We start from the raw sequence: 454,050 nt of genomic DNA on the forward strand, positions 1-454,050 counted from the left end.
ATCGACGCCTCCACCAGCGCGACCTTCGAAGCGACCATGCGCCGTAGCGCGGTCTCCGGTGTCCTCTCCTCCTGCGGCGAGGAACCGAAGGAGGGCGCTGTGTGGGGCGTCGATAAGCTCGAGCGAACTAGCGGCGCATGACCTTCTTGGACAGCCAGTTGCCCAGGAACTGGGCGAGCTGGACCATGACCACGATGACGATCACAGCCGCGAAGGTCACGGCGGGCTCGAACTGGCGGTAGCCGTACACGATGGCGAAGTCGCCCAGCCCGCCGCCGCCGATGTAGCCGGCCATGGCGGACATGTCGATCACGGCGATGAAGATGAAGGTGTAGCCGAGGATCAGCGGGCCGAGCGCCTCCGGCAGGATCACCGTCCGAATGATGCGCCACGGGCCGGCGCCCATTGAGCGCGCTGCCTCGATCATCCCGGGGTCGATGGAGACCAGGTTCTGCTCCACGATGCGGGCGACGGTGAAGGTTGCCGCCACGCACATGACGAAGGTCGCCGCGCCGCGCCCGATTGTCGTTCCCACCACCTGCAACGTGATGGGGTAGAGCATCGCGATCATGATGATGAAGGGAATCGGCCGGAAGAAGTTCACCAACACGTTGATGAGCCAGTAAACGGGCCTATTCTGCAGGATCGCGCCGGGGCGGGTGGTGTAGAGGAATACACCGAGGACGAGGCCGAAGAAGCCGCCCACGACCATGGTGATGGCGACCATGTACAGGGTGTCGCCGATGGCCTCGACAAACGTTGGGCCGAGGCGCTCCCAGTTGGGCTGGGCGAGGATTAGCTGGTTGCTCATCGGACGATCTCCTCAATGTCGGTGGTGCGCTTAAGCGTGGCCAGGAACTGGCTGATCGCGGCGTCGTCACCCGTCAAGCGCACGGTCATCTTGCCGAAGGAGTGGCTTTGCAGGGTGGTCACGCCGCCGTGCACCGGCTGCACATTCACCCCGGCCGCGCGGGCGGATTCCACGGCGCCGAAGAATTCTGAGTTCTCGCTGAGGTCCACGGTAAACAGACGTCCCGGCTGTGCGAGCAGGTCGCGGGCCTCGACCTCGTCGGGCGTGTTGCGCAGCGAAGTGGACACGAAGCGCTGCGCGACCTGCGTGCGCGGGTTGGAGAACACCTCGTAGACCGAGCCGTACTCGACAACCTTCCCGCCCTCCATCACGGCGACCTTGTCGGCGATGGAGCGGACGACCTCCATCTCGTGGGTGATCACCACGATGGTGATGCCCAGCTCCTCGTTGACGCGGCGCAGTACAGCGAGGACCTCGCGGGTGGTTTCCGGGTCGAGGGCGGAGGTGGCTTCGTCGGCAAGCAGGAGAGAGGGGTTGGTGGCCAGCGCGCGGGCGATGCCGACGCGCTGCTTCTGGCCGCCCGAGAGCTGCTCTGGGTAGTTCGAACCGCGATCGGACAGGCCGACGAATTCGAGCAGCTCAGCCACGCGGCGCTTGCGCTCGGCGGCCGGCATCCCGGCCAAAGTGAGCGGGTATTCGATGTTGCCCGCAGCGGTGCGCGAGTTGAACAGGTTGAACTGCTGGAAGATCATGCCGACGTTGCGGCGGATACCGCGCAGCTCGCGCTCTTTCATGCCGACGACGTTGGTGCCGTCGAGAAGCAGCTCACCACCGGTTGCGGTGTCGAGGCCGTTGATCAGGCGCACAAGCGTCGACTTGCCGGCACCCGAGTACCCGATGACGCCGAGGATCTCACCGGGCTGCACGGTCAGGGTGACGCCGTCGACGGCGGTCACTGCCCGCTTACCCGTGGTGAACACTTTGGACACGTCCCGGAACTCAACCCGGGTGCCGGTGGAAGACACTACTTGTACTCCTCCACCAGACCGTCGAGGATCTCGTTGAGCTCCTCCTTGTCACGCTTGACCTGGACGGCGGTTCCGCCGGAATCCTGGTTCAGGGCCTCGGTGACTTCGTCGGAGTGCCAGACCTCGACGAGCTTGGCGTAGGTCTCGTTGTCCAGCTGGTCGCCCTTGACCGTGAACACGTTGATGTAAGGCTCAGCCAGCTCGGAATTCGGGTCGTCGGCGGCGACGGAGGACGCCGGGTCGATGCCCGCGCGGGACAACCAGTTGTTGTTGATCACCGCGGGTCGGCCCTCGTTGTAGGCGGACGGGGTCTGCGCGGCGTCGACCGCGACGACGGAGACCTTTGAGGCGGACTCGTCGATGTCAGCCGGGGTCGGGGTGAGCTTCGGCGCACCCTCCTTGAGGGTGACCAGCCCGGCCTGGACGAGCACGTTGATGGCGCGGCCCTGGTTGGACGGGTCGTTCGGCACCGCGACTTCCTCTCCCTCAATGCCGTCGAGGGAGTCGTGGTCCTTCCAGTAGAGGCCGAGGATGTTGATCTCACCGGAGCCGATGATGCGCAGGTCCTTGCCGGCGGAGGCGTTGTACTGCGCCTGGTAGTTGATGGTCTGGAACTTGGAGATCTCGATTTGGTCCTCGTCGAGGGCCGGGTTGACCGGCGGATACTCGGTGAAGCGGACGATGTCGAGGTCGATACCCTCCTCCTCGGCCTTCTTCTCGAAGGCGGTCCAGGCCTGCTGGTCCGCGTCGGTGGTTCCGATCTTCACGGTGACCTTGCCGTCGCCTGATGCGTTGCTGGAGTTGGTCTCGCTACCGCAGGCCACCAGGCTGGTGGCGGCGATGGCGGTGGCGGCGATGGCGGCCGCGAAACGCTTGAGCTGCATGGTGTGTCCTTATGTTTCGGGTGCTACTTGGACTCGAGGTTGTCCAGAATCTCGTTGAGCTCCGCTTTATCGCGCTTGACCGGAACGGAGGTGCCCTTCGAGTCCTGGGCGACGGCCTCGGTGACCTTCGGGTCGTGCCAGATCTCGACGAGCTTGTTCAGCGTCTCGTTGTCGATGTCACCCTCGCGCGCGGCGAAGACGTTGATGTAGGGCTCGGCCTCTTCGGAGTTCGGGTCGTCCTGGAAGACGGCCAGGCTCGGCTCGATCCCGGCGCGGTCGAGCCAGGTGTTGTTGATGATGGCCGGCCGGCCCTCGTTGTAGGCGGACGGCGTCTGCGCGGCGTCGACAGGAACGACGGTGACCTTGGAGGCTGCCTTGTCAATGTCGGCCGGGGTGGGGGCCAGCGAGTCCTCCACGCCGTCCTTCAGCGTGACCAGGCCCGCCTGGACGAGCACGTTGATGGCGCGGCCCTGGTTCGACGGGTCGTTGGGGACAGCCACCTCTTCGCCCTCGATGCCGTTGAGGGAGTCGTGGTCCTTCCAGAACAGAGCCAGCGGCACAATCTCGGTTGAACCGACGATGCGCAGGTCGTTGCCGGAGTTCTTGTTGTACTCGGCGAGGTACTTGATGTGCTGGAATTTGTTCACGTCCAGCTCACCCTGGGCGAGAGCCTCGTTGACGGGCGCGTAGTCGGAGAACTGCACGATGTCTAGGGTGATGCCCTGCTCGGCGGCGAGGTCGCCGAAGACGGACCACGCCTGCTGGTCTGCGTCGGTCGTGCCGATCTTGATGACGGTTTCACCGTTTTCTCCCGTGGTGCCCGGGGCGGCGGTGTCGGCGGAATCGTTGCCGCAGGCAACCAGGCTGGTGGCAGCGATGCCGGCGGCGGCGATGGTGGCGAGCACGCGGTTGAGGCGCATGAGGTCTCCTTGTGCGTTGAGGGAATGTATGTCGAGGGTTGAATCTATCACCCGCCATACCGCTTAGTCTATTTTTTGGTGCAGGAGCTTACTGAGCGGTCTGTTTTCGGGCCCGTCGCGTCATTGCCTCCGAAGTTCTATACTGGCCTCCATTCGAAGCTCTCCTTTCCTCCACATGGAGACCACATGAAAATAGCGCTTTTCGCCACATGCATCGTGGATGCGATGTTTCCCCGCGTGGCCATCGCAACCACCAAAATTCTCGAACGCCTCGGCCACGAGGTCGTTTTCCCCCAAAACCAGGTGTGCTGCGGGCAGATGCACATCAACAGCGGTTACTTGGCCGACGCCCTCCCCGTGGTGCGCAACCATGTCACTGCGTTCGAGGGTTCCGACTACATCGTCGCACCCTCCGGCTCGTGTGTCGCTTCGGTAAAGCACCAGCAGCCACTCGTCGCCCGCAAGGGCGGCGACAGCGGTTTGGAGGAGGCAGCCAACCACGTGGGGGACCGTACCTACGAGCTGTCGCAGTTCTTGGTTGACGTCCTCGGCGTCAGCGACGCCGCCGAGCTCGGTTCCTACTTCCCCCACCGCGTCACATACCATCCCTCCTGCCACGGAAAACGCATGCTCCGCCTGGGGGAGCGCCCCATCAACCTGGTCCGCACCGTCGAAGGCATCGACTTGCGCAAGCTTCCCGACGCCGACGAGTGCTGCGGTTTCGGGGGGACGTTCTCCTTCAAGAATCCCGCTGTTTCAGGGGCCATGGCGGCCGCGAAAATCGAGAACATTGAAGAATCCGGAGCCGATATCTGCACCGCCGGGGACGCCTCCTGCCTGCTGCATATTGACGGAGCGATGATGAAGCGGGGCGTCGATAAGCGCACCTTGCATTTTGCCGAGATTCTCGCATCAACGAAGGAGCAGCCATGGTCAATCTAGGGATCCCCTCCTACGGCGAGGGAAACATCAACCTGGAACAGCCGTTTCCGCTCTCAGCGAGAGAACAGATGCGCAACACCCAGATGCGCGAGAATATCGGGCGCGCGACGCGCTCGATTCGCCGCAAGCGTGCGAACGTCGTTGAGGAGCTGCCGGACTGGGAGGAGCTGCGCTCAACGGGCTCCGCGGTGAAAGAGCGTGTCATGGCGCACCTGCCGGAGCTGCTGGAGCAGTTCGAGCGGGAGTTCACCAAGCGCGGGGGTGTCGTGCACTGGGCGCGCGATGCCGCCGAAGCCAACTCGATCGTCGAAGGCCTGGTCCGGGGAACAGGCGAGTCAGAAGTGCTCAAGGTCAAGTCAATGGCCACCCAGGAGATCGGGCTCAACGAGCACCTGGAGTCGGTGGGCATCAGCGCGATCGAGACCGACTTGGCGGAGCTGATTGTGCAGCTCGGCAACGACAAGCCCTCACACATTCTCGTCCCCGCAATCCACCGCAACCGCAGGGAGGTGCGGGACATCTTCGCGGGCCACATGCCGGGCCCGCTCACGGATGAGCCGAATGTTCTTGCAAACGCCGCGCGCGACTACCTGCGCGAGAAGTTCCTCTCCGCGAAGGTCGCGATTTCGGGGGCCAACTTCGGCGTGGCGGAGACCGGCACGCTCGCGGTGGTCGAGTCCGAGGGCAATGGCCGGATGTGTCTGACCATGCCGGAGACGCTGATCACTGTGATGGGGATTGAGAAGCTTGTACCCTCCTTCGACGACCTCGAGGCCTTCTTCCAGCTGCTCCCGCGTTCGTCTACCGGCGAGCGAATGAACCCGTACACATCCCTGTGGTCTGGCGTACACGAGGGAGACGGCCCGCAGAACGTGCACCTCGTGCTGCTGGACAATGGCCGCTCGGCGGTTCTGTCGGACCCGGAGGGCCGCTCCGCGCTGCACTGCATCCGTTGCTCGGCGTGTTTGAACGTCTGCCCGGTGTTCGAGCACACCGGTGGCCACGCCTACGGTTCCGTCTACCCGGGGCCGATCGGTGCTATCCTGTCGCCGCAGCTCACGGGCATTGAATCCGAGGCGAACTCCACCCTGCCCTTCGCCTCTACGCTGTGCGGCGCGTGCTACGACGTGTGCCCCGTCAAGATCAACATCCCCGAGATCCTCGTGCACCTGCGTGCGGAGTCCGTCGAAAAGGTGGAGAAACCGGGCCAGATGTCGGTGGCAATGGACGCGACGTCGCGGATTATGCGCTCCGGACGGGTGATGGCGCTGCTGGAGCGGGCCCTGCCCCTTGCGCGCTTCCGCATTAAGTGGCTCCCGGGTTTGTTCGGCGGATGGACGCAGGAGCGCATCATCCCCGCCCCGCCGAAGCAGTCGTTCCGCCACTGGTTTAAGGAGAACCGATGAGTGCCAAGTCCGACATCCTCGCCCGCCTGCGCGCTTCGCTGGCGGATGCGCCAGCGGCCCCCGAGGCCCCGCGTGAGTACCGCCGCGAGTCCACCCTCAACGCCGACCAGACCCGCGAGATGCTTGTCGACCGCCTCGAGGATTACAAGGCATCAGTGCATTCCGCCGCGGTCCCCGACGATCTTCCTGCCGTGCTCGGGGAGCTGATTTCCGGCGCCGTCGTTCTGCCGGATGGGTTTGAGCGCGCGTGGTTGCCCGCCATTGATGAGGTGGAGGACCCGCTGGAGGCGGCGTGTGTGATCACATCGTCCACGGTGTCTTGCGCGGAGACCGGCACCATCATCCTGACGGGCCGCCCCGAGGAGGGTCACCGCAAACTCTCGCTGATTCCGGACCACCACATCTGCATCGTGCTGGCGGACACGATTGTGGAGCTTTTCCCCGAATCGTGGGGCCGAGTGCACGACACCGGGCTCGAAGGGCCGATCACGATGATCTCCGGCCCCTCGGCCACCTCCGACATTGAGCTGGAGCGCGTCGAGGGCGTTCACGGGCCGAGGCGTCTCGACGTTGTGATCCTGGGGTAGCTCGCCACCGCGTGAAACAAGTAGCACACGTTTTCGAACTGTGCTACATTCCCACCCATGAGGTTCCATGGTGGCAAGGCCCTGTCGTGGTCGCGGCTGGAGCGCATCCTCTCCGGCCGCCCCGGGCCTGTCCCCGTGCCCGTCAACCACACCCGCCCGCTTGTCGACGCCCCTTCGAACCGCTCCGCTGAGAACCAGCATGCCCCCTTCGCCGAGCTACACGCGGTGTCCTCCTACAGTTTCCTCGGCGGGGCGAGCGAGCCGGAGGAGATGGTGCGCCGCGCTAAGGATCTCGGCATCACCGCGCTCGCCCTGCTGGACAGGGATGGTTTCTACGGCGCGGTGAAGTTCGCGGAGGCTGCGGCGGAGGCGGGGATCGACACCGTCTTCGGTGCCGAGCTGACCCTCGGCGACCGGGTCCTGCCCGTGCTCGCGCGCGGGCCCGAAGGCTACCGCCGCCTGTCCCACCTGATCGCGGCGGCGCACATGATCACACGGGAGAAGGACGCGGTGTCGTACCCGCCGCTGGAGCTCATCGCCCACGAGCTGGGCGGCACATGCATCGTGCTGGCGGGCTCGGCTTGGGCGGCAGAGATCGATCACCTGGTCGAATTGTTTGGCACTGACGGTGTGGTGCGCGAGTACGAGGTGTCGATGACGCCCGAGGACGCCGACCGCCACCGGGCCCTGGATACATTTCCCCACGTGCCCGCGATCGTCACCGCCGCCCCGGCCGCGGCGACGCGCGATGGGGCGCGGCTGGCGGCGGCGAAGCGGGCGTTGGCCCGACGCGATGCCCTGAGCAGTGCGCATGCGCACCTGCACCCCATGGGGGCGAACTGGCTGCGCTCGGCAGAACAGATCACGCAGATGCTCCCGGGCGCGGGGGACAAGATTGACGTGGGGCTGGGCGTCGCTAAGCAATGCGCGTTCACCCTCAACCACGTCGCCCCCGAGCTGCCGCGCTACCCCACGCCTGACGGCCACGACGAGATGAGCTGGCTGCGCGAGATCACGCTGGCGGGGGCGCAGATGCGCTACGCCACCCGGCCAGAGGACATCCGGGGAAAAGCGATGGCGCAGATCGACTACGAGCTGGCCGTCATCGCGGAGCTGAACTTCCCCGGGTACTTCCTCATCGTCCACGACCTGGTGGATTTCGCCCGCCGCTCGAACATCCTGTGCCAGGGCAGGGGGTCGGCGGCGAACTCGGCGGTATGCTTCGCGCTCGGCATTACCAACGCGGAGCCGATTTCCGCCGGCCTGCTCTTCGAGCGCTTCCTCTCACCGGACCGCGACGGCCCGCCCGACATCGACATCGACATCGAGTCAGGGCGGCGCGAGGAGGTGATCCAGTACGCCTACGAGCGCTACGGGCGCGACAACGCCGCGCAGGTGGCCAACGTGATCACCTACCGCACGAAGGGCGCGATCCGTGACGCCGCGCGCGCCCTCGGGTACGCCCAGGGTGCCGCGGACTCGTGGTCGAAGGGGATCGCGGATCCACCGGAGGGTGTGGAGACGCTCGCCGCGCAGCTCAAGGGCCAGCCGCGCCACCTGGGCATCCACTCCGGTGGCATGGTGATCTGCGACCGGCCGATCGCGGACGTCGTGCCGGTGGAGTGGGCGCGGATGGAGAACCGTTCGGTGGTGCAGTGGGACAAGGACGATTGCGCCTCGGCAGGCCTGGTCAAGTTCGACCTGCTGGGCCTCGGCATGCTCGAGGCGCTGCACCACATGACGGACCTGGTGCGCGACACCACGGGCCGCGAGGTGAACCTGTGGGAGCTGGACCTGGCGGACGGGGAGGTCTACGACATGCTGTGCCGCGCGGATGCCGTCGGCGTGTTCCAGGTGGAGTCGCGCGCGCAGCTGTCCACCCTGCCGCGGCTCAAACCGCGGTGCTTCTTCGATTTGGTCGTCGAGGTCGCGCTGATCCGCCCGGGGCCGATCCAGGGCGGCTCCGTGCACCCCTACCTGCGCCGCCGCGACGGCAAGGAGGCGGTGGTGTATGACCACCCGGTACTGGAAAAGTCGCTGGGCAAGACGCTGGGCGTACCGCTGTTCCAGGAGCAGCTCATGCAGGTTGCCGTCGACGCCGCGGGGTTTTCCGGCCGGGAGGCGGACGCGCTGCGTCGCGCGATGGGATCGAAGCGCTCGCCGGAGAAGATGGCTGCGCTGAAAACACGCTTCTTCAGCGGCTGCTGGGAGACGAACCGCATCGACGCCGCCACGGCGGAGAAACTGTGGTCCAAGATTGTCGCGTTTGCGGCCTACGGCTTTCCGGAGTCGCACTCGCAGTCCTTCGCCTCCCTGGTGTTCTTCTCCGCGTGGTTCAAGCGCTACTACCCGGCGCAGTTTTGCGTCGGTCTGCTGCGCGCCCAGCCGATGGGCTTCTACTCGCCGCAGTCGCTGATTCAGGACGCGCGCCGCCACGGCATTGCGATCGAACCGGTCAGCGTGAACATGTCGGGGCGTGAAGCGATCTGCGTGGACAACTCCACAATCCGCGTGGGCTTGAACCTGATCAAAGGCTTAGGGGCGGACGCGGCGGACCGGATCGAGGCGGCACAGCCGTTTAGCGGCATCCCAGATTTGGCGCGGCGGGCAGACCTGACTGTGGAGCACGTCGAAGCCCTTGCCCGGGCGGGCGCGCTGGATTGCTTCGGCGTGGACCGCAGGCAGGCGCTGTGGCAGGCGGGTATCGCCGCCACGGAGCGCGAGGGCATGCTGCCGGGGTTGTCGGCGATTACGGCGCCGACGCTGCCCGGCATGAACGCGTTCGAGCTCATGGCCGCCGACATCGGCTCCACCGGGGTCACACATGACAAGCAGCCGATGGAGCTGCTCAGGCACGGCCTGCTTAGCGACGGCGTCGTCAGCGCCGCCGATCTCCGCCACGTCGCCGACGGCACACGGGTGCGCGTGGCGGGCGTGGTCACGCACCGGCAGCGGCCGCAGACTGCCTCGGGCGTGACGTTTTTCGGCATGGAGGACGAGACGGGGCTGATCAACGTCGTCGTCTCGCCGGGGTTGTGGAAGCGCCAGCTCGTCCTGGCGCGCACGGCGAAGTCGCTCATCGTGCGCGGCATCGTGCAAAACGCCACCGGGGCCGTGAACGTAGTGGCGGACCGGTTCGAGCCCCTCGAGCTCGGCGAGTACCTGACCCGCGGGTCGCGGGACTTCCACTAGTTAGGATGGCGGTTATGGAGTCGGGCATGGAAGACGGGTTGAACAGGGTATCGATGAAGCTGATTATCCCCAACTACGTCTCCACGCTCCTCTGGGCGGCCGTCCTGATTGGCGCACAGTACTGGGCGTATGTGAGTTGGGGCACGTGGTGGCTTATCCCGCTCGGCATCACCGCCGCGTTCTATCTATGGCAGCTCGTCCTCATCCCGCTGCGGGTGAGCGCGCTGGGCTGGAAGGAAACGGACGACGAGCTGGTGTTGGCCAAGGGCAGGATGTGGCGCACCGTCACCGTCATTCCGTACGGGCGCATCCAGTTCGTCGACGTCACCTCGGGGCCGATCGGGCGGGCCCTGGGGTTGAAGAACCTGGCGGTGAATACGGCGTCGACAAGCTCGATGTCCAAGCTGCCCGGAATCGAGGCCGCCGAGGCGGACGCGTTGCGCGACCGGTTGGCGGAAAAGGCCCGCGAGCGCATGAGCGGGTTGTGACGGAGCTGTGACGGGAAGAAAGGTTCACCGGCTCACGCCGATCCTGCGCGTGTGGGCGACGCTTCTGGCGCTCGCGACGATCGCGCTGTTCAACTTCGCCGCGCCCCTTTACACATGGGCGCGCGAGGGCGGTTTCGGCACGGACAACCTGGCGTGGATCGCCGGCGGGATTATCGCCGCGCTCGCGACGGTAGTCGGAATCTCCCAGTTCTGGTGGTCAAGGATGGGTTTCACGCTCGGACCGGAGGAGATCGGCCTGCACCGCGGGGTGGTGACCACCCAGGTGCGTACCGCGCGCTACGACCGCATCCAGGCCGTCGACGTCGTCGAGCCGCTCGCCGCGCGCCTGTTCGGGCTCGCGTCAGTGCGCGTTGAGGCGGCCGGGGGAGCGAACTCCGCCATCGAGATCGGTTACCTCTCGCGCGCCGAAGCTGAGCAGGTGCGCGCCGAGATCCTGCGCGCGGTGGGCTCGTTAGCCGACCCGGAAGTGGAAGATTACCTCGTCGCGCCCATCCCGATCCGCCGGTCGTTGATGGGGGCCGCCCTCCGCTTGACGACGGTCGGTGCCGCCGCGTGGACCGCCATCCCCCTCGTCACCGACTTGACCCTGGCGGCGGCGGTGCCCGTGCTCGTTGGAGTGCTGCCGTCGATATGGCGGATGATCGACCAGTCGTGGCGTTTCAACTCCACGCTCGGTGACGGCGTCGTCCACCTCACCTACGGCCTGGCCAACCGGCGCCGGCAGGCGGTACCGCTCGACCGTATCCACGCTGTGCAGTTGTCGCAGCCCATGCTGTGGCGCCCCCGGGGGTGGTGGGAAGTCAAGGTCACCGTGGCGGGGTATGCCACCACCGGCAACGGCGCCGGCACCCTGCGGTTGCTGCCCGTGGGGTCGCTGGACCAGGCGCTCGACGTCGTCGCGGAACTGTGCCCCGCTGTGCCTGTTTCGATGGGGAACATCCGCTCGCCACGCCGGGCGCGCTGGGTCTCACCAGTGGACTGGAAGCGCCAGTCGGCGGCGCTCGTTGACGGGATTGCGGTGGTTACTTCCGGCGCGGTGTCGCGGCGGTACACGTTCGTCGAGGTGCCGCACATCCAGGAGGTCACCTACACACAAGGCCCGTTGCAGCGCCGCCTCGGTCTAGCGCACGTGCGGCTCGACCTCGTGCCGGGGCCGGTCAGGGCTACGGTGCGCGATTTGGACGAGCAGCAAGCCAGGGGGCTCGTCGATACGCTTCGTGCCCGGGATTTACCGCCGCTGCCGGCGGGTGACCGCCTGGGGGAACGCGACCCCGAAAACCTTTCACCGTGACATCTCACCTCACACGCCCCCGGTAAACCCCAGCTGCCGCCACGCCTCGTAGCACGCCACGGCCGCAGAATTGGACAAGTTCATTGAACGCCGCCCCGGCAGCATCGGGATGCGCACCCGTTCGGTCACCAGCGGGTGGAACGCGTGCGCCTCGGGCAGCCCAGTCGGCTCGGTACCGAACAGCAGCGCGTCTCCGGGCTGGTAGGACACCTCGTGAAAGTGCGCGGTGGCCTGCGTGGTGAAGGCGAAGGTGCGCGTGATTCCGGGCGTCGACAAGCATGCGTCCAGGTCGGGGTGGATGTGCACGTCTGCCAGGTCGTGGTAGTCCAGGCCCGCGCGGCGCAGGTGCTTCTCGTCGAGGGTAAAACCGAGCGGCTCGACCAGGTGCAGCGTCGCACCCGTGCCCGCGCACATGCGGATCGCGTTGCCCGTATTCGGCGGGATGACCGGGTTATCGAAGATGACATGCAAGTGCGACACGATGCAGAAGTCTAGGATAGGGGCCGTGACTGCGATCAAATTGGACGGAAAGCTCTACCGCGACGAGATCTTCGCGGACCTGGAAAAGCGCGTCGCGGCGCTGAAGGAGAAGGGGATCACCCCGGGCCTGGCGACGGTGCTGGTGGGCGAGGACCCCGCGAGCCAGAACTACGTGCGCATGAAGCACAAGGACTGCGAGCAGCTGGGCATCGCCTCCATCATGAAGGAGCTGCCGGGTAATGCAACGCAGGAAGAGCTGGACGCGCTTATCGACGACCTGAACAACGACCCGGCCGTCACCGGCTACATCGTCCAGCTCCCGCTGCCGAAGCACCTCGATGAGAACCGGGTGCTCGAACTGATCGACCCGGACAAGGACGCCGACGGCCTGCACCCCGTCAACCTGGGTAAACTTGTTCTGGGCGAGCCCGCGCCGCTGCCGTGCACCCCGAACGGCTCCATCAAGCTCCTTGAGCGCTTCGGTGTGGACTTGAACGGCGCCATCGTCTGCGTCATCGGCCGCGGCGTGACGGTGGGCCGCCCGATCTCGTTGATGCTGACCACCAAGGCCGCCAACGCCACCACCGTGCTGTGCCACACCGGCACCAAGGACCTGGCCGCAGAGACGCGCCGGGCAGACGTCATCATCGCCGCCGCCGGCAAACCGCACATGATCACCGCAGACATGGTCAAGGAGGGTGCGGCAGTGCTCGACGTCGGCGTCTCGCGCGTCGACGGCAAGACGGTCGGCGATGTCCACCCCGACGTATGGGAGAAGGCCGGCTGGGTCTCCCCGAACCCGGGCGGTGTGGGCCCGATGACGCGCACCTTCCTGGTGCGCAACATTGTGGAGCGTGCCGAGAAGCTTGCTGGATAACCCCCACGACCTCGGCAACGCCCCGTCGAAGCTGCCCCTGCGCGTGCAGCAGGCGATGGCGGCGCTGTTCGTCGTAGGCTTCGTCGCCTCCGGGCTGTGTGCGGCCACGGAGCACTGGCGCCGCGCCACCTTCACGCTCGGCGCGGGCATGCTCTGGCTCGCTCTCATGCGCCTGACCTGCGACTCGCAGGTGATCGGGCTCGTCGCCGTGCGCTCAAAGCGTTTCGACGCCGCATTCACCACCGCCCTGGGCGCCGCTATGATGTGGCTGGCCTGGTCGGTGGATGCGCTGGGGAGCTAGGGCTTAGATGTCGTACGCGCCGCTGCGCGAGGCGAAGTCGTGCGGCGAGGGCGTCTGCTCCGTCAGAGCGATGAACTTGCGCAGGATAATGTCCATCTGACGTGCCTCCACCAGGAAGGCGTCGTGGCCGACGGGGCTGGAAAGCTTGGACATGGCGAGCAGGTTGCCCAGGTTACGGCTCAGATGCTCCTGCTGGTGGTAGGGGTAGAGGATATCGGTGTCCACGCCCACGATCATGGTGGGCACCTTGGAGCTGGCCAGCGCCTTGTTCAGGCCGCCACGGCCCCGGCCGACGTCGTGGCGGTTAAGGGTTTCGGTGAGCGTGACGTAGCACCCGGCGTCGAAACGCTCCACGAGCTTAACCCCCTGGTGGTCGAGGTAGCTCTGCACGGCGAAGCGCTGGTCGTCGTCGCGGTAGGCGCCGAGCGGGTTCTCACCGGCTTGCGACGACGTGCCGAAGCGCTCGTCGATTTCCAGCTCGCCGCGGTAGGTCAGGTGCGCGAGGCGCCGCGCGGCGGCCAAACCCGCGTCGGGGCCGGACGGCTTGTCGTAGTAGTCGCCGCCGTGCCAGTTGGGATCGCGCGTAATCGCCGAGAGCTGGGCGGTCTGGATCCCGATCTGCCACGCGCTGGCGCGCGCGGACACGGCGAGCACGCAGGCGTAGTCCACCATTTCGGGGTACATGAGCGTCCACTCCAGGGTGCGCGCGCCGCCCATGGACCCGCCGAGCACCGCGCGGACGCGGCCGAGACCGAGCGCAGCGAGGAGTTGCTTTTCCGCGGTGACCTGGTCGCGGATGGAGATCGCGGGGAAACGCGAACCCCAGCGGCCTCCATCGGGGTGCTCGCTCGCCGGACCAGTGGAGCCGTAGCAGCTGCCGAGCGCATTGGTACAAATCACGCACCAGGTGTCGGTGTCCAGCGCCTTGCCCGGACCGATCACCTCGCACCACCACTCGGCGGCGTTGGAGTCACCGGTCAGGGCGTGCTCGACAAGCAGCACGTTGTTTGCGCCGAACGGGTCGCCGCGGAACTCGCCCCAGCGCTGGAAGGCGATGGTGGGGTCGGGGATCGCGGCGCCGGCCTCCGTCGTCACGCTTCCCACTCCAACTCGTTGCAGCTCGCCCTCGGGCGGCAAGGTGAAGCTCACTGCGCGGCCCCTAGACGGCGGCGAAGCCGCGCTCGAGGTCGGCGATGATGTCGTCGATGTTCTCGATACCCACGCTGAGGCGCACGGTGGACTGAGTGATCCCGGCCCGGGTCAGGCCGGCCTCGTTCGACTGCGAGTGGGTGGTGGATGCCGGGTGCACGACCAGCGAGCGGACGTCTCCGATGTTTGCCAGGTTGGAGTGCAGGCGTAGCGCGTTGATGAAGTTCCACGCCGCGGTGCGGTCGCCTGCGTCGCCCGCGAGGTCGAAGGAGAGCACGGAGCCGGTGTACTTCAGGCCCAGTTTTTCCTTAGTGGCGTAGTACGGGCTGGATTCCAGGCCGGCGAAGTTGACCTTGGCCACCTTGTCGTTGCCGGCCAGGAACTCCGCGACCTTGAGGGCGTTCTCGTTGTGGCGTTCCACGCGCAGACCCAGAGTGTCCAGGCCCTGGAGGGCGATCCAAGCGTTGAAGGGGGAGATCGCCGCGCCGGTGTCGCGCAGGATGCCCGCGCGCGCCTTGATGGCGAAGGCGGGTGCACCCAGGTCGGCGTACTTCAGGCCGTGGTAGGCGGCGTCCGGGGTGACAAAGTACGGGAAGACCGGCTCGCCGTCGCGCTCGACGGTCCAGTCGAACCGGCCGGCGTCGATAAGCGCGCCGCCGATGGCCGCACCGTTGCCGGTGTAGAACTTCGTTGTGGAGACGACGACGATGTCGGCGCCGAGCTCGAGCGGGCGCACGAGCGCCGCCGTGGCCATCGTGTTGTCCACGATCAGCGGGACCTGGTTGCTGTGCGCTACCTCGGCCACCGCGGGGATGTCGAGCACGTCAGCGATCGGGTTGCCGAAGGTCTCACCGTAAAACGCCTTGGTGTTCGGCCTGACCGCCGCCTGCCAGGATGCGGGGTCGTCAGGGTTGTCCACGAAGGTAAACTCAATGCCGAGGCGCGGCAGGGTGACCTCGAAGAGGGTCTCGGTGCCCCCGTAGAGGCGCGGGGAGGTGACGATGTGGTCGCCGGCGGAGGCGAGGTTGGTGATCGCGGCTGTCTCCGCGGCCATGCCCGAGGCGAAGGCGACTGCGGCGACGCCGCCCTCGAGGCTGGCGAGGCGGTCTTCGAGCGCCTGCTGCGTCGGGTTAGTGATGCGGGTGTAAATCGGGCCCGCATCGGAGAGGTTGAAGCGATTTTCCGCGTGCTGCGCGTCGTCGAACACGTAGGAGGTGGTCATGTAAATCGGCTGGTTGCGGGCGCCGTAGTCAGTGTCCACCTGCTGGCCCGCGTGGATGGCGCGGGTGTCGAAGGACCATTCGTTCGCGTTCGTGTTGTCGTATTGAGCCATGCGGTCAACCCTAACCGCCCGGGCGCGGTCTGTGTACCAAGCTGTCTATTAGGCCGTGTGAGCTGTGTGTTTGTGTGAATAAAAAGCGGAATGGAACGGTGGGTTATTCGAACTGGTCTAATCATGTATGGGAGTTGATCGCGAGGATCCGTTCGTTGAGGCGCAGCGCGCACATTTTCGCGCCAGCCTCCAGCGCGACACCGTTAATCTGCGTACCTCCGCTGGGTTGGCAGCCGTCGCGAGTGCGAGGATGATTTCACTCGGTGACCAGCTCGCATACCCGCGCGCGAAGTGGGAAAAGCTCGCGCATCACAAGCAGCAGCTACTGAAAGTGATGGCAGCCGGATGGTCGTGTCGAGGAGGAATCCTCACCGGGCGCTCGGCTGCACGGGTGTGTGGCATGTGGGTCGTCGCCCTTCCGGAGGAAAAACTCGAGGTCAGCCTACCGTCGCGAGCCAGCTCACCCAGCCGTGTCGCGACGAGGGACTACCAATTTCGCTATTCGCGCATCCCGGCGCAGCATATCTCGCTTGTCGACGGAATCCTCGTCACCGTCCTCGTTCGAACCTTCGCCGATATCGCTCGCTTCCACGGATTTCTTGAAGGTTTGATAGCCGTCGACTGGCTCCGCTTCCGGGGGATCGACCTTGAGGTGATCCGGGACGGTGTCTGCATGATGGGCCGGTCTAAGGGTATCGCGACGGTACGCGGTTGCATCGAGCACAGCGTTGGTAGCTCGGACTCTCCGTTTGAATCACTCGCGCGCGGCATGCTGATCGAGGGAGGCGTTACCGGGGTGAAAGCACAGGTCAGCATCGGCAACTACCTGGTTGATCTGCTTGTGGAGGGCTGGCTGATTATCGAAATAGATGGTGCGGTGAAGTACAACGGGCCGGATGCCGAGAGGGCGCGGCAGCGTGAGTTCACCCGGCAAAAAGCCATCGCCAACCGCGGCTATGTGTTCCTCCGTTACACTCCCGGTGATCTCCTGCGCGACCCGGAAGGGTTCGTCTCGGAAGTCAGATGGACCCTCGCGCATCGACGTCCGACGGTGCCGCCGAGGCCCGGTCCTCGGCACACCTAGTCGCAACGCCACTGCTCATGCTCCATTGGCGACTCCACTCGAGGCTCGCCCGGGCCCCACGCCTGATCCCATACCCAAATGCAAACTAGTACGTGCGTGTTAGTCGAGTGGGGGGATGTGGATCTCTCTGTGTTACTCGACTAACACGCACGTACTAGTTTGCATTTGCGGAAAGTGCAAGGGGGAGATGGCATGCGAAAGCCCCCGCGCACCGGCATTGGTGCAGCGGGGGCCCGGCGGTAACTCAGGGGCGCGGCCACAAGCGGCGGACGCGCCCGAGCCACCTACATCGCGTCAGTGATCGAGTTCAGCGTGGCGGACGGACGCATCACGGCCGACGCCTTGGCATCGTCCGGGAGGTAGTAACCGCCGAGGTCGCCGGGCTGACCCTGGACCGAGAGCAACTCCGCGGCAATGGTCTCCTCATTCTCCCGCAGCTGCTTGGCCACTGGAGTGAAGTACTCGGCAATCGCAGCATCGTCCGTCTGCTTCGCCAGCTCCTCGGCCCAGTTGAGTGCGAGATAGAAGTGGGAGCCGCGGTTGTCGATCTCACCGCCCTTGCGGGAAGGGGAGTGGCCCTCAATCAGAACGGTCTCGGTGGCCTTGTCCAGGGCGTCCGCCAACACGTCGGCCTTGGGGTTGCCCTGGTCGGCTGCCAGACGCAGGGACTCGGCGAGCGCCAGGAATTCCCCGAGGGAGTCCCAGCGCAGGTGGTTCTCAGACTGGACCTGCTGCACGTGCTTCGGGGCCGAGCCACCTGCACCGGTCTCGAACAGGCCGCCTCCCGCCATGAGCGGGACGATGGAGAGCATCTTCGCGGAGGTGCCCAGCTCGAGGATGGGGAAGAGGTCGGTGTTGTAGTCGCGCAGGACGTTGCCGGTCACGGAGATGGTGTCCTCGCCGCGGCGCAGACGCTCGACGGTGATCTTCGTGGCCTCGACCGGGGAAGCGACCGAGATGTCCAAGCCCTCGGTGTCATGGTCGGCGAGGTACGTGCGCACCAGCTCGATGAGGTTGCGGTCGTGGGCGCGGGACTCGTCGAGCCAGAAGATCGTCTTCATGCCGGACTTGCGGGCGCGGCTGACAGCCAGCTTGACCCAGTCGCGGATCGGGGCGTCCTTGGTCTGGCAGGCGCGCCAGATGTCGCCAGCCTCCACGACGTGCTCCAAGATGGCCTCACCCGCGGAGTTGACCACGCGCACGGTGCCGTCGGCGGAGATCTTGAAGGTCTTGTCGTGGGAGCCGTACTCCTCGGCCTTCTGGGCCATGAGACCGACGTTGGGGACAGTGCCCATCGTGGTCGGGTCGAAGGCGCCGTTGGCGCGGCAATCGTCGATGACGACCTGGTAGATGCCAGCGTAGGAGGAGTCCGGGATCGTGGCCAGGGTGTCCTGCTCCTGGTCCTCGGCGTTCCACATGTGGCCGGAGGTGCGGATCATGGCCGGCATGGAGGCGTCCACGATCACGTCGGACGGCACATGGAGGTTGGTGATGCCCTTGGTGGAGTTGACCATGGCGAGGTCGGGGCCGTCAGCAAGCGCCTTGTCAATGGCGGCGCGGATCTCCTCGCCGTTTTCAAGGGAGGACAGGCCGTCGAGAATCGCGCCGAGGCCGTTCTCACCGTCGAGGCCCGCGGCGAGAAGCTCCTCACCGTGGGCTTCGAAAACGTCCTTGAAGTAGGCGCGTACTACATGACCGAAAATGATGGGGTCGGAGACCTTCATCATGGTGGCCTTCAGGTGGGCGGAAAACAGGATGCCTTCGGCCTTGGCGCGCTCGATCGCCTCGAGGAGGAACGCGTCGAGGGCCTTGGCGGACATGTAGGTGGCGTCGATCACTTCGCCCTGGAGAACTTTGAGCTCCTCCTTGAGCACGTCGGTGGCGCCGTCGTTACGCGAAAGCTCGATGCGCAGGGTGTCATCGGACGGCATGATGACGGACTTCTCGTTGGCGCGGAAGTCCCCGGTTTCCATAGTGGTGACATTGGTCTTGGAGTCGGCCGACCACTCGCCCATGGAGTGCGGGTGCTTGCGGGTGTAGTTCTTCACCGCTTCCGGCGCGCGACGGTCCGAGTTGCCCTGGCGCAGCACCGGGTTGACGGCGGAGCCCTTCACCGAGTCGTAGCGGGCGCGGATTTCGCGCTCCTCGTCGGTGGACGGGTTGTCCGGGAAGTTGGGGATGTCGAAACCCTTGGCCTGCAGCTCCGCGATGGCCTTCTTCAGCTGAACCTGCGAGGCGGAGATGTTGGGAAGCTTGATGATGTTCGCCTCCGGGTTCTCCGCCAGCTCGCCGAGCTCGGCGAGGGCGTCGTGGGTGTACTTCTCATCAGTGACGCGCTCCGGGAACAGCGCCAGGATGCGGCCGGCGACGGAGATGTCGCGCGTTTCTACCTTCACGCCGGCGTTGGACGCGAACGCGTTGACAATAGGCAGCAGCGAGTAGGTCGCGAGCAGCGGTGCTTCGTCGGTGCGGGTCCAGATGATGGTTGCCACTATTTTGCTCCTCTAAGTACTTACAATTAATCCAGTCATTCAGGATACCAATTTTTGTCCGAAACGCTGTATGAGTAGGCCGGGAGGCGGCGTTGTAGGGTAGCGGGCATGAGTCTCACCATCGCGTCAGTAAATGTCAACGGGATCCGCGCGGCCACGAAGGTTCGCAACGACTCCAACCCGGGCATGCTCGGCTGGCTCGAGGAGACGAACGCGGATATCGTCCTCATGCAGGAGGTTCGCGCCGAAGTGGACCAAGCCCGCGCCGCGCTTGCCCCCGCGCTCGAGGCCGGTTGGCACCTCGCCGTCGCCCCCGCAGAGGCCCCTGGCGCGAAGGGTCGGGCCGGGGTCGGCATATTGAGTCGCTCACAGCTCGAGGACGTGGAGATAGGTATCACATCTTTCGAGGATTCGGGCCGTTTCATTGCGGGCACGCTTGACGACGTCCGCGTGGCGTCACTGTATCTTCCCTCCGGGTCGGCCGGCACAGCGAAACAGGACGAGAAGTACCGCTTCCTCGACGAATTTGAGCCTCTGCTCGAACAGTGGGCGGGCGAGCACCCGAACATGGTCATCGGCGGCGACTGGAACATCTGCCACCGCCGCGAGGACCTGAAGAACCACAAGACCAACCACAAGAAGTCCGGGTTCCTGCCGCACGAGCGCGCCTTCATGGACGCCGTGTTCGGGTGCTTCCCGGATGAGGAGGCGCAGGACCTCAACTCGAAGTCACTGCAATCCTGGGCGGGAGCTGTCGAGTACGCGTCGGAGGGGCGTCGAGAAGCGAACTGCGAGCCGAGGTGGTTCGACGTCGCGCGCAGGCTCCACCCCGAGGACGCGCCGTACACCTGGTGGACCTTCCGCGGACAGGCCTTCAACAACGACGCGGGCTGGCGTATCGACGTCCAGGCCGCGACCGCCCCCATGCTCGATCGCGCCACGCGTACCTGGGTGGAGAAGGCGCCGACGGTGGAGCAGCGCTGGTCCGACCACTCGCCACTGATGGTGGAGTACCGCTAGCGCCGTGGAGTCCTTGACGATGCTCGGTGTGAGCATGCCCGAGCTGCTGACGACTCTGTTCGTGGTCGGAATCATCGCGGAATCGATGACCGCGGCAGTCGCCGCGGGCCGCGTGCGCATGGACCTGTTCGGCGTCATCGCCCTCGGTGCGCTCACCGCTCTCGGCGGCGGAACGGTGCGCGACATCATCCTGGGCAATTACCCGCTGACATGGGTGGAGGAGCCGAGGTTCCTACTGGTGACCGTCATCGCGTCCGTCATCACTGTGCGGATCGACTGGTTGATGTACCAGCTGCGCAGATTCTTCCTTGTCGCCGACGCCGTGGGGCTTGCGGCGTTCGTGGTATTGGGCATCCAGATTGCCCTCACTCTCGGGCACGGGTTCATTATCACCGCCGTCGCGGCCGTGACTACCGGCGTCTCGGGCGGTGTCATGCGCGACATTTTGTCGGACCGGGTGCCGCTGGTGTTCCGCGAGGAGCTCTACGCCTCCATTGCGGTGATGGGCACGGTGGTGTACATGGCGCTTCGGGCTATGCATATGCAGGAGTGGATAGTCACGCTCGTGACCGTGGTGTTCGTTTTTGCTACCCGGCTTCTCTCGCTGCGGTTCAAGTGGTCGCTGCCCATCTTCGAGTACGACGATGAGAAAGCCGCCGCTATCGACCCGAAGTACGAACTCTCGTACTTTCTGCACTCCCGCGGCCGCAAGATTCCGGGCGCGCGGCGAGTGTACCGCAGGGTGAAGATGGTTGCCGAGCAAGCACCCGTTCGCCACAGGCGCAAGCGCAAGTAGACTTCTCAACCATGAGCGTCACGCAGCGAGTTCTTTCCGGTATCCAGCCGACGGCCGATTCCTACCACCTGGGCAACTACCTCGGGGCGCTGAAGCAGTGGATCGACCTGCAGGACGGCCACGATGCCTTCTACTTCATTCCGGACCTGCACGCGATCACCGTCGATCAAGACCCGGAGGAACTGCGCGAGCGCACTCTCAAGGGCTGCGCCCAGCTCATTGCGCTGGGCATTGACCCGGACAAGTCGACGCTCTTTGTCCAGTCGCACGTGCCGGCGCACGCCGAGCTGACGTGGGTGCTGCAGTGTCTCACAGGTTTCGGCGAAGCCTCCCGCATGACGCAGTTCAAGGACAAGTCCGCCAAGCAGGGCCAGGATCGCGCCACGGTGGGGCTGTTCACCTACCCGGTGCTCATGGCGGCCGACATTTTGCTCTACTCCCCGCAGCTCGTCCCGGTCGGCGAGGACCAGCGCCAGCACCTTGAGCTGACCCGCACGCTGGCGGAGCGCTTCAACTCGCGCTTCGGAAAGACTTTCGTGGTGCCAGAGGGTTTCATCCCCGAAGGCGCCGCGAAGATTTACGACCTGCAGGAGCCGACGGTGAAGATGTCGAAGTCGGGTGCCAACCCGAAGGGCCTGATCAACCTTCTCGACGACCCGAAGACGTCCGCCAAGCGCATTAAGTCGGCAGTGACGGACAACGACGGCGTGATTGCGTACGACAAGGAGAACAAGCCGGGGGTGTCCAACCTTCTGGTCATCCAATCGGCGCTCACAGCAACGCCGATCGACGACATCGTCGCCGGTTACGCAGGCCAGGGATACGGGGCGCTCAAGGGTGACACCGCCGACGCGCTCGAGGCATTCACCACCCCGCTGCGCGCGCGTTACGACGAGCTGATGGCCGATCGCGCCGAGCTCGAGGGCATCCTGGCGCGCGGCGCTGAGCGCGCCCGCGAGATTTCCGAGCCGCTGCTCCAGAGCGTCTACGACAAGGTGGGCTTCCTCGCCCCCCGGCGCTAGAGGGTGCGCTTCCTTTAAACTGTGAATTCGCACACGGATAATCGATGAGAAAGGACGGCTGATGGCTACCTCCACCGCGCCCCGCAAGGCGTACACGGACGAGCAGGGGATCGAGCGCGCCAGCAAGCGCCAGGACAAGGGCGCGGCGGACAAGGTGGCCAAAAAGTCGCCCGTCGCCGCCCACCTTCTGAGGATGAATGAGCGCTTTGCGAAGGAAGGTGGCAACCAGCTCTCCGCTGGCATCACCTACTTCTCGGTGCTCGCGCTGTTCCCGCTCGCGATGCTCTTCTTCGCCGGGCTGGGTTTTTTCCTGGCGGCGCGCCCCGACTTGATCGCCGACATTCAGGGTCAGATTGAGAACTCCCTCGGCGGCGAGGTTGGAGGCGCGGTCTCTCAGTTGATCGACTCGGCCATCGAACAGCGCGGCGCGGTTGCGGGCATCGGTTTGCTCACAACGCTGTGGTCCGGGCTCGGCTGGATGAACAACCTTCGCGTCGGCATCTCCGCGATGTGGAAGCTCGACGCCAACGAGGGCGGCAACTTCGTCGTCAAGAAGCTGTGGGACCTGCTCGGCCTCATCGGCCTCATCCTTCTGTTCATCCTCGCCTTCGGCGTGACAGCGATCGGCACCTCCGATCTCACGACGAGCCTCATGGATCGGTTCGGCCTCGGCAACTTCCCGGGCGCGCGGTTTGTTGTCTGGCTCGTCGGCCTGGCCGCTGGCATCCTCGCCAATTTCCTCGTGATGGCGTGGCTAGTCATTTTTATGCCGCGCACCAAGGTTCCTGTGCGCTCGGGCCTTAAGGGAGCGTTGCTCGGTGCGTTGGTATTCGAGCTCATCAAGCAGTTCGCCACCGTCATCATCAGTTCCGCGACCAACAACCCGGCAGGCGCCATCTTCGGCCCGATCATCGCGCTCATGGTTGTTTTGTACCTGATCTGGCGCGTCGTGCTCTACGTCTCCGCGTGGACCGCCACCACCGAAGAGTCCCTGGCCGCTCAGAAGACCGAGGTGCCGGAGCCCGCGGTGATCAATGTCCGCGGGGCCGCCGCCACCCAGGCGAAGCCCCGGAAGTCGACCGCCCTCGGCGTAGGCGCGGCCGTAGGCGCTATCGGCGTTGGTTTGCTTTCCCTGCTGTCGCGCGACTAGCCCACGCGGCGGCGCCCGCCAGAGCCAGCACAGCGGCGACCACGCCGACAGATGGCCAGGGGAACGTCTCTGCGTCAGAGTCCGCGGCGATAACCGCGGGCTCTTTTGCGTCCGGGGCTAGGGTGACCGGAGTCGTAGTTTCGTTGGCGGATGCCGCCTCGAGTGTCGCGACTGAGTCGTCCGGGAAGTTGTAGGCCTCGTGCAGCAGCTGCTGGGCTTGCTCCCACGCCCGCCCGCGCTCCACAGTCGTGTCGAGGATGACAGCTACAAGGCGTCGGCCCCCGTGGTTCACTGCGCCAACGAAAGTGTGGTTGGCGTCGTCCGTGAACCCGGTTTTTCCTCCAATCCCGTCAGGGTCGTTGAGGTAGAGGTTGTTGTCATTCCACAGCTCGAACCCGGGGAGGTCGTCGAACCCGGGGAACGGGTAGGACTGCGTGTCCACGATTCTGGCAAACGTCTCGTTCTCAAACGCAGCGCGGTAGGCCAGCCCCATATCCCACGCGGAGGTGGACATACCGGGCCCGTCGAGGCCGGAGTAGGTGACAACCCGCGTGTCGTGCATACCGAGTGTTTGAGCGAGAGCGTTGACTTTGCGCAGCGCCGCGGCGTCCCCGCCGAGCTCCTGGGCTAAGGCGTGGGCGGTGTCGTTGCCTGATGCCATGAGCATGCCGTGCAACAGGTCGTTGACCGTGTATTCGCCGCCGGCGCCGATTCCGGCGGATGAGCCCTCCATGTTGGCGGATTCCGCGCTGACTACGACCCTTCTGTCGAGGGGGAGCTCGTCGATAGCCACGAGTGCGAGCAGCACCTTGATAACCGACGCTGGGCGGTACCGGCCGTGCGGGTCTTTCATCGCGACGACTTCGCCCGAGTCGACGTCGGCCACAAGCCACGCGGAAGCGAGAATCTTGTCGCCCACGGTGAACCCGTCGGGAGCGGAGATGCCGCAGGGGCCGTCGTAAACCACGCGCAGCGGGGTGAGCGTGGAGCCCGCAACCGATGCCTCCGAAGTGGACACCGGCTCAGGGGGCCACGTCGCCCGAGGACAGGACTCCGTATCTGGCATGGACTCCCGGGACGAATGGGAGGGGGTCGGCTCTTGGGCGTGCGCGAGCGGGACCGCGACGGACAGGAACGCGCACGCTGTTGCGGCGGCGACGCGTAGCGCGGTGGATCGTGAGGTGTGCATCGCAATGGAGCGTACACACGCCATCGAGGGGTAACCGGGTCTGACGTGCTGAGACGCACAATGAAGTTAGGATTGACTCGCCAAATAGTGCTTTCACCTGCATGAACTAAGCCTTACCTCGCTTGCGGGCGAGTTTGCGCAGGCGCATGATGTTGTCCATGACAGCGACACAGAACACCGAGAACCTGGTGCCGGCCACGGGCCTGAACGAACGGCTCAACAAGCTGCGCGCCGCAGTCCTCGGCGCCAACGACGGCATCGTCTCCACCGCGGCAGTCGTCGTCGGAGTAGCGGGTGCGACGTCTGACATCCACCCAATCGCCACCGCAGGCATCGCTGCCGTGATCGGTGGAGCCGTGTCGATGGCTTTAGGGGAGTACGTCTCGGTGTCGTCGCAACGCGACACGGAGAAGGCTTACATCGCCAAGGAAACGGCGCTGCACGACGTCGATCCAGTCAGCGAGTTTGAGCACCTAGTCGCCGCGTACGAGGCGACCGGCTTAAGCCCCGCCACGGCGCTGCAGGTGGCGAAGGAGCGCACGGCGGCCGACCCGCTGAAGGCGCACCTGGAGGTGCACTACGGAATCGACGAGGAAGACCTGGTCAATCCGTGGTCAGCCGCCATCGCCTCTTTCGTCGCGTTCTCCCTCGGCGCCCTGCTGCCGCTGGCGGCCGTGCTGCTCCCACCGGGCGCGTGGAGGGTGCCGGTTACCTTCGTGGTCACCCTCGTAGCGCTGGCTGTTACGGGTGCCATCTCGGCGCGGATCGGCGGCGCGGATGCGAAACGCGCGGTCGCCCGCCTCGTGATCGGCGGCGCGCTCGGACTAGCGGTCACTTTCGGGGTCGGCTGGGCGTTCGGTACGGCGGCGCTCTAAACCCGCCCTCCGCTCGGTCCGCGGTGTCGACTGACTCGCGTTACGATCTTCCAATTTGTCCACCAGCAGGTCGGTCAACGTGTCATCGGAGAGGATCTGGTCCAGCATGGTCTTGTAATCTTCACCCGATTTTTCTGCGTAAGAGTCCCCGCGCCAGTCGAACCCGATGTTATCTAGGGCGGTTTCGCTGCCGGGGCCGCTGGGCTCTAGCTCGGTGCCAATGTCTTCGAGGATGTCGTTCGCTTTGTCGTGCGCGACTTCGTTGTGGGCGTCCGGAGATCCAGCAAGGCGTCGCTCAACGGAGCGCCTGATTTGAGCGAGGCGCCATGCGTTGACGGACCGGTGGCCCCGCTCGGCGCGGGAAGGAGACTTCGCTCCCGCAGCCTTGGCAAGCCGAGTGACAAACGCTGCAGTATCGTTAACCAGGGCTTTCTCGTTCGGAGTCGGAACCTTCCAGCCCTTGTGATAAGCGACGAGAAAGATCGTGAAGCTGGTCACCGGGCCAAGGATCGCGCCGAGGGCGAGATTGCCAGTTTGGGCACCAATGAGTGTTACAGTCGCTCCCGCAATCGCTGGTACCACCGTCGGTTGGTTGCCGCCGAACACGCTCGGTTCGTTGCCCATCAGCACGTCGCGGATCATTCCGCCACCGGTTGCTGTGAGCACGCCCATCAAAATCGTTGGCAAAACGGGCAAGCCGTAGGTAATCGCCTTAAATGCACCGACCGACGCCCACAGAGCGGCAATAAGAGCGTCGCCGTGGCTGCGCACTACCTCCCAGATGTCACCCTTGAAGTACACGAAGCGAGCGACAAGTGCTCCCGAGAACGCGAGGATTAGGTAGGCGGGCGTATCCATGGCCGCCACGGTGCCCTCATTGATCAAGACATCCCGAACCATCCCGCCACCGAGTGCCGAGACCATCGCGATAAACAGGAAGCCGACGATATCGTAGCCCTTTTGGCGCGCGATTGTACCGCCGATGACACCCATAATCAACACACCGGTGAGATCGAACCAGTGGTAGAAAGATTCGATTACGGGTTCACCTTGTTCGGGGCTCACGTCGCGCTATCTTAGAACGATCACGCTCCGCTGGCACCCGTAACCTGCACCTAGAACTTGGAGAAGCGCTTGATGAGCTGGTTTTCCATTTCCGTCCACGTCTCCGCCTTGTCCGTGAATGGCGCGGTGGGGACGTAGCCGCCGGCCTCGGTGGAGCCGAGCATGTACGCGAGGTAATCCTGCATACGCGGGTTGGCTAGGAGCAGCGAGTTGAGCGAGTCATCTTTGGCCCAGTCGGCGGCGTCTGCGAGCAGCTCGTAGGCCTTGCCCAGCTGCGCCGTATCCACGGCGTCGGTGCCTTTCTCAATGTCGGCGGAGAGACCGTTGAAAGAGTAAGCGTTGTCAGGGTGGACGGTGACCTCGAGCTCTCCCGCGTTAGCGGAGGTCATCAGATCCTCCCACGTAGAGACCCCAGCGAGCTCGTGATCGTCGTTCTCCAGGATCCACCGCCCGAGGTGCTTGGCGGACGGGAAAGTGAAGATTTCTCCGTACTTGCCCAGGAACACCGGCGCCGATCCGAGGTAGGTGCGCAACGTGTACACGGTCTTGCCCTGAACGGTGATTTTTACCGGGTCGATTCCGGCCCTGGACCACTGCGAGGCGTCGTACGGGTCCTCGGAGGCGGCGCGCTTCTCCGCGTGATCCTGGGCTTGCTCGGCAGCCTCTGCTCTGGCGGTCTGGGCGGCGGCGATGCGGTCTGCGGCGGCGTTGACCGCGGCGTCGCTTAGCGACGCTCTCTCGACGACCCGGACCGAACCGTCAAGCGAGTGCACGACATCCTCCCAGCTCGCCAGAACGGCACGGCCCACACCGGACCACTCGCTCATCCCGCTCTCACCCGCGAAGTGTTCCGAGCCCCGGGCGACGTTGCCCAGCACTGAGTGGGAGGCGAAGAAGATCTGCGCCTGTTCCGCAGCGGAGACATCCGCGAGCGAGCGGGAGATCTGGAACACCTTGGACAACTTGGCCACGTTCTCGTGGCTCGGGCGGCCCGCGAGGAACGCGGGGGCACCGACGATGTCGTAGTAGTTCTTCTCGTCGGGCACGACCCGGTCATCACCCTGCGCGGAGAACTGTGCCCACCTCGGGTGGTCCGTCAGGTCGTGCGCGGCACCTGAATCGAGGTACGCGAGGAGATCCGCCGGGGTATTGAACACCAGGACCGAGGAGTCGTCACCGAGAAACGCCTGCCACTCCGCACCGTTTTCTTGCCAGGTGGGAGCCCAAAGGGTGAAGAAATCGCCCTCGGTCAGCGACAGTTTGACAGGGAGAATCGCGCGCGTGCTCATGGTGCGCAACTCTACTAAAGAGCTAGGCTGCCGGCCGCCAGAAGCCCTTGAACGGCATGCCGATATTCTCTGTCCGCACTGGATTCATCTGCACCGGGTCACCCGCCTCGATGTACATGCCGTCCCCCGCGTACATGGCGACGTGGCCGTCCCACACCGCCAAATCCCCCGGTTGCAATTGGTCGTAGGAAACCTGGGTGCCGGTGGCCTGCTGGTGCGCCATGCGCGGCAGCTCCACCCCGGCTTGGCGGTAAGCCCACGAGGTTAAACCGGAGCAGTCGAAGCCGCCGGGCCCCGTCCCGCCCCACTTGTAGGGTGCACCGATTTGGCTCTTGGCGGCCTCCACCGCGGCGCGACCGGCGGCGCTGCCTTTGGGGGTTTCGTCGGCCGCGGGTTCCGGGGGAAGGTTTACTTCTCTGGCGTCGGACGCGGCGAGCATCCGCAGCTCATCTGTCGCGCGCTGCGCCGAGGGCGACGCCTGCAGCTTCGGTTCGGCGTCGATGGATGCCACGACATCGAGTAGACGCCGGGTGTGCGGCCGCAGATCCGCCTCGAGCTGCTCCAAACGCGCCTGGACCTGCGCGTACGTGCGGTAGGCGAGTTCGGTCAGCCTGACCGCGGCGTGCAGGGCAGTACCCGGGGCGAGCGCCAGCGGTAGGAGCGTCGCAGCTTCGGCGAGGTAGCGCTGCCCCAGCGTGGCAATGTCGGTGCCCGCCTTCGGGATGAGAACGGCGGCGGCACCGGCGGTTTGATCGATGACACCACGGTTGGCGGAGAGGGCTTCGGCGGCGGTTGTCACCCGGGACGGGTCCGCGTCCACGACCCGGGCAAGCTCCGCGACCGCCGCCAGGCTGGGCAGCGAGGGAACCGGAACCGTTTCGAGCGCGTGCGGGATCCGCGCGGCGACTGCGGCGAGGACCTCGGAGGGTGAGATCACGGCAGCGTCACCCCGAGCTCACGCGCGAGTGCGTCGTCCACGGCCCTCGCCGCGTCCACGGTGAGGTCCATGACATCGGCAATGCGCGAAGCTTCCTCGCGCAGCAACCAACCGCGCTCGTTGGCGCGCTCAATTGCATGCGCCAGCGCGGCAGCGAAGTCTGCAGTCGCGCCCGGGCCGGGAGCTGGGACGGACGGGATCTCCCCAATGCCGGCGGCGGCCTCCCTCAGGGTCGCGGTGAGGTCAGCAACTGCGGGTGCGTCAACGATGAAAGATTTCATGTCCTATTGGACTGTGAAATCCCGCACCGGGTTCCATGGGGTGCGAAACTCGTAACTAGCATGGGCCGCATGGACATCACCGTGGTTGATCATCCCCTGGCCGCCTCCCGCCTGACGATCATGCGCGACGAGCGCAGCAACAATTCCGCGTTCCGGGCGGCTCTGGCGGACCTCGGCGCCATGCTGATCTACGAGGCGTCCCGCGGCCTCGAGGTGGAGCACTTTAGTTGCAGCACGCCGGTGGGGCAGGCCGACGGAGTGCGTCTGGCGCAGCCACCGATTATCGTGCCCATCATCCGCGCGGGCCTGGGCATGATCGACCCGGCGCTCTCCATGATCCCGGATGCCCAGGTCGGTTTCATCGGCCTCGCCCGCGACGAGGAAACCCACGAGCCGGTGCCGTACCTGGAGGCTCTGCCCGAGGACCTGTCGGGCCAGCCGGTGTTCCTGGTGGACCCGATGCTCGCCACCGGCGGGTCCCTGATCCACGCCATCGACTTGCTCACGGGTCGCGGGGCGGACGACATTACGTGCATTTGTATTGTGTCGGCGCAAGCGGGCGTCGACAAGCTTGAAGCTCATTGCCCTGACGTGCGGCTTCTGACCGCGGCGATCGACCCGGGGCTCAACTCGGACGCGTATATCGTTCCGGGCTTGGGCGACGCGGGCGACCGGCTGTACGGGCCACGCAACATTCACCTGTAGCGGGCAGCTGTAGTAGGCTCGGGCCCGTCATATTGGGGGATATGCAGCGGGGGGCTGTTATGGCGGACATCATGCCGCAATCCAACTGGGCCAGTTACGGTTTCGTATTGTCGGAGCGCCTACGTGCGCTGCGGGAGATGAGGGGGTTGAGTCAGCGCAGGCTGGCGGAGTTGTCGGGGGTGTCGCGAAGTTTGATCTCCAATCTTGAGCGCAACCAGTACAACATGTCGCGCTCGGCAGACCCGACGCTGTCGACGGTCTACCGCATCGCACACGCTCTGCACGTACCTCCAGTGGCGCTGTTGCCAGCCTCGGACGCGGTGGTGGCGTCGCGCTGCGCGGAGGATGCCGCGGCTGTCACCGAGGTACGAGCCGTGTGGCCGGCCTCGCCCGAGGACACCGCGCGTTTCGACGAAACGTATCTCACAAGCGGACCCGCGTCGCACCCGCCGCGCTTCAACCGTGCATCCGGCACAGCCGTGTGATGAACCGCTTGGTCTAGTTGGTAGACTCGGCCCGAGGATAATATTCACGGGTATGAGCAGGAGGGCCAGGTGGGATCGGTGGGATCGGTGGGTTCAGTGGGACGAGCGGGCGCGGGAGCCGGCATCGCCGCCGCTGTCAACGAGTGGGTGCGCGCCAACGAAGCCACGATGACGGGCTGGCGCCGCCACATCCACGCCCACCCCGAACTCTCCCATGAGGAGGTCGAGACCACGGCGTTCATCTCCGAGGTACTCACGCAACGGGGGATGAACCCGGTCCCGTTTCCGGGCACGGGGCTCTACGTGGATCTCGGGCCCGAAGGCGGCGACCGGCTGGCGTTTCGCGCCGACATCGACGCCCTGCGCGTCGCCGAGATTTCCGGACTCGAGTTCGCCTCCGGAACCCCGGGCGTGTCCCACTCCTGCGGCCATGACGTGCACACCACGATCTGCCTGGCCTTGGCCTGCGCTTTGGCGGAGCTCCACCTCGACCACGGGATCCGCATCATCTTCCAGCCCGCCGAGGAGGTCATGGGTGGGGGAGCGGTGGATGTGATCCGCTGGGGCGGGTTGCAGAACGTGGCCGCAATTTACGCGCTGCACGTCGAGCCGTCGCTACGCGTCGGTCAGATCGGGGTGCGTACCGGCGCGATCACCTCGGCCGCGGACGTGATCAACCTCGAGATCACGGGTCCCGGCGGCCACACCTCGCGCCCGCAGAAGACCGCGGACGTGATCTACGCGTTGGGCGCGGTGGCAACCCAGTTGCCTGCGCTGCTGTCGCGCCGCATCGACCCGCGCACGGGCACAGTCGTGGTTTTTGGTGCCGTCGAGGCCGGCGGTGCGCCCAACGCGATTCCCAAGTCGGGTCGGCTCAAGGGCACGGTCCGAACCTCGGACATTGGCACATGGCGTGCGCTTGAGGGGCTGATCACCGAGCTCATCGGGCAGATCCTCGCCCCCACCGGGTGCGACTTCGACCTGCACTACAAGCGCGGCGTTCCACCTGTGCTTAACGACGACGTCGCGACCGCCCTGGCTGTCGAAGCCGGCCGCTCCGTGGACCCGCACGCCGTGGTGTCCACACCGCAGTCCTCCGGAGGGGAGGACTTCTCCTGGTACCTCGAGCACGTGCCCGGTGCAATGGTTCGCTTGGGCGCGTGGAACGGCAGGGGAGAGAAGCAGGATTTGCACCAGGGTGACCTCAACGTGGACGAAAAGGCGATCGGCGTGGGCGTGCGCCTGTTCGGCGCCGTGGTGGAGAAGTACTTCGCTGCTGTCGCCGCCGATGAAGGGTGAATGTAGACTTGCCTCCGGCAAACTGACCCGAGCTCAGCACGGAGGAATACGTAGGTGTCCAAGAAGATCGTCATCATCGGTGGTGGCCCCGCAGGCTACGAGGCCGCGCTCGCAGGCTCGAAGTACGGGGCGGACATCACCCTGATCGAGAATCGGGCCATCGGCGGTTCCGCGATCAACCTCGACGTCGTGCCCTCGAAGGGTTTCATCGCGGCGTCCAACATCAAGACCGACCTGCGCCGCGCCGACGACATGGGCCTCAACCATGGCCTGGGTGGGGCGAGTCTGCTCATCACGGCGCTGAACAACCGCGTTGTAGCGCTTGCCTCCGAGCAGGCCCGCGACATAAAGATGCAGCTCGAGCGTGCCGGGGTGAAGGTCATCCGCGGCATGGCCGCCCTGTCCTCCGAGCAGACCGGCCACACCACCCACAGCGTGAAGGTGACGTACCCGGACGGCAACTTCGAGCGTGTCGACGCTGACATGGTGCTCGTCTGTACCGGAGCGTCCCCGCGCGTGATCAAGGGTGCGGAGCCGGACGGCAAGCGCATCCTGAACTGGCGGCAGGTCTACGACCTGATCGAGCAGCCGGAGCACCTCATCGTGGTCGGCTCGGGCGTGACCGGTGCAGAGTTCGTCTCCGCTTTCGCCGAGCTCGGCGTGAAGGTCACCATGGTCTCATCCGGCAGCCGCATCCTGCCGCACGACGACGCGGACGCCGCCGACGTGCTCGAGAGCGTACTGGCGGGACGCGGTGTTGAGGTGGTCAAGGACGCTTACGCCGACAGCGTGGTGAACACCGGTGATGGCGTTGTAGTGACCACCAAGGACGGGCGCACCATCGAAGGCTCCCACTGCATCATGTCCATCGGCTCCATCCCGAACACTAAGGACCTGGGCCTCGAGGCGAACGGCGTGGCCATGACGCCGTCCGGCCACATTCACGTTGACAGGGTCTCGCGCACCAACGTCGCCGGCATTTACGCCGCGGGTGACTGTTCGGACCTCATGCCACTGGCTTCCGTCGCCGCGATGCAGGGCCGGATTGCCATGCACCACGCCCTCGGCGAGGGTGTGGAGCCGCTACGCCTGAAGACGGTGGGCAACGCCGTGTTCACCCGCCCAGAAATCGCCGCCGTCGGCGTCACCGAGCAGCAGATCACGAACGGCGAGGTCGACGCAGACGTGATCAAGCTCGAGCTGTCCACCAACCCGCGCGCCAAGATGCGTTCGCTGCAGCACGGCTTCGTCAAAATTTTCGCCCGCAAGGGCTCTGGCCAAGTGCTGGGCGGTGTCATCGTCGCGCCGACCGCCTCCGAGCTCATCCTCTCGCTGACCATCGCGGTGACCAACAACCTCAGCGTGGCGCAGCTCGCCGAGTCGATGGCGGTCTACCCGTCGCTGTCGGGCTCGATCACCGAGGCAGCCCGCCGCCTGGTGACCTCCACCGACCTGGATTAGCTACAGTTTCGGGAACGCCCTCTGCGGGCAGCTGTCGCGCGGGCACATCTCGCAACCGGGGCCGATTGGGGTGGCGGAGCCGGGGCTGAGATCCAGACCGTCGGCGTAGACGAGCTGCTCGGCGTGCGCGATGTCACAGCCGAGCGCGACCGCGTTCTCTTGGCGGGGCTCGCCGAAACCGGAGGTGGGCCCCTGCACCATGCGCGCCACCCACAGGAACCGGCCGCCGTCGGGCATGACGGAGACCTGGCGTGTCACCCGGTTCGGGGTGTCGAAGGCGCGGTGCACCACCCACAGCGGGCACGTGCCTCCGGACATCGCGAACGGGAATGACGTAGTGGACTGGCGCTTGGAAATATTGCCGGCGCGGTCGGTGCGGATGAAAAAGAAAGGTACGGCGGCCGCGCCGGGCCGCTGAAGGGTGCCCAGGCGCTGACAGGTGGACTCGAAGCTGGTGCCGAACCGCGCCGCGGTCACCTCAATGTCGTACCGGGTGCTCACAGCCGTTTCCAAAATCTCCGTGTAGGGCATGGTCACCGCGGCGGCGTAATACTGCGCCAAGCCGTGGCGGGCGATCGCCCTCGACTTCCCCACCTCCATGGTGCCGGGGCGGGCGTCCAAGTGGGCGTCGATAAGCGAGCTGTGAGTCAGGAGACCGTAGTGGTAGGCCAACTCGAAACACTGCTGGGCCTCGGTGAGCCCGGCGCGCAGGCGTAGCTCGCGCGCTGGGGCGTCGACGGCGGAGCGGGGGCCGCCGACAAGCTCGGCCGCCTGGTTGAACCGCACTGTGTAACCGAGGCGCTGGTCGAAGGCTGCCGCGAGACTGGTGAGCCGCGCCTGGCGCCCTCGCGCTCCGGAGGCCAAATCCTCCGCCGCGCGGTCGAGGTCGTCGAAGTAGTTGCGGCTGTCCTGGAAAAAATTGCGCACCGCGGTATACGGGTTCACGGCCTCGACCCCGATGGTGCGCGGGATGGCCAGGATGCTGTCGGCCACACCGGGGTAGCGGGCGATCACGTTGCGCAGCACGTCCTGGGGAACGGACGGGAGCAGGCCCGACAGTTCAGCGAGGGTGCGGCGTTCGTCGTCGCCCGAGAAGTAGGCGGGGTCGAGGCCGAAAACCCGCGTGAGCTGGACGAGGACAGAGACAGTCAATGGGCGCTGGTCATTCTCCAGCTGGTTGAGGTAGCTGGTGGAGATGCCGATCCGACGTGCCATATCCACCTGGGTCAGGTCGTGCTGGCGGCGCACCGTCCGAATCCGTCCCCCCGCGAAAAGCTTCGTCATCCCGGGCACCGTCCTTCCGCTCGCGTGAACTGGGATTTCACAAATTTTACACAAGGGTCCAGATACGCTCGCATAATTTCACATTTTCAATCATGGCGGGCGTCACATCAATGCTTCTACTATGAGGTGAACCATTGTCACCGCGATGCGAGGAGTCACGCACCCCCATGATCAACCACGAAGTACGCACCCACCTCTCCGCCGAAGAATTCCCGATCGAGGAGCACCTGGCCTACAAGGTGGCCAAGGTCGCCGCGGACGCAGTCGAGGTCCCGGAGGACACCAAGGAGATGATCATCAACCGGATCATCGACAACGCCTCCGTCGCCGTCGCCTCCTTCGCGCGCCGCCCCGTCACCTCCGCCCGCGTCATGGCGCAGGCACACCCCGTCACCGAGGGCGGAGCCCCGGTCTTCGGCGTCGACGGCAACTATTCTGCGGAGTGGGTCGCCTTCGCCAACGGCACCGCCGTGCGCGAGCTCGACTTCCACGACACCTTCCTCGCGGCCGAATACTCCCACCCGGGCGACAACATTCCGCCGATCCTCGCCGTGGCCCAGCACAAGAACCTCGACGGCAAGGCCCTGATCCGCGGCATCGCCACCGGGTACGAGATCCAGGTCAACCTGGTCAAGGGCATCTCCCTGCACGAGTTCAAGATCGACCACGTCGCGCACCTCGGCCCGTCGGTCGCGGCTGGCATCGGCACCATGCTCGGCCTCGACGTCGATACCATTTACCAGGCCGTCGGCCAGGCACTGCACACCACAACCGCCACCCGCCAGTCGCGCAAGGGCCTGATATCGTCCTGGAAGGCGTCCGCCCCGGCTTTCGCCGGCAAGATGGCAATTGAGGCCGTCGACCGGGCGATGCGCGGAGAGGGCGCGCCCGCCCCGATCTGGGAGGGTGAGGACGGCGTCATCGCGTGGCTGCTGCACTCTCCGGAGCGCACCTACGTCGTGCCGCTGCCGGCCGACGGCGAGGAGAAGCGCGCCATCCTGGACACCTACACCAAGGAGCACTCCGCGGAATACCAGGCGCAGGCCCCGATCGACCTGGCCCGCCGCATGAAGGCCACGATTGCCCAGGAGGGCAAGACCACCGCCGACATCGAGTCGGTGGTCCTGCACACCTCGCACCACACCCACTACGTCATCGGTACCGGTGCGAACGACCCCCAGAAGATGGATCCGACCGCCTCGCGTGAGACCCTCGACCACTCGATCATGTACATGTTCGCTGTGGCCCTCGAGGACGGTACCTGGCACCACGTCGACTCCTACACCCCGGAGCGCGCGGGCCGCCCGGAGACCGTCGAGCTGTGGCACAAGGTCTCCACGGTGGAGGACCCGGAGTGGACGCGCCGCTACCACTCGACCGACCCGAATGAGAAGGCCTTCGGCGCCAAGGCGTTCATCACCTTCTCCGACGGCACCGTCATCGAGGACGAGATGGCTGTCGCCGACGCCCACCCGCTCGGCGCCCGCCCCTTTGGCCGCGAGGACTACATCCGCAAGTTCCGCACCCTGGCCGAGGGCATCGTTTCCCCGGAGGAGCAGGAGCGCTTCCTCGCCGCCGCGCAGGACCTGGAGAACCTCACCGATTTGCGCGAGCTCAACGTCCGCGTCACCGACGAGGCAGCTGCGCAGGCCCCCGAGACACCGGCAGGCATCTTCTGATGTTCGCTCCAGTAAAGACGCCCCACGAGCGTCGTCAAGCGTTGCGCGACTCACTGAACTCGCCCACGATCACCAAGTTGCCGGGCGCTTTCTCCCCGCTGGTGGCGCGGTTGATCGAAGACATCGGCGGATTCGAGGGCGTGTACGTTTCCGGCGCCGTCGTGGCAAACGACCTCGGACTGCCCGACATCGGCCTGACCACCTTGACGGAGGTCGCCGCCCGTTCGCGCCAGATCGCGCGGGTAACCAACCTGCCCGTGCTTGTCGACGCCGACACCGGCTTCGGTGAACCCATGAGCTCCGCGCGCACCGTCTCCGAGTTCGAGGCCGCCGGCGTGGCCGCCCTCCACCTCGAGGACCAGGTCAACCCCAAGCGCTGCGGCCACCTCGACGGCAAGGAGGTCGTGCCCCGCGACCTCATGCTGCGCCGCATCACCGCGGCCGTGCGCGAGCGCAGCGACGATGCTTTCGTCATCTGCGCGCGCACCGACGCCGCCGGCATCGAAGGCATTGACGCCGCGATCGAGCGTGCCAAGGCCTACGCCGACGCGGGCGCGGACCTCATCTTCACTGAGGCGCTGTACTCGGAGGCCGACTTCGAGAAATTCCGCGCCGCCGTGGACATCCCGCTGCTGGCCAACATGACCGAGTTCGGCAAGACCGACCTTATCCCCGCCGGCCGCCTCGAAGAACTCGGTTACAACGCGGTGATCTGGCCGGTAACCACGTTCCGCACCGCGATGGGACAGACCGAGGCGATGCTGCGCGAGATCGCCCAGACGGGCACCCAGGAAGCGTGGCTGGACCGCATGCAGCACCGCTCCCGCCTGTACGAGCTCGTTCGCTACGACGAGTACAACCAGTTCGACCAATCCGTGTTCACCTATTCAGTGGACACCTACAGCCAGAAGTTCGAGAAGTAGAGAGGATCCACCATGACTGAGCAGGAAGTGCGCAAGGGCCTGTACGGCGTCATCGCCGACTACACGGCGATCTCCAAAGTCAACCCCGAAACTAATTCGCTGCTGTACCGCGGCTACCCGGTGCAGGAACTGGCCGACAACGTCAGCTTCGAAGAGGTGGCGCTGTTGCTGTGGAACGGCGAGCTGCCCACCGACGCGGAGCTGCAGGAATTCTACGCCAAGGCGCGCGCGCGGCGCGGGCTTGACGACGAGCTGATCGGCGTGATCGAGGCCATGCCGAAGGATTGCCACCCGATGGACGTGGTGCGCACGGCGGTGTCCTTCCTCGGTTCGCGCGACGAGCACAAGTTCACCCGGGACGCGGACCACATCCGCGATGTCGCGCTCACGCTCTTGACCAAGCTGCCGACCATCGTGGCGCTGGACATTCGCCGCCGTCGGGGCGAGGGCTACATCGAGCCGGATGCCAACCGCGGGTACGCCGAAAACTTCCTGTGGATGGTGTTCGGCGACGGCGAGGGATCGCCGGCCACCATCCCCTCCGACATTGAGGCGTTTGAGAAGTCGATGATCCTCTACGCGGAGCACTCCTTCAACGCCTCGACCTTCGCGGCCCGCGTGATCACCTCCACCAACTCCGATACCTGGTCCGCCGTCACCGGCGCGATCGGTGCGCTGAAGGGCCCGCTGCACGGCGGCGCGAACGAGTTCGTGATGCACAACCTCGTCGAGATCGGCGACCCGGCCAAGACCGAGGAGTGGACTCTGAACAAGCTCAAGAACAAGGAGCTTGTCATGGGGTTCGGCCACCGCGTGTACAAGAAGGGTGACTCGCGTGTGCCCACCATGGAGGCCTGCTTCAAGAAGCTGGCCGCCGAGCACCCGGAGAAGGACGCGGCGAAGTGGGTCGAGATGTACGACATCATGGCCAAGACCATGTACGACAACACGTCGATCCACATCATGCCTAACCTGGACTTCCCGGCCGGGCCGGCCTACTACATTCTCGGTTTCGGTATCGAATTCTTCACGCCGCTGTTCGTGATGGCCCGCATTACCGGCTGGACCGCCCACATCATCGAGCAGTACAGCAATCCGACAATCATCCGCCCGCTGGCCGCCTACAACGGGCCGGACGAGCGCCACGTGCCGGAGAAGTAGCTCAGCACGCTAAGACCCGGTCCCCGCTGTTCACGGGGACCGGGTCCTTTCTTGTGCGGCTTAGGCTTCGTCCTCGGTGCCCGCTACCTCGGCGTTGAGCTCACCCATGAGGTGGTCCACTGCCACGTGGGCGTGGAGGCGCACGCCGTATTCGAGTGCGTCGTCGTTGACGTAGAACTGCGGGCTGTGGTTAGGCACCATGCCGCGGCTTTCGTCGCCGACCTTCTCCACCTTCCCGTCCTGCGTGAACGCGATGTCCTGGCCGCCGAGGAGGGCGTAGACGCCGCCGAAACGGGCGATGAACTCGGAGACGTCGTCGTAGCCCATCGACGGCGGGATCTCGACAACCGGCTTGTCGCCAGCCACGCGCTCATAAGTTGGGAGAATAGCGTCGATCCATTCGGGCGCGTTGACCACCGGCGGGATCTCGTCCGAGAACTCAACCGAGCCCGTGCAACCGTGCGCCTCAGCGATGTTGGTGACGTAGCGCTCGATGCGGCGGTTGATGTCCTCAACGACGTCCGTCGTCAGTGAGCGCACGGTACCGTAAATCTCCACCTGCTTGCCCACAATGTTGAAGCGGCCTTGGTCGACAATGTGGCCGAGCGTGATCGAGAACCGTTCCTTCACGTCAATCTGGCGATAGATCTGCCCCATGTTGCTCAGCACGTCTCCCACAGCCGGCATCGGGTCAATTCCCTGCCATGGGGTCGAGCCGTGGACCTGTTCACCCACAATGGTGATTTTTACCGTCTCGGAGGCGGCGTTCTGAATGCCGCGTGCATACGTGATGGACCCCACCGGCGCCGGTCCGATGTGGATGCCAAACGCCATGGAGGGGGCGGGGTTGAAGAAACCCTGCTCATCCATTTCTTCGACCATCAGGTCCGCACCGCCGTCTTCGCCTGCCGGCGGACCTTCCTCGGCGGGTTGGAACACAAGCAAGATGTCACCGTTGATCTCGTCGCGCAGGCCATGAAGCACCTTGGCGGCACCGAGAAGCATCGCGACATGGGTGTCGTGGCCGCAGGCGTGCGCAATCGGGAATGGCCCACCGGGGTAATCCTGGTCCGTCTTCTCGGAAGCGAACTCTTCCCCGGAATCTTCCTTGACTGGCAAAGCGTCGGTGTCGGCCCGCAAGAGGATGGTGCGGGGGTCACCGTCGGTGTTGCCGCCCCGAATGTAGGCCACGACGCCGTGGCCGGCGATGCCGGAGACGATGTCGTCCCCGTCAATTCCGATCTCCTCGAGGCGCTCGAGGATGAACTTCTCCGTGTTTTCTTCGCGGTTCGACAGCTCGGGGTTCTGGTGAATGTGGTGGCGCCACTCGATGACATCCTGGGCCACCTCGGACGCGGCTGCGTCAATCTTTTCGTACAGGCCAGACAGATCGTTATCCGTCATGGTTCCTCCTCAGTGTGAAGTAGGGTCCGTGTGCGCGGGTCGTACGTATTCGTTTGAAAGTGCTCGATGACGTTCGACATCGAACAAAATCGAGCCTACGCCTGCTCGGGGCCGTTGGCAGGGGAGGGCAAAACCCCCGTATCCGCCTCACCACCTCCCGGGTGACCGTAGAATCGGGGGTGTTCATCCTCTCGCTTCCGGGAAAGGACCGGCCCACCGTGAATCAACCCCTTCCGCACTTCAACAAAGTTCTCGTGGCCAACCGCGGTGAGATCGCGGTCCGCGCGTTCCGCGCCGCCTTCGAGACGGGAGCGAAGACCGTCGCCGTCTATCCGCGCGAGGACCGCAACTCCTTCCACCGTCCGTTCGCCGACGAGGCCGTGCAGATTGGTGTCGAAGGCCAGCCAGTCCGCGCGTACCTCGACATCGACGAGATCATCAGTGCCGCGAAAAAGTCCGGCGCGGATGCTGTCTATCCCGGTTACGGGTTCCTCTCGGAGCGGGCGGAGCTGGCTCGTGCGTGCGCGGATAATGGCATCAGGTTCATCGGCCCCTCGCCGGAGACCCTCGACCTGACCGGTGACAAGGCGGCCGCGGTCCATGCCGCGGAGCGCGCCGGGTTGCCCACATTGAAGGATTCGGAGCCCTCGGACGACCCGGCTCAGCTTGCCGAGTACGCCAAGGACTTCGAATTCCCTGTATTCGTCAAGGCGGTCGCGGGCGGCGGCGGTCGCGGAATGAGGTTCATCGAGCGTCCGGAGGACGTCGAAAAGCTCGCTGCGGAAGCCTCGCGCGAGGCGGAGGCAGCATTCGGTGATTCCCGGGTCTACATCGAGCGCGCGGTGATTAACCCGCAGCACATCGAGGTGCAGATTCTTGCCGACGGCCAGGGCAACGTCATGCACCTCTTCGAGCGCGACTGTTCGCTCCAGCGCCGCCACCAGAAAGTCGTCGAGATCGCGCCTGCGCAGCACATCACTCAGGAGCAGCGCGAAAAGATCTGCGCCGATGCTGTGCGCTTCTGCCGGGAGATCAACTACGAGGGTGCCGGAACCGTCGAGTTCCTCGTGGATGAGCGCGGCAACCACGTCTTCATCGAGATGAACCCGCGCGTGCAGGTCGAGCACACCGTGACCGAGGAGGTCACCGGTGTCGACATCGTGCGCTCCCAGCTCTACATCGCCGCCGGCGCGACGCTTGACGACCTAGGACTGAGCCAGGACGGGGTCACCCTGACGGGCGCGGCGCTGCAGTGCCGCATCACCACCGAGGACCCGGCCAACGGTTTCCGCCCCGACTCCGGGCTGATCACCGGCTACCGCTCGCCGGGCGGCGCGGGCGTGCGTCTCGACGGCTCAGTCGGCGTCGGCACAGAGATCACCCCGAACTTCGACTCCCTGCTGGTGAAAATGACCTGCCGCGGCAAGGACTTCCAGATCGCGGTCGACCGATCCCTGCGCGCGCTCAACGAGTTCAGCGTCACCGGCGTCTCCACCAACATCGGGTTCCTGCGCCAGCTGCTCTCAGATCCGGACTTCCGCTTTGAGCGCATCAACACCAACTTCATCACCGATCATCCCTCCCTGCTCGAAGCGCCGGCGGCGGGTGACGAGGCCGGCCGCATCCTCGACTACGTGGCCTCCGTGACGGTGAACCAGCCGAACGGGCCACGCCCGACCAACATCGCGCCGTCGAAGAAACTGCCCGAGCTCAACTACGGCGATGTGCCGCGCGGCTCGCGCGACGACCTACTCGAGCTCGGCCCCGCCAAGTGGGCGGAAAAGCTGCGCGCCCAAACCGCCCTTGGCGTGACCGACACGACGTTCCGCGACGCCCACCAATCGCTGCTGGCCACCCGCATCCGCACCAACACGCTCATCGCCGCGGCGAAGCACGTCGGCCACCTCACCCCGCAGCTGACCTCGGTAGAAGCGTGGGGCGGGGCGACCTACGACGTGGCCATGCGCTTCCTCCACGAATCCCCGTGGATGCGTCTGGACGAGATGCGCGAAGCGCTGCCGAACGTCAATCTGCAGATGCTGCTGCGCGGCCGCAACACTGTCGGCTACACCCCGTACCCGGAAAGCGTGACCAAGGCATTCGTCACCGAGGCGGCACGGTCCGGCATCGACATCTTCCGCATCTTCGACGCGCTTAACGACGTCTCACAGATGCGCCCGGCCATCGATGCCGTGCTGGAGACCAACACCACCGTTGCCGAGGTGGCGATGGCGTACTCCGGTAACCTGCTCGACCCGAACGAGGACCTGTACACCCTGGATTACTACCTCAACCTGGCCGAAGAGATCGTCGGCACGGGCGCGCATGTGCTGGCCATCAAGGATATGGCCGGGTTGATGCGCCCGGCCGCGGCGACCCGCCTCGTGGGCGCGCTGCGCGAGCGCTTCGATCTGCCGATCCACGTGCACACCCACGACACCGCGGGCGGTCAGCTCGCGACCTACCTCGCCGCCGCGGCCGCCGGCGCCGATGTGGTCGACGTCGCCTCCGCACCGCTGGCGGGCACGACGTCGCAACCGTCGATGTCCGCGCTAGTAGCGGCGTTCGCCAACACCGAACGCGACACCGGCCTCTCGCTGGAAGCCGTGTCCGACATGGAACCCTACTGGGAGGCCGTGCGCCAGGTCTATGCCCCCTTCGAGTCCGGCATTCCCGGCCCGACCGGCCGCGTGTACAGGCACGAAATCCCGGGCGGCCAGCTTTCGAACCTTCGCACGCAGGCCAACGCGCTGGGCCTGGGCGACCGCTTCGAACTTATCGAAGACTACTACGCCGCGGTGAACGAGATCCTCGGGCGCCCGACGAAGGTGACGCCGTCGTCGAAGGTCGTGGGTGACCTCGCCCTGCACCTCGTGGGCGCGGGCGTGGAACCGCACGTCTTCGCCGAGAACCCCCGCAAGTTCGACATCCCCGAGTCCGTCATCGGGTTCCTCCAGGGCGAGCTGGGAACCCCTCCCGGCGGCTGGCCGCTACTGCGCGACAAGGCGCTGGAGGACCGCACCGTGGTCGACCGCACCGTCGAAGTGCCTGCCCAGGCCGCTGAGGCGTTGGCCTCCGACGAATGCAAGGTACGCCGCGCCACGCTGGACAAGCTGCTGTTCCCGAAACAGTACGAGGAGTTCGTGGAACACCGCCGCACCTACGGCATCACCGACCAGCTCTCCGACAAGACCTTCTTCTACGGCCTTGTCGAGGGCGAGGAAAACCTGATCTACTACGGGGAAGTGGACGAGGAAAAGACGCCGCTCGTGGTGCGCTTGGAGGCGATCGGCGACGCCGACGATAAGGGAATGCGTCAGGTCATCCTCACCGTCAACGGCCAGGTCCGCCCGCTGCGTGTGCGGGATGAAAGCGCGGAGTCCTCCGTCGCGGAGGTGGAAAAAGCGGATTCATCGAACCCGGGCCACGTCGCCGCGCCATTCGCCGGTGTAGTCAACGTGACAGTCGCCGCGGGCGACGAAGTGAAGGCCGGCGACCAGGTGGCCTCTATCGAGGCGATGAAGATGGAGGCGGCGATCTCCGCTCCGAAGGACGGCACCGTCGAGCGCGTGGCGCTTACCCAGGCGACGAAGGTTGAGGGGGGAGACCTCGTGGTGGTGATCAGCTAGAGATCCATCGCCATTGTCGCTGCACCCGTGCCTGTGTCTGAGAATCCGAACACTTCGTAGCGGTGCCGGGCGCGCGGGTTCTCCGGATCGACCCAGAGGGCGATGCGCTTGGCGCCTTGCGAGCGGGCGAGTTCGCAAGCAGCGTCGAGAAGCGTGGCCCCAAGCGCGTTGCCGGCGAACCGGTTCTCAACCGCAATGGCCAGTTCCGGCACATCCGGGCCGAGGTTGGCGTGGCCCTCCTCAGGGGTTTTCCAGTAGCGCAGCCACACCCCGCCGGCGGGAGTGCGGTAGGAGTCAAACGCAATGACGCCCCCGTCGCGCTGGGGGTCCCAGTCATCCACGTAACTTTCGACGCCGCGAACGGCGTCGTCGGAAAGTTCGCCGTCTTCGTCTCCAAACACGTCAGCTAGAAAGTTCAGGCGCTGGAGGTAGGTTCGATCGGATTCAGTCGCTGGGTGGAGGGTAAAAGCCATGCGCCCCACACTAGGTGCAGGGCGCGAAGGTTTAAAGGCGTCTAGCTACTTCAATTCCATGAGCACCGCTCCCTTGTTCACCTGCCCGCCTTCTTCCGCGGCGAGGCCGGTGACCGTGCCTGACTTGTGTGCCTTGACGGGGTTCTCCATCTTCATGGCCTCCAAGATGAGGACAACATCACCCTCTGCGACTTCGTCGCCTTCGGAGACGTTGACTTTGATGACGGTTCCCTGCATGGGGGCGGCAACGGCATCGCCGGAGGCAGCCACCTTGGAACCGGAGGAGCGGCGCTTCTTCGGTTTGCGGCGCGCGCCGCCGCCGAGCACGAGCGATTGGGGGAGTGCGATCTCGATGCGGCGGCCGTTGACCTCCACGGCAAATGTTCGAGTGCCTTCGGCTTCCTCACCCTCGTCGCCGCCTGACTCCGAGTAGGCGGGGATTTCGTTCACCCACTCTTCCTCAATCCAGCGCGTGTAGACGTCAAAAGAATCCCCGTTGCCGGTAAATGCCGGATCATTCAGCACGGCCTGATGGAACGGGATGACCGTGGGCAGGCCATTAACTGTGTACTCGGCCAAAGCACGCTTGGAGCGTTCGATAGCCTCCTCTCGGGTCTCACCGTGGACGATGAGCTTAGCCAGCATGGAGTCGAACTGGCCGCCGATGACGGAACCGGCACGCACGCCTGAATCCACGCGCACACCCGGGCCCGTAGGCTCGGCGTATTCTGTGACGGTTCCCGGCGCGGGCACGAAGTTCGACGCAGCATCTTCGCCGTTGATGCGGAACTCGATGGCGTGGCCGCGCGGGGCCGGATCCTCGGTGAAGCGCAGGGTCTCACCCTCGGCGATGCGGAACTGCTCACGCACGAGGTCGACACCCGCGGTGACCTCGGTAACGGGGTGCTCCACCTGCAGACGGGTGTTGACCTCGAGGAAGGAGATCAAGCCGTCGGCACCGACGAGGTACTCGACGGTGCCAGCACCGTAGTAACCGGCCTCGCGGCAGATCGCCTTGGCGGAGGAGTGGATGCGCGCACGCTGCTCGTCCGTCAGGAACGGGGCGGGGGCCTCCTCGACCAATTTCTGGAAGCGGCGTTGCAAGGAGCAGTCGCGCGTGCCCATAACGACCACGTTGCCGTGCTGGTCCGCCAGCACCTGGGCCTCCACGTGGCGGGCCTTGTCCAGGTAGCGCTCCACGAAACACTCACCGCGGCCGAAGGCGGCGACGGCCTCACGGGTCGCGGACTCGAAGAGCTCCGGGATCTCCTCGCGGGTGTAGGCGACTTTCATGCCGCGGCCGCCGCCGCCGAAAGCGGCCTTGATGGCGACGGGCAGGCCGTGCTCGTCGGCGAAGGCGATGACCTCATCCGCGTCGGCCACCGGGTCTTTGGTGCCCGGCGCCATCGGCGCGTCTGCCGCCTTTGCGATGTGTCGCGCGGTGACCTTGTCGCCTAGGGCGGCGATGGCCTCCGGCGGCGGGCCGATCCAGGTCAATCCAGCGTCGATCACGCGCCTTGCAAACTCGGCGTTCTCGGAGAGGAAGCCGTAACCGGGGTGGACCGAATCCGCGCCGGAGTCGGCGGCAGCCTTGAGGATCTTGTCCATGTTCAAGTAGGACTCGCCAGCGGTGTTACCCCCGAGCGCAAATGCTTCGTCGGCGAGCTCGACAAACGGGGCCGTGGCATCAGGTTCGGCGTAAACCGCCACGGAGGCGATGCCCGCGTCCTTTGTGGCGCGGATAACGCGAACGGCGATTTCACCGCGGTTGGCGACGAGCACCTTCTTCAACTTAGACACGACTTGAGTTCCGTCCTTACTGCGACAATTTCGGCACTATCGGTTCAGCTAGGTATAACCACATTACGCGGGGCAATGTTACAGTCGCCCCGTGCGAGGTGAAACTTAGCTTCCACAAACTTACTCCACCGTAGGTTAGTCCACAAAGCGTTCGATGGGGACACCGACCAAGTTTCCCCACTCGGCCCAGGAACCGTCATAGAGCGCCACACGCTCGAAGCCTAGTGCGTAGCGCAAGGTGTACCAGGTGTGCGCGGCCGCGCCCCCGAGGTCGCAATACGTCACTGTGGCCTCGGCGCGGTCGAACTGCGCGTACGCCGCCTCGATGTCAGCTCGAGACTTGAAGCGCGCGTTAGGGTGCACTGCGTTGCCCCACGGAACGTTCACGGCGCCGGGGATGTGGCCGTGGCGCAGGCTAATCGACGGGCCGTCAGGCGGGGTGCCGGCATACTGCTCCGGCGCGCGGGCGTCGATAAGCTGCGGCGAGGGCGAGGTACGGAAGTCGGTGACGAATTTGCGGATTGCGTCGTCATCGCGCTCCACAACGGGGTACTCCACTTCCGGGAAGGAGGGGACCGCGTACGAAGTGTCGCGCTCCTCTCCCATCCAGGCGTCGCGGCCGCCGTCGAGAAGCCTGACGTCCGGATGGCCGAACAGCTCGAATACCCATGCAGTATAGGCCGCCCACGAGTTCGCGCTGTCGCCGTAGACGACGATGGTGTCGTCGCGGGAGATGCCACGTGATCCCATGAGCTGGGCAAACGCTGCACCGTCGATGAAATCGCGTCGGACCGGGTCGTTGAGGTCACGGTGCCAGTCGATGCGCAGCGCGCCGGGGATGTGGCCGATGTCGTACAGGACCGCGTCCCCGTCCGACTCAACCACCTTCAGACCCTCGACCCCGAGGCGCGCGGAAAGCCATGCCGCCGAGACGAACTTCTCGGGGTGGGTGAACTCCTGAAACAGCGGATGCGGGTCGTGCTCGATGCCCATGAGCCACCTTTCCTCGGGCGCGTTTGATACGGGTTCCCACCTTACCTTTTTCGGGTAGGCGCATTGCCGTGGGTCAGTGGTGCGGCCCGGGGATGTGGTGCTAGTTACTGAATGCCCGCTCGCCGAGCAACGGATACGAAAGCACCATAAACTCCCTGAATAGAGGTGGTCCGCCGCCCATTCCTAAAGCTTTTCCTGCCTGACTAACTGCAGAAAGGTGCTCACATGCAAAAAGCAATCGTCGTCTTCGAGGTCGAGGGCGGTTCCGACAAGTACTTCGACGGCCACCGCAAAGACACCATGCCTATCGTCAACGCCATCAAGGAAAAAGGTTGGCACGCCGAGGTTGTCTTCTTCCGCCCCGAGTGGAGCGAGGACCTCTACACCTACGTTTCCGAGAACTTCGACGCCTACATCTCCCGCGTGAACCCGGGCAACATCCCGGGCGGGGAGAAGGGTTACTTCGAGCTTCTGTCCAAGCTCTCCGACGCCGGCCTAGTCGGCATGTCCACCCCGGAAGAGATGGTCTCCTACGGTGCCAAGGACGCGCTGGTCAAACTCAACGACACCGACCTCGTCCCGTCCGACACCGCCGCCTACTACGACGTGGAGTCGTTCCACGAGACATTCCCGGTCTCCCTGTCCTACGGCGAGCGCGTGCTGAAGCAGAACCGCGGCTCCACAGGCTCCGGCATCTGGCGCGTCCGCCTCGCCGACAAGCAATTGGCCGAGTCCGTCGAGCCGGGCACCGCCCTGCCGCTGGAGACCAAGCTCAAGTGCACCGAGGCCGTGGACAACCACACCGAGGAGCGCGAGCTGGGTGAGTTCATGGACTTCTGTGACCAGTACATCGTGGGCGACAACGGCATGCTCGTGGACATGCGGTTCATGCCGCGCATCGTCGAGGGTGAGATCCGCATCCTGCTCGTCGGCCCGCACCCCGTCTTTGTCGTGCACAAGAAGCCGGCCGAGGGCGGCGACGCGTTCTCCGCCACCCTGTTCTCGGGCGCGAAGTACACCTACAACAAGCCGGAGGAGTGGCAGGAGCTCGTCGACATGTTCGCCGACGCCCGCCCCGTGATCGCCGACAACCTCGGAGGCGACAACATCCCGCTGATTTGGACCGCGGACTTCATGCTTGCCGACGACGACGAGACCGGCAAGGACACATACGTCCTCGGCGAGATCAACTGCTCCTGCGTCGGGTTCACCTCGGAGCTGGACATGGGCATCCAGGAAATGGTGGCAGATGAGGCCATCAAGCGCGTCGAGGAGAAGCACTCGGCGTAGGCGCACGTTGTCGCTCGGCCGCGCGTATGCGCCGGGTGTACCGTACCCGTTGTGACACTTGTACTCTTCCTGATTGTGATCACGCTTCTAGTGATCGCATTCGCTGAACCCCTCGGTGAGCGCATCGGCGTAGTCGCCCCCGTGATCCTGCTGGTGGTGGGGGCGGCCGCAGCCTACCTGCCGCAGGTGCCCGAAGTGTTTGTCGAGCCGGAGATCATCCTTCAGCTCATCCTCCCTCCGCTGCTGTTTGCCACGGCAATGCGCATGCCGGACCATGATTTCCGCCGCAACTTGAGCGCGATTTTCGCGCTTGCGGTCCTCCTCGTCGGCGTGACATCCGTGTGCGTCGGCGCGGCAATTCACTTCCTCGTACCCGAGATCCCGCTCGCCTACGCGATCGCGGTCGGTGCCGTAGTCAGCCCATCCGACGCCGTTGCCGTGGGAATCGTTCGGCGCGCCGGCGTGAACCGCAGAATAGTCGCGGTGTTGGACGGAGAGGGTCTGATCAACGACGCCTCCGCCCTCGTCATTTTGGGAAGCTCGCTGCTGGCCGCCCGTTCGCACGTCACGGCCGGGGAGGTTGCCGCCAGCTTCCTCTGGGCAGTCGTCGGGGCGGTCCTAGTGGGATACTGCGTTGGCAAAGTGGCGATGCTGTTGCGTAGGTTTCTCCATCACGCCTCGTCGAACACGGTGCTTTCGCTAGCGATTCCCTTCGCCGCTTTTCTCCCGGCCGAGGAAGTGGGCGCGTCGGGCCTGGTCGCCACCGTGGTGGCTGGCCTCGTTGTCGCGGACGCCGCGGCGAGGGAACTGCACCCGGCGACCCGCATCTCCGACAACCGGACGTGGGACGCGGTGGGCCTCATCCTCGAGTCCCTCGTGTTTGTGCTGATGGGGTTGCAGATGCCTCATCTCATCAACGAGGCGACGGCTTCGGGCTTTACGTTCGCGGCGTCTTTGTGGGTGGCACTGGCGGTGTGGGTCGTCGTGCTTGTTGTCCGCTGTCTCGCGGTGGCCCCGCTGCTCGGGTTTCTGCGCCGCAGCACAGTCAGGCTCCGGAAACGTTCAGTCGAAGACGCGGCAGGTGGTACCTCGCGGAAGCGCACCGTGCGGCGCCTGGCCGACGGTGCGTACTACGCCAAAAAGCCCCTCGGGGTGCGAGCAGGGGGTGTGATCGTCTGGGCCGGCATGCGAGGCGCGGTTACGCTCGCGGCCGCGCAGACGCTGCCGCAAGACACGCCCGCCCGAGGTTTCCTGATCCTCGTGGCGTTCATCGTAGCGGCCGTTTCGCTGGTTGTGCAGGGAGGAACCCTCGGCTGGGTAGTGGCGGTGCTGAAACCCGGTGCGGATGAGCCGAGTTCGCCCGAGGAGCGCGAATGGGTGCGCAAGCAGCTGGATGAAGCCGCCGCTGGCATTGCCGTGCCGCCGTCGCTGCGACACCGCCTGGTCTCCCAAGGTGTGTCCCCCGCAAAAGTGCCCCACGCCACGCTCATCGATCTCGCTCGAGCGGGCAGGGAGCTGATGGCGGAGAGCCCGGGAGAGGCCGGCGGTGTCTGGGAATATGCCGCCGAACGCGTCTCGGTTCAACGGGAGGCATTGGTGCGAATCCGCGAAGCAGGGTTGATCGACGCGCCCGACTTCGACCGCGAGTTGCGCATTATCGACGGCGAGCAGTTGGCCGTGGAAGCTTTGGCGCGCGATGGGAGCACCGGGGCATTACGATAGGTGCAGTTCACCACCTGTCAACGAGTAAGGAACCGACGATGTCTTCTAAGTACGACTCCCAAGGCGAGAACCAGTGGGCCACCAACTACCAACCCAGCACCGACTACCCTGCTGGGGGACCTACGCCGTCCAGCTTCCCCGGCGGCGGGTACGGTGCGCCCTACGGATATTCCCCAGCGGCCACCGGTGCGCCCCATTCCCGGGATGGTTTCTTCAAGGCGCTGTTCGACTTCAGCTTCAGCCGCTACATCACGGTTGATTTCGCCAAGGTGATCTACATCATCTTCATGGCGTTTATTGTGCTAACGTGGTTTATCGGCTTGTTTGTGTCGCTCGTTTCCTTCCAGGGAGGGGTGGGCGTGGGCATTTTCGCTTTCTTCGCCTACCTCATCTTCGGAACCATCTTCACCCTTTTCCAGCTCATCGGAGCTCGCCTCTTCTTGGAGTTCTTCGTGGCCAACATCAAGACGGCGCAAAACACCTCGATCATGTCCAACGACGTCGAGGCAAAGAACGGGGTTTAGCCCAAGAGCTTGTCGACGCTCCCGGGATCCGCATCGGAGAGCATCTGGCGGCACCGGTCATACTCGTCGGTGTCGCCAATTGCTTTGGAGGTCAGGGCGAGCAAGGCAATAGCCCTGAGTACGCCCAGGTTGGGCGTGTGGCTGGCCGGCACCGGTCCCCAGCCTTTCCAGCCGTTCGCGCGCAGTCGATCCAGGGAGCGATGGTAACCGGTGCGTGCGTAGGCGTAAGCGACGAGCACGTCGCCGTCTTTCAGCTCAGCGGCGGCCCGGGCAGCCCACACCGCGGGGGACTCGGGGTTTGTAAGCGCGGTGTCGCGGTCGAGAAGGTCCATGCCTTGGGCGGGATCCTCGGGCAGGTGGACAGGGGTCGGGGCGAGCATGTCGTCGAACTTCATGCCACCTAGGCTACCCGCGCGGCCGAATGTCAGGACCAGAACTCCGAGGCATTCAACCCGAAGGAGTACAACGCCCGGCGTAGGAGCGGCATGGACAGCCCGATCACGCTGGAAGGGTCGCCGTCGATGGAGTCGATGAACCAGCTGCCGAGGGCCTCCAGTGTGAAGGCGCCGGCGCACTCGAGGGGTTCACCGGATCGGGCGTAGGCCTCGATGTCGGCGTCGGAGACGTCACCGAACCGGATGCGAGTAGTCACTGTTTCCACGACCCACTGGCCCCGGTAATGCACGGCGTGGCCGGTGAGTAGCTGCGCCACCTTTCCGCGCTGAGAGCGCCAGCGGTTGACGGTGGCGTCCACGGTGTGCGGCTTGCCTTGGAGTGTGCCGTCGAGAAGCAGCATGGAGTCGCAGCCCACCACCACGTCGTCGGGGTAGAGCGGCGCGACGGTTTCGGCTTTCGCGCGGGCGAGAGCGGCGACAGTCTCCTCGGCCGGGCCGGCGGAGGCGCGGATGAGCGATTCCTCATCGATGTTGGCCGGGTGGAGAACGGGCGAGACCCCGCCGTTTTCCAGCAGCATGCGGCGCGACGGGGACTGGGAGGCGAGAACGAGGCGCATCTAGAAGTACGTGACGTTGGAGAACGCGCCGGGGTTGAAAATCGGCGCGCTGTGGCCCGGCGCATTGGGCGTCCCCCACAAGTTGCGCTCGCCAGGGGTTCGCGTGGCGGCCGCCGCGGCCTGGAGGTCGGCCAGCACCATCGTCAGCGCGGCGATTTCGTCCTCGGTGGGGTTGCCCTTGACTACCTTGATGTCCATTGCGAATGTCTCCTTAGAGCGGGATGTTGCCGTGCTTCTTGGCGGGCGGGTAGACGACCTTGCGCTCGAGCAGGCGCAGGCCCTCGAGGATCTGGGCGCGGGTGGCGGACGGCTCGATGACCGCGTCGACGAGGCCGCGCTCGGTGGCAATGTACGGGTTGAGGTTCTCGTCCGCGTAAGCGCCGGCGTCGGTGTCGAGGGCTGCGGCGGCGGTGGGGGCGTCGGCAAGCGCGATCTGCGCGGTCGGCCACGCGAACACCAAGTCGGCGCCGAGGTCTTTGGGCCCCATCAGCGTGTAGGAGGGGCCGATGGCCTTGCGGGTGACAACGGTAATCGTGCCGACCTGGGCCTCGGCGAACGCGTATGCCAGCGCTGCTGCGCGCGTGACAACACCTGCTTTTTCCTCGTCGACGGAGGGCACGAAACCGGGGGAGTCGACCAACATCACCACGGGCAGGTTGAACGCGTCGCAGGTGCGGATGAAGCGCGCGGCCTTGATGGAGGCGGCGGTGGTCAGACAGCCCGCCAGCACGGACGGCTGGTTGGCCACGATGCCCACGGCGCGCCCGCCGATGCGCGCGAAACCCGTGACGATGTTGTCCGCGTGCGCGGCACCGAGCTCCAGAAAGTCGCCGTCGGTCACTGCCGCGATGATGTCCTGCACGTCGTACGCGGCGCTTTCATCATCGGGCATGAACGCGTTGAGGTCGGTGTCGGCCGGCTCACCGGTCTCCCCTGCGGGGGAGGCGGCGCGGTTGTTCGTCGGCAAAAAGCCGATGACGTCGCGGGCGAGCTGCACCGCGTCCTGATCGGTGGAGGCGGTCAGCTGCGCGAGCCCCGTGGTCGCCGCATGCACGGCCGCCCCGCCGATCGACTGCGCGGTCGCGTCCGAACCGGAGACCTTGCTCACCACGTCCGGGTCCGCCAGGTGCAGCGTGGCTCGATCGACCATGATCGCCAGGTCCGCGAGCGGCACGCTTAGCGACGCTAATGACGACGTCGGCCCAGCCACCACGGCGATTTGGGGGATCAGGCCCGAGGCCGTCGTAGCCGCGCGCAAGATTTTCGCCTGCATCGCGGCGGTGACGATGCCCTCCGCCACGCGCGGCCCGGCGGAGTCATAGATGCCCACCAGTGGGACGCCGGTCTTGGTGGCCAGGTCATAAATCTTGAGGATCTTCTCCGCGTGGACCTCGCCCAAGGCCCCGTCGAAGATGGTCGGATCCTGGGAGAACACGCAGACCCGGCGGCCGTCGACAAGCCCGTAGCCCGTGACCACGCCGTCGGTGGCGGGCTTGGTCTTGTCCATCTTGTATACCTCGACCCGGTGGCGAGCGAGGGCGTCGGTTTCAACGAAGCTGCCGGCGTCGAGGAGCTTCTCCACACGCTCCCGCGCGGTTGACCGCCCCGCGGCGTGGATCTCGTCGACGGCGTCGTGCCCGACCGGTGCGTGGGCCTCCTCCAAGCGGTTGCGAAGATCGTGGAGACGGCCCGCGGTCGTGGTCATATCCGGTTTCGTTGAACTCATAGCGCCCCAGTCTAACTATCTAATTCCCTGTCAGGTGAACGGCCATAGTGTGTATCGGTTTGCGGGCGAAAGTGTTTCACTCCGGGCCGGGAAGTTTCGTGTTAACTGGGTCATGTATAAGACATCGCTTACGAATTGAGGTTTCTCCCATGAAGATCGCCGTTACTGGCGCGTCCGGCAACGTCGGAACCGCCGTCCTGCGTGCCCTGCACGCGGATGACACTGTGACCGACATCGTCGGCATTTCCCGCCGCGTTCCTTCCCCCGAAGCGGAGCCCTACGCGGGCGTCGAGTGGCACAGCATCGATGTCGGGGCCGCCACCACGGCCGATGACGCAGTTCCCGCGCTGACACGCGCATTCGAGGGCGCGGACACCGTTATCCACCTCGCCTGGATCATCTTCCCCAACCACGACCGGGGCCTGTTGCGCCGGGTCAACGTCGACGGCACCCAGCACGTGCTCGACGCCTGCGCGGCCGCGGGCGTGAAACACGTCGTAGTCGCCTCCTCCATCGGCGCCTACAGTTCGGACCCTGCGCGCAAGGACGTTGACGGCCCGGAGGACACCCCGCCGTTGCGCTCCGAGGACTTCGAGGCCCGCGGCATCGAGAGCTCCCATTACAGCGAGGACAAAGGTGCCGTCGAGGAACTTCTCGACGCCTTCGAGGCCGCGCACCCGGACATCAGCGTCGCGCGTCTGCGCCCGGGTCTGATCTTCCAGGCGGACGCCGCCTCCGAGATCCAGCGCTTCTTCCTCGGCTCCGCCGTGCCGGTGGGCCTGTTGGGCAAGGGCAAGCTGCCAGTGGTGCCGCTGCCGCGCGGCCTGAGGGCTCAGGCGGTGCACTCGGACGACATCGCCCAGGCCTACCGCCTCGCGGCGATCAAGCGCGCAACCGGTGCCTTCAACATCTGCGCCGACGACGTTTTGTACCCCAAGGACTTCGCCGAGCTTCTCGGTACCGGCCGCTTCCTCGAGCTGCCGCCCGTCGCCGTGCGCGCCGCAGTCACCGCGGCGCACCGTGCGGGTTCCCTGCCGACCGACGCGGGTTGGGTGGATATGGCCCTCGGCGTGCCAATGATGGACACCACCCGGGCCAAGACCGAGTTGGGGTGGGAGCCGCGGCGCAGTGCCAAGGACTCCTTGCGCGAGCTCCTTGACGCCATGATCGAAGGCACCGGCCACAACTCGCCGAGCCTGTGGGCCGAGGATGAGACCTCCAAGGTCTTGCCGCGTCTCGATCTGACCGTAGAGGAGACGGGGCAGGTCGCGGACGAGGGGCTGCAGGTGTCGGGCGATATCGACGCTGAGCTGCTCGAGGACTACCTGGCCAACCACCTCACCGGTGCCCGCGGTGCGGTGGAGCGCCTCGACATGATGACCCTGAACTACCAGGACACCCCCGTGTTTCCGCAGATCGCCCGCGTCGCCCGCGAGATCCGCGCGGACCGCGACTTCCTGGAGTACGTGGCCCGCAGCTTCGGCTTCGATCCGAAGCCCGCGCAGGGCGCTGCCGCGTGGGTTGGCGAGCGGTTCGGCCGCCTCAAGCCCAACGGCCGGGTCGTCGAGCGCTCGCCCATGGCGCTCCTCCTCGAGTCCGAGCTGCTCCGCTCCGCCGTGGCGGGCAAGATCGGCGGCTGGGAGACGCTGCGGGACAACGCCTCCCACCTCGGCATCGCGCCTGAGGTGTTCGACGAGCTAATCGACGTCGCGCGTGGTCAACTCGCGCTGATCACCGAGATCCACGACTACGCGGCCGCCACGGCATTTCGCGAGGACCGCGACACGTTCAAAGGGGAGTAGTCGAACCCAGTTCCAATGTCAGGACACATGTGTTCGACTATTCGGGGTGGGTTGTCGGGCCCAGCTTCTACGGTGTTCCCATGACCAGCGCCACGAAGCCCACCGCCGTAATCCACTTCCTCGACCGCCATTTGGATCGCCAGCGCGATTTGATTGTCACCGCCGCCGTCGACGGTGAAGTGGTCTATTCCAACAGTCAGCCCGTGTCGTCGAGGTTTGAGGTCCTGAGCTGGCTTATCGAAGCGGTCAATGAAACGTGGAAATACCAACGTGGCGGCATGACTCTCTACATCGCCGACGCCACCATCCGCAGTTTGCTTACCAACGCCCTCCAACCGCCCCGGCCTCGACGTCCGCAGCGTCGTCACCGGTGCCGCCATGCGTGCGACGTGGGAGGCCGCCCGGGTCGCCCAAGCCCACGTGGTGCACGGCCCCGCCGAGGGTGAGGTGCCTGCTGCGAAAGTGCGCCGAGTGTACGCCACAGACGCGTCGAAGCAGAAGCGCGACAGCCTCATCGGTATTGCGGCAGTGGACTCGACCGGCAAGATTCAGATCGGACAGGTCCATGCCAAAACGGTCTTGGAGGGGGAGTTCGCGGCCATCGCGATGGTTCTGCGTCGCCTGAAGAGCAGTAAGACAGCGCGTGAGGTGGACATCCTCACCGATTCCTTAACCGCGGCGCGAGCCACGAACTCGTCGACCCCGCGACCGTTCGCAGGGGAATTCGAGAGAAGCTGCGTGGCTGAGCTTGACAAGGTTCGCGCCCGCGGCATCGACGTCCGCGTGAGTTGGGTCCGCGGACATGACGGCAACGCGCTCAACGAGCTGGCAGACCGCGCCGCCGTCACCGCCCGTCGCTGCGGTCAGTGGGGTCATTCACCCACGGCACTGGTGGCCAACATTCGCGCCGACCTCCGCGAGCTACTCGCCGCCGTCGACCCGCACGACTTCGTGCCTGCTACGCCGCTGCCGTCCCAGGCAACTGCTGCGGCGTAGCAGCTGGCGCACCGTGAAACTTAGCGGTCCCAGACGCGGTGCGAGGCGAGCAGTTCCGTGACGGGGCCGACAGCCTTGTCAGCGGAATCGACGGTGACGATACCCGGCTGGTCAACGGGGATACGAGAGCCCTCGAGCGCGACCTTGCCGTCCTTGCCGACGACGATAATTGCCTTCTTGTGGCGCTCGAACTCGCCGAGCATGGTCACGACCTCGGGGGTCATGGGCGGGCTGACCACCACAGCAGCGTCGAACTCGATGGAGCGCGCCGTGAGGTAGGTGCGCGAGACGGATACGGAAGACCCGTCCAGCGACAGGGTGCCGCCCTTGTCGGAGACGAGAAGCGGGGTGGCGCCGGCGTCGAAGAGCTCGGTCAGCAGTGCTCCCACACCGTCGAGCTTGCCGGTGGAGCTGACGAGCACGGCGACCTGGCGGCCGTCGATGGGCCAGGTCTGGCCGAGCTGGGACAGCGCCGGGGAGGGCTCCACAGAGGCGACCTCGACCTTGGCGGGGTGAGGCAGGCCGAGGTTGTCGGCGACGGTCTCGGCAAGGCCCTGGTCCACGTGCGCGAGAACGTCGAGGTAGCGCAGCTTCACGGACTCCTCGTAGCACTTGCCCAGCTCGAAGGAGAATCCGCCGGCGAGGTGCTCCTTCTCCACATCGGTCAGGGAGAGGTAGAACATGCGCGGCTGCGTGAAGTGATCCTCGAACGAGGTCGGGTTAGCGCGCGTGATGGTTCCTTCGACGGGCTGGGGGACGTCGATAAGCGCACCCTGCTCGACCGTCGCCTCGGTCGGGTTGCCCGCGTCAAGCGTGTTCGGCTTGTACGGGGCCACGCCGGTGTGCGCGCCCTGCTGGTACATGCCGTCGCGCAGCATGTCGTTGACGGGGGCGTGCGGGCGGTTGATCGGCAGCTGGGCGAAGTTCGGTCCGCCCAGGCGGCTGATCTGCGTGTCCAGGTAGGAGAACAGCCGGCCCTGGAGCAGCGGGTCGTTGGTCACGTCGATGCCCGGCACGAGATGACCCGGGTGGAAGGCGACCTGCTCGGTTTCCTCGAAGTAGTTGCCCGGGTTCTTGTTCAGGGTCAGCGTGCCGATGATCTCGACCGGGGCGAGCTCCTCGGGGACGATCTTCGTGGGGTCGAGCAGGTCGATGCCCTCGAACATCTGGTCCTTGGTGTCCGGGAAAACCTGCACACCCATGTCCCACTCGGGGAAGGCGCCGGCCTCGATGGCGTCGGCGAGGTCGCGGCGGTGGAAGTCTGGGTCGACGCCGCCGGCGATCTGGGCCTCCTCCCACACCTGGGAGTGCACGCCGAGGCGCGGCTTGAAATGGAACTTCACCAGCGTGGTTTCACCTTCATTGTTGATGAAGCGGAAGGTGTGGATTCCGAAGGCCTGCATCATGCGGTAGGAGCGCGGGATGCCGCGGTCCGACATGTTCCAGAAGGTGTGGTGGGTGGCCTCAGTGTGCTGGCCGACGAAGTCCCAGAACGTGTCGTGCGCGCTCTGCGCCTGCGGGATCTCGCGGTCCGGGTGCGGCTTGGCGGCGTGGATGACATCGGGGAACTTGATGCCGTCCTGGATGAAGAACACCGGGATGTTGTTGCCCACCAGGTCCCAGGTGCCTTCCTCGGTGTAGAACTTGATGGCGGTGCCGCGGGTGTCGCGCACCGTGTCGGCGGAGCCGCGCGAGCCCAGCACCGTCGAGATGCGCATGAACACCGGGGTCTCCTTGCCCTCCGCGAACAGGCCGGCCTTGGTGATCTTCGCGGCCTTTCCGTTGGATTTGAACACGCCGTGGGCGCCCGCACCGCGGGCGTGGACGACGCGCTCCGGGATGCGCTCGTGGTCGAAGTGGGTGATCTTCTCGCGGAAGTGGTGGTCCTGCATGAGCAGCGGGCCGCGCTCGCCCGCGCGCAGGGAGTGGCTGGTCTCGCTCAGGCGCGCGCCCTGGGCGGTGGTGAGGAACTCGCCCTGCTGTGCGCGGGGGTCAGGCTCGCCAGCACCGATGTGGAACGGGCAACCGGTGGGGGAGTAAGCGGCGGGCGGCTGCTGGTCGGCCTTGGGGGTCGGCGCGGTAGTAGGCTCCGTTGGTTCAGAACCGGTCGGGGTGTGGTTTCCCGGGGCTCCGGGAGCTACGTCATCCTGCGGGGAAGCTGCGGGCTGGTTGTTCTTCTTGTCTGCCATTAGCTCTACCTATCCACTCGGGGTTATGGGTTACTGCCTCGATGGTAGAGACGCGCCACGACAGTCACCCCCGCGCGGGGGTCACCAGCTGGGGCCGCGCCGGATCCGGATCGGACCCTTCGCTGTTTCCGCGTCCACCACATCATCGCCCTGCGTGGCAACCACGGTTCCGTCCTCGGCCAAATGGGCCGCTGCCGCGCGTACGGCCGGCATCAGCTCGCGCCAGTTCTCATCACCCAGCTCGCGGGCCACGTCGGAAGGGCAGATCGAGGTCTCGGGGGCTCGAGCGGCAAGCTTATCGACGACCCCCCGGCGCAGCTCTTCTACCGACACCATCAGGAGTGTCCCCTGTGGATACCCCACGCCGCGCGGATGAGCGGGATTTGCAGGGGGATCCTCGCCAACGATATGACCTGCAGGTACCACGGCTTACGCCGCCACAGCCACGCCATATAAATGTTCGCCGGCCACACGGCGGCGAACAGCCCGGCGGCGGCGAGACCGCCGGTGGCCTTGGTGCGCTTGCTGGCCAGCAGTGCGGCCGATGCCAACTCCGCCACGCCGGAGGCGTAGGTGTACGTCCTTGGTTCACCCGGCAGCTGTGGCGGCACGATGCTGTCGAAGGGTTCGGGTTTGACGAAGTGGAGCACACCGGCGGTAGCCAAGACCGGGACGAGGGATTTTTGGAGGCGGTTCATTGTGCCGAGCGTAGCGGGTTTGGTCACCGGGGATGCGCACAATCGTTCTATGGCGGGGTGCTGTTGCAAAGTTGGGCGGAGAGCCGAGACGACCCAGTTTCTCATTTCCTGATGGCCGCTGCGTGCCGGCGTTCTCAGGCCGTCTCGAAGACCCGGTTGACGATCACCGCGTCCGGATTGGGGTGCCCATAAGCAAACATCGTGCCCTGACCTTTCCGCAATGAGTGCATCGCTTCCATCCCTTTCAACGTCCGGTAGGCAGACGTCCGATTTTTGAACGCCCCCTTCGGTCCCAGGATTCGTTTCAACCGGCCATGATCTCCCTCGAGAACGTTGTTCAGGTATTTCACCTGCCGGTGCTCCACCGTCTGAGGGCAGATTCCCTCTGACTTCAGCTCGGATATTGCCTTGGCCAGAGCTGGTGCCTTGTCGGTGTTGATGACCCGCGGGGACCCGGCTGTCGTATTCGATCGCAGCGTCTTGGCCAGGAAACGCTTGGCCGCCGCGACATTGCGCTTCGGAGAGAGATAAAAGTCCAGGGTCTGCCCACCGGCGGTAATAGCCCGGTAGAGATAGCACCACGTGCCGCCGACCCGGATATAGGTCTCATCCACCCGCCAGGACCGAGCCTGCCAGTCGGGTACCTGCCGGTACCACCGAGTGTGCTTATCCAGCTCAGGGGCGTATTTCTGCACCCAGCGGTAGATCGTGGTGTGATCGACTGGCACACCCCGCTCGGTCATCATTTCTTCGAGATCGCGGTAGCTCACCCCGTAGCGGCAGTACCACCGCACCGCCCACAGGATGATGTCACGGGGGAAATGCCGACCGGAGAAGATGCCCATGGCTCTGATTATTTCACGCCGGTCTTTCTACTGCCCCAACTTTGCAACAGCACCGTCTACGGAGACTGCGTCGAATCCCTGGGTACCGAAGAGGGTGATGGCGCCGTTGAGGACTTCCTCCTCGTTGAACTCTCGTGGTCTTCCCATATGTTTAAGAATAAACGTTACAGAACGAAATGTCCATAACATTTTTCTCAAGGTTTGGAGGTTTTTGTCGCTTTGTGGTGTGCGCGGGCGAGACGGTGTCGCCCGCGTTCCTCAGGATACCCGGGGATGCTTCCCTAGGTAGTTGTGAGCGCTCTTCGAAATGTAGCTCACTGGCGCTCTTTGAAATGTAGCCCAGTGTGGTCGTTGTTATTGTGCCTGATGTGGGGTTGGTGAGGGGGTTGTTGGTGCGGGTATTTCGCGTCCTTTGATGCGGTGGCTTACTCCTCGGTGTTGAAAGATTTTGGCGTGGTGGACGATGCGGTCGACCATGGCGGTGGCTACTGTGATGTCGCCGAAGCATTGCGCCCATTGGGAAAACGCTAGGTTTGAGGTCACGATGATGGAGCCGTGTTCGTAGCGTTTGGAGACGAGTTGGAAAAACAGGTTCGCCGCGTCAGCTTCGACGGGAATGGAGCCGAGTTCGTCGATGATGAGCAGGTGGTAGCGGTTTAATCGTTTCAGCAGCGTTTCGAGTTTGCCGGTGTTGTGGGCTTCGGTGAGGGTGTTTATCCACCCGGCGGCGGTGTCGAAGAGGACGCGATAGCCTTGCTGCGCTGCTGTGATGCCAAGTGCGGTGGCGAGGTGGGTTTTGCCGGTTCCGGGTGGGCCGAGCAGGACGACGTTTTCAGCTGTGGCGACCCAGGCCCCGGTTTCAAGGCGTGCGATTTCAGTGCGGTCAATACTGGGTTGTGCGGTGAAGTCGAAGTTGGCGATGGTTTTCACGGCCGGAAAGCCGGCGCGTTTGACGCGTAATGATGCTCCGGATTCCGCGCGGGCGGTCGCTTCGACGGATAGCACGGCGGCGAGGTACTCCTCGAATGTCCAGGATTGGCTACGTGCTTGATTGGCGATGGTTGAGTAGACGTTGTCGATGCGTGGGGCTTTCAACTCCCGTGCGAGGTGACTAATTGCCGCCGCGGTGTCGTGGGCGCTGGTGCGGGTCATAGGAAAGAGCTCTCCTTGAAGTTTGTGGGGCGTTGAGGCCGTGTTAGGCGATGTGGTCGTAGATGGATAGGTCAGCGATGTCAACAGCGGTATCTGGCTGGAATCTCTCGCTCGCCGTAGCTAGGTCGCGGCGCATGGCGCGGGCAGTTTGGGTGTGGGCGGGGTCGGTGATGACCTTGTGCTGGCCCCAGTGGCGTGGGTGCACCGCGGCGGGTTCACCGTGTGGCCCGGTCACGGCGATTTCATCAAGCGTGCTGCGCACAGTGACTAGTCGGTCAATGAATGTCGGATCCACGCTGTACTGGTTGGTGTCAACGGTGACGTAGTAGTTACGCGGCAGGCGCACCGCGGGCCTGACACCGAACACCGGCGGATACTGAAGCGTCCTGGGTTTAGTTCCGCTTCTTTTACGGCCCTGTGTTGATGGGCTCGGTGAGATAGTACTCGGTTTCTACTTCCTGTGGGGTGGCGTAGTCCAATGCTTCGTGAAGTCGCTTAGTGTTCCACCAATGCACCCACCGCAAGGTGGCCAGTTCGACTTCTCCGACCGACGTCCACGGGCCCTGGGCATGAATCAGTTCAGCCTTGTAGAGACCGTTGACTGTTTCGGCTAGTGCATTGTCGTAAGAATCGCCGACTGTTCCCACACTCGGGCGGATTCCTGACTCAGCTAGCGCAGTGGAATACTTCAGTGACACATACTGGCTGCCCCGATCGCTGTGGTGAATTAGCTGGTTTCCATGGATTCGCCCTGCAGTCGTTAACGCATGCTCCAAAGCCTCCATCGGCAGCGCGTTGGTGCGCATTGTCGAGCGTGTAGCGACACCAACAATTTTTCGGCTGAATACATCCACGACAAACGCTGTATAAGCGAATCCTGACAGGGTGCGAACGTAGGTAATGTCGGCAACCCAAAGCCTGCCTGGTGCCTGCGCACGGAAGTTTCGGCGCACAAGGTCCGGGCGATGATCCGGTGTCTTCGGGCTGATCGTAGTTAGTGGGGTTCGCCCACGTCTGCGGCCAGAAACGCCTGCGAGTTTCATCAGACGTGCGGTCTTGTCGCGACCAATATGAACGCCTTCACGGTTCATCGCGTGCCACATTTTGCGGATGCCGTAGACCGAGAAATTCTCCGCATGCACACGCTGTATCTCTGGGATGAGCAGGCTATCGCTTAAGGCCCTTGCACTGGGAACACGAGTGGTCGCCTTGCGGTAGCCACGAGAGGTGATGAATCCACGATCTGCCTGTTTTAGAACTCTGCAGATGGCCTCGACCCCAAATTGATCTTTGTACGCGTCGATGTAGGAGATCATTTGGTCGTGGGTCGGTCGAGTTCCGCCGCGAAAAAAGCCGAAGCTGTCTTAAGAATCCCGTTTGCTCGTTTCAGTTCGCGGTTTTCACGACGCAGACGCCTGAGTTCTTCTTCCATTGTTTCGCCGCCTGAAGCGTCAGAATTATCGCGTACTGAAGCGCTGTCACGGTACCAAGCCCGCAACGTGTGGTGGGATACACCAAGCAGCTCACCGACCTCCGTGTAGGCGCGTTGCAGTGAGCAAGACTCCAGGCGGACCATTTCGATGATCTGATGGACCGCCTTCTCCTTGAACTCGACGGAATACTTTCTAGGCATAGTTCAATCCTTCCTTAGCTGAGGTAGGAACTAAACCCAGGACGCTTCATACGGTGGCAAGGGGCGCATCGCCCGCTGATCAGCTGCGAACAAGTCCGCCGGTGTGGCCTTCAACGTGGTGTGAACGCGTGCGTTGGCGATTGTGGTGAACCACTCATCAAGTTGGGCTTGCACATCCACCGGGTCGCTGAACCGGCGCCCGGGGAAGAAGGAACGCTTCATGTACCCGTTGGTGCGCTCGACGATGCCTTTAGATTCCGGGTCCCGCGGTGGGGTCTGAACGATTCTGCAGCCCAGCGCCCCGCCGAATGCGGCAACAGGCTCGCACAGCTTCGCCTTGCCAATCCCGGACTCGTGATCCCACACGAGCCGATCTGGTACCGCTTGGAAATCACGTGTTATCAACTGCCACATCCCGGCGATCAAGTCATCAGTCGTGCGCGAGGGAAGCACACACGCCGCAGCGAAACGAGAATGCGAGGCTGCCATCACCAACACCGGCAACGCGCGGTAGACCCCATCAGCATCAGGTAGTCCACCCGGTGCAAAAGTGAGATCACATTGGATCTCACGCCCCGGGGCGTGAGTAAGGGTATCGACTGGGTCGGCGGGCATATACTCAGGCCGGATCCTGGCAACGTGTTTGCGAAACCATGAATCCGAGCCTGTCCAGCCCACTCGCTGAGCCAACACCTTGGCATTAAGCTGCGGTGTTTCCGCGAGAAGTTCCCTGACCTGCGATTCAAACGGATCGAAACTCGTGCCTTTGGCATCCCGTGGCTTGTAACAAGGCGGCGAATCTGAAGCCAAAGCCTTCTCCACCGTCTTCTTCGCACAGCCCACTTCGGCCGCGATCTTCCTCAATGACAGACCCTGCCCACGCAGGTATCGGATCTGCACCCATTCCTCCAATGAAATCACCCATCCAATCTTTTCCGGGTGGGCTACTTTTCGAGGAGCGTTTTGGGCTACTTTTCAAAGAGCGCTGACAGTAGTGGACACCGGGGTGGTGGGAGTAAGGGCTGGATGCTGAGGCTAACGCCAACAAGTTAGAGTGGCTATATGTCGTTGGGTTTGACGGCTGCTGCCGATTTCCATTCGTCGAGTTCGCACGCCATACGTGAGTTTGAGGGGCAGTCGCGCCCGGGACACTATTTTGAGTCTAAGGCTGAACGCTTGCTTGATGAAGATCTACCGGCGCTTTCAGTACGCCTTCCGAACGCTTCGGAAGGCATCGCCTTTGTTCGAGAGTTTGTGGGGGGGCGCGGTGTGGCTGATGCGGTCGCCATCACCGGGTGGCATGCCACAACTCAAAATCGTGTGAAACTCGGTCTGCCGCCCCTCCTTAGCGAAACTGATTGCGCAATTGTTGCGGCGCTATCATCGAACCAGACGCGAACAATCACCACGTTGGCGCGTAAAACCGGGATAAGTGAGAACCAGCTGGTCAGGCGTATTCGGCAGCTCACGACCGGTGGTTACGTTCAAGTTTCCGGTTCGGGTTATCGACGAGTGCGAGGATTAGAGCCAATCGGCCGAGCGTACGCGCTTGAGGCCAAAGTTAGTGACTGGCGGCAGGGGGTCAGTCAAGCCTTGCGCTACTCCACGTGGTGCGATGGAGCCGCTGTCGTATTGCTAAAAGACCCGCGGAACCTAGACGAGGTAAAAAATCACTGCTCTGCATTGGGCTTGGGACTCGCTGCGAATGGACGTTGGATAAGAAGGCCACGCATTGGTCGTCCAAATCCAGGCCTTCGGCTCGCTATGTCAGAGCAGTTCGTTCGACAGGTTATGGATTCAGAATCCTTCTAAAGCTGCGTACGTTTCTAGAATCTTGTATGGATTTATCGCCCAAGCCTCTTTGTCCGACTCGCGCACAATACGTGGCAGGGCAGGGATAAGGGCATCGAAGTCCTGTGCTGCAGTCGCATACCGGTGTCGAAGTGTATCGATTCGCTCTTGGCGGGTAGCGCCTATTGGGGCCACATCCATTACTGCATGTCGGAGCTGTTGGAGGTGATGCATTCGTTCTACATTGTCGGTGGGAGGCATCGGACCTCCTCGCATTCTTTCAGCCTGGGATGTATCCCAGCGGGTAATCGCATCGGCGGTATCACGCCGTAGGACCGCGTTGAGCCCACCGTGCGTTACGTACGAAGCGGATATTCGGGGACTGTCATCGGAATTCTCCCGATAGGAAAGAGGGTCGAAGGTTCTTTGACCTCGGTCCCAGCCGCTCCCAAGGGTGTCGGCACCTGCAGCGATCGCGGGGAGACCCGCAAAGTCACTAAAGGCCAAGATTACACGTGATCGCAGGGAGAGTGAGTGAACTGTACGGCATAGGCCGGCGAACGCCGCTGTGTCCGTCAGATCAGGAACTTGCCCTGCGACGATTTCGTTTGCCACGGTAATCATCCATACTGGGGCGCGAAGGGATGAAAGGGTGCCGACGTAGGCATCCAGATGGGGGCCAGAGGACCAAAAGGCTCGTGTTCCCACCAGTGACTGCCAAGCACCCTTGTCTAGTCCTCGTGCGACGCGAGCCATGTCGAGCGCGCGGGATGAATCGGTGGAGCGGGGCGCCTGAAGCTGCAAGGTTGGGGCCAGGTGAGGGGCACCGATTTGACTCTGGTACTCGAAAACCCGCTCTATGTGTGCGACCTGAGCAGTTGTGTTATCGAGACATGTCCCGGTTGGCCCCCATAGATCCCATGCGTCATAGAATCCAGTTTTATTGGTGCCTGGTAAGAACCGTGCATGGGTCATAGGGTCGAAAATTACTTCGCCACCCGCCGCACACACGTCTTTCGAGAGCTCTGAAGCGCTTGGATGGCGCGGCACTGTAACACGAGGTGTCGCAAATGGCGACAAAATGACACCGTCTGCATATCCATTGGTAATTGCTTCTACGGCCCATTTTCGATGGCCATTGCGCCTGCCGTCATGGATTAGAACGCCGCTCATCGGTTTGACTCCATTTTTTCGATTTCCGTCAAGAGCTCTGCCCCGTCTAGAAAGCGGCGGGCAGGCTGCCGGTTAAGGCAGCGGTCGATAATTTCGCCGAGATCGGGAGAGATATCTGGGCGGATCGTCGAGATCGGAGGGGCTTGCTGCTCAATCAATGCGCGATCATAGGTTTGGGGGTCACAGGGTGGGTCAATAGGAAACTGGCCGGTTAAGGCGAAGAAAGAAAGGATGCCTAGGGAGAACACATCACTGGCAGGAACTGGATCTCCGCCAGGGACATGCTCCGGGGAACGCCACCCCGGAGTGCCCGGTTGATATGCTCCCGTGAGAGCGGTTTTCTCAAGATGTCGTGCGAGTCCAGGGTCCATTAACATGAAATGACCGTTGGACGTGCGGCGTATATTTCCCGGTGACAAGTCGCGATGGACAACCTCGAGTTCGTGACATGCGGCGAGGGCTTCTGCTACATCATGCATAAGTAGCCAAACATCGTCTTCCGCCCACTTCGACTTGAGAGACGCACTCAGATCATTGCCGTCTAGGTACTCCTCGGCCCAGCAGACAGCTTTCACTGGATCGCCAATTTCAACGGCATCGGTGAGTACCTTGACCACCCGGTTGGATTCCACTGCGGATAAGAGCTCCACTTCGCGATGGGCTCGCTGTAAAGTAATGTCTCCGTTTGCCCCTGGTTCGATAAAAACGATTTTGGCTACTGCCTTCGCACCGCCTATCATGCCCTTCAGGACGAGCTTTTGCCCACCCTGTGTGAGCGGTTCTGAGTTCTCAAAGCCGAGAGCCGCGTCGACTTCATGGATTACCTGGGATACGTCCATGCTTCCATTCCTTGGTGTGGGATCCGCTACCGCGCTCCTGTTTGATGCTCCCCGGATATCGTTTCCGCTCGACGAGTGATCATGCTTAAAGCTGTGAAGATTCAAAGATGGGTCTGATTTTACCTAGTGTACATGCTTGGAAGGGCTGAGATTGCGGATAAATCACAGGCAGGTGATTAAGGCGCATTTTATGGCGATGACACTTCCACCTCGACTACATGCAACTTTCTGCCGCGGTGTCGGAGAATCCCCCGGTTGATCCTGACTGGGCTCTCGTTGTCACCGACTCCCGGGAGTTACTCGGTGATGCTGGCGAAAAAGTGGGCGGAAGGATCCGGGAAGGACACACAACTGTTCTACGGTTCGAGCGGCGACGGCACCGCCGGTTTCATCTCCCTGGCCGCCTCACGTTGTTGGCAATCTGTGTCATCCTCATCGTCGCTATTGTCGGTAAGCGTTCGAGCCTGCAGTGCTTCTTCTCCCCGCTGCACCTGCTGGGCAAGTTGCGATCGGATGGTCGAGTTCTAGTTAGTGGTGTATCTGTCCTTTCGATCTGACGCGGTTTAGCGAAAATACAGAAACGAAGGCAAGGAATGTAAAAGCGAAGACTAGCCCTGCAAGCAGTGGATATCCGATCATGGTCACTAAGATGCCAGACAGGATAGAGCTCACGCCCGCTGCAATGTTTATGGTCAGATCCAGTCTGCCCTGGAGCGCCATTCGTTGGTTTGTGTCATCAATCTTAGAGGCAAGGGTGGAGGAAATTATCATACCTACCGACCAAAATACTCCGACTCCAAAGAGACCCACAGTAAACAGGATAAAAGAGTTATGCAGAAAAACTAAGAGGAAAATCGAGATTAGAAAGGCGGTTGCTCCCCACGTAATCGTCTTTCTGAGTCCGAACCGATTAAGGCTAGAGCTCACAAAAGGTCCGGTAGCATACATGCCGAGTAGGTGAGCTGTCATCACGATTCCAGATCTAGATGGACCAAAAACTCTATCTGTGTAAATGGGTGCCATTGTCATCAGGCTAATCATTGATGCGTGGGCAATGATTCCGGCGGCGAATATAAAAACATAAGATTGCTTCCATATGAGACGTCCTGATTCTGAAGAGGCAGTCGAGCGTGGGGTCCCCGATGTGTAGCTCTGGCGCCTTTCAAAAGATAGGACCAGTAGTCCAACCATGAAGGTTAGAGCAGACCCGACGAATGCCCACTCCATCGGTGATTCGATGTTTAGAGAGATGAGGCCATATATATTTGGTCCTATTACAGAGCCTATCGCGGAGCCGAAAAGTACTATGCCAATTGCAGATGTGGCCTGTTGATTTTGCCCGACTTTCTCAGTGGCTGTAAAGCGAGAGATAAGTGCGCTTACCGTGCCTCCCCCAAGGAGAAATAATCCAACGAAGAGAAGCCATCCGCTGGAGCCTTTAGTAGAGATGGCAAAGTGTGCAACGAGGGATCCTAGTGCAGCCACACCAATGGTGCATCGTAGTGCAAACAGCCTATCCTTGAGGATGCTGATTCTCGTTGCCGTTATGGTAATGAATGTGGCGCCCAAGATGGTGCTTGTCTGGGCTAGTCCGCCCAATGATTCCTTGCCTGTAACCTCAACGGCTGCAAGTGCGGTGATAGTAAGATTTAGTCCCACCGCGGCGGATATGCAGATTTGGGTGGCAACTATCGGCCAGATTAACCCAAGGGTGCTTTTCGTCGAACTTTTCGGAGGTTTGATCAAGGCAGTTTGATTTCTTCATAGTAGAAGGGAGCTTCATCGCCCCTTACAAACCATGCTTTATAGCGCTCTGGCTCTTGAAAAACAATAGCCTCATATTCCGTTACGATGGAGCCATCTAGACGGACGATCGCGGTGCCATGCCAGGGGGAAATCACAGTTTTGGCATCGCGCATAATGGGAGAGTATTGATCTGGCTTAGGGTGGACTGTTCCGCGGATAGCATCTGGGAATGCGGTCATCACCAGATCGAGTCTACGCATAATAGTCAGAAGCACGGTGTATTCGAACGCGGCGTGCTCTGCCCTCTTGAGAAGGGCCTTTTCTGCGCGAATGAAGAAACTATCTAGGTCAACATTCTTGTAAGACCCACTCTTGTACATCTCAATCAGAGCTACAGTTATGGGAGTGGTTTCAACCCCCTGGCGAAGGGCGGCAATTAGATCTTGCCTGGAGGGAAGATCGTGATCATTCCACTGACTCGAAACGTGCTCTCTTACTTCTGCTTCGATCGCAGCGACTTCATCCTTTCGTTCTTGGTAGATGGGCCACATATCGATAGTTCGCAGAGAATTTTCTGCTTCAAGTGCTGAAATCTGCCGGTTTAGGTTCTCCTCGTAGGGGACAGCTTCATTGTGGGCGTACCCGTAGAAAGGTCGATAAATTGTTCCGTCAAGAATGAGCGTAAACAGTAGTCCCGGTGGATACACTTCCCTCACGGTATCTGAAATATCTAAGAGATGGAGAAGAGCATACATTTCACCTAAGTCGGGAGCTACTCGCTTATGAGCTGCAGGATTATGTGGGCGACCCGCAAATGAAGGGATGACAATTTCTATGGGGACCCCATTGCTTATTGCAGTTTCGATTTTGGCACGGTTCGTTACTCCATCATGGAGAAGGTTGCCTTTCGGCCCTTTTAGAAACCTTTCGTGCTCCATGATCATAATGATGTCGTCGACAGTATTTCCTGAAAAACTGCTTCTTACATCCGAAAGGACAGCTGCCTTTCGGGAGTAGTTCTCCTTGAATTTCTCAGTGTCGAATGTTTCGAGCACGGCCGAGTCGGGTCGGGTCCATCTCTCAGTCGCTTCGATGCACTTCCAGGGGTCCGTAAGCCAATTGGTGGGGGTGAAAGAAATATGAAAAAACTCTTCAGAGAGTTTCACATTAGAGAAGTTTGACTTATCCATTCGGTAGCCTCCCACAAATGGAGTTGTGGCGTGATTTTTGCTTGGGAAAATTGGGGTCATGTGTTATTCTACGCAGTTCCGCAGTCGGTCGTCGACCTCCCCGGATCTGTGGGATTGTGCCAGTTTTCTTTGGGCTGGAGAGATTTAGTGCCAGATCCCGTTGCTCACTAGGTGAAACGAAGCTCCCAGGTTGGCAGCAAATACGCCGTCCACATTTGGGTTGTCACCTATGACTATTGTTTGTTTCCCTGCGGGTATCCCAAGAACGTCTGCGAATAAGAGACTTGGTTTTCCAATAATTTTGGCGCCTTGCAGTAGTTCTTCGTCTTGAAGCAGGGCGCCCAATCCCGGGATATATCCCGTTGAGCGACTAATTTTTTGATCCCCATTTGTTACCCACAATTCAGCGGGTGGGTTGCTTCGTAACAATTTTATAGTTTCAAGTGCGCCATCAGCGTATCCCAGGATGACAGGGATGGTATCTCGCGGATGGGTAATGGAATATCCAGCTGAGCGTATTGCATCGTGAACGGCCGGGTTGGATGTGGGGCTGGATACATGCTTTTTGTCTGTATGCATCAGGGCTAGAGCTCTTGGTATTAAATCCAAGGTCGTTGCGCATTGGCTATCTACAACCTCTAGTCCTTGATCTTTAAGATATGAAGAAATGGCGCTCCCTGAATATCGATCTGAATTTGAAACGTAGTAGCACCTAGAAGGATCGAGTGTCCGTGCGAACTGCAAGACCGTTTCGATAGGTTCAAAATCTACGTGAATAGTCCCGTCGAGATCGAAAACGAACGTTTTATATCCGCGGTCTGGTTGCATGGCCTCTCCTCTACCTTTTTGTGTTTTGGGCTTACTGAAGTAATTTAACTTTGCTCGCCTCCCTCAGCCGGAAATGTAGGTATAAGAGGTGAGATAGCTATCTTCTCGAGTCGATAACTCTTTAGAGGTCATTCCCCGTCTGGTTGGAGTATCTTTGCCGTCTAGGGGATTGCGTTTTTAGGGGTACACCCTAAGAGAACAGATCTGAATTACAAGTTTTAGCTGTTCGGTAGGGTCATATTATGGCTACCGGAACAGAACCGTCATTACATCTAGAGATTGACGAACACCAGGACGTGGTTTTGGGGCAAAAGGTTGGTTATGCCCGGGTCAGTTCCCTGGAGCAGAATCTGGATCGCCAGCTCGAGCAGCTTCAGGCGGCCGGGGCGTCGCAGATATATAAGGAGAAGATCAGCGGATCGACTCGCCACCGTCCCCAGCTTGAGGAGGTGCTGCGCTATCTGCGTAAGGGAGATCAGCTCATTGTCACGAGCATGGATCGCCTGGCCCGTTCACTTGTGGACCTGCACACGATTGTCGAGGACCTTGTGGGCCGTGGTGTCTCGGTAAGGTTTTTGCGCGAGGGGCAGACCTATTCGGCGAAGGCGGACCCAATTGCCAAGCTGATGCTGGGGCTTATGGGTAGTGTCGCCGAGTTTGAGCGCTCCATCATCAAGGAGCGCCAGGCAGAGGGCATCGCCCGGGCGAAGGCGCGCGGGGTGTACAAGGGGCGGGCGAAAGTGCTCACCGACGGCCAAGTTGCGCAGGCGCGGCAGTGGGTGGCCGATGGTGTACCCAAGGCAGAGGTGGCACGCCGACTCGGGATCGGACGGACCACCTTGTACACATATCTTCCCCGCACGTAGAGATGCCCCCTAATGATGAAGCTTTAGGGGGCTAGTCGTAGTTCGCAGACAGTGTAGGTATCAAGCAGCAGTTCGCTAGCCCTGGCGAAGGTGATCGAGAACCTGGTTGATGTAGCTTTCATCCATGATGTAGCCGTTTTCTGTCTCTGTCAGAACGCCCTCTTTAACCCGGCGATTCCACCACGTAATGATTGACCCCAATGTGTAGCCTACCCCGCCGTACTTCTGGCCAGGGACTGTGAATGAGTCGCCCATTAAATCCCCGAATGTCAGTTCCTGCCCTTCGCACCCCCAATGGCCATATGTCCTGGGATCGTGTTGCGGTTCAACGTGCTGGACGAGCCAGTACACCACGTCGTAAAAGGTGCGGCCTTCTGGCGTATCTCCGGTAATCGCTACCCCTATGGAATCTGTGATCGGCTCAGTCGCCTTGCGCAGCAACTGCTCCATATCTGGTGTTGGGGTGGCGGCCAGGGCTTGCTGGAGTGGCTGGGACAGTGCGCCGTATCGCACTCCTTTGATACCGATGCCGTCTTGGCTGACTTCTTCTGCCTCACTGATTGAGGGGTGTGGTTCAAGTTGGGCCAGGAAGTCGTCGAATGAGTCTGCGACTAGTACTTTTGCACCGTCGGGGTCGGTGTCGAGATACAGTACTGATCCTGCTGGAAACTCGGACAAGTCGTAGTTGATGACAAAGCACTGGTGCATGCCGTCTTCGCTGTCCGCGCATAGCAGGACTTCGCGGGGGATTTCCCATTCCTCCATCAAGAATGCTGCCTGCTCTAGCAAGTCGACATTCGTGTTGTTGGAGGTCGTTCCGTTGCCGTAGATGCTGTCTACGGCAACGTCGATCACGTCGCCGTCGGGAAGTTCTATTTCTGGGAGGTAGCAGGTGTTCATGCTCAGGGACCCTCCCCCTGTCTCGGAGAGAAGACGCGCGTAGGCATCTGGCAGGCGACGGCCCAGGCCGCGCTCGATTTCTCGGATGCGTTGTTCATCCGCTGGCTGTGCCGGGTATTCAAAAAGAGTGCTGTAGTCGGTCATGGTTGTCCTTTACGAATTCAGTGGCTTGCTCCATATAGCGTATCCGCCTGTGTGGCGCACAGCATTGTGGAGATCTTTCGGGATGAGCTGCAGTAAAGGGCACGTGAGACACGGAGCGCCAGGCTGAGTGGATCGCCCGAGCGAAAAGCTTGCGGGGTGTACAAAGGGGTGGGCAAAAGTACTCACCAACGCCTAGGCCGCGGAGGCCAACCAGTGGGTGGTCGATGGTGTGCCCAAAGCGGAGGCGACCCGCCGACTCGGGATCAGGCCGAGCACCCTTTACACATACCTAGTGTAGGGGGCTGAACAGGATTCGAGTTAGACCTCGGTTATTGGGTCTTCTTTGCGGAGGTTTTCGATGATGGTGTTGATGTAGTCCTCGTCGAGGATGTAGCCGGCGGGGGTCTTGGTCATGATGTTGTATTCGACTCGTATTTTCCACCACCATTCGACGGTGGGCTGGTTCCAAATGAAGCCATATTTCTGACCGTCGGCGAGGAAGGATCTACCGATCAACGTGTACATGTTAGGGGTGAGAGTGGTGGTGCTTAGTCCCATGTAGGTCAGCGGATCTGGGTGCGGTTGGACGTGTTGCGCCACCCAGTAAAGAAGGTCTTGAAATCGCCTCCCCTCGTTACTGTTATGCATCATGCTGAGACCAAATGAGTTTGCCAGGGGTGCGACTGCTTTACGCAGTAAGTATTCCATGTCGGGGGTGGGGGTTGCGGCGATGGCGCGGGTGAGGTCGTCGGAAAGCTTTCCGTGCCACACACCCTCAATACCCTTGCCTTCTTGGTCCGCGTCTGGGTTGGCGCCCTCGGCATAGCTGTCGTCGTAGGGTTCGAGCTTGGTGAGAAAGTCGGTGACGGAGTCGGCGACCTGGGTCATTTTCCCGCCGGGGTCGGTGTCGAGGTGCAGAATAACCCCTGTGGGGTAGTCGGGGAGGTCATAGTTGATGACGAAGCAGTTGTGCATGCCGTCTTCGGTGGTGGCGAACAGGAGGACTTCTGCGGGGATTTCCCATTCCTCCATGAGGTAGGTGGCGTCTGTGGCCAGATCGAGGGCGCGGCCAGTACTTGTGCTGCCGTTGCCGAAGATGTCGTCGGTTGCCAGGCCTCCGACCCCTTCGGGGAGGCCCGGCATGACGCACTTGTCGAGTTTGAGGGTGCCGCCGCCGGTTTCTTTGATCAAGGCCCGGTAGTCGTCGGGTAGTGCCCGGCCGATGGCATGCTCGATTGCCGTGAGGCGGGCATTGTCGGCTGGTTCAGCGGTTTCAGAAAAGAATTTGGAAAAGGTCATTGTTGTTTTCTCCTTACGTGCAGTTGGGCCAGTTAGGCAACGTGGGCCAGACAGCCATGCCGCCTGTGTGCCTAACTTGATCATGCAGATATGTCGGGATGAGCTGCATGCGCCCGCAGTCCTCATGATGGTGCCATGTAAGCTCGTATTTCTTGCGATATGCTTCGGTGATCCCCAATTCCTTATCCGCTGCTCTTATATCTTTCTGGCTGTCTCCGGTGGGTTTAATCTTAAGGTCTGTGTCCGTTGCTCTTCCTGTCATTACTTCCGGGTTGTAAGGGTGCCGGTACCTAGTAAATTCAGGGAATCCTCTCGGGCTGATGCGGACACCCTCCGGATACTCCTGCTGGAATTTTAGGGGAAGTTGTTTAGGGTCATTGTTCCTATAAGGTCCGCCTGCGAACTGGGCATTTATCGGGTTACGGTTGGAAAGTCCGACCTTTTGCACTGTGGATGGGATTGGGCATTGTGAAGCGGCTGTTGCGTAGAGGCTTGTGGTCCCAGCAGTAGGGCGGTAGATCGCAGGGGTGTAGGTAGGCGTTCCTGCGGTGTGGGCGATGGTTCCTCTGATGCGGCAGGCGGCGGGGATAAGCGCTTCGTTGAGCGCTTTTGTGACATGTGAATTACTGAACGCGTGTTTAATGTCGCCGGCTTTAGCGATTAGCCTGCGGATGGCGGGCATGGCTTTGGCGATTTTCGCTGCCTTGCCGAAGGGTACAACCCCGACTGCTGCCCAGATGCATCCGCTCACTTGTCCGCGGAAGCATTTAAGAACGTCATTTACCCCGATGAGGTCGAGTATAAGATCGAGGTTTTCTTTTCCGATCGCGTTGCGGATTTTCTCGAGGGAGCTTTGCGTCTCGGTGGTGATGAGTCCTTCTGCGGCTGCGGAGCGGGCTTGCTCGAGTTCGGATAGCTCGAGTTGCCATGCCGCGTTGTAGGCATCGTTGGCGGCTTGTGATGCAGCGGCGGCATCACGGCTGGCCGCGTTGGCGGATTGGCGTGCGGCTGAGGCGGAGGCTGCGGCGTTGTTCGCTGCGGTGCGGGCGGTGGCGGCATATGCGGTGGCTTGATCGGCGTTGTCGGTTGCTTGGGCTGCGTCGGCTTCGGCTGAGGCCGCAGCGTCGTGGGCTCGTTGTTGCTGTTGTTTGGCGAAGGTTAGTGCTTGTTGCGCGGAGGCGACGTGGGTTTGGGCGAGTTGTGCTGATTGTTGGGCTTGTCCTGCCCATTGCTGCGCTTGCTGTGCGTACTGGTCGGCTTGGGCTGCAGACCCCAGGGCGCGTTGGTGGGCTTCTTGTGCTTGGGCGGCTTGCTGGGAGGCGGTAAGGGCCGCGTTTTTGCCGAGTTCGAGTAGCGCGTCAATATCGGCGTTGTGGGCGTCGCGCTGGTGGTCGTACATCGCGCGGCGGTATTGCTCGATGGTGATGAATTCATTGAGACCTGCACGGTCGCCGGTTACTGCCGCTTCGGCGGCGATTGCGACTTCTTTCCCTCCGGATTGTGTCAGGGCGTAGGCTTCCTGCAGCTGGTCGGTGTAGCGGGCTTGTTCGTATCCACCGCCGTTGACAAAGGTGTTAAGGGCATCAAATGTGTTGGTGCGCAGTGCCTCGTCCGCGGCGGCTTGCGTGGCTGGTCCGGCGCTTTCACGCAGTTGCCAGGTTTGCGTAATGAGACCGGGCAGGCGCATCTGGGGAAGCTCGTCGTTGAGAAAGCGCGCGATTGTGGTGTCGTCCTCGTAGCCCATTTCGTCGGCGGCGGCGCGGATGTTTTCATCCGGGTCGTGCAGGGCGATGTAGCTGACTTCGTTGAGGTCATCAGTAGCGACCGCGTCGGGATAGGAGTAGAAGGCGAAGTCAATGAGGTCGTCGTCAGTATTGCCTTCGAGGGCTACTTTCGCCGCTCCCGCTACAGCGGGGGATCCAACTTGGGCTGCAGCAAGCGCGAGTTGACGGATATCACCGAGAGATTGATCGGTGGGGGCAAAGCTGTCCTCGCTGTCAGGAAGTGACTGGGTCAGCGCCTCCATGCGGGCTGTGAGGTCGTCACGGCGTTTGCGCTCTTCAGCCGCGGCGTTATCTTGGGCGTCTTGAACGTCGCGTGCTGCGAGGGCTTGATCTTTCAGGAATGCGCGTTCGTCTTCGAGGCGTTGGTCGGCGCTTACGTTTGCAATCTGATGCGTTTTGACCGCGAGGTCTGTGTTGCGGCGTGCTTTATCTGCTGCATCGGCTGCTGCCTGGGCATGTTGTCCAGCAAATGTGGCGGCGTAGCGTGCATTTCCCGCTTCGCGAGCGGCGGCGTCGGCGGCGTCGGCGGCTCTGCGTGCGTGGTCGGCAGCGTCGCGTGCGGCGGTTTTTGCCTCTTCGACCAGGCCCTGAATCTGGACAACAAGGGAATCTACCTGGTTGGCGGCGTTGCGGGCTCGGGCCGCGGCGTTGCGGGCACGGGCCGCGCCGGCTCGGGCTTCGGCCGCGGCGGCTTCACTGACTCCTGCCGCATTGGCGGCGTTGGTTGCTGCTGCTGCGGCGGCGTCAGCGTTTGCTGCCGCTGATCCTGCGGCGCGTCCAGCGGATTGGGCATAGCCTGCGGCTTGGGAGGCATAGTTATATGCTTCGGCGGATCGCTGCGCGGCTTGAGCAGCGTTGCGTGCCTGTTCAGCAGCGCGGCGCGCTGCCGCAGCGGAACCTGCATCGTATGCTGCGGCGTTAGCAGCTGAGGCTGCCGCCGCTGCGGCGGCTTGGGCGCGCGCGGAGGCGGAGGCAGCACGGGACAAAGCATCGGCTGTCTGCCTAAGTGCTTGGCGTGCCTCCTGGGAGGCGGCTACTGCCTGATCGGCGACGTGCGCTGACTGGGTGGCGAGGTTACCTGCCGCAATTGCAGCGTTTCCGGCCCGGTTTTGGGCGGCGTCGGCGGCGAGTGCTTCATCGCGGGATTTTTCCGTGGCAATGCGGGCCGCTTCGGCTGCGCGCGCGGCACGATCGGCTTGTGTCCACGCTTTGTTGTTTTCGTTTGTGGCGGTTTCAGCTTCTGTGATGGCCATTTCGACAAGTTGGGAAATGTCCATCTTTTCGGCATCTTGGGTTGCCGCGACGAACTGGCCGTAGCGTAAGAACCCCTCGATTGCGGTATCTGTTCCCACCTGCAGTGCTTCCGCGGCATTGGCCGCAACTGTCGGCAGTGGTGAGTTCGTCAGCTCGTAGACTTCGCGCCGGCGGTCATGCGCGCGTGCTGTTTCCTGCCCTGTGGCCGCGAACTCGGCGAGCGCGTCCGGTGTGTTGATCCGCAGTGCTTCGTCAGCGGCTGCTTTTAGAGTGGAGCCCTCGGGGGCTTCGGCGGCTTCCCATGCAGTTGCACGGTCGTCTTGTGCTTGGGCTTGTTGCCATCCTGACTCGATGAACTCACCCATCTGTTCGGTGGTGCCCGAGGTGAGAAGTTCGTTGGCGCGGTCCTGCACCGTTGGCCCGCTAACAGATGACAGTGTGGACATGATGCTGCGCAGGTCCTGCTGCTGTGCAATCTCGCGCCCTGTATCGACGTAGTTCGACCAGTTCCGCTCGGAGCCGTTCAGGGCGTCTACTGCAGCTTCGCGTGAGGCGGGAAACGCGGAATCGAGCATGCTGACAGCAAACGAACGTGCTTCAGCTGAAGCAGTGATCTCCTCGGACAGTCGCTGTGCTTCGTCCTGGGCGATGGCATCGGCCTGGGAGGTTGATGCCACGATCGCGGTGACCAGTGATCCTGTGAGAAAACGATGCGTCCACAGGCGGACTCGTCCGGTGCGCATATGGGATGGCAACATGGGATTCTACTTTCCGGGCAGTGCGAGGGCCTGGTCGCTAAACCACACAGTTTCGAGGCTGCGTGTGGTGCTGGTGGTGACTTTTCCACCGGTTGCGGCGGCAAGGAGGCGGGTTTGGTTTGAGGCGTTAGCCAGATGCACCCCGGTGGGTGTCGTTGTTGCCTCGCTGGCACACCAGGTCGCGGATTTTGGTGCGGGGTTGGTTGCTGTTTGCACCGCTCCTGTGGTGCTCATTGTCAGAAAGACTCCCGGGTAGGCGGCGGACTCTAAGGAGACGCATTGTGTGCCGTCGAGAGCAGGAACAACAGTAAAGGATGCATCCAGTCGGTCGTTGAACCCACTATTGCGATCCAGTGCGCTTAACACCACTCCTGCCCAGCTGATGCGCAGGACACGTCCGGGCGCTAGTTTTCCTGCGCTGCGCAGGGTGATGACGTTGGATTTATCGGCTGTCGGTGTCAACGTGGCGGTGGATGTGCCGGTGGAGGTTGCCACGGGGGTGACTTGCAGCTCGACGATGGTTGACCCACGGCGGTCAACATCAACGCTTTTGACCTGGCCAGGTTGGATGGTCTGTTGGAAGTAGACGGCGCCGTCGGGCAGTTTGAAGGCCACGGCAACGGGGACGGTGAGGTTGTTGACTACGCCGTAGGAGCCGGTGATGTTGACCGCGACCCACCCCGTGGGTGCTGTGAGCCCAAAGCAGGCGGACATGCCTTGCACGGATGACGAGTCGACGCGGATTTGTTGCGGTTGCGTCCCGCAGGTTTGCTGGGTTAACCCGCCGTCACCGGCGATGGTGTCGACGGTGGTTTGTGCCAGTGCAGGGGCAGTAAACGCGGCGGTGGTCATCAGGGCTGCTGCTGCGGCGACAGCAGCGTGCGCCAAGCGGGGCAGGCGAGTGTGCATGATGGCGGGTGTCTTTCGTCTCGGCGGGTAAAAGGGGTGGGCGGTCGGAACCGGAGGGGTGAGATGGTTGTGTGTGCGGGGTTAGGGGGTCAGCGGGACGTAGGTGGTGGTGGATTTATCCAGCGTGGTGCGCAGGGTGCTTGCGAACGGCCCCCAGATTTGCGTGCCGATGTGCTCGGAGCTAAACGGTCCTTGTACCTGGGTGGATGCTGTCGGTCCGGAGGATTCGACGATGAGGCGGATCCAGGTTTTGTTCGATCCGGTGTAGCGGGTTTTGATGTCGGCGGTGTCGAAGACGAGGTTTTTCTCATCCGCCGGTGGGGCGGTGACCTCGTCGAACCGGATGGTCAGCAGGCGACCAGCGCCCTCGGGGTGGTCGGCGGCTGTTTTTAGGGTGAATCCGGTATCCGAGATACGGTCAACGGTGACTTTTCCGCTGCGCCCACCGACACCGCTAAGGGTGCATACCGCGCCCTGGGTGATTTCTTTCGGACACCCCGTCAACGGGAAGTACTTGTCCATGTTCTGAATCAGTTCGCGGTGTGCGCCCGCGGCGTGCCAGCGAGGAAGGTCTTCTTTTGCGAAAAGGGGGTAGACCTGCCGGTAGCTGGAGTAGGCCTTGTTGTCGAACTTTTCCAGGGCTACCCCGGTGGGTTCGAATGCTTGGATGGAACCACCGATGAAGTTTTGTTTTATCCCGCCGCCGGCGGTGTACGGATCCGACGACGGGAATCCGAGGGGGCTTTTCTCCCAGCCGGCTTTGGCCCAGTAGTCACGAATCTTCCCGCTAACAGTGTGCACCCCGCCAGCAGGCGAGTAGTAGATCGATCCGTTCTGAAAGTGGTTGTACTTGCCTTTTCCGTCCGGGGTGGTCAACTCATCGGTAGTGGGGTAGCCCAACGGCCCGGTCTCCCATCCTTGCGCCGCCCATTTGTCGCGGATTCCGCCCCAGATCTGGTGTGCGTCGGTGTTCGGCGACCAGTAGATTGATCCGCCCTGGAAGTGGTTGAACCGGCCCACACCGTCAGGTGTTTGCAACTCATCGGTTACGGGGTAGCCCAGGGCAGCGTTTTCCCACCCGAGATCGCCCCATTTGTCACGGATGCGACCGCCCACCTGGTGGGCGGTGCCGCCATCGACGTTGGGGTGCCAGTAGATGGAGGCGTCGCGTTGGAAGACTTGGAAGCGGCCGTTCCATGCGGAGACACTTTCGGGTGTGGTGGCATCCCCGAACCTGCCCCATCCACCGAGGCGGTGGTAGGTCTCCTCAATCCTGCCGCCGATCCAGTAGCCGTGGAACACGTCTGCCGGGGCGGGGGCAACGGTCAATGTGCATGCTGTGATGGTTGCGGTGGCCGCAGCGACAAGTTTTGTACGGTGCTGTTGCAAAGTTGGGCGGAGAGCCGAGACGACCCAGTTTCTCATTTCCTGATGGCCGCTGCGTGCCGGCGTTCTCAGGCCGTCTCGAAGACCCGGTTGACGATCACCGCGTCCGGATTGGGGTGCCCATAAGCAAACATCGTGCCCTGACCTTTCCGCAATGAGTGCATCGCTTCCATCCCTTTCAACGTCCGGTAGGCAGACGTCCGATTTTTGAACGCCCCCTTCGGTCCCAGGATTCGTTTCAACCGGCCATGATCTCCCTCGAGAACGTTGTTCAGGTATTTCACCTGCCGGTGCTCCACCGTCTGAGGGCAGATTCCCTCTGACTTCAGCTCGGATATTGCCTTGGCCAGAGCTGGTGCCTTGTCGGTGTTGATGACCCGCGGGGACCCGGCTGTCGTATTCGATCGCAGCGTCTTGGCCAGGAAACGCTTGGCCGCCGCGACATTGCGCTTCGGAGAGAGATAAAAGTCCAGGGTCTGCCCACCGGCGGTAATAGCCCGGTAGAGATAGCACCACGTGCCGCCGACCCGGATATAGGTCTCATCCACCCGCCAGGACCGGGCCTGCCAGTCGGGTACCTGCCGGTACCACCGAGTGTGCTTATCCAGCTCAGGGGCGTATTTCTGCACCCAGCGGTAGATCGTGGTGTGATCGACTGGCACACCCCGCTCGGTCATCATTTCTTCGAGATCGCGGTAGCTCACCCCGTAGCGGCAGTACCACCGCACCGCCTACAGGATGATGTCACGGGGGAAATGCCGACCGGAGAAGATGCCCATGGCTCTGATTATTTCACGCCGGTCTTTCTACTGCCCCAACTTTGCAACAGCACCTGTCAGCTCCGTAGAGCGTGGGGAGCGCAACATCGCCCTGGTCAACATCGTTGCCCCCGCGGGTGCTTTGGATGTGGACGCCGGCTCGCTTGTGGGCGACCTTCGGTCCAATCCCTAAAAAGGGGACATCCCCCGCGGTAAGACCGTGGGGGATGTCTTATGGAGTCGTGTTTAGCCGCCTTGGGCGATGTGGTTGAGGGTGGCGAGGTGGTGGGTGAGGGCCTGCTCGCCGGTTTTGGTGATGGATAGCCGGGTTTGCGGGGTCTTTCCCACGAATCCCTTCTTGATGCGGATGTAACCTGCTTCTTCCAGGGCTGTGGAGTGCTTCGACACGGTGGAATCGGTGGTGTCGAGGTGGTCGCGCAGTTCTTTGAAGGTCATGTCCACGACGTTGGACAGGGAGGCGAGGAGGGAAAAGCGCAGGGGGTTGGCCAGTACGGGATCGAGTTCGTTTCGGGGATGCGCCATGGTTATTTCGTCCTCTGGTTGTGTAGGGTGATGAGCTCCCAGAGGGGGCCGGTTGCGGCGAGGGCGAGGTAGATCAGGCTTTGTGCAACGAGTTGGGTGCTGGTGGTGATGTCGGGCCCGGCGACGGAGAAGACCCATGCGGCGGACCAGAGAGCGATCATGACAGCCCACCGCGTGCCGAAACCTTTCGGGGTGGGGCGCGAAAGCATTCCGAAGCCCACCGAGAAGAGGACGCCGGCGATGAGCCAGGCGCCGATGACAGCCCAGATGACGGCCGGAGGGGTGGGCCCGGAGAGGTAGGTGGACAGGAGGTAGAGCGGTCCGATGGCGCAGAGCATGGTGTAGCCGACCCAGCTCAAGGGGAATCGGGCGGCGTTGCGTGACAGGGCATCGGCGCGGGCGATCATCTCGCGGGCTTCATCCGGTGAGGGGTTCATGGGGATCTCTTTTCTCGCGGGTGTGAAAGATCGGAATAAACTTTCTAATATGGAAAATACTTTACGTTTGGATCGATGTCAATCGCCTGCGGTCGTCCAGTTTTCGTGGGCCGTACAGACTTGCCCCAAGAAGGGCGCGGCCCCCTACGGGCTCGTGCGGGAGGGGCGGATTTCCCCGGGCCCCGTCTCAGCGGGCCGGGAAAACGTTGCCCGCTCCCCAACTGGCCGTATGGGGGCGAGGGAGAGTGTGACACGGTCAGGGGGCTAGGTGCTTTCTTGTGGGAAAGTAGTGACGTAGTGTGAGGGTTCGTCCGCGTCGTAGGGAGGGTGTCATGCAAGGCCGAAAGACCCGTTTTCGCCCCCCGGCACTTTCCGTCGGGCTCGCCCTGGTGGCGTGTGCAGTGATTTTCTTGTTGCCCGACGGTGAGCTCACCTCCTGGTGGTGGGGTGTACGGGCCTACGGCGCTCTCTTTTTGGTGGGCATGGGTGCGGCCATGATTGCCGCGCATGCCCTTGCGGTGCGAAATTAAAGTTTCGCGTCGTGTTAGATCTTCGGGGTATTGCGCCTGCTCGCGTTTACTCCTTGAATGCGTGGACTGTTGCGTGTCATCTATAGAGGTGCTGTTGCAAAGTTGGGCGGAGAGCCGCGAAGACTCAGTTTCTCATTCCCTGATGGCCGCTGCGTGTGGGCGTTCTCAGGCCGTCTCGAAGACCCGGTTGACGATCACCGCGTCCGGATTGGGGTGCCCATAAGCAAACATCGTGCCCTGACCTTTCCGCAATGAGTGCATCGCTTCCATCCCTTTCAACGTCCGGTAGGCAGACGTCCGATTTTTGAACGCCCCCTTCGGTCCCAGGATTCGTTTCAACCGGCCATGATCTCCCTCGAGAACGTTGTTCAGGTATTTCACCTGCCGGTGCTCCACCGTCTGAGGGCAGATTCCCTCTGACTTCAGCTCGGATATTGCCTTGGCCAGAGCTGGTGCCTTGTCGGTGTTGATGACCCGCGGGGACCCGGCTGTCGTATTCGATCGCAGCGTCTTGGCCAGGAAACGCTTGGCCGCCGCGACATTGCGCTTCGGAGAGAGATAAAAGTCCAGGGTCTGCCCACCGGCGGTAATAGCCCGATAGAGGTAGCACCACGTGCCGCCGACCCGGATATAGGTCTCATCCACCCGCCAGGAACTGGCCTGCCAGTCGGGTACCTGCCGGTACCACCGAGTGTGCTTATCCAGCTCAGGGGCGTATTTCTGCACCCAGCGGTAGATCGTGGTGTGATCGACCGGCACACCCCGCTCGGTCATCATTTCCTCCAGATCGCGGTAGCTCACCCCGCTCGGTCTTCATTTCCTCCAGATCGCGGTAGCTCACCCCGTAGCGGCAGTACCACCGCACCGCCCACAGAATGATGTCACGGGGGAAATGCCGACCGGAGAAGATACCCATGGCTCTGATTATTCCACGTCGCTCTTCCTACTGCCCCAACTTTGCAACAGCACCGATGACTATGGGTTTTGAGGAAATAGGCGCTATCTAGAGAGCCGAGAAGTATCGCGAGTGCGAAACTTTCAGGTGTTCTTCACTTTCGCTCGCAACTGCGACGATCTCTAAATCTGGATCGGTATTGCTCCGGTCTAACTTCAGGCGCTGCTGCGTAGCCGTGCGCAGTGATGCGTAGGACTCGACTTCGAGATGTCCCGTACGTCGCTGGTACTTAATAAGAAACGATGTCACGATCAACCCCTCCCTATTCGCCAAACTCGAGCCTGACCTCTTTGAGGTTCCCATGGATGCTTTCAAGCATGCCATAGACCTCTCCACGAAGTTTCTTGACCTCCGGATCTCTCGACACCTTTTCGGTGTCTGAAAGCTCCTCAACACGTTCAACCAGCAAAGACGCACCCTGAAGGTTGTCGACGATCGCTTCAGCACCTGGAGGCACTGACTCTCCCTCATCCAGGTACCGGATACCCCTCCCGAGAATGTCCGCAGCTTCTTCGTACAGATTCGCCCACTTGGATTGCAACGCAGTCCTTATTTGCATCTCTGCTCTCCCGGCTTCAAATCGAATATGGAGGTGAACTGCTCTGTATCCCGAGTGCGGGGAATTGCGCAGATCTTTGACTTCAACTTTTTTCGCTCCACTCATCTCAAATCCCTCGGCGAAGGCTTTAGCGACCTTCGTCTGTTCAGTGAGAGTGAGGTCGCAATCGAATCGAATTCCCGCAATGTCGTGAATGTTCGTCAGCGGTGTCTCGCTCATTCTTCTCAATTTCTGCAGCAAAGTGGCCTTAGTTTTGACGCGAGAAGTGAGGAGGTATGCGTTCGAGTCTGGTGTGACCTGCAGGCCGGTATCGTTTGAAATCGGAATAATAAAACTACCGATCGTCAAATCCGTGAGAGTCATCAGCTCCTCGATTACCCCGGCGTTGAAAGCGAGGAATTCGTCGATTACATCAACGTCGTATGGTTTGCCATCTCGCCACAGTTTGGCCTGCTTGTCCACTCGGGACTTTGAAAACGGCGGAGACTGGCCCAACAAACTAGTTTTGTCCCCCGGTGTGATCATTGATTGCCCCGCGATTGAAAGTTAGTGCGATGTTGAAAGCTCGGCTCTATCTTAGGGTTTCGGGATTGGTCTCATTTCGATTCGGCTGGCGTGTTTAGGCGGACCGCGGTGGACCATATTCGAGAACCCCAGCGGTTAAACGTCAATTTCCCCCACAAACCACACACCTCGAAAGTGTGACTGTGGCCTCCAATTCGGTGTGTTCTCGAGTTGGTGATTCGGAGACGAGAAAATCTGGCACCCCAGCAAAACCAGGCACGAGGTGTGGCCCACAAACAAAGGGCGTATTTTCCCTGCATTCGCTCTGTACTACGCAATTCTCGCACATGCGCAATAAACTAAGCGCCCATGGGAGAACCCTCGCTGAGCCGGCGCCGCATACTCGCCGCGGGGCTCGCGATGCCGCTGGCCGGCGCCGCCGGGATGCTGGCGTCCTGCGCCGTGCCCGGAAGCCGCGGCGCAGGGGTGGCGCCCCCGGCGTCCACGACGGCGTTCACGCCGAGTGCGATTGCGGCGACGTCGTGGTCCGTCTCGACCACGCTCGCCACACCCGCGCCCACGCCCACGCGAGAGGCGGTCGCCCAGCGGTACGCGAACGCCGTTCCCGACGCGTGGGGGATGGCGCTGCCGGGAATCGAGCAAACAGTTGCCTCGCCGATCAAAACGATAGCCCTCACATTCGACGCGTGCGGAGGGCCGCACGGTTCGCTCATCGATGAATCACTACTCACCACCTTGCAGCAGCACAACGTGTCGGCAACGCTGTTCTGGAACAAGCGCTGGATCGACGCAAACCCGCGCCGGGCGCAGGAAATCGCGGCCAATCCGCTGTTCCAGATAGAGAATCACGGGACCGCGCACAAGCCGCTGTCGGTGAACGGCCGCGCGGCCTACGGCATCCCTGGCACGGCCAGCGTCGCCGAGTTGATCGACGAGATCGAAGACAACCGCGAGTTCATGAAGGAATTCCTGGGAGTGGAGTCCAATTGGTTTCGCTCGGGAACCGCGCACTACGACGACACCGCGGTGCAGATTGCCCGGGACCTCGGTGTATCCATCGCCGGGTTTGCAGTCAATGGCGATGCCGGGGCGACACTATCCGCCCCTCAGGTGGCGCAGAACCTGGTGCGCAGCGCACCAGGTTCCATCGCCATCCTGCACATGAATCAGCCAGCTCACGGTACAGCCAGCGGTGTTGCTGCTGCGATCCCACAGCTACGCGCAGCGGGGTACACCTTCGTAAGACTAGGTGCCGCCCCGGCGCGGAGCCCCTAGGAGCCGAACTACGAGTAGTTTGCCAAGTACTCAATTTTGGGAGTGATCTTGACCTTTCCCTTGCCCTCCCGATCGCGCTTTACAATCAACTTCGCGGCGGCAATTTGGCCGGCAGTTGGTGGCTTGCTCGTCTTGGGAACGTAGCGGGACTGCGGGTTTTCCTCGGTCATGATTCACTCCCTTCTTTTCGCGGATCATACTCCGCGGCGCAACCCGCACGCGGCACCTAGGCCTGCGGGTACACACCGTCCTTGCCTAGGCGCGCGTCCGGGTCCAGCAGCAGCGCGATCTCACCGTCGTGTGTGTTCCCAGCGGCGAAGCGGCGGTTCTCCACCTGCTCGAACAGCGCTCGGCGGCCCACCATGCCGGCCTCGAGGTGCCCGGCACCGGCGCGCAGGCGAGCGGTGGCGCGCGAGCGCCACCGCTCCACCGACGCCCCAGTAGCGGCCAGCGCCGCCTCGAACACGCCCGGGTGCGCCAGCACGACGAGCGCGCCGACGTGGCCGAAGCCCAGCGAGGTCAGCGCCGCTGCCTTCACCCGGCCCGCGCCCAGCGACAGCGGGGCGCGCAGCCACACCAAGTTGCGGGCCTTGGGTGCGATGAGCGGATCCACGCAGTCGAGGGAGGCGTTTTGGGGCAGGTCGCCGGTCGCCAGGACGTCGATAAGCCCGCCAATTTGGAACAACGCCGCGCCCGCTTTTGAGTGGCCGGTGAGCGTCTTCTGCGAGATGACGTACATCGGCGCGCGGTCGTCGCGCCCGATGGCCGGCCACAGGATGGAGTGCAGCTCGGACTCGTTCGGGTCGTTGGCGTTGGTGGAGGTGTCGTGCTTGGACAGCACGGACACGTCGGTGGGCGACAGGCCGAGCGACGCCAGCGAGCGGGCCAGTCGCGAGGACTCCCCGCCGCGCGCCGCCGCCAGAACACCCAGGCCGGGGGCCGGGATGGAGGTGTGGGCGCCGTCGCCGAAGGAGGAGGCGTAGGCGATCACGGCGTAGACCGGCAGGCCCAGCTCAGCGGCGAGCGAGGCGCGCGCGACCAGCACGGTGCCGCCGCCCTCGGCCTCGAGGAAACCCCCGCGACGACGGTCGTTGGCTCGCGAGATAAAGCGGTCGTGGATGCCCTTGGAGCGCATGGTGGCGGTCTCGGCAGTGGCGTTCATGTCACCGAAGCCCTGCAGCGACTCGACCTGGACGTCGTCGATGCCGCCGGCGACGACGAAGTCGGCCTTGCCCACGGCGATCTTGTCCACGGCCTCCTCGACCGAGACGGCCGCGGTGGCGCACGCGCCGACCGGGTGGATCATGGAGCCGTAGCCGCCCACGAGCGACTGCATCACGTGCGCTGCCACCACGTTCGGCAGCGCCTCCTGCAGGATGTCGCTCTGGCGCTCGTGGCCGAGCAGGCGGGAGACGAACACCTTGTGCAGCGACTCCATGCCACCGATGCCGGTGCCCTGGGTCGAGGCGACGTCGGCCGGGTGGACGGCCTGCATCAGCTCGGCCGGGGTAAAGCCCGCAGAGACGAACGCGTCGACGGCGGTGACCAGGTTCCACACGGCAATGCGGTCCATGTTGTCGATCATCTGCGCCGGAATGCCCCAGTTGGCGGGGTCGAAGTCGTCCGGCATCTGGCCGGCGACGGTTCGGGTCAGCGTCGCCTTGCGCGGCAGCGCGGCCTTCGCGCCGGCGAGGCGGGTGACGGTCCACTCGCCGTCGCTGTTGCGCACTACGGTCTTCGACGGATCGGCCGCCTCGTAGTCGCGCGCCTCGGCCTCGCCGGCCACGGTGAAGGTGATGTCGCGGTCGAGGAAGACCTCGGTCAGGTCGATGGAGCCGCGGTCGGTGAGGAAGTACTTGTCTGTCAGCTCGCGCACACCGGCTCGCGCGACGACCTCGTCGCGGAAGCGCTCGTAGATGTCCTCCTCGGCGATCGCGGTGCCGTCGGCGTCGTACCAGCCCGGGTTCGGGTCCTCGGCCCAGGTGACCAGGCCCGTCATCCAGGCGAGCTCTAGCACGCCGGCGGCGGTGAGATCCGCGCCGCCGTCGCGGCGGATGCCGTACTCGGCCTCGCGGCGGGTGCGCCCCGAGCCCCAGGAGGAGACCTCGCCGACGCCGCAGATGACGATCATGTCGTCGAGGCCGCAGGTCACCTCACCCACCTCGGGGGCCGCGGGCTGCGAGGGGTTGGAAAGGTTCGGCAGGGCCTTGATCTTCTCGCTTGTCGACGCCCCCTCCTCCACGCCGTTCTTCTCCGCAGGCAGATCGGCCGTGCGGGCGAGCTCGGCGATGGACACGCCTGCGTCGGCGAGCCCGCCGGTCAGGTCCAGATCCAGCGGCGCCTCGGCGGCCTTTGCCCGCGACTCTTCTGATGCCAGGCCCATGAGCTCGACAGCGATCTCCGCGGGACTCCACACGCGGATGCCCGCGGCCTCCGCGGCCGGGACGAGCACGTCGTTGCCGCCCATCAGGTGCGTGCCTGCAACCCAGCCGATGCGGGCCTGGGCCAGGGTCACGCCCTCGGGCCAACCGGTCTCGGCGGACCACTTGTTCACCACGGCGTCGAGCGCGGCCTTGACCTCGCCGTATGCGCCGTCACCGCCGAAGGTGCCGCGGTTGGGCGAGCCCGGCAGGACGATGTGGGTGCGGCGGCCGGAGTCGGACCTCTGCGCGAGTTCGGACAACCCGGCGATGGTGCGCTCCACGGACCACAGCAGCAGACGCGCCTGGGTTTCGGCGTTGCCCCCGACCTCGGCGAGCGAACCGGAAACGCTCGGCGCGGCGAAGGGGAACGCCAGCGTCGGCACGAGCGCGGGCTTGATCACGCGCACGTCCTTGCCCACGGTCTCCTTCTGCTCCGCGCCCATCCAGGCAATCAGCGCGTCGATGTCCCGGTAGCTGGACAGGTTGGCGGGCACGAGCCAGAGCGCGGCGCCCTGGGCGGCGTGGTCGCGGTAGAGGGTGCGCGCGAACTCCTTGCGCGCCTGGCTGACGTTGGACGCCGTCATGACCACGGTCGCCCCGCCCGAGAGCAGGCGCTCGACCAGCGCGGTGGCGATCGAACCGGGCGCGGCGCCGGTAACCAGCGCGATTTCGCCGTCGTACTCGCCGCGCGTGTTGTCGAGAGCCGCGTCCTCGATCTCCGCCAGCGGCCCGGAGTAACCGTTCTCCGCGTACCACTGCGCCTGCTCGGCCACGACCGAGCCGGTGCCGCGGAAGCGTGCGGGATCGATCTCCAGCTCACCGAGGGCGACGCGCGCGAGATCCTCGCGGGCCTGCGCCCAGCGGTCGTCGAAAAGCACGGCCTTGGCGGCATCGAAACGCGGTGTGACCTGGGAGACCCAGCCGGAACCGAGCTCGGCCTCGATGGTGTCCAGGATGGTGGTGTCTGCTGCGGGGACCTCGACGTGCTCGTCCTCGACACCGAGCTTGCCCAGCAGGGTGCGCGCGGTGGCGACGAGCGTGTCGGTCACTTCGTCCCTGTAGGCGTCGAGCGCTGCGGAGTCGACGACGCTGCCGCCGGATCCGCCGCCGGACTGGGTCCGGCTCACGTTCTGGCCGTGGCGGGCGGCAACGCTGGCGATGGCGGCGTCGATAAGCGCATTCACCTCGGCCTTCGAGGAGGCGTCCGGAAGGGTGGCGAGGCTGCCGCCGCGCACCGACTCCTCACCGCGGGTGCCCAGCAGGATCTCGGCCTCGACGTGCGGGGCCCAGGTGGCGGGCAGCGCCCAGGTGCCGGTGACGTAGTCGGCCACGTGCGCGGGTTTGAGCCCGGCGCTCCCCAGGATCTGGCGCAGGCGGGCGCCAATCGCCTCGGAGAGCACGGTGCCGAAGGGGGAGTAACCGGGAGCTGCGGTGGTGACGCGCTCGCGCAGCGTGGCCACGTCGGCCTCGGCGGCGCCGTCGATGGCGGGCACGCCGAGCTCGGCGGACATGTCCATGAGCAGCTGGTTGCGTCGCGAGGACACCCCGCCCGTGAGCTCCTCGATGGTGTCCGAGTCGTTGATCTGCTCGGGGCGGATCTTGTTCTGGAAGGCGAAGAGCACACCGATGGCGTCGGCCGCGCCGAACGGCAGGTCGGTGGCGGGGGAACCACCGGCCACCGGCTGCGCTGCGGGGACCGGGGTCGCCTGTGTTTCGGCGGCGGGTTCCGGCTGGGTTACGGCGGCGGGCGCGGTCTCCACCGGTGCCTCGGGCTCAGCCTCGGCCTCCGGCTCGGGCGCGGCGACGGTGTCGGCCAACATGACCTGGTCCTGGTTCGCCTCGACGTTGAGCACCGGGACGCGGCGGCCGATGACGTCCATCTCGCGCTTGGCCAGGTTCGTCAGCGTGGGCGAGGACGCGAGGCCCACCTCGATGATCTGCTCGACCTGGTTGATGATCAGGTCCTGGGTTTCGATCCAGCGCACCGGGGAGGCGAACTGCCAGGCCAGCAACTCGATGAGCAGGGTGCGGGCGAGCTGCCCGGCGGGTGTGTTCTCGGGGGTCAGGCCCTGAAGGCGCTCCGACGGCACCTCGGCGGTGACGGCGTCGATGAAATCCTGTGTGAGTTCGAAGGGGCGCGCGACCAGGTTGGGCACGTAGCGGTGCTCGAGGGTGGCCACGTCGATCTCGGCGGGCAGGAGCTCGTCGAGCTTCTGGGCGAACGCCGGCACGCCGGAGCGCAGCACGCGGGAGTGGAAGGGCACGTCGATGCCCGGGACGGTGACGTAGGCGCGCTCGCGCACGCCGTTAGCAGCCGCCGACAGGGCGGCGAGGCCGCGCTTCGTGCCGGCGATGGAGTACTGCTGGCCGGAGATGTTGTAGTTCACAATCTCCAGGAACTCGCCGGACTCCTCGGCGATGCCGGCCACGTACGCCTCGACCTCGTCGGGGGCGATGCCGATCATGTTCGGGCGCAGCGCACCCATCCCGTAGTCGGAGTTGCCCTCGGCGTCGCGCGGCACGAGCGATCCCATGGCGGAGCCGCGGGAGTAGACGATGTCGATCACGGCCTCGAGGTCGAAGATGCCGCCGAGCGATGCCAGCGCGGTGTACTCGCCGAGCGAGTGGCCCGCGAACATCGCGCCCTGCGCCAGCGCGTTCGCGTCACGCAGGCGCTCGGTCTGGGCGTAGGCGACGACGGCGAGCGCCACCTGGGTGAACTGGGTCAGGTGCAGCACACCGTTCGGGTGCTTGAACACGGTGCCGCGCACGGTGATCTCGGTCGGGTTCTCATCCACGATGCGCTGGATGGAGAAACCCAGGTTGGCGCGGGTGTGGCCGTCGGCCCGGCGCCAGATCTCGCGCGCGGCGGGGCTGGCCTCGCGGTCGCCCGAGCCCATGCCCTCGGCCTGCACGCCCTGCCCCGGGTAGACGTAGGCGGTGCGCGGCTGGGCCAGCAGGGCCTGGCCGCGCGAGACTACCTCGCCACCGATGCGGCAGGTCACCTCCAGCGCGGGGCGGACGCCAACGCGGCCGACGCGCTCGACGGTGATCTCGATCGTGTCGTCGAGCTGCACCATGCCGTACATGTTGTAGGTCCACCCGGTGACGTCACCGTGGCGTCCTGCCACGTGCTGGGCGGTGGCGGAGAGCCACATGCCGTGCACCAGGGGGGCCTTCAACCCCACCAGGCCGGAGGCGTTGTAAGAAGTGTGGATCGGGTTGTAGTCGCCGGAGACCAGCGCGAACGGGGTCATGTCGTGCGGTGCGGTGACCTCGGCGCGGTCGATGAAGGAGCGTGGTGTCGCCTCCACGGCGTCCGCGGACTCGCCGCCGCCGAACTGCGGGGCCGGCACCGGCGGGGTGGTTGTGGTGGCGCGGCCGCGGATGGCGAAGCGGTGCATCTGCGTGGCCACCAGCTCACCGGCGGAGAAGAGCTCGAGCTCGACGGTGACGATGCGCCCGGCCGAGGATTCGTCGATCGACGTGCAGCGCGAGGTGACGTCGATCGTACGGCCGTCGGCAAGCGCCTCCAGCGGGACGCGCAGGTCGATGAGGTGGTCCAGGTGCACGGCGTTGAGCAGGCCCTCGATGACGGGGAAGCCGTCGGGCAGCATGCCGGAGCCGAGCGCGGTGTAGATCGCCGGCCAGCACGGGCCGACGAGGACGTCCGGGGTGCCCACCTTCACGTCCGCGCCGAGTGCAGCTCCGGTCACGGCGGTGTGCGCGTGAAGCAGGGAGGCGGGGAAGGTAAACGAGGCGTGGGCGCGGCCGTCGACAAGCTCGGGCATGCCCGTGATCTCGTCGCCGGTCTCGGAGGTGGAGCCCACGCCGGCCAGGCCCGCGAGCAGGGCGTACACGGACTCCGGCAGGCGCTCGTCGGACACGACGGGGGAGCCGCCGGTGGCGGTGCCCGCAGGCAGGTCGAGCGGAATGGTCACGTCGCGCACGTAGAACGGGCGCTGGTTCTCCGGCAGATCGTCCCAGTAGGAGTCGGTGACGATACGGATTGCCCAGCCGTCGGCCTCCTCGACGATCTCGTAGGCGCCCTCGTCCATCGCGTAGGCGGGGTTGTCCATCAGGTGGCCGTGCCACACGAGAGTCGGTGCCGCCTTGAGGTATTCCTCCACGCCCGCCGCGTCGGCAAGGCGGGCGAAGCGGTCGGTGACGTCGGCGCCGGCGTCGAGAAGCGAGCGCGTCGCGGCGGCCTCGAAGCGGCCCAGCAACTCGGCGACGGGCTCGTTCTTCTTCGTGATGCCCGCCACGGCCACCGGGCCCGGGATAATGCGCACCTGGTCTGCGGTGTAGCGCTCGTCTTGCGCCTGCCACAGGGTGTCCTTGCCGAACCAGACCTTCAAGTCGCCGTCAATCGCCGGCACCCACGGCATCGGCTTGGGGTACGCGTAGTGCAGCGCGAGCCACCACGCGGCGTCGCGCGGGGAGACCTTGATCTCGCGCGCGAGCGGGTACGCGGCCAGCAGCTTCTCGACGCCCTCGCGGGCGTCCACACCTTCCGCGAACAGCGACTCGATCTCACCGTGGTCGGCGGAGTTGAGGCGCGACTCGATGCGCCGCAGCACCGACAGGAAGCGCTTGTCCCAGGAGGAGTCCACGAACGGGTACGCCAGCTCAACGAATCGCTCGACCCACTGCGCGTACGTCATCGTCTCGATGTCACCGAAGAAGGGCTTAGACGTCTTGTTCAGCGCCTCGATGATCTCGTCACGGCGCTCGTCGTACTCCTCGAAGTCGAGGCTGGTGATCAGGCGCGACGCGCGGGCGAAGGAGTTGTCCAGATCGTGGATGTCCGCGAGCAGGTGGCTTTGCGACGACGCCACGCCGTTGCGCCCCGTTCCGCGCGAGACCCAGCCGCCGTTCTCGTCCGGTGTGAGCCCCTTGGTGTTGACCAGGAGGTCCTTGACCGAGTCGGTGGCCTTGGCCTCCTTGGTGGCCATGGCGACGGTGCCGATGAACACGGCGTCTACCGGCATGAGAGGCAGGTCCCAGCGCGTCGCCCAGTCGCCGGTGATGAGATCGGAGGCGCGCTCGGGGGAGTACACGCCGCCGCCGACGGTGAGGTAGGCGTTGTCGTGCTCGCGCACCTCGCCGTAGGTCTCGATGAGGATGTCGTCCAGGTCGACCCAGGAGTGGTGGCCGCCGGCGTGGCCGTCTTCGACCATGAGGATGACGGGCACGTCGGGGTTGGCCTCGGCGATCTTCAGCACCGCGCGGACCTGCGCGGTCGTGCCCGGCTTGAAGGCGATGTAGGGGAAGCCGTCGGCACGCAGCTGCGCCAGAAGCTCCGTGGCCTCCTCGACCTCCGGGATGCCGGCCGAGATGCACACGCCGTTGAACGGCGCGCCCGCCGCGCGGGCCTTGGGCACCATGCGGGTTTGGCCGAACTGCAGGTTCCACAGGAAGCGGTCGAAGAACATGGTGTTGAACTGGGCGGTGCGACCCGGTTCGAGGTGCTTGACCAGGGTGTCCTTGTGGCCGTTGAAGACCTCGTCGGAGTACATGCCGCCGCCGGCCAGCTCCGTCCAATAACCGGCGTTGGCGGCCGCGGCGACAATTTCACCGTCGGCCGAGGTCGGGGTCATGCCGCCGAGGATGATGGGCGACAAACCGGTCAGGGTGGAAAAACGCGTCTGCGTGTAGGTCTTACCGTCCGGCAAGCGCACCAGGCGCGGGGTGAAACGCGAGTAGTCGGCCGCGGCGGGGATCGTCGCGCCGGGCCGGGCGAGATTGTCTCGCGCCGCGGCGGTGTCGGCGGTGATCACGGGCACACCGGCGCCCGCGACGAGCTTGGTGGTGATCGTCGCCACCGAGGAGTCGAGCGCCAGGATGTGCGACACACCCTGGCCGAGCAGCTCGCGGACGAGCGCGGGGTAGTCGTGCTGGTCGCGCAGGATCGACTCCGCCAACGCCCGCGGGGAATGCTCACCGAGGTCAATGCCGCAGGCGTCGGCCCATTCGGCGGCGAGCTCCACGGCGCGGCCGTTGCGCTCGGAATGGAAGGGGTAGGCCACCGGCAGCGCGTCGAAGACGGGGTTCATCTCGGAGCCGCCGTACTCCGCGGCCTCGAGCTTCGCGTTATGTGCCGCGGCCGCGCGCTCAATGGCTGCGCGGGCGGCGTCGAGCTCCGCCGGCTCGCCGGAGAGGACGAAGTGGTGCGGGCCGTTGATCACGGCAGGGTGCAACCCACCGAGCGCCGCGTCAAGGTCCGCCCGGTGCAACCCGCGCACCGACAGCATGCGGGGCTCGGTGTCGCGCGCGTCCATGGCTGCCGAAGCAGCGGCGCCCATGATGAACGCGAAGGCGAGGGCGTGTTCCGGATGGGCCGCTGCGGCGACGCCGAGGCTGCCCTGGGAGTGGCCGGCCAATGTCGCTGAGTCAACGTCGAAACCGAGGCCGCGCAGCTGGTCTACCGCCGCGATCTGGGCGAGGACGATGCCCGGCACGGAGACCGCCGGGAGCCGGTCGGCCTCGCTGGGCGGTGTCGGGGCGTCGGGGTCCATGATTGCGCGCAGGCGGTCGGTGACGCCGGGGACAGCCGAGGCCAGCGGGCGCGCGACGGGTCCGGTGAGGGCGCGCGCGGCGTTGATCAGCTCGCTCAGGCGCGAGTGCGTCATGGGTGAGGCGGCGGCGTCGGCGAGGGCGAGCTGCCAATTCGTGCCCTGGCCCTGGAAGATCACGGCCGGCGCGGTCATGCCGGTGAGCGGGGTGAGGTTCATCATCTTTGGGTGTTCCTTTGAGTTTTAGAGGGGAATGTTGCCGTGCTTGCGGGCGGGCCGGGCGACGTTTTTGCCGCGCAGCAGTCGCAGGTTGGCGGCAAGCGTGGTGCGGGTCTCCGAGGGCAGGATGACGGCGTCGATAAGCCCGCGCTCCGCGGCGTTGTAGGGGTTGAGGATCGTGTCCTCGTATTCGCGCTCGAAGGAGGCCACGAGGTCGGCCAGCTCGGCCTCGCCCATCCCGCTGTCGCGGGCGGCCTTGATTTCCTTGCGGTTGATGAATCCGACCGCGCCGGCGGCACCCATCACCGCGATCTGGGCGGTGGGCCATGCCAGGTTCACGTCCGCGCCGAGGCCTTTCGAGCCCATCACGCAGTACGCGCCTCCGTAGGCCTTGCGCATGGTCACCGTGATTTTCGGCACCGTCGCCTCACCGTAGGCGTAAAGCAGCTTCGCGCCGTGGCGCAGGATGCCGTCATGCTCTTGGGCCGCACCGGGCAGGAACCCGGGGACGTCGACAAGCAGCACAAGCGGGATGTTGAAGGCGTCGCACGTGCGCACGAACCGCGCCGCCTTGGCCGAGGAATCGATGTCGAGGCAGCCCGCGTAGACCGAGGGCTGGTTGGCAACGAATCCGACTACCTCGCCGTCGATGCGGCCGTAGGCGACGACGACGTTCTCGGCGCGCTGCTCCATGATCTCCATGAACTCGCCGTCGTCGGCAATCCGCGAGATGACCTCGCGAACGTCGTAAGGCTGGGAGACGTTGTCGGGGATGATCGTGTCCAGCTCGAGGTCGGTGTCAGTGATCTCGTTGTCCGGCTCCGCGTCCTCGGCCGGCGGGCACTGGCGGCTGTTGCAGGGCAGGTAGCCGATCAGGTCCCCGACCCAGTCGAGGGCGTCCGCGTCGTTGGCAGCGACGTAGTGGCAGTTGCCGGCGCTGCCCATGTGGGTCCATGCGCCGCCGAGCTCCTCCTGCGTAATGTCCTCGCCGGTCACGGTCTTGATCACGTCCGGGCCGGTGACGAACATTTTGGAGGTCTGGTCCACCATGACCACGAAGTCCGTCAGCGCGGGGGAGTAGGCGTTGCCGCCTGCGCAGGCGCCCATGATGACGGAGATCTGCGGGACCACGCCCGAGGCCTTGACGTTCTGGTAGAACGTGGCCGCAATCCAGTCGAGCGAGACGGCACCGTCCTGGATGCGGGCGCCCGCGCCCTCGTAGAGGCCGATGAGCGGGCGGCCGGTGGTAACTGCAAGCTCCTGGACGGCGACCATCTTCTCGCCGTAGACCTCGCCGAGCGCGCCGCCGAAGACGGTGCCGTCCTGGGAAAAGACGCACACCTCGCGGCCGTCGATGGTGCCGAAGCCGGTGACGATGCCGTCGGTAAGGGGGCGCTTGTTGTGCATGCCGAAGTCATGCGTGCGGTGGCGCGCGAGCTGGCCGGTCTCGTGGAAAGAGCCCTCGTCGAGCAAGTAGTCGAGGCGCTCGCGGGCGGTCATCCGGCCGGAGGCGCGCACCTTGTCGTGGGCTCCCTCTCCCATTGGGGTGAGTGCTTCCTCGCGTCGCCGGTGCAGATCGGCGATTTTGCCTCCGGTGGTACGCGGGACGTCGGCGAGTTCGTCTATTCGTTTGTAGGGCGAAAGTGTCATGAGGGGGAGGATAATGGGCACTGATGGGTTTTCGGCGACGACTTACCGACTCGTAGGTTACGGTCAGGTAAGTTAACTGTTTGTGCTGGGCATTCGTTGATTTGTGATCTTGAACACTTTTAAATCTGCGGAAGGGGTGTGAGTCCAATGCACGTGGGTACCGATATCGTCCATATTCCGGGCTTCGCGGCTCAGTTGAACACCCCGGGTTCAACCTTCGCGCGCGTTTTCACCGACCGCGAGCTGCGCGAAAGTGCCGCGAAAGCGTCACCGGAGTCATCTCTCGCCGCGCGGTGGGCCGCGAAAGAGGCCTACATCAAGGCGTGGTCGCAGGCGCTCTACGGCTCGCCGCCCGCCGTGGAGGACGTCGACTTCCGCGACATCGAAGTGGTCTCCGACGCATTCGGTAGGGTCGCGGTCTCGTTGCGGGGTGTGCTTGCCGACGCTGCCCCGGCCGCCCAGTCGCTATCCATCTCCCATGACGGCGACTACGCCGTCGCGGTGTGCCTGGTGTGTATAGCGGGGTAGGCGGGTGAGTAGGGCGCTCCGGCGTCTACTGGAAACGTTTCCAGTAGGTACTGCGCGGCAGTAAAGTAGCAGGTCAAGCCCGTGCCTACTTGGAAGCTACTGGAAATCTACTTGAAACCGCTAGGAAACACTGGCTCCTGGGCGTGGGTGGGGCGTCGATAAGCAATATGCTCGTCACCATGACAGTCAAGGATATTCAACGCATCGCCACCGACGTCGCCGACTCCTGGGTGGACGTCAACTGGGTCGAGTCGGTCGGCTCCACCAACACAGAACTGCTGGCCACCGGTGAGCCGGGCAGCGTGCTCATCGCCGACGAGCAGACCGCGGGCAAGGGCCGGATGGGCCGCGAGTGGGTCTCGCCGAAAGGTTCGATCCTCGCGCTGAGCGTGCTTGTCAGCGCCCCCTCGTCTGAGAATTTGGGCCTCGCGTCGCTCGCAGCGGGGCTCGCGATTACCGATGTCATCCCCGAGGCCGAACTGAAGTGGCCCAATGACGCCCTGATCGGCGGCAAGAAGTTCGCCGGCATCTTGTCGGAGGCGGATCTCGCCGGGGAGAACCCGCGCGTGGTTGTCGGCATCGGCATCAACGCTGCGTGGCGCGCCGAGGACCTGCCGGTCGAGGGTGCGACCTCGCTCAACTTGGAGGGCATCGAAATCGACTGGGACGAGTTCACCGTCGATCTGCTGCGCGCGCTCGCCATCCGGCTGGACCAATGGCGCGCTGGTGACCCCGAGCTGCTGGAGAACTACCGCGCCATCTGCTCCACCATCGGCCGTAACGTGCGCCTTGTGCGCCCGGACGGTGACGTTGAAGGCACCGTCGAGGGTGTGAACGATGCTGGCGAGATCCTTATCAACGGCGCTGCGTACAGCGCAGGCGACGTGACTCACCTGCGCCCGGTCAACTAGCATCCCAGCCGTGGCAGACAATCGGGGCCTGAAGTTGGCGGACGGCGAAGTGGTCCTCGCGGACACGACGAGCTCGTTGTCATCCCTGATTTTCCCGCTGCTTGAACTGCTGGTCATTACCGGCGTGTGCTGGATGGCCGTCGGCTGGATGGACGCGAACGGCATCGACGCGATAGCAAGAAACCTGGTCGTACTCGTCTGGGCCATCACGGGCCTGACACGTTTCGTGTGGCCGCTCGCGGTGTCGCGCCGGCGCCGTTTCATTATCACCGACCGGCGCGTGCTGGCTCGCAGCCGCCGCGGGTCGGTCGACTCCATCCCCCTCGGGCAGATCCACTCGGCCCGCCGTGACCAGGGCGGGATCTCCATGGCCGTCTACGGCTTCGAGCGCCCGTTGTACTTCCCCGAGGTCGGCCGCAGCCGCAAAGTGGAGAAGATTCTGAATGCCCGGTTAGCGGACTACAGTAGGTGGGCGTGAGAGACGCTTACGGAATGCCCATCGTCGCCGTCATTGGCGACGGCCAACTTGCCCGCATGATGCACACCGAGGCCATCGAGCTCGGCCTGGCGCCCCGCGTCCTCGCGGGCGGGGAGGACGCCTCGGCCGCGCAGGTATTCGGCGACGTCCGCCTCGGCGACTACCGCGACCTCGCGGACCTCGAGGCCATCGCGCACGACGCGTCTGCGGTCACCTTCGACCACGAGCACGTGCCCAGCGAGCACCTTCAAAAGCTTATCGACGCTGGCGTGGCCGTCGAGCCACGCCCCTCCGCCCTGATCTACGCCCAGGACAAGCTCGAGCAGCGCACCCGCCTCGCGGCACTCAGTGCCCCGGTGCCGCAGTTTGCCCCGATCGCCTCGGGGGAGGACGCACGGCGTTTTTGGGAGGACGTCGAAGGTGAGGTGTGCCTCAAGGCCACGCGCGGAGGTTACGACGGCCACGGGGTGTGGTTCCCCGCCTCTCCCGACGATTTCGCCACACTGGTGGAGGACTTGGTAGCGAAGGGCGTGCCCCTCTACGCCGAGGCGAAGGTGCCGTTTATCCGCGAGTTGTCCGCAATGGTGGCGCGCAACCGCTCCGGCCAGGTCGAGGCGTGGCCGGTTGTCGAGTCGAGGCAGGCGAACGGCGTGTGCCGCGTGGCCATCTCGCCCGCGCCGGGGCTGTCCCCGGAGCTGGAGGAGTACTGCCGCAATCTGGCGGTCCGCATCGCGGAGGAGGTCGACGTCACCGGCGTGCTCGCCGTGGAGCTGTTCGAAACCGCCGACGGGGTCCAGGTCAACGAGCTGGCCATGCGCCCGCACAACACCGGCCACTGGACCCAGGACGGTTGCGTGACCTCCCAGTTCGAGCAGCACCTGCGCGCCGTGCTCGACTGGCCCCTCGGCTCTACCGCGCCCACCGCCCCGGTAACCGTCATGGTCAACACCCTCGGCGGTGACGCGGACCCGGACATGCCGATGGAGCAGCGCGTGGTTGAGGTCATGCGCAAGTACCCCGAGGCGAAGGTCCACCTCTACGGCAAGGACTACCGCCCGGGCCGCAAGATGGGCCACGTCAACGTCGCCGCGGACACCACCGAGCGGGCCCTTGAGGTCGCCGAGGACGCCGCACACTTCATCGTCAACGCAGAATGGAAGTAAGTATGCAGCCGCTTGTTGGCCTGATCATGGGTTCCGACTCTGACTGGGACACCGTCGCCCCCGCCGCCGAGATCCTCGCCGAATTCGGCATCCCCTTCGAGGTCGGTGTCGTCTCCGCGCACCGCACGCCGGAAAAGATGCTGGCCTACGCCAAGGGCGCGCGCGGCCGCGGCCTCAAGGTCATCATTGCCTGCGCCGGGGGAGCGGCGCACTTGCCCGGCATGGTCGCCGCCGCCACCCCGCTGCCGGTGATCGGTGTGCCGCGGGCGCTGAAAGACCTCGACGGCCTAGACTCGCTGCTGTCGATCGTGCAGATGCCCGGCGGCGTGCCCGTGGCTACCGTCTCCATCGGCGGCGCGAAGAACGCCGGCCTGCTCGCCGCGCGCATCATCGGCGTCTCGGACCCGGAGCTATTGCAGAAGATGGCCACCTACCAAGCCGGCATGGCCGCCGAGGTCGAGCGCAAGGACGCGGCCCTGCGCGAGCGGTTGATGGGTGACTAAGGCCCCGATCGTCGTGCTCGGTGCCCGGGTCATCGACGGGCGCCCGTCGCGAATGCTTGAGGCCCGTTTGTCCGCGGCGCTCGGTTTGTTCCATGACGATCCTGGTCGGCCCGTCGTGGTCAGCGGGTTCGGCGAGGCGGATGTGATGGCCGACTGGCTTGCTGCACATGGGGTACCCCGCGGGGCAATCACGCTCGAGCGGGCCGCGCGTTCCACAAACGAGAACCTGGAGAACTCCCGCGCCTTATTCCCCTCGGCCGCGCGGCTCATCGTGGTCACCAACGGCTTCCATGTCCTGCGCACGAAGGTTTGGGCGTGGCACCTGGGCATCCCTGTCACCGTGGTTGCCGCCGAGACTCCAGCGTCCTCGCGTGTGCGCAACTACGCCCGAGAGGTGGTGGCGCTGCCGCATTCGGTCGCGCGGGTGGCTTGGCGACGCCTGGTGCGGGGCCTCGGAGGGCGCTAGAAACGCTTCCGCCTAAACCATTGAGCCTAAACTTGGAGCAAGTTTAGGCGGAAACCCCGACAGTTTAGGCGTCAAGGTTTAGGGCGAAGGTGGGGAACCGGGTCCGGAGCGCCAGCGGAGCCACCGGCGCGTGAGCCAGAACGTCGCCAAGCACAACGCCCCGGCGAGCACGCCCGGCCAGAGCAGAGGCTCCGGCCGGAACAGGTTCAGTACCGCTTGCACAAGCGCGACGAAGGCGAAGAAGCCGACAAACCCGATGAGGGTCTGCCAGACGAGGTCGCGGCGCACTACCCCTTGACACCGCCCGCCGTCAGCCCCGAGACGATGCGGCGCTGGAACACCAGCACCATGATGATCAGCGGCACGGTCACCAGCGAGCCCGCGGCCATGATCGCGGCGTACGGGTACTCGAAGGCGCTCGGCCCGGCAAAGCGCGCGATGGCCACGGTGACCGGCTCGGTCGCGGTGGTGGAGAGCTGGCGGGCCAGCATGAACTCGTTCCATGTGGTGATGAACGCCAGGATCGCGGTGGTGAAGATCGCGGGCGCCGCCAGGGGGAGCAGGACGAGGCGGAATGCCTGGCCGCGGGAGGCGCCGTCGACACGCGCGGCCTCCTCAAGGTCCCACGGCAGCTGCTGGAAGAACGAGATCAGGGTGTAGATCGTCAGCGGCAGCGCGAACGAGATGTTCGGGATGATCATGGCCCGGTAGGTGCCAATCCAGTCGAGGTCGCCGAAGAGCTGGAACAGCGGCGTAACCAGCGCGATGCCGGGGAACATGGAGGCGGCCAGGATCACGCCGGTGACGATGCCCTTGCCGGGGAAGTCGAGGCGCGCGATGGCGTAGGCGGTGAACACGCCGACGGCCACGGCGATCAGCGTGGTCGACAGCGAGATGATCAGCGAGTTGCCGATCGCCCCGAGGAAGTCGTTGCCCTTGTCGGTGGCCAGGGCGTCGCGGAAGTTGTCCAGCGTCACGTGCGTCGGCCATGGGGTGGTGTCGAAGGTGTGCGCGCTGTCGCGCAGCGCCGTGATCAGCATCCAGTAGAAGGGCGCGAGGCCCCAGAACATGATGAAGATGACCCCGACGTAGTGCCAGATCTTTCTCATCGCGCTACCTCCTCGCCTTTCGCTTGTCGACGCCCAAACCAACGCCTCTTCTTCTCCCTCGTGCGTTCCACCTGCCCGACGTCGGTGCCGAGGAAGCGGATCATGATGAAGGCGACGGCGAAAATGAGCAGGAAGATCAGTGTTGACAGCGCGGATGCGGAGTTGAAGTTGCCCTGGCGCATGTCCTCGACCACGAGCTGGGAGATCGTGGCGGTCGGGGAGTTCGACGACCCAGAGATCATGATCACGGGCAGGTCGAACATGCGCAGCGCGTCGAGGGTGCGGAACAGCACTGCCACCATGAGCGCGGGGCGCACCAGCGGCAGGGTGATGCGGGTGAACTGCTGCCAGCGGGAGGCGCCGTCGACACGCGCGGCCTCGTAGACGTCACGGGGGATCATCTGCAGGCCGGCGAGGATGAGCAGCGCCATGAACGGCGCGGTCTTCCACACGTCCGCGATGATGACGGCCGTGCGCGCGGCCCACGGGTCCGTGGTCCACGCGATATCGGTGCCCAGCAGAGCGTTCACGATGCCGGACGGGGCGAACATGAACTGCCACAGCTTCGCCGTCACGGCCGTGGGAATGGCCCAGGGGATGAGCACGGCGGCGCGGATGAGCGCGCGGCCGCGGGACTCGGTGTTCATGATCAGGGCCATGATCATGCCCAGGATCGTTTCCAGCAGCACGGTGACCACCGTGAAAAACAGCGTGATGCGCACGGCGGGCCAGAAGTCGGTGGCCAGCACACCGGGCGGGCACGTGCCGACGACCCCGGAGGGTGACATGCACCGGTTGGTGATCCAGTACAGGTAGTTTTCAAGGCCCGCGAAGCCGCCTTCGGTGAACACGCCCGTGGCGGGGTCGAGGCGACGGTTTCCCTGGAAGGACAGGAATACTGCGCGGACGATGGGGTAGCCGATGACGACGGCCAGGACGGTCAGGGCGGGCGCGACGAGCAGCGCCGCCTTGCCTGTGTCCCGGCGCGGCCGGGCCCTTCTCTCCGCTTTCACAGCAGTGGTCATGTGCACCTTCTTCGCAAACAAACAACGGGCGAAACGCCCGCCCTGTGGATCTAGAGTCTCACAGGTGCGGGCGTTGCGCGGAGCAGGTCCCCGGTTTAGGAGGCCTGGCGGATAGCTGCGGCCATGTCGCGGGTGGCGTCGTCGACGCTCTTGCCTGCGGTCAGGGCAGCGTAGGCGTTGTCCTGGATGGCCTTGGAGATGGCCGGGTAGAACGGGGACACCGGGCGCGGCTTCGCGTTCTCCAGCGACTCCTTCAGAGCCGGGAGGTAGGGCTGCTCCTTGATCAGCTCCTCGTCGTCGTAGATGGACGCGAGAACCGGTGGGAAGGAGGCCTCGGCAAACGAGCGCTGGTTTTCCTCGTTGATGATGAACTCGATGAAGTCGCGGGCGGTCGCCTTGTTCTCGGAGTTGACGTTGATGCCGTTGTTGTAACCGCCGAGGGTGGAGGCACCGACGCCGTCCTTGCCCACCAGTGGCTGCACCTCGAACTTCAGGCCGGCCTTCGCGGCATTGGAGTACATGTACGGCCAGTTGATGGCGAAGGCGGTCTTGCCTTCGGTGAACGCGAGGTTGGTCTCCTCCTCCGTTGCGGCGGTGGAGGCGGAGGAGATGGTGCCGTCCTTGTACGCGTCGACAAGCGCCTGGAGGCCCTCCTTGGACTCGTCGGACTCGACCGTCGGCTGGCCCTGGTCGTCGAGGACTTCACCGCCCCAGCCGTTGATGAAACCGAGGGTGTTCACGGTCAGACCCTCGTACTGCTTGAGCTGCGTGGTCAGGCAGTCCGCATCCTGCACAGCTTCGCAGGCGGAGCGGATGTCGTCGAAGGTGTCCGGCGCCTCTGCGACGAGGTCCGTGTTGCGGAACAGGAGCTGGCCGTTGGTGTTCTGCGGCAGCGCGTAGAGCTTGTTGTTGTAGGTGGCGGACTCGACTGTGGCGTCGAGCAGTCCGGAGGTGTCGACGGCGTAGTCACCCTCAAGCGGCTCGAGCCACTGGTTAGCGGCGAAGTCGGCGGTCCAGACCACGTCGAGCGCCATGACGTCGTAATCGGAGTTGCCTGCCTGGAGGGACTGCACGAGGGTGTCGCGCTGGTCGTCGGCCTCGCCCGCGAGCTCCGAGAGGGTGACCTCTTCGTCCGGGTGCTCGGTGTTCCACTTCTCGATGATCGGGATGATCTTGTCGGTGTCGTTGCGGCCCATGGCGAAGGTGATGGGGCCGCGGCCCTCACCCTCGGCGGCGGCCGATTGGGATCCGGAGGCCGGCTGGGTGGCGGGCTCGGTGTTCGGCTCGGAGCTGTCCGAACCGCAGGCGACGAGGGTCGCGGAACCGAGGGCGGCAGCGCAGAGGACTGCACCGGTCTTGCGGAGAGAAGTGTTCATGGACTTGCACCTTTCTAAATAAGTGGTGCCTTAAATGTAGTTAGTTGAAGCGAAAGAACGTGAAAGTTTCGCGAATCGTCCCTATAACGGGGGTAAAGGGGGCGGGAACCGGGCATCGCGCCCCAATAGTTAATCTGCTGTTAAGAAGTGTGTAACGTTTTCGGCCTCGGCGATATCCTGCAACCGGTCCGCGGACACCAGGCCAGTCGCCACGACCACGGAGCCGTCGGCTGCCAGCGGTGCGAGGATTCGCTTCTCGACGTCCCCGGTGACGCGCCACGGGTCCACCAAGTAACGGTGCGCGCCGAGCGTCGGATCCGACCAGTTGTCCAGCGAGGGGGTGTCGCCAGAATAGATGTCGCCGTAGAAACGAACCGTCGGCCCGAAATCCACCGTCCCCGGCGGGAGCTCGCCACCGGATTCGACCACGCCGCGGCCGAACGGGTCAGGGGAGACGACAACGACGTCCGTCACGTGCGACCACCGGCTCGCGTTGCCGGTAGTGGTGAAGACAATCGCGGGGGTGGCGTCGGAGGGAGCGTCGAAAAGCGGCGTGCGCGACGAGTTGAAGGTACCGAGCGCGATCACCGCCGCCTGCCACGAGGCCGGAAGATCGATGAGTACCGCCGCGTCCGGCGCGAGCTCGAATTCCTCCTCGACCATGTTCGCGATCTTGCTGGCCCAGTTATCCAGCGTGAGCGCGGAAAATTCCATGCGTGTGCCGTCCGCCTCGTCGTACACCGTCAAGCGCGGCGACGAGGGGTTGGACGCGAGTAGCGGTGCCATGATGCTCATGGTCGCCCATACTAGGTCTAGTTCACACAACGCGGCCCGTCGCCGCCTGCGTCGATTTCCGGCGCCACCTCGGCCGCGCCGAAGTCCTCGCCCGGAGTGCCCACGGCATTCTCCGGCGAGGGGCTCGCGTCCGCCGCCTCGGAGGACGGGCCGGAGTAGTCCCCGGCCACCACCACGATGAGGCTGGTCGGCTCGAGCCCCTCGTTCGAGGTCACCGGCAGTCCGCCGAGCTTCTCCGCCAGCGCCAGCGCGGCGGGGTCCTCCGGGTCCAGAGCAACAACCTGGGAGAACGAGTAGACACCCGGAAGCGCGTTCGACACTTCCGCGATCGTCGCACCCTGTTCCTTGAGCCAGCCTGCCACACCGCCGGCCTGGCCCGATGCCTCCCCCGCGTTGAGCGCGAAGACGTTGTAACCGTCGAGCAGGGACGTTTCCGCGCCCGCGCCGGGCTGCTCGGCCGGGGCGTCCTGCTCCGGGGCGGGCGGCGCGACCACGTCCTCCATGAACTGGTGCACCTGGGATTTGTCCACGGTGATGATGGACTCGCCGTAATCGCCCACGCCGTCGACGGAGGTCACGGGGATGGTGGTGAAGGTAACGTCGCCGCCCGCCAGACCCGACATTTGCTGGGCGAATCGCGCGATGTCCCAGCCCTCGTCGAGGGTGACCGAGCGCTCCGCCGCGTTGGACAGCTCGCGCAGCTTGCCCGGGTTGGTCAGCGTGCCGGCCGACAACATCTTCTGTACCAGCGATGCCATGTAGACCTGCTGGCGCACGATCCTGTCGAGGTCGCCGCGGGGCAGGTCGTGTCGCTGCCGCACGAACGAAAGTGCCTGCGCGCCGTCGAGCGTCTGCTCACCGGCGGGGAAGTTCGCGCCGGACAGCGGCTCGTCGACGGGCTGGCTGAGGCACACGTCCACCCCGCCGACGGCGTCCGTGAGCAACGCAAAACCAAGAAGGCCCACCTGGGCGAAGTGGTCCACCTCGACACCGGTGAGGTCCGCGACCGCGCTGATGAGCCCCTCCTGGCCCGCGCGTGCAACCTGCTGCTCGAGCGAGGCGCCGCTCATTCCCGCCGCAGAGAGCTCCTCGCGCTTCTGGGCGGCGTGCGCGGCGTAGACGCCGTTGATCTTCATGTTGCCGAACTCGTCGTGGTGGATGTAGGTGTCGCGGGGGATGGACACCGCAGTAGCGCTCGAGCCGTCCTCGGGGATGCGGATCACCATGATCGTGTCGGTATTGATCTCGCCCTCGGACACGCCCGCGTTCAACCGTGCGAGCTCGTCTTCGCTCAGGGGGTTGCCCTGCGCGTCGGTGCGGGAGTCCGAACCAACCAGCAGGATGTCCACCGCACCGTCGAGAGGCGCGACGCCGTCATCGCGCTGGATTTGCAGCTCAGAGGCGCTCAGCGAGCCGCCGAGCCGCCCGACGGAAAAGTAGCCGATGCCCGACACCGCGAGGATCGCGGCGGAGCTGACGGCGAGAATTCCCTTGACAACAGGGTGGCCGGACTGCGTCAGGTCCCGCGCTTGCGAGGGGGCCGCCTGAATGTCGCGGACGCGCCTGGAGTGTTGCCTGGTGTTCCGCCGGGAGTTCTCGGTCACGAATCGGAAGTATACGACATGCCCAACTTGACCCGTGTGCCGCAACAGGGCATTTCACGTGTGCCTGACTAGGCTGTTGCCATTGTGATGAAACCTGCTCCGCCGCTGGCCGTGATAACGGTGACGTTCTCACCGGGACGCCACCTACGCGCCCTCGCCGATTCCCTTGAGACCGCTTCCGCCGGGCCTACCGTGCTAGTGTGCGCGGACAACGGATCCACCGATGGAGCCCCGGAGGCGCTCGCCGCCAAACGAGAGGGCGTCGAGGTGTTCTCGACAGGGGGCAACATTGGTTACGGTGCGGCGATTAATGCCGCGGTGAAGCGTTTGGAAGGGCGTCGAGAAGCGGGTGAAATCGACGGCGATTTCTTCCTTATCACCAATCCCGACGTCCGCTTCACCCCGGGCTCGGTCGACGCGCTAATGGCCTGCGCCCAGCGCGAGCCGAAGGTGGGCGCGGCGGGCCCGAGGATCGAGGAGGCGGACGGCTCCGCCTACCCCAGCGCGCGGGCTGTGCCGGGCCTGTTCACGGGCAGCGGGCACGCTTTGCTTTACGACGTCTGGCCGGACAACCCGTTTTCCGCCGCGTACCGCTCCAACAACGACATGGAAGTGCAGCGGACCGCCGGCTGGTTGTCCGGCGCCTGCTTGCTCGTGCGCTGGGGCGCATTCGACGATATCGGCGGATTCGACGAGCGCTACTTCATGTACCTCGAGGACGTCGACTTCGGCGACCGCCTGAACCGTGCCGGGTGGGACAACCTCTACTGCCCGTCATCGGTAATCAAGCACGATCAGGGCCACGTCGCCGGCAAGCACTCGCGTGTCACGGTGCCCGCGCACCACAAGTCGGCGTACCGTTTTCAGGCGGACAGGCACCCCGCGTGGTGGCAGGCGCCGCTGCGCTGGGCCCTCTGGTGCGGGCTGCAGATCCGTGGCATGTTCCAGCTGACGAAAGGCTCCTAAGAATGGCAGATCCAGCTCGCACCGACGCCGTCATCCTGGTTGGCGGGCGCGGCACGAGGCTGCGGCCCCTGACGGTGTCCACGCCCAAGCCCATGCTCCCGACCGCCGGCTTCCCCTTCCTCAGCCACTTGCTGGCGAGGATCCGCGCCGCTGGCATGCGGCATGTCGTCCTCGGAACCTCGTTCAAGGCGGAGGTGTTTGAGACTTACTTCGGCGACGGGTCCGAGTGGGGCCTGGAGATCGACTACGTGGTGGAGGAGGAGGCGCTGGGTACCGGCGGCGCGATCCGCAACGTCGTTGACAAGCTGCGCTACGACAACGCCATGGTGTTCAACGGCGATGTCCTCTCCGGAGCCAACCTTGCAGAGATTTTGCAGACGCACACGGCGAAGGACGCGGACGTCACCCTGCACCTCGTGCGCGTGCCCGATCCGCGGGCGTTCGGCTGCGTGCCGACGGACAGCGACGGCAACGTCCTGGAGTTTCTGGAGAAGACCCCGGACCCGCCGACCGACCAGATCAACGCCGGTTGCTACGTGTTCAAGCGCTCCGTTATCGAGCAGATTCCGGCGGGCAGGGTTGTGTCAGTCGAGCGCGAGACCTTCCCGGGCTTGCTGTCCGGAGGGGCGAAGATCGCAGGACACGTCGACACGTCGTACTGGCGTGACATGGGTAGGCCGGACGATTTTGTCGAGGGCTCCTCCGACCTCGTCCGCGGCATCGCCTACTCGCCGCTGTTGGAGGGGCGGACCGGAGAGGCATTTGTGGATGAGAGCGCCGGCATCGCCGGGGGAGTGATCCTCATGGGCGGGACAACTATCGGTCGCGGCAGCGACATCGGGGCGGGGTGCCGCGTGGACGACAGCGTTATTTTCGACGGCGTCACCATCGAGCCCGGTGCCGTGGTCCGCAGCTCTATCATCGCCGCCGGGGCGCGCATCGGCGCCAACTCGCGGGTCGTCGATTGTGTGATCGGCGAGGGCGCCCAGATTGGTGCGCGTTGCGAGCTGCAAGGCGGAATGAGGGTGTGGCCGGGGGTCGTCATCCCAGACTCGGGCGTCAGATTCTCCCCCGACGCGTAGCGACACGCCGAACGGGCGCCGTATAGTCACGTTTCCATAAACGGCCACAACATGTAGTACCCCCGCTTCGCACCCCCTTCGCACCGCAATTGTTACTAGTGTGACTCGTGTTGCGTATGACGTTGCTGACCTACGCGTGTCCGCGGCTCACCGCTGCAAAATGTTGCGGCTATTTAGGGCCACGGTGTGTAATCGGCGGTAGGAATCACAGGGATGTAAGCAACCACAACGGAGGAAGGGGACGGCGTGGACAATATGGCTGACAGCGCTATTCTCCGTGGCGCAGCTGCGGGCGGGATGACCCTCGATGAACTTTTCGGCACGGTCGAGCAGGAGTGGCAGGATCAGGCCCTCTGCGCACAGACCGACCCCGAGGCCTTCTTTCCCGAGAAGGGCGGCTCCACCCGCGAGGCGAAGCGCATCTGCCAAGCCTGCCCGGTCCGCGACGAGTGCCTCGAGTACGCCCTCGAGCACGACGAGCGCTTCGGTATCTGGGGCGGGCTATCCGACCGCGAGCGGCGCCGTTTGAAAAAGCAGATCGGCTAGACCCGACCCGGCCCCGCGATCACCAGCCGAACTCGGGGTCGAGGTCCCGCGGGTCCATGTTCAGGTGCTGCGCCACCAGGGCCGTCAGGATCCAGGTCAGTAGCTCGGAGCGCTCGGTGGCGGACTTCGCGCGTTGTTCCACCGGCATGCGGAATACAACGATGCGCGCCCTTGTGGGATTCCCGTTCCGGTCCACGCCTGCAGCGAGCACCCTCCCGAGTGGAACCGGCCCGTCGGCAACGATGTCGTCCGGCATCACCGAATCCGGCCGCAACCGCATGCGCGGAATCGTGTCAACGGCGAGATCGACCCCGGCCAGCTGCTCGAAATACGCGTTGTGCAACGGCGCGTAGGCTTCCAGCACCATCTGGTCGAACGCCATCGAGCGCGTCCGGTAGCGGGGGACCGCGACGGGAAGCAGCGGGCCGCGAGGCCCCCGCGCGCGACGGTCGCGCGCGGGGCGCAGGTGCAGCGGCTGCGGCTGCGAAGGGTTTGCCGGGCTCATAGGCCACTATGATAGGACTGGCTTGCGGCGGCCGGCGGCGGCCACGCCGCGTGTCACCCGCCGTATCTCAAGGAGAGGTTTAGACTTGGGCCCCGTGAACACTTTCCGTCGTTGCTGCCGTCCAGGCTGCGGCAGGCCCGCCGTAGCAACGCTCATCTACGCGTACGCGGACTCCACGGCGGTTGTCGGCCCCCTCGCACCCGTCGCCGAGCCCCACTCGTGGGACCTGTGCGAACGCCACTCCGCCAACATCTCCGCCCCCGTCGGGTGGGACATGGTGCGCGTCGAGCACGTTGAGATCGACGATGACGAGTTGGAGAATATGGACGAGGCGGACCTGACCGCGCTCGCCGAGGCGGTCAGAGAGGCCGGCCGCGTCACCACTGGGCTCGTCGACACAAGCCAGGACCCCATCGAATACGCGGCCAACCACGACTTCGGCGACCCGGGCACATCCAACCACCCGGTGCACCGGACGAAAAGAGTGGAGGAGCAAGTTACCGCGGCTAAGCAGGCGCGACGCTCGCACCTTCGCGTGGTGCCAGACCCGTCCCACGAGAATGTCGAGGGCGGCAACTAGGATTGCCGCCATGGCAATCGAGCACACGGCAGAGTCCCTCACGAGGGTCATCAAAGCGTACGACATCCGCGGCATCGTCGGCGAGAGCGTCGACGAGGACTTCATGTCCGCCGTCGGCTCGGCTTTTGCGCATCTCCTGCGCGACGAGGGGGAGACACGGATCGCCGTCGGCCACGACATGCGGCCGTCCTCACCCGCCCTTTCCCAAGCATTCGCCGACGGTGCCACCTCCCAGGGGCTCGACGTTGTCGCGCTGGGCCTGACGTCCACCGACGAGCTCTACTTCGCATCGGGCACGCTGGGGTGCGCCGGGGCGATGTTCACGGCCTCGCATAACCCGGCGGCCTACAACGGCATCAAGCTCTGCCGCGCCGGGGCGAGCCCGGTGAGTACCGCCACCGGGCTCGCGGACATCGCGCGGATGGTTGTCGAGGGAGTGCCGGAGTACGGGGGCGTGCGCGGGGGCGTCGACAAGCGAGATGTGTTGGATGAATATGCCGCGTTCCTCCGCGAGCTGGTGCCCGTGCCATCGCGCCGGCGCCTCGTGGTGGCCGTCGACGCCGCCAACGGCATGGCGGGGCTGACCGTCCCGGCCGTGCTCGGTGACGTGGACCTGCGCCCGCTGTACTTCGAGCTGGACGGCACGTTCCCCAACCACGAGGCGAACCCGCTCAACCCCGACAATCTCAAGGACCTGCAGAAGTTTGTGCTCGACCAGGGGGCAGACATCGGGCTCGCCTTCGACGGTGACGCCGACCGCTGTTTCGTGGTCGACGAGCGGGGGTTGCCCGTGTCGCCCTCGGCAATCTCTGCTCTGGTGGCCTCCCGCACCCTCGCCGAGCATCCGGGCGCCACCATCATCCACAACGCGATCACGTCGCGCGCGGTCCCGGAGATCATCACGGAGCGTGGCGGCACTGCCGTGCGCACCCGCGTGGGGCACTCCTACATCAAGGCGCACATGGCGGAGACCGGCGCGAAGTTCGGCGGGGAGCACTCAGCCCACTATTACTTCGCAGATTTCTTCAACGCCGACTCGGGTCTGCTCGCCGCCCTGCACGTGCTCGCCGCCCTCGATGAGCAGGACCGCCCGCTGAGCGAACTCATGGCGGAGTACGACCGCTACGCGTCTTCCGGTGAGATCAACTCTGAGGTCGCCGACCAAGAGGCGGCCACGGCGCGGGTTGTGGAGGCGTTCGCGGACCGCGCCACGTCGATCGACCACCTCGACGGCGCCACCGTCACGGTGAGCGAAAACCCCCCGGTATGGTTCAACGTCCGCGCCTCTAACACGGAGCCGTTGCTGCGGCTCAACGCGGAGGCGCCGAACCAGGCACAGGTGGATGATCTGGTGCGCGAGGTGCTGGGCATTATCCGGGCCTGAGACACCCGTAGTCTGGGCGGCATGGACGACAGACTGTACTACGAAGGCGCCGGATCCTACGACACCGAGGCGGTGCGGTTCTTCGACACCGCGCACGAGGGGGCCCAGTTGCGTGCCGTAGCTCAGGCAGTGGACAGGTTCGAGGGTCTCCGCGGCGTCCAGGCCCGCAGCGTTGTCGTCGTGGGTGTCGACAACGCCTCCCGGGCCATGGCGCGCGCGGTGGCGGACCTGCGGGCCCCGCTGCGGTTGCCCGTCGTGGTGGCCTCAGTTCTTCCCGGCTACGTTGGGCCCCTGGACGTTGTCGTCGTGGTTGGAGACGCCGCTGACAGCGAAGACGCGTCGCGCGCCCTCATTACGGCAGCTGCCCGTGGCGCCGAGACGGTTCTCGCGGGTCCAGGAACGGGCCCGCTTATCGACGACGCCCCCGACGCGACCCTTGTCATCCCCGCGCTTCCCACGGCAGTAGGGGCGTCCCCGCTGCGGGCTTTCGGGACGGTGGCAGCCGTAGTGGACGCGTTTGTGGAGCCGGGTGAGGTGATCCGGCAGCGGTTGGAGACCGTGGCCGGGGAAGTCGACCACGAACTCGAAACCCTTTCTCCGGAGCGAGACGAATCAGTGAACGCGGCACGGCAGCTGCGGGCGTTTGTCGCGGGTGCCCGCGTCATCCACACAGGGTTCGAGCGCTGTGGTTTGGCCGTGGCGCAGTCGGCGGCCCAGCTGTGGTCAGCTAAGGGCATCCCGTCCGGGTTTGTCGAGCGCGACGAGCTCACCGCCGCCACGCAGGAATCAACGGCGGCGTCGGTGTCGGATATTTTCCACGACCCCTTTATCGACGGCGGTCTGCGCCCGGAACCCATCAAAACGGTCGTGTGGAATCATGATGGGCCCGTGATGGCGAACTCGAGGGCCGAGGGATGCGAGCCTTCAGCCTCCGGAGAAGACGGGACAGTGGCTCGGCTGCTCGTGCGGGCGCTGGCGGCGACGGTAATGAACGACCCGCTTAGCTGAGCATCCCGCGGAAGCGCTCCCACCACGGGAGGGGGTCCGCAGATGAGGGGACGCCCTGCTGCACCGTTGCTGGCTGCTCCTGCGCGGGGGCGGGCGCCTGCTGTGCTGGGGCTTGCTGGGTCGGCGCAGGCTGGTCCTGCACAGGCGCCGACTGCGGCGCTGCCTCCTGTGCGTGGGTGGAAGCAGTCGCTTCCTCCGCCGGCTCCTGCGCGGCCGTCGCGGTGGCGGGTTCCGAAGTTGCTGCGCTGCTTGCGCTCGCCGTAGCGGGCTGCGTCGGCGACACGGCGGGCTGGGAGGTGGCGGCGGCCTCCGGCTCAGCGGTCTGCGCGGTCTCGCGTTCTGCGGTCGCGCCTGAACGAAGTCCGTCCTCCGAGGCCGGGGCGACTGACGTCGGGATCACGTTAGACGGCCGGTAGACCTGGGTTGGGGAGACGTCGTGCGGTGCCGCGTTGACCACCGCGTTCGGCGGCAAAAGCGGGTCGTCCGCGTGGTTGCGCGCGCCTTCGGCGGCGGTGCGGGGTGCCAGCAACTGCGTGTCGCCAGCGGACGCCTGCGTAGTGGAAACGGATTCTGGCGCTGTGCGAGGCGGCGTTGAGCTCCGTGCAGTGTCGCTCACAGTCGCCTCGACCGCATCCGCCTGGTAAGAGGTGTCCGCGGATGTCGAGGGCGCGGACATCTTCCACACCAACAATCCCACGCAGATAGCGAGAACAAGACCTACCGCCATGAACACGGTGACAAGGCGCCTCGATTCGCTCATGTCTTGCCCCCTCCAGGTTTTGTCACAGCTTGGTAACAGTTTTATTCCGTCTGTGCTTTTATAGCACGTCAGTGATGATTTGGGAAGCGGGCGGGAGGTCGGAGGTGGAACGCGGCAGTCAGATGGCGTACTAAGGGGATAGCACTACGGTTAACCGTTTCACCCTCCGCAGCAACGATAGGAGCAATACCCATGAGCGCCTGGGACAAGGACATTCTATCCGACGATGTCAACATCGAGTTCCTGGACGAGCTCGCCGATCTGGATCCCGACGATATCGTCGAAGCCGTCCGGGACGCAGTGCTCCTCGCGGCGAATCCGGAATCGGCGAAGGCGGACGAGATTTCCAACGGCCGCGCCGCCGCCACCATCGCGGCGATTTGGGCAGGGGCGCCGTTCAGCGCTGGCGACGTCGCTGATGCTTACCCCTTCATCAGGTCCATTGACGCGGACATCGACGAGAAACTGGCAGAAGCCGCCATTTCGGTGCTGGAGAACGTGGACACAGAAGAAGACATCGATCAGTACATCGAAGCGCTCTCGTAGAGTCTCCGGGGGCCGCGGTGTCTGACCCGGGGACTAAGGTGGGAGCGAACCGTCAACCAACCCTCATCCGGGAGTAGTGAACAGATGAACGACGCCAGCGGCGTGACCGACTACAAGATTGCTGACATCAGCCTGCATGAGGCCGGCCGCAAGCAGATTGAGCTCGCGGAGTACGAGATGCCTGGGCTGATGCAGCTGCGCCGCGAGTACGCCGACGAGCAACCGCTGGCAGGCGCGCGCATTTCCGGGTCGATCCACATGACCACCCAGACCGCTGTCCTCATCGAGACCCTCGTCGCGCTAGGCGCGGAGGTCCGGTGGTCTTCCTGCAACATCTTCTCCACCGAGGACGCTGCCGCCGCTGCGGTGGTCGTCGGCAAGCATGGCACCCCGGAGGACCCGCAGGGCGTGCCCGTCTTCGCGTGGAAGGGTGAGACGCTCGAGGAGTACTGGTGGTGCGTTAACCAGATCTTCGACTGGGGCGAGGGCGTTTACCCGAACATGATCCTTGACGACGGTGGCGACGCGACCATGGCCGTCATCAAGGGCATGGAGTTTGAAAAGGCGGGCGCCGTGCCGGAGGCGCAACCGGGTGATTCCGACGAGCTCGTGGCGTTTTACGCGATGTTGCGCGGTGCGCTTGAAGCGGAAGGCACCAGGTGGACCCGCACTGCCGACGAGGTCAAGGGTGTCACGGAAGAAACCACCACCGGCGTGCACCGTCTCTATCACTTCGCCAAGGAAGGCGTGCTGCCGTTCCCGGCGATGAACGTCAACGACGCGGTGACCAAGTCCAAGTTCGACAACCGCTACGGCACCCGCCACTCCGTGATCGACGGCATCAACCGTGGCACGGACGTCCTCATCGCCGGTAAAAAGGCCCTGGTCTGCGGGTACGGTGACGTGGGCAAGGGTGTCGCGGAGGCCCTTGACGGCCAGGGCGCGATCGTCTCTGTGACGGAGATCGACCCGATCAACGCTCTCCAAGCGCTCATGGATGGGTACCGCGTAGTCACCGTCGACGAGGCGATCGCCGAGTCCGACATCGTCATTACCGCGACGGGCAATCTCGGCATCATCACTTTCGAGGACATGCTCAAGATGAAGGACCACGCCGTCCTGGGCAACATCGGTCACTTCGACAACGAGATCGACATGCACTCCCTGCTGCACCGCGACGATGTCAGTCGCACGCCTATCAAGCCGCAGGTCGACCTCTTCCATCTGCCCTCCGGCAACTCCATCATCGTCCTGTCCGAGGGGCGTCTCCTCAACCTGGGCAACGCGACCGGCCATCCGTCATTCGTGATGTCGAACTCGTTCGCGGACCAGACCATCGCGCAGATCGAACTGTTCACCAACGGCGCGAATTACGACAACGACGTCTACCGCCTGCCGAAAAACTTGGACGAGAAGGTCGCACGCATCCATGTCGAGGCCCTCGGCGGCCGCCTCACGGAGCTGACGAAGGAGCAGGCCGAGTACATCGGTGTGGATGTCGCCGGCCCGTACAAGCCGGAGCACTACCGCTACTAGCAACTATGATTATCGCGGTAGAGGGAATCGACGGGGCCGGCAAGAACACCCTTGTCAGCGACATCAAGGATGAGCTGGGGGCTGAGACGCTGGCGTTTCCGCGCTACGCGGAGTCGATCCACGCCCAGCTCGCGCAGGACGCTCTGCACGGGCGGATGGGTGATCTCGTCGACTCCGCCCACGGCATGGCGACGATGTTCGCGCTCGACAGGGCAGGCGCGAAGCCGCTTCTCGACGTCTACGTCAACGCGCCCGGGAAAATCATCGTCCTGGACCGCTATGTGGCGTCCAACGCGGCGTACACGACGGCCCGCACGGGCGATGACGCGTCCCTGAAATGGGTGTACGACCTCGAGTTCGGGCGCCTTGCACTGCCGAAACCGGATCTGCAGGTCCTCGTGGACACCGCGCCTGGTGAGGCGGACCGCAGGGTTCGGCGCCGCGAGGAAGGCGACGGCTCGCGAGTGCGCGACCGTTACGAGCGCGACGCGCAACTCCAGGAGGACACGTTCTCCGCCTACGTCCGGCTCGCCGAGGAGGGTTGGGCGGGTCGGTGGGTCCGCTCGACCGACGCGGCGGCTATCATCCAAGCCGTTGAGGACTTACGTTAAGGAGCCGTCATGACCCCCAGAATTCTTGTCGTCGATGACGACCCAGCTATCAACGAGATGCTCACCATCGTGCTGGAATCGGAAGGTTTCGAGACGAAGCCGGTCACTGACGGAGCGGAGGCGGTCGGGGCGTTTACCGAGTACGACCCCGATGTGATCCTCCTCGACCTCATGCTCCCCGGCATGAACGGCGTGGACATCTGCCGGGAGATCCGCAAGGTCTCATCGGTTCCGATTGTCATGCTGACGGCTAAGACAGACACGGTGGATGTGGTTCTGGGCCTGGAGTCCGGTGCCGACGACTACATCACGAAGCCCTTCAAGCCGAAGGAGCTCATCGCTCGCATCCGCGCCCGCCTGCGCCGCACCGAGGAGGAGCCGGCTGAGGTGCTGACCATCGGCGATCTCACCATCGACGTCCCCCAACACATGGTCACCCGCGGCAACGAGGAAATCGCGCTGACGCCCCTGGAGTTCGACCTGCTTTTGGAAATGGCACGCAAGCCCAACCAAGTTCATGCTCGCGATGAGCTGCTCGAATCGGTGTGGGGTTACCGCAACGCCTCGGACACACGTCTCGTGAACGTCCACGTGCAGCGGCTGCGTTCGAAGATCGAGCACGACCCGGAGAACCCGGAGATCATCCTGACTGTCCGCGGTGTGGGCTACAAGACGGGTAAGCCGGGGGTGTGAGCCGCTGAACACGAACCCAGTTCGGCGTGCGCGGGACGAGATCTCCGAGGCCTGGCGCACATCCCTACAGGTCCGCTTCGTGGGCACGGTCCTCATCGTGTCCACCCTCGTGATGCTGGTGCTGGGGTTCGCTCTCGCGTCCGTTGTCGCGCAGCGGGTGACCGCGGCCAAAGTGGGTCTTGCCTCGTCGGAGATCGAGCGGGCGCGGGTGGTGGCAGAGGAGCAGATCGACGGCTCGGGCTCCACGGGTTCGACTCAGACGCGGTTGAACTCCGCGCGGGCGGTGCTGGGGCAGAGGTCGCAGCAGGACTCCGAGGCGGCGGCGGTGTACGAGCCGGTGCTGCTGCTAGAGAACGCGGACGGATCCCTGACCACGTCCCCTGAGGATTACGAGATTCCCGAGCGGCTGAGGAACTTCGTCACCGAAGGCAACGTCGCCTACCAGTTCCACGAGGCAACAAGGTCCGACGGTTCGAGTTACAAGGCCCTCATCGTCGGCAGCCCAACAAGTTCCGACATTCCCGGCCTGCAGGTCTACTTGGTCATGAGTATGGAGGGCGAGGCGTCGACACTCGCTCTCATGCGCGGCATTCTCGTTTCCGCGATCCTGGTCGTGGTGGTTCTCCTCGTGGGTATCGCCTGGCTCGCCTCGCAGCAGATTGTGGCGCCGGTGCGCTCCGCGTCCCGCACGGCGGAGCGGTTCGCGGCGGGCCACCTCCGCGAGCGGATGCCGGTTGACGGGGAGGATGAAATGGCGGTCCTGGCTCTGTCGTTCAACGATATGGCGGACAAGCTGTCACGGCAGATTACCCAGCTCGAGGAGTACGGTGACCTCCAGCGCCAGTTCACATCCGACGTGTCGCACGAGTTGCGAACACCGCTGACGACCGTGCGCATGGCCGCAGACATGATCGCCTCTGAGCAGGAGAGTCTGGAGCCCCACACCAAGCGCGCGTCCCAGCTGATGACTCGCGAGCTTGACCGCTTTGAGGCGCTTTTGGGGGATTTGCTTGAGATCTCCCGCCATGACGCTGGCGTAGCGGATTTGTCGCCTGCGCAGTTGGACGTTCGGGTCCCGATCACGTCGGCGTGGCAACAGACCCGCCACCTCGCCGAGGAGCTCGACGTCGAGGTGCGGTTCCTCCTTCCCGATGAGCCCGTGACAATCGAGGGTGACTCCCGGCGGATTGAGCGGGTTGTCCGCAATCTCGTTGCCAACGCCGTCGATCACTCTGAGGGCAATCCCGTGACGGTGGAGCTCACTTCCAACGCTGAGGCAGTCGCTATCACGGTGACCGATGAAGGGATCGGTCTCAAACCAGGGCAGGAGGAGTTGGTGTTCAATCGCTTCTGGCGGGCGGACAAGTCACGCAAGCGCCACTCGGGCGGCACCGGCCTCGGTCTGGCGATTGCGCGGGAGGACGCGCTGCTGCACAAGGGAACGCTGGACGCGGCGGGCACGCCCGGCGTCGGTTCGCAGTTCCGCCTCGTGCTTCCACGCGACCCACGCAAAGGATTTTCCAATGCCCCGGTGGAATTGAAAGCGCCGACGGCGCGCAGCGAGAAAGGGGCGAGCCATGCGCACGCGGAACAGTAGGGCAAGTCGGGTGATGTCGCTGGCGGTAGCGCTGACGACCTCAGCACTGCTCACCTCGTGCGCATCGCTGCCAACCGATTCCGCCCCCCAAGTAATCCGCAAGTTCGACGCGCCCACCCAGGCGATCTCGGACATCACCCCGGCTCCGGACAGTGACCCGGACCTGTTGCTGCGAGACTTTTTCGCCGCCTCCGCGGTGCCCGCATCCAACTACGAGGGCGCCAGGAGCTTTTTGACGGAGCAGGCGCGCCAGGCGTGGGACCCCAATGCCTCGACGATAGTGGTGGACCGCATCAGCATGAACACGCTTGCCGACGGCGGGGCCACCCAGAGCTTCAACGTTCAAGGCAACGTCATCGGGGAGCTGCGGCCGGGCGGTGCGTTCGTGCCCGCGCGACAGGGATACGAGGCCACGATGGAGGTGGAGCGGGTTGACGGCCAGTGGCGCATCTCTTCGCTCCCTGCCGGATCAGTGATCGAGCGTACGGAGCTGCGGAACAGGTATCAGCCGTACAACCTGTACTTCTACGACCGCAGCGGCGAGGAGCTGGTTCCTGACCGCCGGTGGGTGTACGCGGGTCGAGACTCGTTGGAGACCGCGTTGATCACGCTGTTGCTCCACGGCCCGTCGGAGCGCGTCCGCTCGGCCCTGAAGTTCGACCTCCCGGCGGAAGCGGCCTATACAGGAATCGAGGACGGTGCCTACACGTTCACGGGGCTGAGCACTCTGGGAGAGGAGGAACGCTTGCGCTTCGCCTCCCAGCTGGTGTGGACGCTGGCTGGGGCAGGCATCAACGGCCCGATCGCTATCGAGGCGGACGGCGACCCGCTCGTGCCGGGGGTGGAGAGTTTCAACCGGGACGATTTCGCAGCGAGCAGCCCGTTGGTGGAGTCGGTGGGTGATTCCAGCTTTTACACTCTCGCGAACGGGCGGTTGTTCTCCGTGGCGGACGAGACGGCGCAACCGATGGACGGCCGCGTGGCCGAGCAGGGGAACATTGTCGCGGCGGATGTCAGTAATTCGGGCAACTACGCGATTGTGACGGGCGCGGAGGGTGACCAGACTTTCCGGGCCGGCGCGTTCGACCAGGGGGCGAAAGAAGTTCTCCAGGCGGACACCTTCACTCGCCCCACTTTCGAGAGCAACGATTCAGGAATCTGGGTTGTGGCCGACGGGCGGCGCGTCACCCGCTCGGTGCGCTCCGCCTCAGGCGACTTCACGACGTCGGAGGTCCCCGTCGACTTGCCGGAAGGGGTCGACGGAAGTATTTCAGTCCTGCGCCTGTCGAGCACTGGCGTTCGTGTCGTCATGGTCATCGAAGGCACGGTCTACACCGGCATCGTCGAGCAGTACGGCAACGGAGAGCGCAAGGTGGTCAACGTGCTGGAGTACGCCCCCGATTTGGCGGGCAGCGTGATTTCGGCGGACTGGCAGCCCGACGGTTCCATCGTCGTGGGCACGAGCAACCCGGGCTCGCCGGTGGTTCGGGTGGAGCAGGATGGCTCGGGCACGACCGGCAAACCGATCGGCAACATCACGGCGCCCGTTGTAGCAGTCGCCTCTGGTGTGGGCATGGTCTATGCGACCGACGCGAACGCGATCCTGCAGATGCCGGCGGGAGCAAACGACGTTTCTAACTGGCGTGAGGTCCCCGGCCTCCAGGGTGTGCGGTCCGTGCCCATCGTGGCCCGGTAACCTCGGCGGGCCGATGCTGGAACTGATCCTCCCCCGCAGGTGCGCCGGGTGCGGTGAGGCGGGATTGATGCTCTGCGCCCGCTGTGTACGGCAGCTCGCCGGCGTGCCCTTCCGGGTCACCTCTCCTGTTGACACCCTGGTACCGGTGTTCTCCATGGGCCCGTACGCGGGTGCGCACCGCGGGATCGTCCTCGCCATGAAGGAGCGGGGCAACCTCGCCGTCCGGGCGTACGCTGGCTCGCTTCTCGACGCCGCCCTGGCGCATCTTGAGGCCCGCGGCGAGATCCCGGAGGGGGCGGGGCTGGTGCCGGCGCCGACCCGGGCGGCGTCCGCACGCGCCCGCGGCGGCGACCCAGTGGAGGCGGTGTGCAGGAACGCGGGACGCACGACGCACGCTGTTCTCCGCCTGTCGCACGCGGCCCGCGACCAGTCGGAGCTCAGCGCGGCAGACCGGCGCGCCAACCTGGCGGGTCGTGTGCAGTGCACAGGTGTGCCGCCGGGGAGTGTCGTGGTGGTGGACGATGTGGTGACGACGGGGTCGACGTTGCACGCGAGCGTCGCAAAGCTTCTTGCGCTGGGTGCGGATGTCCGCGCCTGCGTCACACTCTGCGCAGCTTGACAGGAAGTTGGCGGGACTTTCGGCCCGAATGGTTATGACCACTTGTATAGTGGGTTGTAGACCCCGTTTCTACTAGTAAGGGAGGAAGCAGATGACCTCTGCAGAGCACAACGACGTTTTGAGCCCGGAGGCCCAGGTGACCATCACCGGCCGCAACGTCGAGGTCCCTGAGCACTTCCAGGATCGCGTCAACGCCAAGCTGGCCAAGATCGAGAAGCTTGACCCGACGCTGAACTTCTTCCACGTGGAGCTCAAGCACGAGCCGAACCCGCGCCGCGAGGCACAGGCGCAGCGCATCCAGATCACCGCCACCGGCAAGGGCCACCTCGCCCGCGCCGAGGCGAAAGAGGATAGCTTCTACGCCGCACTGGAGTCCGCCGTCGGCAAGCTGGAGCGTTCCCTGCGCAAGGTGAAGGTCCGCCGCGAAATTTCGCGTTCCGGCCACCGGGCGCCGAAGTCCGCAGGCCAGATCGCCGCGGAGCTCGAGGCCGAGGCTCGCGAGGCGCGCGCCACCGAGGGAGGCCAGTTCGAAGTCGACCCGTACGCAGATAAAATTGAGGACGCACAGCCGGGCCAGGTCGTGCGCCGCAAGGAGCACCCCGCCACTCCCAAGAGCGTAGACGACGCCCTCTCCGAAATGGAGCTTGTCGGTCACGACTTCTACCTGTTCATCGACTCCGAGACCAACCGCCCGTCCGTGGTATACCGCCGCCACGCCTTTGACTACGGTTTGATCTCCCTCGTCGAGACCGAAGAGACCGAGTAAACCCCATCCCTGAATCGCCGCCCGCAGATTGACCGCCGCGGGCGGCGATTCATTCCGCTCAACACCTGTCATCGGGACTGCGTCGCTCGTGTGCGTACAATGGCGGGTTGGTAGCACAATCACTCACCGAAACGAAGGGCTCCACGCACGTGTTTGGACTTTCCAAGCTTCTCCGCGCCGGAGAAGGCCGCACTGTCAAGCGCCTCAGCAAGATGGCCGACCAGGTCATCGCGCTGGAGGACGACTACGCCAACCTCAGCGACGCTGAACTGAAGGCCAAAACGGCGGAGTTCCGCAAGCTCCTGGCGGACGGCTCGAGCTTGGACGACATTCTCCTCGACGCTTTCGCGACGGCCCGCGAGGCGTCGTGGCGCGTCCTGGGGCAGAAGCACTACAAAGTTCAGGTCATGGGTGGCGCGGCGTTGCACTTCGGCTCTGTCGCCGAGATGAAGACCGGTGAGGGCAAAACTCTGACCTCGGTTCTTCCGGCGTACCTCAACGGGCTGTCGGGCAAGGGCGTCCACATCGTCACCGTCAACGATTACCTAGCGAAGCGCGACGCCGAGATGATGGGTCGCGTCCACCACTTCCTTGGCCTCGAGGTGGGCGTCATTCTTTCCGAGATGCGACCGCCCGAACGCAAGAAGGCGTACTCAGCCGACATCACCTACGGCACCAACAACGAGCTCGGCTTCGACTACCTGCGCGACAACATGACCCGCTCCACGGCGGACATGGTGCAGCGGGGCCACAACTTCGCCATCGTGGACGAGGTCGACTCGATTCTTATCGACGAAGCCCGCACCCCGCTCATCATCTCCGGCCCCGTGGACGGTTCCAGCCAGTTCTTCAGCGTGTTCGCGCAGCTCGCCCCGCGCATGCGCGAGGGCGTCCACTACGAAGTGGACAAGCGCAAGCGCACCATCGGAGTCACCGAGGAAGGCGTGGAGTATGTCGAGGATCAGCTCGGTATCGACAACCTCTACGCCCCCGAGCATTCCCAGCTGGTGTCCTACCTGAATAACGCCATCAAGGCGAAGGAGCTCTTCGAGCGCGACAAGGACTACATCATCCGCAAGGGTGAGGTGCTCATCGTGGACAGTTTCACGGGTCGCGTTCTCGCCGGCCGCCGCTACAACGAGGGCATGCACCAGGCCATCGAGGCCAAGGAGAACGTGGAGATCAAGAACGAGAACCAGACTCTGGCGACCGTGACTCTGCAGAACTACTTCCGCCTCTACGACAAGCTCGCGGGCATGACGGGTACCGCGGAGACGGAGGCGGCCGAGCTGCACCAGATTTACGGCCTCGACGTGGTGGCGATCCCGCCGAACAAGCCGAACCAGCGCGTCGACCGCGACGACTTGGTGTACAAGACCCAGGAGGCGAAGTTCGCCGCCGTAGCGGATGACATCGCGGAACATGTCGAGAACGGTCAGCCGGTGCTGGTGGGCACCACCTCTGTCGAGCGTTCCGAGTACCTCTCGCAGCTGCTGACCCGCAAAGGGGTCAAGCACAACGTGCTCAACGCGAAGCACCACGAGGAGGAGGGGCGCATCATCGCCGAGGCGGGCCTGCCCGGCAAGGTGACGGTGTCCACTAACATGGCCGGCCGCGGCACGGACATCGTGCTCGGTGGCAACCCCGAGGTGTTGCTCGACGCACGGTTGCAGGAGCAGGGCCTTGACCCCTTCGAGGACGAGGAGCGCTACCAGGAGGCGTGGAACGAGCAGCTCCCGAAGGCGCGCGAGCGCTCCAAGCAGCTCGGTGACGAAGTCCGCGACGCGGGCGGCCTCTACGTCATCGGCACCGAGCGCCACGAGTCCCGCCGCATCGACAACCAGCTCCGAGGCCGTTCCGGCCGCCAGGGCGACCCGGGCGAGACCCGCTTCTACCTCTCCATGCGCGACGAGTTGATGGTCCGCTTCGTCGGACAGTCAATGGAGAACATGATGAATCGCCTGAACGTGCCCGACAACGTGCCGATCGAGGCGAAGATGGTCTCCAACGCCATCAAGGGCGCACAGAGCCAGGTGGAAAACCAGAACTTCGAGATGCGCAAGAACGTGCTGAAGTACGACGAGGTCCTCAACGAGCAGCGCAAGGTGGTTTACCGTGAGCGCCAAGAGATCCTCGGCGCGAAGGACATCAAAGAGCAGGTCCGCCGCATGATCACAGACACCGTCGGCGCGTACGTCGACGGCGCGACTGCGGAGGGGTACGTGGAGGACTGGGACCTCGAGGAGCTGTGGAGCGCGCTCGATTCGCTGTACGGCCCGACCGTCTCCCCGCAGGAGTTAATCGACGGGTCGGAGTACGGCCGCCCCGGTGAGCTGTCTGCCGTCCAGCTCCGCGAGGCACTCGTCGAGGACGCCCAGTCGCAGTACGACAAGCTCGAGGACAACGTGTCCGCAATCGGCGGAGAGGCGCAGATGCGCAACGTTGAGCGCATGGTGATCCTCCCGATCATCGACGCGAAATGGCGCGAGCACCTCTACGAGATGGATTACCTCAAGGAGGGCATCGGCCTGCGTGCGATGGCGCAGCGCGACCCGCTGGTGGAGTACCAGAAGGAGGGTGGCGACATGTTCCACGCGATGGAGGAGGCCGTCCAAGAGGAGACGGTCCGCCAGCTATTCATGATGCGCAAACAGTTCGAGCAGCAGCCTGGTTCGGAGACCGCCTCGGTCTAGAGGACTTTGAACGAGACCAGGCGGGCGTTGTTGATGCGCGCGACGTAGCCAAAGCGCCGCCCGCCGACGTCGACCGTGCCAAACAGCTCTCCGCCTTCGCGGGCGTGGCAGGTGACGATGCGCACGGGCCCGCGCACCGCCTGGGAACGGCGCCTCGCGTTCACATGGTTGCGCACCCCGAGTGCGTAGAGCTTCGACTTGAGGGATGCGGCGTCCCGCGCCCCGAAGGCGGCGTCGAGAGCCCCGCGGACGAGCGGTGAGACCGTCGCGGTGGGTTCGGCCCGGTTTTGCGGACGGGCCGATGGCCGGTCGCGCGGCACGAGCACGTGCATGTACTGGTGCCCGGGCACTGGGTAATACACGGATCCTCCTAGCGAGCATTCTTGTTGGGTAGGATTGTGGCACGATCGCGCAGTAGGAGCGCCATGCCTGGCGCGCAATAAAGTACGCAGAAAGAGGGTTGAAAACCTGATGCAGGGACTCATCATCGACTACGCCGGAGTTCTCGACACCGATGCGGAAGATCAGCGCCGCTGGCGTGAGTTGATCGACACGGTTAAGGAGACCGGCATCAAGACGGCGATCCTCTCCAACGCGGACGGCGACGGGCGAGAGGCGGAGAACATCCGCGAGTGGGAGTTCCGCGGCGATGTCGACGCCGTCATTCTTTCCGGCGAGGTCGGCGCGGAAAAGCCCGAGCGTGCGGCGTTCCAGGCGGCAGCGGATGCCATGGATCTGCCCCTGATCGACTGCGTGGTGATCGACGACGACATCATGAACGTGCGCGGGGCGGTGGAAAACGGGATGATCGGTATTCTGCACACCGCGTTCGAGCGCACCGCAGTCGAAATTCAGTCATTGTTCGACATCGAGGACGAATTCTAGTGCGCGTCTACATCCCGGCGACGTTCTCCATGCTCGCGTCGCTCAAGGACAATGGCGTCCTCCACGCGCGCAACGGGTGGGGTTTCGCTGCGACTCCGCAGTTGTCGGAGTTCTATACCTCCGGAGATCAGGAAGAAATCGAGGCGATAGCGTTCGATGACGCCGCATTGGCGTCGATACGCTTGCTCGCGATCGGGGGTGAGGAGCAGTTCCCGCACCGCCGGGTGGTTGTCTCCGCGGACGTGGACGCGACGGGGGAGCCAGACATGGGAGAGTCCGTGGTCCGGGTTTCCGGCCCCGTCGAGCTCAAGGATGTCGCGGCGCTGCACGTTGATGTCGCGGAGGCAGAGGAAGCGACCGCCAAGGCGATCGAGCAGATTGACGCCGCCGATTTGGGGGATGAGGACGCCGAGTTGGCCGTGGGCGATGCCCAGGACAATTACATGGCCTTCTACGATCCCAGCGAATTACCGTTCCTCATCGAGCTGCTTTAGCTCCCACTCGTTGTTCGAGCGAAGCGCCTCCAGCAAGCGCCTCACGGCTTGGGCGCGGCGCCCGACGGGGGAGTTCTCCTCGAGGTTGTCCCACGCGCATTCCGGGTCGGCGGGCGGGCCGAGGTGGCTGCAGCCGCGCGGGCAGTTCTCGGCGGCTGCGGCGAGTTCGGGGAAGACGCCGACGATCTCGTCGGGGGAAACGTGCGCGAGGCCGAAGGACCGGATGCCTGGAGTGTCGATGATCCAGCCGCCGCCGGGAAGCTCGAGGGCCACCGACTGAGTGGAGGTGTGCCGTCCCTTGCCTACGCCGGAGACCACGCCGGTCTCGCGGTTCGCGTCCGGCACGATCCGGTTTACCAGGGTTGACTTGCCCACGCCCGAGTGCCCGATGAGCGCGGACAGGCGGCCGGTGAGCCGCTTTTTCAGAAGCTCGATGTCGTCGTCGATTCCGACTTCGAGCACGTCGACGTTTAGATCTTCCAGCTCGGCGCGGAATATCGCGGGATCGGCCAAGTCTGACTTAGTCAGGCAGACTACCGGGGTGACGTTGCCCACGAACGCGGCGATGAGGGCGCGCTCGACGAAGCCCGTCCGTGGTGGGGGATCGGCGACGGCGCTGACGATGAGCAGCAGTTCCGCATTTGCCACGATGATGCGCTCGAAGGGGTCCGTGTCGTCCGCGGTACGCCGCAGCACGGAATCGCGTTCCTCGCGTTTCACAATTCGCCCCAGCGTGTCCTTTCTTCCGCTGGTGTCGCCGACCACGCCCACGCGGTCTCCCACTTCGACGGAAACCTTTTTCAGTTCGCGGGCGCGCATGCACTGCACCACGGCACCCGTGTCGCCGACAACGACCCCCCAGCGGCCGCGGTCCTTCGTCACCACCATCCCCGACACGGCGTCGTCGTGGCTGGGTCGGTCCTTGGAGCGCGGCCGCGAGCCTTTCCCCGGGCGGACGCGCACGTCAGACTCATCGTAGTCGGAAAATCCCCTCGCCACGCCTCTACGCCTCCGCCATCTGCGCCCACATGTCCTCGAACCCGGGCAGGGTTTTCGCGGTGGTCGAAATGTTTTCCACCGACACGCCCTCGGTCGTCAGGCCGATGATCGCCCCAGCCGTCGCCATGCGGTGGTCCTCGTAGGAGTGCCACACGCCCCCGTGCAGGCGCGCCGGGTGGACGCGCAGCCCGTCCTCGAGTTCCTCGCAGTGACCGCCGAGCTTGTTGATCTCGTCCGTCAGCGCCTTGAGCCGGTCCGTCTCGTGGCCTCGCAGGTGTGCGATGCCGGTCAGCTCGGAGGTCGTCGTCGCGCAAGCGGCGAGGGCGGCGACGGTGGGGGCGAGCTCGCCGATATCGCTCATGTCCAGCCGGATGCCGCGCAGATTGCTTCTCGACGGCCCGCTCACGCGCAGGGTGTGGCCGGTTCCGTCGGCGTGGAGCACGACTTCGCACCCCATGCGCTCCAAGATGTCGCGGATCACGTCACCGGGCTGAGTCGTCTCGATGGGCCAGTGGGGGACACTGACCACGCCGCCGGTGACGGCCGCGGCGGCGAGGAACGGGGTGGCGTTCGACAGGTCCGGCTCTATTACCCACCGGTGCCCGCGGATCGGCTGCGGCGCGACACGCCATGTGTGGCCGGAGGCCTCCACCGTCACGCCCGCTGCTTCGAGCATGTCCAGGGTCATCTCGATGTGCGGCATCGACGGCAGGGTGCCGCCGGTGTGGGTGATGGTTAGCCCGTCGTCGAAGCGCGCTGCCGCGAGCAGTAGGCCGGAGACGAACTGGGAGGAACCGGAGGCGTCGATCTCCACGGTGCCGCCCCTCGCGCTGCCAGTGCCGCGGACGGCGAACGGCAGGGCGTCGCCTGCGATGTCGACGCCGAGCTCGCGCAGGGCATCGAGAATCGTCGTAATGGGCCGCTGGCGGGCGCGCTGGTCACCGTCGAAAAGCACGTCGCCCTCGGCGAAGGCGGCGACGGCGGGCAGGAACCGCATCACTGTGCCCGCTAGCCCGCAGTCCACCACGGCGCCGCGCAGCTTGCCCGGAGTGACGGCGATGGCCTCACCCGCGCTGTGGAAACCCACACCCATGGATGCCAGCGCCGCCTGCATCAAGTCGGTGTCACGGGAGCGCAGGGCACCCACGATTGTCGACGGCCCCTGGGCCAGCGCGGCCAGAATGTAGGCGCGGTTAGTCAACGATTTCGACCCCGGCACCACCTGTGTGTGGGTGATCGGGGTCGCGGAAAACGGCGCTGGCCACAGTTCAGTCATGCACACCATCATAAGCCAGCGCTACAGGGATAATGGGGGCATGTGCGGACGATTCGTTCTATTCACCACCGGCGACGACCTCCTCAATGAAATCGGCGCTCTGCCAGGAGTCACAACCGTCGAGGCGCCCGACGGCACCCCGCCGCCGCGCTACAACGTGGCGCCGACTCAGCAGGTGCCGCTGATTCGCTTCGTTGGTGAGGCGGGTGAAACTGCTGCGCTTGATTCGGCACGCTGGGGTTTGCTGCCCAGCTGGAAGAAGGACGACTCCGGACCGCCGCTGTTCAATGCCCGCGGCGAAACCGTGGCGGAGAAGCCGTCGTTCCGCTCGGCGTTCAAGGCGCGCCGGGGCCTGATGGTGCTGGACGGATACTACGAGTGGAAAGACAAGCAGCCGTACTTTGTCACCCCATCTGAGGGGTTGCTGTACGCGGCGGCGCTGTGGGAGACCGGTCTGGACAGGCTCTCCACCACGATGGTGACCACGGACTCGGTCGGTGAGACGATGACGTGGCTGCACAACCGGCTTCCCCTGTTCCTGACCCGCGACGACATCGAGCAGTGGGTTGCGGGCACATCCGAGGAAGCGTTGGAGCTGGTTCACCCCTCACGCATTGCGGGGGACCTGTCGTACCGGCCCGTGGTGAAAGAGGTGGGCAACGTGCGCAACGATTACGCGGAGCTCATCGACGAAGTTTAACCCTTATCGTTGAATTTCCTCTGCCAAAATAAATGAGAAACGCACAGATTTTGTATGTGAAATTAGTGAGGGTGAAATGGACACCCATCCACGAGGGCCGCAGGCTCTCCAGCAACGAAGGAATACCATGAAAATCTCTAGAACGACTCTGTCCGTCGCAGCCAGCGCCCTCATCGGTCTCGGGACAGTCTGCGGCGTCGGTGCCGGTGCCGCAGCCGCTCAGGAAACCACCACTGAACCCACCGGGGGCCTGGCCGAGAAGCTTCAGACGTTCACCAACCCTTCTGAGCTGCATATCGAGTTCAGGGAGGACGGCACCTGGAACAACACCTTCACCAACAAGACCGGTGAACAGGTCGCTTGCCGTGTCTACATTGAGGAGGAAAGCCTCGCGAAGAGGATACTCGACTGGGTCATTGACAACCCGGAGGCGGCCGCCCAGAACGGGGGCCAGTCCTTCGGCCCCGAGCTGGACGCGGAGATCAGGAAGGCGTACGACGACTACCGCGGGGTGTCCGTCGTGCACTTGGCCGATGATCCGGAAGACGAGACCCCTAAGAACATCTACATTTCCCCGGACAACCTGCCGACTGTCACCGACATTGAGTACCGCGGCATCGCTTTCTGCAAGGTCGGTGGCCTGTTCGGCGAAGGCCCGTCGTTCATTGAGCTTTCCCCGGGTGTGTCCCCGCTTGTCGGCTCAGTCGCGGGCAGCTCGGGCAGCTCGGGCAGCTCTGGCGGGAATGGTTCCGCCGGGGAAGTACTGCATGTGGGTTTAAGCGCTTTGTGGCGGCTTTTTGTGATCGCTCAGGGGCGTTAGTTTCCGATCACGAGGATGCTGGCGGCGACTTCGATGACATCGTCGGTGATGGTCTCGAGTTGGTTGATCTTAAGCACTCGGGCGATCTGAGGGAAGAGGCGTTCGAGGAGGCGGAAGTTGCCCCGGGTGATGCGTTCGATCGCGGCGATAGCTTGAGCGTCGGTGAAGTCGTCCGGGTCAAGGGTGCGGCCGAGGCGTTTCCAATGGCGATCGAGGACGAAGAGCAGTTCATCGCGTCCTAGTGCCCGGTATCGGTGCGAAAATCCGAGACGGCTGTAGAGCTGCGGGTAGTGGCGAAACCGCTGGTCGATGCCAGGCATGCCAATGAGGATGATCGCCAAGTGGTAGCGGTCGTGCTCATCCCGGAGAAGTTCGAGTGCGGTCGGGGCCAGTCGTTCGGCCTCATCGATGATGAGCAACTCGACCCACCTGTTGGTATGACCTGAGTAGGCGCCGGTGACCTTGCCGATGCTGCGCTGGTGTTCGTCGATGCAGATGCCGAGCCTTGTCTGCAGGTGTGCGATCTCATGCATGAGCACTTTGGGCCTGGGGAGCACCTCGGGGGTGTAGAACACGGTCCGGCACCGGTTCGCAGTTGCGTAGAACTTGGCGTCGTCTTCGGTTCGCGGCCCCCATTCGGTGATGAACGGTTCCACGGTGTCCCAGTGGGCATATCGGCGTGCCGACTGAGTCTTGCCGATCCCGGCGTCGCCGTGACAGATGCCGATGGTGCGTTCTTTGCGTACCGCGTTGGCGAATTCGGTGAACCGGCGATGTTCCTTGGTGATGATGAAGTTCTTGGCCATCATTCGTCCTCTTCATAGGTGCGCAGCTTGGTTGGCCGCGCTCCGGGCGCAGTGGTGCGCGGTTCGGCCCGGTCGGCGATCCGTGGGATGCGATCGTTGATGTCTTTGCGCAGCTGGCGCCGGCGGGCTCGGCGTGCGGCCTCGACTTCTTTCGGCCGCAACCGAAGCGAACGTCGCGTGGGTACGAGCGATCTACGTCGCCGTCACGCTTGTGGGAGGAGCGCTCCTCGCGCCGTTGAGCGATTACGTGATGCTCATTTTCTTTGGACTCTCGGTCCTCATCTATCTGACCTTGAGCCTACTGCTGCCGCCCGTGGAGTCCGTTGCCCAGTACCGCCGCCTCAGCCCTCGGCGCAACGCTGCCCGACGCTAGAACTCTGCGCCAAACATCGGTCTCAGAACAACGCCATCGAGCGCTCAAATCCACAAGGAAAACGTCAGCGGCTGATGTGTCCCTTTAGGGTTCACTTTAAGTGGAATTTGCTGCCAGGTCCTCGCTGCGTAAAAGCACGCCGGAGTAGAGTTTCGTCCGGGAAGAGGGCAGTGGGGCTGGAGTGCCGACTAGGCCTGGGCTAATGCCACCTCTTGCAAAATAGTGCCGCCACCAGCTGCGAGCGTCCTGTTTCTAACAGTGTTGGCTGTCCTGGCAGAGACGGGGGTAAAAAGTACGCTTAGATTGTTGAGATTGGCATTGCGCACAAGTACCTTGTTGTCATAAGGTACTTGCATGACGGAAGATCTAGAGTTTGCGTCCCTTCGCCGAGGGCTCCTCGAGCTGCTCGCACTGGCGTCAGTTGAGCACAAAGCGAGATATGCGGCCGAGATTGTCACTGCACTACGAGAGGTCGGATATCCCGTACAGGAAGGGACGGTCTATCCCCTCCTGAACAAGTTGCGACGAGCAGGCCTGGTGGATCACGAGTGGCGTGAGTCATCTAGCGGTCCGCCGAGGAAGTACCTGTCGCTCACCGCTGAAGGCAGGCAACGGCTCACGGAGTTCCGGGAGTACTGGCAGAAGCTAACGAACATGATCGAAAGGATTGGACGATGACGAACGAAACCCCTGTATCCATGAGGCTTATTGGTCACCAAAAGCACTTCAGGCTCACTCCGAGTGCCCACCGCGAACTATTGAGCTATCTCGCTGACGCAAGAGATGAACTGGCCGATGACCCTGATGGCGACGAGACTGTTCGCGACCTGGAGGTATCGATCGGCGATCAGCTTTCCGCCCTTGGAGACAACCCCGTTGATGCAGGCCAGATGCGCTCCACTCTCAATCAGGTCGGCCCGGTTGTAAGCGAGCCTGGAAAACCCGATCCGACGGGAATCGAGGATCAGGTACCGACCTGGTGCCGCGTACTTGATGGCAAGTGGCTCACGGGGGTCTGTCTCGGAATTTCGGCCGCAACCGAAGCGAACGTCGCGTGGGTACGAGCGATCTACGTCGCCGTCACGCTTGTGGGAGGAGCGCTCCTCGCGCCGTTGAGCGATTACGTGATGCTCATTTTCTTTGGACTCTCGGTCCTCATCTATCTGACCTTGAGCCTACTGCTGCCGCCCGTGGAGTCCGTTGCCCAGTACCGCCGCCTCAGCCCTCGGCGCAACGCTGCCCGACGCTAGAACCCTGCGCCAAACATCGGTCTCAGAACAACGCCATCGAGCGCTCAAATCCACAAGTACTGCAGAACGGCAGTGCGGCGGACTTCCTGAAGAATCTGGTCAACGCCGACGTGATCTGGGACGGCAGCTCCAGACTGTCCTCGACGCTCTCTAGCAGGGCCTAACCGGGCCCCGCGCTCAGCGCGACAAACTCGGCGCCGGTGAGCGCTGCGAGGTCTCGGGGGGACAGCTGGATCGACAACCCCCTCTGGCCACCGGAGACGGTGACGGAGGGCAGCGCGCTGACGGGGGCGTCGATAAGCGTGCGTAACGCCGTGAGAGTGCCGAGCGGCGAGATGCCGCCGACGACGTACCCCGTGGCGCGCTGCGCCCGGGCGGGGTCGGCGAGCGCGGCTTTCTTCCAGCCCAACGCCTGAGCTGCGGCCTTCAGACTCAGACGGCGCGACACAGGAACGCAGCACAGCGCCAGCTCCCGGCCGTGGCCCACTACCAAGGTTTTTAAGACCGCCGACGGGTCGAGACCCAGCTCGGCCGCCGAGTGTTCTCCGAAGTTGTCCTGGGACGGAGAATAGCGCAGAACCTCGTGCGCGGTCCCGCCCACCGCCTCGACAGCTCGGGTTGCTTTCGTCATGGAGAACAACAATAGGGTGTCGGCGCGGCGGCTACAATGGCTCCCATGGCCGAAACGGACGTGCAACAGCGCTTTGCCGAGGAAGCGATGCCCTTGCTGGACCAGCTCTACGGTGGCGCTCTGCGGATGACGCGCAACCCGCAGGACGCAGAAGACCTGGTGCAGGAGACGTACCTCAAGGCGTTCAAGGCGTTCGACAACTACAAGCCGGGTACAAACATGAAGGCGTGGCTGTACCGGATCATGACCAACACCTACATCAACTCGTATCGCAAGAAGCAGCGCCGCCCGTTGGAGACCTCCACCGAAGACGTGACGGACCACCAGCTTTACACGACCAGCTCCCACGACTCGGCGGGGCTGGAGTCGGCCGAGGTCGCCGCGCTCAAGGGCATGCCGAACAGCCGGATCTCCGCTGCTTTTGACGAGCTCAACGAGGACTACCGGATGGTCGTCTACATGGCCGACGTGGACGACATGGCGTACAAGGAAATTGCGGAGGCGCTCGATATTCCGCTGGGCACAGTGATGTCGCGGCTCCATCGGGGAAGAAAACAGCTCCGCACGATGTTGAAAGACGTGGCGAACGAGCAAGGAATCGGCCTGGAGGAGAAGAAGTAATGAGCGCTAACTGCCCGAAGTGCGCCGACGCGCACCGCATCCTGTGCGAGCTGCTTGACTCCGACACCAACCCCGCTCGTGCGGCGGAGATCCGGGGACTCATCTCTGACTGCCCGGAGTGCTTCAGCCGCTACGAGGATGAACTGGCAGCGCGCCTACTGGTGCAGAAATGTTGCGGCGGAGCACAGGCCCCCGACACCCTGAGGCAGCGGATCATCGCCTCGATCACCACAGTCTCCGTCACCGAGATCCGCTACCGCCGCTAAAACGAGAGCACCCTCCGCACCAAATTTGCTGGTGGGAGGGTGCTTGACGCGCTGCAGTTAAGAGTTAGGGCGCTTGCCGCGGTTGGCGCTCTTCTTGCGGCGATCCTTCCGCTTACGACCACGCTTGCTCATGGTGCCTCCTTGTAGGGGTAAAAATAGGTATTGATTCCCCACTTTATCGCCCCGGCGCGCGAGCGCGGAAATCGGGCTGTGGAAGCGGGGATTGAAGTTAGGCGGAGAGGCGTGCGCGGTTGCGGGCGAGCTGCTTGTTGCGGCGCTTGAGTGCGCGGCGCTCCTCCTCGGAGAGACCGCCCCAGACGCCGGCGTCCTGGCCAGTCTCAAGGGCCCACTTCAGGCACTGGGAGGTAACAGGGCAGCGGTTGCAGACGAGCTTCGCCTGCGCGATCTGGGAAAGTGCGGGGCCGGAGTTTCCGACTGGGAAGAAAAGTTCGGGGTCTTCGTCGCGGCAGACTGCTTCGTGGCGCCAATCCATGGTCAATACTCCTTAACTAGAAAATTTGATGTGTTTGTGTCATTCAGTGCGCACCACAACTTCGCCCCGGGATCATCTGGGGTTGCAAATCTTGACTCAACACCGCAGGTGTCGGGCGGAGATTCCCGGTGGTTCCGGGACCCGTCATCCATTTCCCTGCTGTTAACCCCGTGGTGGCCTGGGGTTAAGGGCCAGGTAACCGGCCCGTCGTTTTTGCTACCCGAGAATAATGGCATGTTAATTTGAACTTCGCTAGGCTTACAGGCGAAAATGTGACGGACATCATACAACCAAATTCGCTTGATATAGGTCGGTTCTCTCTTAACAGGCGCATTAGGCCAGGGCGAGAAGGCGTTTGACCTGCTCTTACAAAGTGCCCGGGTGGAGTATGGGTGGGGGTCCGGGGTCAAATCGCCAGGCGCGCCTGTTGCGGGGATACACTAATCGTCGTGACTGAATACCAGAACCGCCGACCTGACCGTGAACGCGCCGAAACGGCTGCTGCGATTGTGCCCGCAATCGTGAAGTTCGGCGCGGCCGTCGTCCTCGTCCAGTGCCTCGCGCTCTTCGGGTACGCGATCTGGTTGATCGTGACTAATCTGCGCGGGGCCACCGCGTCGAGCTTGGAATCCGACTCCGCGGCCACCGACTTCGTCGGCATCGGCACAGCGGTCTTCCTGCTCGTCGTCTTCGGTTTCGTCGCCTTCCACGCGGCCCGCACGCTGGCGGGTCAGCCGTCCGGGAGAGGGGCGATCGTGCTCATAGAGGGTATCTTGCTGGGTGTCGCGGTGTATATGTTCAGCGGGGGTGCCATTCTCCTGGGCATCGTCACCGCCGTCTCGGCGCTGCTCGCGTTGGTCGGTGTGTTCCACCCGACCGCGGTGGAATACTGGGCCGCGCGATATGAAATCCGGATGGCTGGCAGGTAACCGCTGCCGCCTAGCGGGCCGCGAGCACGACAACCTCGCCGTCCCGCTTCTCGACGACCGCATCGCCGGCCGACCCCAGCCCGATGCTTCCGGTGTAACCCCCGCGGTTGACCGGGATGACCGTTTCAACCTGAGTGGAGTCCCAGTTCGCCACAGCCACGCCGTCCGCAGTGGCGAAAAGGAGTCGGTCGCCTGCAGCCACTCCGGGGCCCGCCGCGTCAGCGAAGGAACCGGTGAGGGCCAAGTCGCCAGGCTCGAAGAGGAACAGAGTTCCGTCTTCGTAATACGACATATGGTGGGGGAGGTCACTGGTAGTGCCAGTAGTGCCGGTAGTACTGGCAGCGCCGGTCGGCGCGAGGACCGGGCTCACAGCGGTTCCGTTGCCCTCCTTGTCGTAGGCCTGCACCTCGCCGGCGGTGGGGTCGACCACGGCTGCGCCATCCGGTGAGACCGCGACCAGGTACGCGCCCGAGGGAATTGGAATATTGGCATCGATCTCGGGCTTGCGCGAATCCTCCGGAGTTGCCTTCTGCAGCCGGAGCCACGAACCGTCGTCGCACTGCTCTGTCACCGCGAGCAATTCCTTGCGAGTCAAAGCCGAGGTGATGGTGCACTGGTTCGGCTGCATGTCCGATTCCTGGGGTGCCTCCACGCGGCCGTACTCCACGGTGCGGACCAGATCCGAGCGCCACAGCTCGGCCCGCTCCGGGCTCCAATAACCCTGGCGGTCGTTGGAACCGAGCGACGTGACGTGATCCGGGGCCACCGACGCCCGGGTCCCCGCGTACTCGCCGGAAAGGGCATCGATGGCGACGACATCGCCACAGCCTGCGTTGCCCCGGTAGGTGGCCACGACTTTGCCCCATGCCTCACCGAGCGCGCACAGTTGCCGGTCCCGCCTGTAGGTCCACACGGTCTCGCCGTCCGGTGACGTGGCGGTCAGAGTGTCGTCCGCATGTGTGATGATCAACCCCTCGGCGATCACGGGCGCGATGCCGGGGGAGGTGTCGGGGAGGCGGAAAGACTCCGAGAGCGTTTGCGGGGGCGTCGACAAGCTGGCGACGCTTTCCCGCTCCTCTGCCGCGGGCGCGAGCTCGGCCGAGCGAATGGGCGCTGAAAAATAGGCCGCTCCTACCAGCGCCAGGGAGCCGGCGGCGATGGTTGCGGCGGCGGCGAGGTCCCCGCGCGTTCGTCTCAGCGGTGCGCTCAACGGCGTTTCCTTTCTCGTGGACGGCGGTTAGCGGGCTCGCCGTGGACCTTGACGGCCTGGCCGACGCGCTCGGCGGCGGAGTCGGGGATGTTCAGTGCCTGGTACAGCTGCGGTGACGTGGAGAACCACGCTGGCGGCTGCGGAATTTCGAGACCGAGCTCGGTGTTGATCGCCGCCCACTTGTGGGCCTCATCGAATCCGACCAGTGTCACAGCCGTGCCGGAGTGGCCCGCCCGGCCCGTGCGCCCGATGCGGTGTACGTAGGTCATTGGGTCATCCGGGGTCTGGTAGTTTATCACGTGGGTGACCTCGTCAACGTCGATGCCGCGTGCGGCGACATCGGTGGCGACGAGAATCTCCACCTCACCGCTGCGAAACGCCTCGAGCGAACGCTCGCGGGCTCCCTGCCCCAGGTCGCCGTGCACGGAGCCGACCGCGAAACCGCGGCCCGCTAGGTCCTCGGCGACCTCCGCGGCGGTGCGTTTGGTGCGCGCGAAGATGATCGTTCTCCCGCGTCCCTCCGCTTGGAGGATGCGGGCGGTGACCTCGGGTTTGTCCATGCGGTGGGACTGGAACACCACCTGGCGCGTCGTAGCGTGTGTGCTGGGGGTGTCGGCAGTCTCTGCGCGGATGTGGACGGGCCGATTCATCAGTGAGCGGGCCAGGGTGAGGATGGCTCCTGGCATCGTCGCGGAGAACAGCAGCGACTGCACCTGCTGGGGCAACGCGGACCACAGTTTCTGAATGTCTGGCAGGAAACCGAGATCGAGCATTTCGTCGGCCTCGTCGAGCACGAGGATGGCCACCCGGTCCAAGCGGAGTTCACCGCGGTCGTGCAGGTCGATGAGGCGGCCCGGGGTTCCTACCACGACGTCGACTCCCTCGTGCAGGGCTGCGATCTGCGTCTCGTACGGGCGGCCGCCGTAGACAGTGGTGACACGTACGGGGGTGTACTTCGCCGCGCGCAGCAGGTCCTCACCGACCTGCACTGCGAGCTCGCGGGTGGGGACCACCACCAGCGCACGGGGAGTGCCGTCGAGCTCCTCTATGTCCGCGTCGTCGAAGACCCGGTCCAGCAGCGGAATCCCGAAAGCGTATGTCTTGCCCATGCCGGTGCGGGCCTGGCCGATCAGATCCTTGCCGGCCAGGGCGAGGGGTGCGGCGAGCTCCTGGATGGAGAAAGTGTGGGTAATACCGAGCTCCTCCAGCGCGTCGACAATTTCTGCCGCGACCCCGAGCTCAGCAAACGTCGGCGGGACTGTCTCGGCGGTGTCAGCTGGGTAGGGCACACGCTCATCTTAGCCCCGGCCGATACAATAGGGCCGACTGTGATACCGCTAATGAGAAAAGGACAGTGAATAGACGCACATGGATATCAGGATCGGACTTTCCGACAGCCCGCGCGAGCTCGCTGTGTCCAGCAGCGAAACCCAGGAAGACGTCCTCGCTCGGGTGAACACCGCGATTGCGGAGGGCCACCCGACGCTGGTTCTCGAGGACGAGAAGGGGCGCAAGTTCCTCCTCCGTACCGACCGTGTCGCCTACGTGGAAGTGGGCAACTCCAGTGCGCGTTCGGTTGGCTTCGCCCGCTAGCACACGGCTACATTAAGAATCTATGACCCACAGGCATCCCCGGGAACCGGACCGCGGTTCGGAGAGCGCGCAGGAGCCCTTCTTCGTGCGCTTCGCCCACGAGTACGGCTGGCGTGCCTACGCGATCCCGGTGCTCGCCGTCATCACCGTCTGCGTGCTCGCCAACATGGCCGCGAACCCGGATGATGCGGCGGTTGCCGCGCCTGCGGCCGAGACGGTAGCGGTGGACACGGGCGTCGCAGGAGGCCGCGGTGAGGGGTCGGCCTCCAGGGAGCCGGCCACGCTTCCGGAGGGCGACCTTGGGTTGGAGGACCTCCCGCCAGGTGGGCCGTTCACCGAGGACGGCGAGGGCACGTATCGCGAGGTGGGTGTCCCCGGGACCGCCGCGGGTTCCGGCGACGAACTGGTGCTTCGCTATGCCGTCGAAGTCGAAAACGGCTTAGACACCAGCAGGTACGGCGGGGACGACGCGTTCGCCACGCTTGTCGACGCCACCCTGGCGGACCCGCGCGGTTGGACCAATGACCCGCGCTTCGGTTTCGAGCACGTCGCTGGCAACCAAGATCCCGACTTGCGCATCCGGCTCACCTCGCCGGGAACGACCAAGGACAACTGCGGCGGCAGCCTCGGTTTGGAGACGAGCTGCCGCACCATGGCAACGGGGGAAAGCACGGTAGTGATCAATGAGGCGCGCTGGGTGCGCGGGGCCTCGCCTTTCCAGGGAGACCTGGGCAGCTACCGCCAGTACCTGATCAACCACGAGGTGGGGCATGCCCTCGGTTTCGCCGAACATGTGGCGTGCCCGGCCACCGGTGAGCTAGCACCGATCATGATGCAGCAGACGCTCAGCCTCAACAATGCCGAGCTACACAGCCTGGACCACGACGAGGTTTATCCGGATTCCGATGAGACGTGCCGGGCCAATCCGTGGCCGTACCCGCGCCCGGCTGTCTTGTAGGGGAGGGCTTCTACGTTGATAATTCCGCAGCACGTCCTGGCAGCTTTCCAGCTTGACGGAATTGTGCCAGTCTCCGCGGGGGCGGCCTGGGATCACGGCGCCCGGTTTGACCGGGTCGTCGTCGCGCCCGCCACGGCGACGTCCGCGTGGTCGGCGAAGGTCCGCGAGCGCTTTACCTCCACCGGTGTGCGCGTTGCCCGCCCGGTGCGGGCGACCGACGGACGGGTGGTGGTCGGGGGGTTCAAGGCCAACGACCACATCATGGGGGACGTGGCGGCACGCGCCGACGAAGCTATCGCCGCCGCGCTTGCTTTCGACGCTGCTATGGCGGGTGTGGAGGCCCCCGCCGTGGAGCGAGCGGATTCGTGGGCCGAAGCCGATCGCGCAGTGTGGGAGGGGGTGCCCGCGGCAAGCGCCGCGGGTGTCGCGCATCTCGACTTTTTCGCGTGCTGCGTCTTTTCTGGCTCGCTCCCGCCCGCTTTGACGGACATCGTCCCCTCCGCGGAGGCCCGCCCGCTCGGGTACACGGCGGCGCTCGTGCTTGTCGACGCGTTGCTGACCGACGCGGTGGATGACCGCGTGCTTTCCCGGTGGGCGCACATCCCAGACGTCAATTCCCTGGCACTGCGTGCGTTGGAATACCGCCAGATCACAAGCGGCTCAGCTTCCGAGTTTGTGAACAAACGTTCGAAGTTCGACGAGGTTCGCGCCCAGCTCATGTCTGCCTGAAGTGGCAGAATCAGGGCCATGGTGGCAGTGAACTCGATTCCCCAACCTCCGCGGGCGTACCTTGTGCCGAGGACGCGCAGCGTCGATAAGCGCTGCTGGAGCCACGATCTCCCGGCGGAGGGTCTATGGAAGGTGACCGGTGAGGCGGGCTCGGGTGTGACCAGCTTCCTCATCGACACTGTTGTGCGCGTAATCGGGGACGGTGCCGATCCGCGGGGCATTCTCGTTCTGGCCTCGTCGAAGGAGTCCGGTGCCCGTCTGCGCGTGGAGCTGTCGGACAGGTTGGCTGACTCGGGGTTCGTGATCGACGAACCCATGGTCCGTTCCGTCCATTCGCTGGCGTTCGCAATGCTGCGCCAAAACCTCGACGCGAATGTCCGCCTGATTTCGGGAGCGGAGCAAGACGCGGTGTTCCGCCAGCTGCTCCAGGGCCATGTCGAGGACGGGCGCGGCACGTGGCCGACGGAGCTGCGCCCCGCGCTTCCCCTGGTGGGGTTCGCCCGCCAGCTGCGGGATTTTCTTCTCCGCGCCGTCGAAAGGCAGCTCACACCCGGAGACCTCAGGGAGCTGGGAGCCCGGCACAACCGGCCTATATGGGCCGCCGCGGGTGACTTCCTCCGCGAGTACGAGCAGGTGATGGCGCTCAACCCGGCACGCTCCATCAGCGCTTCCGAGCTTGCCTCGGCTGTACTTTCTACGGAAGTGCCGGACCGGTGGCACACGGTGATCGTGGATGACGCACAGCACCTCGCCCCGGCTTCGGGCGAGCTCGTCCGCCGGCTGCTCGAAAAAGCAGCCCTCGGTGTGGTGGGCGGCGATGCGAACCAGTCTGTGTACCACTTCCGCGGCGCGTCCCCCAACTTCTTCCGCGACGTAGGCGGGTTAAAGCACACGGTCATCGACCTCGGCGCAACCCGCAGGGCTCCCGAGAGAAGGGCAGCGGTGTGCGATTCAGCCGCCGCGCAGCAGGCGCTTATCGCGGACGAGCTGCGCCGCGGCCACTTGGAGGAGGGGGTCGCCTACCGGGACATGGCCGTCGTCGTCCGCTCCACGTCGTTGATCGAACCGGTGCGCAGGTCGCTGCTGCACGCAGGGGTGCCCGTCGTGCTCAACCCCACCGACGTGGTGCTGAGTGAGCAGCGGATTGTCGCGGCGCTCATCCTCGGCCTGCGGGCGCTGACGGAGAACCTTTCAGCGTCCGAGTGGCGGGACCTCCTGCTCGGCCCAGTTGGGGGCACCGATCCCGTAACACTGCGCCGCCTGCTGAGGGGATTGCGGCGCTGGGAACCGGAGGGCCGGGCAGAAGACACGTTGCGGCGTCTACTGAGCTCTGGGCAGCAACTGCCGGACTTCGGGTCCGTGTTGACCGACCGCGAGCTGTCCATCCTCCATCATGTGCGCGGAGTCCTGGACGCCGGACGGGCGGTGTTGGACGTGGGCAGCGTCGAGGACGTCCTCTGGGCTGTGTGGAACGCGACGGGGTTGTCCAACAGGTTGCTCGCTGCAGCGTTGCGGGGAGGGGCGACCGGATCCCAGGCTGACCTGGACCTCGATGCCGTGATGGCGCTTTTCGACGCCGCTGGCGACTTCGTCGAGCGGCGCGCCAACTCCGGGGTGGAGGGGTTTGTCACCTACATCTCCGAGCAGGAGTTGCCCACCGGGGTGAGGGACCGGCGCACAGCGACGCCGGACGCGGTCGCGCTGCTGACCGCCCATGGCGCCGCGGGCCGCGAATTCCACACCGTCGTCGTCGCGGGGGTGCAGGAGCTGCAGTGGCCTTCGCTGTCGGAAACAGGCACGGTGTTCAAGCAAGAGGAGTTGGTCGACCTCGTAGACAACCAGGTCGACCCCGCGGTGCCCGTCAGCCGGAAGGTAGAGAGACTGGAGGAGGAATCCCGGCTGTTCGCCGTCGCCACCAGCCGTGCCACAGACAGGCTGCTGGTGACGGCCGTGGACGACCCGGACGGTGACGAGCTCGTGCAACCCTCCCGGTTCGTCGAGCAGTTCTGCGCGGCGCACCACCTGCGGCAGGTCACGGTGACCACCGCTGGCAGTGCCCCGGTTGCTCCCGCAGAGGGCGCGGTCGCTGTTCGGGTGCTGGCGCACGACGATCTGATCGCCGAATTGCGGCGGGTGGTTCGCGATCCCGGGGCGGGGGAGGCGGGGCGTCGGCAAGCGGCCCGCCAGCTCGCCCGCCTCGCGCACGCGGGGGTACCAGGCGCTGACCCAGGGCAGTGGTGGACGACCACGGAAGTATCCGTCTCGGAGGGGTTGCCGGTGCCGACGCGTCTTTCGCCGTCCCGCATCGAAAGCCTGCTGGCCTGCCCCATGCGGGAGGTGTTGCAACGGATGGTCGGGCTCGACTCGTCGCTGAACATGGTGTGGGGCTCGATGGCGCATGCGTACTTCGAAGCGGTCGGCCGCGGAGTCGACGAGGCTGTCGCCCGCCGGGCTGTGCTCGAAGCGCGCAGGAGCGTCGACGACTCCCCGGCCTGGAAGCTCGAGCGCGAGATCGCGGAGTTCGACGCGATGCTCGGCCGGGCGCACACCTGGCTGCTGACCTCGCGGGCGGTATTTGAACAAGTCGCTGTAGAGGCCGCGATCGACGTTGAAGTAGCACCTGACCTGCGAATCGTCGGCCGCGCGGACCGCATCGAACGGGAAAACAGCGGGGCCTTGCACATCGTCGATTTCAAGACCGGATCCGGTGTGCCCAGCAAACGCGACGCTGAGGAAAACACCCAGCTTGAGGCGTACCAGCTGGCACTGTCCCGGGGAGTGTTCGACGGGGAGAAGGTCACCACCGCCTCCGCCGGGGACACACCTGCGGAGGTCGGAGGGGCAGTGCTCTTGTACCCGAAGAAGGAGACCAAGGCTGGCGCGTCGACGAGGCAGCAGGCCCCTAAGAGCGAGGAACGTCTCGCCGAGTTCGCCAACCTGATCACCCCGTTGCCCTTGCTCATGTCGGGCCCGGAGCTGCTGGCCGCGACGGGCCAGCAGTGCGAGAGGTGTGCGGTGCGCGCACTGTGCCCAGTACAACCCGAAGGACAGGTGGTCACCCGTGGCTGACGCAACCCAAGCAACCATGAGCCCGACAGTTCTGTCGAAATATCTGGGTCAGGCATACCCGCCGACCGACCAACAGGCCGATGTGATCGGCGCGGACCCGGGGCCTTTGCTCGTCGTCGCGGGCGCCGGGGCAGGTAAGACGGAAACGATGGCGTCGCGCGTTGTATGGCTCGTGGCCAACGGTTTCGCCCGGCCGGAAGAAGTTCTCGGCTTGACCTTCACGCGCAAGGCGGCCCAAGAGCTGAGCAAGCGCGTTCGCGACCGGTTGAGCGTTCTCGCGTCGAACGACGCCCTCTTGAACCGCCTCGATCCCTCCGGGGAGCTGGCGAAGTCGCTTGAGGTGATCGCCCCAACGATCTCCACCTACGACGCATACGCCGGGGACCTGATCCGTGAGTACGGTCTCCTCGTCCCTGTCGAGCCCGATGCGCGCCTGATCACCGACGCGGAACTGCACGCGATCGCCCGCGAGGTGATCCTCGACTTCCGTGGTCAGCTAGTGTCCGGCACCGGGAAAAACCCCGCGATTTCGACGGTGATCGAAGATGTGCTCGGTCTCGTGACCTCGATGGGTAACTCTCTGGTCTCCCCTGCGTTTGTGCAGGAGCAGGCGCACGTTTTCCTCGCGGAAACTGAAGCGCTGCCGGGCAAGGGCGACCCGGCAAAGTTCACCGCGGACATGACCAAGTGGCGCGACGCCCAGGAGCTGCGACGGGCCTACTTGCCCGTGGTGGAGGAACTGGGTAACGAGCTGCGCGCCCGCGGCGTCGTCACATTCAACGAACAGATGTCTGTGGCGGCCCAGCTCGCTCACGGGCATGGTGCCGTGGGTGAATCCCAGCGCCAACGTTTCCGGGTGGTCATGCTGGATGAGTACCAGGACACATCCCACGCCCAGCGAGTCCTGCTGCGGAGCCTGTTCGGCGAAGGCCGCGACGCGCGTGAGTCATCATCCGTGCAGCGTCACGCTCTGACGGTCACCGCCGTCGGTGACCCGATGCAGGCGATCTACGGGTGGAGAGGCGCCACCGCTGCCAACCTCGCGGCGTTCGTCGAGGACTTCCCGAAGCCGGACGGCTCCCCGGCGCAGAAGAAGCAGCTCACGACCTCGTGGCGCAACCCGCCGGAGGTGCTCGAATTGGCGAACCGGGTCTCGGACACCCTGCTGGGCACAGGTAGCGACCGGGCGGTCGCCGCCCTGAGCTCGCGCCCGGGCGCCGGCGCGGGGGAGGTCATCATGGGTTTCTTCGAGCACGAACACGAGGAGATCGCGTTCGTGGCCGACAATCTGGCACACCAATATGCGGAGTGCGTCGCGCGCGGCGAGGAATTTTCCGCCGCAGTGCTGGTGCGCGCCAACAAGACCTCTCCGGAGGTGGCGGAGGCTTTGGAGGCCCGGGGCGTCCCCTACGAGATCGTGGGCCTTGCGGGTCTCCTCGACGTCCCGGAGGTCGCCGATGCTGTCGCCATCGCCTCCATGCTTGTCCGGCCGGGAGATTCCGCTTCCGCGCTGCGGATCCTCTCAGGCCCCGCCGTCGGCCTGGGGTTGAAGGATCTGGATGCTCTCGCCCGGCGCGCGGCCAACCTGCGGGGCAGTAACAGCACCCCCGCTGTTGACGAGGATGACCCAGTCGAGCGCTTCCACGCGCAACTGAACGAATCCGTCGAGGAAGCGAAGAAGATCACCGCCGGAGCCGATACACCTGCGGGGCTGACCGACGCCGTGGCAGATCTCGGGGAGCCGGAGCGTTTTACTGAAAAGGGGCTCGCACGCCTGAAGGATCTAGCAGCGAAACTCCGGTGGTTGCGCACCCACTCCCTAGGCAAGCGCCTGCCGGATGTTTTCGCCGACATCGTCAGCGTGTTCGGCATCCGTACGGAGGTGCTCGCGCGGCCGTCGACAACGGGCACAGTCCACCTGGACCGTCTGATGGACGAGGTGGCGAACTACCCCGGCGCTAGCCTGCTGTCCTTGCTCGACTACTTCGAGCTCGCCCGGGAGCACGAGGACGGTTTGGCCCCCGGCAATGTCCCGGTCCGTTCAGACCGCGTCCAGATCCTCACGGCGCACAAGGCGAAGGGCCTCGAGTGGGACACGGTGGCGGTCGTCCGCGCGGACAGGGAAACGTATAAGGGCCGGAACGAGACGTTCCTGACCCAGCCGAAGCTAGTTCCCGACGAGGAGTTTGACGCGTTCGAAGGGGTGGAGGACCGTACCGAGTTCGGGCAAGCGGCCAAGGCGTACCTCGCCGCCGCGGGTACAAAACTGGAAGAGGAATCCGCCAGGCTGTTCTATGTCGCCGTGACCCGCTCGGGGCGCAAACTGATCGTCACCGGATCCAGCAAGAAACCCGGGCGACAGAAGGAAGCCGAGCCCTATGAGCACTTCCTGGCCATCCGCGAGCTGGTACGGGACGAGTGCGTCGCCGAGTGGTTCGACGGAGGCGCCGTGGAGGACGAAGAGACCGCCGACGCAGCGGCCGAGCGGGAAGGGGTCTGGCCGCACCTCAAGGTCGAACCGGAGGACGCGGAAGCGGCCAGCTTGGTGGCCGCGGCGATGGAAACGCTACCCGGCCTGTCCGACGGTGAACTGTATGAGCTGTGGGAAAGAGACACCACCGCGCTCATCGAGGAGCACCTCGCGGCTGCCAGCCCCGAGGTGCCGGTCATGCTGCCAGGTGAGCTCACCGCATCTGATGTCGTCGCGCTCAAGGCGGACCCAGAACAGTTTGCGCGCCGTGCCCGACGGCCCGTCCCTTTCAAGCCGAATTCCTACGCCAAACGGGGAACCGCGTTCCACGAGTGGCTCGAGGAATTTTACGGGGCCCGGCCACTTTTGACCGAAGATGAGCTCCCCGGCAGTGACGAGGCGGACGTCGACAAGCAGACCCTCGAGCGGCTCAAGGCCAACTTCGAATCGAGCAGCTGGGCGGGCCGGACACCGGCATTCGTGGAGCACCCTTTCGAACTCGCGCTGGGAGCGTCTGTGGTGCGCGGCCGGATGGATGCGGTGTTCCAGAATGAGCAGGGGTGGACGGTCGTGGACTGGAAGACGGGAATGAAGCCTGCGAAAGCACAGATGGAGAGCGCGAAGCTTCAGCTCGCCGTCTACCGGGAGGCGTGGCGGCGCATCGCGGGGGACGGACGGGACGTGCGCGCGGTGTTCTTTTACGTGCGCACCGGTGAGGACTATGCGCCGTCGGATCTGCCGAGCGCGGACGAACTCGAACAGCTGCTTCAGCAATCGGCGGCTGAAGGGATAGAGTTCCTCCCAGACTCTCCCGAGGAAAGGGATTAACCAGCAGTGAGACTCTTCCGCAGGAGCCCCATGGGGGCCACATGGCGCGACCGGTTCCAAGCCGACGCCGATGTCAGCAGCGCTCCGGTGCATACGCTCATCGACGTGATCACGATCCCGTCCGCCGAGCGGGCGACCCCGTGGACGATTATGCTGCGGCGTTTTCTGTACGCCAGCATCCTGATGGTCGCCGTGGCGGTACTGGTGTACCTCGACAGGGACGGGTACTCGCAGGAGAGCCTCACGTTCATTGACGCTCTTTATTACTCAGCGGTGTCCTTGTCCACGACGGGTTACGGCGACATCGCGCCGGTTACTCAGAGCGCGCGCCTGGTGAATATCTTCATCATCACCCCCTTGAGAATCGCGTTCCTCATGCTGCTCGTCGGCACCACCCTGTCTGTCCTGACAGAAGATTCCCGCAAGACCCTGCAAATCCAACAGTGGAGGAAAACCGTGCGCAACCACACCATCGTGATCGGCTACGGCACCAAGGGCCGCTCGGCAATCGACGCGTTGCTTGCCGACGGTGCAGCCCCTTCCAACATCGTTGTCGTCGACCAGGACCCGGCAGTGCTCGCGCGCGCCGAGAAGCGGGGCCTGGTGACGGTGCACGGCAACGCCACGAAATCAGACGTGCTTAAGATCGCAGGCGTCACCCGCGCGCGTTCTGTGGTCGTCGCCCCTTCAAGCGACGACACCGCCGTGCTGGTCACACTGTCGGTGCGTGAGCTCGCTCCCAGCGCAATGATCGTGGCATCGGTCCGGGAGAGTGAGAACCAGCACCTCCTGATGCAGTCCGGGGCCGATTCCGTGGTGGTGTCTTCGGAGACGGCGGGGCGCCTCCTCGGCATTGCCACGGTCACCCCGCCGGTGGTGGCAATGATGGAGGACCTGCTCAGCCCAGACGAGGGTTTCGCTGTGGCGGAGCGCCCGATTGGCGACGACGAGGTCGGGGCCAATCCGCGCCACCTCGCCGACATTGTCCTCGGGGTCGTCCGCTCAGGCGAGCTGTACCGCATCGACTCCCCCGAGGCGGAGACCGTGGAACCGGGCGACCGCCTTCTCTACGTCCGCCACACCCGCGAGATTCCCGGCAAGGACGAGGTAGCCAATGGCAATTGATCTCTCGCTTCTCGACGACGATCAGCGTGTCGCCGCCACAGCCCCGCGCGGGCCGGTCTGCATCCTCGCCGGCGCCGGCACCGGCAAAACCCGCACCATCACGTACCGCATCGCGCACCTGATCGACCAGTCTGTGGTGTCGCCGAACAAGGTGCTGGCTGTGACGTTCACCCAGCGCGCGGCCGGAGAGATGCGCGACCGTCTGCGGGGCCTCGGCATCGGCGGCGTGCAGGCGCGCACCTTCCACTCTGCGGCGCTGCGCCAGCTGCGCTACTTCTGGCCGCAAATCGCCGGTGACCTGCCGTGGCGGATGCTAGACAACAAATTCCCCCTCGTGGGCCGCGCTGCCCGTGCGGCCGGGCTCGACTCCGGCAAGGAAATGGTGCGCGACCTGCTCGGGGAGATCGAGTGGGCGAAGGCGTCCGTCATTGGCGCAGAAGACTACGTAGAGCGGGTTTCCGGTACGAAGCGCACCCCGCCCGCGGATCCGGCGAAGGTCGCGCAGGTCTACCGCCTTTACGAGGAAGCGAAGACCAGCCCGGACGGCATGCTCCTGGATTTTGATGATCTGCTGTTGCACGTCGCGGGCGCGCTCGAGAACGCGCCCGCGGTGGCCGAGGAGTTCCGTAGTCAATACCAGACCTTCGTGGTGGACGAGTACCAAGACGTCACGCCTCTGCAGCAGCGAGTTCTCGAAGGGTGGCTCGGCCAGCGCGACGACCTTACCGTTGTCGGTGACGCGAACCAGACCATCTACTCCTTCACAGGCGCGACTCCGGATTATCTGCTTAACTTTTCGCGCACGTACAACCACGCCACCGTGGTGAAGTTGCAACGCGACTACCGCTCCACGCCCCAGGTCACGAACCTCGCCAACACCGTCATTTCCAAGGCGACGGGCCGCGCCGCGGGTACACGCCTAGAGCTGCAGGGCATGCGCCCGGATGGCCCGGCGCCCACCTATGCCGCGCACGACGACGAGCCGACTGAGGCACGCGAGGTGGCCAGGGCGATCCGCTCACTTCTCGACGCCGGAGTGGCGGCCCGGGAAATAGCCGTGCTCTACCGCATCAACGCGCAGTCAGCGGCGTTTGAAGCGGCCCTGTCCGACGCCGGGATCCTCTACCAGGTGCGTGGCGGCGAGGGGTTCTTTCAGCGTGCGGAGATCCGCGAGGCGATCAACTCACTCATTTCGGCCGCGCGCCGCCAGGATCTGCCGGACGACCCGGTGGCTGTGGCGCGCGCCGCCTTCGCCCCGCTCGGGCTGACCCCCCAAGAGCCGGAGGGCGCCCAAGCTCGCGAGCGGTGGCAGACCCTTGGAGCGCTGGTGGACCTCATCGAGGAGATCGTGAACACGCGGGAGGCGACGGCGCTGACGGACGTGTTGCGCTCGCTGCGCCAGCGCGCTGACGCGAAGCAGCCGCCGAGCGTCGACGGCGTCACTTTGGCCAGCCTCCACGCGGCCAAGGGCCTCGAGTGGGACGCCGTGTTCCTCGTCGGCCTGGTGGAAAACACCCTCCCGATTTCCCACGCGATCAAGGCGGGTGACGCCCAGATCGAGGAGGAGCGCCGCCTCTTCTACGTCGGCATCACGCGCGCCCGGGAGCACCTGCACATGTCGTGGTCGCTGGCGCGCCAGGAGGGCGGGCGGAAGTCCCGTACCCGCACCCGCTTCCTCGACGGGATCGCTCCCGAGCTCGACGTGGAAAAATCACCCGACCGGCTCAAGCGCGCCCGGAACTGCAGGGTGTGTGGCAACCCGCTGGACACGCCCGCGGAGAAGGCGCTGGGACGGCACGAGGACTGCGAGCCCGAGTACAACGAGCACGCGTTTTTGGCGCTCAAATCCTGGCGTCTCGACGTGGCCCGCGAGGCTGGGCATCCCGCCTACATGGTGTTTTCCGACGCCACCCTGCTCGCCATCGCAGAAACGATGCCGACCACGGAGACGGACCTGCTCGGCATCTCGGGCGTTGGCCCGGTCAAGGTGGAGAAGTTCGGCCAGGGCGTCCTTGGAACGCTGAGCGATTTCGCCTGAGCGCTAGTAACACACCGGACATCCCGGGTGGGGGCTGAGCACCGTGCGGGTCAGCGGAACAGGGCTGAACGGGTCAGCGACGATCAGCTCCCCGCGCGCGGGGGCCGCGGCCGACACCCCCGGTGGGTCCGGGACGCCGCATAACCGGCGAATTACCACTGCCGCTGCGGCCGCGCCTGCGGCGGTGAGGACAGTGTCGGGGCGCGCGGTCGCCCCCGAGGCCCGGCCGACTACGTGCTCCCACTGCTCGTCGCGCTGGGCGTGGTAGAGGTGGGCGCAGTAGAGGCACGGGCCGGGGTGCCCCGCGCCGAGCGGGCCGATGAACACCCGGGCGTCCACCGCTGACACGGGTAACGTCGCAGCACTCAGGTGCCGCATGTTCTTCGCCAGCTCGCGGGCGCGGTGGAGCTGGTCCACGAACACCACGGGAACAGACGGGTCGACGGAATTGAGGGTGCGCTGCAGCGGCTCGGCGGCGAGCTGGGTGCGAACAGTGACGCCGGAGGCGCGCAGAAGCGTGGACAGGGCGTCGTGAAGCGGCCCTTCGCCGACGAGCAGCGCGGCGCAGGAGTAGTCGGCGACGATGACCCTGTAGGCGCGGAGCTCCTCCACGAGGCTGCGCGCGGCGGCTTCGGACATCCCCGCGTCCGCCAAACCGGAGAGAAGATCGGCCACCGAGACTGGGGCGCGGAGGCGGGAGAGGACAGGGCGCACATCGCCGGCCAGGGGCGTTTCGATGACTCCGCTGCGGGTCGCGTCGAGACCGAACTGCAGGGCGCCGCGGCCGCGCGTTATCACACCCGCGCCGGGTGCGAAGCGGATGAGCGTGGTGGGTGGCAGCTGCACGGAGACCATTTCAACACAGCTAAAATCACTTTTCATGTGGCCTGAAGAAAACGTGCGGGTAATCCGCTCGACGCGGCGCCGGCGAACGGTTCAGGCGCGGCTCGTCGGCGGCGTTCTTGAGGTCCGCATCCCCGCCGGGTTCACTGAGGAGCAGGAGCGCGACGCCGTCGAGGAGATGACCGGCCGACTCAACCGCAAGGCGGCGACGTCGCACCGCACCGACGACGATCTGCTCGCCCGCGCCCGCCGGTTGAACAGCGACGTCCTCGGCGGGCAGGCGCGCGTATCGACGATCCGGTGGTCCAGCAGGCAAAACTTCCGCTGGGGATCCTGCACAGTGTCGACGGGAGACATCCGCATTAGCGACCGGCTCAAAAACGTGCCCGATTACGTGGTGGACGCAGTCATTGTCCACGAACTGGCGCACACAATCGTCGCCGAACACTCGGCGGCGTTCTGGGAGCTGGCGGACCGGGCTCCCCAAGCCGAGCGCGCCAAAGGGTATCTCGAGGCTTACCAGCGCTTCGGCGGGTAAGGGCTACTGCTCGTCGTCCTCGTCCCCGTCGTTCTGCTTGCGTAACTCCTCCTCGAGCCTCGCCATTTCCTCGTCGAACTCGGTGTCTGGGGAATCGTCGAGAAGCGTGTCGATGAACGCGGCGGGGTTGTCCAAGTGCTCCGCGGTGGGCAGGAAGTCGGGGTGGTCCCACACCTTATCGCGGCGTTGAAGACCCACGGCGTTGTGGGCGCGACGCCACAGCTCGGCGGCCTCACGCACCTTCGGCGCGGACAGCTCAATGCCGACAATGTTGGCGAACGCCTGCTCGGCGGAGCCCCCGGTGGCACGCCGCCGCGCCCACGCCTCCGACAGCTGCGCGGCCGAGGGGATGCGCTCGTTCAGGGCCTCCGCTACCACAACGTCGATCCATCCTTCCACCAGGGCAATCAGCGTCTCTAGGCGGGAGGTGGCGAGCTCGTTGCGCGAGTTCACACGGGGAGTGAGGTCCATGCCCTGCAGTTCGCCGAGTTTCTCCTGCAGCTGCTGTGGATCACCAGACTCGAGATCCAAGTTTCGGGCGATCTCTTCGATGTGGGACGTGTCGATCTCCAGGCCGGCCGCGTACTCCTCGACGGAGGAGACGAGGCGCTCAACCAACCACGGCACGTGGGTGAACAGGCGCTGGCGGGCAGCTTCACGGGCGGCGATGTAGACCAGCACTTCCTGGCCGGGTACGCCGAGGTCCTTGGAAACAGCCGCCGCGTTCTTCGGCAGGATGGCCGCCACGTCGCGGGGGGCGACTGGGAGGCCGAAGTCGGTTCCGGTCAGCGCCTGCTGGGCGAGGTCGCCCAGGGCGTGGCCGAGCTTCATCCCGAAGTTCATGGCGTTCATCGAGTTCATCATCCCGGCCATGGGCCCCATCATTTCGCGGGCTTGCTCTGGCATGGACTCCAGCTGGGCGCGGTTCATGTTCTCCGCGACCGGGTTGACCATGCGCTTCCACATCGGCATGGTGTTGACCAGCCAATCGTCTGCGTTCCACGCCGCGGGTCGCGCCGAGGATGCGGGCAGGGTGGTGGCGTCGTCGATCCACAGGTCGGCCAGGCGCAGGGATTCGGTGACTGCGGTGGTGTCGCTGGTAGAGACGGACGGGGAATCACCGATGCGCTGGCGCGCCATGCGCAGCGCGAGCTCGAAGTTGACGGCGTCGCCCGCTGTGCGGTTGTTGAAGCTGGAGCCCATCCCGGACAGCATTTGGCCGAATTGGTTGAGGATATCTCCGAGATTGCCCGGCTGGCCCGCCGGGTTGCCCTGGCCTCCGGCGCCCGTTCCGAAGTTGAAGCCGAACGCGGCGAACGGGTTGTCGTTGCGGTCGTTGCGGTCGCCGTCGTCACCGTCGTTCGAGTCGTTGTTGGGGAAGGAGAAACCGAATCCGTTGCTCATACGACCACACTACAGCCGTCGCAAAGCGGGAGGTGGGCTTCGCGTGGACGCTGAGAGCGAACGGTGGTAGGGAACGTTGGGGCCCTGGGATAAGATGTTGCCCCGTGACGGAGACGACTGCATTGAGGCAACGGCGCTGGTCCACCATTGTGTGGGGCGCTGTGCCCGTGGGGTTGCTCGCGCTCGCGTTGTCAGTCGACCACGTCCCGTTCACCGACGTCACTCTGACCGTCCCGTACGCGGCCCAGGGGCCCGGGCCGACGTTTAACACGCTCGCGGAGATCGACGGGACCCCGGTGGTCGACATCGAGGGTGCGGAGACGGACGACACCTCCGGAAACCTCAACATGACGACGGTGTCGGTGCGCACGAACATGACACTCGCACAGGCGCTCGGCCGGTGGATCGGCACCGAGGACACCCTGGTTCCGATGCAGCAGGTTGTTCCGCCCGATGTCTCCGAAGAGGAGTTCCAGCAGTTCAACGAGGCCGCGTTCGTTGCCTCCGAGGCGTCCGCGACCGTGGCGGCGATGAAGTTCCTCGGAATGCCCACCGAGGTTGTCGTCCATGACGTAGTACCGGAATCCGCCGCGGAAGGCTCCTTGGAGCCGGGCGACGTCATCACCGCCGTCGGCGGTACCGAGGTGTCCGAGCCGGGGCAGGTCCAGGAAATCGTGCTCGGGCACGCCCCGGGGGACGACCTGGAGCTGACCGTCGACAGGGACGGTGAGACGCGCGACGTCGGCCTGACACTGGGGGAGAGCAGCGACTCCGAGGGAACCGCCCAGCTGGGCATCCTCATGACGTCCAAGCCCGAGGGGGACATCTCCGTCACCTACAACCTCAAGGACGTCGGCGGGCCCAGCGCCGGCATGATGTTCTCCCTCGCGGTCATCGATAAACTTTCCCCGGGGGCCCTCAACGGCGGGAAGTTCGTCGCCGGCACGGGAACCGTCGCCGAGGACGGCGAAGTCGGCCCGATCGGCGGAATCTCGCACAAGATCCGCGGCGCGCGCGATTCGGGGGCGGAGCTGTTCCTCGCGCCCGCGGACAATTGCGCGGAGGCCGCCGCGGTCGATTCGGGCGGCATGGTGGTCGCACGTGTGGCCACGCTTGACGACGCCGTCGCGGCCATGCGGGCCTTCACCGAGGGGCGCGACGTCACAACCTGCGGTTAGCTCGTCGGCTCTGCTTCGCCCTCTGTGGTTTCCTCCGCGGGGCGCTGCGCCAACCCGAGCGAGTAGATTTTCTCGCGCGGGTCCTCGCGGTCGGAGGAGACGAGCTGCTGCATGACCTGGCCCTCCGCGTTATCCACGACGGTGATGATCGCCGACGTACCCAGGGTGGACCAGCCCACGACGCGCTCGCCGGTGTCCTCCACGACCCGCGAACTGCGCAGCTCAGTCAGCAGCTGTGTCGTCGACGCCGCCTTCGCTTCGGAGTCGAAGAATTGGAACTGTCCCACGTCCGCGCCAGAGCAGTCGTAGGAGCCCTCCAGGTCTACTGACACGCAGCTGTCCAGTTGCTGGAAGAAAGCCTTGGGGGCGAGCGTGGAGAACTGGTCTGCGACCACCCCGACCGCTGCTTCCTCTTTGGCCAGCTTCGAGGTGGTCGCCGTTGGGCTCGCGCTTGACGACGCCTGCGTAGACGCCGCCGACGTCACCGCGGTGGTGGCCTCTGTCGTCGTCTCCGGAGGCTCCTCGCCGCCCGGGGCACACGCGGCGAGGCAGGCCGCAGTGCAGACAATGGAGGCGGCAGAAGCACGGCGCAGGAAGGGAGAACGCATACCCGCAGACTACTCCACATCGCCCTCGTCAGGCGCCTGTTCAAGCCCGTAGCGCAGGGCCGCTATGACGTTGGGTGCCACCCCCGGCCCGCCCCTTAAATCGACGTCGTCCTGGGCGAACGGGCCTCGCTCCTGGAGCTCCTGCTCCGTCGGGCGGAGCTGGAGGAGCGTCAGCTCGAGGTCGTCGTCACGCAGGACGCCGGAGAAGAGACGCGCCGGACGAGGACCCCCGTCGGCACCGGCGGAGGAATCCACGAACGAAATCTCCTGCGCGAGCACAACTCCCTCTACCTCACGCGGCCACGCGAGACGCGCGACGTATTCGCCCAGCTCTTCCGAACCGGGCAGGATCGTGGAAGGTAGATCCTGCACCATTAGTGTTAAGGGAGCCTCTGCGTCGTCCGGGTCGAGCTGGTCGATGAGCAGGCCTGTGGGTACGAGTGCGAAAAGGGTGGGGCCCGCGTCCCAGCCTTCGGCGTGGACGAACTCCACGGCCTCCATCATCGCCTTGTTCAGCGCCTGTTGCTCGAACATGGGGAACCTTTCCTGTAGCTCTAACGTTAGCTATTTAAGGCTATACACATGAGTCTGCGTTAAAAACTCTATTTACTAAGGAGCAGGATTGGCTACCCGCCTCACCCAGCCACAGCCACGGGCGAAGAAGACGAACTCCGGGCTGATGGCCACCATCGCGATCATCGGCCTGATCCTCTTCCTCGTCCCCCTCGCAGTCGGGGTCTACACCGACTGGCTCTGGTTCGGGGACCTCGGTTTCCGCGGTGTGTTCAGCAAGGTGATCATCACCCGCGTCGTACTCTTCCTGGTGTTCGCATTCCTCGGTGGCGCGGTGGCGTACGCCGCGGCAACGTTCGCGTGGCGCGGGCGCCCCAAGGACGCGGTTGACACCGACCCGCTCTCGCCGACCGCGCAGTACCGCTCCCAGATTGAATCCGGGGTGCGGACCCTGCTCGTGTGGGTGCCCCTCGTCGTCGCCGTGTTTTCCGGCCTCGCCGGGCAGCGTGCGTGGCGGACGGTGATGCTGTGGCTCAACGGCGGAAGTTTCGGCACCACCGATCCGCAGTTCGGCCGTGACCTCGGCTTCTACGCCTTCGCGCTGCCGGGCATCGCGTTCCTCGTCGGTACGCTCTCGATGCTGCTGATTGTGGCTTTCCTTGTCGGCCTCGTCGCCCACTACCTACTTGGCGGTATTCGCATCGGCTCGCAAGTCTCCGGAGTCCGCGGCCACATCTCCCGTTCCGCTCGCATCCAGCTCGCCGTCACGGCGGGCCTGTGGATGCTCCTCAAGGCCGTGAACTACTGGCTTGAGCGCTACACCCTCCTCTACCAGGAGAACGACATTTTCACCGGCGCCTCCTACACCGCGATCAACGCTACGCTGCCCGCGAAAATCACCCTCATGGTGATCGCCGTCATTGTCGCCGCGGCGTTCTTCGTCTCCATCGTGTACAAGGACTTCCGCATTCCGGTGCTCGCGACGGTGCTGATGCTCGTCTCCTCCATCGTGATCGGCAATGTGTGGCCCGCACTGCTCGAGCAGTTCTCGGTCAAGCCGAACCGCCAGGCGAAGGAGTACGAATACATCGGCCGCAACATCGAAGCCACCCGTCACGCATACGGGCTTACCGACGACAAAGTGACGTACCTGGAGAACTGGGGCGCGGAGAATGTCTCAGACGAGGAGGTGGCGAGCGACGAGGCGACCATCGCCAACATCCGTCTGCTCGACCCGGATATCATCGCGCCGACCTTCACCCAGAACCAGCAGCTGCGCAACTTCTACGGCTTCCCCGATACCCTGGCGATGGACCGCTACGAGGTGGACGGGGAGATGCGGGACTTCGTCGTCGCTGCCCGTGAGCTCGACCCGAACGCCCTTCGTGAGAACCAGCGCGACTGGATCAACCGCCACACCGTGTACACCCACGGCAACGGCTTCATTGCGGCCCAGGCCAACACCGTCGACGAGGCAGCGCAGGACGCTGGCTCCACCCGCGGCGGCCTGCCCATCTTCACTGTCTCCGACCTGCAGACCAACGCCATCGCCGCGCAGAGCGACGAGGCGGAGCAGCTCGGCACCAAGGTTGACGAGCCGCGCATTTATTACGGCCCGGTCATCGCGTCGTCGGAGGACGGCCTGGACTACGCCATCGTGGGCGACAACGGTCAGGGACCCGTCGAATATGACACGGACAACTCAAACTACACCTATGGGGGCGAGAGCGGCGTCAACATTGGCAACTGGTTCAACCGAGCGGCATATGCGCTGAAGTACCAGGAGCTCAACCTCATCTTGTCGGATCGGGTCGGTTCCGAATCGAAGATCCTCTACGACCGGGACCCACGCGAGCGCGTCGAGCGCGTCGCACCCTGGTTGACCACCGACTCGGCTACCTACCCCGCGGTTATCGACGGCCGCGTGAAGTGGATCGTCGACGGTTACACCACCCTGTCCCACCTGCCGTACTCCACGCGCACCTCGATGGAGGACTCCACCCAAGACGCGCTCAACCCCGACGGGACCACGCAGCGCCTGGTGAACAACAACCTGGGTTACATCCGCAATTCCGTCAAGGCCACCGTCGACGCCTACGACGGCACGGTGGAGCTCTACGCCTTCGACGAGGAGGACCCCGTGCTCAAGGCATGGATGGGCGTCTTCCCGGGTTCGGTGAAGCCCGAGAGCGAGATCTCCGACACCCTGCGCGAGCACCTGCGCTACCCGGAGGACCTGTTCAAGGTCCAGCGGGAGCTGCTCGCCCGGTACCACGTCGATGACCCAGGGGTCTTCTTCAACAACGATGCCTTCTGGTCCGTGCCGAACGACCCGACTGCGCCGGAGGGACGCCAGGAGCTCAACCAGCCGCCGTACTACATCGTCGCGGCGGACCCGGAAACCCGCGATCCGTCCTTCCAGCTGATCACCCCGTACCGTGGCCTCAACCGCGAGTTCCTTTCCGCCCACATGTCGGTCGCGTCGGACCCGGAAAACTACGGTGATATTACGGTGCGCGTGCTTCCCACCAATACGCAAACCCAGGGTCCGAAGCAGGCGCAGGACGCGCTCATGTCGTCCGACCAGGTCGCTCGCGACCGTACCCTGTGGGAGGGCACAAACGACATGCAGAACGGCAACCTGCTGACGCTGCCCGTCGGAGGCGGGGAGATCCTCTACGTCGAGCCGGTGTACTCGCAGCGCAAGGGGCAGGAATCCGCCTTCCCCAAGCTGCTGCGCGTGCTGGTGTTCTACCAGGGTCGGGTTGGTTACGCGCCGACAATCTCCCAGGCTCTGAGCCAGGTGGGCATCGACTCCGCCGCGGCGCAAGACATTGACATCGCCACCGACGGGGCAGGCACCCAAGACGCCGAGGACCAGTCTTCTCCAACCGTGGAAGACAAGGATGGCAAATCGGATGCGCCCGCACCTGCCGCTCCGGGGAACACGGACGAGGCGCTGAACCGCATCAACACCGCACTGCGCGACCTCGAGACCGCGCGGGACGGCTCGTTCGAGGAATTCGGCCATGCCCTTGACGAGCTCGACCGAGCGGTGCAGGATTACCAGAAGCTGAATAAGTAACGGGTACTCGCAATCCCCTGGCGAATGGTCCTCTCGCCAGGGGATTTGGTGTTTAGTGGGGCCGTCACTATAGTTGGAAAACGTTGCCGATGCGGAACATTCCGCAAAGACAGCAGGTGAAGTAAATATCACCCGTCGCGGGGTGGAGCAGCTCGGTAGCTCGCTGGGCTCATAACCCAGAGGTCGTAGGTTCGAATCCTGCCCCCGCTACTAACGAAGACCCCTCTCCCTCCGGAGAGGGGTCTTGTGCATGGGCTACGTTTCGGCGGCGATTAACCAGGCAGATACTTTCTCGGCTGCCTCGTGCAGCGCCAACTGGGTCCCCGGATTGATCAGCGTGTCAAGAGCAGGGGTGGCATCGCCGTAAGGGTTTACCCGGCCCGGCGTGGGAAGGCGAAAGTGCATCGACCACTTGGGAAATCTCCGTTGCGAGGCCGGTTCTTCGATGAGGGTGTGAATCGAGTGGTGCCGTTTATCGGCGCGGATCGAATCCATCAGGGAATCTATCTCTTCCGGCGGACCTTCCAAGAACTGGACGTACGTGAAGTCCCGTGAGATAAGAAAGCCAGTGATGCCGGCGCTGCTGTTACGGGCTTGTGCGAAAGTCATGATGTCGGCCATCGTCTCTTCGGACGGGTAGCCGACCGCGACTGAAGCGTAGACGAGGTATTTTAAAGAGCGCATTCTGGTCGTGTCACTTGCTGTCGTAGGTCTAATCTCTGTTGGTCTCGGCTAATCCTAGCCCGGTTTTTCCCTACTCGAACACGTGGAGCGGCTTACCGCGTGCCCACGTCTATAGCTGGGATGACTGCGACGACGAGGACAGGGCCTCTCGAATTCCCGCTATACCGCCTGGTTTCTCCTGTTCGCCGGCAGGCCCGGGCGGGATGGGGTGCGCCGGAGCTGACGAGTTACCTTCGGGAATCGCCGCGCAATCCGATGTTGCCGGTTTGCCGTCAAACCGGTCTCTCAGCCATGGCCACGCCTGTGCATACCAGGGGACGAACCCGAGGGAATGCCCCACGTGGTCGTACTGCCGGTAGGTCACAGGGGTGCCTGCCGCGCAATACTTGTGCGCGAGAGCAAGAGCGTCACCCGTGACCATCACTCCGTCTCCGGACCCGATACCGGGAGGGCCGACGGGAGTGCCGTTGGTGGTTCCGCCGTTGGCCTGGCCGAGAAAGACCGGCACGGTGGGATCTGGTGCGAGCAGCAAGTTGGTTTTGTTCAAGGTGTCCGCCATGCCGGGAACCGAGAGCGGGTCGCGGTACTCGGGTTTGAAAAGTGAAGCCCACGTGATTCCGGAAAACGACCCGTTCACTTCGAAGATTGACGCCTTGTCCAAGTCCTGCAGAAGGCGGGCACCGTACTCGGAGAGGTAGGGCTCGAGGTCGATTCCGTAACCCCGGGCCAAACCGATCAGCATCATGGCGGTGAACGAGCTCCAGAACTGTGAACCGTCGACATATTTGATCATGTTCAAGATGTTGACGGGGGTGCCACCGGCTGCAGAACCGACGATCTGGTCGTTAATCTCCGGAGCATAGCTCGGGGCCAGCTGGGTCGCCCACGCGGACGCGACTGCGCCCCCGGAGTATCCGATCAAACCTACCGGGGCGGTCGTCGAGAGACCGGTAGAAGGAGTCCTGAGCGCGGCTCGAATGCCATCAAGCGTCAAGCGGCCGCTGAGGGGGCCGACGAACAGCTCCGCATCCTGGCCTTCGATGTCGGTCATCGCTACTGCGTAACCTTGGCTCAGCATGTGTGCGACCTGGGCAGCCTAACCGGTTGGGTTGAGCAATCCGAGCGAGAGATCGCCCGCAATGGCGCGCGAGGGGCTATATTGTACGTCGGGGCGCCGTGTTGGTCCGTGGAGCGGTACTTGATCTGCACCACGTCGACTGGGGTGGGCAGGCCAGCAACGTGGTATTTGATCGTCCGTTCGCTGATCACATCGCCGGGTTCGTACTGTGCGAGGTCCTCGGCGGGTGCGAAGAAATCCGCGCCCGCGTGGACGATGGATGAGCCGCCCATTGGTGCACCCTCGTGTGGTCCTGTGAGAGACGATAGATCCTGTGCTACGGCGGTAGCCGGGCTAACTGCGGCGCCGGCGAGGCAAAGGCCCAACGCTCGAGAGATGTTTCGCTTCTCCACTGTGAATCCTCCTTGCTGGCGTTAGCAATGTTGATGTCGATGTAAAGGAGGAGACTATTTTGTGTGGTCGCTGAATGTAATACCCGAAAGTGGACAGTTTCACGCTTCATGCCGGGACATTGCGTGGTCAACTGGATAGACAGCAAAAAACCTCGCGCGGCCCAAAAGCCTGGCGCGAGGTTTTTCGCGGGTTAGTGCTCGTCGTAGTGGTCGCCGTGGGCGGCGTGGCGGTGGCCGTCGTGCACGTAGTCGACGTGGTCGCCGTGCGGGATGGCCACGTGGCCACAGCCTTCACCGTGGGTGTGGTCGGCATGATCGCCGTGCTCGGTGTGGTCGGCGGTCTCGCACTCGTCCCAGTGGCCGTCGTGCTCACGGTGGATGTGGCCGTCGTGGAGGTAGTCAGTGTGGTCGCCGTGCGGGACCGCGACGTGGCCGCAGCCCTCGCCGTGGGTGTGGTCGTGAGTCTCGTGGATCGTGTGGGTGCTCATGTCAGAAATCCTTCCTCGTTGTTTTCAACTAATATCCATTAAACCTTATTGCCAATAAGTTTTCAATTACGCTAAGCGTCACATCAAAGCCGCTCGGGCACGGCCCAGGTGATTTATACTCCAAAAGTATGTCCCCAAAACAATCTACTCGTCACGACGTCCTCATCATCGGCGCTGGACTGAGCGGCATCAACGTCGCCTGCCGGCTGCCGGAAGGGACCGACTACGCAGTGATTGAGGCGCGGTCGCGCATCGGCGGAACCTGGGACTTGTTCCGCTACCCCGGGGTCCGCTCGGACTCCGACGTGTACACGCTGTCCTACCCCTTCCGCCCGTGGAAGGGACGGGATTCGATCGCAGACGGTGCGGACCTGCGCGACTACATCGAGGACACGGCGGTGGAGAAGGGGATCGTGGATAAGGTCACTTTCAACACCAGAGCCACCGCCGCGGACTGGGACAGTGCCGCGGGCGAGTGGACGGTGACGTGCGTGCGCGATGGAGTAGAAGTGGCCTACGCGGCGAAGTACCTCGTGTGCTCGACCGGTTACTACGACTACGACAGCCCGCACGCCCCGGTCTTCGACGGCGCGGAAGATTTCCGGGGTTGTGTCGTGCATCCGCAGTTTTGGCCGGAGGACCTGGACTACACCGGTAAAAATGTGGTCGTCATCGGTTCGGGAGCTACCGCGATCACCCTCGTGCCGTCGATGGCCGAAGACGCCGCCAGGGTCACCATGCTGCAGCGCACGCCAACCTACGTGCTCAGCCAGCCGCGGGTGGACAAGTTCGCCAACGCACTGCGCAGAACGCTTCCGGGCAAACTCTCCAACACGCTCGTGCGGGCGAAGAACAATTCGCAACAGTGGGCGCTGGTTGTTGTGAGCGGGCGTTTTCCGGGCGTCGTTAAGCGGCTGCTTCTCGCGGGCGTCGCCGCAGGCACTGGTTCGAAACATACTGCGCAGGAGCACTTCACGCCGCCGTACAACCCGTGGGAGCAGCGACTGTGCATCGTGCCGGACAGCGACCTGTTTCACGCGATAAAGGACGGAAGCGCCGAGGTGGTCACCGGGCACATCGACTGTTTCGTACCGGAAGGCGTCAAGCTCTCCGACGGCTCCGTGATCCCCGCCGACATCATCGTTACCGCCACCGGATTACGCATCGAACTGCTCGGTGGGGTGACCCTCTCACTCGACGGCGAACCGGTCGACTTCTCGCAGCATTACACCTGGTACGGCACGATGTTCTCCGGCATTCCCAACTTCTCGGCGGTGATTGGCTATATCAACCACTCGTGGACGATCCGCGCGGATATGACGGCGAAGATGATCGCGAAGATCCTGCGCCGTATGCGCGAGACGGGCAGCACGATGGTCACACCGATCGCCCCGAGCGGACTGGGGGAGGGTCGTCCCTACATGGACATGCAATCCGGCTACCTCGCCCGCGCCGCCGCCGCAATGCCCAGGGCCACGCAGAAATATCCCTGGTCGGTGCAGCAGAACGTGCTGGTGGACACGTGGAATACCGGCCGGGCGTCGCTCGACCGCGACCTTGAGTGGCGCTAGATCCAGTTGAACTCGACGTGTGTGGCGGTCCCCAGCGGTTCGACGTGGATCATGGTTTTCGCCCCTCCCAGTGTTTCGTCGATCCCGTCCTCGATCATGTCGGCGTAGTCGTGCGAGCGGGCCACGCTCCACTCACCGGGCACCTGCATGACGATATTGACTAGGCGCTCGCGGCCGAAAGCCGCAGTGCGCACGTCGGTGAACTCCACCCCGCGCTCGGCAGCGAAACCGTCCAGGTACGTCTTGATGGCCAGCCGCTCGTCCTCCGGCAGAGCCTCCGACAACAGGCTGATGAAGGAGTTTCTCAGCAGCACGTATCCGGTGACCAGGATGTTAAGGCCCACGGCCAGCGCGATGAGCGGGTCGAGGATTTCCCAGCCCGTCACCCACACCAGCGCAATGCCGACGAGCACGCCGACGGTGGTCCAGACGTCGGTCAGAAGGTGGCGCCCGTCAGCGTTCAGGGTGGCGGAGCGGTACTTCTTGCCCGCGCGCAGCAGCACGAGGCCGACGGCCAAGTTCAACGCCGCCGCGAGGGTGGACAGTAGCAGGCCCACGCCCGCTTGCTCGATAGGCTGCGGGTCGAGTAGCCGCTGGACTGCCGTGTAGATGATGGCGACCGCCGCCACGAGGATCATGGAACCCTCGACCTGGGCCGAGAAGTACTCCGCCTTGGCGTGGCCGAAGTTGTGGTTCACGTCCGCGGGCTTCGCCGAGATCTTCAGCGCCATAAGCCCGACGACGGCCGCGACGACGTTGATGAGGGACTCAATGGCGTCGGAAAGGAAACCGACTGAGCCAGTAACCCACGCGGCCGCGAGTTTCAGGGCGATCGTCGCCACGGACGCCGCGATCGAGAGCCACATGAAGCGCTCGAGCAGCTTCTGTTCGTCGATCATGCGGTGCCTACTTTCCTCTAGACTGGGCGGCCATGGATATGGGACGTTGGGTTATCGCAATTGCCGGCGCGGTCGTGGGCGCGCTGTTCTTTGGCTGGCTACTTCAAATGCTCGGCGTGGGCGGAATACTTTACACCGTGCTGGTGCTCGTCGGCTCTGCTGCGACGTCGTCGCTGGCGGGCACGATCTTCAAGCCGCGCTAGAGCAGACCGAGGACTGCTTCGCCGACGCCGGTCGCGCTCGTCGGGTTCTGGCCGGTGACGAGTGTGCCATCGACGACGACGTGCTTTGTCATCGGCACGCGCGCCTTCGAGTACTCGGCGGCCTTGGCAGTGAGCTCCTCCTCGAGGCTGAACGGCACGTCGCTGGCGCGCATCGCCAGCTTCTCTTCGGCCCACGAGTAACCGGTGACGTGTTTGCCAGCGAGGAGCGGGGTGCCGTCGGCAAGCGTCGCGTGCAGCAGGCCGACCGGCCCGTGGCAGACGGCGGCCACAATCTTGCCGGAGTCCGCGAACGTGGCGACGGCCCCGGGAACCGCCCCGGAGACGAAGTCGAACATCGTGCCGTGCCCGCCGATGAGGTAGATACCGGCGTAGGCGTCAAGGTCGACGTCGGAAAGCGAAGGGGTCTCGTCGAGGTGTTCCATGAACTGCGCGCTCTCGTAGCGCTTGTTAGTGCCGCCCATCAGGAGCACCGGGGGCATGAGACTCATCGGGTCGAGCGGCACGGCGCCGCCCTCCACGCTGGCGAGGTCGACATCGTGGCCGGCCCCGGTGATCACGTCGTAAAAGTGGGTGTATTCACCCAGCCACATTCCGGTGTGCACGCCGGAGTCGCGGTAGCGGTGGACGCTGGTTGACAGTGCGAGGATTTTCACCCGTCCAACTCTATCCCGTGCCGGTTGGTGCCGCCGGTCAGGCTGGTCAGCGTGATGCCGCGCGCGCTCGCCCGATCCTGGAAACACTCGACGAAACGGTCCGATCGTGCCCCGGCCGCGCAGTAGACGACCACGTCTGCGCCCTCCGGCAGCGAATCGATCAGCGCGGCGGCCGTCCCCGGGTCGGCCTCCCACACACTCGTAGGCAGGTGGTGGGTGCCGCCGGGGATGTCCGATAGCGCCTTCTCGTGGGCCTCCCGCACGTCAACACCGAGCCTGCCTCCCAGCGGCGAAGGATCGCCGGGTAGCGCGCACGCCGCCTCCTTGTACTCCCCGAAACCGGTGACCAGCTCTCGCGCCGGGTCCCGCGAAACCTGGAACGCCCGCACGCTTGCCGTCAGCGCGTCATAGACGCGCAGCTTGCCGACGACCGACTCACCCACGCCCGCCAGGAGCTTCACCACTTCGGTGGCCATGAGCCCGCCCACCACGCTGGTGGTCACACCGAGCACACCGGCAGTGGCACAGTCCGGGACCGAATCCGGATCCGGTTGGGTCGGGTAGAGGTCGCGCAATCCCACCCCGCCTGCCGGGGCGCCGGGGCCGGACCACCACAGGGCAATGTCGCCGCGGTAGCGCAGCACGGAACCCCACACCAGCGGCACTCCCGCGATCTCCGCGGCGTCGGCGGCGAGGAACTTCGTGGCAAACGTGTCGGAGCCGTCAACCAAAACGTCAACCCCCTTAAGCAGTTCGAGGGCGTCCCGAGTGTTGAACTGGGCGTCGATAAGCGAAAGCTCGATTCCGGGCTGGAGAGCCTCGAGCCGCTCGCCGACGACCTCGACCTTCTTACGCCCGACGTCGTCCGCGCCGAAGAGTATCTGCCGGTGGATGTTGGTGATGCTCACGGTGTCGTCGTCAATGACGGAAAGGTGGCCGACGCCCGTCGCGGCGAGAGCTTGCATCACCGGGCAGCCGAGCCCGCCCGCGCCGATGACGAGCACGTGGGCGTTGTGCAGCGCACGTTGCTGCTCAGCGCCGAATCCGGGGAGGTTCATCTGCCGTGCGGTCCGGCGGAGCTCGTTGTGTGGCACATCACGCATGAATGCCACCTTATAAGGGCCACCCGCTAGACTTCGCACTCATGTCGACATCCGCCAAGCGGGGGCTGAAGTCCGACCCGCTGATCTTTTTCACGTCCGTCGGGTTCATTACGCTTTTCGTCGCCCTGACCGTCATCCTCGGCGACCGCGCGCGCCAGGCGTATTCGGCCATCTCGGGGGCGCTGATGGACAACTTCTCGTGGTTCTACATCGGCGGCGTCTCCGCGGTGCTGGTGTTTCTCATCGTCATCTTCGTGTCCAAGTACGGCAACCTGCGGCTTGGCGACGACGATGATGAGCCGGAATACACCCTGCCCGTCTGGTTCGCCATGCTCTTTGCCGCCGGCATGGGCGCGACCCTGTTGTTTTGGGGTGCGGCCGAGCCGCTGCACCACGCGTTCAACCCGCCGCGCGGCGACTTCGAGCCGATGAGCCGCGGTGCCATCAACCAGGCGTTCGAGTTCACCTACTACCACTTCGGCATTCACATGTGGGTGATCTTCACCCTGCCTGGCCTCGCCATGGGTTACTTCAGCTACAAGCGCAAAATGCCCGCACGCATGTCCTCGCTGTTCGCCCCTCTGCTGGGCAAGCGCGTGTACGAGTGGCCGGGCAAGCTTCTCGACGCCGCCGGCATCATTGGCACCGTTTTCGGAATCGGCGTTTCCGTTGGCCTTGGTGTGCTGCAAATTTCGGCGGGCATGAACATCATGTGGGGCGTGCCGCTGGTGACGCCGGTCCAGCTCGGCATCATCCTCGCCATCACCGCCGCGGCCTGCCTGTCCGTTGCGTCTGGCCTGGACAAGGGCATCAAGTTCCTGTCCAACCTGAACATCGCCGCCACAGTCGTCCTCATGGTGTTCGTTCTCGTCGCGGGTCCGACGCTCAAGCTCATCGGCCAGGTCACCGAATCTTTCGGCATCTACGCTAACTCTCTGCCCGAGCTGATGTTCTGGGTCGACTCCTACAACGACAACCCGGGCTGGCACGCCACCTGGACCGCGTTCTACTGGGCGTGGACGATCTGCTGGGCGCCGTTCGTGGGCATGTTCTTCGCCCGCATTTCCAAAGGGCGCACGGTGCGCGCCTTCATCGGCGGAACACTGCTCCTGCCGACCACCTTCGACATGCTGTGGTTCTCTATCTTCGGCCGCGCCGCCACCGAGGTCGAGACGGCGGATCCCGGTGTGCTGACCGGCCCCGTCGTGGAGCAGGGCGACACACCGCAGGCCTTGTTCACGCTCTTAGCCCAGTACCCGTTCTACGGCATCGTCGGCACCGTGGCGCTGTTGGTGATCATCCTCTACTTCGTCACCTCCATGGACTCCGCCGCGATGGTGATGGACATGTTCGCCTCCGGCGAGGAAAACAAGACCCCCACGTATTACAAAGTTGGCTGGGTCGTCGCCATCGGCGTGGTCACTGCCGCGCTGCTGTTCATCAACGACACCGGCATCCAAGCTCTGCAGGAAGTCGTCATCATCATCGCCTTCCCGTTCTTCATCCTGTACTTCTTCATGATGTACTCACTGCTCAAGGCGATGAACGACGACTCCGCCGCCCGCCGTCGCATCCGTACCCGCCAATGGGAGAAGACGGACAGCGCGGAGAAACTCGAGGAAGCCGAGAGCAGGCCCGCGCCGGGTTATGACGCTGAAGGCAACGAGATCACCCGCCCCGAGCTCGAGTACGACCCCGAGGAGGGCGGCTGGAAGCTCTCCGATTCGCTCATTATCGAAGGCGACCTCGCCGTCGGCGGCGAGGTGGACCAGGACTGGGGCGAGCGCTAGAGCACCTGGTCGGCCCAGCTGGCCAGGCCGTCAAAGCTTGACGACGCCACCGCGTGCGCCCGACGCGGAATCCTCCCCGCCGACTTCGCCAGCGCCCCGGCCTCCACAGCCAGGCGCATCGCGCGCGCCATGGCCTCCGGGTCCTGGCAACGGTTGACGGCGCTGGCCAGCAGCACGCCGTCGCAACCCAGCTCCATGGCGAAGGCGGCGTCGGAGGCCGTGCCCACGCCGGCGTCGATAAGCACGGGCACCTCCGCGCGCGAGCAGATCAGCTCAATGTTGTGCGGGTTGAGCACACCCAGGCCCGTGCCGATCGGCGATCCCAGCGGCATGACCGCCGCCGCCCCCAGGTCCTCCAGGCGCTTCGCGGCGACGGGATCGTCGGAGGCGTAGGCGAGGACGGTGAAGCCTTCGTCGACCAGCATCTCGCACGCGTCGACCGTCTCCACCACGTCCGGCAGGAGTGTGCGGTCGTCCGCGATGACCTCGAGCTTCACCCAATCCGTCCCCAGCGCCTCACGCGCCAGTTTCGCGGTGATTACCGCGTCGCGCGCGGTGCGGCAGCCTGCGGTGTTGGGCAGCGGGTCAATGCCCAGGCGGCTGAGGATGCCGAACACCGACTCACCCGCACCTGTGGACGCAGAATGCCGGCGCATCGCTACCGTCGTCAGCTCGGTGCCCGATGCGACGAGTGCTCGCTCCAACATGTCCATCGAGCTCGCCCCGCCCGTGCCCATGATGAGGCTTGAGGAGAACTGTTTCCCAGCGATCTGGAGCATGCTAGCCTCCCTGGACGGCGGTGAGGATGTCCACCCGCGCGCCGTCGCCGATGCTCGCGGTGGCCCATGCCGAGCGCGGCACGACGCTGCCGCCGACCGCCACCGCGGTGCCGGCTTCGGGAATCTCCCCGAGTACTTCCCGCACCAGTTCCTCCACCGTCGCGGCCGCGGTCTCGCGCGGTGAGTCGTTGACCGTGATCTTCATCGGTTCCTCCTGTGTCGCATCGGGTCGCAGGCTTCCAAGTCTACGGAGGGCTCCCGCTTATCGACGATCTCACCCACGCACCGTGCCGCCAGCGACGCGAGGAGAATCCCGTGGCGGAAGTACCCGGTGGAAACGACTACCCGATCCGAGACGCGACCGAGGTAAGGCAGGTCGTCCGGTGTGCCAGGACGCGCACCGGCCGTGGCTTCCAGGAGGTCGCATTCCTCCAGCCCCGGGACGATCTCGATGGCGTCGCGGAGCAGCTGGTGTACGCCCTGCACCTGCGGCGCGGCGCGGCCGTCCTCACGGCTGGTCGCCCCGACGGTGAGCGTGCGGTCCTCGCGCGGGATGACGTAGACGGGCCGATCTTCCACGAAGCCGCGGATTACCCTCTCAACCAGCGGATACTGGTGGGGTGGCACCGCGAGGCGGAGCACGTCACCGTAGACCGGGCGCAGCTGCAGCGGATTGCCGCCGTCAAACCAGCCACCGATGTCCTTCGCCCCCATTCCGGCGGCGATGACGACCTGGTCGGCGTCTGTCTCGTTCACGTCGGCGAGGGCTTCGCGCACGAAGGTCACTCCGGCGTTGGCGCAGGCGTCGAAAAGCGCGCGCCCGAACAACCTCGGCTGCACTTGGTGGTCGCCGTCGATGCGCACCGCCCCCGCAATCGTCGGCGACAGCGCCGGTTCGAGCGCGCGGGCGGCGCGTGTGGTGAGGCGCTCGGCCATCATGCCGTGTTGCGCCTGGTACTGCTTCAGCTCATCGAGGTGCGTCTTGTCCGCGCGGTCGCGGGCGACGACTAGGGTGCCGTTCGTGCGGTAGCCCGTCGGCAGCTCTGAGTACTTGGCCGCGAGCGCGACCAGCTCCGGGTACCAACCTCCCGCCGCGCGCATTAGCGGGAACAGCGGGTCTTGCTTGTACACCACTTCCGCGGTTGGCGCGAGCATGCCGCCCGCGTGGTGGGTTGCCCCCGTGAGCGGGGCTGGATCGTGGACCGTGACGCGGTGGCCGCGGTCGGCGAGGGTGAGCGCCGTGGCAAGGCCGATGATCCCGGCGCCGGCGACGGCTGCTGTGGATGTTGCCATGAGGTCATCATTGCATGTGGCTTATGAAAACTCCGCAATGCGGAGTGTGCCGGAACTTCGGGTGCCCACCCATGAGGACATCCTTATGAAAACTCCGCAATGCGGAGGGCGTGAAGTCGCAAATGCTTTCGCCCTTTTTCTGAGTTTCTGCAGCTAGAGCCGCATGTCCAACCCGCTTGTTATGGTGCGCATGTTCGATAAAACTCGCACCGAGGGGGCGCACATGACCACCGCACTGGCAGACCAGGACCACGCATTCGACGATCTTGCCGAAGACATCATTTCCGGGTTCACCGGCATCACCCGCAGATAGGCGGAGTTGCTGCGCAGCATCGCCCGCTTCGACAAACACGGGCTGGCGCGCCGCTTTGGGGCGTCGACAACCGCCCGCTGGCTCGTCCACCGTCTGGGGTTGTCCGAAACTACCGCACATGAGTACGTGAAAGTCGCCCGCGCCATGTTGATATTTCTCCATATGGCGGAAGCGTTTGCGGAAGGTTCGCTCAACTACTCGAAGGTGCGGCTCATCCTGCCGCACCTCACGCGGGAGAGCGAATGTGCCCTCGTTGAGATGGGGGTGGAGATGGGGTACCACGAACTGGAAATAGCCTTGCTCAGGTGGAGAAAGAGGGGCGAGGGCGGGGAAGACGAGTCGTACGTCCGGCTCAAAGTCAGGCGCGGCGGTCGAGTGCGCATGTGGGCAGATTTCAGCCCCGCCGAAGGAGCACAGGTCATGGCCGCTATGAAACTTGGGGAGCTCGCATACCACGACGTCGATCTCGACGCGCTTGAGCGCGATGACGACGGCCGGGTCACCGATGCCGCGGTCGATGCTGAACTGCGGGAACGGGAATCCACCGCATCGCCCTCGGGTTTCGGCCTGCCGCTGGGAAAAGCGCTGCTCGGCTCCTTCATGGGGATGGTCAATATCGTCCGCACTCAACCGCGGAGTTCGTTGCGTACACCCGGAGCGCACGTCAACATCGTGATGACGACAGACGGCCGCGCCTATCTGCCGAACAACCTCGGCGCGCCATCGGACGCGCTGAAGAACTTCCTGTCCAACGCCGAATACCGGGTGAGCAGGGTCGATGAGAAGGGGCTGGTTCTCAACACCGGCCGGTCACAGCGCCTCGCCACAAACGGCCAGATCAACGCGCTGATGATGATGTGGCACGGCACGTGTGCCATGCCCGGCTGCACCCACACGAGGTTCATCGAGATGCACCACGTCACTGAATGGTCCGAGGGCGGCCCCACGGATCTGGACAACCTTCTGCCACTGTGCTCGGCATGCCACTCCCTGGTGTCGGAGGGGCTCGTGCGCATCATCAAGGACTTCGGCGACGTGCATTTCCTCATGCCGGGAGGGGCCCGCTTTGTCTCACGCGACCACAGCCTGCCCGTGCGTTGCGACGACGCGATAACGCTGGAGGAGTTCGAGACGCTGCAGCCGGTCTAGCGCGCCAACTTATCTGCGGTCCAGGTAGCCGGAACGGATCTGGACGACGCGCACCGCCGCCGAGCTGAGCGCAAGGGCCGCAAGGACAAAGAAGGGGAGGGAGGGACCGACGCGCGGTTCAAGCCACTGGAGCAGCGGGGGCAGACCGAAGCCGAGGTAGGTGGCCACGTAGTAGACGCCGATGACGCGTCCGCGCTGGGCGACGGGTGCGTAGGTGTCGACGTCGAGAAGCCCGTCGCGCAGGCACAGCCCATAGGCGGTGCCGAGAAGGAGAGTGGCCACGAAAAAGACGATGAGGGAAGGGGCGGGGCCGGCCACGCCGACGACCAGCATGCCGAGGGCGGAGCTGAGCGCGCCGACCGCGCCCGAGTACGGGCCCCACGCGAACCTGCGCCCCAGCGCCTGCAACACCAGCGCCGTGCCGAAACCGAGCCCCGCGGCAATGCCGGGCATGAACACGCCGGTGGGGAAGTAATGCGCGACCCGGGCGGAGAGCCCGATGACCGTCGTGGTGATGGATGCGAACACCCAGACCGCGACCGGAACCGAGGTGGCGAGCGCCTTCATGGAGGAGCGCTCAACGTGGGGGGCGGGGTGCGCGTTGGACGGAGCGGACACTGGGCGGGTGTTCGGAACGTCACCTACTGCGAGGGACACCGCGACGGATGCGGCGGACAGGACAATCGTGACCGCGTACGGCACCCACAGCGGGGTGACCAGGGAAGCGATGATCCCAGAGGCGATCGGGCCGAGCGCGAAACCGGAGGTGAGAAAGATCCCGGCCAAGGTCGCGCCGGATGCGCCGCGCAGCCGTGCCGCCCATGCGGTTCCGGCGCTGACGACGAGGCCGACGCCGAGGCCGACCACAAACCGGCCGGCGAGCAACGCGAACGTGCCATGGGAGAGCATCAACGCGACGTTGCCTGCGGCCGCGACGACGGCACCGGTGATGACCACAAAGCGCCCGCCGAACCGGTCGGCCAGCAGGCCGCCAGCAATCAGGCAAGGAAACAGACCAGCTGCGTAGATGCCGTATGCACTGTTGACGAGGAGCGCATCCAAATTTGCGCGCTCTTTCAGCGCCACCAGCACCGAGGCGAAATGGTTCGCGGCCCAGCCTGCGGTGACAAGGAAAAAGACGACGCTGGCAAACACTCTTCGGCTGGACATGCAGACTAACTTAGCGCGAACGGCCCCGCTCGAACTCGGAAACGACGTCAGAGACATAATCGCGGGCTCCGGCGGCCTGCATGATTCCGCGGACAATAGCCACGCCTGCAACGCCGGTGGCCGCGAGATCGGCGGCGTCGTCGACAGTGACGTCACCAATGGCAACGACCGGCACGGCGGATTCAGCCACCAGCGCGGGGTAGCCTTCCAGGCCGAGGAGGGGGCGGCCCGACACCTTTGTGGGGGTGGCGCGGAAGGGGCCCGCACCGACGTAGTCGAGCGCGTCGGACAAGTCGTTGGCGGATCTCACGAGGTCGAGGGTTCCCGTGGTCAACCCGATGACGGCGTCCGGCCCGAGGAGTTCCCGGGCAACGCGCACGTCGAGGTCGTCCTGGCCCAAATGGACACCGGCAACGCCTTCGTCGCGTAGCGCGAGGGCGACGTCGACGCGGTCGTCGACAAGCACGCGGGTCGCTGGATTGACCTCCCGCACTTCCCGCACAACGGCGAGGGAGAGATCGTAGAGCTCGCGCGCAGAGATCGGTTTGCTGCGCACCTGGATCACCCCTGCTCCGCCGCGTGCCGCATCGCGGGCTCGCGCGACGATGTCACCGCCTGTGCCCGTGACAAAGTAGCAGCGCAGGTCGAGGTCAGTCATTGCGGAGGGCTTTGATGAGCTCGTCCTTGTTCATGTCCGAGCGGCCCTCGATGTCGAGCTCCTGCGCGCGCTCGTAAAGCTCGTCGCGCGTCCAGTCCTCGTAGGACCCGGCCTGTCCACCCTTGCGGCCGATGTCCTCGCGCGACGAGTTGGCGGCGGCGTTGGAGATCGCGGCAGCCTTCGACTTGGAGTTGCCCTCCTCGCGCAGCTTTTCGTAGAGTTCGGGATCCTTGATGCTGTCCATGCCGCCATTGTAGGGAGGCAGCGCGCCCGTACGCCCGTAGGAGAGGTGGCGGTGCGCCCATTCGAAGGGACCCTGACGGCCTGCAACCTCCAGCGCGGTGGCGAGCGCCACGGTGATCAGCCACACGAGCAGGCCGACGCCGAGCTTTCCGCTTACCGACGACCCGAGCCCTAGACCGAATGTAAACGGCATCGCCACGAGAATGAACAGGAAGGATTGGGCAAGGTAGCCGGACATGGAGCGCTTGCCCAGTGCGACGAACGGGTAGGTCCACCGCGGGTTGGTGGTCATCCCCTTCGTCAGCAGCGCGAAGGCCGCGAGGATGCCGGGGCCGGTGAACAAACCGATACCTGTGTTGAACACCATCAGGGGCATTTCAAAGCGCGGGTCGATCACGCCGATTGCGGACAGGCCCCACGGGAGGCCGACGAAAAGAACGATGGCCGCGGCGATGAGCGCCCAGGTAACAAGGGTTCGGCGGTGCTTGTCAACGTCCACCAGGTAACCCTCGCGCGCCCAGACGTAACCGAGGATGGCCAGCCCGAGAAGCTGCACAACCGCGAACGGAGCGCTGACGAGCATCATCCCGCCGGCCGAGAAATTTTCCGCGGCGTAGGCTCCCCAGGTGGTCAGCTCCGTGGTCGGGACCCGCATGTCGGGTATGTCCGCGTCGGGGACGAAGTAAGTACCGGCGGCACCAAGCGCGCCCAGCAAGACGGAGCCGGCCAGGATGACGTAGGCGATCACGCGCAGCCACTTCGACGCCAGCGTGAACAGCAGTGCCATGACAGTGCCGATCAACCCGTAGACCAACATGATGTCCCCGAAGAACAGCAGCAGCATGTGAGCGAGGCCGAATAGGGCGAGGAAGATGTACCGGCGAGCGATGACTTTCCGCGCGATTTTTTCCGGATACCCCTTCCGGTACAGGCTCGCGGCCACGAGACCGAGCCCGAAGCCGAGGAGCGTGGAGAACATCGGCAGACCGCGGACGTGGACGAACATGGCGGATAAGACGGCAAGGGTTTGGTCGAGGGCGTTACCGGGGCGGACCCCGCCGAGGGTATAGCCGGGTTCGCCGTCAAGGCTGTAGCCGTTGGTGATCCACGCGGTGGCGGCGTTTGCCATGGCGATGCCGAGCAACGCCATGCCGCGCGCGAGGTCGGGAAGAATCAGTCGAGGCGTCGAATTGGATTTGGTCACACCTCTTAACCTACTCGGGAAGGTAGACGTTTGATCCGTGCCGCCGGAACTCGCTCGCCATGCGCTTTTCACCGTCGAAGGAGGGGATGCCGAGGTCCGCGATCAGCGCCCGGCTGTCGTGGTCGAGCACCTCGTCGATCGCGTCGCCGAACTCGTCGCGGATGTCCTGGGAGATGCGCATCGAGCAGAACTTGGGCCCGCACATCGAGCAGAAATGCGCCGTCTTCGCGGGTTCGGCGGGCAGGGTTTCATCGTGGTACGCCTGGGCGGTCTCCGGGTCGAGGGAGAGCGCGAACTGGTCTTCCCAGCGGAACTCGAAGCGAGCCTTCGACATGGCGTCGTCCCACTCCCGCGCCCCAGGGTGGCCTTTCGCCACGTCGGCGGCGTGCGCGGCAATCTTGTAGGTGATCACCCCGGTCTTGACATCGTCGCGGTTGGGCAGGCCGAGGTGCTCCTTCGGCGTGACGTAACACAGCATCGCCGTTCCGCCGGCCGCGATGTGGGCCGCGCCGATGGCGGACGTGATGTGGTCGTATCCAGGCGCGATGTCCGTCACCAGGGGGCCGAGGGTGTAGAAGGGGGCGCCGCCGCACCACTGCTCCTCCTTCTCGTTGTTGATCTGGATCATGTCGAGTGGAACGTGGCCTGGGCCCTCAATCATCACCTGCACGTCGAAGTCCCACGCGCGCTTGCACAGTTCGCCGATGGTCTTGAGCTCGGCAAACTGGGCGGCGTCGTTGGCGTCGGCCACGGAACCGGGGCGCAGGCCGTCGCCAAGCGAAAATGCGACGTCGTAGGCAGCGAAGATTTCGCAGAGCTCGTCGAAGTTTTCGTAAAGGAAAGACTCCTTGTGGTGGGCGAGGCACCAACCGGCCATGATCGAGCCACCGCGGGAGACGATGCCGGTGACTCGTTTCGACGTCAGGGGCACGAACGGCAGCCGCACTCCCGCGTGGACCGTCATGTAATCCACACCCTGTTCGCACTGTTCAATCACAGTGTCGCGGAAAACCTCCCAGCTCAGATCCTCCGCGACGCCGTTGACCTTCTCCAGTGCTTGGTAGATCGGCACGGTGCCGATCGGGACGGGGGAGTTGCGCAGAATCCACTCGCGGGTGGTGTGGATGTCGTTTCCCGTGGACAAGTCCATGACGGTGTCCGCGCCCCAGCGGGTCGCCCACCTCAGCTTGTCAACCTCCTCGCGAATCGAAGATGTCACGGCGGAATTTCCGATGTTGGCGTTGATCTTGGTCAGGAACGCATTGCCGATGATCATCGGCTCGCTTTCCGGGTGGTTGACGTTGGCGGGGATAATGGCCCGGCCGGCGGCGACCTCGGACCGGACCTTTTCGACGTCGCAGTGCTCGCGCAGGGCGACGAACTCCATCTCGGGCGTGATTTCGCCGCGCCGGGCGTAATGCATCTGTGTGACGCGGGATCCGGGGGTGGCGCGCAGGGGTGCGCGCCGGGCACCGCGCCACTCTTCGGAGGCGGCGCCGCGCTTGGCGGCGCGGGAGCCATCATCCAGAAGGTTGCGTTCTCGGCCGTCGTACTTTTCGACGTCGTCGCGCGCCGAGATCCACTCCAAGCGCAGTGCGGGCAAGCCCACCTCGGGCTCGGCCCAGGGGCCGCGAGTGCGGTAAACGCGGAATGGATCGTTGGGTCCGGTGGGGGAATCGTCGAGGTGGATGGCGGTTTCGGGTACCTCAAGGCCGCGGTCGCGGATCGGTGCGTAGGCGTGCTTGGGGTGAATTTCACGTGCGTAGGCGTCACTCATGGACGGCTCCTTACTTCCTTCGCTGGTGCTAACCAGACAGGTTCGAACGGTGCCCGCGCGGCTTTGTAGCGCGGTCTCAGCCCTTAACCAGTGGGCGCCCGTGTAGGTCGTGCTTTCTAACCTAGTAAAAACGGCGGAAGTTTGGCAGAGTGTATCCCTGTTACAGATGTTGTTCGAGAGAAAGTCTGCCCATGGTTCGTCGTCACCTGCTCGCCTCCGTCGCCGCCGCCCTGCTGGTCATCGCAGGGGTGGCGCAAGTTCCGAGCGCGCAGGCGCAGGAGGACCCGAACTACATCTGGCGCACCGACCCAGTGTCGAAGGTCCTGGCCGGCAAGCCCATGGTGGACCGGGTCCTGCACCGGGTCCCGGGCTCGTTCCACGACGCAGCCCCCATCGCCCCCGAGGCATGGGAGGCGCAGCAGGCGCGCGGAAAGGCGCTGTATGGACCGGGAACACCCATCTACGTAGGTGACGAGTCGATCTGCACCGTTGCCGTGGCGGGTTACGATGCCCGCGGGCGCATGGTGGCCGTCACCGCCGGGCACTGCGGCTCCGAGGGGCAGCCGGTCACCTCGGCGGACGCGGTGGGAGTGGGGCATTCCGGGCGGATCGTCGCTGTCAACCGCGAGCTCGACTACGCCGTGATCGAGCTCGGCCCGAACGCGGAGGTCAGCCGCACCTACAACGGCGTGACTGTGAACCACCTCGGCGCGGAACCGCGGGCGCTCGGCCAGGTCGTGTGCAAGAGTGGCTTCGCCTCCGCGCAGACGTGCGGCCTGACCTGGTTCGACGACGGCCACACCAACCTCAACCAGGTGTGCGCCATGCAGGGCGACTCGGGCGCGCCCCTGCTCGCGGGCGACGCGCTGGTCGGGATCATCAACGGCGGCATCCTCAACGCCCCGTGCCAGACGCCGCTGCAGGGCCCTCTATTCTCCCCGACGTCGTCCGCGCGCATCGAGAACATTATCGGCGCAATGAATAACGGGTTCAGGCTCCCTTAAGTTCCCGAAGCACTACGCCGTGGAGGGCCCCGTTGGTGGCGACAGCGTCGCCGCCGTGCGGGCCCTTCGTCCCCTCCACGGACGTGAACTCTCCACCAGCTTCCGTCACCAGAACGGACAGAGCGGCCAGGTCCCACAGAGACACCTCCGGCTCGGCGGCAATGTCGACCGAGCCCTCTGCGACGAAGCAGTAGCTCAGAAAGTCGCCGTACCCGCGCAGGCGCCAAGTCTTCTCCGTCAGCGCGATGAAGTTGTCGCGCAGCCCGCGGGATTGCCAGCCCTCGAGGGACGACATGGACAGGGAAGCGTCGTCAAGCGAGGCGACCTGGGACACACTGAGCCGCTTGAGGGCGCCGCCGTTGAAGGTGCGCCAGGCGCCGGCGCCGGCAGACGCGTACCAGCGCCGCGCCAGCGCGGGCGCCGAGACGACCCCGACGACCGGCTGGCCGTCGACAAGCAGGGAAATCAGGGTGGCCCACACGGGAACACCGCGCACGAAGTTCTTCGTCCCGTCGATGGGGTCGATGACCCACTGGCGGCCCTCGAACGCTGCTTCGCCGCCGAACTCCTCGCCCAGTACCGCGTCCGCAGGGCGCGCTTCCGCGAGCTCCGCACGAAGCGCCTCCTCGACGGCGAGGTCCGCGTCGGAAACCGGTGTCATGTCGGGCTTCGACTCCACATTCAGGTCCGCCGCTTCGAAGCGCTCGAGAGTGATCCCGTCAGCGGTGTCGGCAAGTTTGAGTGCGAGTGCGAGGTCGTCTGCGTAGTTAGACATGGTTCGCAAGTCTAGCCGTCACGTCGGCCACGACGCGGCGGTTGCCAGCCACGCACCAGACGACGCCACCGGCTTCCACCTTGGACGCCACCCCGCCCGCGGCCTCGACGAGCGCCTTGCCCGGCAACCAGTCCCAGTCGGCCACGGAATGCTGCAGCCAGCCGCCGATCCCTCCCGCGGCGACGGTGGCCAGATCCACCGACCCCGCGCCCCACATCCGGATCGTCGCGGCGTCGCGCACGGCGTCGGTCCACGCGGCGCGGACCGCCTCGTCCTTCATCGAGCGGGGGTGCAGGTAGGTCGCCAGCGCGAGATCCTCCAGGCGGGCGTCCTCAAGCTGCGGCAGGGGCGAGCCGTTGTGCGTCGCGCGGCCTCGCGCCGCCACCCATGTGCTGCCCTGCGCGGGCCGGTGCACCGCCCCGACGAGGATCTTGTCTGGGTTCGACGGGGCGCCCTCGACTAACGCCAGCGCCGAGCAGAAGTAGTCGGAGCCGCGCGAGAAGTTGTAGGTGCCGTCCACCGGGTCGATCACCCAGGTCCGCCCGCTTGACGACGCCCTGCTCGCGCCCTCTTCACCCACCACGCCGTCCTCGGGCCGTAGCGCCTCGAGCGCCTGCGCCACGAAATTCTCCGCCGCTCGGTCGGCGTCGGTGACCACGTCCGAGACGGACGTCTTGACATCGGTGGACAAGCCATCGTCGCGCATGCGCAGGGCGAGCCCGCCCGCGTGCTCGACCAGGGCGCGGGCGAGATCCGCATCGTCGGCGTGGGCGTGGGCAGCGATAAATGCAGCGGGCATGCTACCCATTATGACCTTTTAACTGACAGCCTTCAGCCCGGCGATGCCGCCGACGACCATGAGCAGGAACAGCACCTTGAGCGCGGTGACGGGTTCTTGGCCGGTGGCGAAGGAATAGAGCACGGCAAGTGAGGCGCCCACCCCGACCCATACGGCGTAACCGGTACCGAGCGGAACCGTGCGCAGCGCCCAGGCCAGCCCACCCATGGAGATGGCGAGGGCGACGAAGAATACGACAGAAGGGCCGAGGCGGGAAAAACCCTGCGAGCGGTCGAGCGCGACGGCCCAGACAGCCTCGAAGGCGCCGGAAACGAGAAGGATGATCCAGGACATGACGACACTTTCTGGCCGTCTTGTCGCGATCCCGGGTACGGCTCCCTCGTCCGGGGCCCGCCGTGGGCGGGCACGGAAGGCGAGATTAGCACGGAGGTAGACTGTCGGGTTATGCAACCGGAGACCTCGACACGCATCCAGAACCTCGACTCGACGCTGACCACCATTGAAAAGGTGATGGACCTCGACGAGCTGTCCGCGCGGGCGAGGGAGCTGGAACAGCAGGCGGGCGACCCGTCGCTGTGGGACGACCCGGTCCACGCGCAGTCCGTCACCACCGAGCTGTCCAACGTGCAGGCGCGGCTGAAAAAGGTCACGTCGCTGCGCGAGCGTGTCGACGACCTCCCGGTGATGTACGAGCTCGCCGAGGAAGAAGGCGACCCCGCGATGGCGGACGATGAGCTCGCCGCGCTGGAGGAATCCGTCGGATCCCTCGAGGTGCAGACCATGCTCTCGGGCGAGTACGACGCGCGGGAGGCCGTGGTGAACATCCGCTCCGGCGCGGGCGGCGTAGACGCCGCCGACTGGGCCGAGATGCTGATGCGCATGTACACGCGCTGGGCGGAGAAGAACGGCCACAAGGTCGACGTCTACGACATTTCCTACGCCGAGGAGGCCGGGATCAAATCGGCCACCTTCGTCGTCCACGGCGACTACATGTACGGCCAGCTCTCCGTGGAGCAGGGGGCGCACCGCCTCGTGCGCATCTCGCCCTTCGACAACCAGGGGCGTCGCCAGACGTCGTTCGCGGAGGTTGAGGTGCTTCCCGTGGTGGAGCAGACCGACCATATCGATATCCCGGACACCGACATCCGCGTCGACGTGTACCGCTCGTCGGGGCCCGGCGGGCAGTCCGTCAACACCACCGACTCGGCGGTGCGCATCACGCACCTGCCGACCGGGATTGTGGTGACGTGCCAGAACGAAAAGTCCCAGATCCAGAACAAGGCCTCCGCCCTAAACGTCCTGCAGTCCAAGCTGCTGGAGAAGAAGCGGCAGGAGGAAAAGGCCGAGATGGATGCCCTCGGTGCAGGCGGCAACGCCTCCTGGGGAAACCAGATGCGTTCATATGTGCTGCACCCGTACCAGATGGTAAAGGACTTGCGCACGAACTACGAGGTCAACGACCCGCAGAAGGTCCTCGACGGCGACATCGACGGCTTCCTCGAGTCCGGCATTCGGTGGAGAATGGCTGATACAGAAGTGTAGGGTGTGACGGGTGATTACATTCACCAACGTCACTAAGGTCTACCCGACCTCGACCAGGCCCGCGCTTGACGACGTCTCCTTCACCATCGACAAGGGGGAATTCGTCTTCCTCATCGGCCCGTCGGGCTCGGGAAAATCCACTTTCCTCGAGCTGATGATCCGCGAGGAGAACGTCACCAGCGGCGACATCCGCTTCGACGAGTTCCACGTCAACGCGCTCAAGGGCAGCCAGATCAACAAGCTCCGCCAGTCCATCGGCTACGTGTTCCAGGACTTCCGTCTGTTGCCCAAACTGAACGTGTACGACAACGTTGCGTTCGCGCTCGAGGTGACCGGTAAGTCGAGAAACAAGATCGCCAAACTCGTGCCCGACGCCCTCGGGCTCGTCGGCCTCGACGCCAAGGCGAACCGCTACCCGCACGAGCTCTCCGGTGGCGAGCAGCAGAGGGTTGCCATCGCGCGGGCGTTCGTCGATAAGCCGCCGCTCGTGCTTGCCGACGAGCCGACGGGCAATCTCGACCCCGCGACCGCTGACGAGATCATGGCGCTGCTGACGCGAATTAACCGGCTCGGCTCGACGGTGATCATGTCCACCCACAACGCCCGCGCGGTCAACGACCTGCGGCAGCGCGTGATGGAGCTCAATCTGGGCAAGCTGGTACGCGACGAGAAGCACGGTGTGTACGGACAGGAAGGCCGCTAATGAACTGGGGATTTGTCATCCGCGAGGCGTTGCGGGGGTTGGGGCGCAACCTGACCATGACCGTGGCACTAATTATTACGACGGCACTGTCGCTGCTGCTCGTCGGGGCCGGCATCATGATCTCGCAAGCCACCTCCGAAACCAAAGACCTCTACCTCGACCGCGTCGAGGTCATGATCGAGCTGGACGAAAACATCTCGGCTAATGACACCGACTGCTCGTCGAACGAATGCCGCGAAGTGCGCGACAGGCTGCAGGCCAGCGACGGGGTGGAGCAGGTGACGTTCCGCTCGCGCCAGCAGTCTTACGAGCGCTTCGTCGAGCTGTTCCAGGACACCGAGCCGGAGCTCGTGCGCGAGACGACGCCGGACGCGCTGCCGGCGGCGCTGCACGTGCGCCTGACGGATCCTGCCGACACCCGCCCTGTGGACGAGGTCGCGGACATGCCGCAGGTCACCGTGGTCACCGACCAGGCGGACACCGTCCGGGAGGCCGCCGGCACGATGGACAAGTTCCGCAACGTCACCTTCGTGGTCGCCGCGGCCCAGGCCCTAGCGGCACTGTTCCTCATCGTCAACATGGTGCAGCTCGCCGCGTTCAACCGCCGCGAGCAGATCGGCATCATGCGCATGGTGGGTGCCTCTCGCTGGTTCACCCAGGCGCCCTTCGTCCTGGAGGCGGTCGTCTCCGTGCTGATCGGCGGCGTCATCGCCACCGTCGGCGCCTGGTTGGCCAAGCGCTTCTTGGTTGACCCGATGCTGGGCGACCTCTACGCTTCCCAGCTCATTGCGCGTATCCCCGACTCTGCCGTGTGGACAGTCATGCCGCTGGTGACGCTGGCCGCAATGGTACTCGGCGGGGTCGCCGCGCAGGTGGCACTGCGTTCCTACGTGCGCAAGTAGGCAGGTACACTCAGTCGGATTATGGCGAAAAAGAAGAAGAAGGACTCCGGCAACGTCATCGCGACGAACCGGAAAGCTCGCCACGACTACACCATCCTGGACACCTGGGAGACCGGCATTGTGCTGGTCGGCACCGAGATCAAGTCGCTGCGCGAAGGGAAGGCGAGCCTCGTCGAGGCCTTCGCCACCATCGACAATGGCGAAGTGTGGCTGCGCAACCTGCACATCCCCGAGTATGCGATGGGGTCGTGGACCAACCACACCCCGAGGCGCACCCGCAAGCTTTTGATGCACCGCCGCGAGATCGACTCTCTCGACGGAAAGCTTCGCGACGGCAACCGGACGCTCGTGCCCCTGTCCATTTACTTGAAGGACGGCAAGGCCAAGATCGAGTTAGGCTTGGCGCAGGGCAAGCAGGACTACGACAAGCGCCAGGCCATTAAGAAGCGCACTGAGGACCGCGAAATCGCACGCGATCTGGGGCAGAAGTTCAAGGGGATCAAGGCATGAAAAAGGCGTTAGTCACCGGGGCGTCGCGCGGCATCGGGCGTGCCATCGCCGAGGAGCTGGCTAAAGATCACCACGTGTATGTGGGTGCATCCGGTGACGCGTCGGAGGTCGTCGACAAGCTCGCGAGCGCTGAGCCCTTCGAGGTTGACCTGCGCGACCCTGCGGCCATTTCTGCCGCGTGCGCCCAGATCGATGAGCTGGACGTGCTCGTCCACGCCGCCGGTATCTACCCAAAGGGTCCGTTCGACGAGCTCACGGGTGAGCAGTGGCGCGATGGCTTCGAGGTTAACTTCTTCGCTGGGGTCCAGCTCGTGCGCGAGCTTCTTCCCGCTTTACGACGCTCCCAGGGCCTGATCATCACCATCAACTCCGGAGCCGGCTTCCACGGCCTGGAGCAAGGCAGCATCTACTGCTCCTCGAAGTACGCGCTCAAGGGCTTCACCGACACCCTTCGGCTGGAGGAGCAGGGGCGCGTGCGCGTCACCTCGCTGCACCCGGGCCCGACAGACACGGACATGATCGCCGCCGACGACCGCGTGAAAATGGACCCGGCGGACGTCGCGCGCGTGGCACGGCTGGCCGTGGACCTGAGCCCGGAAACGGTGATTGACTTCCTCCGCGTGACCCCCTTGCGCAAGTCTTGAGCGCCGAGTAAAGTTGGCTCTCCTACGGTTCCCGTAGTCATGGGGTTGATTTTGGTTTCGACTTCATTGACCAAGCCAGGGGAAGCGTGCCGGTGCAGGCTGGAGACCACCGAAAGCGTCGCAGCAACCAATAAGCGCAGAGAAGAACTCTCAGCGTGACTACGCCCTCGCTGCCTAAGAGCTAGCGACCGCGTGTCTGTCAGGCCGGGCCTGTTCCCGTCCCGGTACCTGGCATCGACTTAGGGAACTTGCCCAAGGGCCGTGTCAGTGCGGCCCGCGGGGACTTTTCACACTGACTGGGCCCGTCATCCGGACACGTTCGCCTGATCCGGAGGGCCGAGCAGAGACGTAGTGCGAACTGCGCACGGAGAAGCCCTGGCGCGGTGATGAAGGACCCGGGTTCAATTCCCGGCAGCTCCACCGAATACCCCCGGTCACAGCGACGTGGTCGGGGGTTTCTCCTATGTTCGCGCGCTGTAGTCTGGCGCTCATGTCCGAGACGAACCCCCTCTTCCAGCTCTCAAACACCCCGCACACCGAGCTTCCCGGCTTCGCGCGGACCTTCCAACGCGGCGAGCTCACCGTCGGCCTCACGCTGCCGGTCGAGGCCGGGGCCGAAGAGAGCCCGGAGGACTCCCTGGAGAATCAGGTGCGGCTGGTCCGTAAGGCGGAGGTGGCCGGGATCGCCGCGGTGTGGGTGCGCGATATCCCGTTGCGCGTGGAAACGTTCGGGGACGTCGGCCAGGTCTGGGACCCGTGGATGTACCTGTCGTACCTGGCCGCGCGGACGTCGACAATCGCCCTAGGCACGGCCGCAATCGTGGTGCCCTTCCAGCACCCGCTGCTGATGGCGAAGCGCGCGGCCACGCTCGACCGCATCTCCGGCGGGCGGTTTCTCTTCGGTATCGCCACCGGTGACCGCCCCGAGGAGTTCCCGGCTTTCGGGCAAGACCGCGGAACCAGGGGAGAGGTCATGGAGGAAAACCTGCGGGTCTATCGCGAAGCACTGACCACCAGCTACCGCCCGATTAGGTGGTCGGGCGGGAAGATGGGCGGCTCGGATGTCGTACCCAAGCCGAGTGCGCGGGAGGTGCCGCTGCTGGCAACCGGCTCGCTGCAGCAGACCATGGAGTGGCGCGCCGAGCAAACGCACGGTTGGCTGATGTACCACAAGGGCCTGGAGACGCAGAAAGTCAACGTGCGCAATTGGAACGAGGCCGTGGACGCCCTCGGCGGCGGGTGGAAGCCCTTCGCGGAATCACTCTGGCTGGATCTACACCCGAACCCGGACGCGCCAGCGGAGGGGCACACCTTCGGCTACCGGCTGGGGCGAAACGCGCTGATTCGGCTCCTGCGTGCCCAGCGGGAGATCGGGATCAGCCACGTGATGGTCAACTTCCGCATGTCGGAGCGAGACGCCGAGGATCAGCTCGACGAGTTCACCACGCATGTTTTGCCCGAAATTACCCCCGCTGATTGATTTAAGAAACACTTGTGTAATGTAATTCAACGAAAGGCTTATTATCAGGTAACCCTTACCTAACTTTGAAGAGAAAGGACGCGGACCTTGTCCCGTTTTAACGCACGCGCAGCCGCCGCCGCGCTCGCCGCCGTGGCATCACTGACCCTCGTCTCCTGCTCCACCGCCGAGCAGTCTGCGGAACAGCCCGCAGAGTCGACTTCCGCGACGGCCGCAGCCGGCACTGTCACCGTCGAGGACAACGAGGGAACCAAGGAAGTCCCGAACCCGCCGCAGCGCGTCGTTGCGCTGGACAACCGCTCGTTCGAAATCCTCGACGAGTGGGGCGTCCAGCCCGTCGCCGCCGCGCGCGCCCTCGTTCCCGCGACCATCCCGGGTATCGGCGACAACGAGGAGATCATCGACATCGGCAACCACCGCGAGCCGAACCTTGAGGCCATCGTCGCCGCAGAACCGGACGTCATCGTCTCCGGCCAGCGCTTCCAAAGCCACGACGCCGACATCGAGAAGCTCGTCCCCGACGCCGTCCTCCTCGACTTCGAACCGCGCGACGGCGAGCCGCTGGACCAAGAACTCATCCGCCAGACCGAGGCACTCGGAGAGGTCTTCGGCAAGCAGGAGGAGGCGCAGCAGCTTGTCGACGACTTCAACAACGCGCTGGAGCGAGCCAAGGCAGCCTACAACCCGGAGCAGACCGTCATGGCCGTCAACGTCTCCGGCGGCGAGATCGGCTACGTCGCTCCGTCAGTCGGGCGCACATGGGGCCCGCTATTCGACCTGATCGGCATGACCCCGGCGCTTGAGGTGGAGAATGCCACCAACGACCACCAGGGCGACGACATCTCCGTCGAGTCCATCGCCGCCGCCAACCCGGACTGGATGCTCATTCTCGACCGCGACGCCGGCACGAAAACCGATGAGGGCTCCCCGGCCGCGCTGAACGTGATCCAGGATTCCGCCCCGCTGCAGAACGTCTCCGCGGTCAAGGAGGACCGCCTGTACGTCGCCCCGGCGGACACCTACACCAACGAGTCCATCATCACCTACACTGAGATCCTTAACGAGCTCGCAGACAAGTTTGAGGCCGCCAAGTAATGCCCCACACCTCCACCGCCACCCGCCCGGCACTTCTTGATTGGAAGTTCCTGGCGGGTGTCGGTGTTGTCGCCGCCCTCCTTCTCGCGTCACTCGCCGTGGGGCAGTACGACATCCTCGGCAGCGACGACGGGTGGGCCATGTTCCAGACAACGCGCGTACCGCGCACCATCGCGCTAGTTCTCGCCGGCGCCGCCATGGCGATGAGCGGGTTAATCATGCAGATGCTCACCCAGAACCGCTTCGTCGAGCCCACGACGACCGGAACGACAGAGTGGGCGGGTCTGGGCCTTTTGGCGACGATGGTGTTCGCGCCGAACGCGTCGATCCTGCTGCGCATGGTCGTGGCCGTTGCTTTCGCCTTCATCGGAACCATGGTGTTTTTCGCGTTCCTGAGGCGCGTTACCCTGCGTTCGAGCCTCATCGTGCCGATCGTCGGCATCATGCTCGGCGCCGTCGTCAGTTCAGTCTCCACGTTCTGGGCGCTGCAGACTCAGCTGCTTCAATCCCTGGGGGTCTGGTTTGCGGGTTCGTTCACCAGTGTGATTGCGGGGCAGTACGAGGTGCTGTGGGTCGTCCTTTTCGTCGTGGTCGCGGTGTTCTTCTACGCCGATCGGCTTACCGCGGCCGGCCTAGGCGAAGACGTGGCCACCAATATCGGGCTCAACTATAACCGGATCGTCCTCGTGGGGACCTCGCTCGTGGCCGTCGCGGCTGGCGTGGTCACTGTCGTGGTGGGCAACCTGCCGTTCCTCGGGTTGATTGTGCCCAACATCGTCTCCATGATCCGGGGCGACGATCTGCGCTCGAACCTGCCGTGGGTGTGTTTGCTCGGCATCGGCATTGTCACGGTCTGTGACCTGCTCGGGCGCACCATCATCGCGCCATTCGAGATGCCGGTGTCCGTCATTCTCGGCATCGTCGGTGCTGTGGTGTTCATCGCGCTAATCGTCAGGCAGGCCCGCCGTGGGTAGCAATGTACGCAACGTCGGCGCCTTCCAGACGTCGAAAAGCAAAAGGCGCTACTTCGCCGCGCTCGGCTGCATGGCCGCGCTCGCGCTGCTGTTCACCGCGGGGCTTCTCGCGTACGGCAACCCCGTCGAGTTCGGCACCCGCGCCTACTGGCTGATCGCGCAGCGCCGCATGGACGCGGTGATCGCTATGGCCGTCGTCGCCGTATGCCAGGGCGTTGCGACGGTCGCGTTCCAGACCGTGACCAATAATAGGATCCTCACGCCCTCGATCATGGGCTTCGAATCCCTCTACGTCGCCATCAACACCGCGACTATTTATTTCCTCGGTTCAACCGGTTTGCTCAACGCGCGGACCTTGGAGATGTTTGTGCTCCAAATCGTCCTCATGGTGGGACTCTCACTCGTGCTCTACACGTGGTTGCTTGCGGACAACAGCTCCAACCTGCACGCGATGCTGCTGGTCGGCATCGTCATCGGCGGCGGGCTCGGCAGCGTATCGACGTTCATGCAGCGCATGCTCACCCCCAGCGAGTTCGACGTGCTCAGTGCCAGGTTGTTCGGCTCCGTCAACAACGCGAACCCGGACTTCTACCCGGTGGCGATTCCGCTGGTGGTCGGCGCAGTGTCGCTGGTGCTGCTTAACTCGCGCCGCCTCAACGTGCTGGCCCTCGGGCGTGACGTTGCCGTGAACCTGGGAGTCGGTTTCCGCAAACACGCGATCTACACCCTCGTGCTCGTGTCGGTGCTGATGGCTGTGTCTACCGCACTGGTGGGGCCGATGACGTTCCTCGGGTTCCTCGTGGCCACCTTGGCATACCAGTTCACCGACACCTACGACCACCGCTATGTCTTCCCGATGGCGATCCTCCTCGGTTACGTAGTGCTCACCGGGGCCTACTTCGTGATGAACCACATCTTCTATGCTCAAGGCGTGGTCTCGATCATCATCGAGCTGGTGGGAGGAATTACCTTCCTGGTCGTGGTCCTAAGAAAGGGACGCCTGTGATTACTCTGACCGATGTCCGCAAAGCCTACGGGGACGACGTCGCCATCGGCCCAGTCAATCTGCAAATTCCCTCCGGGGGAATCACCGCACTGGTCGGACCGAACGGCGCCGGCAAATCGACGCTGCTCACCATGATCGGCCGGCTGCTCGCCCTCGACGAGGGCACCGTGCAAATCGGCAACATGGATGTCACCGAGACCAAATCGAAGGACCTGGCCAAGATCATTTCGATCCTGCGCCAGGAAAACCACTTCGTCACCCGTCTAACCGTGCGGCAGCTGGTCGGCTTCGGTCGCTTTCCGTACTCGCGTGGCCGGCTCACCCCGGACGACGAGGACATCATCACCAAGTACATCGATTTCCTGGGCCTGAGCGCGCTAGAAAACCGCTACCTCGACCAGCTCTCCGGAGGCCAGCGGCAGCGCGCGTACGTCGCGATGGTGCTCTGCCAGGAGACGGACTACGTGCTTCTCGACGAGCCCCTCAACAACCTGGATATTGCCCATTCCGTGGAGATGATGAAGCATCTCTACGACGCCGCCCATGATCTGGGGCGGACGATCATCATTGTCTTGCACGACATCAATTTCGCCGCGCGCTACGCAGATTTCATCTGCGCTGCCAAGGACGGGCAGATCGCGGCCTTCGGGACGGCGGCTGAAATCATGAAAGACGAATTGCTGACCGAAATCTTCAACACCGAGGTTCGCGTGATTGAAGGACCGCACGGTCCGCTCGCGACGTACCACTAGCTGGGGATTTGTGTTGTTGGGGTGGGGTGGCTAATGTTTGTCCTCGCTGCCGGTTGAGGTTGCCGTGAGGTTAACTTTTGGTGGTGGTGAGTTTCATGGCTGTTTGACTTTGTGTTGGGTGGTTGTGTAGATTCATTTTTCCCGGTTGTGGTTTGGCTGGGGTGTGTTGTGTGAGAACTCGATAGTGTGCCAATGTACTTTTTATTTTTTGTTTGTGGTTTGTTGGTTGTGCATTGTGGTGCGTCTGCCTGCGTGTGACGTTGTGTTGTGTGTGGGTGGGTGTGTGCCGGTGGTGGTGTCGTGAACCTTTGATGGCGGCATTGCTTCGTGGTTTTTGCCATGGTGTGCGGTTGTAATGGATCGCATTTTTTGCTGGCTCTTGGTTTTTCCTCGTCGGATTGTGAGGGCTGGTGGCTAGTTTTTGCTAGTGAATTTTAGGATTTTGTGCCAGTGCTGCTGGCCCTGCGGTTTTGCGGGGTTGGTGGTGTGGTTTTTGTTGTGGTTGGGTTTGGGCTTTTCACGCCTGGATGTTTCTGCTGAAATGTTTTTGTGGAGAGTTTGATCCTGGCTCAGGATGAACGCTGGCGGCGTGCTTAACACATGCAAGTCGAACGGAAAGGCCCTGCTTGCGGGGTACTCGAGTGGCGAACGGGTGAGTAACACGTGGGTGATCTGCCCTGTACTTCGGGATAAGCTTGGGAAACTGGGTCTAATACCGGATAGGAATCACATGTGGGTGTGTGGTTGGAAAGCTTTTGCGGTATGGGATGAGCTCGCGGCCTATCAGCTTGTTGGTGGGGTAATGGCCTACCAAGGCGTCGACGGGTAGCCGGCCTGAGAGGGTGTACGGCCACATTGGGACTGAGATACGGCCCAGACTCCTACGGGAGGCAGCAGTGGGGAATATTGCACAATGGGCGCAAGCCTGATGCAGCGACGCCGCGTGGGGGATGACGGCCTTCGGGTTGTAAACTCCTTTCGCCAGGGACGAAGCGTAAGTGACGGTACCTGGATAAGAAGCACCGGCTAACTACGTGCCAGCAGCCGCGGTAATACGTAGGGTGCGAGCGTTGTCCGGAATTACTGGGCGTAAAGAGCTCGTAGGTGTTTGTCGCGTCGTTTGTGTAAGTCCACGGCTTAACTGTGGGACTGCAGGCGATACGGGCATAACTTGAGTGCTGTAGGGGAGACTGGAATTCCTGGTGTAGCGGTGAAATGCGCAGATATCAGGAGGAACACCGATGGCGAAGGCAGGTCTCTGGGCAGTAACTGACGCTGAGGAGCGAAAGCATGGGTAGCGAACAGGATTAGATACCCTGGTAGTCCATGCCGTAAACGGTGGGCGCTAGGTGTGAGTCCCTTCCACGGGGTTCGTGCCGTAGCTAACGCATTAAGCGCCCCGCCTGGGGAGTACGGCCGCAAGGCTAAAACTCAAAGGAATTGACGGGGGCCCGCACAAGCGGCGGAGCATGTGGATTAATTCGATGCAACGCGAAGAACCTTACCTGGGCTTGACATACACCAGATCGCCGTAGAGATACGGTTTCCCTTGTGGTTGGTGTACAGGTGGTGCATGGTTGTCGTCAGCTCGTGTCGTGAGATGTTGGGTTAAGTCCCGCAACGAGCGCAACCCTTGTCTTATGTTGCCAGCACGTGATGGTGGGGACTCATGAGAGACTGCCGGGGTTAACTCGGAGGAAGGTGGGGATGACGTCAAATCATCATGCCCCTTATGTCCAGGGCTTCACACATGCTACAATGGTCGGTACAACGCGTTTGCGACACTGTGAGGTGGGGCTAATCGCTGAAAGCCGGTCGTAGTTCGGATTGGGGTCTGCAACTCGACCCCATGAAGTCGGAGTCGCTAGTAATCGCAGATCAGCAACGCTGCGGTGAATACGTTCCCGGGCCTTGTACACACCGCCCGTCACGTCATGAAAGTTGGTAACACCCGAAGCCAGTGGCCCAAACTTGTTAGGGAGCTGTCGAAGGTGGGATCGGCGATTGGGACGAAGTCGTAACAAGGTAGCCGTACCGGAAGGTGCGGCTGGATCACCTCCTTTCTAAGGAGCTTTTGTTTTTGTTAGTCACATTGTGTGCTGCTGACAGTTGTTGGTGGTGTGTGGTGTGCGTGGGTGGTTGAGTCGCCGTGTGTGTGACTGCCGCCGATATATTTGAAATCCGGGTGGATGCATGCCGGCATGATCGTTGGAAATGGTTGTGCTTGTGTCGCGCTGGTGTGCAATTGATGGTTGCAGGCAAAAAATGATTGTGGTGTGTTGGCATGCTGTTGGGTTTCTGGTGCAGCAGATGTGTTGTTACCGTGTGGCCTGCATTGTGTCGTGTGTGTTCCTTGTTGGGGCGCGTGCGGTGGGTGTGGGTGTGGTGTGTGAGAACTGTATAGTGGACGCGAGCATCTTTATTCTTGAAATTGTGTTTTGTGTGTGTGCCTTAGTGTTTTGTGTGTTTTTTATTAAGGGCGTACGGTGGATGCCTTGGCATGCTGAGCCGATGAAGGACGTGTGAGGCTGCGTTATGCCTCGGGGAGTTGCCAACTAAGCGTTGATCCGAGGATGTCCGAATGGGGAAACCCGGCACCAGTTATGTGGTGTTACCCGCAGGTGAATTCATAGCTTGTGTGGGGGTGACGCGGGGAAGTGAAACATCTCAGTACCCGCAGGAGAAGAAAATAAAATATGATTCTGCTAGTAGCGGCGAGCGAACGTGGATGAGGCTAAACCATGTGCGTGTGATACCTGGCAGGGGTTGCGTGTGTGGGGTTGTGGGATGCGATTTGTACGAAGGCTGTCGACTTTGTGCGCGTGTGTTGTGTGTTAGCGGAAGTCACTTGGGATGGTGCGCCGTAGTGGGTGAGAGCCCCTGTACGTGAAAATGCATGGCAGCGTGTTGATTGTGTCCCGAGTAGCAGCGGGCTCGTGGAATCTGCTGTGAATCTGCCGGGACCACCCGGTAAGCCTAAATACTCAGTGTGACCGATAGTGGATAGTACCGTGAGGGAATGGTGAAAAGTACCCCGGGAGGGGAGTGAAATAGTTCCTGAAACCGTGCGCTTACAATCCGTCAGAGCACCTCGTGTGTGTGATGGCGTGCCTTTTGAAGAATGAGCCTGCGAGTCAGCGGCATGTCGCGAGGTTAACCCTGGTGGGGTAGCCGTAGCGAAAGCGAATCCTAAGAGGGTGTTGTAGTGGCATGTCCTGGACCCGAAGCGGGGTGATCTACCCATGGCCAGTGTGAAGCAGCTGTAAGAGGTTGTGGAGGCGCGAACCCACTTAGGTTGAAAACTGAGGGGATGAGTTGTGGGTAGGGGTGAAAGGCCAATCAAACTCCGTGATAGCTGGTTCTCCCCGAAATGCATTTAGGTGCAGCGTTATGTGAGCTTGCCGGAGGTAGAGCTACTGGTTGGTTGAGCGGGACTATCATCTTAGCAATGTCAGCCAAACTCCGAATGCCGGTTTAAGTGTTGCATGGCAGTGAGACTGTGGGGGATAAGCTTCATAGTCGAGAGGGAAACAGCCCAGATCGCCGGTTAAGGCCCCTAAGGGTGTACTAAGTGGAAAAGGATGTGGGATCGCGAAGACAGCCAGGAGGTTGGCTTAGAAGCAGCCATCCTTGAAAGAGTGCGTAATAGCTCACTGGTCGAGTGGTTCCGCGCCGACAATTCAGTGGGGCTCAAGTACACCGCCGAAGCCGCGGCATGCTTTTAGCATGGGTAGGGGAGCGTCGTGTATGGGGTGAAGCAGTACCGTAAGGGGTTGTGGACTGTGCACGAGTGAGAATGCAGGCATGAGTAACGAGTGGTAAGTGAGAATCTTATCCGCCGGATGACTAAGGGTTCCTGGGTCAAGTTCGTCTTCCCAGGGTGAGTCGGGTCCTAAGGCGAGGCCGACAGGCGTAGTCGATGGTTAACGGGTTGATATTCCCGTACCCGTGCATACGCGCCCAAGGGTGAATCGGTGATACTAACCACCCTGATCGGCAACCATGCGCGTCTTTGACGTGTGGGTTGTTGTGATGCGTGGGGCCTGATCCGTAGTAGCCGAGTGATGGGGTGACGCAGTGAGGTAGCTCAGCCACTTATTGGATTGTGGTGCAAGCGTGTGGCACGAACTGTGAGTGAAATGCTTCGGTTCATATGTGTGAGGCGTGACGCGTAGCCCCTTTGGGGTGATGTGGGTGATCCTGTACTGCCGAGAAAAGCCTCTAGCGAGTGTGTGCACGGCCCGTACCCGAAACCGACACAGGTAGTCAGGTAGAGAATACTAAGGCGGTCGGGTGAACTGTGGTTAAGGAACTCGGCAAATTACCCCCGTAACTTCGGGAGAAGGGGGACCTTCACCGGTGAAGGCCTTTAACGGCCGGCAGCGGGTGGGGGTCGCAGAGAATAGAGGGGAGCGACTGTTTATCAAAAACACAGGTCCGTGCGAAGACATACTGTTGATGTATACGGACTGACGCCTGCCCGGTGCTGGAAGGTTAAGAGGACCTGTTAGGTAGTGATACCGAAGCGGAGAATTTAAGCCCCAGTAAACGGCGGTGGTAACTATAACCATCCTAAGGTAGCGAAATTCCTTGTCGGGTAAGTTCCGACCTGCACGAATGGCGTAACGACTCCCCTGCTGTCTCAACCACAGGCCCGGTGAAATTGCAGTACGAGTAAAGATGCTCGTTTCGCGCGGCAGGACGAAAAGACCCCGGGACCTTCACTATAGCTTGGTATTGGTGTTCGGTGCGGTTTGTGTAGGATAGGTGGGAGACTGTGAAACCGCCACGCCAGTGGTGGCCGAGTCGTTGTTGAAATACCACTCTGACCGTAGTGGATACCTTAACCTTGGCCCATGATCTGGGTTGGGGACAGTGCCTGGTGGGTAGTTTAACTGGGGCGGTTGCCTCCCAAAGAGTAACGGAGGCGCCCAAAGGTTCCCTCAGCCTGGTTGGCAATCAGGTGCAAGAGTGTAAGTGCACAAGGGAGCTTGACTGTGAGACGTACATGTCGAGCAGGGACGAAAGTCGGGACTAGTGATCCGGCACCAACGTGTGGAAGTGGTGTCGCTCAACGGATAAAAGGTACCCCGGGGATAACAGGCTGATCTTCCCCAAGAGTCCATATCGACGGGATGGTTTGGCACCTCGATGTCGGCTCGTCGCATCCTGGGGCTGGAGTAGGTCCCAAGGGTTGGGCTGTTCGCCCATTAAAGCGGCACGCGAGCTGGGTTCAGAACGTCGTGAGACAGTTCGGTCTCTATCCGCCGCGCGCGTTGAAACTTGAAGAAAGCTGTCCCTAGTACGAGAGGACCGGGACGGACGTACCTCTGGTGTGCCAGTTGTTCCGCCAGGAGCACCGCTGGTTGGCTACGTACGGAAGGGATAACCGCTGAAAGCATCTAAGCGGGAAGCCTGTTTTAAGATGAGGTTTCTTTTGAGGTTCCCCACAGACTATGGGGTTGATAGGCCAGATCTGGACAGTAGGCAACTACCGGAGGTGACTGGTACTAATACACCAACAAAAAACAACGAATCAACGGCCCAAACAAAACACAACAGTGTTTCAACAATAAAAGCCGCACGCGTCCACTATGCAGTATCTGACACACCACACAACCACCACCAAACCACCCACACGGGTGGAAACAAGTGGACCACAACAACAACATACTTGTCGCACACAAGCGACACACCTTAAAAGATGTGTCGGTGGTTGATGGCGGCGGGGAAACGCCCGGACCCATTCCGAACCCGGAAGCTAAGCCCGCCCGCGCTGATGGTACTGCCCCCGGGAGGGGGTGGGAGAGTAAGTTACCGCCGACCCAACAACTTCATCAACACCAAAGCCCGCAACCCCCACCACCACGGTGGACCGGTTGCGGGCTGTCCCCATCGCACCCCACAACTCCGCAATGCGGACTCCGGGCCCGACACCAGACTCCGTCACCAAACTCCGCCACTGCACAGTTGCCGCGAGATCAACGGACTGGGCACGACAAAGTCCGCAATGCGGACCCCGCAGTGGCAGAGTTCCTGCACAAACAACAGACCGGGCCGGAGAAGCTCCGCAATGCGGACGTAGTGGCCCACCGAGATCAACGGATCGGACACAAGAAACTCCGCAATGCGGACACCGCCACAGCGGAGCTGCTGCAGAAACAACCGGTTGGGGCCGCTGTGTACTCCGCAATGCGGACTCCGCCCCGACTCCAGACTCCGCCACGGCAGAGTCCCTGTGTTAGCGACGCTTGAAAAGTAGCCCACTTGCGACGGTCGAAAAGTAGCCCACCGACAAGATTGGATGGGTGATTTCCGTGGAAGATTGGGCCAAGATCAGGTATCTGTGTCGGCAGGGCCTGTCGATCAGGAAAATCGCGGCTGAAGTTGGCTGCTCGAAAAAGACGGTGGAAAGGGCGTTGGCCTCAGATGCGCCGCCTGTGTACAAGAAGCGTGCAAGCACCGAAAACAGCTTCACCCCGTTTGAATCGCGGGTGCGTGCCCTGCTGGAGCAGACCCCGACGTTGCCTGCCACTGTGATCGCGCAGCGTGTGGGGTGGTGTGGGTCGATCACATGGTTTCGCGATAATGTGCGCCGCATCCGCCCCGACTACCAGCAGGCGGACCCGGTGGACACGCTGATTCACCGCCCTGGTGAGCAAATCCAGTGTGATCTGACTTTCCCCGCTGGCGGGATTCCCGACGGGACCGGGCAGAAAGTGGCGTTTCCGGTGCTGGTGATGGTGGCGTCGTATTTGAAGCGTCCTGGGTTTAGTTCCGCTTCTTTTACGGCCCTGTGTTGATGGGCTCGGTGAGATAGTACTCGGTTTCTACTTCCTGTGGGGTGGCGTAGTCCAATGCTTCGTGAAGTCGCTTAGTGTTCCACCAATGCACCCACCGCAAGGTGGCCAGTTCGACTTCTCCGACCGACGTCCACGGGCCCTGGGCATGAATCAGTTCAGCCTTGTAGAGACCGTTGACTGTTTCGGCTAGTGCATTGTCGTAAGAATCGCCGACTGTTCCCACACTCGGGCGGATTCCTGACTCAGCTAGCGCAGTGGAATACTTCAGTGACACATACTGGCTGCCCCGATCGCTGTGGTGAATTAGCTGGTTTCCATGGATTCGCCCTGCAGTCGTTAACGCATGCTCCAAAGCCTCCATCGGCAGCGCGTTGGTGCGCATTGTCGAGCGTGTAGCGACACCAACAATTTTTCGGCTGAATACATCCACGACAAACGCTGTATAAGCGAATCCTGACAGGGTGCGAACGTAGGTAATGTCGGCAACCCAAAGCCTGCCTGGTGCCTGCGCACGGAAGTTTCGGCGCACAAGGTCCGGGCGATGATCCGGTGTCTTCGGGCTGATCGTAGTTAGTGGGGTTCGCCCACGTCTGCGGCCAGAAACGCCTGCGAGTTTCATCAGACGTGCGGTCTTGTCGCGACCAATATGAACGCCTTCACGGTTCATCGCGTGCCACATTTTGCGGATGCCGTAGACCGAGAAATTCTCCGCATGCACACGCTGTATCTCTGGGATGAGCAGGCTATCGCTTAAGGCCCTTGCACTGGGAACACGAGTGGTCGCCTTGCGGTAGCCACGAGAGGTGATGAATCCACGATCTGCCTGTTTTAGAACTCTGCAGATGGCCTCGACCCCAAATTGATCTTTGTACGCGTCGATGTAGGAGATCATTTGGTCGTGGGTCGGTCGAGTTCCGCCGCGAAAAAAGCCGAAGCTGTCTTAAGAATCCCGTTTGCTCGTTTCAGTTCGCGGTTTTCACGACGCAGACGCCTGAGTTCTTCTTCCATTGTTTCGCCGCCTGAAGCGTCAGAATTATCGCGTACTGAAGCGCTGTCACGGTACCAAGCCCGCAACGTGTGGTGGGATACACCAAGCAGCTCACCGACCTCCGTGTAGGCGCGTTGCAGTGAGCAAGACTCCAGGCGGACCATTTCGATGATCTGATGGACCGCCTTCTCCTTGAACTCGACGGAATACTTTCTAGGCATAGTTCAATCCTTCCTTAGCTGAGGTAGGAACTAAACCCAGGACGCTTCAATTCGAGGTTCATGGCCGCGCGTGTGCTGCCGACACGCACGACCGCAGATCTTGTTGCAGGGATGTGGGCATTGTTGTCGACATCGTTTCAGGCCGTACCTGAGCAGTTGTTGTGGGACCGAGAGACTGGAATTGGGCAAAAGGCGCTCACCCAGCCGGTGCTGTCTTTTGCTGGCATTTTGGGCACCAGGATTCAACAGGCTCCACCTCGTGATCCGGAAACTAAAGGCGTGGTGGAGCGGGCCAACGGGTATCTGAAGTCCTCGTTTTTCCCCGGCCGCGATTTCACGTGCCCAGCAGATGCCCAACGCCAGCTCGACGAGTGGATTACTGAGGTGGCTAACCAGCGTATCCACGCGACCACAAGGAAAATTCCGGCGGTGGCTTGGACAGCCGACAAGGCGCACATGGCCGCTTTGCCGCCGTATCCCCCGCAGATCGATGTGCTACGACAGGTGCGGCTGCCACGTAACTACTACGTCGCCGTCGACGCCAACCACTATTCAGTGGATCCGCGAATGATCAACCGAATTGTCACCGTCCACGCTGGCTTGGAGCAGGTGGTCGTGCGCGCCCCGGACGGGACGATCGTCGCCCGCCACGAACGGGTGTGGGGCACACATCAGACAATCACTGACCCGATGCACGCCGCCACTGCGAAGCAGATGCGCCGCCAACTGGCCACGCCACCTGTTTCGCCGCAGGAGCTCGAGGTCGAACAGGCAGACCTGAACATTTACGACCGGCTGACCGAACTGGAGGTAGAGTCATGACCCGTCCACAACACACCACAATCGACTCCGAACTGGCGTATCTGGCCAGGGCGCTGAAGGCCCCGCGAATCGGATCAGACTATGCGACCATCGCCGAGAAGGCACGCCAAGCGTCGTGGACCTACGAGGAATACTTGGCAGCGGTGCTGTCGGTCGAAGCGTCGGCCCGGGCGGAATCCGGCGCCGCAGGCCGGATAAAAAGGGCGGGCTTTCCCCAGATTAAAACGATTGACGAGTTCGACTTTTCCACCCAGCCCGCACTCGACCGGGCCCGTATCGCCCGGTTGGAAACCGGCGGATGGATCACCGAGGCCGCAAACGTCATCTTCCTCGGCCCGCCGGGCACCGGCAAAACGCACCTGGCAACTGGGTTAGGGGTCATCGCAGCCCGGCAAGGCTACCGGGTCGCTTTCGACACCGCCGCCGGATGGATCACCCGCCTGACCCAAGCCCACAGCACAGGCGGGCTGACAACATTGTTGACCAAACTCAACCGCTACCACCTGCTCATCATCGACGAGGTGGGCTACGTCCCGATCGAGGCAGAAGCAGCGAACCTGTTCTTCCAGCTAGTGTCCAACCGATATGAGCGCGGCTCGTTGATCATGACGTCGAACCTGCCGTTTTCCCGCTGGGGCGAATGCTTCGGTGACGTCACCGTCGCCGCCGCGATGATTGATCGCATCGTCCATCACGCGGAAATCTTCACGCACACAGGCACCAGCTACCGAATCGCCGGCCGAGAAAGTGTCCTACCGTCGATCACCGCTGAACGTCAGGCAGAATAAGAAACACACGAAAATGGGCTACTTTTCAACCGTCGCAACTGGGCTACAATTCGACCGTCGCTAACACCCTGCGAAAACAACGGACCGGACATAAGAAAGTCCGCAATGCGGACTCCGCCTCCGACACCGGACTCCGCCGCGGCGGAGTTCCTGCAAAAACATCGAATCGGGCGCGCCGTGTGTACTCCGCAATGCGGACTCCGCCGCGGCAGAGTTCCTGCAGAAACATCGAATCGGGCGCGCCGTGTGTACTCCGCATTGCGGACTCAGACTCCGACACCAAACTCCGCCACTGCCGTTGCAGAGACCCCGGCCGGTTCATCCACAGAACGAGCCGGCACCAAAACGCCGCAACGCGGACTCCGCCTCCGACACCAGACTCCGCCGCTGCAGAGTTCCCCCGAGATCAACGGATTGGATAAGAAAAAGTCCGCAATGCGGACTTTGCAGTTGCAGAGTTCCTGCGGATACAACCGGTCCGGCACGCCGCAGGCACTTAGTAATGCGGACTCCACCACGGCAGAGCCCCAGGGCATTCAGGCACAGAGCGGTCCGACACGAAAACTCCGCAATGCGGACTCCGCGACTGCAGAGCTCCTGAGCATTTAGCCCCAGAGGAGCCACCGCCATGGGTAACCGCATCGTTCACCACGAGAAAATCTTCCAACACCGCGGCGTCAGCTACCGCATCAAAGGACGCGAAACGCCCGCACTAACAACCCCCGAACTAAACCCACATCAGGCACAATAACTACGACCACATTCGCTTACATTTCGACCGTCGCTAACACCGTTGGCTAAGTCGGCCCGTGTCCGGGGTGTTGAGAAGTAGCCCGAAACCGCCGGGGCCTTTCACCGAGTCGGGTACTGGCACCGTCTAACTTTCCAGAGGGGGCTCAATGTGTGGCTCCTGATCGATCTCCATACCCAAAAGGGCCGCCTCCAGAAAGAGGCGGCCCTTATCGAATGGAGCGGAAGTTAGCGGACGATCGGGGACAGCGGCTGTTCGCCGACTCGGGCATTTCCGGACTCGAGGGTGAGGCCATCTTCAGCCAGTTCCTCAGCTGCGCCGTGGCGTCGCGTGTTGTAGATAACGATAGAGGCGATCAGAGCTGCCACGGAGAAGGCGATGAGAACGATAATCGCGGTGATGAACGTGGAGTCGTACAGGCCGTCGGTGGCGCGCATGAATCCGTAGCGGGCGTAGCTCATCGGGTGGATCCGGTGGAAGAACTGCAGCGGACCCGGAATCGTCGGCAAGGGCCAAACGCCGCCGAAGACGAAGAGTCCCAGGGTGAAGAAGCCCACGGAGAACAACCCGCCGACAAGGCGTCCGAAAAGGATGCGGAAGAACTGGAACATTGCGGCGCCGTTTGCCGCGATCAGAGTGATCACCAGGCCCATTGTGAGCCAGTTGTCTGGACGCCAGCCGGTGAGCACCGAAATTGCAGTGAAGACCGCCATGACGAGCAGGTTGATGCCGAAAATGAGGAGGAAAGCCCTGAGAACCGGGCCGGCCGGTGTGCGGCTCTCCGAGCGGCGTCCGACAACGTGGGGGAGCAGGGCCGAAAGGACCGCCATGATGAGGTAACCGAAGACGAGCATCACGATGATGGAGAAGCCGCTCTCGATGGTCTTGACGGTCGGGTTAGTGGGGTCGACAACCGCCTGCGTCGGGTGCATGTTGGCTTCCTCGAAGATGATCGGAACTGCCATCTGCTGTGCAGAGCGGTCGACGTAGGAGACGACGGGTGCCTTTTCTGCGCCCTCGTCGAGCTTCGCCTTGAGTTCGCCGGAGCCGTCTTTGAGCTGGTTGACGCCGTCCGTGAGCTGGACACCGCCGTCGGCAAGCTGAGTGGTGCCGTCCTTCAGGCGCACGGTGCCGTCGGCAAGCTGAGTGGTGCCGTCCTTCAGGCGCACGGTGCCCGCGGCGAGGCGGTCCGTGCCGGCGCGTAGCTCGGTGGAGCCCGAAGCTAGCTGGGCGGAGCCGTCGACAAGCTGATTGACGCCGCTGATGTACGGGGCGTCCGGGCTATTCAGGTTGTAGCTGAGCTCGGCGGTGCCGGCGCGCAGGCGGTTGAGCTCGTTGACCATGTTTTGGGGGTTGGCGGGGTCGAGGCGGCCGAGAGAAGCTTCAAGGCTGTCCGCCTGCTCGTTGAGTCCAACGCTGCGCATGGTTCCGATAATGGGAGTCACCTGGGTGACAACGCCCTGAACCTGCTCCAACAGCGGGATAAGTGTCCCTGTGAGCTGCTGCACGCCGCCGTCGATCTGGGCGGCACCGTCGCCGAGCTGGGTGGTGCCGTCCTTCAGGGTGAGGAGGCCGTCATTAAGCCGAGCGGCACCGTCCTCTAGGCGGAGCGCGCCCGCGTTGAGCTCTCCCGCACCGTTATTCAGCTCCGTCGCGCCCGCGTCGAGCTGCACGGCACCGTTGTTCAGGTCGGTCGCGCCACTGTCAAGCTGGGTGATGCCGTCCACCGCGCGGCCCGTACCCTCTTGGAGGCGGCCGAGGCCGTCGTCGATCTTGCCGGCACCGTCGGCGGCGCGCTTGATGCCGTCGCCGAGCGAGTTGAGGCCGGTCAGTGTCTCCGTCGCGTATGTCTCCGAGATGGTGGAGGAGACCTCGGCCTGAAGCTGCGGGATCAACGACGAGGTGATGATCTTGCCGTTGGTGCCGCCGTAATCGTTGTACTCCACGAGCACCTCGGACTGGCGCGGGTCGTCGGAGATCAGCGAGACTGTGCGCTCCGAGAAGTCCTCTGGAATGGTGACCACGAACAGGTAGTCACCCTTGGTCAGGCCGAGGTGGGCTTCCTCGTCCGAAAGTTCTTCGAAGTCCAGGTATTCGGTGTCGAGCAGGCCCTTGACCACTTCGTCGCCCACGACGCGGAACTCTCCGCCGTTCTCCGCACCCTTGTCGTGGTTGACCACTGCGAGGGGAACGTTGGGCAGCGTCTTCGACGGATCCCACATGGACCACATGAAAGTGGCCGCCATGAGAAGCGGAATGACGAGCAAAAGCACGATGCCGACGCGGGCAGCGGCGCTAATAGGGCGCCAGTTGAGAACCCGCGCCATGCGCGTGGGCTGAGATCCGGCAGAACCTTCGGGGACGGTGCCCCCACCTGCAGTGAGCTTCGTTGACACAGCGGACTTCCTTTCGGATGAAGTCCCGCCAAGAGACGGGTGAATTTCGCTTAGGAAACTAAGTTAATGCATCCTAAGCGCACCGACGGTGATTTCACTCATTTTGCGCAGGAATAGGTTACCCCCGTCACACTGCCGTCATTTAGAGGCGAAGCAGATTATTCTTCGCTTTCTGCACCTCTTCCAGGCGCTTCTTCGAGGTTTCAAGCGTGCGCCACAGTTCCGCCGGGATGGAGTCGACGGCACGGTCAACCACGGCCTTGTCCGGAGTGCCCCATGCGATCGGCATTGGGGCGACCACCTGCCAGTTGTTCTTCTCAGCGGCGCTGCGCTGGCCTCCTACCGCCGCAACCGGGACTTTTGCTCCCACGGATCCGTCGGTGTGGGGCACCGACTGGACGTCGCGCGAGGTCAGCGCCCAGCGCGGCGCGGAATCGTCGACGGTGGTGTTCACCAGAGCCAGCAGCGTGGTGCGCGTACCCGTATGGTCGGCGATGATGGCCGGGGCGAGGGGGTGGGCGTCGTAAAGCGACTGCGCGGTGCCGACGGAGCGGGGGATGGCTAGGCCGACGACGAGCATCATCACGCCGAACAGTCCGAGGCCGAGCGAGCCGAGCAGGTGCCAGGGCGAGGCCGGGTCGACAAACAGCCAGACCAGGACGGCGGCAGTGAGACAGATCACAAAGAGGGCCACACCGGAGATCACGAGGTACCGGGTGTCGCGCAGCATCTCGTTGTTCTGCTTGGCCCAATCCTCGTCGACGTCAAACCTGAAAGCGCTCATGACCTACATATTAAAGGTCGTCCGCGTCAACGAGCCGGTAGGCGTAACCCTGCTCGGCAAGGAAGCGCTGGCGGCGTGCCGCGTACTCCGCGTCGAGGGTGTCGCGCGCCACGACGGTGTAGAACAGGGCCCCGCCGCCGTCGGCCTTCGGGCGCAGCAGGCGGCCGAGGCGCTGCGCCTCCTCCTGGCGCGAACCGAAGGTGCCGGAGACCTGGATGCCCACTGCGGCCTCGGGTAGATCGATGGAGAAGTTCGCCACCTTGGACACCACCAGGGTGCGGATCTCACCGCGGCGGAACGCGTCGAAGGCTTCCTCGCGCCGCTTCGTGGAGGTCGTACCGTGCACCAGCGGGGCGCCCGTGCGCGCGGCGATTTCCTCGAGCTGGTCGACGTACGCGCCGATGATGAGGATCTGCTCTCCCTCGTGGCGTGCGAGAAGCTTGTCGACGACCGCGTTCTTGGCCCCCGACGTCGCCGCCAGGCGGTAGCGCTCCCGGGTCTCGGCGGTGGCGTAGGCCATACGCTCCTCCCCGGAAAGCTGCGTGCGCACCTCGACGCACTCGGCGGCGGCGATGTAACCGGCCATCTCGAGCTCTTTCCAGGGGGCGTCGTAACGCTTCGGGCCGATGAGGGAAAACACGTCGTCCTCACGGCCGTCCTCGCGCACGAGCGTAGCTGTCAACCCGAGGCGCCGGCGCGACTGCAGATCTGCGGCCATGCGGAAGACAGGCGCGGGGAGGAGGTGAACCTCGTCGTAGATGATCAGCCCCCAGTCGCGCGAATCGAAGAGTTCGAGGGCGCGGTATTCACCCTTCGTCTTGCGGGTGACCACCTGGTAGGTCGCGATGGTGACGGGGCGGATCTCCTTGCGCTCGCCGGAGTACTCACCGATCTCCTCTGGGGTCAGAGTCGTGCGGCGCAGCAGTTCATCGCGCCACTGCCGCCCGGCGACGGTGTTGGTGACCAGGATTAGCGTCGTGGTCTTCGCCTGCGCCATCGATGCCGCGCCGACGATTGTCTTGCCGGCGCCGCAGGGCAAAACCACCACGCCGGAGCCGCCCTCCCAGAACGACTCGGCGGCGTACTGCTGGTAGTCGCGCAGCTCCCAGCCGTCGTGCGTGAGCTCGATCGGGTGGGATTCTCCGTCAACGTAGCCAGCGAGGTCCTCCACGGGCCAGCCGATCTTCGTCAGCTCCTGCTTGACGCGGCCCCTCTCGGAAGGGTGGACGGGAACGGTGACATCGTCGATGGCGGCGCCAATCAGCGGCTTGATCGCCTTGTGCCGGGTGATCTCGGTGAGGATGGCGGCGTCCTCAGCCTCGAGCACGAGCCCGTGCGCGGGGTGGTTGACCAGCCTGATGCGGCCGTAACGGGCCATGGTCTCGGCGACGTCGACAAGCAGCGGCTGCGGGACGGGGAAGCGCGAAAAGCGCTCAAGCGTATCGACGGCCTGTTCCGCGTCGAACCCGGCAGCGCGCGCGTTCCACAACGCTAAAGGGGTAATGCGGTAGGTGTGGACGTGCTCCGGCGCTCGTTCCAGCTCGGCAAACGGGGCGAGCGCGGCGCGGGCCTGAGCAGCCTGCGCGTGGTTGACGTCGAGAAGCACCGTCTTGTCCGACTGGACAATCAGCGGGCCGTCACCCATTGGCACGCGCGGCCTCCTCGATGAGGTCCATGTTGATCGCCGCGCCGGCGGACACGCCGGAGGCAGCAGAGGAGATGACAATGGCGCCGATATTGGAGACGTTGCCTGCGATCCACACCCCGTCGATGTCCGTCTTACCGCCCTCGCCGGTGTCAACGCACTTCACACCGGCGGAGTTGGTCTCTGGACGGCCGCCGAGGGATTCATAGAGCTCCAGGTTGGGTCTCATGAGCGGGGCGACGACGGCGGCGTCGGCCTTTACTAGCGTTCCATCGGCGAGCTCGACCCCGCGCAGCGCGCCATTTTCCCGCACCGCGCGCGCGGCGGTGGAGCCGGAAACTACTACGCCAAGGCGTGTCAGCTCCGCACATTCTTCCTCGTCGGGTCGGTGGTCCAACGGGACGACCGTGACGTGGTCCGACAGGTTGCCGAAGAGTTTCGCCTGGTGGGCCGCGCCCGGATCGGTCGCGATGACGGCGATCTTCTGGCCCCGCACCTCGTAGCCGTGGCAGTAGGGGCAGTGGAGCACGTCGGTGCCCCAGCCCTCCGCGAGGCCGTCGAGCTCGGGGAGGACGTCGGTCAGGCCGGTGGCGAGCACAATCCGGCGGGCGCGGACCTCCCCGCCGTCGTAAAAGACAGTAAAGTCGCCGCGCGTGCCGGTGATGCGGGTGACGGTGGCGTCGACAAGCGCCGCCCCGTAACTTGCCGCCTCCTCGCGGCCCTTGGCCAGCAAGTCGGCGGGGGAGATCCCCTCGTTGCCGAGCACGTTGTGGGCGTGGGTGGAGAAGCGGTTGCGGGGGGAGGCGGCGTCGACAAGCGCGACCGTGCGCAAGCTGCGGCCGAGGGTGACCGCGGCGGCGAGACCCGCGGGCCCGCCTCCGACGATGGCTACGTCAATCAATTCGGGCATGCACCCACGCTATCAGGCCGTGATCGCCTGCCTCCACGACATCTTGCGGCCGTTGTTGAGGATGGAGTTGCGGTAGATGCGCGCGGCCACCCAGACCACTGCAGCTGTCGCCGCCGCGGCCAGCGCGAACGAGCCGAGCAGCTGGGCCAGCGTGAGGTCTCCGGCCGCGTAGGTGATGGGCGCGGTAAAGATTGAGAACGGGGGAATCCAGCTTAGGGCCTGCATCCACGCCGCCGAAGTGTTCATCCACCCGAACAGCGGGATGTACATCGAGCCGATGAGGAGGAACAGGATGGGCGCCTGGGTGGACTGGAGATCCTCCGTGCGCTGCACCATCGATCCGGCAGCGGCGTAGAGCGCGCCGAAGAACAGCATGGCGAGTAACCAGGCCAGCAGCATGATGGGGAGAATGCCCCAGTCGAAATCGATGCTCTCGGTCAGGCCGGAGGCGGCCAAAGCTGCCGCGCCAACACCGATGATCAGCGCCGTGAGCGCGAAGCCGAAGATGACGTTGCCGAGGATTTTCCCGGCGAGGAAATCCATGGGCCGCACGGCGGCGAGGACAAGCTCGACAACGCGCGACGACTTCTCGGCTGTGACGCGGCTACCGATGTTGGCTGCGAACAGGATAATCGTGAAGACAATCACCATTAGCGCGGCGAACGCCGTGAGCAGTCGCGCGAAGTCGGCCGGGGATCGCTCGCCGCCGTCAGATACATCGACGGTGGTTACGGCCGTGTCCGGCACCGCGGAGGCGTACTGTTCGGCCGTGATTCCCAGCGTCTCAAGCGCTTGCGAGCTGGCGTATCCGGTCGCGATCCCCTGGATCTGGCTTACAGTGCTTATCGACGGCCCCCCGTCCTCCAGCACCTCCCAACCTTGCGGGCCGGCAACGATTGCTGTGTCGACATCGCCGTTGCGCACGAGCTGTTCGGCCTCGGCGCGGTCGGTGACCTCACGAATGTCGAAGCCGGAGCCTTCGAAAGCGCTCGCTGGGACACCGACGACCGCGACGGGCGTCGCGTCCGCTGCGTCGTCCTTGTTAACCTGCCACGTAAAGAAGCCGATCATGCCGACCACAGCGACGAGAAGGAGTGCGACGGTGATCCAGATGGATTTTGTGCGGGCGAGGACCTGGATCTCGCGGGCTGCGGTGGTAGTGATCGTCTGGGTGGACGAGTAGGAGCTGTTGCCTGCCATTACTGCACGGCCTCCTTGAACAGGTCGGTGAGGTTGGGGACGACGCGGGTGAATTCGTGCACCTCGCCGGCGGCGAGAGCTGCGTGGAGGATGCGCTGGTCCGCACCGGGGTCGCGGTCGGCGACTTCCAGGACCACGTGGTCTGCGCCATCGTGGACTAGCTCGGTGCCGGCCGGGTACCAGTCCCGGGCGGTGGTGCCCACGCGGTAGCGCAGCGGTCCGCGCTGGCGCAGCTCGTCGACGCCGCCTTCCGCCACCATGCGGCCGTGGGCGACGATGCCGATCCGGTCGCACAAACGCTGCACCAGGTCGAGCTGGTGGGAGGAGAAGATTACGGGTACGCCGTTCTCCTTCGCCCGGGAGACCAGCATCCGGCTCATCACATCGACGGCGACGGGGTCGAGGCCGGAAAAAGGCTCGTCGAGGATGAGCACGTCGGGATCGTGGATCAGGCTGGCGGCGAGCTGGACGCGCTGCTGGTTGCCTAACGAGAGGTCGTCGAGCTTGTCGTCCAGCCGCTCACCGAGACCTAGTTCCTCCAGCAGCTGCGTGCCATTGCGGGTGGCGTTCGCCGCGCTCACCCCGTGGAGTCTGGCCAGGAAGATGAGCTGGTCGAGGATCTTTTCTTTGCCGTACAGCCCGCGCTCCTCGGGCATGTAACCGATGCGCCGTCGGGTGTCGTCGGTGAGCTGGCGGCCGTCGAAAAGCACCTCACCCTCGTCCGTGGCCAGGACACCGAGAGCGATGCGCATTGTGGTCGATTTACCTGCGCCGTTCGACCCTACGAAACCGTAGATCTCACCGGGTTGGACGGTGAGGCTCATCCCGTCGAGCGCCTGGGTCTCCCCGAAGCGTTTGCTGAGGTTTCTGATTTCGAGTGTGATCATGTGCCGGATGGTACTACCTGAACGCGGTCACGTCAGTTCCACTTTGGTCACCCGCGGCAGCGCGATGCGCACGACCCTCTCCGTCGCCTCGTCGAGCGCGTCGACTTGTCCCGCAGTAACAGACAGCGGCAAGACGGTGAGCTGTTGACCCCGGCCGTTCTTGTCCACGTAACCGATGGTCACATGGCGGCGCGAGCGCGCCGCGGCGTGCAGCGTAGGCAGGAAGTCACCCCCATCGGTTTCGCTGCCGGCCGTAGAGCGCAGCGCCTGAAGAACAGCATCGACGTGTTCGGGATCTACTGCGCGCTCGCGGGGGATGGTTGAAGGAGTCGGTGCGACCAGCTGTGGTTCGGGGGCCACGGTCAGCGCTGCACCGGATTCGTCCTCTGCGGCGGGCTGGAAACCGCATGCGCGAAGTAGCGCCATCAACTCCGGCAGCGGTAGCTGTGAGACGGCGACGGTGGGGCTTAACACCGACAGCTGGGGGATTGCCGCGGCGGCCGACGCGATAAGTGCTTCGTCATCGCTGCGCAGGTAGCTCAGCGCTGTGCCCGCGCGCAGCGCACCGTGGTGGCGCGCGGCGTCATCGATGGCGAAGGTGATGCCCTGCGGCACCTCGCCGACAGCGTGCGCGCCCAACCACGCTTTGAGCTCGGGTCCGGTGCGCCCGGAGTTCAGCGCGCGGCGCACGGAGCTGGCGGTGACGCGGTACACGCTGGCCACGCCGGGGGACTCGAGATCGGCGAACGACTCAATCACCGCGGTCATCTCCGGAGTGAGCGGCCCGGGGGCGAGGATAGTCATGTCCGCCTGCGGAATCAGGTAGTCCACTTCGTCCGGCACGAGGTCACGGGTGGCGGCGACGATGTCCCTGCCCTCGATGAGGGCGGTCAGCGGCGCTGCCGCGGAGTTCTCCGCGAGTGCCCCGACGAGGTGGCCCTCGCGCACCACGGCGCTGATCAGCTGCGGTGACATACCGGCGGCGAGGATGGGGGAGAAGTGGTGCAGGTCGGCGTCCAGGTCGTCGCGGCTCAGCGGCCCAGGGGCGAAGAGCTTGACGACGCCCCACCGAGCGCTGCGGATCTCCGGCGCGCGCGTTTCCTCGCTGAGCAGCCTCGCCCCGGAATCGGCGCGCCATGGGGACGCGAGCCATCCCACCACGAGAACGGCCCACTGCTGCGCGAGCGGCGAGTCCATCCAAGAGAGTCCGTCGCGGGTCGCGGCGAGAGCACCCGTGTCCTCGCCCACGTCGCCGCGCCCCAGGAGCCCGGCGGACTCGCCCACCGTAACGGTGAGCGAGGGGTCGAAACCGAGGGCCTTGGTCAGAGCGGCGACGGCCCGCACGCCGACGCTTCCGTCCTTGTTCAGCTCCACCGGTGCGGCGATGAGGTGGGTGAGCAGCTGGCGCATCTGACGCACTGATTCGAGCCCGGCGGCGGTGGAGGTCGCGTCGATAAGCGATTGCTCGACGGGTTCCGACGGCGGGTGGGGTTCGAGCGGGTAAGTACGCACCGCCGCGCAGCGCAGCATTTCGCGGACCGGGCGCGGCAGGCGCACGGTGGTGGCGTTCACTCGGGCAAGAAGCCCGCGAGAGATGAGGCGCGGCACAGGCAAGTCCGGGTCGGCGTCGGGGGCGGCGCCGCGGGTGGTGCCGATGGAACCGGAGGCGGCGAGAGTTTCTAAAACCTGGCGCTCGCGCGGGCTGATGGAAGACAGGGCCTCGGCGAGGTTGTCGGGCGCGGGATCGAGGATGCGCCAGCCGGACGGAAGCGCGGAGAGTACCCCGGGGGCGACACGCAGCCCGTCGTCGGGGCCGAGGAGCAGTGCGTGGCTGCGCAGCTTGTTTAGGGGGCCGGCGAGCTGGAAGGGGAGGTTGATACTGCTCAGGGGCACTGGGTCGAGCTCCGCCCCCATGTCACCGAGCGTTTCCAAAAGGGCAATGTCAGCGGCCGTGAGGCGCCGCAGGGCACGCGCCACTGAGCCCGGGAGGGTGAGCCGGGTGGCCAGGGAGGCCAGCGACGGGGGAGCGGGAAACGTCGCGTCCGGCCGGATGCGGATGAGCTCGCGCAACTCCGCGTCGCCCATTTCGGACAGGGCGGAAAGCAGTGTGGAAAGCGGGGTGGATAGCGGGGCAGACATGGTGGGGGTGAGTTTACGTGCGTTTCCGTCGCGGACGTGAAAGAATGTGGCCATGGCTTCCAACGTTGACAAGATCGGCCGCGCGAACCCGGCGTGGCCCGTAGATACCCCTGGTAACGGTCACCCGGTGACGGAGATCTCCTCCAAGCTCGCAGGCGCTTCCAGCCCCTTTGGTGACGAGCTGGTTCTGCCGCGCCCGTACGAAGAGATCGGGTACGTACACACGACCACCCGAATCAACCGCTAGCTGGAATTTCTGCCCCCGCCTGGTGCGGGGGTTTTCTCGGCACAGCCACTCTAGACAGCTTGGTACGTAAAGCGTAGACAAAGCGGTGAGGAATCGGGTACGGTCTGGAGCGTTCACATCCACCCCGCACACGGAGGAATTACATGCTCGCTTCGGGCCTTCTCGTCGGCGTCGCCCTCGGCGCAATCATGCAGAGGGGACGTTTTTGCGTGACCGGCATGATGCGCGATGTCTTTCTGCAGAAGAAGGGCCGCGGTCTCGTCGCCCTCTTCATCGTCATCTCGGTCCACGCCGTCGGTCTCGCCGCGCTGACCTCGCTCGGCGTCATCGCGCCGGACTACCGCACGTTCCAGCCCGCGGCCGTCATCGTCGGCGGCTTCATCTTCGGACTCTCCATCGTCCTCGCCGGTGGCTGCGCCTCAGGCACCTGGTACCGCTCCGCTGAGGGGCTCGTTGGATCTTGGTTCGCACTGATCTTTTACGGACTGTCCGCGGCGGCGATGAAGAACGGTGTCCTCCATCCCTTCGAGACCTGGATGAGACAGTGGGATACCGGCTGGACCACGCTGCCTCAGACATTCGGCATCCCTGCCTGGTGGTTCGCCATCGCGCTGTCGCTGGCCACCGCGTGGGCGGCACACCACTACCTCACGGAGGACGCGGTGCGCCCGAAGGTCTCCCTCCAGCAGCCGTGGTACAAGAAAGCGCTCCACCCTTACACCGCTGGCGCACTGATCGGCCTACTCGGCGTCATCGCGTGGCCGCTGTCGGCAGCGACCGGGCGCAACGACGGCCTGGGTATCACCACCCCGACCGCCCACACCGTTTCCTACGTCACCACGGCCGACCCGAAGTTCCTCAACTGGGGCACGCTGCTTGTGCTCGGACTCCTCGTCGGCGCGTTCATCGCTGCCAAGGCCTCCGGAGAATTCCGTGTCCGCGTTCCGGACGCAACTACGACGGTGCGTTCGATCGTCGGCGGCGTCGGAATGGGAGTCGGTGCCGCACTGGCCGGCGGCTGCACCGTCGGCAACGGCATGGTCCAGACCTCCCTGTTTAGCTACCAGGGCTGGGTCGCCCTCGGTTTTATCGCGTTCGGGGTTTACGTAGGATCGAAGATCTGGCTCAAGCCCTCCGCGGTTGCCGCGCCGACCGCAGCCGGAACCTATTCCACTGAGGACTCCATCCATTCCGCGGAGGACGCGGTGCTCACTACTTCCTCCGCAGGAGGTTTCCAAGTTGCCACGGGTCTCATTACCGTGCCCGCGGCGCAGAAGAAAGTTACCAAGGCGCGGCCAGTCGGGCCCGGCCGCTACAAGCTGGATACGCTCGGCGCCGTGTGCCCCTTCCCGCTGATCGAAGCGAAGGACGCGATCAGTGAGCTTGACGACGGCGAGAAGCTGGTCATCGACTTCGACTGCACCCAGGCGACGGAGTCCATTCCCCAATGGGCTGCCGACAACGGCCACGCGGTGGAGGGCTTCGTGCAGAACCGCGACGCCGGCTGGGAGATCACCGTGGTGAAAAACGCCGCGCGTTAGCGGCCCGTGACCTGAGCGATGACGGCGTTGATGTCGCCGGCGAGGATGGCGTCGATAAGCGTCTTGTTAGCCAGGTAGAAACCGTTGTAATCGTTGCGGTTAGCCGCGTACGTGGTCTGGATCTGGACCGGGACCGCAAGGTTGTAGTTGTTCAGGTTCGCCGCGATGGCCTTGTAGAGGGCGTCGACCTGGAGGGCCTCGGGCTGCGCGGAAGTTTCTGCGGAGGCCTCGACGGGAGCGGAAGAAGCGGGTGCGGGCGCCGGAGCAGCCTGTGCATCGCGGTTGGACGGTGCGGAGTTCAGGCCGAGACGGGCGGAGCAGGCCGGCCATGCGCCCCAACCCTGGCCGGCCAGGGTGCGCTCACCGACGATGATCTGCTGCTCGCGGGTGGCCTGGTAGGCGTATGGGGCAAAATCGCCGCCGCCGTATGCGCGCCAGGTGGAAGCTGAGAACTGCAGGCCGCCGGAGTAACCGTTGCCGGTGTTGATGTTCCAGTTGCCGCCGGCTTCGCACTGCGCGAGGCGATCCCAGTCGGAATCCGGGGCGGCGCTAGCGGCCGGCGCCATGATGCCGGTGAGTGCGGCTGCTGCCGCGGTGCCTGCGAGCGCCTTCTTGGCGAAGGATGCGGTTTGTTTGGTGTGGCGTCCCATGAAGATGTTATTCCTCTCTTGTTGACCGCCTGCGAAGTTAGCTGTCGGGTTCTGGCTGAAGGTGCCAGGCCGCTGAACGCGGCTTCACCCCTAGGAGAGTCCTCCTGCGCAATGCGCGTGTGGGTTCTCCGCTTCTGCCCAATAAAAGTCGTGTCTGGGAAAGGGTTGAGGCCGGGCAGAACTCGGCGTGGCCTCAAGAAATTGCTATGCGGTTATACGCCCTCGATCGGGTCTGCGGGCGACTATATCGGTTTATAACGATTGAGTCACGTAGGTGAAACGAAATGACTTACCACGCGCCACATCTACCCTGGTGGGGTGGGCGCTTCCGCAGCTCAGGAGCCAGCTCCGTCGATCAGGTGACTTATGTCACACAACACGCGCTGAGGACATTTTTAGGTGACACGGTTGCAAAGGGCGGTCCACAGGTCTCGCCTCACGAGACCCTCAGGGCGGCTGCGCCGGAATAGTACAATGGCGGTTCTCGAGAGGAAGGAAGACGCATGCCCGTTGGAAAAGTGAAGTGGTACGACACCGAGAAGGGTTTCGGTTTCGCGTCGAACCCCGGCGGCGAAGACGTTTTCGTAGGCAAGAATGTGTTGCCCGAAGGCGTCGAGGAGCTGGTCGCCGGCCAGCGCGTCGAGTTTGATTTCGCCGCAGGCCGCCGTGGGCCCCAAGCGCTGCGAGTCAAGGTACTGGACAACCCGAAGCGCCGCCCCAGCCACCGCTACAAACCGGAGGAGCTGAACAAGCTGCTCGCGGACATGATGACGGTTCTGGAAACCCAGATTCAGCCGGCCCTGGAGGCGGGGCGGTACCCGGAGCGCGCCCACGGCAAGCAGGTTGCTGAAATCCTGCGGGTCATGGCGAAGGAGCTCGACGCCTAGGAAGCGACGTCGAACCCGACCGACCACGTCGCGATGACCGGGATCTCCTGACCACTGTCATTCGTGTCCACGGCCAAGGCGGAAACCTCCGCCACGACAAGCTGGGCGCCGTCCTTCACCGCGGGAACTGTGCCGTCCGTCGCCTCGCCCGACTGGAATATTTGTTCCTCGTTGGCGGACGGGTCGTCGTAAATGCTCAGCAGCCGCCAGCTCGTCGACGCCAAGTCCTTCGGCACGGCAACCGTGACGTCCACGGAGGTGTCGAGCGGCATGGTGGGGGGCTCGCCACCGTCGCACTCGGCGTCGAGCTCGCAAATGGTGTACGGCTCAACCTCGAGCGTGTTCTCCCCGCTGCTGACGCTCACTTGCATCTCGCGGACGGGCTCGGCGGGCTTGTTCCGCTGCCACTGGGCCACGAGGTAAAAACCGCCGACGAGCACAACTGCGCCGACAATCAGGACGGTGAGAAGCTGCCACGGCTTAACCTTCATGGGTGACAAGCCTACTGAGGCTAACGGGCCGGCTCGAAGGTGACCCGGTACAGGTCGGGCCAACGCTTGCCGGAGAGGTAGAACTCATCGGTGCCGGGGATGTGGGCAATGCCGTTGAGCACGTTGTTCGGGTCCGGCGCAGCGTTGTTGGGCAGGGACGAGGCATCGATGACTGCGGTGACTTCGCCGGTGGAGGCGTCGATACGCATGATGTCGGTGGTGAGGAACACGTTGGCGTAAATGTCACCACCCACGCACTCGAGCTCGTTGAGGTGCTGCACTGGCTGGCCGTCGAGGGTGACGGTGAAACGCTCACGCTCAGCGAAACTGGCGGGGTCCATGCGCCGCAGCTGCGAGGTGCCGTCTGAGAGAATCACCTCACCCTGCCGCGAGCACACTCCCCATCCCTCGCCCGCGTACGTGGTGCGGCCGAGCTCCTCCAGCGTCCCGGCGTCGCGCCTCATCGCCACCCCGTCTTGCCAGGTGAGCTGCCAGAGGTCGTCACCGGCGCGGGTGAGACCCTCGCCGAAGAATGCAGGATCGATCTGTTCGCTCGCGATCTCCTCGCCCTCGGGGGTGGCGCGGTACACGCGCGACTCGCCGACCTGCCCGGTCCCGATGTACAAGGTGCCGTCCTGCGCCACCTCAAGGCCCTGCGTGAAGCTCTCCGTGTTGAAGTCGTAACGCTGTTGCACAACCGGGACGAGCCGCTCGACCTGGTCTTGCGCCCCACAGGACACGAGCGCGGAGGACAGCGCGGTCGTCGCGAGCGGCACGGCACAGAGAAGGTAACGAGGCATGGCCTCTATAATAAGCACCGTGTCTCAGCCCGCGTCTCAGTCCGCCTCTCGGCCCAGGAACCGCTCCCGTTCAGGGAGGCGCAGCAACAGCCCACTGCTTGGCTCCGGCGCCGTAGCCACCGCGCGTCAGGCCCTTGAGGAGATCGCCGAGGGTGAGATCGGCCCGCACATCGGGGTCGCGGCGGTGTCACCCAACGTGGCCACCCACCGCTTCGAAGCGGACGTGCCCGGCTACCCCGGGTGGGAGTGGAACGCGGTTGTCGCCTGCGCCACCGGTTCAAGCTGGGTGACCGTCAACGAGGTCGCCCTCGTGCCGGCCAACGACGCCCTTCAGGCGCCGGACTGGGTGCCGTATTCCGAGCGGCTGCGCCCCGGAGATCTCGGTCCAGGCGACGTGATGGAGCCCGCGCCTGACGATCACCGTCTGACCGACGACTCGTTTGACAAGGACGCGGTGACCTTCGTCGGACGCGAGACCGCCCGGTACCTCACGAGCACGGGGCTTGAGGAGGCGAAGCAGCGCTGGCGGACGGGTGATTTCGGACCGACCAGCGAATTCGCGGAGTTAGCCGCGATGCACTGCCGCACGTGCGCGTTCTACATCCCCATGGGTCACCCCCTGGGGGAGAACTTCGGCGTATGCGCCAACGAGTACTCGGCTGACGGCCACCTCGTCGCCTCCAGTTACGGCTGCGGCGCGCACTCGGAGACCAAGGTCGCGGGCTCCGATCTCGGCGACGCGGAGAACCTCTACGACGACGAGCAACCGGTTTTCTAGACCCAGATCAGACCTGGACCGCGCGCGTCTTGCGCATCTCGTTGACCGCGCGATGCGAGGGCACCCCCGCGCGGTTGATTGACGTGCGCCCGGCAACGAGCGCGCCGTACTCCCGCCAGCGGGTGACCAGCCGCGCGCCGTAAATCGGGTCCACTACCCAGGTCTCCGACAGCATCAGGTCGCGGACGCTGAACCCGAAGGCGGTGTTTGCGATCTCGCAGCCGTGGTCCGCGAGGATCCCCAGCACCCCGTCGAGTGCGATAGACGGGGTGGTGCCCGGGTGTCCCGAAACGGTGACCACGCCCTCGGAGACGGTGAGCAGGGGAGAGAAGATGGCCTGGACCACGCGGGAGGAGGCGTCGGCAAGCAGCCCCTCGTGGGTGGGCAGGCCGACGAGCACGCTGCGCTGCCAGCCGAGGTCCGGGCCGTTGTGACCCGGCTGAGAGCGTTCGTCGCGCACCGGGAGGGCTTCGACAGTGATCTCGGCGGGCGCGGGCGCCAGAGGGCGCAGCGCGAGCGACACCGATCCGCGGGACACTTCCAGCACCGCTCGCCGGGTACCCGTGATCGTGGCCATCCGAACTCGCAGGCGGTTCACCTCGGCCGCGGAGACACCCAGATCCCGCACGGCGCGGGCGTACGCGGGCCCGTCAATGACGGTCCCGTCGGCAATGACGAAAGTGAATACGTGCACTAAACTTCCTGCATTTTCAGTTTGGATTTTCTTCCCGGCGGTGTAAGGCTATGACACGAAAATTTCATCTTCCCGTCAGACAAGGGGACAATCTCGTGAGCTCTAGCTGGCTTGACCGATACTTCCACATATCCGAGCGTGGTTCGACTGTGGGAACGGAAATTCGCGGCGGCGTGGTCACCTTCTTCGCCATGGCCTACATCGTCCTGCTTAACCCGCTGATCATCGGCACCAGTCCCGACCGTGAGGGTGTCGTCCTCGGGATCCCGCAGGTGGCGGCCGCCACGGCGCTGGCTGCCGGTGTGATGTCCATTCTGTTCGGCGTGGTGGCGAAGTACCCCTTCGGCATTGCCGCGGGCCTGGGCCTGAACACCCTGGTGGCCGTCACGTTGGTCGGGCAACAGGGCCTGACCTGGCCGGAAGCGATGGGTTTGGTCGTCATCGACGGCATCATTATCTGCATCCTCGCCATCTCCGGGTTCCGCTCCGCAGTGTTCCGCGCTATCCCGGACTCGATGAAGGTGGCCATGAGCGTGGGTATCGGCATGTTCATCGCGCTCATCGGGCTCGTCGACGCTGGCTTTGTCCGCCGCATCCCCGACGCCGCGATGACGACCGTCCCGGTCCAGCTCGGCATCGGCGGCTCCATCGCGTCGTGGCCGACGTTCGTTTTCGTCGTGGGCCTCGTCATCTGCGGGTTCATGGTGATCCGCAACATCCCGGGCGGCCTGTTCATCGGCATTGTTGCCACGACGGTCATCTCGTTCATTGTGGAGGCGCTGACCGGCGCGGGCTCCTCGGTGGACAACCCGCGCGGCTGGTCGTTAGCCGTTCCACGCATCCCGGATTCCCTCGGCGGGGTGCCCGACCTGTCGATCGTGGGGGATATCGATCTAATCGGCGGGTTCGTCCACGCCGGTGTAATCGCCGCGTCGTTGCTCGTGTTCACCCTCGTGCTGGCGAACTTTTTCGACGCGATGGGCACCATGACCGCGCTCGGCCGCCAGGGAAACCTGGTCGAAGCTGACGACACTCTGCCGGGCATGAAGCGGGCGCTGGTCGTCGAGGGCGTGGGCGCGGTCGTCGGCGGCGCCGCATCCGCCTCGTCCAACACCGTCTTCGTCGACTCCTCGGCCGGCATCGCCGACGGTGCCCGCACGGGCCTGGCCAACGTGGTTACCGGCTTGCTCTTCCTCGCCGCGATGTTCTTCACCCCGCTATACGAGATTGTGCCCATCGAGGCAGCGGCCCCGGTGCTCGTTGTCGTCGGGGCGCTCATGATGATGCAGGTCGGCCAGATCGACTGGAGCTCCTTCCACATCGCCCTGCCCGCCTTCCTGACCATCGTGGTTATGCCGTTCACCTACTCCATCGCCCACGGCATCGGCGTCGGCTTCATCTCGTTTACCCTGATGGCGCTGTTTGCTGGCAAGCGTCGCGAGATCCACTGGATTATGTGGCTCATTTCCGCGCTCTTCGTCGTCTTCTTCGCGCACGGCCCCGTCATGGCCGCGCTCGGCGTTTAACATGCGCACGCTTATCGACGACCCCGCCGACGCCCGCCTCGACGACATCCGCGACCTCAAGCACTCTGACTCACGCGGGGGGCTGGTCTACGCCGAAGGGCCGCTGATCTGCGGCCGGTTGGTGGGATCTCGTTTCCCGCTGCGGTGCGTGATTGGTTTCGGCGGCCGCCTGGACTCCTTCCTCGCAGACTACGGTGCCGAGCTGCCCGAGGGGGCGCCCGTCTACGAGGTCTCGCGAGCGGTGCTGGCGGAGGTGGCGGGTTACGACATGCACCGCGGCCTGCTCGCGGTGGCCGACCGGCCTGAGCCCCACACCGTGGCGGATGTCCTCGGGGGCGCGCGCACCGTGCTCATCCTTGAAGGCGTGGGCGACCACGAGAACATCGGCTCCATGTTCCGCAACGCAGCCGGGATGGGCGTCGACGGGGTCCTTTTCGGCGCGGGCACCGCCGACCCGCTTTACCGGCGCAGCGTCCGGGTGTCTATGGGCCACGTCCTGCGCACCCCCTTCGCCCACCTCGATGGAACGGCGACGACGTGGCAGCGCTCGCTCGACCAGTTGCGGGAGGCTGGGTGGCGTCTCGTCTCCCTGACGCCCGCCGATAACGCTGAGCACCTTGCCGACGCGTTGGTGGATGACGCTGGCCAGCCCTGGGAGAAGGTGGCGCTGCTCGTGGGCGGGGAGGGCCCCGGTCTGACGGAGCACGCGATGCGCGCCACCGACATTCGCGCTCGTATCCCGATGGCGCCCGGCACTGACTCGCTCAACGTCGCCACCTCGGCTGCGATCGCCTTCTACGAGCGGCAGCGCAGTCTGCGCTAGCCGAGTCAGCCCCGGTCGGAGTGGCGAATGCGCTCCTTCACGCCCGCTACGAAAGCCCTGGCGCGCCGGGACAGGGTGCGCCCCACCCGTTTCGCGGCGGCTAGGGAGGCGTCGGCAAGCTCGGCGAACTCCCCTCCGTCCTCCTCGGTGTCGGGCGCGACGTAGTCGTCGTATCCCTTGTCTTTCTCGGCGAAGCGGGAAGCCACCTGCGCCACCGACTTCGTCGCGGGCGCCGGCGCGGCGATCCGCGGCTCGGGTCGCCCGTCGACGGCGTAACCCACGACGTTGAGGTCGGGACCCTCCGGGGTGACCTCCACACCGATCCAGCTCTCTTGGGCGGCGCGGGTGAGCTCCTTGGGAACAAACGGCAGTGAGATACCGCCGAGCTGCTCGGCCGTCTCGCCTGCCCAGTACGGGGCCTCGAAGGGCTCCGGCAGCCCGACGTCCTCCGCGACGACGTCGCGTGTGGAGGCGAAGGCGCGGCGCAGCTCGTCGCCGGAGAAGTGCGCGAAGCCCGCGAAGTCGGAGTCGGTGCCTTCGGCAAAGATGTAGGTGTCGGCGGAAGGAAGGGCCGTGCGCAGGAAGTTGGCGGTGTCGGAGACCGTCTCAACGTCCGGGACGAAGGTCTGGACGACGGCGACGCCCGGGTAACCCGCGATGTAGAACTCGGCGCGCCCCGGCCGTGACGAGCGGTTCAACGGGAACTCGCCGATCGGTGTGATCGGCCATGCCGGGTTGATCTGGGCCAGCAGCTTGCGACCGAAGCCGCGGTCGGCCTTCGGCTCCGCACTGAGCACCTCACCGGGTTCGGCGGCGTCGACGAACCAGAACGTCACTACAGAGGGGAAGGGCATCGCGGCTGGTCCTTACTTCCGGGGGCGTTTCGTGTTCGTTCGCACGCCGAGGAGCACATCTTCCCAGTGAGGGGTGACAGCTTTGCGGCGGCGTTGCTGCGGGTGGTCGTTCTCGTCCGGGTGGCGGAGGAAATCACCCTCGACGACTGAGTCGTCGGATTCACCGGCCGGATCATCTAGCTCTTCGAGCTCATACTGAGGTTCCACGGCCGTCAGCGAACGGACCGGCTGGACGAAATCAGGGTCGGTCAAATCGGCGGCCACGGCGTTGCGGGCCTCCGTAGTCGCGGCGGAACCCATGCTGCGCTTGAGGGACCACAGACCCTCGTTCTCGCTCAACCCTGTCTTCCACCGCACGTGGACGACCCAATCGTCACCTGGCTCGCGGGTGGCATCCCACTCCGCGGTGGTCAGTGAGTTGCCTCGGGCCGCTAGGGCGGTGGCGAGGATCTCGAATAGAGTGAGCTTGGCGGGTCCGCCCTCGCGCAGGGGGTGGGACTGCTTCGCGGCCTCCGCGATCTGGAAGCGCTCGAGGACGACGGGGTGGGCGTAGGGTTCGATGCGGCTCTCCGCAACACCCATCTCCGCGGCTAACTCGCGCTGCGTCGCGCCGGCGCGGATGCGCGCCTGGATTTCGTTAGGCCGCAGTGACAGGGGAGTGGCGAAGAGCGAGTCCGGCTCCTCGAGCACCACATCGACTACCTCGGCGTCGAGTGGCTCGTCGACAAGCGAAGGCTCAGACTCGAGTTCCGTGCGCGCCATGCGGTAGTGGACGCCCTCGGCGTCTCGCAGGACCAGAAAGGTCTCGGTCGACTCTTCGTCGACGAGGTACAGCTCACGCATCACAACTCCTTTATGTTGGCCACCATAAACCCTAGTCGACGCGGGCGCGGGATTTATCGTCCGACGCCGTGCTCGAGCAGGTAATCGATCGCGCCCGTGAGCTTTTCGACGTCCACCGTGTCCACTGCCGGGAACATTCCGATGCGCAGCTGGTTGCGGCCGAGCTTGCGGTACGGCTCGGTGTCCAGGATTCCGTTCGCGCGCAGGGCCTTGGCCAGCGCGGAGGCGTCGACTGAATCGGCGAAGTCGATCGTGCCCACAACCAGCGAGCGCTTGGAGGCGTCGGTCACGTACGGGGTGGCGAGTTCGTGGTTCTCGGCCCAGCTGTAGAGGGCTTGGGCGTTGGCGGTGGTGCGGGCGACCATGCCGTCGAGGCCCCCGTTGTCATTCATCCACGCCACCTGGTTGGCGAGCATGAGCAAAGTACACACGGCCGGGGTGTTGTACGTCTGGTTCTTTCGTGAGTTGTCCACCGCGGTCTGCAGGTCGAGGAAAGCCGGGATGAAGCGGTCGGAGGCGTGGATCGACTCGATGCGCTCCAGGGCCACCGGGCTCATCGCGGCGAGCCACAGGCCGCCGTCGGAGGCGAAGCACTTCTGCGGGGAGAAGTAGTAGATGTCGGCCTGCGACATGTCGACGGGGAGGCCTCCGGCGCCGGACGTGGCGTCGACAAGCACGAGGGCATCGGTGTTATCTGGGCGGACGACGGGCACGCAAGCGCCTGTCGACGTCTCATTGTGCGCCCATGCGACGACATCCGCGTCCACCCCAGCGAGCTGGGAAGGGTCGGGGGTGTCACCCGGCTCAGACTCGACCACATGGGGCTCTTGGAGCCACGGCGCGTTCTTCGCAGCCTTAGCAAACTTGGAGGAGAACTCGCCGAAGCTCAGGTGCGCGGACTTGCGCTCGATGACACCGAACGTCGCTGCGTCCCAGAATGCCGTCGCACCGCCGAGGGAAAGGACGATCTCGTACCCGTCCGGCAGGTTGAACAGGGCAGACATCCCTTCGCGGACCTCTCCCACAACGTCCTTGACCGCCGGTTGGCGGTGCGAAGTACCGATGATTGAGTCCGCGCCTCGGGCAAGCGCCTCGATTTGGGCCGGGCGGACCTTAGACGGGCCGCACCCGAAACGCCCGTCAGCAGGGACGAGGTGGGCGGGAAGGGAAGGAAAGTTGCTCATGGAAGCCCCAATCTGTCGGAGGGTGACGTGGTGTTGCATATTATCATTGCGTGAGCATGGCAACCCCTTCCGGATGTGGTGGGGGAGGAAAATTAGGAAACCTGTCGCCCGCATCACAAGCTTTGCTAGGATGAACGTTTGACGCTCCCACCGGGCGAGTGCGGCTCGACGGGATGCCCAACAACTCTTACGAGGAAAGGTTTGCAGTGGCTACTGACAACAATGACAAGGTCGTGCTCCACTACCCGGGTGGCGAGTACGAGATGGACATCAAGCGCGCGACCGAGGGCAACGACGGTTTCGAGCTGGGCAAGCTCCTGGGCGAGACCGGTCTCGTAACCTTCGACCCCGGTTACGTGTCCACCGGTTCCACAGAGTCGAAGATCACCTACATCGACGGCGACGAAGGCATTCTTCGCCACCGCGGCTACGACATTGCGGACCTGGCCAACCACGCCACCTTCAACGAGGTCTCGTACCTGCTCATCAACGGTGAGCTGCCGACGACCGACGAACTGGATAAGTTCAACTCCGAGCTACGTCATCACACCCTGCTGGACGAAGACTTCAAGGCAGCGTTCAACATCTTCCCGCGCAACGCGCACCCCATGGCCGTTCTCGCCTCCTCGGTCAACATTCTCTCCGCCTACTACCAGGACCAGCTCGACCCGCTGGACGAAGAGCAGCTGAACAAGGCAACGGTGCGCCTCATGGCTAAGGTGCCGATGCTCGCGGCCTACGCATACCGCGCTTCCAAGGGCAAGCCCTACATGTACCCGGACAACTCCCTGAACCCGCGCGAGAACTTCCTCCGCATGATGTTCGGATACCCGACCGAACCGTACGAGGTCGACCCGGTCCTGATCAAGGCCCTGGACAAGCTGCTCATTCTGCACGCCGACCACGAGCAGAACTGCTCCACCTCGACCGTCCGCATGATCGGCTCCGCGCAGGCGAACATGTTCGTCTCCATCGCCGGCGGCATCAACGCCCTCGCTGGCCCACTGCACGGCGGCGCGAACCAGGCAGTGCTGGAGATGCTGGACGACATTAAGAACAACCACGACGGCGACGCCACCGACTTCATGAACCGCGTGAAGAACAAGGAAAAGGGCGTGCGCCTGATGGGCTTCGGCCACCGCGTGTACAAGAACTACGACCCGCGTGCCGCCATTGTCAAGGAGACCGCGCACGAGGTTCTCGCGCACCTCGGCGGCGATGAGCTGCTGGATCTCGCCATGAAGCTCGAGGAGATCGCCCTCAACGACGATTACTTCATCTCGCGCAAGCTGTACCCGAACGTGGACTTCTACACCGGCCTGATCTACCGCGCGATGGGCTTCGAGACAAACTTCTTCACCGTCCTCTTCGCCATCGGCCGCCTCCCGGGTTGGATCGCGCATTACCGCGAGCAGCTGGCAATGAACTCTAAGATCAACCGCCCGCGTCAGATCTACACCGGAGAAACGCAGCGCACATTCGTGCCGCGCGACCAGCGCTAGCACGCCGGGTTGTACCGCCGAGGTTTCTGTTCACCTATAATTAGGGGAACAGTTCTCGGCGGTTTCCCATGTGGGCCGCCGGTCATTCACAAGGAGTTGCCTAATTTATGGAAAAGCCCACGATTGACATTCCGCAGGAGCCGGCCCCGGTTGACCTCGTCATCGAGGACATCACCGTCGGTGCGGGCGCGGAGGCCGTCGAAGGCGGGTTCGTCCGAGTCCACTACTTGGGTGTTGACTATGAGACGGGCGAGGAGTTTGACTCGTCCTGGGACCGTGGTGAGGCGGCCGAGTTCCCGCTCGCCGGTCTCATCGAGGGCTGGCAGGAGGGCATCCCGGGGATGAAAGTCGGGGGGCGCCGCGAGCTGACCATTCCGCCCGAAAAGGCCTACGGCCCCGCCGGCGGCGGCCACCCGCTGTCCGGGCGGACCCTCGTGTTCGTCATCGATCTCCTTGAAGCCAGCTAACTTTTGGCAGAATTGGGGTCATGCGAATTCAAGCGACGACCCTGAACGACGGAACTGAGTTTCCGCTCATCGGCCTCGGCACCTACAAACTCGTGGGTGGCGAGGTCGAAACTATTGTGCGCACCGCCATCGACCTCGGCTACCGCCACATCGACACCGCGGCGTTCTACGGCAATGAGGAGGCCGTGGGCAAGGCGCTTAACGACGCCCTCGCGGCCGGCGACGTCACCCGCGAGGAGCTGATCGTCACCACCAAGCTGTGGAACGACGACCAAAACCGCGTCGAGGGCGCATTCGACGATTCTCTGCGCCGCCTGGGGCTGGACTACATCGACATCTACCTTGTCCACTGGCCCTGGCCGCAGAAGGGGATCTATGCGCAGGCGTTCGAGCGTATTGCGGAGCTCCGAGACAGTGGAAAGCTGAAATCGGCGGGAGTGGCGAACTTCTACCCAGAGGTGCTTGCGGACATCATCGGAAAGATCGGGGTCACCCCCGTGCTCAACCAAGTCGAGCTCCATGCCGGTTTCACCCAGCCCGAGCTGCGGGAGTACCACGCGGATCATGGCATCCTCACTGAGGCGTGGGCTCCGTTGGCCCGCGGAGCAAACTTCGCGGAGCCGCGTATCGGCGCCGTCGCGGACGCGCACGGGGCGACGCCAGCGCAGGTCGTTCTGGCGTACCTGATGCAGATGGGGTGCTCGGTCATCCCCAAGACAGCGAACCCACAGAGGCTCGTGGAGAACATGGGTGCGGTGAACGTCGAGCTCACCGATGCGGAGATCGCATCACTGGGCGAGATTGCGGGTGCGAGGATGTCGGGGGATCCGCTGACGTTCCCCGGATGGGGGTAGTGGACGTGTCCTTCGTTTCCGCAGGAAAACTACCTCGGCGGGGGTAACGCTGAAAATCCTTGGATCTTTTGCTTCGCAAACGTTGCATAAATGCTTGTGACTTCCGATAAGTTTTGTGTGTCCAGTTATAGCAAACACATGTGAGAGCTTTAGTTAGAACTTTCACGTGGACAACACAGAAAGGATGGGGCCGTGTCTCAAGGATCGACCGCAATCCCCACCCGGAGGGAACCTACTCCGGACGAGTTTGTCGCCATGCAGCGCAGCGATGAGTTCCAGGAACTCCGCAAGTCCTACCGCGGCTTCACCTTCCCGGTTTCCGTCGCCTTCTTCGTTTGGTACATCTTCTACGTCATTGTGGCCACGTTCTTCCCGGCGACGATGGCGCAGCCCTTCTTGGGCATGAACGTCGGCATTTGGCTAGGTATCGCCCAGTTCATCACCACGTTCGTTATCACGTACGTCTACGTCAAGTACGCGAACAAGAACATTGAGCCGCGCGCGGCGCACATCCGTGAAGTAATGGAGGGCTAGGCCACATGAACACTATTCTCCTGGCCCAAGAGGCCGCTCACTCCGAGGGCGTCGGCAACCCCGTCCTCAACATCGGGATTTTCGCGGTTTTCATCATTGTCACGATGTTCATCGTGACCCGCGCGGGCAAGACCACATCCGAGTCCGCCGATTTTTACACCGGCGGCGCCAGCTTCAACGGCACCCAGAACGGCCTCGCCATCGCAGGTGACTACCTCTCTGCGGCGTCCTTCCTCGGTATCGTCGGTTCCATCGCGCTCACCGGTTATGACGGGTTCCTGTACTCCATCGGCTTCTTCGTGGCATGGCTTGTCGCGCTACTGCTCGTTGCCGAGCCGCTGCGCAACGTCGGACGCTTCACCATGGCGGACGTGTTGTCCTTCCGCCTGCGCCAGAAGCCGGTGCGCGTGGCCGCCGCCTTCGGCACGCTCTTCGTCTCGCTGTTCTACCTGATCGCCCAAATGGCCGGCGCCGGCTCGCTGGTGTCCGTGTTGCTGAATCTGCACTCCTTCGGGGCTCAGGCGCTGTGCGTTTTCGTGGTCGGCATCGTCATGATCGCCTACGTTCTCATCGGCGGCATGAAAGGCACCACCTACGTGCAGATGATCAAGGCCGTCCTGCTCATCAGCGGCGTCGCCATCATGACCGTCCTCGTGTTCGTCGCCGTCAAGGGCGGAATGAACACCCTGTTCACCGAGGCGATCAGCACCCACGGCGCGTCCGAGTACCTTCAAAAGAAGGGCTATGAGGCTTCCGAGATTATGGCGCCGGGCCTGAAGTACGGTGCCACCCTGACCAGCCAGATCGATTTCATCTCTCTCGGTCTCTCCCTGGTCCTCGGCACCGCCGGCCTGCCGCACGTCCTGATGCGCTTCTACACCGTGCCCACCGCTAAGGAGGCGCGCAAGTCCGTAACCTGGGCCATCGTGCTCATCGGTTCCTTCTACCTGCTCACCCTGGTGCTCGGCTACGGCGCAGCTGCGCTCGTCGGCCCGGACCGCATCCTGGCAGCCCCGGGCGGGGCGAACGCGGCGGCGCCGCTGCTCGCCTTCGAGCTCGGCGGCTCCATCTTCATGGCGCTGATCTCCGCCGTTGCCTTCGCGACGGTTCTGGCTGTGGTGGCGGGCCTGGCGATTACCGCATCCGCCTCGGTCGCCCACGACATCTACGACGCCGTGCTTCGCGACGGCACCGCCACGGAGGCCGAGCAGGTGCGGGTCTCGCGCATCACTGTGGTTGTCATCGGTGTGGTCTCGATCGTGCTGGGCATCCTGGCCATGTCCCAGAACGTCGCCTTCCTGGTCTCCCTGGCGTTCGCCATCGCGGCATCCGCCAACCTGCCGACCATCCTGTACTCGCTGTACTGGAAGCGTTTCAACACTACCGGTGCGGTCGCCTCCATGTACACCGGTCTGATTTCCGCCCTGTTGCTCATCTTCTTCTCCCCGGCGGTGTCCGGCGCCCCGTCCGCAATGTTCCCGAACGCCGACTGGTCGATCTTCCCGCTGACCAGCCCCGGCATCGTGTCCATCCCGCTGGCGTTCCTCGCCGGCATCATCGGCACCTACCTGGGCAAGCCGGACAATCTGGACGCTCTGCAGTCCGAGATGGAAGTTCGGTCGCTGACCGGCGTCGGCGTGGAGGCCCCTGTCGACCACTAATTAGACGCGCTGAGAATAAAAAATGACCCACCATATGGTGGGTCATTTTTTCATTGATTAGGGCAGGAAGGCGCGGGCCTGGTCCAACGCCTGCTGCAGGGCGGCGTTGCCTTGCGAGGACATCTCGCTTGAGCTCTGCAGGAGCTGCTCGATGGGAATGTTGGGAAGCTGCACGACCGGCGCGGCCGCCTGGCCTGGTGTCCACTGGCCCCAGTCGGCGGTGTAGACGTTGTTGATGTCGCAGACCACTCCGTCGATGGTGGTCTGCCACTTCGCCACCTGGTGGATGTTCGCGCGCGGGTGGAGGCGTCCGCCGGAGCCCCAGTCGTGCATCCAGAAGAAGGTGCCGATACCGTCGTTTGCGGCCCATTCGATGGTGTTGTAGTTGCCGTAGACGCCCGTGGCGTAGCCCGCGACGCTGAGCGCGGTGGAGAACGCGCGCAGGTAGGGGCGGATCTGGTTGTCGTACTGGGCGCGGGTGGGGTTGTCGTCAATCGCGATGTAGACCGGGCGCCCCGTCGGCCCGCCCGCCGCGCGGTGCAGGTCAATGGCCTGCGGGGCGTGGATCGCCGCGGAGGCCGCCCCGCCGAGCCAGTCGGCGGTCTGGGCGCGGCCGAACTGGTAGACGGACGCCGTCGCCAAGCCGTTGGCCTTGAAATCCTGGGTTTCTGTAAGGGCGACGGGTTTGCCCCTCATCCAGGTGGCGTTGGGGCGCGGCTGGGAGACGTAGCGCACCGCACCGAGGTGGCCGGCGGCCTTGACCGAGCGCCCCGAAGGCACGCCCGCAGAGTAGTCGAGCACGGTGCCCACCACGGCGCGCTGGGCCTTAGCGACGGGGGAGAGCCCGATGGCCGCGGCGGTGGTCAGGCCCGCGGTGGCGAGGAAGCGGCGACGGTTCAGGGGCATGGAAACCTCCAGGAGTTTAGCAACAGTAGTCACTCTAGTTTACTCCTGAAACATACCACCTGAGTGCTAGCATTGGAGGACATGATTACTAGCACGTTCTACGGAACATCCAGCATGCACCTCACAGACGGCGATACCAGCATCTTCGTCGACGCCTTCCTCACGCGCCCCTCGCTCGCCCGCCTCGTGGTCGGGCGGCTTCGACCCAGCGACAGTGAGATCGACGCGGCGCTGGGCAGGGGCGGCGTCGACAAGCTCGATGCTCTCTTTGTCGCGCACTCGCACTACGACCACCTCATGGACGCACCCGCCGTCGTTAAAAAGGTGGGCGGGACAATGTACGGCTCGGAGTCGACGCTGAACTACGGCAGGGGAGAGGGCCTCACCGATTCGCAGATGGCCCTGATCGCCGACGGCGATGACATCGCGGTCGGAGCGTTCACCGTGCGCGTCATCGAGGCCCCGCACAGCCCCGGAAACATCGCTCCAGGCTTCATCCGCGACCGACTCAGCTCCCCGTGCCATACGCTGAAGTTCAAAGACGGTGGCTGCTTCGTCTTCCACTTCAGCCACCCCGAGGGCAATATATTGGTCCTGCCGAGCGCGAACTACATCCCGGGTTTTCTCGACGGGCTCAAAGCCCGGGTGGTCTACCTCGGTATCGGTGCGCTCGGCCGCCAGTCGGACGATTTTAGAAGCGAGTACTGGCGCCACACCGTCGAGCAGCTGGAGCCGGAGCTGGTCATCCCCGTCCACTGGGACCACTTCGGTCACTCACTGTCGAAGCCGCTCAAGCCGCTGCCGGTTCCGGCGGACAACGTGGCCAAGTCGCGCGAGTTCCTCGCCGCCCAAGACGTAAACGTGCATTTCCCGGTGGCTTTCGAATCGGTGCGCTTGACGCCCGAGGGTGCCGTTGTTCAGTAGGGCATGTGCTCCCAGCGCACGGTAGCGCCCGGGAAGGCGCTGAAGTGCTCGACCGCGTCCTCGGCGGCGTAGCCGATAGCGTCGGCAACATCCTGGCCTCCTGCGGTGAAGTCGATCACGCGCTGCGTCGGGCCGGGCGCGGGTGTGACCTCCTCAGCCGCCCAGCCGCCGGCCCCGTGGAAACCGTGGACGGCCATGAGGTTGTCGAAGAACTCCGCCACCGCCCGCTTCGCCGTGGCGGGGTCGGGAAACTCCAGGTGGGCGCGCAGCGTGACCAGGTCTCCCGGGCGTTTTGTGCCCCACGCCCAGTCGTAGTCGACGTGATAGGTGTCCATAGTGTGACTCCTTTGCTCTGCCACGATAAGTTTTTCAAACATGACCGAACTCGTTCATACACCCGCAGAGCTTGAAGCCTCCATCGGCCACCCCCGCACGCTCGCCCTCGTGCCCACCATGGGTGCGCTGCACGACGGGCACCTGTCGCTGGTCCGCGCGGCACGGACAACCGGCTCACCGGTGGTGGTGAGCATTTTTGTCAACCCGCTGCAGTTCGCGCCGGGCGAAGACCTCGACGCCTACCCGCGCACGCTTAGCGCCGATGTCGCACTGCTCGAGAGCGAGGGTGTCGATGCGGTGTTCGCCCCGTCGGTTGCCACGATGTACCCGGCCGGCCCGCGCACGACGATCCACCCGGGTCCGGCGGGGATGATCCTCGAGGGTGCGTCGCGCCCGACGCACTTCGCGGGCGTGCTCACGGTCGTCGCTAAGCTGTTTGCGCTCATACGAGCCACGGACGCGTTCTTCGGGGAGAAGGACTACCAGCAGCTCGTTCTCATCCGGCAGATGGTCGCCGACCTCAACATGCCGGTGCGCGTGCACGGCTGCCCGATCGTGCGCGAGGAATCGGGCCTCGCGATGTCCTCGCGAAACCGCTACCTCTCCGCCGATGAGGCCCGCACCGCGGAGATTTTGTCGCGGGCGCTGGCCACCGGCAGCGTCGAAAAGGCTCGCTCGCTTATCGACGCCTCCCCCGACGTCAACCTCGACTACCTCGCACTGACCACCCCCGACCTGCGGGAGGTGCCCGAGGGATTCCGCGGCCCCGCGCGCCTGCTGGTGGCGGCGCGGGTGGGCGCGACGCGCCTCATCGACAACGCCGCCGTAGAGATTTAGAAAGAGTGCTCCGCGGCCGGGAAAGTGCCCTCATGCACCGCCTGCTTGAAGGCGGCCGCGGCGTTGCGGAGCTCCGCGCCCACCTCGCCGAACTGGCGCACGAACTTTGGGCGGCGCCCGCCAGCCGGCAGGTCCGCCATGTCGTGCCACACCAGCACCTGCGCGTCCGTGCCGCCCCCGGCGCCGATTCCGATCGTGGGTATGGGGCAGGTCTCGGTAATCGAGGCGGCGAGCTCCGCCGGGACCATCTCAAACACGACCATGTCGGCTCCGGCCTCGACTACCGCCTCGGTGTCCGCGCGGAGCTGGCCGGCTGCGGCGTCGCGTCCCTGCACCTTGAAGCCGCCGAGGTTGTCCACGGACTGCGGGGTGAACCCGACGTGGGCGCAGACCGCGAGACCCGCGTTTTTCAAGGCGCTAATGCGCGGGGCCATACGCTCGCCGCCCTCGAGTTTGACCATGTGAGCCCCGGTGCGGTGGATCAACTCGGTTGCGCTTTTAACGCACTGCTCGTCGCTGGCCTCGTATGTGCCGAAGGGCAGGTCGACGACGACAAGCGCGTTGCCCGCCCCGCGCACGACGGCGGCGCCGAGGTAGGCCATTTCGTCGAGCGAGACCTTGTTGGTGGTCTCGTAACCGAACACGACGTTGGCGGCGGAGTCGCCCACCAGCAGGCACTCGATGCCGGCCTCGGCGAAGACCCGAGCGGTGGAGTAGTCGTAGGCGGTGAGCATGGCCCAGGCCTCGCTTCGGGCCTTTTTCGCTTTGAGGTCTGAGACGCGGACCTTCGTGGTGGGGGTGAGGTAGCCAGTCATTGTGCCGAGGTTAGACGATGGGGCTGAATCTCACCCCCGCCGCTGAGTCAGATCGTCCGGCTCACCCCTGTGGGCCACCCATGACACGAGGCCGGCAGCACAGGTCACCGCGAGAGCTGCGAGGATGAGCTCCCAACCCGGTCGGATGAACTGCTGGGAACCGATCCGCAGCAAGTTCCCGTTGATGTCGTAGAGGCTTTCGCTGGCGATGACCCACGCCGCGAGGTGGCCGGTGATGAGTCCGGCACCTAGGCCTGCCCCGGAGAGAAGCACCATCTGTGCTGCGGCGATTCGCGCGGTGAGCGAGGGTGTTGCCCCCACGGATTGCAGGGCTACGCTGTCGCGTCGCACGCCGACCGCGGCAAGCGCAATAATCATCAGAAGGATCATGCTGGCGATTAGCGTCATCGCTCCCGCCGGCATCCACCTCGGCACGCCCGTCCATAGCGACGAGAAGCTGATGTTCACATGCTCGCCAGCTGCGTCCATGTCATCACCCACTCGCTCAGTAATTCGGCGAACCTCCGCCTGGGAGACGTCGTCGGGCACTGGAACCAGGTAAGCAAGCAGGTGAACTGGCACGTCAAGTGCCTCTGCTGCCTCGCGAGATAGCACCATGGTCTGCCCGGCGCGGGGGTCCAACGCCGCGAACGCGGTTACTGCGCGTGATTCCTTCCCGTCCGAAGTCCGGGTAACAATTACCTCCGCGTCGGTGTCGGTGCCGTCGAGGCCCATGCCCCGGGGCACGAGGATCCCTCCGCGAGCGAGCGTGTTCTTGGCTTCCTCGCGGGTGTCCCGGCTCATCTCCCATATCCCCAGGTCCTCGGGCCCTTGCACGATCGCCAACCCCGCCTGGCTCGCTGGGGTGCCCGTGTCACTGAGATACCTCATCATCAGCGAGTGGCAATCGTCGGCGGCCTGCGGGTCGATCGCTGCAGACGTGCCGTCGGTATTGTGGAAGTCGTCCATGCTCGGGCGCCGATAGTCACTGACGCTATCCGCCGCGCATCGCGGATAGCCCGCGAGCTCAAGGGTCTCCACGTCTCCGGGTTTGCTGTCCCACGAGTATGGAACTCCCCGCAGCTCGACCGGTTGTGCCCCACCGAACGCTTTGTGCAGAGAATCGGCGGCGGCTTCGGCGGCTGCCACAGACTCTGCGGGGGCGTGCGCCGGGTCCACAGGGGTGACGCCGACGAACCGGCTGGTGTTGACCAGTCTCTCGGCAGCTAGTTGGGTCTCACTTGAAGCGTGAACACCGACATGGAACGTGGTGAACAGACACGAAATTACTAGCAGCGCCGCGAGCGCGGGGAGTGAATGCAGCGAGCGACGCAACATGCCGCGCCCCGCCAGGCGCACGGCTAGGGAACCGCGCGATGCTGCCCGGGCCGTTCCGAAGAGTACAGCCGGGGAGGAGGCGATCAAACCGATGAGCCCGGTGAGGACGAGGGTTGACTGCCACTCGAACTGGGTGTCGCGGCCGAAGTAGTGCAGCGCTTCCACCGTCACCCAGGCGCCCGCGGTAAGAACCAGGAGCACTGGGCCGATAAGCATCCACCAGCGCCAACGGAGCATGCGGTCGCTAGCCCCGCCTTTGATACCCGCAGGAATCGCCGTGCGCGAGGCCATGATTGCCGGAATCCCGGCCAGAGCCGCCGACCCAGCGATGCCGAACGCCCAGGCCAGCGCAAGACTCGGCCAGCTGGGCATGAGATCCCAGCCAGGGAATTGAACGAGCCACGCAATGATCGACGCCACCGTGCCGGCAACCGCGCCAATTGTTGAGCCTGCCAACCCGAGGAGGCCGCCGGACGCGAGCACAGCAAGACGGATATGGCGCGGCGAGGCGCCTTGCGCCGCCATGAGAGAGAACATCCTGGTGTGGCGGTTCAGGGCGAGGGTGAACACAGGCGAGATGAACAGCAGAATGAGGATGCCCGGGATCCCGAGAACGACGATGGTGAGTAGAGCGTCACTGAGATGATGCGCCGCGGTCGCCGACGGTCCTGTTGAGCCGTCGCGGAACTGCTCGTAGACCCGGTCGGGGCTCGGCGGGTTGTTCATGACGTCCTCGCTGGACACCACGTAACCGTGCTCATTCAGCGCGATGACATCGTCCCACGTCACCGGCCGGTCACCCACGATCTGCCAGCTCACCGACGAAAGTTGCGACGGATTGAAAGATTCGCCCCAGACGTCCGGGGTGACGTAGTCGCTCCACCCCGGGGAGACCGCCTTGACGGTCAGGTCCGCGGTCACCCCATTCCACCGCAGGAAGACCGGATCCCCGACCGAGAGGTCTAGAATGTCCGCGGTCGTGCGCGAGACCACGATTTCACCCGCGCCAGGAACGGGAATCCCCTGCGCGATAAGCGACGGCGGCACGACGGACACCATGCTCGAGGTGCCACCCGAGCCTGACGTGAGGACCACGTTTTCTCTGGTGGAGAGCTCCGCGCGCAGGCCGTCGGGCATCTCGGCGTTGACGGCGTCCGCCGCGGCCAACTCGCGCGGTGTGCCGCTGCAGTCCGATTCGTACCCATTGATGCTCTGCTCACAGCGCTCACCCCCGAGGGTCACCGAATTGCCCATGGAGGTACGGACGGTTGCATGCGAGGCGGAGGCGTCGCGCACGATGGCGAAAGCAGCGAACCCCACGGGCAGAGCAATAAGCATGACCGCGGCGAGGATGCGGAGCTTGGTGTTGGCGAAATCCCGGATTACCGGCCGAGCAGCCGCGACGAGCGCACTCATCGTGCGGCCTCCTGACCCGTGAGTTCGCCGTCGCGCATCATGAGGACGCGGTCGGCGTACGCGGCGAACCGGGGCTCGTGCGTGACCAGCATTCCAGCTGCACCGGCGTCGACTCGCTGGCGAAGCACACCCATGATTTGGGCGGATGTGGCGGTGTCTAAGGCGCCGGTGGGCTCGTCGGCGAGCACGACCTGGCGGCTGCCGATGAGCGCGCGTGCGATCGCGACTCGTTGCGCCTGACCACCCGAAATTTCCTCGGGGAAGCGCGTTCCCAGCCCTTCCAGGCCGACCTCGGCCAGCGCGGCGTCGGCAAGCTCGAGGCCCTGTGCGCGAGGTAGGCCATCGAGCTCGAGCGGGAGCGCGACGTTCTCGCCGACAGTGAGGGTGGGCACGAGGTTGAAGTCTTGGAAGACGAATCCGAGCTCGGTGCGGCGTAGTTCAGCGCTCTTGCGCGCGGGCAGGTTGGCTGTGTCGACCCCTCCTACCAGCACGCGGCCGCTGGTGGGTTTCAGCAGCAGGCCGGCGACGTTAAGCAAGGTCGATTTGCCGGAGCCGGACGGGCCCATCACGGCGATAAGCTCGCCCGGCCGCAGAAACATGCTCACGTCCCGCAGGGCGGTGACCTGGCGCGCGCCTTCGCCGAAGGTGGAGGTCACGTCGACGAGTTCAATGGGGTAGGGGGTGGTCATTTCATGCCTCCTTGGGCGGTTGTAGGGCTTCAACGCGGTCGAGCCAGCGCATGACGGCCTCGAGTTCGAAGATTTGGCGCTCGATGTTCAGGCGCTCGGCGGTGCGCTCCTCGGGCAACGAGCGGGTGGCGCGGGTGAGTTCGCGGATGTCGGCGAGGGTTGCGAAGCGCTGGGCGTCAAGAAGCTTGTCGACGTTCTCCTGTCGCCGCGCCGCCAGCGCAAACTTAATCACCAGCTCATCGCGCGCCGCACCGGGCTGTGTGACAGTCCCGTCCCACCAAAGATTGAGCTCGTCGCGCCCGGAGGCGGTGAGCTCGTAAACCTCGACGTCGCGGCCCGTGGCCTCGGACACGCTGGTAGTGGTTCTGGCGAGACCCTCGCGCACGAGTCGGGAAAGGGTTTGGGAGACCTGGCCGATGTTGAGCGCGAAGAAACCGTGCATCTCAGCGTCCAGATCGGTTTGGAGTCTTTTCGCCGACCGGGGTTGCTCATTTAGCAGCGTCAGCAGCGAATATTTCACAGACATGGGCAGGGGCCCTTTCGGATGGTTACTGGGTAACTAGGAGGTTACTGGGTAACCAGGGCTCTGTCTATCCGAACACAACAAAGCGCCCCAGAGAGGAATCGAACCTCCGACACCGGCTTTAGGAGAGCCGTGCTCTATCCACTGAGCTACTGGGGCAACTCGAAAAAGGTTAGCGCATGGCGTTGAACTTATCGACGACCGCCCCTACGCCCGGGTTCGTCTGATGCGTTCCGTCCGCGTAGCGCACCGTAGGCACGATGCGGTTGCCGTTGTTCACCGAGGCGACCCAGTCAGAGAACTCCTTGTTGGCGGGGTCATCGACATCGACGACCTCGTAGTCCACGTCTGTGCGCTTCAGACCGCCGAGCAGGGTGCGGCAGTAAGGGCACCAGCTGGTGGCGTAGACGGTCACAGGAGCAGACATAACTTAATTCCTTTCAAGGCGCTGGAACTGGTAGCGCAAACCGGTGGTCGATGTGAGCCACTCGGACTGCGACACGAGCTCGAAGTCACCGGGGATTCGTGGGGCGATGACGGCTTCGGGTCCGAGGACGTCGGCGTACGAGGCGTCGATAAGCGTGAGCTCAATGACGTCGACCTCGTCGAGCGTCGCCTCGAAGATTTGCGCGCCGCCGATGATCCAGGCGTCTGTCTGGATGTCCGGCAAGTCGCGGGAGACGAACGCGCCGTCGGACCACGCACCAGCCTCACGGGAGGACAGGATATGGTTCGGGCGCCCCGGCAGCGGGCGCTTGGGCAGGGCTTCCCACGTGCGGCGGCCCATGATGACGGGGTGGCCAAGCGTGATGTCCTTGAAGTGCTTCAAGTCCTCGGGCAGGTGCCAAGGCATGCCCGCGCCGTCGCCGATCACGCCGTCGAGGCTCTGCGCCCAGATCGCGCCTATCATTACACCGATACCTCCGCGGTGATGGTCGGGTGGGGGTCGTAACCGACGACCGAGATGTCCTCGAAGCCATAGTCGAACATGCTCGCCGCCTTGTGCAGCTCGAGCTGCGGGTAGGGCCGCGCCTCACGCGACAGCTGCTCGTTGACCTGCTCGACGTGGTTGTTGTAGATGTGGCAGTCGCCGCCCGTCCAGACCAGCTCGCCCACCTCAAGGCCCGCCTGCTGGGCGAACATGTGGGTGAGCAGCGCATAGGAGGCAATGTTGAAGGGCACACCGAGGAACATGTCGGCGGAGCGCTGGTACACCTGCATACTCAGCGTGCCGTCGGCGACGTAGAGCTGGAACAGCAGGTGGCAGGGCATAAGCGCCATCTTGTCCAGCTCGGAGACATTCCACGCCGACACGAGGTTCCGGCGCGACTCAGGGTCCTCGTGGAGCAGGCGAAGCGACTCCGCGATTTGGTCGATGTGGGAGCCATCCGGGGTGGGCCAGGAGCGCCACTGCACGCCGTAGACGGGGCCGAGCTCGCCGACGGGATCCGCCCACTCGTTCCAGATGCGGATGCCGTTGTCCTGCAGCCACGCCACGTTCGATTCGCCGCGCAGGAACCAGAGCAGCTCGCCCACGACTGCCTTAAAGTAGACCTTCTTGGTGGTCAAGAGCGGAAACGCCTCTGAGAGGTCGTAGCGCAGCTGGCGGCCGAACACGCTGCGCGTGCCGGTGCCGGTGCGGTCTCCCTTCGGCGTCCCGTTTTCCAAGACGTCGCGGAGCAGGTCTTCGTAGGGGGTGGGCACGCTCATGCGGTGTGACATTAGTGCTTGCCGGCAGGAGTGTCGAAAGAACCGCGCTCGGCAAGGTAGGTTGCGCAGGCCTCGAGGATCTCGTCCTTGAGCTCGGGGCGGCAGATCACAAGGTCCGGGATGTAGGTGTCCTTGTTGTTGTAGCGCAGCTCGGAGCCGTCGAGACGCGAAGCGTGCAAGCCAGCCGCCAGCGAGACGCCGACCGGCGCGGCCTGGTCCCATTCGTACTGGCCGCCGGCGTGGATGTAGGCGTCGTAGTCACCCAGCAGCACGTGCATCGCCTTCGCCCCGGCGGAACCGACCCCGACGGCTTCGAAGCCGAGCTTGTCGGCGACGAACTGCGCGACCTCCGGCGGGCGGTTGCGGGACAGAGCGATGCGGCGCGACAGGGGTCCCGAGACGTGGCGCACGTCGGAGGACTTGAACACCACACCGAGGTCGGGGAGGCCGACGGCGGCGTGGGTAGGCACGCCGTTCTCCACCAGCGCGACGTGCACGGCCCAGTCCTGGCGTCCGGTGGCGAACTCCTTGGTGCCGTCGAGTGGGTCGACGATCCAGACACGCTCCTTGGACAGGCGCTCCTGGTTGTCCGCGGCCTCCTCGGAGAGGAACCCGTCGTCAGGGCGATGCTGCGCGAGAACGCGGGCGATCCAGTTCTGGGCGAGGTCGTCGCCCGCCTCGCCGAGCTCGCGGCCACGGAGCAGGCCCACGCCGCGAATGCCCTTGAGAATCTCGCCCGTGCCCTGGGCGATGAGGTTCGTCAGACGCGAATCGGAGTGCTGGGAGTCCGCTACAGTCATGGCCCAAACATTACCCGGTTAAAGTGTCTCGCATGACCCGAAGCGTTCTGGACCGTTTCCACCCCCAGGTGGCAACGTGGTTCAGCGAGGTTTTCGCAGCTCCGACCGCTGTACAGGAGGGGGCGTGGGCCACGATTTCCCAGGGGGAGAACGCCCTGGTCGTCGCGCCGACCGGTTCGGGCAAAACCCTGGCGGCGTTTCTGTGGTCGCTCAACTCACTGGTGGAGAGGGCGGGCCAGCAGGCACTGCCTATCGACGGCGCGTTGAAGTCCACCCACGGCGGCGTGAAAGTCCTCTACATCTCGCCGCTGAAGGCCCTCGGTGTGGACGTGGAGAACAACCTGCGCGCCCCGCTCGGCGGCATCGCGCGCGTGGCGCAGCGCATGGGCATGGACACGCCCGACATCTCCGTCGGCGTACGCTCCGGCGACACCCCCCAGGCGGAGCGCAACCGCCAGGTGCGCAAGCCGCCGGACATCCTCATCACAACGCCGGAGTCGCTTTACCTCATGCTGACGTCGAAGGCGGCGGGGATCTTGAAATCGGTCGACACCGTCATCGTCGACGAGATCCACGCCCTCGCCGGCACGAAGCGCGGCGTCCACCTCTCCTTGTCGCTGGAGCGGCTGCAAAGAATAGCCGGAAACTTCCAGCGCATCGGCCTCTCCGCCACGGTGCGCCCGCTTGAGGCGGTGGCGAATTTCCTCGGCCCGCAGACCACCATCGTCAACCCTCCCGCGGAGAAGAAGTGGTCGCTCGACGTACACGTACCCGTCGAAGACATGAGTGACCTGCCCGTTCCTGAAGACGCCTCGACCATCGGGGAGGCGATCGTGGATGACCTGCTGGACGAGACCCCGACACCCAAAAGCATTTGGCCCCATATCGAGCGCGCGGTGTACGACAAGGTCATGGCGCACCGCTCCACCATCGTCTTCGTCAACTCGCGGCGCACGGCGGAAAGGCTCACCAGCCAGCTCAACGAGCTCTGGGCCAAGGAGCACGACCCGGAGAGCTTGAGCCCCGCTTTACGACGCCCACCCGCGCAGCTGATGAAGTCCGTCGACACCGCGGGCCACGCGCCAAGTATCATCGCCCGCGCCCACCACGGCTCGGTGTCGAAGGACGAGCGCCTGACCACCGAGACCATGCTCAAGGAGGGTTCGCTCAAGGCGGTAATTTCCACGTCATCGCTGGAGTTGGGCATCGACATGGGCGCCGTCGACCTAGTGATCCAGGTGGAGTCGCCGCCGTCGGTCGCCTCTGGTCTGCAGCGCGTCGGCCGCGCCGGGCACTCGGTGGGACAGGTTTCCCAAGGCGCGTTCTACCCGAAGCACCGCTCCGACCTCGTGCAGACCGCTGTCACCGTCCCCCGGATGCGCGCGGGGCTCATCGAGGAGCTGCACACTCCCGTCTCGCCGCTAGACGTGCTCACCCAGCAGACGGTGGCGGCGGTCGCTTTCGAGGATCTGGACGTGGATGAGTGGTACGACACCGTGCGCCGCGCCTGGCCGTACAGGAACCTTTCGCGCGACGTGTTTGACGCGGTCATCGATCTTGTGGTGGGGGTGTACCCCTCGACCGACTTCGCCGAGCTGCGGCCGCGCGCCATCCTGGAGGGCAACGTTCTCAAGGCCCGACCCGGCGCGCAGCGTGTCGCCGTGACCAACGCCGGCACGATCCCGGACCGCGGGATGTTCGGCGTGTTCCTGGTCGGCAACGATTCCGCACCCCGCCGCGTGGGTGAGCTGGACGAGGAGATGGTTTACGAGTCCCGCGTCGGCGACGTGTTCACCCTCGGCGCGTCGTCATGGCGCATCGAGAACATCACCCGCGACCAGGTTCAGGTCTCGCCCGCGCCGGGCCACACCGGGCGCCTTCCCTTCTGGACGGGCGATTCGCTCGGCAGGCCGTACGAGCTGGGCAAGGCGTTGGGGGAGTTCCGCAGAGAAGCCCGCTCCCAGCAGCTGGACCCCGCGCTGGACGACTTCGCACGCCGCAACCTCATCGCCTATCTCGGCGAGCAGGAGGAAGCCACCGGCATACTGCCCGACGACAAAACGCTGGTCCTCGAGCGATTTTCCGATGAGCTGGGGGATTGGCGCGTGGTGCTCCATTCGCCCTTCGGCAAAGGTGTCAACGCTGCGTGGGCCCTGGCCACGGGCTGGCGCATCTCGCAGGAGACGGGCATGGACGCCCAAGCGGTCGCGGGCGACGACGGCATCGTGTTGCGCCTTCCGCAGGGGGAGAAGGAGCCAGATGCCTCCCTTTTCGCCTTCGACGCCGACGAGATCGCCGACATTGTCACGGAGCAGGTCGGAAACTCCGCGCTGTTCGCCTCCCGCTTCCGCGAATGCGCCGCCCGCGCCCTGCTCCTGCCGCGGCGCAACCCCGGCAAGCGAGCGCCGCTGTGGCAGCAGCGCCAGCGCGCCGAGCAGCTTCTCGACGTCGCCCGCAACTACCCGTCGTTCCCCATCATCTTGGAGACGGTGCGTGAGTGTCTGCAGGACGTGTACGACTTGCCGTCGTTACGCGAGGTGATGGGGGATCTCAACACCCGCCGCATCCGCGTCGCCGAGGTCACCACGGAGCAGCCCAGCCCGTTCGCGTCCTCGCTGCTGTTCAACTACACCGGCGCGTTCATGTACGAAGGCGACACCCCGCTCGCTGAGAAGCGCGCCGCGGCGCTGTCTCTCGACCCGGCGCTTTTAGCCAAGCTGTTGGGCACCGTCGAGCTGCGCGAGCTTCTCGACGCCGACATCATCGCCGAGGTCGACGCCTCCCTGCGCCGGGTGGGCAAAGCAGAGACCTCCGAGCAGTTCGCCGACACCCTGCGCATCGTGGGTCCAGTCCCGCTCGACGACCTGTCGCTTTATACCTCGGTGCCGCTGGCGTCGCTCGAGGCGTCGCTAAGCACGCGCGTCATGTGGGTGCGCATCGGCGGGCGCGAGCACATCGCGCAGGCGCTCGACGCCCCTCTGCTTCGCGACGCCCTCGGTGTGCCCGTGCCGCCCGGTGTGCCCGCCCAGGTCGCGACCATCACAGACGCGCTGGCCCAGCTGGTGGGTCGGTGGGTGCGCACGCGCGGGCCGTTCGTGTTGCGTGATTTGGCTGACGCCTTCGGCCTCGCCGTCGGGGCCGCCTACTCCGCACTCCAGCCGCTCGTCGACTCCGGCAAGGTCATCGAGGGGCGCTACCGGCAGGGCGTGGACGACCAGGAGTACGTCGCCGCCGAGGTGCTGCGCATCATCCGCTCGCGCTCTCTGGCCGCCGCCCGCGCGCAAACGCGGCCGGTGTCCCAATCGGCGTTCGGCCGCTTTCTCTCCAGCTGGTCGCACGTCGCGCCCGCCTTTCAGAGGCCCGCGCTGCGCGGAGCGGACGGCGTGTACACCGTGCTCGAGCAACTTGCCGGGGTGCGCCTGCCCGCCTCAGCGTGGGAGTCCCACGTCCTGCCGTCCCGAGTGGGCGACTACTCACCGGCGATGCTCGACGAGCTGACCGCGTCCGGTGAGATCGCGATCGTGGGCGCGGGCAAGGCGGGCGCGCGCGACCCGTGGATCATGCTTCTACCCGCCGACTACGCCGGCCAGCTGATGCCCCAGGTCGAAGAACCCGCTCTGTCCCTGACCCAGTCACAGGTGATGGAAAAGGTGCGCGGCGGCGGAGGCTTCCTCTTCACCGATCTTCTGGAGAGCACGACCACCGAAGAGCTGCGGGAATCCATCTGGGATCTCGTCGAGGCCGGTTTTATCGCCCCCGATTCTTTCGCCCCCATCCGCGCGCGCCTGGCCGGCGGTTCGACTGCGCACCGCGCCAAGCGCCGCCCCTCGCGTTCCCGGGTGCGCACCGGCCGCACCTCATTCGCGACCCTGACCCCGCCGGACATGGTGGGCCGCTGGGCCGCCACCCCTCCTGTCGACCTTGATGCGACTCGCCGCTCCGTCGCGTTCGGCGAGGCGTGGTTGGACCGCTACGGAATTGTCACACGGGGCAGTGTCGTCGCCGAAGATGTTCTGGGCGGGTTCGCGCTGGCCTACAAGGTGCTCTCGGGCTTCGAGGAGTCGGGCAAGGCGATGCGCGGTTACCTCATTGAGGGCCTCGGCGCCTCGCAGTTCTCCACCCCCGCCACCATCGACCGACTGCGCGGCCACCAGGATTCCGACGACGTGGTCGGCTGGCCCTCGGGCACGCGCGAGCCGCACGTCTACGTCCTCGCGGCGACCGATCCCGCCAACCCCTACGGCGCGGCCCTGCCATGGCCCGCCCAAGGTCCCACCCGCTCGGCCGGAGCGATGGTCGTGCTTATCGACGGCCTCCTCGCCGCCCACATCACCCGCGGCGGCAAGACCATGACCACGTTTTTCGACCACTTCCCGGATGGTGTGGATGACCCCATGCCGCTCGTGGTCTCCGCGCTCGCTGACGCGGTGAACGCGGGCCGGATGAAGCCGCTGAGTGTGGAAAAGCTCAACGGGGACGCGGCGTTCTCGTTGAAGAACTACGGCGCGGTTGTGACCCACAAGGGTGCGAAGATCGGGGCAGGAAATGCTGCGCCACCCAAGCGCCGGGGCAGGAGCGTGTCGGAGGCGATGGAGGAGCTGAGTTTCGACGACTAGTAACCGCGGACGGCGCGCATGAACCTTTCGACGATCAGTTTGACGGGCGGGAGCAAAGCCTCCGCGTCCTCCAATGGCAGGTAATAGTAGTTTTGCGGGTCGGGGTACACGGGCTCGTCGAGATCCGGTTCGGGCGGCATCCAGGACAAGTCTTCGGGCATGGGGTGGAACTCGAAGATCAGGTCGTACTCTGTCTCCAGCTCCCTAATTCCGGCTATGCAGGCGTTGAAGTCGCCGTCCTGCTCGTACCGGTCGCACAGCGCGTGGCACTGCGCGTTGAAGCGGGCGACGCGCGCGCGGGCGGCGCGGTTGCTGGCCGGGCTGGACTTCCACCTCGGGTTCGACGGGGTGGTCTGGCCCCGCAGGATCCCCTTGTTCTCGCTTGCCAGCCAGGTTCCGTCAGCGAAAAGCCAGACGGTCTCGCCGGTGCTGGGATCGGGGATGTAAAAGGCGCGGCGGTCTGTCTTCAGGTTGTGGTGATGCTGGCACAGGCAAAACAGGTTGTCCGGGGTGGTTTCTCCTCCTTCGCCATAGGGGATGCGGTGGTCAAGCTGGCAGCGTTCCGCGGGTTTGTGGCATCTCGGGAACACGCATGTGCCGTCGCGTGCCCTGACGTAAGCGGCCATTCTAGGCGTCGGGGAGTAACCGGCGACACGCGAGGCGCGCACGTCGTCGAGGTTGACCTCCGTGTGCGGGAGATCGCGCAAAAGCTTATCTACGACCGCCGTGGCGTCCGCTCCCGTCCACCCGAAACCGGGCAGGTAGGCAGACGTGCCTGCTTGCCTCGCTCCGTCGACCCCCGGCGAGAAAATGTTGAGCACCGGGTTCGGGGCGGGGGTGAATTCCCCGGTGAGGAGCTTGACCATCGTTTCGGCGCGGCCGAGATTATTCTCCTTTGCGGTTGCGTCGAGGAACGCACCCACGCAGGCCATAGTTGCAGTATCGGCAACAAGAGTCAGGGCAGTCCGTTCACCGTAATCCTCGGCGACCGGATGGAACGCCGCGGTCGCGGCTTTGGACGCCTCTCGCTTGCGCCGCTTCTTGGGGTTGAAATTGACGGATGCGTCGATCTCCGCGACGAGGCGGCGGAGCCGGCGGGTGATGCTCCACGGGCTGGGTAGTGCCTGACCGGCGCGGGTGAGGGTAAACATGTCTACCAGCGCGTCATCGAACACAGAAAATGTTTCCGTATCGGCCTCCGGGGGCAGTACGCGTAGCGTCTTGTCGATGGCGGCGAGCCGGGGGACGTCGAGAAGCTTGTGTTCCTCATGCATGGTGCGCAATCGCGGCAGATCGCGGAGACGGCTGTACCCGTCAATACCAGCTTCGACGAAGCTCTTGCCCCGCTGGGTCAGTGCCATGAGCTGTGTAACTTCGATGTCGTAGTCGCCGTCTAAGCTGTGGGCATGATCTGCGGAATATGCGCAAAAGACCAGGTATTCGCCCTCGATGATCAGCCGGGCGCCGGCTGCGCGAGAACCCTCGAGTGTCGTGGTTTGCATGTCTCCCCCTTTCTTTGAACGCCATTGTATAGAACACTAGTTCGATAGTCAAGCCCCCAGGAAAGAATTTTTGAGTTATGCCCGAAGGTGATTCCGTCTACCAGCTCTCCAAGCGACTGCAGTTCATGGCCGGCCGCGAGGTCACTCATACGAGCCTGCGGGTGCCGCGCTTCGCCACCGTGGACTTCACGGGCCTTGCCTGCGACAAAGTGTGGCCCTACGGCAAGCACCTGTTCATGCAGTTCGGGCCCGAAATCCTGCACACACACCTGAAGATGGAGGGCACGTGGTCAATGCACCGCGCCGGCGCGCGCTGGCGCAAACCGGGCCACACCGCGCGCGTGGTGCTGCGCCTCGCCGACGCGAAGGGCGACATCGAACTCGTCGGCCACGAACTCGGGCTTGTCGACGTCTTCCCGGCCCGCGAATACTCCGCTCGAATGGGCTACCTGGGACCCGACATGCTGGCGGAGGACTTCGACCACGACGAGGTGGTCAGACGCATTACCTCACAGCCCGATATGGAGATCGGCCGGGCGCTGCTGGACCAGAAGAACGCGGCGGGCATCGGCAACGAGTACCGGGCGGAGATTGGGTTTTTGGCGGGGACGCATCCGGCTCGGCTGGTGCGTGAGGTGGACGTCGACAAGCATGTGCGGCTCGCGAGGAGGCTGATGTGGGCGAACAAAGACTCCCCGGTGCGCGTGACCACGGGGGTCAAGCGCGCCGGGGAGACGAGCTATGTGTTCGGCCGCAATAACAAGCCGTGCCGCAGGTGCACCGCGCTTATCACCAAAGGTTTCCTCGGCGGCTCGGGCGACCTGGAGCGGGTTATCTGGTGGTGTCCGGACTGCCAGCCGCCCGGTCCTTCATGGCGCGGCGAATGAAGAACGCCAGGATGCCAACGATGATCAGGGCCAAGATGAGATAGACGACGTTGGAGTAGGTGTTCACGTACTCCTCCACGATGTGCCAGTTGTCGCCGAGGAAGTAGCCCAAGGTGATCAAGATGGCGTTCCAGATCGCGGAACCGAGCGTCGTCCACAAGCCGAAGGCCAGAAGGTTCATCCGGTCCAGGCCGGCGGGGATGGAGATCAGTGAGCGGACGCCGGGGATGAGGCGGCCGAAAAACACCGAAACCTTGCCGTACTTGTCGAACCACGCCAGGGCGTTGTCCACGTCGGAGCCCTTGACCAGCCACATCCACTCCGCGATGGCGCGCAGCCGCTTCGCGCCCAGCCAGGCGCCGAGACCGTAGAGCAGGTACGCGCCGGCCACGGACCCGATCAGAGACCAGATGAACACCGAGGCGAAGTTCAGCGAGCCCTGCGCGACCGTGAACCCGGCCAGCGGCAGGACCACCTCGGAGGGAATCGGCGGGAAGAGATTCTCCGCGAGGATTGCGAGGCCGACGCCGGGGGCGCCGATGACTTCCATGAGGTTGACGAGCCAGTCGATAATTGCCTGCATTCCGCTTATTGTGCCCTACCCGACCGACGTCGACCAAGTGTGAACCGGCGAGCCACTTTCCTGATTCACCAGGTATTGCCTGACAACCCTCTGCAGCGCCTCATCGCGCTGCGGGGTGTCGGGCCGCGACCCTGCACCCGCCTCGGTGAGTGCGGCCAGCTGCCACGTGGCTCCGTTCTGGCGGTTGACCACGCGGCCCTCGATGATACTGAGGTACTCATCGATGCAGTCGGTGTCGACGCCTAGCGCGGTGAGGCCCTGGCGGGCGTCGTCAAGCAAATACGTCTTCACCAGCTCGGCGACGTCGATCGTGCCCAGGGTCGGCCAGTCCATGCGCGCGGTGAGCCCGTCGCGAGCGCCAGCGAGGAAGTTGCGCTCGGCAGTGGCGAAGCTCATGCGCGACCAGACGGGGCGCGTCTGCTCGGCGAGGTACTTGACCAAGCCGTAGTAGAACGCGGCGTCGGCGATGATGTCTTTGACCGTCGGGCCGGCGGGCAGAAGACGATTTTCCACGCGGATGTGCGAAAGTTCGCCGTTGGGATCGTAGATCGGGCGGTTCCAACGCCACACGGTGCCGTTCTGCAGGTTGAGGTAGTGCAGGCCCGGGTTGTCGCCGGACATCACCGGCTTGCCAGCCTCGACCCGGCCCTCGGGCAGCAGCGGCGAGAAGTAGCGTACGTTCTCCTCGAACAAGTCAAACACGGAAGTGATCCATCGCTCGCCGAACCACACGCGCGGGCGCACACCCTGGTTGATCAGCTCCTGGGTGCGCGTGTCGATGGACTGCTGAAATACCGGGATGCGCGACTCGTGCCACAAGCGGCGCCCCATGAACAACGGGGAGTTCGCGCCGACGGCCGCCTGGACTCCCGCGATCGCCTGCGAAGCGTTCCAGGCGTCGGCGAAGCGGTTCGGTGCGACCTGCAGGTGCAGCTGCATCGACGTGCACGTCGACTCGGTAGAAATCTCCTCGAAGTCGTGCCGGTAGCTCTCCATCCGGTTGACGTCGATGTGCAAGAGCTCGCCGCGCGACTCCATGATGCAATTGTTCAGTCCGCGGTAGCGGTGCTCGTTGGTGATCCACGCCGGGTCCTCCAGGAACTCGGTGGTCACCGTCGGCAGTGTGCCGATCATCGCGACGTGTGCGCCAGCCTCACGTGCTGCACTCTTGACCGCGTCCAAGCGTTGTCTCAACCCGCTCTCCAGCGTGCGCAGACCGTCGCCGTCGAGACTCTGCGGCGGAAGGTTCAGCTCCACGTTGTACGAGCCGATCTCGGACTGGTACTCGTCGCTAAGCCGCGACAACACCTCCTGGTTGAGGGAGGCGGGCTGCATGGCGTCGTCGACGAGATTGAGCTCCAGCTCGAGGCCGATCGTGCCGTGGCTGACGAACTCGGCCTGCTGCAGGTGGCGGTCAAACACCTCGAGCTCGTCCTCGAGGCGCTTACGGTAGACCGTGCGCTGCCTGGGCGTATAGCGGTCCGTGGAGATTGAGTCACCCATCTACTTCGCGCCCGTGTACCAGGTGATTAGCGCGTCGGTCGAGGAGTCTCCGGTGTCCGGTTCCACCTCACCCGCCACAGCTGCGGCGAGATCGTTCGCTTGCTGCTTGCCCAGCTCCACACCCCACTGGTCGAAGGCGTTGATGTCCCAGATCACGGACTCGGTGAAGGTGATGTGCTCGTACAGCGCGATCAGCGCACCGAGCACGCGCGGGGTCAGCTCCTCGGCGAGGATCGTCGTGGTCGGGCGGTTGCCGGGCATCACCTTATGGGGGGCGAGCTGCTTGTCGACGCCCTCCCCGACGATCTCGGACTCAGACTTGCCGAAAGCCAGGACCTTCGTCTGCGCGAACATGTTGCCCATCAGCAGGTCGTGCATCGAACCGGTCCCGTCAGCCGCCGGGAGGTCCTGCTTCGGGGTGGCGAAGCCGATGAAATCGGCCGGGATCATCGTCGTGCCTTGGTGGATGAGCTGGTAAAAGGCGTGCTGGCCGTTGGTGCCGGGCTCGCCCCAGAAGATCTCACCCGTGTCGTAGGTGACCATCTGGCCGTCGCGGGTGACGGACTTGCCATTGGACTCCATCGTCAGCTGCTGCAGGTAGGCGGGGAAGCGGGAGAGGTCCTCGGAGTAGGGGAGCACGGCATGGGTCTGGGCCTTGTGAAAGTTGCGGTACCAGACGTTGATCAAGCCCATCAGGGCTGGGACATTCTCGCTGAGGTCAGCGGTGCGGAAGTGCTCGTCGACCGCGCGGAAGCCCTCGAGGAAACGCATGAAGTCGAGCGGGCCGATGACGCACATCAGAGACAACCCGATGGCGGAGTCGACGGAGTAACGCCCGCCCACCCAGTCCCAGAACGGGAACATGTTGTTGGTGTCGATGCCGAACTCCGCGACCTTTTCGGCGTTGGTGGACACGGCGACGAAGTGCTCGGCGATCACGGACTCGTCGCCGTCGAAACGCTCGAGCAGCCAGCGCTTCGCGGCGTGCGCGTTGGCCAATGTCTCCTGCGTGGTGAAGGTTTTCGACGCCACGACGAAAAGCGTCTCCTCCGGGACGCAGTTGTCCAGCACGCTGACCATGTCCGCCGGATCGACGTTGGAGACGAATTCGGCTGTAATCCCCGCGGTTGCGTAGGCGCGCAGTGCCTTGGCAGCCATCGCGGGGCCCAGGTCGGATCCGCCGATGCCGATGTTGACTACTTTCTTGATGGGCCCGGAGCGCAACGCCGAGGCGAAATCGCGCATGCGGCCGAGGACCTCGTGCACGTCCGCGGCGGCGTCCTGGCCATCGACGGTGAGGTCATCCTCCACGGGGATGCGCAGCGCGGTGTGCAGCACGGCGCGGTCCTCGGTGTTGTTGATGTGCGCGCCGGTGAACATGTCCTCGATGCGTTCCTTGAGACCCGCTTGCTCAGCGAGCTCTATAAGGGCGTGGACGATGTCGTCGTCGATAAGATTTTTCGACAGGTCGACGTGCAGGCCAGCGGCATCGAAAGTGTACTTGTTGGCCCGCTGATCATCTGCGGCGAACAGGTCACGGAGGGTGTCGGTTTTCTCGGCGTGCAGCTTGTCGAGGTTTTTCCAGGCTGGCGTGGCGGTGATGTCAGTCATGGTGTCAACGCTAGTCAAAAACAGAGCGCCGAGAGGGCATAATGGGGACCTATGAGTATCGTAAAAATCAACGCTATTTCCGTGCCGGCCGGCGGCGGCGAGGAGCTGGAACGCCGGTTCGCCGCCCGCAAGCACGCGATTGATTCGCAGCCGGGATTCGAGGGCTTCCAACTCCTGCGTCCCGTCAAGGGGGAGGACCGCTACTTTGTGGTGACCCGCTGGGCCGACCAGGAGTCCTACGACGCGTGGTGGGCGGGCGAGGGCCGCGGCGCCCACTCGGGTTCCGGAAAGCCTGTGGCTTCTCAGGCGCAGCTGCTCGAGTTCGAGGTGGCGCTCGACTCGCTCGAGCGGGACTAGCCCAGCTTCCCCCGTCCGAGGCGCAGCAGGATCGCGGCGAGGGCCGGGCCTTCCTCGCCAAGTTCGTCGCGGAATTGGTTGATGATCGCGACCTCGCGGGTGTGCACGAGACGCGTCCCGCCGGAGCCCATGCGGGTTTTGCCGATTGCGCGGGAAACCTCCGAGCGCCGTTTCACCGCGTCCAGGATCACGCGGTCGAGCCTGTCGATCTCCTGGCGGTACTTCTGAATCTCGGCGTCCGACAACGGGTCGTCGGTTCCGGAGGGCATGCGGATCTCGAACTCGCTCATGGGTGGCCATTATGCCACCTAGAAGGCCATGTCGGGTCATGATTGTAGGGTTAGGGTCATCATGAACACAGATCTGGTTTTGGGACTCAACCCGCAGCAGGAAGCCGCCGTCAAGCACCAGGGCGGCCCGCTGCTCATTATCGCCGGTGCTGGCTCCGGCAAGACCGCGGTGCTCACCCGCAGGATCGCGTACCTCCTGCGGGAGCGGGGGGTGGCACCGTGGCAAATCCTGGCCATTACCTTCACCAACAAGGCCGCCGCAGAGATGAAGGAGCGGGTTGCCGGTCTTGTCGGGCCCGAGGCCGAGCGCATGTGGGTGGCCACGTTCCACTCGGTGTGCGTGCGGATTCTGCGCCAGCAAGCGCAGCTCGTGCCGGGGCTGAACACCAACTTCTCCATCTACGACTCGGACGACTCACGCCGGTTGCTGTCGATGATCGCCAAGGACTACAACCTGGATTTGAAGAAGTTCTCCGCGCGGACGCTGGCCAACGCCATTTCGAACCTGAAAAACGAGCTGGTGGGGCCGGAGGAGGCGCTGCGGCGGGCCGAGCAGATCCGTAATCCCTTCGACATTACGGTGGCCCGGGTGTTCGCGGAGTACCAGCAGCGGCTGCGTCAGTCCAACGCCCTCGACTTCGACGACCTCATCGGTGAAGTCGTCCGGATCTTCAAGGAGCACCCTCAGGTCACGGAGTACTACCGCCGACGCTTCCGCCACGTGCTGGTGGACGAGTACCAGGACACCAACCACGCCCAGTACGAACTGATCCACACCCTGGTCGGTTCCGGCGCGGACGCGCCGGAGCTCGCCGTGGTGGGCGACTCGGACCAGTCCATCTACGCGTTCCGCGGCGCGACGATCCGCAACATCGAGGAGTTCGAGCGTGACTACCCGAACGCGACCACGGTTCTGCTCGAGCAGAACTACCGCTCCACCCAAAATATCCTCTCCGCGGCCAACGCCGTCATCGCGCAGAACGAGGGCCGCCGGCCGAAGAACCTCTGGACATCACATGGAGCTGGCGACCAAATCGTCGCCTACGTCGCTGATAACGAACACGACGAGGCCCGCTTCGTCGCCAGCGAAATCGACCGATTGGCGGACGAGGGGTACCCGTACAGCGACATTGCGGTGATGTACCGCACCAACAACGCTTCGCGCGCGCTGGAGGACATCTTCATCCGCTCCGGCATCCCGTACAAGGTGGTGGGCGGCACACGATTCTACGAGCGCCGCGAGATCCGCGACATCGTCGCCTACATGAAAGTGCTGGACAATCCGGATGACACGGTCAGCCTGCGGCGTATCGTCAACGTTCCAAAGCGTGCAATCGGTGACAAGGCGCAGGCGATGGTGGCGCTGCACGCACAGAATGCGGGGGTCAGTTTCGGGCAGGCGCTTGTCGACGCCGCGGCGGGCGACGTTGGCATGCTTGCCGCGCGGTCCAAGAACGCCATCGTCGGCTTTGTCGAGTTGCTCGACGGGTTGCGCGCCGAGCTTCCCGCGCTGAAGAACGAGGTCACCGGAATGCCCGACCTCGGCCAGGTAGTAACCCGCATATTGGAAGCCACGGGTTACCGCGCGGAGCTGGAAGCGTCGAACGACCCGCAGGACGGGTCGCGCCTGGACAACCTCAACGAGCTCGTCTCGGTCGCCCGGGAGTTTTCCTCGGAGGCGGCCAACCAGATCGCCTACATGAGCCAGGAAGAGCTCGATAGCGTCTTGGAGGAGGGTGAGCCGGCGCCGGGGTCGCTCCAGGCGTTCTTGGAGCGTGTCTCGCTGGTGGCGGACGCCGACCAACTGCCGGACAGCGAGCAAGGGGTTGTCACCCTGATGACGCTGCACACCGCCAAGGGCTTGGAGTTCCCCCACGTGTTCGTGACCGGGTGGGAGGACGGGCAGTTCCCCCACTTGCGCGCGCTGGGGGATCCGGCCGAGCTGGCGGAGGAGCGTCGATTAGCTTACGTCGGCATCACCCGCGCGAAAAAGCGTCTGTACCTGACCCGGGCGATGCTGCGGTCGTCGTGGGGTTCCCCGGTGACGAACCCCGCCAGCCGCTTCCTCGCGGAGATCCCGGAGGAGCTCCTCGACTGGCGCAGGGTGGAACCGGAGCGCACGTTCACCTCCGACGCGTGGGGCACCCCCGCCCGCGCGCCCCGGCGCCGCACCGCGAGTTCGGGAACCCGGGTAAACAAGAACCTCCAGCTCGCCCCGGGGGACCGCGTCAACCATGCCAAGTACGGGCTGGGCACCGTCGAGTCCGTGGAGGGCTCTGGTGTGCGGGAGACCGTGGTGATCGACTTCGGCTCGTCCGGCACAGTGCGGCTGATGCTCATCGGCGGGGTGCCGATGGAGAAGCTTTAAATCCGGATTCCCTGGTTGTTAAGCCACACCTGCGGGTCGACCTGGTTGACACCGTCCGGCTTGATTTCGAAGTGGAGGTGGGGGCCGGTCGAGCGGCCCTCGTTGCCGATGGTGGCGATCTGCTCACCCGCGGAGACGCGCTGGCCCACGGAGACGTCGTAGTGGCGCATGTGGCCGTAGACGGAGACCTCGCCGCCGTCGTGCTTGACCACGACCCAGTTGCCGAAACCCTGCGCCGGACCCGCGTTGATGACGGTGCCGTCCATCACGGCATAGATCGGTGTGCCCGCGTCGTTGGCGATGTCGATGCCCTGGTGCATACGGCCCCAGCGAGGGCCGAAGCCGGAGCTGAGGCGACCCGTCGACGGGGTGACCACGGTGCGGCCGTCGGATGTTCGGCCGGTCTGGTAGGCGACAGAGTCTGCCCCGACGGGCGGAACGATCTGGATAGTCCCGGGCGGGACATTTAGCAGCTGCTCTTCTGCGCGAGGGTCGAACACGATGGTGTGGTCGCCAGCGGTGATTGTCGCACCGGTGGTGAAGATTTGCGCAGCGGCGGCGGCGAGTGCGCCGGCGATCTGGGTGTCGCCGGTCGCAGGAGAGCCGTCGAGGTTGACGGTCAGCGCGTGGGCGGGGTCCGCGATTGCCGTGAGCGACAAGGCCGCGGTGACGGCGGCTGTGAGCAGATGTCGTTTCATAACTTCCGGGTTCCTCGCGTGTCGGGGTAGGAAAAGCGAACAGGCATAGAACTTAACCCCCCACATGGGGTCAAGCAACGGCGTGACATGGGCTTTTATCGAATTTCTGTTCGCCCCCGCCGGAAAAGTGCAGCGTAAGGCGTGTGTTACTAATGTGGAAATTGTTACTAAAGTGATTGGGCTCGGGGGTGGTCTGAATTACCCCCGGGCGTCGGTACGCGCACGCAAAACCCCGCTCCGGGGGAGCGGGGTGAGGTCGGGAATGGCTTAGAGTGTGATGCCGCGGGCCGCGAGCCACGGCACCGGGTCGACCGGGGTTGTTCCGTCGGGGTGGACCTCGAAGTGGAGGTGAGTGCCGGTGGAGAACCCGCGGTTGCCCATGCCGGCAATCTGCTGGCCAGCTCGCACGCGCTCACCTACGGCGACATTCAAGGTCTCCACATGGCCGTAGACCGTCACGGTTCCGTCGTCATGCTTCAGGCGGACCCACTGGCCGTAACCCTGGGCCGGACCGGAGTCGATTACGGTACCGTCCATGACCGCGAGGATCGGGGTGTTGGTCACGTTCGCAATGTCGATCCCGGCGTGGAACGCCCCCCAACGCGGGCCGAAACCGGATGTAAAGGCGCCCTCAGCAGGCTTGATGCTCGAAGGGGCGCGGAGCAGCTCGTCCGCCTTGGCCACGATCTCCGAGTGCTGGACAGCCTTGTCCAGCTGGCTGGAGAGGTTCTCCACCGGCTTGTACTCGGCAATCGCGAGGATCTGCGGAGCGGACTCGGCAGACGGCACCTCGGCGTCCACGACGTCGGCGTCGGCCGCTAGCTCGAAGTCCGCGGTGGGCTCGGTGACCTTGTCGGACTGGATGGCTGCTGCGGCGGCGCCGGAGACGCCAGCAGTGGAGACGGCGCCAGTGGCGACGGCAACAAGAGCGACGCGTCCCTTGTTGGGGGACTGCTTACGGTGCTTGCCGCCCTGGCGTGCCTTCGTGGAATTGAACATGTAGTCCTCTTCAGTCTGTCCGCTGGATTCCGTTCCGTGAAAGGATTGTGACCTTCCCGTTATCTACGAAGGGATACTGTAACGGTTAGGTCAAGGCATGGCAAGCCACATCGCGAATTTAGTTATACGTTTCACGGCGGCAATTGTTACACGGCCTCGGCCAGCCCTCTCACCGGCAGGTTTCAGGGTGTTCATCGCCCACTCGGCGCGGTGCGGGTGGGACAATGGGGTGGATGAGTACGAAGTCGAGCCCGCACACCACCCCGCCCACGGCCTCCTCCGCAGTGCGGCGGCGTCGCAGAACCGGAACAACGGGAAGAAAACGTGTCTCCGCGCCTCGCCCTGAGCCGGCCCCAACCGTTCCCGAGACGTGGTCCGAGCGGCTCCGCCATTACCTGCCGTTCGCGGCGGCGCCGAGCGTCGTTGCCGCGCTCGCAGTGGTGGCGCTGTGCCTCGCCCTCGTGCTGCTGTCGGGCTCCCCGATGGCGTACCTGCCGGCCGCGATTGGGGAGATGTGGCTCGTCTCCCACGGCGTGCCCGCGACCTTCGATGGTGTCACGCTCGGCCTGACCCCGATGCTGCCGCCGGTCGCCGTCGCCGCCCTTGTTGCGCAGCGGGTGCGCGTGGCTACGCGCAAGCGCGTCAGCATTCTCGACCTGGGTGCCATCGCGGCGCTTGGCCTGGGCATTCCGTTGACGCTCACCTTTATCGCGTTGTTCATGGTCACGGACGCGTCCGCTGTTTACCCGCTCGCACCCCCGCACCCACTTGCAGCTGTCCTTTTGCCCCTAGTGGTCCACGGGCTGGGCATGATTGTCGGCATCGGGCCGATTGTTTGGCGCGCGCTGGCGCGCAGGGTGGGCGCGCCCGACGTTGTTATCGATACCGCGCGCACCGCTTCCGCAATCGTCGTGCGCCTGCTCGCCGCAGCAGCTGTGGTCTTTCTCGGTCTGCTCATTGCGGGAGGGGAGAGGGTCTCGACGCTTATCGACGCCTTCCCCACGCTCCCGGGCACCGGGGTGGCGACCCTGATAGCGCTGAGCATCCTCTATCTGCCGAATGCCGTTCTGGCGATGCTGAGTGCGATGCTCGGGGGAAGTCTGGAGTACGCGGGTGCTTCCGCGTCCCTGTTTTCTGTCGACCCGGTAGCGCTGCCGCCGCTGCCTTTGTTCGCAGCGGTGCCAGGTGACGCCGCCGTGTGGGCGCCGGTGCTCATGCTCGTTCCCGCAGCGGTTCTGGCGCACTTTTTCGCCACCCGCGAATGCAGCGTCAAAGAGGTCCTTCTAGCAGCCGCGTGGGCGGCAGTGATTCTGTTCGTGCTCATGCCGTTCGGCGCGGGCGGCGCGGGCGCGTACGGCTACATCGGCGCGCACCCGGTGGCCACTCCCGCCCTTGTTCTGGGGTGGGTGGCCGCGATTGGTGTGGCAGTGCTGCTGATTGCCCGGTTGCGCCACCCCGCGGCCCCTGAACCGGAGCCTGAGGAAGAACCGGAGCCTGAAGCGGTGGAGGCGTCGCAAAGCGAGAAGCCCACGGGGGGAAGTACGAAATGGGTCCCGCCCACGGACGATGGCGGTCACGCGGGTTAAACTCGTCGCCGTGACTGAAAGATCCGAGAAATCTGTCGCCGTCCTCGTCTCCGGGTCGGGTACGCTGCTTCAGTCCATCCTGGACAACCAGGACGAGTCCTACCGGGTGAACCTCGTTGTCGCTGACACCGACTGCCCCGCACTCGAGCGGGCCTCAGCCGCTGGCGTGCGCACGGAAGTGGTCGAGCTGGCCGGCGACCGGGAGGAGTGGAACCTGCGGTTGCGTGACGCGGTGGTGGGCGGTCAGCCCGACATCGTCGTCTCCGCAGGTTTCATGCGCATCGTCGGCCCCGACTTCCTCGAGCGGTTCGAGGGCCGCCTTATCAACACGCACCCGGCATTGTTGCCGTCATTCCCCGGGGCGCACGCGGTGCGCGATGCGCTGGCCTACGGGGTCAAAGTCACCGGCACCACCGTCCACTTCATCGACGCCGGGGTGGACACCGGAGAGATCATCGCCCAGAAGGCAGTGGAGATCCGTGAGGGTGAGACCGAGGCGGAACTGCACGAGAGAATTAAGGTACAAGAGCGCGCGCTCATCGTCGACGTCCTGCGCAGCGCCCACATTGATAACGGAAAGGTCCATTTCTAATGGCTGAGAACCACATCGAGATCAAACGCGCGCTCGTCAGCGTTTACGACAAGACCGGGTTGGACGAGCTGGCAAAGGCGCTCGGCGAGGCCGGTGTCGAGATCGTCTCCACCGGCTCCACCGCGAAACGCATCGCCGACGCGGGTGTGAATGTCACTGAGGTCGCGGACCTCACCGGCTTCCCGGAAATTCTCGGCGGCCGTGTGAAGACACTGCATCCGCGCGTCCACGCCGGTATCCTCGCCGACCTGCGCGAGGAGGACCACGTGCGCCAGCTCGACGAGCACGGGATCGAGCCTTTCCAGCTCGTTGTGGTCAACCTGTACCCATTCGAGGAGACCGTGGCATCCGGCGCGTCGTTCGACGAGTGCGTGGAGCAGATTGACATCGGCGGGCCGTCCATGGTGCGCGCGGCGGCGAAGAATCACCCGTCTGTGGCCATTGTGACCGACCCGCAGCGCTACGGCGATGTGGCTGAGGCCGTTCGCGGCGGCGGTTTTTCCCTGGGTGATCGTCGGGAGCTCGCGCTCGAGGCGTTCTCCCACACCGCGGACTACGACGCGGCCGTTTCCGACTGGTTCGCGGAGCAGCTCGATGCCGAGGGAGAGGGTGACCTGCGCTACGGCGAGAACCCGCACCAGTCCGCCAGCCTGATCAACGAGGGATGGGGCCTGGCCAACGCCGTCCAGCACGGTGGAAAGGAGATGAGCTACAACAATTACCAAGACGCCGACGCCGCGTGGCGCGCCGCCTGGGACCACGACCGCCCGTGCGTCGCCATCATCAAGCATGCGAACCCATGCGGCATCGCTGTGTCCGATCATTCGATCGCGGAGGCGCACCGCAAGGCCCACGCCTGCGACCCCGTCTCGGCCTACGGTGGCGTTATCGCCGTCAACCGCGAGGTCACTGCGGAGCTCGCCGAATCCATCAAGCCAATCTTCACCGAGGTAGTCGTCGCGCCCTCCTACGAGGCGGCCGCCCTAGAAGTGCTCAAAGAAAAGAAGAACCTGCGCATCCTGGAAGTCGACCCCGAGTTCCGCGGCGAGGAGGTCAAACAGATTTCCGGCGGCTTCCTAGTCCAGGAGCGCGACATTTTCCAAGCCGAGGGCGACGCTACCGAAAACTGGCAGCTCGTCGCCGGTGAAGCTGCGTCCGACGAGGTGCTCGCGGACCTTGAGTTTGCGTGGCGTTCCATCCGCTGCGTCAAGTCCAACGCGATCCTCATCGCCGCCGACGGTGCCTCGGTGGGCGTGGGCATGGGTCAGGTCAACCGGGTCGACTCCGCCAAGCTCGCGGTAGAGCGCGCCAACACCCTCGACGAGGGAGTTAACCGCACGACTGGTGCCGTAGCCGCCTCCGACGCGTTCTTCCCGTTCGCCGACGGCTTCCAGGTTCTCGCCGACGCTGGCGTCACCGCCGTTGTGCAGCCCGGTGGGTCCATCCGCGATGAAGAGGTCATCGCGGCGGCCAACGAGGCGGGGGTAACGATGTACCTGACGGGTACGCGCCACTTCTCACATTAACGGCGAATCCCCAGCCCGCCGCCGGAAAAGGTGCTATAAACCAGGAAGTTGATAGTTCCATTGGAAGGCGCACCGCAATGCAGGGCAACAATTACGACTGGGGACAGCAGCGTCCCCCCACCGAGCAGTTCCCGCCCCAGGGCTACCCTTACGCAGCCCCTCAGCCAGCGCCCCAGCCGGCCAACGGAAACCGGGGTCTCATCGTCGCGCTCGTGGTGGGCGTGGTGGCGCTTCTGCTCGCTCTCGTGGGCATGATCGCCTACATGAGCGGCGCAGGTAACGGGTTCGGTTTCACCTCGGGCAACAATGGGAACACCCCGGTCACGGTCATGGAAACCCAGACCATGACCAGGCAGCAGCCGACCGAGCAGACCGGATCCGAGGGGGAGGTTAAAACGGTTACGGAGCACGCGCCGGCTCCGGCTTCCAACCGCGGCTGCGGGTACTCCAACTACGCCGCCGGAACGAGTGCGACCTCAGGTGAATTCGCTGCCAACGTGTACTCCGCCTTCCGGGACGCCTGCGCGAACGCTGGCGGCCCCAATGTCTCCGTCCGCGTTTACAGCCCGGTGACCGGCAAGAATTACAACATGAGCTGCAGCGGTTCCGGAACGGTATATTGCCGCGGTGGTAACAACGCCGTTGTCCGCATTTGGTGATGTTTGCAACGAAGCCGCGTTCCCTGTGCGCAGCCGTGGCGGCCGGTGCGGTGCTGTCGGCCTGCACGGTGGGCAGCCACGAGACAGTCCCTGCGGTGGTGACGTCGACGGTGCTCACCACCGTCGAGAACGAGCCAGTCCAGAGTGAGCCAGTCCAGAGCGAGGGGCAGCCAGCGCAGGAACGGCTCCAAGCAGTGGCGGACAGCGTGGCGCAGACGTTCGGGGGATCAGTGGGGGTCGCGGTCGCCGGCGCCGGGGGCGCCTTAGCGGGCGGGGACGACGGTGCGTACCCCGCGTGGTCCACCATCAAAGTGCCCATCGCCATTGCGGCCTCGCGCCTCGCCCCTGTCGAGGCGGAAGTATTCGGCCCCGCGGCGATCCAGGCCTCCGACAACGTCGCGGCGGAGAGTTTGTGGCTGGCGGTCACTCCCGGGGACGTCAACCAGGTCCTCGCAGACGCCGGCGTCGGCACGACTGTTAACACGGAGAAGATCCGCCCGGAGTACTCCGTTTTCGGGCAGACACTGCTCACAGCGAGCCAGGAGGCGACCCTCGCCTCACACCTCGGCTGCGTCGCCGGGGCGGGCCCCACGTTATCGCTGATGGGCAGTGTGAACTCAGACCAGGCGTACGGTTTCGGGCAGCTTCCGGGTGCCCGGCTCAAAGGCGGCTGGGGGCCGTCGACAAGCGGCGGGTATCAAGTTCGGCAGCTCGCGCTAGTGAGCAACAACCGCGGCGAGGACGTCGCACTCGGTCTCACGGTCATCCCGGCGTCGGGTGACTACGCCACCGGACAGGCAATGGCGACGGCGGTTGCGGAGGGCTTGCGCCCGCTTCTCGACGACCTCCCGACCGCGGCCTGCTAGGAGATGGTGTCCATCACTTTGGACACGAGGTCGAGGGTGCGCATACCGCGGTTGTCCGGCAGGTCGGCGTGGAGAACGTCGAGGACGGCGTCGGCGATCATGACCGAGGGCGCGGGCAGGGCGTCGTCGACAAGCGGGTAGGGGGCCTTGCCCGTGTTGTCGCGCAACTCAATTGCGGCGAGGGTCATCTGGAAGGGTAGGTCGATGCGCGGGTCGTCGTCGCCGACAATTTCTGCTGCGAGGCCGCGGAATACATCCTCCAGCGCCTGACGCGCGTCGTGGTAGTCGTGGAACTCCTCCGACAGCGCCACCGGCAGCTGGTAGAGCCGGCCAATGTTCCAATTGGAGGAAAGCAGGATGCGGGTCTCCGCCGCGACGAGCGCCCACAGCTTCAGCGCCGGACTTTCGTCCGTTTCTGCGAGGTCCTGGGCCAGGTCGAGAGAGGGCTGCACGGTACCCATGAGGAGGGTCAGGAAGATCTCCGCCTTGGACGGGAAGTGGTAGTACAGCGACGCCTGGCGGATCCCGACGGCGTCCGCGATCTGGTGGGTGGAGGTGGTGGCGAAACCCTGGGTGGTAAACAGCTCGGAGGAGGCGTCGAGAATCTCGTCGCGGGCGGTTTTTCCCCTGCGACGCGGACTGTTTTTGCGGGGGCGGCCCACTGTTCCAGACATGGCATCCAATTCTAAAGCACCCGCCCTCCACCGGAGTGGAGTGGCGGGTGCCTTTTCGAGTCGAAAAACTCTTACGCTGCTGTTGTCAACCGAGCCCTTAGCGGCTGGTGAACGGCAGGAGAGCCATCTCGCGGGCGTTCTTCACAGCGGTAGCGACCTGGCGCTGCTGCTGCGGGGTCAGGCCCGTGACGCGGCGGGAGCGGATCTTGTGGCGATCCGAGATGAACAGACGCAGTGTCTTGACGTCCTTGTAGTCGACCTTCTCAATGCCTTCGGCCTTGAGCGGGTTCTTCTTCGGGCGACGGGACTGCTCCATGCGCTGCTTGCGCTGGTTATTTCCACGCTTCATAGTGTTAGCTCCTCCTTACCACGAGGACTTACGGACGCCCGGAAGCTCACCGCGGTGAGCCATCTCGCGCATGCGGACACGGGACAAACCGAACTTGCGGAGGTAGCCGCGGGGGCGACCGTCGTGCGAGTCACGGTTACGCACGCGGGCCGGGGAGGCATCGCGCGGCTGGCGGTTGAGCTCAAATTGAGCGTCGAGACGGTCCTCATCGGACGTCTCCGGGTTACGGATGATTGCCTTGAGCTCAGCGCGGCGCTCCGCGTAACGTGCGACGATCTCCTTGCGCTGCTCGTTTTTGGCGATCTTAGACTTCTTAGCCATAAATTATCGCTCCTCGCGGAATTCGACGTGCTTGCGAACTACCGGATCGTACTTCTTCAGCGTGATGCGGTCCGGGTTGTTGCGCTTGTTCTTGCGGGTCACGTACGTGAACCCGGTGCCCGCGGTGCTCTTCAGCTTGATGATCGGGCGGATATCGTTACGTGCCATTAGATCTTCTCACCTCGTGCGCGGATTGCGGCGACGACAGACTCGATGCCGTCGCGGTCGATGATCTTCAGTCCCTTGGTGGAGACGTTCAGGGTGATGGTACGGCCCTCGGAGGGCAGGTAAAACCGCTTCTTCTGCACGTTGGGGTTCCAACGGCGCGAGTGGCGGCGGTGCGAGTGCGAGACAGTCTTGCCGAAAGACGGCTGACGTCCCGTGACCTGGCAATGTGCCGACATGGGTTGACTTCTTTCTCTTCTGCCGCCCACGCGCTGATTACCTGTGAGGGTGACACCGCACTCGAGGGGTGAGGCCCTATCGAGGGTGCCGGTAGCAATCGGTTGACGCAGGCGTAAACGTGTACTTCGACAACAGCGAGAGTCAACACTACAGGGTCACTGCGGGTTTTCCTAATCGCATTTCCGCTTCTCGACGCCCGCCCCCGCGCCATGGTACTACTTTCACGCATGCGCTCGAAATCTTCCCGAATCGTCGCCCTCGACGTCGCCCGCGGTATCGCGATTCTGGGCACCCTGGCGACGAACATCTGGATCTTCGCCTACTCCGCAGCCTCCGGCTCCTCCCCCACGATGGAGGCGCTGCTGAAAGACCCGGATTTCTCCATGGCGGGTGAAATTACCCGCGGCGGCGGCGCGGAGGCGGTGATCAACGCGGTGCTCCACCTAGTCACGGACGGCAAGTTCCTCGGCCTACTGACAATCATGTTCGGCATCGGTCTCGAGATCCAGCGGCAGTCCGCCGTGCGCAAGGAGCGGCGGTGGCCGGGCGGTTATTACTGGCGCGCTGCGCTGCTTGCGACCGAGGGCCTTCTCAACTACATCTTCGTCTTCGAATTTGATGTGCTGATGGGCTACGGTCTCACCGCGCTCGCCGTCGCCCCGATCATCGCGCGAAGCGAGCGCGTTCAGAAGGTGTTCATGTGGGCCGCGATCGTCGTTCATGTTGCGGTCATCGCGCTTATCGACGTCTCACTCCACCTGTTCCAAAGCTCCGCCAGCGAGGACGAAGTCGCTGCGGCGTCCGAATCCATGCAGCTCTACGATTCCACGGGGAGCTACTGGGCGATGGTGCACACTCGCGTGACGCACTTCGTGGACGGGCGCTTCGAAATTCCTATTCTGATCATGATGGGCCTGGGGATGTTCACCCTCGGCGCGCGCCTCTACCGCGCAGGCCTGTTCGCTCCCGACCGCGGAGATTTGCGCCGGAAGGTCCTCATCTTCGGCCTCGGCGTCGGGCTGCCCGTGGACTGGGGCTTGCGTTTATTCGCGACCTCGACCGCGGCGACGTCCACACGCTACATCACATCCGCCATCGTCGCGTTCGGCATCCTCGCACTCATCGCCGAGTACTACGTCAGGCGCGGCAATGAGCTAGGCGCGGTGGGTAAAGCACTCACCTCTGTCGGACGGATGGCGCTGACTTGCTACATCCTGCAGAATCTCATCTCCTCGGTGCTGTTCTACGACTTCGGCCTCGGGCTGGCGCGGCGCACGTTGGGGCCGGGGCAGATCTACTGGGTGATGGGCATCTACCTGTTGATATGTGCGTTCCTCGTCGGATTCAGCATGTTGTGGCTGCGCCGGTTCAAGCGCGGCCCCGTCGAGATTGCCATGCACCGTCTTTACCGCTGAGCAATCACGAGGGCTCCGGTGGCGCCTGCCACCGCAAGGGGAGCGAGTAAAGCTCCGTAGCACACGAACTGCCGCCACGGCACGGGCTCGCCGGCGCGACGGAGCTGGTCGGCCCAGAGCAGCGTCGCAAGAGACGCCCACGGCGTCACGATCGCGCCGGCGTTGACGCCGATCAACAAGGCCACGAGCTCCGTCGGGCCAGAAGCGGCGGGTTCAAGGAGGAAGTACGCGGGGATATTGTTGATCAGGTTTGCCGCAACCGCCCCGGCCCCCGCCATTGCCCACACTCCGCTGACGCTGACGGTGCCCCAGAGCGTGATAGCCGCCGTAGCCGCGGAGGAGAGCGCAAGTGCCAACGCGAGCGCGGACCAGGGGATCAGCGAAAGCCGCAGTGCGCCCCGGGTTTTGCTGCCCACCAGCAGAACCATCGCTAGGGCGGCGGCGGAGCTGGTAACCCAATACGGGATCGGCGTCAACAGAGCGCACATCGCCGCCCCCACAACCGCGAGCGCCGCCACGGGCGGTGCGGGAGTGTCGCCGTGGTTGGTGGGGGAGCGCGTCGGGTGGGCGTCGATAAGCAGCGCCGCGATGACTGCGACGGCGATGGCTACCAGCGACGGTGCGGCCGCGATTCGGACGTACTGCGGCCCGATGGTGCCTAGGGCCAGGAGGTTCGTCAGGTTGGAGACCGCCAAAGGTAACGAGGCGAGGTTGGCGATCCAGACGACTGGCAGCGCGAGCGAGGTGACGCGCGAACCGCGGCGGCGGGCGAGGTGCACGGCGAGCGGGGTGAGCATGATCGCCGTCGTGTCCAACGAGAGGAATACCGTCGCGACGACGCAGAGCGCCAGGAACCCGAAGCGCCGGACGCGCGCCGCCGCCCACTCGAAAACACCGACCTCGGAGGCGAGGTTGACCACCACCGACATCCCCCCCGCGAAACCGAGGACGGGCAGAAGTCGGCGCAGCAACGTTACTGCCTCGGTGGTGTCGACGGCGGCGAGAGCCGCGACGGAGGCGGTGGCGAAAAAGGGGAGCAGAAAACGGGTTCGGGTCATCGCGTCCTGAGCTCAAAAGGTTCAAAGGGGATTAGGTATCTGCGCACGTCACCTGTAGGATATTGCGAGTTGTCCAGCGTACGCCGGACGAAAGACCATTTTCGCACCCAACTCGGGCACGATCTGCCGATGACGAATCGCGGAACCGACCCGTAGTTCAATCCTGAGGGAGACGAATCCAGCATGAAGAATGATATTCACCCGGATTACCATCCGGTGATCATCCAGGACGGTAACACGGGAAACAAGTTCCTGACCCGCTCCACGATGACCTCCGACCGCACCGAGCAGTGGGAAGACGGCAACGAGTACCCGCTCGTCGTCGTCGACGTGACCGCAGAGTCCCACCCGTTCTGGACGGGCGCTCAGCGTCTCATGGACACCGCCGGCCGCGTTGAGAAGTTCAACCAGCGCTACGGTGGCCTTGCCCGCCGCAAGAAGAAGTCCGCTAACTAGTAGGTCGAAGGAGGAGAAGACAACATGGCTGTACAGAAGTTCCGTAAGTCCCGCGCTAACACGCACTCGCGACGCTCCCAGTGGAAGGCCGACAACCCCGACCTGCAGACCGTCAAGATCGATGGCCAGGAGGTGCGCATCCCGCGCCGTCTGGTCAAGGCCGCCAAGGCCGGCCTCATCGACGTCGAGCAGTTCTAGCTAGCTCTCGCACCAACCGGGCACCTCGTGACGAGGCGGCCCGGTTTTTGCTTTCAGCAAACGCTCAGGAAACGTTACGTCACACTCGCTGCAGCCCGCAGACGTGGCACAGTGGCAGGGAGGACAATGATGCGTCATGAACAATCCCATACCGCCTCAGGGGAACACGCAGCCCCGCCGCTCGGGTACAGGCCCGGCCATCGCCGTCGCACTCGTCACATCGCTGATCGCCGGGGCTGGTGCCGGCTACCTCGCCGGCAACGCGGCTGGGGATGCGAATGCGTCCTACGTCAGCGACGCGCTCGACGCGAAGCCCGCCTCCAACAGTGAACCCGCACCGGAAGGGTCTGTCGAAGAGGTCGCCGCGACAGTCCTCCCCGCAGTTGTGTCCATCACCGTTGAGGGCCCGCGCGGGAGCGCGGAGGGCTCCGGATCGATTATTTCCGGCGACGGTTACGTGCTCACCAACCACCACGTCATTGCCGAGGGGGAAAGCGGGGCAAAGATCGCGGTGACGCTTAACGACGGCACCACCCACCCCGCCACCTACGTCGCCTCCGACGTCAACACCGACGTGGGCGTGCTCCAGATCGAGGGCGTGCAGAACTTGCCTGTCATCCGCTTCGGTGACTCGGATGAGCTGCAAGTGGGGCAGGAAGTGGTGGCGGTGGGTTCACCACTGGGATTCTCGGCCACCGTGACCAGCGGCATCGTCTCGGCGCTCAACCGCCCGGTGCGCGCCGCCCAGGGCGGTGGTGAGAGCTCGTTGATGGACGGCATTCAGACCGACGCCGCCATCAACCCCGGCAACTCCGGAGGCCCGCTGGTGGACATGAACGGAAACCTCGTCGGCATGAACTCGGTCATCGCATCGATGTCGTCCAGCCCGCAGGGCGGCGCGGGATCTATCGGCCTCGGGTTCGCTATTCCGTCGAACTTCGCGCAGCGCGTAGCCAAGCAGCTCATCGAGACGGGTGAGGCGCGCCAGCCGATGCTCGGTGTCCAGGTCAGCATCGTCGATCCGGCCCGCGGCGCGACTGTGGCGGGCGTGGAGCCCGGGAGCCCCGCGGACAAGGCGGGTCTCAAGCCCGGTGACGTGATCACGCGCCTCAACGACCGGCCAATCGATTCTGCCGACGCCCTGATCGCCGCGACCCGCTCCCGTGATTTCGGGGAGACCGTGACACTTCAGGTTCAATCCGAGGGAAGCGAAGATTCGCGATCGGTAGATGTGACGCTTAGTTCGGAGTAAGTTCTAATCTGCACCGTCGCCGATCTCGGCGGCACCGAAAAGAAAGAAGGAAAGCCCATGTCAAACACGCTTGACGCTCTGGAACTCGCCGAGCCAGATGACGCTTTCCTGCTCGCGACTGAGATGCAGGACAACACGCCGGTGCCGCCGTGCGCCTTGGTCGTGCTCGTGTCCGACCACCGTTTCGAGGATCCCGAGGATGACACGCACCGGCTAGTCGGTGAGCTCTTGTTCGAGGCGGGGTTCAAGGTCGACGCCGTCGTTCGCGTGAAGTCGAAGAAGGCGGATATCCGCAAGGCGATCGAGACGGGCGTCGTCGGTGGCGTGGACCTCGTTCTCACAGTCGGCGGCACCGGTGTCGGGCCGCGCGACAAGACCCCGGAAGCGACCCGCGCGGTCATTGACAAGATGGTCCCGGGTGTCGGCCAGGCGATCAGATCCTCGGGGCAAAGCGTCGGCGCTGTCGACGCTGCGACGTCGCGCGGAATTTGCGGCGTCTCCGGATCGACGGTGGTGGTCAACCTCGCCGCGAGTCGCCAGGCGATCCGCGACGGTATGTCCACTCTTCAGCCGCTGGTCACCCACTTGATCGCGGATCTGAACCAATACAGCGTCTAGGCCCGAGACCGTGGCAGATAAGAAGAGGCGGCGCGCGAAGCGCACCGCCGATGCTGACTACGACCGGGACGCGGACACCGTGATGCCTCGCGCCGCAGACGACCCTTTCGTCGTTTTGGACGAGGACGCTGCGCCCCCGCTAACGGACCTTGAATACTACGAGGACGAGCGCCCGCCACATTACGGAAGCTGAGTGCTGCCCGGGCGGTTCTGCCCGGCCAGGAGGTCGCGGATCTCGGTGAGGAGCTCCGTGTCCGTCGGGGCGGGTTCGTCCTCGCTGATGCCCCGGCGGCGCTTCTGCATCTCGTCGAGTTTGTTCATGGGTGCGACGATGAGGGAGTAGACCACAGCCGCAATGAGCAGGAAGTTGATGATGGCGGTCAGCAGCGCGCCGAAGTTCAGGAAGGTTGCGTCGTTTCCGGGGATGGCGTTGAATCCGAACCCGTAGTCCGTTCCGCCGAGGCTGGAGATAAGCGGGTTGATGATGTTGGTGGAAAACGCGGTGACAATGGCGGTGAATGCGGAGCCGATGACGACACCAACCGCGAGGTCGATGACGTTGCCGCGCATGATGAAGTCTCTGAAACCTTCAAGCATGCCAGGAATCTTAGACGTTTAACCCGGTGCCGGCCCACCCAACACGACAGTTAAAGGCGAAGATAGGGAAGCGGCGGCCACTGAGGCAGCCTCCGAGTTCCGGAGCAGGAGCATCACTGTGCCCTCCTCGGCCCCCGCGAGCACGACCCGCCCACCGGTCGCGACGGTCGCCGGCCGCACACCGTCCGCCGAAACCGTAACCACGTCAACGGTTGCTCCGTGGTGGAGCATGGGGATGATGTCGGGCTCTGCCAGAGCTACCGGGACGAGGGAGTAGGTCTCTGGCGGCTGCCCGGCCACGAGCTCGCGTACGAGGTCGGGCCCGACCAAGCGGGTCGAGGTGACGACCTCGCCCCTCGACGCCGGCGCCGCGAGGATCTGGCCCGTGGCGGCGTCGAGTTCGGTCAGGGCGTTGTCGGGGACCGCATCCGCCGGCATCCTCCGCAGCTCGACGTCCGAGGCCTCGACAACCTCCCCCGCGGCGGTGGCCCGGGAGAAGGTGGCCACGACGGGGTCCGCGTTGCGGTGTGCGAGCGCGTTGAGACCGGCCGCGGCCAGAAGGGCTCCGGCCGCGACCCGGCGCACCAGCACACTGCGCCGATAACCGGGTTCGCGGAGAATATGCAGTAGGTTCTCGGTCGCCTTCACACCATATTGGACTGCCTGCGGACGGGAATGGTTCCCTACAGCTCGAAAACACCGTCTTCGGTGATCACGGCGTCGGCGGGGACGTCGTGGGCGTCGTGCGGCACCCCGTCCACGAACTCGCGGGCGTAGACCACGGCGACGGTAGGCACCGCCACACCCGCGAGCGCCCGGTCGTAGTAACCGGCGCCCTTGCCCAGCCGCATCCCGTCACGGCGGCTGACACCCAGAGCAGGAACGACGATCACGCAGCATGAACGCAGGACGTTCGAGTTGAACCGCGCCCCTGCCGGTTCTGTAATGCCGAGGGCGCCAGGCCGGGCGACCTCCGTGTGCGGCGTCCAGTGCAGCACACCGCCAGCCAGCGAGACGGGGAGAAAAAGGTTCCGGCTGGCAGCGGCGAGCGAGGCCACGAACCCGCCGCCCCCGGGTTCGGACGGCAGAGGGTGGTACGCCGCCGCGTTGCCGCCGCCGAAGGAAGCGACGTAGCGGACGGCGTGTGCGGTGATCGACCGGTCCAAATCGCGCTTGAGCTCGGGGTTGTCGCGGAGGTGGCGTCGATAAGCGTGGTGTTGCTCACGCATCGCCTGCTTGGAGGTCATGGGCACATACTCGCACAGGAAACGCCCAAGGGTCGCTCGCGGGAATGGGTGGCCGCGCGGGTAAGCTGCTCACTTATGCGGACAACCAGTGAGAACTCTTCGCCCGGAATCAGGACCGTCGTTGTGCCGGCGGCCGGTATGGGAACCAGGTTCCTGCCAGCGACGAAGACTGTTCCGAAGGAGCTTTTGCCCGTGGTGGACACGCCGGGCATCGAGCTGATCGCCGAGGAGGCGGCCCAAGCCGGCGCTACGCGCTTGGCGATTGTCACGGCCCCGGAGAAGCAGGAGATCATGCGCCACTTTGGCCGGTTCGAGTCGCTGTGCGAAACGTTGGCCGAGCGCGGCAAGACCACTCAGGTGGAGAAGGTCGCGCGCGCCGCGCAGCTGATCGACGCCGTGTCGGTTGTCCAGGACAAGCCCCTCGGCCTGGGCCACGCGGTGGGTTGCGCGGAATCCGCCCTCGATGACGATGAGGACGTCGTCGCGGTGATGTTGCCGGATGACCTGGTGCTACCGAACGGTGTGATGGAGAAGATGGCGGCCGTGCGCGCGGAGCTCGGCGGATCCGTGCTGTGCGCGTTCAACGTCACCCCGGACGAGGTGTTCAACTACGGCGTGTTCGATGTCGAGGAGATCGAGACCGATTTCGGCGGGTTCGCGGTGAAGAAGGTCCGCGGGATGGTGGAGAAACCGGCGAAGGAGGAGGCCCCCTCGACGCTGGTGGCCACGGGGCGCTACCTGCTCGACCGCGGGATTTTCGACGCGTTGCGCCGCATTACCCCGGGCAAGGGTGGCGAGCTTCAGCTCACGGACGCGATCGCGCTGATGATCGCCGAGGGCCACCCGGTGCATGTGGTCGTGCACGAGGGAAAGCGCCACGACCTGGGCAACCCCGCCGGTTACATCCCGGCGAACGTGGATTTCGGACTGCGCGACGAGAAGTACGGCCCGGCACTGTACACCGCCATCAAGGCGATCCTGCGCGAATACGAAGCAGAAATGTAGTCTGCGAGCATGGTGGCCATGATGCGGAGTGTGGAGGACCAGTTAGCGATCGTGGTCGACGCCGCGCCAGTGCCGGAGCCGATCCGCGTCGGAATCACCGATGCCCTCGGCCTCATGTGCGCCGAGGAGGTCTCGGCGGCTAACCCGCTGCCGGGGTTCCCGCAGGCGGCCGTTGACGGCTACGCGGTGCGTGCGGTCGATGTCGGCGGCGGGGTCGCGCTGGGTTCGGGGCCGGAGAAAGATCGGCCGGTGGAGCGTTCGCTGCCCGTTGTCGGCGAGGTCGCCGCGGGATCGCAGAAGCCGCTGCGCCTGCAACCGAAACAGGCGGTGCGGGTCGCCACGGGCGCCCCTTTGCCCACGCTCGCGGACGCCGTGCTCCCGCTGCAGTGGAGCGACCGCGGACGCAAGCGGGTGACCCCGAGTCGGCCCGTGCGCACCGGCGACTTCGTGCGCAAGGCGGGCGACGACATCCAGCCCGGTGACGTCGCGGTGCGGCAGGGATCGGTTCTCGGCCCCGCGCAGATCGGACTTCTCGCTGCGTCCGGGCGTGACAAGGTGCTTGTCTACCCGCGTCCGCGAGTGACCGTCATGTCCTTCGGGTTAGAGCTGGTGGACATTGAACGCGACCCGGGCCTCGGCCAGGTGTACGATGTAGCCTCCTACGCGGTGGCGGCCGCGGCCAAAGAGGCCGGGGCGACGGTGACCCGGGCCGGCATCATTAATGCCGAGCCGCGCAGGCTGAAGGAGACGATTGCGCACCAGGCGTCGAGAAGTGAAATGCTCATCATCACGGGCGCCGTCGGCGGAAGCGGCGCAGAGCCGGTGCAGAACGTCCTGCGCGACCTTGGCGAGATCGACACCACCCGCGTGGCGATGCACCCCGGCTCTGTCCAGGGTTTCGGGCTAGTCGGCGAGGAGCGGATCCCGGTGTTCTTGCTCCCGCCGAACACGGTCAGCTCACTGGTGATTTTCGAGGCCCTGATCCGGCCGACGATCCGGCAGTCCCTGGGCAAGGCCGAGCCGACGCGGCGCACCGTGCAGGCCCGTTCCCTCGGCCGCATCGAGTCCTTGCCCGGCCGCCTGGGGTTGGTGCGCGGCCGGCTCATGCGCGACGCGGAGACCGGTGACTACCTGGTCCAGAGCCTCAGCGGCGCGGAGGGGGCACCCGCACACCTGCTTGCCGGGTTCGCCGAGGCCAACGCGTTGATCCGCATCCCCAGGGATATCACGGAGGTCCGCCCCGGAGACCTCGTCGACGTCGAATTTCTCCAGCAGCGTTAAGTGGTGGGGGCAATGTTGCGCTTCCTCGGGTCGAGCTCGTACCACCCGGGTTGGCCGGAGAGCACGGGGGAGGTCGAACTGTGTGACGGCGCGCGGTTGCGTCTGCGACCACTGAACTCGAGCGACGGGCGCGATTGGGCGCGCTTCCGCATCACCGACGAACGCTGGCTCAGGCCCGTCGAGCCGACGGTTCCCACCTCGTGGACGGCAGCGCACACGCGGACAGCCTGGCGCGCCACCTTCGCCAACCTGCGGAGGATGGCCTCGGACGGCGTCGTGGTCCCGCTGGTGATTGAAGTCGACGGGTATTTCGCGGGCCAAGTCACTCTCGGCAACATCCAGCACGGATCCATCAGCGAGTGCTGGATCGGGTACTGGGTCCATTCGGCGTTCATGGGCCGCGGCGTGGCGACGGCCGCGTGCGCCCTCGGCACCGACCACGCCTTCGGGCGCGTCGGGTTGCACCGTGTCACCGCCACCTACCTGCCCGACAACCCCGCTTCGGGCAGGGTGCTGATTGCCAACGGTTACAGCGAAGAGGGATACCTGCGCCGCAACCTGCACATTGACGGTGCGTGGCGCGACCACCACTTCGTCGCACTCAACGTCGATGACTACGGCACCACGGCGGTGGCCCGCCTAAAATCGGCGGGAAAAATTCGGCGTGCCTTAAGCGGGCAGTCAGCTCCTGACCGATAGCCTGAGCTTCGGTTTAACTGTTCGTACCTGCCGGAAGAAAGGTGGCCTCCCGCATGGGCAGCCTCAGCTTGATTATCGTGCTGATCATCGTCGTCTGGGTGATCGTGCTGGCCCCGATCGTCATGGGCAACAATAAGCCGATCCGCCACTCCGGCGATGGGTACGACGCCACCCGGGTCCTCCACACCGGAGGGAGCGAGCCCGTGGCGCAGCGCCGCCGCCCGAAGCTCTCCGCCGCGGACGTGCACCGCCACGACGACGCCGACCTCGAGGAGTATGAGGTCGTGGAGGCGGAGGCCGCGCCGCTGGCCGTGACGGTGCTCGCGGAGGCTTCCGAGGACGAGCTTGTCGACGGTGAGGTTGTCGACGACGGCGCCGCCGAGGATAAATCCGGTTCGACCGCCCTTTCCGTCCTTAACGCGCAGGACGACGAGCGCGCGGATGACGAGCACACGGACAGTGAGGGGCAGGACTTCTACGAATTCAACGACTCCTACGCGTCGCCCGGCGACTACGGTTACGCGGAGCCAGAGGACGCCGGGGACACCGAGACAGATTCGGACACCGACGACGCTGACAACGCCGAGGTTGCCGACTCCGAATCTGGTGAGCTCACCGACGACGAGATCGCGTTCGCGCAGAACCGCCGCGGTCGTGGCGGGTGGGATCCGGTCCGTGAGCGCGCGGCACGCGCCGACCGTTTCCAGCGCCGCCAGCGCACCCTGCTCGGTCTCATCGTCGCCGATGTCATCGCGTTCGTGGCCGCGTTCGTCGCCGGCGGCTGGGCCTGGGCGGCGCCGATTCTGACTATCGCGCTGACCGTGTGGTACATGGTCGCGCTGCGTTCCGTGGTTCGCCAGGAGCGCGCCCTGCTCGCGCGTCGCGTCCGCCAGCTCCGGCGCGCGCGCCTCGGGGTCGTTACCGCGGAGGCTGCATCTGCTGCCCCCCGACAGCGCCGCATGCCGGGTGCGGTCATCGTCGAGCTCGATGACGAAAGCCCGGATTTCAGCAACCTTGAGAACCACCGCGGGGGCGCTTCCGAATATGCGCGCGTGCGCTACGAGTACGACGACTACCACCGGGCCAGCTAATGCGTCGCGCGGTCCTCGCCGTCGCGTTGCTCAACCTGGCCTACTTCGTGGTCGAATTCACCGCTGCGGCGGCGATCGGCTCCGCCTCGCTCTTCGCCGATTCGGTCGACTTCCTTGAGGACACCGCGATCAACCTGCTTGTGTTTGCCGCTGTGGCGTGGCCGGCAGCGCGCAGGCGCGTCGCCGGTCAGGTCCTCGCCGGGCTCATCCTCATCCCCGCGTTCGCCGCCTTAGCCATGGTGGTGCATAAGATCCTCAACCCCGTTCCGCCTTCGCCCGAGGGGCTCACCCTCGTGGCAAGCGGCGCGCTCGTGGTTAACGTCGTCTGCGCTGTCATCCTCTTGCGCGTGCGCGGGGCGGGCATCTCGCTGGCCACAGGGGCATGGCTGGCGGCGCGCAACGACGCCCTCGGGAACGTGTTGATCATCGTCGCTGGCCTGCTCACTTTCCTCTACCCCACGCCCTGGTTCGACATCGTGGTGGGGCTGATTATCGCTGCGGTGAATTTCTCCGCGTCCAAGGAAGTGTGGGACCAGTCCCGCACTTGATCGCCTAGGCTTCGGCGCCCCACACGCCGGAGCAGCCCCTGCGCCAACTGCCGACCAGGTGCGTATCGACGATCCCGGTGGACTCCATCAAGGCGTACATGGTCACAGGCCCGACGAAGGTGAATCCCCGCGCCTTGAGATCCCTCGCCAGCTGCTCGGACTCGCGCGAGCGCGTAGGCACTTCGTCCATCGTGCGCGGGGCAGGCGTGGTATCGGGCTGGTAGGACCACACGAACTCTCCCAGATGCGTGCCCTCACCGCGCAAGGCGACTGTTGCCCGGGCGTTGGTAAGTACTGCCTCTAGCTTGCGGCGGTTGCGTATCAAGGAAGCGTCGCCAAGCAGATGCTCGACCGACTCCATGCAGACGAGTTCATCGGGGTCGAAACCGCGGAAAGCCTCGCGCAGTGCGTCGCGCTTCTGCAGGATGAGCCGCCACGACAGGCCGACTTGGAAACCCTCCAGGCAGACGCGCTCGAACATGCCGCGCTCGTCGCGCACTGGCATGCCCCACTCGGTGTCGTAGTACTCGCGCAACAGTGGGTCGCTGGCGGCCCACGGCGGGCGGGCGAGCCCGTCGTCGCCGACGACGGGGCCGATGATCGCGCCGAATTCGGAAGAAGTCATGTCCTATTGGACTGTAGTTCGCGCCCGCAGGTTCCGCGGGTAATCTGTACCGCATGAACAGGCCCGCGGTCCGCGATTTCGCACTCCTCGTGCTGCGTTTCGTCCTCGGTGCGGTCTTCGTCGGGCGCGGGTACCGCCGCTGGTTTGAAACGGGCATGCGGGAGAGCGCCAGCCAGTTCGCCCAGTGGGGCGTGCCGCAGCCGCGGGTGAGCGCCTACCTCGCGGGGTCGGTGGAGCTGATCGGCGGGGCACTGCTCATCATCGGGTTACTCACCACGCTGGTTGCAGGTGCGCTCGCGCTGCTTGCCGCCGCGGCCACCTATTTCGTCCACCTCGAGCACGGTTTCTTCTCGGAGTCGGGCGGCGTGGAGTACCCGCTGGTGTTGACGGTGGTGTTGCTCATCGTCGTGGTCTTCGGGGCCGGGCGCGCCAGTTTGGACGGGGTGCTCACCCGTGGTTAGCCATGACGAGGTGCGGTGCGCGCTCTCCGCCCGCGTCGACGGGGAGTTCAGCGGGTTGGATGACGCCGTGGTGGACGCCCACGTCGCGGAGTGCGCTGATTGCGGTGCCTATTACCAACGACTTTTGTCTCTTTCCCGCAACCTGAGCTTCGCGGAGGTCGACGGTGGTATGGCGCCGCCGGCGGACCTCTCCCGGGTGATTCTCGAGGGAGTAGAGGGGCAGTGGCGCAAGCTTTCCCAGCGCCGTCTGGTACTTCTCGCCCTTGGCCGGGTCGCGCTCGCCGCGGTGGCGCTGCTGTGGGGGGCGTGGGCGGTTACGTTCCTCGCCGCCGACGGTGACCCCTCCACTGCATCTGTGCGCCTGGGTGTCGCCTGCGCGCTGGGGTACGCGGCGCTGCGCCCCGCGCAAATTCCGGGCATTGCGCTGATCGTGGGAACGATGTTCACCTTCACGCTCGGCTTCGTCGTGCGCGACGCGGTGCTGCAGACGGGGGACAGTTCCGCCGCCCACGTTCTCATCCTGCTTCCGACACTGCTCGCGCTGGTGGGAACGCTCGCGGCGGACCGCGGCCCGCAGATCACTCAGGCGTGGCGGCTGCTGAACGCGGATCCCTCCTAAGTGGCAGCTACTGCCAGCTGGGCAGCCACATGATGTCGTTGTAATAGCCGTCGGGGATCCGGATTCCGTAGAGAATGGGCGCCCAGTAGACGAACATCCCGATCACCAGCGCCATGTACAGCACCACCGCGAGGTGGCCGCTGGTAACGGGGTAGCCGGCGAATCGCCGCAGCCGCTTGCTGGCCACCGGCCGACCGAGCCCAGCCACTGTCCCCAGTATCAACGAGATGAGAACGATCGTGAACGGCGCGAGCGCGGCGGCGTAGAAGAAATACATCTGCCGGTCGAACGCCGCCAGCCACGGCAGGAAACCGGCGGCGAAGGCGACCACCGGGACAATCACGCGGTAGTCCCTGCGGGTGAGCCACACCCAGGCTGACCACAGCAGCACGGGCACGGTCAGCCACCAGATGGCGGGTGCGCCGAACAGGAAGATCATCTCGCGGCAGGTTGCCGCGCCGCATTTGATGTCCGTCGCCGAGTAGTAGAGGATCGGCCGTGCACCCACTAGCCAAGCCCACGGCTTCGAGTCCCAGGGGTGGGAATGCCCGCTTGACGACGTCAGGCTGGCGTGGAACTGCGCCACCGAGAGGTGGTAGTAAAGCCAGCTCGCCACGGTGTCGGGCAGCACGTTCAACCACGGCCAATCGGAACCGCTGATTGTGCCGTCCGTGGCGGCGTGGCGGTACACCGAGGTTTCGGAGGCGAACCACGCCCGCCACGCCCAGATGTAGAGAAGGGCAGGCACGAGGACGAGGGAGGCCAGGGCCGCCGGGATGTCGCGAAGCAGCGTGCCCGCGACGGGGCTTCTCACGCCGTAGCGGCGGCGCAGCCAGAGGTCCCAGAATGCCGAGAGCAAGCCGAAAAACGCGATGTAGTACAGCCCCGACCACTTCACACCCAGCGCGAGGCCGAGCAGGACGCCGGCGGCGAAGCGCCACCACCGGAAGCCCAGGCGGGGTCCGAGGGCACCGGCGAAGGCCTCCCGGGGGGCGCGGTGCATCCGCTCGTGAACCTGCCGCATGTCACCCGCCAGCGCCCACGCCGCGGCGACGACGAAGAACACCTGGAACACGTCGAGCATGCCGAATTTCGAGGTGACCAGCAGCACGCCGTCGAACACCGCGATCATGCCGGCGAAAAACGCCAGCGTCGTCGACTGGCTGAGCCGGCGGCACAGGAGCATGGTGAAGATGACGATTCCGACCCCGAACAGGGCGGGCATGAGGCGCCAGCCGAGCGGCGTGTAACCGAACAAGAACTCACCGACGGCCAGAAGCTGCTTGCCCAGCGGCGGATGCACGACGAGACCGTAGGCCGGGTTCGACTCGATCCCGCCGAGCACCGGGTTCTCGAACGAGCGCACCATGTCCCACGCCTGCGGCACGTAGTGCTTCTCGTCGAACACGGGCGTGCCACCCGCCGTCGGCTGCGTCAGGCCCAGGAAACGGGTAAACAGCGCGAGGCCCGCGACGATGGCGAGCGCCACGGTGTCGCGCCGGGCCCACGGGACCGTCACAGGTGCGCTGGGAGCGGGGGAGATAGCCGTAGTCACTCAGGGGATATTACCCTTGGACGCCATGAGCGCCCGTGAATCAACCGTCCCCGCCACGGGCGTCGTCCTCGCGGCGACCCCACTCGGCAACATCGGCGACGCGTCCCCGCGCCTCGTCGAGGCCCTGCGCTGCGCTGACGTCATCGCCGCCGAGGACACCCGCCGCACCCGCCAGCTTGCCGCGGCCCTGGGCGTGGAGCTGGAGGCGAAGGTGGTGTCCAACTTCGACCACAACGAGAAACTCCGGGTCGACGAGCTTATCGACGCCGCCCGCGACCGCATGGTCCTCGTCGTCACCGACGCCGGTATGCCGCTCGTCTCCGACCCTGGCCACGTCGTTGTCTCCGCCGCGCACGACGCGGGAGTGCCGGTCACGTGCGTGCCTGGGCCGTCGGCCGTGACCACCGCGCTCGCACTGTCCGGGTTGAACGTCGGCCACTTCATCTTCGACGGTTTCGCCCCGCGAAAGCCGGGTGCGCGCCGGGCCTGGCTCGAATCTCTCAAGGGCCAGCACCGTGCTGTGTGTTTCTTCGAGTCCCCGCACCGCATTGCGGCGACGCTGGCAGATGCCGCTGACGTGCTCGGCGGCGGGCGCCGCGCCGCGGTGTGCCGGGAACTGACGAAGACCTACGAAGAGGTCAGGCGGGCGTCGCTAAGCGAGCTTGCCGAGTGGGCCGCGGACGGGCTGCGAGGAGAGATCACCGTCGTTATCGAGGGAGGGGAGGCTGATTCTCCCGACATCGACGACTTGGTCGAGCGGGTTCGCGGGAGGGTTTCGGCAGGTGAGCGCTTGAAAGACGCGGTCAAAAACGTCGCCCGGTCCCATGGGGTGAAGTCCGGTGAGCTCTATGACGCGGCACTGGAGGCGCGCGGGGAGAGTTAACCCTGGCAGGAAGTTTGGGGTAGCCTGCCATGCGTCTACTAAAACGAGACGCATGAAGGAGCACAGGGATGACAAAACAAGAACCCGCTGACGCGGCGTCGGCCACGAGCGAGCTCGCGGCGCTCATCGAGGCTGACAGCCGCGGCGCCGAGATCACTTCGGCGGCACCGGAAGACACTGTCGAGCGCGCTTCCGAGGACGAAAACGCTCCCATCAGCTGGGGGATTGTCGCGCCGATCGTGGTCTTGGTGGCCGCGGTGGTCGGGTGGGGCCTGCTCGGAACCGACAGCTTCGCCGCTTTCGCCAACGCGTCTTTTAACTGGGTGATTGAGAACGTCGGGTGGGCCTTCGTACTCTTCGGAACTATTTTCGTCGGCTTCGTTCTCGTTATCGCGTTCTCGAACTTCGGGACAATTCGCCTAGGGTCCGCGGACGAGCAGCCGGAGTTCAGCACCGTTTCCTGGATCGCGATGATGTTCGCGGCTGGCATGGGCATCGGGCTGATGTTCTACGGGGCGTCGGAGCCGCTGAGCATGTACCGCGACGGTGTGCCGGGACGGTCAACGCACGAGGTGGGAACCTCGATGGCGCAGACGATGTTCCACTGGACACTGCACCCGTGGGCGGTCTACGCGGTGATCGGCCTGGCTATCGCGTACTCCACATTCCGCCTCGGGCGCAAGCAGCTTCTCTCCAGCGCCTTCGTGCCGCTGATCGGCCAGAAGCGTGCCGACGGCGTGCTGGGAAAGCTGATTGACGGGCTCGCCATCTTCGCCACGATCTTCGGCACGGCCTGCTCTCTCGGGCTCGGTGCCCTTCAAATTTCGTCGGGTCTGCAGGCGTCCGGCTTCGTCGACTCTCCGTCGACGAAGCTGACCGTCGGCATCGTCGCCGTGCTCACCCTCGCGTTTCTCCTTTCCGCGATGTCCGGCGTGGGCAAGGGAATACAATGGCTGTCGAACTTCAACATGGTTATCGCGGCGCTGCTGGCGATCTTCGTGTTCGTCGTCGGACCGACCGTCAACATTCTCAACATGCTGCCCACGGCGGTGGGTTCCTACATCGACCAGTTCTTCCTCATGGCCAGCCGTACCGCGGAAAGCGCCGACGGTGAGGCGGGAGAGTTCCTCTCCGGTTGGACGATCTTCTACTGGGCGTGGTGGATCTCCTGGTCTCCCTTCGTCGGCATGTTCCTGGCCCGCATCTCCCGGGGCCGCACCATCCGCGAGTTCTGCCTCGGCGTGATGCTCGTGCCGTCGATTCTGTCGACGATCTGGTTCTCTATTTTCGGTGGGTTCGCCATCAAGCTGGAGCAGGAGGGGAACTCTATTTACGGCTCGGGCGCCGCGGAGGAGCAGCTGTTCAACCTCTTGCACACCCTGCCGGGTGGGTTCTTCATGGGGATGTTCGCCGTCGTCCTTCTCGGCACCTTCTTCATCACCTCCGCCGACTCCGCCTCCACCGTCATGGCCTCCATGGCACAGAGCGGCAAGGCAGACGCCAAGCCGTGGCTCGCCGCGGTCTTCGGACTGGGCACCGCCGCTGTCGGCCTGACGCTCTTGATCACCGGCGGTAGTGATGCCCTGAACGCGCTGCAGTCCGTCACCATCGTCGCCGCCACGCCGTTTTTGGTGATTCTGGTCGCGCTGATGTTCGCGATTGTCAAGGACGTCTCGAACGACACCATCTATCTGGACAAGAAGGAGCAGGAGCGTTTCGCCCGCCAGCTCGCCGTCGAGCGCCGCCGCCACCGCGAGCAGCGCGAACTGGACAACCGCAAGCGGCAGGTGAAGAGAATCATCGCGCCGGGTCGGAAGTAAGGTTAGGCCCATGACTTCTCCCGGTTCCGCCCACAACATCCTTGTCTGTGTCGCCTGGCCGTACGCCAACGGGCCGCGCCACATCGGACACGTCGCAGGCTTCGGTGTACCCTCCGACGTTTTCGCCCGCTACCAGCGGATGGCGGGCAACAACGTGCTCATGGTCTCCGGCACCGACGAGCACGGAACTCCGCTTCTTGTCCAGGCGGACAAGGAGGGCGTGACCGTCAAGGAGTTGGCGGACCGCTACAACGCCCAGATCGTGGAGGATCTCGCCGGTCTCGGCCTGTCTTACGACCTTTTCACGCGCACCACCACGCGAAACCACTACGCGGTGGTGCAGGAACTGTTCAAGGGGCTGCACGCCAACGGTTACATGGTCAAGGAGACCACCAGCGGCGCCATCTCACCGTCGACGGGCAGGACGCTGCCGGACCGCTACATCGAGGGCACCTGCCCGATCTGCGGAGCCACCGACGCGCGAGGCGACCAGTGCGACACCTGCGGCAACCAGCTCGACCCGGCCGATTTGATCAACCCGGTATCCAAGATCAACGGGGAGACGCCGAAGTTCGTGGAGACCGAGCACTTCATGCTCGACTTGCCCGCGCTTCACGACGCTTTAAAGACGTGGCTGGAAACCCGCGAGGACTGGCGCCCGAACGTGCTGAAGTTCTCGCTCAACCTCCTCGAAGACATGCGCCCGCGCGCCATGACCCGCGACATCGACTGGGGCATTCCGATCCCGGTGGAGGGATGGCAGGACAACCCGTCGAAGAAGCTCTACGTCTGGTTCGACGCGGTGGTCGGGTACCTGTCCGCTTCCATCGAGTGGGCGGCGCGCTCCGGCGACCCGGATGCGTGGAAGACCTTCTGGCAGGATTCCGAGACCGAGGGTTACTACTTCATGGGCAAGGACAACATCACGTTCCACTCCCAGATCTGGCCGGCTGAACTGCTTGGATACGCGGGCAAGGGAGCCGCAGGTGGCGAGGCCGGTGTCCTCGGCGAGCTCAACCTGCCCACCGAAGTGGTCTCCTCGGAGTTTCTCACCATGTCGGGCTCGAAGTTCTCCTCGTCGAAGGGCGTGGTCATCTACGTCAAGGACTTCCTCAAAGAGTTCGGCCCGGATCCGCTGCGCTACTTCATCGCGGTGGCCGGTCCGGAGAACAACGACACTGACTTCACCTGGGACGAGTTTGTCCGCCGCGTGAACAACGAGCTGGCCAACGGCTGGGGCAACTTGGTCAACCGGACAGTGTCGATGGCGCACAAGAACTTCGGCGAGGTTCCCGCCCCGGCCGTTTTGGAGGAGTCCGACCAGCGCATCTTGGAGTTAGCCGAGCGCACCTTCGACGAAGCCGGTGCCGACCTGGCCCAGGCCAAGTTCAAGAACGCGATTACCAAGATCATGCATGTCGTCGGTGAGGCGAACGCTTACATCGCGGAGAACGAGCCGTGGAAGCTGGCCAAGGACGAGACCCGGCGCGACCGCCTCGCCACCGTGCTCTGGACCGCGCTGCAAGTCGTGTCCGACTGCAACGCTCTGCTGACCCCGTTCATCCCGCACACCGCGCAGAAAGTCCACGAGACCCTCGGCCGCGACGGAGAGTGGGCCGCCAGCCCGCGCGTCGAGGAGGTGGCAGATGACGCCGACGTCGAGCTCACCGGCGTCGGCTTGCCCGAAAAGGGCCAGACCTATCTGACAATCACCGGCGACTACGCCCGCCAGACGGCGACGTGGGGCCGCGTCGAAGTGACCCCGGGCACGAAGTTGGAAAAGCCCCAGCCGCTGATTGCCAAGCTCGACCCCGAGCTGGGAGAGACCGGTCCCGCCTGGGCGCCGGTGCAGTAGTGCCCGCTCTTTTGTTGTTTGCGGCGGTTCTCACTGCCGCGATCAACCTCCGCGCGGGCATGGCGTCGGTGGGAGCTGTACTCGACGACGTCGTCGCGCACTACGGTGCGCCCGCCTCCCTCGGTGGGGTCATCACCGCCATGCCCGGTGCGATGTTCTGCATCTTCGGCTTGTGCGCCGTGCCGCTCGCCCGACGCGCGGGCCTGTCGCCGACGCTTCTGCTCGCGGGCGTTGCGACGGCCGCCGGTCTTGCCCTGCGCCCGTTCGCGCCGCTGATGTCGTTGTTCATCCTGGCGACGGTTTCCGTCGCCGGCGGGATCGCGATGGTTAACGTGCTCCTCCCGGCGTGGATCAAGAAGTACGGCGGGCGGCACATGGTCGTCCTGACCGCCACGTATTCTGTGACCCTTTCGGTCTCCGCGGCGATGGGCCCGCTGAGCGCGTTGTTCACAGACTCGTGGCAGGTCGCCCTCGGCGTGTGGGCGTCAACCGCGGTCCTGCAGGTAGCTGTGTGGGCCGTTGTCGCGCGCACGGCTGGTCGGGACCGGCCGCAACCTGGCACGGCCCAGGCAGCCGGTGAACCCGCGCGGGGCATCCACCGCTCGCCGACGGCGGTGGCGTTGATGGTGTTCTTCGGGCTTCAGTCCATGAACGCCTATGTGCAGATGGGCTGGCTGCCTTCGATGCTCACGCAGCAGGGTGTCGCGGCGTCGACGGCCGCCCTTGGCCTCGCCTTGATTGGGATTCTCGGTGCCGGCGGCGGCCTGCTGCTGCCGATGGCTGTCGCCCGCATGAGGTCGCTCGCCCCGCTCGTGCTGGCGTTCGGGTTGGCCAGCGCCGCGGGTTATCTCGGCATCTTGTTCGCGGCGGCGGCCGCCCCGATCTGGTGGTGCGTTCTGCTCGGCCTGGGCGGCTGGTGCTTCCCGCTCGCTATCGCGCTCATGCCCGCGCGCACCCGCACCGTGCTGGGCACCGCGCGACTGTCCGGGTTCGTGCAGCCCGTGGGCTACATCCTCGCCGCCGCGGGGCCGCTGCTCGTTGGCGTCGCTTACGGGCGGATCGGCACATTCGGCCCGATCCTCGTGGCGCTGACCGTGCTCTCTCTCATGATGGGCGTGCTCGGCATCGTCGCCTCGCGCAAGGTGTTTATCGAGGACGAGTTAGCGCGATAAACAGCTGCGTCACCGGGTCCCCGCCGCTTCCGGGCATGGTGACGTACTCCTCAAACGTCAGCCCCTCCATCGTGTGGCCCTGGGCGAGAGCGGCGTCGGCGAACTTCTCCCACTGCTCGCCGAGGAGATCGTAGGGCCCGCTGACGCGTTCCGTGAGGACTTCCATCTCCTCGAACCGGCGCAGCGACACGAGTCCGTCTCCGATGTCACCCACCAGCGGTTCCACCATGTCCAGGTCGGCGTCGGCGATGACAAACCCGGCGGCGAGATCGAATACCGCCGCCGGCGGTCGCAGGTAGTAGGCGCGGGCGGCCTGCGGCGTGACACCGACGGATTCCATGAACTCCCCGAACAGCGGGTAGTAGTGGTCGAAGAATTCGCGCATCGCCTCGGGCTGGAGGGTGTCGTGGGCGACGAGAGCCGTGTGTGCGGGGAGGGTGATCTGTTCCATACCCGCGAGGATAGCGTTACAGGAACTGCTGCAGGAACGCAGTGAGTCGGCCCGGCTCCTCGTCTTCGAACCGGGAGTCGACCACCACGATCGGCGCCGTGTAGCGCTCGGGGTTCTCGGCGACGACGAGGTCCGTACCGTAGGCGTCGCTGAGCAGCTTCCAGGTGAAGCCGTGGCCGCGCACGAGGGCGTCCCCAAGCGCTGTGCCGTAGATGCGGGCAGTCTCGCCGCGGGGGAACGAGCGCTTGAGGTCGGGGTCCATGGAGAGGTACTCGGTGATAACGGCTTCGAAGGATTCGGCGATGGTGCCCGCGTCACCAGATATGCCGCGCGCTGCGGCCTCGAGCAGGTCGGTCTCGATCTGGGAGCGGGTCTGGGCGTCGATGTCAGCAAAGTCGGGGGATGCCATAGTCTCTATCCTATGAGCAAGAAGCCGCGCCCGATTCCCGTTCCCGCCGAGCCGATCGCGGGGCTTGTCGACGCACACACGCACCTCGCGTCTACCGGCCGCAGCGTCTCCGACCTCGTCGAGCGCGCCCTAGCCGCTGGCGTGGAGCGGATCTGCACCGTCGGTGACGGTTTGGCGGAGGCGGAGGAGGCGCTCGCGGCCGCGCACGAGAGTGACCGGGTCTTCGCGGCCTGCGCCATCCACCCCACTAGGGCGCACGAGCTTGATGACACTACCCGGGCACGCCTGACCGAGATGGCCGCCGACCCGCGCTGCGTCGCGGTGGGGGAGACAGGCGTGGACACGTACTGGCTCACCCACGACCCCGATCGCACAGCTCCACTCGAGGTGCAGGAGGAGGCGCTTCGCTGGCACGTTCAACTCGCTGTGGACACCGGCAAGGCGCTGATGATCCACAACCGCGAGGGCGATGAGGATCTCATGCGCATCCTGGCCGACTCGCCGCGACCGCGCGAGGTCATGCTGCATTGCTTCTCCTCGCCCGTGGAAGTCGCGCGGGAGGCGGTCGAGCGGGGCTACGTCCTGTCGTTCGCGGGCAACGTGACATTCAAGCGCAACGATCACCTTCGTGAAGCCGCCGCGCTAGCGCCGACGGGCCAGTTGCTTATCGAGACGGACGCGCCCTACATGACCCCGGAGCCCTTTCGCGGCGCGCGAAACGAGCCCGCGCTGATCGGCCACACGGCCCTCGAGGTGGCGCGGGCGCGTCAGATGGAGCCGGAGGAGCTGGCGGCCGAGGTGGGCAAAACGTTCAGCCGCGTCTTTGCGGTGTGACGGCTGGGGTGGGTGTTGTTCCGTGTGGCACGGTGCTGAAACGCAGGTTGTCAACCAAGGATCGTTACCGTATCTTTATCATTTATGGCTGCCAAGCGTATTAACTCCACCACCTCCGCTACCCGCCGCGTACTCGCGGGCAGCGTCGCAGGTGCTGTCATCGTCGGCGGCGCGGCTACCGCTGTCGCGGCCCAGAAGAACGTCACCGTCGACGTTAACGGGGAGGCCACCTCAGTGCGGACCTATTCCGGTGACGTCGAGGGTGTTCTCCAGGCCGCGGGTGTCCAGGTCGGAACCGCCGACCTCGTGTACCCGGCGCCGTCCGACGCCCTGAAGTCCGGTGACACCGTCACCGTCCGCACTGCCAAGCCGGTCGCGCTGGTGATCGACGGCGCGGAGCGCCAGATCACGTCCACCGCCGCCACGGTGGCAGATCTGATGGATGAAGCAGGCATCACCGCCGCGTCCAACACGGACGCCCACCCCGACGAGCCGATCACCGACGGCATGACCCTCGACGTGACCACCCCGAAGATCGTCTCGATCAACGACGGCGGCAACGTGGTGTACACCTCCGAGGCCGCCAAGACAGTTGGTGACCTCCTCGCCGCACGCGGCATCACCTTCGATACCAACGACCGTCTGAACCACCCGCTCGACGCGGCACTCGAGCCGAACATGCAGATCGTGCTCGACCGTGTGGATGTTGCGGAGACCGCCGAAACCGTCCAGTTCGACGCGCCGGCGACCTACGTCGAGGACGCCAACCTCGCGGCAGGCACCGAGGAGGTCCGCGAGCAGGGCACCAAGGGCGAGAAGCGCGTGATCCACCGCACCGTCACCGTCAACGGAGTCGTGGAGTCTTCCGGCGTGGCGGGGGAGAAGGAAACCCGCCCGGCAGCCCCCGCGACCGTTGCCCGCGGCACCAAGGCTGCCGCCGCGCCGGCATCCACCCCGTCGGTTGCCGGCGGCTCGGTGTGGGACACCCTCGCGCAGTGCGAGTCCGGAGGCAACTGGTCCATCAACACGGGTAACGGCTTCCACGGCGGCCTGCAGTTCGATGCGGGTACCTGGGCCGCGTACGGCGGCACCCAGTACGCGCCGACGGCCGACCAGGCGTCTCGCGAACAGCAGATCGCGATCGCCCAGAAGACCCAGGCGGCACAGGGGTGGGGCGCTTGGCCGGCCTGCACCGCGAAGATGGGCCTGCGCTGACGTTGACGGAATCCTCCCACTTGCTCGGCCCCGCCGAGGTGCGCCAGCTTGCGAGCGAGCTCGACGTGACCCCGACGAAGAAGCTCGGCCAGAACTTCGTGCACGACCCGAATACGGTCCGCCGCATTGCCGCCGCGGCCGAGCTGGACCCCGAGGACGTCGTGGTTGAGGTCGGCCCCGGTCTCGGTTCGCTGACGCTGGCTCTCGTTGACTCCGTTTCCCACGTTGTCGCGCTGGAGATCGACCCCCGGCTCGCGGGACGATTGGCGCGGACCGTCACCGAACGCGCGCCGCAATTCGACGACCGCCTCGAAGTGGTCAACGCCGACGCGCTACGCGTCACCCGCTCCGACGTCTCCCGCATGCCGACGGCCTTGGTGGCGAACCTTCCCTACAACGTCTCGGTGCCTGTGCTCCTGCATCTGCTGGAGGAGTTTCCCACCATCCGCCGCGTCCTGGTGATGGTGCAGAAGGAGGTTGCGGACCGTCTCGCCGCCGAGCCGGGCTCCAAAATTTACGGGGTGCCCAGTGTCAAGGCGTCGTTCTACGGGCGGGTGACCCGCGCCGGAGTGATCGGAAAAAACGTGTTCTGGCCGGCCCCCAACATCGAGTCGGGCCTCGTGCGTATCGACGTCGACGACTCCATCGACCGCTCGTTGCGGTCCGCGGTCTTTCCGCTTGTCGACGCCGCCTTCGCCCAGCGCCGCAAGACCCTGCGCTCCACACTCGCATCTGTCTACGGCTCCCCGGCCGCGGCCGAGGAGGCGCTGCGCGCCGCAGGTATCGACCCTGGGTTGCGCGGGGAGAAGCTCTCGGTCGGCGATTTCGTCCGTCTCGCACAGTCGGGAGGCAGTCAATGAGTCACGCGCGGCTCGAGTTCGGCGCGTCGGCCCCGGGGAAGGTCAACCTCCACCTCGGGGTGGGTGACGTCCGCGCAGACGGTTACCACGACTTGGCCACGGTGTTCCAGGCAGTTGACCTGCGCGAGACGGTCCGCCTGCTGGTGGACCCGGACGCGGGCACGGTGGCGGACGGCTCCGTGGTCACCCAGATGAGCACCTTCTTTGCCGTCAGCGAGCCGGGAGAGGACATCGACACCAGGAGGAACCTGGCGTGGCGCGCTGTCGACGCCGTGGTGGAGGAGTACCGCCGCAGGTTCCCGAAGAACGCGGGCGGCTCCGTTGAGCTTCCCCCGGTCAAGATCGTGGTGGAGAAGAAGATTTTCGTCGCTGGCGGCATGGCGGGTGGTTCGGCCGACGCGGCGGCGGCGCTGGTAGCGGCCAACGAGTACCTCGGCGAGTGGGGGCGTGGGCCGCTTGACGACGAGACACTCGTCCGGCTGGCCAAGACCCTCGGCGCCGACGTGCCCTTCTGTCTGACGGGCGGCACGGCGCTGGGCACCGGCCGCGGTGACGACCTCGTCGAGATGATGTCGCGCGGCGAGTACAGCTGGGTGTTCATCAACCCGAACGTCGCGCTGCCGACGGGCCAGGCGTTCGCGCGTCTCGACGACATGCGCCACAACGACCCGGCACTGGTTCCCCGCATGGATACCACGCATCTCGCGCAGGCGCTGGTCACCGGCGATCCGCGCCGCGTCGCAGGACAGCTGCACAACGACCTGCAGCCCGCAGCGGTGGCCATGCGCCCGCAGCTCAAACGGTTGCTGGAAGTAGCGGGAGGCTACGGCCTGAAAGCGATCGTCTCCGGTTCGGGTCCCACCGTGGCGCTGTTGTGCCGGGACTACCTGCATGCGGCCAACACGTGCAACGAGATCCTCGACAACCACCACGAGTACGAGGCAGTCGTCGCGTTCGGCCCTACCGAGGGCGCCCGGCCGCTATAGAACGGATGTTTGTGCGGCGCGAGGGGGCGGTCCGGCCCGCGGGGTAGCGTTCCCAGGTATGAGACCAGCCGCTTACATCCCCACGCGCGAGGCGCTCTGTTGCGCGGAATTTGTCACGGTCGATTTCGAGACGGCCAACCGTCTCAGCCCGGCCTCCGCCTGCCAAGTTGCTCTGGTCAAGGTGGCGGGCGACCGCGTCGCGGACACCCTCGTGACCTACCTGCGGCCGCCGGAAGAGTACACGCGCTTCGACTTCACCTACATCCACGGGATTGACGCGGCCGACGTCGACGGTGCGCCGACGTGGTACGACATCGCCGACGAGGTCCACGACTTTGTGGGCGATCTACCAGTGTGGGCGCACAACGCGCCGTTTGACGCTTCAGTGTGGCGCGCACTTGACGCCTACTACTTCACGGGCACGTTTCCGCGCCAGTTCTACTGCACGTGCCGCACCGCGCGCCGCCTGGTTCCGGGTTTGCGCGATTACAAGCTGCCCACGGTCACCTCCTACTGCGCGCCCACGTTCGAGCTCGTCCACCACACCGCTGACTCCGACGCGCTCGCGTGCGCGCACATCGTGGGCAAGTTCAGGCGCAGCGTTTACCTGAATTCGCTGCTCGACTAGGTGGCTGGGTTAGACTGAACCCCCTATGGCGAACCTGATCAACCTGGAAAATGTCTCCAAGACGTGGGGGCTGAAGACGCTTCTCGACGGCGTCTCACTCGGAGTGCAGACCGGCAACCGCATCGGCATCGTCGGTGTCAACGGGGGCGGCAAGACGACGCTGCTCGAAGTTCTCACCGGGATAGAATCTCCCGATGCCGGGCGCGTGTCCCACAACTCGGGCCTGCGTATGGCCGTGGTCACCCAGCGTTTCGATCTCGACGAGGACCTCACCATCGGCCAGGCCGTGGTGGAGCCCCTCGGGGTGGAGACGTACCAGTGGGCCTCCAACGCCAAGGTCCGCGAGGTGCTGCAGGGCACCGGCGTGGCGGATCTCGGACTGGATACGGCCGTGGGCCAGCTCTCGGGCGGGGAACGCCGCCGCGTCAACCTCGCGGCCGCGCTGGTGCAGGACCTCGACCTCGTGGTCCTCGACGAGCCCACCAACCACCTCGACGTAGAGGGCGTGCAGTGGCTCGCCGAGCACCTGCTGGCCCGCAAGATCGCGGTTGCGGTGGTCACTCACGACCGCTGGTTCCTGGATACCGTCGCCACCCTGACGTGGGAGGTGCACGACGGCACTGTCGACGTCTACGAGGGCGGTTACAACGACTGGACCTTCGCCCGCGCGGAGAGAGCGCGCCAGGCGGACGCGATCGAGCAGCGCCGGCAGAACCTCGCCCGCAAGGAGCTCGCCTGGCTGCGTCGCGGCGCGCCCGCGCGCACGTCCAAGCCGCGCTACCGCATCGAGGCTGCTGAGGCGCTCATCGCCAACGTGCCGGCCCCGCGCGACACCGTGGAGCTCATGGCCTTTTCCCGCCAGCGCCAGGGCAAGGTGGTCGTCGAGCTCGAGGACGCGCGCGTTGAAGCCCCGGACGGGCGGGTGCTGGTGGACCATCTGACGTGGCGCCTCGCCCCCGGCGAGCGCATCGGCCTCGTCGGGGTCAACGGCTCCGGCAAGACCACGCTGCTGCGCACCCTTGCGGGGGAGCATCCCCTCGCCGCCGGCAGGCGCGTGGAGGGCCAGACCACCCGGATCGGCTGGCTGCGCCAGGAGCTCGGCGACCTCGACCCGGCCCGCCGCGTGATCGGCGCCGTGGAGGATGTGGCGAACTACATCCACCTCGGCGACAAGGAGATCTCCGCCTCGCAGCTCGCCGAGCGCCTCGGGTTCTCGCCGAAGCGCCAACGCACGCCCGTCGGCGACCTCTCAGGCGGTGAGCGCCGCCGCCTGCAGCTCACCCGCGTGCTCATGGGCGAGCCGAACGTTCTGCTTCTCGACGAGCCCACCAACGACCTGGACATCGACACGCTCCAGGAACTCGAGGACCTCCTCGACGGGTGGGCCGGCACCCTGGTGGTCATCTCCCACGACCGCTACCTCGTCGAGCGTATCGCGGACGTCACCTACGCCCTGCTCGGCGACGGGCAGCTTACGAATCTCCCCGGCGGCATTGAGCAGTACCTTCAGCGCCGCGCCGCCTTAGACACCGCGACCGGCCCGATCGATCTCGGAGAAAGACGGCGTGATGAGGGCGTCGACAAGCGCAACGCCCTCTCCTCCCAGCAGGAGCGCGAACTGCGCAAGCAGATGAACGCGCTCGAACGGAAGATCGCGAAGGCGGATGAGCAGGCGGGGAAAATCGAGGCCGAGATCGCCGCGATGTCGGCGGACGCCGCCCCAGATTTCGGCGCGATCGGGCAGAAGACGAGCCAGCTGGCGCAGGTGCGCGAGGCGCGGGAAACCCACGAGTTGGAATGGCTTGAGCTGGGGGAACAGCTCGAGGGGTAGCCCGGGCACGTCAAAGGTGTCAGACATGCCCTATCATTCCCGTGGTAATTAGCGTCACAACGTCGCAAGACACCGACAGAAAGGGTGGTCCCATGACCGCTCCCGCACCGGAGAACTCCGGCAGCACCGCAGTGGAGTCGCCAGCGAAAAGCACTGGCATCGGACCGATGGTCGGCGCCGTGTTCCTCATGGCGACATCGTCCATCGGCCCGGGTTTTCTGACCCAGACCTCCGTCTTCACCGTCCAGATGGGCGCGGCCTTCGCGTTCGCCATCCTCCTGTCGATCTTGGTCGACATCGCGATCCAGCTCAACGTCTGGCGCGTCCTCGGCATCTCCGGGTTGCGCGCCAACGAGCTGGGCAACACGATTCTGCCGGGCCTCGGCTGGTTCATGGCGGCTCTGGTGTTCGTCGGTGGCCTGGTGTTCAACATCGGCAACATTGCCGGCACGGGTCTCGGAGTCAATGCGATGCTGGGTATTGACCCGAAGATCGGCGGCGCTGTGTCCGCGGCCATCGCCATCTTCGTTTTCCTGTCTAAACGCGCGGGTGTGGCGCTCGACCGCATCGTCATCGCTCTCGGCGCGATCATGATCCTGCTCATGCTCTATGTGGCCATCGTGTCTCAGCCCCCCGTCGGCGAGGCTCTCAGGCAAACCGTCATGCCGGAGGAGGTCGATTTCCTGGTCATCACCACGCTCATCGGCGGCACGGTAGGCGGTTACATCACGTTCGCAGGCGTGCACCGCCTGATTGATTCCGGAAATACCGGCGTGGAGAACCTGAAGCAGATCAACAACTCCTCGGTGCTGGGCATTGTCGTCATCGGAATCATGCGCGTGCTGCTCTTCCTCGCCGTGCTTGGCGTGGTGGCCACCGGCGTGACCCTGTCCAAGGACAACACCGCCGCCGATGCGTTCTTCCACGCCGCCGGTGAATTCGGTCTGCGCGCCTTCGGCCTCGTGCTGTGGGCGGCCGGCCTGTCCTCTGTGATTGGTGCGTCCTACACCTCGGTGTCGTTCGTGACTACGCAGAACACCGACCCGAAGGTGCGCAACTGGATTACGGTCGCCTTCATCGCGGTGTGCGCCGTTGCTTACCTGTTCCTCGGAACCGCGCCGCAGACGCTGCTGATCTTCGCGGGCGCCTTCAACGGATTGATCCTGCCGATCGGCTTCGCGGTGGTGCTGTGGGCCGCGTGGCGCCGCCAGGATCTGCTCAAGGGTTACAAGTACCCGGTGTGGCTCCTTGTCATCGGAGCCGTCGTTCTGCTCATCACCCTGTACATGGGCTACCGCTCCCTCACCGGGCTTTCCACCCTCTGGGGGTAGCCCGTTAGGAGATCGTCGCGATAGTGGCGTTCGCCTTCACTCGCTCGCCGGCTGAGGCGGCCAGGGAAACCTGGCCGCCTCGCGGCGCTTTGATGGTGGACTCCATCTTCATGGCCTCGACGGTGGCGAGCGGGTCTCCCTTGCCCACTACGTCGCCGTCTGCGACGAGCCACTCGACGATGGTCGCCTCGTAACGGGAGGTCACTGCACCGGCCCCGCCGGCCGCCTCTGCCGCAGGAGTGGTGGCGGGCCCGCCAGTGTTGAGCAAGGAGACCGGCACACCGATCTCGTGCAGCTTGCCGTCGATCTCGATGACGAGGCGCGTGCGCTCGTCGTAAAGGTGCTCGATGTCCGAGACCTCGTGGCGGGCTCCCGGGGAGTAGTTGTGGTCCACCCAGTCGGTGTAGACGCCGAGGGAGTCGCCGTTCAGTTCGGGGGAGTCGATCATGTCTCGGTGGAACGGCAGGACCGTGCGGACGCCCTCGATGCGGAACTCCTTGAGCGCCTGGCGCGCGCGCAGGATAGCACTGTCGCGGTCCGTGCCCCACACGATGAGCTTCGCCATCAGCGAGTCGTAGTAGGCCGGGATTGTCGACCCGCTGCGCACGCCCGCGTCGACCCGGATGCCGGGGCCGGTGGGGACGTCGAAAAGCGTCACAGTGCCCGGGCTCGGCGCGAATCCGTTGACCACGTCCTCGGCGTTGATGCGGAACTCGAACGCGTGGCCGGTGATTTCAGGATCGCGGCCCGCGAACGAGAGTGGCTGGCCGTCGGCGATGCGGAACTGCTCGGCGATGATGTCGATACCGCTGACGGCCTCGGTGACGGGGTGCTCGACCTGGACTCGCGTGTTGACCTCGAGGAAGGACACGGTGCCGTCCTCGGAGACGATGTACTCCACTGTGCCGGCTGAGACGTACCCGGCCTGGTTGCAGATGTCGCGTGCTCCTTCCTCGATAGCCCGGCGCTGGTCGTCGGTGAGGAATGGCGCGGGCGCCTCCTCGATGAGCTTCTGAAAACGGCGCTGCGTGGAGCAGTCGCGGGTGCCCAGCACGGCGACGTTGCCGTGGGTGTCCGCGAGCACCTGGCATTCCACATGGCGCGGGTGGGTGAGGAACTTCTCCACGTAGCACTCACCGCGGCCGAAGGCCTCCAGGGCCTCGCGGCCAGCGGAGTTGAAGCCCTCCTCGATGTCGGCCTCGTCGAAAACGACCTTGAGGCCGCGTCCGCCGCCGCCGAAAGCGGCCTTGATGGCGATGGGCATGCCGTGTTCGCGGGCGAAGTCGCGCGCCTCCTCCCACGTGGCCAGCGGGTCCGGGGTGCCCGGGGCCAGCGGAGCGCCGACCTCGACGGCGACTCGGCGCGCTGCCAGCTTGTCGCCGAGCAGCTCGATCGACTCCGGCGCGGGGCCGATCCACGTCATACCGGCATCCTGGACCGCCCTGGCAAAATCGGCGTTTTCGGAGAGGAATCCGTAGCCGGGGTGGAGGCAGTCGGCGCCGGCGCGGGTGGCGACGCTGAGCAGTGCCGGGATGTTCATGTAGGTTTCCGCCGACGTGTTGCCGGGCAGGAGGTAGGCCTCGTCGGCGACCTGGGTGTGAAGCGCCCCTGTGTCGGGCTCGGAGTACACGGCGATGGAGCGGATGCCCGCGTCGCGCGCTGCGCGGGCGATGCGAACGGCGATTTCGCCGCGGTTGGCAATGAGTACGGCATTCAAAGTCATGGAGAAAAAGTCCTTATCGGGAGTAGAGCTCGAAGCGGAGCGTGGAGCCCGGCGGCAGCTGGGCGGCGATGTCCACGTCCTCGTTGATGACGGTGGCGATGACGGGGTAGCCACCGGTGACGGCGTGGTCGCGCAGGAAGACAACCGGCTGCCCGCTCGGCGGAATCTGCACCGACCCGGCGACCATGCCCTCGGACGGCAGCTCACCGGGGCGTTCCCGCTCTAGGGGCGCGGCCGCCTCGAGACGCAGGCCGACACGGTTCGAGGCCGGGGTCACCGTGTAATCGGTGGCCAGGAAGCGCTCGACAGTCTCGGTAGAGAACCAGTCGTCGCGGGGGCCGAGAACACAGCGCACGGCGCCGACGGTCACCCCTTTCTCCTGAGCCACCCGCAGCGGGTTGGTCAGCAGGGCGTTGGCGGACATGGGCGGGGTCAGCGACATGGACACCGTCTCACCCGCGGTGATCGGGGCGGGGCCGAGGCCGGAGAGGAGGTCCGTCGCGGCGGAGCCGAGCTCCGTGTCGGCGATGAGCCCGCCGCGCACCGCAACGTAGGAGCGCATGCCCGCACGCGGGGCGGAGATGACGAGCTCCGCGCCCGCGGGAACGATGGTGGGCGTGGCCAGCAGGGCGGGGCGCCCGCCGACGGTGACGTCGGCCTCGGCGCCGGTGACGCACACGACTGTCTCCGCGAGGGCGGTTAACCGGCAACCGCCGACGTTCTCCAGCAGGGTGGCGTTGCGCTTGTTGCCCACGGCCGCGTTGGCGGTGCGGGCGGAAGCGCGGTCTGCGGAACCGGAGGTGGTCACTCCCAGGTTGCCGTTGCCCTGCCTGCCGAGGTCCTGGTAAAGGGTATGCAGGCCCGGGTCGTCGACCGTGAAGATGGGGCGCCGGGCGGGCCGCTCCAGGTGGTGGTGGCTCGGGCCGTGTGACTCCGCGAGCGTGTCGACGGCCCTGTAACGCACCCGGTCTCCCGGGGCGACGAGCGCCGGCGGGCTCGCCGCGGAATCCCACATCGGCGTGTGGGTGGTGCCTACCAGTTGCCACCCTCCGGGTGAGGTGCGCGGGTAGACCGCGGAGAACTCACCGGCTAGCGCCACGGCGCCGGCCGGAACCTCGGTGCGCGGGGTGGCCAGGCGAGGGATGGACAGGCCGTTGCCGTCCTCGGGGACGCAGTAGGTGAACCCTGGGGCGAAGCCGCCGAATGCGGCGACCCAGGTGGTGGAGGTGTGCCAGTCGACGAGACTGTCGCGGGTCATGCCGAGCGACTCGGCGAGGCTGTCGAGGTCGGCGCCGTCGTAGCGCACCTCGATCTCGATGTCGCGCGGGGTCGCGCGCTCGGCGGCCGCGGGCGAGAACCCGGGAAGCGCCGCGGCCGCGGTGGCTGCCGCGGCAGGGGAGTCGAAGGTGATCAGAACAGTGCGGGCGGCGGCGACGACGTCGGTCTGGTGCTCGAGGGGCTCGGCGCTCAACGCGGAGTGCCAGTCCATCACGGCGTCCAGGTCGGGCAAATCGACGATCACCGCGCGGGAACCGACGGGTTTCACAACAGGGGTCACAGGGTGCTCCTGATGCCGATGCCCTCGCGGCCGAGGCGCTCGACGATTCTGCGGGTCAGCTCGACGGACCCCGGCGAGTCGCCGTGGACGCAGACGGACTCGGCCCCGACGTGGACCTCGGTGCCGTCAATGGCCGTAACCGACCCGGTCGCGGCCACCTGCAGCACGCGCTGCGCCACCGCCTCGGGGTCGTGCAGCACCGCGCCTGCCTCGCGGCGCGACACCAGCGTGCCGTCGGGGTTGTACCCGCGGTCGGCGAAGGCCTCGCGGATCACGCGCAGCCCCGCCTCTTCGGCGATGTCAACGGCCACGCCCCCAGGGAGCAGCATGACGGGCAGGTCGCGGCTGAACGCCTTGATGCCGTCGATGACGGCCCGGGCGTGGGCCTCGTGGTGGACAATCGTGTTGTACAGCGCCCCGTGCGGCTTGACGTAGCGCACCTCGAGGCCCTGGGCGCGGGCCAGCGCATCGAGGGCGCCGATTTGGTAGAGGGTCTCGTCTGCGAGCTCGGCGGGGACGTAGTCCACGAAACGTCGGCCGAATGCCGCCGGGTCGTTGTACGCGATGTGGGCGCCGACGGTCACGCCGTGGGACTTCGCGTCAGCGAGCGTCGCCGCGATGGAGTGGGGGTCGCCCGCGTGGAAGCCGGTGGCGACGTTTGCGCTGGAGACCATTTCCAGCATGGCTGCGTCGTCCGCGACGGGATTGCCGGCCGTGGTTTCACCCAGGTCCGCGTTCAAATCGATGGTGGTGCTCACGTAGTGCGTGCCTTCCTTAAAGTGTCATAGCCGTTCCCTTATTTATACCGCTAGCGCGTATCCTGGGCCTCATGATCCTCATCAACGTCAAGTTCCAGCCGCTCCCCGGCAACGTCGACAACTTCCGCGAGTTGGTCAACGAATTCACGGTGGCTACCCGCGCGGAGGAGGGCTGCCTGTTCTTCGACTGGTTCCGCAGCGAGGAGGACCCGGGCGAGTACATCCTGGTGGAGGGTTTCAAGGACGATGCTGCCGAGGCGCACGTGAATTCGGAACACTTCAAGCAGGCGCAGGAGTATTTCCCGACGATCTTGGCGCGCACCCCGCAGATCATCAACACGTTGATTGACGGCAAGACCGAGTGGGACGAGATGGCGGAGTTCCGCGTTGACTAGTCCCGCGAAGCTTTCGAAGAAGGCCTACGAGAAGGAGCTGCTACGGCTGCAGGCCGAGCTCGTGGCCATGCAGCACTGGGTGGTCACCACCGGCGCCCGCCTCGTCATCGTCATGGAGGGCCGTGACGCCGCGGGCAAGGGTTCCGCGATTAAGCGCATCACCCAGTACCTCAACCCGCGCACCTGCCGCATCGAGGCGCTGCCGAAGCCGACGGAGCGCGAGCAGGGCCAGTGGTACTTCCAGCGCTACGTCGAGCGACTCCCCGCGGCAGGCGAGATCGTCATTTTCGACCGCTCCTGGTACAACCGCGCCGGGGTCGAGCGGGTCATGGGCTTCTGCACCTCGCAGGAATATCGCCGTTTCCTGCACCAGGCGCCGATCTTCGAGCGCCTGCTCGTCGAGGACGGCATCATGCTGCGCAAGTACTGGTTCTCCGTCTCCGACGAGGAGCAGTACGACCGCTTCGTGGCGCGCCGGGAGGATCCGCTGCGCCACTGGAAGCTCTCGCCCATGGACCTGGAGTCCATCTCCAAATGGGAGGACTATTCGCGGGCGAAAGACGAGATGTTCGTCCACACCGACATCCCCTCGGCACCGTGGTACACGGTGGAGTCCGACGACAAGAAACGTTCGCGCATCAACGTGATCTCCCACCTGCTGTCCACGATCCCGTACGAGCACGTGGAGCAGGACTTGCCCGAGATCCCGCAGCGCCCCCAGTCGGGCAGCTACACCCGCCCGCCACGCGGGGAGTTCCGCTACGTGCCCGACGCCGCCGCGAAGCTCGAGGAGAAAAAGAAGGGCAAAAAAGCTTAGCGACGCCCGCGTGGCCGGCCTCTCGGCGTGGACACCGTCCTGTCACCGGGGACCCAGAACCGCAGCGGCGCGTCGGCGTTCTTCGAGATGCCAACGCGCGGACCGGCCACCCACTCCGGCTCTTCTTCGCGCGACGAGAGAACGACGGGCGTGCCGTTGTCCGCCAGCGTCAGTCCGAGCGCCTGGCCCAGGTTGCCCGGCCCGCGGGCGAGGTTCTCGTGCGGGATGGGTGCGCGCTCCGGGCGCTGCCGCCTTTCGCGCGCGAGCTCCTCGCCCGCGACGACCTCGCCGCCGCGCATGAGGCAGCCCTGTCCGAGGCCCTCGGGGGCGCAGACGATGTTGCCGTTGAAGTGGATGCCGTAGGAGAAGTACACGTAGAGCCTGCCGGGAGGGCCGAACATCGCCGCGTTGCGGGCTGTTTTCCCGCGGTAGGTGTGCGCCGCCTCATCGTCGGCACCGAGGTAGGCCTCAACCTCCGTCAGCCGAACCGCCACCCCGTCGTGCTCGACCACGCAGCCGAGCAGCTGCGGGGCGACGACGTCGGCGGTCTGCGTGAAATCGATCCCGCTCACGCCTCCAGCCACCTTTCAATGCGGCACAGGGCGCCGTGTTCGTCGTTGGTGCCCACGACCTCGTCGGCAATCGCCTTCAGATCGGGGTGGGCGTTGCCCATCGCCACGGCGTAGCCAGCTTCCTCGAGCATGGCGTAGTCGTTGAGGTAGTCGCCGATGGCGGCGGTGTCCTCGCGGCGGACACCCAGCTGCTGCGCGAGCGCGTTGAGTGCGACCCCCTTGTCCACGCCCTCGGCCATCAGGTCGATCCAGTGGTGCGAGCTCACTGCGACGTTGAGCTCCGGCGCCACTTCGGCGAGCCAGGGCAGCGCGTCGCGCTCGGCGTCGCTCTCCACAAACAGGGCGATCTTGACGGTGTCATCCGGGTCGGCGGCGAGGGCGTCGCTGAGCGAGCTCGCGTGAGCGTTGGCCAGGTAGTACTTATCCACCTCGCTCTGCACTTCGGGCGGGGTAGTTTCGGCGGTGTAGGAGATCTCCGGTTTGCACACGACGGCGTGGGCGGTGAAAGGGGCGCTGTCCAGCGCGTCGACAACCCGGCGCACCGCCTCGCCCGGCAGCGGGGACACGGAGACGATTTCACCTTTGTGCCACACCACCGCGCCGTTCTCCGCGATAAAGGTGTCGGGCTCGTTGCGCTCGAACATGTGCTGGAGCGTGGCGAGCTGGCGGCCGGACGCGGGGGCGACGACCATGCCCGCGCCGAGGGCGCGGTCGAGCAGCCCCCAGAATTCCTCGGGGATCGACCCGGAGGATTCGACGAGCGTTCCGTCCATGTCGAGGGCGACGATACGGGGAGTGGCCATGTCCTACTTTCATGTAACACTGGTGTGCATGAACCAGCCTGTGAGAACGAACGTTGTGAACCATACCGGAGTCATCACCCTCGACCGCCCCGAGGCGCTGAACTCGCTCAACCACGAAATGGTCACCCTCATCGCAGAGGCGCTGGCCACCTGGCGTGACGACGCGGCAGTGGAACAGGTCCTCATCCACTCTTCCGGCAAGCACTTCTGCGCCGGCGGCGACGTGCGCGCGGCGCGCGACGGCGTGCTGTCCGGGCGCGCCAAAGAGGTGGACGCGTATTTCGCCGACGAATACGCGATGAACCTCGCCATCGCGAACTACCCGAAACCGTACGTCGCGCTGGCCAGCGGTGTGATCATGGGCGGAGGCCTGGGTGTGTCCGCCCACGGTTCGCACCTCGTGGTCACCGAGGACGCGTTCGCCTCCATGCCGGAAATGAACATCGGCTTCATCACTGACGTGGGCATGAGCTGGAAGCTGCAGAACCTGCCGAATTGCCCGTCCCAAGGGCTCGGCACCTTTCTGGCGCTGACCGGTTACCGTCTGAGCGCGGACGATATGCTCGCCACCGGCCTGGCCACCCACAAGGTGGCGTCACTCGAAGGGCTGGCCGAGCGTATCGCGCAGGAAGGTCTCGGGGTGCTCGACGAGGTCGCACTCGAAGCCGGGGAGTCCAGGCTCGAATGCTGGAAGGACGAGGTCGATACCGTGTTCACCGGGTCATGGGCCGACATTTCTGCCCGCCTCGACGGTGAGCTGGGCGAGCTCGTCCGCGAGTTAACCGCCCAGGCGTCGCCAAGCTCGCTGACCGCGGCCGCTGAGCTGATGCGCGCGAATTCCGCTTTGGATCTGGCGAAGTCTCTCGAGAACGAGCGTGCGCTCGCCGCTGTGATGTGCCGTGAGCCCGATTTCGCGGAGGGCGTGCGCGCAGTCCTTGTGGACAAATCGAACGATGCCAAGTTCGAGACTGCCCCGGATGTGGGGAAGTACCGCGCCGCCCTCGCTCACGGCGGCGACAAATAGGGGTAAGGCGCCTCCCGAAATGCCCGAATGGCTAGACTGGAAGCGTATGTGCACCCCCGTTTTCGCACATTTTTGGCTTGAACCCGTACCCAAGTAACACAAAAGGAACCGTGCCGTGACTGCATCGACCGCTCCCCAGAACGACTGGAACCACAAGCTGACCCTCGCGCAGGAGATGCTGCCCCTGATCAGCCAGCTCCACCGCGAGAACAACGCGGTCACCTCCATCTACGGTCGCATCCTCGTGGGTGTCACGGACGTCGACATCATTAAGGCGCACCGCTACGCCCGCCGCATCGTCGAACGCGAGCTCCCGTTGGATGAGACGCTGCCGATTCTTCGTGAGCTCGTGCAGATGGACCTGGGCACCAGCTCCATCGACCTCGGCCGCCTGGCCAAGAACTACTCTCGCGCCGAGGGCGAGGATCTGCGTTCCTTCCTGGAGGAGGAGCTCGCCGGTGCCATCGGCGGCGAGAAGCGGACGGAGCCGCGCGACGTTGTGCTCTACGGCTTCGGCCGCATCGGCCGCCTGCTGGCCCGCATCCTCATTTCTCGGGAGGCGACCTATGGCGGCGTGCGGCTGCGCGCTGTCGTCGTGCGCAAGAAGGGCGACGACGACATCGTCAAGCGCGCCTCCCTGCTGCGCCGCGACTCGGTCCACGGCCCGTTCAACGGCACCATCACCGTCGACCATGAGAACGAAATCATCTGGGCGAACGGCACCGCCATCCAAATGATCTACTCGGACGACCCAGCCTCCATCGACTACACCCAGTACGGCATCGACAACGCCATCGTGGTGGACAACACCGGACGGTGGCGCGACCGCGAGGGCCTGTCCCAGCACCTCAAGTCCTCCGGTGTGCAGAAGGCGCTGCTTACCGCCCCGGGCAAGGGCGACGTGCGCAACATCGTCTACGGCGTCAACCATGCCGACATCACCGACGACGCCTCGGACAACGTCATCTCCGCCGCATCCTGCACCACCAACGGCATCACCCCGGTGCTCAAGGTCATCAACGACCGCTACGGCGTCAAGCACGGCCATGTGGAGACGGTCCACTCCTACACCAACGACCAGAACCTGGCCGACAACTTCCACAAGGGCCCGCGCCGCGGCCGTGCCGCCGGCCTGAACATGGTGCTCACCGAGACCGGTGCCGCCAAGGCCGTGTCCAAGGCTCTGCCGGAGTTCGAGGGCAAGCTCACCGGCAACGCGATCCGGGTGCCCACGCCGGATGTGTCCATGGCTGTGCTCAACCTCGACCTGGAGACGGAGGTGGAGAAGGACGAGGTCAACGAGTTCCTCCGTCGCGTGTCCACCGATTCGAACCTGCGCCAGCAGATCGACTACATCAACTCCCCGGACATCGTCTCCACCGACCTGCTCGGCACCACCCACGCGGGCGTTGTCGACGGCCTGGCGACGATCGCCTCCGGCAACCACCTGGTGCTCTACGTCTGGTACGACAACGAGTACGGCTACTCCCACCAGGTGGTGCGCATCGTGGAGGAGATCGCGGGCGTGCGCCCGAAGATCTACCCCGAGCGCAAGGACCCGCGCGAGATCCGCTAATCAGCTGTTGTCGATGATGACCTTCATGGCGCGGTTCTTTTCCGCGTTGTAGAAGGTCTCCCACGCCTGGCCCAGCTGGTCCCAGGTGAAGTGGTGGGTGGCAAGAGCCTTGATCGGTAAGGCGGTGTTCTGCACCGCCTTGAGCAGCATGCCGGTGGTGTTGGCGTTGACCAGGCCGGTGGTGATGGTCACGTTCTTGATCCACAGCTTGTTCAGCTCGAAATTGACTGGCTTGCCGTGCACGCCGACGACGGCGACGTTGCCGCCCTCCTTGACGTTCTCGGCGCACAGCTCCCAGGTCGCGGGAAGTCCCACCGCCTCGATGGCGGTGTCAACACCGCGGCCTCCTGTCACCTCGTCCACCAGTGCCTTGACGTCGTCCTTGCCCGGATTGACGGTGTGAGTCGCTCCCATGCGCAGGGCCATCTGGAGGCGGTTATCATCCATGTCGGCGACGATAATGTTGGCCGGGGAGTAGAACTGCGAGGTCAGCAACACGCCCATGCCGACCGGCCCCGCGCCCACGATCAGCACGTCGGTGCCGGGTTTGACTTCGCCGTACTGCACGCCGATTTCGTGGCCGGTGGGAAGTGCGTCAGAAAGGAACACACCGACCTCTTTGTCCAGGTCATCCGGAATGGGATAGAGGGAGGTGTCGGCGAACGGGGTGCGCACGTACTCGGCCAGAGTGCCGTCGATCATGTACCCGAGGATCCATGAGCCGCCGTTGAGGCAGTGGCTGTAGAGCTGCTTCTGGCAGTTCTCGCACGCGCCGCAGCGGGAGATGCAGGAGATTAGAACCTTGTCACCGGGCGCGAAGTTGGTTACGGCGGAGCCAACCTCCTCGACGACGCCGATGCCCTCGTGGCCCAGGATGCGGCCGTTCCACTCGCCGGTCTTCTCCCGGGCAACCTGTTCGATCTCCGGGTTCTTGCCGTGGGAGATGCCGAGGTCGGTGCCGCAGATAGTGGTGGTCTGGATGCGGATGATCGCGTCGGTGGGCTCGAGGATGGTCGGCTTCGGGCGGTCTTCGACACGAATATCGCCCTCTCCGTAGTAGGTGAGGGCTTTCATTGTGGGGGACATGGCGGGTCCTTCCGGAAGTTGATGGATCTCTGTCCAATAACTATTTAACTCCCGTTTGGCGGGATCCACCCCGGGGGAAAGTGTGGGGTTAGTCTCGTGCGCGGCGGCTAGCGAGCAGGTGATCCACGCTGAAGCGGCCTGCGCCGACTGCGGCGAGTGCGAGGGATGCCGCGGCGATGGCGCCGACGAGCTCGAACCCGCCGTTGCTGATGAACACGCCGTTACCGATGTGGGCGAAGAGATACGCGGCGAGCATCTGCAGGGCGATCACGACCGCGACCCACGGGGTGGCGGCGCCGATGAGGAGGAAGATTCCGCCGACGAGCTCGATGACGGCGGCAATTGCGCTGGTGAGTCCAGGGGCGGGAACACCCATGCCGCCAAACGCCTCGGCAGTACCAGCGAGGGTCCACTCGTTGAACTTCTGCCATCCATGGGCAATGAGGATCACGCCAAGAAGAATGCGGGCGAGGAGAAGAGAAACGTCTTTGAATGTTGTCATGTCGACAATAAAAGCATGTGATGTATCAACAATCGAATTAGGGCGCTAGCTTCTCGACGCCCGCGCCACGCCGTACAGCTCGACTAGGCGCTGCGTCGACGCGCGCCACGACCACCGCTGCGCCTCCGCCCGAGCTGCGCGCGACATCGTGCCACGCAACCCCGCATCACGCAAAAGGTTCGTCAGCGGCTCGGCCCACGCGTCATCCGGCAGGTCCGGGTCAACCAAGAAACCGGTGACGCCGTCATCGATGACGTAGGGCAGCCCACCTGCCCGCGCGCCCACCACGGGAACGCCGGAAGCGAACGCCTCCAGGGCGGCGAAGCCGAGAGTCTCCGTAGTAGACGGGAAAATGAGCGCGTCACCGGAGGCGTAGGCCTGCTGCAGTTTCTCCCCGGACAGGTATCCCGTGAAGGTGACCCACTCCTGGTCCATGGTCGCGCGGAGCTCGTCGAGCTGCGGCCCGGCACCGATCAGGGCCAGCCGCGCACCAGGCACGCGCTCACGAACCGATTCCATGATGCCGAGCGTGCGCTCAGTCGACTTCTCGGCAGAAATCCGGCCGATGTAGGTGACAAGGGGGGCGTCGGGGTGGCCGTCGCTAAGCAATGCCCGCATATTGCGAGTGCGTTTGGCCGGATCGAATCCGGCGGTGTCCACCGCCTTCGGCCAGATCTCCACGTTGGGGATGCGGTACTCGGCGGCTTTCTCCAGCATTGGCGCGGAGGTGACCAGGTTGACCTGCGCCCTGCCGTGAAACTGGCGGATGCCCCACTTCGACGGCCCGGCCAGCCACCCCGCGCCGAGGCGAACCGTGTACTCGGGCACGTCGGTGTGAAAGGACCCCAGGATCGGCAGCCCCATCCGCTCGGCGACGAGCGCCGCCGCCCCGGCCAGCCACATCGGGTTGACCACGTGGACCACGTCCGGGTTGAACTCCTTGAGGCGACGGAACATGCCCGGGGTCGGCAGACCGACCTGAATCTCCGGGTAGATCGGCCAAAAGGGGACCGAGGGCATGCGCACGACCTCGAAACCGGCATAGCTGGCGGGCGCCTTGCCGGGGGCGAAAATGAGCACCTCGTGGCCAAGCTCTGCCAGCTGATCGAGCGTGCGGGTCACGCGGGTGACAATGCCGTCGATCTTGGGGAGGAAAACCTCCGTGAACAGGGCGATGCGCATCTACTTCTCGCCGCTGGGGACGCCCTCAGACTGGTTGCGGGTCCACAGCGAGCGCGCCGGGATCATCGTGCGGTCCACGCGGTGCGCGTAGTGCTTGGCCACGTCCTCGACCTCCTGCAGCAGGCCCTCCTCCAGCTTTGTCGGCTTCAGGCCGAGGTCGAGGAAGGTGTCGTTGGTGACGTGCAGCTCGTTCTCGTCGGCCTCCTTGCGCGGGTTGGGCACCAGCGCGAACTCGGTGCCGGACAGGCGCGAAACCAGCTCCGCAAGTTCGCGAACGCGGTGGGTTTCCGTCATCTGGTTCAGGATCAACACCCGCTCGCCGCGCGCCGGCGGGTTCTCCAGGGCGATCTCGATGCACTTGGCCATGTCGCGGATGTGGATGAAGGCGCGGGTCTGCCCGCCCGTGCCGTGAACGGTCAGCGGGTAGCCAATCGCCGCCTGCATGAGGAAGCGGTTGAGCACGGTGCCGTAGTCGCCGTCGTAGTCGAATCGGTTAATTAGTCGCTCGTCGCGCTCGGTCTGCGGGGTGTGGGTGCCCCAGATGATGCCCTGGTGCAGGTCGGTGATGCGCAGCTCGTCGTTCTTGGCAAAGTACGCGAACAGGTTCTGGTCCAGCACCTTGGTCAGGTGGTAGACCGACCCCGGGTTGGTGGGGTAGAGAATCTGCTGCTCAACGGTGGTGCCCTCGTCGGTATCGACCTTGATGTCGAGGTAGCCCTCCGGGATCTTCATCCCGGCGGTGCCGTAGCCGTAGACACCCATCGTGCCGAGGTGGACAACGTGGATGTCCAGGCCGGATTCGACGATGGCTACGAGCAGGTTGTGCGTGGCATTGACGTTGTTGTCAATGGTGTAGCGCTTCGTGCGCGGGTTCTTCATCGAGTACGGCGCGGCGCGCTGCTCGGCGAAGTGCACTACGGCGTCCGGCTTGAACTCCTGGATGAAGTCGAACAGACCCTCGTAGTCCTGGGCGACGTCGATGTTGCGGAAGCCGATCTCCTTGCCGGATACCTCCTTCCACGCAGCAAGGCGCTCGTCGATAAACGCAATGGGGGTCAAAGACTCGGCGCCGAGCTCCTCGTCGATGCGGCGGCGCGACAGGTTGTCCACGATGACGACCTCATGACCGAGGTCCGAAAGGTGCAGGGACGCGGGCCAGCCGCAAAATCCGTCTCCGCCCAGAATCGCAATCTTCACTTTTGGCAACCTTTCTACTTCACGCATTAAGCATTAAAGTGCCCGGCACGGGGCGCGGGCTTCTCGTACACGTTACCTGTGATTCTTAAGCGTTGCTGAGTGGAAGCAGGTGAACGTCAGGTGACATTTTTCGGACGAAAAATCTAACGCAATAGTCGCATCATGTGAGTAAAGTTCTTCTTATGAATTCTGACGGCGCACGCGCACCACACAACACTGAGACTCCGGTCATCATCGTCGGCACGGGGCTCGCCGGCCTCGTCGCCGGTTTTGAGGCCAGCAAAGCCGGCCGCCACGTCATCTTCGTGGACCAAGAAAGCCGGGAGAACCTCGGCGGCCAGGCGTTCTGGTCCCTCGGCGGCCTGTTCATGGTCGGATCCCCCGAGCAAAAGCTCATGCGGGTCAACGACTTCGAGGAACTTGCCTGGACGGACTGGGAGAATTCAGCGGACTACGACGCGTCCGACAACGACAAGTGGCCGCGCCAGTGGGGCCGCGAGTTCGTCCGCTTCGCCGCCCACGACATGCACTCCTACCTGAAGAACTTGGGCCTGCGCGTGCTGCCGACGATCGGGTGGGCCGAGCGCGGCTCCGGCGACGCCTCCGGCCACGGCAACTCCGTGCCGCGCTTCCACGTCACCTGGGGCACCGGCCCCGAGGTTGTGCGCGTCTTCCGCGAGCCGCTGCTGGAGGCGGAGAAGCAGGGCAAGGTGGAATTCCGCTTCCGCCACCGCGTCGACGACATCATCGTCGAATCCGGGCGCGCCGTTGGCGTGACGGGCATCGTGCTTGACGACGACCCCGCCGTGCGCGGAGCCGCCTCCAACAAGCAGGAGGGCGACGCGTTCGAGATCCGCGGCGCGGCAGTCGTCATCGCCACCGGCGGCATCGGTGGCAACCTGGATAAGGTACGCGCGATGTGGCCGGATGATCGCTGGGGCCCCTGCCCCGAGTACATGGTCACGGGCGTGCCGGCGTACGTCGACGGGCGCGGCATCGACATCGCCAAGAAAGCCGGCGCCAACCTGGTCAACACCGACCGCATGTGGCACTACCCGGAGGGCATGATCAACTGGGATCCGATCTGGCCGAACCACGGCATCCGCATCATCCCCGGCCCGTCCGCGATCTGGATGGACGCCGAGGGCAAGCGCCTGCCGACGCACCTGTTCCCGGGCTCCGACAACCTCGCCGCGCTCGCGCACATCGGCCGCACCGGCCACGGCTACTCCTGGTTCATCCTCAACCAGGCGATCGCAGATAAGGAGTTCATCTTCTCCGGTTCGGAGCAGAACCCGGACCTGACGGACAAGGAGATTAAGAAGCTGCTGGGCAAGATCGGCCCCGGCACGCCCATGGCGATCGAGGCGTTCCAGAAGAACGGCGTAGACTGGGTCACCGCGGACACGGTCGAGGACCTGGTCAAGGGCATGAACGAGCTTGGCGACGTCGAGATCGACGCCGAGTTTGTCGAACGCCAGTTGCTCGAGCGCGACGCCCAGCTCTCCAACGCCTTCTCCAAGGACATCCAGGTCAACTACATCCGCATGGCGCGCCAGTTCCTCGGCGACAAGATCGTGCGTGTCCACCCGCCGCACCGCATCCTGGACGAGAAGAAGGGCCCCTTGATCGCCGTCCGCCTCCACGTGCTGACGCGCAAGACGCTCGGCGGCATCGAGACGGACCTGTCGGGCCGCGCGCTTCACGCCGACGGCTCGGTCTTCGATGGCCTCTTCGCCTGTGGTGAGGTCGCCGGCTTCGGCGGCGGCGGAATGCACGGCAAGAACGCGCTCGAGGGCACCTTCCTGGGTGGCTGCATCCACTCCGGAAAGCGCGTCGGGGAAGCGCTGGGGCGAATCTAGCGGGAGAGGTTTGTCGTGACTAAGGCAAAGTCCGCAGCATTCGTCGCTGCATTCGTGGCGCTGATCAGCGTCCTCCTCCTGCCGCTGGGCTCGCTTTCCTGGCAGGGGCAGATCGCCCTGGGGCTGCTTGCCTTCGCAGTGATCATGTGGGTCTCCGAGGCGGTCACGTACCCGGTCAGCGCGCTGCTGATCATTGGGCTCATCTCGCTGCTCGTCGGGCTGTCCCCCGACCCGGATTCGCCCGGCGAGGCGTTCGGGACGGGCAAGGCGCTAGCAATCGCCCTCGACGGCTTCTCCACCTCCGCGGTCGCCTTGGTCGCCGCTGCGCTCGCCCTGGCCACCGCGATGCAGGCGACCGGCCTGCACCGCCGCATAGCCCTGTACGTGCTCAAAGTCGCGGGCGAGAAGACCTCCCACATCGTGGTCGGGGCGATCGCGATCTCGATCATTCTCGCCTTCTTCGTCCCCTCGGCCACGGCGCGCGGGGGAGCCGTGGTTCCGATCCTGTTGGGGATGGTCGCGGCGTTCGGCCTCGCGGTCGACTCGAAGCTGTCGGCGCTGCTGGTCATCACCGCGACGCAGGCGGTTTCCGTGTGGAACGTCGGCATCAAGACCGCGGCGGCCCAGAACATGGTGGCCGTGGGGTTCATCGAGGATCAGATGGACACGACGGTGTCGTGGGGCCAGTGGTTCCTCTGGGCCGCGCCGTGGTCGATCCTGATGTCCGTCGCCCTATACTTCATCATGCGCGCGGCAGTCAAACCCGAGGTCGAGTCCATCGAAGGGGGCCGCGAGCTTGTCGACGCCCAGCTTGCCGAGATGGGCCCGATGACGGGGGCCGAGAAGCGGCTTACCGCGATCGCTATCATCCTGCTCGGGTTCTGGGCGACGGAAGGGGTCCTGCACCCGGTCGATTCCTCCGTGATCACGCTCGTCGCTGTAGGCCTCATGCTGCTGCCGGGCGTCGGTGTCATGGAGTGGAAGTACGCGCAGGATCACATCAACTGGGGCACGCTCATCGTCTTCGCGGTGGGTATCTCACTGGGTACCTTCCTCCTGGACACCGGGGCCGCGGCGTGGCTGTCGGAGCGGACCTTTGGGGTGCTTGGCCTGTCGGGGATGCCGATTCTGGCCGCCATCGCGATCGTCTCGCTGTTCAACATCCTGATTCATCTCGGGTTCGCCTCGGCGACCTCCCTGGCATCCGCTCTCATCCCCGTGTTCATCTCGCTTGCCGCCACGCTCGACGCCCCGAGCGGTGGGATCGGGTTCGTCCTGATCCAGCAGTTCGTGATCAGCTTCGGCTTCCTCCTGCCGGTCTCGGCCCCGCAGAACATGCTCGCCTACGGCACGGGCGCGTTTACCACCCGGCAATTCCTGAAGACGGGCATCCCGCTGACGATCGTCGGGTACCTCCTTGTCCTGCTTCTATCCGCGACGTACTGGAACTGGATCGGCCTAGTCTAGCGGCGGCGGGGGAGTGGGCGCTCCGGCCGGCGGGGCGATCTTGGGGTAGCGCCGTGTCGGTTCTTCTGGCGTGTCAGGCTGGCCGCGGTCGACTGTGGAGAGTCTCTTTTGGGTCCACAGGCCGAGCGCAAAAACCGAGGCGCCGACGAGTCCTGCTACAACGAGGCCGGTGACGCCGCCGGGGCGAGCGCCCAGCCCGACCAGGATCCCGAACCAGCCGAAGTCGGCGTCGCCAAAGGTGGTGTTCCCGTCGCCGAAGGTGCCCAGGACTTTCAGCAGCGCCGCAGGCCAGAACGTGATGATCAAGCCGTTGACAAATCCCCCGAGTACAGCTCCGCGCCGCCCGCCCGTAGCGTTGCCGTAGACGCCGGCGGCGCCGCCGGTGAAGAAGTGGGGGACAAGCCCTGGCAGGATCAGAGCCAGGGAGAACGCCGGGTTCGCGAGTACCGCAAGCCCGACCAGCCCGCCGGCGAACGAGGAGATAAAGCCGATGAGGACGGCGTTTTGCGCGTAGGGGAAGACGATTGAGGCGTCGAGTGCGGGGATGGCCCCGGGGACCACCTTGCTTGCGATGCCTTGGAATGCCGGGATGAGCTCGCCGAGGATCGTGCGCACGCCGAACAAGATCACCGCCACCGCGACGCCGAACTGCAGCCCGAGCGTGACTGCCTGCATGTAGAAGTTGCCTATCGAGCTCGCCCCGTCGGGCAGCGCGAGCATGGCCTGGTCGGCGCCGACCCGGGCGTGTAAAAGGATCGCGGCGGCCAGGTACATGATCACCATGGACAGCGCCGTGGACACCATCGAGTCGCGGAGGAACTTCAGCCCCTCGGGGAGCTTGAGGTCCTCGGTCGACGCCGACTTCGCGCGGCCCTTTCCACCAACCGCCTTTCCTAGCGCGCCGGCGACGACGTACCCGGTTGTGCCGAAGTGGCCAATCGCGATGGAATCGCTCCCGGTGATTTTCCGCGTCCACGGGTGGGCGATGGCGGGAAGGGAGACCATGAGGACGCCGAGGAGGAGGGCGCCGAACAAGACAGCCACCCAGGCGTTGTAACCCGCGGTGGCGAGGATGATCGTGAGCATGGTCGCCATGAACAGCACGTGGTGGCCTGTCAGAAACACGTAGCGAAGCGGGGTGAACCGCGCGATAACAAGCGAGACCGCGAACCCCAGGATCATCAGCCAGGCGACTTGGGCGCCGTAGCGCTCCTGGGCGATGCCCGCGATTGCTTCGTTGGTTGGGATCACCCCCTGCGCGCCCGTCGCCTGCTGGATCATGACTCCGAGGGGCTCCAAGGACGCGACGACCAGCGTGGATCCCGCGCCGATCAGCAAAAACCCGAGCGTGGCCTTGATCGCGCTGCCGACGACCTCGCCTGCGGGCTTGCGCAGGGCTACCAGCCCGACCGCGGTGATGATCCCGATGAGAAACGCCGGGACGGCGAGGACCTCGTTGACAATAAACTGGACGGCTGCGATGACGGGGTCCACTTAGGCCTCCTCAGTATCGTAAAGCTCGCGCAGCGCCAGGTCGACCTCTCGCGTCGAGGTGAAGTCGTCGATGACGTGAACCGGGATTCCGACGTCGCCAAGCGTGCGGGCGATCTCCCCCGAGGTGAGAATGAGGTCGGCTTCCTTCGCCTTCCCCTTGGCCGAAATCGTGTCGGTCGCCTCCACGGTGATAAACGGGGCCCACCCCCAGCGGGAAAGCACATCCTCGAGGGTGTTTTTCAAAAACAGCGAGGTCCCCACGCCGTTGCCGCACACGGTCAGGATCTTGTTCTTGGCGGGCCCGGTCGACCCGTTGTTTCCGCGCAGGAGGGCGAGAAGCTCGCTCGGTGTGCGTACCTCGTCGAGCTCCCGGCGGCGATTCCCAATGAGCGTGGCAATGCGCGCCATCACGCTTTGGTGCGCCTTCGAGTCTTCGGCGGCAAGCGCGATAACCAGGGAAACGGGGCCGTTTTTCGTGTGGCCGAACTCAACGGGTGCGTCCAAGCGCAGCCAGGACAACGTCGTGGCGTGCACGGCGTCGCTCGGGCGCGCGTGGGCGAAGGCGAAGCCGGGGGCGACGACGATGTAGGGCCCGTTTTGTCGCACCGAATCGACCATCTCCTCGGTGTAGGACGGCTCGACGTTGCCGGTTACCTCCAACAGCTCGCCGGCCCGTCGCACCGCCTCTTCCCACGTTCGGGCGCGGCCTTGCAGGTCTACTGATTCCTCCGCGAGGAAGCGGGTCATCCCTCCACCACCAGCGCGACGTGTACCGAGGTCAGCTCGTACTCGCCCGGCATAAGCGGCATCGAGCGCAGCTCTGCGGCGGTGGCGCCGGTGACCGGGATGATCCACCCCAGGTTCGGGTCCAATGCCGGGTCGGCGTCGGCGCGGACCGGGACGAAGGTGACCGCGCGGCCTTCCGTCGGGGCGAGACGAACAGGGGCGTCGGCACGCGCGACCCGCTCGAACGCGGCGAGCGGGAGGGCGATGATGATCAGCTTCTCGTCGGTGTCGGGGTCGAGGTTGGCCACGCGCACCTCGAGGTTGCGCACGGGCACCGTATCGACGTCTTCGGGGTAGTCCACCAGCTTCTCGCCGCCGAAAAACGCGCGCAGTGCCTCCATGAATCCCATGCGGGAAGTCTAGGAGCAACTAGAGTTGCGTGCATGGGCAACACCAACCTCGAGCGCGTCTATTCCTATCCCTTCGGGGATATCTACGCGAACTACGTGGCCAAGGTCGAGCGGAAGGGGAAAACGACCGAGGAGCTCGACGAGGTACTCGGCTGGCTCACCGGCTACACCCCGACCGGCCTGCACGAGGCGGCAGACGGGGGCGGGGACCTGCGCGGGTTCTTCGCCAACGCGCCGCGGATCAACCCGCGCGCCGATCTGATCACGGGAGTGGTCTGCGGGGTGAGGGTCGAAGACATCGGCGAGGAGCTGATGCAGAAGATCAGGTGGATGGACAAGCTTGTCGACGAGCTTGCCCGCGGGAAGAAGATGGAGTCGATCAAGCGGTCCCCGAATACATGATGGGGAGTGAGGTAGCCGCCCACCGCGCGGAGGTGGTGATGCCCTACGGCCCGGGCGAGGCCGTCGTGGTCGACCCGCCGCACCGGCGCGACAACCCGCTGACCTTCCGGGAAAACCGGCTCAACCGCCACGGCTGGGCGTTGGTAGGCAAGCGGATCGTGATGGATTTCGGGATGGACGCCATGGTCGATCGCGCCGCGGCTTTGACCTACTACGCGCTGCTTTCGATCGCGCCGACGGTGCTGGTGCTCTACTCGGTCATCGCGCTACTGCTTCCCCGGGACCAGGACGCGGCGGCGGATATCCTCGTCGAGTTCGTGGCGCGGTACGTGCCCAGGCAGCTGGAGACAGAGGCGGCGGACTTCCTGTTGGGGGTCGTGGGAACGCCGTCGCAAAGCAGCGTCGCCCTGGTGGTCTCCGTTCTGGTCTCCCTGCTGTCCGCATCGGCGTACGTGCGCTCGTTTTCGCGCAACGCCAACGTCATCTACGGGCGTGCGGAAGGCCGCAGCCTCCCGGCCACCTGGCTGACCATGTGGCTGCTCACCATCGTCCTCCTGCTCGGCGCGGTGGTGCTGCTGCTGGCCTCCCTGCTGCGCGAATCCCTGGTCCTCGGGGTGCTGCGCCCCGTGGCGGAGCCGCTGGGGTTAACGCCAACCGTGGAGTACCTCACCCAGATCTTCCTCCCGGTGTGGCGGTGGGTGCGCCTGCCCGTCATGGCGGTCGCAGCGGTGCTCCTGGTGGCGCTGTTGTACTACTTCGCCCCGAACGTGCGCCCGGGCAGGTTCCGCCTGCTCACCCTCGGCTCCTTCGTCGCCCTGGTCATCATCGGCGCGGTGTGGGCGCTGTTCGGTCTGTACCTGTCCACCATCGGGGTCCGCAGCGCCTACGGGGCCTTCGGTGCCGTGCTGGCCGTGCTGGTAGTGGTGTGGGTGATGAATATCGTGCTGCTGCTCGGGCTGAAGGTCGACGCCGAGGTGCTGCGGGCCAAGGAGCTCCAGCTCGGGTTGGACTCCGAGTACACCATCCAGGCGCGGCCGCGCGCGACGAAGGCGGTCAAGCAGCGTTTGCAGCAGCAGCGCTGGGCGCACCGCTCTGCCCGGGAGATAGCCGGGAGGAACGCATAAGGCGAGTTTTACGCGTACCCTCGGCCTCATGACACTTACTGATCCCCGCAAAAAGTACCCCGTTATCTCCCCGCCGGAACAGTCCCAGGAGAACCCCGGCCTCGATGCCGAAATGACTCCCAAGGCCGACCGCGGTGAGGAGTCGTACAAGGGCTCCGGCAAGCTCGAAGGCCGCAAGGCCCTGATCACCGGCGGCGACTCTGGCATCGGTGCCGCCGTTGCCATCGCCTACGCCCGAGAGGGCGCGGACGTGGCGATTGCCTACCTCCCGGCAGAGGAGGAGGACGCGAAGGTCATCGTCGGCCTCATCGAGGACGCGGGTCGTAAGGCCGTTGCCATCCCGGGCAACCTGGAGAACCGCCAGGCATGTTTCGATACCGTGGAGAAAGCCGTGAGCGAGCTCGGTGGCATCGACATTTTGGTCAACAACGCCGGTCGCCAGATCTCCCACGACAACTTCCTCGATATCTCTGAGGAGGAGTGGGACAAGACGATGAAGACCAACATCTATGCCCCCTTCTACCTGGTGCAGGCCGCGGTGCCGCATATGGAGCCGGGCAGCGCGATTATCTTCTCCTCCTCGATCCAGGCGTACGACCCCTCGGACACCCTGGTGCACTACGCCGTGACGAAGGCGGCGATGAACAATATGTCGAAGGGCCTGTCTATGGCGCTTCTCAGCGACAAGGGCATTCGCGTCAACGCCGTCGCCCCGGGCCCGATCTGGACCCCGCTGCAGCCGTCACACGGCCAGCCGATGGAGAAGCTGGTGCAGTTCGGCCAGGAGTCCGAGATGGGCCGCGCCGGTCAGCCCGCCGAGCTCGCGGGCGCGTACGTGTTCCTCGCCTCGGAGGACGCGTCCTATGTGTCCGGCGAGACGCTCGCTGTGACGGGCGGCGCGCTCACCCCGTAATCTGGGGAGCATGATCGACGCCCGCGATACCGCCCTCATCATTGAAGGGGGCGGTATGCGCAACTCGTACACCGCCCCCGCCATTGTCAAGCTGATTGAGCAAAAGGTGCAATTCGGCTGGGTCGGGGGCGTGTCCGCTGGCTCCACCCACACGCTCAGTTTCGCCTCCCGCGACGCGGAGAGGGCGAAGTGGGCGTTTACCGACCTCGCCACCCACCCGGAATTCGGGGGGTGGCGCTCGTTTGTCCGCGGCACGGGATTGCTCAACTCCGATTTCATTTACGAGGGATCGGCGCAGGTCCGGCCGCTGGACTTCGACACGTTCGCGTCGACGACGGAGGAGATCCACATCGAGGCGACTCGCGCGGACACGGGTGAGACGGTGGTGTGGAACCGAGCGGATCTCGCCGAGGTTGATTCCATCACCTTGGCCGTCCGCGCATCTTCCACGCTGCCAGTCATCATGCCCATCACGCTTATCGACGGCGTGCCCTACGTCGACGGGGCACTCGGCTCCTCAGGTGGGTTACTTATCGACGCCGCGCAGCGCGCCGGGTACGAGAAATTTCTCGTCCTGGCCACCCGCCCGCGCGACTACACCAAGCCCGTGCCCTCCCGGCCAGGTGTGATCAAGCGGGTGTTTCGCCGGCACCCCGCCGTGGCGGAGGCGGTGCTCGGCCGCCCGGAGCTGTACAACGCTGCAAAACAGACAATGCTCGATCTCGAGCAAGCTGGACAGGCGTACATTTTCTTCCCGGAGAACATGATGGTTGAGTCCACGGAGCGCAACGTGGCAAAGCTCAACGCCAACTACGCCGCTGGTGAGGAGCAGGTGGAGCGCGAGTGGCCGCAGTGGAGGGAATTCCTCGCGTGATCGATGCCCGAGACACCGCGCTGATCGTCGAGGGTGGGGGCATGCGCAACTCCTACACAGCGCCCGCGATCGTGCGCTTTATTGAGGAAGACGTGCGCTTCGGCTGGGTCGGCGGAGTGTCCGCGGGCGCGGTCCACGCCGGCAACTACGCATCCAGTGATGCCGAGCGCGCCAAGGCGGTGTTCACAGATTTCGCCACACACCCGAAGTTCGGCGGATGGCTCAAACTGGTGCGGGGCCAGGGCTACTTCAACTCGGATTTCATCTACGGGGATTCCCACGGCCTTTTGCCCTTCGACTTTCCCGCGTTCGAGGCGAGCGGTGTCGAGCTGCACATCGAGGCGATGCGCGCCGACACCGGGCAGACGGTGCGCTGGACCCGTGGAGATTTCCTCGCGGACGCGGACCTGTTGCGCCTGGCTACCCGGGCGTCGTCCACCGTGCCCAAAGCCATGCCCATCACGCTTATCGACGACATCCCCTACGTCGATGGGGCACTCGGCGAATCCGGGGGCCTGCTCATCGCCGCCGCGCGGCGCGCCGGTTACGAGAAATTCGTCGTCCTCGGCACGCGTCCGCGCGATTATTGGAAGAAGCCGATCACGCAGGTCTCCGCGGTGCGCCGCTTCTTCCGAAAGCACCCCGCCATCGCCGACGCGCTCGAGGTGCGTTCCCGGCGCTACAACTCCGCCAAACAGGCGGTTCTCGACGCGGAGGAAGCCGGTAACGCAGTCGTGCTGTTTCCGGACGACATGCGCGCCGAATCCACGGAGCGCCGCCTGGAGCGGCTCAACGCCAACTACCTCGCCGGCGCGAAACAGGTGGAGCGGGAGTGGGGCGCGTGGATAGACTTCCTCACATGAGAATCCCCCTGACACTCACCCTCGCGTCTGCCTCGCTGATCGTGGCGGGCTGCGCGAGCGAAGCTCCCGAGCCAGTGGTTGAGGAGGTCACCTCCACCGTCACCTCGACAACGACCGTGCCCCCATTCGAGCCCGACGACCCAGTCGAGAAAGACGACGCGTTCACCTTCTCGGCGGGGAAGTACGAGCTGGGGCCGCTGGAGGGGGAGGCGGAGCTGTTTAACGCGTGCGAGTCTTTGACGTCCGCGGAGTTGAAGAAGCTGGACCTCGAGGTCGCCGGCGACGTCGATCAGACGCAGACCACGCTGTCCTGCCCGATGATCAAGGGCGGGGACTCGGCGGTTGCGTACGTGGTCACCTCCATCGCTGGCAGTCGGGCTACCGTGGGCGAGTTCGACGAGAGCCTGAGGATTACGGAGCTCAAGGCGTCGACAAGCGTGCCCAATCTGTACCTGGGTCAGTACGGCGGCCAGCCGCCGATGTGCGGGGCCTTCGTGGACACCACCAGCGGGATCTTGAGCGTCAACGTCGTGGACACTCGCGCGGAGATGCCGGTGGGCAAGCAGTGCGAACGGGCGCAGAAGACGCTCGAGTCGCTCTACAAGATCGGCAAGTAGTTAGTCAGCCACCAGCGGATCCATCGTCAGCTCCGGGTGCTCCTTCTCCACGAAGGCGAGCTTCCACTTGTCACCGAAGAGGGCGATGAGCTCGCCGTCCGTGCGCGTGAACACCTCGACGCCGCGCTGACGGCCCAGCTCCACCGCGGACTCGGCGTCGGTGCGCCGCGCCACGGAGTAGGGGACCGGCTCGGTGACCGTTTCCACGTTGTACTCGTTGTCCATGCGCGCCTGCATGACCTCGAACTGCATCGGGCCGACTGCCGCCATGACCGGTGCAGCGTCGCCGCGCAGGTCGTTGCGCAGGATCTGGACCACGCCCTCGGCGTCGAGCTGCTCGAGTGCCTTGCGGAACTGCTTGTATTTGCCCAGCGACTTAGCCCGCAAAGTGCGGAAGTGCTCCGGCGCGAACTGCGGCATGGGCGGGAATTGCACCTTCCGGCCCTCGTAGATGGTGTCACCCGGCGCCAGCGACCCCGCGTTGACCAGGCCGATGATGTCACCCGGGTAGGCGGTCTCCACGGTGTCGCGGGTGCGGCCGAACACCGTCAGCGCGTACTTGGTGGAGAAGCTGCGGCCGGATTGCGCGTGGGTGACCTGCATGCCGCGGTCGAACTCGCCGGAGACGACGCGCATGAAGGCGAGCGTGTCGCGGTGGTTTTTGTCCATGCCGGCCTGGACCTTGAACACCACACCGGAGAAGTCACCGTCGAGCGGGCGCGTATCATCCATCGCGCTTGTCGACGCCTCCACCGCCCGCGGATCCGACTCCCTCGGCGCGGGTGCCGGGGCGATGGCGCACAGAGTGTCCAGGATCTGGTGCACGCCGAAGTTGAGCATGGCGGAGGCGAAGATCACGGGCGAGGTGACGCACTGTTCGAAGAGCTCCTGGTTGTGCACTGCGCCGTCCGCGGCGAGTAGCTCGGCCTCCTCCACGGCGGTCTCCCAGGCGTCCTCTTCCTTGGCCCGCGCGTCGCCGGGGGAGTAGTGCTCCTCGGGGGCGATGGTGGAGCCGCCGGCGGTGCGGGTGAAGTGGATGTAGTTGTCGGCTTCACCGTCGCCGTTGATATGGGCGAGACCGCGGAAGTCGCCGGCCTCGCCGACGGGCCAGTACAGGGGGGTGGGCTGGAGGTCGATTTCGGTCACGATTTCGTCGATAAGTTCGAGCGGCTCGCGGCCGACGCGGTCCCACTTGTTGATCACGGTGACAATCGGCAGGCCGCGGGCCTTGCAGACGCGGAAGAGTTTCAGGGTCTGCGGCTCGAGGCCCTTGGCGGCGTCGATGAGCATGACGGCGGCGTCGACGGCGGAGAGCACGCGGTAAGTGTCCTCGGAAAAGTCGGCGTGGCCTGGCGTGTCAACGAGGTTGATTACGTAGGGCTCGACGGCGCTGGTGTTCTCCGGGAGGTACTCGAATTGCAGTGCGGACGAGGCGATGGAGATGCCACGGTCCTTCTCCATCTCCATCCAGTCTGAGACGGTGGCCTTGCGGTTGCCCTTACCGTGGACGGCGCCGGCTTCGGAGATGACGTGCGCGTGGAGCGCGAGCGCCTCGGTGAGGGTGGACTTGCCGGCGTCGGGGTGGGCGATGACGGCGAAGGTGCGGCGGCGCGCGGCCTCGGAAAGAGTGCTCATAGTTGCCCCACGATAGTCTGTGTATAGTGGAACCCGATAATTGTAGATGCATCAACAAAGGAGGTTTCATGACCATCGGCATCATTCTCGGATCCACCCGCGTCGGCCGCGCCGGCGAGGCCGTCGCCCACTGGGTGAACGAGGCCGCGCAGCAGCGCGAGGGCTTCGACTACCGCCTGCTCGACCTCAAGGACTTCAACCTTCCCCTCTACGATGACGAGACGCTGCCGATGATGGCCGGCAAGAACTACGACTCGCCCGAGGTGACCCGGTGGTCCGAAGCCATCGACGCCTGCGAGGCCTTCGTCTTCGTCACCCCCGAGTACAACCATTCGGTCCCGGCTCCGTTGAAAAACGCCGTCGACACGCTCGGCACCGAGTGGTACGGCAAGCCCGTCGCCTTCGTCGGTTACGGCGCCGCGGGTGGCGTGCGGGCCGTGGAGCACTGGCGGCAGATCACCGCGAACTTCCAGATGCCGAATGTGCGCAACCAGGTTGCCGTCTCCATCATGACTGAGTTCCCGGACGGCCGCTTCGAGCCGGCGTCCTTTCAGGCCGACAGCCTCACCGCAGTGCTCGCCGACCTTGAGGCGATGCTCGCCCGCTAGCGCGAGTGAATCTCGTGCTGGGCTCTGGCCAAGCCCTCGGCCACAATCAGGCGCACCGCCTCGGCGGCTAGCCTGATCTGCTCCGAGATATCACCCTCGACCGGCGAGAGCACGTAGTCGGGCACTGTGGTGCCCGCCGGCGGGCGGCCGATGCCGATGCGCACCCGCAGGTAATCGCGCGTGCCCAAGTGGTCTGTGAGCGACTTCAGCCCGTTGTGGCCGTTTTCGTTGCCGCCCAGCTTCAGCTTCACCGCGCCCCGGGGCAGGTCCAGCTCGTCGTGACACACGATAATCCGCTCCGGCGCGACGTCCAGCCTTTTCGCGGCAGGTGCGACATCCTCTCCCGAGGAGTTCATGTAGGTCGACGGTTTCATCAAGGCGACGCCCTGAAGCTTGTCGTTTGAGAGCTCGTCGACAACCATGTAGCCGACGTTGTGCCGTGTCGCGGCGTATTCCGGCCCCGGGTTCCCTAAGCCGACGACGAGCCACTCCGCAGAGCCGGTGGGGTTAGCGGGGCGGGTGAACAGGTTTTTCAGAAAGCTCAGCACGCCTTCCCAATGTAGTGCGCCGGACGAGCAGACCCCCCAAACCCGCGCCACAGTGTTTGAACGTCAGGATCCGGTAGAAGGGGAGTATGGATTTCCCACCAGTCATCGCCGCGCCAATGGCGGGCGGGCCGAGCACCCCCGCCCTCGTTAACGCCGTCAGTTTCGGATTTCTCGCTTTCGGTACTTGCTCCGTCAACGAGGCACGCGCCCAGCTGGACGAGGTGGAGGGCCCCTTCGGAGTGAATCTCTTTTACCCGCAACAATTCGAACCCTCTCCGGAACTCGTGTCCTCCGTCGCCTCGGATTTGCGCGCCGACGTGCCCGCCGTGGATTTGACGAGCGGTTTCGCGGAAAAGCTCCGCCTCACCTTGCGAGCGCGTCCCTCCGTTGTGTCGTCAATGTTCGGATGCTTCACCCCCGGGGAGATCGACGCCATCCACGAGTGCGGTGCGAGCGCCTGGGTAACGGTAACCAACGAGACCGATGCGCGTGTGGCCGCAGAACGTGGCGCGGACGCCCTTGTCGTGCAGGGACCGCAGGCAGGTGGGCACCGTGGCACGTGGTCCCCTGAGCTCACCCCCGACACGCGCAGCCTCACAGATCTGCTGGAGTCGGTCGGTCCGATCGGCCTTCCGATGATCGCGGCCGGAGGTGTGCGCTGCGCGGGTGACGTTTCGAAGCTGCTCGGTCGCGGCGCAGCCTCCGTTGCGTGTGGCACCGCCTTCCTGCTTGCCGACGAGGCCGGCACAAGCGCGAAGAACCGCGACATGCTCAAGGCGGGCGGGCGCACCGTGCTCAGCCGGGCGTTCTCGGGGCGCTGGGCGCGTGGGGTGGAAACGGAATTCACCCGCGCGAACCCGGACATGCCGCCGGTCTACCCGTACCTGAAACCGATGGTGCCGGAAAACCCTTATTGCCTGGCGGGGGAGAACTTCGACGCCATCCTCGAAGCACCTGCGGCCGAGATCGAAAAAGCGCTCACGCCCTAGATCACGCGCGTGGTGTTATCAATTACGCCGAGGCCGGCGATACCGACGCGGACCGTATCGCCGTCGCGCAGGTACCGCTTGGGCTCCCGTGCGTGGAGCACACCAGCCGGGGTGCCGGTGGCGATCACATCGCCGGGGTTGAGCGGGTAAAGCCGGGAGATGAAGGCGATGAGGTGCTCCGGGCTGAACACCAGGTCATCAGTGGGGGCGGACTGCATGACCTCCCCGTTCAGGCGCGTTTCCAGCTCGGGACCGGGGACCCACTCGGTGTCCAGCCACGGGCCGAAGCCGGCGGTGTTCTCCAGTGACTTGCCCTGGTGCCATTGCTGGGTGCGCTTCTGGAAGTGGCGCTGGGTGTAATCGTTGATGACCGCGTAACCGGCAATGTGGCCTGCTGCGTCGGCCTCGTTGACGTTGTGGGCTCGCTTCCCGATCACCACCGCCAGCTCCCCCTCGAAGTCGAGGGTCTCGGCATTGGCTGCGGCAACCTCGACATCGTCGTTAGGTCCGATCAGCGCGTCGGCGAATTTGACGAAGAGCGTGGGAACGTCGGGGCGATCGTGGCCCATCTCGGCTATGTGCGCGGCGTAGTTCAGGCCCACGCAGATAATCTTCTCGGGACGCGGAACCACGGGGCCAAGCTCTGTCGGCACGAAACTCACGGCGTCGCCCTCGACGAGTGCAAGCTCCCGCCAACCCGGGTCGCGCAGTAAGTCACCCACATCACTGAATCCCGGGATCACCACGGCGTTCGAGTCATCGACGATACGAACGGCTACTGTCGCGGGGGCGGAGCGCAACGTTGCGAGTCTCATAGATCAAGCATAAGCAGGTCGACCGCGTCGGCGGCCACAATCGGCAGCTCTTCGGCTTCTTTCTTGGAAAACGGCTTGAGCACGTAGTCCGCCGGAGCCATGCGCCCGGGCGGGCGGCCAATACCCACGGCCAGCTTGTTGTAGTCGCGCGTGCCCAGCGAAGCGGAGACCGATTTCAGGCCGTTATGGCCGTGGTCGCCGCCGCCAGCGCGCAGCTTGACCTCGCCGAAGGGGAGGTCAAGCTCGTCGTAAAGCACGTAGATCTCGCTCGGGGAGACCTTGTAGTAACCGGCGAGCGCCTTGACGGGCCCGCCGGAGACATTCATGTACCCGCGCGTGCGGGCCAGCACCCGGCCACCGCTGAGTTCGGCGACCTCGGTGTTTGTTTTCTTGTGCACACTCAGGCGCGCACCCTCCCTGTCCAGGAGCTCGTCGAGGACGACCACGCCCGCGTTATGGCGGGTCGCGGCGTAGGAAGGGCCAGGGTTGCCCAGCCCGACAATGAGAGCAGTCACATAAGAGAGACTACTCGGAAGCGCCCTCGTCGCCCTCGCCGCCGTCGGCGATCTCGACGTCCTTGGCGTTGTCGGCGTCAGCGTCGCTGGAGTCGGCGCCTGCCTCAGCACCGCCCTCCTCGGCCTCGGCTGCAGCGGCCTCGAGCTCCTCGTCCTCCTGGAAGAACGTGACGTTGACAACGAGCGCCTCCGGGTCGGAGGTGAGCGCGGCGCCGGCTGGCAGGGTCACATCGCCGGCGACGACCTGCTCGCCGATTTCCTTGCCCTCGATGTTGACGACGATCTCGTCCGGGATATTCAGGGCGTCGACCTCGATCTCGAGGACGTCAACCTCCTGCAGGACCACGGCGTCCTCGACGGCCTCGCCCTCGGTGACAACCGGGACCTCGACCGTGACCTTTTCGCCGCGCTTGACGCCCAGCAGGTCGATGTGGTCGATGTCGAGAGTGATGACGTTCTGGTCGATGTTCTTGACCATGCAGAGCAGCTTTTCGCCGTCGACATCGAGCTCGAGGATGGCATTGGAGCCGTCGTTGCGCACGAGCGCAGTGATCTCGATGCGGTCGACGGCGAAATGCACGTTCTCGATGCCGGATTCGTAGAGGACGCCGGGGACCTTGCCGTCGCGGCGCAGGCGGCGGGACGCGCCCTTGCCGAATTCTTCGCGCTTTTCTGCCTTGACGACGGTGGGTGTGGTAGCCATGAAAAACTCCTAGGGTTAGTGCTGGCCACAGGAAAAGCCTGCGACCACGTAAAACGGGAAACGTTCTCGTCGAGTGATCGCAGGCTTTGAAGATCAAGTCTGGAAATCGCAATCGCGTCGATAACGGCCATCATCGAAGGCCCTCGCCGAGACCGCTACATTTTAACAGGTGCGGGTTCCCACACAAAATGCCCGGAGGCCTGCACGTCCTCGTGCTCATGGCCGAGCGGAATGCCGTTTCGCTCGCGGATGAGCAGTGACACAGCAAGGCCGATAACGGTCGCAGCCATGAGATAGACCGTGATCGCGTCGGTGGATCCGGTCGCTTCCCGCAGCGATGCCGCGATGGTGGGTGCGAAGGCGCCACCGAGGATCGCACCGATGGCATAGGTGATTGACGCGCCAGAGGCACGGATGGAGGCGGGGAAGAACTCAGCGAACAAGGACCCGATCTGGCCGTATGTCAGGCCCAAGCCGACGGCGAGGAAGATCAGCGCCGCGTAAAGCTTGGGCAGCTCGGCGGTGTTGACCATCGGGAAAAGCAGCGCGACACCGACCGCCTGGACGATGAACCCGATGACAAGACTTCGCTTGCGTCCGATGTAATCCGAAACCCAGCCGGTGAACGCCGTTGAGACCATCCATGCGGCCGCTGACGCGGTGACGGCCCACAGGACGTCCCCACGTTCCATGCCGAGTTCGTTGGTGGCGTATTTCTGGATGAAACCGCCGGTGGTCATGTAACCAACGGTGCCGTTCGCCGCGAAGATGAGCGCGCCGGTGAGCACCAGAGGGCTAAACCTCGCGAACAGAACGCCGATCGGGTTCTTCGCGTCGTGCGCGCGGTCGGCGGCCATCTCCTCGTACACCGGCGACTCGTCGACCCCGACGCGGATCCACCACCCGATGAACATGAGCACGAGGGAGAAGATGAAGGGCACGCGCCAGCCCCACTCCATGAAGGCGTCACCCGGGGCGATGATGTTCATCAGCGCAAGCGCCGCCGAGGACATGAGAAGACCGGCGGGCGCGCCCACCTGCGGCCCGGCGCCGAACAGGCCGCGCTTGTTGCGGGGCGCGTGCTCCACCGCGAGGAGTACCGCGGAACCCCATTCGCCACCGGCCGAAATGCCCTGCACGATGCGCAGGACCACGAGCATTATCGGCGCAGCGACCCCTGCCCCAGCGTATGTGGGTAGCAGGCCGATGAGGGTGGTGGCCGCACCCATCATCAACAGCGTGACCATGAGCACGGTGCGGCGACCGACCTTGTCCGCGAAGTGGCCCGCGAGGAACGCGCCGAGGGGGCGGAAGAGGAAGGACAACCCCACCGTGAGGAACGATACGATGGTGGCCGCGGCGGGGCCAATGGGGCCGAACATCAGTTCCCGGAACACCAGGCCAGCGACGGCAGCGTAGAGGAAGAAGTCGTACCATTCGATGGCGGTGCCGATCGTGGTCGCGGAAATGGCGCGGCGGCGCTCTCGCGCTCTGGTTTTGTCGTGGTTACTCATCAGTGTCCTTATCGGGCCGGTCAAGCGAAGTGTTAGTTGTGACCAGAGGCACAGCTTACTGGCAAGCCAGCCACAACCGTCACATGACCACGACAGAGTTACCGGGTGTGTCGACCTTAGCGGCCGACTGCGGTTAGGCCTGGCCCTCGAACAGCGTGGTCACCGAGCCATTCTCGAATATTTCGCGGATCGTGCGAGCCAGGAGAGGGGCGATGGATAGCACAGTAAGGTTGTCCCAGCCCTCGGTGTTCTGGGGCAGAGTATCGGTGGTGATGACCTCCTCGGCGCCGCACTGGCTGAGGCGCTCGCGCGCTGGCTCGGAGAACACACCGTGGGTGCAGGCGATGAGTACGGACTTGGCGCCCGCATCCTTGAGCACGCCGACGGCGCCGGCGATGGTGCCGCCGGTGTCGATCATGTCGTCCATGAGGATGCAGTCTTTGCCCTCGACGTCGCCGACCACGCGGTTGGAGACGACCTTGTTGGCGGCGTCGATGTCGCGGGTCTTGTGCACGAACGCCATGGGGGCGTCGCCCAGCGTGTTCGCCCACTTCTCGGCCTGTTTCACGCGGCCGGCGTCCGGGGAGACCACACACAGGTTGTCGAGCGCGTACTTGGACTTGATGTACTCCGTCAGAATGGGCATGGCGTGCATGTGGTCGACCGGGCCGTCGAAGAAGCCCTGGATCTGGTCCGTGTGCAAGTCGACGGAGACGATGCGGTCCGCACCAGCGGTGGCCAGCAGGTCGGCGACCAGGCGCGCGGAGATCGGTTCGCGGCCGCGGTGCTTCTTGTCCTGGCGCGCGTAGGGGTAGAACGGCACGATCGCGGTGATGCGCTTCGCCGAGCCGCGCTTGAGCGCGTCGATCATGATGAGCTGCTCCATCAGCCACTTGTTCAGCGGCTGGGCGTGGGACTGCATGACGAAGCAGTCGGCGCCGCGGACGGACTCCTCGAAGCGGATGAAGATTTCACCGTTGGCGAAGTCGCGGGCGGTGGTGGGAACCAGCTCGATGCCGAGCTCTTCGGCCACGGCCTCGGCGAGGTCCGTGTGGGCGCGCCCGGTGAAGACCTTGAGGTCCTTGTGGTTCTCGGTGGAGTATCCGGTCATGTGAGGATTCCTTACTTCTCTCGTGCGTTCTGGACTTCTCGGGCGGCCAGGGCTGCCTCCGTGCCCGGGCGGTTCTTCTCCACCCAGCCCTCGATATTGCGCTGGCGGCCTTCCTTGATAGCCAGGGCTCCTGGGGGCACGTCGTCGGTGACCACAGTACCTGCGCCCGTGTACGCGCCGTCGCCAACGGTCACCGGGGCGACGAAGGTGGTGTCGGAACCGGTGCGGACGTTGTTGCCGATGGTGGTGTGGTGCTTCCTCACGCCGTCGTAATTGGCGAAGACGCTGGAGCAGCCGATATTGGAGTTTTCCCCGACGGTGGCGTCGCCGATGTAGGTCAGGTGCGGGATCTTTGAGCCCGCGCCGATCACGGCGTTCTTCGACTCGACGAATCCGCCGAGTTTGCCGCCCTCGCCGAGCTCGGTGCCCGGGCGCAGGTAAGTGAACGGGCCGACCTGGGCGTCGGCGCCGATGACGCTGAGCGAACCCTGGGTCCGGGTAACCGTCGCGCCCGGTCCGACCTCCATGTCGGTCAGCGTGGTGTCGGGGCCGACCTCGGCACCGTTGCCGATGACGGTTGATCCCCACAGCTGGGTGTTGGGGTGAATAACCACGTCGGAACCGATCTCGACCTCGACTCCGATCCAGGTAGTGTCCGGGTCGATGACGGTGGCGCCGCCGCGCATGGCTCGCTCCACCAGGCGGCGGTTGAGCTCCTTGCCAGCCTCGGCGAGCTGGATGCGATCGTTCACCCCGGCGAGCTCGCGAGCGTCGGGCGCGGTGAAAGCGGACACTGTGCGGCCGTCCGCGCGCGCGATGCCGAGGACGTCGGTGATGTAGAGCTCGCCCTGGGCGTTGTCGGAGGTGATGCGCGTCAAAGCGTCGCGGAGCACGGCTCCGTCGAAGGCGAAGACGCCGGAGTTGACCTCGGTGACGCGCTTCTGGTCAGCAGTGGCGTCCTTCTCTTCGACGATTTCCAGGACGTTGCCGTCGCCGTCGCGGATAATGCGGCCGTAACCGGTGGGGTTGTCGAACTCGAGGGTGAGTACGGTGACTGCGGCCTGGGCGGTAACGTGGGCGTCGATAAGCCGCTTGATCGTTTCCCCCTTGAGCAACGGCACGTCGCCGTTCGTGACAACGACGGTGCCGTCGAAGTCAGGCAACGCGCTCAGGCCGCACTGCACGGCGTGGCCGGTACCGTTCTGCTCCTCCTGCACGGCCTGCAGAATCTCGATACTCATCTGTTGCGCGATTTCGTCGACGGCGGGGGAGACCTGGTCGCGCTGGTGCCCGACGACCGCGACGACATGCTGCGGGTCGATCGCGGCCGCCGCGTGCAGGGAGTGGGACAGAAGGCTGCGCCCGCCGATCTCGTGGAGCGTCTTCTGCTTTGTCGATTTCATGCGGGTGCCAGCACCGGCCGCGAGAACGACAACGGCGCACGGGTTCTGCTCAGTCATGGTTCACAGCATAACGCTATGCGGAGACGTCCCTGAGGTTGAACGCCCCCGCCACTCCCACGGCGCCCATGAGTGCGAGAAACAGCAGCGCCGCCTGCGTGCCGACGACGGCGATGGCAGAGCTGAGCGCACCCACCACCAGCAGTACGACCCCCATCACCGTGTTCGACGCGCCTGTGATCAGCGTGCGGCGCTCACCGTCGGCCATGTCCACCAGATATGTCTTGCGGCTCACGCGCACCGCGGTGTGCGCGAGGTTAACGGCGAAGAACCCGGCGGGCATGGCAAACGCGTTCACGCTTGGCGACGCCAAGTTGGCGCTGACCACCAGCAGCACAATGACCACCGACGCGGCCGCGGCCGCCCAGGCCATGGTGAGTTTGGAGGATCTGTCCGACCAGACGCCGGAGATGCGTCCGCCCAGCAGTGCGGCGCCGCCGGAGGCGATAACGAACGCGCCGAGGCTGGACAGGTCGGACCCCTGCTCCTGCGCGAGCACCACGATGAAGGGGGTCGACAAGGCTGTGACCAGCATGAGCGAGCGCACCAGGAGGAACGCCCGCAGCTCCTTGTCCCCGGTCACAAGGCTCCACGTGACTGCGATCCAGTTGCCGGCTTCTTCAGTGGCGTAGTTGTTGTCCACCGGTTCACGGATGCCCCGGAAGACCAGCGACGCAAGGCCCCACGTCGCGGCGCCGCCTAGCAGGAGCGCGACAATGAGCCAGCGCGGGACCTCGGCGGGCAGGAAGGTCAGCGCCAGGCCGACGGCAAGTGTGAACGCCCCGGATAGTGCGGTCGCGCGCCCTGTGATCAGCCCGCGCCTGCCCTTGTCTATCGTGCGGCCCTGCACGTCCTTGCCCGCGATGGAGCAGAGCGCGCGGAAAACGCTCAGCGCCGCCAGACAGGCGATGACACCGATGCCCAGTGCGGCCCCCTCGAGCGTGGCCGCGGCGACGGCGATCCCCACCCCGGAAACCGCCTGACCCCACGACCCCAGCAGCCAGACGCGCTTGCGGTTCGGCTTTGAGCTGACCCAGGGGCTCAGCGCGGCCTGGGGGAGCATGGAGCCGGATTCGCGCACCGGGACGAGTAAGCCGGTAAAGAAAGCGGGGACTCCTGCTGCCGTGAACAGCCACGGCAGCAGGGTTTTAGCGGCGACGATCTGGTCCCCGATGCCCTGCAAACCGTTGGCCCAGATGAACCTGTTGGCGTTGTGCTGCTGGTTGTCCACTCTCGCCAGGCTACAGCTTCCCCACCAGGACTCGAACCTAGAATGACGGTACCAAAAACCGTAGTGTTGCCGATTACACCATGGGGAATTATTAGGCGATAGTGTAGCGCACGCGCCCGCAAGTAAGGTAATGGGCATGGCTCGTCAGCGTATGACCGGTTCGCAGCGCCGGGACCAACTTATCGGCATCGGCCGGGCTGCCTTCGCGGAACGCGGTTTCGACGGCATCTCGGTCGAAGAGATTTCGTCCCGCGCGGACGTGTCCAAGCCTGTCCTTTACGAGCACTTCGGGGGCAAGGAGGGCCTGTACCTGGCGGTGATCGAGGCCGAGCAGAACCGGCTGCTGACATCCATCGTTACTTCTATCGGGGAAGGCCGGTGGAGGGAACGTATCGAGCGCGGTATCCTCGCCCTGCTGACGTACGTGGAGGACCACACGGACGGCTTCGTGATTCTGGTGCACGGCCATATGCCGGGCGGCGAAAAGTCCTATTCGACTCTGCTCAACACCTTGACGGCCCAGGTGTCCTATTTGCTGGGGGAGGCGTTCAGCCACCGTGGTCTCGAACCGGAGCTGGCGGAATTGCATGCGCAGGCAATTGTCGGGGCAGTGTCCATGACTGCCCTGTGGTGGCTGGACCAGCGTTCGCCCGACAAGTATGCGGTGGCGACCCATGTCGCGAACCTGTGCTGGAATGGGTTGGCTGGGCTGGAGGCGCAGCCGAAGATTATTGAAACCGAGAAGGGAACAAAGTAGACCGTATGACCGAAACCGCACCAGCGTTGGGCGGGTTGCTCACTCGCGCGCTGACCGATCCGAAACTGAAAGGGCTGGTCAACAATATTGGGCAGGAGCGCCTACATGTCACGGGCATCGACCAATCCCGCTCTTGGGCCGCCGCGGCGATCTCCCGTGAGGTTCCGGTTCTGCTGGTCACCGCCACGGGGCATGAGGCGGAGGACCTCAGCGCGGAGCTCGCGGCGCTGATTGGAGCCGGCAAGGTCTCGCTGTTCCCCGCGCTGGAAACCTTGCCGCACGAGCGCCTCTCGCCGGCCGCGGACGTGGTGGGAAGGCGCTTTAAGGTCCTGCACGACATGCCCCGCGTCATCGTCGCCGCGGCCCGCGCCGCGTGCCAACCGGTGCTGCCCGCGGTCCCTCCGATCACGGTCAAACAGGGAAGCGAGTACGACTTCGAGGAGTTGACCCGCGACATCACCCACTGCGCCTACGAACACGTGGACATGGTGGCCAAGCGCGGGGAGTTTGCCACCCGCGGCGGGATCATCGACGTTTTCCCCACCACTGCCGAGCACCCGGTGCGCATTGAGTTCTGGGGTGACGAAGTCACCGACATCCGCACATTCGCCGTCGCGGATCAGCGCACCATCGATGACGTTGCCTCCGTCGAGCTGTTCCCCGCCCGCCAGCTGCTTATCGACGCCACCGTGGCCGCCAAGGCTGACACCCTCGCGCGCGAGCACCCCTCGAACCCGGCCCTTGTGCAGTTGCTGACGCGCATCTCCGAGGGCCATCATGCCGACGGCATGGAGGCGCTGATCCCGGCACTGACGGACAAGCCTTACAAGGTGCTGCCCGAGCTCTTGCCCGCCGGTTCAGTTGTGCTCGTGACCTCGCCGGAGAAGGTCCGCGCGCGCATCGCGGACCTCGAGGCAACAGACAAGGAGTTCCTCGAGGCCGGGTGGGAGGCCGCCGCGATGGGGGCGCAGGGCCCCGTCGCCGTGGAGGGCCTGGACGTCTCCGCGTCCTCGTACCGCTCCTTCGATTCGCTCGAGGTTTCCGCCCGCAAGGCGGGTCAATCGTGGTGGACATTCGCACCGCCCGGCATGTTCGCGGCCGATGATTCCGAGACCCTGCCGCTGGAATTCGAGGCCGCGCCCGCGCCGAAGGGTGAGCCGAAGGCGATTGAGCAGCTCTACGCCACGCTGAAGCTGCATGTGCAGAAGAACAACGGCACCGCGGCGTTTGTCGCGCCCGCCAAAGGAACCGTCGAGCGCTTCGCCGAGCGCCTGCGCGAGCACGGAGTCTCCGCGCGCATTGCTACACCGGGTCTCGAGCCTGTCGACGGCCAGGTCACGCTATACCAGGCCCTATCCCACGCGGGTCTCGTCTTCCCGGGGCCCAAGCTGGTGGTGGTCACTGAGACCGATGTGACCGGTAACCGCGTCGGCGATATCGCGGGCGCGAAGCGCCGCGCCCCCCGCCGCCGGGGCCGCGTCGACCCCCTGTCGCTCCAACCCGGTGACCATGTGGTGCACGAGACCCACGGCATCGGCAAGTTCGTCAAAATGGCGGAGCGCACGATCAAGGCCGGTGACGAGGACTCGCGCCGGGAGTACATCGTGCTCGAGTACCAGCCGGCGAAGCGGGGCCAGCCCAACGACCAGCTCTGGGTTCCCATGGAATCCCTGGACCTGTTGTCGAAGTACTCGGGCGGGGAGCAGCCGTCGCTAAGCAAAATGGGCGGCTCCGACTGGAAGAACACGAAGAAGAAGGCGCGGGCGGCCGTGCGCGAGATCGCGGGCGAGCTGGTGCAGCTCTACGCCAAGCGGCAGGCCGCGCCGGGCCATGCGTTCGCGGCGGATACTCCGTGGCAAGCGGAGATGGAGGACAATTTCCCGTTCGTAGAGACCGAGGACCAGCTCGCCGCGATCGACGCGGTCAAGGACGACATGGAAAAGCCCGTGCCGATGGACCGCGTCATCGTGGGCGACGTCGGCTTCGGCAAGACCGAGGTGGCCGTGCGCGCCGCGTTCAAGGCGGTGCAGGACGGCAAGCAGGTCGCCGTGCTCGTGCCCACCACGCTGTTGGCGCAGCAGCACTACACCACGTTCACCACGCGCATGGACGGCTTCGGCGTGAACATCCGCGAGCTGTCCCGCTTCACCTCGGCCAAGGAATCCAAGGAGGCCCTCGCGGGGCTCGCCGACGGCTCCGTGGACATCGTCATCGGCACCCATCGCCTTCTCGCCACCGGCGTGCAGTGGAAGAACCTCGGGCTTATCGTCGTGGACGAGGAGCAGCGCTTCGGTGTGGAGCACAAGGAGCACATCAAGGCGCTGAAGGCGCACGTTGACGTGCTGACCATGACTGCGACCCCGATCCCGCGCACCCTCGAGATGTCGCTGACCGGCATCCGCGAGATGACGTCGATCACCACCCCTCCCGAGGACCGCCACCCGGTGCTCACCTACGTTGGCCCGCAGGAGGACAAGCAAATCGCGGCGGCGATCAGGCGCGAGCTGCTTCGCGACGGCCAGGTCTTCTACATCCACAACAAAGTCGCAGACATCGAGAAAGCGGCGCGCCGGATCCGCGACCTAGTGCCCGAGGCGCGCGTCGTGGTCGCGCACGGACAGATGTCGGAGCAGGTCCTCGACCAGACGGTGCAGGGGTTCTGGGACCGCGAGTACGACGTGCTGGTGTGCACCACGATTGTGGAGACGGGCCTGGACATCGCCAACGCCAACACCCTGGTCGTGGAGAACGCACAGAACATGGGCTTGTCACAGCTGCACCAGCTGCGCGGGCGCGTCGGTCGCTCCCGTGACCGCGCCTACGCGTATTTCTTGTACCCCAAGGACAAGACGCTGACGGAGACCTCCTACGACCGCCTAGCCACGATCGCGCAGAACAACGACCTGGGATCCGGCATCGCGGTGGCGCAGAAGGACTTGGAGATGCGCGGCGCCGGCAACGTTCTCGGCGCGGAGCAGTCGGGCCACATCGCGGGTGTCGGCTTTGACATGTACGTCCGGCTCGTTGGGGAGGCTGTCGATACGTTCAAGGCTCTCATGACGGGTGAGACGGTCGATGCCACGGACAAGGGCCCGAAAGAGATCCGCGTGGACTTGCCCGTCGACGCCCATATCCCGGAAACCTACGTCAACTCCGAGCGCCTGCGGCTGGAGATCTACCGCAAGCTCGCTGAGGCGCGTGACGACGCCGCCCTGGCCACCGTCGCCGATGAAATGGCCGACCGCTTCGGCCCGCTGCCGCAGGAGGTCGAGCGCCTCATGGCGGTTGCGCGCCTGCGCCACCAGGCGCGCCGCGCCGGGGTTTCCGACATACTTGTCCAAGGCACGCGCATCAAGTTCCAGCCCGTCGAGTTGCCCGATTCCAAGCAAGTGCGCCTCAAACGCCTGTACCCGGGCTCGAACTACCGCGCCGCGGCGAAAGCGCTGCAGGTGCCGTTCCCCCGCGCGGCGAAGGGTGTGAACCAGCCGAACCTGCGCGACACGGAGCTGCTGCAGTGGGTCTCCGATTTCCTTTCGGAGATGTTCGGGGTGGAGAAGAAGGTCGTTGCAGTGGGCGAGTAAAGTATCGGGGCACGCCCCTATAGCCCAATTGGCAGAGGCAGCGGACTTAAAATCCGCGCAGTGTCGGTTCGAGTCCGACTGGGGGCACTTTTAGTCCGTACACTGGCCGGCATGGCTGACAACGACGTAACAAAGAGTGACATCATCGAGATCATGCGGGGCAAGTCCATCGGCATGCTCACCACCGTGGGTGATGACGGTGGCCTGTATTCCCATCCGATGGACACCCAGGAAGTCACCGACGACGGTGACGTGTACTTCGTCGTGGGCAAGGACAGCGAGCAGGGCGCTTGGCTGCAGAACACGCCGCAGGTGAACATGGCGTACTCCGACGCCGGGTCCTGGCTCTCCGTCGCGGGCACTGTCCGCTTCCTCGAGGGAGAGGAGCGCTCCGCGAAGATCGAACAGCTGTGGGACGACTCCATGTCCTCCTACTTTGACGGCAGGGACGACCCGAACTTGGGGGTCATGTTGCTCGATTCTGAGTCCGCCCAGTTCTGGGGCCATAAGGACGGCCGCGCCGCTGCTTTGTTCGACCTCGTGCGCACCCGCGTGACTGGCCAGGAGTCGACCGACGGGACCTCTACCGTCGAGCTGTAGTTTCGTCCTTGCGCGTCCACTGGTTGGGCGCGCTTTTCGCGCTAACCCATAAAATCGAACGTATGAATGAAAAATATCTTAAAAGCCCTTTGTATAACGCTTGACGGCGTACATCTGTTCGATTATGATTGTCGGTGAGGAAGGGGGAACAATGAAAAACGGTACTCACGAGCCGGACACGGCCCAGCGGTTTTTTCGGACGCAGCGTCCGGGGGAGGCGCGGGCGGAGCTTGCGCAACGCAAAAGGGATATCGACTACGAGCTCTATTCACCGTGGACCGACCCGACCTTCTTCGTCGACGACTTCGAGCTCGAAATTACCGAGATTCAGGAAGCGACGGGAGAAGGCAAGACAGCCGTCGAGAAAGCGATTTTTGCTTATCGACGCCTCGCTGACCTGCCCTGGCTGCGAGCCATACAGGACACCACCCGGGTGCTCGACCTCAAGCGGTTGATTGCCATAGACAATGTCATCGCGGAGCTCGGCCCGGAATTGTCCGGAGAGGTGCTGATGGTGCTCGACGAGTTCCTGGCGGCCATGTTCACGCCGAAGAAAGCCAACCAGCCGTTGCCGACCCCGAAGGCGATCGCTCACCGGCTGCGAAGGTTCATCGCGAAGCTGGATGAGCGGGTAGGTTACGACCCGGAAAAACGGACCCGCCGCAACAATCCGGCGGGAGACTTCACTCTCCACGATTTTACGGCGGGCAAACGTTTCGGGCTGACTGTGGAGTGCGACAACGCCACGCATGCCGCGATCCGCGAGTTCCGGCAGCAGGTCGCCAGGGAACACAAGCTCAGCGAGGCTGAGGCAGCCAAGCTCATCCTCACGGGGCGCCTCGAGGCGCAGCCGAAAGTCACCATCTTCGGGTACGCGCCGCTGACGCCGGAGGGTGATCTCGTGCCTGGGGCGTCCATCTACTTCCCAGGCAGCGGCTGGACCGATGCTGGCGGGACCGAAGCGTTCGAGGACATGGTGGATGGAAACCCGCCCCGCATTGTGGACCTGGATGAGGTTGCGCACCACGATGTGGAGGGTTACGTCCCCTCGGTGAATATGAGGGCGTACGCCGCGGCGCGAGACGGTGTCTGCGTGTGGCCAGGGTGCAATCGGGCGGCGGAGCATTGCCAGCTCGACCACCGCGTCCCGTTCCAGGAAGGCGGAGCGACCACCCCGGCCAATCTGTACTCCTTGTGCCAGAAACACCACAACGTCAAAACGGACCGCAGGGCATACTATCTGCCTGACCTTGTCACCGGTGATGTGGTCTGGCTATTCCCCGACGGCACCTACCAGCTTTCGGAACCCGAGGGATTCATCGGCGAGCAGCTCAACCAGTGCAACCCGCGATGGAACACCGACCTCGACACGAGACAGCGAGAACGAGACAAGGCGAACAGCTTCTACGCGCGGGGACACAAAATCCTCGACGAGTTCGACCGGGAGCGCGACATGGAGGCGTGCAAACTAGCAATCGGCGAGCTGGAGAAGGAATTCGGCATGAAGTTCCCGTTCCAACCGCCCCCACCCATGATCATCCACAACGCCGGGTTCATCGACGAAGCACCAGAAGCAGTCGAGGACTACGAAGCCCGCCTTCAGCGGCTCATCGAGAACGACCCGTACCTCAAATACGGCGATTCCATTTACTGAGGGGGAAAGAGAAAAAACAGGACAGCGACTGTGATGACCCCGCCTGTTGCAAAATTGAGCCAGAGGAAAACGCGCCATGCCCGGTTTACCTCCGCGGAGGTCTCATCGGTGACGTCAAGGAACCGGGCAGTGTTGGCCGCGTACCCGAGCCCCAGCAAGCCGACGACCCAGCCGGGGAAGGGCAGCGCAATGCAGATGACCGCGGAAATGAGGTAGCCGGCGCAAGCGAGGCGCGTCGTCAAGCGGGCGCCCAGGCCCGTCGCGATGGATTTCAAACCGCCCTCCCGATCCGCGACCACGTCCTGCACTGCACCGAGGGCGTGGCTGGACATGCCCCACAAGAAGAATGCGGCCACCGCGAGCCAGAAACGCGGGCCGACGGAGGGGTCCGTGATTGTGGCGCCGACAAGGGCGGGGAGCGCGAAGTGGGATGAAGAGGTGACCGAGTCCAAGACCGGCACCTCCTTGAACCTGAACGGCGGGGCGGAATACGCGTAAACGGCGAACAACGCAATTGTTAGCCACACCGCGGAGAAGGTTGTGCCGCTGGCGTAGAGGATCAGCGCTAGCGGGAGCGTCGTTACGCCCGCCGCAACGAGGAGGGGCCGGTGCAGGGACTTCGGCAGGACCGCGCCCTCGATTCCGCCCTTGCGGGGGTTGCGGATGTCGGACTCGTAATCGAAGACATCGTTGATCCCGTACATCGCAATGTTGTAGGGAACGAGGAAAAAGATGAAACCGAACAGGAGCAGCCAGTCGAAGCGCGAGGTGTCGAGAAGGTAGGCGAGCGCGAACGGCACTGCGGTGTTGACCCAGCTGATGGGGCGCGACGCGGCGAGGATGGCGCGGATCATCGTTCGCCCTCCGGCCACAGGGCGCACACGACGAGGCAGACGAACGCAGAATAAAACAGGTCCTCGATGGGGATGAGGCCGATAAATAGCCCGAGGTTGTTTGCGTCGTCGTATTGCACCAGGCCAGCGGCGACCATGAGGTTGTCGAAGACGATCGTCAGTGCGAGCACGGCAACGGTGACGACCGCGGTCACCTTCCACTGTGAGGCGTACGCGTGACGACGCCACAACCACAGCGCGGCGGACCCCAGGAGGAACGGCAGGCTTATGAGCAGGTAAGTCATGGGCGCACCACCTTTCGCGTGCCGGATGTGAGGTTCATCGTGAGATATGTGAGGAAGAACAGGAATATTGGCTCCTCAACGGGCATCTCGGGGGCGAGCTCGATACCGGTCATGAACGGGGAGTCACCGCGGAAAAATGTGCCCGTGGCGATCCCGGCGGCGTCCCACAGCAGAAACAGCGCGACCACCGACACCGTGAGAAGGGTGGCGCGGCGCGCATCAAGGAAGAAAGCGAGCTTCCAACGCCAGTCGCACAGCATCATGCAGCCGATGGTGACAAGGAGGAAAGTGAGGTAAACCAAGTGCACTACATCGCCTCCGGCAGGGGGCCGGGCGAGCGGTCGCCGTGCAGTCTCTTGATCACGTTCTCCGCGGAGATCAGGCACATGGGAACGCCGACACCCGGCACCGTTGTGGCGCCGGCGTAGTAGAGGTTGTTCAGCTTGCGCGAGACGTTTCGGCCGCGCAGGAACGCTGACTGGCGCAACGTGTGGGCCGGGCCGATGGAGCCGCCTGACCACGCGCGGTAGCGCTCGGCGAAGTCGGAGGGGCCCAGGGTACGCATCACCGTGATGCTGTCGCGGAAGTCGTCGATGCCGCACCAACGCCCAATCTGGTCCACCGCGTGCTGGGCGACCGCCTCGACCGCGGGGGACGCTTCGCCCTGGTACATGTCGCCATGCCCGAAATCCGTGGCGGCAGGAACCGGCACTAGGACGAACAGGTTCTCGCAACCCTCGGGAGCCGTTGACGGGTCGGTGGCGGACGGCATGGATACGTAGATACTGCGCGAGGCGTCGAGGGGCCGCGAGGCGACGGGGCCATCGAAAACTGCGTCGAAGTCCTCGTCCCAGTTCTCGCTGAACAACAGGTTGTGGTGCGCGAGCTGTGGGAGCTTGCGATTCGTACCGAGCATGACGAGCGCCGTGCCCAGCCCGGGGTCGCGCGCACCGAACCACTTCTCGTCGTAGGTGCGTTTCTCGGGCGGGAGGAGGCGGGTCTCGGTGAAGTGTAGGTCAGCGGCCGAAACGACGACATCGGCCGCGAGCTGCTCACCGCCGGTCAAGCGCACGCCCGTCGCCCGGGCGCCTGAATAGGTGATGGCGCGGACGTCCGCGTTCCGGCGAATGCGCACCCCATTTTCTTCCGCGAGCGAAACCAGCGCGTTGACCACCGCCGTGAACCCGCCCTGCGGGTATTTCACGCCCTGCACGAGGTCTGTGTGACTCATCAGGTGGTACATCGACGGGGTGCGCTCCGGATGGGAGGAAAGGAAAACCGCCGGGTACGTCAGCATCTGTCGGAGCCGGGTGTCGGTAAACCGGGAGGCCACGAACTTGTCTAGCGGCACGGTGAGGAGGCGCGCGAGGTCGGCGTAACGGCCGCGAATTTCGGAATCCACGAACGGCCGGAGGGAGCTGAAGGTGGTGTAGAGGAAGCGGTCGACGGCCATGTCGTAAGTGTCACCCGCCGAGTCCAGGTAGGCGGCTAGCTCGGCGCCGGCCCCCGGCTCGATCGACTCGAAGAGGCGGATGGCGTCCTCGCGCCCCGAGGGCACATCGACGGGGGACGCGTTCTCCGGGAAGAGGCGGTAGGCGGGCGCGAGGTCGACCAGGTTCAGTATGTCCGCGGTGCGTTTGCCGAACAGGCCGAAGAAGTGGTCGAAGGCGTCGGGCATGAGGTACCACGACGGGCCGGTGTCGAAACGGAACCCCTCGATCGTTTCCTCGCCGGAGCGGCCCCCGACGGTGTCGAGGCGCTCGAGGACGGTCACATCGTAACCGTCCCGGCCCAGTAGGGCCGCGGTGGCTAGGCCGGCGACACCCGCGCCGACGACGATGGCGGATTGTTTACGCACGGTATCTCCTCAAGGCGCGGGCGGTCACGTAAAGCTTGCGGTGGCGCGGGACCGAGATGCGGGTGGTGTACAGGGTGGCGGCCGGGATGGCGTCGATACGCTCGGTGAGCTCGGCGAAGAGCGCCTCGGCCGCGGCGACGGCACCACGAGCGGGCTTGGGGAGCAAGGGGACGGCACGGCGCGCGCGGGCGAGGTCGGCGCGGATGTCGGCGACCAGCTCGGCTTTCACTGTGTCGTCAATGTCCCGGTCGCCCAGCTGCGGGAAGTAGGTGCGGCCCAGATCGTCGCGATCCTCGGCGAGGTCGCGCAGGAAGTTGACCTTTTGGAACGCCGCGCCGAGTGCGCGGGCGCCCTCATCCAATTCCGCGCGGGTTGAGGCGGGCACGGGATCTTCCGCTACGAACGCCGCGACGCACATTAAGCCGATGACCTCCGCGGAGCCGTATACGTAGGCGTCGAAATCGGCGGGGTCGTACAACGACTGCGACAGGTCTCGGCGCATTGAGGCGAAGAAGGCGGCGACATGTTCGTCGTCGAAGCGGCACCGGCGCGCACTGTTGGCCCAGGCATGGAGGACCGGGTCTGTGTGGAAGCGGGAGGCGGGGGCGGCGAGGACGTGCGCCTGGTAGGCGTCGAGAAGCGACGCGGCGTCCGTGCCCGCTGCCCGAGCAGTTCCGTCGACGATCTCGTCCGCGATGCGCACCATGGCGTAGAGATTGCGCACGTCCGTGCGCACCCGGGGCGCGAGGAAGCGAGTGGCCAGGTAGAAGCTGGTGGAGTACTGGGAGATGACTTCGGCGGCGGCGCGGTCGCACATGCGGTCGTACCGGGCCAGCATGGTGGGGGGCTCCATGACAGGCAAGCCTATACGCGCTCAATGAGGCGGTGCTGCGGCGGGGAGAGCTTGAACCCCTGGCGCATCGAGTGCATCCCGCGCGAAAATCGGCGCGCGAGCTGGCGGGCGCCGCGCAGGGCGCGATCGTCGGTGTGCAACGTGATCTCCGGGCGGAACAACACGGTTTCGTGCGGGCGGACCGCAAAGGACATCTGGATGTCGTCGTGGGACTCGGTGTCGCTGGAATCGACCGAGCCGCGGATGTCGCGCCACCATTGCGTGGTAAGCGAACAGTTGGTGCCGAAGAACGGGGCGTGGCCGAGTGCGGAGCCCACGCTGTAGCGAAACGCGCGCAGGTACAGGGCGCTGATGAAGCGGCCGCGCCAGCCGGGGACGTCGAAAAGCGCGGCCCCCGCCATGCCGACGACCTTTTTGCCCCCGCGCCGTGATACCTCATCCCACGCCTGGAGCCACTGCAGGCTGAACCTCCGGTCGACCAGGACGTCCGCGTCCACGCGCACAATAAGGTCCAGGCCACGCGCAGCTGCTTCGTCGTAACCGGCGTGCGACGCCCACGTAACGCCGCGCCGGGCCTCCGTGACCACGACTGCGCCTCGCGAACGGGCAACGGCCGCCGTGTCGTCGGTCGAGCCGTTGTCCACGACGATGACGCAGTCGAACGGGCGGACCTGGCGGGAGACGGAATCAAGACACGGGGCAAGCAGATGCGCGTCGTTGAGGCAGGGGATGACGAGACCAATAGTGGGAGCGGACACGGCGAAAGTATACGTAGGGTGGGGGACATGACTTCCCACGAGAACAACAACGTGTCCGGCGAACACTCCCACAAGCTCCTGACCGACGGCTACCTCCTGCCCTCCAACCTGCGCAAGAAGGCAGGCTTGCCGCCCGAGTCCATGTGCCCCGTGACCACCAAGTTCCTCGGCGAGGACGCGACCATCGTGCGCGGCTCCGAGGCAGTAGACTTCTTCTACAACGAGGAGCTGATGAAGCGCGACGGCGCGATGCCGCAGGTGATCGGCGACGCACTGGTGGGCAAGGGCGCGGTACACACGCTCGACGGCGAGGCGCACAAAACCCGCAAGGCGCAGATGGTGGCCATGGCGTACGAGGATGAGCGCGTCGCCGAGTTCGCACCGCTGGTGGCCGAGGAGGTCGACCGCATGGTGCGCTCATGGAAGGGTGAGGAAGGAAACGTCTTCCAGGACATGTCCCTCGCGTTCGGTCGCGCCGCCTTCCGCTGGGCCGGCATCGAACTGTCGCCCGAGGACACCGACGAGAAGGTCGGCCGGATGATCACGTTGCTGGACAACTTCGGCAAGGTCGCCGGCACGCCGAAAGCCTTCTGGCAGCGCCGCCAGCTGGACAACTGGGCGGGCGAGCTGATCACCGACGTGCGTGAGGGCCGCGTGAGCGCCCGGCCCGATTCCGTGCTCGCGCACATGGCTAACCTCACCGATGAGAGCGGCGAGCTTGTCGACGCCACCACTGCCGGCATCGAGCTGCAGAACCTGACCCGGCCGACAATCGCCGTCGGGATCTTCGCCTCCTTCGCTGCCGTGGCTTTGGCCGAGAACCCGCAGTGGCGCGAGCGCATTAACAGTGCGGAAACGGACCGCGAGTCCGTCGCGTTCGCCCAGGAGGTGCGCCGCTTTTACCCCTTCGTGCCCATGTTCCCGGCCAAGGCAATCAAGGACACCGAGTTCAAAGGCTGCCCCGTCCACGAAGGCCAGCGTGTCGTGCTCGACTTCACCGGCACCCTCGGATCGGACGAGGAATGGGAGAACCCGGCGAGTTTCGACCCGGAGCGCTTCATGCCGTACGCCAACCAGTCCGAGGCGGAATCCATCAAGGCGTTCATCCCGCAGGGCGGTGCCGACGTGCGCACCGGGCACCGCTGCCCGGGCGAGAAAATCGCCGTGACGGCGCTGTCCACTGCGGTATCTGCCATGGCGCGTCCCGAGGTGAAGATCTCCACCGAGGCGATCGACACCACGTACTCCATGACCCAGATCCTTACCCGCCCCGAGTCCGGCGTGCGGGTGTCAGTTTCGGGCTAATCCAGGGAGGCGACGAAGTCCTTCGCGATCGTCGCCGGCTCGGCGCGTTCCGGCCCGACGTTGCGCATATTCATCGCAACCACATCTTCGGTGGTCAACTGCGCGTCGACGGAGTTGATCACATCGAGGGCGCCGTCAGGAAGCGAACCCGCCTTAATCACCGGCACGATGTTCTGCGGCGGGATTAGATTCTCCGGGTCCTCGAGGATGACGAGGTCCGCCTCCTCGCCGTTTTTGAGCAGGGCGGGGGAGGTGGTGAAGATGTTGGCCACGTTGGCGGCGCCCTCGACCAGCGCCTGCACGGTAAGCGGGCCGCCGCCGTCCGAAATCGGGTTGACCTTGATCTTGCCCGCATCGATACCGTACACCGTGGTCAGGCCCTCAGGCCCGTAGGGGCGCTGAGCGAACTCCGGAGGCGCGGCGATTGTTATCGTGTCCAGCTTGTCAAGGTCGGCGATCGTGACCAGACCCTGCTCGTCGGCCAGGTCACGCGTGACGCGGTAGGCGTCCTTGGACTCGGCGGGGCTGAGCTCTCCGGCGACGAGGTCCTCCGGCAGGGCGTCGGCGAGTTCGCCGCCGCCATAGAACTGCGTGAGGTTACCGGAGTACTCCGGCACGACGTTGACGGAGCCCTCCTGCAAAGCACCCAGGTACACCTCGCGGGAGCCGATGCCGGAGGACACCTCAACGTCGAAGCCCTCCTTGCGCAGTGCCTCCGCCCAGATCTGGCCGATGATCTCGGACTCCGGAAAGTTCGCGGTCCCGATGACGACGGTTCCGGGCTCCGCGGCGCTCGAGGGGGCCGGGGTTTCCTCCGCAAAGGGATCCTGCGTCCCGCAGGCTGTCAAGGTCAAGGTGGCAAGGACGGTGGCGCCTGCGGCGACTGTGCGTTTCATGCGAGCCCACTTTATCGTGATGCGGACACCCCAGGCGGGGTGCAGAGCCGCTGTACCCCCGCCAGAAGCAGGTCAACCACCAGTGCCAGGGCCGTGACCAGCACCGCACCGGCGACCATGCGCGGGTAATCCTGCACCGCGAGACCGTCGATGAGGTAGCGTCCCAGCCCCCCGAGGCCGATGTAGGCGACCACCGTTGCGGTGGCAATGACCTGCACCACGCATGAGCGCAGGCCGCCAACAATCACGGGTGCGGCCAGGGGAAGCTCCACTCGCGTCAGGACCTGTGCCTCGCTGTATCCCGCTGCACGCGCGGAATGCACCACGTCGCGTTCAACGGAGTCGAAACCGGCGACGATGCCGGCGACTAGAGGGGCAACGGCGAGGAGAACGAGAACGATCGTCGCCGGGATCAGGGGCACTGTCACACCGCGGGGAATCGAGATGGCCAACCACGTCAGCAGGCCGAGGGCCGGGAGCGCGCGCAGCGCCCCCGCGACGGACAGGACGGCGTTCGCGCCACGGCGCGAGTGGCCCACCGCAATGCCCAGCGGCACCGCAATGAGAAGCGCAATGGCCACGGAGAGCACCGAATATCCGAGGTGCTCCACCAGGCGGGCACCGAACCCGGAATCACCGGCCCAGTTCTGGGCGGAGAAGAGGTAGTTCATCGCAGTGCCGCCTTCCGGGTCCAGGGCATGGCGGCGTGGCCGATGGCGACTAGGAGGGCGTCGATAAGCACGGCCAGAAGGATCGTGCCCACGAGCCCAGCGATGATCTGCGTCGGAAAGGAGCGCTGGAATCCCTCGGTGAACAAGGTGCCCAGCGACTGCACGCCGATCAAAGCGCCGACGGAGACGAGGCTGACCGTCGAGGCCGCCACGACCCGCACGCCCGCGAGCAAACCGGGCCCCGCGAGGGGAAGCTCGACACCGACAATCCGTTTGAAAGGGGAATACCCCGCTGCCACGGCCGACTGACGCACGGCCGCGGGCACTGCGGCGAAAGAATCAGCGCTCGAGCGCACCATCAACGCGATGCCGTAGAGCGTCATCGCCACAACAACGTTAGCGGGGGAAAGGACCGAGGTGCCCAGCACCAGTGGCAGGAGGACGAACATGGCGAGGGAAGGAACGACATAGATCAAGCTCGAGGCCACCACTACCACCTCGCGAGCGCGGCCCGAGCGGTGTGCCAGCCAGCCGATCGGCACCGCGACGAGAAAAGCGGCGGCAATCGCGGGCAGGGCGATCACAAGGTGGTCCAGAGCGAGCGAGCCGATGCGCCCCGCGTTGGAGACGAGCCACGTCCAATTCACTTCAGCACGCCCCTGACCTTGCCGGCCGCGTCGACGACGAGGGTCTCGCCGTCGCGTTCGACGGCGCGCAGGTCCCAGCTTTCGGCGCCAATGAACTCACGGACCGCGTCGTTGGCGGGATGGGCGACGATGTGATCCGGTGCGCCGGACTGCTCGATGCGGGCCTGCGCGCCGAGGATGACGACGTCATCGCCGAGCAGGAACGCCTCGTCGATGTCGTGGGTAACCATGAGCACGGTGGTAGCCATGGTGTCCTTCAGCGCGAGGATCTCTTTCTGGAGGCTGCGCCGCACAACGGGGTCCACCGCGCCGAAGGGCTCGTCCATGATGAGGATGTCGGGGCGGGTGACCATGCCGCGCGCCACGCCGACGCGCTGCGCCTGCCCGCCGGACAACTCGGCGGGGTAGCGCCGAAACAACGTGGGATCGAGGTTGACCAGCTCCAGCATCTCCCCGGCGCGGCGCTTCGCCTCCGCTTTGCCCGCACCGGACAACATCGCGATGTCAGCCACGTTGTCCAGCACAGTCCGGTGCGGCATCAACCCTGAGTGCTGCATGACATAGCCAATGCTGCGGCGCAGCGCGACTGGGTCGGTGCCCGCAATGTCCTTGCCGCGCACCGCCACCGCACCGGCGTCGGGCTCGATCATGCGGTTGACCATGCGCAGCAACGTAGTCTTGCCGCAACCGGACGGGCCAACGAAACATGTGGTGGAGCCCTCGCGCACGGTGTAGGTGAACCTCTGGATCGCGGGCGCGGTGGCCCCAGGATAGGTCTTCGTCACATCTCGGAACTCGATCACGGGGTGTCCCAACTGTCGGGGAATTGTTAGAAGAACAGCGGCAAAATGAACAGCATACCGATGCTCCACGTCAGGTGGAGCGCAATCGGGGAATACAGTCGCTCGCTGCGCACGACCTCGAAGTGGGCTACGGCGCCGACCACGGCGGCCGCGAGGATGAGCAGAGGCACACCCATGGCGACGGTGACGAGGCAGTACAGGGAAACCGAGACCGCCGCGACCGCCGCCGTCCTTGTCACTAAGCCCCGGGCGCGCAGCTGGCGCGGCACGGCATCGCGGTAGATGAGCTCCTCGCCGATGCCGTTGATTACAAGAACGAAGAGGGTCGGCCCCCAACCGCCGCGGTCGACCGTGGACAGCAGCTGATCGACGGGTTCCGCCAGAGCCGGGATCCGGCTGACCACCACGGCACCCGCCACGAACAGCGCCGCCAGAAGCGCGCCGACGACGATGCCGCGGCCGATTTCCTGCGCGCGGCGGGGGCCCGCGAACGCGTCGCGGGAACCCATGAACCACCACGCGGCGGCGTAGACCAGGGCCGTGATCACGGTGGCCAGGTAGAAGCCCGGGGTACCGTCACCCGCCCAGCGCGCGGCAAACAGGCCGGCGGCGCCGACGAGGCAGGGGAGCAGGAACGCGAGTCTGGGTAGTGGCATTGCAGAAAAGTATAGGCTCGACCCCATGAAGCTCGCTCTCGTTACAGGCGCCACCGGTTTCATCGGGCAGCGCGTCGTGCTCGACCTGGTCAAGAAAGGCTGGCGGGTGCGCTGCCTGTGCCGCAGCCTCGATAAGGCAATGTCTATGCCGTGGGCGAAGTATGTGGACTCGGGCGAGGTCGAGGTCGTCGTGGGCGACGCCGCTGAGCGCGCCGATGTCGAACGCGCCCTCGACGGTGTGGACTGTGCCTGGTACCTGCTGCACTCCATGTCCTCGGGTAGTGGGTTCGCCGAAAAGGAGGCGGGCATGGCGCGCCAGTTCGGCGAAGTGGCGGCCGAGAAATCGGTCGGGCGCATCGTCTACCTGGGTGGGCTGCACCCCGAAGGGCCGGAGGCCGCGGACATGTCGGAGCACCTCGCCTCCCGCGTCCGCGTCGGCGAGGAACTGAGGTCCGCAGGCGTGCCGACGGCCGCGCTGCAGGCCGGGGTCGTCATCGGCGACGGCTCCCTGTCTTTCAAGCTGCTGCGCCACGTCTCCGAGCGCGTGCCCACCTTCGCCGCGCCGCGCTGGATCACTAACCGCATCACGCCGATTTCTGTGCGCGACGTCGTTCACTACCTCGTCGCTGCGGCCGATTTGTCGCCCGAGCAGGACCGGGCCTTCGACATTGGCGGCCCCGACACAATGCCGTATGTCGACATGATGCAGCGATACACCCAGGTAAAGGGCGTGAACCGCCGTCCGTTCCTTGCGGCGCCGATCATGACGAGGCGCTTCGCCTCTTTCGGCCTATCGGTGCTGACCCCGCTGTCGATGAAGGAGATCCTGCCCATCTTCGACAGCGTTTCCTCCGACACCGTGCTCGAGGAGCGTGACCTTGAGTCACTCGTCGGCACGCCGGAAGGCGGGAACCAGCCCTTCGATGAAGCGGTTGCGATCGCGGCCGAGGGCACTGACGCGGGCCGCTACGGCAGGATCGCGACGACGGTTCACCTGTCGGTGCTCGCGGCCGCCGTCGCGGGCTCGTTGCTCACGGACCCGGATTCGCGCGAGTACAGGAATCTGAAAAAGCCGTCCTGGCAGCCCCCGGCTGCGGCGTTTCCCCTCGTGTGGACGCTGCTGTACGTCGACCTCGCGGTGATCTCCACCACGACCATCGCGGACTCACTGGAAGAAGGCGAGCCGGACGCGGCGCGCGGCGACGCCCTCGCACTCGCGGGCAACCTGGTCTTGAACGCCGGATGGAGTGGCGTGTTCTTCCGCTCCCGTAGGCGAGGCTTGTCGACGGCCTGGGCAGCAGCCCTCGCAGCCTCCTCCGCGGACCTCGTCCGCCGCGCGTACCGCCGCTCGCCGACACGGGCTGCGCTTCTGGCCCCCTACCCGCTGTGGTGCGCATTCGCGACAGTGCTGACGGGGCGGATCGCTCGCCTCAACCAGTCCTAATGCCGTCGTAGGCCGCCAGAGCCGTGCGCCGCGACTCTTTAATGTCGACCATCGGCTCGGGATAGAGCGGGGTGTTTGCCTCCGGAACCCAGCGCCGCACGTAGTTGCCGCGCGGGTCAAATTTTTCGGCCTGTGTCAGTGGGTTGAACACGCGGAAGTAGGGCGCGGCGTCGTCACCCGAGCCCGCGACCCATTGCCAGTTGAACGCGTTGGAGGCTGCATCTGCGTCAACAAGCGTGTCCCAGAACCACTCCTCACCGTGGCGCCAGTGGATGCCCAGGTTTTTCGTTAGCCACGAGCCTGCCACCATGCGCACCCGGTTGTGCATGCGTCCGGTGGCCCAGAGCTCGCGCATCCCGGCGTCGACAAGCGGGACACCCGTGCGGCCTGACTGCCATGCCGCGAGGTCGCCCGGTACGTCACCCGGGGTCCACTCCCAGGGGAAGCGGTCGAACTGGGCGCGCACGTTGCGCGTGGCCATGTCCGGCAGGTGGTAGAAGCGGTGCCAGGCGAAATCGCGCCACACCAGTTGGCGCAGGAAAGCCCACGTACCGGCCGCCGCAGCCCGGTGCCACACATAATCCGGGCTGATCTCGCCGAAGCGCAGGTGCGCGGAAAGGCCTGAAGTCACACCGTCAAGCGCATCGTTGTCGTAAGTGCCCTCGTCCGCGAGAGCCCCGAGAAACCTGTCGAGCTGCGTATGGGCGGCCTGCTCGCCCGGGGTGTTATGCGCGGCGAGGGTGGCGGTCCACGTCGGCTCGGGCGGGCGATCCGCGGTGACCGGCTCCACCTCGGCCGGGATGATGTCGGGTGCGGGCAGGGGCGTGGGAGGGGCGTCGAGAAGCGATGACTGCACCGCCTTGTGGAAGGGGGTGAAGACGCGGTAAGGCCTGCCCGCGGACGTGCGCACCTCCCACGGCTCGGTCAGGAGGTAGCCCGGGTGCGAGACCGCGCCGGTGGCCTCCTTGATCGGGGCATCTACCTCGTTGCGGTGGTAGCGGCGGTTCCACGTCACCTCGGCGCCGAGCTCACGGGCAAGACGGGGGACAATGTCGCGGGGGTCGCCGGAAAGCTCAATGAGCGGGGCGGGGAAAGAAGCCCGGAAGTTTTCCAGGCTGCGGCGCAGCCACCACGCGGCGGCCCCTCCCAGCGGGCGCCCCACGGTCTCATGGACGAAGAGCCCGACGACGGGCCCGCGCTCGGCCGCCCAGGACAGTGCTGCGTTGTCGGCGAGGCGCAAGTCGTCGCGGAACCAGACGAGGGTTGTGGGGGTGGCGGTCACGGCACCCAAGAATAGACGGGGCTTCCTGCGCGGCAGACGTGCGTCCGGGAACTAAAGGTACATCCGCGGCGTTGTATAGCGTGAACGTGAAACACCTACCAAGGTTTACATAAGGAAAGGAAACCGGGGACAGTGAAAAGCAACAACCCTGTTTTGACCCAGCTCCCGCAGGCAGGGGGCGGTGCGGGTTACGGGTACCAGCAGAGCTACCCGCAGCCTTACAGCCCCGTGCACTCTGATGCCGATCGCCCGATGACCGTCGACGACGTGGTGACCAAGACGGGTATCACCCTTGCCGTCATCGTCGCATTCGCGGTGGCTAACTTCGGCATTGCGTTGGCGGGCCGTCCCGATCTCGCGGTCATTCTGACCTTCGTCGGCGCTATCGGTGGTTTCATCACCGTGCTGGTCCACGCATTCGGCAAGAAGTTCGGTTCCCGCACGGTCACCCTGATCTACGCGGCGTTCGAGGGATTGTTCGCCGGCGGCTTCTCCCTCATCCTGTCTGGCTGGATGGTGGGCGGCGCTGACGCGGGCGCGATGATCTTCCAGGCCATCCTCGGCACGGTCGGCGTGTTCATGGGCATGCTCTTCGTGTACAAGACCGGTGCGGTGCGCGTCACCCCTCGCTTCAACCGCATCCTCACTGGCGCAATCGTCGGCGTCGCCGTCATGGCGCTGGGCAACCTTCTGCTCTTCTTGTTCACCGGCATGAGCCCGCTTCGCGACGGCGGCCCGCTGGCCATCATCTTTGGCGTCGTGTGCGTCGTCCTCGCGGCGCTGTCGTTCCTGCAGGACTTCGACCTCGCCGACCGCCTTGTGCGCACCGGCGCACCGGCCAAGATGGCGTGGGGCGTGGCGCTCGGCCTCGCGGTCACACTCGTGTGGCTTTACACCGAAATCCTCCGCCTGCTGTCCTACTTCAACCGGAACTAGCGGTCGATGAAAAATCCCGCGCGGCCCGAGTGGCCTGCGCGGGATTTTGTGTGCGCACCTGCACGCTGAGACGTCTAGTACTGGCTCTCCGGGTTGACCGGGATCCCGTCCACCGTCACGTTGGTGAACTGCAGCTCGCCGTTGACCTGCTGCGGGTTCGCCAGGATGATCTGGGTCTCCTCCTCGCGGCGGTCCGGATCCACCGTGACGCGGGTGCCGGTGCCGGTGGCGATCGACTCGGTCCACTCATCCCAGGTGATGTTCTCGATAAAGTCGTTCTCGTCCTGGCACGTGAGGACGATGCGGTCAGGCTCGGTACCCAGCGAGTTGCCGCAATTGACGTAAACCGGCTGCTGGCCTGCAGCTGCGGCGGATGTCGTGGCTTGGGCCTTGGAGGCCTCCGCGACGTTTGCGCGGGAAGCGGTAGTGGTTGCACCCGACAGCGAATCGGGGTCCTGGCTGGTGGCTGTAGCAACCTTGTGGCCAGAATCCACCTGGTGCGGAGGGGAGCAAGCGACGAGACCGAGCGCGGCCAAGGCGAAGAACCCGGCGGCCGTCGACTTACGGGTGGTGGTGTTCACGGTGATGTTGTCCTTTCTTAGGACCCCGCGCGCGGGGTAGCAGCCTTATCTGAATCATACGGCTCTGCCGAGACAATGGTGACGGAGATTTCGCGGCCGCTCGGGGCGTTGTAGCTGCGGGTCTCACCCTCGGAGGCGCCGATCAGTGCGGATCCCAGCGGGGAGTTTTCGGAGTACGTTTCGAGATCCTTGTTACCGGTGGAGGCGGCGCGGGTGCCGATCAGGAACGTTTCCTTGTCGTTCTCGTCGCCGTTGTAGTACACGTGGACGACGGAGCCGACCTGCGCGACACCTTCGACAACACCGGTGCGCTCGGTGGTGGCGTTGGCCAGGATCTCGGAGATCTGCTTGATCCGCGCCTCCTCCTGATCCTGCTGCTCACGGGCGGCGTCGTAACCTGCGTTCTCCTTGAGGTCGCCTTCCTCGCGGCGCTCGTTGATTTCGGCGGCGATGACGGGGCGGTTGTCGATAAGCGCCTGAAGCTCGTTCTCGAGCTTCGCCTTCATTTCCGGGGTGATGTACTGCTTCTGGATCTCAGCCATATGTAAACCTTCCGTCACGTGCCAATACTGGGCCGAATTCTATCACGCGGTTGGTGCCGAATAAGCCGCGGTGTACGTCTGGGAGGTGTCCATGTAGAAGGGGATGTCTTCCGAGCAGCCGTAGATTCGTCCTGAGACCGCCGGCTTGCGCACCGGGAGGTCGACGCCGACGTGGATGAGCTCGTCACCGCCCGCCGGAACAATAACTTCTCGACGGCCCACCTCGGCGAAGTCGTAGTCGACGGCCGTGACGATGCAGTACGTCGGCACAGAGGTGTCGCGACGCGTGACGTCGATCCACAACCGCGTCGTCTCATCGTCGACGGCCTCCTGTGTGACGAAGCTGGCAGTGACGGGAACGGACTGCCGCTGCATGTAGGTGCGGGCTCCGGCGACGAGGACGAGCACGACCATGAGTACTGCCGCGATCGCGAGAACCTTGCCGCCGATTCCGGAAGTCGGGTTCGGTGAGTCCTGGTCGCCGTATCGGCTCTTTGGGCGGGCAAGCTCGTTATTGGTCACCACACCGATAGTACTAAGATGGGCCCGAGTTCAACGATTGGAGATACTGCATGCGCCTTCTGGCAGTACACGCACACCCGGACGACGAGTCCTCTAAGGGCGCGGCCACCATGGCCCGCTACGCTGCGGAGGGGCACCGCGTTAAGGTTGTGACCTGCACCGACGGGAAGCGCGGCGACATCCTGAACCCCGCGATGGACCGCCCGGGCGTGCTCGAGAACATCATGGACGTGCGCAAGGACGAGATGGCGCGCGCCGCTGCGGCGCTTGGGGTGGAGCACGAGTGGATGGGCTACGAGGATTCCGGCCTGCCCCAGGGCGACCCTCTGCCGCCTCTGCCGGAGGGGTGCTTCGCGCTCGTCGATACGCTCGAGGCGGCTGCATCCCTGGTGAGAGTGATCCGGGAGTTCCGCCCCCATGTGATCATCACCTACGACGAGAACGGGGGATACCCGCATCCCGACCATCTCAAGGTGCACGAGATTTCGATGGTGGCGTGGGATAAGGCGGGCGACCCGGAATTCGCGCCCGGGGCGGGCGAGCCGTGGACGCCGCTGAAGATGTACTACACGCACGGCTTTGTCCTGCAGCGTATGCAGCTCCTCCACGACCGGCTTCTCGGGCAGGGAGCGGAAAGCCCCTACGGGTACATGATCAAACGCTGGAAGGAAAACGAGGCCGATGTCATGGGCCGCGTGACCACCCGCATCGAGTGCGGCGACTACTTCAGCAACCGCGCCGCGGCACTTACCGCCCACGCCACCCAGATCGACCCCGCCGGCGCATTCCTTGCCAGCCCGGTGGAGGATCAGCAAGCAGTGTGGCCGACCGAGGAGTTCGAGCTCGCGCGTACACGCGTATCGACGCACCTGCCGGAGGACGACCTGTTCGCGGGCCTAAATAACGGGCTGGATAACAAGAAGGATGAGCAGTGACAGACACCGTTGCAATAATCGTGGCTCAAGCGCCGCCGCAGACGCCGGTGGGGCCGGAGTTCGGCAAGGCGTCCCCGATCGGGATGCTCATCATCGTGGCGCTGGCAGTGCTGATCCTGAGCCTCGGATTCGCGTTCCACCGTCGCCTGTCGCGGTTCAACCGCCGCAAGATTTTCGCCGAGGCGCACGGGATTGACCCGTTCGACCAGAAAGCCATCGACAAGGCCATGGCCGAGGCGGGGATTCTGGACCGCAGCCGCCAACGGTTCATCTGACGCCGGGAGAAGTTGTGAAAGGTAGGGAGCAGCCGTGACCGTGCTGGCGAAGATCCTTTACCCCTTCTACGAGGCGCGGCTCAAGCGCGACCTGCGCGGGAAAAAGCGCCCCCAGCATATAGCGGTGATGGCGGACGGCAACCGGCGCTGGGCGCGGGAGGCCGGCTACACCGACGTGTCCCACGGGCACCGCGCCGGTGCCGCTAAGATCGGTGAACTGGTGCGCTGGTCCGCTGAGATGGACATCGACGTAATCACCATCTACCTGCTGTCCACCGAGAACTTGCAGCGCACGACGGAGGAGGTCGAGCTACTTTTCGACATCATCTCGGACGTGGTGAAAGACCTGGCTGCTGAGGACTACTCCTGCCGGATCAAGCTCGTCGGCCACCTGGAATTGTTGCCGGATGCCGTCGCGGAGGGCATGCAGCGCTCCGCGGCGGCGACCTCGGACAAGGGCGGTCTCAGCGTGAACATCGCGGTCGGGTATGGCGGGCGCCAGGAGATCGTGGACGCGGTACAGACATTAATTAGAGACGAAGTCGAGGCCGGAACCACGGCGCAGCAGCTTGCGGACAAGGTTACGGCCGGGGCCATCGGGGACAACCTCTACACGTCCGGCCAGCCCGACCCGGATCTGGTGATCCGAACCTCGGGTGAGCAGCGGCTCAGCGGGTTCCTGTTGTGGCAGGCAGCCTACTCCGAGATCTGGTTCACGGACACCTACTGGCCGGCGTTCAGGAAGATCGACTTCCTTCGCGCGCTGCGCGACTATTCGCAGCGTTCCCGCCGCTTCGGTAAGTAATCACATCTTGCGCATGCGGACACGCTGCACCGAGTGGTCGGCTCCCTTGCCCAGGACGAGGGACGCGCGCACGCGGGTGGGCAGGATATTCTCCACCAGGTTGGGCAGGTTGATGGATTGCCAGATTTCGCGGGCCTCGCGGGTCGCCTGGGCGTCGTCAAGCTCGGCGAACTTGGCGAAGTGCGCGCCCGGCTCGCGGAAAGCGGTGGTGCGCAGCTCGAGGAAGCGATCGATGTACCACTGCTCGATGTGCTCGGTCTTCGCGTCGACGTAGACGGAGAAGTCGAAGAGGTCCGAGACCATCAGTGTCGGGCCGGTCTGCAGGACGTTGAGGCCCTCGAGGATGAGGATGTCGGGCCTGTCCACGAGCTGGTGCTTGTCGGGGATGACGTCGTAAAGCTTGTGTGAATAGACGGGAGCCTCGACCCCGGCTGCGCCGGACTTGACCTCGGTGACGAAGCGCATGAGGTTGCGGCGGTTGTAGGACTCGGGGAAGCCCTTGCGCTTGAGCAGCCCTCGTTCACGCAGTGTGTCGGTGGGGTAGAGAAACCCGTCCGTGGTGACTAGGTCGACCCGGGGGTGGGAGTCCCAGCGCTGCAGCAGCACCTGCAGGAGGCGGGCGGTGGTGGACTTGCCGACGGCCACCGAGCCCGCGACTCCGATGATGTAGGGAACGCGCATGGATTCGCCGAGGAACATCGCGCTCGTGGCGTTGAGTCGCTGGGCGGCTTCCACGCGCATGTGTATGAGACGGGAGATCGGCAGGTAGATGTCGGCTACCTCGCGCAGATCGAGGTTCTCGCCGATACCGGCGAGCTGCGCCAGCTCCTCCTCGGTGAGCACCTGCGGCATCGCGGCGCGCAGGTGGCGCCAGTCTTCGCGACGGAAGTCCACGTACGGGCTCGAGGGGCTGGAATCAGCGGGGCGGGACATGGCCCCCATTGTGTCACCAGGTGCCTATACTGGCTCGAAAGGCTCACCTTACGAGACCCCGACGAGAACCGACGAGAAAGGACCCGATTTACGTGTCTGAAGATCTCCGCTACCAGGACCTCGCTTCCCTGGACCCCGAAGTACACGAGGCCATTGTCAACGAGCTCGGCCGCCAGCGCGACACGCTGGAGATGATTGCGTCGGAGAACTTCGTTCCCCGCGCCGTTCTCCAGGCGCAGGGCTCCGTCCTGACGAATAAATACGCGGAGGGTTACCCGGGCCGCCGCTATTACGGCGGCTGCGAGCACGTCGACGTCATTGAGGACCTCGCGCGCGACCGCGCCAAGGAGGTTTTCGGTGCGCAGTACGCCAACGTGCAGCCTCACTCCGGTGCGCAGGCCAACGCGGCTGTCCTCATGGCTCTGGCGGAGCCGGGCGACACCATCCTCGGTCTCGACTTGGCGCACGGCGGCCACCTCACCCACGGCATGAAAATCAACTTCTCCGGCCGCCTCTACAACGTCGCCGCTTACCAGGTGGAGAAGGACACCCACCTGATCGACATGGAGAAGCTGCGAGAGCAGGCCCGCGAGGTCAAGCCGAAGGTGATCATCGCCGGCTGGTCCGCCTACCCGCGCCAGGAGGATTTCGCGGAGTTCCGCTCTATCGCGGACGAAGTTGGGGCCTACCTGTGGGTAGACATGGCGCACTTCGCCGGTCTCGTGGCCGCGGGCCTGCACCCGTCGCCGGTGCCGCACGCCCATGTGGTGTCGTCGACCGTGCACAAGACGCTCGGCGGCCCGCGCTCGGGCTTCATCCTCACCAACGACTTGGAGCTGCACAAGAAGCTCAACTCGGCAGTGTTCCCGGGCCAGCAGGGCGGCCCGCTCATGCACGCCGTCGCCGCCAAGGCCACGGCGTTCAAGATCGCCGGCACCCCCGAATTCAAGGACCGCCAGCAGCGCACCTTGGACGGCGCGCGCATCCTGGCTGACCGCCTGACCCGCGAGGACGCTAAGTCGGCGGGAGTCGACGTTGTCTCGGGTGGCACCGACGTCCACCTGGTGCTGGTGGACCTGCGCAACTCCGACATGGACGGGCAGCAGGCCGAGGATCTGCTTCACACCGTGGGAATTACCGTCAACCGCAACGCCGTGCCGTTCGACCCGCGTCCCCCGAAGGTGACTTCCGGCCTGCGCATCGGTACCTCGGCGCTGGCCACCCGCGGTTTCGGTGGCGAGGACTTCACTGAGGTCGCCGAAGTCATCGCGGAGACCCTGATCAAGGGCGAGGCCGCCGACACCGAAGCGCTTCGCTCGCGCGTCGACGCGCTGGCTAAGAAGTACCCTCTGTATCCGGATCTGGAGAGCTGGAAGATGCTTTAACGGTCCGTGCGAGGCGCAGCCACTCGGGCTGGTTCTGCAGCAGTTCCGAGATCTGCTCGGTGGTCAGCGGCTCGTCCATCCCGTTCTTCTTCAGGGCGGTGATGCTGATGCCGAGCTTGCGCGCAACCTCGGGGCGGGGGTGTGGTCCGTTGAGGCGCAGCTCGGAGAGCCACTCGGGTGGGTTGGTCTGCAGCTCGCGCAGCTGGGCGTGGGTCACCGCGCCGTTGCGAAACTCCGCAGGGGTGGCGGGCAGGTAGATACCCAGCTTGGCGGCGGCGGTGGCCGGCTTCATCGCGGTGCCGGACGGCTCCCTGTCGAAGGGGTTGCTCGCGGTGGAGTTGATCGCGGTGGAGTTGTCAGTCATGACCTCGACGGTAGCATTCAGGCATGCTCTCTCTCGCTTTCGCAACCGGCACCGAGCCCGGCAAATGGTTCAGGCGCTACACAGAAGCCACCGACCACGGTCTCGACACCCGGGACGCGGATGATCCCATCGCACTGCTTGAAGCGGGGGAGTGCCACGTCGCGCTCGCGCGGCTGCCGGATCCCCGCGTCAGCGACGACTACCACGTTGTCGTCCTCTACGAGGAGGCCGCCGGGGTCGCCGTCTCAAAAGATTCGGTCTACGCGGAAGTCGGGGAGCGCGTGCTTGTCGACGACTTGGCGGGCGAGCCCGTGAACTACCGTTACGTCGACGGGGCGTCGATAAGCCGGCTGCGGCCCGCCCTTCAGTTGGTGGCCGCGAACGTCGGAGTCGCGTATGCCCCCAAGCCGCTGCTCAAGGCGCTTTCCAAGAAACAAGTCACGGTGCTCGATGTCGAAGGAGAAGCGTCGCCGATTGCCTTGGTGTGGCGCAAAAACGACGATGGTGACGCGATCCAGGACTTCGTGGGGGTGGCTAAGGGTCGCACTGTGAGGTCGTCGAGAAGCGCTGTGCCCTCGGCGAAGCCCTCGAAAAAGCGCCCGGTTCCGAAGCAAGGTCGGGGGAGGGGACGCCGCCGTTAACCTGAAATTTGCATAATGGTTACCGTATGTATTCCCGAGCCGAAAGGTAGTATTCATGAATATCACCCGAACCATTACTGCGACCGTCGCCGCCGCAGCGTTGACCACCGGCCTCGTCGCGTGCTCCGCCCAGGAGGACAAGGCGGCAGAGACGGCTGAGACGACGGTGGCCGAAACCGCCACGGAAACCAACACGGCCACGGAGACTGCTACCCCGTCGGAATCTAAGGGTGCAACTGAGGCTGAGGCTGGCACCGTGGCCGTCGACACCGCAGACGGTGCGCAGGCGATGGTTCCGGCCGGTCTCGCCGAGGCGATGGACACCTACGCCCAGGCCGAATGGGGCGAGCCGCTCAGCGTCGAAGAGACCGAGGAAGGCTGGATCACCGCCTACGACGGCGGCCACTACGTCACGTGGAACGAGAACACCGGCGGCGCGCCGACCTGGGGCGAAATCGCGAACAACTGGCTCACCACCGTCGAACCCGAGCAGGGCCTCGGTTTCCCGGTCGCAGCCGAGACCCCGCTTGAGGATGGCTCCGGGTGGGTTCAGGAGTTCGAGAACGGCACCATCGAGTGGGCGCGCGGTGAGGATGGGCTGTTCCAGGCGAACGTTAACGTCACCAACTAGAGTTAGGCACCATGTCTGATACGACCCGAAGCGGTTTCCGTCTCCGCCCGATTCGCCCGAGTGACTACCCGCAAGTCCGCGAGATCTACGAGGCAGGATTGAACTCCGGGCACGCGACCTACGAGTCGAAGGGGCAGAACTGGGAAGAGTTCCGCCAGAAGAAAATTATGGAAACCGTCTTCGTGGCCGTGGATGCGGACGACGACGAGCGGGTTTTAGGCTGGGTGTCGGCCGCCAAGGCGACGACACGCAGCGTGTTCCACGGCGTTGTGGAAGATTCGATCTACATTCACCCCGACGCGCGGGGCCAGGGAGTCTCCGGTGCGCTGCTGGACAAGCTCATTGATACCTGCATCGCCCTAGACAAGTGGTCCATCCACTCGTGGATCTTCCCGGAAAACGAGGGATCCGCAAAGCTGCACCTCTCGCGCGGCTTCACCAAGGTGGGCACTTTCCACCACATGGCGAAGATGGCCTACGGGGAGCTCGAGGGCGAGTGGCGCGACACGGACGTCTACGAGCTCCTGTTGCCGAAGCCCGGCGAAAAAGGCGTCAAGGGCACTAGGAAATAGTCTCTTTCAGCGGCTCTTCTTTCACCGGGAGCAACAGCGCCATGGCTGCGATCGCGAGGGGCACCATCAGCAGGAACACCGGCGTCAGGCCGTCGTTGTAGCTTGTCACCACGGCCTCGCGCAAAGCGTCAGGCAGCCCCGCCACGAACGAGGGTGTGAGGCTGTTGCGCGCGCCGCCGGAGGCGAACGCTTCGGCGTACTGCGCGCCGTCCGGCCCCATCTGCTGCAGTGCTGCGGGTAAACGCTCCTCGAGGTTGCCCTTCATGTTGTGGATGAACAGCGAACCCACGAGGGAGGCGCCGAGCGCCGAGCCCAGCTGGCGGAAGAAGTTGTTCGTCGCAGTAGCCGTTCCCACCACGGCAACGGGGAAAGAGTTCTGCACGATCAGCACCAGGACCTGCATGACCATGCCGAGGCCGAAGCCGAAGATGAACATGTAGAAACCCAGCACGGTCAGTGTCGTGGACGCTTCGAGCCGGGAGAACAGCACGAGTGCCACGGCGGTGATGGCCATGCCCACGATGGGGTAAATCTTGTACCGGCCCCAGCGCGAGATGATGAAGCCCACAGACACTCCCATGCCCAGCATGCCGAGCACCATCGGGATCATCATCAGGCCGGCCTTGGTCGGGGTCAGCCCGTGCACCATCTGCAGGTAGGTGGGCAGGTAGCCGAGAGCACCCATCATGGCGAAGCCGAGTACCACGCCCGCGGCGGTGGTGAGCACCATGTTGCGGTTGGTGAAAAGCTGCATCGGGATCAGCGGGTCGGACACGCGCAGTTCCACCACCACAAAGAGAGCGGCGGAGAGGATGGCGGCGGCGATGAGCCCGATAATGGTCGGCGAGGACCACGCATAGTCCGTTCCACCCCAGGTGGTGGTGAGGATGATGCTGCTGGTGGCCACCACCATGAGCACAGTTCCCAGCCAATCGAAACGTAGGGCTTTGTCCCCGCGCTGGCGCAGATGCAGCACAGCAGCTGAGACACCCATCGCTAGCAGGCCGAGCGGGATGTTCATCCACAGTCCCCAGCGCCAGCCGGGGCCGTCGGTGAAGAACCCGCCGAGCACGGGGCCCAGGACGGAGGCGACGCCGAACACCGCGCCGATCGCGCCCATGTACTTGCCTCTCTCGCGGGCGGGGACGACCTCGGCGATAATCGCCTGTGAATTCACCATCATGCCGCCGGCTCCCAGACCCTGGATCGCACGGCCGAGAATGAGCAGTTCCATGGTGTGGGCGAACCCGCCGATCGCGGAGCCGATGACGAACAGTGCGATGGAGCCGATGTAGAGCCACTTGCGGCCCAGGCCGTCGCCAAGCTTGCCGTTCACGGGCATCGCGATGGTCATGGTGACCATGAACACGGAGATCACCCAGCTCATGTGGTCCACGCCGCCTAGTTCACCGACGATGGTGGGCAGGGCGGTACCGAAGATCATCTGGCCGAGCGAGCTCATCAGCATCGTGAGCATGAGCGCGCCGAAGATCAGTCCGATGTGCGGCTCTTTTCGGGTTCTAGTTTCTACCATGCCAGCTCCTTGCAAAAATCGGTGTGGATGTGCGCTGCGGCGCGCACGCATTCGATGGGGGTTTTGTCCCCGGTGGGGAAGTGGGGGCTGGCGAGGTACAGGGAGAGCGCTGTGCGGCACATTTCTACAACCGAGTGGACCTCCACCTCGGCGGGGACGTCAGGCAGTTTGCGGTCTTCGGGGAATCTCGCAAGATGCTTTTCGACGGCCCGTGCCAGCGCCGTAAGAGTCTCCACGCGCCTCTTGTGGGCGGCGTGAGCCAGCGCAGGGTTGCCGGACATGAGGGCGCGGCGCCGCTCGAGGCATTCGTGGTCTTGCGATCCCTCTTTCTCGGTGAGCTGGGAGAAGATGAGCTCGACCAAGTTGCCCGAGGGGGTCAACTCGATCGTCTCCAGGGCTCCCTCATCGAGTTCAAAGGGGAATGCACCCAGGATGGCCTCGTCCTTGGAGTCGACGTAGTTAAAGAAGGTGCGCCGCGAGATGTCCGCCGCGGCGCATATGTCTTCCACTGTCACGGCGTCAAAGCCGCGCTTTTCGACGAGGTTCATTGCCTCGCCGTAAATTCGGCGCAGCGTTGTCAGGCGCTTGCGCTCGCGTAATCCAGGTGAATTTGTCACGGGGTGCAATATTACACCCCGTGCAAGGTTTGTCTATTCGCCCGCTAGTTGCGGTCGGTGTTCGCCATCGACAGCACGTCCAGGCGGCGATCCAGCTCCTCCTCGGTGAGCTTCTCGCCGTCGACGAAACCGAGGTCAATCACTGTCTCGCGGATGGTCTTTCCTTCCTTGAGCGCGGTCTTGGCCACCTTGGCGGCGTTCTCGTAACCGATCGCGGAGTTCAGCGGCGTGACGATCGAGGGCGAGGACTCGGCCAGCGTTTGCATCCGCTCGACGTTGGGCTCGATGCCGTCGACAAGCTTGGTGGCGAACTGCCGTGCGGTGTTGGCCAGCAGGCGGGAGGACTCGAGCACGTTGCGTGCCATCACCGGGATGAACACGTTGAGCTCGAACTGGCCCTGGGTGCCCGCGAACGCCACGGCAGCGTCGTTGCCGATGACCTGGGCGGAAACCTGGGTAGCGGTCTCGCAGAGCACTGGGTTGACCTTGCCCGGCATGATGGAGGAGCCCGGCTGCAGGTCCGGGAGGTGGATCTCACCGAAGCCGGCGAGCGGGCCAGAGCCCATGAGGCGGATGTCGTTGGCGATCTTGTACAGGGACACCGCAACGGAGCGCATCGCACCGGAGAACTCGACGAGAGCGTCGCGGTTGGCCTGCGCCTCGAAGTGGTTCTTCGCCTCGGACAGCTGCTGCACGCCGGTGAGAGCCTTGAGCTCTTCCGTTACCTTGGCGCCGAAGTCCGCCGGGGTGTTGATACCGGTGCCCACGGCGGTGCCGCCGATGGCGAGCTCACCCAGTCGCTCGAGCGTGGCCTCGACGCGCTGGATGCCCAGCTCGATCTGGCGGGCGTAACCGGAGAACTCCTGGCCGAGGGTGACCGGGGTGGCATCCATCAGGTGAGTGCGGCCGGACTTGACCACGGTGTGCCACTCCTTGGCCTTTGCGTCCAGAGAGGCGTGGAGCACCTTGAGGCCCGGAATGAGGTCCTCGACCGCAGCCTCGGTGGCGGCGACGTGGGTCGCGGTGGGGAAGGTGTCGTTGGAGGACTGCCCCATGTTCACGTCGTCGTTCGGGTGCACCTCGACGCCGTTGGCCTTGGCGACCGATGCGATGACCTCGTTGGTGTTCATGTTCGACGAGGTGCCCGAACCGGTCTGGAAGACGTCGATCGGGAACTGGTCGTCGTGCTGGCCATCCGCAATCTCCTTCGCGGCGGCGATGATCGCGTCGGCCTTGTCGGCGTCCAGGTTGCCCATGTCCTTGTTCACCTGGGCGCAGGCTGCCTTGAGCAGGCCGAGGGCGCGGATCTGCTGCGCCTCGAGGCCGCGGCCCGAGATGGGGAAGTTCTCCACGGCGCGCTGGGTCTGCGCGCGCCACAGGGCCTCAACCGGCACCTTGACCTCGCCCATGGTGTCGTGCTCGATGCGGTATTCCTGATCAGCCATGAATGTCTCCTTTTTCGATGGGGTTATTAACTATTCCGTCGGGTCAGAGTAGTCGACAACGGAGAACTCCTGCAGCTTGGACAGCTGGTGGATGGACTCCACGTAGCGCACCGTGCCGGACTTGCCGCGCATCACGAGCGAGCGGGTCGTCGCGCCATTCTTGCGGTAGGACACGCCGCGCAGCATGTCGCCGTTGGTCACACCCGTGGCGGCGAAGTAGCAGTTGTCGGTGGACACGAGGTCATCAATTCCGAGAACGCGGTCCAGGTCGTGGCCGGCGGCGAGGACTCGCTCGCGCTCGTCGTCGTTCTGCGGAGCGAGCTGACCCTGGATCTCTCCTCCCAGGCACTTCAGCGCGCAGGCCGCGATGACGCCCTCGGGGGTTCCGCCGACGCCCATCATGATGTCGATGGAGTTGGTGTCCTGCGCCGCCGAGATGGCGCCGGCGACGTCGCCGTCCATGATGAAGCGGACCTTCGCACCGGCCGCGCGGATCTCGGCCACGAGCTTCTCGTGGCGGGGGCGATCGAGTACGACCACCGTAACCTCGGACGGCTTGACACCCTTGGCCGCGGCCACGGCACGCACGTTGTCCGCCACCGACGCGGTGATGTCGATTGTGCCGGCGGCCTCCGGGCCCACGGCGATCTTGTTCATGTAGAACGCATCCTTCGGGTTGTACATCGAGCCGCGCTCGGCCGCGGCGATGACGGCGATCGCGTTCGGCCGGCCCTCTGCCATCAGGCGGGTGCCGTCGACCGGGTCCACCGCGAGGTCGACCTTGGCACCCTCGCCGTTGCCCACGCGCTCGCCGTTGTAGAGCATCGGGGCCTCGTCCTTCTCACCCTCACCGATCACGATGACGCCGTCCATGGTCACGGAGTTGATCATCTTGCGCATCGCGTCCACCGCCGCGCCGTCACCTTCGTTCTTCTTGCCGCGGCCGACCCAGCGACCCGACGCGAGCGCCGCCGCCTCAGTCACACGCACGAGCTCGAGCGCGAGGTTACGGTCCGGGTATACAAAGTCCGATGCGGTCTGGTCAGTCATCGAAGGCAGCCTCCTGAGCTACAGAATGTGGGAAAGATTTCCCCCCATTGTGACACTTCCGGGCACCCGGTTGGTCCCGCGCTGCCAATTCGGGGGTGAGCGGGTGGCCGTGCCATACTTGAGCGCGTGGCAGGCGACGACAAACCCCGTATTTTCCAGGACGGCCGCGACATGATGATCAATGTTGCGGTCATCATCGTCGCGATGCTTGTCGTGGTCGGGTTCACCGGACTGTGCACCTTCAATCCGGGCGCTCCCGAGCAGGGCCCCGTGCAGGAGGTGGATGCGCGTTCATTCGTGGAACTCGAGTCCCGCGCCGTGGATTTCCCGGTGCGCTACCCGGAAATGGCGAATGAGTGGACGACCAACTCCGCGCGCCGTGCGATGCTCGGGGGCGAGCCCGCACCCGTTATCGGGTGGGTTACCCCCGGAGGCGGATTCGTGCAGATGACGCAGACGGGCGCGCCGCTTGACGACGCCGTCCGGGGCATCGACGCCAATCCCCGCCAGCTCTCCAATACCGAAGAAGTCGGTGGCACGGAGGTGCAGGTCTACAGCTCTAAGGAATCCGACGTGCGCGATGTCTGGGCCGTCGACACGGGTGACGCGCGCCTGCTGTTCACAGGCGCCGCGACTCCTGAGGAATTTAAACAGCTCATCGGCGTCGCGGTATCCACCCCGCCGCTGGCAGCCTCCTAAGAGTCGGCGCCGCCGATCGCTTCTTCCACGCGCTTGGAGGCGCCGCTGAGAAGCACCTCGCAGCGCTTGGCTAGCGCCTCGCCGCGCTCCCAGTACTTGAGTGATTCATCGAGGCTCATCTGGCCGAGCTCGAGGATCTTGACGGTTTCGACGAGCTCGTCTCGCGCTTGCTCGTAGGAAAGGGTTGCTGGGTCGGGGAAAGCGTTTTCGCCGGCCTGGCCGGAGCCGAAGGTGTTCTCGCTCATGTGTCTCCTAAATCTTCGGGCGTTAATCTGCGGGCGTAGTGGACATGGACGCTGCGGTGACCGAGCCGTCCGCGACGCGGATGCGCAACTGCGACCCGGGCGGGGACTGCCCGATGCTGGTGACCACTTCCGGGCCGGAGCCGTCGCGGGGCAGCACCTGCACGACGGCGTAGCCCCGCTCTAGCGTGGCTGAGGGGCCTAGGGCCGAGACCTGCGAGCGTAGCGACACGACCCGGTTGGATTCCTGGCGCAAGAGATAGGACACGTCCCGGCGGATCATGGCCAACGCGCGGCTGACCTCCTCGCGCCGCTGAGTCAGGGAGGTCATGGGGTCTGCCAGAACCGGGCGGGTGCGGAGCGAGGCGATACCCGCGCGTTCGCGCTCCACCCAGCCACGCAGGGCGGCGTTCATTCTGGAGCGCGCCTCTGCGACGAACGCGTGCTCCTGGGCGGCGTCCGGCACGACGCGCTTCGCCGCATCCGTGGGCGTGGCCGCGCGCATGTCGGCGATGTTGTCTAGGACCGGATTGTCTGGTTCGTGGCCGATCGCTGACACGACGGGTGTGCGCGCCGCTACCACCACGCGCTGCAGCGCCTCCTCGGAGAACGGAAGCAGGTCCTCCACAGATCCGCCGCCGCGGGCGATGATAATGACGTCCACCTCGCGATCGGCATCGAGTTGCTGCAGCGCCGCGATAACCTCGGGCACCGCGTTGGCGCCCTGGACGGCGGTGTTGATCACGCGGAACTGCACCGCAGGCCAGCGCGACTGCGCCACCGACAACACGTCGCGTTCGGCGGCGGAGCCCTTACCCGTGATCAGCCCGACTGTGCTGGGGAGGTAGGGCAGCGGCCGCTTCCGGGAGGCGTCGAAAAGCCCCTCCCCGGCGAGCTGCTTCCGTAGCTGCTCGATGCGTGCCAGGAGCTCGCCCTCGCCGACGTGGCGGACATCGGTGACGTACATGGAGAAAGAACCGCGGCCTGCGTAGAAAGTGGGCTTGCCCAGAACGACGACGCGGTCACCGTCTTTGAGGGGCGTCGGCAGGGACCGCAGCAGGGCAGTGTCCGCCGTGAGTTGGACGGACATCTGCTCCTGAGTGTCGCGCAGCGTCAGGTAGGACATTTTCCACGTCGGCTTGACGTTGATCTGGGTGAGCTGCCCCTCGACCCACAGCCAGCCGAGACGTTCGATCCACTTCTTCACCGTGCCGTTAAGCTTGGCTACCGGCCACGGGTTCTCGGGCGAGCTTTTTGGGGCGTTCTGCTCCGTCACATGTGCTCCCTCTCTCGATTCCACCTGAGTTTAGCGCCGTCTATCCTTTTAGACTCGAGTTAGATACCCTAGGTTCCATGATTGAACAGGGAAAAAACGTCCTCCTCGCCGCCCCGCGCGGATACTGCGCCGGTGTCGACCGCGCGGTCGAGACCGTGGAGAAGGCCCTCGAGAAGTACGGTGCCCCCGTGTACGTGCGCAAGCAGATCGTTCACAACAAGTACGTCGTGGAGACCCTGGAGGAGCGCGGCGTCATCTTCGTCGACGAAGCCGACGAGGTTCCGGCGGGCGCGCACCTCGTGTTCTCGGCCCACGGGATTTCCCCCGCAGTCCGCGAGTCCGCAGTCCAGCGCAACCTGTTCACGCTGGATGCCACCTGCCCGCTGGTGACCAAGGTCCACAACGAGGCCAAGCGCTTCGCCCGCGACGGCTATCAGATCCTGCTCGTCGGCCACGAGGGGCACGAGGAAGTGGAGGGCACCGCCGGCGAGGCACCTGAGGTGACCCATTTGGTCGATGGACTCGAGGGCGTAGCCGCGCTGCCGGACTTTGGGCCGGAGGAGAAGCTGGTCTGGCTCTCTCAGACGACGCTTTCCGTTGACGAGACCATGGAGATCGTCAACAAGCTGCACGAGCGCTTCCCCCACCTGGAAAATCCCCCGAGCGACGACATCTGCTACGCCACCCAGAACCGCCAGGTGGCGGTCAAGGCCATCGCTCCGAAGTGCGACCTGATGATCGTCGTGGGCTCGCAGAACTCGTCCAACTCGAAGCGGCTCGTCGAGGTTGCTCTCGACGCCGGTGCGAAGGCGTCCTATCTAGTGGATTACGCCCGCGAGATCGACGAGGCGTGGCTCGAGGGTGTCCAGACCGTCGGCGTCACCTCGGGCGCGTCCGTACCTGAGATCCTGGTCCGGGAGGTCGTGGAGTTCCTCGACGACCGCGGTTACAACGACGTTGAACAGGTCACCACGACGACCGAGACGATCACGTTCTCGCTGCCCCGCGACCTGCGCCCGTCCCGCGTCTAGCGCTCTCCGCCGTACAGGTCCTCGGTGAGGGAGCGGCGAGTTCGCGTCGAGCGCGGTGCTTGACGACGGCTCGCGGAACGCGCCCCGGCTCCTTCCCGCCGCTCCATGATCTCGCGCAGTTCGCTCACGGTGACAGTGCGCTCCCTCGCCCGTTTGCCTTCCGTCGACGTGCGGTGGTTGCTCCGCGCGGCGCGTCGGCGCTCCGCCCGTTCCTTGCGGGCGAGGGCCTCGTTGTGGCGCTTCAGCAGCTGCACCCGCGCCACCGCGATCACGACGGATCCGATCGTCGCGGCTGCAAGGACAGGGAAGAGCTGGAGCAACGGGTAGAAGATGACCAAGACGTCGGTGCGCGAGATTCCCGTCGCGCCGGATGACGCGCCTGTCGCGATGAACCAGCCCGTGGCGGCCACCGCCGCGACGAACAGGATCGGGGTCAGCGCCACCGTGACGAACAACCCGCGCGGGTTGACAAGCGTGGCGGACATGATGGCGGCGATCGCGAACAGCGCGAGGAAAGGCCAAGAGATCTGCCCGGCGTAGACCGACAACAGGGAGCCGGTGAACAGGGCGGCGCACATGATGCCGATGGCCGACCCGGTGGGCAGGCCCTCGAATGTGGCGCGGGAGGCGCGGGGATTCCTAGGCGACGCGTGTGACACGCTGCCTAACTCTACCGGGCGGGTCTTATCATTCCGGCTCGGCGGCATGCCTCGGTGCGGCGGAAATGTTTTCCAGCTCCACGTTTCGCGCTCGCCGCGAGCTGACCACGCCGAGCTCCTCAAACTTGCGGGCGGTCACCATAACGCGGGAATCCATGGATGCGAGCGTTGCGTTGAACGCGTCGACGGCGCGCTCCAGCGACTGGCCCACCTTGTTGTAGTGCGCACCCATGACTCCCAGGCGCTGGTACAGCTCTGCACCGAGGTGCTGGATCTCCTTCGCCTGCGCCGTGGCGGCCTCTTGGCGCCACCCCAGCGCGACGGTGCGCAGCAGGGCGAAAAGAGTGGTAGGCGTGGCGATAACGACGTCACGGGCGAAGGCGTATTCGAGCAGCTCGGGGTCGAGGCTGAGGCCCGCATCGAGGAACGGGTCGGCGGGGACGAACATGACCACGAACTCAGGTGTCGGCTGAAAAGCACCGATGTAGGACTTCGACGACAAAGTGTCCACGTGGGAGCGCAGCAGGTGCGCGTGCCGGCGCAGATACGCCTGCTTCTCTTCCGGGTCGTCGGTGTTCAGGGCGTCGAGGTAGGAGGCGAACGGGACCTTCGCGTCGACCACGATGTTGCGCCCGGCGGACAGGCGGATGACCATGTCGGGGCGGACGCGGGTGCCGTCGATAAGCGTGGTTGCCTGAACGTCGAAGTCGCAGTGCTCAACCATGCCACCGAGCTCGACGACGCGCTGTAGCTGGATTTCACCCCAGCGGCCGCGAGTCTGCGGTGAGCGCAGTGCGGAGATGAGCTGGTCAGTCCGGTCGGTGAGGCGAGTGGAGGTGCGGGTGATGGCCTGAACGTGGCTCGCCAGCGCGGAGAGAGCGACCGTGCGGTCCTCGTCCATTTCGTCGAGTTGGACCGCGAGACGTTCGAGGGCGAGGGAGACGGGTTGGATGTCGAGCGCAGGCTGGGAATTTGGTGGAGCTGGCGGCCGACGCAGCAGCGCGTAGGCAATAGCGGCGCCGAGGAGCACCCCGAGGACAAAAATGATCAGTACGGTAGCAGCCTGCATGTGCGACACTGTGCCACACGGCGCCGCGCGGGGCCGTCATCCCTCTCCTGCTGATGTAGGGCGCTCGTCTTCGTGCCCGCGCCGGGTGAACGGGTTTCCCAGCCTGCTGGAGCGGGCAAACTTCCATAGCTGGCCGCTCTGGCGCAACGCCCGCCAGCTGCTGCTGCCCGAGGCGTGCGTGGCCGCCTGGACATCGTCGGCCGTCACAGGCGCGGCTGCCCAGTCCCTTTCACCGCGCCATTCTTTGCGCTCGTAGACAGACTCGCGTTCCTCGAGCTCCGCGATCGCCCGGCCCTCCTCGGTGGAGAAGTCAATCTGGTCTGCAGTGCGTTCGCCGGAATGGAGTTTGATCATGTCCATCATGTAGCGGAACATCACGGCGACCATCGCGGCCGCGGGGACCGCGAGGAACGCGCCGACCAGGCCGAACAACCCGCCGCCCACAGTGACCGAGACAAGGACGATGACCGGGTGCAGGTCCATCGCCTTCGACTGCAGCATAGGGGAGAGGATGTTGCCCTCGAGCTGCTGGACGGCAATGACGATCGCGAGAACAATGAGCGCCTGGGTAAACCCGAGGGACACCAGCGCGATCAGCACCGCGAGGGCGCCGGCCACGACGGCGCCGATGATGGGGATGAATCCGGCGATGAACGTGATCACGGCAAGGGTGAAAGCCATCGGGACGCCGACGAGCCAGATACCGACACCGATGAAGAAGGAGTCCACGAGTGAGACGATCGCCTGGGCGCGGATAAATCCGGACAGGGTGTTCCACCCGCGGGTGAGCAGCTCTGTGGCGTGCAGGCCTGTCCGTCCGCCGGTCGCGCCGCGCAGCCACGGGAGGAAGCGGTGGCCGTCTTTGAGGAAGAAGAACGTGAGCACGAGCACGACGCCGAAGGTGACGATGAGCCCGGCCGCGGTGCCAATGCCGGCGAAGACCCCTCCGGCGATCGCACCCGCGCGGTTTTGCAGCCATTGGGCGATCCCGTTGACCGCCTCGTTGAGGTCGTCCGGGTTCATGTTCACCGGCGGCCCCTGGAGCCACAGCTGAAGCCGCTGGACCCCTTCAAGGGCCTGCAGGTAGAGCACGCGGGAGTGGGCGGCGACGTCCGGGGCGATGATCGAAATCAGGAACCCGATCAGGCCGAAAAAGACGAGCAGAGCTAGGAGCGCGGCGAGGGCTGCGGGGACGTGGCTGCGCCGCAGAGCGGTAGCGACGGGAGCGAGGACGGTGCACACGATGATGGCGAGCACGACGGGAAGGATTCCCTCCCAGAACGCGCCGACGAGCCGGCTGAGAGCGTAGAGGAAGATGCAGATGACTAGGACGCGCAGAGCAAACATCGCCGCGGATTTCAGCCAGCTGTTGACCACGACACCGCGGTCAACCAGGTCATCCTCCGGTTTGCTGATGTTCGGGTGGTCTGAGGCGGATTCGCCCTGCCGCTCGGTGGCGGGCGTGGCGTCGGGCTCTGCGGGGTTGCTCACCCGCTCCATCTTGCCCCATTGAGCGCTGCTTAGCGACGACTTCCCGGACGCTTTCCTCCCGTGGGATAGGATGAGACCCCGTGAGCCTTACTCTTGGAATCGTCGGACTGCCTAACGTGGGCAAGTCCACCCTGTTCAATGCCCTAACGCGTAACGACGTCCTCGCGGCGAACTACCCGTTCGCCACGATAGAGCCCAACGTCGGCCTGGTCGAGCTGCCGGACGAGCGGCTGACGCGCTTGGCGGAGATCTTCTCCTCCGAGCGCATCCTGCCGGCGACCGTGTCGTTCGTGGACATTGCCGGCATTGTCAAGGGCGCGTCCGAGGGTGAAGGCATGGGCAACGCGTTTTTGGCCAACATCCGCGAGGCCGACGCGATCTGCCAAGTTGTGCGCGCGTTTTCCGACGACAACGTCATCCACGTCGATGGCCGCGTCGACCCGGCCAACGACATCTCCGTGATCAACACCGAGCTCATCCTCGCGGACTTGCAGACAATCGAAAAGGCGCTGCCGCGTTTGGAGAAGGAGGGCCGCAAGGACAAAGACATTGCGGCGTCCGCGGCGGAGGCGAAAAAAGCCCAGTCTGTGCTCGAGGACGACCGCACGCTATTCGCGGCCGCGAAGTCCGGCGAGATTGATCTGGCGCTCGTGCGCGACCTGCACCTGATGACCGCGAAGCCCTTCCTCTACGTGTTCAACTCCGATGAGGCCGTGCTTACGGACGAGGCGCGCCAGGCAGAGCTGCGCGAGCTCGTCGCGCCGGCCGAGGCGGTGTTCCTCGACGCCCAGACGGAGACCGAGCTGCTCGAGCTTGACGACGCAGACGCCGCCGAGCTCCTCGCCGCCGTGGGCCAAGACGAGCCGGGGCTACAGACCCTAGCGAAGGCCGGTTTTGAGACGCTCGGCCTGCAGACCTACCTGACGGCGGGCCCGAAGGAGTCGCGTGCCTGGACCATCCGTAAGGGCGACACCGCGCCGAAGGCGGCAGGCGTGATCCACTCCGACTTCGAGAAGGGGTTCATCAAGGCCGAAATCGTCGCCTTCGACGACCTGGACTCGCTCGGTTCTATGGCGGAGGCCCGCGCCAAGGGCAAAGTACGTATGGAGGGGAAGGACTACGTCATGGCGGACGGGGACGTTGTGGAGTTTCGTTTCAATGCAACGTCTGGGGGGAAGAGGTGAGTCAGAAAGCCTCACTTGTTTTGACTGAAGGGTACGAAGGTCGAGCGTGGCTGTCAGTCGAAGAATGGCAAACATACCGGAGAAGGGTCGCCGTTCGATATCCGCAGAAGTCTCGCAGAGAGGTAGCCATCCGCGATGGAGAATGTTGCTCAATCTGTGGGGAAGGTGATGCCGATGGGTGCGCTCCGATCCAATTGGCCCATCGAGTGCCATTCAAGATTGGTGTAGTCGATTGGGGCCTGACACCGGACTGGCTAGACGGCGTAGATAATCTTTGCCTGGCCCATCGAGGTGCTTGCAATGACGATGCCGAACTCAAGACGGATCGGATTCCGGCACATATTCAGAGCTTGGGGCTGAATCTTCGCGATAGTCCGGCTGTGTCAAGCGGGCTGGTCACCGTGAGATCCGATTTGATTGGCGACGTGGTGGAGTTCCGTAGAGGAATTATGTCTGGCTCGGGTAACAAGAAGTGACTCAACTTGAGCAGGACGAAGAGAATGGAGCTGAAATGGTCGATTCGAGAGAGGGATCTCTCTTCAGTTTCGCTGAAGCCGCCAACCGCGCAGTAGAGGATCTCTCCGTGCGCGCCGACTTTCGAGCCCTAGGTGCGGGGGAGTATCAGCCCCAAGTCGTGGCTCCTGAAGGAATCATCTATCAGGGCGACTCGATCGCGTGGCTCAAATCGCTCGAAGCTGACTCAGTGGACCTAATCTTCGCTGACCCTCCTTACAACATCAAGAAGGCGGACTGGGATAACTTCGCCTCCCAAGAGGTCTACATCGCCTGGAGCCTTGAATGGATCACTGAAGCAAGTCGTGTCCTCAAGAAAACCGGCAGTCTCTACATCTGCGGATTCTCGGAGATCCTCGCCGATCTGAAGCACCCGGCGTCGAAGTACTTCGCAGCCTCGCGCTGGCTGGTGTGGTACTACAAGAACAAAGCCAACCTCGGGAGTGACTGGGGTCGGTCCCACGAATCAATTCTGCATTTGCGTAAGTCCAAGCGGCAGAAGCTTGCCGAAATTGACTATGTGCGGATTCCCTACGGCGCTCACACTTTGAAGTATCCGGGGCATCCCCAGGCTGAGTCCTCTGCATATGGCAAGGGGCAAGGCAAGCGCGACGATTGGACGCCGCATCCGATGGGGGCGAAGCCCAAGGACGTCATCGAGGTCCCAACGACCTGTAACGGCATGCACGAAAAGACTCCCCACCCGACGCAGAAACCAGAGGAACTTGTTCGAAAGTTCGTCTTTGCCAGCTCTCATCCGGGCGAAGTCGTTCTTGATCCCTTCTCTGGATCCGGGACGACCGCTGTGACTGCCGCTCAGCTTGGGCGAAAGTTCCTGGCTTGTGATCTCGATCCCCAATACAACCAGTGGGCTGCCAAACGGTTGCAGGTAATGCCTCAGAGAACGCCGATGGAGTGGTTTGAGTACGATCGTACAAACATGCAGCGCCGTGGAGGCATTCGATGAAAGTTGAACAGCTGCGTGATTGGGCGGTAGATAAGAGTAAATTCCTGTCAGTGGAAGACTTTATCGATTTCGGAGGCGCTTTTCTCGAGTATCGAGCGGGAGGCAATTTGCAGGCCGAACTGGTGTCGCGCAATACGCCGAAGTATCGCTTTTTTCAATTCGGCGAGGACGCCAGTTTCCAGCTGACACGCCCCATCAACACCGAGCTCTTCTACTCCGCTGATGAGTTTGACGCAGCTTCCCGGCTATTCTTGGAGGCCCTTGACCGCGTCTTGGATGACGACGCGGCAGCTTTCAGTGCAGAGCACCGAGCAGCGTTGAATCGAGTGATCTATACCACCCAGCAATCGATCGGCGCTGCTCTTGACTCATTGCCAGCGGGCAAGTCTAATGCCGCACGGAAACTCAATGGCGACTTGTTTGAACGCTTTATTGGATTCGCTATAAATCACTGCGGTGTTGAATGCCGTTCAGGGGTCCTGCGGATCCCAGTTGCAGACGACCAGGGCGTCGAACAGTTCAAGATGAACTATCAGCACGACTTGATGCTCGAAGTCGAAGGGGATCTTAAAGCCATAGGCTCAGTGAAGACCTCGAGTAAGGACCGTATCGACAAGGTGTTTATCGACAAGTTTCTCTATAATCGTCTAACCGGTGTAGCTACACCGCACTTTGCTATCTTCCTCAATGATGTGCAGAGGAAGGGGAAAGAGCCAAATTACGGTACGAGTCAAACGTTCCTGAGGGGGCACTTCAAGGGGTACACGGTCAAACTTAACCCCCTCGATGGTGTCTACTACTGCGATCTTCTTCCGCAGATGCAGACTGACCCATTGCTTGCTGAGCATATCAATCACATCGACCAGTTCTTTGTTGAAGATCTTCCCGCTTTTGTGCGTGCCGCACCCAGCCTGGAAGTTGAGATCGAGGGGGAGGCGTTCCACGAGGCAGATTAGCCACCGCACCCACTGAACGGGCCCGTGCGTAGTTCCGGCAATGAGGACGGGCTTGCGAGTGTAAAAGAAGTAGGTCACCTCGCTGACGTGGCCCAGGCGCGGTTGGCGAGTGCGTCCGCCCCGATGGGCGACTGTTACGAGTCGATCACCGACGACTGTGCTGCCGTTCTTGAGCAGGCGAATCGCCACGTAGTCGGCGACGAGCTGAAGTTAGTACTCGACGGGCTCGGCGCGATGCGTTCTGGACACTTCCGCTCGGCCCAGGCGATGTTCACCGACGCGCTCATCTACCGCTTCTATCCCGACCAGGCCGCCCGACGCCTCATCACGAATCGGAAGAAGGGCGCGGACGTGCCGGGCGCCATTGACGAGATGAGTGTCCACGAGGCGATGGTCTGGCTGCCGATCTGGAACGCCCACGAGCAGTTCTGGAAGCACAAGGGCGACAAGGTGCCGAACTACCACTCGCGCCATGCGAGCGTGCATGGCGTCTCCTCGCGTCAGTTCAGTAAGCGCAACTGCGTCGAGTTTCGTTTCAATGCAACGTCCGGGGGTAGAAGGTGAGCGGAATTTTCACGCACGCAACCTTATCTATGACGAGGCTCCGAATGAGAAGCTCTTTGACTTTATGTCGCGTGTCCTGATCCCGGCCAATCCGGAAGAGGTGCTGGCTGTGCTGTCCTTCGCGCATCAGCTCATAGATGATACGGATACCCGAAGCCTCCTCTACGCACGAGCCCGCAATGGTACGTCTAAACCAGTTCGTCCGACTTCGCCAAGAGCTACCCAGTTCACATTGCTGTCTTTACGGGGGCGCAGGACCGGGGCTAGAATTTTTTCCGAACTTTTTTGATTGCGAGGTGAATACGGTTCCGGGATCCTGAATCAGTGAGTGCGTTAGCGACTAGACTGTGATAGGCAAGTTCTGCACAGGGGAGGTTACGCTCCGAAGCAGGTAGCTTTATACTCGACTTCGCTGTGAGGCTGGAAGAACCTCCTTGAAGGGGGCCTCGAATCTACGATGCGGGATCCCGAAGTGTAATATGCGAATTGCCTTCTAAGGGCTGAGCGTGGATAGATTCGTTTGTTCGTAAAAGGGGACACTGTGGGTGAAGTCAAGGTCGTCCATCCCCTTTCATCGCGAGGTGGGCGCCGGTTTGAGCCCCGAGAGGAAGTCAATCTTCATGCGCTGAGTGAACCAGCTGCGGCTACCCTGCCCGGGGCTGGGCGAGGAGTAATTCTGATTCCAGAGATGCCAGGACCACTGGGGCAACCCGACTTCGTGGCTTTGGCGGGAGGGGTGGAGTGGTTGGCCCGGCGGAGGGCTTCCGGTGTCGCTCCTCAGTTAGCTCAAGCAGACTGTGCCGTTCTAGCTGCGCTGTACGAAAATCGGGCGCTGTCGCCTGAATCACTAGCTCGCCGTCTCGGGTGGACCGACAGCGCACTCACTCCCGTATTGCGAAGGCTAGAGCGTTCCGGTGCGCTGAATGTTACGCCAGGCCGAGCATATAAGTTGACGCAGGGAATGACCCCCATCGGTACGTTGTTCGCATTGGAAGCCAAAGTAAAGGATTGGAAACGTGGAATCTTCCAAGGACGTGCTTACCGATCTTGGGCTGATAATTACGTGCTCTTGCTTGGGCAAGTCGGTCCAGTCGCCGAGCAACGCGCTAATGTAAGTGTGGCTCACGATGGAGCCGGTCTCTTTAATGCAAGAGGATGGTTGGTTCGCCCTAAGCGAAGGAGGTCCAGCCCAGCTTCGCGAATGTGGGGATTCGAGCATCTGTTCGCTGCCATCGCGATATCAGCACCATCCCTCGGATGATCTGAACTTGTTCAACCCCTCGAGAAACGGTTTGATCCAGCGTTCGGGGCCTAGCGAGGTGTTTGTAATACGCTCAACCTTGTCCCATTCCGGGTAGGCGAGAATATAGCGATCTCGTAGGGCCTCGACGCGCGTCCGGCCACAGAGTTCAAGTAGTTCGGATATTACTGCACCCAGTGTTTCTGCGTGGTGTTTGAACGCCGGCTCGATTTTAGGACTAATTGCTCCCGGGGTAAGACGAGCTGCTAGGTCGGCATTCTCAGACAATAAAGTCTCGTATTCTCGTTTCGTGAGGCCACCCATTAAGCCGCGAAGGGTTGGGCGGTTGTACCAACCTCCGCCAGACTGGTCCCCGCCCCTCTCCTCGAAGTCCTTATAGGCGCAAATTCGCTGCCTGAGGTCCCAGCCAGTGCAGATGCCTTCGGCGCCAGCCGCTACTGCGGGCAGTGCGGCAAGGTCGCCAAAGGCAACTCGCACGGGTCTGTCTTGACTAAGTGCGTAGGTTGTACGCATGAGTCCGAATATTTCGTTAGCTGTCGCTGCGGGAGGCATGGAGGAATCGCTGCGCCCGACCACGAGCAGCCAACCTGCGGGCTCTAGTTGATCGAGAGCTCCCACATGCGCATCGAGCACTGCTCCCTCAGACCAGAAATGCTGATCACCAGCGATCGTGAGCCATGCGCTCTGGTCGGATTCCATTGCCTCCTGGCTGAGCTCGAGCGCTTGCTGGCTCAGCTGGTTATCGGGGTAAGAAACGAGCACGGAGGGCGCTAGTTTCGGCGATCCAAGACTCTCCTGAACTTTGTAGACACGGTCGATGTGGTCGCGCCGGGACTCCTGGGAAGATACATCGCCGCGCGTCCCGCTCCACAGATTCCAAGTGTCGTAGTGGCGGAAGTCCCCGGCGTGGGGCATTCCCAGTACGTAACTCATCGGGTCGAACCAAAATTCACCACCGGCGTTCCGAATCTGTTCTGCAATGTCTGCTGCAGATTTCTTGAACCTATTACTCGCTACCGGCGATGTGAAAGGCGAAAGGTAAGCGCCGGCTGCGTATCCCCCGTCCAGACCATTGATGGTCCAACTGGCCAGATTGTTTCGAGCGGTGTCGCTAATAAAGATACCCATCATGCCGCCTCGAATGCCTGGCAGAGAGCATTTCCGTTGCGATAGCGACGAGCCGGCTGCTGATGCAGACCGCGCTCGACAACTGCTATCAAGCTCTCCGGAAGATCGGGTCGAACTGTGCCGAGAGGGGTGTGGTCGGCTGCGCGTAGTCTTTGCCGGTATTCATGGTCATCACCACGGTAGGGGACTGGGGGGTGTCCGGTTGCTGCGAAGTAGACCAAGGCGCAGCATCCAAATACATCGGAGGCAGCGGTGGGGGCCCCTGAATACGCCTGGAGGTGCTCAGGGGTCATGAACCCAGGGGTGCCCGGCTGCTGTCCAACGGTTAGTCCGCTGCGGAGCGTGTGCTTCGCGAAACCTGGGTCGAGCACAACGTATCTTCCGGAAGCGAGTTGCTGCACATTTCCGGGGCTGAGATCCCGATGGATGACCTTTGCCCTGTGAAGCGCGCCCAATCCTGCTGCAACGTCCCGACCGAGCGTTTTCAGATCATCGGCATTTGATATCCTCCCAGTGTACCTGAGGTCGGCTCCATCGAGAAAATCCTCGAGCCAGAACACGGCCACTGGTGGTTTCCCTAGAGTCGTTAGATCTGAGCGCACCGATACCACATTCGGGTGACTTATGCCTTGTAATAGAGCCACTTCGCGGCGCGCCCGTTCGAGTGCTGCGGGATCGTGTGCGGTCCCAAGATCGATCAACTTAAGGACGCTCGTAGTGCCCGCCTTGTCTCGCACCACGTACACCTCCTTTTGCCCGCCTTCCACTAGAGGCTTGTGGATTACAACATCGAAGGTCGCGCAGGCCGCGTCCCTTAGCTCTTCACTCATACTGAAATCATGGCACAGCCGCGTCTCGTTTGCCCTCTGAAGGCGGGGCTGGATTAATCAGGTGCACGAGAGGGGTGGTGGAATTCAAGTTCAACGTCTAACGTCTGGTTGCGGCCTTGCACGCCAATTGAGTACAACTTGTACAAGTTGTACGATGGTGTCGTGACTTCCGTGACTTTGTCCCAGTTCCGTCGCCAGCAGAGCGATTACATTGCCGCAGCTCAGCGCGAACCCGTTGAAATCACGTCGCGTGGCGCGGGCCGCCGCGCGGTTGTCGTGTCGCCGGAATTTTACGACCGTGCGGTACGCGCACTGGAGGATCAGGCTGATATCTGCGCCGCTACTGAAGCGCGCAACGAGAAGGGGCGCGTCTCGCACGAAGAACTCGTGCGCGAGCTCGGTCTTTGAACCTGCTAGATGTCGTACACGATCACTTATGTCCCTTCAGCAGCGAAGGCGATCCGGAAGCTCGACAGGTCGACGGCACGCCGCTTGCTGGATGCAATCGAATCGCTCGCAAGCGATCCCCGTCCTCCTGGGAGCATCCAGCTGAAGGGAGGTAGCGGTGAGTTCCGAATTCGCGTCGGAGACTACCGAGTCGTGTACGACATCCACCACGACGAACTGGTGGTACTCGTGCTCAGGGTCGGGCACCGCCGAGAGGTTTACCGATGAAAGGGGCGTACTGCTCGTTGATGTTGGGCGGGCCGACACGCTTGATCGGGTGCTCGGTGCCCTCGTGGTCGATGACGCAGGCGTAGGTTCCGGTGGTTTTGGCGATGGTGGTAAATCCTTGTGCGCGCAGCATGCCACCGATCATGCGGGTCACGGTGGACTTACCGCGGATCCCGTTGACGTGGACGTTGACGTCAAGCGTGTCTAGGGTTGCGGTGTGGCGGCTTTCGCGACGGCGAAAACCCTCCATGGCGAGGGCGGTAGAGACGCCAGTGGCGGCCAAAAAGGTCAGCATGAAGTGAACTCCGGGTTATGAGAAGGTGACATGTGTCTCGGATTTTTCGATCGTGTGATCGAGATGCCGATCGCGCGAGCGTGCGCGTTCCAAGGGTGGGATATTCTGCGGGTGGCGCAGAGCCATATGCAAGGTTAGGGGCAGGTTAGGCTGCGAACAATGCACGAAAGTAGACACTTTTCAATTTTGTCCGGCGAACCCTTTCCCGCTCCTAGTAAGCCGTGCAAAAACGTATGAACGTTCGATAGGTATCCACGACTAGACCGAGCGGTTTACAAAAGAGAACCAACTGGTCAATTCTTGCGGCATGTTGTTTGGACAGTTCCCAGAACGCCTCAACGAGTACGCCGCCCGCACGACCGCGATGCTCGTCGTGGCCCTCGCCCTTGTCACGATTGCCGCCTCGTTCCTCGCGCCGGGCCCCGTCACCGTCGCGCTCAGCGCGCTGCTGGCAGCAGGGTTCGCCCTGCGCGTCTATGCGGGCCCGAAGTACTCGCTGTTCGGCCAGCTCTCGGTGCGCTACCTTGCAGACGCGGTCTTCGGCACCACCCACATTGTCTCGGGAGCGCCGAAGCAGTTCGCCCAGTGCATCGGCCTCGCTTTTTCCTTGACGGCCCTAGTCTTCGCGCTCTTCGGGGAGTTCACAGTCCTGCAGATCACCTTGGCCTTGCTGGTCGTCGCGGCGTCCGCGGAAGCCTTCCTCGGCTTCTGCGCGGGCTGCTGGGCTTATCGACGCCTCCAGCGCGCCGGGGTCATCGGCCCCGATGCCTGCGAAACCTGCGCGATCTAGTCCAGGGGCACCAAGACCAGCGGCTCGGACGGGGAGTCCGCGGCCCCGCCTTCTTCGGCGGTAATCATGAACTCTCGTTGATGTTGGGCGGGCCGACCCTCTTGATCGGGTGCTCGTAGCCCTCGCCATCAATAACGCAGGCGTATGTGCCGGTGGTCTTCGCGACGGCGTTCATGCCACTTGCCCGCAGCATCCCGCCGATCATGCGGGTCACGGTGGATTTGCCGCGGATGCCGTTGACGTGGATGTTCACATCGAGGTTGTCAAGGGTTTCGTTGTGCCGACGCTCGCGTCGCCGAAACGATCTCATGGCGACTGCAGCCGAGGCGCCTGCGCCGACCATAAACAGGTACATAAATTACACTCCAAATAAAAGTAGGCGAAGCGAAGTGGTTCGGTCTGGTTGGGCTGGGGCACAATGAGCCAGTCCGAGGGCCTTCTGGGGCAAGAAGAACGATAAGTCCACACACATAAGCCCGTAAATATACTTTCGGACCGACTTTCATCTCTTCGCTAAACGTCCAGTTAGATGGGGTGCCACTCAAGGCACGGCCTACCCGTGTTTGAGCTCCGGGAGGGCGCGGGTTATTCGGCTACTCCCTCGGCGACGTAGATTTACCTCTTCGCGCTGACCCAGACATCGATGTCGGCGGTGACGGGAACGTTGCCCGAGTCGTCGACAAGCTGGCAGGTCACCGTGACGAGCTGACCGCCGGTTTCGCGCGTGACGGCGGTGAAGTCGGGGAACTGCGCCGACGCGGTGACCGTGAGACCGCCGGTGGACTTCGCCGGGTACTCGGCCCGCATGCCGCGCGGGATCCAGCGGTGGGTTTCCGGCATTGTCGATTCGCACAGCAGGCCCATCGCGGCTTCCGCGCCGTTAAGGGCGGCGATGACGTGGTAGGTGCCGATATGGTTGTTTACGCCCCACCACTTGGCAATACGCAATGTGCAGTGGCTCCCGGGTACCAGCTCTTGAATCCGGGGCATCACTGTGCGGAAATATGGCGCCTTGAACCAGTAGAAGGCGGAAAACGCCCCGCGCTTGATGGGGGAGTCGGCGACCTGGTCCCACAGTTCGGCCATCCGATTGCGGGGCGCGGACGAAGTGGTGTGCGTCATACTCAAGGATAGTATCGGTCGGCGCTCCTACGCGCCCTTCTTTTTGCCGCCCCGCTTGCGGTCCAGCGACGCCTTGAGTGCCTCCATGAGGTCGACCACATCGGCGTCTTCTTCCTCGCCGGACGGTTTCTCCCCAAAGGTCGTTTCGGTGTCGAGGGTGTCGCCCTGGGCAAGTTTGGCGTCGATGAGCTTGCGCAGCTCGATTTGGTAGTCGTCCTCGAACTCCTGCGGGGTGAAGTCGGAGGCGTAAGACTCGACGAGCTGGGCTGAAAGGTCGAGCTCCTTGTCGGAGATCTTGGCGCGAGATTTAGTGCCGGCGAAGTCGACGGCACGAAGCTCGTCGGGCCAGATCATGCCCTGGAGGATGAGCACCTTGCCGCTGACGCGCAGCACCCCGAGGCGCGTCTTCTGGCGAAGCGCGAATTGGACAACGGCGGTGCGGTCGGTCTTCTTCAGGGTCTCGCGCAGCAGCAGGTACGACTTCGGGGTCTTGCCCTCCGGCTCGAGGTAGTAGGACTTTTCCAGCAGGATCGGGTCGATCTGGTCGTTCGGCACGAACTGGACCACCTCGATCTCGTTGTTCTCGGCCTCCGGAAGCGCGTTGAAATCCTCCTTGTCCAGCACGACGGTGTCGCCGTCCTCCTCGTAGGCCTTGTCGATGTGCTTGTACTCGACTTCCTCGCCGCAGACCTCACAACGGCGCTGGTAGCGGATCCGCCCACCGTCTTTGTCGTGGACCTGGTGGAAGGAGATGTCGTGGTCCTCGGTCGCCCCGTAGGCCTTGACGGGGACGTTGACTAGACCGAATGTGATGGAGCCTGTCCAAATCGCGCGCATAGGATGAAGCTTATCCATTATCACGAGCGCAAGGAGGGCGCGTGAAGTTCCAGGTAGACGGCCGCAGCCTCAACGTCACGAGCCTGGACAAGGTGCTCTACCCGTCCACCGGCACGACGAAGGCGGACGTGATGCACTACTACCTCTCCGTCGCTGAGGTGATGATCCCCCAGGTCACGCGGCGCCCGGTGACACGCAAGCGCTGGCCGGACGGGGTCGAGGGGGAGAGCTTCTTCCGCAAGGACCTCGAGGAGTCGGCGCCGGAGTGGGTCACCGTCGGTGAGATCGAGCACTCGACATCGGTGAATAGGTACCCGCTTGTCGACGCCCCCTCCACGCTCGCCTGGTTCGCCCAAGTCGCCGCCCTGGAGCTACACACCCCGCAGTGGCGCTTCGCGCCGGACGGCTCGCACGCCAACCCCGACAGGATGGTGCTGGATCTGGACCCCGGGCCGGGTGTGACCATGGCGCAGACGGCGCAGGTGGCGCTGTGGTGCCGGGAGATCCTCGACGGGATGGGCATGGAGTGCGTGCCGGTGACGTCTGGGTCGAAGGGCATCCACCTCTACGCCGCGCTGGACGGCACCTACAACTCCGACACCGTGGCCAAGGTGGCGAAGGCGTTGGCCCGCGGATTGGAAGAGGACTACCCGGACAGGGTGACGTCGGTGATGAAGAAAACTTCGCGCGAGGGCAAGGTGTTTCTGGACTGGAGTCAGAACAATGGGTCGAAGACGACGGTGGCACCGTACTCCCTGCGCGGGCGTGAGCGGCCCATGGTGGCGGCGCCGAGGACGTGGGAGGAGATCGAGGACCCTGCTCTGAAACACCTGGATCTCGAGGAAGTCCTCGCGCGCGTGGACGACGGCATTGACCCAATGGCGCCACTGGGCGCACCGGTGGTCGACAGGCTGGCCACCTACCGCTCCATGCGCGACCCGCGCAAGACCGCGGAGCCGGTCCCGCAGGAGGCACCGATGCCGCGCGACGGGGAGCCGATCTTTGTCATCCAGGAGCACCACGCGCGCCGCCTGCACTGGGACGTGCGCATCGAGCACGAGGGCGTGCTGGTGTCCTGGGCTGTGCCGAAGGGGCCGCCAGAGGACCCGAAGGAGAACCGGTTGGCGGTGCAGACCGAAGATCACCCGGTCGAGTACGCCACCTTCGAAGGCACGATTGCCAAGGGAGAGTACGGCGCCGGCGAGATGAGCATCTGGGATTCGGGCACCGTGGAGATTGAGAAGTGGCGCGAGGGGAAGGAGGTCGTCGCCGTGTTCCGCGGCAGTGGCGGGCCCCGCCGCTACGCGCTCATCCACACCAACGGGAAGAACTGGCTGATGAAGCTGATGGCAAAGCAGCCTAGTTCGCAGCCAAAGTCGCTGACGCCCATGCTCGCGACAATGGGTAGCGCGGGGGATTTGACACTGGGCGAGAAGGACGGGGTGCGCTACGAGTTCGAGATGAAATGGGACGGCTACCGCATCCTCGCGTTCGTGGACGGGGGCAAGGTCACGCTGCGCAGCAGGGCGGGCAAGGACTACACCCACCTGTTCCCCCACGCCAATGAAATCGCCGAGGTGCTTGGCGGCGACGGCGTGTTGGACGGCGAGCTTGTCGCCCTTGATGAGCAGGGGCGCCCCAACTTCTCGCTGCTGCACGCAGCGGACCGGGAAGGGTCCGACGCGGAGCTGCGCTACATGGCGTTCGACGTGCTGGAGGTCGGAGGGCGCTCGATGGTGGGGGAGGCGTACACGGGGCGTCGAGAAGCTTTGGAGGCATTGGAGGAGACAGAGCATGTGGCGATCCCGCCGAGGTTTACCGGTTCCTTCGAAACGGCGGAGCAGGCGAGCCGCACGCTCGGCCTGGAGGGGGTGATGGCGAAGCGGGCGGACTCGGTGTACACCCCGGGCGAGCGCTCGAGAGCCTGGCTGAAGCTGAAGACACAGCTGCATCAGGAGGTGGTTGTCGTGGGCGTGAGGACCGGCAAGCGCGCAGTATCGTCGCTGCTCGTGGCGGTGCCCAACGCCGACGGTGAGTTGACCTATGCCGGGCGGGTGGGCACCGGTTTCAGCGCCGCGCAGTTGAGAGACATCGAGAAAAAGTTGCGCGCAGCTGAGCGCAAAACCCCGCCAATTGAAGTGCCGGATTCGGACGCGAAGGACGCGTGGTGGGTCACGCCGAAGTTCGTGGCCGAGGTGCAGGTGGCTGGCAAAACCGGTGGCGGCAGCCTGAGGCAGGCGTCGTGGCGCGGCTGGCGCGAGGACAAGGAACCGGCCGACGTTCGCTGGGAGGTGTGAGCGTGTCGCCCGAGAACATCCTGCTGCGGTTGCCGCGCGAGCAGGAGAGCCAAGTGCGCGCAATCTACACCGAGTTGGCGCGCCGCGGTTTCCCGGAGCAGAGTCAGCGCCCGCACGTGAGCGTGACATTCGCTCCGACGATGGACCGGCGGGTGGTGGGGGAAGCCGCGGTGGTACTGCCGCCGTTGCTGCCCGCGCGGATGGAGCGGGTGGGCACCGTGGTGTTCGGCACCAAGAGCAAGCAAACGGTGGCCTGGCTGCTTGAGGCCTCTGACGAGCTGGAGGTCGCGGCTCGCCGGGTGAGCGCGATGAACCCCGACGGGCGCGGTCCGAGGTGGATCCCGCACCTGACGATGGGGTTGCGCATCCCGAAAGCGATCGTTCCCGGGTACATCGAAGCGCTGGCGGAAGCGACCAGCCCGCACCTTACGTCGATTACTGCGCAACGGGCCGCCTTTTACCAACCCGGCCTCGGCGCCGAGCTCGTGCTTTAGAATGGGGGGCGTGAGTACCCGTTACCGCTTCGATCTCCCCAACGACGACTGGTTCATCGGTGAGGCCCCGTCCGGTTACGACTTCATCGTTGCGCGAGCCGGAGACTTCCCGGCGTTCCGCCCCAACATCGGCGCCACCACGATCGGCGTCGGGGCGGGCACGCCGCTGGACGAAGTGATGGCAAGTTCCGCCAACTCCACCGCCTCGAGCTCCGAGAACCTGAGCGTGGGTGAGGAGGCGATCAACGACGACGGCACTGTCGGCCGCCAGACGCTGAGCTTCGCCGTCGCTTCCCCGCACGGCGCGCTCGAGCTGACGCAGTACCAGGTCTTCTACCGGCTTCCCGATGATGCGGGTAGCGCGGGAGAGGAACACGTGCTGTGCGTTGTCATGTCGGCTCAGACGCGCAACGCGGGTGAGCTGTACGACGACTTCGACGCGTTCTTGGACACCCTGCGCTTCGAGGACGCGACGACGTAGCGCCATGAGATTCGGGGAGCTGGCCGCCGATGTCGTCGTCATCGGCGCCGGGCAGGCTGGGTTGTCCGCCACTTTCCACCTGAAGCGCCGTGGCGTGGACCACCTCACCCTCGATGCCTCGACCGCGCCGGGTGGAGCGTGGCTGCAGCGCTGGGACACGCTTACCGTCGAGAGCCTGAACAGCATTTTCGGACTTCCGCTTTTCCGTGCCCCGTCTCTCGCCGCGGAGGAGAAAGCTTCCACCGCGGTCCCCGCCTATTTCGCGGACTTCGAGCGGCGCATGGGTCTGAATATCCTGCGTCCGGTGAGAGTTCTCACCGTGCGCAAAAGCGGCGGGGAGTTCCTGGTGGACAGCACCGCGGGCCGTGTACGCGCCCGCGCGGTAATCAACGCAACCGGAACCTGGGACAATCCGCTGCGCGCGGACTATCCAGGTCAGGGCAGCTTCGCGGGCCGCCAGATACACACCCGCGATTACCAGGGCCCGGAGGAATTCGCGGGGCAACGCGTCGGGGTTGTCGGCGCCGGTATTTCAGCGCTGCAGCATCTCGAGGAGATTTCGCGGCACGCGGAGACGTTCTGGTACACCCGACGAGAGCCTGAGTTCAGTGCGCGTTTCGACGGGCGCGGGGTGGAGGAGCGCGTGGCGGGAACTGTAGAGCGCGGCGAGCCCGCGCGCTCGGTGGTGTCCTACACCGGGCTCAACCCACGCACTGACTATGTCGTGGCGGCTCGCCAGCGTGGGGTGCTCAGACGCCGGGAAATGTTCACGTCGATCGTGCCCGAGGGGGTGGTGGCGGCCGATGGTTCGGTGACCCCGCTCGACGCGCTGGTGTGGGGCACGGGCTTCAGGCCGTCGATAAGCCATCTTTCGCCGCTCGGTCTGGTCAATGAGCGCGGCGGCGTGGCCGTCAATGGAACCGCGGCGACGTCGGAACCGATGGTTCATCTCATTGGTTTCGGCCCGTCGCAGTCGACGGTGGGGGCAAACCGCGCCGGCCGGGAGGCGGCGGTCAGTCTGCGGCGGGTGCTCGGCGAGAAAAAGTGACGATTTTGTGCTGTTATGTACGCATGCTGAAGAAGATTGCCGCTGGCGCGCTGGCGCTTAGCCTCACCGCCGTCCCTGTCGCCCACGCCCAGTCGAGCTCGTCACCCAACTCCTCCGCGCCGTCTACGAGCAACGTTTCCGGACCGATCTACCGCGCCGTGGCCGGTGTGGGCGCCGACGCGCAGAGCGTCAACTTCTCTTGGCGCTCCGCCTACGCCGGTGCCGAGTTCGTGCGCTACTACCCGGTGAGCGACCCTACCGCAGCTCAGCAAGTTCCTTCGCGTGAGGCCGATTACGGTGCCATCGCGTACCTGTCCCGCTTCGCCGAGGTTCACGACCTCACCCCGGGTGTGACATACGAGTACCAGATCGGCTCGGACGACGGCGGGTGGAGCAAGCCCGAGACCTTCACTATCGATGACGGGGACGACAACTGGACGTTCGTCGCGGTGACGGACGCACAGATCGGCGTCGACCTCAAGGTCGCCGAGCAGGCGGTGAACTGGCGCCAGACCGCAGCCAACGCCGCCGCTGCCGCCCCCGACGCCTCGATGTTCCTCTCCCTGGGCGACCAGGTCGAGGGGTGGGGTGACCTGATCGGCTCCAACGGCCAGTACAACGCCTTCTTCTCAGCACCGCAGCTGCGTAACTTCCGCTTCGCCGCTATCCCGGGCAACCACGAGACCTACCCCTCCGAACTGAGCACCCGCCACTTCAAGGAGCATTGGAACCTGCCGAACGAGCTGGGCGACACCTCCAACTACTTCTTCGAGCAGAACAACGCTCTGTTCATCGCGCTGAACTCCAACAACAAAGACGACGCTGGCCTGGAGCAGCAGGCTCAGTTCGTGCGCGACACCGTTGCCTCCCACGGCGGCGACAAGGACTGGGTCATCGTGCTCGACCACTTCGCGTTCCACTCCCACGGTGGCCGCTACACATCCAGTGACATCGTCCGCATGCGCAACAAGCTCAGCCCGGTCTTTTCCGAGGTTGGCGTTGACCTGGTTCTCAACGGCCACGACCACATGCACAACCGCTCGTACCTGATGAACGGCCTGACCCCGAAGGTGCCCGAGGCCCCCGCCGCCCCGGGCGACGTGCTTACGAAGGACAAGGGCGAGACGCTCTACCTCACGCTCAACACCGCCGGCGGCGGCAAATTCTACGACTACCAGGGCAACGACGGCAAGGAGTACCCGGGCATGACGCTCGCCGAATCGCGCGAGCGCGGGCTGAACCAGCCGACCATCGCATTCTGGAACCAGGACTACACCACCGACTACTCCGTGGTGAACGTCAGCGACGACAAACTCAACATTCGCAGTGTCAACTCCGCCGACGGCTCGCTGGTTGACGACGTCACTCTCGTGCGCTCCGGGCAAACCGCGGAGCCCAGTGACGAGAAGCCGAATGTGCCCGCAGAGGAGTCTTCGTCCTAGGCCGTCATCGGCGTTGGTGTCGCGGCGGTTCTAACCGGTGTTATCGGCGCCATCGTGGCTAACTTCCCCCAGATCCGCTCCGCCGTTGAGCAGTTCGCGGCACAGTTCGGCATTCAGATTTAGTCGCGCCGCGGCGGGGTGGCGTCGATAAGCTTGCTGGCCCCGAGTGGAAGCGGGCGGTCGGAGGCCACGAGCACGATGTTGCCATACGCGCGGCCGTCGAGCATCTCTTGCTTGGCGACGGCCGCGACATGCGCAAACACCTCACGCATGCCCGCGAGCTCGGCGCGGGCCTCGGGCAACCCGTGCCGGTCGCCGACGTTGGCGATGTAGAGCCCCCCGGGTTTCAACGCCGCGTGTGCCGCTCGGGAGAATTCGACCGTAGTTAGGGGTCGCGGCGTGGCTGGGCCGGCGAAGACGTCTCGCACAATGACGTCTTGGGACCCCGCTGTCAGAGCGTGGGTGTAGGCGCGGGCCTCCGCGACCGCGATCGGGACCGCGGGCTCGAATGCCCAGCGCACGAGGTCCGCTAGCGCTCCGTCGACCTCCACCGCGGTGTGCTCGCCGCCCCAGCGCTGGTGGAAATAGGACGGCAGCACGCACGCCGCCGCGCCCAGGTGGGTGCTGGTGAAGGAGCTGCCGTCACCAGCTTCGGCCACGACATCTGCTATCCACTCCATGTAGTCGTACGTGAGCACTTCGGGGGCGCCGAGGACGATATACGAAGAGGGGACGTCGTTGACCTCGAGGGTGAACCCGCCGTCTCGCAGCGGATCCTCGATGATGCTGGCGGTTCCCGTGTCGATGGGGTACGTGCCTTCGATGCGTTTCTTTGGCATCCGGGGTTTTCGCATTGAGGGGAATTCCGTTCGATGGCTAGCCGCTGTCAGGAAGAAGTCAGAGCATTTAAGGAAGGATCTTCCCGGCAAAAACACGCTGAGGTCTTCCGGTTAACGCAGCGTCTTCTTGCGTTGCGAGTCGGGACACCGGCGGCTAGGCCAATTCGGTGTGTGTGGCTTAGAGGTGATCATCCCAAAAACGCCTTATCGGATAGGGTGGCGCCCTTGACCGCCGCGAATTGGGCGATGAGGTCGCGCACGGTGAGTTTCTGTTTCTCCGTACCCGACGCCTCCCAGACGATGTCACCCTCGTGCATCATGATCAGGCGGTTGCCCACGCGGATAGCCTGCTCCATGTTGTGGGTGACCATCAGGGTTGTCATCCCGCCTTCCTCCACGATCGAATGCGTCAGATTAGTCACCAGGTCGCTGCGCTCGGGGTCGAGCGCGGCCGTGTGCTCGTCGAGAAGCATGACCTTGGGGTTGGTGAACCCGGCCATGAGAAGTGAGAGCGCCTGTCGCTGGCCTCCCGAGAGCAGGCCTACCTTGTGTTCGAGCCGGTTCTCGAGACCCAGTTCCAGCGTGGCGAGGCGTTCTCGGAAGAACGAGCGGCGGGATTGCGTGAGGCAACGCCCCAGGACCCGGCGTTTGCCGCGCAAATAGGCCAGGGAGAGGTTTTCCTCGATAGTCAGGTTTGGGGCGGTGCCCGCGAGAGGATCCTGGAAAACGCGGCCGATGAGTTTCGCTCGGGAGTGCTCTTTCTGAGAGGTGACATCGCGGGCGTCAATAGCAACGCTGCCCGCGTCCGGGCTGAGGCGGCCCGCGACGATGTTGAGGAGCGTCGATTTACCCGCGCCGTTGGAGCCGATGACGGTGACAAAGTCGCCTTCTCCGAGCGTGAGGTTCACGCCTTTGAGCGCGACGCGCTCGTTCGCGGTACCGGCGAAGAAAGTTTTGCGGACGTCGCGGATCTCAAGCATGAGCCTTCCCCTTTGCTCGGGAGGTGAGTTTGGGCAGAAGCAGGGCAGCGACCACGAGCACAGCCGAGACCAGTTTCATGTCGTTCGGGTCGAGGCCGACCTGCAGGGCGAAGAAGATGATCAGGCGGTAGGCGACAGCGCCGACGACAACCGCTGCGATGGCTTGCAGCAAGTGGCGCTGTCCGACGATCGCCTGGCCCACAATGACGGAGGCGAGGCCGACGACGATGAGGCCTATGCCCATCGAGATGTCCGCGAAACCCTGGTACTGGGCGACCAGTGCGCCGGTCAAACCGACAAGGCCGTTCGACAGGGCAAGCGTGATGATCTTGGTTGCGTCGGTGCCGACACCAAAGGAGGTAATCATCGGGCCGTTGTCACCGGTTGCGCGGATGGCCAGGCCGAGGTCCGTGGTAAGGAACCAGTACACGAGCAGGATGAGCAGGGTTGCGACGGCGGCGAGGATGCCGACACTAACCCAGGTGCCCAGCAGCTTTGACTCTCGTAGCGGCGTGAAAAGTGTCGTCTCGCGCAGCATGGCCAGGTTCGCCCCGCCCATGATGCGCAGGTTGATCGACCACAAGCCGATCTGGGTCAAGATGCCGGCGAGCAGCCCGTCGATACCGCCCTTCGTGTGTAGCAGGCCGGTAATGACACCAGCGAGAAACCCGGTGAGAAAACCGGCGAAAGTGGCAACGAACGGGTTAATTCCGTTCGTTATCAGGATGGCGGCGGTGCCGGCGCCCGTCGTGAAGCTTCCGTCCACCGTGAGGTCCGCAAAGTTGAGGACGCGGAAAGTCAGGTAGACGCCGAGCGCCATCACCCCGTAGATGAGTCCGAGTTCGAGAGCTCCGAGCATTGCGGTTAGACGCGTTCGGCCTGGTCGAGGATGTCCTGCGGGATGGTCACGCCCTGGGCCTCGGCAGCGTCCTCGTTGACGTAGTACGCGAACTCGCTGGCGGTCTCCACAGGCATCGTTGCAGGGTCCTCACCGTCGCGCAGGATGCGGATCGCCATCTCACCGGTCTGGCGGCCGAGCTCGAAGTAATCGATGCCGATGGTGGCCACGGCCCCGCCCTCGACGGTGCCAGCCTCGGCGCCGATGACCGGGGTCTTAGCTTCTTCCGCCGCCTGAATCAGCGACGAGATCCCCGAGACCACCATGTTGTCGGTGGGGACGTAGAACGCGTCGACATCGCCGAGCGCGGCGACGGCCTGCGGGATCTCACCCACGCTAGTGATGGTCTGCGTCTTGACGGTCATGCCGCGGCCCTCGGCCTCCGCGGTGGCCTCGTCGACCTGGATCTGGGAGTTGACCTCTCCGGAGGAATAGATGATGCCGATGGTCGAGGCGTCCGGGACCAGCTGCTCGATGAGGTCGAACTGGTCCGCCAGCGGGGTCTTGTCGGAGATACCCGTGGCGTTGCCACCTGGCGATTCGAGGGACTCGACCAGCTGCGCCTCGACCGGGTCGGTCACCGAGGTGAACAGCACGGGGATGTCGGCGATGTTTTGCGCCATGGCCTGCGCGGCCGGGGTGGCGTTCGCAAGCACCAAATCGAGGTCCTGCCCGGCGAACTGCTGCGCAATGGTCAGTGCAGTGGCCTGCTCGCCGTTGGCGTTCTGCTCCTCCCACTTGACGTCGATACCGGCATCTGCGAATGCCTGTTTGAAACCTTCCGTTGCTGAATCGAGGGCGGGGTGTTGGACTAGCTGGGAGATGCCGATGGAGTAGGACTCTTTGCCTGCATCGGGCTTGGAGGAATCGGCATTGGAGGAACCGGACTCGGAGGAACAACCGGCGAGGGCGAGGGTGGCAGCGGTGAACACTGCGGCGGTGATGCGGATGCGGCTCGTACGGAACACGGGGTCATTCCCTTCAGTCGGGGGTTACAGAATACGTAGAGCGTAAATGAGACATGTCCGCAATGTGGGAACTTTGTTCCAAAAATATCGACGGGTGTACCCGCTGCGTATAGTCGGGAGCGCAAACACCCCTGCACACGAGGAGCACTCCATGGCACAGACCGTCCCGTATCTCTCGTTCCATGGCAATGCAACTGAAATGTTCGGCTACTACCATTCCATCTTCGGCGGCGAGCTCAAGATCATGACCTACGGCGAGCAGATGGACAATGGCGCCGAGTTCCCCTTCGAGGCGCCGCGCGACGCAGTCGCGCACGGCACGTTGACCGGAGTCTTCAACCTCGCCGGCGGCGACGACCTGGAGGATAACTCCGGCGTGCTCAACCGAGGCGACTTCTCCTTCGTCGTCGAGGTCGATTCAGTGGATGAGGGCAACCGCATCATCGAGGCGCTGACGCGGGACGGCGGCCGGGTGACGATGCCATTCATGCAGGCTCCGTGGGGTGACCACTATGGCCAGTGCGAGGACAAGTACGGCATGGCCTGGCACGTTTCTACCGCCGCCTAATCAACCTCTTAGTCATCCCACGTCCTGGTCCGAGCGAACCCGGTGGCGATTGCGGCACCGGCGAAGATGACGATGGCGGGCAGCCACATCGAGTTGCTCATGGCCCGGGCGAAGGCGTCGTCGCCCGCGCCGGGGCCCATGTGGCGGTTGAGCTGCGCCGTCATCAACGTGGCAATGGCGGCGGAGCCGATGACCGCGCCCACTTGACGCACGGTGTTGTACACAGAGGAACCCGCACCTGCAAGCCGCGGGTCGAGGTTGCGCGTGGCGATCATCGACAACGGCCCCCACATCATCGAGTTGCCCAACCCGCTGACTACCGAGATGGCGAGCAGCCAGTTCGGGTTGACGGCCGAGTTGGTGATCAGCGCCATGAGCACGATCGACACTCCGGTCAGCGCGAGGCCGGCGATAGCGAACGGCTTCGGCGACATCGTGTTCGTCAGCTTGCCGACGTACGGGGCAAGCGCCCCGGACACCACACCCGCCGGCAGAATGAGCAGCGCCGCGTGGGTGGGCGAAAAGCCCCGGGCCTGCTGGATGTAGATCATCCACGGGATGATGTAGGTGGAAATCGCGAAACCGACGGTGAAGACGGCCAAGGCCGCCAGGGTGTAGTTTCTGTCGCTGAACAGTGACGGGGGCACCAGAGGTTCTCCTGTCATGTGGCGCTGCCAAACGGCGAACCCGGTGAGGAAGGCCAGGCCCGCGCCGATGAGCGCCCACGCCGGCCAGGACCACTCCAGGCGCTCCGCCTCCTGAATACCGAAGATGAGGCAGAACATACCGATGGCGCTGATCACCACGCCAGCCCAGTCGAAGGACCTAGCGGTGTTGTCCAGCTTCGGCACGAAGCGTAGGGCGAGAACGAGCCCGATGATGCCGATGGGGACGTTGACGAAGAAGATCCACGCCCAGCCGGCGGCGTCGACAAGCAAACCGCCGAGAAGGGGTCCCGTGATCGTGGCGACACCCGCAGTCGCACCCCACACGCCCATCGCGCCCCCGCGCTCGCGCGGTGAGAAAGTGCGGATCATCACACTCATTGTCTGCGGGGTTACCATCGCTCCGCCGAGGCCCTGAAACGCGCGGGCCACGATGAGGGCTTCGATGTCATGAGCTAATCCGCAAGCGAGCGACGATACCGTGAACAGGGCCAGTCCCGCGAGGTAGAGAGTGCGCGGGCCGAAGCGGTCGCCGAGCCTGCCCGTGATCAGCAGGGGGACCGCGTAGGCGAGGAGGTAGGCGCTATTGACCCAGATGACCGCGTTGTACGTGGCTTCGAACGCTGCGGTGATGGCAGGGATGGCGACGGTGACGATGGTCGAATCGACGAGGATCATAAAGAAGCCGATCATCATCGTCCACAGTGCGGGCCACGGCGAGGTTTTGGAGTTCACTGGGGCGACTTTACGCCGGTGGTCTCAGCGGCGGAGCTGGGCGTGTTTGCTGGGGTGGAAGAGCGCGGGATCCGCGTCCAGGGTGTCGTAGATGACGGAAGGCTGCCAATCCCGCAAGGCGGAGTCGTAGTCGCGCGCAGCGTCGGCGAGGAAGAGCGCCACTTGCTCGATCACCGGGGGCTCCAACGTCGGGCACGAGTTCACCTCGTAGACGACCAATCCACCCGTTGTCGTGTTTTCACCGATGTCCACGCCACCGATCAGGGTGCCGCACGTCCGCGACGCTTTCTCCGCCAGGGAGGCGATCTCGGGGGTGAGCGGGCACATTGCGATACCGCCACCAGCGCGGACGTTGGTGATCCAGCCGCCGTCCGGGGCGTAGCGGTACATGGCGAACACGGGGTGATGGTTGACGGTGTAGACCCTAATATCGCGCCCTGGGTTGTTGATGTAGGGCACCGCGTAATAGCTTCCGGGAGCGTTTTTTAGCTTATCGACGGCCACCCTGGCGTCAGCGGGATCGTCGATAAGCGTAAGCCCCTCGCCGCCGAAACCGGACAGAGGTTTCATCACGCTCCGTCCCGTCTCTTGCAGCCACTTTTCGAGGGCCTCCGGATCACGGCCGGTAATGACGGAGTAACCCGCGATACCGTGTGACGCTAGGTGGGCGCTGCACACAGCTTTGTCCTGGGCGCGAAAGAGCGTCAGGGCGTGGTTGATTACGGGGATGCCGGCGGCGGCGAACGCATCGAGGTGGGCCATGCCGAGCGGCAGGAGGTCGTCGAGCACCCAACCGAGGACGAGGCTCGGATTGAGCTCTATCCCAGCTGCGGAGAAGCCAATTGCGTTGTCATCCATTCGCACTGTGAGATCGTGCGGGTGAACGCGGACGACGGAAACTCCGAGCGCGCGCAGGGCGGGGAAGAGGAGGTCGTGGTCCTCGTCATCAAGGTCGTCTCCTAAAACCAAAATGAGGGGCTGCCCAGGGAGGGGGGTTTCGTCGAAGCGGCTCAACATATAAGAAAAATATCATATATCTAGGTAGGGTGCTGGTGGTTTGGTTGCGAAAAAGACCGGCCCCCTTGTGTGGACCGGTCTCTTGTCTAACGGGTTGCGGGGATTAGAACGGGAAACCCGGGATGGGCGCCGGTTTTGTAGCTCAACTAGTGGTGTGCCTTAGAAGGGGAAACCGGGCACGACCATGCGCAGGAAGCCGAGGAGCTGCGGTTGAGTCGCCAGCACACCGCCCACGGCTGCGACGATCGCGGCGACAACTGCAGCGATAGTGGAAAGACTGCCGATGGCGGAACCCGCACCGAAACCTTCAGTGGAGCCGGTCGGGGCAGGCGGATTGGTCGAGTACACAGTTACTGGAACCGAGATGTCGGTGCCTGCGTCGGTTGTGATACGGAGCTGTTGCTCACCGACGACGTCGGCAGGGACCGTGAGGGTCACTGTCGCCTTGCCAGCCTCGTTGTAACCTGCCGGGCCGAAGTCGCTGTCGATGGCGACGGTCTGCTTTGCCCCGCCCAGCTCGACAGTAACGTTCTCGGCGGTCTCGCCCTGGGTGTAGATCAGAGAGGTCAGCTCGAAGGTGTGGGATTTGCCTGCGACGATAGGCTTGGTGTACTGCAGGCCCACATTGGACTGGCCGGTGCGCGGGGCGGGAGCGCCCTTGCCGCCGAGGTAGGCATCCAGGTACTCCTTGAACGCCTGGATATCGACGTAACCGAGCTGCGCAACGTCGGCGCCGTTGGCAAGCGCCGTGAAGCGGTCGCCACCGGCGAGCAGGTAGGTGGAGCCCGCGACGACGTAATCCTTAGCGGGGTCGATCGGCGCACCGTCGATGAGGACGTTGGTGATGCGCTCACCCTGCGGGCGCGTCGGATCATAGCTGTAAGAAACGTTGTCGGACACGCCGAGGGAAAGGAACGGGCGCTCGTCCGTCGGTTTTTTCCACTGCTGCTCGAGGGCCTCGAGGAAGTCGGAGCCCTTCAGGGTGGTGTAGGTAATCTCGTTGCCGAACGGCTGGACGGAGAACGCCTCCTCGTAGGTGACCTCTCCTGCCTGGAGGTCCGCACGGACGCCGCCGGCGTTCATGACACCGATGTCCGGGGTAACGGTGGAGTTATTGGCCACGCCCCACTTGGCCACGTTGGCCAACAGGTTGTTCAGCTGCGACTCGACGCCTCGGTTTTCACTGCCTGATGCGTCCCCGTTGATGCCGCGGTACAGGGACTGATCCAAAGTGCCGATGACTTCGGCGCCAGCGTCCTTGGCCTCGTTCTTTGCGGTGTCGATGGTTGTTTGCATCTCCGCGTTCGGCGTATCGCAGGCGATGATGTCTGCCGGGCGAAGAAGCTCGGCCTTCTGCAGGGACAACTTGTCGTTCGCCTTGTCGTAGGCGAAGTCCACGTTGGCCAGGCCTTGGGAGTACGAGCCCGCCTGGAAGACGATCGGGGTGGTGCCGGTCTGCTCGACGAACTCGTGGGTGTGGCCCATGAACACGGCGTCGACGTTCGCCGACCACGCGGTCGCGGGAATGCCACCGGCGTGAGGCATCGCGATGACCACGTCGGCCTCCTTGTTGGCCGTGAGCTCGTCGGCAAGCTTGTTGATGGCGTCGACGGGCTTCTGCCAGGTAATGCCCTGGATACCGGCGGGGGATACGAGGTTCGGCATGTCGTCGGTGACTGCGCCAATGAAGGCGACGTTAACCCCGTTGAGGTTCATGATCTTGTAGTCTTTGATGCCGGTGGAGCGGTCGAGGCCGTCAGCGCCGGCAGCGAGGTAAGTCCAATCGGCTTCCGGGACGACGCGGTTGACTAGATCGTCTGCGCCCTTGTCGAACTCGTGGTTGCCCACGGTAGAGACGTCGAGGCCCATTTGGTTCAAGACTTCGATTGTGGGTTCGTCATCGAGAATCATGGAGGCGAACGGTGACGCGCCGATATTGTCGCCGCTGGAGGTGAGGGCGTGCGCGCGGGTACCCGCAGCCCGGTCTGCGGCGCACTTAAGCGCAACCGCGCCAGGGATGGAGTTCGCCGAATCCTTTTCATCGAGCTTCTGCTCCCAACGGCCGTGGAAGTCAGTGAAGTTGGAGATGGTGAACTCGCCAGTGGTCTGAGCGGTGGCGAGGGGGAGACCAGCGAGGGCGAGAGCGCTGACCGACGCGACGGTCACGGCGGCGAGGGAGGGGCGGAACCGCATTGGGGGAGTCCTTTCGGGGCATGCAGGGAGTTATGCGGTTGTAACCATATTGGTGTGAGGTTGCCCCAAGGTGCCCCGCATCTGAACACTGGGTTAAGCATTCGCAAGCTATTATGGCCTTGTTAAAAGGTATGTTCGGAGTCATGACCTACCTGGATTCCGAATTCCTTTCCGGACTGTCCTCGCTGACCGGCCATGCCCCCGAATTTGACACTGGCGAGCTCCCCGGCGACCCGTTCGAACTGTTCGCAGAGTGGTTCAGAGCGGCAGTTGATGCGGGATGCGATGATGTGCGCGCCGCTACCGTCGCCACTGTCGATGAGAACGGCGTGCCAGATGCGCGCGTCATGAACCTTATGGAGCTCAGCGGCAAGGGCTTCTGCTTCGGTACCGGCGCCGAGTCGACCAAGGTCGAGCAGCTCAGTGACAGCCCCGTCGCCGCGCTGAACTTCTGGTGGCAGCCAATGAACCGCGCGGTGCGCGTCCGGGGAACCGCCCGTCTGGAGGCTGCCCCCAACGAGCACTTCAACATTTGGCGGATCGAACCGGTTCGCCTCGAGTTTTTCCAGGCGGTCGATGCCCGCAACGCCACGCGTGTTGAGTACAGCTTCGAGGCAAACGGCTGGGTGACAAAAATTCTTAGCTAGTGGAATTCACCTCCCATGGGCTGGGATAAGATATCTCAAACCCAGCACACAAGGAGGTCAACCGTGTCTACCCCCCCAATCCGCCACGGCGGTCGAAACAAACGAGGACCGATCTGCCGCGATCGCTGTCACCGCGTTTCCCGCTTTCATCCTCGCCGGCGCCGCCTTGGCGTTCTTCATCCCAGAGCCATTCGTGCCTTTGAAGCAGTACATCACGTACTTCCTCATGATCATCATGTTTGGCATGGGGCTGACCCTGACTATCCCCGATTTCCAAACCGTGTTGAAGCGCCCGATCCCCGTTGTCATCGGCGTGATTGCGCAGTTCGTGATCATGCCGCTCGGGGCAGTCGCGGTGGCGAAGGTGCTCAATCTCGACCCCGCCATCGCCGTCGGCCTGCTGATGCTCGGTTCGGTTCCGGGTGGCACGGCGTCCAACGTCATTGCCTACCTGGCCAAGGGCGATGTCGCTCTCTCGGTGGCAATGACAAGCGTATCGACGCTCATTGCACCTGTAATGACCCCGCTGATCATGCTGCTGCTCGCCGGGGAGAACGTCGACGTCGACGCGCGAGGTATGGCATGGACACTGGCACAGACGATCCTTCTGCCGGTTCTCGGTGGGCTGGTGCTGCGCTGTTTCCTCGATGCCTGGATGGAGAAAATCGCGCCGGTCCTACCGTGGATCTCGATCATCGGCATCGGCGGGGTGGTCTTTCCGACGGTCGCGGCAAACCGCGCGGCGCTGCTATCGGTCGGCGCGCTCGTCTTTCTCGCGGTCATCCTCCACAACGTACTCGGATTCTTGCTGGGCTACTTCGCAGCGCGCTTCACCGGTCTGCCGGAAAGTTACCGGCGCACCGTCGCTATCGAAGTCGGCACACAGTCGGCGGGCTTGGCCTCTGGAATGGCAGGCAAATTCTTCAGCCCCGAAGCCGCCCTTCCAGGCGCGGTAGCCGCCGTGATGCACAACATCAACGGCGCCATTTACGCCTCAGTTGCCCGCAGGTTCCCCACGGAGCGGGATCTTACTGGGGCTGCTCGGTGATCTGGGTCTGCTGAAGGAGCGAATCTTCCAAGAGTTGCTCCGAGATGACCTGGGCTGGGATCTCCTCGACGTTGAGGACCTGGGTGGTTGCGGCGGCCGGCTGGTTGATGCCGTAGAACTTATCTAGGCCCTTGACGTTGAACTGCACCGAGTTGTACCGGCTGTTGTTGTAGGTGTTCCACTGGGAAACGACGAGGTCCATGTTCGCCAGGGTGGAGCCCGTCACGATGTAGGCGCCGTACGGTTGCGAGAAGTTGAGCGGAGTTTGCTCCGCCTGCCACGGCCCGTTTTGCGCGATATTGGCCACCGGCACGGAGTTCCAGTCTTGGGCGAGGGTGTCGGAGATTCGGACCTCAATTTTGAGGGTCTGCTCGTTGAACATTGCCAGTACCCAGTGGCCCTCGATGAAACGCAAGTTCATCTCGCCCGCGCGGACGTTCGCGCTGAGGATCGGGGCGCCGGAGTTCGACCAGATCCCAGTCGAGGGGTCGAACAGCTGCCACTTCGAACGGTCGCCGATGTCTGCCAGCTGGAAGCGCGACAGGTACACCGGGTTCGAGCGGGTGAACGACGAGGACACCACGTAGATGTAACCGTCCGGGCCCTTCTCCCAGGAAATGAGGTTACCCAGGCCGTTCATATAGTTCGCTGATGTCGTGCCGACACTGGACCAGGTGCTGCCGTTGTTGGTGGATTTCCAGATTTCGGTGGACAGGACGTTCCCGATGCCTCTGTTCCACATGCCCTGCAGATAGAGGGTGCCGTCGATGTTGATGATGTCCGACGGGATAAGGGTAAGTTTGTCCCTGTGGTAGTAGTCGATCAGCTGCTGCACCCGGTCGCCGGCGTTGAGGGGCCGAATGATCTGGATGATGCCGTCGACAAGCTGGGCTACCACACCGACCGGGCTCATCCACTCTCCGCGCAGACCGGTTTCGCGGAAGGAGTCACCGAAAACGAGGGCGAAGGTGCCGTCACCCAGCGGAGCCATCATGCCTAGGTCGCCGGAGCGGAAACCGACGAGATCCGAGATGCCCGGGCCGAGGATGTCGGTCATGATCTGGACGATGAAGCCGCCCGGCATGACAACTGGGTCGCCCGGCTCCAGGTGGATGGGGGAGGGCGCCGCGGGACGCGAGCCCCCCGAGCTGAGGGAGCTCCCTGAGCTGAGGGAGCTCAGTGAACTCTGGGCCACCGCGGGAGGTGCGCAAACTAGGCCGGTGCTGAGGGCGGCGGTGGTGAGAGTGATCAAGGCGCGGGAGGGAAGACGCATGAGGAGCTCGCTTAGGCGTTAGAAGGAAAGCTTAAAAACACCTTGACAATAGCAGAGAATTTTCTCAGCGCCGGTGTCGTCCGTGCCGCCCTCGACCCTGTTGTTCGCGACGGATGCGAAGCTTCTCTACCTCGGTGAGATAGGTAGCGGAGGAGGCGCGGAAGCTCGTCGTTGGGGTGAAATCGATCGAGGGCACCGGTGTAGTAGGGCCAGATACGGGGCGGGCACCCAGCGCAGGAATGGCGAGATCCTCCGGGTCGACTGAACTATCGCGCTCCACGGTCACGGACCAGGTACCATCCGGGAAAACGGTCAAGTCCCAGGGGCGTCGGGGAGATTCCGGCGGGACCGTCAGTGCGGGCACGGGACGAGATTCCTCGGAAGAATCGCCGACATCGAGGCCGACCATACCTTCGATGATGTGGGCGCGCGCGCACACCTCGCGGTCGCGGGCAAGGTCGGCGAGCTGGTGGTTGTCTTCGTCGTTAAGCGTGCCCAAGACTCGCCCGTCGAGCGTGGCGACGACAGCATCACCCACCAAGGTCAAACCGACGAGCCACTGTGCGGGGGAGCGCAGCGCCAATTCTTCACCAGTGAACTCACCCGTCCCAGTGTTGATGAAAAACATCTCGCCGGGCGGCAGAACGGGGGCACCGCCCGGCGCGTCGTTGCGCGGGACAGCGAAGTCCGCCGGCGGGACAAAAATCTCCACCGCGAACCGGCCCTGCTCAGACTCGAACCGTACCCCAGCCAGCGTGGACGGCGTGAAGCCGGAAGCGTGGACGCGCTCCAGCGACGGGAAGCGCCCGCGGTGGCGTTCGGCGACCTCCCCGATCACAGCGTCACGGGCGTGCACCCGCCAGCCACGGGTCAGCGGGTCCGGTTCCAAGGTGACACTGAGGTAAGTAGTGCCGTAAATGTTCCCGATGTCGCTGAACAGCAACGGCTGCAGCACGTTGTCGACGGCGATTTCCTCCGCGGCCCCCCATGCCGACGGGGCGAGGGGGTAAACGGTCGGCCCTTTCACTGACTAGTGCTCAGCGGAGTCTGCATCCGCCTTGGTGGCGTGGAATGTACCGGGCTTGTGCTCCGGCGGGGCGTAGATGGAGTACACCTTCGCGGGCTCGTCGCCCTCGTTGACGAAGTTGTGCCACTTGCCGGACGGGACGAAGATCGCGTCGTCGTCATGAACGATCTCATCGAGCTCGAGCTCCGTCTCGCTGGTACCGATCATGGCGCGCAGGGTTCCCGCTTCGAGACGCAGGAACTGGTCGTGGCCGTCGTGGACCTCGGCGCCGATCTCGCCCCCTGCGGGGATGGACATGACGGTTAGCTGCAAGTTCTTTCCGGTCCACAGCGTGTCACGGAAGGCTTCGTTTTCTGTGGTCGCTTTCTCGATGTTGACGGTGTAGGGGTTCGGGCCCTTGTCGCCCTTGCCTTGGGACATGCTCTCTCCTTAGAGTCAGGGGACGTGTGTGCCCCCAAGGATACGCACTTTCTCACGCCGTGAATGAGCGCAAGTAACGCCCGGTGACAGAGTCGGGTTCACCGGCGATCGTGGTGGGTGTGCCGAGGGCGACGACACGTCCGCCGGCCGAGCCTGCGCCGGGGCCGATGTCGATGATGTGGTCGGCGCGGGTGATCACGGCCGGGTTGTGTTCGATGACGATCACGGTCGCGCCGTTGTCTACCAACCGGTCGAGCAGGTTGACCAAGATAGCGGAGTCGGCAACATGCAGGCCGGTGGTCGGCTCGTCAAGTACGAACATGGTGGCCTTGTCGGAGAGGTGGCTCGCCAGCTTCAGGCGCTGGCGTTCTCCGCCGGAGAGGGTTGTCAGCGGCTGGCCGAGCGTTATGTAGCCGAGGCCGACGTCTACAAGGTGACCCGCGATGCGCGCGGCGGCCGGCACCTTGTGATCTTTGTGCGCGAAGAACTCCGCAGCCCGGGTGGCGGGCATGTCGAGAACCTCGGCGATGGTGCGCCCGCCGAAGGTGTGCACGAGCACGGCGTCGTCGAAACGCTTGCCCTCGCACACTTCGCACGGCACGTCGACGCCCTGCATGATGCCGAGGTCGACGTAGACCACACCCGCACCCTTGCAGTTTTCGCACGCACCCTCGGAGTTGGGGGAGAACAGGGCGGGCTTGACCCCGTTGGCCTTGGCGAAGGCTTTGCGGATCGGATCGAGCGCGCCCGTGTACGTCGCCGGGTTGGAGCGGCGCGAGCCGGAGATCTGCGACTGGTCCACCCACACGGTGTTCTCGTCCAGGGGGATCGCCTGCACCAGCGACGACTTGCCTGAACCGGCCACACCCGTGATTACGGTGAGCGCCTCGCGGGGGATGTCGACATCCACGCCGGTGAGGTTGTTGGCGCTGGCGCCGCGCACCTCGATTTGGCCGCTACCTGCGCGGGCCTCGGAATCGGGTTTGAGGCTGTAGCGCTCGTGGAGGTGCCGGCCGGTCACCGTGTCGGCGCTCTTCAGCTCGGCCACGGTGCCCTCGAACACCACCACACCGCCGTCTGTTCCAGCGCCGGGGCCGAGCTCCACGACGTGGTCAGCAATCTCGATGGTTTGCGGCTTGTGTTCGACGACGAGGACGGTGTTGCCCTTGTCCCGGAGCTCGAGCAGCAGCGTATTCATCCGCTCGATGTCGTCGGGGTGGAGGCCCGCGGTGGGCTCGTCGAAGATGTAGGTCACGTCGGTCAAGGCTGAACCCAGGTGGCGGATCATCTTGATGCGCTGGACTTCACCGCCGGACAGGGTCGACGACGGCCGGTCCAGCGTGATGTAGCCCAGTCCGATGGTGACGAAGTGACCCAGTGTCTCCTGGATTGCGCCAACGAGCGGCGTAACGGACGGTACATCCACGGAAGAGAACCATTTTGCCAGGTCGGCGACCTCCATCGAGCATAGCTCGGCGATGTTCTTGCCGTTGATACGCGATTCGAGCACGTGCGGCGCGAGGCGCGTACCGCCGCAGGAGGGGCAGGGCCCGGAGGTGACGGCGCGCTCGACGAACTCGCGCATCGCCTTCTGCATCCCCTCCTTCTCCTTGCTCAGGACTGACTTGGTCAGCTTGGGGATCAGCCCTTCGTAGGTGGTGTTAAAGCCCAGGTAGTCGACCTTTTGGGGCTCCGCGAAGAGCAGCATGTCCAGCTGCTCCTTGGTAAAATCCTGCAGGGGTTTATCGGCGGGGAAAAACCCGGAATCCGCGTAGTGGCGCAGCTGCCACGACCCGGGTTTGTAACCGGGGACGTTGATGGCGCCGTCGTCAAGCGATTTTTGCTTGTCGACGACCTGCTCAACGTCAAAGGTCGACGCCCTGCCGGTGCCCTCGCACTCGGGGCACATCCCGCCGGTGCGCTTGTAGTCTTTGAGCACCTTTTTGTTGCCCCGGGCGTCGGTAAGCACGCCGCCGCCGCTGACGGAAGGCACGTTGAACGAATACGCCCCAGGGCCCCCTGCGTTGGGTTCGGCGATGCGCGAGAACAACACGCGCAGCATGGCGGTGGCGTCCGTCGCCGTGCCCACGGTGGAGCGCACGTTAGCGCCGAGCTGGTTCTGGTCCACCGTGATGGCGGTGGTGATGCCCTCGAGGCGGTCGACGTCGGGCCGCGCCATCGAGGGCATGAAGCCCTGCACGAAGGTGGAATAGGTCTCGTTGATCAAGCGACGCGACTCGGCCGCGATGGTGTCGAACACCAGCGAGGACTTGCCGGAACCGGACAAGCCGGCGAAAACTGTCAGGCGGCGCTTCGGGATCGTCAGAGAGACGTTTTTCAGGTTGTTTTCGTTGGCACCGACGACCGTGATGGTGTCGTGCCGGTCCGCGACATGGGCCGCGATCACGCCGCTGCCTTCTTCGACGGCAGAGCCTTCTTCACCAGTGTGACGACAGCAACGACAACGAAGCCCGAAATCAACCCGACGATGAGGGATACCCCGGTGTCCACGAGCCAGTTGAGGAAACCGTTTCCACCGAGTGCCTCTTGACCGACAACAATGAGGTGGTGCAGCCAGTGCCAGCCGAAGACCTCGTCGAAGCCGCGGATGATCAAGTGCCCGCCGACCCAGAGCATCGCCACGGTCCCGATGATTCCGATGGCGCTGAGGACGTACGGCATTGCCTTGACCAGCGCGCGGCCGAGACCCGGGGTATTGCCTCGGCGGATCATGCCGAGCCCGATGTCGTCCACCTTCACCAACAGGGCTACCGCGCCGTAAACGGCGAGGGTAATGAAGATGCCCACGGTAGCCAGTACCGCAGCCTCCATCCAGATCGGCTCGTCCTTTACCTCATCGAGCGAAATGATCATGATTTCGGCGGAAAGTATGAGGTCCGTGCGGATGGCGCTATTAACCAGCGCGTCCTCGTCCTTCGGGTCTTTGTCCGCACCGTGGTCCTCGGGTTCGCCGCTGTGGGAGGAGAACTTGTGGATGATTTTTTCCGCGCCCTCGAAGCACAAGTAGGCGCCGCCGAGCATGAGGATGGGCACCAGCGCCCACGGGGCGACGGCGTTGAGGATCAACGCGACCGGAAGGATGAAGAGCAGCTTGTTGCGCAGCGAACCCTTCGCGATGCGCCAGATCATCGGCAGCTCGCGCGCCGGGGTGACGTCTTGGACGTACTGCGGGGTCACAGCCGCGTCGTCGATCACCACTCCGGCGGCCTTGGCTGACGTCTTGGCCGCCATGGCCGCGATATCGTCCGTGGATGCGGCAGCGGTGCGCGCGATGAGCGCGACGTCGTCAAGCAGGGCGAGGAGGCCACCGGCCATGGGGTGCCCCTTTCTTTAAGAGGTATAGACGGGGAGACATGGAAATCCTAGTGCAACCAGGGTGCTTCGGTAGGGTGTGGTCATGTCTGAACTCGTCACCTCCACGGCCCGCGTCGCCACCGAGCGTCCCGCACGCTATGCCAAGCAACTGGCCAGCCATTTCAGCCGCAAGATCGAGACGGCTTTCGACCCCGATGCCGGGCGGGGCCAACTGATCTTCCCGAAGGGGGAAGACGGGGTGCCGATGGGCACGTGCGACATGCTCTGCGGTGACAACGTCTTGGTCCTTGCGATGGAGGCGCCAGTGCACGACATCGAGCGTGTCGAAGCGATCGTAGGGACCCATTTGGCCCGATTCGGGGCGAACGATGGACTCGTGGTCACGTGGGTGCGAGCAGGCGGCGAGGGGAGCCAAGGGTAAACAGGGGGTTAATTATTCACTCGCCCAGGCGTGACACGCAGGGGAAACGGAAGGGACTCTCAGGAGTCTCTTCAATTTTTCTTAAAAGTTCGTTTTCTGTGATGGAATAAACGGAGTTCGCCGAAGTGTGACTAGTCGCACTAAAAGGGCGAATCTGTATCTGGACAGACAACGAAGGAGATTCGCTTTGCGCTTCGGAAAAGTAGCTACCGCCATCGTGGCCAGCACGCTGACGCTGAGCCTCGCGGCCTGCGGCGGTTCGGACTCGGGCTCGAGCAATGCGGCGGGTGAGGGCGGGGACAACTACGTGCTTGCTCACGGTGTCGAGCCTCAAAACCCGCTTGTCCCGGGCAACACCAACGAGAACGGCGGCGGCCGGATCGTGGATAACATTTACTCCGGTCTCGTGTACTACGACGGTGAGGGCAAAGCCCACAACGAGCTGGCGGAGTCCATCGAACTCGAGGGCGACAAGACCTACCGCGTCACCCTGAAAGACGCTAAGTGGTCCGACGGATCCCCCGTCACTGCTGAGGATTTTGTCAAGGCGTGGAACTACACCGTGGAGAACGCGCTTCTCGGTTCCTACTTCTTCGAGCCCATCCTGGGCTACGAGGAGGGCAAGCCCGAGATGGAGGGTTTGAAGGTCGTCGATGACAAAACCTTCACCATCGAGCTGAACCAGCCGGAGGCCGACTTCGCCTCCCGCCTCGGCTACTCTGCCTACTTCCCGATGCACCCGAGCGCCTACGACGACATCGATGCCTACGGTGAGAGCCCGATCTCCAACGGCCCGTACAAGCTCGCGGAGTGGAACCACAACCAGGACGCCCTCATTGTTCCGAACGAGGAGTACCAAGGGGAGCGCGAGGCGCAGAACGACGGCGTGAATTTCGTCTTCTACGCGCAGCAGGACGCCGCGTACGCCGACCTGCTCGCAGGCAACCTCGACGTGCTGGATGAGATTCCGGACTCCGCGTTCGCGACGTTCGAGGATGAGCTCGGTGACCGCGCGGTCAACCAGCCGTCGGCAGTGTTCCAGTCATTCACCATCCCTGAGCGCCTCGAGCACTTCTCCGGGGAGGAGGGGAAGCTGCGCCGTGCCGCCCTCTCGCGTGCGATCGACCGTCAGCAGATCACCGACACGATCTTCCAGGGCACCCGCACCCCGGCCACCGACTTCACTTCCCCGGTGATCCCGGGCCACTCGGACAGCCTGGAAGGCGCGGAGGTGCTCCAGTACGACCCCGAGGAGGCCAAGCGCCTCTGGGCCGAAGCCGACGCGATTTCCCCGTTCACCGGAGAATTCTCTATCTCCTACAACGCTGACGGCGGCCACCAGGCGTGGGCTGACGCCGTGGCGAACTCGATCCGCAACACCCTGGGCATCGAGGCAGTGGGCAACGCGTACCCGGACTTCAAGTCCCTGCGCGACGACGTGACCAACCGTACGATCAACGGTGCGTTCCGCACCGGCTGGCAGGCGGACTACCCGTCGCTGGGTAACTTCCTCGGCCCCTTGTACGCCACCGGCGCCGGCTCCAACGACGGGGACTACTCCAACGCGAAGTTCGACCAGTTGCTCAAGGATGCTGCCAACTCCGGCGACATTGAGAGCGCAACCCCGATCTACAACCAGGCGCAGGAGATTCTCCTGACCGACCTGCCGGCGATCCCCCTGTGGTACTCCAACGTGACAGGCGGATCCTCCGAGAACGTCGACAATGTGACCTTCTCCTGGAAGTCCCAACCGGTCTACTACGAAGTGACCAAGAAATAACGGCTCAGTGAGTCCCACCCGCCCCGCTCGCGCTCTGCCGGCGGGGCGTCAGTCTTTGCGCCATAAATAGTATTCAAACAATTGCAAATATAGATCAACAGAATAGGAGAGCCCGCGACCATGTTGCGTTACATCGGGCGACGCCTCCTCCAGATGATCCCGGTATTCTTCGGCGCCACGCTGCTTCTGTACGCGCTGGTGTTTTTGATGCCGGGTGACCCGGTCCAAGCCCTCGGTGGCGACCGTGGACTGACGGAGGCGGCGCGAGCGCGCATCGAGGCTGAATACAACCTCGATAAGCCTTTCATTGTGCAGTACCTGCTTTACCTCAAGGGCATTTTCACCGGAGACTTCGGCACCACGTTCTCGGGCCAGCCAGTCTCCTCCGTGATGGCGAACGCCTTCCCCGTCACCATCAAGCTCGCGCTCATGGCGCTGGCATTCGAGGCCTTCTTCGGCATCATCTTCGGCGTCATCGCCGGCGTGCGCCGCGGCGGAATCTTCGACTCCACCATCCTCCTCGTCTCCCTGTTCGTCATCGCGGTACCGTCCTTCGTCATCGGCTTCGTGCTCCAGTACGTCGTCGGCGTGCAGTGGGGGCTTTTGCCTGTAACGGTGGGGCGCAACGAAACGTTTACTGCGCTTCTCATGCCGGCGGTGGTGCTCGGTGCCCTGTCCTTCGCGTACGTTCTCAGGCTGACGCGCCAGTCCGTGAGCGAGAACCTGCGCGCCGACTACGTGCGCACCGCCCGAGCGAAGGGTCTAGGCAACGGCCAGGTGATGGGCCGACACGTGCTGCGCAACTCGCTCATTCCCGTGGTGACCTTCCTCGGTGCAGACCTGGGCGCGCTCATGGGCGGCGCGATCGTCACCGAGGGAATCTTCGGCATCAACGGCGTCGGCGGCACGATCTACCAGGCCATCATTAAAGGCGAGCCCGCCACCGTGGTGTCCTTCACCACGGTGCTGGTCATCGTCTACATTGTGGCCAACTTGATCGTCGACCTCCTCTACGCCGTTCTCGACCCAAGGATCCGCTATGCCTAACCCCGTGCCAGCTCAAGGAGCAGAAAACCTTGTCGACGCCCGCCTGCGACGCGGGCAGGAATACTTCATCGCGGACACCGACGAGACCGGCCTCGGCGCCGTCGACGCTGTGCCCGACGACTCCGCCCCTTCCAGCCAGTGGGGTGAGGCCTGGCGTTACCTGCGCCGACGCCCGCTGTTCTGGGTCTCGGCCGCCCTGATTCTCTTGGCACTGGCGATGGCCATCTTCCCGAGCTTGTTCACCAGCGTCGACCCCCGCGAGTGCGTCCTGTCGCGCTCATTGGCGGGGCCGGAGGCCGGCCACCCCTTCGGCTTCGACCGCCAGGGCTGCGACATTTACTCGCGCACCATCTACGGTGCGCGCGCGTCCGTGACTGTGGGCGTGCTGACTACCGTGATCGTCAGCCTTCTCGGTGCACTGGTCGGGGCGCTCGCCGGGTTTTACGGCGGCGTCCTGGATACCATCCTGTCGCGCCTGACGGACATTTTCTTCGCTGTGCCTCTCGTGCTCGCGGCGATCGTCGTCATGTCCATGTTCCAGAACAACCGCTCCATCTGGATGGTGGTGTTCGCTCTAGCTATGTTCGGCTGGACACAGATCGCCCGCATCACCCGCGGAGCGGTCATGGGGGTAAAAAACGACGAGTTCGTCACCGCCGCCCGCGCTCTCGGCGCCTCCGACGCACGAATCATCGCTTCCCACATCATGCCCAACGCCGCCGCGCCGATCATCGTCTACGCCACTGTTGCGCTCGGCACGTTCATTGTCGCCGAGGCGACGTTGTCCTTCCTGGGCATCGGGTTGCCCACGACGGTTGTGTCGTGGGGCGGCGACATTTCAGCGGCGCAGGCGTCGCTACGCACCCAGCCGATGGTGCTGTTCTACCCGGCTATCGCGCTCGCGCTGACGGTGCTGAGCTTCATCATGATGGGCGACGCCGTGCGCGACGCTCTTGACCCGAAGGCGAGGACCCGATGAGTTCCAGCATTTCTAGCACCGCGGTTGAGCAGCCGCTGCTCGACATCTCCGATCTCAAGATCGCCTTCGAGTCAACCACCGGCACCGTCGAGGCTGTACGCGGCTTCGACCTCACCATCTACCCTGGCCAGTCTGTTGCCATTGTCGGTGAGTCTGGCTCCGGCAAGTCCACGGCGGCCATGTCCATCCTCGGGCTCCTGCCCGGCACGGGCAAGGTGACCAACGGCTCAATAAAGCTCGAGGGTGAAGAGCTGACTCAGCTGGATGAAAAGGGGTGGCAGGCTGTCCGCGGCGACCGCATCGGCCTAGTGCCGCAGGACCCGATGAGCAACCTCAACCCGGTGTGGCGAATCGGCACCCAGGTGGAGGAGTCTCTGCGCGCCAACAACGTCGTCGAGGGTTCCAAGCGTCGCGAGCGTGTCGTCGAACTGCTCGAAGAGGCCGGCCTGCCGGACGCTCAGCGTCGCGCGAAGCAGTACCCGCACGAGTTCTCTGGCGGCATGCGCCAGCGCGCGCTCATCGCCATCGGGCTGGCTGCGCGCCCGAAGCTGCTCATCGCCGACGAGCCGACGTCCGCCCTCGACGTAACGGTGCAGAAGAAGATCCTGGACCACCTGGACGTGCTCACCCAGGAACTAGGGACAGCCCTGCTGTTGATCACCCACGACCTCGGTCTCGCGGCGGAGCGCGCGGACTACCTCGTTGTCATGCACCGCGGCCGCATCGTGGAGAAGGGCCCGAGCCTGCAGATCCTGCGCAACCCGCAGCACCCGTACACAAAGCGCCTTGTCAAGGCGGCTCCGTCTCTGGCGTCGGCACGCATCCAATCGGCCAAGGCCAAGGGCCTTAAGACGGAAGAGGCGCTGACCAGCGGCCACGTCAGCAACGAAGCCGTCATCCAAGTCGCGAACCTGGTCAAGGAGTTCGACGTGCGCGGAGCACGCGGCGCCAAGAAGCTGCTCCGCGCAGTCGACGACGTCTCCTTCGACCTGCGCCGCGGTTCCACATTGGCCCTGGTCGGCGAGTCCGGTTCGGGCAAGTCCACGGTGGCCAACATGGTGCTTTCGCTGCTGGAGCCCACGAGCGGCTCAGTGACGTTCGAGGGCCGGGACGTTTCCTCCCTCAAGGGCCGCGAGCTGTTCGACATGCGCCGCAAGATGCAGGTGGTGTTCCAGAACCCATACGGCTCTCTGGACCCGATGTACTCCATTTACCGCTGCATTGAAGAGCCTCTGACCCTGCACAAGGTAGGCAACCGCAAGCAGCGCGAGGCGCGCGTCGCGGAGCTGCTCGACATGGTGCAGATGCCGCGCTCGGCCATGCGCCGCTACCCGAACGAGCTCTCGGGCGGGCAGCGCCAGCGCATCGCGATCGCCCGCGCGCTTGCGCTCGGCCCGGAAGTCATAGTCCTCGACGAGGCGGTGTCCGCGCTCGACGTGCTGGTCCAGAACCAGATTCTGCAGCTGCTCACCGGCCTGCAGGACGAACTCGGCCTGTCGTACCTGTTTATCACCCACGACCTGGCCGTTGTGCGCCAGACCGCTGACGACATCGTGGTGATGCGCCAGGGCAAGGTCGTGGAACAGGGCACCGCGGATCGGATCTTCGACGACCCGCGCGACGAGTACACGCGCAACCTCATCAACTCCGTCCCGGGCCTCAACATCGAGCTGGGCACGGGTGAGAACCTCGGAATCGAGGTGAACTAACCCAGATGGGCGGGAGCGCTCACCGCAGCCTGTACAGTGAGCGCCACAACCACATACGCACGGGTGCTCCCTAGGTCAGCGAGGGGGCTGAGACGCGGCGGCGCTGCCTCCGCCGCGAACCGTTGAACCTGATCCGGGTAATTCCGGCGCAAGGAAGGACTTTTCACAGTGAGCAACTCTCGGCCCCATGCACGCATGCAGTGGCGCGTTATCGACATTGTCACCGCCGCGGTTCTCGGAGTGGCCTGCGGCCTGATCTTCTGGGTGTGGAACAGCGTCGGCTACGCGGGCTTCACCGCCATGGACGCGCTGACCCCGGGCCTCGGCGGCCTCTTCAACGGGGTCTGGTTTATCGGCGGAATCATCGGTGCTCTCGTGATCCGCAAGCCCGGCGCGGCCATTTTCGTCGAGGTGCTCGCAGCGAGCGTCTCCGCAGCGCTCGGAAGCCAGTGGGGCATCGAGACCATTTACTCCGGCCTCGCCCAGGGCCTTGGCGCGGAGCTCGTGTTCGCGGCCTTCGCTTATCGACGCTTCTCGCTGACGGTCTCCATCCTTGCGGGTGTGGGCGCGGGCATCGGCGCGTTCATCCTCGAGCTCGTCACAGAAGCGCACCTCGCGATGAGTTTGACCTTCAACGCGATCTACCTCGCGTGCACCGTCCTCTCTGGTGCGGTCCTCGCCGGTGTGCTCGGTTGGATGCTAGTGCGTGCCCTGGCGCAGACGGGGGCGCTCGACCGCTTCGGCCCCGGCCGCGAACGCCTCACCCAGCCTGCGGCGTAGGGCATGGCCGTGATAGTCGCGCGCGGGCTGGGGTACCAGCACGCGACGCGGACGTCACCGGCGTTCGAGGGGATCGACTTAACCGTTGAGCGCGGCGAGCGCATCCTGATTTCGGGCGACTCCGGATCCGGCAAGTCGACCCTGCTTTCCGTCATCGCGGGCCTCGCCTCCGACAACGAGGACGGTCACCTCACGGGCGCGGTGTCGGTCAACGGCACCGTGGGGATGGTCATGCAGGACCCTGAGGCCCAGACGATTCTTTCGCGCGTGCGCGATGACGTGGCATTCGGCGCGGAGAATATCGCGGTGCCGGCCGGGGAGATCTGGCCGCGCGTGCGCTGGGCGCTAAACGCCGTGGGCCTGGACGTGCCGCTGGACCGCAACACTGCCCACCTGTCGGGCGGCCAGAAACAGCGTCTCGCCCTGGCCGGGGTGCTTGCCATGGGGGCGGACATCATCGTCCTCGACGAGCCGACCGCCAACCTGGATCCGCGCGGCCGCGACGAGATCATCCGCGCGGTGGACAAGGTGTGCGCCGACACAGGCGCCACGTTGATCGTCGTTGAGCACCGCCCTGCCCAGTGGGCGCGCGTGGTGGAGACGTATTACCGGCTCGACGGTGCAGGTTTGCGCGAAATTCCCGCCCACCAGCTGCCGGTGTTGCCGCAGCTGCCACCCTCGAGGCCGGCCGCGCCGGGAGATGCGGTGGCAGTGCGGGCCGACCGGCTGCGCACACGCTTCGGACCCGCGCACACTGTGGAAATCCCCCAGGGGCGCTCAACGGTGATCACGGGGGAGAACGGCTCGGGCAAAACCACCCTGGCGCTCGCCCTGGCGGGCTTGACCGCCCCGGTGGCCGGGCGGGTGACGTACTGCGAGGATATCGCGCGAGGGTTGAAGAAGCCGCCGCACACGTGGTCCTCGAAGCACCTCGCCAGCCGGGTCGGCTACGTGTTCCAGGAGCCCGAGCACCAGTTTGTCACCTCCACCGTCCGAGAGGAGATGGCGTTGACGGGCGCACCGGCCGAGCGGGTCGGTGATCTGTTGGAGCGGTTGCGCCTCGACCACCTGGTCGCCGCGAACCCCTTCACCTTGTCAGGCGGGGAAAAACGCCGCCTGTCGGTTGCCACCGCCCTGGTCAACGCGCCGCGGCTGGTCTTTCTCGACGAGCCCACTTTCGGCCAGGACGACACCACCTTCACCGAACTTGTCGGGCTGATCCGCGAGTTGACCGTCCGAGGCGTGACGGTGGTGTCCATCACGCATGACGAGGCGTTCATGGCGTCGCTCGGCGACCACGTTGTGCGCGTGGGGGGTGGCGCACCGTGAACCTGCTTCGAGGCATCAACCCTGTCACGCGCCTGCTCGGTTTGGCACTGTTGACCACCCCGCTCATGCTCACACTCGATGTCGTCTCCGCCGCGGTGACCGTGGCGCTGACGGTCCTTGCGGCGCCGCTGTGCGGTGTGCCGTGGCGTCGCCTCGCCCGCCGCGCGTGGCCGCTGTTTGTTGTCGCGCCCATCGCGGGGGTGCCCATGGCCCTGTACGGGCGCAGCGGGGGAATGGTCTTTTTCAGCTGGGGGTTGATTAATGTCACCGAGCTGTCGCTGAGCCTGGCGGCCGCCGCGGTCGTGCGCGTGCTCGCCGTGGCGCTGCCTGTGGCGGTGTTGTCGGCGGACGTTGACCCGACCGACCTCGGCGACGGGTTGTCACAGGTGCTGAAGTTGCCGGAACGCTTCGTCATCGGGGCGGTAGCCGCCTTGCGCATGCTCACGCTGTTGCGCGAGGACCTCGACGCGATGCGCATGTCGCGCCGGGCGCGCGGGGTCGCTGACTCCGGCCGCTTCCGCTACTTCTTCTCGCTCGCTTTCGGCGTGCTGGTCATGTCGCTGCGTCGCGCGGGGAAGCTCGCCGCCGCGATGGAGGCCCGCGGTTTCGGCTCCGGGCCCCGCACGCACGCGCGCGTGTCCGCGCTCGGGCAGCTCGATTGGGTGGTCATGGTCGTATGCCTCGCAGGTGCGCTGCTCAGCTTGGGCCTTGCGTGGTATACGGGGCACTTGCGGCCGGTGTGGGCGGTCTCGCGCTAGTGGGCCGCTACACCTTGCTTATCGACGGCCCCTCCGGCGCCGGCAAGACAACCCTCGCCGAGCTCATCGGGCGGCGCCTCGGAATCCGAGTTGTGCACCTCGACGATTTCTACCCTGGCTGGTCGGGTTTGGCCGAGGGTGCGCGCATGGTGGCCGACGACGTGCTCGACGCGCAGTTTCCCGGCTACTGGCGGTGGGACTGGGCCAACGACCGGCGCGGCGGGTGGGTGGCGCTGGATCCAGGTAAGGACCTGATCGTGGAGGGGGTCGGCGCGGTCACCGAGGCGTCGATACGCGCCGCGAAAAGGCTTGGCGACGTGGACACGCTCCGGGTGGTGGCGGACGCCGCGACGAGAAAATCCCGCGCGCTGGCGCGGGACAGGAATTTCGCGGGCTACTGGGACATGTGGGCGGCGCAGGAGGCGCGGCTCGAGCGCGTGCCTGTCGACGCCGCTGTGCGCATGGGCTAAACGGCAGGGGCGAGCTCGACGTCGTCGGCCCAGGTCAGCTCGATGCCGAGCGCGCGCAGCCACTCCATGGCATCGTCGTCGTGGCGGGTGATGCCCTCGACCGCGGTAAGTGTGACGTCGATCGCCTTCTCCGCCTCCTCCGCGGTGATCAGGCCCGCCGAGGTCGCGGCGGCGAGCTCGTCGATGTCCTGGACGTCGATTGGGTTTCCGGTCAGGGAGACCAGGTCGACGTAGAGATCGCGGGCGCGCCAGACGGTGCCCTCGACGTCAATGTTGGCTACGTCGAAGTAGAAGTCCTGCTCCTTCTCGACGCCCTCCCGGAAGTGGAAGATGTTCGCCCGCAGCCCGAGCTCGGGGAGCAACCAGCTCTCCAGGTAGCCGAACTCTGGGTGGTTCGCGCCCCGGGCCATGTAGAGGCCGAAATCGGTGACCTTGAACGTGTCGACTTCGCGGAGGAAACCCTTTGGGTCGGTGTTCGTGTTCGACGCAGTGTCAAAAGTCTCTTGCTTCACCGGGTGAAGGTCGGCGCTCATGATTACCTCACGTGGAAACTAGTTGCGGTCGGGGCGAAGGAACAGACGTTGTCGGCGGTGCGGACACTCCCGTCAACGACTGCCAGGATCTGACCGGACCCTGTGTCGGCGGTGCCGGACAGGGTGGCCGGTCCTGCTGTGTTTATCTGATTGTTATTTAGCGGCGTTACACCCGTGCGGAAATTGCTCACATTGACCCAGTAGACGTTCATGAGTCCCTGCTCCTGCGCGGCGGGCGGGGTGCCGAGGGCGGTGAAGAGGAAAACGGTCTGGCCTGCTGCGGCACCCGGGGCGGGAATTTTCGCTGGGCCCGGGACCGCGATGGCGGAGGCGGTGGAGTGGAGGCCCGGGCCGATGCAGTTCGATGAAACGGTGGGCCAGATGAACTGAGTAAAACCCGGGGCCGTATCCGGTAACGGCGGCCCGCCAATTTCTCCGGTGCCCGCGAAAAATCCCACGGCGGTGCGCAGAGCGTCGGCCACGCGCGGGGGAACAAACGGCTGATCGGCGAACTCGTGGACCTTGGACACCGTCAGGTCGGTTGGGCGCCCCAGCTCGTCGACATACTGGGACGAGAGGTCGACGGCGTGTGCGGCTGTTTCCGAGGTCAGCGTCGAAAGCCCAAGCAGAGCTGCTGCTGTTGCGGCCGCGCAGCATCGGCGACGTGGGAAAGCGGTTGTGAAAGCGGGCACGGCGCAAGTCCTTTTGTGGGGAAAATTATATACAGCAGAGCAATTCCTTAACGTAAGCCACAATAGTCCCCACGGGGCGCTAGTCAAGCGGTAAGAGTGCGTTAAAAAGCCAATGCGAGTAGGGTTTAGTCGTTCTTTCCCCTCACCCCAAAGGAGCACCGGCTCAGTGTCGCATCCTGAATTCCGTAACGTCGCCATCGTCGCGCACGTTGACCACGGCAAGACCACCCTCGTCAACGGCATGCTGGAGCAGTCCGGCGTATTTAGCGACCACGGCGAACACGGGGACCGCGTCATGGACTCCGGCGAGCTCGAATCTGAGCGTGGCATCACCATTCTGGCGAAGAACACCGCCATCCGCCGCGCCGGCGCGGGCAAGGACGGCCGCGACCTCGTCATCAACGTCATCGATACCCCCGGCCATGCGGACTTCGGCGGCGAGGTCGAGCGCGGCCTGTCCATGGTCGACGGTGTGGTGTTGCTCATCGACGCCTCCGAGGGCCCGCTGCCCCAAACCCGCTTCGTGCTGGGTAAGGCGCTGGAATCGAAGAAGCCCGTCATCATCTGCGTGAACAAGACCGACCGCCCCGATGCCCGCATCGACGAGGTCGTCGACGAAGCCCAGGACCTGCTCCTCGAGCTCGGCGCAGGCCTCGAGGATCCGGAGGCCGCGGAGGCCGCAGAGAACCTCCTCGAGCTTCCCGTCCTGTACGCCTCCGGCCGTGCCGGTCGCGCCTCGCTGAACAACCCGGGCAACGGTGAGATGCCGGACAACGAGGATCTCCAGCCGCTGTTTGACGTCATCTACGACACGCTTCCGGAACCATCTGCCGACATCACCGGCCCATTCCAGGCGCAGGTGACCAACCTCGACTCCTCCTCCTTCCTCGGGCGTATCGCGCTGATCCGCGTCTACCGTGGGTCCGTGAAGAAAGGCCAGACCGTCGCGTGGGTCCACTACGACGCTGATGGCAACCAGCACGTCAAGAACGTCAAGATCGCCGAGCTGCTGGTCACCCAGGGCCTCGACCGCGTACCCGCCACCGGTGAGGTCGTCGCGGGCGACATCGCCGCTGTTTCCGGTATCGACGAGATCATGATCGGCGATACCCTGACCGATCCGGAGAACGTCGAGCCGCTGCCGCGCATCAAGGTCGACGACCCGGCCATCTCCATGACCATCGGCGTCAACACATCCCCGATGGCGGGCCGTGGCGGCGGCGACAAGCTCACCGCCCGCATGGTCAAGGCACGTCTCGACCAGGAGCTGATCGGTAACGTTTCCATCCGTGTGCTGCCGACCGACCGCCCCGACGCCTGGGAGGTCCAGGGACGCGGTGAGATGGCGCTGACGGTGCTCATCGAACAGATGCGCCGCGAGGGATTCGAACTGACCGTGGGCAAGCCCCAGGTGGTGACCAAGCAGATCGACGGAAAGACCTACGAGCCGTTCGACCACATGGTCATCGACACCCCGTCCGAGTACCAGGGCGCCGTCACCCAGCTCATGGCCAACCGCAAGGGCCAGATGACCGGAATGTCCAACACCGGCTCTGGAGACTGGGTCCGCATGGAGTTTGACGTTCCCTCGCGTGGGTTGATCGGCTTCCGCACCACCTTCCTCACGGAGACCCGCGGCGCCGGCATCGCCAACTCCTACTCCATCGAGCACCGCCCGTGGGCCGGCGAGATCAAGGGCCGCCCCACCGGGTCCCTCGTCGCCGACCGCACCGGACAGGTCACCGCCTACGCGCTGACACAGCTCGCGGATCGCGGCGACTTCTTCGTCGAACCGGGCGCGGACGCGTACGAAGGCATGGTCGTCGGCGCGAACTCGCGCGACGAGGACATGGACATCAACATCACCAAGGAGAAGAAGCTGACCAACATGCGCTCCGCCACCGCGGACGCCACGGTCACCTTGGCGAAGGCTCGCACCCTCTCCCTCGACGAGGCCATCGAGTTCTGCGACGAGGACGAGTGCGTCGAGGTTGCCCCCGACGCCATGCGCGTGCGCAAGATCATCCTCAACGCCACCGAGCGCGGCCGCGCCCGCTCCCGCGCCAAGCAGCTGAACAAGTAACTGCGGGGCTGGGCCGGTGGACCGGAGGACGAGTCGTCGTGCCGTAGCTGCCGCGGTTGCTGTCTGCGTGGCATCCGGCGCGGTGTCGTGCGCCGCCCGCCCCGGTCCCCCTCCGCTGGTTCAGCAGGAGGAGATCGAGCAGCTGGATCCGGCCGCTACCCCGACCACCAGCGCCCAGGCTCCCGCGCGCAAGTCGCGCACCCAGATCCAGGTCGGTGCGGAGCCGTTGCGCGCCGGACTCAACCCGCACCTGCTTTCCGACGACACCTCGCTGGTGCAGTCCATAGCGGAACTGGCCCTGCCCAGCGCATATGACGACGGCGTGCGCGACCCGAGCGTGATCGAGGGTGCGACGGTGCTGGCCACCTCGCCCGACGCGATGACGGTGCGCTACGTCATCCGCCCGGAGGCGCAGTGGTCCGACGGAACCCCGTTGACGGGCGCGGATTTCGTCTACCTGTGGCGCGGGATGAGCACCACTCCAGGAGTCATCGGCCCCGCGGCGTATCAGGCGATCTCGGCCGTGCGTGTCACCGGGCCCGCGGGCAAGACCGTGGACGTGGACTTCTCCGAGCGCATCCGGGACTGGCAGGGTCTGTTTTCCGCCCTGCTGCCCTCGCACTTGCTCGCCGCCGACGCGTCCGATTTCGCCTCCGCCGCCGGTGAGACCCTCCCCGCCTCGGCGGGGCGTTTCATGGTGCAGTCCGTCGACCGTGGCCGGGGAACAATCACGCTCAACCGCAACGACCGGTTCTGGGGTGCAGATCCCGCGCGCGTGGACGTCCTCACCATCAACGCAGTGCGGGGCACCACGCAGATCGCTGACCAGCTGCGCTCCCAGCAGCTGGGATTCGTGGACACGATCCCCGACGAAACTACCCGGGACGTCTTCGACCTCATCCCCGAAACCCAGGTTCGCCCGGTCGACGGCCCCCGCACGCTCGGGGTGACGCTGTCGAGCACCTCGCCGCTTCTCCGGGACATCGACGCGCGCGAAGAGCTGCGCTCGCTTATCGACGTCCCCCTTATCGCCCGACTCGCCGCCGGCCGGTCGTCGGAACTCGCGGTCGCCGAGCATACGCCCGTTACCGGCCAGGCTCCGGCGCTTTTGCAGCAGCGGGTCACCGAGAGCAGGCCGCTGCGCGTGGCGGCGGACCCGGCCGACCCCGAGTCCGCCGCCGCGGCCCGCTCGCTGGTTGACCTGTTAGAGCAGCGGGGTGTGTCGGCTCGCGTGGTGTCGACGGACATGCAGAGCATCGTCTCCACCGGGCTGCCTTCCGGCGCGGTGGATGCCGTCGTGCATTGGGACACAGGCGCCGACAGCAGTAACGAACTCGCGAGCAGGATCATGTGCCCGCACGACGACTACCGGGCAGGCAACCTTTCGGGACTGTGCGGTCCGGAAACGGAGGCTCTCGCCCACGACATTCTGGCGGGCAGGGCGCGCGGCGGCGAGGCACGCGGGACCGTCGATAATGCGCTGCGCGGCGCCGCCGTATGGGTGCCTCTCATGCACGAGCGGCGGATCCTCGCGCTGGGCACCGGTATCGTGGGCCCGGATGCAGATGTGATGAACTGGGAGTCGGGTCTGTCCACGGCCGCGTCGTGGCGCGTCGGAGAAGGCGGAGGCGCGGGAGCCACCACAACCACGGTTCCCGCCGGGCAGGAAGAGCCCGCACAGCAGTAAGGAGAAGGACAATGCAGCAGCGCGATCTCGCGGGTTACAGGGTCGTCGCGGTGCACGCGCACCCGGATGACGAGGCTATTTCAACCGGTGGCGCGCTGGCGGACCTCGCCGCCCGCGGCGCGGATGTTCTGGTGGTCACCTGCACCCTCGGTGAAGAGGGGGAGGTGATCGGGGAGAAGTACGCCCACCTGGTGGCGGACGCGGCCGATCAGTTGGGCGGGTTCCGCATCGGTGAGCTCTCCCGCGCTTGTGGCGTTCTCGGGGTGCGCCAGCGTTTCCTCGGGGACGTAGGCCGCTACCGCGACAGCGGGATGGCGGGCGCGGAGTCAAGCCGCAACCCGCGGGCCTTTGTCAACTCCGGTGACGCGGCCGTCGGCGATCTCGCCGCGATTTTCGCGGAGGAGCGCCCGCACCTCGTGCTCACGTACGGCCCCGACGGCGGTTATGGACACCCGGACCACATTCGCGCGCACGAGATAACCCACGCCGCCGCGCAATGCACCGGAGCCGTGAGGCGAATTCTGTGGGCGGTGCGCCTGCGCGAAGAACTCGAGGCGAACTTGCCGGTGGAGATCCCGGAGGGGTGGACGCGACCCGCGCCCGGTGAGCTCGACGCGGTGGACCGCAGCGACACGTGGGTCGAGCTGGATGACCGCGCGTACACCGCCAAAGTGGAGGCCATGCGCGCCCACGCCACCCAGGTCTGGATCGGCGACGGTTACGCATCGGAGACCAACCCGCACTCCGCTCGCGCCCGCGGGCCGGTGACCGCGTACGCGCTGAGCAACCTCGTGACCCAGGCCGTGCTGCGACGGGAGCACTACCAATTCGGCGCGGGTGTAGGGATAGAGCGGGGCGTAAACGCGCCCGCCGGTTTGCTCAGTGGGATCGAGAAGTGAGCGAGCCTGTCGTCCGCGACGATTTTTCCCGCGGGGAAGCCGTGGGCGGGATCGTGTGGCTCAGCGTCGGTGCCGCCGTCTCCGCGTTGATGGAGGTGGTCTACCTCGGTGCGACCGTGTTCGGTGTGCCGATGCCGGCGAGCATTCTCGTCGCCCTCCTGTTCAACGCGGTGCTGACCAGGACCGCGTTGTTGTGGACGTCGATACGCGCAATTGCCCTCATCCCCCTGGCGGTGTGGCTCGGGATCTTCATGGTGCTGCTGGCCGCGCTGCCCGCGACGGGCAGCATGGTCGTCCCAAATAATATTCTCACTGTTTTCTTGATGTTTGCCGGTCTCGCCGGAGGCGTATGGCCAGTTCTGAGAAGCGAGTGACATAATAACGGGCATGACTTACATCATTGCTCAGCCGTGTGTCGACGTGCTGGACCGTTCCTGCGTAGAGGAGTGCCCCGTCGACTGCATTTACGAAGGCAAGCGGATGCTCTACATCCACCCGGACGAGTGCGTGGACTGCGGCGCTTGCGAGCCCGCTTGCCCGGTCGAAGCGATTTTCTACGAGGACGACACCCCTGAGGAATGGGCGGACTACTACGACGCCAACGTCGCATTCTTCGACAACCTCGGCTCCCCGGGCGGTGCGATGAAGCTCGGCCCACAGGACTTCGATCACCCGTTTGTCGCCGCGCTACCGCCGCAGAACCAGGTATAAGAGCTGTCATCGGCATGACCCGAACCCCGCTGGGCTCCCAGCTGCCCGATTTCCCGTGGGACACGATTGCGGACGTCAAGGAGCGCGCGGCTGCGCACCCCGACGGCATCGTCGACCTTTCCGTCGGCACGCCCGTCGACTCCGTCAGCCCCGCGATCCAGCTCGCACTCGCCGAGAACGCCGCAGCGCCGGGTTACCCGCAGACGATGGGCACGCCTGAGCTTCGCGACGCCATCGTGGCCGCCCTCGAGCGCCGCTACAACGCCGCAGGCCTCGGGCCCTCCAGCGTGCTGCCGGTCGTCGGCACCAAAGAAGCCATCGCCTGGCTGCCCACGACACTGGGCCTGTGTGCGGCGCGGGTGGCGATTCCCGAGGTCGCATACCCCACCTACGAGGTTGGCGCGCTAATCGCCGGTTGCGAGGTCGTGCGCACTGACACCCCAGAGGGCGCCTCCGGGGCGTCGCTGGTGTTCATCAACTCGCCGTCGAACCCGACGGGCCAGGTCCGGGGCGTCGACGAGCTGCGCGCGTGGGTCGCCTTCGCCCGCGAGACCGGCGCCATCATCGCCTCCGACGAGTGCTACATGGGGCTCGCCTGGTCCGCCGACCCCGTCTCCATCCTCGACCCTCGTGTCACAGACGGCGACAACGCCAATCTGCTGGCCATCCACTCGCTGTCGAAGACCTCCAACATGGCTTCCTACCGAGCCGGTTTCCTCGCGGGTGACGAGTCCCTGATCCAAGAGCTGCTGCTCGTGCGCAAGCACGCGGGGCTCATGGTCCCCGGCCCGATCCAGCACGCCATGGTCGCCGCGCTTGTCGACGATACGCACGAGGAGCTCCAGCGCCTCATCTACGCCAAGCGCCGCGCACTGCTTCTCGACGCCCTGATACGCGCCGGATTCACCGTCGACCACTCCGAAGCCGGCCTGTACCTCTGGGCGCGGCGAGAGGGTGCGGACGCCCGCGAGAGCCTGCACTGGCTCGCGCAGCGCGGCATCCTCGCCGCCCCGGGTGACTTCTACGGCCCTTCCGGAGACAACCACGTCCGCATCGGTCTGACCGCCTCTGACGAGCGCATCGCCGCTGCAGTGTCGCGGCTGGCCCAGACGGAGGCCTGAGTGGGAAGTACCGCGGTACGGATCGTCGCCAGCGCGCGGGAGTTCGTGAAATTCGGCATCGTCGGCGGGTCCGGTGTCGCCGTCAACCTAGTCGTTTTCTACCTGGCCAAAAAGGCCATTGAACTGGGCTTCGGCATCCACGAGGCCGAAGTGTTTGCCAACATCTTCGGCACCCGGTTCAACATCCGCTGGTACCACGTGCTCTCCACCGTGGCGTTCGTGGTCGCGAACATCTGGAACTACCAGCTGAACCGCTCGTGGACGTTCCGCCACGTGCCCAAGCGCAACTGGTTCGCGGGATTTTTTCCGTTTCTCGCAACCGGGATCCTCGCGTTCGCCGTGTCACTGACTCTGATGACGCTGCTGATGAATCCCACCTCGCCGATCGCGCTGCCGGAGCACATCTTCGACGACTCCACGGGCCTGCGCACCAAATCCTACTGGGCGCAGGCGATCTCGACGCTCATTGCGATGCCGGTGAACTTTGTGGTGAACAAGTACTGGGCGTTCCGCAAACCCAAGGTCACGCCCGTCTAGTTCACCGAGAAGGCTGCTAGTTCTTGTGCAGCTCCTCGTTGAGCTCCACGCCCTTGGCGCGGGACGCCTCGACGGCACCGGTGAGGGAGTTGCGGCGGAACATGATGCCGTTCTTGCCGGACAGCTCCACAGCCTTGACCTCCGCGTCCTCGGCGTAACCGTACGCCGAGGCGATGTCACCGGAGACGCGGACGCGGGTGCCTGCCGTGACGTACAGGCCGGCCTCGACAATACAGTCGTCGCCAAGCGAGATGCCCACGCCCGCGTTCGCACCGAGGAGGCAGCGTTCGCCCAAAGTGATGGTCTCTTTGCCGCCGCCGGACAGGGTGCCCATGATGGAGGCGCCGCCGCCGATGTCCGTCCCGTCGCCAACGGTCACGCCCGCGGAAATGCGGCCCTCGACCATGGAGGCGCCGAGGGTGCCGGCGTTGAAGTTGACGAAGCCCTCGTGCATGACGGTCGTGCCCTCGGCGAGGTGCGCGCCGAGACGGACGCGGTCGGCGTCTCCGATGCGCACGCCGGAGGGAACGACGTAGTCGACCATGCGCGGGAACTTGTCCACGGAAAAGACCACCACGGGGCCTTTGGCGGCGAGACGCCCACGCGTCATCTGGAAGTCGGAGACCTCGCACGGACCGTAGTTCGTCCACACCACGTTGGCGAGCAGGCCGAACACCCCGTCCATGTTGGCTCCGTGCGGCGCAACCAAGCGGTGGGAGAGCAGGTGAAGGCGCAGATAGACATCGTAGGCGTCGACGGCCGGCTCGGAGATGTCGGCAATGGACGTCTCCACCTGAACGCGGGCCACGCCGCGGTCCTCGTCCGGGCCGACTAGGTGGGAGAAGCGGGAATCCGGCTCGTCGACACGCACCGTGCCGGTCTCCGCCACCGGCTCGCCCAACTTGGGCGCCGGGTACCAGACATCCAGGACGGTTCCGTTGTGGGTGACGGTGGCAATGCCTCGCGCGCGCGCCGACGCGTTAGTGGTGGAGTTAGTCATGCCAGATACCTTAGATCATTGCCCGGACATTGCCCGGGAGCGGCTTCGGTTGAGCTGTGAGAGTCCGACAAGCGCGAGGGACAGTGCTAGCACTGCAAAAATCTGGCCGCGAGCGGAGGCGTCGAGAAGCATAAGGGCGAGAATGCCGACGAGCGCCGCGAGAGTGACCCACGGCAACCAGCGCGGGCTGAGCGCGATGTCGTCGCCCGCGAGCTGGCCGCGCAGGCGTGCGTAGCTGAGCGTGATCATGATCCAGGTAACGATGAGACAACCGCCCACGGCGCTCATGAGGAAAGTTAGGAGCCCCGGCGGGTTCCACCATTGCAGGCCCACTGCCAGAAAAGCGAAGAAGACCGAGACTAAAACGGAGTTGATGGGTACTCGCTGAGCGTTCGTGCGGCGCAGCCATGCGGGCGCGTCACCGTCGAGCGCCTGTTGGTAGGCCATGCGCGAGGTGCCGTAGATCTGGGCGTTGAACGCGGACAGCAGTGCCAGCACGATGACGGCCTCCATGAACCCGACGGCCCCCGGGATGTTGGCCATGTCTAGGACCTGTGTGAAGGGGGAGTCGGCGGCGGAATCGGCGGCGTCGATACGCGCGTAGGGGATCAGCAGGATGATGATGATCACGGAACCGATGTAGAACAGACCGATGCGCCAGATGATCGAGTTGACCGCGCGTTTGACGGCCTGCGCGGGTTTTTCGGACTCTGCGGCGGCGATGGTGACGACCTCGATGCCGCCGAAGGCGAAGGCCACCGCGAGCAGGCCGGCGGCTACACCCGCGATACCGTTCGGTGCGAAGCCCGACTCGGAGATGTTGTCGAACCCGACGAAGCCGCTACCGGGCAGCAGGCCCAAGAACAGCGCGCTGCCGATGAGGAGGAAGCCGGCGATGACGACGACCTTGATCATCGCGAACCAGTACTCGAATTCGCCGAACCCCTTGACCTGGGCGAGATTGATCGCGGCGAAAAAAACGACCGTGACCAGCGCGGGGATCCACTGGGGCACGCCGAACCAGCTCGACATAATGGCCGCGGCACCCGTGATCTCTGCGCCACCGACCATAATGAGCAAGAACCAGTACAGCCAACCAAGGAGGAAACCCGCCCAATCTCCGAAGGCCTTGCGGCCATAGGTGGCGAAGGACCCGGGTGACGGGTCGGCGGCGGCCATTTCACCCAGCATGCGCATGACGCCCACGACGATCGCGCCAGCGATCATGTAGGCAATGATGATCGCCGGCCCCGCCGCGCGGATACCCGCACCGACGCCGAGAAACAGACCCGCCCCCACCGCCATACCGAGACCCATGAGGGTGAGGTGGCGCGACTTCAAGCCCGTGCCGAGTTTCGGATCGGATTCATTAACGGTCTGCTTAGTGCTCAACGGTTGTCCTCTCGGGGGTTACGGCGGCGCGCTGCTTGAAAGCGTCGGTACTGGTCCAGACGATGCCGGCGAGGGTGATCACACCGACGACGACCGCCACGGCGAGCATCTGGAAACGGCCCTCGGGGGTGGTCAGCATGAGCACGACGATGGCACCGGCGAGTGTGACAGTGGCCCAGGGCAGAACTTTCGGCGCCCACATGCGAACGTGCGTGATCTCGCCGGACTCCACCAGGCGGGGGTGCAACCGGATGAAAGAGAACGCGATGGCGAACCAGAGCACGATGAGGCAACCGCCGACGGCGTTGAGCAGGAAAGCCAGCAACCCGGGCGGGTTCCAATACTGCAGCGCGACGGCGACGAAGCCGAAGAACACGGACACCACGACGGCGCGCATCGGCACACCGCGGGCGTCAGTGGACTGGAAAAACGCCGGGGCGTCGGCGCGGTGGGCAAGGTTGTGGAGGAAACGCGAGGTGCCGTAAATCTGTGTGTTACACGCGGAAAGCAGCGCGATGACGATAACCGCCTCCATGATGCCGACCGCGCCCGGGATGTTGGCCAGGTGGAGCACCGCCGTGAACGGAGACTCGGACGCGTCATCGGCACCGCCGATCGCGTCATACGGCAGCAGCAAAGTGATCAGCAAAACGGAGCCGATGTAGAAGACACCGATGCGCCAGATAATGGAGCGGATCGCCGAGTGGACTGCTACCTCCGGATCCTCCGACTCGGCGGCCGCGATAGTGACCATCTCGATGCCGCCGAAGGCGAAGGCGACGGCGAGAAGCGCGGTGGCCACGCCGCCCCAGCCGTTGGGCATGAACCCGACCTCGGCGACGTTGGAGAGGCCGATGAAGGTGCCGCCGGGCAGCAGACCCAGCCACAGCAGGACACCGAGGACGAGGAAGGCGACGATGACGGCGACCTTGACCAGTGCGAACCAGAACTCGAACTCGCCGAAGTTTCGCACCGCCGCGAAGTTGATCACGGTGAAGAAAACGATCGCGGCCAGGGCGGGGATCCAGGGGGAGACCCCGAACCAGCTCGCGACGATGCCGGAGGCGCCAGTGATCTCCACGGCCATGATCATGACCATCATGAACCAGTACAACCAACCGACCGCGAACCCAGCCCACGGGCCGAACGCCTGCTCGGCGTAGGTGGAAAAGGTGCCAGACGACGGTCGCGCGGCAACCATCTCGGCGAGCATCTGCATGATGCACACGGTGATCGCGCCGGCAATGAGGTAGGCGAAGAGCACGGCGGGACCCGCGGCCTGGATACCGACACCTGTGCCGAGGAAGAGCCCCGCGCCGATGGCGGAGCCCAGGCCCATCATGGTCAGGTGGCGCGTCTTCAAACCGCGGCGCAAAGCGGTCGGTGCAACCGCGGGCGACTCTGCTGTCGGCTCGGCTGGCGAAGGAACGGTGTGGGACATGCGTTTACCTTAAACCGCAGCCCCCCGCGGGCGTTACCTGGGCCGGAGAACGGGGCAGGCTGAGTTCGGCTCGTTGGTGATGATGATGTCGCTCTGCCCGGCGACCGCCCCGGCGGAGATCATGGTTCCGGAGCGTGCGTCGATAATCGCGGTGGTGGGCTCGAGCATGACGTTGACACCGATCTCGCAGCGGTCACCCAAGTCGACGCCGATCACACCCGCCGACGGGCGCAGCTTGCAGTCGCGGCCGAGCCTGAGCGGGATACGATTCCGGCGCTCTGAGACGGAGGCGATCAGAGTCGACGACAGGCCGACGTCAGTGCCCTCGTCAATGACCACGGACGAGGACAGGCGACCCTCGATCCGCGCCGGGCCGAGCGAACCGGCGTTGAAGGAGACGTATCCTTCACGCATGACGGAGGTGCCGGGAGCGAGGTAGGCGCCGAGGCGCACGCGCTCGGCCTCGGCGATCGAGACACCGGAGGGCACGACGTAGTCCACCATGCGAGGCAACCGCTCGATGCCGTAGACGTGGATCTGGCCGCGGGAGCGAAGAGAGGTGCGCACGTGCTCGAAGTTGTCGGACAGGCACGGGCCCTTGTTCGTCCACACGGTGGGCACCAGGTGGGTAAGGCAATCCGTCATGTTCATCTCGAGCGGCTTGACCAGGCGGTGGGACAGGAGGTGCAGGCGCAGGTACACGTCGTGAGCGTCGACGGGCGGCTCGGAGAGGTCGGCGATGACGGTGCGCACCGGAACAAGCTCGACCAGGCGGTCGCGGTCCATGCCGACGATGGACAGGAAACGGTCGGAGAGGTCGCGGGCGCTGACGCGCTGGGTGCCGGTCACGAGGGCGTCGACACGCTCCTCGTCCTCGATCAGCTTCGGCGACGGGTACCACGTATCCAGGGTCGTTCCATCCATGGCGATGTTGGCGATTCCGGTCGCTTCGGCTCCTAGCGGCATGCGTCTCATCATAAACGTAGGATCGGGGAGTGGCTTCCCTCAATCTCTTCGCCGACCCCGTCGACTTGACCGCTGCTCTCATCGATATCGAGTCGCCCTCGCACCACGAGCGCGCCATCGCCGACGCGATCGAGGCGGCCCTGCGCGAGCTCGAGGGGGTGGAGTTGATCCGCTGCGGGAACACAGTGGTCGCCCGCACCCACCACGGTTGCGGGCAGCGAGTGGTGCTGGCGGGCCATGTGGACACGGTACCGCTCGCGGGCAACACCCCCCACCGGCTTGTCGACGGTGTGCTGCACGGCTGCGGCTCCGTGGACATGAAGTCCGGCCTTGCGTGTTACCTGGGGGCCTTCGCCCGCTTGTGCGCGCCCGGTGCCAGCGCGTTCGACCTCACCTTGATCGCCTACGAGGGTGAGGAGGTTTCCAGCGAGCACAACGGCCTGTACCACTTGGAGCGCGACCGCCCTGAGCTGCTCGCGGGTGACCTGGCGCTGCTGGGTGAGCCCTCGGGCGCCATCATCGAGGCGGGTTGCCAGGGCACTATTCGCGTCTTGGTGCAGGCGCGCGGCACCCGCGCGCACTCGGCGCGCAGCTGGCTGGGTGACAACGCCGCCCACAAGCTCGCCGGGGTGCTCGGCCGTGTGGGGCGCTACGAGCCGCGTAGCGTGACCATCGCTGGTTGCGAGTACCGCGAGGGCCTCAACGTCGTGGGGATGGAGGGCTTTGTGGCCACTAACACTATCCCCGATTTCGCCCAGTTGACCGTCAACTTCCGCTACGCGCCGGACCGCTCCGTCGCCGCGGCGAAGGCGCATCTCGAGGAGGCACTCGCGCTGGAAGAAGGCCTCGAGCTGGTGTGGGACGACGTCGCACCCGCCGCGCTGCCCGGCCTGGACGACCCCGTGGCCAAGAACCTCGTCGAGGCCGTTGGCGGAAATTTCCGCGCCAAGTTCGGATGGACGGACGTGGCCAGGTTCTCTAACCTTGGAATTCCGGCCGTGAACTTCGGGCCGGGCGATCCGGGATTCGCCCACAAGGTGGACGAGCAGTGCCCAACCGAGCAGATCTACACCGTCGCCCGGACCCTCGAGGCGTACCTCACGGCGAAATAGAGACGTAATTCAACTGGAAGCGGAGCAGAACGTGGCGCCCCACATCACCCCCAAACCCGAGCGAAACCGCAAGCTGCGCGGCCCGATCATGCTGCGCACTGACGAGGAGCAGCCCACGACCCACGACCAGCGCCTGTTGGAATCGCTGGGCAGCAGCGACCACGACTGGAAGCACGCGGACCCGTGGCGCGTGATGCGCATCCAGTCCGAGTTCGTGGCGGGTTTCGACGCGCTCTCCGAATTGCCGAAGGCGGTCACGGTGTTCGGGTCGGCGCGCCTCGGCGAGGGTACCCCGGAGTACGAGCAGGCGCGCAAGGTCGGCGAGGCACTCGTGGAGGCCGGTTACGCCGTGGTCACCGGCGGCGGCCCGGGCCTGATGGAAGCCCCGAACCGCGGCGCCCATGAGGCTGGTGGCCTCTCCGTGGGCCTCGGCATCGAGTTGCCGTTCGAGCAGGGACTCAACGACTGGGTCGACCTCGGACTGAATTTCCGCTACTTTTTCGCCCGCAAGACCATGTTTCTCAAGTACTCCCAGGCGTTCATCACGCTGCCTGGCGGCTTCGGCACACTCGATGAAGTCTTCGAAGTCTTGTGCATGGTCCAGACGGGCAAGGTGACCAACTTCCCGATCGTGCTCATGGGCACGGAGTTCTGGGGTGGTCTAGTGGAGTGGATCCGCGGACAGCAGCTCGCACGCGGCCTGATCTCCGAGGGCGATGACCAGCTCTTCCTCGTCACCGACTCCATCGAAGAGGCGGTCGGCTACATTACGGACGCCCACAAGGTGATGACGGATGAGCGCCTAAAGCGCGCCCAGCGCGGCGCCGAGTAGGTGCGTGCCCGTTCCGCTTGCCCGGGCTAGGATGTGACCATGCTGTCCTGGATCCTGCTCATCCTCGTCGTTGCATTCGTCTGCCTCCTCGGCATCGGTGCAAGCGTGCACCTCTTCGGCCGCGGAGAGGCGGTCCCGCCACTGGCGGAGACGACCGACGTGCTCGAGCACAACCGCCGAGCTGTGGAGGAGGGCAACCTCGACTCAGTCCAACTGGAGGTCGTACACCGCGGCTACAAAATGGAGCAGGTGGACGCCCTCATTCAACAGCTCGCTGACCTGCGTAATCGTTCGGCCTCACCCGAAGTGAGCGCCGTGTCCCCCGGAAACGGCGTAGAATCGGACGAAACGCCTGCGTTCGAAGGAGAATTGTTCTATGGCAGCAATGAAGCCCCGCACCGGTAACGGTCCCATGGAAGCTGTGGTGGAAAGCCGCAAGATTGTCATGCGTATCCCCTCGGATGGCGGTGGCCGCCTTGTAGTTGAACTTAATGCCGAAGAAGCGTCAGAGCTGGGCAAACTGCTCCTCGAGGCTGCGGGGGAGTAAGCACGCTCTCGGCGTGCCGCATTAGCGGGGTAGAATCGCCACATGCTCAATCACATCGTCGACGTCCTCGCTGATCCCATCGACGGCTCACCACTGTCCGGCGTCGACGACTTTTCCCGGCTCGTCTCCGCGTCGGGCCATTCCTACGACGTGGCCAAGCAAGGCTACGTCACGCTCTCGGGCGGCTCCGGCCTGAACCATGAGGGCGACAGCCTCGACATGGTCACCTCCCGCGAAGTCTTCCTCTCCCAGGGCCACTTCGCACCTTTCGTTGAGGCGGTCACCGACCGAGTCTCACATGCACTCGAGGCCACACATGCAGACGAGCCGGTCGTGCTCGAAGTCGGTGCCGGAACCGGATACTACCTTTCCCACACCCTCGACAGTATCGAGGGTTCCAGGGGAGTGGGCCTCGACATTTCCGTTCCCGCGGCTCGTCGCCTGGCCAAAGCCCACCCGCGCGTCGGCGCGGTCGTCGCGGATGTCTGGCACGGCCTTCCGCTTCTCGACGGCTCAGTCAACGTCGTCACTGTCATCTTCGCGCCCCGCAACCCCGCGGAGTTCGCCCGCGTCCTCGCCCCCGAGGGTGAGGTCGTGGTCCTCATCGCGGACCACGGCCACCTGGACGAGCTGCGCGAGCCGCTGGGCATCCTCGGTGTAGAGGAGGGCAAATTGGAGCGGATGCTGGAGCAGGCTGCCGGCCACCTCGTGGCAGTCGGCGACCCGCAGCTGCTCGAATTTCCCATGCGGCTGGACCGGGAATCAATCGCCGCCCAGGTGGGGATGAGCCCGTCGGCGCGCCACGTGGAGGCCGAGACGCTGCGCGGGCGCCTCGACGCGCTGCCCGAGCACATGGATGTCACCGCCCGCGGCGTGCTGGTGAGGCTCCGGAAAGCCTAGTTTTACGCTCCCCGATGCCACTCGTTGAGTATCTGGGCGGCGCCGTCCGTGGTTACCCGGATACCGGAGCACCCGTTCTCGGGCCAGAAGCGCGAGGACATCGCGACAACGCCGCCACCGGCGAAGACCTCGATCGTGGAGCTGTCCACCAGGATGGTGATGTTGTCCTCGTCGTCGTCGCCGAGCGGGGCGCAGGCCGGTGCACCGTCGAGGCGGTCGAGGGAAATCTCGTCGCCGGAGTGGGTGACCACGGCCGCGACGTCGCCGTTGCCGTCGAGAATTTCCGCCTTCACGTGACCCTTGGTGCCCAGCGGAACCTCGCAGAGGCCAGTCCACAAGCGGGCGCGTTCCGTGTCGGCGACGGCGTCGGGCAGACCGCGCGGCGGGGTCTGGTACAGCGCGCCGTTTTGCAAGGTGAGACGGCGCGGGATGGTCAGCGTGCTTGCCCAGCCTTCGGAGGACCAGTTGGGCTCCTGTGTCGGGTCGCCGCCGCGGCCGGTGTCCGCCATGAGCCCGTAGATGTAGGCGTGGCTTAAGCGCTCTTCCTCGGTGATGCTGCCCGGGGTGTAGTTCGTGCTGCGCGGGCGGGTGAAGTCGTGGCCGAAATCGATACGGCGCGCTTCCTCGGCCACAGTGAACACGCTGCCATTTAGGGTACCGATGACGTAACCGGTGGTGTCCTTGCCACGGCGCTCGAGGGAGAACATGAGCACATCGTAGATCTGGGAATCAACCTCGTCGCGAAGGCGGATGATGCGCGGCGCGACAAGAAGTTCGTTCTCTGGCTCGAAACCGGGGTCACCGTCGAACTCGAGGGCGCCCAGCACCTTCCACGCTGTGCCGTCTTCCGATGTGAGGACGACAGGTTGGGGGCTTTCCGGTTCCCCTGTCATCGCCAGCATGAGCCAGCCGGACTGGCCCTTGTCCCGGTCATCCGCCTGCTCCCAGTTGGGTACGACGCAGGGGGAGCGGAAGCGGGTGAACCCGCCTTCGTCAAAGACTACGTCGCCCAGTCGGCGAATTGCGGGATCAACCTGGTAATCCTCGTCCACGTCCTCGCAGAGCGCGTCGAGGTCGTCGGCGCGGGAGATCTGAATTGACATGCCCGCCTCGGTGACGGAGGTGAAGTAGAGATCCACGCCCTCGTCGCTGGCGACGACGGATCCGGCACGCACGCCGGTCTCGCCGCCGAAGGGGGCGACGGTGTCGTTGCATTCCACCCAGTCGAACGCGGATCCTTCCGAGACGTTGTGCCCCCAGCGGCTCGGCGTGTCAGCACCGGTGCGGTACTGGTAGAAGATGTGCCAGGTGTCATCACCGGCGGCAGCGTTGCCGTCGCGCAGGATGCCGGCGGCGGCGTCGAGGATACCGCTGTCCACGGTGACGTGCAGTTCAGGTCTAAAAACGCTCATGAGTTCCTTCTAAATCAAGCTCTTGTAGATGTCGACTGTCTGGCGTGCGATTTTGTCCCACGTGAAATCTGCTCGCACGCGCCCGAGGCCGGCGGCACCCATGCGGGCAACCCGGTCGGGGTCGGCGGCCACAGCGTTGACAGCCTCGGCGAGGCCGCGTTCGAATGCCTCCGGGTCGGCGGCGTCGTAGTCGACGAGTGTGCCGGTTTCACCGTCGACGACAACCTCGGGAATGCCGCCCACTCGGGAGGCCACGACGGCGGTCTCACACGCCATTGCCTCGAGATTCACAATGCCCAGCGGCTCGTAGATCGAGGGGCAGACGAAAACGTCGGCTGCGGCGTAGACCTCGCGGATTTTCTCCGCTGGGAGCATGTCTTGGACCCAGAAGATTCCGTCGCGCTGCTGCGTCAGAGCGTCGACAAGCGCCTTCGTTTCATCGGCGATCTCGGGGGTGTCCGGGGCACCGGCACAGAGGATGAGCTGGATGTCCTCATCGAAATGGGCGGCGGCCTTGAGCAAGTGCGGGACACCTTTTTGGCGGGTGATGCGGCCGACAAACGCGGCAATGGGCCGGGACGGATCCACCCCGAGCTCCTCGGCGATGGTGGTGTCACCCGGGAACCACTTGGCGGTGTCGATTCCGTTGAGCACGACGTGGACCCGGGAATCGTCGATACGCGGGTAAGCCTCGAGGATTGACTTCTTCATGCCCGACGACACCGCAATGACGGCGTCGGCGTATTCCATCGCGTTTTTCTCCGACCACGAGGAGACGTCGTACCCGCCGCCGAGCTGCTCGCGTTTCCACGGGCGGTCCGGCTCGAGCGAGTGGGCGGTGGCGACGTGGGGGATGTCGTACAGCGTGCCGGTCAAGTGGCCACCCAGGCCGGCGTACCAGGTGTGGGAATGGGCGACGTCGAGATTGCCCGCAGCGTTGGCGATGCGCAGGCCGGTGGACAGGGTTTTGATGGCGCCGTTGGCCTCGGCGAGCTCCGGGTCGACCCCGTGGACGAAGACCCCGTTCTCATCGCGGGGCTCGCCCATGCAGTGGACGTCGACGTCCACGCCGCCGATGTCGCGCATAAACCGCGTCAGTTCCGTCACGTGCACGCCGGCCCCGCCGTACACCTCCGGCGGGTACTCCCGAGTCATCATTCCCACTCTCATGCCCGCCGAGCTTAGTTACGAAAATGCGGGCCTGCAGAAACCCGACTTGGCTGGGAAATTCCGGGTGCACGACAGGCGGGGATTCAATAGGCTGGGAAAGTGTGAAAACACAGCCGAGAGTTCTTGCCATCGTCCTCGCGGGAGGCGAGGGGAAGCGCCTCTTCCCCCTCACCGCTGACCGCGCCAAGCCCGCCGTCCCCTTCGCAGGTAACTACCGCCTCATTGACTTCGTCCTGTCGAACTTGGTCAACGCCGGTTACATGCGCATCGCGGTGTTGACCCAGTACAAGTCGCACTCCCTGGACCGCCACGTCGCCACCGCGTGGAACGTCTCCGGTCCCACCCCGCAATACATTGCGTCCGTGCCCGCGCAGCAGCGCCGGGGCAAGCGCTGGTTCTCCGGCTCCGCCGACGCCATCGTCCAGTCCCTCAACCTGATTTACGACGATAAACCAGACTACGTCTTGGTCTTCGGCGCTGACCACGTCTACCGCATGGACCCGTCCCAGATGGTGGAGGACCATATCGCTTCGGGCAAGGACGCCACCGTCGCCGGCATCCGCGTGCCGCGCCACGAGGCCACAGCATTCGGCTGCATCCAGGCTGACGCGGACGGCACGATCACGGAGTTCCTGGAAAAGCCGGCCGACCCGCCCGGCACCCCGGACGATCCGGAAGTCACCTACGCTTCCATGGGCAACTATGTGTTTTCGACCGAGCCGCTGATTAAGGCGCTGCTTGAGGACGAGCAAAATGACGACTCGGACCACGACATGGGCGGCGACATTATCCCGTACTTCGTATACAAGGGCCAGGCCAACGTCTACGACTTCTCCGCCAACGAGGTCCCGGGTGCCACCGAGCGCGACCAAGGTTACTGGCGTGATGTCGGCACCATCGACTCCTTCTACGAGGCGCACATGGACTTGATCTCCTCGCACCCGATCTTCAACCTCTACAACAAGGCGTGGCCGATCCACTCCACGGAGGACGACAACCTCCCGCCGGCGAAGTTCGTCTTAGGTGGCATCTCCCAGGAGTCGATAGTGGCCTCTGGCTCGATCATCTCGGGTGCGACGGTGCGCAACTCCGTGGTCTCCACGGACGTGCTTGTGGAGGAGGGTGCGACCGTCGAGGGCTCCGTCCTGCTGCCGGGCGTGCGCGTGGGCAAGGGTGCCGTGGTGCGCCGGGCCATCCTGGACAAGAACGTCTACGTTTCAGACGGCGAATACATTGGCGTCGACCTCGAGCGCGACCGCGGCAGATTCACCGTCTCCGACAGCGGCGTTGTCGTGGTGGGCAAGAACGAAGTGATCTAGCTACCGCTTGGTCACCAGCGTCAACCCGCCGTCGAGAGGCAGGCGGGTCACTACTGCGTCCTCGTCGGCTGCGAGCTTGTCGACGCCCTCTTGGGCGGCCCGGGCAGCCTCCGTCGCGCGGTCGCGCCGGGTGCTGTCGGCAATGGTGCCGTCGAGAAGCGAGCCCGCGAGCACCAGGGTTGCGCCGGGGGCGAGCAGCGGCCAGGCCGCGCCGACGACGGCGCTGAGCTCGGCTGGGTCGACGTCGGCGAAGACGAGGCGGTAGGACGCGGGTGCGAGGCGGCTCATAACGTCGAGGGGACGGGCGGTGAGGAAGCGCGCGCGCGACGGTGCGAACCCTGCAATCCGGAAGGCCTCTTTGGCGCTCGCCTGGTGGGTGGCTTCCGGATCGATGCATGTCACGGTTGCTTTCTCGGGCAGGCCGCGCAGAATGTGCAGCCCGACGACTCCCGCGGCCGGGGTCACCGCCACCGCACCGTGGGACGACGTCCCCGCGGCGGCGAGAGTGGCCAACAATGATCCTGCGGCGGCCGTCGGCCCGGGCAGGTTATTCTCCTCCGCCTCGGTGCGCGCCACGCTCAGCCCAGCGGAGAATGTCTCCGCCCCGTGTCCCGCAACCGGGCGGGAAGCTATGTAGTCGTTCATGGAAACAAATGCGGATTCAGTCACGGTGTCCATACTAGGTCGCCCTCCTCTTTACCGTTAGCAGATTGTTACCCGCTCCCAGGGAGTTTAAAGACGTTTTTCTGGCTTTTAACTGCGCCGCATGAAAACATTAGGGGCATGGATCCACTGCCTGACGCCCACGAGGAACTTACTGGCACTGCCGCGTTCGACGCTGGCGCAGGCGAGATGCCCTCGTGGTCGGAACTTGTGGCGGAGCACGCCGATAGTGTCTATCGCTTGGCGTTCCGTCTCTCCGGCAACCAGCACGACGCGGAGGACCTCACGCAGGAGACCTTTATGCGGGTGTTCCGCAGTTTAAAGAACTACCAGCCGGGCACGTTCGAGGGGTGGCTGCACCGCATCACCACGAACCTCTTCCTGGACATGGTGCGCCACCGCGCGAAGATCCGCATGGAAGCGCTGCCCGAGGACTACGAGCGCGTACCTGGAACGGACATGACGCCGGAGCAGGCGTACTCGGTGTCTAACCTGGACCCGGCGCTGCAGAAAGCGCTCGACGAGCTCGGCCCCGACTTCCGTGTGGCCGTCGTACTCTGTGACGTTGTGGGGATGACGTACGAGGAGATCGCCGATACCCTGGGTGTAAAAATGGGCACCGTCCGTTCCCGCATCCACCGCGGCCGAACCCAGCTGCGCGCCAGCTTGGAAGCCCAGGCGCTCAGCGACGAGTCCGCAAAGGAACTCATCCGCGCCCGTTAAGGGCGTGGCGATGGCAATTTTTCCGCGGAGTGCGTTCAATGGGTGTGGTTCACCATTTTCGCTAGTTGCTCGTGTGAAGGAGGTACGTCATGGCGATGCGCCTGCCCGGCCCCGGGCCGCGGAAGAAGCGGAGGTTCTCCTCCACTGAACACCTGAGCCCCGAAGCGGTGGCCGCTTTCGCCGACGCGGAGTTGTCGGCATCGGCGCTGCACCGCGCCCGCGTGCACGTGGTCCAATGCGAGGAGTGCCGGGCCGAGGTCAGCCAGCAGCGCGCCGCCGCGGAGCACTTGCGGTGCTGCAACGCCGACGAGGCCGTGCGCGCGCCTCTGTCGCTGGTGCAGAAGTTGACCGAGATGCCGCAGGATCCCATGTGCGAAGACGATGCGGGTCCTAGGCCGCGCCTCGTGGATGTTGCGTACCGCGCTCTTAAACGCCGTGGGTAAGGTGTAAGCGTGTTTTCCAACATCGGATGGGGCGAGATCTTCTTCATTCTCGTCATTGGGTTGATCATCATCGGCCCCGAACGGCTGCCAGGGGTGGTCCAGGACGCGCGCGCCGCCATCTACGCCGCGAAAAAGGCGATTAACAACGCGAAGAAGGAGCTCGACGGCGAGCTCGAGGGCTTCGAGGAATTGCGCCAGCCCCTAAACACCGTGACGGAGTACGCCGCGATGGGTCCTCGCCGCGCGATGGCCAAGGTGCTTTTCGACGGTGATGAGCAGTTTTTCGACGAATTCGACCCACGCAAACAGCTCGAGGACGCGCCGACGTCTCCCGCGAAACCCGCACCCCAGGGCCCGCGCCCGAGGCCCGCGGGCTCGACCAAGGTCGAACCCGGTGCACAAGAGAAGCGGGGCGGGGGCTTCTCCTGGGCGGATATTACCTAGCCGCCGTTCTGAGGAAACTTCCAGTACAGACGGCACGCAGGCCGCTACTTCGGGTTGACCCCCAGGCCCTTGCCCACAAGAGACGAGCGACGGGTCTTTAAGCGCGCCGCAATCTCATGGATCGCGCGCGCGGCGGGGGAGTCGGGCGCCGACAGGACCACGGGGTGTCCGTCGTCGCCGTGCTCGCGCAAGCTCGGGTCTAGCGGAACAGACCCGAGCAGCTCCACGTTGTCCGTGTCCGTCAAAGCGGTGAGGCGCTCGGCGACCCTCTGCCCGCCGCCTTCCCCGAAGATGTGGAGCACGCTTCCATCCGGCATGACCATGCCGGACATGTTCTCCACCACGCCGGCGATTTTCTGTCCGGTTTGCTGCGCGATGGTGCCGGCGCGCTCGGCCACTTCGGCCGCCGCGGCCTGCGGTGTTGTCACGATGAGCAGTTCCGCACTGGGAACGAGCTGGGCAACGGTGATGGCGACGTCGCCCGTGCCCGGGGGCAGGTCCATGAACAGCACGTCCAGGTCACCCCAGTAGACGTCGCTGAGGAACTGCTGAATCGCGCGGGTCAGCATTGGGCCGCGCCAGACGATCGGCGCGTTGCCCTCGACGAACTGGCCGACGGAGATGTGGCGGACGTCGTGGGTGATCGGCGGCATGATCATCTCGTCGACCACGGTGGGTGCCTTGTCGGTGGAGCCCATCAGACCTGGCACGGAGTGGCCGTAGATGTCCGCGTCGAGCACACCCACGGTCAACCCCTGAGCCGCGAGCGCGGTGGCCAAGTTGACGGTCATGGAGGATTTGCCGACGCCGCCCTTGCCCGAGGCGACGGCGTAAACGCGCGTGCGGGAGTCGGGGTCGGCGAACGGGATCGTCGGTGTGGTTTGTTCGCCGCGGAGCTTGAGACTGAGAGCGCGTCGTTGCTCGTCGCTCATGGTGTGCATGTGTACGTCGACGCTGCCCACGCCGTCGAGCTCCTCCAGTACCGCGCGCGTGTTGGACTGTATGGTGTCGCGCATCGGGCACGCGGCGATGGTGAGGTAGACACCGACGGAGACGTCCGAGCCGTCGATAGCCACGGACTCGACCATGTCGAGCTCCGTGATCGGCTTGCCAATCTCGGGATCCTCCACGCGGGAGAGGGCCTCGCGGACCTGTGATTCAGTAAGTGAATTAGACATTTGCTTGCAAGTATAGGCCCCCGCATGGCGACGCCCCGGCGCCCGCCTCCGAATTTTCATTAGGCTCGTAGTCATGACAACTTCTACTTCCAATTCCCGCAACAACCCTTCCCGCGACCGCACGCGCCCGACTGGCTGGCCGGTGGGTTCCTTCCAGACCTACGAGGAGGCGCAGCGCGCTGTTGACGGGCTCTCCGACCGTGAATTCCGCGTCGAAGACCTCACCATCGTCGGGGTCGACTTGATGCAGGTGGAGAACGTCACAGGCCGCCTGACGTGGCCGCGTATTCTCGGCGGCGGTGCGTTGTCCGGCGCGTGGCTCGGCATCTTCATCGGCCTCATCTTCGCCCTCTTCGCCCTGCCCGGCACGGGCTGGGGGATCTTCCTGTGGTCCATCATCATCGGCGCAATTTTCGGCCTCATCTTCGCTGCCGTCGGGTACGCGCTCTCCGGCGGCAAGCGCGATTTCTCCTCCATGACCACCATTGTTGCGGGGCGTTACGACGTCCTGTGCGACGCCAACACCGCACCGCAGGCCCGCGATCTCATCGCCCAGATGAATATCGCCCCCAAGGAGGCCACTGAGTAAGCTAGCCCCATGCTCCACACCTCGGGACACCATTCCAACAAAGTGTTGGCGGCGCTTGCGTGCGCGGCCGCTCTAGGTGTCTCGGGGTGCGCCGCGTCTTCCCCCAGTGAAGAGGGCACCTACGTCATCGGCATCCAGCCCGGGTCCACCGAGCAGAAGCTCCTCGGCGAGATGTACCGGGTGCTCCTCACCTCCGCCGGCAGCCCAGCTGAAGTCAAGGAGGTTGACCACAAGGGCGTTCCCGCCGTGGACGTTGTTCGCTCCGGGCAGGCGAACCTCGCTATCGGCTGCACGGGCACCCTCCTTGCGCAGCTCAACCCGCAACTCGCTGAGGAGGCGGCCGAAGAAATCCGGGACAGTGCCGCCGGAGAAGACGCGAACGACGACTCCGCGTCTGAAAACGTCTACGAGTTTGCGGTCGGGTCTTTCCCGGGTGGGGTGATGACGGTCGACCCCTCGCCCGCCCAAGGATGCGCGCCCGAGGGTGAAGCGCCAGGGGAGGGGGAGCTGCCCACCAATGTCATTCCGGTGTTCGCAAAGAGCGAGCTTAATAGAACCCAGGTCAACCGCATCAACTTCGTCAACCGCGTACTGAGTACCGAGGACCTCGCCGCCATGGTCGACGACGTCAACAGTGGCAAAAACGTGGGCGATGTCATGGAGAAGTGGCTGCTGGAGCACACCAAGGTCTCCGTGGACTCGCGATCCGAAGACGAGGGCGACTCCGGTCAGTCCGACAATCTTGTCGAGCAGCCGCCCGTCTAGGAGATTTGAGGGGAAAGAAATAGCCGGGCCGCTTCCGATAAGGAAACGGCCCGGCTATTTAGCTAGGGGAGGACTTAGTCGGCGAAGGCTTCGTCGATAAGCTGCTTCTCCTCCTGCTGGTGCACCTTCGCCACGCCGGTGGCAGTGGTGGACTGGGAGCGACGCGAGACGCGGACCATCTCCGGCATGTCTTCGACAAAGTTGCGCAGGTGCTCGTTGTAGAACGGCCACGGGCCCTGGTTTGCCGGCTCGTCCTGCACGAAGCGGACCTGCTTGGCGTTCGGGTAGTTGGCGAACGCGTCGGACAGCCGGTTGAACGGGATCGGGTGCAGCATCTCGATGCGGACGATCGCGACGTCGTCACGCTTGTCCTTCTGGCGGCGCTTGTCCAGCTCCCAGTAGATCTTGCCCGAGCAGAGCAGGATCGTCTTCACCTTGGAGTGGTCGGCGCCTTCGACCTTCTCGTTGCCGCGGGCGACGAAGAACGGGTCGTCAATGACGGACTGGAAGCGGTCGACCTCGATGAAGTCAGCAGGTTGGGACACAGCCGCCTTGTTGCGCAGCATCGACTTCGGCGTGAACACGACCAGGGGTCGCTTCATGTCACCGAGAGCCTGGCGGCGCAGCAGATGGAAGTGGTTCGCCGGGGTGGACGGCTGGGCGATGGTCATCGAACCCTCCGCGACGAGCTGCAGGAAGCGCTCGATGCGGGCGGAAGAGTGGTCCGGGCCCTGGCCCTCGTAACCGTGCGGGAGCAGCGAAATCAGGCCGGAGAGCTGGCCCCACTTCGTCTCACCGGAGGCGATGTACTCGTCGATGATGGTCTGGCCGCCGTTGGCGAAGTCGCCGAACTGGGCCTCCCACGCGACCACGGCGGCCTTGTTGCCGATGGTGTAGCCGTACTCGAAGCCGAGACCCGCGTACTCGGTCAGGGCCGAGTTGTAGACGCCGAAGCGGCCGCCGTTGTCCGCCTCGACCGCGTTGTTGTCCAGCGGGTTGAAGCTCTCACCGGTCTCGGGGTCGTAGAGAACCGCGTGGCGCTGGGTGAAGGTACCGCGCTGGGAGTCCTCGCCAGCGAGGCGGACAAACTTGCCCTCCTCGGCCAGAGAACCGAAGGCGAGGAGTTCACCCCAGCCCCAGTCGATGTCACCCTCAGCGAGCGAGGTGCCACGCTTCTTGATCACGGAGTTGAGGCGCTTGTTCGCTGTGAACTCCTCCGGCAGGTTGGCGTACGCGTCAGCCAGCCGGGCGAAGGTCTCCTCGGTGATGTTGGTGTCGAGGCCGAGGGTGAGCTCCTGGGACTCGGTGATGCCGGTCTGCTCGCTCGGCTTGCCCTCGTTCGCCTTGACGTCGGAGAACACCGAATCAAGCTGCTCGTGGAAGTCCTGGGCGGCGATGTCAGCCTCCTCCGCGGTGATGTCACCGCGGCCGATGAGATCCTTGGTGTAGCGGGTGCGTACCGACGGGTGGGACTGGATCTGCTCGTACATGAGCGGCTGGGTCACGGTCGGGTCATCCGCCTCGTTGTGGCCGCGCAGGCGGTAGCAGATGAGGTCGATGAAGACGTCCTTGCCAAACTCGCGGCGGTACTCGGTGGCCAGCTGCGCGACCCAGGCGGCGGCCTCGGGGTCATCTCCGTTGACGTGGAACACCGGGCAGTCGAAGCCCTTTGCCAGGTCGGTGGCGTAGTACGTGGAACGGCCCGAGTCCGGGGTGGTGGTGAATCCGATCTGGTTGTTCACCACGATGTGGACGGTGCCGCCGACGGTGTAACCCGGCAGCTTCGACAGGTTCAGAGTCTCCTGCACGATGCCGAGGCCGGCGAAGGATGCGTCGCCGTGCAACATGAGCGGGACGATCGGGTGGTCGGTGCGGCCCTGGGAGTGGCGCAGCGCGTCGTCCTTCGCGCGGGCGATGCCGACCATGACGGGGTCGACGGCTTCGAGGTGGGACGGGTTGGCGGCCAGGGAGACCTTGATCTCACCGTCACCGAACATTTGGATGTGCTCGCCTTCGAAACCGAGGTGGTACTTCACGTCACCGGAGCCACCCTGCTGGGCGGACTGCATGTTGCCTTCAAACTCGTTGAAGATGGTGGAAACGGGCTTGCCCACGATGTTGAAAAGCACGTTGAGGCGCCCGCGGTGCGGCATGCCGATGACAACTTCTTCCAGGCCCTGGCCAGCCGCGGTGTCGATGACGGCGTCCATCAGCGGAATCAAGGTCTCGGCACCCTCGAGGGAGAAGCGCTTCTGGCCCAGGTATTTGGTCTGCAGGAAGTTCTCGAAGGCCTCCGCGGCGTTGAGCTTCTGCAGGATGTACTTCTGCTCGGCGCTGGTCGGCTTCGGCATGCCGGCCTCGATGCGGTCGCGCAGCCACTCGCGCTCGTCGCGGTCGAGGATGTGGGTGTACTCAGCGCCGACGTGCAGGGTGTACGCGGCACGCAGGCGGGAAAGAACCTCGCGCAGAGTCATGGTTTCCTTGCCGCCGAACCCTCCGACGTGGAAGGTGCGGTCGAGGTCCCACAGGGTCAGACCGTGGGTCTCCATCTGCAGGTCGCGGGAGTCCGGCTTCGGTAGGCCCGGCTGCTCCCAGCGCAGCGGGTTGGTGTCCGCGATGAGGTGGCCGCGGGAGCGGTACGCCTCGATGAGCTGCATGACGCGGGTGTCCTTATTGATGCCGGAGTTCGGCAGGTCCTGAGCCCAGCGCAGCGGCGAGTAGGGGATGCCCATTGCGGCGAAAATCTCGTCCCAGAAAGTGTCGTCAATAAGCAGCTGGGAGATGGTGCGCAGGAACTCGCCCGACTCAGCACCCTGAACCACGCGGTGGTCGTAGGTGGAGGTCAGGGTGACGAGCTTGCCCACGCCAAGCTCGGCGAGGCGGTCCTCGGAGGCGCCCGCAAACTCGGCCGGGTAGTCCATGGCCCCGACGCCGACGATGGTGCCCACTCCGGTGGTCAGGCGCGGGATGGAGTGGCGGGTGCCGATGCCGCCTGGGTTGGTCAGCTGGATCGTCACCCCCTGGAAATCGTCCATCTTCAGCTTGTTGTCGCGGGCGCGGACGACGATGTCTTCGTAGCCGTCGACGAACTTGTCAAAGGAGAGCTTCTCGCACTCCTTGATGGAGGCGACGACGAGGGCGCGCGTGCCGTCCTTCTGCGGGAGGTCGATGGCGAGGCCGAGGTTGATGTGCTCGGGCTGGACCACGAAGGGCTTTCCGCCCTCGACCTTGTAATTCACGTTCATGCCCGGGTGCAGTTGCGCGGCCTTGACGATGGCGTAGCCGATGATGTGGGTGAACGAGATCTTGCCGCCGCGGGTGCGCTTGAGATGGTCGTTGACCAGGGCGCGGTTCTCGAACATGAGCTTAACGGGCATGTCGCGCACCGAGGTTGCGGTGGGCAGCGACAGAGACTCGTCCATGTTCTTGGCGATGGTCTTGTAAATGCCCTTGAGCTGCTTCTCGCCCGGCTCAACGGCGACACCGGCGATCTTGTCCAGCGGGGACTGCTTCGGCTTGGGAAGCACCTTGGCGGGCTTGGCTGCGACCTTTGCGGCGGCCTCGTCGACCTTGGTCTCGCGGCCGTCCTGGCTCGGGGCGCCCGTGGACTTGGCCACCTTCGGGTCCGTCTTCTCGCGGGTCACCGGGGCGTCGCCGGCCTGGGCATTGCCCGGAGCGGGGGAGACGTTCTTCGCCCCCTTGGCGGTCTTCGGTGCACCGTTGCGCTCAAAGAGCTCCCGCCACTCCGGGTCCACGGAGTTGGGGTTCTCCTGATACTGCTGGTACATCTCGTCGACCAGCCAGTCGTTTTGCCCGAAAGTACTGTCGCTGCTCACGGCAGGTTCTCGCCTCTCTTCATTGTTTGGTTGCGGTAACTTTTATCGACTCTAATTAACTGCCCCGGGCGAGGGTTAACTCGCACCCCTTTAGCGGTGGACAGCCCACATACGGGCGTACTGTCCCCCAGCTTGCAGGAGTTGATCGTGGGAACCGTCCTCTATGATACGTCCTTCACTGACAACGAGTATTCGGTCGGCCCGGCGCGCCGTAGCCAGACGGTGGGCGACGATGACGGAGGTGCGCCCGGAGGTGGTGTGCTCGGCCGCGTCGAGGACGGCGCGCTCGGTGGCGGGGTCGAGCGTTGCCGTAGCTTCGTCGAGAAGCACGACGTCGGGCTCGAGCATTTCGGCGCGCGCGAGTGCGATGATTTGGCGCTGCCCGGAGCTCAGCCCCCGGCCGCGCTCGCCGACGGCGTGGTTGAAGCCGCCGGGGATGGTGGCGATGACCCCGAGGGCGCCGATGCGGCGCACCGCGTTCTCGACCGCGGCCGCGACGTCGGTGCCGGCCGCTGCGTCGGCGCCGTAGGCGATGTTGTCGGCGACGGTGCCGGGAAATAGGTACGACTCCTGCGGCACCTGGGCCAGCGCCCGGCGCCATTCGCTCAGCGGGAAACGCGCGATATCGCTTGTCGACGCCCGCACGACGCCCTCGGTGGGATCATAGAAACGGGCCAACAGCTTGATCACGGTTGACTTGCCCGCTCCGGTGGGTCCCACGAGCGCGACAGTGCGCCCCGGCTCGAGCGTGAGGTCAACGTTCTTGAGCACCGTGGCGGGTTTGTCCGCCTCCGGGGCGTACGAGAATGAGACGCCGTCGAACGCAAGCGGGCCGCGAGCGGCGTCGCGCGCCCCCGGGTCGATTCCGGTGTCCGGCACAGTGGTGCGGGTAGCTAGGAGGTCGGTGATGCGGGTGAAGCTCACTGTTGCCTGCTGCCAAGCGTCGAACGTCTGGCCTAGCTGTTGGATCGGGCCGTAGAGCTGGCTCAAATACATGGTGAAGGCGACGAGCACGCCGACGGAGAGGTCCCCGCTTTCCACGCGTCCGGCACCGACGCCGATGATGACGGCCGTCATCACCTGGGAGATGGCCTGCATGCCGGGGAAGTAGAGCGCGAGCAGGTTCACCGAGCGCATGCGGTAGCGACGGTAGGTCTCGGATTCGCGCGCGAACCCCGCTTCGGCAGAGGGCTCCGCGAGGTGGGTCTGGGAGATGCGGATGCCGCCGATCAGCTCGGCAAACTCGCCGTTTACGTGGGAAATCTGGGTGCGGGCCTCGTGGTAGTAGCGCTTGGACAGGATGCGGAACACCACGGTGGCGGCGACGATGACGGGCACGGCTAGGAGTGCGACTAGGGTGAGCTGGCCGTCGGTGGCCACCAGCATGACCGTGACGCCGATGAGAGTGCCCACGGCGACGATTGCCTGCGCCAGGCCGGTCTGCAGGAAGGAGGAGAGTGTGTCGATGTCGGTGGTCATGCGCGTCATGATGCGCCCCGACAGGTTGCGCTCGAAGTAACTTAAACCCAGCTGTTGCAGATGGGCGTAGCTGCGCAGGCGCAGGCCGTAGAGGAGGCGCTCGCCGGAGCGGGAGCTGAACACAGTCATGAGTACCTCGGCCGCCCACGCAACGACGACAACGCCGAGCGCGAGGGCTCCGACGGTCCACAGGGCGTCAGGGTTGCCGGGGGCGATGCCTCGATCGATCGCACTGCGGATGAGTGTGGGCAGGGCGAGGTCGGCAAGCACGCCCACGATGAGCAGTACGACGGTGGCCGCGATGAGCCAGCGCACGGCCTTGAACAGGTTGGATACTTTGAACGTGCTGGTGGGACGGCGCAGCTCGAGAAGTTTCGCGTCGCACAAACCGGGGGACTCGGTGGCGGCGGGGAGTTTCTCCACCCGCGCCAACAGTTCCGGGGTGGCGGCGATAGAGCGGCCGCGGCCCGTCCCGCCGGTGGGGATGTGCTCGCGCTTGACGTGCTCGACCTCCGGCCACAGATCAGCCTGTGTCGGCTCGGCCGCGACCTCCGGCCCGAAAGCGTCGGGCAGTGGGTCCGGGTCCATCAGTGCCCGGTACGCATCGGTGGCGATGATCTCGTCGCGCGGGCCGTCAGCTATGACCCGGCCGCGGTCGACGATGACGACTCGGTCGGCGTGATCCACAGTGGACTGCCGGTGCGCCACGGCGATTACCGTCACGCCGCGGAGGCGGGAGCGCAGATTGCCCAGGATTGTGGCCTCGTTCTCGGCGTCGATGGCGCTGGTGGCGTCGTCGAGCACCATCACCGCGGGGCGCGACAGCAGGGCGCGGGCGAGTGCAACGCGCTGGCGCTGGCCGCCTGAGAGGGTAAGCCCCCGCTCACCGACAAGGGTGGCGTAGCCGTCGGCGAGTTTGTCGATGAACTCGTCGGCGCGAGCCAGGCGGGCGGCCTCGCGCACCTCAGCGTCGGTGGCGTTCGTGCCCATGGCGATGTTGTCGCGGATGGAGGAGGAGAACAAGAACGCCTCGTCAAAGACGCAGGTGACTTTCTCGCGGATCGAGGAGGTACGCAGCGAGGCGTAATCGGTGCGGTTGGAGGAGGCGTCGATAAGCGAGATGCTCCCTGCATCCGGGCTGTAGAAAGCTCCCGCAAGCTGGACCGCCATAGATTTGCCTGCGCCGGCGGGCCCGATGACGGCGACGGTTTCGCCGGCAGCGGCGGTGAGTGTGAAACCGCGCAGGACGTCGTGGCCGCCGGTAGCAAAGTGGACGTCATCGAAGGAGATGCCGACTGGGCCGCCCGGTGCGGGCCGTGGATTCACCGGCTCGGCGCGCACGGGAGCGAGGGTGAGCACCTGGTCGAGGCGGTCGACGGAGCTCATCCCCATCTGCAGGCGCACGTACTGGTTGGTCAGCATCGACATCAGCGAGGACATGGACGTCAAATACGCGGTGAACGCCACGAACGCGCCGATGGTGATTGCGCCGGAGACCGCGATGAGACCGCCGGCGACAATGGTGATCACCAGGGCAACCTTGGGCAGTTGGGAGAGCACCGGCTGGAAGCGGGCGGTGAGTTTGGCGGAGCGCATCTTCACGGCGTAAAGCCGCCGGCCGAGTTCGTCGAGGCGGTCGATCTCGCGGTCCTCGCGGCCGAACGCCTTGACCACGCGCACACCCGAGACTGTTTGTTCGACGTGGCTGGCTAGGTCGGCCGTGGTCTGCTGATTCACCCACGTGGCAGCGTAGAGAGCGGTGCGCGAGCGGTTCGCCTCCCACAGGATTAGCGGCATGAGCGCCAGGGAGAGTGCGGTGAGGCGCACGTCCATCGAAAACATGACCGCGACAGTCGCGGCGAGCTGCAGGGCCCGGGTGAAAAACATCGGCGCGGAGCCGAGGACCATGTGGAACTGGTTGAGGTCCGAGATGGAGCGCGACACGATTTGCCCGGTGACGATGTCGTCCTGGCCCGGGCCGTCGAGGCGGTGCAGGGTTCTCAGCAGACTGGTGCGCACCCAGCGCTGGGAGTTGGTGGACAACAGGCCCGACGTCCAGCGCCGGACCCAGCTCAGGGCGTAGGTCACCAGCGCCAGGCCGACCATGGCCCAGGCGATGGCGGGAACCGAGCCTGGCACGGTGCCCGTGGCGACGTCGATGGCGCGGCCGGTCAGGGCCGGTAGCGCCACCTGGGCGAACGCGGCGAGAAACGCGGTGCCGAAGGCGAGGGACGCGGCGGCTCGGTTGGCAGCCAGCGCGCGCCGGAGAAGGGAAGGCCCGCGCTTCGCGGACGCCGGATCAGTCACGGTTGCTGATCGCACCCTTGACGTAGGACAGGAATTCGCGCGGGGAGGAGGCGCGCTTGACCTTGCCCTCTTCGCTTGACTCTGTCGACGGCAGCGCCTCGAGGAACCGCGGCGGGATGGGGCCGAGCGAGGCGGCGATGTTGTCGGTGACTATGGAGGCGAGCTTGCGGTTGGCCACGGTCCCGGCAATGGCACCGATGCCCAGCGGGAGAAACTTGCCCAGCCACGCGCGGCGCAGGCGCTTGGTTACGGAGCGCAAAGCGGTGCGGGTGAGGATGTTGTTGGCCTCCGTCAGGGTCGGGCCGGAAAAACGTGACAGGATCGAGGCGCTTGTCAGGCCGGTTCCGTTGCCCAGGATGGAATCCACTACGGCGAGACCCTGGGTGCCGGTCAGCGCGACGAGCACGACCGCGCGGCGGCGCTCCGGGTCGTCGATGTCCACGCCGCGCAGGTAGGCGCTGGCCACGGTGTAAAAGGCCGCGAGGTCGAGGAACACTACTGATTCACCCGCCACGGCGGCGGCTCCCGTGACAAGCCCGATTCCCGGGACGGCGGCGGCGAGGCCGGCACCTGCACCCGTGCCTGAGACGGTAGTGCGGAAGTGGCGGTCCATTTTTTCCTGGATTTCCGCCGGCGTTGCGTCCGGGTTCTGGCGACGCAGCCAGTTCACGTACGCCTTGATGCTGCCGGACTGCAGGTGCACCGCCTTATCCACCGCGGCGATGAAGCTTCGGCCGATGCGCCCGGATTCCTCCTCGAGCCTCCTCGGGTCGGAATTAACGGCGTCGGTGATAATCTCCTGCACTTCACCGTCGCCGCGTCGGTAGTTGTCCCTGCGTCCGAAAACCATCGTGTTCTCCTTGTCTGAAGTAAGCTCGCTCAAGTTTAGAAGATGGGATAAACATCCCGTCAGTGTCGATGAGGTGGGGCGGTGAAGCGCAGGGGCGATGGAGCAGGCTGAGAGCGTGGTTGTGCCCACCGCGGCTGGCGCGGTCCGGGGAGTGGTGGACGGCGTCACCGGAGCACGAACGTGGCGCGGCGTGCCTTTCGGAGACTCCACGGCGGGCCCCCAGCGATTCCGCGCGCCGCGCCCAGCCACACCTTGGGTGGGTGTCCGCGAGACCGCCGAGTACGCCCCGCCGGCGATGCAGCGCACGTTCGGCTTCAAGGATGTCGTAGTCGGTACCGAGGACTGCCTCACTCTCGACATTGTGCGCCCAGACACCGACGACGTGCTGCCCGTGGTGGCGTATTTCCACGGCGGCACGTTCGTCACCGGCGCCTCTCACGAGCGGGTGCTCCAGGGCCACCACCTCTCCCAGGCCACGGACGTGGTGTACGTGTCGGTCAACTTTCGCCTGGGCGTGCTCGGTTACCTCGACGTGCGCTCGGTAGGTCAGGACTGCGCGGCGAACCCGGGGCTGCTGGACCAGATCCTCGCTCTGCGCTGGATCCAGCAGAACATCGGTTTCTTCGGCGGGGATCCGGATTCAGTGACCATCATGGGTGAATCAGCCGGCGGAGCGGCGGTGATCCACCTCATGTGCGCACCGGCGGCGCGCGGGTTGTTCCACCGGGCCATCGCGCAGTCGCCGCCGTCGGCAAGCGTGCACTCGCGCGTCCAAGCCGCGATGTGGGTGCGCAAGCTTATCGACGGCATGGGAATGTCCCGGGACGCCACCCTCGCGGACTTGCGCGGGGTAGACGCCGAGGAGCTTGTGAGGGTCGGGCACTCAATGCTGCTGACCGGCAAGGAAGTGGTGCAGTTCAATACCGCGTTCATGCCCACCGTGGACGGCACGACACTGCCCGGCCACCCAATCGACGTGTTCGAGGCCGGGGACCAGGCGGCGGTGCCCCTCATTATCGGCACGAACTCCGACGAAGCCAGTTTTGCCAAGGCGATGTACCAGACCACGAGATCGCGCCAGCGCGCCGCGCGCCGGGCACTCGATAATTTTGACGCGGACAACGCGCACCTGGTGATGGAGGCGTACGGCTACGCGGGCGGCCGCGCAGACTTTGCCGAGTTGATCGCCGACGCGGTGTTCTGGGCGCCGTCGGTGATGCTGGCTACGGCGCACCGGCGCGCGGCGCCGACGTGGATGTACCGCTTCGACTACGCCTCGGCGGCGATGCGGCTGCTGGGTTTGGGTGCGATCCACTCGGCTGACCTCGTGGCCGTGTTCGGGGACCCGTTTGCCACGCGCATGTCCCGTTTCGACCGTTTCGGTTCCCGCAGCGGTTTCGACGAGGTCAGCCGAGCAATGCAGGCGCACTGGGGGAGCTTTTTCCATACGGGTCAGCCGGGGCAGGAGTGGCCGGTGTACGGGTTCCGCCGCGACGACGGCCCGGGTCGGGCCACCGCAGTGTTCGGGCAGGACGTGGTGGTGGAGTACGACCCGAAAAGCGCCCAGCGTCTCGCCTGGGAGGGTTTCGACATGCGGGAGTGGGGCAATAACAGGGAGGACCTGATGGAGTCGCTGGCGGAGTTTTTCGGGTTCGACTTGCCCGACAGTGACGACGAGTAAGCACGATGAACTGACAATACCCAGTGTTGCGCGGGCGCTAGCGGGTAATCGTCGCTAGGCTGGGGCCGTCAATCTGACATGCTCCAATCACCCCTTTTGGAAGGAATGGTTCGCCGTGAGCTTTTTCGAGGACATCGCCGCCGCCCTTGACCGCGACGGCATCGAATCGCGCGTCCACGATGAAACCATGTTCGTGCCGATCACGGCCGATGTGGAGATCCAGTTCGTGGAGATCGACCCGCACCTTCCGGCGGCGAACGTCTACATTGCGGCCGCCGACGTGGACGAGGATGACGACGAATTCGAGGCTGTGCTGGTTTCCGTTGTGTTCTCAGTGGAGGACGCGGTGAACACGGTGGGCGACCATGTGGCCACGGACCAGGTGGTGACCGTCCTGCGCGATCTCCACGAGGCGACGGACGAGCGCATCAGCGACCTCGAGTTTTTCCCCGACCCGGTGAACAACCAGCTCATGCGCGCGGAGGTGGGGGAAAGCGCCGAGCTGCAGGTGCTGGTCGAGGTTGTTGACGGCGAGCCGTGCGCATCGGTGACGTTCGTCGCTTTATCGGACAACTACGACGATCTCATGGATGACGCCATCGGTGAGCTGTGGGAGTCTGACGGAGATGCCGAGCTCACAGACGAGGACCGTCTGCGGCTGTTCGAGACGATCCACGCCGAGGCCGTCTCCGAGTCGGAGGTGCTGGTGTTGGGGACATTCTCGGATTTTGACCGGCTTTTCGACGTGCTCTCGCTCGCCGCGGACCAAGCTGGGGAGTGGGAGTCCCAGTTGCTTCCCGTCGAGGACGGTTTCGACGAGCCGGAGGTATACGACATTTTCGGACGCGACGGGCTGGACGACGACCTCGCGGAGCTCGTGGGCGGGGACGATGAAGAAGATGACGACTTCGACTACGACGACGAGGACGACGAAGAGGATGACTCAGTGGATGCCGACGACGCCGGCAGCCTGAGCGGCAATTCGGCGCTGTCGCCCGATACGTCCGAGACAGCCTCGGCGGGCCGGATCGGTAAGACCGAGATCGACTCGGGCACCCAGGTACCGGTGGAGGACGAGGTTTAACCTCGGTGAGAACTAGGCCGCAGTCATTCCGTCGAACATGGAGGGTGGGGAGTAGACGGGTTGGAAGCTACCGTCTGCCAGCCACACGTAGGTTGCGGTTCGGTTCGAGGGGATTTCGTGCACCGACTCGATGCAGTCCTCGGTGACGAGGGCGCGCACCCACGCCTCTGTGAGGGTGCGGTCGGCGGGCGCTCCGGTGTCGTCTGAGATCCTCAGCTCGATGAGATAGGCGGGCACCTGCGTTTCTCCCCAGCCCTGGATTCGGGCTCGGGCGCGGGGCCCGACGCGCCGGCGGCTTACCGCCGCGCTGAGTTTTGGCCCGTGCCGCAATGGCGGGAGTGCTTTGACCGGCGGGCGCCACGCTGCGGACGGCCTAGCGAGGGAGCGCGGGTGGTGGATGATTGTTCGGAGATCGTCCAAGGCAAGGGGGTGGCGGTTGATGATGTCGGAGGCGAGGGTGTGGGAATCGGCAATGTTGTTTGTCATGTCTGGCACCGTAGAACACGGGTGCGACATCCCGGGGCAAAATTGGAACACTTGTTCTAACTTTGACCTGAATTCCGCACTTCGGCGAATCGGACTAGCCTTGCTTGCATATGCCTGAAAAATACGACACGTCCGGGGCTGCGCCTCGCATCCCGCGGACAATCTGGGTTCTCACCTCGGCGGCGTTCATCATTGCCCTCGGATACGGGTTTATCGCGCCCATCCTGCCGCAGTTCACTGCCAGCTTCGGCGTGTCCTTGGCCGCCGCGGGCGCCGTGGTCTCCGTCTTCGCGGCCGCGCGTCTCATCGGCGCACCCGGGGCCGGCATCTTGGTGGACAAGCTCGGTTCAAGGCCCGTTTACATCGCGGGTTTGCTGATTGTCGCAGTTTCCACCTTTCTCGTCGCGTTCGCGCAGGCGTACTGGCACGTCTTCGCGTTGCGCTTCATCGCTGGCTTCGGATCGACAATGTTTACGCTGTCTGCTCAGGCGCTCATCGTGCGGGCGGCACCCCCGACGATCCGTGGCCGCGCTAGCGCTGTCTACGCTTCCGCCTTCCTGTTGGGGAACATCGTGGGTCCGATTATCGGGGCTCTGCTGGCGTCGCTAGGCTTCCGCATCCCGTTCGCGGTCTATGGCATCGGCGTGGGGATCGCAGCGCTGACGGTGTGGGTGTTTACTTCCACCCCGCGCGGGCGCGCGGCGCTCCCGCCGAAACTCCCGCCGATGCGCTTCGCTGACGCGATCACCCTGCCCACCTATCAGAGCCTGCTTACCTCCGGGTTTGCCAACGGCTGGGCCAACTTCGGCGCGCGCGTGGCGGTGCTGCCACTGTTCGCGGCCAGTGTGTTCGCCAACGGTGCCGCCGCATCGGGTCTCGCGCTGACCGCCTTCGCCATCGGCACCGCCGTGACCCTCCAGTTCTCTGGACGCCTCGCCGACCAGATCGGGCGCAAGCCGCTTATCATCGCCGGTCTTGCTGCCACGACCGTGTTCACCGGTTCCCTCGGGTTGGCCACCAGCCTGTGGTCGCTGCTGCTCATGTCCGTGCTCGCGGGCGTCGGCGGCGGCCTGATGAACCCGGCGCAACAGGCCACGCTGGCGGACACCGTCGGCAACGAGCGCTCCGGCGGCAAGGCGCTCTCGGCCTTCCAGATGACGATGGATGCGGGCCAGATCTGTGCGCCCCTCGTCGTTGGTACGCTTGCGGAACTCTACGGCTTCGGCGTCGCGTTCGCCTCCTGCGGTGCCGTGACGCTGCTGGCGTTGATCGTGTGGCTGCTCCGCGGCCAGGAAACCCGCACACCCGACAAGGAGACGGCATGAAGCGCATCATCATCGACTGCGACCCCGGCATTGACGACACCCTGGCCCTGATCTACCTCGCCGCCGCCCACCACGAGGGTGCGATCGAGCTCGAGGCAGTGACCACCACCGCCGGCAACGTCGGCGCGCAGCAGTGCGCCGTCAACGCCGCGTGGGTTCTGTCTGAGTGCGGCCTACGCACAATTCCGCTGGCCGCGGGGATGCCCGGCCCGCTGGAAGTGGAGTTGACCACAACTCCCGAGACTCACGGGGACACTGGCCTCGGGTACGTCTCCGCACCCGCGCGCCACGTGGAGACGGACTGGGATGCGCTGTGGTGCGATGCCATCGACCGCGGTACGGACGACCTGCATCTCATTGTCACTGGCCCGATGACGAACCTCGCCGCGTTCCGCAGGCTCCACCCGCGCCACTTCACCCAGCTGAAACACATCACCGTCATGGGCGGGGCGGTCGACTACCCGGGCAACACCACCGAGACCGCGGAGTGGAACTTCTGGGTCGACCCGCACGCCGCGCGCGAGGTCCTCGCGCACGCCCCGACGCCTGTCACGCTGTGTTCTCTCGGGGTGACGGAGACGATGGTGCTTGATCCGGAGGCGTTGGCACGGGTCGTCGATACGCTTGGGCCCGCTCCGATCGCGCGCTCGCTGTCCGAGATCCTGCGCTTCTACTTCGAGTTCCACGACGACGAAGGGTTGGGGTACCTCGCGCAGGTCCATGACCTGCTCACGGTCCAGGTTGCGCTGGGCACGACGCTTTTCGACGCCCAACCGCACGCCCTGGATGTCCACGCCGTCACCGGTGAGTTGCGCGGAACGTCGTTCGTTGCGGGCGGAAAAACCAACGCTCGGGTGGTCTCGCGCGCGGATACGGGGGCAGCCCACGCGGAGTTTCTGCGGGCCTGCGGCGTGCACGCGAAGTTTTTCGGCGGCAGCGGCGAGCTGGACGCGGCCCGCCACGCGCGCGCCGAGGACTAGCCGGTCAGGCCCGTCGACTCGACAACGCGGCGCAGTGTGCTCGCGGAGGCGTCGAACTGCTCGAACTCCGCCTCGCTCAAGCGCAGTTCGACGACGTTGCGCACCCCGCCGCGGTTGAGGATGGTGGGGGTGCCGATGTAGATGTCGCTGCGCGCGTACTCGCCTTGAAGCAGCGCGGAGACCGGTAGCGCCACGTCCTCGTTGCGCAGGATCGCGCGGGTGATGCGGGCGAGGGCGGACCCGATCCCGAACGACGTGTTGCCCTTGCGGCGGATGATGTCGTAGGCGGCATCGCGGGTTTCCCGGAACATCTGGTCGATATCGTCGTAGATATGCGGGTTCGTCTCGGCGGCCTTCTCCACGAGGCGGGGGATGGGGACACCGGCGATGCTTCCCGAGGACATGACGGGAAGCTCGGAATCCCCGTGCTCCCCGATGACGTAGGCGTGGACCGCAGACGGGGCGATATCGAAGCGCCGGCTGAGGTTGTGGCGCCAGCGGGCGGTGTCCAACACAGTGCCGGAGCCGATGACCTGGTCGGACGGCAACCCGGTCTGTTTCCATGTGACGTAGGTGAGGACGTCGACCGGGTTGGTGGCAACGAGGTAAATGCCGTTGAAGCCGTTGCCCATGACTTGGCGGTTGATGGACGCGAAGATCTCCTGGTTGCGCGAGATCAGATCGAGGCGGGTCTCACCGTCGCGCTGAGCCACCCCGGCGCAATTGACCACCATTGCGGCGTCGCGGCAGTCCGCGTACTCGCCGACAGTGACCTGGATGTTGTGGCCGGAGAAGGGAACGGAGTGTGAGAGGTCCTCCACCTGCGCCCACGTCATGTCCTCGTCGATGTCGATAATGGCCAAGTGGTCGGTCAGGCCCTGGTTCAAAATGGCGTAGGCGTACGCGATGCCGACGGCTCCCGCGCCGATCAGCACGACCTTGTTGCCCTGTGTCACGTTCATGGTCTGCAGAGTTTAAAGCCCGCACGCCCCGAGCGCTTCGCGAGCGACGGGCTCCGCTGCGGCGCGGTCGGCCCCTACCAGGCCGATACGGGTGCGGCGGTCGAGGATGTCGCCCACTGTGGTCGCGCCCTCATGGGTCACGGCGTAGGAGATCTCCGCGCGCGTGATGTCGAGGCCCGCGACGGAATCTGCTCCGTCGGGGATCACGCTTGCAGCGAGCACGTTGTGCGCCTCCGCGCCGTAGCGCGCGACAAGGGAGGCCGGCAAGGAGGAGGCGACGGCGTGCGCCCGGGCAATCCCACCAGAGGTTTGCGGAGATCGCCCGGCCGAGGCGCCGACGAGGGAGATCTCCTTGGTGCGGCAGGCGGTGGGGCGTGCGGCGAGGGCCGCGCGGATCTCGGGGTCACCGACGGCCTCGTCCACCGTCTGCTCGGCCATGAGGCGGTACTCGGTGAGCTTGCCGCCGGTGACGGTTACCACCCCGTCGTTGTTCAGGATGAGGTGCTCGCGCGAGAGGTCTGCGGTGCTGCCCCCAGTCTCAACCGCGGAACGCAGCTGCACCAGCGGCCGGAGGCCGGCAAAGGCACCGAGGACGTCGTCGGATGTCAGGTTCGTCTGAAGACCCTGGTTGACAACGTCGAGGATCCACTGCACGTCCGACTCAGGCGCGCGGGGCACGTCCTCGAGCTCGGCTTTTTCGTCGGTCAGGCCGATGTAACAGCGGCCGAGCTGGGTGGGCAGGATGAAGCAGAAACGGTTGACGGATCCGGGGACAGCGACGGTGAGCGCACCGCTGGGGTTGCCCACCTTTTCTGCGTCGACCAGGAACCTATCTAACGGTGGCGGGGCCTGTGACCATTGGTTTTAGGTCACAGCCGTGGATGGGGCGTGGGCCTGGCCACCTGGGGTGAGTGTGATCGTGTCTTCGGGGATAAACACACCGGCAACCGTCACCGACGGGTGGAAGGCGGGTGTGCGGTGGGGTGGCCGGTTTTCCGTGCTCTTTTGGCAGGAAACCAGCCGCTGAGATGGCCGGGAGTTGTTGCTCAACCGGCCTACAAAGAGTTGATCACACACACTCCCTGGAGCGCTAGCGATGAGTGAGCTTTTCGAGGTCGGTACGACGCGCATCAAGCGCATCGCCATGATCACCAACCCCGCCGCCGGCAAGGGCTCCGCGATGCGGGTAGCCCAGGCCGCGCGCGACCGCTTCTCGCACCACGGCATCGACGTCGTCTCGCTGCAGGGCGCGACCGCCGAGCGCTCGCTCGAGCTCGCGGAGGCAGCGCTTGACGACGCCCGCCTCGACGCCCTCGTCGTCTGCGGCGGCGACGGCTTGATCAACCTGGCCCTACAAGCCCAGGCGCAGTCGGCCGTGCCGCTCGGCATCATCCCGGCCGGCACCGGCAACGACCACGCCCGCGAGTACAACCTGCCGACGGATCCAGAAAAGGCCGCCGACGTGATCGCCCAGGGTTTTTACACCACCACCGACCTGGCCCTGATCACCGACGACCACGGGTTCCGTCGCTAGTTCGGCACCATCGCATGCTGCGGCTTCGATTCGCTGGTAACGGATCGCACCAACCGCATGACCTGGCCGAAGGGCAAGAACCGCTACAACCTAGCGATCCTCGCCGAGCTGATGAACTGGCGTACCATTGCCACGCGCATGGTTCTGGACCACGAGACAGTGGTGGAGGTGGATGCGAAGTTGTGCAGCATCGGCAACACCCGCACTTACGGCGGCGGCATGTACATCTGCCCGAACGCGAACCACCACGAGGGGTTGTTCGACATCACCGTCATGGAGGACATCAGCCGCGTCAAGGCCGCAGGCAAGTTCGCCTCAATCCTGCAGAACAAGCTCACCGAGGGCGACGGCATCAGCTTCTACCGCGCCAAACACATCCGCATCGAGATGGACAACATCAACTGCTATGCGGACGGCGACCTGATGACGGCGCTGCCCATCGAGCTTGAGATTGTCCCCGGGGCCGGCCGCTATCTGGTCCCGCGGCCGTAGGTTGGGTTAACGGGGCAGCGGCGCCGCTGCAGCCTGGGCGGCAACAATGCCGCTCGTCCGGCCGTTTCCCGCGGGCGCGTAGCGCTCGGCCGGGCGGTGTGCTTCGCGACACCCCCACCAACGCCACCCTTCTTCTTGGACCCGCCGCTGGTGATTGAGCGCACTACGGTACCGGCGAGGCCGGGGTATCGCACCTGCGCGTACGTCATGACGCGGTTCTTCGCCGCTCGGGTGATGCGGTCGAGAGCGGTGGGCTTCGTAGTGGCGCTCATGGCAGCTCCTTTGCGGGAAGGGTTGGATGTCACGACCATGTTAGAGCAACGAAGGATCCCTATGCGCTGTTATTAGTTATGTGAAGTCGCTGAGCTACCTCGTCCGCGACTTCGCGAATCTTGGTTGAGTAGCTGTCCCTCTGAGCTCCCTGGGACCCCTTTATTCCATCTTGGTAGGCAAGTTCAGCGATCGGGGAATGGACATCCTGGGCCGTGGCCGGCATCGAGTGCATGTGCGGCACGTGGCCGAGAAGAAAGTCTTCGGATGCCTGGCCGAGGATTCTTGCGATGCGTTGTGCTTCTTCGGCAAACTTATCTCGAAAGCGCTCGAATGCACCGACAAGTTGTTCCTGGCCATTGGCCTTCTTCTTGATGTATTCCTGGGTTGTGTATCCCAAGTACTGGAGTTCGCGCCCACCGTAACCTGGAAGGCGAAGGTTGCGGGATTTCTTCTCGAAGCTGGAAGAGAATGACTGCCACGTGCTGATATTGGCGGCACTCATCTCCGAGTATTCCGTTACCCAGGCGTCAAACCAGCGCGCGAGGTTTCCGAAGGCGTGATAACTGAACAGGTCAGTGGCAGTAGGGGTGACGAAGGCATCGCATCCGAGAAGAACCGTTCGGTTGAATGGCCCCAAGCTCGGGCCGACGTCGAACATGATGATGTCGTAGCGGTCGGTGTCTTCCATTGCGGTGACGAGCTGTCCGGCCCAATGCACGCGTCGGAAAGCGGCGGTTTCACGTCCCAGGGCAGTTTGCCACGCAGCAGACATAACGTCCTCGATCTGCGACAGCGATGGGTGGCCCGCGAGAACGTCCACCCCAAATCTTCTGGACGAATGGACAGGAACATCGGGATCGATCTCGGGCTCGCCCTCACGCAGCGGAATGAATATCCCATAGACAGTCTTTCCTAGAGACTGGCGCAGTGCCTCTTCAGGATCAGGATGACCGTCGTAGATCTCAGCTGTTTGGTTGTCTTCCAGCATCAATTGAGTCGCGTTGCACTGAGGGTCGCAGTCGACGTATAGGACACGTTGCCCGTTACGGGCAAAGTTATACGCCACATTGGCGGAGAGGGTTGTCTTACCCACACCACCCTTGTTGTTGAAAAAGCTCAGTGTTTTAATGCTCACAGAGGTCCTTTGTCGACGAAGTAGGCTTTTGAATAATACCTGGTGAAGGGAGTTAATCCTGGCCGGTCGGTCCTACACTGCGGCGCGACCTTTCTCGTAGAGTTCGGCGGGCATCTTCCGGAGCAGGTGCCATTCGAACCTGACTGGGCGCTCTCCCTGATGACTGAGGTAATTGACCTCGCCCAGAAGGGTGTAAGCATTGGCTACGCCGATCGCGTTTTCACGCGTTTGACGTACACACAACAGGTTCGTATTGCCGGCGTTCTCGTGGTTGATATAACGCTCCGCTGTGGGCGAGCCAAGAGTGGTGGTTGATTGAGACTCCCACTGGAAGATGTCCCGAGCAAGCGGAAGATCCTTGTACCGTGTTGATTCGGAATAGGACTTTTCGTCCTTGGTGAGTGTGACGAAGAAGAGGTCGGTTCGAGCTTCCTTGACGTAGTAGACGCCCTCTCGCGGGAGGTTCAGAAGCGAGAGGTCTTCGACGTCACGTAGCGCGCTCGTTAGCTCGGCAACCGAATAGTCCGCGTGAGAAAAGAGAATGCCTGCCCCCGGGCCCGACACTGCTTTTGGAATCACCCGCGTGGTGGAATCCCGATACGAAAAAACCTGAGAAAGCTCTTCCGCAAATGCTGGCGCGCGGCGCATGAATTCTATTCCGTCGTGGACCGACGCTGGATGCAACGACCTAACTTGATTCGCCCACACGCTGGTATACAACATGCGTGCGAACCGGCGTTGGAGTTCGGTCATCTCCGTCAACTTCGGACCGTCGGGAGAGGCAATATCCACATACATTTGGCTACGTAAGGGGTCATTCACGTGGAGGAGCGACCTTATTCGACCTAAGAGGAACTCCTCCTCTGGGGACGAAACCGGCGGGGAGGGAAGCAGGTCAACGCTTCGAAGAATTCGGGTCCAACCGCCTTCTTTCCTCGACCGATATATATCTTCAAGTGGGAGCCCGGTTGAAATCAGAAAATCCGAGAGGTCGGTTGTCATTTCCTGGCTCGCTAGGCTTCGCAAACGCTTAATGTTCATACCAGTCGCGGCGCGGACATTCCGGAGAACACGACCCGTTGTCACTTGATCGAGCTGAATGGCTGTACCGCCGGGGAGACTGGGGAATCCGTGGCGGATTTCATGTTCTAAGCGTTTGCCGCGTTTTCCGGTCATCGCCGCGAACCTACCTTCAAGGCTGAATTCGGCGTTCTGTTGGCCAATAAAATCCAGAACCGTGCAGACGTCTTTGCCACGATGAAGGCGTAGACCTCGGCCGAGTTGCTGGAGGAAAATTGTAGGGCTTTGGGTAGGGCGAAGCATGATAAGGGTGTTGACCTCTGGGATGTCCACGCCCTCATTGAACAGATCAACCGTAAAAAGAACCCGTACGTCACCTGACCTCAAGGCGTTGATCGCCTGAGCCTGTGCCACTTCATTGTTGCGCGATGAAACAGCACGCGCTGGAATTCCTGCGGCACTAAATCTCTCCGCCATGAACTCAGCATGGTCGATGCTTACACAAAATCCGAGGGCCTTTAGTGAGTCGAGGTCAAAAACACGTCTTACGAGTTCGTTCACGATAAGTCTGACTCGGCTGTCGCCTTGCTTGATGTAGAACTCGGTAAGTGAAGAGGTGTCGTACGCTTTGCTGGAACGCGACCACTTGACCTCGGTGAGGTCTGTTGCATCATCAATTCCGTAGTAATGCATCGGCGCGACGATGCCCAGCCGAAGAGCGTCCCATAGGCGCAACTCGTATGCCACGCGGTAGTCAAACATCTGCATGATGTTGACCCCGTCGCCGCGCTCGGGTGTCGCGGTAAGAGCCAGAAGTTCGGTGGGGCTAATGTGGCAGAGCAACTTTTTGTACGTTTGTGCCTCTGCGTGGTGGAACTCGTCGACAACCACAACCTCAAAATGGTCCGACGCGAATCGATCGAGGTTTCGACTCAAGCTCTGGATCGTCGCAAAGACTTGAGTGCCATTAAGTGGTGTATTTTCACCGTCGAGAATTTCACCGAATGAGGGGTCTCGCAGGACTTCCCGGTACGTTCGTTGTGCCTGCCGCAGGAGCTGTGATCTGTGAGCCACAAACAGTAATGAGGGCCGCTTGCCCCATTGCTCTGAGAGTTTCTGATAGTCAAGGGCAGCCACAACCGTCTTGCCGGTGCCGGTGGCGGCCACAATCAGATTGCGATGCCGGTCGTGATTTAGGCGTTCAGCGTCCAAGGCCTCAAGCATGGCTTGTTGATAGGTCCGAGGTTCGACCTGGAGCCCGGAAAGCTGAATTTCACCTGCGCTCGTAGCGCCGAAGCGTGCTGTCTTAAGTGCTGTACGCAACCGTGAGGCGTCCTGTTGCGGGTCATATGAAACATAGTGGGGGTCGTTCCAGTATGTGTCGAAAACCGCCTCGAATTTGTCGAGAACCTCTGGGGTTGCCGAGCGTGTGGTCCGCACGTTCCATTCCACTCCATCGATTAGAGCAGAGTTCGACAGATTTGAGCTACCGATATACGCGGTATCGAAGCCTGAGTCCCGGCGGAACAACCACGCCTTCGCGTGCAGCCGAGTAGTAGACGATTCGAACCCGACCTTAACGTTCGCCTTGAACTCTGTAACCAGGCGATTAATGGCCGCAATATCTGACGCACCGCAGTATGTGGACGTAAGGATTCGAAGTGGAACGCCGTTATCGCGAAGGAACTCCAACTGATCCCGAATCACTGAGATACCCGAGTTCTTAATAAAAGCGCATAGCAGATCCACTCGGTCTGCAGTCTGAATTTCCCGCTTTATCTCCGCAGACATGCTGCGATCCGAGCTGGCGTTAGTGAGCAACGCCGATCCGGTCAAACTTCGAGGCTGGATCTCAGGAGGTTCTCCGAGTGATGTCTTGTACACCGCGTACAGGAGTTGTTCAGATTCTATCTCGACATCTGAATCCACCAAATGAGCGACCGCATTGATAAGGGAAATCCTCTGCCCCGGCGAATCAATCGAGATCAACTTGTCCTCCAGCCGCCTCAAGAGCACCCGAGAGATTGCCTCAGAGTATCGTTCCCGGAGATCTTCCCCAACTGATTCGATGCCCGCGCGCGCGTGCGCGTCGGCGCGGTGAGTGGCCTTTAAGCGTTGCTCAACCCGCCGAGTGACAGGAGATTCGTATACACCATAGGGGAGCTCTTCACTCGAGCGTTTCACTGCGTCGAACCTCCTTGCAAAATGACTACCGCCGGGATGTCGGCAGGAGCCCAGTCGAGCTTCATCATGTCGCTAATTGGTACCCATCGCACTTCTGCGTGTTCAGTTAATACGGGCATGCCAGAGACAAGCTCGCAGTAGTACGTCGATAGATTGACTACTCCGAATTCGTACTGGTGAGATGTTGCTGTCAGTTTCGCGCCCACTTTAGCGTCGATAAGCAGTTCCTCTTTCAACTCCCGTATGAGGGCTTGCTCCGGAGTCTCACCGTGCTCGACCTTGCCACCGGGGAATTCCCACATTCCCTCCATTGCCTTGCCTGCACCGCGGCGCGCGGCGAATACCCGGCCGTCGCGTACGAAAACGGCTCCGACAACGTCGATCTGTTTCGGCATGCTGAACACTTTAAGTCAGCACGGCAGCTCCTGCCGCGTGTGAGACGTCGACAAGCGATAAGCGCCGAATAGTAATACCGGCCTGAGTCGCGTATGGTGGGGAAACAATGAGCACTTCCGAAAACGCTACCGGCAGCGAGTTTGAGCCGGACATGAAATTGTCGGAAAATCAGGAAACCCCGCAGGTTGTCGCAGACACTGAAGAAGTGGCTGCCGCTGAAGACACCAGGGATGCGGGCAATTCTGAGGACACCGGCGCTTCGGCAGAACCCGAAGCCACCGCAACCGAGAACACCGAAACCACCTCCCAGCCGGAGGAGCCCGCGCAGGAGCCGGCCGAGCAGGCTGAGGATAAGGCTGACGCCGAGCCTGAGGCGCAGCCCGAGAAGTCGGACAACGGGTTTGACAACCTCGACCTCCCGCAGAGCGTCGTTGACGCAGTGAAGAAGGTCGGCTTCGAGCAGCCGTCTCCCATCCAGGCGCAGACCATTCCGCTTCTGATGCAGGGCCGCGACGTCGTCGGTCTTGCGCAGACCGGTACCGGCAAGACTGCTGCTTTCGCACTTCCCGTGCTGAGCCAGATTGACCCGTCGCTGCGCCACCCGCAGGCCCTGGTTCTCGCCCCGACGCGCGAACTCGCCCTGCAGGTCGCCGATTCCTTCCAGTCCTTCGCCGACCACCTGGGCAAGATCCAGGTGCTGCCGATCTACGGCGGCCAGGCGTACGGCATCCAGCTATCCGGCCTGCGCCGCGGCGCCCAGATCATCGTGGGCACCCCGGGCCGCGTCATCGACCACTTGGAGAAGGGCTCGCTGGACATCTCCAACCTGCGCTTCCTCGTTCTCGATGAGGCCGACGAGATGCTGAACATGGGCTTCCAGGAGGACGTCGAGCGCATTCTCGCCGACACCCCGGACACCAAGCAGGTCGCGCTGTTCTCGGCGACGATGCCGAACGGCATCCGCAAGATCTCCAAGCAGTACCTCAACGACCCGGCCGAGGTCACGGTCAAGTCCGAGACCCGCACCAACACGAACATCACGCAGCGCTTCCTGTTCACGGCGCACCGCAACAAGCTCGACGCGATCACCCGCATTCTCGAGGTGACCGAGTTCGACGCGATGATCGTCTTCGTGCGCACCAAGCACGAGACCGAAGAGCTCGCTGAGAAGTTGCGCGCTCGCGGGTTCTCCGCCGCGGCCATTAACGGTGACATCGCCCAGCAGCAGCGTGAGCGAACCGTCGATCAGCTTCGCGACGGCCGCCTCGATATCCTGGTCGCCACCGACGTCGCCGCCCGCGGCCTCGACGTCGAGCGCATCTCCCACGTGTTCAACTACGACATTCCGAACGACACGGAGAGCTACGTTCACCGCATCGGCCGCACCGGCCGCGCGGGTCGCACCGGCGAGGCGATCCTCTTCGTCACCCCGCGCGAGCGCCGCATGCTCCGCTCCATCGAGCGCGTGACCAACGCGACGATCGAGGAGATGGATCTGCCCACCGTCGACGAGGTCAACGAGAGCCGCAAGATCAAGTTCATGGACTCCATCACCGAGTCGCTCGAGTCCAAGGACCAAGACGTGTTCAAGTCCATGGTGCGCGAGTACTCCAGCGCGAACAATATCCCGATGGATGACATCGCAGCAGCGCTGGCCGCACAGGTGAATTCGGCTGGCGAGTTCCTGATGAAGGAGCCGCCGAAGGATAAGCGCGACCGCCGCGACCGCGACAACTGGGACCGCGACGACCGCCGCGACAGGGATCGTGGGGACCGTGGCGGCCGCCGCGACCGCTTCGACCGCGATGACCGCCGCGGAGGGCGTTTCGACCGCGACGACCGTGGGGACCGTGGTGGGCGCGGACGCCAGAACGACAGCGAGAACTTCGACACCTACCGCCTCGACGTGGGCAAGCGCCAGCACGTGCGCCCGGGTGCCATCGTCGGCGCCCTGGCGAACGAGGGCGGGTTGAACTCGCGCGACTTCGGCCGCATCACCATCGGCGGCGACTTCACCCTGGTGGAGCTGCCGAAGGGGATGGACTCCTCCGTCCTCGACCGTCTCGCAGACACCCGCATCTCCGGTCAGCTGATCAATATCCAGCGCGACAAGGGCGGCGCTGCACGCAGCTACGGTGGTGACCGCGGAGACCGCGGCGGGCGCGGACGTTACGACGATCGTGGGGATCGCGGTGGACGCGGTGGCTTCCGCGGCGGACGCGATCGCGATGACCGTGGAGGCCGGGGTGGCTTCGGCGGCCGCGGTGGACGCGATCGGGACTGGCGCGATTAGTCTCTAACGATTCGGGGCGAGGAAGGTTACTTCCTCGCCGCTTTTCGCGTCCTGAGGCGATTCGGTCCGGTTTAACGCATGGAAAAAGTGGCCGACCCCGGGCTGGGGCCGGCCGCTTCGCCGCGTCCAGACAAAGAGTTACGCGAAGATATCCGACGGCAGGTACATCAGGATTAGGATGATCATGGTGAGCAGGTTGAATATGCCGGCGCCCGCAGTCGTTTTCGCCTTGGCGCTCTCGAAGTTCGAGGTGTAGTCCGCCTGGTCGGCCTCGGCCGGGTCGAGGGCGTTGAGGGAGCCCATCATCTTGCGCTGCTGCGGGATAACCATGAAGAAGAGGATGCCCCAGGCGATCAGGGCCAGGATGATCGCGGTGTGCAGGAAGTAGTTCGTTTTGAAATGATCCCAGCCGAAGATGAGCACCACCGCGCCGAGCAGCGGGACGAGTGCGGAGAGCATGCCGTAGGTGGAGGTGATGCGCTGCAGGACGGTGGCGCGGCCGACGGCCTCCTGGCTGCCGGTTCGGGCTTCGGCGGCCTGGCGGGGGAACATGGACGTGGCGACGATGACGGGGCCGAGCAGGAGGATGGCGGCGGCCACGTGGAGGACAACGAAAACGGTAGTCATGGCCCCCACCTTACAGGGAGCTCCGTCCAACCAAGCCGGTGAAACCCGAGCACGCGCGCCGTACCGCGCGCAGGTCGTCGCGTGGCAACGCAAGTTCGTAAGCGCGAGCCACAGCGGTGAGTTGCCGAGCGTATGCGCAGCGCGCCCGCGGGGCAGGGGGGAGCCATTCGCTGGGCAGCTGATCGGACTTGTCCTGGTTTGCGGCTGACGACGTGACAACGAGGTTGCGCGGGTCATTGGCAAAGGCGAGGCGCTGCGCACCGGTCCAGGCGTGGGCGCCGGAGTCCCACGCGGCGGAGAGGGGATATACGTGGTCGATCTCCACGTCGGCGGGGAGCAGCGGCTGGCCCGTGTAGGGGTCGGTGATCGGGCGGGCTGACCACTCGCGGTAGGGCACCGAGCAGGACGGGACGGAAAACGCCTGGGCCATCAGTGCCGAGCGGGTGTCGCACCCGGACGGGGTGGCAGCCCAGCCAGGGCCGAACGCGTCGCGCTCGTAGCCCAAGACGGTGGCGCGCTGGGGAGGGGATGCGGTGGTGGGGGCGTCGATAAGCGAGCGCGGGGTGGGCCACGGCACCACCGCGAGGGTCAGGGCGATGAGCAGGGCGAGGTAATAGCGCATGCCCTTCTTAGACTGCCGGCTGGTCCCCGCGGTTCCGCTCAAGCGCCTCATCGAAGGTGGCGTCCGGGTTGCACACGGCGTAATCGTTGACGCGCATTGCGGTGTCGAACTCCTCCGCCACCCCGTCGGTCGGGCGGGTGGCCAGCGACACCGCGGCCATGGCCAGGGTGGCGAGGATGACGCCGGGGACGATCTCGTACAGTTGCGTGACGGGGGAGTCGATCGAACCCCAGATGAACACCGTGAGAGCACCGGCGATCATGCCGGCGAGCGCGCCCTGGGCGGTCAGGCGCTTCCAGTACAGCGATGCGACGACAACGGGGCCGAACGCGGCGCCAAAACCCGCCCAGGCGAAACCGACGAGGCCGAGGATGGTGTCGGAGGGGTTGAGAGCCAGCGCAATGGCGACGAGCGCGACGAGGACCACCATCGCGCGCGAGAGCATGAGAAGCGTCTCACCCGAGAGGCGGCGTTTGCCGATGACGCGGTAGAGGTCCTCGATCAGCGCCGAAGAGGTGATGAGAAGCTGCGAGGACATCGTGGACATGATCGCTGCGAGCACGGCGGTAAGGATGATGCCTGCGACCAGTGGGTGGAACAGCACGCGGGCCATATCCAGGAAGATTGTTTCCCCGCTCGGGTCGGTGACTTGGGCGCCGGTCTGGGTGAAAAATACGGTTGCCACGAGCGCGGTGAAGATCGCGCCGATGTAGCACAGCGTGACCCAGAAGGTGCCGGTGCGGCGCGCGGAGGCGGCCTCGGCGGGGGAGCGCAGCGCCATGAAGCGGGTGATGATGTGGGGCTGGCCCACGTAACCCAGGCCCCAGGCGAGGTTGCCGATAATTGTCACGGCGGAGACCCCGGCGAACATTTGGAAGTAGGTCGGGTTCGCCTCGGGGAAGGGGCCGTAGGGGTGTGTGGCGGCGAAGGAGAAGATGTCGCCGGGGTTGTCCAGCGCGAGTAGCGCCATGACGGGGACGATGAGCAGGGCGATGAACATCAGTGCGCCCTGCACCACGTCGGTGTAGGACACGGCGAGGAAGCCGCCGACGAAGGTGTAGATGACGGTGACGGCGCCGACGACGAGCATGCCGGTGGTGTAGTCGCCGCCGAAGGTGGACTCGTAGTATTTGCCGCCCGCGACCATGCCGGAGGAGACGTAGAAGGTGAAGAAGAAGATGATGATCACCGCGGCCGCGATGCGCAGGGTGCGCGAGGTGTCGCGGGTGCGGTTCTCGAAGAAGCTCGGCAGCGTGATGGAGTTGCCCGCCACCTCCGAGTAGGAGCGCAACCGCGGGCGACCCACTTCCAGTTCGCCCATGTGCCGATGAGCAGGCCGATGACGATCCACAACTCGCTCATGCCGGTGGCGAACAGCGCCCCGGGCAAGCCCATGAGCAGCCATCCGGACATATCGGAGGCGCCGGCGGAGATACCCGCCACGAACGGCGGGAGGTCGCGCCCGCCCAGGACGTAGTCGTCGTACTTCTTGGTCCTGCGCCACGAGTAGTAGCCGATGGCGAGCATTGCGCCGAAGTAGAGCACGATGGCGAGGATCATCCACGCATTGTCCACGGAGAACGTCTCCTTTATACGGTTGTCCGAAAGTTTCCCACAGCGTAGCGTGTCGGGCCGTCGTGGTATAAGGGTGGTTATGCCTAAATTCCTCCTCCACGGACTCTGGTTGCCCGAGTCCGGCTTCAACCTGTGGGTTGAGCAGGTGGAAGGGCACAGGATCCTGCTGCCGTCGCAGGTCCCCGAGGCAACGTTCCCGCCGGTGGTGGCATCGCTTGTCGACGACTCCCGGTTCCGCCACCGCTCCCGGGTGAGACTGCAGACCCCCCGGGGCAAACACGTGGAGCTGCGCGTGCCCACGGCCGCACTGGCGCCGTCGGAGACGATCTCGTTCCTCGCGTCGCTCGCCGTTCTCGACGAGGATTCGTCGGCGGCGTCGAAGGAGCAGCGGGCGTCGATAGCCCCCGACCTGTACTGGCTGATCCGCTTATATAAGGGCATGCGCCAGTTCGTTCGCGCCGGGAGGGTGAGCATCCACGTGCCGTACCGCGACGGGCAGTGGTTCGCCGAGTGGCAGCTGGGCACCGGGGTGGACGAGCGCGGCTGGCTCGCGGAAATGATCGCCGCGGCGCCGGGTGTGCTCACGGTGAACAACCCGAGTTTGGACGAGAACGTATCGCAGACGCTGGTGCACTGGATCGCCACCGCGCACTTGGCTGACTTGGACGAGGATACGCGGCCGTACCCGTGGCACGACTTCGTGCATTCGCTGCTTACCGCGGCCCCTCTGCGCCGCGGCGGGGCGGAGCTGACGCGCAAGCTCAGCGATTGGAACGGCTCGATCACTGCAGTGAACTTGCAGTTGGTGTTCATCGTGGAGCAGCCCGCGGACACCGACGTAGTGGGGGAAGACGCTGCGCAGTGGCCGGTCCGCGTGCAGGTCCGCTCCGGAACGGACTCGCCGCGGCCGGTGCGTCTGCACGTATACGACACGTCTACGGCCCAGACGTTGCGCCGCGACCTCTACCGCGCCATCGATGTGACCGACATGGTCAACCACGTCTCGCACCCTCGCCGCCGGGACACCCCGTCCCCAGTTGACGACGGTGACTGGGACGTGTTTCTCTCCACCGACGAGATTGTGCGCTTTGTGCAGGGGGAGGCGGTGAAGCTGCGAATGCGGGGTTTCGCGGTGATGTTGCCGCGCGCGTGGTCCCAGGCCGAGACAACGGCGAGGCTGCACGTCGCGGCCGAGTCCAACCCGCACGATTCCTCGACGGTAACGCACCTCGGCTTTGACACCTTGGTCACGTACGACTGGCGCGTTTCGGTCGGGGACGTCGAGCTCGATGACGCCGAAATGGCGAAACTGGTCAACTCTAAATCCGGTCTCGTGCAACTGCGCGGGGAGTGGGTGTTGGCCGACGGAAGCGCGCTGGCCAAGACGAAGCGCTATATGGAGAAGCTGGCGGAGAATTCCCTGGCGCG

Annotated in this window: 436 protein-coding genes, 3 tRNA genes, 3 rRNA genes, 1 other RNA gene, 4 pseudogenes and 3 riboswitches (2 of these 450 running past the window's edge); of the genes and pseudogenes, 226 read left to right on the forward strand and 221 right to left on the reverse strand. The window is 64.6% G+C overall.

Annotation, left to right across the window (positions count from 1 at the left end):
• Positions 1-141 carry the 3' end of a ferredoxin family protein gene (locus G7Y29_RS02015; protein WP_165003629.1) on the forward strand. The gene continues 780 nt to the left of window position 1, outside the view, so the window shows 141 of its 921 coding nt (coding positions 781-921); its start codon lies off the left edge, out of view; it ends in the stop codon at positions 139-141.
• Here the strand turns inward: G7Y29_RS02015 and G7Y29_RS02020 are convergent.
• The 4 genes from G7Y29_RS02020 to G7Y29_RS02035 are packed head-to-tail and all read right to left on the reverse strand — an operon-like array spanning position 128 to position 3,643.
• Positions 128-811: a methionine ABC transporter permease gene (locus tag G7Y29_RS02020; protein ID WP_165003631.1), complete on the reverse strand. Its 684-nt coding sequence runs from the start codon at positions 809-811 to the stop codon at positions 128-130. The two genes, G7Y29_RS02015 and G7Y29_RS02020, sit on opposite strands and share 14 nt — an antisense overlap.
• Positions 808-1,836 carry a methionine ABC transporter ATP-binding protein gene (locus G7Y29_RS02025; RefSeq protein ID WP_165003633.1) on the reverse strand — a complete coding sequence of 343 codons (1,029 nt, stop codon included), beginning with the start codon at positions 1,834-1,836 and terminating at the stop codon, positions 808-810. The genes G7Y29_RS02020 and G7Y29_RS02025 overlap by 4 nt, the downstream gene beginning before the upstream one ends.
• Positions 1,836-2,723 carry a MetQ/NlpA family ABC transporter substrate-binding protein gene (locus G7Y29_RS02030; RefSeq protein ID WP_165003636.1) on the reverse strand — a complete coding sequence of 296 codons (888 nt, stop codon included), beginning with the start codon at positions 2,721-2,723 and terminating at the stop codon, positions 1,836-1,838. Before G7Y29_RS02030 ends, G7Y29_RS02025 begins: the two co-directional genes overlap by 1 nt.
• A 23-nt stretch (positions 2,724-2,746) precedes the next feature.
• The gene (locus G7Y29_RS02035) at positions 2,747-3,643 is read right to left on the reverse strand and encodes a MetQ/NlpA family ABC transporter substrate-binding protein (RefSeq protein WP_165003638.1); all 897 of its coding nucleotides are present in this window, start codon (positions 3,641-3,643) and stop codon (positions 2,747-2,749) included.
• A 186-nt stretch (positions 3,644-3,829) separates the two neighbouring features.
• On the opposite strand from G7Y29_RS02035, the gene G7Y29_RS02040 reads away from it, so the two are divergent.
• From G7Y29_RS02040 to G7Y29_RS02065, 6 genes are read left to right on the forward strand one after another with little or no spacing between them, the layout of a single operon-like run.
• A complete protein-coding gene (locus tag G7Y29_RS02040) occupies positions 3,830-4,585 on the forward strand; it encodes a (Fe-S)-binding protein (protein ID WP_165003640.1) in 756 nt (251 codons plus the stop codon).
• The gene (locus tag G7Y29_RS02045; protein ID WP_165003642.1) at positions 4,573-5,991 is read left to right on the forward strand and encodes a LutB/LldF family L-lactate oxidation iron-sulfur protein; all 1,419 of its coding nucleotides are present in this window, start codon (positions 4,573-4,575) and stop codon (positions 5,989-5,991) included. The genes G7Y29_RS02040 and G7Y29_RS02045 overlap by 13 nt, the downstream gene beginning before the upstream one ends.
• Positions 5,988-6,578 (forward strand): LutC/YkgG family protein, encoded by a 591-nt coding sequence (locus G7Y29_RS02050; RefSeq protein WP_165003644.1) that lies wholly within the window; start codon positions 5,988-5,990, stop codon positions 6,576-6,578. The genes G7Y29_RS02045 and G7Y29_RS02050 overlap by 4 nt, the downstream gene beginning before the upstream one ends.
• Positions 6,579-6,635: 57 nt before the next feature.
• Entirely contained in the window at positions 6,636-9,770 is a 3,135-nt protein-coding gene (locus tag G7Y29_RS02055; protein ID WP_165003646.1) for an error-prone DNA polymerase, read from the forward strand.
• 5 nt (positions 9,771-9,775) lie between these two features.
• Positions 9,776-10,258, forward strand: a complete 483-nt coding sequence (locus G7Y29_RS02060) for a PH domain-containing protein (protein ID WP_249399778.1) — start codon at positions 9,776-9,778, stop codon at positions 10,256-10,258.
• A gap of 7 nt (positions 10,259-10,265) precedes the next feature.
• The gene (locus tag G7Y29_RS02065) at positions 10,266-11,570 is read left to right on the forward strand and encodes a PH domain-containing protein (RefSeq protein ID WP_165003649.1); all 1,305 of its coding nucleotides are present in this window, start codon (positions 10,266-10,268) and stop codon (positions 11,568-11,570) included.
• Between the two features lie 9 nt (positions 11,571-11,579).
• Here the strand turns inward: G7Y29_RS02065 and G7Y29_RS02070 are convergent, their stop codons facing one another.
• Positions 11,580-12,050, reverse strand: a complete 471-nt coding sequence (locus tag G7Y29_RS02070; RefSeq protein WP_165003650.1) for a tRNA (cytidine(34)-2'-O)-methyltransferase — start codon at positions 12,048-12,050, stop codon at positions 11,580-11,582.
• Between the two features lie 25 nt (positions 12,051-12,075).
• Between G7Y29_RS02070 and G7Y29_RS02075 the strand changes: the two genes are divergently transcribed.
• Complete coding sequence (locus G7Y29_RS02075; protein ID WP_165003652.1) at positions 12,076-12,927, forward strand: bifunctional methylenetetrahydrofolate dehydrogenase/methenyltetrahydrofolate cyclohydrolase; 852 nt, start codon at positions 12,076-12,078, stop codon at positions 12,925-12,927.
• Complete coding sequence (locus tag G7Y29_RS02080) at positions 12,905-13,228, forward strand: DUF3017 domain-containing protein (protein WP_249399779.1); 324 nt, start codon at positions 12,905-12,907, stop codon at positions 13,226-13,228. Before G7Y29_RS02075 ends, G7Y29_RS02080 begins: the two co-directional genes overlap by 23 nt.
• Positions 13,229-13,231: 3 nt before the next feature.
• On the opposite strand, the gene metX is transcribed toward G7Y29_RS02080, so the two are convergent.
• A complete protein-coding gene (gene metX, locus G7Y29_RS02085) occupies positions 13,232-14,377 on the reverse strand; it encodes a homoserine O-acetyltransferase MetX (protein WP_165003656.1) in 1,146 nt (381 codons plus the stop codon).
• A gap of 10 nt (positions 14,378-14,387) precedes the next feature.
• Entirely contained in the window at positions 14,388-15,710 is a 1,323-nt protein-coding gene (locus G7Y29_RS02090; protein WP_165003658.1) for an O-acetylhomoserine/O-acetylserine sulfhydrylase, read from the reverse strand.
• A gap of 127 nt (positions 15,711-15,837) precedes the next feature.
• On the opposite strand from G7Y29_RS02090, the gene G7Y29_RS02095 reads away from it, so the two are divergent.
• Complete coding sequence (locus G7Y29_RS02095) at positions 15,838-16,794, forward strand: endonuclease domain-containing protein (protein WP_165003660.1); 957 nt, start codon at positions 15,838-15,840, stop codon at positions 16,792-16,794.
• Between the two features lie 284 nt (positions 16,795-17,078).
• On the opposite strand, the gene G7Y29_RS02100 is transcribed toward G7Y29_RS02095, so the two are convergent.
• Complete coding sequence (locus tag G7Y29_RS02100) at positions 17,079-19,286, reverse strand: NADP-dependent isocitrate dehydrogenase (protein ID WP_165003662.1); 2,208 nt, start codon at positions 19,284-19,286, stop codon at positions 17,079-17,081.
• 108 nt (positions 19,287-19,394) lie between these two features.
• On the opposite strand from G7Y29_RS02100, the gene G7Y29_RS02105 reads away from it, so the two are divergent.
• From G7Y29_RS02105 to G7Y29_RS02120, 4 genes are all read left to right on the forward strand, one after another.
• Positions 19,395-20,306, forward strand: coding sequence for an exodeoxyribonuclease III (locus G7Y29_RS02105; RefSeq protein WP_165003664.1), 912 nt, complete (start codon positions 19,395-19,397; stop codon positions 20,304-20,306).
• A gap of 4 nt (positions 20,307-20,310) precedes the next feature.
• On the forward strand, positions 20,311-21,102 hold the full coding sequence (locus G7Y29_RS02110; RefSeq protein WP_235933487.1) for a trimeric intracellular cation channel family protein: 792 nt from the start codon (positions 20,311-20,313) through the stop codon (positions 21,100-21,102).
• 11 nt (positions 21,103-21,113) lie between these two features.
• On the forward strand, positions 21,114-22,124 hold the full coding sequence (gene trpS, locus G7Y29_RS02115; protein ID WP_165003666.1) for a tryptophan--tRNA ligase: 1,011 nt from the start codon (positions 21,114-21,116) through the stop codon (positions 22,122-22,124).
• A gap of 61 nt (positions 22,125-22,185) precedes the next feature.
• On the forward strand, positions 22,186-23,274 hold the full coding sequence (locus tag G7Y29_RS02120; protein ID WP_165003668.1) for a YhjD/YihY/BrkB family envelope integrity protein: 1,089 nt from the start codon (positions 22,186-22,188) through the stop codon (positions 23,272-23,274).
• Here G7Y29_RS02120 and G7Y29_RS02125 read toward each other — a convergent pair.
• A complete protein-coding gene (locus G7Y29_RS02125) occupies positions 23,234-24,463 on the reverse strand; it encodes a D-alanyl-D-alanine carboxypeptidase family protein (protein WP_165003670.1) in 1,230 nt (409 codons plus the stop codon). The two genes, G7Y29_RS02120 and G7Y29_RS02125, sit on opposite strands and share 41 nt — an antisense overlap.
• 158 nt (positions 24,464-24,621) lie before the next feature.
• Here G7Y29_RS02125 and G7Y29_RS02130 point away from each other — a divergent pair, with 158 nt between their 5' ends.
• Complete coding sequence (locus G7Y29_RS02130; protein WP_165003672.1) at positions 24,622-25,338, forward strand: VIT1/CCC1 transporter family protein; 717 nt, start codon at positions 24,622-24,624, stop codon at positions 25,336-25,338.
• On the opposite strand, the gene G7Y29_RS02135 is transcribed toward G7Y29_RS02130, so the two are convergent.
• The 4 genes from G7Y29_RS02135 to G7Y29_RS02150 are packed head-to-tail and all read right to left on the reverse strand — an operon-like array spanning position 25,288 to position 28,910.
• Positions 25,288-26,403 (reverse strand): trimeric intracellular cation channel family protein, encoded by a 1,116-nt coding sequence (locus G7Y29_RS02135; protein ID WP_165003674.1) that lies wholly within the window; start codon positions 26,401-26,403, stop codon positions 25,288-25,290. The two genes, G7Y29_RS02130 and G7Y29_RS02135, sit on opposite strands and share 51 nt — an antisense overlap.
• Positions 26,404-26,453: 50 nt before the next feature.
• Positions 26,454-27,692, reverse strand: coding sequence for a hypothetical protein (locus tag G7Y29_RS02140; RefSeq protein ID WP_165003676.1), 1,239 nt, complete (start codon positions 27,690-27,692; stop codon positions 26,454-26,456).
• A 22-nt stretch (positions 27,693-27,714) separates the two neighbouring features.
• Positions 27,715-28,629 carry a C40 family peptidase gene (locus tag G7Y29_RS10770; protein ID WP_249399780.1) on the reverse strand — a complete coding sequence of 305 codons (915 nt, stop codon included), beginning with the start codon at positions 28,627-28,629 and terminating at the stop codon, positions 27,715-27,717.
• Positions 28,626-28,910 (reverse strand): hypothetical protein, encoded by a 285-nt coding sequence (locus tag G7Y29_RS02150; protein WP_165003678.1) that lies wholly within the window; start codon positions 28,908-28,910, stop codon positions 28,626-28,628. Before G7Y29_RS02150 ends, G7Y29_RS10770 begins: the two co-directional genes overlap by 4 nt.
• Before the next feature lie 69 nt (positions 28,911-28,979).
• Here G7Y29_RS02150 and upp point away from each other — a divergent pair, with 69 nt between their 5' ends.
• The 4 genes from upp (at position 28,980) to G7Y29_RS02170 (ending at position 32,860) form a co-directional block, all read left to right on the forward strand.
• The gene (upp, locus tag G7Y29_RS02155) at positions 28,980-29,615 is read left to right on the forward strand and encodes a uracil phosphoribosyltransferase (RefSeq protein WP_165003680.1); all 636 of its coding nucleotides are present in this window, start codon (positions 28,980-28,982) and stop codon (positions 29,613-29,615) included.
• Positions 29,616-29,674: 59 nt separating this feature from the next.
• Positions 29,675-30,100 carry a helix-turn-helix domain-containing protein gene (locus G7Y29_RS02160; RefSeq protein ID WP_165003682.1) on the forward strand — a complete coding sequence of 142 codons (426 nt, stop codon included), beginning with the start codon at positions 29,675-29,677 and terminating at the stop codon, positions 30,098-30,100.
• A 168-nt stretch (positions 30,101-30,268) separates the two neighbouring features.
• Positions 30,269-31,399 (forward strand): amidohydrolase, encoded by a 1,131-nt coding sequence (locus G7Y29_RS02165; protein WP_165003769.1) that lies wholly within the window; start codon positions 30,269-30,271, stop codon positions 31,397-31,399.
• A gap of 54 nt (positions 31,400-31,453) precedes the next feature.
• Positions 31,454-32,860, forward strand: a complete 1,407-nt coding sequence (locus G7Y29_RS02170; protein WP_165003684.1) for an NAD(P)H-quinone dehydrogenase — start codon at positions 31,454-31,456, stop codon at positions 32,858-32,860.
• On the opposite strand, the gene G7Y29_RS02175 is transcribed toward G7Y29_RS02170, so the two are convergent.
• The gene (locus tag G7Y29_RS02175) at positions 32,861-34,144 is read right to left on the reverse strand and encodes a helix-turn-helix domain-containing protein (protein ID WP_165003686.1); all 1,284 of its coding nucleotides are present in this window, start codon (positions 34,142-34,144) and stop codon (positions 32,861-32,863) included. It abuts the gene before it with no gap.
• 167 nt (positions 34,145-34,311) lie between these two features.
• Here G7Y29_RS02175 and prpD point away from each other — a divergent pair, with 167 nt between their 5' ends.
• From prpD to G7Y29_RS02190, 3 genes are read left to right on the forward strand one after another with little or no spacing between them, the layout of a single operon-like run.
• Entirely contained in the window at positions 34,312-35,823 is a 1,512-nt protein-coding gene (prpD, locus tag G7Y29_RS02180) for a 2-methylcitrate dehydratase PrpD (RefSeq protein ID WP_165003688.1), read from the forward strand.
• Positions 35,823-36,746 carry a methylisocitrate lyase gene (gene prpB / locus G7Y29_RS02185; protein ID WP_165003690.1) on the forward strand — a complete coding sequence of 308 codons (924 nt, stop codon included), beginning with the start codon at positions 35,823-35,825 and terminating at the stop codon, positions 36,744-36,746. Before prpD ends, prpB begins: the two co-directional genes overlap by 1 nt.
• Before the next feature lie 12 nt (positions 36,747-36,758).
• Positions 36,759-37,907, forward strand: coding sequence for a bifunctional 2-methylcitrate synthase/citrate synthase (locus G7Y29_RS02190; protein WP_165003692.1), 1,149 nt, complete (start codon positions 36,759-36,761; stop codon positions 37,905-37,907).
• A gap of 60 nt (positions 37,908-37,967) precedes the next feature.
• Here G7Y29_RS02190 and G7Y29_RS02195 read toward each other — a convergent pair whose 3' ends face one another.
• A complete protein-coding gene (locus G7Y29_RS02195) occupies positions 37,968-39,311 on the reverse strand; it encodes a M20 metallopeptidase family protein (protein ID WP_165003694.1) in 1,344 nt (447 codons plus the stop codon).
• 218 nt (positions 39,312-39,529) lie between these two features.
• On the opposite strand from G7Y29_RS02195, the gene G7Y29_RS02200 reads away from it, so the two are divergent.
• Positions 39,530-42,940, forward strand: coding sequence for a pyruvate carboxylase (locus G7Y29_RS02200; protein WP_165003696.1), 3,411 nt, complete (start codon positions 39,530-39,532; stop codon positions 42,938-42,940).
• On the opposite strand, the gene G7Y29_RS02205 is transcribed toward G7Y29_RS02200, so the two are convergent.
• The 3 genes from G7Y29_RS02205 to G7Y29_RS02215 all read right to left on the reverse strand — a co-directional run bounded on the left by G7Y29_RS02205 (position 42,937) and on the right by G7Y29_RS02215 (position 46,206).
• Complete coding sequence (locus G7Y29_RS02205) at positions 42,937-43,413, reverse strand: GNAT family N-acetyltransferase (protein WP_165003698.1); 477 nt, start codon at positions 43,411-43,413, stop codon at positions 42,937-42,939. The genes G7Y29_RS02200 and G7Y29_RS02205 overlap by 4 nt on opposite strands.
• A 45-nt stretch (positions 43,414-43,458) precedes the next feature.
• Positions 43,459-45,213: an acetyl/propionyl/methylcrotonyl-CoA carboxylase subunit alpha gene (locus G7Y29_RS02210; RefSeq protein WP_165003700.1), complete on the reverse strand. Its 1,755-nt coding sequence runs from the start codon at positions 45,211-45,213 to the stop codon at positions 43,459-43,461.
• Between the two features lie 135 nt (positions 45,214-45,348).
• Positions 45,349-46,206 (reverse strand): sulfurtransferase, encoded by an 858-nt coding sequence (locus tag G7Y29_RS02215; RefSeq protein WP_165003702.1) that lies wholly within the window; start codon positions 46,204-46,206, stop codon positions 45,349-45,351.
• A gap of 225 nt (positions 46,207-46,431) precedes the next feature.
• Between G7Y29_RS02215 and G7Y29_RS02220 the strand changes: the two genes are divergently transcribed.
• From G7Y29_RS02220 to G7Y29_RS02230, 3 genes are read left to right on the forward strand one after another with little or no spacing between them, the layout of a single operon-like run.
• Positions 46,432-47,496: a Cj0069 family protein gene (locus G7Y29_RS02220; protein WP_165003704.1), complete on the forward strand. Its 1,065-nt coding sequence runs from the start codon at positions 46,432-46,434 to the stop codon at positions 47,494-47,496.
• Positions 47,497-47,547: 51 nt separating this feature from the next.
• Complete coding sequence (locus G7Y29_RS02225) at positions 47,548-49,218, forward strand: cation:proton antiporter (RefSeq protein ID WP_165003706.1); 1,671 nt, start codon at positions 47,548-47,550, stop codon at positions 49,216-49,218.
• 38 nt (positions 49,219-49,256) lie between these two features.
• Positions 49,257-49,742, forward strand: a complete 486-nt coding sequence (locus G7Y29_RS02230) for a DUF4282 domain-containing protein (protein ID WP_165003708.1) — start codon at positions 49,257-49,259, stop codon at positions 49,740-49,742.
• Here G7Y29_RS02230 and G7Y29_RS02235 read toward each other — a convergent pair.
• The 4 genes from G7Y29_RS02235 to G7Y29_RS02250 are packed head-to-tail and all read right to left on the reverse strand — an operon-like array spanning position 49,739 to position 52,480.
• Positions 49,739-50,137: a DUF3151 domain-containing protein gene (locus G7Y29_RS02235; RefSeq protein ID WP_165003710.1), complete on the reverse strand. Its 399-nt coding sequence runs from the start codon at positions 50,135-50,137 to the stop codon at positions 49,739-49,741. The genes G7Y29_RS02230 and G7Y29_RS02235 overlap by 4 nt on opposite strands.
• A 29-nt stretch (positions 50,138-50,166) precedes the next feature.
• Positions 50,167-50,754, reverse strand: coding sequence for a Maf family protein (locus tag G7Y29_RS02240; RefSeq protein WP_165003712.1), 588 nt, complete (start codon positions 50,752-50,754; stop codon positions 50,167-50,169).
• Positions 50,755-50,952, reverse strand: coding sequence for an acyl-CoA carboxylase subunit epsilon (locus tag G7Y29_RS02245; protein WP_165003714.1), 198 nt, complete (start codon positions 50,950-50,952; stop codon positions 50,755-50,757).
• 13 nt (positions 50,953-50,965) lie between these two features.
• Complete coding sequence (locus G7Y29_RS02250) at positions 50,966-52,480, reverse strand: acyl-CoA carboxylase subunit beta (protein ID WP_165003716.1); 1,515 nt, start codon at positions 52,478-52,480, stop codon at positions 50,966-50,968.
• Positions 52,481-52,629: 149 nt separating this feature from the next.
• On the opposite strand from G7Y29_RS02250, the gene G7Y29_RS02255 reads away from it, so the two are divergent.
• Together G7Y29_RS02255 and G7Y29_RS02260 are read left to right on the forward strand one after the other, a co-directional pair.
• Complete coding sequence (locus tag G7Y29_RS02255) at positions 52,630-54,282, forward strand: NAD-dependent epimerase/dehydratase family protein (RefSeq protein WP_165003718.1); 1,653 nt, start codon at positions 52,630-52,632, stop codon at positions 54,280-54,282.
• 378 nt (positions 54,283-54,660) lie between these two features.
• Entirely contained in the window at positions 54,661-55,278 is a 618-nt protein-coding gene (locus tag G7Y29_RS02260; protein WP_165003721.1) for a ribonuclease H family protein, read from the forward strand.
• A gap of 20 nt (positions 55,279-55,298) precedes the next feature.
• Here G7Y29_RS02260 and G7Y29_RS02265 read toward each other — a convergent pair whose 3' ends face one another.
• The 8 genes from G7Y29_RS02265 to istA all read right to left on the reverse strand — a co-directional run bounded on the left by G7Y29_RS02265 (position 55,299) and on the right by istA (position 62,716).
• Positions 55,299-57,467 (reverse strand): catalase, encoded by a 2,169-nt coding sequence (locus G7Y29_RS02265; RefSeq protein WP_165003723.1) that lies wholly within the window; start codon positions 57,465-57,467, stop codon positions 55,299-55,301.
• Positions 57,468-57,548: 81 nt separating this feature from the next.
• Positions 57,549-57,803: a DUF3253 domain-containing protein gene (locus G7Y29_RS02270; protein ID WP_165003725.1), complete on the reverse strand. Its 255-nt coding sequence runs from the start codon at positions 57,801-57,803 to the stop codon at positions 57,549-57,551.
• A complete protein-coding gene (locus tag G7Y29_RS02275; protein ID WP_165003727.1) occupies positions 57,803-58,165 on the reverse strand; it encodes a DoxX family protein in 363 nt (120 codons plus the stop codon). Before G7Y29_RS02275 ends, G7Y29_RS02270 begins: the two co-directional genes overlap by 1 nt.
• Before the next feature lie 134 nt (positions 58,166-58,299).
• Complete coding sequence (locus G7Y29_RS02280) at positions 58,300-59,010, reverse strand: IS6 family transposase (RefSeq protein WP_196820166.1); 711 nt, start codon at positions 59,008-59,010, stop codon at positions 58,300-58,302.
• A 354-nt stretch (positions 59,011-59,364) separates the two neighbouring features.
• Positions 59,365-60,162 (reverse strand): IS21-like element helper ATPase IstB, encoded by a 798-nt coding sequence (gene istB / locus G7Y29_RS02285; protein ID WP_165005163.1) that lies wholly within the window; start codon positions 60,160-60,162, stop codon positions 59,365-59,367.
• Between the two features lie 43 nt (positions 60,163-60,205).
• The gene (locus tag G7Y29_RS02290) at positions 60,206-60,529 is read right to left on the reverse strand and encodes a Mu transposase domain-containing protein (RefSeq protein ID WP_165005161.1); all 324 of its coding nucleotides are present in this window, start codon (positions 60,527-60,529) and stop codon (positions 60,206-60,208) included.
• Positions 60,530-60,569: 40 nt separating this feature from the next.
• Positions 60,570-61,795 (reverse strand): IS3 family transposase gene (locus G7Y29_RS02295; protein ID WP_165005157.1). Its coding sequence is split into 2 segments (ribosomal slippage): positions 60,570-61,516 and positions 61,516-61,795, totalling 1,227 coding nucleotides; the frame shifts between segments, so codons are not numbered across the junction.
• 30 nt (positions 61,796-61,825) lie between these two features.
• On the reverse strand, positions 61,826-62,716 hold the full coding sequence (gene istA, locus G7Y29_RS02300) for an IS21 family transposase (RefSeq protein ID WP_196820167.1): 891 nt from the start codon (positions 62,714-62,716) through the stop codon (positions 61,826-61,828).
• Between the two features lie 141 nt (positions 62,717-62,857).
• On the opposite strand from istA, the gene G7Y29_RS10990 reads away from it, so the two are divergent.
• The gene (locus tag G7Y29_RS10990) at positions 62,858-63,607 is read left to right on the forward strand and encodes an AsnC family transcriptional regulator (protein WP_165005088.1); all 750 of its coding nucleotides are present in this window, start codon (positions 62,858-62,860) and stop codon (positions 63,605-63,607) included.
• A gap of 1,148 nt (positions 63,608-64,755) precedes the next feature.
• Here the strand turns inward: G7Y29_RS10990 and G7Y29_RS02310 are convergent.
• The 4 genes from G7Y29_RS02310 to G7Y29_RS02325 form a co-directional block, all read right to left on the reverse strand.
• The gene (locus G7Y29_RS02310) at positions 64,756-65,598 is read right to left on the reverse strand and encodes a serine/threonine-protein kinase (RefSeq protein ID WP_165005090.1); all 843 of its coding nucleotides are present in this window, start codon (positions 65,596-65,598) and stop codon (positions 64,756-64,758) included.
• Positions 65,599-66,126: 528 nt separating this feature from the next.
• Positions 66,127-67,344 carry an MFS transporter gene (locus tag G7Y29_RS02315; RefSeq protein ID WP_165005092.1) on the reverse strand — a complete coding sequence of 406 codons (1,218 nt, stop codon included), beginning with the start codon at positions 67,342-67,344 and terminating at the stop codon, positions 66,127-66,129.
• Positions 67,341-68,594: an L-tyrosine/L-tryptophan isonitrile synthase family protein gene (locus G7Y29_RS02320; RefSeq protein ID WP_165005094.1), complete on the reverse strand. Its 1,254-nt coding sequence runs from the start codon at positions 68,592-68,594 to the stop codon at positions 67,341-67,343. The genes G7Y29_RS02315 and G7Y29_RS02320 overlap by 4 nt, the downstream gene beginning before the upstream one ends.
• 84 nt (positions 68,595-68,678) lie before the next feature.
• Positions 68,679-69,362 carry an HAD family hydrolase gene (locus G7Y29_RS02325; RefSeq protein WP_165005096.1) on the reverse strand — a complete coding sequence of 228 codons (684 nt, stop codon included), beginning with the start codon at positions 69,360-69,362 and terminating at the stop codon, positions 68,679-68,681.
• 242 nt (positions 69,363-69,604) lie between these two features.
• Here G7Y29_RS02325 and G7Y29_RS02330 point away from each other — a divergent pair, with 242 nt between their 5' ends.
• A complete protein-coding gene (locus G7Y29_RS02330; protein ID WP_165005098.1) occupies positions 69,605-70,228 on the forward strand; it encodes a recombinase family protein in 624 nt (207 codons plus the stop codon).
• A gap of 75 nt (positions 70,229-70,303) precedes the next feature.
• Here the strand turns inward: G7Y29_RS02330 and G7Y29_RS02335 are convergent, their stop codons facing one another.
• The 12 genes and pseudogenes from G7Y29_RS02335 to G7Y29_RS02390 all read right to left on the reverse strand — a co-directional run bounded on the left by G7Y29_RS02335 (position 70,304) and on the right by G7Y29_RS02390 (position 83,682).
• Positions 70,304-71,272 carry an SMI1/KNR4 family protein gene (locus tag G7Y29_RS02335; protein WP_165005100.1) on the reverse strand — a complete coding sequence of 323 codons (969 nt, stop codon included), beginning with the start codon at positions 71,270-71,272 and terminating at the stop codon, positions 70,304-70,306.
• Between the two features lie 9 nt (positions 71,273-71,281).
• Positions 71,282-71,458 carry an HNH endonuclease gene (locus tag G7Y29_RS10995; protein WP_165005102.1) on the reverse strand — a complete coding sequence of 59 codons (177 nt, stop codon included), beginning with the start codon at positions 71,456-71,458 and terminating at the stop codon, positions 71,282-71,284.
• A 132-nt stretch (positions 71,459-71,590) separates the two neighbouring features.
• A complete protein-coding gene (locus G7Y29_RS02345) occupies positions 71,591-72,571 on the reverse strand; it encodes an SMI1/KNR4 family protein (RefSeq protein WP_165005104.1) in 981 nt (326 codons plus the stop codon).
• A 13-nt stretch (positions 72,572-72,584) separates the two neighbouring features.
• On the reverse strand, positions 72,585-76,367 hold the full coding sequence (locus G7Y29_RS10920) for an HNH endonuclease (protein ID WP_283248420.1): 3,783 nt from the start codon (positions 76,365-76,367) through the stop codon (positions 72,585-72,587).
• A 6-nt stretch (positions 76,368-76,373) separates the two neighbouring features.
• The gene (locus G7Y29_RS02355; protein ID WP_165005107.1) at positions 76,374-77,276 is read right to left on the reverse strand and encodes an AbfB domain-containing protein; all 903 of its coding nucleotides are present in this window, start codon (positions 77,274-77,276) and stop codon (positions 76,374-76,376) included.
• An 81-nt stretch (positions 77,277-77,357) separates the two neighbouring features.
• Entirely contained in the window at positions 77,358-78,605 is a 1,248-nt protein-coding gene (locus tag G7Y29_RS02360) for an LGFP repeat-containing protein (protein WP_249399781.1), read from the reverse strand.
• Between the two features lie 125 nt (positions 78,606-78,730).
• On the reverse strand, positions 78,731-79,390 hold the full coding sequence (locus G7Y29_RS02365) for an IS6 family transposase (protein WP_249399782.1): 660 nt from the start codon (positions 79,388-79,390) through the stop codon (positions 78,731-78,733).
• A gap of 276 nt (positions 79,391-79,666) precedes the next feature.
• Positions 79,667-79,963, reverse strand: a complete 297-nt coding sequence (locus G7Y29_RS02370; protein ID WP_165005167.1) for a transcriptional regulator — start codon at positions 79,961-79,963, stop codon at positions 79,667-79,669.
• A gap of 2 nt (positions 79,964-79,965) precedes the next feature.
• Positions 79,966-80,400, reverse strand: a complete 435-nt coding sequence (locus G7Y29_RS02375; RefSeq protein ID WP_165005169.1) for a hypothetical protein — start codon at positions 80,398-80,400, stop codon at positions 79,966-79,968.
• A gap of 695 nt (positions 80,401-81,095) precedes the next feature.
• Positions 81,096-81,846, reverse strand: a pseudogene (locus G7Y29_RS02380) (IS6 family transposase).
• Positions 81,847-82,147: 301 nt separating this feature from the next.
• Positions 82,148-82,906, reverse strand: coding sequence for a GTP pyrophosphokinase (locus G7Y29_RS02385; RefSeq protein WP_249399783.1), 759 nt, complete (start codon positions 82,904-82,906; stop codon positions 82,148-82,150).
• Positions 82,907-83,307: 401 nt separating this feature from the next.
• Positions 83,308-83,682, reverse strand: coding sequence for a hypothetical protein (locus tag G7Y29_RS02390; protein ID WP_196820222.1), 375 nt, complete (start codon positions 83,680-83,682; stop codon positions 83,308-83,310).
• Here G7Y29_RS02390 and G7Y29_RS02395 point away from each other — a divergent pair.
• Entirely contained in the window at positions 83,588-84,244 is a 657-nt protein-coding gene (locus tag G7Y29_RS02395) for a polysaccharide deacetylase family protein (protein ID WP_196820191.1), read from the forward strand. The two genes, G7Y29_RS02390 and G7Y29_RS02395, sit on opposite strands and share 95 nt — an antisense overlap.
• 8 nt (positions 84,245-84,252) lie before the next feature.
• Here the strand turns inward: G7Y29_RS02395 and G7Y29_RS02400 are convergent, their stop codons facing one another.
• From G7Y29_RS02400 to G7Y29_RS02410, 3 genes are read right to left on the reverse strand one after another with little or no spacing between them, the layout of a single operon-like run.
• Positions 84,253-84,414, reverse strand: a complete 162-nt coding sequence (locus tag G7Y29_RS02400) for an RNA helicase (protein ID WP_165004913.1) — start codon at positions 84,412-84,414, stop codon at positions 84,253-84,255.
• Between the two features lie 56 nt (positions 84,415-84,470).
• A complete protein-coding gene (locus tag G7Y29_RS02405; RefSeq protein ID WP_165004973.1) occupies positions 84,471-93,401 on the reverse strand; it encodes a type I polyketide synthase in 8,931 nt (2,976 codons plus the stop codon).
• A gap of 24 nt (positions 93,402-93,425) precedes the next feature.
• Complete coding sequence (locus G7Y29_RS02410; RefSeq protein WP_165004914.1) at positions 93,426-95,051, reverse strand: acyl-CoA carboxylase subunit beta; 1,626 nt, start codon at positions 95,049-95,051, stop codon at positions 93,426-93,428.
• A 147-nt stretch (positions 95,052-95,198) separates the two neighbouring features.
• Between G7Y29_RS02410 and acpS the strand changes: the two genes are divergently transcribed.
• From acpS to G7Y29_RS02440, 6 genes are all read left to right on the forward strand, one after another.
• Positions 95,199-95,579: a holo-ACP synthase AcpS gene (gene acpS / locus G7Y29_RS02415; RefSeq protein WP_165004916.1), complete on the forward strand. Its 381-nt coding sequence runs from the start codon at positions 95,199-95,201 to the stop codon at positions 95,577-95,579.
• 179 nt (positions 95,580-95,758) lie between these two features.
• Positions 95,759-96,490, forward strand: a complete 732-nt coding sequence (locus tag G7Y29_RS02420; protein WP_249399784.1) for a biotin--[acetyl-CoA-carboxylase] ligase — start codon at positions 95,759-95,761, stop codon at positions 96,488-96,490.
• A gap of 10 nt (positions 96,491-96,500) precedes the next feature.
• Entirely contained in the window at positions 96,501-96,968 is a 468-nt protein-coding gene (locus tag G7Y29_RS02425) for a hypothetical protein (protein WP_165004918.1), read from the forward strand.
• A gap of 14 nt (positions 96,969-96,982) precedes the next feature.
• Positions 96,983-98,131, forward strand: coding sequence for a 5-(carboxyamino)imidazole ribonucleotide synthase (locus tag G7Y29_RS02430; RefSeq protein WP_165004978.1), 1,149 nt, complete (start codon positions 96,983-96,985; stop codon positions 98,129-98,131).
• Between the two features lie 2 nt (positions 98,132-98,133).
• On the forward strand, positions 98,134-98,634 hold the full coding sequence (purE, locus tag G7Y29_RS02435; RefSeq protein WP_165004920.1) for a 5-(carboxyamino)imidazole ribonucleotide mutase: 501 nt from the start codon (positions 98,134-98,136) through the stop codon (positions 98,632-98,634).
• Positions 98,627-99,100, forward strand: a complete 474-nt coding sequence (locus G7Y29_RS02440; protein ID WP_165004922.1) for a YdcF family protein — start codon at positions 98,627-98,629, stop codon at positions 99,098-99,100. The genes purE and G7Y29_RS02440 overlap by 8 nt, the downstream gene beginning before the upstream one ends.
• 78 nt (positions 99,101-99,178) lie before the next feature.
• Here G7Y29_RS02440 and G7Y29_RS02445 read toward each other — a convergent pair whose 3' ends face one another.
• From G7Y29_RS02445 to G7Y29_RS02470, 6 genes are all read right to left on the reverse strand, one after another.
• A complete protein-coding gene (locus G7Y29_RS02445; protein ID WP_165004924.1) occupies positions 99,179-99,388 on the reverse strand; it encodes a hypothetical protein in 210 nt (69 codons plus the stop codon).
• On the reverse strand, positions 99,388-100,209 hold the full coding sequence (locus G7Y29_RS02450; RefSeq protein WP_165004926.1) for a carbohydrate ABC transporter permease: 822 nt from the start codon (positions 100,207-100,209) through the stop codon (positions 99,388-99,390). The genes G7Y29_RS02445 and G7Y29_RS02450 overlap by 1 nt, the downstream gene beginning before the upstream one ends.
• Positions 100,206-101,234 carry a carbohydrate ABC transporter permease gene (locus G7Y29_RS02455; RefSeq protein WP_165004928.1) on the reverse strand — a complete coding sequence of 343 codons (1,029 nt, stop codon included), beginning with the start codon at positions 101,232-101,234 and terminating at the stop codon, positions 100,206-100,208. Before G7Y29_RS02455 ends, G7Y29_RS02450 begins: the two co-directional genes overlap by 4 nt.
• A 95-nt stretch (positions 101,235-101,329) precedes the next feature.
• Positions 101,330-102,610 (reverse strand): ABC transporter substrate-binding protein, encoded by a 1,281-nt coding sequence (locus G7Y29_RS02460; RefSeq protein WP_165004930.1) that lies wholly within the window; start codon positions 102,608-102,610, stop codon positions 101,330-101,332.
• A gap of 129 nt (positions 102,611-102,739) precedes the next feature.
• On the reverse strand, positions 102,740-103,405 hold the full coding sequence (locus G7Y29_RS02465; RefSeq protein WP_165004932.1) for a TIGR03089 family protein: 666 nt from the start codon (positions 103,403-103,405) through the stop codon (positions 102,740-102,742).
• Positions 103,406-103,422: 17 nt separating this feature from the next.
• Positions 103,423-105,009, reverse strand: a complete 1,587-nt coding sequence (locus G7Y29_RS02470; RefSeq protein WP_165004934.1) for an LCP family protein — start codon at positions 105,007-105,009, stop codon at positions 103,423-103,425.
• Between the two features lie 87 nt (positions 105,010-105,096).
• Here G7Y29_RS02470 and G7Y29_RS02475 point away from each other — a divergent pair, with 87 nt between their 5' ends.
• The 3 genes from G7Y29_RS02475 to G7Y29_RS02485 all read left to right on the forward strand — a co-directional run bounded on the left by G7Y29_RS02475 (position 105,097) and on the right by G7Y29_RS02485 (position 107,603).
• Positions 105,097-105,975, forward strand: coding sequence for a glycosyltransferase family 2 protein (locus G7Y29_RS02475; RefSeq protein WP_165004980.1), 879 nt, complete (start codon positions 105,097-105,099; stop codon positions 105,973-105,975).
• A gap of 2 nt (positions 105,976-105,977) precedes the next feature.
• Positions 105,978-107,057: a mannose-1-phosphate guanylyltransferase gene (gene manB, locus G7Y29_RS02480; protein WP_165004936.1), complete on the forward strand. Its 1,080-nt coding sequence runs from the start codon at positions 105,978-105,980 to the stop codon at positions 107,055-107,057.
• Between the two features lie 255 nt (positions 107,058-107,312).
• Complete coding sequence (locus G7Y29_RS02485) at positions 107,313-107,603, forward strand: WhiB family transcriptional regulator (RefSeq protein WP_413228041.1); 291 nt, start codon at positions 107,313-107,315, stop codon at positions 107,601-107,603.
• 19 nt (positions 107,604-107,622) lie between these two features.
• On the opposite strand, the gene G7Y29_RS02490 is transcribed toward G7Y29_RS02485, so the two are convergent.
• Positions 107,623-108,108 (reverse strand): metallopeptidase family protein, encoded by a 486-nt coding sequence (locus G7Y29_RS02490; protein WP_165004940.1) that lies wholly within the window; start codon positions 108,106-108,108, stop codon positions 107,623-107,625.
• A 94-nt stretch (positions 108,109-108,202) separates the two neighbouring features.
• On the opposite strand from G7Y29_RS02490, the gene G7Y29_RS02495 reads away from it, so the two are divergent.
• Genes G7Y29_RS02495 through G7Y29_RS02505 form a run of 3 tightly spaced genes read left to right on the forward strand, consistent with a single transcriptional unit; the run spans position 108,203 to position 111,080 of the window.
• Positions 108,203-108,688, forward strand: coding sequence for a DUF3499 domain-containing protein (locus G7Y29_RS02495; RefSeq protein WP_165004942.1), 486 nt, complete (start codon positions 108,203-108,205; stop codon positions 108,686-108,688).
• 10 nt (positions 108,689-108,698) lie between these two features.
• Entirely contained in the window at positions 108,699-110,072 is a 1,374-nt protein-coding gene (locus G7Y29_RS02500) for a phosphomannomutase/phosphoglucomutase (RefSeq protein WP_165004944.1), read from the forward strand.
• A gap of 21 nt (positions 110,073-110,093) precedes the next feature.
• Positions 110,094-111,080: a hypothetical protein gene (locus tag G7Y29_RS02505; protein WP_249399785.1), complete on the forward strand. Its 987-nt coding sequence runs from the start codon at positions 110,094-110,096 to the stop codon at positions 111,078-111,080.
• On the opposite strand, the gene G7Y29_RS02510 is transcribed toward G7Y29_RS02505, so the two are convergent.
• A complete protein-coding gene (locus G7Y29_RS02510) occupies positions 111,073-111,840 on the reverse strand; it encodes a hypothetical protein (RefSeq protein ID WP_165004946.1) in 768 nt (255 codons plus the stop codon). The genes G7Y29_RS02505 and G7Y29_RS02510 overlap by 8 nt on opposite strands.
• Positions 111,841-112,032: 192 nt before the next feature.
• On the opposite strand from G7Y29_RS02510, the gene G7Y29_RS02515 reads away from it, so the two are divergent.
• The 9 genes from G7Y29_RS02515 (at position 112,033) to secA (ending at position 122,597) form a co-directional block, all read left to right on the forward strand.
• Positions 112,033-112,386 (forward strand): DUF4259 domain-containing protein, encoded by a 354-nt coding sequence (locus G7Y29_RS02515; RefSeq protein WP_165004948.1) that lies wholly within the window; start codon positions 112,033-112,035, stop codon positions 112,384-112,386.
• Between the two features lie 84 nt (positions 112,387-112,470).
• Complete coding sequence (ahcY, locus tag G7Y29_RS02520) at positions 112,471-113,922, forward strand: adenosylhomocysteinase (RefSeq protein WP_165004950.1); 1,452 nt, start codon at positions 112,471-112,473, stop codon at positions 113,920-113,922.
• 5 nt (positions 113,923-113,927) lie between these two features.
• Positions 113,928-114,533 carry a dTMP kinase gene (locus G7Y29_RS02525; protein WP_165004951.1) on the forward strand — a complete coding sequence of 202 codons (606 nt, stop codon included), beginning with the start codon at positions 113,928-113,930 and terminating at the stop codon, positions 114,531-114,533.
• 9 nt (positions 114,534-114,542) lie between these two features.
• Positions 114,543-115,226, forward strand: a complete 684-nt coding sequence (gene mtrA, locus G7Y29_RS02530; protein ID WP_165004953.1) for an MtrAB system response regulator MtrA — start codon at positions 114,543-114,545, stop codon at positions 115,224-115,226.
• Between the two features lie 112 nt (positions 115,227-115,338).
• On the forward strand, positions 115,339-116,823 hold the full coding sequence (mtrB, locus tag G7Y29_RS02535; RefSeq protein ID WP_413228043.1) for an MtrAB system histidine kinase MtrB: 1,485 nt from the start codon (positions 115,339-115,341) through the stop codon (positions 116,821-116,823).
• Entirely contained in the window at positions 116,804-118,519 is a 1,716-nt protein-coding gene (locus G7Y29_RS02540; RefSeq protein ID WP_165004955.1) for an LpqB family beta-propeller domain-containing protein, read from the forward strand. Before mtrB ends, G7Y29_RS02540 begins: the two co-directional genes overlap by 20 nt.
• 13 nt (positions 118,520-118,532) lie before the next feature.
• Positions 118,533-119,138, forward strand: coding sequence for a ComF family protein (locus tag G7Y29_RS02545; RefSeq protein WP_165004957.1), 606 nt, complete (start codon positions 118,533-118,535; stop codon positions 119,136-119,138).
• A 91-nt stretch (positions 119,139-119,229) separates the two neighbouring features.
• Positions 119,230-119,904, forward strand: coding sequence for a ribosome hibernation-promoting factor, HPF/YfiA family (hpf, locus tag G7Y29_RS02550; protein WP_165004959.1), 675 nt, complete (start codon positions 119,230-119,232; stop codon positions 119,902-119,904).
• A 149-nt stretch (positions 119,905-120,053) separates the two neighbouring features.
• Complete coding sequence (secA, locus tag G7Y29_RS02555; RefSeq protein WP_165004985.1) at positions 120,054-122,597, forward strand: preprotein translocase subunit SecA; 2,544 nt, start codon at positions 120,054-120,056, stop codon at positions 122,595-122,597.
• Here the strand turns inward: secA and G7Y29_RS02560 are convergent.
• Positions 122,594-122,959: a hypothetical protein gene (locus tag G7Y29_RS02560; protein WP_165004961.1), complete on the reverse strand. Its 366-nt coding sequence runs from the start codon at positions 122,957-122,959 to the stop codon at positions 122,594-122,596. The two genes, secA and G7Y29_RS02560, sit on opposite strands and share 4 nt — an antisense overlap.
• 109 nt (positions 122,960-123,068) lie before the next feature.
• Here G7Y29_RS02560 and G7Y29_RS02565 point away from each other — a divergent pair, with 109 nt between their 5' ends.
• The gene (locus G7Y29_RS02565; protein ID WP_165004963.1) at positions 123,069-123,482 is read left to right on the forward strand and encodes an HAD-IA family hydrolase; all 414 of its coding nucleotides are present in this window, start codon (positions 123,069-123,071) and stop codon (positions 123,480-123,482) included.
• Positions 123,482-123,976 carry a DUF6912 family protein gene (locus tag G7Y29_RS02570; protein ID WP_196820169.1) on the forward strand — a complete coding sequence of 165 codons (495 nt, stop codon included), beginning with the start codon at positions 123,482-123,484 and terminating at the stop codon, positions 123,974-123,976. Before G7Y29_RS02565 ends, G7Y29_RS02570 begins: the two co-directional genes overlap by 1 nt.
• On the opposite strand, the gene rsgA is transcribed toward G7Y29_RS02570, so the two are convergent.
• Positions 123,950-124,975, reverse strand: a complete 1,026-nt coding sequence (gene rsgA / locus G7Y29_RS02575) for a ribosome small subunit-dependent GTPase A (protein WP_165004965.1) — start codon at positions 124,973-124,975, stop codon at positions 123,950-123,952. The genes G7Y29_RS02570 and rsgA overlap by 27 nt on opposite strands.
• Before the next feature lie 4 nt (positions 124,976-124,979).
• Positions 124,980-126,260: a 3-phosphoshikimate 1-carboxyvinyltransferase gene (gene aroA, locus G7Y29_RS02580; protein ID WP_430393285.1), complete on the reverse strand. Its 1,281-nt coding sequence runs from the start codon at positions 126,258-126,260 to the stop codon at positions 124,980-124,982.
• A gap of 31 nt (positions 126,261-126,291) precedes the next feature.
• Here aroA and G7Y29_RS02585 point away from each other — a divergent pair, with 31 nt between their 5' ends.
• Both G7Y29_RS02585 and G7Y29_RS02590 read left to right on the forward strand, forming a co-directional pair.
• Positions 126,292-126,951, forward strand: a complete 660-nt coding sequence (locus G7Y29_RS02585) for an SOS response-associated peptidase (protein ID WP_165004989.1) — start codon at positions 126,292-126,294, stop codon at positions 126,949-126,951.
• A gap of 127 nt (positions 126,952-127,078) precedes the next feature.
• Positions 127,079-127,771, forward strand: coding sequence for a hypothetical protein (locus G7Y29_RS02590; protein ID WP_165004969.1), 693 nt, complete (start codon positions 127,079-127,081; stop codon positions 127,769-127,771).
• Here the strand turns inward: G7Y29_RS02590 and G7Y29_RS02595 are convergent.
• On the reverse strand, positions 127,768-128,580 hold the full coding sequence (locus G7Y29_RS02595) for an AAA family ATPase (RefSeq protein ID WP_249399787.1): 813 nt from the start codon (positions 128,578-128,580) through the stop codon (positions 127,768-127,770). The genes G7Y29_RS02590 and G7Y29_RS02595 overlap by 4 nt on opposite strands.
• A gap of 130 nt (positions 128,581-128,710) precedes the next feature.
• On the opposite strand from G7Y29_RS02595, the gene G7Y29_RS02600 reads away from it, so the two are divergent.
• From G7Y29_RS02600 to G7Y29_RS02610, 3 genes are all read left to right on the forward strand, one after another.
• Positions 128,711-128,950, forward strand: a complete 240-nt coding sequence (locus G7Y29_RS02600; protein ID WP_165165494.1) for a hypothetical protein — start codon at positions 128,711-128,713, stop codon at positions 128,948-128,950.
• A 354-nt stretch (positions 128,951-129,304) separates the two neighbouring features.
• On the forward strand, positions 129,305-129,628 hold the full coding sequence (locus G7Y29_RS02605; protein ID WP_165004807.1) for a PadR family transcriptional regulator: 324 nt from the start codon (positions 129,305-129,307) through the stop codon (positions 129,626-129,628).
• Positions 129,625-130,200 carry a PspC domain-containing protein gene (locus G7Y29_RS02610; protein ID WP_165004809.1) on the forward strand — a complete coding sequence of 192 codons (576 nt, stop codon included), beginning with the start codon at positions 129,625-129,627 and terminating at the stop codon, positions 130,198-130,200. Before G7Y29_RS02605 ends, G7Y29_RS02610 begins: the two co-directional genes overlap by 4 nt.
• A 160-nt stretch (positions 130,201-130,360) precedes the next feature.
• On the opposite strand, the gene G7Y29_RS02615 is transcribed toward G7Y29_RS02610, so the two are convergent.
• Positions 130,361-130,831: an aminoacyl-tRNA deacylase gene (locus tag G7Y29_RS02615; protein ID WP_165004811.1), complete on the reverse strand. Its 471-nt coding sequence runs from the start codon at positions 130,829-130,831 to the stop codon at positions 130,361-130,363.
• Between the two features lie 45 nt (positions 130,832-130,876).
• On the opposite strand from G7Y29_RS02615, the gene G7Y29_RS02620 reads away from it, so the two are divergent.
• A complete protein-coding gene (locus G7Y29_RS02620) occupies positions 130,877-131,452 on the forward strand; it encodes a sigma-70 family RNA polymerase sigma factor (protein WP_165004813.1) in 576 nt (191 codons plus the stop codon).
• A complete protein-coding gene (locus tag G7Y29_RS02625) occupies positions 131,452-131,718 on the forward strand; it encodes a mycothiol system anti-sigma-R factor (RefSeq protein WP_235933598.1) in 267 nt (88 codons plus the stop codon). Before G7Y29_RS02620 ends, G7Y29_RS02625 begins: the two co-directional genes overlap by 1 nt.
• 57 nt (positions 131,719-131,775) lie before the next feature.
• Here G7Y29_RS02625 and G7Y29_RS11000 read toward each other — a convergent pair whose 3' ends face one another.
• Positions 131,776-131,850, reverse strand: a complete 75-nt coding sequence (locus G7Y29_RS11000; protein WP_095066802.1) for a 50S ribosomal protein bL37 — start codon at positions 131,848-131,850, stop codon at positions 131,776-131,778.
• A gap of 97 nt (positions 131,851-131,947) precedes the next feature.
• Positions 131,948-132,211, reverse strand: coding sequence for a WhiB family transcriptional regulator (locus G7Y29_RS02630; RefSeq protein WP_165004815.1), 264 nt, complete (start codon positions 132,209-132,211; stop codon positions 131,948-131,950).
• Between the two features lie 449 nt (positions 132,212-132,660).
• Here G7Y29_RS02630 and G7Y29_RS02635 point away from each other — a divergent pair, with 449 nt between their 5' ends.
• Positions 132,661-133,140: a hypothetical protein gene (locus G7Y29_RS02635; protein ID WP_165004817.1), complete on the forward strand. Its 480-nt coding sequence runs from the start codon at positions 132,661-132,663 to the stop codon at positions 133,138-133,140.
• 10 nt (positions 133,141-133,150) lie between these two features.
• Here G7Y29_RS02635 and G7Y29_RS02640 read toward each other — a convergent pair whose 3' ends face one another.
• Positions 133,151-134,350: an Rv3212 family protein gene (locus tag G7Y29_RS02640; protein WP_165004820.1), complete on the reverse strand. Its 1,200-nt coding sequence runs from the start codon at positions 134,348-134,350 to the stop codon at positions 133,151-133,153.
• The gene (locus G7Y29_RS02645; RefSeq protein WP_165004822.1) at positions 134,347-135,639 is read right to left on the reverse strand and encodes a DEAD/DEAH box helicase; all 1,293 of its coding nucleotides are present in this window, start codon (positions 135,637-135,639) and stop codon (positions 134,347-134,349) included. Before G7Y29_RS02645 ends, G7Y29_RS02640 begins: the two co-directional genes overlap by 4 nt.
• Before the next feature lie 79 nt (positions 135,640-135,718).
• On the opposite strand from G7Y29_RS02645, the gene G7Y29_RS02650 reads away from it, so the two are divergent.
• The 7 genes from G7Y29_RS02650 to G7Y29_RS02680 are packed head-to-tail and all read left to right on the forward strand — an operon-like array spanning position 135,719 to position 147,160.
• On the forward strand, positions 135,719-135,943 hold the full coding sequence (locus tag G7Y29_RS02650; protein WP_165004824.1) for a DUF3107 domain-containing protein: 225 nt from the start codon (positions 135,719-135,721) through the stop codon (positions 135,941-135,943).
• Between the two features lie 22 nt (positions 135,944-135,965).
• Positions 135,966-136,901 carry a DUF3152 domain-containing protein gene (locus G7Y29_RS02655; RefSeq protein ID WP_165004826.1) on the forward strand — a complete coding sequence of 312 codons (936 nt, stop codon included), beginning with the start codon at positions 135,966-135,968 and terminating at the stop codon, positions 136,899-136,901.
• 15 nt (positions 136,902-136,916) lie between these two features.
• Positions 136,917-137,630: a hypothetical protein gene (locus G7Y29_RS02660; protein ID WP_196820170.1), complete on the forward strand. Its 714-nt coding sequence runs from the start codon at positions 136,917-136,919 to the stop codon at positions 137,628-137,630.
• Positions 137,631-137,648: 18 nt separating this feature from the next.
• Complete coding sequence (locus tag G7Y29_RS02665; protein WP_165004828.1) at positions 137,649-140,699, forward strand: ATP-dependent DNA helicase; 3,051 nt, start codon at positions 137,649-137,651, stop codon at positions 140,697-140,699.
• A 16-nt stretch (positions 140,700-140,715) separates the two neighbouring features.
• A complete protein-coding gene (locus G7Y29_RS02670; RefSeq protein WP_165004906.1) occupies positions 140,716-143,997 on the forward strand; it encodes an ATP-dependent helicase in 3,282 nt (1,093 codons plus the stop codon).
• A gap of 30 nt (positions 143,998-144,027) precedes the next feature.
• Positions 144,028-145,122 carry a potassium channel family protein gene (locus G7Y29_RS02675; protein ID WP_165004830.1) on the forward strand — a complete coding sequence of 365 codons (1,095 nt, stop codon included), beginning with the start codon at positions 144,028-144,030 and terminating at the stop codon, positions 145,120-145,122.
• Positions 145,112-147,160 carry an ATP-dependent DNA helicase UvrD2 gene (locus tag G7Y29_RS02680; RefSeq protein ID WP_165004832.1) on the forward strand — a complete coding sequence of 683 codons (2,049 nt, stop codon included), beginning with the start codon at positions 145,112-145,114 and terminating at the stop codon, positions 147,158-147,160. Before G7Y29_RS02675 ends, G7Y29_RS02680 begins: the two co-directional genes overlap by 11 nt.
• Positions 147,161-147,163: 3 nt before the next feature.
• Here G7Y29_RS02680 and G7Y29_RS02685 read toward each other — a convergent pair whose 3' ends face one another.
• Positions 147,164-148,015 carry a hypothetical protein gene (locus G7Y29_RS02685; RefSeq protein ID WP_413228038.1) on the reverse strand — a complete coding sequence of 284 codons (852 nt, stop codon included), beginning with the start codon at positions 148,013-148,015 and terminating at the stop codon, positions 147,164-147,166.
• Between the two features lie 25 nt (positions 148,016-148,040).
• Here G7Y29_RS02685 and G7Y29_RS02690 point away from each other — a divergent pair, with 25 nt between their 5' ends.
• Positions 148,041-148,541, forward strand: a complete 501-nt coding sequence (locus G7Y29_RS02690) for a M48 metallopeptidase family protein (RefSeq protein ID WP_165004836.1) — start codon at positions 148,041-148,043, stop codon at positions 148,539-148,541.
• Positions 148,542-148,544: 3 nt separating this feature from the next.
• Here the strand turns inward: G7Y29_RS02690 and G7Y29_RS02695 are convergent, their stop codons facing one another.
• Positions 148,545-149,945, reverse strand: coding sequence for a zinc-dependent metalloprotease (locus tag G7Y29_RS02695; protein ID WP_165004838.1), 1,401 nt, complete (start codon positions 149,943-149,945; stop codon positions 148,545-148,547).
• A 104-nt stretch (positions 149,946-150,049) separates the two neighbouring features.
• Between G7Y29_RS02695 and G7Y29_RS02700 the strand changes: the two genes are divergently transcribed.
• Complete coding sequence (locus tag G7Y29_RS02700; protein WP_165004840.1) at positions 150,050-151,123, forward strand: YlbL family protein; 1,074 nt, start codon at positions 150,050-150,052, stop codon at positions 151,121-151,123.
• Here G7Y29_RS02700 and G7Y29_RS02705 read toward each other — a convergent pair.
• Both G7Y29_RS02705 and G7Y29_RS02710 read right to left on the reverse strand, forming a co-directional pair.
• Entirely contained in the window at positions 151,120-151,731 is a 612-nt protein-coding gene (locus G7Y29_RS02705) for a hypothetical protein (protein ID WP_165004842.1), read from the reverse strand. The genes G7Y29_RS02700 and G7Y29_RS02705 overlap by 4 nt on opposite strands.
• A gap of 9 nt (positions 151,732-151,740) precedes the next feature.
• The gene (locus G7Y29_RS02710; protein WP_165004844.1) at positions 151,741-152,265 is read right to left on the reverse strand and encodes a PPA1309 family protein; all 525 of its coding nucleotides are present in this window, start codon (positions 152,263-152,265) and stop codon (positions 151,741-151,743) included.
• A gap of 88 nt (positions 152,266-152,353) precedes the next feature.
• On the opposite strand from G7Y29_RS02710, the gene G7Y29_RS02715 reads away from it, so the two are divergent.
• On the forward strand, positions 152,354-155,329 hold the full coding sequence (locus tag G7Y29_RS02715) for a UPF0182 family protein (protein ID WP_165004846.1): 2,976 nt from the start codon (positions 152,354-152,356) through the stop codon (positions 155,327-155,329).
• A gap of 136 nt (positions 155,330-155,465) precedes the next feature.
• Positions 155,466-155,539 (forward strand) — tRNA-Met (locus tag G7Y29_RS02720).
• Positions 155,540-155,584: 45 nt separating this feature from the next.
• On the opposite strand, the gene G7Y29_RS02725 is transcribed toward G7Y29_RS02720, so the two are convergent.
• Both G7Y29_RS02725 and G7Y29_RS02730 read right to left on the reverse strand, forming a co-directional pair.
• Positions 155,585-156,013 carry a BLUF domain-containing protein gene (locus tag G7Y29_RS02725; RefSeq protein WP_165004848.1) on the reverse strand — a complete coding sequence of 143 codons (429 nt, stop codon included), beginning with the start codon at positions 156,011-156,013 and terminating at the stop codon, positions 155,585-155,587.
• A 109-nt stretch (positions 156,014-156,122) separates the two neighbouring features.
• A complete protein-coding gene (locus G7Y29_RS02730; protein WP_249399789.1) occupies positions 156,123-157,064 on the reverse strand; it encodes a lipase family protein in 942 nt (313 codons plus the stop codon).
• A gap of 125 nt (positions 157,065-157,189) precedes the next feature.
• Here G7Y29_RS02730 and G7Y29_RS10785 point away from each other — a divergent pair, with 125 nt between their 5' ends.
• The gene (locus tag G7Y29_RS10785) at positions 157,190-157,354 is read left to right on the forward strand and encodes a hypothetical protein (RefSeq protein WP_249399790.1); all 165 of its coding nucleotides are present in this window, start codon (positions 157,190-157,192) and stop codon (positions 157,352-157,354) included.
• A gap of 320 nt (positions 157,355-157,674) precedes the next feature.
• Here G7Y29_RS10785 and G7Y29_RS02735 read toward each other — a convergent pair whose 3' ends face one another.
• The gene (locus G7Y29_RS02735; RefSeq protein WP_165004849.1) at positions 157,675-157,971 is read right to left on the reverse strand and encodes a hypothetical protein; all 297 of its coding nucleotides are present in this window, start codon (positions 157,969-157,971) and stop codon (positions 157,675-157,677) included.
• A 128-nt stretch (positions 157,972-158,099) separates the two neighbouring features.
• Here G7Y29_RS02735 and G7Y29_RS02740 point away from each other — a divergent pair, with 128 nt between their 5' ends.
• Positions 158,100-159,542 (forward strand): flavin-containing monooxygenase, encoded by a 1,443-nt coding sequence (locus tag G7Y29_RS02740; RefSeq protein ID WP_165004851.1) that lies wholly within the window; start codon positions 158,100-158,102, stop codon positions 159,540-159,542.
• Here the strand turns inward: G7Y29_RS02740 and G7Y29_RS02745 are convergent.
• Positions 159,539-160,441, reverse strand: a complete 903-nt coding sequence (locus tag G7Y29_RS02745; protein WP_165004853.1) for a cation diffusion facilitator family transporter — start codon at positions 160,439-160,441, stop codon at positions 159,539-159,541. The genes G7Y29_RS02740 and G7Y29_RS02745 overlap by 4 nt on opposite strands.
• A 32-nt stretch (positions 160,442-160,473) precedes the next feature.
• Here G7Y29_RS02745 and G7Y29_RS02750 point away from each other — a divergent pair, with 32 nt between their 5' ends.
• The gene (locus G7Y29_RS02750) at positions 160,474-160,644 is read left to right on the forward strand and encodes a glycerol dehydrogenase (RefSeq protein ID WP_165004855.1); all 171 of its coding nucleotides are present in this window, start codon (positions 160,474-160,476) and stop codon (positions 160,642-160,644) included.
• On the opposite strand, the gene G7Y29_RS02755 is transcribed toward G7Y29_RS02750, so the two are convergent.
• Both G7Y29_RS02755 and G7Y29_RS02760 read right to left on the reverse strand, forming a co-directional pair.
• Positions 160,641-161,318, reverse strand: a complete 678-nt coding sequence (locus G7Y29_RS02755) for a type 1 glutamine amidotransferase domain-containing protein (protein ID WP_235933602.1) — start codon at positions 161,316-161,318, stop codon at positions 160,641-160,643. The genes G7Y29_RS02750 and G7Y29_RS02755 overlap by 4 nt on opposite strands.
• The gene (locus G7Y29_RS02760; protein ID WP_165004857.1) at positions 161,315-162,421 is read right to left on the reverse strand and encodes a ThiF family adenylyltransferase; all 1,107 of its coding nucleotides are present in this window, start codon (positions 162,419-162,421) and stop codon (positions 161,315-161,317) included. The genes G7Y29_RS02755 and G7Y29_RS02760 overlap by 4 nt, the downstream gene beginning before the upstream one ends.
• 41 nt (positions 162,422-162,462) lie before the next feature.
• On the opposite strand from G7Y29_RS02760, the gene G7Y29_RS02765 reads away from it, so the two are divergent.
• Positions 162,463-164,211, forward strand: a complete 1,749-nt coding sequence (locus tag G7Y29_RS02765) for a BCCT family transporter (protein ID WP_165004859.1) — start codon at positions 162,463-162,465, stop codon at positions 164,209-164,211.
• Here G7Y29_RS02765 and G7Y29_RS02770 read toward each other — a convergent pair.
• The 3 genes from G7Y29_RS02770 to thiO are packed head-to-tail and all read right to left on the reverse strand — an operon-like array spanning position 164,208 to position 166,283.
• The gene (locus G7Y29_RS02770) at positions 164,208-164,990 is read right to left on the reverse strand and encodes a thiazole synthase (protein ID WP_165004862.1); all 783 of its coding nucleotides are present in this window, start codon (positions 164,988-164,990) and stop codon (positions 164,208-164,210) included. The two genes, G7Y29_RS02765 and G7Y29_RS02770, sit on opposite strands and share 4 nt — an antisense overlap.
• A gap of 1 nt (position 164,991) precedes the next feature.
• Entirely contained in the window at positions 164,992-165,195 is a 204-nt protein-coding gene (gene thiS, locus G7Y29_RS02775; RefSeq protein ID WP_165004864.1) for a sulfur carrier protein ThiS, read from the reverse strand.
• Positions 165,192-166,283, reverse strand: a complete 1,092-nt coding sequence (gene thiO / locus G7Y29_RS02780) for a glycine oxidase ThiO (RefSeq protein WP_165004866.1) — start codon at positions 166,281-166,283, stop codon at positions 165,192-165,194. The genes thiS and thiO overlap by 4 nt, the downstream gene beginning before the upstream one ends.
• A gap of 190 nt (positions 166,284-166,473) precedes the next feature.
• Here thiO and G7Y29_RS10925 point away from each other — a divergent pair, with 190 nt between their 5' ends.
• Both G7Y29_RS10925 and G7Y29_RS02785 read left to right on the forward strand, forming a co-directional pair.
• Positions 166,474-166,596: a hypothetical protein gene (locus tag G7Y29_RS10925; RefSeq protein WP_283248421.1), complete on the forward strand. Its 123-nt coding sequence runs from the start codon at positions 166,474-166,476 to the stop codon at positions 166,594-166,596.
• A gap of 6 nt (positions 166,597-166,602) precedes the next feature.
• Positions 166,603-167,745 (forward strand): HNH endonuclease signature motif containing protein, encoded by a 1,143-nt coding sequence (locus tag G7Y29_RS02785; protein ID WP_165004868.1) that lies wholly within the window; start codon positions 166,603-166,605, stop codon positions 167,743-167,745.
• Positions 167,746-167,754: 9 nt separating this feature from the next.
• On the opposite strand, the gene G7Y29_RS02790 is transcribed toward G7Y29_RS02785, so the two are convergent.
• The 5 genes and pseudogenes from G7Y29_RS02790 to thiC form a co-directional block, all read right to left on the reverse strand.
• Complete coding sequence (locus G7Y29_RS02790) at positions 167,755-168,915, reverse strand: MFS transporter (protein ID WP_165004870.1); 1,161 nt, start codon at positions 168,913-168,915, stop codon at positions 167,755-167,757.
• A gap of 10 nt (positions 168,916-168,925) precedes the next feature.
• Positions 168,926-169,573, reverse strand: coding sequence for a thiamine phosphate synthase (locus G7Y29_RS02795; RefSeq protein WP_165004872.1), 648 nt, complete (start codon positions 169,571-169,573; stop codon positions 168,926-168,928).
• A complete protein-coding gene (locus G7Y29_RS10790; protein ID WP_235933605.1) occupies positions 169,566-169,817 on the reverse strand; it encodes a DUF7218 family protein in 252 nt (83 codons plus the stop codon). Before G7Y29_RS10790 ends, G7Y29_RS02795 begins: the two co-directional genes overlap by 8 nt.
• Before the next feature lie 45 nt (positions 169,818-169,862).
• Positions 169,863-170,966: pseudogene (locus G7Y29_RS10960) on the reverse strand (DUF418 domain-containing protein); the annotation flags it as partial.
• Between the two features lie 64 nt (positions 170,967-171,030).
• A complete protein-coding gene (gene thiC, locus G7Y29_RS02805; RefSeq protein ID WP_165004874.1) occupies positions 171,031-172,797 on the reverse strand; it encodes a phosphomethylpyrimidine synthase ThiC in 1,767 nt (588 codons plus the stop codon).
• Positions 172,795-172,909, reverse strand: a riboswitch (TPP riboswitch). It overlaps the preceding gene by 3 nt.
• Positions 172,910-172,988: 79 nt before the next feature.
• Between thiC and G7Y29_RS02810 the strand changes: the two genes are divergently transcribed.
• Positions 172,989-173,801, forward strand: coding sequence for a S1 family peptidase (locus G7Y29_RS02810; protein ID WP_165004876.1), 813 nt, complete (start codon positions 172,989-172,991; stop codon positions 173,799-173,801).
• Here G7Y29_RS02810 and hisN read toward each other — a convergent pair.
• The 3 genes from hisN to G7Y29_RS02825 are packed head-to-tail and all read right to left on the reverse strand — an operon-like array spanning position 173,788 to position 175,708.
• Entirely contained in the window at positions 173,788-174,576 is a 789-nt protein-coding gene (hisN, locus tag G7Y29_RS02815; protein WP_165004877.1) for a histidinol-phosphatase, read from the reverse strand. The two genes, G7Y29_RS02810 and hisN, sit on opposite strands and share 14 nt — an antisense overlap.
• Positions 174,569-175,384, reverse strand: a complete 816-nt coding sequence (locus G7Y29_RS02820; protein ID WP_165004879.1) for an inositol monophosphatase family protein — start codon at positions 175,382-175,384, stop codon at positions 174,569-174,571. The genes hisN and G7Y29_RS02820 overlap by 8 nt, the downstream gene beginning before the upstream one ends.
• Before the next feature lie 9 nt (positions 175,385-175,393).
• The gene (locus G7Y29_RS02825; RefSeq protein WP_165004881.1) at positions 175,394-175,708 is read right to left on the reverse strand and encodes a DMT family transporter; all 315 of its coding nucleotides are present in this window, start codon (positions 175,706-175,708) and stop codon (positions 175,394-175,396) included.
• Between the two features lie 10 nt (positions 175,709-175,718).
• A riboswitch (guanidine-III (ykkC-III) riboswitch) is annotated at positions 175,719-175,784 on the reverse strand.
• Positions 175,785-175,819: 35 nt separating this feature from the next.
• On the opposite strand from G7Y29_RS02825, the gene prfB reads away from it, so the two are divergent.
• From prfB to G7Y29_RS02900, 15 genes are all read left to right on the forward strand, one after another.
• Positions 175,820-176,917 (forward strand): peptide chain release factor 2, encoded by a 1,098-nt coding sequence (gene prfB / locus G7Y29_RS02830; RefSeq protein ID WP_165004883.1) that lies wholly within the window; start codon positions 175,820-175,822, stop codon positions 176,915-176,917.
• Between the two features lie 10 nt (positions 176,918-176,927).
• Positions 176,928-177,620 carry a cell division ATP-binding protein FtsE gene (gene ftsE, locus G7Y29_RS02835; protein ID WP_165004885.1) on the forward strand — a complete coding sequence of 231 codons (693 nt, stop codon included), beginning with the start codon at positions 176,928-176,930 and terminating at the stop codon, positions 177,618-177,620.
• The gene (ftsX, locus tag G7Y29_RS02840; protein ID WP_165004887.1) at positions 177,620-178,522 is read left to right on the forward strand and encodes a permease-like cell division protein FtsX; all 903 of its coding nucleotides are present in this window, start codon (positions 177,620-177,622) and stop codon (positions 178,520-178,522) included. Before ftsE ends, ftsX begins: the two co-directional genes overlap by 1 nt.
• A gap of 21 nt (positions 178,523-178,543) precedes the next feature.
• Complete coding sequence (gene smpB / locus G7Y29_RS02845) at positions 178,544-179,032, forward strand: SsrA-binding protein SmpB (protein WP_165004889.1); 489 nt, start codon at positions 178,544-178,546, stop codon at positions 179,030-179,032.
• Positions 179,029-179,676 carry an SDR family oxidoreductase gene (locus tag G7Y29_RS02850; RefSeq protein WP_165004891.1) on the forward strand — a complete coding sequence of 216 codons (648 nt, stop codon included), beginning with the start codon at positions 179,029-179,031 and terminating at the stop codon, positions 179,674-179,676. The genes smpB and G7Y29_RS02850 overlap by 4 nt, the downstream gene beginning before the upstream one ends.
• A 41-nt stretch (positions 179,677-179,717) precedes the next feature.
• Positions 179,718-180,099, forward strand: a transfer-messenger RNA (tmRNA) gene (ssrA, locus tag G7Y29_RS02855).
• Between the two features lie 67 nt (positions 180,100-180,166).
• Positions 180,167-181,156: an LLM class oxidoreductase gene (locus G7Y29_RS02860; protein ID WP_165004893.1), complete on the forward strand. Its 990-nt coding sequence runs from the start codon at positions 180,167-180,169 to the stop codon at positions 181,154-181,156.
• 87 nt (positions 181,157-181,243) lie between these two features.
• Positions 181,244-182,251, forward strand: a complete 1,008-nt coding sequence (locus G7Y29_RS02865) for a siderophore ABC transporter substrate-binding protein (RefSeq protein WP_165004895.1) — start codon at positions 181,244-181,246, stop codon at positions 182,249-182,251.
• Positions 182,251-183,225: an ABC transporter permease gene (locus G7Y29_RS02870; protein WP_165004897.1), complete on the forward strand. Its 975-nt coding sequence runs from the start codon at positions 182,251-182,253 to the stop codon at positions 183,223-183,225. Before G7Y29_RS02865 ends, G7Y29_RS02870 begins: the two co-directional genes overlap by 1 nt.
• Positions 183,218-184,231, forward strand: a complete 1,014-nt coding sequence (locus tag G7Y29_RS02875) for an iron chelate uptake ABC transporter family permease subunit (protein ID WP_165004900.1) — start codon at positions 183,218-183,220, stop codon at positions 184,229-184,231. Before G7Y29_RS02870 ends, G7Y29_RS02875 begins: the two co-directional genes overlap by 8 nt.
• On the forward strand, positions 184,228-184,983 hold the full coding sequence (locus G7Y29_RS02880; protein ID WP_165004902.1) for an iron ABC transporter ATP-binding protein: 756 nt from the start codon (positions 184,228-184,230) through the stop codon (positions 184,981-184,983). The genes G7Y29_RS02875 and G7Y29_RS02880 overlap by 4 nt, the downstream gene beginning before the upstream one ends.
• Positions 184,984-185,529: 546 nt before the next feature.
• Positions 185,530-187,046: ribosomal RNA gene (locus G7Y29_RS02885) — 16S ribosomal RNA — on the forward strand.
• 400 nt (positions 187,047-187,446) lie between these two features.
• Positions 187,447-190,517: ribosomal RNA gene (locus tag G7Y29_RS02890) — 23S ribosomal RNA — on the forward strand.
• A gap of 174 nt (positions 190,518-190,691) precedes the next feature.
• Positions 190,692-190,809: ribosomal RNA gene (gene rrf / locus G7Y29_RS02895) — 5S ribosomal RNA — on the forward strand.
• Together the 16S, 23S and 5S rRNA genes form the textbook arrangement of a ribosomal RNA operon.
• 482 nt (positions 190,810-191,291) lie before the next feature.
• Positions 191,292-191,786, forward strand: a complete 495-nt coding sequence (locus tag G7Y29_RS02900; RefSeq protein ID WP_196820171.1) for a helix-turn-helix domain-containing protein — start codon at positions 191,292-191,294, stop codon at positions 191,784-191,786.
• Here G7Y29_RS02900 and G7Y29_RS02905 read toward each other — a convergent pair.
• Positions 191,770-192,995 (reverse strand): IS3 family transposase gene (locus G7Y29_RS02905; protein ID WP_165005157.1). Its coding sequence is split into 2 segments (ribosomal slippage): positions 191,770-192,716 and positions 192,716-192,995, totalling 1,227 coding nucleotides; the frame shifts between segments, so codons are not numbered across the junction. The two genes, G7Y29_RS02900 and G7Y29_RS02905, sit on opposite strands and share 17 nt — an antisense overlap.
• A gap of 60 nt (positions 192,996-193,055) precedes the next feature.
• On the opposite strand from G7Y29_RS02905, the gene G7Y29_RS02910 reads away from it, so the two are divergent.
• From G7Y29_RS02910 to G7Y29_RS10930, 3 genes are all read left to right on the forward strand, one after another.
• Complete coding sequence (locus G7Y29_RS02910; protein ID WP_165005155.1) at positions 193,056-193,817, forward strand: Mu transposase domain-containing protein; 762 nt, start codon at positions 193,056-193,058, stop codon at positions 193,815-193,817.
• Positions 193,814-194,605 carry an IS21-like element helper ATPase IstB gene (gene istB / locus G7Y29_RS02915; protein WP_165005153.1) on the forward strand — a complete coding sequence of 264 codons (792 nt, stop codon included), beginning with the start codon at positions 193,814-193,816 and terminating at the stop codon, positions 194,603-194,605. The genes G7Y29_RS02910 and istB (G7Y29_RS02915) overlap by 4 nt, the downstream gene beginning before the upstream one ends.
• Positions 194,606-195,233: 628 nt before the next feature.
• Entirely contained in the window at positions 195,234-195,356 is a 123-nt protein-coding gene (locus G7Y29_RS10930; RefSeq protein ID WP_268896802.1) for a hypothetical protein, read from the forward strand.
• A gap of 227 nt (positions 195,357-195,583) precedes the next feature.
• On the opposite strand, the gene G7Y29_RS02920 is transcribed toward G7Y29_RS10930, so the two are convergent.
• The 7 genes from G7Y29_RS02920 to G7Y29_RS02950 form a co-directional block, all read right to left on the reverse strand.
• On the reverse strand, positions 195,584-197,752 hold the full coding sequence (locus tag G7Y29_RS02920) for a YhgE/Pip domain-containing protein (RefSeq protein WP_249399791.1): 2,169 nt from the start codon (positions 197,750-197,752) through the stop codon (positions 195,584-195,586).
• Between the two features lie 142 nt (positions 197,753-197,894).
• Positions 197,895-198,536, reverse strand: a complete 642-nt coding sequence (locus G7Y29_RS02925) for a DUF3239 domain-containing protein (RefSeq protein WP_165001900.1) — start codon at positions 198,534-198,536, stop codon at positions 197,895-197,897.
• A 10-nt stretch (positions 198,537-198,546) separates the two neighbouring features.
• Entirely contained in the window at positions 198,547-200,187 is a 1,641-nt protein-coding gene (locus G7Y29_RS02930) for a DNA repair helicase XPB (RefSeq protein WP_165001901.1), read from the reverse strand.
• Entirely contained in the window at positions 200,174-201,091 is a 918-nt protein-coding gene (locus tag G7Y29_RS02935; protein WP_165001902.1) for an NAD(P)/FAD-dependent oxidoreductase, read from the reverse strand. Before G7Y29_RS02935 ends, G7Y29_RS02930 begins: the two co-directional genes overlap by 14 nt.
• A 12-nt stretch (positions 201,092-201,103) precedes the next feature.
• On the reverse strand, positions 201,104-202,291 hold the full coding sequence (locus G7Y29_RS02940; RefSeq protein ID WP_165001903.1) for an ABC transporter permease: 1,188 nt from the start codon (positions 202,289-202,291) through the stop codon (positions 201,104-201,106).
• Positions 202,291-203,178 (reverse strand): ABC transporter ATP-binding protein, encoded by an 888-nt coding sequence (locus tag G7Y29_RS02945; RefSeq protein ID WP_165001904.1) that lies wholly within the window; start codon positions 203,176-203,178, stop codon positions 202,291-202,293. Before G7Y29_RS02945 ends, G7Y29_RS02940 begins: the two co-directional genes overlap by 1 nt.
• A gap of 27 nt (positions 203,179-203,205) precedes the next feature.
• Positions 203,206-205,317 (reverse strand): helicase-associated domain-containing protein, encoded by a 2,112-nt coding sequence (locus G7Y29_RS02950; protein WP_165001905.1) that lies wholly within the window; start codon positions 205,315-205,317, stop codon positions 203,206-203,208.
• Between the two features lie 52 nt (positions 205,318-205,369).
• Here G7Y29_RS02950 and G7Y29_RS02955 point away from each other — a divergent pair, with 52 nt between their 5' ends.
• A complete protein-coding gene (locus G7Y29_RS02955) occupies positions 205,370-205,564 on the forward strand; it encodes a hypothetical protein (protein ID WP_165001906.1) in 195 nt (64 codons plus the stop codon).
• A gap of 143 nt (positions 205,565-205,707) precedes the next feature.
• A complete protein-coding gene (locus G7Y29_RS02960) occupies positions 205,708-207,105 on the forward strand; it encodes a YeeE/YedE thiosulfate transporter family protein (RefSeq protein ID WP_165001907.1) in 1,398 nt (465 codons plus the stop codon).
• Here G7Y29_RS02960 and G7Y29_RS02965 read toward each other — a convergent pair.
• Entirely contained in the window at positions 207,102-207,755 is a 654-nt protein-coding gene (locus G7Y29_RS02965; protein WP_165001908.1) for a resuscitation-promoting factor Rpf1 domain-containing protein, read from the reverse strand. The two genes, G7Y29_RS02960 and G7Y29_RS02965, sit on opposite strands and share 4 nt — an antisense overlap.
• An 8-nt stretch (positions 207,756-207,763) precedes the next feature.
• Positions 207,764-207,920, reverse strand: a riboswitch (cyclic di-AMP (ydaO/yuaA leader).
• Positions 207,921-208,258: 338 nt separating this feature from the next.
• Here G7Y29_RS02965 and G7Y29_RS10935 point away from each other — a divergent pair.
• A complete protein-coding gene (locus G7Y29_RS10935) occupies positions 208,259-208,642 on the forward strand; it encodes a cold-shock protein (RefSeq protein ID WP_165001909.1) in 384 nt (127 codons plus the stop codon).
• Here G7Y29_RS10935 and G7Y29_RS02975 read toward each other — a convergent pair.
• Positions 208,639-209,133, reverse strand: a complete 495-nt coding sequence (locus G7Y29_RS02975; RefSeq protein ID WP_165001910.1) for a DUF2771 family protein — start codon at positions 209,131-209,133, stop codon at positions 208,639-208,641. The genes G7Y29_RS10935 and G7Y29_RS02975 overlap by 4 nt on opposite strands.
• 20 nt (positions 209,134-209,153) lie before the next feature.
• Positions 209,154-209,933 carry a glutaminyl-peptide cyclotransferase gene (locus G7Y29_RS02980; RefSeq protein WP_165001911.1) on the reverse strand — a complete coding sequence of 260 codons (780 nt, stop codon included), beginning with the start codon at positions 209,931-209,933 and terminating at the stop codon, positions 209,154-209,156.
• On the opposite strand from G7Y29_RS02980, the gene G7Y29_RS02985 reads away from it, so the two are divergent.
• Complete coding sequence (locus tag G7Y29_RS02985; protein ID WP_165001912.1) at positions 209,932-210,711, forward strand: DUF3027 domain-containing protein; 780 nt, start codon at positions 209,932-209,934, stop codon at positions 210,709-210,711. The genes G7Y29_RS02980 and G7Y29_RS02985 overlap by 2 nt on opposite strands.
• Before the next feature lie 7 nt (positions 210,712-210,718).
• On the opposite strand, the gene G7Y29_RS02990 is transcribed toward G7Y29_RS02985, so the two are convergent.
• Complete coding sequence (locus tag G7Y29_RS02990; RefSeq protein ID WP_165001913.1) at positions 210,719-211,405, reverse strand: hypothetical protein; 687 nt, start codon at positions 211,403-211,405, stop codon at positions 210,719-210,721.
• A 50-nt stretch (positions 211,406-211,455) separates the two neighbouring features.
• On the opposite strand from G7Y29_RS02990, the gene G7Y29_RS02995 reads away from it, so the two are divergent.
• Both G7Y29_RS02995 and G7Y29_RS03000 read left to right on the forward strand, forming a co-directional pair.
• A complete protein-coding gene (locus tag G7Y29_RS02995; RefSeq protein WP_165001914.1) occupies positions 211,456-212,931 on the forward strand; it encodes an NCS2 family permease in 1,476 nt (491 codons plus the stop codon).
• Between the two features lies 1 nt (position 212,932).
• Positions 212,933-213,754 (forward strand): TrmH family RNA methyltransferase, encoded by an 822-nt coding sequence (locus tag G7Y29_RS03000; protein ID WP_165001915.1) that lies wholly within the window; start codon positions 212,933-212,935, stop codon positions 213,752-213,754.
• A 5-nt stretch (positions 213,755-213,759) separates the two neighbouring features.
• Here G7Y29_RS03000 and G7Y29_RS03005 read toward each other — a convergent pair whose 3' ends face one another.
• From G7Y29_RS03005 to serC, 3 genes are read right to left on the reverse strand one after another with little or no spacing between them, the layout of a single operon-like run.
• Positions 213,760-214,608: a DUF6928 family protein gene (locus G7Y29_RS03005; RefSeq protein WP_165001916.1), complete on the reverse strand. Its 849-nt coding sequence runs from the start codon at positions 214,606-214,608 to the stop codon at positions 213,760-213,762.
• Between the two features lie 12 nt (positions 214,609-214,620).
• Positions 214,621-215,451 (reverse strand): septation protein SepH, encoded by an 831-nt coding sequence (sepH, locus tag G7Y29_RS03010; RefSeq protein ID WP_165001917.1) that lies wholly within the window; start codon positions 215,449-215,451, stop codon positions 214,621-214,623.
• A 53-nt stretch (positions 215,452-215,504) separates the two neighbouring features.
• On the reverse strand, positions 215,505-216,635 hold the full coding sequence (gene serC, locus G7Y29_RS03015; protein WP_165001918.1) for a phosphoserine transaminase: 1,131 nt from the start codon (positions 216,633-216,635) through the stop codon (positions 215,505-215,507).
• A gap of 206 nt (positions 216,636-216,841) precedes the next feature.
• Between serC and G7Y29_RS03020 the strand changes: the two genes are divergently transcribed.
• The 5 genes from G7Y29_RS03020 (at position 216,842) to G7Y29_RS03040 (ending at position 221,653) form a co-directional block, all read left to right on the forward strand.
• A complete protein-coding gene (locus G7Y29_RS03020; RefSeq protein ID WP_165001919.1) occupies positions 216,842-218,137 on the forward strand; it encodes a citrate synthase in 1,296 nt (431 codons plus the stop codon).
• Positions 218,138-218,244: 107 nt separating this feature from the next.
• Positions 218,245-218,604 (forward strand): FKBP-type peptidyl-prolyl cis-trans isomerase, encoded by a 360-nt coding sequence (locus tag G7Y29_RS03025; RefSeq protein WP_165001920.1) that lies wholly within the window; start codon positions 218,245-218,247, stop codon positions 218,602-218,604.
• 20 nt (positions 218,605-218,624) lie between these two features.
• Complete coding sequence (locus tag G7Y29_RS03030) at positions 218,625-219,458, forward strand: aldo/keto reductase (protein ID WP_165001921.1); 834 nt, start codon at positions 218,625-218,627, stop codon at positions 219,456-219,458.
• Between the two features lie 255 nt (positions 219,459-219,713).
• Positions 219,714-219,992 carry a DUF485 domain-containing protein gene (locus G7Y29_RS03035; RefSeq protein ID WP_196820193.1) on the forward strand — a complete coding sequence of 93 codons (279 nt, stop codon included), beginning with the start codon at positions 219,714-219,716 and terminating at the stop codon, positions 219,990-219,992.
• A 5-nt stretch (positions 219,993-219,997) separates the two neighbouring features.
• Positions 219,998-221,653 (forward strand): solute symporter family protein, encoded by a 1,656-nt coding sequence (locus G7Y29_RS03040; RefSeq protein ID WP_165001923.1) that lies wholly within the window; start codon positions 219,998-220,000, stop codon positions 221,651-221,653.
• A gap of 57 nt (positions 221,654-221,710) precedes the next feature.
• On the opposite strand, the gene G7Y29_RS03045 is transcribed toward G7Y29_RS03040, so the two are convergent.
• Positions 221,711-222,559, reverse strand: coding sequence for a DUF1906 domain-containing protein (locus tag G7Y29_RS03045; protein ID WP_165001924.1), 849 nt, complete (start codon positions 222,557-222,559; stop codon positions 221,711-221,713).
• A gap of 81 nt (positions 222,560-222,640) precedes the next feature.
• Here G7Y29_RS03045 and G7Y29_RS03050 point away from each other — a divergent pair, with 81 nt between their 5' ends.
• Positions 222,641-223,483, forward strand: coding sequence for an MBL fold metallo-hydrolase (locus G7Y29_RS03050; RefSeq protein ID WP_165001925.1), 843 nt, complete (start codon positions 222,641-222,643; stop codon positions 223,481-223,483).
• Here the strand turns inward: G7Y29_RS03050 and G7Y29_RS03055 are convergent.
• Positions 223,477-223,818, reverse strand: a complete 342-nt coding sequence (locus G7Y29_RS03055; protein WP_235933475.1) for a hypothetical protein — start codon at positions 223,816-223,818, stop codon at positions 223,477-223,479. The two genes, G7Y29_RS03050 and G7Y29_RS03055, sit on opposite strands and share 7 nt — an antisense overlap.
• A 40-nt stretch (positions 223,819-223,858) precedes the next feature.
• Between G7Y29_RS03055 and panC the strand changes: the two genes are divergently transcribed.
• The gene (gene panC / locus G7Y29_RS03060) at positions 223,859-224,656 is read left to right on the forward strand and encodes a pantoate--beta-alanine ligase (protein ID WP_165001927.1); all 798 of its coding nucleotides are present in this window, start codon (positions 223,859-223,861) and stop codon (positions 224,654-224,656) included.
• On the opposite strand, the gene panB is transcribed toward panC, so the two are convergent.
• From panB to G7Y29_RS03105, 9 genes are all read right to left on the reverse strand, one after another.
• Complete coding sequence (panB, locus tag G7Y29_RS03065) at positions 224,653-225,471, reverse strand: 3-methyl-2-oxobutanoate hydroxymethyltransferase (protein WP_165001928.1); 819 nt, start codon at positions 225,469-225,471, stop codon at positions 224,653-224,655. The genes panC and panB overlap by 4 nt on opposite strands.
• Before the next feature lie 30 nt (positions 225,472-225,501).
• Entirely contained in the window at positions 225,502-228,225 is a 2,724-nt protein-coding gene (locus G7Y29_RS03070) for an ABC transporter permease (RefSeq protein ID WP_165001929.1), read from the reverse strand.
• The gene (locus G7Y29_RS03075) at positions 228,222-228,914 is read right to left on the reverse strand and encodes an ABC transporter ATP-binding protein (protein WP_165001930.1); all 693 of its coding nucleotides are present in this window, start codon (positions 228,912-228,914) and stop codon (positions 228,222-228,224) included. The genes G7Y29_RS03070 and G7Y29_RS03075 overlap by 4 nt, the downstream gene beginning before the upstream one ends.
• Before the next feature lies 1 nt (position 228,915).
• A complete protein-coding gene (locus G7Y29_RS03080; RefSeq protein ID WP_165001931.1) occupies positions 228,916-229,440 on the reverse strand; it encodes a PadR family transcriptional regulator in 525 nt (174 codons plus the stop codon).
• An 83-nt stretch (positions 229,441-229,523) separates the two neighbouring features.
• Positions 229,524-229,596, reverse strand: a tRNA-Arg gene (locus tag G7Y29_RS03085).
• Between the two features lie 13 nt (positions 229,597-229,609).
• Positions 229,610-229,864, reverse strand: coding sequence for a mycoredoxin (locus G7Y29_RS03090; protein ID WP_165001932.1), 255 nt, complete (start codon positions 229,862-229,864; stop codon positions 229,610-229,612).
• Between the two features lie 3 nt (positions 229,865-229,867).
• Positions 229,868-230,347 carry a dihydrofolate reductase gene (locus G7Y29_RS03095; RefSeq protein WP_165001933.1) on the reverse strand — a complete coding sequence of 160 codons (480 nt, stop codon included), beginning with the start codon at positions 230,345-230,347 and terminating at the stop codon, positions 229,868-229,870.
• Entirely contained in the window at positions 230,347-231,147 is an 801-nt protein-coding gene (locus G7Y29_RS03100) for a thymidylate synthase (protein WP_165001934.1), read from the reverse strand. The genes G7Y29_RS03095 and G7Y29_RS03100 overlap by 1 nt, the downstream gene beginning before the upstream one ends.
• An 11-nt stretch (positions 231,148-231,158) precedes the next feature.
• Complete coding sequence (locus G7Y29_RS03105; RefSeq protein WP_165001935.1) at positions 231,159-231,947, reverse strand: 3'(2'),5'-bisphosphate nucleotidase CysQ; 789 nt, start codon at positions 231,945-231,947, stop codon at positions 231,159-231,161.
• A gap of 32 nt (positions 231,948-231,979) precedes the next feature.
• Between G7Y29_RS03105 and G7Y29_RS03110 the strand changes: the two genes are divergently transcribed.
• On the forward strand, positions 231,980-236,563 hold the full coding sequence (locus G7Y29_RS03110; RefSeq protein ID WP_165001936.1) for an ATP-dependent helicase: 4,584 nt from the start codon (positions 231,980-231,982) through the stop codon (positions 236,561-236,563).
• Here G7Y29_RS03110 and G7Y29_RS03115 read toward each other — a convergent pair.
• Positions 236,560-238,065, reverse strand: coding sequence for an HNH endonuclease signature motif containing protein (locus G7Y29_RS03115; protein WP_165001937.1), 1,506 nt, complete (start codon positions 238,063-238,065; stop codon positions 236,560-236,562). The two genes, G7Y29_RS03110 and G7Y29_RS03115, sit on opposite strands and share 4 nt — an antisense overlap.
• Before the next feature lie 77 nt (positions 238,066-238,142).
• Between G7Y29_RS03115 and G7Y29_RS03120 the strand changes: the two genes are divergently transcribed.
• On the forward strand, positions 238,143-238,952 hold the full coding sequence (locus G7Y29_RS03120; protein WP_165001938.1) for an Fpg/Nei family DNA glycosylase: 810 nt from the start codon (positions 238,143-238,145) through the stop codon (positions 238,950-238,952).
• On the opposite strand, the gene G7Y29_RS03125 is transcribed toward G7Y29_RS03120, so the two are convergent.
• Genes G7Y29_RS03125 through pgi form a run of 3 tightly spaced genes read right to left on the reverse strand, consistent with a single transcriptional unit; the run spans position 238,897 to position 242,649 of the window.
• A complete protein-coding gene (locus G7Y29_RS03125; RefSeq protein WP_165001939.1) occupies positions 238,897-239,535 on the reverse strand; it encodes a DedA family protein in 639 nt (212 codons plus the stop codon). The genes G7Y29_RS03120 and G7Y29_RS03125 overlap by 56 nt on opposite strands.
• A gap of 15 nt (positions 239,536-239,550) precedes the next feature.
• Complete coding sequence (locus tag G7Y29_RS03130) at positions 239,551-241,038, reverse strand: glutamate-cysteine ligase family protein (protein WP_165001940.1); 1,488 nt, start codon at positions 241,036-241,038, stop codon at positions 239,551-239,553.
• Positions 241,039-242,649 (reverse strand): glucose-6-phosphate isomerase, encoded by a 1,611-nt coding sequence (gene pgi / locus G7Y29_RS03135; protein ID WP_165001941.1) that lies wholly within the window; start codon positions 242,647-242,649, stop codon positions 241,039-241,041.
• A 51-nt stretch (positions 242,650-242,700) separates the two neighbouring features.
• Here pgi and G7Y29_RS03140 point away from each other — a divergent pair, with 51 nt between their 5' ends.
• Complete coding sequence (locus tag G7Y29_RS03140; protein ID WP_165001942.1) at positions 242,701-243,006, forward strand: antibiotic biosynthesis monooxygenase family protein; 306 nt, start codon at positions 242,701-242,703, stop codon at positions 243,004-243,006.
• On the opposite strand, the gene G7Y29_RS03145 is transcribed toward G7Y29_RS03140, so the two are convergent.
• Positions 243,003-243,296 (reverse strand): chorismate mutase, encoded by a 294-nt coding sequence (locus G7Y29_RS03145; RefSeq protein WP_165001943.1) that lies wholly within the window; start codon positions 243,294-243,296, stop codon positions 243,003-243,005. The genes G7Y29_RS03140 and G7Y29_RS03145 overlap by 4 nt on opposite strands.
• A 61-nt stretch (positions 243,297-243,357) precedes the next feature.
• Here G7Y29_RS03145 and pcrA point away from each other — a divergent pair, with 61 nt between their 5' ends.
• Positions 243,358-245,664 carry a DNA helicase PcrA gene (pcrA, locus tag G7Y29_RS03150; RefSeq protein ID WP_165001944.1) on the forward strand — a complete coding sequence of 769 codons (2,307 nt, stop codon included), beginning with the start codon at positions 243,358-243,360 and terminating at the stop codon, positions 245,662-245,664.
• Here pcrA and G7Y29_RS03155 read toward each other — a convergent pair.
• Both G7Y29_RS03155 and G7Y29_RS03160 read right to left on the reverse strand, forming a co-directional pair.
• Complete coding sequence (locus tag G7Y29_RS03155; RefSeq protein WP_165001945.1) at positions 245,661-246,362, reverse strand: M23 family metallopeptidase; 702 nt, start codon at positions 246,360-246,362, stop codon at positions 245,661-245,663. The genes pcrA and G7Y29_RS03155 overlap by 4 nt on opposite strands.
• Before the next feature lie 267 nt (positions 246,363-246,629).
• The gene (locus tag G7Y29_RS03160) at positions 246,630-247,361 is read right to left on the reverse strand and encodes a M23 family metallopeptidase (RefSeq protein ID WP_165001946.1); all 732 of its coding nucleotides are present in this window, start codon (positions 247,359-247,361) and stop codon (positions 246,630-246,632) included.
• Positions 247,362-247,594: 233 nt separating this feature from the next.
• Between G7Y29_RS03160 and G7Y29_RS03165 the strand changes: the two genes are divergently transcribed.
• The 5 genes from G7Y29_RS03165 (at position 247,595) to G7Y29_RS03185 (ending at position 252,590) form a co-directional block, all read left to right on the forward strand.
• Positions 247,595-248,947 (forward strand): cell division protein PerM, encoded by a 1,353-nt coding sequence (locus G7Y29_RS03165; RefSeq protein ID WP_165001947.1) that lies wholly within the window; start codon positions 247,595-247,597, stop codon positions 248,945-248,947.
• Positions 248,928-249,539 (forward strand): phosphoribosylglycinamide formyltransferase, encoded by a 612-nt coding sequence (gene purN / locus G7Y29_RS03170; protein ID WP_165001948.1) that lies wholly within the window; start codon positions 248,928-248,930, stop codon positions 249,537-249,539. The genes G7Y29_RS03165 and purN overlap by 20 nt, the downstream gene beginning before the upstream one ends.
• Positions 249,539-251,065 (forward strand): bifunctional phosphoribosylaminoimidazolecarboxamide formyltransferase/IMP cyclohydrolase, encoded by a 1,527-nt coding sequence (gene purH / locus G7Y29_RS03175; RefSeq protein WP_165001949.1) that lies wholly within the window; start codon positions 249,539-249,541, stop codon positions 251,063-251,065. The genes purN and purH overlap by 1 nt, the downstream gene beginning before the upstream one ends.
• Before the next feature lie 77 nt (positions 251,066-251,142).
• Positions 251,143-251,724 (forward strand): hypothetical protein, encoded by a 582-nt coding sequence (locus tag G7Y29_RS03180; RefSeq protein ID WP_165001950.1) that lies wholly within the window; start codon positions 251,143-251,145, stop codon positions 251,722-251,724.
• Between the two features lie 68 nt (positions 251,725-251,792).
• Positions 251,793-252,590 (forward strand): serine hydrolase, encoded by a 798-nt coding sequence (locus G7Y29_RS03185; RefSeq protein WP_430393286.1) that lies wholly within the window; start codon positions 251,793-251,795, stop codon positions 252,588-252,590.
• Here the strand turns inward: G7Y29_RS03185 and G7Y29_RS03190 are convergent.
• The 5 genes from G7Y29_RS03190 to rpmB all read right to left on the reverse strand — a co-directional run bounded on the left by G7Y29_RS03190 (position 252,587) and on the right by rpmB (position 254,338).
• Positions 252,587-253,264: a TetR/AcrR family transcriptional regulator gene (locus G7Y29_RS03190; RefSeq protein WP_165001951.1), complete on the reverse strand. Its 678-nt coding sequence runs from the start codon at positions 253,262-253,264 to the stop codon at positions 252,587-252,589. The genes G7Y29_RS03185 and G7Y29_RS03190 overlap by 4 nt on opposite strands.
• Before the next feature lie 97 nt (positions 253,265-253,361).
• Positions 253,362-253,613: a 30S ribosomal protein S18 gene (gene rpsR / locus G7Y29_RS03195; RefSeq protein WP_006841074.1), complete on the reverse strand. Its 252-nt coding sequence runs from the start codon at positions 253,611-253,613 to the stop codon at positions 253,362-253,364.
• Between the two features lie 15 nt (positions 253,614-253,628).
• On the reverse strand, positions 253,629-253,934 hold the full coding sequence (gene rpsN / locus G7Y29_RS03200; protein WP_165001952.1) for a 30S ribosomal protein S14: 306 nt from the start codon (positions 253,932-253,934) through the stop codon (positions 253,629-253,631).
• A gap of 3 nt (positions 253,935-253,937) precedes the next feature.
• Positions 253,938-254,102: a 50S ribosomal protein L33 gene (rpmG, locus tag G7Y29_RS03205; protein ID WP_006841072.1), complete on the reverse strand. Its 165-nt coding sequence runs from the start codon at positions 254,100-254,102 to the stop codon at positions 253,938-253,940.
• Positions 254,102-254,338 carry a 50S ribosomal protein L28 gene (gene rpmB, locus G7Y29_RS03210; protein ID WP_165001953.1) on the reverse strand — a complete coding sequence of 79 codons (237 nt, stop codon included), beginning with the start codon at positions 254,336-254,338 and terminating at the stop codon, positions 254,102-254,104. The genes rpmG and rpmB overlap by 1 nt, the downstream gene beginning before the upstream one ends.
• Positions 254,339-254,566: 228 nt before the next feature.
• Here rpmB and G7Y29_RS03215 point away from each other — a divergent pair, with 228 nt between their 5' ends.
• On the forward strand, positions 254,567-255,754 hold the full coding sequence (locus tag G7Y29_RS03215; protein ID WP_165001954.1) for a DUF418 domain-containing protein: 1,188 nt from the start codon (positions 254,567-254,569) through the stop codon (positions 255,752-255,754).
• On the opposite strand, the gene G7Y29_RS03220 is transcribed toward G7Y29_RS03215, so the two are convergent.
• Entirely contained in the window at positions 255,745-256,812 is a 1,068-nt protein-coding gene (locus G7Y29_RS03220; RefSeq protein ID WP_165001955.1) for an SLC13 family permease, read from the reverse strand. The two genes, G7Y29_RS03215 and G7Y29_RS03220, sit on opposite strands and share 10 nt — an antisense overlap.
• 183 nt (positions 256,813-256,995) lie before the next feature.
• Here G7Y29_RS03220 and G7Y29_RS03225 point away from each other — a divergent pair, with 183 nt between their 5' ends.
• The 5 genes from G7Y29_RS03225 (at position 256,996) to G7Y29_RS03245 (ending at position 259,529) form a co-directional block, all read left to right on the forward strand.
• On the forward strand, positions 256,996-257,268 hold the full coding sequence (locus tag G7Y29_RS03225; protein ID WP_165001956.1) for a type B 50S ribosomal protein L31: 273 nt from the start codon (positions 256,996-256,998) through the stop codon (positions 257,266-257,268).
• A gap of 24 nt (positions 257,269-257,292) precedes the next feature.
• Entirely contained in the window at positions 257,293-257,466 is a 174-nt protein-coding gene (gene rpmF / locus G7Y29_RS03230) for a 50S ribosomal protein L32 (RefSeq protein WP_165001957.1), read from the forward strand.
• Between the two features lie 136 nt (positions 257,467-257,602).
• Entirely contained in the window at positions 257,603-258,718 is a 1,116-nt protein-coding gene (locus tag G7Y29_RS03235) for a S1C family serine protease (protein WP_165001958.1), read from the forward strand.
• Positions 258,719-258,775: 57 nt separating this feature from the next.
• Positions 258,776-259,336 (forward strand): MogA/MoaB family molybdenum cofactor biosynthesis protein, encoded by a 561-nt coding sequence (locus G7Y29_RS03240; protein ID WP_165001959.1) that lies wholly within the window; start codon positions 258,776-258,778, stop codon positions 259,334-259,336.
• Between the two features lie 10 nt (positions 259,337-259,346).
• Positions 259,347-259,529: a hypothetical protein gene (locus tag G7Y29_RS03245; RefSeq protein ID WP_165001960.1), complete on the forward strand. Its 183-nt coding sequence runs from the start codon at positions 259,347-259,349 to the stop codon at positions 259,527-259,529.
• On the opposite strand, the gene mscL is transcribed toward G7Y29_RS03245, so the two are convergent.
• From mscL to G7Y29_RS03260, 3 genes are read right to left on the reverse strand one after another with little or no spacing between them, the layout of a single operon-like run.
• Positions 259,517-259,933 carry a large conductance mechanosensitive channel protein MscL gene (gene mscL / locus G7Y29_RS03250; RefSeq protein WP_165001961.1) on the reverse strand — a complete coding sequence of 139 codons (417 nt, stop codon included), beginning with the start codon at positions 259,931-259,933 and terminating at the stop codon, positions 259,517-259,519. The genes G7Y29_RS03245 and mscL overlap by 13 nt on opposite strands.
• A gap of 18 nt (positions 259,934-259,951) precedes the next feature.
• On the reverse strand, positions 259,952-260,581 hold the full coding sequence (locus G7Y29_RS03255) for an SAF domain-containing protein (protein WP_165001962.1): 630 nt from the start codon (positions 260,579-260,581) through the stop codon (positions 259,952-259,954).
• Positions 260,582-260,616: 35 nt separating this feature from the next.
• Positions 260,617-261,180: a 5-formyltetrahydrofolate cyclo-ligase gene (locus tag G7Y29_RS03260; RefSeq protein ID WP_249399793.1), complete on the reverse strand. Its 564-nt coding sequence runs from the start codon at positions 261,178-261,180 to the stop codon at positions 260,617-260,619.
• A gap of 75 nt (positions 261,181-261,255) precedes the next feature.
• Between G7Y29_RS03260 and G7Y29_RS03265 the strand changes: the two genes are divergently transcribed.
• From G7Y29_RS03265 to G7Y29_RS03285, 5 genes are read left to right on the forward strand one after another with little or no spacing between them, the layout of a single operon-like run.
• Positions 261,256-262,185 (forward strand): UTP--glucose-1-phosphate uridylyltransferase, encoded by a 930-nt coding sequence (locus G7Y29_RS03265; RefSeq protein ID WP_165001963.1) that lies wholly within the window; start codon positions 261,256-261,258, stop codon positions 262,183-262,185.
• 21 nt (positions 262,186-262,206) lie between these two features.
• A complete protein-coding gene (gene glp, locus G7Y29_RS03270; protein WP_165002192.1) occupies positions 262,207-263,466 on the forward strand; it encodes a molybdotransferase-like divisome protein Glp in 1,260 nt (419 codons plus the stop codon).
• Positions 263,467-263,478: 12 nt separating this feature from the next.
• Positions 263,479-264,165, forward strand: a complete 687-nt coding sequence (locus G7Y29_RS03275; RefSeq protein ID WP_165001964.1) for a GNAT family N-acetyltransferase — start codon at positions 263,479-263,481, stop codon at positions 264,163-264,165.
• A gap of 53 nt (positions 264,166-264,218) precedes the next feature.
• Positions 264,219-265,256, forward strand: coding sequence for a divisome protein SepX/GlpR (gene sepX / locus G7Y29_RS03280; RefSeq protein ID WP_165001965.1), 1,038 nt, complete (start codon positions 264,219-264,221; stop codon positions 265,254-265,256).
• Positions 265,256-265,804 (forward strand): cation efflux transmembrane domain-containing protein, encoded by a 549-nt coding sequence (locus G7Y29_RS03285; protein ID WP_165001966.1) that lies wholly within the window; start codon positions 265,256-265,258, stop codon positions 265,802-265,804. The genes sepX and G7Y29_RS03285 overlap by 1 nt, the downstream gene beginning before the upstream one ends.
• Before the next feature lie 4 nt (positions 265,805-265,808).
• Here G7Y29_RS03285 and G7Y29_RS03290 read toward each other — a convergent pair whose 3' ends face one another.
• Positions 265,809-266,429 carry a DNA-3-methyladenine glycosylase I gene (locus G7Y29_RS03290; protein ID WP_165001967.1) on the reverse strand — a complete coding sequence of 207 codons (621 nt, stop codon included), beginning with the start codon at positions 266,427-266,429 and terminating at the stop codon, positions 265,809-265,811.
• A gap of 53 nt (positions 266,430-266,482) precedes the next feature.
• Between G7Y29_RS03290 and G7Y29_RS03295 the strand changes: the two genes are divergently transcribed.
• Positions 266,483-266,890 (forward strand): DoxX family protein, encoded by a 408-nt coding sequence (locus G7Y29_RS03295; RefSeq protein ID WP_165001968.1) that lies wholly within the window; start codon positions 266,483-266,485, stop codon positions 266,888-266,890.
• Positions 266,883-267,509, forward strand: a complete 627-nt coding sequence (locus tag G7Y29_RS03300; RefSeq protein WP_165001969.1) for a zf-HC2 domain-containing protein — start codon at positions 266,883-266,885, stop codon at positions 267,507-267,509. The genes G7Y29_RS03295 and G7Y29_RS03300 overlap by 8 nt, the downstream gene beginning before the upstream one ends.
• Before the next feature lie 7 nt (positions 267,510-267,516).
• Here the strand turns inward: G7Y29_RS03300 and G7Y29_RS03305 are convergent, their stop codons facing one another.
• Positions 267,517-269,064, reverse strand: a complete 1,548-nt coding sequence (locus G7Y29_RS03305) for a dolichyl-phosphate-mannose--protein mannosyltransferase (protein ID WP_165001970.1) — start codon at positions 269,062-269,064, stop codon at positions 267,517-267,519.
• A gap of 25 nt (positions 269,065-269,089) precedes the next feature.
• On the opposite strand from G7Y29_RS03305, the gene rsmI reads away from it, so the two are divergent.
• The 4 genes from rsmI (at position 269,090) to G7Y29_RS03325 (ending at position 274,794) form a co-directional block, all read left to right on the forward strand.
• On the forward strand, positions 269,090-269,947 hold the full coding sequence (gene rsmI / locus G7Y29_RS03310) for a 16S rRNA (cytidine(1402)-2'-O)-methyltransferase (RefSeq protein ID WP_165001971.1): 858 nt from the start codon (positions 269,090-269,092) through the stop codon (positions 269,945-269,947).
• A gap of 68 nt (positions 269,948-270,015) precedes the next feature.
• On the forward strand, positions 270,016-271,767 hold the full coding sequence (locus G7Y29_RS03315; protein ID WP_165001972.1) for a BCCT family transporter: 1,752 nt from the start codon (positions 270,016-270,018) through the stop codon (positions 271,765-271,767).
• Positions 271,768-271,777: 10 nt separating this feature from the next.
• Positions 271,778-273,622, forward strand: coding sequence for a methionine--tRNA ligase (gene metG, locus G7Y29_RS03320; protein WP_165001973.1), 1,845 nt, complete (start codon positions 271,778-271,780; stop codon positions 273,620-273,622).
• Complete coding sequence (locus tag G7Y29_RS03325; protein WP_165001974.1) at positions 273,622-274,794, forward strand: MFS transporter; 1,173 nt, start codon at positions 273,622-273,624, stop codon at positions 274,792-274,794. The genes metG and G7Y29_RS03325 overlap by 1 nt, the downstream gene beginning before the upstream one ends.
• Here the strand turns inward: G7Y29_RS03325 and G7Y29_RS03330 are convergent.
• A complete protein-coding gene (locus tag G7Y29_RS03330) occupies positions 274,769-275,245 on the reverse strand; it encodes a GyrI-like domain-containing protein (protein ID WP_165001975.1) in 477 nt (158 codons plus the stop codon). The two genes, G7Y29_RS03325 and G7Y29_RS03330, sit on opposite strands and share 26 nt — an antisense overlap.
• A gap of 16 nt (positions 275,246-275,261) precedes the next feature.
• A complete protein-coding gene (locus tag G7Y29_RS03335; protein ID WP_165001976.1) occupies positions 275,262-275,654 on the reverse strand; it encodes a DUF3806 domain-containing protein in 393 nt (130 codons plus the stop codon).
• Positions 275,655-275,666: 12 nt separating this feature from the next.
• Between G7Y29_RS03335 and G7Y29_RS03340 the strand changes: the two genes are divergently transcribed.
• From G7Y29_RS03340 to G7Y29_RS03370, 7 genes are all read left to right on the forward strand, one after another.
• Positions 275,667-276,488 (forward strand): TatD family hydrolase, encoded by an 822-nt coding sequence (locus tag G7Y29_RS03340; RefSeq protein WP_165001977.1) that lies wholly within the window; start codon positions 275,667-275,669, stop codon positions 276,486-276,488.
• A gap of 84 nt (positions 276,489-276,572) precedes the next feature.
• Positions 276,573-277,703 (forward strand): resuscitation-promoting factor, encoded by a 1,131-nt coding sequence (locus G7Y29_RS03345; RefSeq protein ID WP_165001978.1) that lies wholly within the window; start codon positions 276,573-276,575, stop codon positions 277,701-277,703.
• Positions 277,667-278,563, forward strand: coding sequence for a 16S rRNA (adenine(1518)-N(6)/adenine(1519)-N(6))-dimethyltransferase RsmA (gene rsmA, locus G7Y29_RS03350; protein WP_249399794.1), 897 nt, complete (start codon positions 277,667-277,669; stop codon positions 278,561-278,563). The genes G7Y29_RS03345 and rsmA overlap by 37 nt, the downstream gene beginning before the upstream one ends.
• A complete protein-coding gene (locus tag G7Y29_RS03355) occupies positions 278,560-279,549 on the forward strand; it encodes a 4-(cytidine 5'-diphospho)-2-C-methyl-D-erythritol kinase (protein WP_165001979.1) in 990 nt (329 codons plus the stop codon). The genes rsmA and G7Y29_RS03355 overlap by 4 nt, the downstream gene beginning before the upstream one ends.
• Positions 279,550-279,607: 58 nt before the next feature.
• The gene (locus G7Y29_RS03360; protein ID WP_165001980.1) at positions 279,608-280,177 is read left to right on the forward strand and encodes an exonuclease domain-containing protein; all 570 of its coding nucleotides are present in this window, start codon (positions 279,608-279,610) and stop codon (positions 280,175-280,177) included.
• 25 nt (positions 280,178-280,202) lie between these two features.
• Complete coding sequence (locus tag G7Y29_RS03365) at positions 280,203-282,008, forward strand: ABC-F family ATP-binding cassette domain-containing protein (protein ID WP_165001981.1); 1,806 nt, start codon at positions 280,203-280,205, stop codon at positions 282,006-282,008.
• Between the two features lie 92 nt (positions 282,009-282,100).
• Complete coding sequence (locus tag G7Y29_RS03370; RefSeq protein WP_165001982.1) at positions 282,101-283,339, forward strand: NRAMP family divalent metal transporter; 1,239 nt, start codon at positions 282,101-282,103, stop codon at positions 283,337-283,339.
• 4 nt (positions 283,340-283,343) lie between these two features.
• Here the strand turns inward: G7Y29_RS03370 and G7Y29_RS03375 are convergent, their stop codons facing one another.
• Genes G7Y29_RS03375 through G7Y29_RS03385 form a run of 3 tightly spaced genes read right to left on the reverse strand, consistent with a single transcriptional unit; the run spans position 283,344 to position 287,378 of the window.
• Positions 283,344-285,062 (reverse strand): acetyl/propionyl/methylcrotonyl-CoA carboxylase subunit alpha, encoded by a 1,719-nt coding sequence (locus tag G7Y29_RS03375; protein ID WP_165001983.1) that lies wholly within the window; start codon positions 285,060-285,062, stop codon positions 283,344-283,346.
• Between the two features lie 13 nt (positions 285,063-285,075).
• Positions 285,076-286,620: a 5-oxoprolinase subunit B/C family protein gene (locus G7Y29_RS03380; protein ID WP_283248422.1), complete on the reverse strand. Its 1,545-nt coding sequence runs from the start codon at positions 286,618-286,620 to the stop codon at positions 285,076-285,078.
• Positions 286,617-287,378 (reverse strand): LamB/YcsF family protein, encoded by a 762-nt coding sequence (locus G7Y29_RS03385; protein ID WP_165001984.1) that lies wholly within the window; start codon positions 287,376-287,378, stop codon positions 286,617-286,619. Before G7Y29_RS03385 ends, G7Y29_RS03380 begins: the two co-directional genes overlap by 4 nt.
• 71 nt (positions 287,379-287,449) lie before the next feature.
• On the opposite strand from G7Y29_RS03385, the gene G7Y29_RS03390 reads away from it, so the two are divergent.
• Together G7Y29_RS03390 and ppk2 are read left to right on the forward strand one after the other, a co-directional pair.
• The gene (locus G7Y29_RS03390; protein WP_165001985.1) at positions 287,450-287,773 is read left to right on the forward strand and encodes a putative quinol monooxygenase; all 324 of its coding nucleotides are present in this window, start codon (positions 287,450-287,452) and stop codon (positions 287,771-287,773) included.
• Positions 287,766-288,590: a polyphosphate kinase 2 gene (gene ppk2, locus G7Y29_RS03395; protein ID WP_165001986.1), complete on the forward strand. Its 825-nt coding sequence runs from the start codon at positions 287,766-287,768 to the stop codon at positions 288,588-288,590. The genes G7Y29_RS03390 and ppk2 overlap by 8 nt, the downstream gene beginning before the upstream one ends.
• On the opposite strand, the gene G7Y29_RS03400 is transcribed toward ppk2, so the two are convergent.
• Entirely contained in the window at positions 288,587-289,162 is a 576-nt protein-coding gene (locus G7Y29_RS03400; protein ID WP_249399795.1) for a DNA-3-methyladenine glycosylase, read from the reverse strand. The genes ppk2 and G7Y29_RS03400 overlap by 4 nt on opposite strands.
• Positions 289,159-289,965, reverse strand: a complete 807-nt coding sequence (locus G7Y29_RS03405) for a Cof-type HAD-IIB family hydrolase (protein ID WP_165001988.1) — start codon at positions 289,963-289,965, stop codon at positions 289,159-289,161. The genes G7Y29_RS03400 and G7Y29_RS03405 overlap by 4 nt, the downstream gene beginning before the upstream one ends.
• A 28-nt stretch (positions 289,966-289,993) precedes the next feature.
• On the opposite strand from G7Y29_RS03405, the gene G7Y29_RS03410 reads away from it, so the two are divergent.
• Positions 289,994-290,989 carry a 3-hydroxyisobutyryl-CoA hydrolase gene (locus G7Y29_RS03410; protein WP_165001989.1) on the forward strand — a complete coding sequence of 332 codons (996 nt, stop codon included), beginning with the start codon at positions 289,994-289,996 and terminating at the stop codon, positions 290,987-290,989.
• Between the two features lie 115 nt (positions 290,990-291,104).
• A complete protein-coding gene (locus G7Y29_RS03415; protein WP_165001990.1) occupies positions 291,105-292,565 on the forward strand; it encodes a glyceraldehyde-3-phosphate dehydrogenase in 1,461 nt (486 codons plus the stop codon).
• Here G7Y29_RS03415 and G7Y29_RS03420 read toward each other — a convergent pair whose 3' ends face one another.
• The 4 genes from G7Y29_RS03420 to G7Y29_RS03435 all read right to left on the reverse strand — a co-directional run bounded on the left by G7Y29_RS03420 (position 292,566) and on the right by G7Y29_RS03435 (position 296,532).
• Entirely contained in the window at positions 292,566-293,651 is a 1,086-nt protein-coding gene (locus tag G7Y29_RS03420) for a zinc-dependent alcohol dehydrogenase family protein (RefSeq protein ID WP_165001991.1), read from the reverse strand.
• Positions 293,652-293,739: 88 nt separating this feature from the next.
• On the reverse strand, positions 293,740-294,153 hold the full coding sequence (locus tag G7Y29_RS03425) for a DoxX family protein (protein WP_165001992.1): 414 nt from the start codon (positions 294,151-294,153) through the stop codon (positions 293,740-293,742).
• A gap of 45 nt (positions 294,154-294,198) precedes the next feature.
• Entirely contained in the window at positions 294,199-295,335 is a 1,137-nt protein-coding gene (locus G7Y29_RS03430; RefSeq protein WP_165001993.1) for a glycosyltransferase family 4 protein, read from the reverse strand.
• Positions 295,336-296,532: an NAD-dependent epimerase/dehydratase family protein gene (locus G7Y29_RS03435; protein ID WP_165001994.1), complete on the reverse strand. Its 1,197-nt coding sequence runs from the start codon at positions 296,530-296,532 to the stop codon at positions 295,336-295,338.
• 182 nt (positions 296,533-296,714) lie between these two features.
• Between G7Y29_RS03435 and G7Y29_RS03440 the strand changes: the two genes are divergently transcribed.
• Together G7Y29_RS03440 and G7Y29_RS03445 are read left to right on the forward strand one after the other, a co-directional pair.
• The gene (locus tag G7Y29_RS03440) at positions 296,715-298,394 is read left to right on the forward strand and encodes an FAD-binding dehydrogenase (protein ID WP_165001995.1); all 1,680 of its coding nucleotides are present in this window, start codon (positions 296,715-296,717) and stop codon (positions 298,392-298,394) included.
• A gap of 15 nt (positions 298,395-298,409) precedes the next feature.
• Complete coding sequence (locus G7Y29_RS03445; RefSeq protein ID WP_165001996.1) at positions 298,410-299,861, forward strand: SLC13 family permease; 1,452 nt, start codon at positions 298,410-298,412, stop codon at positions 299,859-299,861.
• Here the strand turns inward: G7Y29_RS03445 and ulaA are convergent.
• From ulaA to G7Y29_RS03460, 3 genes are read right to left on the reverse strand one after another with little or no spacing between them, the layout of a single operon-like run.
• Complete coding sequence (gene ulaA, locus G7Y29_RS03450) at positions 299,853-301,355, reverse strand: PTS ascorbate transporter subunit IIC (protein WP_165001997.1); 1,503 nt, start codon at positions 301,353-301,355, stop codon at positions 299,853-299,855. The two genes, G7Y29_RS03445 and ulaA, sit on opposite strands and share 9 nt — an antisense overlap.
• The gene (locus G7Y29_RS03455; protein ID WP_165001998.1) at positions 301,356-302,102 is read right to left on the reverse strand and encodes a PTS sugar transporter subunit IIA; all 747 of its coding nucleotides are present in this window, start codon (positions 302,100-302,102) and stop codon (positions 301,356-301,358) included.
• On the reverse strand, positions 302,099-302,491 hold the full coding sequence (locus G7Y29_RS03460; RefSeq protein WP_165001999.1) for a hypothetical protein: 393 nt from the start codon (positions 302,489-302,491) through the stop codon (positions 302,099-302,101). The genes G7Y29_RS03455 and G7Y29_RS03460 overlap by 4 nt, the downstream gene beginning before the upstream one ends.
• Positions 302,492-302,524: 33 nt before the next feature.
• On the opposite strand from G7Y29_RS03460, the gene G7Y29_RS03465 reads away from it, so the two are divergent.
• From G7Y29_RS03465 to G7Y29_RS03490, 6 genes are read left to right on the forward strand one after another with little or no spacing between them, the layout of a single operon-like run.
• A complete protein-coding gene (locus G7Y29_RS03465) occupies positions 302,525-302,893 on the forward strand; it encodes a DUF2200 domain-containing protein (protein ID WP_165002000.1) in 369 nt (122 codons plus the stop codon).
• Positions 302,890-304,017 (forward strand): YihY/virulence factor BrkB family protein, encoded by a 1,128-nt coding sequence (locus tag G7Y29_RS03470; RefSeq protein WP_165002001.1) that lies wholly within the window; start codon positions 302,890-302,892, stop codon positions 304,015-304,017. Before G7Y29_RS03465 ends, G7Y29_RS03470 begins: the two co-directional genes overlap by 4 nt.
• Before the next feature lie 28 nt (positions 304,018-304,045).
• Entirely contained in the window at positions 304,046-304,930 is an 885-nt protein-coding gene (locus G7Y29_RS03475; RefSeq protein WP_165002002.1) for an SDR family oxidoreductase, read from the forward strand.
• A gap of 10 nt (positions 304,931-304,940) precedes the next feature.
• Positions 304,941-305,804 carry a patatin-like phospholipase family protein gene (locus tag G7Y29_RS03480; protein ID WP_165002003.1) on the forward strand — a complete coding sequence of 288 codons (864 nt, stop codon included), beginning with the start codon at positions 304,941-304,943 and terminating at the stop codon, positions 305,802-305,804.
• Entirely contained in the window at positions 305,801-306,667 is an 867-nt protein-coding gene (locus G7Y29_RS03485; protein WP_249399796.1) for a patatin-like phospholipase family protein, read from the forward strand. Before G7Y29_RS03480 ends, G7Y29_RS03485 begins: the two co-directional genes overlap by 4 nt.
• Positions 306,664-307,284 (forward strand): DUF3558 family protein, encoded by a 621-nt coding sequence (locus G7Y29_RS03490; RefSeq protein ID WP_165002005.1) that lies wholly within the window; start codon positions 306,664-306,666, stop codon positions 307,282-307,284. Before G7Y29_RS03485 ends, G7Y29_RS03490 begins: the two co-directional genes overlap by 4 nt.
• Here G7Y29_RS03490 and G7Y29_RS03495 read toward each other — a convergent pair whose 3' ends face one another.
• The gene (locus G7Y29_RS03495; RefSeq protein WP_165002006.1) at positions 307,285-308,919 is read right to left on the reverse strand and encodes a peptide chain release factor 3; all 1,635 of its coding nucleotides are present in this window, start codon (positions 308,917-308,919) and stop codon (positions 307,285-307,287) included.
• A gap of 68 nt (positions 308,920-308,987) precedes the next feature.
• Between G7Y29_RS03495 and G7Y29_RS03500 the strand changes: the two genes are divergently transcribed.
• On the forward strand, positions 308,988-309,527 hold the full coding sequence (locus G7Y29_RS03500; protein ID WP_165002007.1) for an NADPH-dependent FMN reductase: 540 nt from the start codon (positions 308,988-308,990) through the stop codon (positions 309,525-309,527).
• On the opposite strand, the gene pth (G7Y29_RS03505) is transcribed toward G7Y29_RS03500, so the two are convergent.
• On the reverse strand, positions 309,524-310,075 hold the full coding sequence (gene pth / locus G7Y29_RS03505; RefSeq protein ID WP_165002008.1) for an aminoacyl-tRNA hydrolase: 552 nt from the start codon (positions 310,073-310,075) through the stop codon (positions 309,524-309,526). The two genes, G7Y29_RS03500 and pth (G7Y29_RS03505), sit on opposite strands and share 4 nt — an antisense overlap.
• Positions 310,076-310,161: 86 nt before the next feature.
• On the opposite strand from pth (G7Y29_RS03505), the gene G7Y29_RS03510 reads away from it, so the two are divergent.
• Positions 310,162-311,064 carry an NAD(P)H-dependent flavin oxidoreductase gene (locus tag G7Y29_RS03510; RefSeq protein WP_165002009.1) on the forward strand — a complete coding sequence of 301 codons (903 nt, stop codon included), beginning with the start codon at positions 310,162-310,164 and terminating at the stop codon, positions 311,062-311,064.
• On the opposite strand, the gene G7Y29_RS03515 is transcribed toward G7Y29_RS03510, so the two are convergent.
• From G7Y29_RS03515 to G7Y29_RS03545, 7 genes are all read right to left on the reverse strand, one after another.
• A complete protein-coding gene (locus tag G7Y29_RS03515) occupies positions 311,061-311,879 on the reverse strand; it encodes a fumarylacetoacetate hydrolase family protein (protein ID WP_165002010.1) in 819 nt (272 codons plus the stop codon). The genes G7Y29_RS03510 and G7Y29_RS03515 overlap by 4 nt on opposite strands.
• A complete protein-coding gene (gene pth / locus G7Y29_RS03520) occupies positions 311,876-312,394 on the reverse strand; it encodes an aminoacyl-tRNA hydrolase (RefSeq protein WP_165002011.1) in 519 nt (172 codons plus the stop codon). The genes G7Y29_RS03515 and pth (G7Y29_RS03520) overlap by 4 nt, the downstream gene beginning before the upstream one ends.
• A 10-nt stretch (positions 312,395-312,404) precedes the next feature.
• Positions 312,405-313,097: a 50S ribosomal protein L25/general stress protein Ctc gene (locus G7Y29_RS03525; protein WP_165002012.1), complete on the reverse strand. Its 693-nt coding sequence runs from the start codon at positions 313,095-313,097 to the stop codon at positions 312,405-312,407.
• 155 nt (positions 313,098-313,252) lie between these two features.
• Positions 313,253-314,611, reverse strand: coding sequence for an MFS transporter (locus tag G7Y29_RS03530; protein ID WP_165002013.1), 1,359 nt, complete (start codon positions 314,609-314,611; stop codon positions 313,253-313,255).
• Between the two features lie 133 nt (positions 314,612-314,744).
• Positions 314,745-315,722 carry a ribose-phosphate diphosphokinase gene (locus G7Y29_RS03535; protein ID WP_165002014.1) on the reverse strand — a complete coding sequence of 326 codons (978 nt, stop codon included), beginning with the start codon at positions 315,720-315,722 and terminating at the stop codon, positions 314,745-314,747.
• Between the two features lie 11 nt (positions 315,723-315,733).
• Positions 315,734-317,182, reverse strand: coding sequence for a bifunctional UDP-N-acetylglucosamine diphosphorylase/glucosamine-1-phosphate N-acetyltransferase GlmU (glmU, locus tag G7Y29_RS03540; RefSeq protein WP_165002015.1), 1,449 nt, complete (start codon positions 317,180-317,182; stop codon positions 315,734-315,736).
• Between the two features lie 16 nt (positions 317,183-317,198).
• Positions 317,199-318,413, reverse strand: coding sequence for an MFS transporter (locus G7Y29_RS03545; protein ID WP_165002016.1), 1,215 nt, complete (start codon positions 318,411-318,413; stop codon positions 317,199-317,201).
• A gap of 136 nt (positions 318,414-318,549) precedes the next feature.
• Here G7Y29_RS03545 and G7Y29_RS03550 point away from each other — a divergent pair, with 136 nt between their 5' ends.
• The 5 genes from G7Y29_RS03550 (at position 318,550) to G7Y29_RS03570 (ending at position 325,005) form a co-directional block, all read left to right on the forward strand.
• On the forward strand, positions 318,550-319,170 hold the full coding sequence (locus G7Y29_RS03550) for a TetR/AcrR family transcriptional regulator (RefSeq protein WP_165002017.1): 621 nt from the start codon (positions 318,550-318,552) through the stop codon (positions 319,168-319,170).
• Between the two features lie 5 nt (positions 319,171-319,175).
• A complete protein-coding gene (gene mfd / locus G7Y29_RS03555) occupies positions 319,176-322,751 on the forward strand; it encodes a transcription-repair coupling factor (RefSeq protein ID WP_165002018.1) in 3,576 nt (1,191 codons plus the stop codon).
• 13 nt (positions 322,752-322,764) lie between these two features.
• Positions 322,765-322,838: transfer RNA gene (locus tag G7Y29_RS03560), tRNA-Leu, on the forward strand.
• Positions 322,839-322,862: 24 nt separating this feature from the next.
• A complete protein-coding gene (locus G7Y29_RS03565) occupies positions 322,863-323,351 on the forward strand; it encodes a pyridoxamine 5'-phosphate oxidase family protein (RefSeq protein WP_165002019.1) in 489 nt (162 codons plus the stop codon).
• A 151-nt stretch (positions 323,352-323,502) separates the two neighbouring features.
• Positions 323,503-325,005, forward strand: coding sequence for an HNH endonuclease signature motif containing protein (locus G7Y29_RS03570; protein WP_165002020.1), 1,503 nt, complete (start codon positions 323,503-323,505; stop codon positions 325,003-325,005).
• On the opposite strand, the gene G7Y29_RS03575 is transcribed toward G7Y29_RS03570, so the two are convergent.
• The 6 genes from G7Y29_RS03575 to G7Y29_RS03600 are packed head-to-tail and all read right to left on the reverse strand — an operon-like array spanning position 324,999 to position 329,612.
• Positions 324,999-325,859, reverse strand: coding sequence for a prenyltransferase (locus G7Y29_RS03575; RefSeq protein ID WP_165002021.1), 861 nt, complete (start codon positions 325,857-325,859; stop codon positions 324,999-325,001). The two genes, G7Y29_RS03570 and G7Y29_RS03575, sit on opposite strands and share 7 nt — an antisense overlap.
• On the reverse strand, positions 325,856-326,143 hold the full coding sequence (locus G7Y29_RS03580; protein ID WP_165002022.1) for a lycopene cyclase domain-containing protein: 288 nt from the start codon (positions 326,141-326,143) through the stop codon (positions 325,856-325,858). Before G7Y29_RS03580 ends, G7Y29_RS03575 begins: the two co-directional genes overlap by 4 nt.
• Entirely contained in the window at positions 326,140-326,451 is a 312-nt protein-coding gene (locus G7Y29_RS03585) for a lycopene cyclase domain-containing protein (RefSeq protein WP_165002023.1), read from the reverse strand. Before G7Y29_RS03585 ends, G7Y29_RS03580 begins: the two co-directional genes overlap by 4 nt.
• Entirely contained in the window at positions 326,451-328,001 is a 1,551-nt protein-coding gene (gene crtI / locus G7Y29_RS03590; RefSeq protein ID WP_165002024.1) for a phytoene desaturase family protein, read from the reverse strand. Before crtI ends, G7Y29_RS03585 begins: the two co-directional genes overlap by 1 nt.
• Entirely contained in the window at positions 327,994-328,854 is an 861-nt protein-coding gene (locus G7Y29_RS03595; protein ID WP_249399797.1) for a phytoene/squalene synthase family protein, read from the reverse strand. The genes crtI and G7Y29_RS03595 overlap by 8 nt, the downstream gene beginning before the upstream one ends.
• A gap of 11 nt (positions 328,855-328,865) precedes the next feature.
• Positions 328,866-329,612 (reverse strand): glycosyltransferase family 2 protein, encoded by a 747-nt coding sequence (locus G7Y29_RS03600; protein ID WP_165002025.1) that lies wholly within the window; start codon positions 329,610-329,612, stop codon positions 328,866-328,868.
• Between the two features lie 27 nt (positions 329,613-329,639).
• Between G7Y29_RS03600 and G7Y29_RS03605 the strand changes: the two genes are divergently transcribed.
• Entirely contained in the window at positions 329,640-330,917 is a 1,278-nt protein-coding gene (locus G7Y29_RS03605; protein WP_165002026.1) for a cytochrome P450, read from the forward strand.
• Here the strand turns inward: G7Y29_RS03605 and G7Y29_RS03610 are convergent.
• The 5 genes from G7Y29_RS03610 to G7Y29_RS03630 are packed head-to-tail and all read right to left on the reverse strand — an operon-like array spanning position 330,914 to position 334,590.
• The gene (locus G7Y29_RS03610) at positions 330,914-331,813 is read right to left on the reverse strand and encodes a glycine betaine ABC transporter substrate-binding protein (RefSeq protein WP_165002027.1); all 900 of its coding nucleotides are present in this window, start codon (positions 331,811-331,813) and stop codon (positions 330,914-330,916) included. The genes G7Y29_RS03605 and G7Y29_RS03610 overlap by 4 nt on opposite strands.
• Before the next feature lie 11 nt (positions 331,814-331,824).
• Complete coding sequence (locus G7Y29_RS03615; protein ID WP_165002028.1) at positions 331,825-332,484, reverse strand: ABC transporter permease; 660 nt, start codon at positions 332,482-332,484, stop codon at positions 331,825-331,827.
• Positions 332,481-333,131: an ABC transporter permease gene (locus tag G7Y29_RS03620; RefSeq protein WP_165002029.1), complete on the reverse strand. Its 651-nt coding sequence runs from the start codon at positions 333,129-333,131 to the stop codon at positions 332,481-332,483. The genes G7Y29_RS03615 and G7Y29_RS03620 overlap by 4 nt, the downstream gene beginning before the upstream one ends.
• A complete protein-coding gene (locus tag G7Y29_RS03625; RefSeq protein ID WP_165002030.1) occupies positions 333,128-333,934 on the reverse strand; it encodes an ATP-binding cassette domain-containing protein in 807 nt (268 codons plus the stop codon). Before G7Y29_RS03625 ends, G7Y29_RS03620 begins: the two co-directional genes overlap by 4 nt.
• A gap of 26 nt (positions 333,935-333,960) precedes the next feature.
• Positions 333,961-334,590 carry a CPBP family glutamic-type intramembrane protease gene (locus tag G7Y29_RS03630; RefSeq protein ID WP_165002031.1) on the reverse strand — a complete coding sequence of 210 codons (630 nt, stop codon included), beginning with the start codon at positions 334,588-334,590 and terminating at the stop codon, positions 333,961-333,963.
• Between the two features lie 25 nt (positions 334,591-334,615).
• Here G7Y29_RS03630 and G7Y29_RS03635 point away from each other — a divergent pair, with 25 nt between their 5' ends.
• Positions 334,616-336,034, forward strand: a complete 1,419-nt coding sequence (locus G7Y29_RS03635) for an SDR family NAD(P)-dependent oxidoreductase (RefSeq protein WP_165002032.1) — start codon at positions 334,616-334,618, stop codon at positions 336,032-336,034.
• Here G7Y29_RS03635 and G7Y29_RS03640 read toward each other — a convergent pair.
• Complete coding sequence (locus G7Y29_RS03640; RefSeq protein ID WP_165002033.1) at positions 336,021-337,316, reverse strand: cryptochrome/photolyase family protein; 1,296 nt, start codon at positions 337,314-337,316, stop codon at positions 336,021-336,023. The genes G7Y29_RS03635 and G7Y29_RS03640 overlap by 14 nt on opposite strands.
• Before the next feature lie 132 nt (positions 337,317-337,448).
• On the opposite strand from G7Y29_RS03640, the gene G7Y29_RS03645 reads away from it, so the two are divergent.
• Positions 337,449-338,252, forward strand: a complete 804-nt coding sequence (locus tag G7Y29_RS03645) for a Bax inhibitor-1/YccA family protein (protein WP_165002034.1) — start codon at positions 337,449-337,451, stop codon at positions 338,250-338,252.
• A gap of 74 nt (positions 338,253-338,326) precedes the next feature.
• Here the strand turns inward: G7Y29_RS03645 and G7Y29_RS03650 are convergent, their stop codons facing one another.
• From G7Y29_RS03650 to G7Y29_RS03660, 3 genes are read right to left on the reverse strand one after another with little or no spacing between them, the layout of a single operon-like run.
• Positions 338,327-338,833 (reverse strand): hypothetical protein, encoded by a 507-nt coding sequence (locus G7Y29_RS03650; protein ID WP_165002035.1) that lies wholly within the window; start codon positions 338,831-338,833, stop codon positions 338,327-338,329.
• Between the two features lie 17 nt (positions 338,834-338,850).
• Positions 338,851-339,375 carry a transcription elongation factor GreA gene (greA, locus tag G7Y29_RS03655; RefSeq protein WP_165002036.1) on the reverse strand — a complete coding sequence of 175 codons (525 nt, stop codon included), beginning with the start codon at positions 339,373-339,375 and terminating at the stop codon, positions 338,851-338,853.
• Between the two features lie 42 nt (positions 339,376-339,417).
• Positions 339,418-339,897: a DUF4307 domain-containing protein gene (locus G7Y29_RS03660; RefSeq protein ID WP_235933467.1), complete on the reverse strand. Its 480-nt coding sequence runs from the start codon at positions 339,895-339,897 to the stop codon at positions 339,418-339,420.
• A gap of 50 nt (positions 339,898-339,947) precedes the next feature.
• On the opposite strand from G7Y29_RS03660, the gene mca reads away from it, so the two are divergent.
• From mca to G7Y29_RS03675, 3 genes are read left to right on the forward strand one after another with little or no spacing between them, the layout of a single operon-like run.
• Complete coding sequence (gene mca / locus G7Y29_RS03665; RefSeq protein ID WP_165002037.1) at positions 339,948-340,832, forward strand: mycothiol conjugate amidase Mca; 885 nt, start codon at positions 339,948-339,950, stop codon at positions 340,830-340,832.
• Positions 340,829-341,107, forward strand: a complete 279-nt coding sequence (locus G7Y29_RS03670; protein WP_165002038.1) for a hypothetical protein — start codon at positions 340,829-340,831, stop codon at positions 341,105-341,107. Before mca ends, G7Y29_RS03670 begins: the two co-directional genes overlap by 4 nt.
• A gap of 34 nt (positions 341,108-341,141) precedes the next feature.
• Positions 341,142-341,912: an isoprenyl transferase gene (locus G7Y29_RS03675; RefSeq protein ID WP_165002039.1), complete on the forward strand. Its 771-nt coding sequence runs from the start codon at positions 341,142-341,144 to the stop codon at positions 341,910-341,912.
• Here G7Y29_RS03675 and coaA read toward each other — a convergent pair whose 3' ends face one another.
• Complete coding sequence (gene coaA / locus G7Y29_RS03680; RefSeq protein WP_430393281.1) at positions 341,913-342,854, reverse strand: type I pantothenate kinase; 942 nt, start codon at positions 342,852-342,854, stop codon at positions 341,913-341,915.
• An 83-nt stretch (positions 342,855-342,937) separates the two neighbouring features.
• Between coaA and glyA the strand changes: the two genes are divergently transcribed.
• Positions 342,938-344,230, forward strand: coding sequence for a serine hydroxymethyltransferase (gene glyA / locus G7Y29_RS03685; protein WP_165002041.1), 1,293 nt, complete (start codon positions 342,938-342,940; stop codon positions 344,228-344,230).
• Here glyA and G7Y29_RS03690 read toward each other — a convergent pair.
• Positions 344,181-344,594: a DUF5997 family protein gene (locus G7Y29_RS03690; RefSeq protein WP_165002042.1), complete on the reverse strand. Its 414-nt coding sequence runs from the start codon at positions 344,592-344,594 to the stop codon at positions 344,181-344,183. The two genes, glyA and G7Y29_RS03690, sit on opposite strands and share 50 nt — an antisense overlap.
• A gap of 23 nt (positions 344,595-344,617) precedes the next feature.
• On the opposite strand from G7Y29_RS03690, the gene G7Y29_RS03695 reads away from it, so the two are divergent.
• From G7Y29_RS03695 to G7Y29_RS03705, 3 genes are read left to right on the forward strand one after another with little or no spacing between them, the layout of a single operon-like run.
• Positions 344,618-345,235, forward strand: a complete 618-nt coding sequence (locus tag G7Y29_RS03695; protein ID WP_165002043.1) for a LysR family transcriptional regulator substrate-binding protein — start codon at positions 344,618-344,620, stop codon at positions 345,233-345,235.
• 55 nt (positions 345,236-345,290) lie between these two features.
• A complete protein-coding gene (locus tag G7Y29_RS03700) occupies positions 345,291-345,866 on the forward strand; it encodes an LGFP repeat-containing protein (RefSeq protein ID WP_165002044.1) in 576 nt (191 codons plus the stop codon).
• An 11-nt stretch (positions 345,867-345,877) separates the two neighbouring features.
• Complete coding sequence (locus G7Y29_RS03705) at positions 345,878-346,438, forward strand: GNAT family N-acetyltransferase (RefSeq protein ID WP_165002045.1); 561 nt, start codon at positions 345,878-345,880, stop codon at positions 346,436-346,438.
• Here the strand turns inward: G7Y29_RS03705 and G7Y29_RS03710 are convergent.
• Genes G7Y29_RS03710 through glpX form a run of 4 tightly spaced genes read right to left on the reverse strand, consistent with a single transcriptional unit; the run spans position 346,428 to position 351,084 of the window.
• Positions 346,428-347,972 carry an MDR family MFS transporter gene (locus G7Y29_RS03710; protein ID WP_165002046.1) on the reverse strand — a complete coding sequence of 515 codons (1,545 nt, stop codon included), beginning with the start codon at positions 347,970-347,972 and terminating at the stop codon, positions 346,428-346,430. The genes G7Y29_RS03705 and G7Y29_RS03710 overlap by 11 nt on opposite strands.
• The gene (locus G7Y29_RS03715; RefSeq protein WP_249399798.1) at positions 347,966-348,589 is read right to left on the reverse strand and encodes a TetR/AcrR family transcriptional regulator; all 624 of its coding nucleotides are present in this window, start codon (positions 348,587-348,589) and stop codon (positions 347,966-347,968) included. Before G7Y29_RS03715 ends, G7Y29_RS03710 begins: the two co-directional genes overlap by 7 nt.
• 44 nt (positions 348,590-348,633) lie before the next feature.
• A complete protein-coding gene (locus G7Y29_RS03720; protein ID WP_165002047.1) occupies positions 348,634-350,034 on the reverse strand; it encodes a class II fumarate hydratase in 1,401 nt (466 codons plus the stop codon).
• Between the two features lie 30 nt (positions 350,035-350,064).
• Positions 350,065-351,084, reverse strand: a complete 1,020-nt coding sequence (gene glpX / locus G7Y29_RS03725) for a class II fructose-bisphosphatase (protein ID WP_165002048.1) — start codon at positions 351,082-351,084, stop codon at positions 350,065-350,067.
• A gap of 126 nt (positions 351,085-351,210) precedes the next feature.
• Here glpX and G7Y29_RS03730 point away from each other — a divergent pair, with 126 nt between their 5' ends.
• Positions 351,211-351,783 carry a DUF4245 domain-containing protein gene (locus G7Y29_RS03730; protein ID WP_165002049.1) on the forward strand — a complete coding sequence of 191 codons (573 nt, stop codon included), beginning with the start codon at positions 351,211-351,213 and terminating at the stop codon, positions 351,781-351,783.
• On the opposite strand, the gene G7Y29_RS03735 is transcribed toward G7Y29_RS03730, so the two are convergent.
• Both G7Y29_RS03735 and xseA read right to left on the reverse strand, forming a co-directional pair.
• The gene (locus tag G7Y29_RS03735) at positions 351,780-352,028 is read right to left on the reverse strand and encodes an exodeoxyribonuclease VII small subunit (protein WP_165002050.1); all 249 of its coding nucleotides are present in this window, start codon (positions 352,026-352,028) and stop codon (positions 351,780-351,782) included. The two genes, G7Y29_RS03730 and G7Y29_RS03735, sit on opposite strands and share 4 nt — an antisense overlap.
• A 22-nt stretch (positions 352,029-352,050) precedes the next feature.
• The gene (xseA, locus tag G7Y29_RS03740; RefSeq protein WP_165002051.1) at positions 352,051-353,301 is read right to left on the reverse strand and encodes an exodeoxyribonuclease VII large subunit; all 1,251 of its coding nucleotides are present in this window, start codon (positions 353,299-353,301) and stop codon (positions 352,051-352,053) included.
• A gap of 77 nt (positions 353,302-353,378) precedes the next feature.
• Between xseA and G7Y29_RS03745 the strand changes: the two genes are divergently transcribed.
• The gene (locus G7Y29_RS03745; protein WP_165002052.1) at positions 353,379-354,332 is read left to right on the forward strand and encodes a 4-hydroxy-3-methylbut-2-enyl diphosphate reductase; all 954 of its coding nucleotides are present in this window, start codon (positions 353,379-353,381) and stop codon (positions 354,330-354,332) included.
• On the opposite strand, the gene G7Y29_RS03750 is transcribed toward G7Y29_RS03745, so the two are convergent.
• From G7Y29_RS03750 to G7Y29_RS03760, 3 genes are read right to left on the reverse strand one after another with little or no spacing between them, the layout of a single operon-like run.
• Positions 354,329-354,991: a DUF6542 domain-containing protein gene (locus G7Y29_RS03750; RefSeq protein WP_196820172.1), complete on the reverse strand. Its 663-nt coding sequence runs from the start codon at positions 354,989-354,991 to the stop codon at positions 354,329-354,331. The genes G7Y29_RS03745 and G7Y29_RS03750 overlap by 4 nt on opposite strands.
• A gap of 28 nt (positions 354,992-355,019) precedes the next feature.
• Positions 355,020-356,060, reverse strand: coding sequence for a DNA recombination protein RmuC (locus G7Y29_RS03755; RefSeq protein ID WP_165002053.1), 1,041 nt, complete (start codon positions 356,058-356,060; stop codon positions 355,020-355,022).
• Positions 356,061-356,096: 36 nt separating this feature from the next.
• Positions 356,097-357,560 carry an AI-2E family transporter gene (locus G7Y29_RS03760; RefSeq protein ID WP_165002054.1) on the reverse strand — a complete coding sequence of 488 codons (1,464 nt, stop codon included), beginning with the start codon at positions 357,558-357,560 and terminating at the stop codon, positions 356,097-356,099.
• 71 nt (positions 357,561-357,631) lie between these two features.
• Between G7Y29_RS03760 and ychF the strand changes: the two genes are divergently transcribed.
• The 5 genes from ychF to G7Y29_RS11005 all read left to right on the forward strand — a co-directional run bounded on the left by ychF (position 357,632) and on the right by G7Y29_RS11005 (position 362,996).
• Positions 357,632-358,735, forward strand: a complete 1,104-nt coding sequence (gene ychF / locus G7Y29_RS03765) for a redox-regulated ATPase YchF (protein WP_165002055.1) — start codon at positions 357,632-357,634, stop codon at positions 358,733-358,735.
• Positions 358,736-359,207: 472 nt separating this feature from the next.
• On the forward strand, positions 359,208-360,215 hold the full coding sequence (locus G7Y29_RS03770) for a DNA-methyltransferase (protein ID WP_196820173.1): 1,008 nt from the start codon (positions 359,208-359,210) through the stop codon (positions 360,213-360,215).
• Positions 360,212-361,171 (forward strand): hypothetical protein, encoded by a 960-nt coding sequence (locus G7Y29_RS03775; protein WP_196820174.1) that lies wholly within the window; start codon positions 360,212-360,214, stop codon positions 361,169-361,171. The genes G7Y29_RS03770 and G7Y29_RS03775 overlap by 4 nt, the downstream gene beginning before the upstream one ends.
• Positions 361,172-361,273: 102 nt before the next feature.
• The gene (locus G7Y29_RS03780; protein ID WP_196820175.1) at positions 361,274-361,735 is read left to right on the forward strand and encodes a hypothetical protein; all 462 of its coding nucleotides are present in this window, start codon (positions 361,274-361,276) and stop codon (positions 361,733-361,735) included.
• Positions 361,736-362,423: 688 nt separating this feature from the next.
• A complete protein-coding gene (locus tag G7Y29_RS11005; protein ID WP_430393287.1) occupies positions 362,424-362,996 on the forward strand; it encodes a MarR family transcriptional regulator in 573 nt (190 codons plus the stop codon).
• Here the strand turns inward: G7Y29_RS11005 and G7Y29_RS03790 are convergent.
• Positions 362,976-364,127 carry a hypothetical protein gene (locus G7Y29_RS03790; protein WP_165002057.1) on the reverse strand — a complete coding sequence of 384 codons (1,152 nt, stop codon included), beginning with the start codon at positions 364,125-364,127 and terminating at the stop codon, positions 362,976-362,978. The genes G7Y29_RS11005 and G7Y29_RS03790 overlap by 21 nt on opposite strands.
• Positions 364,124-364,954 (reverse strand): serine/threonine-protein kinase, encoded by an 831-nt coding sequence (locus G7Y29_RS03795; RefSeq protein WP_165002058.1) that lies wholly within the window; start codon positions 364,952-364,954, stop codon positions 364,124-364,126. Before G7Y29_RS03795 ends, G7Y29_RS03790 begins: the two co-directional genes overlap by 4 nt.
• Positions 364,955-365,116: 162 nt before the next feature.
• On the opposite strand from G7Y29_RS03795, the gene G7Y29_RS03800 reads away from it, so the two are divergent.
• Together G7Y29_RS03800 and G7Y29_RS03805 are read left to right on the forward strand one after the other, a co-directional pair.
• Entirely contained in the window at positions 365,117-365,362 is a 246-nt protein-coding gene (locus G7Y29_RS03800; RefSeq protein ID WP_165002059.1) for a type II toxin-antitoxin system prevent-host-death family antitoxin, read from the forward strand.
• Positions 365,363-365,371: 9 nt separating this feature from the next.
• Positions 365,372-365,629 (forward strand): type II toxin-antitoxin system RelE family toxin, encoded by a 258-nt coding sequence (locus tag G7Y29_RS03805; protein ID WP_165002060.1) that lies wholly within the window; start codon positions 365,372-365,374, stop codon positions 365,627-365,629.
• Here G7Y29_RS03805 and G7Y29_RS03810 read toward each other — a convergent pair.
• Positions 365,595-365,924: a hypothetical protein gene (locus tag G7Y29_RS03810; protein WP_249399799.1), complete on the reverse strand. Its 330-nt coding sequence runs from the start codon at positions 365,922-365,924 to the stop codon at positions 365,595-365,597. The genes G7Y29_RS03805 and G7Y29_RS03810 overlap by 35 nt on opposite strands.
• Positions 365,925-366,231: 307 nt before the next feature.
• Here G7Y29_RS03810 and G7Y29_RS03815 point away from each other — a divergent pair, with 307 nt between their 5' ends.
• Positions 366,232-366,714: a DUF4395 domain-containing protein gene (locus G7Y29_RS03815; protein ID WP_165002061.1), complete on the forward strand. Its 483-nt coding sequence runs from the start codon at positions 366,232-366,234 to the stop codon at positions 366,712-366,714.
• A 64-nt stretch (positions 366,715-366,778) separates the two neighbouring features.
• Here the strand turns inward: G7Y29_RS03815 and G7Y29_RS03820 are convergent, their stop codons facing one another.
• The 3 genes from G7Y29_RS03820 to ku all read right to left on the reverse strand — a co-directional run bounded on the left by G7Y29_RS03820 (position 366,779) and on the right by ku (position 368,673).
• Positions 366,779-367,069, reverse strand: coding sequence for a hypothetical protein (locus G7Y29_RS03820; RefSeq protein WP_186365986.1), 291 nt, complete (start codon positions 367,067-367,069; stop codon positions 366,779-366,781).
• Between the two features lie 260 nt (positions 367,070-367,329).
• Positions 367,330-367,836: a hotdog fold domain-containing protein gene (locus tag G7Y29_RS03825; protein WP_165002062.1), complete on the reverse strand. Its 507-nt coding sequence runs from the start codon at positions 367,834-367,836 to the stop codon at positions 367,330-367,332.
• Positions 367,837-367,863: 27 nt separating this feature from the next.
• Positions 367,864-368,673 carry a non-homologous end joining protein Ku gene (gene ku, locus G7Y29_RS03830; RefSeq protein WP_165002063.1) on the reverse strand — a complete coding sequence of 270 codons (810 nt, stop codon included), beginning with the start codon at positions 368,671-368,673 and terminating at the stop codon, positions 367,864-367,866.
• Between the two features lie 41 nt (positions 368,674-368,714).
• Here ku and G7Y29_RS03835 point away from each other — a divergent pair, with 41 nt between their 5' ends.
• Genes G7Y29_RS03835 through G7Y29_RS03855 form a run of 5 tightly spaced genes read left to right on the forward strand, consistent with a single transcriptional unit; the run spans position 368,715 to position 374,435 of the window.
• A complete protein-coding gene (locus tag G7Y29_RS03835) occupies positions 368,715-370,970 on the forward strand; it encodes an ATP-dependent DNA ligase (RefSeq protein ID WP_165002064.1) in 2,256 nt (751 codons plus the stop codon).
• A 2-nt stretch (positions 370,971-370,972) separates the two neighbouring features.
• A complete protein-coding gene (locus G7Y29_RS03840) occupies positions 370,973-371,464 on the forward strand; it encodes a 2'-5' RNA ligase (protein WP_311196716.1) in 492 nt (163 codons plus the stop codon).
• A gap of 10 nt (positions 371,465-371,474) precedes the next feature.
• Complete coding sequence (locus tag G7Y29_RS03845; protein WP_165002065.1) at positions 371,475-371,945, forward strand: hypothetical protein; 471 nt, start codon at positions 371,475-371,477, stop codon at positions 371,943-371,945.
• A 4-nt stretch (positions 371,946-371,949) separates the two neighbouring features.
• Positions 371,950-372,993, forward strand: coding sequence for a flavin-containing monooxygenase (locus G7Y29_RS03850; RefSeq protein ID WP_165002066.1), 1,044 nt, complete (start codon positions 371,950-371,952; stop codon positions 372,991-372,993).
• Positions 372,994-373,016: 23 nt separating this feature from the next.
• A complete protein-coding gene (locus tag G7Y29_RS03855) occupies positions 373,017-374,435 on the forward strand; it encodes a purple acid phosphatase family protein (RefSeq protein WP_165002067.1) in 1,419 nt (472 codons plus the stop codon).
• Positions 374,436-374,554: 119 nt separating this feature from the next.
• Here G7Y29_RS03855 and G7Y29_RS03860 read toward each other — a convergent pair whose 3' ends face one another.
• The 4 genes from G7Y29_RS03860 to G7Y29_RS03875 form a co-directional block, all read right to left on the reverse strand.
• Positions 374,555-375,274, reverse strand: a complete 720-nt coding sequence (locus G7Y29_RS03860; protein WP_249399800.1) for a spermidine synthase — start codon at positions 375,272-375,274, stop codon at positions 374,555-374,557.
• A gap of 188 nt (positions 375,275-375,462) precedes the next feature.
• Complete coding sequence (locus G7Y29_RS03865; protein WP_165002069.1) at positions 375,463-376,254, reverse strand: ABC transporter ATP-binding protein; 792 nt, start codon at positions 376,252-376,254, stop codon at positions 375,463-375,465.
• Positions 376,247-377,113: an ABC transporter permease gene (locus G7Y29_RS03870; protein WP_165002070.1), complete on the reverse strand. Its 867-nt coding sequence runs from the start codon at positions 377,111-377,113 to the stop codon at positions 376,247-376,249. Before G7Y29_RS03870 ends, G7Y29_RS03865 begins: the two co-directional genes overlap by 8 nt.
• Before the next feature lie 5 nt (positions 377,114-377,118).
• Complete coding sequence (locus G7Y29_RS03875; RefSeq protein WP_196820177.1) at positions 377,119-378,120, reverse strand: ABC transporter substrate-binding protein; 1,002 nt, start codon at positions 378,118-378,120, stop codon at positions 377,119-377,121.
• A 151-nt stretch (positions 378,121-378,271) separates the two neighbouring features.
• On the opposite strand from G7Y29_RS03875, the gene G7Y29_RS03880 reads away from it, so the two are divergent.
• Complete coding sequence (locus G7Y29_RS03880) at positions 378,272-378,688, forward strand: VOC family protein (protein WP_165002071.1); 417 nt, start codon at positions 378,272-378,274, stop codon at positions 378,686-378,688.
• A gap of 8 nt (positions 378,689-378,696) precedes the next feature.
• Here G7Y29_RS03880 and G7Y29_RS03885 read toward each other — a convergent pair whose 3' ends face one another.
• The 3 genes from G7Y29_RS03885 to G7Y29_RS03895 form a co-directional block, all read right to left on the reverse strand.
• The gene (locus G7Y29_RS03885) at positions 378,697-380,088 is read right to left on the reverse strand and encodes a DHA2 family efflux MFS transporter permease subunit (RefSeq protein ID WP_249399801.1); all 1,392 of its coding nucleotides are present in this window, start codon (positions 380,086-380,088) and stop codon (positions 378,697-378,699) included.
• A gap of 24 nt (positions 380,089-380,112) precedes the next feature.
• Complete coding sequence (locus G7Y29_RS03890; protein ID WP_235933461.1) at positions 380,113-380,946, reverse strand: ATP-grasp domain-containing protein; 834 nt, start codon at positions 380,944-380,946, stop codon at positions 380,113-380,115.
• A gap of 318 nt (positions 380,947-381,264) precedes the next feature.
• Positions 381,265-383,298, reverse strand: coding sequence for a bifunctional metallophosphatase/5'-nucleotidase (locus G7Y29_RS03895; RefSeq protein WP_165002073.1), 2,034 nt, complete (start codon positions 383,296-383,298; stop codon positions 381,265-381,267).
• Between the two features lie 143 nt (positions 383,299-383,441).
• On the opposite strand from G7Y29_RS03895, the gene G7Y29_RS03900 reads away from it, so the two are divergent.
• Both G7Y29_RS03900 and G7Y29_RS03905 read left to right on the forward strand, forming a co-directional pair.
• Positions 383,442-383,945 (forward strand): pyridoxamine 5'-phosphate oxidase family protein, encoded by a 504-nt coding sequence (locus G7Y29_RS03900; RefSeq protein ID WP_165002074.1) that lies wholly within the window; start codon positions 383,442-383,444, stop codon positions 383,943-383,945.
• A 121-nt stretch (positions 383,946-384,066) separates the two neighbouring features.
• Positions 384,067-384,993, forward strand: a complete 927-nt coding sequence (locus G7Y29_RS03905; protein ID WP_249399837.1) for a bile acid:sodium symporter family protein — start codon at positions 384,067-384,069, stop codon at positions 384,991-384,993.
• Here the strand turns inward: G7Y29_RS03905 and G7Y29_RS03910 are convergent.
• The 5 genes from G7Y29_RS03910 to G7Y29_RS03930 form a co-directional block, all read right to left on the reverse strand.
• Positions 384,974-386,053, reverse strand: a complete 1,080-nt coding sequence (locus tag G7Y29_RS03910) for a DUF4185 domain-containing protein (RefSeq protein ID WP_165002202.1) — start codon at positions 386,051-386,053, stop codon at positions 384,974-384,976. The genes G7Y29_RS03905 and G7Y29_RS03910 overlap by 20 nt on opposite strands.
• A gap of 277 nt (positions 386,054-386,330) precedes the next feature.
• Positions 386,331-387,293 (reverse strand): hypothetical protein, encoded by a 963-nt coding sequence (locus G7Y29_RS03915; protein WP_165002075.1) that lies wholly within the window; start codon positions 387,291-387,293, stop codon positions 386,331-386,333.
• 3 nt (positions 387,294-387,296) lie between these two features.
• Positions 387,297-387,713: a cupin domain-containing protein gene (locus G7Y29_RS03920; RefSeq protein ID WP_165002076.1), complete on the reverse strand. Its 417-nt coding sequence runs from the start codon at positions 387,711-387,713 to the stop codon at positions 387,297-387,299.
• Positions 387,714-387,765: 52 nt separating this feature from the next.
• Positions 387,766-390,120: an ATP-binding cassette domain-containing protein gene (locus G7Y29_RS03925; protein WP_249399803.1), complete on the reverse strand. Its 2,355-nt coding sequence runs from the start codon at positions 390,118-390,120 to the stop codon at positions 387,766-387,768.
• Positions 390,117-391,049 carry a DUF808 domain-containing protein gene (locus G7Y29_RS03930; RefSeq protein ID WP_165002077.1) on the reverse strand — a complete coding sequence of 311 codons (933 nt, stop codon included), beginning with the start codon at positions 391,047-391,049 and terminating at the stop codon, positions 390,117-390,119. Before G7Y29_RS03930 ends, G7Y29_RS03925 begins: the two co-directional genes overlap by 4 nt.
• 82 nt (positions 391,050-391,131) lie before the next feature.
• Between G7Y29_RS03930 and G7Y29_RS03935 the strand changes: the two genes are divergently transcribed.
• The 9 genes from G7Y29_RS03935 to G7Y29_RS03975 all read left to right on the forward strand — a co-directional run bounded on the left by G7Y29_RS03935 (position 391,132) and on the right by G7Y29_RS03975 (position 400,322).
• Complete coding sequence (locus G7Y29_RS03935; protein ID WP_165002078.1) at positions 391,132-391,470, forward strand: DUF2218 domain-containing protein; 339 nt, start codon at positions 391,132-391,134, stop codon at positions 391,468-391,470.
• Between the two features lie 187 nt (positions 391,471-391,657).
• Positions 391,658-393,250 carry a peptide ABC transporter substrate-binding protein gene (locus tag G7Y29_RS03940; RefSeq protein WP_165002079.1) on the forward strand — a complete coding sequence of 531 codons (1,593 nt, stop codon included), beginning with the start codon at positions 391,658-391,660 and terminating at the stop codon, positions 393,248-393,250.
• A gap of 120 nt (positions 393,251-393,370) precedes the next feature.
• Positions 393,371-394,297, forward strand: coding sequence for an ABC transporter permease (locus G7Y29_RS03945; protein ID WP_165002080.1), 927 nt, complete (start codon positions 393,371-393,373; stop codon positions 394,295-394,297).
• Positions 394,290-395,276, forward strand: coding sequence for an ABC transporter permease (locus tag G7Y29_RS03950; RefSeq protein ID WP_165002081.1), 987 nt, complete (start codon positions 394,290-394,292; stop codon positions 395,274-395,276). The genes G7Y29_RS03945 and G7Y29_RS03950 overlap by 8 nt, the downstream gene beginning before the upstream one ends.
• Positions 395,273-396,985 carry an ABC transporter ATP-binding protein gene (locus G7Y29_RS03955; RefSeq protein ID WP_165002082.1) on the forward strand — a complete coding sequence of 571 codons (1,713 nt, stop codon included), beginning with the start codon at positions 395,273-395,275 and terminating at the stop codon, positions 396,983-396,985. The genes G7Y29_RS03950 and G7Y29_RS03955 overlap by 4 nt, the downstream gene beginning before the upstream one ends.
• Positions 396,986-397,180: 195 nt before the next feature.
• Complete coding sequence (locus tag G7Y29_RS03960; protein ID WP_165002204.1) at positions 397,181-397,765, forward strand: ECF transporter S component; 585 nt, start codon at positions 397,181-397,183, stop codon at positions 397,763-397,765.
• 3 nt (positions 397,766-397,768) lie between these two features.
• Complete coding sequence (locus G7Y29_RS03965) at positions 397,769-399,094, forward strand: ABC transporter ATP-binding protein (protein ID WP_165002083.1); 1,326 nt, start codon at positions 397,769-397,771, stop codon at positions 399,092-399,094.
• Entirely contained in the window at positions 399,091-399,852 is a 762-nt protein-coding gene (locus G7Y29_RS03970; protein ID WP_165002084.1) for an energy-coupling factor transporter transmembrane component T family protein, read from the forward strand. The genes G7Y29_RS03965 and G7Y29_RS03970 overlap by 4 nt, the downstream gene beginning before the upstream one ends.
• Positions 399,852-400,322, forward strand: a complete 471-nt coding sequence (locus G7Y29_RS03975) for a nucleoside/nucleotide kinase family protein (protein ID WP_249399804.1) — start codon at positions 399,852-399,854, stop codon at positions 400,320-400,322. Before G7Y29_RS03970 ends, G7Y29_RS03975 begins: the two co-directional genes overlap by 1 nt.
• Here the strand turns inward: G7Y29_RS03975 and G7Y29_RS03980 are convergent.
• Together G7Y29_RS03980 and G7Y29_RS03985 are read right to left on the reverse strand one after the other, a co-directional pair.
• Positions 400,319-400,855: a ribonuclease FAU-1 family protein gene (locus G7Y29_RS03980; RefSeq protein WP_165002086.1), complete on the reverse strand. Its 537-nt coding sequence runs from the start codon at positions 400,853-400,855 to the stop codon at positions 400,319-400,321. The two genes, G7Y29_RS03975 and G7Y29_RS03980, sit on opposite strands and share 4 nt — an antisense overlap.
• A 2-nt stretch (positions 400,856-400,857) precedes the next feature.
• Positions 400,858-401,547, reverse strand: coding sequence for an Rv1157c family protein (locus G7Y29_RS03985; protein WP_165002087.1), 690 nt, complete (start codon positions 401,545-401,547; stop codon positions 400,858-400,860).
• Between the two features lie 166 nt (positions 401,548-401,713).
• On the opposite strand from G7Y29_RS03985, the gene typA reads away from it, so the two are divergent.
• From typA to G7Y29_RS04020, 7 genes are all read left to right on the forward strand, one after another.
• Entirely contained in the window at positions 401,714-403,630 is a 1,917-nt protein-coding gene (gene typA, locus G7Y29_RS03990; protein ID WP_165002088.1) for a translational GTPase TypA, read from the forward strand.
• A gap of 67 nt (positions 403,631-403,697) precedes the next feature.
• Positions 403,698-405,317, forward strand: coding sequence for an ABC transporter family substrate-binding protein (locus G7Y29_RS03995; RefSeq protein WP_249399805.1), 1,620 nt, complete (start codon positions 403,698-403,700; stop codon positions 405,315-405,317).
• An 11-nt stretch (positions 405,318-405,328) separates the two neighbouring features.
• A complete protein-coding gene (gene mshB, locus G7Y29_RS04000) occupies positions 405,329-406,216 on the forward strand; it encodes an N-acetyl-1-D-myo-inositol-2-amino-2-deoxy-alpha-D-glucopyranoside deacetylase (RefSeq protein WP_165002090.1) in 888 nt (295 codons plus the stop codon).
• Positions 406,213-406,590, forward strand: a complete 378-nt coding sequence (locus tag G7Y29_RS04005) for a hypothetical protein (RefSeq protein WP_165002091.1) — start codon at positions 406,213-406,215, stop codon at positions 406,588-406,590. Before mshB ends, G7Y29_RS04005 begins: the two co-directional genes overlap by 4 nt.
• Positions 406,591-406,603: 13 nt before the next feature.
• Positions 406,604-406,927 carry a ferredoxin gene (fdxA, locus tag G7Y29_RS04010; RefSeq protein ID WP_165002092.1) on the forward strand — a complete coding sequence of 108 codons (324 nt, stop codon included), beginning with the start codon at positions 406,604-406,606 and terminating at the stop codon, positions 406,925-406,927.
• 14 nt (positions 406,928-406,941) lie between these two features.
• Entirely contained in the window at positions 406,942-408,048 is a 1,107-nt protein-coding gene (dapC, locus tag G7Y29_RS04015; RefSeq protein WP_165002093.1) for a succinyldiaminopimelate transaminase, read from the forward strand.
• Entirely contained in the window at positions 408,049-408,585 is a 537-nt protein-coding gene (locus G7Y29_RS04020) for a GtrA family protein (protein ID WP_165002094.1), read from the forward strand.
• A 16-nt stretch (positions 408,586-408,601) separates the two neighbouring features.
• On the opposite strand, the gene dapD is transcribed toward G7Y29_RS04020, so the two are convergent.
• The 4 genes from dapD to G7Y29_RS04040 all read right to left on the reverse strand — a co-directional run bounded on the left by dapD (position 408,602) and on the right by G7Y29_RS04040 (position 413,384).
• A complete protein-coding gene (gene dapD / locus G7Y29_RS04025; protein ID WP_165002095.1) occupies positions 408,602-409,585 on the reverse strand; it encodes a 2,3,4,5-tetrahydropyridine-2,6-dicarboxylate N-succinyltransferase in 984 nt (327 codons plus the stop codon).
• 15 nt (positions 409,586-409,600) lie between these two features.
• Positions 409,601-410,902: an amino acid permease gene (locus tag G7Y29_RS04030; RefSeq protein WP_165002205.1), complete on the reverse strand. Its 1,302-nt coding sequence runs from the start codon at positions 410,900-410,902 to the stop codon at positions 409,601-409,603.
• Positions 410,903-410,966: 64 nt separating this feature from the next.
• Complete coding sequence (locus G7Y29_RS04035) at positions 410,967-412,418, reverse strand: amino acid permease (protein ID WP_165002096.1); 1,452 nt, start codon at positions 412,416-412,418, stop codon at positions 410,967-410,969.
• 33 nt (positions 412,419-412,451) lie between these two features.
• The gene (locus G7Y29_RS04040) at positions 412,452-413,384 is read right to left on the reverse strand and encodes a 2,3,4,5-tetrahydropyridine-2,6-dicarboxylate N-succinyltransferase (protein WP_165002097.1); all 933 of its coding nucleotides are present in this window, start codon (positions 413,382-413,384) and stop codon (positions 412,452-412,454) included.
• A 29-nt stretch (positions 413,385-413,413) separates the two neighbouring features.
• Between G7Y29_RS04040 and dapE the strand changes: the two genes are divergently transcribed.
• Genes dapE through G7Y29_RS04065 form a run of 5 tightly spaced genes read left to right on the forward strand, consistent with a single transcriptional unit; the run spans position 413,414 to position 416,775 of the window.
• Positions 413,414-414,496 carry a succinyl-diaminopimelate desuccinylase gene (gene dapE / locus G7Y29_RS04045; RefSeq protein WP_165002098.1) on the forward strand — a complete coding sequence of 361 codons (1,083 nt, stop codon included), beginning with the start codon at positions 413,414-413,416 and terminating at the stop codon, positions 414,494-414,496.
• A 31-nt stretch (positions 414,497-414,527) separates the two neighbouring features.
• Positions 414,528-415,328 carry an LOG family protein gene (locus G7Y29_RS04050; RefSeq protein ID WP_196820178.1) on the forward strand — a complete coding sequence of 267 codons (801 nt, stop codon included), beginning with the start codon at positions 414,528-414,530 and terminating at the stop codon, positions 415,326-415,328.
• Positions 415,329-415,367: 39 nt separating this feature from the next.
• A complete protein-coding gene (locus G7Y29_RS10805) occupies positions 415,368-415,733 on the forward strand; it encodes a cell division protein DivIVA (protein WP_235933458.1) in 366 nt (121 codons plus the stop codon).
• Complete coding sequence (locus G7Y29_RS04060) at positions 415,705-415,875, forward strand: DUF3117 domain-containing protein (protein ID WP_165002099.1); 171 nt, start codon at positions 415,705-415,707, stop codon at positions 415,873-415,875. Before G7Y29_RS10805 ends, G7Y29_RS04060 begins: the two co-directional genes overlap by 29 nt.
• Before the next feature lie 42 nt (positions 415,876-415,917).
• Positions 415,918-416,775, forward strand: coding sequence for a methyltransferase domain-containing protein (locus G7Y29_RS04065; protein ID WP_165002100.1), 858 nt, complete (start codon positions 415,918-415,920; stop codon positions 416,773-416,775).
• A gap of 2 nt (positions 416,776-416,777) precedes the next feature.
• Here G7Y29_RS04065 and G7Y29_RS04070 read toward each other — a convergent pair whose 3' ends face one another.
• Positions 416,778-418,187: a GH32 C-terminal domain-containing protein gene (locus G7Y29_RS04070; protein WP_165002101.1), complete on the reverse strand. Its 1,410-nt coding sequence runs from the start codon at positions 418,185-418,187 to the stop codon at positions 416,778-416,780.
• A 9-nt stretch (positions 418,188-418,196) separates the two neighbouring features.
• On the reverse strand, positions 418,197-419,357 hold the full coding sequence (glgA, locus tag G7Y29_RS04075; protein WP_165002102.1) for a glycogen synthase: 1,161 nt from the start codon (positions 419,355-419,357) through the stop codon (positions 418,197-418,199).
• Positions 419,358-419,458: 101 nt separating this feature from the next.
• On the opposite strand from glgA, the gene glgC reads away from it, so the two are divergent.
• A complete protein-coding gene (glgC, locus tag G7Y29_RS04080; protein WP_165002103.1) occupies positions 419,459-420,676 on the forward strand; it encodes a glucose-1-phosphate adenylyltransferase in 1,218 nt (405 codons plus the stop codon).
• Here glgC and G7Y29_RS04085 read toward each other — a convergent pair whose 3' ends face one another.
• Positions 420,677-421,321, reverse strand: coding sequence for an O-methyltransferase (locus G7Y29_RS04085; protein ID WP_249399838.1), 645 nt, complete (start codon positions 421,319-421,321; stop codon positions 420,677-420,679).
• A gap of 138 nt (positions 421,322-421,459) precedes the next feature.
• On the opposite strand from G7Y29_RS04085, the gene sigE reads away from it, so the two are divergent.
• From sigE to tatB, 3 genes are all read left to right on the forward strand, one after another.
• Positions 421,460-422,062, forward strand: coding sequence for an RNA polymerase sigma factor SigE (gene sigE, locus G7Y29_RS04090; RefSeq protein ID WP_165002105.1), 603 nt, complete (start codon positions 421,460-421,462; stop codon positions 422,060-422,062).
• Between the two features lie 89 nt (positions 422,063-422,151).
• Positions 422,152-422,505, forward strand: a complete 354-nt coding sequence (locus G7Y29_RS04095) for a hypothetical protein (RefSeq protein ID WP_165002106.1) — start codon at positions 422,152-422,154, stop codon at positions 422,503-422,505.
• 9 nt (positions 422,506-422,514) lie between these two features.
• Entirely contained in the window at positions 422,515-422,949 is a 435-nt protein-coding gene (gene tatB, locus G7Y29_RS04100) for a Sec-independent protein translocase protein TatB (protein WP_165002107.1), read from the forward strand.
• Between the two features lie 44 nt (positions 422,950-422,993).
• Here tatB and G7Y29_RS04105 read toward each other — a convergent pair whose 3' ends face one another.
• Positions 422,994-424,127, reverse strand: a complete 1,134-nt coding sequence (locus G7Y29_RS04105) for an Mrp/NBP35 family ATP-binding protein (protein ID WP_165002108.1) — start codon at positions 424,125-424,127, stop codon at positions 422,994-422,996.
• Positions 424,128-424,200: 73 nt separating this feature from the next.
• On the opposite strand from G7Y29_RS04105, the gene G7Y29_RS04110 reads away from it, so the two are divergent.
• Both G7Y29_RS04110 and G7Y29_RS04115 read left to right on the forward strand, forming a co-directional pair.
• Positions 424,201-424,716 carry a YflT domain-containing protein gene (locus G7Y29_RS04110; RefSeq protein ID WP_165002109.1) on the forward strand — a complete coding sequence of 172 codons (516 nt, stop codon included), beginning with the start codon at positions 424,201-424,203 and terminating at the stop codon, positions 424,714-424,716.
• Between the two features lie 9 nt (positions 424,717-424,725).
• On the forward strand, positions 424,726-425,481 hold the full coding sequence (locus G7Y29_RS04115; protein ID WP_165002110.1) for a glycine betaine ABC transporter substrate-binding protein: 756 nt from the start codon (positions 424,726-424,728) through the stop codon (positions 425,479-425,481).
• A 74-nt stretch (positions 425,482-425,555) separates the two neighbouring features.
• Here the strand turns inward: G7Y29_RS04115 and G7Y29_RS04120 are convergent, their stop codons facing one another.
• The 3 genes from G7Y29_RS04120 to G7Y29_RS04130 all read right to left on the reverse strand — a co-directional run bounded on the left by G7Y29_RS04120 (position 425,556) and on the right by G7Y29_RS04130 (position 433,953).
• The gene (locus tag G7Y29_RS04120) at positions 425,556-429,317 is read right to left on the reverse strand and encodes a multifunctional oxoglutarate decarboxylase/oxoglutarate dehydrogenase thiamine pyrophosphate-binding subunit/dihydrolipoyllysine-residue succinyltransferase subunit (RefSeq protein ID WP_165002111.1); all 3,762 of its coding nucleotides are present in this window, start codon (positions 429,315-429,317) and stop codon (positions 425,556-425,558) included.
• Between the two features lie 90 nt (positions 429,318-429,407).
• Entirely contained in the window at positions 429,408-433,103 is a 3,696-nt protein-coding gene (locus tag G7Y29_RS04125; protein ID WP_165002112.1) for an ABC transporter ATP-binding protein, read from the reverse strand.
• Positions 433,096-433,953 carry a hypothetical protein gene (locus G7Y29_RS04130; RefSeq protein ID WP_196820179.1) on the reverse strand — a complete coding sequence of 286 codons (858 nt, stop codon included), beginning with the start codon at positions 433,951-433,953 and terminating at the stop codon, positions 433,096-433,098. Before G7Y29_RS04130 ends, G7Y29_RS04125 begins: the two co-directional genes overlap by 8 nt.
• Positions 433,954-434,050: 97 nt before the next feature.
• Between G7Y29_RS04130 and G7Y29_RS04135 the strand changes: the two genes are divergently transcribed.
• Positions 434,051-435,634: a carboxylesterase/lipase family protein gene (locus tag G7Y29_RS04135; protein WP_165002113.1), complete on the forward strand. Its 1,584-nt coding sequence runs from the start codon at positions 434,051-434,053 to the stop codon at positions 435,632-435,634.
• A 115-nt stretch (positions 435,635-435,749) separates the two neighbouring features.
• A pseudogene (locus G7Y29_RS04140) lies at positions 435,750-436,577 on the forward strand (DNA primase); the annotation flags it as partial.
• A gap of 153 nt (positions 436,578-436,730) precedes the next feature.
• On the opposite strand, the gene G7Y29_RS04145 reads toward G7Y29_RS04140, so the two are convergent.
• Complete coding sequence (locus G7Y29_RS04145; protein WP_165002115.1) at positions 436,731-437,204, reverse strand: hypothetical protein; 474 nt, start codon at positions 437,202-437,204, stop codon at positions 436,731-436,733.
• Positions 437,205-437,314: 110 nt separating this feature from the next.
• On the opposite strand from G7Y29_RS04145, the gene G7Y29_RS04150 reads away from it, so the two are divergent.
• Together G7Y29_RS04150 and G7Y29_RS04155 are read left to right on the forward strand one after the other, a co-directional pair.
• Entirely contained in the window at positions 437,315-438,529 is a 1,215-nt protein-coding gene (locus G7Y29_RS04150) for an MFS transporter (RefSeq protein ID WP_165002116.1), read from the forward strand.
• Positions 438,526-439,509, forward strand: coding sequence for a nucleoside hydrolase (locus tag G7Y29_RS04155; protein WP_165002117.1), 984 nt, complete (start codon positions 438,526-438,528; stop codon positions 439,507-439,509). Before G7Y29_RS04150 ends, G7Y29_RS04155 begins: the two co-directional genes overlap by 4 nt.
• Here the strand turns inward: G7Y29_RS04155 and G7Y29_RS04160 are convergent.
• Positions 439,506-440,471: an L-lactate dehydrogenase gene (locus tag G7Y29_RS04160; RefSeq protein ID WP_165002118.1), complete on the reverse strand. Its 966-nt coding sequence runs from the start codon at positions 440,469-440,471 to the stop codon at positions 439,506-439,508. The two genes, G7Y29_RS04155 and G7Y29_RS04160, sit on opposite strands and share 4 nt — an antisense overlap.
• A 12-nt stretch (positions 440,472-440,483) precedes the next feature.
• Positions 440,484-441,278, reverse strand: a complete 795-nt coding sequence (locus G7Y29_RS04165; protein ID WP_249399806.1) for a glycerol-3-phosphate dehydrogenase C-terminal domain-containing protein — start codon at positions 441,276-441,278, stop codon at positions 440,484-440,486.
• A 289-nt stretch (positions 441,279-441,567) separates the two neighbouring features.
• On the opposite strand from G7Y29_RS04165, the gene G7Y29_RS10965 reads away from it, so the two are divergent.
• Both G7Y29_RS10965 and G7Y29_RS10970 read left to right on the forward strand, forming a co-directional pair.
• Positions 441,568-442,005 carry a diacylglycerol kinase family protein gene (locus G7Y29_RS10965; RefSeq protein ID WP_328699846.1) on the forward strand — a complete coding sequence of 146 codons (438 nt, stop codon included), beginning with the start codon at positions 441,568-441,570 and terminating at the stop codon, positions 442,003-442,005.
• Positions 442,006-442,014: 9 nt separating this feature from the next.
• Positions 442,015-442,497: a hypothetical protein gene (locus G7Y29_RS10970; protein WP_346727132.1), complete on the forward strand. Its 483-nt coding sequence runs from the start codon at positions 442,015-442,017 to the stop codon at positions 442,495-442,497.
• Here the strand turns inward: G7Y29_RS10970 and G7Y29_RS04175 are convergent.
• The 4 genes from G7Y29_RS04175 to G7Y29_RS04190 all read right to left on the reverse strand — a co-directional run bounded on the left by G7Y29_RS04175 (position 442,476) and on the right by G7Y29_RS04190 (position 447,504).
• Positions 442,476-442,769, reverse strand: coding sequence for a hypothetical protein (locus tag G7Y29_RS04175; protein ID WP_165002119.1), 294 nt, complete (start codon positions 442,767-442,769; stop codon positions 442,476-442,478). The two genes, G7Y29_RS10970 and G7Y29_RS04175, sit on opposite strands and share 22 nt — an antisense overlap.
• A 59-nt stretch (positions 442,770-442,828) precedes the next feature.
• The gene (locus G7Y29_RS04180; protein ID WP_165002208.1) at positions 442,829-443,899 is read right to left on the reverse strand and encodes a ParA family protein; all 1,071 of its coding nucleotides are present in this window, start codon (positions 443,897-443,899) and stop codon (positions 442,829-442,831) included.
• Between the two features lie 78 nt (positions 443,900-443,977).
• The gene (locus G7Y29_RS04185) at positions 443,978-447,109 is read right to left on the reverse strand and encodes a DUF3427 domain-containing protein (RefSeq protein WP_165002120.1); all 3,132 of its coding nucleotides are present in this window, start codon (positions 447,107-447,109) and stop codon (positions 443,978-443,980) included.
• Complete coding sequence (locus G7Y29_RS04190) at positions 447,106-447,504, reverse strand: (deoxy)nucleoside triphosphate pyrophosphohydrolase (RefSeq protein ID WP_165002121.1); 399 nt, start codon at positions 447,502-447,504, stop codon at positions 447,106-447,108. Before G7Y29_RS04190 ends, G7Y29_RS04185 begins: the two co-directional genes overlap by 4 nt.
• Before the next feature lie 107 nt (positions 447,505-447,611).
• Between G7Y29_RS04190 and G7Y29_RS04195 the strand changes: the two genes are divergently transcribed.
• Positions 447,612-449,798, forward strand: a complete 2,187-nt coding sequence (locus G7Y29_RS04195; RefSeq protein WP_165002122.1) for a DEAD/DEAH box helicase — start codon at positions 447,612-447,614, stop codon at positions 449,796-449,798.
• Positions 449,799-449,936: 138 nt separating this feature from the next.
• Here the strand turns inward: G7Y29_RS04195 and G7Y29_RS04200 are convergent, their stop codons facing one another.
• The 3 genes and pseudogenes from G7Y29_RS04200 to putP all read right to left on the reverse strand — a co-directional run bounded on the left by G7Y29_RS04200 (position 449,937) and on the right by putP (position 452,607).
• Positions 449,937-450,425 (reverse strand): DHH family phosphoesterase, encoded by a 489-nt coding sequence (locus G7Y29_RS04200; protein WP_165002123.1) that lies wholly within the window; start codon positions 450,423-450,425, stop codon positions 449,937-449,939.
• A gap of 10 nt (positions 450,426-450,435) precedes the next feature.
• Positions 450,436-451,047 carry an HNH endonuclease family protein gene (locus tag G7Y29_RS04205; protein ID WP_165002124.1) on the reverse strand — a complete coding sequence of 204 codons (612 nt, stop codon included), beginning with the start codon at positions 451,045-451,047 and terminating at the stop codon, positions 450,436-450,438.
• Between the two features lie 7 nt (positions 451,048-451,054).
• Positions 451,055-452,607, reverse strand: a pseudogene (putP, locus tag G7Y29_RS04210) (sodium/proline symporter PutP).
• A gap of 94 nt (positions 452,608-452,701) precedes the next feature.
• Between putP and G7Y29_RS04215 the strand changes: the two are divergent.
• Positions 452,702-454,050: the start of a DEAD/DEAH box helicase gene (locus tag G7Y29_RS04215; protein ID WP_165002125.1), read on the forward strand. It continues 1,753 nt past the right edge of the window; only the first 1,349 of its 3,102 coding nucleotides appear in the window; the start codon lies at positions 452,702-452,704; its stop codon lies off the right edge, out of view.

It is taken from the genome of Corynebacterium qintianiae, from assembly GCF_011038645.2.
GTDB lineage: Bacteria > Actinomycetota > Actinomycetes > Mycobacteriales > Mycobacteriaceae > Corynebacterium > Corynebacterium qintianiae.

Coding starts and splice junctions, on each gene's coding strand:
- G7Y29_RS03030 (WP_165001921.1), top strand. CDS start 218,625: ATGCGAATTCAAGCGACGACCCTGAACGACGGAACTGAGTTTCCGCTC.
- G7Y29_RS02150 (WP_165003678.1), bottom strand. CDS start 28,910: ATGAAATCTTTCATCGTTGACGCACCCGCAGTTGCTGACCTCACCGCG.
- G7Y29_RS04130 (WP_196820179.1), bottom strand. CDS start 433,953: ATGGTTTTCGGACGCAGGGACAACTACCGACGCGGCGACGGTGAAGTG.
- G7Y29_RS03820 (WP_186365986.1), bottom strand. CDS start 367,069: ATGTACCTGTTTATGGTCGGCGCAGGCGCCTCGGCTGCAGTCGCCATG.
- G7Y29_RS02795 (WP_165004872.1), bottom strand. CDS start 169,573: ATGACTGACCTCGACCTGCGCTGCTACTTTGTCACGGGCACAGGCGGT.
- glgA (WP_165002102.1), bottom strand. CDS start 419,357: ATGAGAGTGGGAATGATGACTCGGGAGTACCCGCCGGAGGTGTACGGC.
- G7Y29_RS03340 (WP_165001977.1), top strand. CDS start 275,667: ATGAGCAAGAAGCCGCGCCCGATTCCCGTTCCCGCCGAGCCGATCGCG.
- G7Y29_RS02165 (WP_165003769.1), top strand. CDS start 30,269: ATGACGGGCTGGCGCCGCCACATCCACGCCCACCCCGAACTCTCCCAT.
- G7Y29_RS02935 (WP_165001902.1), bottom strand. CDS start 201,091: ATGCCCGAATTGATTGACGTAGCCATCGTCGGAGGCGGGCCCGCGGGT.
- G7Y29_RS03760 (WP_165002054.1), bottom strand. CDS start 357,560: ATGGAGCGGGTGAGCAACCCCGCAGAGCCCGACGCCACGCCCGCCACC.
- G7Y29_RS03455 (WP_165001998.1), bottom strand. CDS start 302,102: ATGACCCGCTTCCTCGCGGAGGAATCAGTAGACCTGCAAGGCCGCGCC.
- prfB (WP_165004883.1), top strand. CDS start 175,820: ATGCAACCGGAGACCTCGACACGCATCCAGAACCTCGACTCGACGCTG.
- G7Y29_RS03775 (WP_196820174.1), top strand. CDS start 360,212: ATGAAAGTTGAACAGCTGCGTGATTGGGCGGTAGATAAGAGTAAATTC.
- G7Y29_RS02020 (WP_165003631.1), bottom strand. CDS start 811: ATGAGCAACCAGCTAATCCTCGCCCAGCCCAACTGGGAGCGCCTCGGC.
- G7Y29_RS04200 (WP_165002123.1), bottom strand. CDS start 450,425: ATGACTACCGTTTTCGTTGTCCTCCACGTGGCCGCCGCCATCCTCCTG.
- panB (WP_165001928.1), bottom strand. CDS start 225,471: ATGACTGGCTACCTCACCCCCACCACGAAGGTCCGCGTCTCAGACCTC.
- G7Y29_RS03410 (WP_165001989.1), top strand. CDS start 289,994: ATGAACCAGCCTGTGAGAACGAACGTTGTGAACCATACCGGAGTCATC.
- G7Y29_RS02235 (WP_165003710.1), bottom strand. CDS start 50,137: ATGAAGTTCGACGACATGCTCGCCCCGACCCCTGTCCACCTGCCCGAG.
- hisN (WP_165004877.1), bottom strand. CDS start 174,576: ATGTCTAACTACGCAGACGACCTCGCACTCGCACTCAAACTTGCCGAC.
- G7Y29_RS03510 (WP_165002009.1), top strand. CDS start 310,162: ATGGATTTCCCACCAGTCATCGCCGCGCCAATGGCGGGCGGGCCGAGC.
- G7Y29_RS02405 (WP_165004973.1), bottom strand. CDS start 93,401: ATGAACCTCACCCCGCTCACCGGCATGACCGCGCCGGCCGTGATCTTC.
- G7Y29_RS03090 (WP_165001932.1), bottom strand. CDS start 229,864: ATGTCTGCTCCTGTGACCGTCTACGCCACCAGCTGGTGCCCTTACTGC.
- G7Y29_RS02760 (WP_165004857.1), bottom strand. CDS start 162,421: ATGCGTGATGTGCCACACAACGAGCTCCGCCGGACCGCACGGCAGATG.
- G7Y29_RS02205 (WP_165003698.1), bottom strand. CDS start 43,413: ATGGCTTTTACCCTCCACCCAGCGACTGAATCCGATCGAACCTACCTC.
- coaA (WP_430393281.1), bottom strand. CDS start 342,854: ATGGGGGCCATGTCCCGCCCCGCTGATTCCAGCCCCTCGAGCCCGTAC.
- G7Y29_RS10965 (WP_328699846.1), top strand. CDS start 441,568: ATGAGTGAGCTTTTCGAGGTCGGTACGACGCGCATCAAGCGCATCGCC.
- G7Y29_RS04060 (WP_165002099.1), top strand. CDS start 415,705: ATGGCAGCAATGAAGCCCCGCACCGGTAACGGTCCCATGGAAGCTGTG.
- G7Y29_RS11005 (WP_430393287.1), top strand. CDS start 362,424: ATGCCAGGACCACTGGGGCAACCCGACTTCGTGGCTTTGGCGGGAGGG.
- G7Y29_RS04135 (WP_165002113.1), top strand. CDS start 434,051: ATGGAGCAGGCTGAGAGCGTGGTTGTGCCCACCGCGGCTGGCGCGGTC.
- G7Y29_RS03115 (WP_165001937.1), bottom strand. CDS start 238,065: ATGCAAACCACGACACTCGAGGGTTCTCGCGCAGCCGGCGCCCGGCTG.
- G7Y29_RS03950 (WP_165002081.1), top strand. CDS start 394,290: ATGCCTAACCCCGTGCCAGCTCAAGGAGCAGAAAACCTTGTCGACGCC.
- G7Y29_RS03075 (WP_165001930.1), bottom strand. CDS start 228,914: ATGACCACCCCCTACCCCATTGAACTCGTCGACGTGACCTCCACCTTC.
- G7Y29_RS03720 (WP_165002047.1), bottom strand. CDS start 350,034: ATGGCTGATCAGGAATACCGCATCGAGCACGACACCATGGGCGAGGTC.
- G7Y29_RS03370 (WP_165001982.1), top strand. CDS start 282,101: ATGACCGCTCCCGCACCGGAGAACTCCGGCAGCACCGCAGTGGAGTCG.
- G7Y29_RS03355 (WP_165001979.1), top strand. CDS start 278,560: ATGAGTCACGCGCGGCTCGAGTTCGGCGCGTCGGCCCCGGGGAAGGTC.
- G7Y29_RS02250 (WP_165003716.1), bottom strand. CDS start 52,480: ATGAGTTCAACGAAACCGGATATGACCACGACCGCGGGCCGTCTCCAC.
- G7Y29_RS03365 (WP_165001981.1), top strand. CDS start 280,203: ATGGCGAACCTGATCAACCTGGAAAATGTCTCCAAGACGTGGGGGCTG.
- G7Y29_RS02055 (WP_165003646.1), top strand. CDS start 6,636: ATGAGGTTCCATGGTGGCAAGGCCCTGTCGTGGTCGCGGCTGGAGCGC.
- acpS (WP_165004916.1), top strand. CDS start 95,199: ATGCACGTGGGTACCGATATCGTCCATATTCCGGGCTTCGCGGCTCAG.
- mtrB (WP_413228043.1), top strand. CDS start 115,339: ATGCTGGTGCTGGGGTTCGCTCTCGCGTCCGTTGTCGCGCAGCGGGTG.
- G7Y29_RS03535 (WP_165002014.1), bottom strand. CDS start 315,722: ATGACCGGATACTCCACCGAGAACCACAAGGACCTCAAGGTCTTCACC.
- G7Y29_RS02750 (WP_165004855.1), top strand. CDS start 160,474: ATGGATATGGGACGTTGGGTTATCGCAATTGCCGGCGCGGTCGTGGGC.
- G7Y29_RS02475 (WP_165004980.1), top strand. CDS start 105,097: ATGAAACCTGCTCCGCCGCTGGCCGTGATAACGGTGACGTTCTCACCG.
- panC (WP_165001927.1), top strand. CDS start 223,859: ATGACCGAACTCGTTCATACACCCGCAGAGCTTGAAGCCTCCATCGGC.
- G7Y29_RS02090 (WP_165003658.1), bottom strand. CDS start 15,710: ATGGCTCAATACGACAACACGAACGCGAACGAATGGTCCTTCGACACC.
- purN (WP_165001948.1), top strand. CDS start 248,928: ATGGCGGTCACGCGGGTTAAACTCGTCGCCGTGACTGAAAGATCCGAG.
- G7Y29_RS04145 (WP_165002115.1), bottom strand. CDS start 437,204: ATGACAAACAACATTGCCGATTCCCACACCCTCGCCTCCGACATCATC.
- dapD (WP_165002095.1), bottom strand. CDS start 409,585: ATGACTAACTCCACCACTAACGCGTCGGCGCGCGCGCGAGGCATTGCC.
- G7Y29_RS02035 (WP_165003638.1), bottom strand. CDS start 3,643: ATGCGCCTCAACCGCGTGCTCGCCACCATCGCCGCCGCCGGCATCGCT.
- metG (WP_165001973.1), top strand. CDS start 271,778: ATGACTTCTCCCGGTTCCGCCCACAACATCCTTGTCTGTGTCGCCTGG.
- G7Y29_RS02545 (WP_165004957.1), top strand. CDS start 118,533: ATGCTGGAACTGATCCTCCCCCGCAGGTGCGCCGGGTGCGGTGAGGCG.
- G7Y29_RS03315 (WP_165001972.1), top strand. CDS start 270,016: ATGACAAAACAAGAACCCGCTGACGCGGCGTCGGCCACGAGCGAGCTC.
- G7Y29_RS03515 (WP_165002010.1), bottom strand. CDS start 311,879: ATGAGACTCGCAACGTTGCGCTCCGCCCCCGCGACAGTAGCCGTTCGT.
- G7Y29_RS02975 (WP_165001910.1), bottom strand. CDS start 209,133: ATGAAGGTTAAGCCGTGGCAGCTTCTCACCGTCCTGATTGTCGGCGCA.
- G7Y29_RS03790 (WP_165002057.1), bottom strand. CDS start 364,127: ATGATGGGTATCTTTATTAGCGACACCGCTCGAAACAATCTGGCCAGT.
- G7Y29_RS03550 (WP_165002017.1), top strand. CDS start 318,550: ATGGCTCGTCAGCGTATGACCGGTTCGCAGCGCCGGGACCAACTTATC.
- G7Y29_RS02790 (WP_165004870.1), bottom strand. CDS start 168,915: ATGTCCAGCCGAAGAGTGTTTGCCAGCGTCGTCTTTTTCCTTGTCACC.
- G7Y29_RS03125 (WP_165001939.1), bottom strand. CDS start 239,535: ATGCAGGCAATTATCGACTGGCTCGTCAACCTCATGGAAGTCATCGGC.
- G7Y29_RS04175 (WP_165002119.1), bottom strand. CDS start 442,769: ATGAGCGCCACTACGAAGCCCACCGCTCTCGACCGCATCACCCGAGCG.
- G7Y29_RS02175 (WP_165003686.1), bottom strand. CDS start 34,144: ATGACGAAGCTTTTCGCGGGGGGACGGATTCGGACGGTGCGCCGCCAG.
- G7Y29_RS03050 (WP_165001925.1), top strand. CDS start 222,641: ATGATTACTAGCACGTTCTACGGAACATCCAGCATGCACCTCACAGAC.
- G7Y29_RS03470 (WP_165002001.1), top strand. CDS start 302,890: ATGATGGGGAGTGAGGTAGCCGCCCACCGCGCGGAGGTGGTGATGCCC.
- thiS (WP_165004864.1), bottom strand. CDS start 165,195: ATGAAGATCACGGTCAACGACTCACCGCGCGAGACCGCGGCCGCGACG.
- G7Y29_RS02280 (WP_196820166.1), bottom strand. CDS start 59,010: ATGGGCATCTTCTCCGGTCGGCATTTCCCCCGTGACATCATCCTGTGG.
- G7Y29_RS02330 (WP_165005098.1), top strand. CDS start 69,605: ATGGCTACCGGAACAGAACCGTCATTACATCTAGAGATTGACGAACAC.
- G7Y29_RS02370 (WP_165005167.1), bottom strand. CDS start 79,963: ATGGCGCATCCCCGAAACGAACTCGATCCCGTACTGGCCAACCCCCTG.
- G7Y29_RS02410 (WP_165004914.1), bottom strand. CDS start 95,051: ATGACACTTTCGCCCTACAAACGAATAGACGAACTCGCCGACGTCCCG.
- G7Y29_RS03865 (WP_165002069.1), bottom strand. CDS start 376,254: ATGCTTGAGATCCGCGACGTCCGCAAAACTTTCTTCGCCGGTACCGCG.
- rsmI (WP_165001971.1), top strand. CDS start 269,090: ATGAGCGCCCGTGAATCAACCGTCCCCGCCACGGGCGTCGTCCTCGCG.
- G7Y29_RS02620 (WP_165004813.1), top strand. CDS start 130,877: ATGGCCGAAACGGACGTGCAACAGCGCTTTGCCGAGGAAGCGATGCCC.
- G7Y29_RS02730 (WP_249399789.1), bottom strand. CDS start 157,064: ATGACCGACATCGAAGGCCAGGATGCGGAGCTGTTCGTCGGCCCCCTC.
- G7Y29_RS03920 (WP_165002076.1), bottom strand. CDS start 387,713: ATGTCCCAAGGCAAGGGCGACAAGGGCCCGAACCCCTACACCGTCAAC.
- G7Y29_RS02310 (WP_165005090.1), bottom strand. CDS start 65,598: ATGGACGTATCCCAGGTAATCCATGAAGTCGACGCGGCTCTCGGCTTT.
- mca (WP_165002037.1), top strand. CDS start 339,948: ATGCGCCTTCTGGCAGTACACGCACACCCGGACGACGAGTCCTCTAAG.
- G7Y29_RS02160 (WP_165003682.1), top strand. CDS start 29,675: ATGGCGGACATCATGCCGCAATCCAACTGGGCCAGTTACGGTTTCGTA.
- thiC (WP_165004874.1), bottom strand. CDS start 172,797: ATGAGTGACGCCTACGCACGTGAAATTCACCCCAAGCACGCCTACGCA.
- G7Y29_RS02590 (WP_165004969.1), top strand. CDS start 127,079: ATGAAAATCTCTAGAACGACTCTGTCCGTCGCAGCCAGCGCCCTCATC.
- G7Y29_RS02870 (WP_165004897.1), top strand. CDS start 182,251: ATGCCCCACACCTCCACCGCCACCCGCCCGGCACTTCTTGATTGGAAG.
- G7Y29_RS03525 (WP_165002012.1), bottom strand. CDS start 313,097: ATGGCTACCACACCCACCGTCGTCAAGGCAGAAAAGCGCGAAGAATTC.
- G7Y29_RS03495 (WP_165002006.1), bottom strand. CDS start 308,919: ATGAGCACTCTTTCCGAGGCCGCGCGCCGCCGCACCTTCGCCGTCATC.
- smpB (WP_165004889.1), top strand. CDS start 178,544: ATGGCGAAAAAGAAGAAGAAGGACTCCGGCAACGTCATCGCGACGAAC.
- G7Y29_RS03695 (WP_165002043.1), top strand. CDS start 344,618: ATGCTCTCTCTCGCTTTCGCAACCGGCACCGAGCCCGGCAAATGGTTC.
- G7Y29_RS04035 (WP_165002096.1), bottom strand. CDS start 412,418: ATGTCCCACACCGTTCCTTCGCCAGCCGAGCCGACAGCAGAGTCGCCC.
- G7Y29_RS02260 (WP_165003721.1), top strand. CDS start 54,661: ATGCGTGCGACGTGGGAGGCCGCCCGGGTCGCCCAAGCCCACGTGGTG.
- G7Y29_RS03040 (WP_165001923.1), top strand. CDS start 219,998: ATGAACACTATTCTCCTGGCCCAAGAGGCCGCTCACTCCGAGGGCGTC.
- G7Y29_RS02685 (WP_413228038.1), bottom strand. CDS start 148,015: ATGGTCTCCGTGCAGCTGCCACCCACCACGCTCATCCGCTTCGCACCC.
- G7Y29_RS02195 (WP_165003694.1), bottom strand. CDS start 39,311: ATGACGGATAACGATCTGTCTGGCCTGTACGAAAAGATTGACGCAGCC.
- mfd (WP_165002018.1), top strand. CDS start 319,176: ATGACCGAAACCGCACCAGCGTTGGGCGGGTTGCTCACTCGCGCGCTG.
- G7Y29_RS03290 (WP_165001967.1), bottom strand. CDS start 266,429: ATGACTTCTTCCGAATTCGGCGCGATCATCGGCCCCGTCGTCGGCGAC.
- thiO (WP_165004866.1), bottom strand. CDS start 166,283: ATGGCAACATCCACAGCAGCCGTCGCCGGCGCCGGGATCATCGGCCTT.
- G7Y29_RS02665 (WP_165004828.1), top strand. CDS start 137,649: ATGGTGGCAGTGAACTCGATTCCCCAACCTCCGCGGGCGTACCTTGTG.
- G7Y29_RS02230 (WP_165003708.1), top strand. CDS start 49,257: ATGTCTTCTAAGTACGACTCCCAAGGCGAGAACCAGTGGGCCACCAAC.
- G7Y29_RS03405 (WP_165001988.1), bottom strand. CDS start 289,965: ATGGCCACTCCCCGTATCGTCGCCCTCGACATGGACGGAACGCTCGTC.
- G7Y29_RS10790 (WP_235933605.1), bottom strand. CDS start 169,817: ATGGACAGCATCAAGGATCCCGAACTCTACGAAAAGCTGCGCGAGGAG.
- glp (WP_165002192.1), top strand. CDS start 262,207: ATGCGGAGTGTGGAGGACCAGTTAGCGATCGTGGTCGACGCCGCGCCA.
- istB (WP_165005163.1), bottom strand. CDS start 60,162: ATGACCCGCACCAGCGCCCACGACACCGCGGCGGCAATTAGTCACCTC.
- G7Y29_RS03430 (WP_165001993.1), bottom strand. CDS start 295,335: ATGCGCATCGCCCTGTTCACGGAGGTTTTCCTCCCCAAGATCGACGGC.
- G7Y29_RS02355 (WP_165005107.1), bottom strand. CDS start 77,276: ATGCACACTCGCCTGCCCCGCTTGGCGCACGCTGCTGTCGCCGCAGCA.
- G7Y29_RS02585 (WP_165004989.1), top strand. CDS start 126,292: ATGTGCGGACGATTCGTTCTATTCACCACCGGCGACGACCTCCTCAAT.
- G7Y29_RS02190 (WP_165003692.1), top strand. CDS start 36,759: ATGACTGAGCAGGAAGTGCGCAAGGGCCTGTACGGCGTCATCGCCGAC.
- glpX (WP_165002048.1), bottom strand. CDS start 351,084: ATGACTGACCAGACCGCATCGGACTTTGTATACCCGGACCGTAACCTC.
- G7Y29_RS03390 (WP_165001985.1), top strand. CDS start 287,450: ATGATCCTCATCAACGTCAAGTTCCAGCCGCTCCCCGGCAACGTCGAC.
- G7Y29_RS03580 (WP_165002022.1), bottom strand. CDS start 326,143: ATGACTTACCTGCTCATAAGCCTGCCGTTCCTCCTGGGGTCCGCCGCG.
- G7Y29_RS03080 (WP_165001931.1), bottom strand. CDS start 229,440: ATGTCTGTGAAATATTCGCTGCTGACGCTGCTAAATGAGCAACCCCGG.
- G7Y29_RS03630 (WP_165002031.1), bottom strand. CDS start 334,590: ATGCCACTACCCAGACTCGCGTTCCTGCTCCCCTGCCTCGTCGGCGCC.
- G7Y29_RS02045 (WP_165003642.1), top strand. CDS start 4,573: ATGGTCAATCTAGGGATCCCCTCCTACGGCGAGGGAAACATCAACCTG.
- G7Y29_RS02040 (WP_165003640.1), top strand. CDS start 3,830: ATGAAAATAGCGCTTTTCGCCACATGCATCGTGGATGCGATGTTTCCC.
- G7Y29_RS03035 (WP_196820193.1), top strand. CDS start 219,714: ATGCAGCGCAGCGATGAGTTCCAGGAACTCCGCAAGTCCTACCGCGGC.
- G7Y29_RS02265 (WP_165003723.1), bottom strand. CDS start 57,467: ATGGCAGACAAGAAGAACAACCAGCCCGCAGCTTCCCCGCAGGATGAC.
- aroA (WP_430393285.1), bottom strand. CDS start 126,260: ATGGTGTGCATGACTGAACTGTGGCCAGCGCCGTTTTCCGCGACCCCG.
- G7Y29_RS03900 (WP_165002074.1), top strand. CDS start 383,442: ATGACCTACCTGGATTCCGAATTCCTTTCCGGACTGTCCTCGCTGACC.
- G7Y29_RS03880 (WP_165002071.1), top strand. CDS start 378,272: ATGGCACAGACCGTCCCGTATCTCTCGTTCCATGGCAATGCAACTGAA.
- G7Y29_RS02710 (WP_165004844.1), bottom strand. CDS start 152,265: ATGTTCGAGCAACAGGCGCTGAACAAGGCGATGATGGAGGCCGTGGAG.
- G7Y29_RS03810 (WP_249399799.1), bottom strand. CDS start 365,924: ATGCTGACCTTTTTGGCCGCCACTGGCGTCTCTACCGCCCTCGCCATG.
- rpsR (WP_006841074.1), bottom strand. CDS start 253,613: ATGAAGCGTGGAAATAACCAGCGCAAGCAGCGCATGGAGCAGTCCCGT.
- G7Y29_RS10990 (WP_165005088.1), top strand. CDS start 62,858: ATGTCGTTGGGTTTGACGGCTGCTGCCGATTTCCATTCGTCGAGTTCG.
- G7Y29_RS02345 (WP_165005104.1), bottom strand. CDS start 72,571: ATGACCTTTTCCAAATTCTTTTCTGAAACCGCTGAACCAGCCGACAAT.
- G7Y29_RS04030 (WP_165002205.1), bottom strand. CDS start 410,902: ATGGGTCTCGGTATGGCGGTGGGGGCGGGTCTGTTTCTCGGCGTCGGT.
- G7Y29_RS02945 (WP_165001904.1), bottom strand. CDS start 203,178: ATGATCACACTCGAAATCAGAAACCTCAGCAAACGCTTCGGGGAGACC.
- sigE (WP_165002105.1), top strand. CDS start 421,460: ATGGATCCACTGCCTGACGCCCACGAGGAACTTACTGGCACTGCCGCG.
- G7Y29_RS02105 (WP_165003664.1), top strand. CDS start 19,395: ATGAGTCTCACCATCGCGTCAGTAAATGTCAACGGGATCCGCGCGGCC.
- G7Y29_RS02565 (WP_165004963.1), top strand. CDS start 123,069: ATGCAGGGACTCATCATCGACTACGCCGGAGTTCTCGACACCGATGCG.
- G7Y29_RS03225 (WP_165001956.1), top strand. CDS start 256,996: ATGAAGAATGATATTCACCCGGATTACCATCCGGTGATCATCCAGGAC.
- G7Y29_RS02275 (WP_165003727.1), bottom strand. CDS start 58,165: ATGAACCGCCTCCAAAAATCCCTCGTCCCGGTCTTGGCTACCGCCGGT.
- G7Y29_RS02245 (WP_165003714.1), bottom strand. CDS start 50,952: ATGGACATCAAGGTAGTCAAGGGCAACCCCACCGAGGACGAAATCGCC.
- G7Y29_RS03480 (WP_165002003.1), top strand. CDS start 304,941: ATGATCGACGCCCGCGATACCGCCCTCATCATTGAAGGGGGCGGTATG.
- serC (WP_165001918.1), bottom strand. CDS start 216,635: ATGAGCAACTTTCCTTCCCTTCCCGCCCACCTCGTCCCTGCTGACGGG.
- G7Y29_RS03345 (WP_165001978.1), top strand. CDS start 276,573: ATGGCTGCCAAGCGTATTAACTCCACCACCTCCGCTACCCGCCGCGTA.
- G7Y29_RS02460 (WP_165004930.1), bottom strand. CDS start 102,610: ATGAACACTTCTCTCCGCAAGACCGGTGCAGTCCTCTGCGCTGCCGCC.
- G7Y29_RS02505 (WP_249399785.1), top strand. CDS start 110,094: ATGGACGACAGACTGTACTACGAAGGCGCCGGATCCTACGACACCGAG.
- G7Y29_RS03965 (WP_165002083.1), top strand. CDS start 397,769: ATGGCCGTGATAGTCGCGCGCGGGCTGGGGTACCAGCACGCGACGCGG.
- G7Y29_RS03935 (WP_165002078.1), top strand. CDS start 391,132: ATGTCTGAACTCGTCACCTCCACGGCCCGCGTCGCCACCGAGCGTCCC.
- G7Y29_RS02940 (WP_165001903.1), bottom strand. CDS start 202,291: ATGGCAGGCAACAGCTCCTACTCGTCCACCCAGACGATCACTACCACC.
- G7Y29_RS03275 (WP_165001964.1), top strand. CDS start 263,479: ATGTTGCGCTTCCTCGGGTCGAGCTCGTACCACCCGGGTTGGCCGGAG.
- G7Y29_RS02725 (WP_165004848.1), bottom strand. CDS start 156,013: ATGCGCTCTTTAAAATACCTCGTCTACGCTTCAGTCGCGGTCGGCTAC.
- G7Y29_RS04190 (WP_165002121.1), bottom strand. CDS start 447,504: ATGCCGAAACAGATCGACGTTGTCGGAGCCGTTTTCGTACGCGACGGC.
- G7Y29_RS03055 (WP_235933475.1), bottom strand. CDS start 223,818: ATGGACACCTATCACGTCGACTACGACTGGGCGTGGGGCACAAAACGC.
- G7Y29_RS02060 (WP_249399778.1), top strand. CDS start 9,776: ATGGCGGTTATGGAGTCGGGCATGGAAGACGGGTTGAACAGGGTATCG.
- hpf (WP_165004959.1), top strand. CDS start 119,230: ATGACCTCTGCAGAGCACAACGACGTTTTGAGCCCGGAGGCCCAGGTG.
- G7Y29_RS03745 (WP_165002052.1), top strand. CDS start 353,379: ATGATTGAACAGGGAAAAAACGTCCTCCTCGCCGCCCCGCGCGGATAC.
- G7Y29_RS03570 (WP_165002020.1), top strand. CDS start 323,503: ATGAAAAACGGTACTCACGAGCCGGACACGGCCCAGCGGTTTTTTCGG.
- G7Y29_RS03375 (WP_165001983.1), bottom strand. CDS start 285,062: ATGACTTTGAATGCCGTACTCATTGCCAACCGCGGCGAAATCGCCGTT.
- G7Y29_RS02430 (WP_165004978.1), top strand. CDS start 96,983: ATGCCCATCGTCGCCGTCATTGGCGACGGCCAACTTGCCCGCATGATG.
- G7Y29_RS02490 (WP_165004940.1), bottom strand. CDS start 108,108: ATGAGCCCGGCAAACCCTTCGCAGCCGCAGCCGCTGCACCTGCGCCCC.
- G7Y29_RS02690 (WP_165004836.1), top strand. CDS start 148,041: ATGTGGCCTGAAGAAAACGTGCGGGTAATCCGCTCGACGCGGCGCCGG.
- G7Y29_RS02240 (WP_165003712.1), bottom strand. CDS start 50,754: ATGCGCCTCGTTCTCGCCTCCCAGTCCCCGTCGCGCCGCATGCTGCTG.
- G7Y29_RS02125 (WP_165003670.1), bottom strand. CDS start 24,463: ATGCACACCTCACGATCCACCGCGCTACGCGTCGCCGCCGCAACAGCG.
- G7Y29_RS03190 (WP_165001951.1), bottom strand. CDS start 253,264: ATGTCTGGAACAGTGGGCCGCCCCCGCAAAAACAGTCCGCGTCGCAGG.
- G7Y29_RS03260 (WP_249399793.1), bottom strand. CDS start 261,180: ATGACCTCCAAGCAGGCGATGCGTGAGCAACACCACGCTTATCGACGC.
- G7Y29_RS02960 (WP_165001907.1), top strand. CDS start 205,708: ATGCTCGCTTCGGGCCTTCTCGTCGGCGTCGCCCTCGGCGCAATCATG.
- sepX (WP_165001965.1), top strand. CDS start 264,219: ATGGGCAGCCTCAGCTTGATTATCGTGCTGATCATCGTCGTCTGGGTG.
- mscL (WP_165001961.1), bottom strand. CDS start 259,933: ATGCTTGAAGGTTTCAGAGACTTCATCATGCGCGGCAACGTCATCGAC.
- G7Y29_RS02850 (WP_165004891.1), top strand. CDS start 179,029: ATGAAAAAGGCGTTAGTCACCGGGGCGTCGCGCGGCATCGGGCGTGCC.
- G7Y29_RS02525 (WP_165004951.1), top strand. CDS start 113,928: ATGATTATCGCGGTAGAGGGAATCGACGGGGCCGGCAAGAACACCCTT.
- G7Y29_RS03890 (WP_235933461.1), bottom strand. CDS start 380,946: ATGGATGACAACGCAATTGGCTTCTCCGCAGCTGGGATAGAGCTCAAT.
- manB (WP_165004936.1), top strand. CDS start 105,978: ATGGCAGATCCAGCTCGCACCGACGCCGTCATCCTGGTTGGCGGGCGC.
- G7Y29_RS03980 (WP_165002086.1), bottom strand. CDS start 400,855: ATGAGCGCCGACCTTCACCCGGTGAAGCAAGAGACTTTTGACACTGCG.
- G7Y29_RS02450 (WP_165004926.1), bottom strand. CDS start 100,209: ATGAGAAAGATCTGGCACTACGTCGGGGTCATCTTCATCATGTTCTGG.
- G7Y29_RS03735 (WP_165002050.1), bottom strand. CDS start 352,028: ATGAGCGAGAACACCTTCGGCTCCGGCCAGGCCGGCGAAAACGCTTTC.
- G7Y29_RS02680 (WP_165004832.1), top strand. CDS start 145,112: ATGGCAATTGATCTCTCGCTTCTCGACGACGATCAGCGTGTCGCCGCC.
- G7Y29_RS02770 (WP_165004862.1), bottom strand. CDS start 164,990: ATGCTCCAGATCGCTGGGAAACAGTTCTCCTCAAGCCTCATCATGGGC.
- upp (WP_165003680.1), top strand. CDS start 28,980: ATGGACATCACCGTGGTTGATCATCCCCTGGCCGCCTCCCGCCTGACG.
- G7Y29_RS03100 (WP_165001934.1), bottom strand. CDS start 231,147: ATGAGCGTGCCCACCCCCTACGAAGACCTGCTCCGCGACGTCTTGGAA.
- G7Y29_RS02980 (WP_165001911.1), bottom strand. CDS start 209,933: ATGCCTCGTTACCTTCTCTGTGCCGTGCCGCTCGCGACGACCGCGCTG.
- mshB (WP_165002090.1), top strand. CDS start 405,329: ATGCAGCAGCGCGATCTCGCGGGTTACAGGGTCGTCGCGGTGCACGCG.
- G7Y29_RS03360 (WP_165001980.1), top strand. CDS start 279,608: ATGAGACCAGCCGCTTACATCCCCACGCGCGAGGCGCTCTGTTGCGCG.
- G7Y29_RS02140 (WP_165003676.1), bottom strand. CDS start 27,692: ATGAGCACGCGCGCGATTCTCCCTGTCAAACTGTCGCTGACCGAGGGC.
- ahcY (WP_165004950.1), top strand. CDS start 112,471: ATGAACGACGCCAGCGGCGTGACCGACTACAAGATTGCTGACATCAGC.
- G7Y29_RS03000 (WP_165001915.1), top strand. CDS start 212,933: ATGCGCACGCTTATCGACGACCCCGCCGACGCCCGCCTCGACGACATC.
- G7Y29_RS03855 (WP_165002067.1), top strand. CDS start 373,017: ATGCTGAAGAAGATTGCCGCTGGCGCGCTGGCGCTTAGCCTCACCGCC.
- G7Y29_RS02510 (WP_165004946.1), bottom strand. CDS start 111,840: ATGAGCGAATCGAGGCGCCTTGTCACCGTGTTCATGGCGGTAGGTCTT.
- G7Y29_RS03425 (WP_165001992.1), bottom strand. CDS start 294,153: ATGACAACATTCAAAGACGTTTCTCTTCTCCTCGCCCGCATTCTTCTT.
- G7Y29_RS03440 (WP_165001995.1), top strand. CDS start 296,715: ATGAATTCTGACGGCGCACGCGCACCACACAACACTGAGACTCCGGTC.
- G7Y29_RS03755 (WP_165002053.1), bottom strand. CDS start 356,060: ATGCAGGCTGCTACCGTACTGATCATTTTTGTCCTCGGGGTGCTCCTC.
- G7Y29_RS03700 (WP_165002044.1), top strand. CDS start 345,291: ATGAATATCACCCGAACCATTACTGCGACCGTCGCCGCCGCAGCGTTG.
- G7Y29_RS02610 (WP_165004809.1), top strand. CDS start 129,625: ATGACGAACGAAACCCCTGTATCCATGAGGCTTATTGGTCACCAAAAG.
- G7Y29_RS02615 (WP_165004811.1), bottom strand. CDS start 130,831: ATGACGAAAGCAACCCGAGCTGTCGAGGCGGTGGGCGGGACCGCGCAC.
- G7Y29_RS04115 (WP_165002110.1), top strand. CDS start 424,726: ATGCTCCACACCTCGGGACACCATTCCAACAAAGTGTTGGCGGCGCTT.
- rpsN (WP_165001952.1), bottom strand. CDS start 253,934: ATGGCTAAGAAGTCTAAGATCGCCAAAAACGAGCAGCGCAAGGAGATC.
- rpmG (WP_006841072.1), bottom strand. CDS start 254,102: ATGGCACGTAACGATATCCGCCCGATCATCAAGCTGAAGAGCACCGCG.
- G7Y29_RS04205 (WP_165002124.1), bottom strand. CDS start 451,047: ATGCGCTATTACCTCGCCCTGCTCATCGCCCTGACCCTCGCGGTGGTG.
- G7Y29_RS02740 (WP_165004851.1), top strand. CDS start 158,100: ATGTCCCCAAAACAATCTACTCGTCACGACGTCCTCATCATCGGCGCT.
- G7Y29_RS03530 (WP_165002013.1), bottom strand. CDS start 314,611: ATGAGTAACCACGACAAAACCAGAGCGCGAGAGCGCCGCCGCGCCATT.
- G7Y29_RS03955 (WP_165002082.1), top strand. CDS start 395,273: ATGAGTTCCAGCATTTCTAGCACCGCGGTTGAGCAGCCGCTGCTCGAC.
- G7Y29_RS04085 (WP_249399838.1), bottom strand. CDS start 421,321: ATGAACGACTACATAGCTTCCCGCCCGGTTGCGGGACACGGGGCGGAG.
- G7Y29_RS02095 (WP_165003660.1), top strand. CDS start 15,838: ATGGGAGTTGATCGCGAGGATCCGTTCGTTGAGGCGCAGCGCGCACAT.
- G7Y29_RS02465 (WP_165004932.1), bottom strand. CDS start 103,405: ATGAGCATCATGGCACCGCTACTCGCGTCCAACCCCTCGTCGCCGCGC.
- G7Y29_RS03475 (WP_165002002.1), top strand. CDS start 304,046: ATGACACTTACTGATCCCCGCAAAAAGTACCCCGTTATCTCCCCGCCG.
- G7Y29_RS03930 (WP_165002077.1), bottom strand. CDS start 391,049: ATGGCCGGTGGCCTCCTCGCCCTGCTTGACGACGTCGCGCTCATCGCG.
- G7Y29_RS03130 (WP_165001940.1), bottom strand. CDS start 241,038: ATGGGTGACTCAATCTCCACGGACCGCTATACGCCCAGGCAGCGCACG.
- G7Y29_RS03140 (WP_165001942.1), top strand. CDS start 242,701: ATGAGTATCGTAAAAATCAACGCTATTTCCGTGCCGGCCGGCGGCGGC.
- G7Y29_RS03690 (WP_165002042.1), bottom strand. CDS start 344,594: ATGACTGACAACTCCACCGCGATCAACTCCACCGCGAGCAACCCCTTC.
- G7Y29_RS10935 (WP_165001909.1), top strand. CDS start 208,259: ATGCCCGTTGGAAAAGTGAAGTGGTACGACACCGAGAAGGGTTTCGGT.
- prpD (WP_165003688.1), top strand. CDS start 34,312: ATGATCAACCACGAAGTACGCACCCACCTCTCCGCCGAAGAATTCCCG.
- G7Y29_RS03180 (WP_165001950.1), top strand. CDS start 251,143: ATGCAGGGCAACAATTACGACTGGGGACAGCAGCGTCCCCCCACCGAG.
- ku (WP_165002063.1), bottom strand. CDS start 368,673: ATGCGCGCGATTTGGACAGGCTCCATCACATTCGGTCTAGTCAACGTC.
- G7Y29_RS04195 (WP_165002122.1), top strand. CDS start 447,612: ATGAGCACTTCCGAAAACGCTACCGGCAGCGAGTTTGAGCCGGACATG.
- G7Y29_RS04150 (WP_165002116.1), top strand. CDS start 437,315: ATGCCTGAAAAATACGACACGTCCGGGGCTGCGCCTCGCATCCCGCGG.
- G7Y29_RS03155 (WP_165001945.1), bottom strand. CDS start 246,362: ATGAAACGACATCTGCTCACAGCCGCCGTCACCGCGGCCTTGTCGCTC.
- G7Y29_RS02420 (WP_249399784.1), top strand. CDS start 95,759: ATGACAGTCAAGGATATTCAACGCATCGCCACCGACGTCGCCGACTCC.
- G7Y29_RS03215 (WP_165001954.1), top strand. CDS start 254,567: ATGCGCTCGAAATCTTCCCGAATCGTCGCCCTCGACGTCGCCCGCGGT.
- istB (WP_165005153.1), top strand. CDS start 193,814: ATGACCCGTCCACAACACACCACAATCGACTCCGAACTGGCGTATCTG.
- G7Y29_RS03120 (WP_165001938.1), top strand. CDS start 238,143: ATGCCCGAAGGTGATTCCGTCTACCAGCTCTCCAAGCGACTGCAGTTC.
- G7Y29_RS02675 (WP_165004830.1), top strand. CDS start 144,028: ATGGGGGCCACATGGCGCGACCGGTTCCAAGCCGACGCCGATGTCAGC.
- sepH (WP_165001917.1), bottom strand. CDS start 215,451: ATGCGTGAGCTGTACCTCGTCGACGAAGAGTCGACCGAGACCTTTCTG.
- G7Y29_RS03265 (WP_165001963.1), top strand. CDS start 261,256: ATGCGGACAACCAGTGAGAACTCTTCGCCCGGAATCAGGACCGTCGTT.
- G7Y29_RS02220 (WP_165003704.1), top strand. CDS start 46,432: ATGCAAAAAGCAATCGTCGTCTTCGAGGTCGAGGGCGGTTCCGACAAG.
- G7Y29_RS02605 (WP_165004807.1), top strand. CDS start 129,305: ATGACGGAAGATCTAGAGTTTGCGTCCCTTCGCCGAGGGCTCCTCGAG.
- G7Y29_RS04110 (WP_165002109.1), top strand. CDS start 424,201: ATGACAACTTCTACTTCCAATTCCCGCAACAACCCTTCCCGCGACCGC.
- G7Y29_RS02270 (WP_165003725.1), bottom strand. CDS start 57,803: ATGGTGTCGGTAGAAGAGCTGCGCCGGGGGGTCGTCGATAAGCTTGCC.
- G7Y29_RS02860 (WP_165004893.1), top strand. CDS start 180,167: ATGTCCGAGACGAACCCCCTCTTCCAGCTCTCAAACACCCCGCACACC.
- G7Y29_RS02825 (WP_165004881.1), bottom strand. CDS start 175,708: ATGTCCTGGATCATCCTTCTCGTTTCCGGCGCCTTCGAGGCTGTCTGG.
- G7Y29_RS04155 (WP_165002117.1), top strand. CDS start 438,526: ATGAAGCGCATCATCATCGACTGCGACCCCGGCATTGACGACACCCTG.
- G7Y29_RS03070 (WP_165001929.1), bottom strand. CDS start 228,225: ATGAGTGCGCTCGTCGCGGCTGCTCGGCCGGTAATCCGGGATTTCGCC.
- G7Y29_RS02625 (WP_235933598.1), top strand. CDS start 131,452: ATGAGCGCTAACTGCCCGAAGTGCGCCGACGCGCACCGCATCCTGTGC.
- fdxA (WP_165002092.1), top strand. CDS start 406,604: ATGACTTACATCATTGCTCAGCCGTGTGTCGACGTGCTGGACCGTTCC.
- G7Y29_RS03045 (WP_165001924.1), bottom strand. CDS start 222,559: ATGCCCCTGAACCGTCGCCGCTTCCTCGCCACCGCGGGCCTGACCACC.
- G7Y29_RS02400 (WP_165004913.1), bottom strand. CDS start 84,414: ATGACCGAGGAAAACCCGCAGTCCCGCTACGTTCCCAAGACGAGCAAG.
- G7Y29_RS02120 (WP_165003668.1), top strand. CDS start 22,186: ATGGCTACCTCCACCGCGCCCCGCAAGGCGTACACGGACGAGCAGGGG.
- G7Y29_RS03005 (WP_165001916.1), bottom strand. CDS start 214,608: ATGCCCTTCCCCTCTGTAGTGACGTTCTGGTTCGTCGACGCCGCCGAA.
- G7Y29_RS04040 (WP_165002097.1), bottom strand. CDS start 413,384: ATGCCGCTAGGAGCCGAAGCGACCGGAATCGCCAACATCGCCATGGAT.
- G7Y29_RS03460 (WP_165001999.1), bottom strand. CDS start 302,491: ATGGGATTCATGGAGGCACTGCGCGCGTTTTTCGGCGGCGAGAAGCTG.
- G7Y29_RS03805 (WP_165002060.1), top strand. CDS start 365,372: ATGTCGTACACGATCACTTATGTCCCTTCAGCAGCGAAGGCGATCCGG.
- G7Y29_RS02325 (WP_165005096.1), bottom strand. CDS start 69,362: ATGCAACCAGACCGCGGATATAAAACGTTCGTTTTCGATCTCGACGGG.
- G7Y29_RS02375 (WP_165005169.1), bottom strand. CDS start 80,400: ATGAACCCCTCACCGGATGAAGCCCGCGAGATGATCGCCCGCGCCGAT.
- G7Y29_RS02950 (WP_165001905.1), bottom strand. CDS start 205,317: ATGTCTGCCCCGCTATCCACCCCGCTTTCCACACTGCTTTCCGCCCTG.
- ftsX (WP_165004887.1), top strand. CDS start 177,620: ATGAACTGGGGATTTGTCATCCGCGAGGCGTTGCGGGGGTTGGGGCGC.
- G7Y29_RS03420 (WP_165001991.1), bottom strand. CDS start 293,651: ATGTCCCCCACAATGAAAGCCCTCACCTACTACGGAGAGGGCGATATT.
- purE (WP_165004920.1), top strand. CDS start 98,134: ATGCAGCCGCTTGTTGGCCTGATCATGGGTTCCGACTCTGACTGGGAC.
- G7Y29_RS03490 (WP_165002005.1), top strand. CDS start 306,664: ATGAGAATCCCCCTGACACTCACCCTCGCGTCTGCCTCGCTGATCGTG.
- G7Y29_RS03095 (WP_165001933.1), bottom strand. CDS start 230,347: ATGATAGGCGCGATCTGGGCGCAGAGCCTCGACGGCGTGATCGGCGAC.
- G7Y29_RS10930 (WP_268896802.1), top strand. CDS start 195,234: ATGGGTAACCGCATCGTTCACCACGAGAAAATCTTCCAACACCGCGGC.
- G7Y29_RS03145 (WP_165001943.1), bottom strand. CDS start 243,296: ATGAGCGAGTTCGAGATCCGCATGCCCTCCGGAACCGACGACCCGTTG.
- G7Y29_RS02765 (WP_165004859.1), top strand. CDS start 162,463: ATGTCGACATCCGCCAAGCGGGGGCTGAAGTCCGACCCGCTGATCTTT.
- G7Y29_RS02540 (WP_165004955.1), top strand. CDS start 116,804: ATGCGCACGCGGAACAGTAGGGCAAGTCGGGTGATGTCGCTGGCGGTA.
- G7Y29_RS03465 (WP_165002000.1), top strand. CDS start 302,525: ATGGGCAACACCAACCTCGAGCGCGTCTATTCCTATCCCTTCGGGGAT.
- G7Y29_RS02995 (WP_165001914.1), top strand. CDS start 211,456: ATGACACGAAAATTTCATCTTCCCGTCAGACAAGGGGACAATCTCGTG.
- greA (WP_165002036.1), bottom strand. CDS start 339,375: ATGGCTGAGATCCAGAAGCAGTACATCACCCCGGAAATGAAGGCGAAG.
- G7Y29_RS03335 (WP_165001976.1), bottom strand. CDS start 275,654: ATGGCATCCCCCGACTTTGCTGACATCGACGCCCAGACCCGCTCCCAG.
- G7Y29_RS03795 (WP_165002058.1), bottom strand. CDS start 364,954: ATGAGTGAAGAGCTAAGGGACGCGGCCTGCGCGACCTTCGATGTTGTA.
- G7Y29_RS04095 (WP_165002106.1), top strand. CDS start 422,152: ATGGCGATGCGCCTGCCCGGCCCCGGGCCGCGGAAGAAGCGGAGGTTC.
- G7Y29_RS02925 (WP_165001900.1), bottom strand. CDS start 198,536: ATGAGCGCTTTCAGGTTTGACGTCGACGAGGATTGGGCCAAGCAGAAC.
- G7Y29_RS10920 (WP_283248420.1), bottom strand. CDS start 76,367: ATGTTGCCATCCCATATGCGCACCGGACGAGTCCGCCTGTGGACGCAT.
- G7Y29_RS04105 (WP_165002108.1), bottom strand. CDS start 424,127: ATGTCTAATTCACTTACTGAATCACAGGTCCGCGAGGCCCTCTCCCGC.
- G7Y29_RS02485 (WP_413228041.1), top strand. CDS start 107,313: ATGGCTGACAGCGCTATTCTCCGTGGCGCAGCTGCGGGCGGGATGACC.
- G7Y29_RS02745 (WP_165004853.1), bottom strand. CDS start 160,441: ATGATCGACGAACAGAAGCTGCTCGAGCGCTTCATGTGGCTCTCGATC.
- G7Y29_RS02130 (WP_165003672.1), top strand. CDS start 24,622: ATGACAGCGACACAGAACACCGAGAACCTGGTGCCGGCCACGGGCCTG.
- G7Y29_RS03635 (WP_165002032.1), top strand. CDS start 334,616: ATGAAGCTCGCTCTCGTTACAGGCGCCACCGGTTTCATCGGGCAGCGC.
- G7Y29_RS03945 (WP_165002080.1), top strand. CDS start 393,371: ATGTTGCGTTACATCGGGCGACGCCTCCTCCAGATGATCCCGGTATTC.
- G7Y29_RS03825 (WP_165002062.1), bottom strand. CDS start 367,836: ATGACGCACACCACTTCGTCCGCGCCCCGCAATCGGATGGCCGAACTG.
- G7Y29_RS03500 (WP_165002007.1), top strand. CDS start 308,988: ATGACCATCGGCATCATTCTCGGATCCACCCGCGTCGGCCGCGCCGGC.
- G7Y29_RS03815 (WP_165002061.1), top strand. CDS start 366,232: ATGTTGTTTGGACAGTTCCCAGAACGCCTCAACGAGTACGCCGCCCGC.
- G7Y29_RS02595 (WP_249399787.1), bottom strand. CDS start 128,580: ATGATGGCCAAGAACTTCATCATCACCAAGGAACATCGCCGGTTCACC.
- G7Y29_RS03850 (WP_165002066.1), top strand. CDS start 371,950: ATGAGATTCGGGGAGCTGGCCGCCGATGTCGTCGTCATCGGCGCCGGG.
- G7Y29_RS03110 (WP_165001936.1), top strand. CDS start 231,980: ATGACCCGAAGCGTTCTGGACCGTTTCCACCCCCAGGTGGCAACGTGG.
- G7Y29_RS02985 (WP_165001912.1), top strand. CDS start 209,932: ATGGCCTCTATAATAAGCACCGTGTCTCAGCCCGCGTCTCAGTCCGCC.
- glmU (WP_165002015.1), bottom strand. CDS start 317,182: ATGACTGAGCAGAACCCGTGCGCCGTTGTCGTTCTCGCGGCCGGTGCT.
- prpB (WP_165003690.1), top strand. CDS start 35,823: ATGTTCGCTCCAGTAAAGACGCCCCACGAGCGTCGTCAAGCGTTGCGC.
- trpS (WP_165003666.1), top strand. CDS start 21,114: ATGAGCGTCACGCAGCGAGTTCTTTCCGGTATCCAGCCGACGGCCGAT.
- G7Y29_RS02695 (WP_165004838.1), bottom strand. CDS start 149,945: ATGAGCAACGGATTCGGTTTCTCCTTCCCCAACAACGACTCGAACGAC.
- G7Y29_RS03220 (WP_165001955.1), bottom strand. CDS start 256,812: ATGACCCGAACCCGTTTTCTGCTCCCCTTTTTCGCCACCGCCTCCGTC.
- mtrA (WP_165004953.1), top strand. CDS start 114,543: ATGACCCCCAGAATTCTTGTCGTCGATGACGACCCAGCTATCAACGAG.
- G7Y29_RS03710 (WP_165002046.1), bottom strand. CDS start 347,972: ATGGTAGAAACTAGAACCCGAAAAGAGCCGCACATCGGACTGATCTTC.
- G7Y29_RS03860 (WP_249399800.1), bottom strand. CDS start 375,274: ATGCCAAAGAAACGCATCGAAGGCACGTACCCCATCGACACGGGAACC.
- G7Y29_RS04160 (WP_165002118.1), bottom strand. CDS start 440,471: ATGAACGTGACACAGGGCAACAAGGTCGTGCTGATCGGCGCGGGAGCC.
- G7Y29_RS02650 (WP_165004824.1), top strand. CDS start 135,719: ATGGATATCAGGATCGGACTTTCCGACAGCCCGCGCGAGCTCGCTGTG.
- G7Y29_RS03330 (WP_165001975.1), bottom strand. CDS start 275,245: ATGGAACAGATCACCCTCCCCGCACACACGGCTCTCGTCGCCCACGAC.
- G7Y29_RS10925 (WP_283248421.1), top strand. CDS start 166,474: ATGTTCGATAAAACTCGCACCGAGGGGGCGCACATGACCACCGCACTG.
- G7Y29_RS03565 (WP_165002019.1), top strand. CDS start 322,863: ATGGCTGACAACGACGTAACAAAGAGTGACATCATCGAGATCATGCGG.
- G7Y29_RS03165 (WP_165001947.1), top strand. CDS start 247,595: ATGAGTACGAAGTCGAGCCCGCACACCACCCCGCCCACGGCCTCCTCC.
- rpmB (WP_165001953.1), bottom strand. CDS start 254,338: ATGTCGGCACATTGCCAGGTCACGGGACGTCAGCCGTCTTTCGGCAAG.
- G7Y29_RS02255 (WP_165003718.1), top strand. CDS start 52,630: ATGAAGATCGCCGTTACTGGCGCGTCCGGCAACGTCGGAACCGCCGTC.
- G7Y29_RS03615 (WP_165002028.1), bottom strand. CDS start 332,484: ATGAACTACCTCTTCTCCGCCCAGAACTGGGCCGGTGATTCCGGGTTC.
- G7Y29_RS02955 (WP_165001906.1), top strand. CDS start 205,370: ATGGCTTCCAACGTTGACAAGATCGGCCGCGCGAACCCGGCGTGGCCC.
- G7Y29_RS03575 (WP_165002021.1), bottom strand. CDS start 325,859: ATGATCCGCGCCATCCTCGCCGCGTCGCGCCCCATCAGCTGGGTCAAC.
- G7Y29_RS03105 (WP_165001935.1), bottom strand. CDS start 231,947: ATGACTGTAGCGGACTCCCAGCACTCCGATTCGCGTCTGACGAACCTC.
- G7Y29_RS04070 (WP_165002101.1), bottom strand. CDS start 418,187: ATGAGCGTTTTTAGACCTGAACTGCACGTCACCGTGGACAGCGGTATC.
- G7Y29_RS03285 (WP_165001966.1), top strand. CDS start 265,256: ATGCGTCGCGCGGTCCTCGCCGTCGCGTTGCTCAACCTGGCCTACTTC.
- G7Y29_RS02705 (WP_165004842.1), bottom strand. CDS start 151,731: ATGCGTTCTCCCTTCCTGCGCCGTGCTTCTGCCGCCTCCATTGTCTGC.
- G7Y29_RS10805 (WP_235933458.1), top strand. CDS start 415,368: ATGCTGTCCTGGATCCTGCTCATCCTCGTCGTTGCATTCGTCTGCCTC.
- G7Y29_RS03025 (WP_165001920.1), top strand. CDS start 218,245: ATGGAAAAGCCCACGATTGACATTCCGCAGGAGCCGGCCCCGGTTGAC.
- G7Y29_RS03295 (WP_165001968.1), top strand. CDS start 266,483: ATGAACAGGCCCGCGGTCCGCGATTTCGCACTCCTCGTGCTGCGTTTC.
- pcrA (WP_165001944.1), top strand. CDS start 243,358: ATGAACACAGATCTGGTTTTGGGACTCAACCCGCAGCAGGAAGCCGCC.
- G7Y29_RS04065 (WP_165002100.1), top strand. CDS start 415,918: ATGCTCAATCACATCGTCGACGTCCTCGCTGATCCCATCGACGGCTCA.
- dapC (WP_165002093.1), top strand. CDS start 406,942: ATGACCCGAACCCCGCTGGGCTCCCAGCTGCCCGATTTCCCGTGGGAC.
- G7Y29_RS02810 (WP_165004876.1), top strand. CDS start 172,989: ATGGTTCGTCGTCACCTGCTCGCCTCCGTCGCCGCCGCCCTGCTGGTC.
- G7Y29_RS02735 (WP_165004849.1), bottom strand. CDS start 157,971: ATGAGCACCCACACGATCCACGAGACTCACGACCACACCCACGGCGAG.
- G7Y29_RS02655 (WP_165004826.1), top strand. CDS start 135,966: ATGACCCACAGGCATCCCCGGGAACCGGACCGCGGTTCGGAGAGCGCG.
- G7Y29_RS03960 (WP_165002204.1), top strand. CDS start 397,181: ATGCAGTGGCGCGTTATCGACATTGTCACCGCCGCGGTTCTCGGAGTG.
- G7Y29_RS02335 (WP_165005100.1), bottom strand. CDS start 71,272: ATGACCGACTACAGCACTCTTTTTGAATACCCGGCACAGCCAGCGGAT.
- G7Y29_RS02500 (WP_165004944.1), top strand. CDS start 108,699: ATGGCAATCGAGCACACGGCAGAGTCCCTCACGAGGGTCATCAAAGCG.
- G7Y29_RS02670 (WP_165004906.1), top strand. CDS start 140,716: ATGAGCCCGACAGTTCTGTCGAAATATCTGGGTCAGGCATACCCGCCG.
- G7Y29_RS03160 (WP_165001946.1), bottom strand. CDS start 247,361: ATGTTCAATTCCACGAAGGCACGCCAGGGCGGCAAGCACCGTAAGCAG.
- G7Y29_RS03240 (WP_165001959.1), top strand. CDS start 258,776: ATGTCAAACACGCTTGACGCTCTGGAACTCGCCGAGCCAGATGACGCT.
- G7Y29_RS03610 (WP_165002027.1), bottom strand. CDS start 331,813: ATGAAACGCACAGTCGCCGCAGGCGCCACCGTCCTTGCCACCTTGACC.
- G7Y29_RS02515 (WP_165004948.1), top strand. CDS start 112,033: ATGAGCGCCTGGGACAAGGACATTCTATCCGACGATGTCAACATCGAG.
- G7Y29_RS02820 (WP_165004879.1), bottom strand. CDS start 175,384: ATGGGTAGCATGCCCGCTGCATTTATCGCTGCCCACGCCCACGCCGAC.
- G7Y29_RS02320 (WP_165005094.1), bottom strand. CDS start 68,594: ATGACCCCAATTTTCCCAAGCAAAAATCACGCCACAACTCCATTTGTG.
- pgi (WP_165001941.1), bottom strand. CDS start 242,649: ATGACTGACATCACCGCCACGCCAGCCTGGAAAAACCTCGACAAGCTG.
- G7Y29_RS03235 (WP_165001958.1), top strand. CDS start 257,603: ATGAACAATCCCATACCGCCTCAGGGGAACACGCAGCCCCGCCGCTCG.
- G7Y29_RS02910 (WP_165005155.1), top strand. CDS start 193,056: ATGGCCGCGCGTGTGCTGCCGACACGCACGACCGCAGATCTTGTTGCA.
- G7Y29_RS02050 (WP_165003644.1), top strand. CDS start 5,988: ATGAGTGCCAAGTCCGACATCCTCGCCCGCCTGCGCGCTTCGCTGGCG.
- G7Y29_RS02215 (WP_165003702.1), bottom strand. CDS start 46,206: ATGGGCATCGAGCACGACCCGCATCCGCTGTTTCAGGAGTTCACCCAC.
- G7Y29_RS02395 (WP_196820191.1), top strand. CDS start 83,588: ATGGCGCTGCCGGGAATCGAGCAAACAGTTGCCTCGCCGATCAAAACG.
- G7Y29_RS03705 (WP_165002045.1), top strand. CDS start 345,878: ATGTCTGATACGACCCGAAGCGGTTTCCGTCTCCGCCCGATTCGCCCG.
- G7Y29_RS02965 (WP_165001908.1), bottom strand. CDS start 207,755: ATGGGACGCCACACCAAACAAACCGCATCCTTCGCCAAGAAGGCGCTC.
- G7Y29_RS02030 (WP_165003636.1), bottom strand. CDS start 2,723: ATGCAGCTCAAGCGTTTCGCGGCCGCCATCGCCGCCACCGCCATCGCC.
- G7Y29_RS03895 (WP_165002073.1), bottom strand. CDS start 383,298: ATGCGGTTCCGCCCCTCCCTCGCCGCCGTGACCGTCGCGTCGGTCAGC.
- G7Y29_RS02390 (WP_196820222.1), bottom strand. CDS start 83,682: ATGAGCGAACCGTGCGGCCCTCCGCACGCGTCGAATGTGAGGGCTATC.
- G7Y29_RS03870 (WP_165002070.1), bottom strand. CDS start 377,113: ATGCTCGGAGCTCTCGAACTCGGACTCATCTACGGGGTGATGGCGCTC.
- G7Y29_RS02630 (WP_165004815.1), bottom strand. CDS start 132,211: ATGGATTGGCGCCACGAAGCAGTCTGCCGCGACGAAGACCCCGAACTT.
- purH (WP_165001949.1), top strand. CDS start 249,539: ATGGCTGAGAACCACATCGAGATCAAACGCGCGCTCGTCAGCGTTTAC.
- G7Y29_RS03605 (WP_165002026.1), top strand. CDS start 329,640: ATGACTTCCCACGAGAACAACAACGTGTCCGGCGAACACTCCCACAAG.
- G7Y29_RS03595 (WP_249399797.1), bottom strand. CDS start 328,854: ATGGAGCCCCCCACCATGCTGGCCCGGTACGACCGCATGTGCGACCGC.
- rpmF (WP_165001957.1), top strand. CDS start 257,293: ATGGCTGTACAGAAGTTCCGTAAGTCCCGCGCTAACACGCACTCGCGA.
- G7Y29_RS02455 (WP_165004928.1), bottom strand. CDS start 101,234: ATGACCACTGCTGTGAAAGCGGAGAGAAGGGCCCGGCCGCGCCGGGAC.